The organism is Comamonas fluminis (assembly GCF_019186805.1).
In the GTDB taxonomy this organism is placed as follows: Bacteria; Pseudomonadota; Gammaproteobacteria; order Burkholderiales; family Burkholderiaceae_C; genus Comamonas; species Comamonas fluminis.
On record NZ_CP066783.1, the window covers coordinates 1377501 to 1838873 of the forward strand.

Genomic DNA, 461373 nt, shown 5'->3' on the forward strand with positions numbered 1-461373 from the left:
GCGACTTACCAAACCTATGCAAACTCCGAATACCGACGAGTACAGCTTGGGAGACAGAGCACCGGGTGCTAACGTCCGGACTCAAGAGGGAAACAACCCAGACCGCCAGCTAAGGTCCCTAAAATTGGCTAAGTGGGAAACGAAGTGGGAAGGCTAAAACAGTCAGGATGTTGGCTTAGAAGCAGCCATCATTTAAAGAAAGCGTAATAGCTCACTGATCGAGTCGTCCTGCGCGGAAGATGTAACGGGGCTAAGCCAGTTACCGAAGCTGCGGATGTGCAATTTATTGCACGTGGTAGGAGAGCGTTCTGTAAGCCTGTGAAGGTGTCTGGTAACGGATGCTGGAGGTATCAGAAGTGCGAATGCTGACATGAGTAGCGTTAAAGGGGGTGAAAAGCCCCCTCGCCGTAAGCGCAAGGTTTCCTACGCAACGTTCATCGGCGTAGGGTAAGTCGGCCCCTAAGGCGAGGCAGAGATGCGTAGCTGATGGGAAACAGGTCAATATTCCTGTACCGATATGTAGTGCGATGTGGGGACGGAGAAGGTTAGCTCAGCCAACTGTTGGATATGTTGGTTCAAGCCTGTAGTCGTGCCTGGTAGGCAAATCCGCCAGGCTTAGATGAGGGGTGATAACGAGTGTGCTTGCACACGAAGTGAGTGATACCCTGCTTCCAGGAAAAGCCACTAAGCTTCAGCTACATACGACCGTACCGCAAACCGACACTGGTGCGCGAGATGAGTATTCTAAGGCGCTTGAGAGAACTCAGGAGAAGGAACTCGGCAAATTGACACCGTAACTTCGGGAGAAGGTGTACCCCAAGTAAGTGAAGTTGTACAAATGGAGCTCAAAGGGGTTGCAAAAAATTGGTGGCTGCGACTGTTTAATAAAAACACAGCACTCTGCAAACACGAAAGTGGACGTATAGGGTGTGACGCCTGCCCGGTGCTGGAAGATTAAATGATGGGGTGCAAGCTCTTGATTGAAGTCCCAGTAAACGGCGGCCGTAACTATAACGGTCCTAAGGTAGCGAAATTCCTTGTCGGGTAAGTTCCGACCTGCACGAATGGCGTAACGATGGCCACACTGTCTCCTCCTGAGACTCAGCGAAGTTGAAATGTTTGTGATGATGCAATCTCCCCGCGGAAAGACGGAAAGACCCCATGAACCTTTACTGTAGCTTTGTATTGGACTTTGAACGGATCTGTGTAGGATAGGTGGGAGGCTTTGAAGTGCGGTCGCTAGATCGCATGGAGCCAACGTTGAAATACCACCCTGGTGCGTTTGAGGTTCTAACCTAGGTCCATTATCTGGATCGGGGACAGTGCATGGTAGGCAGTTTGACTGGGGCGGTCTCCTCCCAAAGCGTAACGGAGGAGTTCGAAGGTACGCTAGTTACGGTCGGACATCGTGACGATAGTGCAATGGCATAAGCGTGCTTAACTGCGAGACTGACAAGTCGAGCAGATGCGAAAGCAGGACATAGTGATCCGGTGGTTCTGTATGGAAGGGCCATCGCTCAACGGATAAAAGGTACTCTGGGGATAACAGGCTGATACCGCCCAAGAGTTCATATCGACGGCGGTGTTTGGCACCTCGATGTCGGCTCATCTCATCCTGGGGCTGTAGTCGGTCCCAAGGGTATGGCTGTTCGCCATTTAAAGAGGTACGTGAGCTGGGTTTAAAACGTCGTGAGACAGTTTGGTCCCTATCTTCCGTGGGCGCTGCAGATTTGAGGAAGCCTGCTCCTAGTACGAGAGGACCGGAGTGGACACACCTCTGGTGTACCTGTTGTCACGCCAGTGGCATCGCAGGGTAGCTAAGTGTGGAAGAGATAACCGCTGAAAGCATCTAAGCGGGAAACTCGTTTCAAGATGAGATCTGCCGGGGCCTTGAGCCCCCTGAAGGGTCGTTGTAGACCACGACGTTGATAGGTTGGGTGTGGAAGCGCAGTAATGCGTTAAGCTAACCAATACTAATTGCCCGTGCGGCTTGACCCTATAACTTTGGGTTTAGCTCAGAATTTAAGACTGAATGATCTGGAGACGGACATTCAAGTTATGCCGAAAAGGCGCAATCGAAAAGCTGATTGAGACTCTATGAATTCGTTGGATTGAGAGGGAAGTCATTAAGAAGTTAATGGCAGCCGATTAATCTGACAAAAAGTTTATGCCTGATGACCATAGCAAGTTGGTACCACTCCTTCCCATCCCGAACAGGACAGTGAAACGACTTTGCGCCGATGATAGTGCGGGTTCCCGTGTGAAAGTAGGTCATCGTCAGGCTCTTACAGAGAGAAACCCCGTAGTCGAAAGGCTACGGGGTTTTTTATTTGATGAATCAGTATTCTTGATATTGCTTGCACAAGCAGTGGTCGTGGACAGGGAAGGAATCGAGTATGCAGTTGCAGGACATGTTGTATTCACAGGGCTTCGGGATTCGCCGTGTGTGCTCTGGCCTGGTGCAGCAGGGCTGGGTGGAACTGTGGAATACAGAGACCGAGGACTGGGAAAAAGTGCTGGATTCCACCCTGGATATTGACCCAGAAGGCATGAGCTTTCGGGTGCAGGGGGTGGAGTGGGAGTATCACGCTCTGGGCTATGTGCTGTTGAACAAACCTGCGGGCACTGAGTGTTCGCAAAAGCCATCGGCCTACCCCAGTATCTATACCTTGCTGCCATCTCCTTTGCGCCTGCGTCCCAATAAGGGGGCGGTGCAAGGTGTTCAGGCTGTGGGGCGTCTGGATCAGGATACGACGGGCATGCTGCTGCTCAGTGATGACGGGCAGTTCATTCACCGCATGGCTTCGCCCAAAAAGCATGTTTCCAAGATTTACCGCGTGACCTGCAAGCACGAGGTGGATGCCAAGCAGATCCAGAAGTTGCTGGATGGCGTGGTGCTGGATGATGATCCCAAGCCCGTGAAAGCTGCTGCTTGCGAGCAGGTGAGCAGCCATGTGCTGGATTTGACGCTGACTGAGGGAAAGTACCATCAGGTCAAGCGCATGATTGCGGCAGTGAGCAATCGCGTGGAGGAGTTGCATCGCCGCCGTATCGGTGGGCTGGAGCTGCCTGATGACTTGAAGCCCGGGCAGTGGCGCTGGCTGACAGCCGATGAGCTGGAGTTGCTCAAGCCAGGCAAGTAAGTCGGTCACCAACAAAAAAGCCTGCTGGCAATAACCAGCAGGCTTTTTTGTTGAATGGCATGTGTTTACTGGGTGCGTGTCGAGCCGGGCAAAGACACCTGCTGCAGCTTACCTGTGCTTTGAAGCATGGGGCCGGGCAAGAATTCAATGCCCGTGCGGCGCACCAGCTCTTCGTAGCTGATGGGCTGGGTTACGCGGGCTGCGTCGTCATTGGCCTGCCAATGTGCCCATGCACGATGGCTTTGGGCGTCATAAACCAGTTTGTAGAGAAAGCTGGGCACCCGAACCTGGTTGCTGCCAACGGTGCCGGAATCAGCTGCGAAAACAGGGCCGGTGATGACATAGACATCGCCTGTTGCACGTTGAGCGTAGCTGCGGGTGTCTTTTTCGATGCGGGCCCATGGGCCGCCGTTTTGCTTGATGGACTGAGGCACCATATTGGCCAGAGAAAAGCTCTGGGCCATGGCCTGCGCAGTGGGCATATCGCCAGCAGGTGCCATGTGGCCGCGTGAGTAGCCTGAGCGCTTGTAGTCGTCCAGTTCTGCGCGCTCATCACGGGGCAGACGGGCATCGCTGTAGAACTTGTTGGTGCGCTTTTCGTCTGCATCATTGACCAGGGCGCGGTTCAGGCGCTGCGCGACGAACACAGGGGTTTTGCTCTGGCCACTGTGCAGTACAGCGAATGCGTCATAGCACAGGGCACGCAGCTTGGGCTGATCGCTGAGGACTGGCGGCTTGCCATTGGCAAAGAATTGCGGGCATTGGCTGAAGCCCTGGGTGATGCGTGTAGGGTTCCTGACCTGAATGACGGCGGCAGAACTGGGCTCTGTCGGCAAAGGCATCTTGGCCGTACAGGCGACGCTGCTGAAGGTCAGAAGTGCAATGCCCAGCCAGCGGGTCAGCAAGGGATGGGCAGCATGGGAGAAGGAAGACGGTGCTGAAAAAGCAGAAGACATGCGCAAGAAGGCGAGAGGAAAAAGACGAAAGAGTCAGGGTGAAGAGACAGTTGCCAGCCGCAATGGCTGGCAGGCCGCTATCTAAATAAGAGCTGCCAGCGCATTCTTCGAAAGCAATAGAGGGAAAAAGTTTCCTGAAAACGTATGTCAGCAGGCGCTAGCTGCTCATATTTTCTGTGAAATGGCGACTTGCGCGATGCAGGAGCTGCAGGTTCAGGGCTTTGATGCTTGCTCTGAAGCTGGTGTGCCGTGCATCAGCAGCAACTGCAAAGCTTCCTGGGTTTGCAGGTGTAAATGCTTCAAGGTCTCGTCTTTTTCGGGCAAAAGGATATAGCGGCCATGCGCATCTTTGGCATAGGGCTGGCCCAGCAGTTCTGCCATGTCGATCTGGTAGTAGCTGCGATCACCATAAGGACGTTTGCCATCGATATACGGCATGGGCCACAACGTCTGGCTGCTCTCTTCATTGGCCAGGACGTCGGAGACGTTATCAGCGCCGATTTCGCGCCATTGGGCTGCGTGCAGCAAAGGCAGGTGCTCGGGCTGAAACTCGAAGGGGCGGGGTTGCCCATCGCGTGAAAAGTCTGCTGGCAGTGTGTAGATGCCGGTTGGCAAGGCGGCTGATGCGACAAACTCCGGAATCCAGAGGCAGACCTCGGCCAATAGCTGGGTGGCCAGAGTCGGGTTCTGAATCTGCAAAATCTGCTGGGCATTTTCCAGACTGGAATGAGGCCCGCGCAGGGGCTGCAATGGATCAATGCCGGGGGCGCCGGATTCGATGGGAAACCAGCTCACGCGCAGTTGGCGTATCAGCTGTAGATGCTGAGCCGTCAGCGGCGGCAGAGGGCTGGAGAAAACTGCCTGAACAATGGCGTGGCGATCCGCATTGCCCGCGTGTTTGCGCATCCACAGCCAGCCCAAAGAGCCGGTGGCAGCGACAGCGATGGCGGCGAGTGTGGCAAGCCACTGCCTGCGCTTCATGGGCGCTGGAATTCAGTCATCAATGGACGCGCTCCAGCGATCGCCCCAGCCGCTGCTGGCGGGGTCTTTGCGCAAACGGTCTATATCGCGCCGGTCGCGTTTGGTGGGGCGGCCGGTGTGCAGCGCTGCAAGAGCGGCAGAAGGCTCGGGCGCAAGACGGCGCTGCTCGGCAAGCTCTGCGCGCAGGGCAAGGCTTTGGGGCGTTTCTTCATACAGCTGCTGGGCGACGGGGGCTGGGCCGCGCATGCCGCTCAATCCCCGCACCACCACTTCCCGGGGCACATTGCCCTGGCGCAGATCAATGGTGTCACCCACCCGCACTTCTCGGGATGCCTTGGCGTTGGCCTTGTTGACGGTGACCCGGCCTTTGCCGATTTCGTCCACGGCCAGACTGCGCGTTTTGTAAAAACGTGCGCACCACAGCCATTTGTCCAGACGCATGGAATCAATTTCGCTCATGCCAATATTTTGCCTGTCGGTGAGGTGGGATATCAATCCTGCGCCGCATCGCTATCCGCAGCCTTGAGTGGCAGTTGCACACGCGCCTGAAGGCCGCAGATTCTGCCCTGCGCATCATGCTGGTTGCGCAGCTCAATCTGGCCGCCAAGTGTCTGCACAATTTCCTGGCAAATGGCCAGACCAAGGCCGGATCCGCTATGCGCGTTACCCGCAGAAAATGGCTGAAATAGGCGCTGAGCCAGCTCTTCATCAATGCCGCTGCCGCTGTCTTCGATGCAGAGCAGCGCACGGCCATCTTCGGGTTTGAGGCTGATTTGCAGGCGCCCGTGATGGGGTGTGTGGCGTATGGCGTTGTGCAGCAGATTGCGTGTCAGCTCGCGCAGCATCCATTCGTGTGCAGGCACGGGGCAGGGCTCGGTGTCCATGCCAAAGTCCAGATCATGCTCGGCAATCAGGGGCGATATCTCCAGCGCAACATCTCGAACCACTTCGTCGAAAGCACTGAGGCTGTCGGCAGGACGGGCGCTGTCTTGCTGACGCAATTGCTCTACCTTGGCAAGAGCCAGCATCTGGTTGGCCACGCGTGTGGCGCGGTCCACGGTGTCGTCGATTTCTTCAAAGGCCAGCGCTGGGGGAATATCGCCACGCTTGGCCGATTGCACCTGCACCTTGAGCACGGCCAGTGGCGTGCGCAACTGGTGCGAGGCATCGCGTACAAAGCGTTTCTGGTCATTGAGCAAACGCCGCAGCCTTTGCATGGTGTGGTTGGTGGCTTCCAGCAGGGGCTGAATTTCACGCGGTGCCTCTGGCGCGTTGAGGGGGCTCAGGTCACCCTGGTCGCGCTCTTGCAGATCATGGCTGAGCTGGCGAATAGGCTGGGTGGCGCGCTGCACGACGATGATGACGATTAGTGCTACCACCAGCACCAGCAGCGCCTGGCCGATCAAGGTGTCGCGCAGAATCTGCAGGGCCAGCGATTCGCGCAGCTCCAGCGTTTCGGCGACCTGAATGACGGCCATGCCGCGGCCACTGGCACTGGCGACGGGCTGGAGCAGCACGGCCACGCGCACGGGGTGGCCACGAAACTCTGCATCGTAAAAGTCCACCAGCGCGGCATAAGGCGGGCGCTGCGGAATCTTGCCGTGCCACATGGGCAGCTCGGAAAAGCCGGAGATCAGCTTGCCATCCAGCGTGGAGACGCGATAGAACATGCGGCTTTGGTTGTCGGCCTCGAAAATCTCCAGCGCCGAGTAGGGAACGATGGCGCGCAGCTGCGCTTCATCGTCATAGCCCACCACGCCAATTTGCTCGCTGATGCTTTTGGCGGAGGCCAGCAGCGTGCGGTCATAGGCGGTGTGCAAGGAGGACAGCGTCTGCCCGTACAGACTCCAGGCGTTGAGCGCAATCAAGGCCAGCACCGGCAGCAAAATGCCCGTCAGCAGCAGGCGGCGCAGCGACCACACGCTTTTGCGGGGGGCTGCGGAGCCTGTCATGCCGCAGCCTCTGCCTTGATGAGGTAGCCCAAGCCACGCAATGTGACTAGCTGCAGGCCGGTACCTGTCAACTTTTTGCGCAGGCGGTAGGCCACGACTTCCACCGCTTCATATTGCACATCGGTTTCGCCGGGAAAGACGAGACTGAAGAGCCGCTCCTTGGCCACGGCATGACCGGGGCGTGCCAGCAGGGCATGCATCATGGCCAGCTCGCGCGGGGTGAGTTCGAAAATTTCATCATGCAGATAGATGGCGCCGCTTTCTTTTTCATAGCGGATAGCGCCTATCTGCATTGACTCATGTGCTGATTTGGGTGTGAAACTGTCCTGGCTGCGACGCAGCAGGGCACGCAGTCTGGCTTCCAGCTCATCCAGATCAAAAGGCTTGGCCAGATAGTCATCGGCCCCCGCATTCAGGCCCAGTACGCGGTCGCCCACGGTGCCGCGTGCGGTCAGGATCAGCACGGGCGTGCGCAGGCCCTGGGCGCGGGCGCGCTCCAGCACCTGCAGTCCATCCATGCCGGGCAGGGTCAGGTCCAGCACGACGGCCCCGGGTTCGCGGGTTTGCCAGTGGGCCAGGGCGCTGGGGCCATCCGCAGCCACCTCAACGTGCAGGCCACGGCGCATCAGCGTGCGCTGCAGCGTGGTGCGCATGGCGGAGTCATCTTCTACAAGCAGTAAATGCATGGCGCTGAACATAGCACTGTGCTGCAGGTGCTCAGGTAATGTCCCGAAAAGTTCAGAGAATGAAGGCTTTGATCTAGGGATAGCCCTAGTGAGTTGGACAGCTGTTTGACAGGCAGGCTGTCCATGATTGACAGCACCAACTACATAAGGAGTACACCATGCGTCGTGATACGTTTCTGAAGTCTCTGGCAGCCTTGGCGGCAGCTGGCGCGTTGCCGCTGTCGGCACAGGCCGCTGCAGCCATCAAGATGATGCTGCCAGCCAACCCCGGTGGTGGCTGGGACACGACTGGCCGTGCCCTGGGCAAGGCTTTGCAGGACGCAGGTGTGGCTTCTTCCGTCACGTATGACAACAAGGGCGGCGCTGCGGGTGCCATCGGTCTGGCCCAGTTCGTCAATGGCAGCAAGGGTGATCCCAACGCCATGATGGTGATGGGCGCGGTGATGCTGGGTGGCATCATCACCGGCAAGCCTCCGGTCAACCTGAGCCAGGCTACGCCTCTGGCCCGTCTGACCAGCGAATACAACGTGTTTGTGCTGCCTGCCAACTCGCCTTACAAGAGCATGGCGGAAGTGGTGGCCCAGCTCAAGAAAGACCCAGGTTCCATCAAGTGGGGCGGCGGCTCGCGTGGTTCCACCGAGCACATTGCTGCGGCCATGATTGCCCGTGAAGTGGGCGTGGACCCTGCCAAGATCAACTACGTGGCTTTCCGTGGGGGCGGTGAGGCGATCTCCGCCATTCTGGGTGGCAACGTGACTGTGGGCGGCAGCGGCTTCAGCGAATTTGCGGAATACATCTCCACCGGCAAGATGAAGCCCATTGGCGTGACCGCAGGTCAGCGTCTCAAGGGTGCTGCAGCCAGCATCCCTACGCTCAAGGAGCAGGGCATCAACGTGGAAATCGGCAACTGGCGCGGTGTTTACGGTGCGCCCGGCATTTCCAAGGCGCAGCGCGATGAGCTGGTTGCCCAGATCGAAAAAGCCACCAAGAGCAAGGCCTGGGCCGAAGCTCTGCAAAAGAACGACTGGACGCCCGCATGGCTGGGCGGCGATGCTTTCGGCAAGTTTGTGGACGATGAGTTCGCCAGCCTGCGCGCCACCATGGCCAAGTCCGGCATGATCTGATGATCTCAAGGCCACGGCGTTCTGCAGTGGCCTTTTTCAGAACATGGCACAGGGCTGGTGACTTCAGCCCTGATCGCGTTGTGTTCTGCCGTTTTCCCCCTCGCACTGATTGATGGCCTGCCCCAAAAATGGCGCAAGCCAGGGTTTGTGCAACCCCATGATGCTGTCAGAGCTGCTTGCACAGCGGCGCTGACAGGTTCCGAAAATCACTGAAATCAAACACATCCATCATGTCTGATTCCTTTCAAGATCTGGCCAGGGCTGCGGAGGCCGCACAGGCTTCGGCCTATGCAGACCCCGATGAGCCGCAAAGCCCCAATGTGCCTTCCAAAAAGGCCCAGACCATTGTGGGGGCCGGCGTGCTGCTGGTCGCTGCAGGCCTGGCCTTTGGCGCGCTGCAGATTCCTTCCGATTCTGGCTATGGCGGCGTAGGCCCCAACTTCCTGCCCTGGGTTTGCGCTGTGGTGCTGGGCATTTGTGGTGCCCTGCTGATCTGGGAAGCCCAGACCGGCGGCTTTCGCCATGCAGCGGACCCGGGTGGCAGCCCCAAGGCTGACATCGTGCCCTTTGTCTGGGTCTCTGCTGGCCTGCTGGTCAATGCAGCACTGATCGGCACCATTGGCTTCATCCTGAGCTGCACCGTCTGCTATGTGCTGGCCGTGCAGGGCCTGCGCCGCGCGGCGCACCAGTCGCAGGCTTCGGCGCCTGGCACCTGGGTCAAGGATGTGATTACGGGCCTGCTGATCTCGGCTCCCGTGTTCTGGATGTTTACGCAATTCCTGGCCATCAACCTGCCAGGCCTGACTCAGACGGGGTGGCTGTAATGGAAATTTTCAACGCATTGATGGCGGGCTTTGCCACGGCCATCACGCCCGCCAATTTGCTGTGGGCTCTGGTCGGCTGTGCACTGGGTACAGCCGTGGGCGTGTTGCCTGGCATCGGCCCCGCAGTGGCCGTGGCCATGCTGCTGCCCATTACTGCCAAGGTCGATGTCACGGCTTCGATGATTTTCTTTTCCGGCATCTACTACGGTGCCATGTACGGTGGCTCAACCACTTCCATCTTGCTGAACACGCCGGGTGAAACGGCTTCCATGGTCACGGCCATGGAGGGCAACAAGATGGCCAAGAGCGGGCGAGCGGGGGCGGCGCTGGCAACGGCGGCCATAGGCTCGTTTGTGGCGGGTACCTTTGCCACCATCGTCGTCACCTTGTTTGCCCCCTATGTGGCGGACTTTGCCGTCAAGCTGGGCCCACCTGAATACTTCATGCTGATGGTGCTGGCTTTCACCACGGTGAGTGCGGTGCTGGGCCAAAGCTCGCTGCGCGGCATGACAGCGCTGTTTGTGGGTCTGGCTGCTGGCCTGATCGGCATGGACCAGATCTCTGGTGCGGCACGCTACACCGGCGGCAAGATGGAGTTGCTGGATGGCATCGATATCGTGCTGGTGGCCGTGGGCCTGTTTGCGGTGGCTGAAGTGCTGTATGCCGCCATGTATGAAGGCAAGGTAGAGGAATCCCAGAACAAGCTGACCCGCGTGCACATGACCAAGCGCGACTGGAAGCGTTCCTGGCCCGCATGGATTCGCGGCACGCTGCTGGGCACACCCTTTGGCTGCATCCCTGCTGGCGGTACCGAGATTCCCACCTTCCTGAGCTACGCGACCGAGAAGAAGCTGGCCAAGGGCGAGGACAAGGCCGAGTTCGGCGGCAAGGGCGCGATTGAAGGCGTGGCCGGCCCCGAAGCAGCCAACAACGCCACGGTGACTGCGGCGCTGATTCCGCTGCTGACGCTGGGCATTCCCACCAGCAACACCACGGCGGTGCTGCTGGGCGCTTTCCAGAACTACGGCATCAATCCCGGCCCACAGCTGTTCACCAGCTCGGCGGCTCTGGTCTGGGCGCTGATTGCATCGCTGTATATCGGCAACGTCATGCTGCTGGTGCTGAACCTGCCCATGGTGGGCCTGTGGGTCAAGCTGCTGAAGATTCCACGTCCTCAGTTGTACGCGGGCATTCTGATCTTCGCAACGGTCGGTGCCTATGGCATGCGTCAAAGCGCTTTCGATCTGTTCCTGCTCTACGGTATTGGCGTGCTGGGCGTGATCATGCGCCGCTTTGACTTCCCCACCGCACCTGTGGTGGTTGGCATGATTCTGGGCCCATTGGCCGAAGCCCAGATGCGCAACGCCGTGTCGATTGGCGAAGGCAGCTGGATGATCTTCCTGCAGCGCCCCATGTCGCTGACGCTGATCGTGATCGTGCTGGCTGTGCTGATTGTTCCCCGTGTGCTCAAGCGCATGTCGGCATCCAAGGAGGCGGCAGCTAGCTGAGCCTGAAATGATTGCCTAGTTTGCTGCGGGCGTCTGACGCATGGACCCCGCTGCATTTTTCATCCCCCGCCTGGCTTGCTGTGCGGGGGATTTTTTATTGAGGCTCAAAGTGCTTCGGTCGCTTATCTGTAAAGCGCTGGCAGCTATCCTTTTGATAAATGGGGTGCAAACCTCTGCAGGTGTTGCGGCCGATGGATTGGCCGGTGGCCCAAATCCTTGGCGAGCATCTCAATTCTCGATAGATCCTAGGGAATCCCCTTGGAAGCACCGACTTGATTTGTTTTTATAGTTATAAAAAATATCTAGTTTGAGTCCGGAGATAGCATGGCAGTGGAACAAGGGCAGGAGCTGTGGCAGCCCACACAGCAGCAGGTGGAGCAAAGCGGCCTGTGGCATTACATGAACTGGCTGCGCGAAAGCCGTGGCCGTGACTTCCCGGATTACGCGGCGCTGTGGGAATGGTCGGCCACGGATATTGAAGGCTTCTGGCGCTCCATCTGGGACTACTTCCATATTCAGGCTGACGGCGACCCCACCCAGGTGCTGAGCAGCCACAAAATGCCAGGCGCGCAGTGGTTTCCTGATACCGCACTCAACTACGCCGAACATATCTTTCGCAATGCCACAGACCAGCGCCCCGCCATCATTGCGCGCTGCGAAGGCAGCCAGCCCGTCGAGATGTCATGGCAGCAGCTGCAGCGTGATGTAGGGGCACTGGCAGCCACGCTGCGTGGGCTGGGCATAGAGCGCGGTGACCGCGTTGTGGCCTATCTCTCCAACGTGCCGCAGACCGTGGTGGCTTTTCTGGCCTGCGCCAGCATTGGCGCCATCTGGTCCAGTTGCGCACCGGAAATGGGCGTTTCCGTGGTGCTGGACCGCTTTCAGCAAATTGCGCCCAAGCTGATTTTTGCCACCGACAGCTACACCTATGCGGGCAAACAGTTTGATCGCCGCGAGGTGCTGAACGAGGTATTGCAAGGCCTGCCTGATATTGCGAATGTGATCCATGTGCCGGGCCCCCTGTTCGGCCGCGACGCAGAGCATGCATCTGTGCCCTGGCGCGACTGCATGGGCTGGAGCGATGCAACGCGGGATGAAGCGCCGCTGCAGTTCGAGCGCGTGCCGTTCTCGCACCCGCTGTGGGTGGTCTATTCGTCGGGCACGACCGGCTTGCCCAAAGCCATGGTGCACAGCCATGGCGGCATTGTTCTCACGCATCTGAAAACCAACCGCCTGCAGCACGATGTGCTGCCCGGCGATCGTTTCATGTTCCTGGGCAGCACGGGCTGGATTGTCTGGAATCTGATGATTGGCAGTCTGCTGGCTGGCGCGACCGTGGTGCTGTCCGATGGCAACCCCACAGCGCCCAATGACGCTGCGCTGTGGGACTTTATCGACCAGTACCAGGTCAGCATCTTTGGCTGCGGCGCGGCTTTCCTCATCAAGAGCATGAAGGATGGTGTGCAGCCCAGCCAGGGCCGAAAGTTCGAAAAGCTGCGTGCCATCAACTCCACAGGCTCGCCGCTGCCGCTGGATGCCTATGCCTGGGTGTATGACAACGTCAAGCGTGACCTGTGGCTGGCCTCAATCAGCGGCGGCACGGACATCGCTTCGGGCTTTGTGGCCTGTGCGCCCATACTGCCGGTCAATGCTGGTGAGATTCAGTGCCGCGAGCTGGGCGTGGCTGCCTATGCCTTCAATGAGCAAGGCGAGAAAGTGATTGGCGAGGTGGGTGAGTTGGTGATTACCGAGCCCATGCCCTCCATGCCCGTGTTCTTCTGGAACGATGAGCAAGGCGCTCGCTATTACGACAGCTATTTCGATGTCTTCCCCGGCTACTGGCGCCATGGCGACTGGATCGAGTTCAGTCAGCGCGGCACGGCGGTAATTTATGGCCGCTCCGACAGCACCATCAACCGCTTCGGCATACGCATGGGCACGGCAGAAATCTACCGCGTGGTGGAGGAGCTGGACGCCGTCAAGGACAGCCTGGTGGTCGATCTCGAATATCTGGGGCGCCCCTCCTTCATGCCGCTGTTTGTGACGCTGGGCGATGGCCAATCGCTGACGGACGAGCTGATTGCCCAGATCAAGAACGCCATCAAGAACAAGGCATCAGCGCGCCATGTGCCCAATGTTGTGGTGCAGGTGGCAGAGATTCCGCGCACACTGACGGGCAAGAAGATGGAAGTGCCGGTGCGCAAGCTGCTGCTGGGGGCTGATGCCGCCAAGGTGGCCAGCCCGGATGCCATGGCCAACCCGTCCAGTATTGACTTCTTTATTCAATTTCGAGAGCAGATACCCAAGGATTGATAAGGACCTTGGACCGATTTGACCCATAACTCACAAAAGCAGGCCCACTCATGAACCATCAAGACCTGATCGCTATCGACTTCCACACCCATGCCGAAGTCAGCTGCCGCAACCCCTTCGACAGCTATGGTGAGGAATACGACCGCGCGGCCGACAAATACTTCGGTAGCTCGCTGCGCCCCACCATTGCCGAGACCATTGCCTATTACCGCGAGCGCAAAATCGGTCTGGTGATGTTCACCGTGGATAGCGAGGCGCAACTGGGCCGCCGCCGCATTCCCAATGAAGAGATTGCCGACGCCGCGCGTGAGAACAGCGACATGATGGTGGCGTTTGCCAGCATCGACCCGCATAAGGGCAAGATGGGGGCACGCGAGGCCGAGCGCCTGATTACCGAATGCGGCGTCAAGGGCTTCAAGTTCCACCCTACGGTGCAGGGCTTTCACCCCTATGACCGCATGGCCTGGCCTATTTATGAGGTCATCAACCACTACAAGCTGCCCGCCATCTTTCACACCGGCCACAGCGGTATCGGCAGCGGAATGAAGTGCGGTGGCGGCTTGCGCCTGGCCTATAGCAACCCCATGCTGCTGGACGATGTGGCCGTGGACTTTGGTGATATGCAGATCGTCATGGCCCACCCCAGCTTCCCCTGGCAGGATGAGGCGATCTCGGTGGCGCTGCACAAGCCCAATGTCTGGATTGACCTCTCGGGCTGGAGCCCCAAGTACTTCCCCAAGCAGCTGATCCAGTACGCCAACACCCTGCTCAAGGATCGCGTGCTGTTCGGCAGCGACTTCCCGCTGATTACGCCAGATCGCTGGATGAAAGACTTTGAAGTGGCTGGCTTCAAGCCCGAAGTCATGCCCGGCATCCTCAAGGGCAATGCCGTGCGCCTGCTGGAACTCGATGGCAAGCGCGAGTAAAGCAGCAAGAACTCCCGCAAAAAAGGATCACGCAACCGTGATCCATTTTTTATTCCTCGTCCTGAAGCCAGCCCTGGTGTGCGGCTACGCGTGCGGTGAACTGTCGGGCCAGGGCCTGCGCAGTTGCGCGTTGCTGTGTCAGCCACTGGCGTTCCTCATCAGACTGCAATTCGCGCGGTGGCTGCAGGTCTCCCATGGCGTGAACCAGCAGGTCTTCAAAGCCTTTCCAGCGCTCTTGCGCATCGGGCATTTTGCGCAGCAAGTTGGTGTAGAGGTTTTCCAGCAAAGCCTCATGCAGCGCCAGTCGGCTGGCCAATTCAAGCCCAAAGTTGTCAGACGGATTCATTGCAAACGCATTTGAGATAAATAGCTGCATTTTCCATGACAAAGCGCCTGGCGCCTGCTTGGGTTTGTCTCCATTTTTTGGGTGCTTGCGTCGGCCGCCAGGTCAGCCTGCTGAAGAAACAAAAAAAGCCGCCAGGCCGTAGAGGCGTGGCGGCTTGCAAGACAAGCGCAATTTAACTTAGCAAGATCGCTCAGGGTTTGGCAGTAGCCAGCACGCGGCCTTGCTTGTCGCGGATTTCGATGGCCATGGGCTCAAAGCGCACATTGTTGCTGCCCACGGGAACATCCATGGCAAACAGGTACATGCGCGCCTGCAACTGGTACTTGGTGCGCAGTTGCTCGATCTCGCGGGCCACGTTCTCATCGCTGACCTTGAGCAGCGCGAAGGGTTCGATATGGTCGAACTCTGCCTTGTAGCCGTAGATGTCGTTGAAATAGCGGTAGGAGCCAGAGCTCAGCAGCTTCATGGGGAAAGCCGACTGGTTGAAGTCAAAGGTCTCCAGCGGGGTATCGCTCAAATCCATATAGACATAGCGGCGGCTCTTGGCGCCTTCAATTTCCTGATCGATGCCGGGCTTGAGTGCCTTGAGCATGTCATTCTTCTTGAAGTTATCGCTCTCATTGTTGTAGTTACGCGAAATGTTGTTGGCAATGGCGGAGTAGTCGGCAGGCATGCCGCTGAGCGCCAGGTTCAAGAACATCAGCTGCTTGCCGCTGTCCAGCTCGACATATTCGTTCAGTGCCTTTGCCTTGTCGCCACGAGGCGCTTTGGCGGCAATGGTTTCCTTGGCTTTTTCTTCTACCTTGCTTTTGCTGGCATCCGACAGGCTGGGCTTGGGGGCTTCGGTCTTGGGGGTATCACCGTCAGATTTGCCACAGGCGGTCAGGGCCAGAGCAGCGGACAGGGTTGTCAGGGTCAACAGGTATTTCATGGTGATCTTTCGGTTCTTGATAGAGGCGGGGGCAGGGAATCAGCGTGATTCCTTGAAGGCGATAAAGGCGCCGGCGATGGCAAAGGCGAGGGCGACGTAGAAGCCGAGCCCCAGAGAAATAGCCTGCATGACGGCTTTCATCATTTCGTCGGCCATCTGTGCGGCCATGTCACCACCAAGGCCGCCCGCCATGGAGCGTGCCTGCGAGGAACTGGAGCGAATCTTGAGCCAGAGCGAAAGCAGTGTCAGCACCATGAAGACCAGAGGTGCGGCTGCACCCCAGGCTGCGAGTCGGTGCTTCCAGAGCAGTGGCAGAAACAGAAGCAGTGCGCTGACCCAGGCGAGGAAGCCATAAAAGCCAGAGCTGGGGGCCTTGCCTCGGCCCAGAGAGTCCAGTCCGCCATTGCTGGCGACCCCCAGAACTTCAAACAGATTGAGGTCAACGGAATATCTGGAGCTGACCTGAATGACCAGCGTGCTGAGCACATACCAGGAGATCAGCAGGCCCACGAAAATCACAATGCGTGGGATACCGACGGTGGCCACAAAATTCTGACGAATATGCTCGCCCAGCTCCTTTGCGACGGGCAGACCTTCGGCTTGAACTTTCCCGCTGATTTGCTTGAATCGCTGGCTCACTTCAGATTGAATATCCAGAGCCTGAACCGTCAAGAGCTGACCGTTGCTATCAATTTCAATGTTGACATTGCCGCCTAGCTTAGGCGGTGTGTCAGACTTCCAGTGCTTTTCAATGGAAAATTCGTATTGATCCCCATTGGATGAAACCAGGCCATTTCCATTCTGGCCGTCTCTCAGAATTTTTCCCGTAATCATTGAATATATGCTGTGATTAGTGAGTACATAAATGCAAACGCATCGGGGGATGAATTTCCATGATTGATGAAAATTCACAAAATAATTCTTATTTGAATGTGGCGTTTCTGTCGAATGAATATGGTTTTATTTATTTTTCAAATGAAATGCATAAATAAATTGAACCGAGGGAGATGATTATTCGAATAATCAGTCCAGCGCTTTGATGTCCGTCTGATGGCTTCAACCCCACGGGCGCGAGGATGAAGGCCTGCCGCTAGCATTTGCACAGACCCTTGAATGGTGCGAGGGTTCTCTAGGCAGGAGCAGCAGCCATGGGCTTGGTGGTAGATCTGATTCGCGAATACGGCTTTGGCATTGTTTTCCTCAATGTGCTGATTGAGCAACTGGGGGCGCCGATTCCTGCCTATCCGGTGCTGGTGGTGACAGGTGCGCTGGAAGGGGGCAGTGCTGCTCGTCTGGGCTGGCTTACTGTGATTGCCGTGGCTGCGGCGCTGATTGCCGATGTGCTCTGGTATCACGCGGGCAAGGCCTATGGGCATCGGGTACTGGGGCGTATTTGCCGGATTTCGCTCTCGCCAGACGCATGCATTCGCCAGACCGAATCGGTTTACGGTCGCTGGGGCGCTCGCTCCTTGCTGGTTGCCAAGTTTGTGCCGGGTTTTGCCTCCATTGCCAGTGCTCTGGCGGGTGTGGTGGGCACGCCGCTGCGCACCTTTGTGCTGTTCGATACTCTGGGCGCTCTGATCTGGGTGGGCTCGGCCGTGTTTCTGGGCTCGCTGTTCGCGTCCACCGTGCAGGATTTGCTGGATGTGCTGACCGCTTTGGGCAAGTGGGGGCTGTTGCTGATTTCTATCGCCTTTGTGGTGTTTGTGGCGCGCAAATGGTGGCAGCGCCAGCGCGTGGTGCGCTCGCTGAAGATGCCGCGTATTTCGGTGCAGGAGCTGGCAGGTCTTAATGCCCAGGGCATACACCCGACAGTGATTGATGTGCGCGAACCCATGCTCTATGGCCTGGGGCATATCCCCGGTGCTCATGCGTGGGCGAATCGGGCTGAAAAAGGCAAACCAGCCTATGAGGGCCTGCTGCCGCGAGAGCAGCACAAGCATGGGCTGGTGGTGTATTGCGACTGTCCGAATGAAATATCCGCAGCCCGCGTGGCGCGCCAGTTGCAGCGGGCGGGCTTCAGCAATGTGAGGCCGCTGGTGGGAGGACTCTCCGCCTGGGAAGCTGCGGGGCTGAATGTGGAGGCGGTGCCTGACCAGGTGGTCGATGCTCAGTCCTAAAAAAAGCGGCAAGCCCTGATGGAGCTTGCCGCTTTTTTGATGGGAGAGAGCTGTTCTCGTTGCTTCTTATTTACCCGCAGGCATGGAGCAATGCCCGCCTTGAGCAGCCTGGCCGGAGCCTGCTGCAATCAGTGGCGCTTCAAAGCGCAGATCAATGGCGGGTGAGCTATGAACATCCCAGGCCAGAAAAACGACAAGCACGGTCCAGAAAACAGCGCGCAAGGTGGTTTGTGTAGTCATCTGTGATTCCTTGCTCAGAAGCCAAAGTGGCGGCGAATGCGCAGTCCGAAGATGGTGCCGGCAAAGGCCAGCGGCACCCAGATCCAGCCGTGAATGGAGCCGGTGGAGATGCCTGACAGCATGGCCCCCACATTGCAGCCGAAGGCCAGACGCGAGCTGTAACCCAGCACCAGACCTGCAACCAGCGCGACGATCCACTGCGTTCCGGTCAGCGCCTTGGCTGCAGTGGGCTTGCCTGCGGCAATCCACAGCGCGCCGCCCAGAATGCCGATATTGGTGATGCTGGTCACGTCCAGCAGCACAGTCTCGTGCAGGCGGGCAGCGTTGCCGGGCTGGCTCCAGAACCAGTTGCTGGCCAGATCGACGGCCCCCGTGGCATTGACCACCTTGGCCGCCCACAGGCCAAAGCCATAGACCACGCCCCAGGGCTGGCCTGCAATGATGAGGTTCAGTGTGGCAAAGATGGCCAGCAGCACCGCACCCACCAGCCATTTGCGCACCAGCAGTGGCTTGGCGGGGCGATTCAGCGCGGCGTTGGCCTTCTTCACATACAGGGCCACGCCAGCAGCCAGCACGGCCAGAGCCGCCAGGGTGGCGATCAGTGCCGGGGCCCAGCCCCACTCTGTGACCAGTCCCACGGGCGCGGTGTTGCCCAGGTCCAGCCACCAGCCCAGGTGCAGGCTGCCCAGAAAGCTGCCAATGGCAAACACGGGCAGGATGGCAGTATTCATGGGGATGCCCATGCCAGCCTTGTACAGCGTGCCGCTACCGCAGCCGTCTGCAATCTGCATGCACAGGCCGAAGACAAAAGCGCCAATCAGCAGGCTGATGCTGGGTGGGCCAAGGGCTGCTGTGAGTTCGGGGAAATGCCCCAGCAAAGGCATGGCCAGAGCCGCAGCCAGCGCCAGCAGCAGCAACTGGCCAAAGATGCCGCTGCCGTCTTTTTCCTCAACCAGCATGCGCCAGCCGGTGGTAAAGCCAAAGCGCTTGCCAGCCAGCACGGCGCCCAGGCCAATGCCCACGGCAAACAGCGCTGCCTGACGCACGGAGACTGACCATAGCAGCCAGCCAAAGAAAACGGCCAGCAGCGCCGTTATGGGAAGTCGTTTCATTGTTTTTTTGAATTTAGGGATAAGGAGCGTGGCGCACTCTTCACGCAGGGCACCCATCGAGTCAGAGACAACGAGCAAAGGCCGCCCTGCAGCGAGGTTGTCGTCCCTTGGGGGAAGGCGCGAAGCGACTCAGGGGGAATCATTTAAAAGTTTTTTCCCACCACTTCTTGGCGTCGTATGCGAGTGATTCGGCGCGGCCCGGTTGATTGGCCATGCGCGGTGCATCTTTTTGCTGGGTCCAGTCCACCATGGAGCCTGCATACAGCTTCACATGGGGCAGGCCCGCCATTTCGGACAGGCCAAACCAGTCGGTCGCCGCCCAGTGGCCGGTGTTGCAGAAAGCCACCATGTCCTGGCCCTGCTGGCGCTGGATTTTTGCGGCAATGTCCTTGGCCTTGGTGGCATCCACAAATTGCGAAGTGCCGGGCACAAACCATTGGTTGAAATCCAGCTGCTGTGCGCCGGGCAGCGTGCCCGACACCTTGGCGGCGGGCGCACGCGTCTTGCCTTGATAGAAGGCATCGGGGCGCGAATCCACCAAGGCGGCGTTGGACAAGTCCAGGTGCTTGCCCACATCCTGCTGCGTGGCCAGCCAGCTGGCATCGAAGGTGGGGGCATAGTTGCTGGTGGCAATTTGCACCGTGGTTTTACCCACGGGCTTGCCCGCAGATTCCCAGGCCTTCATGCCACCGTTGACGATGGACAGTTCCTTGAGGCCCAGGCTTTTGAGCGTCCAGTACACACGGGCCATGGCGCCAAAGTCTGTAGCGTCAGCGCCGCTGGAAATAACGATGGCGTGCGTGTCAGGCGTCAGGCCCAGCGACTGCACCAGCGCTACCAGCTTGGGCTGGTCAGGCAGCTCACCAGGATTGCTGGCCGGGCCACGCCATTTGCCGTAGGGGGCACTGGCGGCCTTGTCGATATGTCCAGCCTCAAAGGATTTGGGGTCGCGGATATCGATCAGGCGCACGTTGGCTTGTTGCAGCAGCGGCTGCAATTGATCGGGGGTAAGCAGGGGCTGGGCTGCAAAAGCCCAGCCGCCGGTGCCCAGGCCCAAGCCCAGACCCAGCACGCAGGTTGTCAGAGAGGTTTTCATGGCGGAGTCGGCAGTGCCGAGTCGTGAAAGGCATGGCTATGCCCAAGGCCTCTATTGTCCGGTCTTGCCGGAGCAGGGCCAACCAAGAAAAACTTGTCTGCTTATTGCCTGGGGTCATGAGCCGCAGGCAAGCGCATGTGAATTCAGTGAATGACTTGGAAAAGTGCCTGATGTGCTTATAGAAAAAGCGGTTGTAGCTATTGTTTTTGATGCTTCATAAGCTTTGCGCTGCCGGGAACAGCTCTTGCACAGCGCGCCGAATGCCGCCATAGCCGGTGCAGCGGCACAGGTTGGCGCACATCAAAGCCTCAGCTTCGGCAACTGTGGGGCGGGGCTGTTGCTGGTGCAGCCAGCTCATGCTCATGACCATGCCGGAGGTGCAATAGCCGCATTGCACGCCGCCACATCGCGCCAGCGCTTCACGCACAGGGGCGCTGGCGCTGTCTTGTGCGACGGATTCAATGGTGCGAACGGTCTGGCCCTGGATTTGGTAGGCCATCAGCAGGCAGGCGTTGACGGGCTGACCGTTGAGCCAGACCATGCATGCCCCGCAGCGGCCCACTTCGCAGCCGGGCTTGGCACCTGTCAGTTGCCAGTGCTCGCGCAGCAGGGTCAGCAGCCGGGTGTCGGGACTGCATGGGGTGCTGACGGACTGGCCGTTCAGGTTTAACTGCAGAACAAAGGCCTCTGTCGCATTCGCCGCATCTGCTGGCGGCTGAATGCCGTGATTCGGGGTGTTTGTCGTTGTCATGGTGCGGATGCTTCCGGGTCAGCCTCCAGCAGCGCAATCACGCGCTGCGGGGTCATGGGCAAATGTGTGATGGGGCGCTGCAGAGCGGTGGCCAGCGCATTGGCCACTGCAGGCAGGGCAAAGTTGACACTGATCTCGCCAGCTCCACGGGGGCCGATGGGGTCATCTTTCGGCAGATTTTCAATGGCCAGCACCTGCATGGCAGGGGCATCCGCCAGCGTGGGAATGAGATAGCCGTCAAGGTTACGGGCCTGGTAGTGGCCATCCTGGCAAGTCAGCTCCTCTTGCGTGCACATGGCCATGCCCATGACGGCGCCGCCTTCCATCTGCCCCAGATAGCCCTGGGCCGAGGCCACAGGGCCAAGCGCTGTGCACATCACCAGTTCCTGGACCTGCACCATGCCGCTCCAGGTATCAACGCGAACCTGGGCAATGGCTGCGCAGGCGCCAAAGACAAAGTGCGTGTCATGCGCGTTGTCTTCCGGGTCTTCGGCATGCAGATCAATGGCGATCTTCGGCGCTTGTTCGCCCAGGGCCTTTGCCAGGTCGGCATAGCTGAGGCACAGGCCTGTTGCGCTTTTCAGGCCTTGTGCGCCGCAGCAAAGAAGAGTGTCAGGCTGCAGCTTGGCACCTGCCAGAAGCAAGGCCTGCTGCCAGGGCTGGGCTGCTTGCTGCAAGGCGCGCCATACCAGCGTGGTGGCGCGTGATGCGGCTACCGGGCCGGAGTCTGGTGTCAGCCGCGTATCGCCCAGCACTGGGAGAATGTCAGCAGCCGCGCAGCCCAGATACTGCGCACCAAGGCTTTGAATGGCTCCGACCAGGTTCTGCCCCAGCTCTGTAAAGCCGCACCGCAACTCGATGGCGCCATCGGCGGCCAGTGCCAGCTCCATGCGGCAGTCGCTGGGGCCGCCCTTGCCAAAGCCGTCACTGCGATGAATAAGCGCAAGGCCCACGCCGTGAAGATGGCGGCCATTTCCGCTGGCCCAGCGATGCGGGCCGCGCCACAGATCTTGCTGGCAGGCAACATCGAGTGCGCGCTGGGCGCCGTCAAACGGCACGACGAACTGGCCCAGCGGACCGGGTGCATCGGGGGGCGCAAGATTACGGGCGCGAAACGCGTCAGCTGTCATGCCGGCCAGCGCAGCCAGTCTGTCGATTTGCTGCTCAAGCGCGAATTGCACCTGCACAGCACCAAAGCCGCGAAACGCGCCAGCGATGCCGTTATTGGTGTAGGTAAGACGGGCGCTGAGGTTAAGCGCCCGATATTGGTAGGGGCCGGGAGCATGCTCAAGAGCAGCATCCAGCACTTCGGGGCCGTGCGTGGCATAGGCGCCGGTATCGGCCAGTATCTCTACCTGGTGGAAGGTGAGCCGGCCCTGTGCATCGCAGCCAGTGCGTATGCTGATCTGCATGGGATGGCGCTTGACGCCCAGATCCACCGATTGCGGGCGGGTCAGATGCAGCCGCACGGGACGCTGTGCTTTCCAGGCCAGAAGCGCAGCAATGGGCTGAACCGTCAGTTCGTCCTTGCCGCCGTAGGAGCCGCCCACGGGTGTGCCCACTGCATGAACTTTGTGGTACGGCAGACCCAGCATGTCGGCGATGACCTGCTTTTCCCGCGCCGGGTTGTGGCTGCCGAAGAACAGGCGCAGGCCGCCAGCACCGTCGGGTTCTGCCACGCCACCTTCGGTCTCCAGAAAGGCGTGCATCTGGCGCGGTGTGGCATAGCTGTCCTGCACCCAGTGCACGGTGGCCGCCTGGGCCGCATGGATGTCGCCATTGCGGTGGCTGCAGGTGTGCAGCAGATTGCCACTTTCATGCACCAGGTGCTGTGCCGTCTGCTGCTCTTTGAGGGCTGTGACAGGGTCACAGACTGGAGGCAGAAGCGCATAGTCAACCTGAACCAGCGCCAGAGCTTGTCGCGCTGTCGCCATATCTATTGCGGCAACGGCGGCAACAGGGTCACCCACATGGCGCACTTTGTCGATGCAGAGCACAGGGCGGTCCACCTTGCGCAGGCCATAGTGCTTGACGCCGGGAATATCGGCATGGGTGACTACGGCATGGACGCCGGGCAGCGCCTGGGCTGCGCTGGTGTCAATGCGCAGAATGCGCGCATGGGGGTGAGGGCTGCCGAGAATGGCTCCACGCAACTGGCCTGGCTGAATACGGTCGGTCAGAAAGCCTGGGTTGCCGCTGAGTTTGGCTGCAGCGTCTGACCTGGCGTGCAGAGGCTCCAGCCCCAGGTCGCGGATGTGATGAGGGGTGAGAAATTCCATGACGGTTCAGGCCAGCAGCCCGCAATGTCCTGCAATCAGTCGGCTGGCAATCTGGGCAAGGTGAGGCGGCAGGCTTTGCTCGCAAGTGGTGCGTATGTCGGTGAGAGTGGGGCGGATCTGTAAATCGTGCGCATGGCGCAGCAGTTTTTCGGCGGCCTGCAGGCGGTGTACGCCCAAGCCCGGGGCGGCAGCTGCAATGCGGTTCACGCTCAGGTGCTGTTGCGCATCGCTCCAGCGCAAGGCCATGCGCAAAAGTGCGGGGGAGAAGGCTGCGCGATAGCCGACCTTCTCAAAGACCAGTGGCGGGGGCGGTGCTACATCGCTGCGTGGGAGTAAAAATGACAGCATCAGGGGGCGCTGCTGGAGTTTCAGCGTCTGCTCCAGAGGCTGAATATTGCTGTCCGTCAGCTCAACCTGTGCATCCATGGCCAGCAGTACCGGGCAGCAATCGCCTTCACCCCAGCCTATGTTTCCACCCAAGGTGCCCAGGTGCCGCACACCCATGGCGCCAAGCTGCGCCAGAGCCTGGGCCAGCACAGGGGCATGTTGCTGCACCAGCGGATGGCGGCGCACGGCCTCCAGGCGCATGCCTGCACCAATGTGCAGGTATTGGGGGCTCAGGCTGATCTGCTGCATCTCAGGCCAATGCATCACATTGATGAAATGCGTGGCCTGCGGTGCCAGACGGGGCTCTGCCCATGATTGCTGCAGCAGCGTGCCCCCGGCGATGAAGCAGGCTGCATTGCCAAGCTTGCGGGCCAGGGCCTGTGCAGCCTGGGGCGATGAGGGGTGAGTCAGCAGCATGGAGGCGTCCTGCAGGTGTGGGTTTCAGCGCTTTGCCCAGAAGGCTTGCTGCTGGGCGGCGATCTCGGCTTCCATCTCGGGTACGGGGCCGATGAGTTCCACGGCTTTCTGGCAATGGTCGAAAACATAGCGAGAAGCAACGCTCATGGTTGGGTTCTCGCCATGGCTGCCCGTACATTCCAGCAGGCGGTGCTCGGTCATGCCGAACACGATGCGGCCGATATTGGCCCAGTAGGCTGTGCCTGCACACATGCAGCAGGGCTCCACGTTGGTGTAGAGCGTGCAGCTCCAGAGAAACTCAGGCGTGTAATTGGTGGCAGCCATGCGCGCCAGCGTTGATTCCGCGTGGTTGACGGTGTCGATATTGCACTGCTCCATGAGCACGGTTTCCTGATCAGGGCCGACCAGCACGGCTCCGAACGGGTGGTGACCCATCTGAGTGGCTCGCTTGGCCACGGTTTGTGCGCGGCGCAGATTGCGCTGGATTTGCTCCGGGGATGGCCTGAGGCCCTGCGGGGGAAAGTCTTTGCTTGTCATGGTGGTAGCTCGTGGTTTTGATCAGGCAGGTGTGCTTTGGCTCCAGGGGAACAGGCGTTTGTGCAATTGCTGAACTGCGCCATAGAGCAGCAGGCTGCACAGCACCAGCAGTGCCAGTGCGGCAAAGGCCACCGGCACCTTGAAGGAGGAGGTGGCAAACAGAATCAGATAGCCCAGGCCTTTTTCTGCGGCGACAAATTCAGCGACCACGGCGCCCACAATGGCCAGCGTGATGGAGACCTTGAGGGCCGAAAACACATAGGGCACGGCAAACGGCATGCGAATCTGCCAGTACTGGCGGCTGGTAGAGGCGCGCAGCGAGCGTGAGAGCTCCACCAGTTCTGCAGGTACCGAGGCCAGGCCCAGCGCCGTAGAAACCACCAGCGGGAAAAAGGCAATCAGCGTGGTGATGACGACGCGGGGCAGCAGTCCGGCGCCCAGCGTGACGACGATGATGGGGGCAACGGCCACGATGGGTGTGGACTGGATCACCACCAGCCAGGGCATGATGATTTGCGACAGCAGTGGTGAGCGAGTGATGGCAATCGCCAGCGGAATGGCCAGTGCAATGGCCAGTGCATAGCCGATTAGGGCAACTTGCAGGGTTGCGGATACATGCTCCAGCCAGCGTTGCGCTCCCAGCTCAGAGGCGGCAGCCCAGATGGCGCTGGGAGCGGGGAAGATGTATTCCGGAATCTGCGCCAGGCGACAGGCGCCTTCCCAGAGCAGCAGAACGGCAAGGAAAACCAGCAGCGAAGCATGGCGTTGGATAAGGGCAGGCATAGGGGCCTTTCGGAGCTGCGGGGTGGACTTTTCAGGCGTGTGCGGGGTGTTTGCTGAACACCTTGAGACGAATCTCGTTGGCCATTTCGGTAAACACCGGGTCGGCCAGCGTGGCCAGGCTGCGGGGGCGTGGCAGTGGCACATCGATGATGTCGGCCACACGGCCCGGACGTGCGCTCATGACGACAATGCGGTCGGACAGCAGCAGGGCTTCCTGAATGGAGTGGGTCACAAAGACCACGGTCTTGGGACGCTCGTTCCAGATTCGCAGCAGCTCAAAGCTCATCTCGTCGCGGGTGAGTGCATCCAGCGCCGAAAAAGGCTCGTCCATCAGCAAGATGTCGGGGTCATGCAGCAAAGAGCGCGCAATCGAGACGCGCTGCTGCATGCCGCCAGAGAGTTCGTGGGGCCGCTTGTGGCCGAAGTCCTTGAGGCCGATCATCTCCAGCAACTGCTGGGCGCGGGCCTCTTCCTTCATTTCCACATGGCCGTATTTGTGGCGCATGGGAAAGGTGATGTTGTCCAGCACCGAGAGCCAGGGCAATAGCGTGGGCTTCTGGAACACCATGCCGATTTCGTCACGCGGCTCGGTCACCGGCAGATCGAAGATGCGAACTTCGCCGCTGCTGGGCCGAATCAGGCCTGCAATCAGGCGCAATATGGTGGACTTGCCACAGCCCGAGGGGCCAATGAGCGAGACGAATTCATGGCGGCGCAGATGTAGATCCACGCCCTGCAAAGCTGTGACAGGGCTGCCATCGCTGGAGACAAAGGTCTGGGTGACCGCGTTCAGATCGATTACGTGTTGCATGGCAGGCGATCAAAGAGAGAACAGAATCAGGGGCGGCGGCGCTGTGCTGCCGCCCCTGGGGATATGGATTTACTTGCTCAGAAAACTGCGATCCACCAGCGTTTCAGGATCGACCTTTTTGAGGTCATAGTTCATGGACTGGGCCACCCAGCCCCAGGTGGATGCCAGCATCTTTGGTTCGAACTTGCCCAGGCCATCGCGCTGACTGATCTCGTTCCTGATCAGCGGGATAGAGGCTTCAAACTCGGCCTTGACCACGGCAACGTCTGCTTCGGGCACCATGGCTTTCAGTGACTCGGCCGCCTTGCTCGGGTTCTGGATGGAGAACTCCAGCGACTTGCCCAGTGCGCGCACATAGCGCTTGAGAACCTCGGGGCGTTCCTTGATGGTCTTGTCGCTGGCCATGACGGACCAGCCATAGCCGTCCAGACCGAACTGCGTCCAGGGCAGGGTGGACAGTTCCTTGCCCGCCTGCTTGAGCACGGCGCCAAAGGCAGGAGCGACGGTTACCCAGTTGATGGTCGCATCCACGCGGCCCTGAGCCAGCATGGGGGCCAGTGTGGCGGGGTCCGACTTGATGATCTTGATCTTGCTGGCGTCCACGCCGTTCTTTTGCAGCACGATGGGCCACAGCGCATTGGAGGAGGAGAAAGTGGGCATGGCCACCGTCTTGCCTTCCATGTCCTTGAGGCTTTTGATCTTGCTGTCGGTGCGTGTGAACAGCGCATCGGGCTGTTTGGAATACAGCGACATCACGGCCTTGACGGGAATTCGTCCTTCGGCTGCGGCCATCATCAGCGCTGAAATGCCGCCAAAGCCGACATCGGCAGAGCCTGAAGCCACCTTTGTCACTGCGTCAGCAGAGCCACGACCGGGAACAATTTTTACCTCCAGGCCTTCGTCCTTGAAAAAGCCCTGCTGCACACCTGCATAGACAAAAGACTTGTCACCACCGGGCAGCCAGTCGAGCTGAATGGTGAGCTTGTCGGCTGCCTGGGCCGCGCCACCACAGGCGATAAGCATGGCGGCGATGAGGGGCAGTTTGAAGGAGGGGGTGGGGTGGGTCATGAGGTACTCCTGAGCAGTGCGAAGGCGGAAAAGGGTCTGTGGTTTGCTATGCATTGATGAGCGGTGCGCGCAATTCCATCAATGGCTGGTCTGTGATTTCATTCAATATGGGCAGCAAGGCGTCAGTCAGCTCCTGCGGGCAAGCCAGCTGGGGCACATGGCCGCAGTTCAGGCTGATGCGTCTGGCGCCTGGCGTGAGCTGCTGCATGCTTTGCTGCAGCGGCAGCGTCACGGATCGGTCCTGACGGCATTCCACATAGATGCGCGGCACCTGGCCAAAGCGCTCAGCACTGAGCTGGTTCACCATGGTTCGGCCCGATTCGGGCTGTGCACACAGACGACTGGCGGCTTTGAGAGCTGCGGTCGGATTGCAGTCATGCAAAAACAGTGCCATGGCTGCATCCAGGGGCACGCTGCTGGTGCTGCGATCCTCGTTCCAGAGCAGATGTGGGCCAATGCCCTGGTAGTCAAAGCTGGGGTCGGCAGCGCGGCATTGCGCAATCACGTCGCCGTAGCTGATGCCGCTGGGCAGCATCATTCCGGCCAGATAGACCAGGGCGCTGACCCGTTCGGGTGCGGCTTGTGCGACCTGGGAAGCCGTCATGCCGCCGCCACTGTGGCCCACCACGACGGCAGGGCCGTCCAGAGATTCCAGCACGCGCAGCACATGGGCGGTGTAGCCGTCGAGATTGGCCTGGCTGCTGTCGGCGTTGGAGACATCGTTACCCGGCAGATTGACGGCAAGCACCTTCCAGCCATGGGCCTGCAGCAGTGGTGTCCAGGCTGCAAACGCCCAGCTGCCTTGCCATGCTCCGTGAATCAGCACCATATTGCGTGAGTTTTTCATCGCGGTCTCCGTCAACCGTAGGTGCGGCGGTAGCACTCAATCTGGTGCTGTTCCACCGTGACGGCCGGATATCTGGGCTGCTCGCCCTCGTCCAGGCAGGTAGGGATGCATTCGACCTTGTGCAGCGGGTTGCCAGTGAAGAAGAAAGGTACGGAATAGCGCTCACGTCCCGAGACATTGATGACCCGGTGAAGGGTGGAGACATAGCGGTCGTTGGTCCAGCGCGCGAACAGATCGCCAATGTTGACGACGAAGGCGCCGGGCACGGGGGGGGCATCAATCCAGCCGCCGCTGTCCTTGGCCCACACTTGCAGGCCACCCGCCTCGTCCTGCAGCAGCAGCGTTACGCCGCCGAAATCCGTGTGCTCGCCGCAGCCTTTCTCGCCCGGCTCGGGGTTGGCTGGCTGGGGTGGGTAGTGCAGCAGGCGCAGGGTGGCGGAGGCATCCTTGAGGTAGCCGTCGAAGTGGCTGACTGGCACACCCAGTGACAGGGCCAGGCCATGCACGATGGTCGCGCCCAGCGCATAGGCAGCCTGGTAGTAGTTCTGCATCACGGTGCGAAAGCCCGGCAGGGTGTCAGGCCACTGGTTGGGGCCGGTGTTGAAGCGGCCTGCCAGCACGCGTGGGTCGTTGGCTGCCACCTCTGCGCCAGCGTAAAAGCTTTCCTTCAGGTCGGGCGGTGCGCCGCTTTCCAGCGTCTGGGCACGCAGCGGTTCATAGCCGCGATTGCAAGGGGAGAGCTTTTTGTCCACTGCCAGCTTTTCGGTCATGGGCAGGTCAAAGAAGTGCTGGCTGGCCGCAAACAGATCGCTGATCAGTGCAGGGTCTATGCCGTGGCCCGTGATATAGAAAAAGCCGCGTTGCTCGCAAGCCTGGCGCAGTTGTGCCGCCACGAGGTGCTGGGCCACAGGGTCAGGGCTGCGAAGGCCGCTGATATCGATGATGGGGAGGGCTGAAGTGCTCACAAGTGGCTTCCTGAAGCTGAAGAACTGGATTCAGTTTAGAAAGCGAGGCTTGCGCTGGATAGCGCAGCTTTTGCTGCGGGGTGATCTAAAAATGTGAGCAGCAGTCGTTGATGGGTAAAGCGCTGCACGGCATTGGTGCATTGATGAACGTCAATGCGCACAACACCGGTGCAAGGGTTTGGCGAGGTCTCAGGCTTGGTGGCTGGCGCAGGTGGCCGTGGCTGCGGATGGCACTTGGGCCACCCACTCACGCAGTGTGAGGCTTTCCTCATCCTCGCGGTTCTCTATGGCATCAGCCACGATGCGGTTGAAGGCATCAAGTGCCGAGGGCAGCGTGCGCCCCGCGCGCACATAGACGCCAAGTTCTGAGTACAGCGTGGTAGGTGTGTCCAGCGGGACATGAACCAGTCGCCCCTCGCGCAGTTCACGCTCCAGACCCAACCGGCTCTGGAAACAGATGCCCACACCACGCTCTACAAGGCTCTTGGCTAGCTCTATGGATGAAGTTTCCAGCAGCACCTGAAGTGCACGCTTGTGGTGCGCCAGCAGGGGCTGGAGCAATTCGTGTATGGAGAGTTCAGGTGTTGGAAGAATCAGCGGAAACGCCGCACATTGCGCAAAATCCACGCGCTCCAGTTGGGCAATTGGGTGCTTGGGGGGAACGATGGCACCCAGCGCAAAGCGCCCCATGGTGCATTGGCGCAGATTGTCATGGCGCTTGACTGAGAAGCCTATGCCCACGTCCGCATCGCCCTGAATCACAGCCTGTGCAGCCTGCTGGGAGCCGCAGGTGCGCACATGAATCTGAATCGTCGGGTAGCGCCTGTGCATCTGCGTGAGTACGGCAGGCATCAGGTCGGCATTCAGTCCTTCAACCGCAGCCACGTTAACGGAGCCACGGCGCACACCGCGCAGCAACTCCAGCTCGGTGCAGAGACGGTGCTCGTCCTGCAACACCGTGATGACATGGCGCGAAAACACTTCGCCAGCGGCTGTGAGTCGCAGGCCTGAGCTCAGGCGCTCGAACAAGGGGTTGCCGATTTCGTCCTCAAGCTGCAGCAACTGGCGGTTGACGGCTGATGAGGCGACATGCAGATGGCGTGCGGCCTCACGTATGGAGCCGCAGCGGCGAATCATGTCGAAATAGCGAATGGAGCGTGCGTGAATATGCATGCTGCCGAAAGCAGCATTTGCTGTGCCAGTTCGCAGTGTTGCGGTTTACTGAGGCGCGCCCGATGCCTTGGCGCGCTGTGCGCGGGCCGCTAGTTCGGCTTCATCCTCGCGCTGGGTGGGCCAGCCTTGCATGTGCTGCTGGGCAATATCGCAGAGCGCGGTGATCCACGGCGCGCTGTCGTTGAGGCAGTCTATGTACTCAAACTGCTGGCCCCCCGCATGCAAAAAGGCTTCGCGCGCTTCCTGGTTGATCTCTTCCAGAGTCTCCAGACAGTCGCTGGTAAAGCCGGGGCAGACCACATCCACGCGTTGGGTGCCTGCCTGCGCCAGGGCAATCAGTGATGGCTCGGTATAGGGCTCCAGCCACTTGGCTTTGCCAAAGCGCGACTGGAAGGTGACCATGTATTGGTCGGCGCTGAGCTTGAGCCGCTCGGCCAGCAGGCGTGCGGTTTTGTGTGATTCGCAGTGGTACGGGTCGCCCAAATGCAGGGTGCGCTCTGGCACGCCATGAAAGCTCATCACCAGCTTCTCGCCACGGCCATGGCCCCGCCAGTGCGCTTCGATGCGCTGGGCCAGCGCTTCGATATAGCCAGCGTCGTCGTGGTAGCGGTTCACAAAGCGCAGCTCGGGAATATGGCGCTGGGTCTTGGCCCAGTCGTAGACGGCGTCGAAGACGCTGGCCGTGGTAGTGCCCGAGTACTGGGGGTACAGCGGCAAAACCAGAATGCGGTTGACGCCTTCTTTTTTCAGCGCATCCAGCTGCGCCGCAATCGCGGGCTTGCCGTAGCGCATGGCGGGCAGCACCAGAACGTTGTGGCCGCGTTCGCCCAGCCAGCCGCGCAGCAGGGTGGCCTGGCGTGTAGTCCAGTGCAGCAGGGGCGAGCCTTCTTTTTCATGCCACACGGTGGCATATTTGGCCGCCGATTTGGCTGGGCGGGTGCGCAGGATGATGCCGTGCAGAACAGGCCACCAGGCGAATTTAGGAATCTCCACCACGCGGTCATCGCCCAGAAACTCGGCCAGATAGGGGCGCACGGCGGCTGCCGTCGGAGCGTCGGGCGTGCCCAGATTGCACAGCAAGATGGCGGTGCGGGCGGATTGGTCGTGACGGAACTTCGGTTCGGGCGCAAAGCGTGATGGCATGGAGCAATTGTCTCAGCTATGCGGTAGGCACGGCAGGCTTGCGGCCTTGACTGCGGCTATTCTTGGCTTATGCAAATTCAATCGCCCATTGACGACAAGGCCCTTCATACCCTGCAGCAGCTGCGTGCCAGCGGCCAGATTCGCGCTATCAGCCTGGATCTGGATGACACGCTTTGGCCCATCTGGCCGACGATTGCCAAGGCTGAAGCAACACTGCTGCAGTGGCTGGGAACGCACGCACCGACCACTGCAGAGCATCTGGGCGATACCCAGCATGTCAGAGCGCTGCGCCATGAAATCGTGACTCTGCGCCCTGATCTGAAAGGCGACCTCAGCGGTCTGCGCCGCGAATCCATCCGCCTGGCGCTGAGCCGCGCGGGTGACGATCCCGCGCTGGCGGAGCCCGCATTCGATGAATTCTTTGCCGCCCGCCAGCGGGTGGATTTGTTTGACGACGCGCTGCCCGCGCTGGAGTTTTTCTCGCAGCGCTGGCCGGTGGTGGCCTTGTCCAATGGCAATGCGGATGTGAACGTGGTGGGCATTGGCCAGCATTTCAAAGCCAGTCTGTCGGCCAGCGGTAGCGGTATGGCCAAACCTGAAACCCGGTTTTTTCTTGCTGCAGCAGAAGCAGTGGGTGTCGCCCCCGAGCATGTGCTGCACATTGGTGATGATGCGGCGCTGGATGCGCAAGGCGCCATGGATGCGGGTATGCACGCAGTCTGGCTCAATCGTGCGCAGGTAGCATGGCCTCACGTGGGCGCTGAACCCCACGTCACAGTCGCCAGCCTTTGGCAGTTGTGTCAGGGGCTGGCAGATCGCTGATTCGAAGATGCATTGCTTCTTCGGGCTGCGAACAAGGAGCCCCCATGCCTGCCTGTTTGCCCGCCTGTCTGTTGACCCCGCCCCCTCTGGCCCCTGTGCGTCAGGTGCACTGGACACAGCCCTTTGTCTGGCTGGGGCGCGCTTTTCAAGATATTGCTAACGCTGCCTTAATCAGCCTGGCTCATGGTCTGATCTTGATCCTGATCGGTGCTGCGATATGGGGCGTGGGGCACAATCGCTTCTGGTTGATGGCAGGGGCCTTGTCGGGCTTTCTGGTGATGGGGCCGATTGTGGCTACCAGTCTCTACGCCATCAGCCGTGCGCTGGAAAGAGGTGAGGCGACAGATATCGGTCTGATTCGCCGCACCTGGACCCAGTGGCAAAGCTGCCATGCCACAGGCCGGGGAGGGTACTGGTGCATGGTGAAGTTTGGCGCGCTGCTGGCGCTGGCGGCCACGGGCTGGGTGCTGGTTTCGGCATCGCTGATTACCGTGATGTCGCCGGTGCCCGTGCACACCCTGCAGGATTTCATTCACCACATTGTGCTGGCCAGAGATGGGCAGCTGTTTGTGCAGTGGATGGCGCTGGGCAGCTTTCTGGCTGCTCCTATTTTTGCGTCCAGTGTCGTGGCCATGCCGCTGATGCTGGACAGACGCGTCACCGTACGCCAGGCCGTGTTGACCAGCTGGTCCGTGGTGCTGGCCAACCCGGGCCCCATGGCCTTGTGGGCGGTGCTGATTGTGATGTTGACTTTGCTGGGCCTTGGCAGCTATTTGCTGGGGCTGGTGATTGTGATGCCCCTGCTTGGCCATGCCAGCTGGCATGCCTATCGTGATCTGGTAGATGCTTCGGCCTTCCCCTCCAGAGAAGAAGCGATAAAGCCTGCCGACTGAGCCATCCTCCAGCCAGGGCCTGGCAAAGGCGTAAGGACCTGGTTGTCGTGATATTTGGCTATACGGAAGAGCAGCTTGCCCACTTTTTCCTGACCTGGGGCGTGGGCGCCTTCATCTTGTTCATGGTGTTCATCATCTTGCAGCTGGCGCGTCAGTCCAAGGCAGGCAAGTTCGGCACCTTTGTGATCTTTCTGGGCCTGGGTGTGGGCTTTGTTGGCTACATCGCCAAGGTCATCATCCAATGGTGGATAGAGCGCTGACCTTCGCCATCGGACAAGGCTGAAGAAACCGGCGCGATCCAAGTGAGAGACATCGAGCAAGGGCCGCCCCGCAGCGAGGATGTCGTCCCCCTTCCGATGCAACGCATCGAGAAAGGGGGAAGGTGCGTAGCACCTCAGGGGGTTAACTGGGCTTAACCTGCGCGCGCTTGAGCACTTTTTGCCAGCGGCCTTGCTCTACGGTAATGAATTGCGCAAATTGCTCGGGTGTGCCGCCAATGGGCTCGGCGGCGTCGCCCTGCAGACGTTTGAGGGCATCCGGGGCCTTGACGGCCTTGGCGCAGGCGGCGGCCAGTTTGTCCACATGGGTGCGGGGCATGGAAGACGGGGCCAGCATGCCGTACCACTGGGTCATTTCAAAACCGGAAAAGCCTTGCTCTGCCACCGTGGGTACATCGGGCAGTTGCGGCAGACGGGCCGTAGAGCCTGTGGCAATGCAGCGCACCTTGCCCGCCTTGATGAAAGGGATCAGGGCAGAAGCGCCCACAGACGCAGCATCCAGACGGCCCGCAATCAGGTCCTGCATCATGGGGCCGGTGCCACGATAGGGCACATGCAGCATGAAGATATCGGCCGTCATCTTCAGATATTCAAACGCCAGATGCCCGGCGCTGCCATTACCGGCCGAGCCGTAGCTAAGCTTGCCGGGGTTCTTCTTGGCATAGGTCACCAGCTCTGCAATGTTCTTGACCGGGAGGTCGGGGTGCACCACGTACAGACTGGGCACCTTGGCCAGCAGGCTCACCGGCACAAAGTCCTTCTTCGGGTCATAGGGCAGTTTGTCGAAGATATAGGGGTTCACGGCCAGCGTGCCAATGTGGCCAAGAATGATGGTGTGCTGGTCATCGGCCCGCGCCACGTCCTGCATGGCGATATTGCCCGCCGCGCCGGGCTTGTTTTCGACAAACACGTTCTGCCCCAGAACCTTTGATAGTTCTGCAGCGGTGGAGCGGGCCACGATTTCGGAGCTGCCGCCGGGCGCAAAGGGCACGACAAAGCGCACAGGCTTGGTGGGCCAGCCATCATCGGCTGCCAGGGCGCGGCCACTCAACAGGCTGGTGCATGCAGCTGCGCCAGCGCCCAGTAAAAGATGGCGGCGCGAGATGCTCAGAACTTCGCGGGTAGATTGCTCAAAGGTGGTTGCCATGCTTTGTCTCCGTTGTTTTGGAATGGTGCGTGCACCTTGTTCTGGTGCTTCGCTGCATGGTTGCAACTGTGGCTGTCAAACCGCTGTCAAACGTGGTTCAGCAGGACTATGCGGGCATCAGGATTGCCCTGATAGGGCTTGCCCCAGTACGTACTATTTCTGGTCTGCCTTGACTAGTTCAACAGCGGCGGCGAGGGCGCTGCGCACCGCACCTTCCAGCGTGGCGGGGTAGGGGCCGTCCACATAGTCGCCGCAGGCCCACAGGCCCTGACCCAGTTCAATGGCCGGGCGCGCAAGTGCAGGCGTGCAGGCAAAAGTGGCACGCTTTTCAATCACGGTCTGCACGGGGGTGATATCGGCCCAGCCCAGCTCGCTGCGGGCTTGTTGCAGCACTTGCTGCTGCAGCGTCTGGCGGTCTGTGCGGCAGTCGCTGATGACAAAAGCCATCAAGCCTTGCTGCCGCGCATCGTTCTGGTGCAAATGCCCCCGGTCAAACACAAACTGCGCAGGGGCATCGGCACTGGGGCGCAGTGCCAGCCAGGGCAGATTACTTGGCAGACGATGGCTGGTGCGGGCGTAAACCGTGGCAATCGCGGTGTGCTCCAGTGCCTGCGCTTCGATGGCCCAGCGCTGAAACTGCACGCCCATTCGGGCAGGCAGGCGCTCATCTTCTGAGGCGCCAAGCGCCAGTCTGGCCGCTTCCTGCGGGGGGCAGGCCAGCAGCACGGCATCAAAACGGCTTTGCTCCAGCTGCGCCGCAAGTTCGGGCTGCTGAGCACGCAGCTGCCATTGCTGCCCTGAAGGAATCAGCTCCTGCACACGGCAGCCGGTATGCACGGCCAGCCCTTGCCTTTGCAGCCATTGGGCCGCCGGAGCGGGAAAGAGATCGCTCAGGCTGCAGCGTGGCACCAGAAAGTGCGAGCCGCCCGTGCCTGCAAACAGCGCATCCTGCTGCACGCGTAGAAAGATGCTGCCGCTGGCCTGTGCAGCAGGCAGATTGAGGGCGGAGACGCACAGCGGCTCAATGAATTCGTCCATCAGCCTGGCGGGCAGACCTGCGCAGACATCGGCCACCGTCGCAGTCTCTGCACAGCGAAAGCCTTGCAAGCGCCAGCGAATGGCTCGGCGCAGCAAGGCGGCGCGTTCAGACAAGGTCCAGCCACTTGCGCTGGCAATACCGGCCAGTGCATCCAGCGGCGCAGGCCAGCGGGGGAAGGACAGGCCGCAGCCATCGGCATAGCGCATGGCAAGCGGCTTGCGCAGCAGCAGTTGCTCCGGGTTCAGCCCCACGTCGCGCATCAACTGCAGGCATTCGGTGTAGGCGCCGATCAAGATGTGCTGGCCGTTGTCCGCTTCTGTCTGCGTTTCGTCTGGCGGGCCTAGCATCAGGGCTCTTGCACGGCCGCCCAATGTGCGGCTGGCTTCAAATACCTCGGGGGCATGGCCTTGCTGCGCCAGTTTCACGGCTGCGGCCATGCCGGCCCAGCCGCCACCAATCACTGCAATCTTCATCGTTGTCTGGGCACGTTGGTGCACAGCTCTGCGTGCGAGGGCTGCCAGGTGGCAGCAGGCCTGTTTTTGCAATAGCTTTGCAGTTCATGCAAGGCTGCTGTGTTGTGCTGGCTATTGGCCGCGTGGGAGAGCAGGCGCAGTGCGTGAAAGCTCAACTCGGCGGCAGGAAGCTGACTTGTTGCTGCGGAAGTCATAGCTGCTGGCGCTTTTGTTGCAGGGGCTTCAAGCGTTTTTGGTGTGTTGTGCAGCGATGGCATATGTTCCACCACGGTGAAGTCGCCAGTTTTGGCGGCTTTGCCCATCATCTGCTGATAGAGGTTGAGCATCTGCGTGCTGTCAGCGCTGCTCAGCATATTGGTGGGAAGTGTGAGGTAGCGGCTTACTTCTGGTGGTGTGGCTTCCAGCAAGGCCTTGTCAGCCACAGACATCGGGGCTTTGCCTGCAAGGTGCGCAGCATCATCGGCGGCAAATACCAGACCATGGCGGGTGCTGGCCGCCGCCATCTCGGCCCCGCCTGCGGCAGCAGCGCCTGTGGCTGCACCGGCAGCACCGGCCTTGCCAGCAGTGCTGGCGGTTTCGGCGGCCTTGCCAGCCTTGGCGGCTTTACTGGCCGCATTTGCCGCTTCGGCGCCACCTTCGGCCACTTTTCCGGCTGCAGCGGCAGCTTTGCCTGCCTTGCCAAGCCAGCCAAGGAATGCGTGGCTGGGCAAGGCGGCGCCCATGCCCAGCGCGAAAGCCAGGGCCAGAGCACTTGTGCGCAGGCGGTTTGCAGATGTCATGCTGGCACTTTAGCAGCCCGACCAGAGCAGGCTTACATGCGGCCCAGGGCCTGCATCTTCCACACGCGCCACAGCTTGCGCAGCGGTGTGAGGCTGATGCGCTGGTGCAGCACCTGGAAGTTCTCGGATTCGATCTCGCGCAGCAGCGTGCGGTAGATGCTGGCCATCATCAGGCCGGGCTTTTGTGCCTGACGGTCGGCATCGGGCAGCAGGGCCAGGGCCTTGTCGTAAAGGCCGTGGGCGCGCTCGGCCTGAAAGCGCATCAGGGCGGTGAAACGGTTAGAGTATTCGCGCTTATTAATTTCATGCGCCTTGACATCAAACTGCTGCAACTCGCTGATGGGCAGATAGATGCGGCCACGCATGGCGTCTTCACCCACGTCGCGGATGATGTTGGTCATCTGCAGGGCCTGGCCCAGGGTGTGGGCGTATTCGGTGGTGCGGTCGTCGGTCTGACCAAAGATGCGTGCAGCCACTTCGCCCACGACGCCTGCGACGAGATGGCAGTAGCGCTGCAGGCCTGCATAGTCCAGGTAGCGGGTCTGCTCCAGATCCATCTGGCAGCCTTCGATGACGGCCTGCAGATGGCGCTCCTCAATGCCAAAGGTCTTGGCATGGGGCATCAGCGCCTGCATGACGGGATGGGTGGACTGGCCCGCAAAGGCTTTGTGCACCTCGCTCTTCCACCATGCGAGTTTGGTGGCAGCAACGCCAGGGTCCGTGACCTCATCGACCACATCGTCCACTTCGCGGCAGAACGCGTAAAACGCTGTGATGGCGGCGCGGCGATCCTTCGGCAAAAAGAGGAAGGCGTAGTAGAAGCTGCTGCCCGAGGACGCGGCCTTGTCTTGGACGTACTGATCCGGATTCATAGGGGCATGATTGTCCCATGGCCCAGCCGCCCGGCCAAAGCAATAGTGAATTGCGTCAGCGTTGCGCGATGCTGGTGTGGGTTTGCTTGTGTTTTGATAGCTGCCAGCGCTTTTGGAATAAGCGCTGGCGGTGGATTTGATGAAATTTACATGCAGCAGGCTGCGCCACAGCATGAAGGGTACATCCAGTTTGCCCAGCTTGATGCGCTGATAGAGGTTGCGGCCCTGCATGGCCTGCAGCCTGTCCAGCACCCGCAGCCCGCCTTGCACCACCAGACGCAGCTCCCAGCCCGCACGGCCTGGCAGCTGGTGCACCAGGGGCGAGCCTTGATCCATAAGGCTGCGGGCATGGGCCAGCATTTCAGCCAGCAGCTTCTGCATGGCGGGTGTCAGTGCAGATGCTTCCGGTTTGATAGCGCTTCGCGCAATGCCGTAGCGGGCAATATCCGCATCGGTCAGATAGTGGCGCTGGCGCGGCAGGTCCTGGCTCAGGTCTTGCCAGAAGTTGATGAGCTGCAGCGCTGTGCAGATGGCATCGCTCTGAATCAAGGCCCTGGCATTGCCCACGCCGTACAGATGCAGCAGCAGGCGCCCGACCGGGTTGGCCGAGCGGCGGCAGTAGTCAAGCAACTGGGCCATGTCTGCATAAGGCGTCTGGCTGGCAGTCATGTGCACGTCTTGCTCGAAAGCGCTCAGCAGGTCGGCCATCAGCGGCCTGGGCAGCTGGTGGGCCTGCATCTGCACTGCAAGGGGAATAAAGACCTGGGGCCATTCGGTGTGGGCAAGCGCGCCAGCTTCGGCCGCTGTGCCCAGCTGATTCAAGTCATGGCGATAGCGCTGCAGCCGCTCAAGCCGCTGGCTGGCGCTGAAATCGCCTTCATCGGCAATATCGTCGGCGGTGCGGGCAAAGTGGTAGAGCGCGGCAATGGGGGCGCGCAAATGCGGCGGGCACAGCCAGGACGCGACCGGAAAGTTCTCGTAATGCGTAATGGCAGGAGGGGGCGCAGACTGGGGCGCCGAGGTGGTGTTTGCAGAGTGCAGGTCGTTCACGGTGCGTATTGTGAACCCAGCGGCTTGCCCTGCAAGGCTGGCGAAAAAAGGTTCGAGAAAATGGCACGAGCGTGCACAATCGCTTTTGTCTTGCGTGCAGCCCCCGGTCTGGTGGCTGCGCTTTTTTATGGACTTAGGCATGTCTCTCATGGCGGGCACGCAGTGGTGCCGCCCCTGATGGGCCTGGGTCCTGTCTATTTCTACAAGCCCAGAACACCATGGCTGTTTCGTCTTCCCATCGTTTTGCTGCAGGCCTGCGTGGCCGGCCTGCCAGCGCCTTGCTGGTACTTTCTGTGGTGGCTGCCGCTGCCATGCTCTCGGCCTGCTCCAAGAAGGAGCCGCTGCCCGAGCCGGTGCGGGCCGTGAAGTTGCTGACGGTGGGTGAAGGACAGATTGAAGCGGCGCAGGAGTTTGCCGGTGATGTGCGTGCGCGCGTGGAGTCTCGCCTTGGCTTTCGCGTGGGCGGCAAGATCATCAAGCGCGAGGTGGAACTGGGCCAGCGTGTGAAGGCTGGCCAGGTGCTGGCGCGGCTGGATGCGCGGGACTATCAGCTCAGCGCGGAAGCCGCACGGGCGCAGGTGACATCAGCAGCCACGCAGCGCGATCTGGCGCAGGCCAATGTGCAGCGCTTTCGCGCCCTGCGTGCACAGAACTTCATCAGCGCTGCCGAGATGGAGCGCTATGAAGCCAATCTGAAGGCCACCCAAGCGTCGCTGGATCAGGCCAAGGCGCAGCTGTCCAGCCAATCCAATCAGGAGAACTACACCCAGTTGCTGGCCGATGTGGATGGCGTGGTGACCAGTGTGGATGCGGAGCCGGGGCAGGTGGTGGCCGCAGGCACGCCCGTGGTGCGCATTGCGCAGGACGGCGCAAGAGACGCGGTGTTTGCCGTGCCCGAAGACCGCCGCGCTTCAATCCGCATAGGGCAGGGCGTGCAGGTCAGGCCCTGGTCTGATGAAAATCAGGTGGTGCAAGGTTTGGTGCGTGAAGTGGCAGCCAGTGCAGACACTGCAACACGCACCTACCAGATCAAGGCCGCGCTGCAGGGGGCGGATGCGCCCGCTCTCGGCTCCACGGTGCGCATCCTGCCCCAGGGCATGAATGTGGCCAATGCCGCTGCAGGCGGCGTCATCAAGCTGCCCACGACAGCGCTGCGCCAGAACGGTGGTGGCGGTCAGGGCACGGCAGTGTGGCTGTTTGACCCTGCCACCAGCACGGTGCAGCTGCACAGCGTGCAGGTGGCAACGGCGGATGGCAATGAAGCGGTGATTGCCGCTGGCCTCAAGCCCGGCATGCAGGTGGTGGCCACAGGTGTGCATGTGCTCAATCCGGGGCAGAAGGTCACGGTCTATCGGGACAAATATGCCAAGCCGGTTGAGAAAACTGCATCAAATCAGCCCCAGGTTCAATCTGATAAAGCGCCAACAGCTACAGAAGGTGTAGCGCCTGCGGCTGCGCCGGAGGCTGGCAAATGAGCGCTAGCGGACAAAAACCGGGCGGCGGTCATTTCAATCTTTCGCGCTGGGCACTCGATCATGTGGCGCTGACGCGCTACTTCATGGTGGTGCTGATGCTGCTGGGCTTTGCGGCCTATTTTCAGTTGGGGCAGGATGAAGATCCGCCGTTTACCTTCCGCGCCATGGTCATTCGCACCTACTGGCCCGGTGCGACTGCAGAGCAGGTGGCCCAGCAGGTCACGGACAAGCTGGAGCGCACGCTGCAGGAGGTGCCGTATGCGGAAAAAATCAGCAGTTACTCCAAGCCCGGAGAGTCGCAGGTCATCTTCCAGCTCAAGGACACCTCACCCGCCAAGGAAGTGCAGCAGCTGTGGTACACGGTGCGCAAGAAGGTGGGCGATATGCGCTACACCTTGCCGCAGGGCGTGCAGGGGCCGTTTTTCAATGATGACTTTGGCGATGTCTACGGCGTCATCTATGCGCTGCAGGCCGAAGGCTTCAGCAATGCTGAGCTGAAGGTGCTGGCCGATGAGGTGCGCCAGCAGCTATTGCGCGTGCCCGACGTGGCCAAGGTTGAGCAGTTTGGCGTGCAGGACGAAAAAGTCTTTGTCGAGCTGTCTCAGCGCGCCACGCAGATGGGGCTGAACCTCAAGCAGGTGCTCGATCAGCTCAACCAGCAAAACGCGGTGACCTCGGCGGGCACGCTGCAGACGCCTGCGGAAACCCTGGTGCTGCGCGTACAGGGTCAGTTCAACGATCTGGCCCAGCTGCGTGACATGCCCATTCGCGGCCCTTCGGGGGCTCAGCTTCGCCTGGGCGATATTGCCGAAATTCACCGTGGCTATGCCGACCCTGCCAACGTGAAGGTGCGCTTTCAGGGTGAGGGCACGATTGCTCTGGGTGTCTCCATGGTCAAGGGCGGGGACATCATTGCCCTGGGCAAGGCACTGAAGGCAACGACGGAGGGCATCAGCAAGCGCCTGCCCGTGGGAGTGACGCTGCAGAATATGCAGGATCAGCCCAAGGCGGTGGCCGATTCGGTCAGCGAATTCGTCCATGTGCTGATCGAGGCTGTGGTGGTGGTGCTGGCGGTGAGCTTTATTAGCCTGGGCCTGCACAAGCGCGAAGGCCAGCAGCCACTGTGGAAGCGCTGGTATATCGACCCACGCCCCGGTCTGGTGGTGGGCATCACGATTCCGCTGGTGCTGGCCGCCACTTTCCTGGCCATGTGGTACTGGAATATCGGGCTGCACAAGGTGTCGCTGGGCTCGCTCATCATTGCGCTGGGCCTGCTGGTGGACGACGCCATCATTGCGGTGGAGATGATGGTGCGCAAGATGGAAGAGGGCTACGACAAGTACCGCGCCGCCACCTTTGCCTATGAGATCACCTCCAAGCCCATGTTGACGGGCACCCTGATTACGGCCACGGGTTTCCTGCCCATTGGCATGGCCAAGTCCATGACGGGTGAATACACCTTTGCCATCTTTGCGGTGACGGTGATTGCGCTGGTGCTGAGCTGGTTTGCCTCGGTGTACTTTGTGCCCTATCTGGGCACGCTGCTGCTCAAGAAGCCGCCGCATGCTGCCCACCTGCCGCCCGAAGTGGCTTCCGGCGAAGTGTCTGCCGAGGAGGCTGGCATCAATACCGACAGCGAAGAGCATGAGCTGTTCGATACACCCTTCTACAACCGCTTTCGCAGCATTCTGAACTGGTGCATTGCCCACCGCTGGCTGACGATTGGCGCCACGGTGCTGATCTTTGCGCTGGGCATTGTGGGCATGGGCCGGGTGCAGCAGCAGTTCTTCCCGGACTCCAGTCGCCCCGAGGTGCTGGTGGATATCTGGTTCCCCGAAGGCACGGCTTTGCACGCCAATGAGGAAGTGACGCTGCGCGTCGAGCAGCACTTCATGAAGCTGGAGGGCGTGGCCTCAGTCAGCGAGTGGATTGGCTCGGGCGTTCCCCGCTTCTATCTGCCGCTGGATCAGGTCTTCCCGCAGAACAACGTCTCGCAGTTCATCATCGTCGCCAAGGATTTGAAGCAGCGCGAAGAAATTCGCAAAAAGCTGCCAGCGCTGATGGCCGAGGAATTTCCTGAGGTGCGGGCGCGTGTCAAGCTGCTGCCCAACGGCCCGCCTGTACCCTATCCGGTGCAGTTCCGCATTCTGGGAGCGGACGCGGCCAAGCTGCGCGCATATGCCGATGACGTGAAAAAGCTCATGCAGGACAACGCGAATATGCGTGGTGTCAACGACAACTGGAATGAGTCCATCAAGGTCATTCGCCTCAAGGTCGATCAGGACAAAGCCCGTGCGCTGGGTGTGACCAGCCAGTCGATTGCCGAGGCCACCAGCATGCAGTTCTCCGGCACCACGGTGGGCCAGTTCCGCGAGGGTGACAAGCTCATCGACATCGTCATGCGCCCGCCCAAGCAGGATCGTGATGCGATCTCGGACATTGCCGACGTCTATGTGACGACGAGCAGCGGTCAGTCCATTCCGTTGACCCAGATCGCCAAGCCTGTCATGACCTGGGAGCCAGGCGTGATGTGGCGTGAAAAGCGCAACTTCGCCATCACCGTGCAAGGCGATGTGCGCGAAGGTCTGCAGGGCGCCACGGTGACCAATGAGCTGCTGCCTGCGCTTCGCAAGATGGAAGAGGGCTGGCATGCCGCTGGTGATACGGCCTATCGCATCGAAGTGGCGGGCGCTGTGGAGGAAAGCTCCAAGGGCTCTGGCGCCATCGTGGCGGGCATTCCGGTGCTGCTGTTCCTGACCTTCACGCTGCTGATGCTGCAGTTGCGCAGCGTTAGCCGTTCGCTGCTGGTGTTCATCACCGGGCCTCTGGGCATTCCCGGCGTGGCGGCGGCTTTGCTGCTGCTGAACCGCCCCTTTGGCTTTGTGGCCCTGCTGGGTGTGGTGGCGCTGATGGGTATGATTCAGCGCAATTCGGTCATTTTGATTGACCAGATTGAAGCCGGCCGCGCCCGAGGGCTGGCGGCATGGGAAGCCATTGTGGAAGCTGCGGTGCACCGCCTGCGCCCCATTGTGCTGACAGCTGCTGCCGCCGTTCTGGCCATGATTCCGCTGTCGCGCAGTGTTTTCTGGGGCCCGATGGCCGTGGCCATCATGGGGGGGCTGATTGTGGCGACTTTCCTGACGCTGCTGGCACTGCCTGCCATGTATGCCGCAGCCTTCAGAATCAAGCGCTGAAGGAATGAGGCGCGGTTTGTGCTGAAAGACGCAAATTTGCGGCTAGAATCTGCGCCTTGACCCCAGTTGGCGTAAATTTGCGTATGACTGGACCGCGCGGGTGGCGAAATTGGTAGACGCACCAGGTTTAGGTCCTGACGGTGGCAACACCGTGCCGGTTCGAGTCCGGCCTCGCGCACCAGAATTCGGCAGATCTCTGCCCAGGCCCGGCCCCTTGCGGTACGGGCTTTTTCTTTTTCTGACCGCCTTTTCAGGCAAACCCCTGACATCCGACCACGGAGGCCGCGCAGCGCCTCGTTATAATGGTCGGCTTCGCCTGTTCCTGTTTTGCAGATGCCCGGCGCCAGACGCAGGGCAAGCAGCATCGCCGCCGGAACCTCCGGCATCCGGGAGCAGGCTTCGGAAAATTTGTGGTGCCGCATGTCGCGACAAGTTCGCTGCACGTGCGCGCACTGTGACTTTGCGCAATACGGTGCGGGTTGCAAGGCAATCTGCACGGTCCTTATCCCTCTTAGGAAAAATCATGGCCGTTAACGTTGAAACTCTTGAAAAGCTCGAGCGCAAGATCACGCTGAGCGTGCCCCTGTCCTCCATCCAGTCCGAAGTGGATGCTCGCCTGAAGAAGGTAGCTCGCACTGTGAAGATGGACGGCTTCCGTCCCGGTAAGGTGCCCATGAGCGTTGTGGCTCAGCGCTATGGCTACTCGGTTCAGTACGAAGTGCTGAACGACAAGGTGGGCGAGGCTTTCGCCGCTGCCGTGAACGAAGCTGACCTGCGCGTTGCCGGTCAGCCCAAGATCACAGAAAAGGAAGGCGCTGCCGAAGGCGAAGCCCAGTTCGAAGCGGTGTTCGAAGTGATGCCTGAAGTCAAGATCGGCGATCTGGCGACTGCTGAAGTGGAAAAGCTGACTGCTGAAGTGGACGACGCTGCCATCGACAAGACTGTGGACATCCTGCGCAAGCAGCGCCGCACCTTCACCGATCGTGCTGCCGGTGAAGCTGCTGCTGACGGCGACCGCGTGACCGTGGACTTCGAAGGCAAGATCGACGGCGAGACTTTCTCCGGCGGCAAGGCTGAAGACTTCCAGTTCCTGGTTGGCGAAGGCCAGATGCTCAAGGAATTCGAAGACGCAACCCGCGGCATGAAGGCTGGCGAGTCCAAGACTTTCCCCTTGGCTTTCCCCGCTGACTACCACGGTGAAGACGTGGCCGGCAAGACTGCCGACTTCCTGGTGACCCTGAAGAAGGTCGAAGCCCCCAACCTGCCCGAAGTGAACGAAGAGTTCGTTAAGACTCTGGGCGTGGACGGCGGCTCCGTGCAAGCTCTGCGCGACGACATCAAGAAGAACCTGGAGCGCGAAGTGAAGTTCCGCGTTCAGGGCCGTAACAAGCAGTCCGTGATGGACGCACTGGTGTCCGTGTCTGAGCTGGACCTGCCCAAGGCTTCCGTGCAAGCTGAAGTGGGCCGCCTGCTGGAAGGCGCTCGTGCCGAGCTGCAGCAGCGCGGTATCAAGGATGCAGCCAAGGCTGAAATCCCTGAAGACATCTTCCTGCCCCAAGCCGAGCGCCGCGTGCGTCTGGGTCTGGTTGTGGCCGAGCTGGTCAAGACCAACAACCTGCAAGCCACTGCCGAGCAGATCAAGTCCCACGTGGAAGAGCTGGCTTCCAGCTACGAAAAGCCTGAAGACGTGGTGCGCTGGTACTTCGGCGACCGTAACCGTCTGGCCGAAGTCGAAGCCGTTGTGATCGAAAACAACGTGACTGAATTCGTGCTGGGCAAGGCCAAGGTCAGCGACAAGGCTGTGTCCTTCGATGAACTGATGGGCCAGGCTTAATTGCCAGCCTTTATCGGTGCTTGCCCTAGGGTGGGCGCCGATAAGTAAAAAGCGGGGCTTGTGCTTTTGCGCGCAAGCCCCATTTTCTTTTCAGATTGCGGCTACAGTAGGCGCATAGCACTGGAGAAAACATGAGCGCATTGGATACTTTGGGTCTGGGCATGGTGCCCATGGTCGTTGAACAGTCGGGCCGCGGTGAGCGCTCCTACGACATTTACTCGCGTCTGCTCAAGGAGCGCGTGATTTTCCTGGTGGGCGAAGTCAATGATCAGACTGCCAATCTGGTGGTCGCACAGCTTCTGTTCCTGGAAAGCGAAAATCCTGACAAGGACATCTCCTTCTATATCAACTCCCCTGGCGGCAGTGTGACGGCGGGCATGGCGATTTTCGACACCATGAACTTCATCAAGCCTGATGTCTCCACACTGTGCACCGGCATGGCTGCCAGCATGGGCGCTTTCCTGCTGTCCGCAGGTGCCAAGGGCAAGCGTTACGCACTGCCCAATGCGCAGGTCATGATTCACCAGCCCCTGGGCGGTGCGCGTGGTCAGGCCACCGAGATCGAAATTCACGCCCGCGAGATCCTCAAGACCCGCGAACGCCTGAACAAGATCCTGGCCGAGAACACCGGTCAGCCTCTGGAAAAGATCCAGCACGACACCGAGCGCGACTATTTCCTTTCAGCTGATGAGGCTAAGGAATATGGTCTGGTGGACCAGGTGATCAGCAAGCGCTCCTGAAAACCATAGCGCCTTGCGCTTGCCAGTATTGGCTTGCAAGGCGATTTCATTCAAACAGCGATGGGCTGGAAGGCCTGTTCGCCAAGAGGCTCGGCGGCGTTTGACCCTGAAGGGCAACGCCGCCTTGTCTTTCGTTATCATTAATTTTCGTTTTTTCGTAACGAGGCACAGCCCCCATGGCCGATAAAAAAGGCTCTTCCACCGAAAAGAATTTGTATTGCACCTTCTGTGGCAAAAGCCAGCATGAGGTCAAGAAGCTGATCGCTGGTCCCTCCGTCTTCATCTGCGACGAGTGCATCGATCTGTGCAACGAGATCATTCGCGATGAGCAGCCCGCTGCTGACACCAAGGATGCTCGCGGTGATCTGCCTACGCCTGCCGAGATCAAGACCAATCTCGACAACTACGTGATTGGCCAGGAGCAGGCCAAGCGCACGCTGGCCGTGGCTGTCTACAACCACTACAAACGCCTGCGCTACAAGGACAAGGCCGGCAAGGACGAGGTGGAGCTGACCAAGAGCAATATCTTGCTGATTGGCCCTACAGGCTCCGGCAAGACCTTGCTGGCCCAGACGCTGGCGCGTCAGCTCAATGTGCCTTTTGTGATGGCCGACGCCACCACGCTGACCGAAGCTGGTTATGTGGGTGAGGACGTTGAGAACATCATTCAGAAGCTGCTGCAAAGCTGCGAGTACGACGTTGAACGTGCTCAGCGCGGCATCGTCTACATTGATGAAATCGACAAGATTTCGCGCAAGTCTGACAACCCCAGCATCACCCGTGACGTTTCGGGCGAGGGTGTGCAGCAGGCACTGCTCAAGCTGATCGAAGGCACGATGGCCAGTATTCCCCCTCAGGGCGGCCGCAAGCATCCGAATCAGGACTTTCTGCAGATCGACACCACCAATATCCTGTTCATCTGTGGCGGTGCGTTCGCGGGTCTGGAAAAGGTGATCGAGAACCGTACCGAGGCATCTGGCATTGGCTTTGGCGCCGCAGTCAAGAGCAAGAAGCAGCGCTCCATCTCGGAAGTGTTCCAGGAGATCGAGCCTGAAGATCTGATCAAGTTCGGCATCATCCCCGAGCTGGTTGGTCGTATGCCTGTGGTGACGGCGCTGGCCGAGCTCAGCGAAGAAGCTCTGGTACAGATCCTGACCGAGCCCAAGAATGCTCTGGTCAAGCAGTACAGCAAGCTGCTGTCCATGGAGGGTGTTGAGCTGGAGATTCGTCCTGCCGCGCTCAAGGCCATTGCCCGCAAGGCGCTGGCACGCAAGACGGGTGCGCGCGGTCTGCGCTCCATCCTGGAGCAGTCGCTGATCGGCACCATGTTCGAGCTGCCCAACGCCGAGAATGTGGAAAAGGTTGTGGTCGAGGAGTCCACCATCGAAGACGGCAAGGCACCGTTGCTGGTTTACCGCGAGGCCGCCAAAAAGGCCTGATACTGTCATGAAGTCAGCAGGGCATATGCCCTCCTGACTGGGACTGAAAGGCAATGCCCCTGATGTCGCAAAAACAATTTGTGGCCGGGGGTTGAAATACACCGGTAAGCGGACCATCTTCCGCTGAGAAACCGAGGATACCTATGTCTGGACAAACCCCTTTGCCTTCTACCGAGCTGGATCTGCCGCTGCTGCCCTTGCGCGACGTGGTGGTGTTCCCGCATATGGTGATTCCGCTTTTCGTGGGGCGTGCCAAGAGCATCAAGGCTCTGGAGCTGGCCATGGAAGGCGACCGCCGCATCATGCTGGTGGCGCAAAAGACCGCCTCCAAGGATGAGCCTGCTGCGGAAGATATGTTCGATGTGGGCTGCGTGTCCACCATCCTGCAGATGCTCAAGCTGCCTGACGGCACCGTGAAGGTGCTGGTTGAAGGTCAGCAGCGCGCTCTGGTCAAGCAGGTCAAGGACGAAGAGTCGCACTTCACGGCCACCGTCACGCCTGTGGAGGCGCAAGGCGATGCCCATGAGCAAAGCGAAATCGAGGCACTGCGCCGCGCAGTGACCCAGCAGTTTGATCAGTACGTCAAACTCAATAAAAAGATTCCTCAGGAAATCCTGACTTCGATTGCCAGCATTGACGATGCGGGTCGTCTGGTGGACACCATTGCTGCGCATCTGCCGCTCAAGCTTGAGAACAAGCAGGCCGTGCTGGACTTGGTGGATATCAAGGCGCGACTGGAGAATCTGTTCGAACAGCTCGAACGCGAAGTCGATATTCTCAATGTCGACAAGCGTATCCGTGGCCGCGTCAAGCGCCAGATGGAAAAGAACCAGCGCGACTTCTATCTGAACGAGCAAGTCAAGGCTATTCAGAAAGAGCTGGGCGAAGGCGAGGATGGCGCGGACATCGAGGAGATCGAGAAAAAGATCAAGCTCGCCAAGATGCCTGCCGAGGCCCGCAAGAAGGCTGAAGCTGAACTCAAAAAGCTCAAGCTCATGTCTCCCATGTCGGCAGAGGCTTCGGTAGTACGCAACTACATCGAAGTGCTGACGGGTCTGCCATGGAGCAAGAAGACCAAGATCAAGCATGACCTGGCCAATGCCGAGGAAGTGCTGAACGAAGATCACTTTGGCCTGGAAAAGGTCAAGGACCGCATTCTTGAATATCTTGCTGTGCAGCAGCGTGTGGATAAGGTCAAGGCGCCGATTCTGTGCCTGGTTGGCCCCCCTGGCGTGGGCAAGACCTCGCTGGGTCAGTCGATTGCCAAGGCCACAGGTCGCAAGTACGTGCGTATGGCGCTGGGCGGCATGCGTGACGAGGCTGAAATTCGCGGTCACCGCCGCACCTATATCGGTGCTATGCCGGGCAAGGTGCTGCAGAGCCTGGAGAAGGTTGGCACACGTAATCCTCTGTTCCTGCTGGACGAAATCGACAAGCTGGGTATGGACTTCCGTGGTGATCCTTCGAGCGCCTTGCTGGAAGTGCTGGACCCCGAGCAGAACAACACCTTCGGTGACCACTATGTGGAGGTCGACTTTGACCTGTCGGATGTGATGTTTGTGGCGACTTCGAACTCCATGAACATTCCTTCGGCCCTGCTGGATCGTATGGAAGTCATTCGTCTGTCGGGCTATACCGAAGACGAAAAGACCAATATCGCCATTCGCTACCTGCTGCCCAAGCAAGTCACCAATAACGGTGTGAAGGATGGCGAGCTGGAAGTGACCGAAGGCGCTATCCGCGACATCGTGCGTTATTACACGCGTGAAGCGGGTGTGCGTTCGCTGGAGCGTGAGCTCTCCAAGATCTGCCGCAAGGTGGTCAAGGGTCTGCAGCTCAAAAAGCTCGAACCTAAGGTGGTGGTGACTGCTGACAATCTGCCTGACTATCTGGGCGTGCGCAAGTTCAGTTATGGCCGTGCCGAGCACAACAATCAGGTGGGTCAGGTCGTGGGCCTGGCATGGACAGAGGTGGGCGGCGATCTGCTGACCATCGAGGCTGCAACCATGCCTGGCAAGGGCGTCATTACACGCACCGGTTCGCTGGGTGATGTGATGAAGGAGTCGGTCGAGGCTGCCCGTACGGTGGTGCGCAGCCGTGCTCGCCTGCTGGGTATCAAGGATGAAGCCTTTGAGAAAAAGGACATCCACGTTCACGTGCCCGACGGTGCAACGCCCAAGGATGGCCCCAGCGCTGGCGCAGCGATGACAACGGCTTTTGTCTCGGCACTGACAGGTATTCCGGTTCGCGCCGATGTGGCCATGACGGGTGAAATCACCTTGCGTGGTGAAGTGACAGCCATTGGTGGTCTCAAGGAAAAGCTGCTGGCGGCTCTGCGTGGCGGCATTAAGACGGTGCTCATCCCTGAAGAGAACGTGAAAGATCTGCAGGACATTCCAGACAACGTGAAAAGCGGTCTGGAGATTGTTCCGGTCAAGTGGATCGATCAGGTGCTCAAGGTGGCGCTGGAGCGCGAGCCTCAGCCTTTGGCGGAAGAAGAAGTGGCAGCAGTTGCTGCCACGGATACCAAGCCTGTGGAGCCTGCCATCAAGCATTGATGGCTGATTTGTGAAAATTGTGGCGTTTTTTCTGGGAGGCCTCAGAACTGCGCTACAATTCATCCATCGCAGCAAACAACGTTGTACAATGTTGGGCTTCGGTAGATATGCGGGAATAGCTCAGTTGGTAGAGCGATACCTTGCCAAGGTATAGGTCGACGGTTCGAACCCGTTTTCCCGCTCCAGGTTTTCAGAATCTGTAGCAATGCAGATTCGCATCAAGAGGCGTAAGTCTTTTGAATGCGGGAATAGCTCAGTTGGTAGAGCGATACCTTGCCAAGGTATAGGTCGACGGTTCGAACCCGTTTTCCCGCTCCAGGTTTTCAGAATCTGTAGCAATGCAGATTCGCATCAAGAGGCGCAAGTCTTTTGAATGCGGGAATAGCTCAGTTGGTAGAGCGATACCTTGCCAAGGTATAGGTCGACGGTTCGAACCCGTTTTCCCGCTCCAGGTTTTCAGAATCTGTAGCAATGCAGATTCGCATCAAGAGGCGTAAGTCTTTTGAATGCGGGAATAGCTCAGTTGGTAGAGCGATACCTTGCCAAGGTATAGGTCGACGGTTCGAACCCGTTTTCCCGCTCCAGGTTTTTTGTGATAGCGGCGCGATAGCAAAGCGGTTATGCCCCGGATTGCAAATCCGGTTAGACCAGTTCGACTCTGGTTCGCGCCTCCAAAATTGATAGCATGTAAGCCCTTCAGACTAACGGTTTGAAGGGCTTTTGCTTTTGTGTTCTCGAATACCTGTTTGTCGCTGCTGGCACTCCGCACAAGTAATGTTTGGCCCCCTAGCATGGCGCTAACCGGTGCCGCATATCGGTTGCAAGCTCATTTCCAGATGAGTTTGGGGTAAATGGGGATCTATCTTTCCGCTCCACTTTTGGCGCTTGATGAATTGCTGGCAAGTGAGGGATTTCATTGAACTTGGCGACAACTGCTCTGGTCATCTGTGCCGTCTACGCATTGGAAGCATCGCTTTCAATCTGTCCGGATGGGTGCTCCTCCTGCGTGCGCTGCTGCACAACTTTTGCGCTATCGGGTCAAGTTAGTGCAGAGAGTGCCTGTAGGAGTTCATTGTGGGTCGAGCGAGGTAACGGCGTGTCAAGCCTTTAGTGATTTCGAATGTGCTGCTTCAAGTCTGGTGCGTTTGTTTGTATTTTGTGATTTATTGTCAATTTTTAAGGGTGAATTGTTGTTGGAAGAGGTGTTTTTTAGGTTCGTTGATGGCAGGCTTTATTAATTTATTGTTAAATGCAACTTGAGGGCGTGTCCGAATTTTTGTGTAAACGGTTCGGACTTCAATTGATGGAAATGCGGTCTCCGAACTGAATGGTAAAGCGGGTCAGCGCAGCCTTCCAATCCCGGATGGGCATGGTCCACTTCTGGCTGATGTTGCGCAGGGCCAGGTAGAACAGCTTGGTCAGCGCCTCGTCGCTGGGGAACGAGCCCCGGTTCTTGGTCAGCTTCCTCAGGCCCATGTTCACCGACTCGATGGCATTGGTGGTGTAGATGACCTTGCGGATTTCCGGCGGGTAGTCAAAGAACGGGGTCAAGCGGCTCCAGTTCCTGCGCCAGGACTGGCCGATGGGCAGGTACTCGGCATCCCAGCGCTGCTCGAATTCACCGAGCATCAGCTCGGCCTCCTCGGCGGTGGCGGCCGTGTAGATGCGTCTCAGGTCTGCGGCCACTTCTTTGCGACGCTTCCACGAGACGTAGTTCAGGCTGTGGCGCACCATGTGCACGATGCACAACTGAACCACTGTCCTGGGAAACACGGCCTCAATGGCTTCAGGGAAGCCCTTGAGGCCATCGACGCAGGCGATGAAGATGTCATGCACGCCCCGGTTGCGCAGCTCGGTCACGACCTGCAGCCAGAATTTGGCCCCCTCGGTCTGCGCCAGCCACAGGCCCAGCACCTCCTTCTCGCCCGTCATGGTGATGCCGATGGCCAGGTACACCGCCTTGACCCGCACAGCGCCCTCGCGCACCTTCACATGGATGCAGTCCAGATAGACGATGGGGTAGATTGCATCGAGCGGGCGGGCTTGCCAGGTCTTGACCTCATCGGCCACGGCGTCGGTCACCGAGGAAATCAGGCTGGGCGAGACCTCGGTGCCGTACATCTCCTCTAGGTGGGCCTGTATCTCGCGCACCGTCATGCCGCGGGCGTACAGCGAGATGATTTTGTCGTCGAAGCCGGCCCAGCGGGTCTGGTGCTTGGGGATGAGTTGGGGCTCGAAGCTGCCATGGCGGTCACGTGGCACCTCGATGGGCAACTCGCCGAAATCGCCCTTGAGGGTCTTCTTGCTCTTGCCATTGCGGGTGTTGCCAGTGGTGTTGGCTACCGCTTCGTTGCGTTCGTGGCCCAGATGCTCGGTCAGTTCGGCGTCCAGGGCTCGCTCCACCAGCAGCTTGGTCAACTGTTTGAGCAGGCCGTTCTCGCCGATGAGGTCTTCGGGTTTCTTGTAGTTGGCCAGCAGGCCAGACAGCAGTTCTTCGGGTACGTCGTGTTTCTTGGTGCTCATTGTGCTTACGGATAGGCCGGCTTGCGCCGGCGGTGGATTGTCCGTTTACACAAAATTCTGCACACCCTCCAACTTGATTGCCTGTAGGTTAATTCCTTCAGTCTTGTAGTCTAAATTCGACTCTTGAGGGTTGCTTCTTGGGTGTAAACCCTTGTTTTTAATCGTTTTGAGTTGCCGGTCATTCTGCTAACTGAATCGCCCCGGATTCCCTAGACACTTTTAAGCCGTTGGGAATGGCGTTTCTCGAACTCTATCGGAGAAATATCTCCTGCAGTGCCGTGACGCCTTTTTGGGTTGTAGAACATCTCGATGTAGTTGAAGATATCTGCCCTTGCGTCCTCGCGCGACGTGTAGATCTGGCGACGAATTCGCTCGCGCTTGAGCAACTGGAAGAAGCTCTCGGCCACTGCGTTGTCATGACAGTTACCGCGGCGACTCATGCTGGAGACTAGGTTGTGATCTCGTAGGAAGTCCTGCCAGTCATGCCCGGTGAACTGACTTCCCTGATCCGAATGCACCATGACCGCCTGATCAGGTCGACGACGCCACAGAGCCATCAGTAGTGCATCGAGTACCAAGTCGGTATCGATGCGGCTGCCCATGGACCAGCCCACGACCAGACGGGAGAACAGATCAACCACCACTGCCAGGTACAGCCATCCCTCGTGAGTGCGGATGTACGTGATGTCGGTCACCCACGATTGATTGGGCTCATCCACAGCGAAGCGGCGCTGCAGGTGGTTAGGGGCAACTATGGCGGGCTTGCCTCCGCGCATCCCAGGGCGGCGCCGGTATCCCGTTTGCGAACGCAGCCCTTGGAGCTTGAGCAAACGGGCCACGCGGTGTTTACCGCAGCGCTCTCCCAGATCCCGCATGTCCAGTGTGAGCTTGCGGTAGCCGTACACACCACCACTTTCAAGCCAGGCTTGTTTGAGCAAACCTTGCAGTCGCAGATCATCCCGAGCCCGTGGGCTGACGGGTTCAGCTTTCCAAGCGTAATACCCGCTGGGATGTACCACCATGACTTTGCACATGCTACGAATGCTGTATTCGTGCTCATGTTTCTGAATAAATGCGTACTTCACCCGAGCTGCTTGGCAAAGTACGCTGCGGCCTTTTTTAGGATGTCACGCTCCTCGGTCACACGCTTGAGCTCGGACTTTAGTCTGCGCAACTCTTCTGTCTGCGTAAGTTGAGCTTGTCGCTCTGCGGGAGGCCCTGAATGCGTCTTCAGCCACTGATACAGGCTATGTTGACTAACGCCAAGGCGCTGTGACACGTCAGCGACCTTGTGGCCTCGTTGTGTGATCTGCTTGATGGCTTCGATCTTGAATTCGTCTGGATATTTAGGCTTACTCATGGCACCTCCTATTGGGCCTCGGGATTGAGGCTCAGAAGTGTCTAGAAAACCCGGGGCGATTCAAACTGTGCGGGCGATGCACGGTTTCCTCGGTTGAGTCTCAAGGCTCTTCATCACCCTAATCAATGTCAAACATGTCAGTCAATATCGTCATCAAGTCGAACAATACGGTCAGCAAGGACATCCCTCTGGAAAATCTGAGCCTGACTCAGCCTTCCATCGTTCAACTGGATATCGCTCCTGAAAAAGTGGCCCGATTCGAGCGGCGTGACAATGATCTGGCATTGGTGCTCAAGGACGGTCGCACGGTGATCGTGCAAAACTTTTTCGTAGTGGATGCCAATGGCGTGCGCAGCGATTTGGTGCTGCTGGATGATTCTGGCGTGCTGTGGTGGGGGCAGTACAGCTCGCCTTGGGCCCAGTTCCACTTTACGGAAATTGAATGGATTGATGCACCCATAGCGTTGCTGCCCAATGCTGGAGCTATTCCTGGCTGGTTGCTTGCAGGCCTGGGGGCTTTGGGGTTGATAGTGGCGTCAGACATTAATGCTGGCGGATCGTCACAACCTGAAAGCAATCGTGCTCCCACGGCTCTTGCGGATCCCTTGAGTCTCAAGGAGAACGGTACGGGTAGCGGCAAGATCACGGCGCAAGATCCGGATGGCGATGTACCAAGGTTTGTAGTTACTACCCCACCTGTCAACGGCACTGTGACAATGAACCCTGATGGGACGTTTGTCTACACACCAAACCCCGGTTTTAGTGGCGAAGACAAGTTCACGGTGACCGTGAGTGATGGTAAGGGCGGTACCACTACAGTGGACGTTCCCGTGACCGTGACGCCAAGCGAGACGCAGCCAGGCATTACCCCTCCGATCCAGCATGTGGTGACGGATGAGGACACGCCAGTATCTGGGAAGGTCACAGCAACAGACTCCGATGGCGGCACGCTGACCTACACCAAGGGTAGTGAACCCGCCCATGGCACCGTGACCGTCAATCCTGACGGCACCTGGACCTATACGCCCAGCAAGGACTACAACGGCAAAGACAGCTTCACCGTGACGGTGGATGACGGCAAGGGTGGCACCAGCACGGTTACCGTGGATGTGGATGTGACTCCGGTCAACGATGCGCCTGTGGCCAAGGATGACGTGGGCACCTATGACCCCGCTTCCAGCACCTTTGTGGGAAGTGTGCTTAAAAATGACGCTGACCCAGACGGTGACCCGCTGAAGGTCACCGGCTTTGTCGTAGGCGGTAAAACCTATGCGCCTGGTCAAACCGTTGAACTGCTGTCCACCAATGGTGACAAGGTCGGTTCGTTGACAGTCAAGGAAGACGGCAGCTATGCATTTGTGCCTCAGCCCGGCTATGCGGGTAGCGTGCCTAAAATTGACTACACCGTCACTGACGGAACGTTGAGCGACACAGCAACGCTGACCTTCCCGGAACTGCCCTACAACAACAATCCGCCAGCAGGCAAGGCGGACCCTGTGACTACAAATGAAGACACGCCAGTGTCTGGCAAGGTCACAGTGACAGACCCCGATGGGGACACGCCAACGTTTATCGTGACCACGCCTCCTGCCCATGGCACGGTGACCATCAATCCGGACGGCTCGTTCGAATACACCCCCAACTCGAACTACAACGGCGGTGACACGTTCACGGTGACCGTGGAAGACGGTAAGGGCGGTACCACCACGGTGGAAGTGCCCGTGATGGTCAACCCTGTCAACGATGCACCTCTAGCCAAGGATGACGTGGGCACCTACGACCCCGCTTCCAGCACCTTTGTGGGAAGCGTGCTTAAAAATGATGTTGACCCAGACGGCGACACGCTGAAGGTCACCAGCTTTGTCGTGGGCGGTAAAACCTATGAGCCTGGCCAAACCGTTGAACTGCTGTCCACCAATGGCGACAAGGTTGGTTCGTTGACAGTCAAGGAAGACGGCAGCTATGCATTTGTGCCGCAGCCCGGTTATGCGGGTAGCGTGCCTCAAATTGACTACACCGTCACTGACGGAACGTTGAGCGACACAGCAACGCTGACCTTCCCGGAACTGCCCTACAACAACAATCCGCCAGCAGGCAAGGCGGACCTTGTGACGACAAATGAAGACACGCCAGTGTCTGGCAAGGTCACAGTGACAGACCCCGATGGGGACACGCCGACGTTTATCGTGACCACGCCGCCTGCCCATGGCACGGTGACCATCAAGCCTGATGGCTCGTTCGAATACACCCCCAACTCGAACTACAACGGCGGTGACAGCTTCACGGTGACCGTGGAAGATGGCAAGGGCGGTACAACGACGGTGGACGTTCCTGTGACGGTTAACCCCGTCAACGATGTTCCTGTGGCATTTGTGCCACCAGTGGTGACAGATGAAGACACACCGACCACCGGCAAGATCACTGTGACCGATCCGGATGGTGGTACACCGACCTTCTCGGTGACCACACCGCCTACCAACGGCACGGTGACGATCAAGCCCGACGGCTCGTTCGAGTACACCCCTAACCCTGGCTACAACGGTGGTGACAAGTTCACGGTAACCGTTGACGACGGCAAGGGCGGTACCACCACGGTGGAAGTACCCGTGATGGTCAACCCTGTCAACGATGCGCCTGTGGCCAAGGATGATGTGGGCACCTATGACCCCGCTTCCAGCACCTTTGTGGGAAGCGTGCTTAAAAATGATGTTGACCCAGACGGCGACACGCTGAAAGTCACCAGCTTTGTTGTGGGCGGTAAAACCTATGCGCCTGACCAAACCGTTGAACTGCTGTCCACCAATGGCGACAAGGTTGGTTCGTTGACAGTCAAGGAAGACGGCAGCTATGCATTTGTGCCGCAGCCCGGCTATGCGGGTAGCGTGCCTAAAATCGACTACACCGTCACCGACGGAACGTTGAGCGACACAGCAACACTGACCTTCCCGGAACTGCCCTACAACAACAATCCGCCAGCAGGCAAGGCGAACCCTGTCATTACGAATGAAGACACGCCAGTGTCTGGCAAGGTCACAGTGACAGACCCCGATGGGGACACGCCAACGTTTATCGTGACCACGCCGCCTGCCCATGGCACGGTGACGATCAATCCGGATGGCTCGTTCGAATACATCCCTAACTCGAACTACAACGGCGGTGACAGCTTCACGGTGACCGTGGAAGACGGTAAGGGCGGTATAACGACGGTGGACGTTCCTGTGACGGTTAACCCCGTCAACGATGTTCCTGTGGCATCCGTGCCTCCAGTGGTGACAGATGAAGACACACCGACCACCGGCAAGATCACTGTGACCGATCCGGATGGTGATACACCGACCTTCTCGGTGACCACACCGCCCACCAACGGCACGGTGACGATCAAGCCCGACGGCTCGTTCGAGTACACCCCTAACCCTGGCTACAACGGTGGTGACAAGTTCACGGTAACCGTTGACGACGGCAAGGGCGGTACCATCACGGTGGAAGTGCCCGTGATGATCAACCCTGTCAACGATGCGCCTGTGGCCAAGGATGACGTGGGCACCTATGACCCCGCTTCCAGCACCTTTGTGGGAAGCGTGCTTAAAAATGACGCTGACCCAGATGGTGACCCGCTGAAGGTCACCAGCTTTGTCGTAGGCGGTAAAACCTATGCGCCTGGCCAAACCGTTGAACTGCTGTCCACCAATGGTGACAAGGTCGGTTCGTTGACAGTCAAGGAAGACGGTAGCTATGCATTTGTGCCGCAGCCCGGCTATGCGGGTAGCGTGCCTCAAATTGACTACACCGTCACCGACGGAAAGTTGAGCGACACAGCAACGCTGACCTTCCCGGAACTGCCCTACAACAACAATCCGCCAGCAGGCAAGGCGGACCCTGTGACTACAAATGAAGACACGCCAGTGTCTGGCAAGGTCACAGTGACAGACCCCGATGGGGACACGCCAACGTTTATCGTGACCACGCCGCCTGCCCATGGCACGGTGACGATCAATCCGGATGGCTCGTTCGAATACATCCCTAACTCGAACTACAACGGCGGTGACAGCTTCACGGTGACCGTGGAAGACGGTAAGGGCGGTACAACGACGGTAGAAGTGCCTGTGAGTGTCAATGGCGCTCCTGTGCTCGTCGATAGTAATGGCAACCCAGTCAGCGGCAAGGTGACGGAAACAACACCCGAGGACACCCCCGTCAATGGCAAGCTGACGGCGACCGATCCTGATGGCGACAAACTGACCTACACCAAAGGCAGCGACCCCACCAACGGCACCGTGACCGTCAACACCGACGGCACCTGGACCTATACGCCCAACAAGGACTACAGCGGCAATGACAGCTTCACTGTGACGGTGGATGACGGCAAGGGTGGCACCAGCACGGTTACAGTGAATGTGGATGTGATTCCGGTCAACGATGCACCGACAGCGCCAAGCAACACCATCACCGTGCTCGAAGAAAGCACCGGCACCAGCCTGGGCCTGACAACGCCCACCGATGCTGACGGCGACACGCTGACCATCACTGTCACGGGCCTGCCCCCACTGGGCACGGTCAAGCTGGCCGATGGCACCGTGGTGACCAATAACATGACGCTGACCAGCACGCAGCTGACCGGTCTGGTCTACGACGCACCGGCTGACTACAACGGCACCGATCCTGTGGGCAGCTTCACCTATACCGTCGATGACGGCCAGGGTGAGAGCAACAGCATCAGCACCGGCACCGTGACCATTGGTGTGACGGAAGTCAACGATGCACCGACAGCGCCAAGCAACACCATCACCGTGGACGAAGAAAGCACCGGCACCAGCCTGGGCCTGACAACGCCCACCGATGCTGACGGCGACACACTGACCATCACTGTCACGGGCCTGCCCACACTGGGCACGGTCAAGTTGGCCGATGGCTCCGTGGTGACCAACGGCCAGACCCTGACCAGCAGCCAGCTGACCGGTCTGGTCTACGACGCACCGGCCGACTACAACGGCGTCGATCCTGTGGGCAGCTTCACCTACACCGTCGACGACGGCCAGGGTGAGAGCAACAGCATCAGCACCGGCACCGTGACCATTGGTGTGACGGAAGTCAACGATGCACCGACAGCGCCAAGCAACACCATCACCGTGGACGAAGAAAGCACCGGCACCAGCCTGGGCCTGACAACGCCCACCGATGCTGACGGCGACACACTGACCATCACTGTCACGGGCCTGCCCACACTGGGCACGGTCAAGTTGGCCGATGGCTCCGTGGTGACCAACGGCCAGACCCTGACCAGCAGCCAGCTGACCGGTCTGGTCTACGACGCACCGGCCGACTACAACGGCGTCGATCCTGTGGGCAGCTTCACCTACACCGTCGACGACGGCCAGGGTGAACCCAACAGCGTCAGCACGGGCACCGTGACCATTGGCGTGACGGAAGTCAACGATGCACCGACAGCGCCAAGCAACGCCATCACCGTGCCCGAAGAAAGCACAGGCACCAGCCTGGGCCTGACAACGCCTACCGATGTCGACGGCGACACGCTGACCATCACCGTCACTGGCCTGCCCACACTGGGCACGGTCAAGCTGGCCGATGGCTCCGTGGTGACCAACGGCCAGACCCTGACCAGCAGCCAGCTGACCGGTCTGGTCTACGACGCACCGGCCGACTACAACGGCGTCGATCCTGTGGGCAGCTTCACCTACACCGTCGACGACGGCCAGGGTGAACCCAACAGCGTCAGCACGGGCACCGTGACCATTGGCGTGACGGAAGTCGACGACCCATCTGTGCTGGTGCCAGATACAAAGGTAGTGAACGAAGACAAGGATGCAATTGGCAATGTGCTGACCAACGACACCGATGTCGACAGCACCTTGACCGTGCAAAGTTTCACGATCGCTGGAGTAACTGGCAGCTTCACGGCAGGTAGCTTGGCGGTAATTGCTGGTGTGGGCACGCTGACCATTGGCAGCGATGGTGCCTATACCTTTAGGCCGGAGACCAACTGGGATGGTCAGGTGCCGCAAGTCACCTACGCCACCAATACTGGCAGCAGCTCGACGCTGGATATCACCGTGCGGGCTGTGCCTGAAGCCACCATCGTCATTGCCGATGATGTGCTGGTGCCGGGCCGTGGTACTACCGTCACGATCACCTTTGACAAGGACATTGATCCGAGCACATTCACCCTGGCGGATATATCGATCATGGTCGGTGGCGTGGCAACGCCGGGTGCTGGTGTGCTGAGCAATCTGGTTCAAGACCCTGTGACCCAAGAGTGGACGGCCACCTTTACGCCTGACGAGTCTGCGCGTGGCAAGCAGATCGATCTGGTGATTGCCGATGGCAGCTTCACGAGCACTGCGGGTGTGGCGGGTATCGGTGATGAGGATGACACACGCGTGAACATTCGTCCCACGTTGGATCTGGATGTTGATTCGGGCAGCATCAGCTATGTAGGGGGGGGGGATATTGCGGGGACAGGCAATAGCAGTGATTACAACAATAGCTGGTCTGTGACGGGTGGTAATTCTCAAATCTGGCCAGAAATAAAGAACGGAGGCATCAACCTTTCAGCTGATGGAGGGTCGTACTCCGCTATTCTCAAGAACTCACCTGAACTAACCTCGGGCCAGGTGTTGCAGCTGTCCATGAGCTGGAACAATGGTTGGGGAGGAGGAGACGGCAAATCCGGTGGGGTGTCCACCCTGACATGGAGCTACGGCGGGGCCGACTTCATGACAGCAACGACACCCGCGCCCGGTACTTCGGGGCCAAACTGGGGTGACGCCTTCCCGGCTGATTCGCTCAACGCCACCATTACGCTGGCTCCCGGTGTGCAGATTTCCTTCGACGGTGGAGTGACGTGGTTGGATAACAGCAAACCGATTCCATGGGGAACATGGATGACGCATACCAATCAGGATAACAAATGGTCTGCAGCTGAGGTAGACGACATTCTGGTCAAGCTGCCGGATTCCATGCTGTCACCGGGCAACAAACTGAGCTTTGCTTGGAATGCCGTAACTGGCACGAGTGATGACTTCCAGATCTCTGATATACAGGTTATGACACCCGACCCCGCCAGCGGTAGCGGTGGCACTGCAGGCGACACCGTGGTCTATGATCCCGATGCGAATGGCAATGCCGATGCCAGCAAGGACTTGCTGGACAAGGTCACCGTGGCCGATCTGGATTCGGGCGACTTCATCCGTTCCACGGTCATCGCCCTGAAGGACGCCCAGCCGGGCGACCAGATGTGGCTAGAGGGGAACACCTCGTCCACTGGCTCTGTGACTGTGAGCGGCTCCACGCTGAATTACAGCATTGCGCAAGTGGCCGGCGATATTGTTCTGACCATCACTTCGCCTACCGGTGCAGATGTGCCCAAGGAAGTGTGGAACGAGGTGCTGGAGTCGCTGACCTTTGGTACGACTTACCCTGACCCTGGTGAGCGCACGGTGAGCTTTGTGATCAACGATGGTCTGGAAGATAGCGACGCTGCCGAGATCAAGATTGATGTGCAGTCTCCTGCTGATGTGGGCACGATTCCTGGTCTGGATGTGAGTTCAGATCCGGGCAGCTACACCAGCATGGACAATGATGACAACCCATTGAACGGCGGCAATGGCGATGACGTGCTGCTGGGCGACCCCGGTGGTGTTGGCGTAGTGCAGAACCCAGCAGAGGACTACAACATTGTTCTGCTGGTGGATCAATCCTTGAGCATGAACAGCAATAGTTTGATTCAAAATACGGAGGCCGCACTGAGGGCTCTGGTCACTAGCATGAGCGGTCATCAAGGCAAGATCAATATTGCTTTGGTGGGCTTCTCTGAATTGGCTAGCACGGGTGTGAAGGTGAGCTTGACCGATATCACTACAGGTGACTTTACGAGCAACGTTGCCAGTCTGATGACGGCAATTGATGCTCTGAGTACCGGCCTGAAGGCGAGAACCAACTATGAAGCAGGCTTTAACGCAGCTGTGAACTGGCTCAATACCCAGCCTTCGGGATACCAGAACCTGACCTACTTCATTACTGACGGTGTACCGAATGGTTATGTCAAGGACGATGGCACAGAGTTCCAAGGTTCTGGCACTACTACGACGGCTGCAATCATGAATGACACGATTGCTTCGTTCAACAAGCCAGGGGGTCTGGGTGATATCAGCAAGGTGCATGCCGTTGGCTTGGGTTCTGGCATTGATCTGAATACGCTCAAGTTCTTTGACAACAGCGATCTGGTCACGTCGAATCACTCTATAACCATTGGAGGAACCACTGTCACTGGTAATGGAGGAGATGTCACGATGGTGGCAAATGCTACGGATCTGACTGCTGCTTTGAAGGGCGTTAGCACTGACATCAAGCAAGACCCTGTGGGTAGTGACGTGGTCAAGGGCGGCAATGGGGACGATATCTTGTTCGGCGATACGTTGAATACGGATGCGCTCCAGTGGTCTGGCAGAGCAGCCTATCCCGCAGGTTCGGGGCTGGCTGCGCTCAAGGCGTATCTGAAGTCGGAAGTCACTGCCGGTGTCGATCCTACGGATGAGCAGATTTATGCTTATCTGCGTGAGAACCATGCCCAGTTCAATGTCTCTGGAGACCTGCGTGGTGGCCATGACATTCTGGATGGCGGCGCAGGCAACGACATCCTGTACGGTCAAGGTGGACGCGATACCTTGCGTGGTGGCGCGGGTGACGACATCCTGTACGGCGGTACCGGTGCTGACACTTTTGTATGGAAGCAGGGTGACACTGGTAACGACAGCATCAAGGACTTCAGCATTGCCGCAGGCGACAAGATTGACCTGAGTGGTTTGCCAAGTAACTTCACGTACAGCATGGTGGACAACGCCGACGGTGATGCCTTCCTGGTGCTGAAGGATCAAGCGGGTGTGTCTTTTGCTTCTATCACGGTAGACGGAGTAAGTACGGCGGATCTGAATGCGAGTGGTTTGTTGCTAGCTCCAGCTGCTGCTCCTGCTGCCACGTTTGCCATGGCCAGAGCCTTCCATTTGGATTCCTCAGAGGATGGGCTTGATGCAGCGACGCCGCAAAGTGGTGACCAGGTGAATCTTGTGTCTGCAACACAGGCTGCTGAAGTCAATGCCTTCCAGACTCCATCGTTGCTGTCGCTGGCAGCTCTGGATGGACTGGATTCAAGCGAGGACGATGGCGTCGAGCTGCCCGCTTTGGAGGACGTTCTGAGCACAGGTTCTTCGGCGGCTGAGTCGCTGAATCTTGGATCCGTGACCGACGACTCGGACGCTGAAGCGGTATCGGCGATGCCTAATGCCGCTGCATTCAGCTTTGAAGCTGAGTCGCTGACCTATTTGCCGTCGACTGTGGCTTCACAGGACGACGAGCAACTGTATTCGAGCGTGCACATCTGAAGCTAAGTCAGTCCCCCGGCAATAGGCCGGGGTGACTGGCTGTTGGCCGCTCCATTCTGAAGTTTTCTATGTCTACGCATTTATTGGGAAAGTTCCGCGTCCGCCCTGTTATGGCCGCGGGAGCTTGGTGCTGCCTGCTGGCGGCTCAAAGCATGGCTGCGCAAACGCTTGATGCAGGACCGGCTTCGGCCATGGATATGGGGGCGGCCGTAAAAGCTGCTGTGTCCTGGCATCCGTCGGTGCGTACTGCGCAAGGTCAGTTGCTGCAAGCTGATCAGGGTATCGCTGTGGCCAAGGCGGGTTACATGCCGCAGGTGAAGGCAGGTATCGGTAGTGAATTGCGCAACCGTGTGATTACGCCGTATGACACGCGCCGTGTGCATGACGCAAGTGTTTCGGTGTCGCAAATGCTCTATGACTTTGGTAAGGTGGACAGTGCCGTCCAGCAGGCCGAAGCGTCTATTTCTACAGCCCAGGCGCAGGTGCAGCTATCGACAGAAGAAGTTGCACGCGAGGCTGCTTTGGCCTGGGTTGAGGTTAGGCGCCAGCAAGAACTGGCGACTGTGGCACAGGCTCAGGTGTCAGGAGTGAAGGCGTTGGCCGATTTGGCGCTGGAGCGTCAGATCAAGGGGGCAAGTGCCAAGTCAGATGCATTGCAGGCACAGTCGCGGGTGGAGTCTGCCCGTGCTTCCGCGATTAATTACGAAGCCCAGGCTCAACGCTGGCGAGTTCGGTTGATGTATTTGACCGGGGTGAAAAAGCTCCCGGCGATTGCTGGTCAACTGCCTGCTGCTTTGCCGCAGGCCTGTGCTTCGGCCAATGGGTCTGATGCATTGCAGCCTGCCAGCGTGCTCAAGGCCATGGGGCAGCGTGATCTGGCTAAGGCTGACCTCAAGGCGGCTGATGCACAACTCATGCCGACATTGTCTGTGGATGGATCCGTTGGTCGAGCTTTGGGAAGTTCGCGTCCTGCGGGCTATGCGGCAGTGGATACCAAGGTCATGTTCAACTTTAGTGCACCGCTGTATGAAGGCGGGCGCAACCAGGCGCGCCAGCGCGCAGCAGTACATGCGCTGGAGGCTGCCGATGCAGCCGTGGCTTTTGCTCAGTTTGAGGCCCAGCAATCTCTGCAGGATGCGTTGGCTCAGACAGTAGGTCATCAGCAGCGCGCTCCGGTGATTGATGAGCGCATCGCCAGCATTAAAACCACGCGCGATCTGTACCGGGAGCAGTATCTGCAGCTGGGTACACGTTCGCTGCTGGATCTGCTCAATGCTGAGCAGGAATACCATAGCGCCAGTTTTGACCGCGTGGAAAGCACCTACGAAGTCCAGCGTCTGGCTGTGGAATGCCTGTACCAAAGCGGGCGCATGGGCCAGGTGTTTGACTTGCCTGCGCCTGTAGTCGCTCATACAGGAAGAGTGGTTCCATGAGTGCAGCGGATGTAAAAACTGCGCCAGCGCAGAACGGTGAAATGTCAGGCCTGTCCGCTCAGCAACTGGCCGAAGCCCAGCGCCTGGCGAAGGAAAAGGCTCAGGAGCAGGCAAAGCAGCGCGCTGCAGAGCAGGCTCGGGCCGCAACTTTGGCACGAGCACGCATGCACGTGCTAGATGGCTGGCTGGATGCAGTGCTGGCAGTGGCCGCCCATTATCAAATCGATACCTCGCGCGAACGACTGCGGGTATCGGCTGTCTGGCAAAACTGGGCACAGGCTGCAACAGCAGGCCAGCAAGAATTGCTGGAGACGGTGCGCCAGATGGCGCAGCAAGCTGGCCTGGCAATGCATGAAGTGGCGCCCAAACTTGAAGAGCTCAGCGCCTGGCGTTTGCCAGCGGTGCTGCAGCTGCGTGATGGTCAGGTTGCGGTGGTAACTGCCATGACCAGCAACGGTTTGCGCCTGTTGCTCAGCGGCGACGAGGGAAGTGAGTGTGTGCGCAGTGTGGCTGAGCTGCAGCCCGAGCTGGAGACCATGGCGGTGTTGCGCCCGCTGCAGTCCGCACCTGATTCGCGTGTGGATGATTACATCCAGCCGGTCAAACCGCACTGGCTGCGTTCCATTGTGTTTGCCGATGTCCGACCCTATTTCCACATCTTGCTGGCTTCTCTGGTCACCAATTTGATGGCTTTGGGCGGCATTCTCTTTTCCATGCAGATCTATGACCGCGTAGTGCCGGCGCAGTCCACACCTACGCTGTATGTGCTGTTTGGCGGCGTGCTGCTGTCCATCGTTTTTGCATGGGCCATGCGCAGTGCGCGTATGCACATTACGGACCTGCTGGGAAAGCGAGCGGATCTGCGCATTTCTGACCGGGTATTCGGTCACGCGCTGCGGGTGCGCAATAGCGCACGACCCCGCGCTACAGGAACGTTTGTGTCGCAGATTCGTGAGCTGGAGCCTGTGCGCGAGATGCTGACCTCCACGACAGTGGCGGCAATTGCTGATCTGCCGTTCTTCGTGCTGTTCTGTCTCATCTTCTGGGGCATTGCAGGCTCACTGGTGTGGGTGCCTCTGGCGGCTTTCGTGCTGCTGCTGCTGCCCAGTCTGCTGGCGCAAAAACGCCTGCGTACACTGGCGCAAGCCAGCATGCGTGAAGCTGCCCTGCGCAATGCCATGCTGGTGGAAACTGTGCAGGGCATTGAAGATATCAAGCTGCTGCAGGCTGAGCCGCGCTTTCAAAATCAGTGGAATCATTACAACGCCGTCAATGCGGAATCGGGCCTCAAGCTGCGAGCCTTGCTCAATAGCCTGAACAACTGGATGCAGACCGTGCAGGGCAGTGCTTTTGCATTTGTGGTGTTTTTTGGCGCCCCCATGGTCATGTCTGGTGAGATGAGCACGGGTGTGCTGGTGGCGGGGTCGATCCTGTCCAGCCGCATGCTGGCACCGCTGTCCAGCATTACCGGCGTACTCAACCGCTGGCAGCAGGCCAAGATGTCAGCCGAAGGGCTGGATCAGCTCATGAAGCTGCCCGTGGACAACCCCGCGGATGGCAGTCGCATCCATCGACCGTTGATTGAGGGGCGCTATGACATGGCACAGGCGGTGTTCAGCTACGACAGTCAGAGCCCCGCTCTGACGGTCAAGCAACTGCACATTGAGCCAGGTGAGCGCATTGCCATTCTTGGGCGCAACGGGGCGGGCAAGTCCACCTTGCTGCAGGCGCTGTCGGGCTTGCAGGAGCCCATGGCAGGCAAGGTGCTGCTTGATGATGTCACGCTGACCCATATCGACCCGGCAGACGTGCGCCGTGATGTGGCCTTGCTGACGCAAAATGCGCGCCTTTTCTATGGGACTCTGCGCGAGAACCTGTTGCTGGGTGCGCCTCATGCCAGCGATGCTGAGATCATGAAGGTTCTGCAATCTACCGGCGCCTGGGCCTTTGTGCGCAAGCTGCCTACAGGGCTGGATCATCAGGTCATGGAAGGCGGCCAGGGGCTTTCTGGTGGGCAGCGCCAGAGCCTGCTGCTGTCGCGTTTGCTACTGCGTAATCCGCGCGTGCTGCTGCTGGATGAGCCCACCGCATCACTGGATGAGGTGGCTGAGCGCGAAGTGATTGATGTACTGTGCAATATGGCCGCAGGTCGTACCTTGGTGGTGGCAACCCATCGCACAGCACTGCTGCAGGCGGTGGAGAGAATCGTGGTGGTGGACAACGGTAGCGTAGTGCTGGATGGCCAGCGTGATGCGGTATTGCAGCGTTTGCGTGAGGGGGGAAAGGCTCCCGCATCCGCCAAAGCTGATGCTGCAGGAGTGCTGGCTATGGGAGCAAACGCATGAAGCAGGTTCAATTCCCCGGCGCCCAAGGTGCAGGTGCTGCAGTGACTCAACCTGCAGCTTCTTCTGCAGGTCGGACGGCGAAGGTAGCGGCTCTGCCGTCTATTAACGATACGGATGAAGTCAAGGCCAGTCACTCTGGCCGTGTGGTCTGGATCATTGCAGGCTTTGTACTTGCATTTCTGGCCTGGGCCATGGTCTTTGAGATTGATGAGGTCTCCAGTGGCACGGGTCAGGTGATCCCCACTTCGCGTGAACAGCGCATTCAATCGCTGGAAGGCGGCATTCTGGCCGAGCTGCGAGTGCGTGAAGGACAGGTGGTCGAAAAGGGCGAAGTACTGGCACAGCTTGACCCCACAAGAGGGGAGTCCAATGTGGAGGAAACGGCTGCGCGCTATCGTGCTGCGCTTGCAGCCAGCGCACGTTTGCGGGCAGAGGTGTCTGGCCAGGATGCGCCGAGCTTTCCGGCCGAGCTGCATAGCTATGACCAGTTGATTGGCTCTGAGACGGCGCTGCTTCGCTCGCGGCGTTCAGGCTTGAATGAGACCGTATCGGGTCTGAATCAGGCTGCAGCGCTGGTGCGCAAGGAAATTGATATCACACGATCGCTGCTGTCCAGCGGTGCCGCCAGCAATGTGGAGCTGATTCGCCTGGAGCGCCAGAAGGCTGATCTGGAACTGAAAATTTCCGAGGCCCGCTCCAGCTACATGGTCAAGGCCCGCGAGGAACTGGCCAAGGCGGATGCCGAAGTGAAGTCGCTGCAGTCGGTGGTGCGTGGCCGCGCCGATGCATTGCAGCGCACAACCTTGCATGCGCCGGTGCGTTCCATTGTCAAGGCGCTGGAAGTGACCACCATCGGCGGCGTGATTCCTCCCAACGGAAACATCATGACGCTGGTGCCCATGGACGATCAACTGCTGGTAGAGGCCCGTATCTCGCCGCGTGATATCGCATTCATCCACCCGGGGCAGGAAGCCTTGGTCAAGGTTACTGCGTATGACTATTCCATCTACGGCGGTCTGAAGGGTACGGTTTCGACGATTGCGCCAGACACGATGCGTGACGAAGTCAAGCCAGAGATCGTGTACTACCGCGTGTTTGTGCGAACCAGTGCCGATGCACTGACCAATAGTGCAGGCAAGCGATTCCCAATTGTGCCCGGCATGGTGACCACGGCGGACATCCGCACGGGGCACAAAACCGTCTGGGACTATCTGACGAAGCCGCTGAACAAAGCTCGTGAGGCCCTGCGTGAGCGCTGATTCAGTTTTAGCTCAGCCCGTGCCTTCGTCACTAATACATGCCATCTGATAAGGAAGACATCATGACTACTGCTCTAAAAAATCTGCGCCTGGCTGCTCTGACAGTCTTTACCGGCGCTGTGATGGCTGCAGCCACTTCGGTGGCTGCGCATACCAATCCCGTTGACGAAATCTCCAACCCCAAGAAGCTGGACTACCAGGATGTGGAGGCCCGTCGCCCGGATTTTGCCGAACCCTTTTTGCGTGACGGCGTGATCGACCAGCCTCAGCGACTGCAGCAATTGCGAAATGGCGCGCCGGTGGATCAAGCCGTGGCCCTGCTGGGGCAGCCGCTCAAAAAAGGAGCAGGCAAGGGCGGCAGCGAGTGGGACTACAACCTCAAGTTCAAGATGCCTGACTCGGAAAACTACATGGTTTGCCAGTACAAGCTGGTGGTTGATGAGGCCAAAAAACAGATTGAAGATGCAGTGTGGCGCCGCAAGCAATGCATGGATATTGTGAACGGCACGGTCAAAAAATAAGACCGCATGTCGTAGCGGTGAAATTCAGGCCCGGTCTGCCTTGTGGCCCGGGCTTGGCCGCCTCATTGGGCCGCTTTAGCGGCCAAGCTCATTTCCTTTAGCCAGATTTTTACGAGTTCTGGCTTTTTCTTTTTCTGAATCAAAATCGAATATTCCCATTGTCTGTATTGCGCTTGATGCTCTCTATATGAGAGCGTTTTTCACTAATTTACTTAGTCTTGATGGACGATGGGCTGAATTGCATTTTTTCTTACGCTGTCTCTACGTTTTGATTGCATATCAACAAGGAGACAAAAATGCGTTTAGCAGGAAAAGTGGCTGTGGTCACCGGTGCAGGTCAGGGCATGGGGCGTGCCATTGCCCAGCGTTTCGCTGATGAAGGCGCCACCGTGGTTGCCTTGGATCTGAATGAAGAATCTGCCAAGCAAACGCTGGAAGGCAAGGGCGGCAAGCACATTGCACGCTCCGTCAATGTGGCTGACAGCGCCGCAGTCAATCAACTGTTCGCCGATATCAAGAAAGACCTGGGCGCGGTGGATGTTCTGGTGAACAACGCTGGTACTGGCGGTGTGGACCAGTTCGCTGACATTACCGACGAAGCCTGGGCACGCGTGATTGGCGTGAACCTGAACGGCGCTTTCTACTGCGCACGTGCTGCCGTCAAGCAGATGCAGGAAGGCAAGGGCGGCACCATCGTCAATATCTCCAGCACCTCGGCTGTGAGCGGTGACGGCCCTGCGCACTACTGCGCTTCCAAGGCCGCCATGATGGGCCTGACCCGTGGCATGGCCAAGGAACTGGCACCCAAGAAGATCCGCGTGAACACGCTGGTTCCTGGCCCCACCAACACTCCCATGATGCAGGGCATTCCCAAGGAATGGGCTGACGCCATCATCGCCGGCGTGCCCATGGGCCGCATGGCTGAACCCGATGACATCGCCAAGGTGGCAGTGTTCCTGGCCAGCGATGACAGTGCTTTTGTGACGGGTCAGAACGTGGCAGTCAACGGCGGCAGCGCCTTCCTGTAAGGAGAAAGAAAAATGAGCAAGCGTCTTGAAGGCAAGGTTGCATTCGTCACTGGTGGTAGCTCTGGCATTGGAGCTTCGACCGCCGAGCGTTTCGCCCAAGAGGGTGCCACCGTGGTGATCTGCGGTCGTCGCAAGGAGCCTCTGGAAGAAGTCGTAGCCAAGATCAAGGCTGCCGGTGGCAAGGCCGAAGCCGTGGTGGCGGATGTGGGCGTTGAGTCGCAGATCGTTGGTGCGCTGGAGCAGACGGCCAAGACCCACGGCAAGCTGGACATTCTGGTGAACAACGCCATGGCCTACACCTGGGGCGGCATTGAAGCCATGTCCACAGAAGACTGGCAAGCCAATTTCGGCACTTCCGTGGATGGCACTTTCTGGGGCACTCGCACGGCTCTGAAGCTGATGAAGAACGGCGGCGGCTCCATCGTCAACCTGAGCTCCATCTGCGGCACGCTGGGCACGCCCTATATGTCGGGTTATTCGGCTGCCAAGGCCGCGGTGATCAATTTCTCGCGCGCTGCAGCCGCTGAAGGTGCTGCTGCGGGTGTTCGCGTGAACGTGATCATCCCCGCCGTGATCGAGACGCCTGCCACTGCAGGCATGCTGGCCGATGAAGCATCGCGTCAGACCACCGAAAAGCTGATCCCCATGGGCCGCGTCGGTCGTTCGGACGAAGTGGCCAATGCCATTCTGTTCCTGGCCAGCGATGAATCCAGCTATGTGACTGGTGCTTCGCTGCCCGTCGATGGTGGCCGCGCCGCCGTGCTGGTTACCGCACTGTAAGCAAGAGAGTCTGAAGAGATGAGTGAACCCGTGAATCAGTGGCCGCAAACGCTGGAAGAGCGTATCGATCGACTGGAGTCGCTGGATGCGATTCGCCAGTTGGCAGGTAAGTACTCGCTGTCTCTGGATATGCGTGACATGGATGCGCACGTCAACCTGTTCGCGCCTGACATCCGTGTGGGCAAAGAAAAGGTGGGGCGTGCGCACTTCATGGCGTGGCAGGACAGCACGCTGCGTGACCAGTTCACGGGCACTTCTCACCATCTGGGTCAGCACATCATCGAGTTTGTGGACAAGGATCACGCCACTGGCGTGGTCTATTCCAAGAACGAGCATGAGTGCGGGGCCGAGTGGGTCATCATGCAGATGCTCTACTGGGATGACTACGAGCGCATTGACGGACAGTGGTTCTTCCGCCGTCGTCTGCCCTGCTACTGGTATGCCACCGATCTGAACAAGCCGCCGATTGGTGACATGAAGATGCGCTGGCCCGGTCGTGAGCCGTATCACGGCGCTTTCCATGATCTGTTCCCAAGCTGGAAAGAGTTCTGGGCCAACCGTCCAGGCAAGGATGACTTGCCCCAGGTGGCTGCTCCCGCACTGCTGGAGCAGTTCCTCAAGACCATGCGTCGCGACACGCCGCCACCGCGCATGCGTGTGCGCTAAGGAGAGACTGTATGAGTCAAACGCTTTTTACGCCCGCAAATCTGGGCAAGATTGCGCTGCAAAACCGTATCGTCATGGCCCCCATGACACGCAACCGTGCTGCGGAAAACGGCGTGCCGACCGAGTTGATGGCCGAGCACTATGGCCAGCGCGGTGATGCGGGCCTGATTGTGGCCGAGGGCACCTGGCCCGAAGTGGCCGGGCAGGCCTATTGCCGCCAGCCGGGCATTGAGACCGCTGAGCATGTGCGCGGCTGGCAGCGCGTGACCGATGCGGTGCATGCCCGTGGCGGCTCCATCGTGCTGCAGATCATGCACTCTGGCCGCATTGGCAGCCACCACATCAAGCCGCAAGGCGTGCGCTCGGTGTCTTCTTCGGCATTGCAGGCGCAAGGCCAGATCTGGACGGATGCTGCTGGCATGCAGGATTTTGATGTGCCTGTGGCGCTGAGCACCGAAGAGGTGCGCCAGGCCATCGCAGAACATGCTGCGGCGGCCAAGCGTGCCATGGATGCAGGCTTTGACGGCGTGGAGCTGCACGGCACCAGCGGCTATCTGTGCATGCAGTTCATGAGTTCCGGCGTGAACCAGCGCACGGACGAATACGGCGGCGCTGTCGCAAACCGTGTGCGTTTTGCGGCGGAATGCCTGGCTGCCATGGGGGATGCCATTGGTGCTGATCGCGTTGGTCTGCGCCTGAACCCTGGCAATACCTATAACGACACTTCGGATGAGAACTCTGCGGCCACGCACGCAGAACTCATGCGACAGGCGGCAAAGCAAGGCATTGCGTACCTGCACGTGATGCGTGCGGTATTCGATCCCAGCATTGATGCCTTCAAGCTGGCGCGTGAGAACTTTGGCGAAAGCCTGATTCTCAATGACGGCTTCGATGCCCAAAGCGCAGAAGCGGCGCTGCAGGCAGGTGAGGGCAAGGCTATTTCCTTTGCACGTCACTTCATTGGTAACCCTGACTTGGTGCAGCGTATGCGTCAGGGTTTGCCCTTGTCCAAGTTTGATCGCAAGACCCTCTACACGGCAGGTGGTGAAGGCTACAACGACTACGCCCTGGCGACAGAGGCTCAGACAGCCTGAGGACTCGCCTGTCGCTCAGGATGGGATTGATCGCACTCTGAGGCTTGGCCCGGGGGGCAAAAAGGTGTTCATCGTGTTGGCCGCATCTCTTTCGAGGGGTGCGGCATTTTTTTTGTGCGCTGCTCAGCTGTCGCCGAGGTGCCGCTTCGGGCTAGCTCAAATGGGTGTCAGGGTTTTTGTGTATTTGCCTCAAGTCCCCGCCATTTAAACGCTGATTGCTATCAATTTTGTATAAAAGCAGGGCGCTTCGTTAGTCTCAACGGACGATGTTTGTCAACGCACTCCTGTCCAGAATCACTGCCATCACTACAACTGATCTGGGTTGGAGGCCCCGACATCATGATGGAAATACGTGGACTGGCGTACGTTGTTGCCGAAAGCTCTGATTTGGACCGCTGGGTCAGCTATGCACGCGATGTGCTGGGCATGATGCCGACCAAGACTGCTGGTGGCGAGCTGCTCATCAAGATGGATGAGCGTCAGTTCCGCTTCCAGGTGGAGTCGGGCAGCAACGACAAATACACGGCCTCTGGCTGGGAAGTGGCCAACAAGGAAGCCTTCGATGCTGCGCTGAAGGTCATGGATGCGGCGGATGTCCGCTATGAAATGGGCAGCGCAGAACTGTGCGCCAAGCGCCATGTGCAGCAGCTGGCAGTGGTGACCGATCCATCGGGCAACCGCCACGAAATCGTCTGGGGTTTCAAGTCGGATTTCATCCACTTTGCATCGCCCCAGGGTGTTTCCCGCTTCATCACCGGCGACTATGGTCTGGGCCACACCGTGCTTCCAGCCCCCGACTTCGACAAGACGGTGGCTTTTGTGCGCAACGTGCTGGGGTTCGAGCTCTCGGACATCTACAACTTCAAGCCCGCTGGCGATGCAGGCCCTACGGTCCGCATCCACTTCTTCCACTGCGCCAATGGCCGTCACCACAGCCTGGCACTGGCGGAGTTCCCATCCCCCACAGGCTGCGTGCACGTGATGGTGGAAGTGGACAACATGCCCGAAGTGGGCCGTGCCATGGACCGTATGCAAAAGAGCGAAGTCAAGCTCTCGGCCACGCTGGGCCAGCACACCAACGACAAGATGATCTCGTTCTACATGAAGACGCCCTCGAACTTCGATCTGGAGTTCGGCTATGGCGGCGCCATCATCGACTGGGATCACCACATCACGCATGAGTTCACGACGGTCAGCCTCTGGGGACACGACTTCAGCGTGGGCCGCCCCGAAAACAACTAATAGGAGGCTTGAGACATGGCCAATAAATTGATGACAGCGAAGGACGTGGTGGCATCCATCAAGGATGGCATGACGATTGGTATTGGTGGCTGGGGGCCACGCCGCAAGCCCATGGCTCTGGTGCGTGAGCTGCTGCGCAGCGACGTCAAGGACCTGACCGTGGTGGCCTATGGCGGCGCCGACGTTGGCATGCTGTGCGCAGCCGGTAAGGTCAAGAAGCTGATTTTCGCCTTTGTGTCGCTGGACTTCATTCCGCTGGAGCCCTACTTCCGCAAGGCCCGCCAGAGCGGCGAGATCGAAGTCATGGAAATTGACGAAGGTCATATGGTGCTGGGCCTGAAGGCGGCTGGCATGCGTATTCCCTACATCCCCACCCGCGTGGGTCTGGGAACCGACGTGCTCAAGCACAACAAGGACATCCAGCTGATCGAGTCGCCCTACGACGGCAAGGAATGGCTGGCCATGCCCGCTATCAACCTGGATGTGGCGCTGCTGCATGTGGACCGCGCTGACAAGCGTGGCGTTTGCCAGATCGCTGGCCCCGATATCTATATGGACGACCTGTTTGCCCGCGCAGCAAAGAACACTTTTGTGAGCTGCGACGAACTGGTGGAGTCCAGCACTTTCGAATCCGCAGAAGCGGCGCGTCTGGTGTTCTGGGAGCGTTCCGAGACCACAGGCGTGGTGCATCTGCCTGGCGGTGCTCACCCATCGTCCTGCGCGCCTCTGTATGGCTTTGATGTCAAGCACTTCAAGGAATACGTGGCCAGCAGCAAGGAAGAGGGCGGCTGGGACAACTACCAGCAGAAGTACGTGCAGTGCACGGAGCAGGAATATCTGGAAAAAGTGGGTGGCATGGACGCAATCAAGCGCTTGCCCCTGCCTGTGTTCTAAGGAGGCAGAAGATGAGTGAAATTGCATTGGTTGATCGCGTCATCTGCGCCGCGGCACGCGCCTGGGAAAACGACGGTGAAGTTCTGGCTACCGGCATCGGCCTGGTGCCGCGTCTGGCAGCTTCGCTGTGCATGAAGTCCATCAACACCGATCTGATGATGACGGACTCTGAAGCATGGGTGGTCAATGAGCCCGTGCCCGTCGGCCCCCGTGGCGACTACAAGATCAAGCGTGAATCCTGGATGGGCTTCTCGCGCATTTTCGACAACGTCTGGGGTGGCAAGCGTCACGCCATGGTGGGCCCCGTGCAGGTGGACCGCTTTGGTCAGGGCAATATCTCCATGGTGGGCAGCGACTACGCCAAGCCCAAGTCCATGATGCTGGGCGTGCGCGGCTTCCCCGGCAACTCCATCAACCACGCCAACTCCTTCTTTGTGCCTAACCACAGCCCCAAGGTGTTTGTGTCTGGCGAGGTGGATGTGGTGGGCTCCGTGGGCTACAACCCCGCGCGCCTGGCCAAGGGCTGGACGCTGGAAGAGACCACGGACATCCGTTTCATCTTCACCAATCTGTGCGTGATGGATTTTGGTGGCCCCAACTACCAGGCGCGCCTGGTGTCGTTGCACCCCGGCGTGACCGTGGGTCAGGTGCAGGAAGCCACGGGCTTTCCCATCCATATCCCCGCAGAAGTGGGCGTGACGCCTGATCCCACTGCCGAGCAGCTGGCTTTGTTGGCTCAGCTCGATCCGCACAACCTGCGCGCTACCGCAATGGGAGCCTGATATGGAACATGCAGCTTCCAGCGAATTTGTGACACGCGAAGACAAGGCCGTCTATGAAACTGACGAGCCGGTGCTGTACAGCGTGGACAACGGCATTGCCACGGTCACCATGAACAGACCCACGTTCAACAACGTGCAGAACTCTCAGATGACCTATGCGCTGGATGCTGCATTCCGCAAGGCCACTGATGACGACAGCGTCAAGGTGATCGTGCTGCGTGGTGCAGGCAAGCACTTCAGTGCTGGCCACGATATTGGCACACCAGGCCGTGACATCAACAAGACGTTTGACCGTGCACACCTGTGGTGGGATCACACCAATAAGCCCGGGGGCGAGCAACTGTTCGCCCGCGAGCAGGAAGTCTATCTGGGCATGTGCCGCCGCTGGCGCGACATTCCCAAGCCGCTGATCGCCATGGTGCAGGGCGCCTGCGTGGCTGGCGGCCTGATGCTGGCCTGGGTCTGTGACCTGATCGTGGCCAGCGATGACGCCTTCTTCCAGGACCCCGTGGTTCGCATGGGCATCCCGGGCGTGGAGTATTTCGCTCACGCGCACGAACTGCACCCACGTATCGCCAAGGAGTTTCTGCTGCTGGGCGACCGCATGGGAGCTGATCGTGCCTACCAGATGGGCATGGTCAACCGTGTGGTGCCACGCGCCGAGCTGGAGGAGCAGGTCTATGCCATGGCTCAGCGCATGGCGGCCCAGCCCCGCTTGGGCTTGGCACTGACCAAGATGGTCGTCAACAAGGCTGAAGAGCTGCAGGGCCTGCGTTCCACCATGGACATGGCCTTTGGCTATCACCACTTTGCCCACGCACACAGCCAGGCCATGGGCATGGGCCAACTGGGCGGCCAGGACGCGAAATCCATGGTCAAGGCAAATAAAGAAGAGTCCAAGGCATGAGCAATATGAACGACATGGGCGGACTGCGCACTCCTATCTGCGAGATGCTGGGCTGCCGTTACCCCATCATCCAGACAGCCATGGGCTATGTGGCTGGTGCTGATCTGGTGATCGGTACCACCAACGCCGGTGGCTTTGGCTTCCTGGCGGGGGCGACGATTGCTGCCGACAAGATTGAGGCTGAAATCCTGCGCGTCAAGCGCGAGACCGATGACCAGCCTTTCGGTCTGAACTTTCACATGTTCCAGCCCAATGCCCAGCAATTGCTGGACCTGGCGGTGAAATATCGCCTGCGTGCCGTCAGCTATGGCCGTGGCCCGGACAAGAAGGTCATTGGTCGTCTGCGCGATGCGGGCATCGTCTGCATGCCTACCGTCGGTGCCTTGAAGCACGCACAAAAAGCCATCGAGATGGGCGCAAACGCCATCACCGTGCAAGGTGGTGAAGGTGGCGGCCATACCGGTAGCGTGCCCACCACGGTGCTGTTGCCCCAGGTGGTGGATGCCGTCAGTGTGCCGGTGATTGCCGCTGGTGGCTTCTACGACGGGCGCGGTCTGCTGGCTGCACTGGCTTTCGGTGCCTCTGGTATCGCCATGGGTACCCGCTTTCTGATGACCAGCGATTCCAAGGTGCCTGAAGAAACGCTCAAGCGCTATCTGGCCACCAAGGATGCCGAGAAGATTGCTGTCTCGCATCTGGTCGATGGCATGCCCCAGCGCATGATTCCCAACGAATACCTGGCCATGCTGGAAAAAGCCAGCCCCATGAAGCGTCTGCGCATTGCACTGAGCCTGGCTCTGCAATGGAAGGCTGAAACCGGCATGACCACCGGCCAGGCCATCAGCATCTTCATGAAGGCTGTGCGCGAAGACTCTTCTTCCGTCGCTCAGACCGTGATGGCGGCCAACGCCCCCATGCTGCTGCAGCGCTCCATGGTGGATGGCAACCCTGCCGAGGGCGTGATGTCCGCTGGCCAGGTGGCTGCGCTGATCGGCAAGCTCGACAGCTGTGAAGACGTGATCAACGGAATCATGAGCCAGGCCATGACCCGCCGCGCTGCACTCAACGAATTGACTCCTGCATAACAACAAGCCAACGAGACTGGATATGTCCTCTCAACAATTTCACTCCACTATTCACGACAACGGTGTGGCAGAGCTGGTGATTGACCGCGCTCCCGTTAATGCCCTGAATGCAGCCGGCTGGAATGGCCTGGCCAAGGAAATCCAGTCGCTGGGCGACAAGCCCGAAGTGCGCGTCATCGTGATCCGCGCCGAAAACCGTGGCTTTTGCGCCGGTGTGGATATCAAGGAACTGGCCACCAACGACAAGCTCATCGTCGATGTGAACGCTGGCAACTACGCCACGTTCAAGGCGGTGCACCTGAACAAGGTTCCCGTGATCGCTGCAGTCCACGGCTTTGTGCTGGGTGGCGGCATTGGTATCTGCGGTGCATCCGACATCGTGATTGCGGCGGAAGACGCCACTTTCGGCTTGCCCGAAGTGGACCGTGGCGCCATGGGCGGTGCAGCTCACCTGCAGCGCATGTTCGGTGTGCAAAAGACCCGCTACCTGTTCTTCACGGGCGAGATGATCGGCGCACAGGAAGCTTTCCGTCTGGGTGCGATTGAGCGTGTGGTGCCCCGCGAGCAACTGCGCGACACCGCCATGGACATCGCCAACAAGATTGCGGCCAAGAGCCCCGCCATGATCCGCATCGCCAAGGAAGCGCTGACCGGTATTGAAGACGGCAATCTGGAAGACAAATACCGGTGGGAACAAGGCTTCACCCTGCAAGCCTATATGAGCCCCGATTCCGCCGAGACGCGCAGCGCCTTCGTGGAAAAGCGCGACGCCAAGTTCTGAGCATCACTGCGCACTGAGGAGACAAAACATGGATTTGACCTACACCCCGGCGCAAAAAGCCTTCCGCATGAAAGTGCGGGAATGGCTCAAGGAAAATGCTCCCAAGGAACGCCTCAAGAGCTATGACACCCGCGAAGGTTTCGAGCAGCACCGCCAGTGGGAGGCCAAGCTGGCCGATGCTGGCTACAGCGCTGTGACCTGGCCCAAAGATCTGGGTGGCAGCGGCTGTGATCTGAACGAGTGGCTGATCTTTGAAGAAGAGTACTGGGCAGCCGATGCACCGGCTCGCGTGAACCAGAACGGCATTTTGCTGTTCGGCTCTACGCTGATGGAATTTGGTACGCCCGAGCAAAAAGCCCGCTTCCTGCCCCGCATGGCACGTTGCGACGATATGTGGGCTCAGGGCTGGTCCGAGCCCAATGCAGGCTCTGACATGGCTGCCATCAGCAGCCGCGCCATCCGCCAGGGCGACAAATACATCCTGAACGGTCAGAAGATTTGGTCCACCCGCGCCATTTTTGCGGACTGGCTGTTTGGCCTGTTCCGCAGCGACCCCGCTTCCAGCCGTCACCATGGCCTGAGCTACATCCTGGTGCCGCTGAACACACCCGGTATTACCGTGCGCCCCATTCGCGCTATCAATGGCAGCGAGCATTTCGCCGAAATCTTCTTCGACGATGTGGAAGTGCCGGTAGAGAACCTGCTGGGTGCGGAAGGCAAGGGCTGGCATGTGGCCATGGCTACCGCTGGTTTTGAACGTGGCCTGCTGCTGCGCTCGCCAGCACGCTATCAGCGCAGCGTGCAAAAGCTGGTGGATCTGTATCTGCGCAATCAGGCGGAAGCCGATCGCGATCACTCCATCCGCGATGCCGTGCTGCGTGCCTGGCAAGGTGCGGAAGCCTACACCTTGTCTTCGTACCACACGGTCAGCCGCCTGGCCAAGGGCGCGCAGATTGGTGCGGAAGCCAGCACCAACAAGATTGTCTGGTCCGAGCTGGACATCCTGATTCACGAAACCGCGATGCGGATTCTGGGCCCGCGTGCAGAAGTCTGCGACGACGAAGAAGCCAACTTCTGGCTCGAAGGTTTCCTGTTCTCTCAGGCCGGCCCCATCTATGCGGGCAGCAACGAGATTCAGCGCAACATCATCGCCCAGCGCATGCTGGGTCTGCCCAAGTCCTGATCCCCTGGAGATAGCACCATGGACTTCACTTTCACCGAAGATCAAACCGCGTTTCGTGATTCGATCAGCCGCTTTCTGATGACAGAAGCTGCTCCGGAGCTGCTGCGCGACCTGTGGGAAACCAAGAGCGGCCGCTCTCCCGAGCTGTGGAGCAAGATTGCCGAGCAGGGCTTCATGGCTCTGTCCGTGCCCGAAGCCGACGGCGGCATGGGCATGACCGACATTGACTGGGTATTGCTGCAGCAGGAAGTGGGCTACTACGGCCTGCCCGACTGCCTGACGGAAACCGCTTTCGTTGCGGTTGGCATGCTGTCGGCACTGCCTGCGGGCAATGCGGTGCGCAGCGAATGGCTGCCCAAGATTGCGACGGGCGAGTGCCGCGTGGCCGTTGGTCACCCCATCAACCCCAATGTGGCTGATGCGGCCATGGCCGATATCTTGCTGCTGCCTCACGCCAGCAGCACAGGCCTTGAGCTGCATCTGGTGCCCCGCGCACAGTGCCAGCTGACAGAGCTCAAGAGCATTGACTCTTCGCGCCGCCTGAGCAAGGTGCAATGGACGCCTTCCGACGCCACCCGAGTGCTGGCAGGCGTTGAAGCGCAGAAGATCTGGGATACGGCTGCCGAGCGTGGCGCGCTGTGCTCTGCCGCGCAGATGCTGGGCCTGGCCCAGCGCATGCTGGACCTGTCGGTGGACTATGTCGCCCAGCGCAAGCAGTTCGACAAGGTCATTGGCAGCTTCCAGGCCGTGCAGCATCACCTGGCAGACATCGTCACCAAGATCGAATTCGCCAAGCCAGTGCTGTACCGCGCTTTCTACGCGCTGCAGCATGGCGAGGCCGATGTGGCAGTGCGTGTTTCTCACGCCAAGCTGCAGTGCAGCGAAGCGAGCTGGTTTGCCTCGCGCAACAGCCTGCAGGTGCATGGCGCTATGGGGTACACCTGGGAAGTCGATCTGCAGATGTTCATGAAGCGCGCCTGGGTGCTGGACGCTGCCTGGGGCGACAAGGGCTATCACTCTGCTCGTCTGAGCCAGGGGCTGCTGCGCGGCGCAGGCGCTCCCGTTGGCCCTGGTGCCACATTCGACCGCGAAACATCCGCATGCGGCGGCTGCACAGCGCAGACCGCTATCAATACCATTGCTGAAGAGGTGGCTGCATGAGCGCCCAAGCTTATATCGTTGACGCTCTGCGCTCGCCCACTGGCAAGCGCAAGGGCTCTCTCGCAACCGTGCATGGCGCCGACCTGGGCGCCCATGTGATCAAGGAACTGGTTGAGCGCAACGAGATTCCCGCGTCTGAATATGACGACGTGATCTTCGGTTGCGTGGACACCATTGGCGCGCTGGCTGGCGACATTGCCCGCACTTCCTGGCTGGCTGCGGGCATGCCTTTGAACGTGCCCGGCACCACTATTGACCGCCAGTGCGGATCTTCCCAGCAGGCCATTCACTTTGCGGCGCAGGCCGTGATGAGCGGCACGCAGGACGTGATTCTGGCCGGTGGCGTGCAGACCATGACAGCGATCCCGATCTCCTCGGCCATGCTGGCAGGCCAGCCTCTGGGCTTCACCACGCCGTTTGCCGAGAGCAAGGGCTGGCAGGCACGTTTTGGCAATGCACCGGTCAACCAGTTCTATGCAGCGCAGCGCATTGCTGACCACTGGGGCATTAGCCGTGCAGACATGGAAGTGTTTGCCAAGGAAAGCCATGACCGCGCACTGAAGGCAATTGCCGAAGGCCGTTTTGACCGCGAAATCGTGCCTTTCGGTGACTTCAAGATGGACGAGACCGCGCGTCTTTCCACGCTGGAAAAGATGGCCACGCTGGAGCCGGTGGACCCAACCTATCCGGCCATCACCGCTGCAGTTTCCAGCTCCACCTGCGATGCAGCAGCTGCTGTGCTGGTGGTGTCCGAGGCGGCTCTCAAGCGCTACAACCTCAAGCCCCGTGCCCGTATCCACCACATCAGTGTGCGTGCCGATGACCCCATCTGGCATCTGACCGCACCGATTGCGGCGACGGAATACGCGCTCAAGAAGTCGGGCATGACCATGTCCGATATCGACCTGGTTGAAATCAACGAAGCCTTTGCCTCCGTCGTCATGGCCTGGCTCAAGGAAACTGGTTACGACCACGCCAAGACCAACGTCAACGGCGGCGCCATCGCTCTGGGTCACCCGCTGGGTGCCTCGGGCGCCAAGCTCATGACCACCTTGCTGCATGAGCTGGAGCGCACCGGCGGTCGCTTTGGTCTGCAGACCATGTGCGAAGGCGGTGGTCAGGCCAATGTGACCATCATCGAGCGCCTCTGATACAGGCATGAAGACAGGCACTCGCAAAGTGCCTGTCTCTCGTTGGTGAAACCAGAGTTAGCGGCTTCGCAAGTCATCCAAAAAAATATCAACGGAGACAAAGACATGCAAGACAGCGCGACAGATACAGAACGTAGAACATTTCTCATGGCTGCCGCCACCACGGTTGCGGCCAGCGCTTTGCCAGTTGAGCAGGCCATGGCAAAGACGCAGGCACAGGCACAGGTACAGGGCGCACCTGCAGATGCCATCACCATGGCCGAGCAACTGCGCCGTGGTGACATGACGCCTCTTGAAGCGTTGGATGCGGCCATTGCCCGTGTGGAAGTGCTGCCCAAGCTCAATGCCGTTGTCATCAAGAACTACGAGCAGGCGCGTGAACTGGCCCGCAAGCAATCGGCGCTGAGCGGTGCAGAGCGTAAAAAAGCCTGCGAAACAGCGCCGCTGTGGGGCATGCCCTTTGTGCTCAAGGACCTGGGCGTCAGCATGGCAGGCACCGTCACTTCCAACGGCTGCGGCTTTTTCAAGGATGCGGTGGCCCAGCACGATTCCACCGTGGTGTCGCGTTACAAGGCGGCTGGCCTGAATATTTTTGGCAAGACCGCTGCACCTGAATTTGGCATGACCACGACCACGGAGTCCAAGCTCTATGGCGTTACGCCCAACCCATGGAATAGCAAGCACACCACGGGTGGGTCATCGGGCGGCACGGCGGCTGCGGTGGCTGCGGGCATCTTGCCTGTGGGGCATGCCACAGATGGTGGTGGCTCCATTCGCATTCCGTCCGCGCACTGCGGCCTGTTTGGCCTCAAGCCCAGTCGTGGTCGTGTGCCTGCAGGGCCGGATTCGCTGGATGGCGCAATCGGCCTGTCGGTAGGGCATGTCATCAGCCGCAGCGTGCGCGACAGTGCCTTGCTGCTGGATGTGGGCGCAGGTCCGGAGTTCGGCTCTCGCGTGCGCCCCGGTAGCGATGTGCAGGGCAGCTATCTGAAGGCTTTGAATCAGCCGCCCGAAAAAAAGTTGCGCATTGCCGTCTGGCGCAAGACTTACTTTGGCATTCCCGTGCATGCCGATTGCCTGGCTGCCGTGGACAAGGCTGCCAAGGCCTGTGAGGCCATGGGGCACATTGTTGAAGACGCCATGCCTGATTTGCCCGTGGCCGAGATTTTTGCGGGCATGGGGCCAGGCATGTCGGCAGGCATGCTCAGCGGTGTTGAATACCGCGAAAAGCAACTGGGGCGTGCAGCGCGAGAGGATGAGTTCGAGCCGCTGAACTGGGCTGCGCTGCAGGCGGCCAAAAAAGCTTCGGCACTGGAGCTGTTCCGGGGGCGTGCAGGTTTTGACAAGGCGGGTCAGCTGATCGATGCTTTCCTGAGCAAATACGACCTGATTCTTTCGCCCACGACAGCCGTGCCAGCCCAGTTGCTGGGTGCGCTGCGCCTGGATCAGCCCTATGCCAGCTATGCGGCAGAGGCCATGAACTCTTCGGCGTTCACCTCGCTGTTCAATATCAGTGGCCATCCCGCCATGTCGGTGCCGCTGCACTGGACGGCGGAGAACATTCCCGTGGGCTCGCACTTTGTGGCGCCATTTGGCGCTGAGGGGCGTTTGCTGCGTCTGGCCGCGCAGCTGGAGCAGGCCTTGCCATGGGCCCATCGTATGCCTGACCTGTCGGCTTTCAAGGCCTGAGGAAGGTTTTCGATGTCGAACAGCAATTCCAACAATCATGGCCTGGATCGCCGCGCTTTTGTGATGGGCGCTGGCGCAGTTGCGGCGGGTGCAGCCATCCCCGCAGCTCAGGCTTTGGCAGGCAAAAAGCAGGAGGCAGGCATGGATGTGAAGGTGGACGGCTACGCATGGGCCGAGCAAATTCGTCGTGGCGATGTAACGCCTCTGGAAGCACTGGATGCCGCCATTGGCCGCGTGGAAGCGCTGCCCAAGCTCAATGCCGTGGTGATCAAGGACTACGAGATCGCCCGTACTTTGGCCAAGCAAATGTCTGCTCTGGGGGCTGCAGCCCGCGCTGAAGCCACCGAGAAAGCACCCATGTGGGGCGTTCCCTTTCTGATCAAAGACCTGAATCAGTACATGAAGGGAACGGTCACCACCAACGGCTGCCGTTTCTTCAAGGGCGCTGTTGCCGAATATGACAGCACGCTGGTGGCGCGCTACAAGGCCGCTGGCCTCAATATTTTTGGCAAGACGGCATCGCCCGAGTTTGGCCAGACGCCCACAACAGAGTCTTTGCTCTACGGCAAGTCGCCCAACCCCTGGAACGCAGCCCACACCACGGGTGGCTCATCGGGTGGCGCGGCTTCTGTGGTTGCGGCAGGCATTTTGCCGGTGGCCCATGCCAGCGATGGCGGTGGCTCCATCCGCATTCCCGCTTCGCACTGCGGCCTGTTTGGTCTCAAGCCCAGCCGTGGGCGCCTGCCAGCGGGGCCTGTGAATATGGAAGGCTGGCTGGGGCTATCCATGAACCATGTGATTAGCCGTTCGGTGCGTGACAGTGCGCACTTGCTGGACTTGACGCAGGGCCGTGAACCTGGCTCGCGCTCGGTGCCGCCGCGTGATGTGGAAAGCAGCTATCTGGAGGCGCTGAAGCAGGAGCCGCGCAAACTGAAGATCGCCGTCTGGCCTCGTAACTACTTTGGTATTCCTGTGCATGCCGATTGCCAAGCAGCCGTGGACAAAGCCATCAAGGCCTGCCTGGCACTGGGCCACGAAATCGTGGAAGACATGCCAGAGCTGCCAGTGGCCGATGTGTTCTCTGGCCTGGGCATTGTGACTTCGGTTGGCATGATGGCCACCATTCGTGCCCGCGAAAAACTGCTGGGCCGTGCCGTGCGTCAGGACGAGGTGGAACAGATGGACTGGGTCTATCTGGAAAAAGCCAAGAGCTATACGGCCGAGCAGATGCTGGCTGCGCGCACCAACTTCGATACGGCAGGCCAGATTCTGGACCGCTTCTTCCTGAAGTACGACCTGATTCTGACGCCAGTGATGGCGGTGCCGCCACCGCTGCTGGGCGTGCTGTCGCTCGATCAGCCCTACGAATCGTTTGCGCGTGAGGCTGTCAAGGCTTCGCCCTACACCACACTTTTCAATATGACGGGCCAGCCCGCCATGTCTGTGCCCATGCACTGGACTGCTGACAACCTGCCCATTGGCGCGCACTTTGCCGCGCCCTATGGACGCGAAGGTCGCCTGTTCGGTCTGGCTGCACAGCTGGAGCAAACCGTTCCATGGGCAGACCGCATGCCGGATCTGTCTGTTTTCAAAGCGTAATTTCAAGAAAGCAGGGCTGGCGAGATAGCTGCCCTGCATTGCAAGCAAAAGGGGAAAGAAATGGGTATTTGCAACCAGAGAACCGTCGTCATTACCGGTGCAGGCGGTGGCCTTGGCCGCGCCTATGCGCTGGCCTTCGCGCAAGAAGGTGCAAATGTGGTGGTCAATGACATCCGCGCCGAAGCCGCGCAGGCCGTGGCCGATGAAGTCAAGGCCGCTGGCGGTCAGGCCATTGCCAACACGGGCGACATCACTTCGGTGGCCGGCGCTCAGTCGATTCTGGACGCAACCCTGGCAGCCTTTGGCGATGTGAACGTGATCGTCAACAACGCCGGCGTGCTGCGCGACCGCATGTTCCTGAGCCTGTCAGAAGAAGACTGGGACATGGTCATGCGCGTGCATCTGCGCGGCCACTTCTGCATGGCCAAGGTGTTCGGTGGCTACTGGCGTGACCAGAAGAAGGCAGGCAAGGAAGTGGATGCCCGCATCATCAACACCAGCTCCGGCGCGGGCCTGCAAGGCTCCATCGGCCAGAGCAACTACGCAGCCGCCAAGGCCGGTATTGCTGGCCTGACACTGGTGCAGGCGGCTGAACTGGCCCGCTACGGCATCACCGCCAACTGCCTGGCGCCTGCTGCGCGTACCTCCATGACCGAAGGCGCCATGCCCGATATGGTCAAGAAGCCCGAATCCGGCTTTGACGTGTGGGACCCCATGAACGTGGCTTCCATCGTGGTGTGGCTGGGCAGCGCTCAGTCCAAGCATGTGACGGGCCGCTGCTTTGAAGCCAAGGGCGGCGAGCTGTCCGTGGCCGATGGCTGGTTCACCGGCAAGATCAATGACAAGCAAGGCCGCTGGGAACCTTCCGAGCTGACTGGCGTGGTCGATCAGCTGATTGCCGAAGGCAAGGCTCCCCAGAAGGTTTACGGCACCTGATGCCAACAGCCGGGCGCTGAGAAGGTCAACAGACTCTCGGCCCCGGCTATTTCCCATTTGATGAAGAACTCAGGACGCGAGCCATCATGGATTTAAGTCTGAACGAAGAGCAAAAAATGATCGTCGAAAGCGCGGTCGTGTTTTTGCAGGAAAAAAGCACGACAGCGCAGGTGCGTAAGGTCTCTGAAACAGAAGGCGGTCTGGACCGCGCGCTGTGGCAGGAAGTGGTGGAGATGGGCTGGTGCGGCGTGGCGCTGCCCGAAGCCGCTGGTGGCATGGGCCTGGGTTTGCGTGAGCTGACGCTGCTGCAGGAGCAGATGGGTTACCACCTGGCTTGCGTTCCTTTCTTTGATGCGGTGGTGGCACTCACTCCGCTGTGGAAGGCCCTGAGCCAGACCGAGCAGGGCCTGCCAGTGGTGGAGCGACTGGCACAGTCCGGCCAGATCTGCGTGCTGGGCATGACGGTGCGCGGCGAGCTGCCTGCAGCGGCGACGGTGAAGGTTGAAGGCGCGACAGGCGATCAGTTGGTGCTGAACGGCCAGTGGAGCCAGGTTGGCTCTGGCGCGCATGCCGATGTGTTTTTGCTGCCCGCCACACTGCCTTGCGGATCGCTGGGTTTGCTGGAAGTCAGCGCAAAGGCTGATGGCCTGAACGTGCAGGCGCTGCAGACGATTGATGCCACACGCAGCAGCGCCAACGTGACGGCGACCAATGTGAAGCTGACAGGTGCTGCCGTTCTTATCTATGGCGATGCACTGAGCAAGCTGTGGGCGCAGACCCGCAATGTGGCTGCGATTGGCCTGGCCGCCGAACAGGTGGGCGTGGCTGAGCGTGCGCTGGATCTGGCCGTGGAATACACCAAGGAGCGCCAGCAGTTCGGCAAGGCCGTGGGCAGCTTCCAGGGCGTCAAGCACCGCGCAGCGCAGATGCTGGTGAAGGTGGAGACTGCGCGCTCTGCGGTTTATGCAGCAGCTTTCATAGCGGATACCGCCGGTGAAACAACGGATTTGACCTATTTTGCAGCGCAAGCCCGTACAGATGCTACGGAAGCAGCTCTCTTTTCTACGCGTGAAAGCATTCAACTGCACGGCGGCGTGGGCTTTACCTGGGAGTTTGATCCGCACCTGTTCTTCCGCCGCGCGCAGGCATCCAGCCAGCGCCTGGGAACGGTGGAGCAGTGGCGCGAGCAGATCGCAGCGCGTTTGTTGGATGAGCAGCCAGTGGCGGAGGCAGCATGAACATGCAGGAATCGGAAATCAATGAAGCCTTTCGCGCCGAGGTGCGTGAATGGATGGCCCAGCACCTGACGGGCAAGTTTGCCCCGCTCAAGCACGCAGCGGGTCTGGGCTCGGAAGGCTATGACCCGCAACTGGCCAAGGAGTGGGAGCAGGAGCTGGCCAAGGGCGGCTGGACAGGTCTGGGCTGGGATGTGCAATACGGCGGGCGCAATGCGCCGCTGTCCCAGCAAGTCATCTTCCACGAGGAATATGTGCGCTGCGGCGGCCCCGGCCGTATCGGCCACATTGGCGAGACGCTGCTGGCGCCCACGCTGATGGCCTATGGCACGCCCGAACAAAAGCAGCGCTTTCTGCCCGGTATTCTGGCGGGTACGGACTACTGGGCTCAGGGCTACTCCGAGCCTGGCGCAGGCTCTGACCTGGCCGCAATTCGCACCAAGGCGCGCCGCGATGAGGCGACAGGCGAGTGGGTGATTGACGGCCAGAAGGTCTGGACATCATGGGCCCATGAATCCGAATGGATATTTGTGGTGGCCCGTACCGAAGAGGGCAGCACACGCCACTCGGGCCTGAGCCTGCTGCTGGTGCCCATCAACCAGCCCGGCGTGGAAGTGCGCGCCATCCGCCAGATCACCGGCGGCTCGGAATTCAACGAAGTCTTCTTCGATGGCGCCCGCACCGATGGCGCGCTGCACCTGGGCCCTGTGGGCGATGGCTGGAAAGTGGCCATGTACTTGCTGGGCTGCGAGCGCGGTGCCTCAACACTGGGCCAGCAGGCGCATTTCCGCCACGAACTGGATCTGATCATCGACCTGGCCAAGCGCAATGGCGCGGCCCGTGACCCGCTGCTGCGCCAGCGTCTGGCCAAGGCCGACATGGGCTTGCAGACCCTGCGTGCCCATGCCCTGCGCTCCAGCGATGAAAACACGCCGTTCCGTGTGGCCTCGGTTTCCAAGTACGCATGGTCCAACTGGCACCGCGATCTGGGCGAACTGGCGATGGACGTGCTGGGAGAGCAGGGCGAGCTGGCCCTGAATGATCCGGCGCTGCGTCCCCTGCAGCAGCTCTGGCTGGTCAGCCGTGCCGACACGATCTACGCAGGCACCAACGAGATTCAGATGAACCTCATGGCCGAGCGCGCCCTGGGCATGCCACGCTAAATTGCTGCGCTGCAGCAAGTTATTGAAAAAGCCGCCAGCCGTTCCGGGCTGGCGGCTTTTTCTTCGGGTAAATACGAGGTTTTGAGTGGCTTTGTTATTGATCTGGTTGCAAGTGCACACTCTTTTGCAATGTGAATGCAGCCAATGATTGTCTGTAGATTGGTGCTCTGAATCGGGGAGTTTCAAGCGGCAGAAATGTCAAGTTAACGACATTAGGGAATGACCTATCGTCCAAAGTGACGATGTTGCAGCGCAATGCGAAAGAGATGATGAGGTCAATCACCTTTATTTACTACAAATGACTAGCGCTCCTTCCTACGTTGCCCCCCACGGTCTGCTGAAAGATAAAACTGTGCTTGTTACCGCCGCCGCCGGCGCCGGTATTGGCTTCTCTGCTGCAAAACGTGCAGCAGAAGAGGGCTGCAAGGCCTTGTTCGTTTCCGATGTGCATGAGCGCCGCCTGGCCGAAGCCGTCGAGCAGATCAAGAAGGACACGGGCCTGACGCAGGTCTTCGGGAAACTCTGCGATGTGAGCAAGGAAGAGCAGGTTCAGGCCCTGATTTCCGAAGCCGACCAGACCATGGGCGGTATCGATGTGCTGATTAACAACGCAGGCCTGGGCACCAGCTGCAAGGTTGTTGACATGAGCGACGACGAATGGGGCAAGGTCATTGACATTACCCTGACCGGCACTTTCCGCATGACGCGCGCTGCGCTCAAGGTCATGCAGCCACGCGGCAAGGGCGTGATCGTCAACAACGCCTCTGTGCTGGGCTGGCGCGCTCAGACCGAGCAGGCCCACTACGCCGCAGCCAAGGCGGGCGTGATGGCTTTCACACGCTGCTCCGCACTGGAAGCGGCTGAATTCGGCATTCGCATCAATGCGGTGGCACCTTCCATCGCCATCCACGCCTTCCTCAAGAAGTCGGCTTCTGAAGAGTTGCTGGCCAAGCTGTCTGAAAAAGAAGCGTTTGGCCGCGGTGCAGAGCCTTGGGAAGTTGCGAACGTCATGATTTTCCTGGCCAGCGACTACTCCTCGTACATGACGGGTGAGGTGGTGTCCGTCAGCTCGCAAAGGGCTTGATTCATGAGCGCCGTTGCAGAAAAAGTGCTGTTTGACTCTGCCGCTTCGGTGCTGGCCTCGGTGGGCCGCCAGCTGGGCGAGACGCAGTGGATGCAGATCAGCCAGGAGCGCATCAACCAGTTTGCTGACGCCACCGGCGATCACCAGTGGATTCATGTGGACCCCGAGCAGGCCAAGAGCGGTCCCTTCGGCGCCTGCGTGGCCCATGGCTACCTGACGCTGTCGCTGGCCAATCTGTTTCTGCCCCAGCTTGTGGCCTATGACGGCCTGAAGATGGGCGTGAACTATGGATGCGACAAAGTGCGCTTCCCATCCCCTGTTCTGGTGAATTCCTGGATTCGCGGCAGTGGCGAAGTGGTGGCAGCCACCGCGATTGGCGACAACGGTGTTCAGGTCACGATCCGCATCACGGTGCAGGTTCGGGATCAGGATAAACCCGGCTGTGTGGTCGAAACCATCAGCAGACTGTTTTTTCAGTGAAAAAATAGCATCTTTACCAAATGTCATTAAGTTGACGTTTGGTAGGTAAGACGAGGGACGAGCCGCCAAAAGAGTGGCCGACCTCAAAAGGCAACCCTCCGGTTGCCAAAGGCGCGACGAACAGCAGTTAGCAGGAGACAGAGATATGAAAGACGCAGTCATCGTTTCGACGGCACGTACCCCCATCGGCAAGGCTTACCGCGGTGCATTCAATGACACCGAAGCTCCGGTGCTGGGCGGGCATGTCATTCGTGCCGCACTGAACAAGGCCAACGTGGCCGGCGCCGATGTGGATGATGTGATTCTGGGCATCGCCGCCCAGCAAGGCACGCAAGGCTACAACCTGGGCCGTCTGTGCGGCTACACCGCTGGTCTGCCCGAATCCGTGGGCGGCATGGTGATCGACCGCATGTGCGCTTCCGGCCTGATGAGCATTGCCACGGCCGCCAAGGGTGTCATGACTGGTGAGATGAATATTGCCGTGGCCGGTGGCCTGGAATCCATCTCCCTGGTGCAGAACAAGTACAAGAACGCACATCGCGCTCAGTCCAAGGCGGTGCTGGCTGCAGAGCCCACGGCTTATATCCAGATGATTGAGACGGCCGAGCTGGTCAGCCAGCGCTATGGCATCAGCCGCGAAGCCCAGGATGAGTACTCGCTGCGCAGCCAGCAGCGCGTGGCCGCCGCTCAGGCCAAGGGTCTGTTCGACGACGAAATCGTGCCCTTGACCACGAGCAAGCAACTGTTCGACAAGGAAGGCAATGTCACCGGCAGCGAAGAAGTCACGCTGACCCGCGACGAAGGCAACCGCGCCGACACCACGCTGGAAAGCCTGGCCAAGCTCAAGCCCGTCTGGAAAAACGGCCAGTGGGTGCCAGAAGGCCAGTTCATTACCGCAGGCAATGCCTCGCAGCTGTCTGACGGTGCCAGCGCCTGTGTGGTGATGAGCGCTGACGAAGCTCGCGCCCGGGGTCTGGCGCCTTTGGGCACCTACCGCGGCGTGGCCGTGGCAGGCTGCCGCGCCGATGAAATGGGTATCGGTCCTGTGTACGCCATCCCCAAGCTGCTCAAGCAGCATGGCCTGACCGTGGGTGATATCGGCTTGTGGGAAATCAACGAGGCTTTTGCCTGCCAGGTGATTTACAGTCGCGATCAGATGGGTATTCCCGATGATCGATTGAACGTGAACGGTGGTGCCATCTCTATTGGTCACCCCTTCGGCATGTCCGGTGCGCGTCTGGTGGGTCACGCCCTGCTGGAAGGCCGCCGCCGCGGTGTGCGTTTTGTGGTGGTGAGCATGTGTATTGGCGGCGGCATGGGTGCTGCTGGCTTGTTTGAGCTGAACTGATCTGTCTGAAATCGATTTTCAACGAGGAGTTGAACATGATGGACAGCGCTTTTGCCAAGATGGGTTTCTCCACCTACACACCAAGCTCTATTGCTTGTGTGCTGAAGGATGTGCCCATATTCGATACTCCTGCACCCGTGCGTGTGGCGGCGGATGCTCCGCTGGTCAGCGCAGAGCAGTTCAGCCACCTCATCAGCTTGCTGTATGAGGCGGCTCTGGATCCAGAGAGCTGGAAGCCTTTTCTCGAAGCGCTGCGCACGCAGCTGGGCGGCAACTATGCCTCTCTGATCGTGCGCCCGGGTACGGCCGATGATGGTGGTTTGATCGTCTCCGTAGCGGGTGACCGCCGCGATCTGATACCCAACTGCCCTCAGATCAGCATGAGCCCTTTCCGCAGCATGCCGACCGACCGCATCGTCACCCTGGGTGATGTGATGCCCGAGTCGGAATGGCGAGCTTCGAGCTACTACAAGGACTGGTGCAAGGAGATGCAGGTCTTCCATGTGATGGCCGCCGACATCGTGACCAAGGACAGCTGTGTTTATGGTCTGCGTATCACGCGTCCCGAAGGAAGTCCCGCGTTCACCAAGCAGGAGCGTGCCTTTGGCTCCATGATGCTGCCGCACATCAAGCGGGCGCTGAACCTGCACCTGTCGGTCAATCAGGATAGACAGGTCATCTCGCTGTACAGCAAGGCTACGGCCCAGCTGATGGTGGGTGTGGTCATCCTCGACCAGAACGGCGCTGTGCTGGAATGTAACCCGGCAGCGGCCAGCATTCTGGACATGCAGGATGGCCTGAAGATCTCCGGCGGCATGCTGGAAGCCAACTACGCCAACGACAACCGCAAGCTGCAGCGCCTGATCAAGGACGCGCTGATGCACACCCAGGTCTCGCGTCTGTCCATGACCGAAGGCATGTCGGTGAGCCGTCAGTCCGGCCAGCTCAACTGGGGTGTGGTGGTGCAGAGCATCTCCCCAGACGAGTGGACCGAAGGCAAGCAGCGCCCCAGCGTCGCGGTCTTTGTGCGCGACACCGGCGGCAAGGCTGACCCACCCGTGAAGCTGGCCCAGCAGCTGTTCCAGCTGACACCGGCCGAGACTTCGCTGGCGATTCAGCTGGCCAACGGCCTGTCGCTGGAAGAGGCTGCCGAGGCGCTCAACATCCGTCGCAACACGGCCCGGGCCCATCTGCGCTCCATCTTCTCCAAGACGGGCGTGCGCCGCCAGACTGAGCTGGTGCGCATTTTCCTCAACAGCGTGGCCTGGCTGGGGAACAAGTAAACGGTTGGTGGAACGACCTTAAAAAACGGGCTTCGGCCCGTTTTTTTATGCTTGCGGTGGAAGTTGCAATCGGCGGTTAAGCCTGCAGCCGCATGGACTGATTGGCCGCAGACGTACTGGTGCGCGGACGGACGGTGCTGCGTGCCAGGGCTTTGCGTTTTCGGGGTCTGCGGTAAGAGGCCGTGTTGCTGCAGGTTTCAAGCGCATCGCCCAGCAGCTCAAGCGGCTTGGGGCCGATGACGTGAAGGGCCGGTGGATCTTCCGGGTCATAGATGAAGTAGTGAACGCGCAGATAGTCGTGCTTGGAGGCCACTTCGGCGTACAGGCCGAACTCTGCGGCGTACTTCTGCAGGTCTTCGGCCCATTGCTTGAGCTGCTTCAGATCGGTCTTGAGCAGCGCTCCCTTGCGGCCATTTACTACCATCTCGTGCAAAGACTCAGGGAGATGGGGCAGTTGCTCCAGCAGCACACGCCCACAGACTCTTCTGATGCACTCTCTTTTACTTAGCTTGCGTCTCATCCGCCCCTCTGAACTTCTTCGGCCATGCATGAATTGCGAAGAATACCCTCACTTGAGGCAGCTGAAGCGCTGAATGAGCGTGGCTTTGGTGGTTGGATAAGGGCAGTTTTTCACGCTGTTTCAACTTGAGGCTGCCGCTCCGTCTCAATGGATATTGTCTAGGTGCTCATAAATCAGTAGCTGCCAGCGCATGATATTCATAGAGTTGAGATCGAATTGATCTCAAACTCAGTCAATACAGGCGCTGGCAGCTCCGTTTTGAGTACCGCACGGAAGCGCTCTATCAGGCGCAAGCCCCGGCTTCACGCAGCGCGGCAATATCGCTGGCCGCATAGCCCAGCGATGCCAGCACGGCATCGGTGTCCTGACCAATCTTGGTGCCTTGTTCGGGCTGGCGCGCAGGCGTGCGCGAAAAGCGCGGTGCGGGGGCGGGCTGGCGATGGGTTTTGCCATCCACTTCTAGGTCCACAAACATCTGGCGCTGGGCATTGTGCGGGTGGCTGGGCGCATCGGCCAGGCTCAGCACGGGTGCAAAGCAGACATCGCTAGCCTCCAGCTCCTCGCACCACTGTGCCTGTGTCTTGCCGCGCACCACTTCGGCCACGCGGGTCTTGAGTGCGGGCCAGTCGCTGGTCTTGTACTGGCGTTTTGGGTCGGCGTCGGTCAATCCCAGTTTTTGCAGCAGCAGGGCATAGAACTGCGGCTCGATCGCGCCCAGCGTGATGTGCTTGCCATCGGCACATTCAAACACTTCATAGAACGGCGATGTGTTCAGGAAGTGGTTGTGCGCCGGGTCATCCTGCCAGTAGCCCATGCCGCTGCGCATCTGGTGAATCAGGCCGCTCATGGCAGCCACGCCATCAATCATGGCGGCGTCCACCACCTGGCCATTGCCTGATTTTTGCGCTTCAAAAATGGCGCATAGGATGCCGAAAAGCAGAAACATGCCGCCGCCCGCCATGTCGCCCACGATGGTGGGCGGCAGCACGGGTGCCTGGCCAGGGCGCATGGAGGTGGCCATCACGCCGGTCAGCGCCACGTAGTTGATATCGTGGCCCGCAGCCTGAGCCAGCGGCCCGGTCTGTCCCCAGCCGGTTACGCGGCCAAAGACCAGGCGCGGTGCGCGTTTTGCCACTTCTTCGGGGCCAAAGCCCAGGCGCTCCATCACGCCAGGGCGAAAGCCTTCGATCAGCGCGTCGGCAGATTCCAGCAGCTTCCAGGCAGCAGCGCGGCCTGCGTCGGATTTGAGATCGAGCGCGATGGACTTCTTGCCCCGGTTCTGCGCCATGCGGGGGTAGTGCGATGCAGCGGCATGGTCGGCGCTGCGCTCGACCAGAATCACCTCGGCACCCATATCGGCCAGCATCATGCCGGCAAAGGGTGCGGGGCCGATGCCTGCAAATTCAATAACGCGCAGACCGGCCAGTGGGCCCGGGCTTTTGCCGCTGTTTTCGTGGTTCATGAGGTCTCCTTTTGTTGTGTAAGCGGTTTATCTTGCGATGCTCAACGCATTTGACCCCGTCCATTTGGAGTATGTCCCTCAGGTCGGGGGCCTGAACACTGTGGTCTTTCTATGATTTTGGGGAGACATAAGAATGTTCAAACTGGATGGAAAAGTGGCCCTGGTCAGCGGCGCCGGGCGCGGCATGGGTTTTGGTATTGCACAGGCGCTGGCCACGCAGGGCGCGCATGTGGTGGTCAACGACTTTCACCTGGACCGCGCCGAAAGCGCAGCGCGCCAGTTGCAGGAAATGGGCTTCAAGGCATCGGCTCAGGCGGCCGACCTGACAGACCGCGCCGCCATCTTCGCCATGGTCGATCGCGTCAAGGCCGAAGTGGGCACTGTCGATATCTTTGTGCACAACGCTGGCATCCCCGCTCAGGGCTGGGGCTACACACCGTTTCTGCAGTCGCCTGAATCTGAATGGAATGCATGGCTGCAGCTGAATCTGCACGGCCTGATGCACGCCTGCCAGGCCATGCTGCCCGCCATGCAGGAAAAGGGCTGGGGCCGCATCGTGGCGATCAACTCTGACGCCGCACGTACGGCCACCGGCATGGGCCTGTGCGCCTATGGCGCGGCCAAGGCGGCGGCCATTGGCTTTATCCGCAATCTGTCGGGCGAAGTGGGCCCGCATGGCGTGACGGCGAACGCGCTGTCGCTGGGCACCATGAACAACTGGGAAGGCTCGGAGAAGATTGCCAAGCGCGGCACTTCCGTGGGCCGTGCTGGCTCGCCTCAGGACGTGGGGGCTGCAGTGACTTATCTGGCGTCGGTGGAGGCCGAATGGGTCAACGGTCAGGTGCTGCCAGTCAACGGCGGGGGCGTGGTTTCCTGAGGCCGTAAAAGCGCTTTTCAGATACCCTCAAAAAGCCTTCCAGTTTTGCAAAAGCTGGAGGGCTTTTTTGCGTTTTAACGCTGCAATTCGTGCACCAAAACCTTGCCCGCACATCCACTAACGCTCAATTTCTAAGTGCAAACCCTGTGCTTTCGAAATTGATAGCGCCTTGCGCATGTTTTTTGGGCGTTTGAAGGCCTTTTTCTCATAGTCTGCCCCTAGTCTGAATCAGGTAGGTTTGCGCAAAAACCGTATGGCAACCTGAAAAAGAACTCGACAACTAGCGATGTGAGGAAAGCAGATGGAGGCATTGATCTTTGACCATGTCCGCACCCCCCGGGGTAAGGGCAAACCGGATGGCGCTTTGCATGAGGTGACACCGGTGTGGCTGGCAGCCCAGCCGCTGGTGGCACTGCGTGAGCGCAACCAGCTCGACACCAGCATGGTGGACGACGTCGTCATGGGCTGCGTGGTGCCCGTGGGCGAGCAGGGCGGCAACGTGGGTCGTATGGCCGTGCTGCAGGCAGACTATGCGCAGACCGTGGCCGGTGTGCAGCTTAACCGCTACTGCGGCTCGGGCCTGGAAGCGGTGAGCTTTGCCGCCGCCAAGGTCATGTCCGGCCAGGCCGATATGACGATTGGCGCCGGTGTGGAGATGATGTCCCGTGTGCCCATGGGTTCGGACGGCGGTGCCTGGGCGCAAGACCCGCAGGTCGCCAACAAGACCTATTTCGTCATGCAGGGCATCTCGGCTGACTTGCTGGCATCGCTGCGCGGCCATAGTCGCCATGATCTGGATGCCTACTCGGCCGAAAGCCACCGCCGTGCGGCACAGGCCTGGGGCGAAGGGCGTTTTGCCAAATCCGTGGTGCCGGTCAAAGACTTTCTGGGCATGACGCTACTGGAAAAGGACGAAACCATTCGTCCCGAAACTACGGTCGATTCGCTGGGCGCACTCAAGCCCGCGTTCACCGAAATGGGCCAGAAATACGGCTACGACAGCGTGGCGCTGCAGCGCTATCCGCAGGTTGAGCAGATTCACCACCATCACCATGCTGGCAATAGCTCCGGCATTGTGGATGGTGCGGCGGCGGTGCTCATTGGCACGGCAGAAGCTGGCGCCAAGCAGGGCATGAAGCCCCGTGCCCGCATTCGCAGCTTTGCCAGCATTGGCTCTGAGCCCACGCTGATGCTGGACGGCCCGGCCCATGCAGCCCGCAAGGCGCTGGCGCGTGCCCAAATGCAGGCTTCGGACATTGATCTGTGGGAGCTGAACGAGGCCTTTGCCACCGTGGTGCTGACCATGATGGAAGAGCTGAACATTCCCCATGACCGCATGAACGTCAACGGCGGCGCCATTGCCATGGGCCATCCGCTGGGGGCCACGGGCGCCATGATTATCGGCACCGTGCTGGATGAGCTGGAGCGCACGGGCAAGCGCACCGCGCTGATCAGCCTGTGTGTGGCTGCGGGCATGGGCTCGGCCATGATCATCGAACGCGTGTGAGACAGGGAGCAATAACAATGACAACAGAGATCATTCGCTACGCCGTGGATGCCGACGGCATCGCCACGCTGACGTTGGACTATCCCGGCAAGACCATGAACGTGATCGACCAGGCTTTCATGGACAACCTGGAAGTCTGCATAGCGCGTATCCAGAGCGACGAACAGGTGCGCGGCGCCATCATCACTTCGGGCAAGGACAGCTTTGTGGCTGGCGCTGACCTGATGGGCATGGAAGCCAACATCGATGCCATGGCCGATCTGCCCGTGGCCGAGTTGTTCGAATCCTGCGCTTCGCTGTCCAAGCTGCTGCGCAAGCTGGAGACGGTGGGCAAGCCGCTAGTCGCTGCGATTAACGGCATGGCGCTGGGCGGTGGCTACGAAATCTGCCTGGCCTGCCATCACCGCATTGCGGCCGATGCGCCCTCGGTCATGGTCGGCCTGCCAGAAGCGCAAGTCGGCTTGCTGCCCGGCGCGGGCGGCACGCAGCGTCTGCCGCGCATGATCGGCATTCTGGCGGCCATGCCTTTCCTGATGGAAGGCAAGCAACTGCAGGCGGTGAAGGCCAAGGAAGCTGGTCTGGTCAACGAAGTGGTAGCGCCCGAGCAATTGCTGAGCGCCGCCAAGGCCTGGCTGCTGGCCAACCCCACAGCCCAGCAGCCATGGGATGTGAAAGGCTTTCGCATTCCCGGCGGCGGCCCGCTGGACCCGCGTGTGGCTCCGGCTTTCGTGGTGGGCAACACCATGCTGCAGGCCAAGACCTATCACAACATGCCAGCGCCGCTGTGCATTCAAAGCTGCATCTACGAAGGCTGCCAGCTGCCCATCGACAAGGGCTTGCGCATCGAGAGCAAGTACATGTCCGTGCTCTCGCGCAGCCCCGTGGCGCGCGGCATGATTCGCACGCTGTTCGTCAACAAGACCAAGGCCGAAAAAGGCATGCACCGCCCCGCAGGCTTTGAGCCGTTCAAGTGCCGCAAGCTGGGCATGATCGGCGCGGGCATGATGGGTGCAGGCATTGCACTGGTGGCGGCGCAGCGCGGCATTGACGTGGTGCTGATTGACCGCGAGCAGGCCGCAGCCGAGAAAGGCAAGCAGTACTCCGAAAAAGTGCTGGCCAAGCTGGTGGACAAGGGCCGCCAGACCCGTGAGAAGGCCGATGCCATCCTTGCCCGCATCACACCCAGCACCGACTACGAGCTGCTGCGTGATGCCGACATGGTGGTTGAAGCCGTGTTTGAAGACCGCGCCATCAAGGCTGAGGTGACCAAGAAGCTGGACGCCGTGCTGCCTGCCAGCTGCGTGCTGGCCAGCAATACCTCGGCCCTGCCCATCAGCCTGCTGGCCCAGGCAAGCGAGCGGCCTGATCGCTTTATCGGCCTGCATTTCTTCTCGCCTGCCGACAAGATGCCACTGGTAGAAGTCATTCGCGGCAAGCAGACTTCGGATGCCACGCTGGCGCAGGCGCTGGACTTTATTGCCCAGCTCAAGAAGACGCCCATCGTCGTCAACGACAAGCGCGGCTTTTTCACCAGCCGCTTCATCGGTGCATTTGTCGATGACGCCATCGGCATGGTGGCCGAGGGCATTGCCCCCGCGCTGATCGAGAACTGTGCCAAGCATGCAGGCATGCCCGTGGGGCCGCTGGCCATTACCGATGAGCTGTCCATTGACCTGTCCAAGCACGCTGGTGAGTCGCAGGCCAAGGAGTTCCCTGATGAATACAAGCAGGGCCGCTCGGTCGCCATCATCAACAAGCTGTTTGATCTGGGGCGACTGGGCCGCAAGGTGGGCAAGGGCTTTTACGACTACGAAGAAAGCGGCAAGCGCCTCTGGCCCGGTCTGGCCGAACAGTACCCGCTGAAAAGCCAGCAGCCCAGCGCGCACGATCTCAAGCAGCGCATTCTGTATGTGCAGGCCGTGGAAGGCGCACGCGCCATGGAGGAAGGCGTGTTGCTGGCACCTGCCGATGGCGATATCGGCTCGATTCTGGGTGTGGGCTTTCCGGCCTATACCGGCGGCCCGTTCTGCTTTATCGATGGTGTAGGCCTGCCGCAGTTTGTGGCCGAGGCTGATCGCCTGGCCGATCTGTTTGGTGAGCAACTGCGCCCACCACAGCTGCTGCGTGATATGGCGGCCAAAGGCCAGACCTTCTACGGAAAAACGGCAAGAGCCTGATCCGGTGCTGAGCACGGGTGGGCGGGCGCGTTCACCCGTGATGCAACTCAGCGCAATCACTCATCCAATAACAAATCAATGCATGGAGACAAGCCATGGATGAAGTCTTTGATTACATCGTCATCGGCGCTGGTTCGTCCGGCGGTACCCTGGCAGCTCGCCTGAGCGAGAGCGGGAAACACAAGGTTTTGCTGCTGGAAGGCGGAGCCAGCCACAAGGATTTGCTGGTTTCCATGCCATCGGGCTGGGGCCAGATGATCAACAGCCCCAAATATTCCTGGGGCCATGAAACCGAGCCTGAGCAGTACGGCGCCAACCGCCGCATCAGCCTGCCGCGTGGCAAGCGGCTGGGTGGCTCGTCGTCCATCAACGGCATGATTTATGTGCGCGGCGATCGCGCTGATTTTGATAGCTGGGCAGCCCACGGCGCCAAGGGCTGGAGCTATGAAGAGCTGCTGCCGCACTTTGTGCGCACCGAAGACCAGCAGCGCAGTGAAGAAGAATTCACCAAGCCCTGGCATGGCCGGGGCGGGCCGCTGACGGCCAATAATCTGCACAACCCGCACCCGGTGTCTCTGGCCATGGTCAAGGCTGCGATTCAGGCGGGCATGCCGGCATGCAAGGATTTCAACAACGGCCACCCGGCCGGTGCAGGGCTGTTTCAGGTCAACCTCAAGAATGGCCAGCGTTCATCGGTTGCCAGGAATGCGATTGAGCCAGCCATGCAGCGCCGAAACCTGGATGTGCGCATACAGGTTCTGGTCACCCGCATCGGCATTGAGGCCCAGCGTGCCCGCACCGTGAACTGGAAGGACAAGGCGGGCGGCAGCCACAGCGCCCGTGCCAACAAGGAGATTTTGCTGTGCGCCGGTGCGCTGCAGTCGCCGCAGTTACTGATGCTCTCTGGTATCGGCCCGGCGCAGCATCTGCGCGAGATGGGCATTGACGTCAAGGTCGATCTGCCCGGTGTGGGCGCCAATCTTCAAGACCATGCCATCGTGCCCATGTCCTGGCGCATGAAGGCCGACACGCCCAGCCTCAACAAGTCGCTGCGCGGTATGGGGATTGCCGGGTCGCTGCTCAAGTACCTGTTGACCAAGCAGGGCGCCATGGCCATGCCTGCGTCTGAATTTGCGGCATGGTTCAGCAGCGATTCCAGCCTGCCCTACAACGATATCCAGATTCATGGCCTGCCCGTGACTGGCGATATCGAGGGCTATATGCAAAGCGGCAAGAACTACCGCACCGAAGCTTTCCCAGGCATGACCATGGCTCCCTATCAGGTGCGGCCTTATTCGCGCGGGCAGTTGAAGCTCAAGAGCTCCAACCCCGAAGAACTGGCCAGCATCCGCATGAATTTTCTGCACGACGAACGCGACCGCAAGGCGCTGCTGTATGGCGTGCGCATGGCCAGCAAGATTGCCCAGCAACCAGCGCTGGCGCATCTGGTGGAAGCGCAGACCCGGCCTGGCCCGAATCTGCAAAGCGACGACGAACTGCTGGACTGGATTGGCATGTACATGGGCTCAGGCCACCACGCCAGCGGCAGCTGCCGCATGGGCGATGCGATGGACCCGTTGACGGTTGTCACGCCCGATCTCAAGGTCAAAGGCGTGGAAGGCCTGCGCGTGATCGATGCCTCGGTCATGCCGCATTTGGTGTCGGGCAATACGAATGCGGCCTCGGTTGTGATCGGGGACAAGGGGGCAGACCTGGTGCTGGACGTGAAAGCACAGGCGGCCCAGCAATGGAATGTGGCAGGGGTGATGCCCGCGGCAGCCGGGGCGCAGCGCTCTGAAGTGGCCGCCTGAGCTGAACTTGAGCTTTAAAGAATCTGAGGAGACAAAACAATGAATTTCGATTTCAGTGATGACCAGAATGCCTTGCGCAACGAGATACGCAAATTCCTGAGCAAGGAATCGCCGCTGACCAAGGCGCGCGCCTTACTGGAAGGTGAGGGCTGCTACGACCAGGGCGTGTGGAGCGGCATGGCTCAGCTGGGCGTGACGGGGCTGATGCTGCCCGAAGACTGCGGCGGCATCGGATTGGGCGCGATGGAGATGTGCGTGGTGGCCGAGGAAGTGGGCCGCCAGCTCAGCCCTGTGCCACTGGCATCTACCATGTATCTGGCGGTGCAGGCCTTGCTGCTATCAACGCAAGAGCACTCTGCGCAACGCCAGCAATGGCTGCTGCCGGTTTCTGGTGGAAGCATTGGCTGCCTGGCCGCTGCGACGGATGGTGCAAAGCCGCTGGCTGATCTGCCGCTGTTTGATGGCCAAACCTTGACCGGTGAATGCCCGCTGGTGGCCGATGGCCTGGCCGCGCAATGGGGTGTGGCGCTGGCGCGCAATGCCCAAGGCAATGAAGTGCTGGTGGCTTTCAAGGCTGACGACACCGTGCAGCGCAAGGCACTCAAAACGCTGGACCCTTCCAAGCCCTATGCGGCGCTGAGCTTTGCCCGCACGAGTGCCGAATTGCTGGACGGCACACGCAGTGCAGCCGATGTACTAGCCCGCGTGCGCAACCGCGCAGCCGTGCTGCTGGCTTTTGAACAACTGGGTGCGGCCGATGCAGCGCTGGAAATGGCGAGCAGCTATGCCAAGGAGCGCAAGGCCTTTGGCCGTGCCATCGGCTCCTATCAGGGCATCAAGCACAAGCTGGCCAATCTCTATACCGGCAACCAGCTGGCACGTGCCCATTGCTACTACGGTGCCTGGGCGCTGACCGCAGATATGGATGCGGCGGACGGTACAGCAGAATTGGCGGGGGCAGCTGCAGCAGCGCGGGTGAGCAGCACGCAGGCCTTGTCGAATGCAGCGCAGGAAAACCTGCACACCCATGGTGGCATGGGCTACACATGGGAACTGGACTGCCATCTGTTCTATCGCCGTGCTCGCCAGCAGGCCGTAGAGCTGGGCAATATCCACGCTTGGCGCGAGCAGGTCGCAGCCGAGCTGCAAAAGCGTCTGGACCAGCCTGCTGTGGCTGCAGTTGCCAAGAGCGCTGCTGGCGCAGACACTCAGTCCATGGACTTTGAAGACACGCCCGAAGAAGCCGCCTTCCGCGCCGAATGCCAGGCCTGGCTGCAGGCCAATGCCCAGCCCAAGCTCAGCGCTGACGACTATTACGGCCGTGACATGACGGCAGAGCAGCGCATGAACGATGCCCGGCGCTGGCAGGGCAAGAAGGCGGCTGCTGGCTTTGGCGCCATCACATGGCCCAAGGTGCTGGGTGGTCGTGGCGGCACGCCCATGCAGGAGCTGATCTGGCGTCAGGAAGAGGGCAAGTTCAAAGTGCCCACCGGCATGTTCAATGTGAGCCTGGGCATGGTGCTGCCATCGGTCATGGCCCATGCCAGCCCTGAAGTGCTGGGCCAGCATGTGGCGCCTGCACTGGGCGGCAAAAACCTGTGGTGCCAGCTGCTGAGCGAGCCGGGCGCAGGGTCTGATCTGGGCATGGTGCGCACCCGGGCCGAGCGCGCCACCGATGGGCGCGAAGGCTGGATCATCAATGGTCAGAAGGTCTGGACTTCGCTGGCGCAGTTTGCGCAGTTCGGTCTGGTGCTGACGCGCACCAACCCGCAGGCCAGCAAGTTTGAGGGCTTGAGCACCTTCTATCTGGATATGAAGACGCCGGGCATCACCGTGCGCCCCATCCGTCAGGCCGGTGGTGAGTCGGAGTTCAATGAGGTTTTCTTCGAGGACGTTTTTGTGCCCGACAGCCAGCTGGTGGGCAAGCTGGGCGGGGGCTGGAAGGTCACGCTCACCGGCCTGATGTCCGAGCGCCTGGCCATTGGCGGTGTGATGCCCGCCGAGCTGTGGCGCACCACGGCAGGCCTGCTGGCCGACTATGACTTTGAAGGCAAGCCCGCGCTGCAGGACGGACGCATGCGCGAGCGCTGGGCCGATCTGTATCTGAAAGAGCAGGCTTTGTGGCTGCTGCAATGCCGTGCGCTGACGGCGCTGAGCAAGGGCCGCCAGCCTGGCCCGGAAATGAGCGGCGCCAAAAACGTGGCGGCCGCAGCGCTGCAGTCGTTCAGCTATTTCGCCATCGACCTGCTGGGCGAGCGCGGCGTGCTGGCGGCCAGCGAACTGGGCGAGCGCTTTGCCATGGTTGAGCGGCTGTGGTTTGGCGCTGCCGGCATGCGCATTGCGGGGGGCACCGATGAGGTGGTGCTCAACAGCATTGGCGAGCGTGTGCTGGGCCTGGCCCCGGAGCCTCGGGCTGACAAGGATGTGCCTTTTAGCGAACTGGTTGCCTAGTGACTTGGCGCGGCGCACCCTCGCAAGGTTCACGCAAAGTTCACACATAGCGAGAGTGTGCCGCGCTCTTTTTGGTAGAGCGTGCGAAGTTTCGATAAAGCGTGGCGGAGATCACGTCTTTTCAGGAGACAGGAAATGAGTGCATCTGCAACGGCCTCGGTGCCGCAAGCGGCTTCGGCCAGTTCCAGACCGGCAAGCAATGTGACAGGGTGGCGGCGCCACTATCTGTTGCTGGTGCTGCTGCTGGTCTATGGCATGAGCATGATTGATCGACAGATCATGGGCGTGCTGATCGAGCCCATCAAAAAGGAGATGGGGGTTTCCGACAGCGCCATGGGCCTGCTCACAGGGTTGGCTTTTGCATTGTTCTACAGCATTCTGGCTGTGCCGTTTGGCCGCTTTGCAGACCGCACCAACCGCCGCAATCTGATTGCCTGGTGCTGCGGCGGCTGGAGTATTGCCACGGGTCTGTGTGGCATGGCCGTGGGCTTCTGGAGCCTGACGGCGGCGCGTGTGGGTGTGGCGGTGGGAGAGGCTGGCAGCACAGCGGCATCAACCACCATGATTGCCGACGTCTATCCGCCAGAGCAGCGCAGCCGCGCCATGAGCGTGTTCAGCCTTGGCCCGCATCTGGGCTCGCTGGTGGGGCTGGGTGTGGGGGCCTGGATTGCCCAGCACTATGGCTGGCGTGCAGCGTTCCTGTGGCTGGCTGTGCCCGGTGTGGTGATTGCACTGGTGCTGCGCCTGACCTGCCGCGAACCCATACGTGGTGCGCAGGAAGCGCGGCCCGTGACAGCGGCGGTGGCTGAGAAATTCAGCGAGGCCATGGCTGTGCTGCTGGGCAACAAGGCTTTTGTCAGGCTGGCGCTGGCCAGCATGTTGATGGCTTTTGCGGGCTATGCGATTGGCATGTGGAACACCGCGTTTCTGGTGCGCTCGCACGGCCTGCAGCTCAAGGATGCGGGCGCCATCATGGGCTTCATCGGCGGCCCGGCGGCCATTGCCGGGGCTTTGCTTAGCGGCTGGGTGACAGATGTGATGGCCAGGCGCGACTCGCGCTGGCAAGTGGGTGTGCCGCTGCTGGGAACGCTGATTTCAGTGCCACTGGGCATTGCGTTCTATCTCAACGACTCGACGCAAACCTGGCAACTGGCGGGTTTGCAGATTCCCCATGCGATTGGCTTTTATGGCTTCTTCGCCGTCTTCTCCAGCTTCTGGGCAGCTCCCGTGTTTGCGGCGCTGACGAATGTGATTGCCGCAACGCGACTGGCTACTGCGCTGTCCATCTACAACCTGCTGCTGACGGCCGTGGGCGGCGGGCTGGGCCCGCTGGTGGTGGGCTTGCTCAGCGATGCGTTCACGGCGCATGCGGGTCAAGAATCACTTCGCTGGGCGCTGGTGTGCATGCTGGCTTTCTACCTGCTGGCAGCTGTGATCTATGGTTGGGCAATCAAGCCGTATGTGGGCTTTCTTAAATCAAAAAGGATAGCTTGAAGCGCTTATTCATAAAGGGATTTCTAGTGATTTTCCTGGAATGCTGAAGTGCGGGAAATGTGCTCGAATAGCTGAGGGTCTGTCCTCAGTTCAAGCGGACGATGAGAAGGCAGCGCGGCCAGCTGAGCATGCAGGCGGCGGGTGCTGAAATGGATTCAAAAAGCAGTGAGATGGAGACAAGAGGATGAAACGGACCTTTAACCTGGCAGATATTTTTGAAGTGGTGGCGCAGGCTGTGCCTGACCGTATTGCCTTTGGCTGCGGGGAGCAAAAGCTCACTTTCAGCCAGCTGGACAAGCGGGCCAACCAGCTGGGCAATGCGCTGCGCGCGCGCGGCATTGGCCGTGGCGACAACGTCGGCATTCAGCTCTACAACTGCGCTGAATATCTGGAGGCCTTTTTTGCCTGCAGCAAGATTGGCGCCATTCCTGTCAATGTGAATTACCGCTATGTAGCCGACGAGCTGCAGGGCCTGTTCAACAGCCTGCATCTGCGTGGGCTGGTGTATGGCGCTGACTTTGATGCGGCAGTGCTTGATGTGCTGCCGCAGGTACCTACGCTGCGCCTGGCGCTGCGCGTGGGGGATGAACAGCAGAACTTGCCCAAACTGGTGCAGCCCTATGAGGCGGTGCTGGCCGAAGGTGCAGAGCAGCTCAGTGATCCGCAGCGCAGCGATGACGATATTTTCATGCTCTGCACGGGCGGCACTACGGGCTTGCCCAAGGGCGTGATGTGGCCGCACAAGTCGCTGTTCATGGGTGCTCTGGGTGGTGGTGGCTACTACTTCCGCCGTCCGCCCATCGATGCACCTGAAGAGCTGCTGCAGCTGGTGCCGAATGGCCCGGCGCTGGCCTATCTGGCTGCTGCGCCGCTGATGCACGGTGCGGCCATGTGGTCCACGCTGATCAGTCTCTTCTCGGGTCACCCTGTCTATGTGAACGACCGCAAGAACTTCGATCCGGAGCATATGCTCGACCTGATCGAGCGCAACAAGATCAATGTGATTGCAGTGGTTGGTGACGCCATGGCCTTGCCCATCATTCAGGCGCTGGAAAACAACCCGGGCCGCTGGCCGCTGAAGTCGCTGATGATTTTTGGCAATGGCGGCGCGGTGTTCTCACGCCATTTGCAGGAGCGCTTGCTGGTGCAGGTGCCGCATCTGATGCTTAACAACGGTATGGCCAGCTCCGAATCTGGCGTGCTGGGCGGTGGTGACAAGACGCCCGAAGGCGAGGGCTTCATGCGTATCACGCCAAGGCCTGATTTGAGTGTGATCTCGGAAGACCTGCGCATCCTGACCCAGCCCGGAGAGGAGGGCATTCTGTCCCGCCGTGGCTATACGCCGCTGGGCTATTACGGCGACCCCAAGAAGACGGCCGAGACCTTTGTGGTGATTGATGGCAGCCGCTGGGTGCTGACCGGTGACCGCGCCCGCATTGACACGACTGGCGAGTATGTGGTGCTGGGCCGTGGCTCGCAATGCATCAACACCGGCGGTGAAAAAGTCTATCCCGAAGAGGTAGAAGAAGCAGCGCGCCGCTGCAAGTCGGTGCAAGACGTGGTGGTGATTGGTATTCCCGATGAGCGCTGGGGCAGCAAGGTGGCTGCCGTGGTGCAGGTGCAGCCGGGCCAGGAGTTTGATCTGCAGGATTTCGAGAAAGTCTGCCGTGCAAACCTCTCGGGCTACAAGGTGCCGCGTGCCGTGTATGTGGCCACCGAGGTCAAGCGCAGCCCGGCTGGCAAGGCCGACTACCGCTGGGCCAAGGCCTTCGCCGCTGACCACGAGCCGCTGAGCACAGCTGCCGTGGCCTGATTCCCAGACACAGCAAGCAATAGATCTGCAAACCCCATTCCCTGTTCGTCGCGCCTGACGACGGGACTTTACAAGGAGGCCCGGGCCTCCTTTTTTTTGTTCGTTATTTATGCCGGTGCATCAACGCGGCGTGCGGCAGGAGGCGCTGGAGGGATTGACCTCGACAAAGCGCTGGCTGGACGCCTGATAGCGGTGCGCCAGAACATGCCACTGGCAGCGATCGCTGCCGCGTGCGCAGGTCTGCATGGCCAGGCACAGATGACGGCCAGCGCCCCAGATTCTTGCGGGTGGCCGGTCGTGAATGCCTTCGTACAGTATTTGTTGCTGCCCGGTAGATGGCTGGCCTGCCTGCCAGCGAATCAGGATTTCGGTGTTGAAGTGGTCAAAGCCAGCGCTGCGATAGCTGATCTGGTATTCAACCCGGCCCAGCCTGGCAACAGAGGTCTGGCCGGTGGTCTGCTTGTCCCAGGGCTGCTCATCTTGTGCGCAGGCGGAGGTGGAAATCAGCAAGGCAATTATTGCAGTGGCTGTTTGGCACCAATGGGCAGAGTGCAAGAGCAAGCGCATTGAGCTTCTTTGAGCGGTTGAAGTGCCTGCCTGCATCATGCCGCTGCCCCGCATGGGCTATCGCTTTCGGGCTCCGGGTCTGGAGTAAATCAGCTTGAGCGCGTTTTGCGGGGTGTACTGGATGACGATGGCGCCATCTGCGTGCAGAAAAATGCGAAAAGGCGCATCGCCCATGGTTTCCCAGGAGGCCACGTCGCTGCCAATGCCTTCCCAGCCATCTTCTGCTGAGAAAGTGCCCGCTATCAGCCGCTTGAGGCGTTCCCGGGGCACGCCCATGCGCAGGTTTGCCTCTACCCAGATTGCCTGGATTTGATCGTGTGCACTTTGCTGAGAATTGCACAGCGGTGCTTCATCGAGCAGGCGCAGACACAGCTCAACCCTCGCTTTGAATGGGGGCAGATCTGTTGCTGTTCCGCTTTTCTTCTCGGTTTGCATGGCCGTGATGTTATTACGTTCCTGGAAAAGTAGGAAAGGTCTCTCAAATTCGCCAGGCGCACTGAAGGCTGTACCTGGCGAAACCGCATCAAATGGGACTGTCAGGCCTGATGGCGGCGAACCAGTCGACCGGGCAGCGCGTCTGTGGAACGCCCGTCCTGATAGGTGATCTGGCCTGATTTGAGCGTGTAGCGATAGCCTTCAGCACCTTGCAGAAAGCGCTTGCCGCCTGCTGGCAGGTCTCTGACGATGTGGGGCGGCAGAATTTTCAGCTGCGCAAGGTCGATGATGTTGATATCGGCCAGCTTGCCCACTTCCAGAACACCCCGGTCATGAAAGCCGTAGAGCGACGCGGGGCGCTGCGTCAGCAGCTGCACAGCGGCCTCCATGGTGAAAGCGCCTCTGTCGCGCACCCATTCGGTCAGCAAAAAGGTGGTGGCACTGCCGTCGCAGATGGTGCCCACATGGGCGCCGCCATCTCCCAGCGCGGGAACGGTGTGCGGGTGGCGCAGCAGCTCGTGCAGGGCGGTGCTGTCGTTGCCCAGATAGTTGGCCATGGGCAGATATACCAGCGCCTGGCCACCCTGGCCCAGCATGAAGTCGTACATCCACTCCAGCGGCGGCACGCCTGCGGCATCTGCCATGGCTTGAAGGGAATCACAGGGCTGGGGCAGGTAGTTGGGCTGCTCGTCTATCCAGGGGTACATGGCGGCAAAGTTCTGGCCAAAGTACTCCATGAAGAGATGCGGCTTGCCGTCCTTCTCGCTCAGAATGGCGCTGCGCGTGGCGGGCTGGGCCAGCGCGGCGATGCGCTCTGCGGGTGGCAGATGCGCCAGTGCCTCATAGCTGGGCTTGCAGGAAAACGGGTTGAGGCTGCATTCAAAGCCCATGAGTACGCCAACAGGGCGGTTGAGCACCTGGCCCATGATGCGCTGGCCCTGCGCGTTGGCCTGCTCGATGTGCCCCAGCAGCTCGCGGTGCAACTGCGGGCGGTGCAGGTACTGCAGCACGGTCAGTGTGCTGGCGCAGCCCGTATCCTGGCTGACGCGGCGCAGGATATTGAATTCGTCCTCGGTATGGTCAAAGTCCGAAATCATCTGAAAGACGCTGTTCGGGTAGTTCTTGAGCGACAGCCCCAGCGCAAGCAGCTCTTCGCTCACGGCCTGGTACATCGGCGTGAAGTCGCCGGACTTGCTGCGATGCGCCATGGTGCGCGAGGTGGACAGCCCCACCGCACCGGCTTCCAGCCCCTGGCGCACCAGCTCCTGCATGGCTTGCAGGTCCTGCTCGGTGGCCTGCTCGCGCCGCACAGCGCGCTCGCCCATGGCATAAACGCGCAACGGGCCGTGGGGCAGCAGGGCTGCGATGTCGATGTCATAGCGGCGCTCGGACAGTGCCTGCAGATACTGCGGAAAGCTCTCCCAGGTCCAGGGCAGGCCTTCGTGCAAGGCGGTGTCGGGAATGTCTTCCACGCCCTCCATCAGTGCAATCAGGGTGTTGCGGTCTTCGGGGCGGCAGGGGGCAAAGCCCACGCCGCAATTGCCCATGACGGCGGTGGTCACGCCTTGCTGCGAGGTGGGCCACAGGCGTTCATCCCAGGTGGCCTGCCCGTCAAAGTGCGTGTGCACATCGACAAAGCCGGGGGTGACGATCAAACCTGCGGCATCAATGGTCTGGCAGGCGCCGCCAAGGCTTGTTTCCAGGTCACTGCCTATGGCGGCAATACGCCCGTCTTTGATCGCTATATCGGCCACGTAGGCGGGGGCTCCCGTTCCATCCACCAGCTGGCCATTGCGGATCAGTACATCTAGCTGCGACATCATGTCTCCTTGTTCTGTGCTGCGAGTCTTTGTGCTGCAAGACATTAGGAGGGGCAAGGGCCGCTGTGCCAACAGGGTAATGGAATCGTCCATTGAGACGATGTGAAAGCAGTGCACCCTCCCGAGGATGTGGTGAGAGAGACTGCCTGCATTTGCACAGTCTGCGCGCTCCTGCAGATCACAACATCAAAGAACAATGACAGAGACAAACCCCGATACCCGCTCCCGGCTCTATGTGCTGATTCTGCTGACAGCCTTGTCTGCCCTCACGTTCATGGACCGGCAGATTCTTGCGGTGCTGCTGCAGCCCATCAAGCAGGAATTTGGCTTTTCCGATCTGCAGATCGGGTTGATTACCGGCCTTGGCTTTGCGCTAACTTTTGGTGCGCTGGGCATTCCGCTGGGGCGCCTGGCGGACAAGCATGAACGTCGCTCCATCATCGCCTGGTGCCGCGGTGTGGGGGGCTGCATTGCGGCGGCGGGTGCGCTGTCCAGCGGCGCCGGTGGGCTCACGGCATCGCGCGCTGGTGCGGCGCTGGGCGATGCGGGTGGCGGGGCTGCTTCCATGTCCATTCTTGCCGATCTGTATGCGCCGACCGAGCGCTCGCGCGCCATGAGTGTGTTTGGTGTGGGCAGTGCCATTGGCGCTTTGCTGGCGCTGCTGCTGGGCCCCATGTTTGCGCAGTGGTGGGGCTGGCGGGCGAGCATGCTCATCATTGGCGTGGCCATTGTGCTGCTGTCTCTGGTGCTGCGTCTGACCATTCAGGAGCCAGCCCGGGTGCTGATACAGGCAGCGGCACCAGCCGATCAGGCGAGTGCGCCTGCAGCCCGCCAGTCTGCCGTGGCTTTGATATGGAATGAGCCTGTAACCCGCTTTCTGATTATGGGAGCCGCTTGCGCTTTGATAGCGGGCTTGTCGATTGGTGCGTGGAACGTGGCCTTGCTGGCCCGGCGTTTTGATCTGAGCCTGAAGCAGGCCGGTGGCCTGTCGGCGGTGGCGGCATTTCTCTCGGTTTCGGGTAGTCTGTTCTCGGGCTGGCTGACGGATCGCATGGCCAAGAAGGATGTGCGCTGGCAGATTCGCATTCCGGTCATTGGCGTGGCGCTGGCCGTGGTGTTTGGCCTGACGTATCTGCTGATCTCTGACAGCCTGTTTGAGGTCTCGCTGGCCTGCATGCTGGTCTATTCGTTCTTTACCGCCTGGTGGGCGCCAGCCACTTATGCGGCGCTGAGTCTGGTTGTTCCCGCGCAGCGTCGCGCCACGGCTAGTGCCATGGTTCTGATGGCGGGCGCGCTGCTGGGCAATGGCGTGGGGCCGATTGTGGCCGGCTGGCTCAGCGATGTGCTCAATGCGGTCACCCAGGGCCAGGGGCTGCGCTACGCGCTGGTGGCCATGATGTGCATGCTGCTGCCGGGGCTGTGGGCCTTCATGCGCGCGCTGGAGTTCTATCCCACTGCCTACGGCCGCGCTCATCCACCAGCAGCGGTGCCAGCCTGAATTCAACCGTGATGCAAGAAAAAATGACTGAAGTGTGGAAGATGATTTATCTGGCGCGACGCAACCCCGCGCTGGCCGCCGAAGAGTTTCCGCAGGCCTGGCGTGAGCATTCGGCCTTGGGCCGCCAATGCAAGAACGTGGGCCAGCGGGTCAGGGCAGTGGCGCAATGCTCGCGCCAGTTGATGGAGGCTACAGCACCCTTGAGTCAGGACTATGACGGCGTCAATCTCATGGTGCTGGCAGACCGCGAGGCGGGCTCGGTCATCTGGAGCGACCCCGAAACTCTGGCAGTGATGCGCCCCGATGAACCGCGTGTGTTTGCCGACTATGTGCGCAATTTTTCCCTGCTGTGTCGCCAGCAGGTGCTGCATGACAGCCTGGCGCCAGAGGCCCTGCCGCAAAACGGGCAGGTGCTGCTGATTGGCTTTTTTCAGCGCAGCGATGAATGGAAGCCTGCCAGCGAGCGCCTTAGCAATTGCCCTGATGCATGGCGTGCACCGGGGCTGTCGAGTGCATCCCGCATTGTCTGCAACACCGTGGATGAGGCGCCGCCTGTGGGCTATGGCTATCGCTATATCGTGGAGTGGTGGTTTGATTCGCTGCAGCAGGCACGCCAGGCAGTGCAGAACCTGAACACAGCCGGGAGCATGGGCGAATATGGCTGGGGAGATGCCGTGTGGATGCTGACCGAGGTGACGCACAGCAGGCCCTGAGAGCTGAGGGAGAACTTCAAAAAAGATAGCTGCCAGCGTATGTCATCAATGGACTTCAATGAATAAACTTATTGAAGGTCAAATATGACAAGCGCTGGCAGCTATTTTTTTATGAATTGCCATTGCACAGTCGCCATAAAAAAAGGCCCATGGATGACCATGGGCCTTTTTGCTGATCCTCAACCGGTGAGGGCTGAGGATCAGGCGATCAGGCAGTCGCTTCCTCGGGCTCCTGGGTGTAGGCCACCATGCCCTTGGGGATGTACTTGCCTTCGCACTGCTCCAGATACTCGGAAGCCTTGGCGCGAGGGTTGTAGAACTGCTTGTACCAGATACGGGCCTTGAGGAAGGCGCCGTCGCTGGGGATGAACAGCGGGTTCAGGCAAGCAGCCTTTTGCGACCAGACTTCGAAGTCCTGTGCAAAGGCCAGGCGGCTGGCTTCCTGGAATTGCTTGGCTGCGACCACATCGGCCTTGCCGGGCAGGCCGCCGTGGGCGGTCTTGACCAGCAGGTTGTGCCAGACCTTGATCTTGCCGTCCTCAATGGGGGTGTGCATGATCATCATGAACGAGTTGAACATGCCGCTGACCTTGGAGACCAGAATGCCGGGGCCGTGGTACCAGGTGTCGGTGTGCAGGTCAGAGCTTGCGCCGCCTTCGCCCACCAGTGTGCGGTGGCCGCCGCACTGGCGCTGAATGGCGTTATGGCCCTTGAATTCGTTCTCGAAGCGCGCCACGGTGGAGCCGTGGATGGGGCTCAGGTGACCGTAGTCGGCAATGTTGTCCACCACTTCCATGGGATGCTGGCTCAATTCGCCCAGGTAGTCCCAGTCGCCGTTGACAAAGGTTTCGTCCGTCCAGTCGCCAAAGGTGGGCAGATCGTAGTCGGGCTCACCGCCTTCGGGATCGAACCAGACCCAGATGGCGCCGTAGTTTTCAACGACCTTCCAGCTCTTGACTGCGGCAGCCGCGGGGATGGGGCCGTCGTGGTAGGGAATGTTGTCGCACTTGCCGTCCGAGCCGAAGCGCCAGCCGTGATAAGGGCAGCGAATGCCGTCGCCTTCCACGTTGCTGCCACCGCCGTCGATCACCACATAGCTGGTGGTGTTGGGCGCTGCCAGGTGGGTCTTCATGTGGGGGCAGTACGCGTCCAGCAGAATCACCTTGCCGCTTTCGCGGCCACGGTACAGCGCAAAATCCTGGCCGAAAAAGCGCACAGCCACGGGCTTGTGGGTGTCGAGCGCCTTGGCTTCGGAAATCATGAACCAGCCACGGGGGTAGGTAAATTCACCGAGGCGGTAATCCTTCGTGGTTGCCATTTCTGGGGTCTCCGTATTTAGTTTTGGACCCATGAATCTTCTGGCAAGGCCAGGCGCCGCGCATACTCTGTTTGGACGAGTGAAAGCGCGGCTTTGATCTTGCGCAAACTGCTCAGGGTTTGCACTAGTTTGAGTGTGAGTGCGTGCTCAGGCTGCAGTTGCGGCAGCGGCAACGCGCTCCTTGTACAGAGGCTGCAGATCGATCATGGTGTATGCCTTGGCCAGCGGCAGAGCGTCTTCCTCCGTACCCAGCCAGAACAGCGCAGCGGCAATTTCCTCGGGGGTGGATGCGCCATAGCGCTGGGCCAGCACGCCATCGTCACCGAGTGTGGCCTTGACGGCTTCGGTCGTCACCACGCCGGGGTTGACGCTGAAGGAGCGCACGTTTTGCTGCTTGTATTCGGTATTGATGCAACCCGCCAGACGCGCAATGGCGGCCTTGCTTGCGCCATAGGCAAAACCCCAGCCGCCCTTGTCTGCCGGCACGGGCGGGTTGTACTGACCCGCAGCCGAGCACACATTGATGATGCGGCCGCTGCCCTGTGCGGCCATGGTGGGCAGCAGGCGCTGCGCCAGATGGAAGGGGGCAATCACATTGCCCAGCATGGAGCGCTGCAGCGACTCGGTGCTAATGGCGGGAATCAAATCGTTGATTTCACGGTTTTGATAGACGGCGTTGTTGATCAGCAGATCAACCCGGCCAAAGCGCTGCAGCACAGCATCTGCGGCGCGGTCCAGGCTGCTCAGGTCCATCAGGTCCATGACGTGCGAGAACACTTCGCCGCCAGCGGCTTCGATGGCATCTGCGGTGGATTGCAGGCTGCCGGACAGCAACTGGCCATTGGGCAGGCGCAGCTGGTTTTCCAGCTGGGCGCCTTCGGTCAGCGTGCGGGCAGTGATGGCGACGCGCCAGCCCTTGCTGGCAAAGAAAACGGCGGTGGCGGCACCGATGCCGCGGCTGGCACCGGTAATGAGGACGACGGGTTGGGTCATGAAAGTCTCCGGGAAATTCTTATGGCTGCCTTGCTCAGGCACTCTTCATCTGCTGCAGGCGTTGCTTGTAGGGGTTGATAGCCAGCACAAAAAACAGCACCGTGAACAGGAACATGCAAGTCACACCGGACAGCGCCCAGCGCAAGCCGTCTGTGCCATGAGTCTTGGCGAAATAGTCTGAAAGAATGCCAGTGACCAGCGGTCCAGCGCCCACGCCCAGCAAGGTGATGAACAGGTTGAGCAGGGCCGCTGCCACGCTGCGTTCATTGGCGTTGACCATCTGGCTGACGGCACTGTATGAGAGTGTGGCAAACCAGGCGCCAAAGAAGCCAAAAATCATGGCGAAGAGCATGGCGAAGGGAACCTTGATGCTGCCCAGCATCCAGAAGTCTGACACAGGCCAGAAGAACACTGCCAGACCGGCAGGCACGGCGCACAGCGTGCCGATGGCGCCCAGGCGCAGTTGCCAGCGAGCATCACGCTGCGTGAGCTTGTCAGAAAGCCAGCCGCAGAACATGGCACCCAGAACCGCACCTGAGCCACTGGCCACGCCAAACACCAGACCTGCGTGGGAGATGCTCATGCCATGAATGCGAATGAAGAAGCTGGGTGCCCAGACGCCGTAGCCATAACCGGCCACCCCGGCCATGCCGCAGGCCAGGCAGATGTAGCGCAGTGGCTTCATGCCCATCAGGCGACCGACCTGCTTGAGCATGGGCTCGCGTGCTTCCTTGGCCGCTGCCGCAGGGCGCGGTGCTTCATAGGCTCCGCGCACAGGCTCTTTGACAAAGAGGTAAACCAGCACCGCCAGAATCACGCCCGGAATGCCAAAGGCCAGAAACACCGAGCGCCAACCGTAGTACTGCGCCACCATGCCCCCGATGACCAGACCCAGCAAGGTGCCCAGGTTGGGGCCCATCATGAACAGGCTGATGGCAAAAGAGCGCATCTTGGGAGGGTAGGAGTCCGACACGATGGAGATGGACGGTGCCATGCCACCGGCTTCGCCCACGGCCACGCTCATGCGGGCGGCAAGCATGTGCCAGTACTGCGTGGCAAAGCCACAGGCGGCCGTCGCCAGGCTCCAGATGCCGCAGCACAGCGCCACGATATTGCGGCGGTTCTTTGTATCGGCAAGACGCCCCACGGGAATGCCCAGCAGCGCATAGATCAGGCCAAACGCAAGGCCGGTGAGCAGACCCATCTGTGTATCGCTGGCGCCGAATTCCTGCTTGATGGGCTCCAGCAGAATCGACAGCACCTGTCGGTCAATAAAGGAAAAAATATAGACGAGCGCTAACAGGGCCAGACTCAGGTGTGTGCGCCAGTTAACGGTGGGGGGCGGTGTTTGAGGGGTGTGCATGCGCTGCATCGTGCGAGGCACTCAGGGTTATGCCATCGTCTTTTTGGACGAAGACCGGGTAATCCTGAGGGCTGAGCATGTAAGCTCCGCATCCATAAAAGACAAGGAGACAGAACGTGACCACATCCCAACCATCCATCGGCATTCACCAACTGCTGGAAATGCAAAAGCAGGCCTTTATTCAGGAAGGCCCCGTCAGCGCCGAAGTGCGCGTGCAGCGTATTCAGCAAGTGATTGATCTGCTGGTGGAAAACAAGGATGCCCTGTGCCAGGCCATGGGTGAAGACTTTGGTGGCCGCCCCGCTGTGTTCTCGCTGGCCAATGACATCATCGGCTCGCTGTCCTCGCTCAAGCACGCACGCGACCATGTCAATGAATGGCTGGGTGATTCCGTGCGCCCCACTGTCAAGCCCTTTGACATGTTTGGTGCTTCGGCCTGGGTGAAGTACCAGCCCAAGGGCGTGATCGGCATCATCGGAACCTGGAATGCACCGCTGTTCACACTGCTGTCGCCGCTGGCCTGCGCGTTTGCCGCGGGTAATCGCGCCGTGCTCAAGCCTTCCGAAATTGCGCCTCGCACCGCACAGGTGCTGGCGGATGCCGTGGCCAAACGCTTCGATCCACAGGTGCTGGCGGTAGTGCAAGGTGGCCCGGAAGTGGCCGCTGCGTTCTCCGAGCAGCCCTGGAACCATCTGGTCTTTACGGGCTCCACCAGCGTGGGCAAGCTCATCATGGCGGCCGCTTCCAAGAATCTGGTGCCTGTGACGCTGGAGCTGGGCGGCAAGTCCCCCGTGCTGGTGGGCGATTCTGCAGACATCGCCAATGTGGCCGAGCGCATTGCCGTGGGCAAGTCGCTGAACTCTGGTCAGCTCTGCGTCTCGCCCGATGTGATCTGGGTGCACGAGTCGCGCCTGCAGGCGCTGGTGGATGGTATTGCGGCGCAGTATCAGGGTCTGTACCCCTCGGTGACCGGCAATGCCGATATGACACCTGTGGTGAACGAGCGCCACCACGCCCGCGTCAGCGCCTATGTGCAGGACGCAAAACAGCGCGGCGTGAAGGTCGTGGAAGTGGGCGCTGCCGATGCGGGTGTGGACCGCCGCCTGCCGCTGGCGCTGGTCATCAACCCACCGGCAGAGGCTGAAATTTCCCAGCACGAAATCTTTGGCCCGGCTGTGGTGCTGCGCAGCTTCCAGAACATTCGCGAAGCCGTGGCTGCCATCAATGCGGGTGAACGCCCGCTGGCGCTGTACTACTTTGGCAGCGATGAGGCGGAGCAGAATTGGGTGCTGGACAACACCTTGTCTGGCGGTGTCTCCATCAACGATGTGGTCATGCACCCCGCGCTGGAAGATGCGCCGTTTGGCGGCGTAGGCGCATCGGGCATGGGCCACTACCACGGCCGTGAAGGCTTCCTGGAATTCAGCCACGCCCGTTCGGTCTACAAGGCGGGCAACCACGATCCACGCCGTGAGTGGGGCATGCTGCCGCCTTACAACCCGCAATTCGCCGCGATGCTGGATGCAGCTGTAACTCCATAAGTTACCCCCTGAGCCGCTTTGCGGCTTCCCCCTGAGGGGGACGACAGCTTCGCTGCGCGGCGGCGCTTGCTTGCTGTCCCTCGGTTGAACTGTGCTTGATCGCAGTCTTGCGTACTGACGTAAGCGCTTGGGCATGACCATGGGGCTTGTCCCATGGTCCGTTTGGCGGATGTTTTAAAAGCAGCTCTTGCAGAGTATGGCTGGGTTAGAACGCTAATTGAGGAAGAGACATGAACGAAATTTTTCGCCAGTTTTCGCTGGAAGGGCAAGTGGCTGCCGTGACCGGCGCTGGCAAAGGCATTGGCCGCGCATGTGCAGTGACGCTGGCCAAGGCCGGTGCCGATGTAGCACTGTTTGCGCGTACCGAAGCTGATTTGAAAGCTGTGCAGGCCGAGATCGAAGCCCTGGGCCGCCGCGCCATCATCGTGCCCGGTGATGTGAACAAGGATGAAGATCTGCAGACCCTGATCGACCGCACCGTGGCCGAGCTGGGCAAGATCACCGTGCTGGTCAACAACGTGGGCGGTGGCGGTCCTAACGACCCGCGCAAGGTCAGCGGCAAGGCCATTGGCGATATGCTGGCCTTCAACGTGGTGCCCGCATATGCGCTGATTCAGAAGGCTGCAGCAGCGATGGAAGCGGCTGGTGGTGGTTCTGTGGTCAATATCTCGTCCACGGCTGCGCGCTATTCACAAAAGTACTTCAGCGCCTATGGTGCGGCCAAGGCGGCCCTGAACCAGATGACACGCTGCCTGGCGCAGGACTTTGGCCCCAAGGTGCGTATCAACGCCATCGAGCCCGGCACCATCATGACCGATGCACTGGCCCCCTTCCTCACCCCCGAGCGCAAGAGCCGCATGGAAGCCACCACGCCCATGGCGCGCCTGGGCCAGCCTGAAGATATTGCGCAGGCCGCTCTGTTCCTGGCCAGCCCCGCAGCCAGCTGGGTCACCGGCAAGGTGCTGGGTGTGGACGGCGGCGTGGAAGCCCCCAACTTCTGAGTTTGATCGACGAGATCAAACGGGACTGACCATCACCAGAAAGAAAGGGAGCCTTGGCTCCCTTTTTTCTATTGCGATGATTGATCTTGGTGGATGCTGGCAAGTAGGTGTGGTAGTTGCTGACCCAAAGCGAAAATTCACTTGAATTTATTGCATCAAGCGATGCTGGCGGTCCAACTCCGAACCTGAGTCCGAGTTTTTATCTTCCAGCCGTCAGAAGTTCGCACTAGACTGTCCTCATACCAAAGGCCACTTACAAAGGTTGATTCCTTACCTTCGGGTGTTTTGGCGGTCATTGGAACAATCGCTGCAGACCGTGCTGTAGCGTTGTCTCCTGCCAAGTCAATTTTGATAGTTGAGACTGTGTGTTGAGTAGAGGCAAGATTACTCAGGATTGGTGTGAAAAATTCCTGCAGTTCACCGGGAGAGCCTTTCGGTCCTCCAAAGGCCGTGAAATCCAAAATCGCATCAGCCAAAAAAATGGCCTGAAAGGCTTCCCAGTTCTGTTGGTCTAAAGCGTGGCAGTACCGCGCCAAAAGTTCATTGATTTCAAACTTGTCCGAGATGTCCTGCAGCGTCATTCTTGTCTCCGATTAGGAAGTTATGCGTACTGAGTCCTTGATTTGGGCCCAAGCACAGCGTAGGTCGGTCAATCCGTTTCGCATCGTCTGTATTGATGAGCACTTGCGCTGCTGATGCTTTCGGAGGTCACTAGGCCGGGACACCTGAATTTCTTTCTCACAGCGACTACTCCTGGCAGGTATCAGTCGTAGCCACATCAGCTCCAGTCGCTATTCTTGCGTCTCTTTTAATCTCAAAAATCAATAAAAAACCGCCTGCAGCACAAGCGCTGCAAGCGGTTTTAGCTATTAAAAGCGTAGTTTAGAGGCTGCGGCCAGCGGCGTGACCCGAGTGCATGGCGCCTTCGATATAGCCCAGGTCGCTGCAGTCGCCGATGCGGCGCAGGGGAATCTGCGTGATGGCTTGCAACTGGTCTGCCACGGTGGAGTCCGCCTCGGCGCCAATGGCCAGCACGACGGAGTCTGCGGCGCAGCGCTGCTCGGCACCCGACTTGTCGGTCCAGACGACTTCCTTGCGCTCGATTCGGGTGACGTTGGACTGCATCAGCAGCTTGCCGTGGGCCTTGACGGCGTCATAGACGCGCCAGCGGCGCACGATGGCCAGTTCGGTGCCGGGGTGGGTACCGGGGTCCAGCACCGTGACTTCGCGGCCACGGTCCAGCAGGAACTCGGCCAGCTCCAGACCCACCAGACCAGCGCCGATGATGACGACCTTCTTGCCCAGTGGCATCCACAGCTTGGACAGGTTCTGAATCGCTGCCGTGCTGTCGGTGACCTTGAGCATGCCGCCGGCCTTGAACAGGGCGCGCTCGGTCAGACTCAGCTTGGCCTTGGCAATTTCGTCGGCGCGGTCACCTGTCATCAGGCGGCGCAGTTCATCACCGCTCCACACATGGCTTTGGTCCGCGCCTTCAATGGCGGGTGCGGCGCGCTTGGCGCCGGTGCCCACCAGAATTTCGTCGGGCTGCAGCTCGTTGATCAGCTTGGCATCCACGGTGGTGTTGAAGCGCACCTGGATGTTGGGGTGATCCATTTGCTTGACCAGATAGTCCAGCAGGCGGCCGTTTTCCGGGTAGGCGAGGGCGGCAAAGAAAAGGGTGCCGCCCAGGCGGTCACTGCGCTCGGCCAGCGTGACGCGGTGGCCGCGCAGGGCAGCCACACGGGCGGCTTCCATGCCGGAAGGGCCACCACCGACGATCAGCACATGCTTGGGCTTTTCGGCAAAGGTGATGGCGCGCTCGGCCTCGTGGCCGGTCTGGGCGTTGACCGCGCACTTGATGCCCTTGTTGATAAAGATCTCGCTGACGCAGGCGTAGCAATAGATGCAGGGGCGCACGGATGGTGCGGCATTGGCCTGCAGCTTGTTGGCCATTTCGGGCTCGGCCAGCAGCTTGCGGCCCATGGCCACAAAGTCGATCTCGTTGTTGCTGATGGCGTTGGCAGCATCGTCCAGCTCCCAGCGGCCCGCCGAGATGATGGGGATGTTCACGGCCTTCTTGAACTGCTTGGCAAAGTCGCGGTAAGCGTTTTGCTTTTGCGGAATAGGCGCATCGGTAAAGGCGGAGCCGGTGGGCAGGCGCGCATAGGCCGAGACGCTGATGGCGTCCACACCCAGCTCTTCGCAGAGCTTGGCCGTCTTGAGCGCTTCATCCATGGTAATGCCGCCGGGGGTGTGCATTTCCTCGGAGTCCACACGCACCCAGATGGGGAATTCGGGGCCCACGCGCTTGCGCACTTCGGTCAGCACTTCGCGCAGCAGACGGCTGCGGTTTTCATAGCTGCCGCCGTATTCGTCGGTACGGCTGTTGAAGAAGGGCGAGAGGAAGTTCGCAATCATGTAGTTGTGTGCGCAATGCACTTCTACCGCATCAAAGTTGGCCTGCTTGGCGCGCAGGGCAGCGGCAGCAAACCATTCCACCATCTGGGCGATATCGGCCTTGTCCATCACGCGGTAGCGGTCAGGGTAGGGGCCGATGCCAACGAAGGTGGAGAACTCCTTGGGCGTGACGGTGCGCATGGCTTCTGCCACGGGGCCGTCAGGAGGGATGGAGGAGACCCACATCTCGCGGCCATGGGTGCGGTCATTGGCTGCAACCTTGCCGCTGTGGTTGATCTGGATCGCAACCTTGCCACCATGGGCGTGCACGCGGCGCGTGACTTCGGCCAGACCGGGGATGAAGTCGTCGTTGGAGATGCCCAGCTGGTGCGGCTCGGAGGTGCCTGTGGGCCAGGAGATGGCAGCCGTGCCCATGATGATGAGGCCGGTGCCGCCCTTGGCGCGCTCCGCATAGTAGGTCTGGGCGCGTTCGCCGCAGATACCGTCCGTGCCGCCGTAGTTCTCGCCCATGGGGGCCATGACGATACGGTTCTTCAGCTCCATGGTGCCAATTCGGCCCGTTTGCAGCAGGGATGCGTGGGGATTGCTCATTTTGGGTTTTGTCTCCTCTGTCTAGAGTTGTCGGCCGAGTTCGGCCCCTTCTTCGATGGCTCGTGCAGCATCAATCTTGCGGGCATCGCGGGCACCACCGATGACGGTGTGCGCAATGCCGATAGTCTGTAATTTGGCGGACCACGGATTGTGGGCTTCCTGCCCGGCGCAGACCACGATGGTGTCCACGCTCAGATTGCGCTGTTCGCCGCGAATGCGCAGGTTCAGCCCGTTATCGTCGATCTGCACATATTCCACGTCGTTGAACATGCGCGTGCTTTTGTTCTTCAGGCGCGTGCGGCGAATCCAGCCTGTCGTCGTGGGCAGGCCGCTGCCCACGGGTGATTTGCTGCGCTGAAGCAGCCAGATCTGGCGAGGTGACTGGCTTTTTTCCACGGGCTTGATACCGCCGCGCATCTCGCGCTTGGGGTCCACACCCCATTCGCGGTCAAAGGCGGCGATGCTGCCGTCGTCAGTCCTGCTGTGGGCCAGCATTTCGGCCACGTCAAAGCCCAGGGGGCCAGCGCCCACAATGGCTACGCGCTCGCCCATGAAACGGGGGCTACGCAGCGCTTCGGTGTAGTCCACCACTTTGGAATTGTTCTCGCCCGCAATGCCGCTGCGCCTTGGCACCACGCCGGTGGCAACCACCACATGGTCGTAGCCTTGCAGGTCTTCCAGCTTGGGGGTGGTGTTCAGGCGCAACTCAACGCCCAGGCGCTGGATTTCGTGCTCGAAGTAGCGCAGGGTCTCGCCCAGCTCTTCCTTGCCGGGCACTTTCTGCGCCAGAAAGAACTGGCCGCCAATGCGGATGCTGGGCTCGAACAGCGTGACCTTGTGGCCGCGCTCGGCGGCTTCGCGGGCGCAGGCCAGACCTGCTGGGCCTGCGCCAAGCACGGCAATCTTGCGGCTGGTGGCGGCCTTTTCCTGCGGCCATTCCCATTCACGGCAGGCGCGGGGGTTGACCAGGCAGCTGACTTGCTGGCGGGTAAAGATGCGGTCCAGACAGGCCTGGTTGCAGGCAATGCAGGTGTTGATGGCAGCGCTCTGACCGGTCTGGGCCTTGCGCACAAAGGCAGGGTCGGCCAGAAACGGGCGGGCCATGGCCACCATGTCGGCGTGGCCCATGGCAATCAGGTCATCGGCCACTTCCGGGGTGTTGATGCGGTTGCTGGCTACCACGGGCACGTTGACCACTTGCTTGAGCTGCTCGGCAGCCCAACTGAAAGCGGCGCGTGGCACCACCATGGCGACGGTGGGGATGCGTGCCTCATGCCAGCCAACGCTGGTGTTAAAGAGGTTCACCCCCGCAGCTTCAAGCTGGTGGGCCAGGTCCATCACTTCGCGCCAGTGGCTGCCATGTTCGACCAGATCCATTAGCGACAGGCGAAAGCTGATGATGAAATCCTCGGGGATGGCGGCGCGTATGCCTTTGACGATGCGAAGGGCAAAGCGGCTGCGGCCCGAGGCGTCACCACCCCATTCATCCATGCGCAGATTGGTCAGGGGCGCCAGGAACTGGTTAATCAGATAACCCTCGCCCCCCATGATTTCCACGCCGTCGTAGCCCGCGTCGCGGGCCAGGGTGGCGCAGCGCACATAGTCGGCAATGATTTGCTCGATCTGCTGCTGGCTCAGCTCCCGAGAGCTGCGGTTGCTGAGCTTGGACTCCACACTGCTGGCAGATACGCCGCCACTGCCATGGTCATAGCGGCCCACATGCAGCACCTGCATGAGGATGTGGCTGCCTTCGGCGTGAACGGCATCGGTAATCAGGCGGTGTCTTTGCGCCTGCTCGGGCGTGCACAGGGTGGAGAACTGTGCATGCTCGGGCATGCCCAGCGCATATTCATTGACGCCAAAGCCGCCGGTAACGATGAGCTGCAGCCCTTCGCGTGCCCGTTCTGCATAGAACACGGCCAGCTTTTCAAAGCCACGATCCTGATCCTCCAGCCCTGTATGCATGGAGCCCATCAGAATGCGATTCTTCAGGGTGAGATGACCAATGGTGATGGGCTGAAAAAGATGGGGGTACATGGCTAAAAATTCCTCACAAGCAAATAGCTGCGCCAGTGTAGGAATGGCCACAGTAATTTTTCCTTAGGGGAATCACATCGTCCGTTTGCATGTAGTCTGCGCTTTCGCGATGGGCTTTGATGTGCGCCATCACAACCACGCAAAAAAGGAAGAGAGACATGTCTACTATCGTGATGAGCGGCTGCGCAACAGGTATCGGCGCTGCCACCCGCAAGCAACTGGAGGCCGCTGGCCACAAAATCGTCGGCATTGACATCCGCGACGCAGAAGTGATTGCTGACCTTTCCACGGCGGATGGTCGTAAGAAGGCCATTGCAGATACGCTGGAAAAGTGCGCAGGCTCCATCGACGGCGTAGTGCTGTGCGCAGGTCTGGGCGTGCAGGTCAAGCCTTCGAGCAAGGTGACTTCGGTCAATTACTTCGGCGCGGTAGAGCTGCTGGACGCCTTTTTGCCCGTGCTTGAAAAGGGGCATCAGCCTGCTGCAGTGGTGATTTCTTCGGTGGCATCTGCCCACCTGGCCTGGGAAAAGAACCCTCTGGCTGCTGCTTTTGAGGCAGGGGACGAAGCCAAGGCTGGCGCGATTGTGGATGGTGCAGGCGAGCAGGGCGGCAACCTGGCTTACGCTGGCAGCAAGAATGCACTCACTGTCGCCGTGCGCAAGCGCGTGAACGCCTGGGGCAAGGCAGGCGTGCGCCTGAACACCATCGCCCCCGGTGCGACAGATACCCCGCTGCTGCAGGCTGGTTTGAAGGATCCTCAGTACAGCGAATCCATTGCCAAGTTCCTTCCCCCGCTGGGCCGCCGTGCCGAGCCTTCGGAGATGGCTTCCGTCATCGCTTTCCTCATGAGCCCCGCAGCCAGCTATGTGCATGGCGCGCAGATCGTGATTGATGGCGGTATTGATGCGTTGATGCGTCCAACTAGCTTCTGATCCCCCTGAGCCGTTGCGCCTAGGCGGCCCTGCGGCTTACCCCTGAGGGGGACGACGGCCTTTGCTGCGGGGCGGCCCTTGCTGGCCGTCTCGCTCTTGGTGCATGCCACTTCAAGTTGTGTGCGCCAGGCCAAGCTCAATGCAAATGGAGTTTGAGATGAACACCACGGAACATATGACGGAGGTGGTGCAGCGCTACGTGGCTGCACTGAACGAGGGTGACCTGGAGGGCATTGTTGCCCTGTATGCCGATGACGCGACGGTGGAGGACCCAGTGGGTTCAGAGCCGCAGCGCGGCATTGAGGCGATTCGTGCTTTCTATGCCAACTCGCTCAAGCTGAAGCTGGAAGTGGCGCTGACTGGTGAGGTGCGTGCCGTGGCCAATGAAGCGGCGTTTGCTTTTACCGTGGGCTTTGATTATCAGGGCCGCAAGTCTGTCATTTCGCCTATCGATCACTTCCGCTTCAACGAAGCTGGCAAGGTCATCAGCATGCGTGCGCTGTTTGGTCCGGCGAATATTCACCAGGCCTGAATCCATGCCGTGCCGAAAGCAGGCGGTTAGTGCCCGCTTCTGAATACAAAGCCGCTTGCGCTAAATTTCAAGGGATTTCAGATGGTTTTCGATCTGAAGTCCATGAATATCAAGCGCAAGAAGCTTTCATTTTGATAGCGATTCGAAGCACTTGTGGATGAGGAATTTGTCCTCATCCGCTGGCTTATTCGCCCTTGAACACTGCAGGCCGCTTTTCGATAAAGGCGTTCATGCCTTCCTTCTGATCGCGGGTGGCAAACAGAATCTGGTTGGCCTTGCGCTCCAGCATCAGGGCGGCGTCCAGCGATGCATCCATGCCCGCAATCACCACTTCCTTGATCTGCTCCACGGCCAGCGGCGGCATGTGGGCGATCAGTTTTGCCATTTTCATCGCCTCAGGGATTACCTGATCGTCCTCGCAGACTAGGCTGACCAGACCCATTGCATAAGCCTCTTCGGCGCTAACAGGTTTGCCGGTCAGCAAAATGCGCATGGCCTGGAACTTGCCCACGGCGCGCACCAGGCGCTGGGTGCCCCCAATGCCGGGCATGATGCCGATGCGAATTTCAGGCTGGGCAAAGCTGGCTCCCTTGCCTGCAATGATGATGTCGCAGTGCATGGCCAGCTCTGCACCACCGCCAAATGCATAGCCGCAAACGGCGGCAATGATGGGCTTGGGGCACTTTTCAATGGGCGCCCACACGCGCTCGGTGTGGCGCTTCATGATCTCGATGGGGCCGCAGGAATCCATGCTCTTGATGTCGCCCCCAGCAGCGAAAACCTTCTCTCCGCCCGTCAGCACAATGCATCGCACGCTGTTGTCGCTGCCTAGTTGCTGGAACGTTTGCGACAGCGCTGCCTGCAGCGACAGGCTCAGGGCATTGGTGGCCTGAGGGCGGTTGAGCTGCACGATGACCACACCGTTCTCTTCGCGTTGAACCAGTAGCTCCTGCTGCGAGGTGCTCGTGTTTTCAATAGCAGTAGGCGATGCTGACATAAGGCTTTCCAAGGGTTTGAACGGGGTCGATGGTCGGCCTCGCAGGGTTGAGCTACATCGTCCTTTTGGACGTATCTGCAGTGGTTGCCGAAACCTAAATTGGCAACCATGGATACGAATACCGACTTTCAAAAACAAGTGGTTCTGGTGACCGGTGGCACCAAGGGCATCGGCAAGGGCATTGCGCAGGCCTTTTTGGCCGCGGGTGCCACGGTGGTGGTCTGTGGTCGTCAGCAGCCTGAAGAGCTGCCGGCAGCCGCTGGCCGCACGGCCGACTTCATTGCCTGCGATGTGCGCGAAGCCGCTGCGGTCAAGGAGCTGGTCGATGAGGTGCAGCGCCGTCACGGTCATCTGGACGTACTCATCAACAACGCTGGCGGCGCGCCCAATGTGGACGCTGCAACAGTATCGCCACGCTTTCACGAAAGCGTGCTGCGTCTGAATCTTTTCTCGACTCTGCATGCATCGCAGGCGGCCAACGCCGTGATGCAGCAGCAAGACAGCGGCGGCGTGATCGTCTGCATCGGCAGTATCAGCGCACTGCGCCCTTCGCCCGGAACCGCTGCCTACGGCGCGGCCAAGGCGGCGGTGCTGAGTCTGGTCAGCTCGCTGGCTGTGGAGTGGGCGCCCAAGGTGCGCGTGGTGGCCGTGAGCCCCGGTCTGGTGCGCACTGAGCAGTCGCACCTGCACTTTGGCGACGAGGCCGGTATTGCCTCGGTGGCGCAAACCATTCCAGCAGGCCGACTGGCCGAGCCGCAAGACATTGCCAATGCCTGCCTCTATGTGGCGTCCAAGAACGCTTCCTATATGAGCGGAACCAATTTGCTGCTGCATGGCGGTGGTGAACGTCCTGCGTTTCTGAGTGCTTCGAACTCGGATTCCGTACAAAAAAATCACTGAATTTCAAAGGAGACAATCTTGACTGATCAAGACTGGATGGCAGAAGCCCGCGCATTTGTGGGCAAGCAGTACGGGCGTGTTCTCGCCTGGGACAAGGTCAACAGCGCCATGATTCGTCAGTGGTGCGAGTTGATGGGCGTGGCCGTGAAGACCAACAAGGAAGGCAAGGTCATTGCTCCTCCCGCCATGCTGCAGGTCTGGTGCATGGAAGGCCCTGTACAGAACAACTACCCGCCTGGCTCCACCACGGAGAACCCCTATGAAGTCCTGAAGCTGATCGAAGCGCATGACTTTCCGTCCACCGTGGCGGTGAACTCCGAGCTGACTTTCGATCGCGATGTGGTCGAAGGCGAAGACCTGTACTACACCACGCGTCTGGACAGCATCAGCGAGCAAAAGACTACCGGTCTGGGTACGGGCTACTTTGTCACGCTGATCATGGACTACTTCTCCAAGGCCGCCAGCAATGGCGCAGACGAGAAGGTCGGCCAGCTGATGTTCCGCGTCTTCAAGTTCCGCCCTGCCCATGTGCACACGCCCGCTCCTGCGGCTGCCGAAGCTGCGGCTCCCAAGCCCAAGCGCCCAGCGCCCGGTGTGAGCGATGACAACCGCTTCTTCTGGGAAGGTGCCAAGCAGGGCAAGCTGCTGATTCAGCATTGCAAGAGCTGCAACGACCTGCACCACCCTCCAGGCCCTGTCTGCCCCAAGTGCCATTCGTTTGACTGGGACACGGTCGAAGCCAGTGGCAAGGGCACGGTTTACTCCTTCGTGGTCATGCATTACCCCGAAGTGCCGCCTTTCGACCATCCAAACCCCATCGGCCTGATCGAGCTGGAAGAGGGCGTGCGCCTGATTGCGCAACTGGTGGGCATCAAGCCCGGCGATGTAAAGATTGGCCAGAAGGTGCAAGTGGAGTTCAACACCTTTGACGGTGATCTGACTCTGCCCCAGTTCCGTCCCGTAGCCTGATCGCGAGGAGACAAGTCATGGACTTTCAACTCTCAGAAGATCAGCGGGCGTTTGCCGACATGGCGCAAAGCCTGTTTGCCGACTACTGCACGGACGACAAGCTGCGCGAGCACGACACATCGGGCCGTCCTTATATGGAAGACCTGTGGCAGCAATGCGTGTCTGCAGGCCTGCACAGCATTCTGGTGCCTGAGTCTGCAGGTGGCCTGGGACTGGGTGCCACAGAACTGATGGCCGTGCTGGAGCAGCAAGGCCGTGCGCTGGCGCAGGTTCCGCTGTGGCCGCAGCAAGTGGCCACGGCCGCTCTGGTCAAGTTTGGTCAGGATGTGGATTCCGTGATCGAGTCCGCCATGGCGGGCGAGTTGATCGCACTGTCGCTGGAGAGCGTGGTGGCCAGCCGTGGCCCCGATCTGTTCTTCAAGGGCAATGTGCTCAACGGCAAGCTCAACGCCGTGGCACTGGGTGCGCAGGCCAATGTGGCCCTGGTTGCCGCAGCGACCGAAAGCGGTGAATGCAAGCTGGTTCTGGTGAATCTGCAAGCCCCGGGCGTGAGCCGTGTGCAGGGCATGCGCCAGGACTACTGCGCAGTGGCCGACATCAGCTTTGCCAGCACCCCTGTGCTGGCCGTGCTGGGTGGCCGTGCGCTGGACTGGGTCAGCGAGCAGACCATTGCCAGTCTGGCAAGCCTGCAGCAGGGCGTGACTCAGGAGCAGCTGCGCCGCACCGTGGAATATGTGAGCGAGCGCAAGCAGTTCGATCGCCCCATTGGCACTTTCCAGCTGGCGCAAGGCCAGATGGCTGACGGCTACATCCTCATGCAGGCTCAGCGCAGCGCCTTGTCGCAGCTGCTGTGGCGTCTGGATGCCGCTCTGCCCTGCGTGCCGCAGGCGCATGCCGTGCGTGCCCAGTCCAATGAACTGGGCCTGAAGGTTGGCCGAGTGGCGCAGCACCTGCATGGCGGCATGGGCGTGGATGTGACCTATCACATTCACCGCTACCTGTTCTGGTGCCGCGCACTGGCCGCTGAATTTGGCGGTGCAGGCTACCACCTCGAAGCGCTGGGCCAGTGGCTGGCCGACAACGACAACCTCGGCTGGAAGTACGACCTGCCCGAAGACCGCTAAAGGAATCTCACATCATGGCTAACCAAACACCTCGCTTTGAATCGGTCAACGTCGGCGACGAACTCCAGTCCCTGAGCGTGCCCATCACCGTGCCTCTGATTGCCGGCGGCGCCATTGCTACGCGTGACTATTTCCCCGGTCACCATGACCGTGATGCTGCGCGTGAGCTGGGCTCTCCCCACATCTTCATGAACATCCTGACCACCAACGGTCTGGTGCAGAACTTTGTTGAAACCTGGGCTGGCCCCGAGGCTCGTCTGATGGATCTGAAGATTCGTCTGGGCGCTCCCAACTACCCCGGCGACACCATGAAGTTCACCGGCTCCGTGACTGAGAAGAACGATGCCACGCGCAGCGTGCAGATCACATTGAAGGGCGCCAACTCCATGGGCTCCCACGTCAGCGGCACTGTGCAAGTGGCCCTGCCTTAAAACAAGAAGCGGAGACATTCCTGTGAACGATATGAATATTTCCGGTCGCGCCGCCATTGCGGGTCTTGGCGCTACAGAATTTTCCAAGAACTCCGGCCGTACCGAGTTGCGTCTGGCCATGGAAGCTACGCTGGCTGCGCTGGCTGATGCGGGCATTGACCCGAAGGAAGTGGACGGCTTTTCCTCTTACTCCGTGGACAAGGTTCCCGAGTACGAAATCGCCCGCCTGCTGGGTGCGCGCAATGTGAGCTTCTTCTCGCAAGTGCCTCACGGCGGTGGCGCAGCCTGCGGCCCCGTGCTGCATGCAGCCATGGCCGTGGCTACCGGCATTGCCAAGACCGTGGTGGTGTACCGCGCGATGAATGAGCGCAGCTGGTACCGCTTTGGCACCGGAAGCTATGGTTTTGGTAGCTCGCCCTTCTTTGATAACGTGAACTATGGCTGGTACATGCCCCATGGTTTCCACACGCCTGCATCGTGGGTAGGTATGTTTGCCCGCCGCTATATGCACGCCTTTGGCGCGACTAGCGAAGACTTTGGCCGTGTGGCCGTGGCCGTGCGTGACTTTGCCGCAACCAACCCGAATGCCTTCTTCTACGGCAAGCCCATTACGCTGGAAGAGCACCAGGCCAGCCGCTGGATCTGCGAGCCTTTGCACTTGCTGGACTGCTGCCAGGAGTCCGACGGTGCCGTGGCCATGGTCATCACTTCCAGCGACCGTGCGCGTGACCTGAAGGCCAAGCCCGTGTTCATCAAGGCCGCCGCTCAAGGTATCTCGGATGGCCAGCAGTCCATGACTTCGTTCTACCGCGAAGACATCACCGGTCTGCCTGAAATGGGCCATGTGGCCAATCAGCTGTGGAAACAGGCCAAGCTGACTCCCCAGGATGTGCAAAGCGCGGTTCTGTACGACCACTTCTCGCCTTTTGTGTTACCTCAGCTCGAAGAGTTCGGTTTCGTCAAGCGCGGCGAAGCCAAGGACTTCATCCGTGCCGGTGAACATGCGCGCGGTGGCTCTCTGCCCATCAACACCCACGGCGGTCAGCTGGGTGAAGCCTATATCCACGGTATGAACGGTATTGCCGAAGCGGTGCGTCAGATTCGTGGCACATCGGTGAACCAGGTCAAGGACGTGCACAACATGGTGGTGACTGCCGGTACCGGCGTGCCTACCAGCGGCCTGATCCTGGGCGACCGCGCTTGATTGAAAGGGGCAAACCATGTTCATTGATTTGACCCCAGAGCAGCACGCACTTCGCCTGAAGTGCCGTGACTACTTTCAGAATCTGATGACGCCTGAACTCAAGGCCCGCATGCGCGGTGCCGAAGGTGGCGACGAGTACCGCGACATCATCCGCAAGATGGGGCGCGACGGCTGGCTGGCCATTGGCTGGCCCAAGGAGTTTGGCGGCCAGGGCCTGTCGGCCACCGAGCAGCTGATCTTCTTTGAAGAAGCCAATATTGCCGGCGCTCCTCTGCCTTTCGTGACCATCAGCACCGTGGGCCCTGCGCTCATGGAGCATGGCACCGAAGCGCAGAAGAAGGAGTTTCTGCCTGGCATGGCCAGCGGCGACATTATCTTCGCCATTGGATACTCTGAAGCGGGCGCGGGCTCTGACCTGGCCATGCTCAAGACCCAGGCCGAACTCAAGGGCGATCTGAACACCGGCCACTTTGTGGTCAATGGTCAAAAGCTCTGGACTTCGGGCATCGAGTCTGCCGACTATGTGTGGCTGGCTGCGCGTACCAATCAGGAGCTGGCGCGCCACAAGGGTATTTCCATCATGGTGGTGGATACCAAGGCCAAGGGCTTCTCGCACACGCTGATTCAGACCGTGGGCAACTTCACAGCTGCCACTTATTTCGACAATGTGGAAGTGCCTGCCTCACGTCTGATTGGTCAGCTCAACGGCGGCTGGAAGCTGATTACCGCTCAGCTCAACCACGAGCGTCTGGGTCTGGGGGCATGGTCGGACAAGGTGTTTGCGCCGTTCACCAAAGTGCTGCAGTGGGCCAAGGCCAAGGATGAGCATGGCCGCCGCGCCGTCGATCAAGCCTGGGTGCGCCAGGGCCTTGCCGAGTGCTATGCCCGCATCGAAGCCATGCGCCTGACCAACTTCCGCATTGCGGCCAGTCTGGAAGCCGGTGCCATGGACGTGAGTCTGGCATCTGCCACCAAGGTCTATGGCTCTGAAGGCATGGTCGAAGTGCTGCACAAGCTGATGGACATTGTGGGCGGCAGCGCCACGGTGCGTGGTGGTTCTGCCGCAGCCTTTCTGATGGGCGAGCTTGAGTACGAAATTCGTTCCTCCCCCATTAATACCTTCGGCGGTGGTACCAACGAGATCCAGCGCGAGCTGATTGCCCAGTTCGGTCTGGGTATGCCGCGCCCCCAGCGCTGATCAATCACAGATAACAACAACGAGGAGACATGTGATGAGTGCAACTGGCACTGTTTCTCGCGAGCAGACACAACAAAAGCTGGATCTGCGTGGCCCGGTGGCTGCGCGCTATATGGCGTCCACGCCCTACACCACGGCCGACCGTCTGGAAGATTGCGCCCGCGATTTTGGCGAGCGCATCTTCCTGACGGAAGGTGATGTGCGCTACACCTACGCGCAGCTCAACCAGCATGCCAACCAGGTAGCCCGTGCGCTGCATGCGCAAGGTGTGAAAAAGGGTGATGTGGTGGCCATGGCCATCGAAAATCGCCCCGCTTTCTTCTTTGCCTGGTTTGGCATTGCCAAGCTGGGTGCTGTGGCCGCATTCATCAACACCCATGTCAGCGGCAAGCCGCTGGTGCACGCGCTGGAAGTGACCAGCGCCAAGGCCGTCATCGTGGGTGAAGAGTGCGCAGGCCGCTTTGCCGAGACCGATGGACTGGATACCCGCCTGACCTACTGGCACTGGCCTGACGAGGAGCGCCGTGCCGAGTCTGGCGTGCTGGACCAGTTTGGCGCCAATCTGCAGGCGCTGGCCATGGCGGAAGATGGCAGCGAAACGCCCAAGGAATGGCGCGAAGGTGTGAAGGCTGGTGATACGGCTCAGTACATCTTCACTTCCGGCACGACCGGCTTGCCCAAGGCGGCTGTCATCAGCCATGCACGCTGGCTGATGGCCGGTGACTCCATGCAGGTTCTGTGGGAAATCACCATGGACGATTGCTTCTACTGCTTCCTGCCGCTGTACCACGGCGCGGCCTCCATGTCGCTGACATCAACGGCCATGAGCGCAGGCGCCCGCATTGTGGTGCGCCGCAAGTTCAGCCGCAGCGAATTCTGGAAGGATATTCGCCAGCACGGCATTACTTTCTGCCAGTACGTGGGCGAGATCTGCCGCTTTTTGTTGACCGATGCTGCAGCGGCCAACGACAAGCAGCACACGCTGCGCAAGATGGCGGGTACAGGCCTGACGCCCGAAATCTGGCAGCAGTGGACATCGCGCTTTGGCGAGCAGTTCCAGATCTATGAAGGCTGGGGTGGCACAGAATCCAACACCAATACCATCAATCTGGACAACCGCATTGGTTCCTGCGGCCGCGTGCCGTTCTGGGAGAAGACCAATCTGCGTCTGGTGCGCTACGACCAGGAAAAAGGCGATTACATCCGCGACGAAAACGGCTTTCTGCAACTGGCAGCGGTGAACGAACCGGGTGAAGCCATTGGCATGGTGATCAACTACCCCGATGTGGTTGCAGGCCGCTTCGAGGGCTATACCAACGCCGAGGCTTCCGAGAAGAAACTGCTGCGCAATGTCTTCCAGCAAGGCGATGTGTGGTGGACTTCGGGTGACTTGCTGCGCTGCGATGAGGATGGCTACTGCTGGTTTGTGGACCGCATTGGCGACACCTTCCGCTGGAAGAGCGAGAACGTCTCGACCATGGAAGTCAGCGATGCGCTGGGTGATTTCACGGGTCTTGACGCCATCACCGTCTATGGCGTTCATGTGCCCGGTCACGGTGGCCGCGCCGGTATGGCAGCCCTGGTGATGAACGAGGGTGCACAGTTTGACCCCAAGGCTTTCTGGGAACTGGCTCTGGCCCGTCTGCCGCGTTATGCAGCGCCCATGTTTGTGCGCCTGATGGACACGCCCGACATGACGGGCAATTACAAGCTGCGCAAGGTCGATCTGCAAAAGCATGGCTATGACAGTGCGCAGACCAGCGACCCGCTGTTTGTGCGCAATGACAAGCTCAAGACCTATGTGCCCGTGACGGCTGCCAGCGTTGAGGAGGCCCTGCGTGGATAACGCGGCCGCCAAGGAACGTGAGCGCATCAAGCCCCCTGATGTGCTCAAGTACCCGTTCGAGCCCCCAAAGGCCGACGGCAGTCATGTGGAGATTGCGCCTGGCCTGTTGTGGCTGCGCATGCCCATGCCCATGGCTCTGGACCATATCAACGTCTATCTGCTCAAGGATGGCGACGGCTGGGCGCTGGTGGATACAGGGCTGGGAATCCCGCGTACTTTTGAGTTGTGGGAGCAGATATTCACCGAGAAGTTTGCGGGTCAGCCGCTGACGCGAGTGATCTGCACGCACTGCCACTACGACCACGCTGGCGCGGCTTGGTGGCTGCAGGAGCGGTTCAATGTGCCGCTGATCATGACCTTTGGCGAGTTCATGATGCTGCGTTCGCTGATGGGGCCACCGCCCGATCCGCTGCCGCAGTCGCACCGCGACTTCTACGCCCGAGCCGGTGTGACGGATGAAGAGCTGGACAAGATGGTCGGAGCCATGCGCAAAGACCCGTTCATGCCTCGTCATCCTGGCAACTACCAGCGCATTCGCGGTGGTGAGGTGCTACAGATTGGTGAGCGCGAATGGCGCGTAGTGATTGGTGAAGGCCATTCGCCTGAGCATGCCTGTCTCTATAACGAGGCAGACGGCATTCTGCTGGCGGGCGACCAGGTGTTGCCGCGCATCACCTCGAACGTGATGGTCAGTCCGGTAGAGCCTGAGGGTAATCCGCTCAAGTTCTGGCTGGATTCGCTGCAACGTCTGCACAGCCTGCCCGCAGATACGCTGGTACTGCCTTCGCATCAGGGTGTCTTCTATGGCCTGCACGATCGCCTGAATCAGGTGCGTGAGCACCATGAGCAGCAGTTCGAGCTGGTCAGGGAATATCTGGCAGAAGTTGGCAAGGCCAGCGCTGCCGAATTGATGGTGGTGCTGTTCCCGCGGCTGCGCGGCCCGGTCGACAGACTGATGGCCCTAGGGGAAACCATAGCCCATTTAAACCTGCTTAAACAGGCAGGAGTGCTTTTGCGTCAGCCTGGCGCAGGCAAGATTGAGTATTTTTCGTTGGCCTGAGTTGAGGATGCCATGACGGAACTAGAAACATTCAAACAAGAAGTCGCACAGTGGCTGCAGGAAAACTGCCCGGCCAGCATGCGCAGACCCATCGTGTCCGAAGAGATGGTGTGGGGTAGCTCCAAGCTGCAGTTCCTCAATGAGGATCAGAAGCTGTGGTTTGAGCGCATGCGTGACCGAGGCTGGTTTGCGCCGTCGTGGCCGAAGGAATACGGCGGTGGCGGCCTGTCGCCAAAGGAAGCTCGTATTCTTGAAACCGAGATGGCCCGCCTGGGCTGCCGCCAGCCCCAGTACAACCTGGGTGTGTGGATGCTGGGCCCGGTGCTGGTGGAAGTCGGCACCCATGAGCAAAAGCTGGAGCATCTGGTTCCCATGATGCGTGGAGAGCAGCGCTGGTGCCAGGGCTTTTCTGAACCCAATGCCGGTTCGGACCTGGCCAGCCTCAAGACATCGGCCAGGCGTGTGAGCGACGAGCAGGGCGAAGCCTATATCGTCAATGGCGGCAAGATCTGGACTTCGGACGGCGACAAGGGCGACTGGATGTACGCCCTGGTGCGCACCAGCAACGAAGGCAAGAAGCAGGATGGCATCAGCTTCCTGCTGATCGACATGAACAGCCCTGGCGTGACGGTCAAGCCGATCGAGCTGATCAGCGGCAAGTCCAGCTTCTGCCAGGTGTTCTTTGACGACGTGCGTGTGCCCGTGCGCCAGCTGGTTGGCAAGGAAGGCGAAGGCTGGTCGCTGGCTAAGAAGCTGCTGCAGCATGAGCGCGCCGCCATGTCCAAGTTCACCGAAGGCGGTGCACCGTCGCACGATGCACTCAAGACCGCACTGCCTTACATGGTGGACGAGCAAGGCAAGGTTGATAAGCCCGTGCTGCGCGACAAGCTGGCCAGTGTGCTGATGGATGCACAGGCCTTTGCGCTGACTCACCGTTACGTGACCGAGAAGGCACTGGCCCGCAAGGATGTCTCAGGCCCGTCCAGCATCATGAAGCTGGTGCAGACCGAGCAGGAAGTGGCCAAGTACGAACTGCTGGAGCAGGCGCTGGGCATGCGTGGTCTGGGCTGGGAGGGCGAAGACTTCAGCGCCGATGAGCTGGAAGTCTGCCGCGCCTGGCTGCGGTCCAAGAGCTACACCATTGCGGGCGGTAGCTCCGAGGTGCAGCTGAACATCATTGCCAAGCGGGTGCTTGAGCTTCCGTAACCCCCTGAGGCGCCGCGCGCCTTCCCCCTTTGTCGCTTCGCGCAAGGGGGACGACGCCCTCGCCGCAAGGCGGCTCTTGCTCGGCGTCCCTGAGTTGGAGCCTGGGGGCGTGGCGATCTGTGCTGCTTGCAAATATAGAAATCAATTGGAGACAAGAATATGACCATGCTTTTGTCGCAAGAGCAAGAATTGCTCAAGGACAGCGCCATCGCCTTTTTGGCTGAGGAAGCGCCGGTTGCCCAGCAGCGTCGTCTGCGGGATGAAAAGGTCAAGCAGGGCTTTGACGATGAGACCTGGCAGCAGATGGTGGAGATGGGCTGGCCCGTGGCCGTGCTGCCAGAAGAACATGATGGGCTGGCTGCAGGCTATCTGGGTTTGGGCAGCGTGTTTGAGGCCATTGGCCGCAATCTGTCTGCGCAGCCGCTGCTGAGTCAGGCGGTCATGGCTCCCGAGCTGCTGATTCGTGCGGGTTCCAAAGCGCAGCAGTCTCACTGGCTGCCCTTGCTGGCCGCTGGTGAAGCACGCATTGCCGTGGCTACCGATGAAAAGTCTGGCGAGCACCTGCCTGCCAAGCTCTCGACGATCACGACCCAGACGGGCACGGGCTGGAGCCTGAGCGGCGAGAAGTCCTTTGTGATTGATGCGGTTGGTGCCAATGCACTGATCGTGCTGGCGGCTTCTGCCGAAGGTGCCCCAGGCTTGTGGCTGGTGCCTGCGGACGCTCAAGGTGTCACAGTGCATCACGTCGCAATGGTCGACAGCCGCAATATGGCGCGCGTGCAGTTTGACAAGGTCGCACTGACGGCTGAGATGGCACTGGTGGCCATGCCTGCAACTCAGGCGCTGGATGAGGTGCTGGATCGCGCCCGTGCTTGCCTGGCTGCAGAGGCTCTGGGCCTGCTGCGTGAAGTGTTTGAGCGCACGGTTGCCTATCTGAAGGAGCGTGTGCAGTTCGATACGGTGATTGGTTCTTTCCAAGCGCTGCAGCACCGTGCATCGCGCCTGTATGTTGAGCTGGAGCTGCTGGAGAGCTGCGTGCTGGCGGCGCTGGAGGCGATCGATTCGGGCCGTGAATCCAGGGTGGCAGAGCATGCGAGTCTGGCCAAGGCCAAGGCCTCCGACCTGTGCGAGAGGCTGTGCAACGAAGCCATTCAGCTGCACGGTGGCATTGGGGTGACCGATGAACTCGATATCGGTCTGTTCTTCAAGCGCGCTCGCGTGCTGCAGCGCTTGCTGGGGGATGGTGGCTATCACCGCGCCCGTTTTGCCCAGTTGAAAGGCTTCTGAGATGAGCACCCCCAGCAATGTTTCTATCGGTGAAACCATCAAGGGCATTCGTGCCCGCCTGACTTCGCCCGGCGCGCCGTTTGAGCTGCAGCAGGCCACGCTGGCCGATGGCCGCAGTTTCACCAGCTACCGCAATGCCTTCCAGACCCTGCCTCAGCTGCTCAATGCCGGGCGTGCCCATGGCGCAGCGGAGTTCATGGTCTATGGCGAGGATCGCTGGACCTTTGATCGCTTCTTTGCAGCAGTTGATGCCGTGGCAAGCCGACTGCAAAAGCAGCAAGGCGTGAAGGCGGGCGATCGCATTGCCATCGCCATGCGTAACCGTCCAGAGTGGGCAGTGGCATTTGCGGCTGCAGCCTCCATCGGTGCCGTGCCGGTGCCCATCAATAGCTTTGGTCTGACCAGCGAGCTGATGAGCAATCTGGAGGACACCACGCCCACCTGGTTGATTTGCGACGCAGACCGCTTTGAGCGAGTCAAGCAGACCATTGGCGCGACGGGGATCAAGGTCACCGTGGTCGATGGAGAAGAGGGCGATGTTGCCTGGAGTTCATTGGTTGCAAGTGGTCATGGCGGATGGGATGCCCCCGTTCTGCAGGCCGACGACACGGCCTTGATTCTGTTCACATCGGGTGCGACCAGTCGTGCCAAGGGCGTGGAGTCCACGCACCGTGCTGTGTGCCAGGCGATTTTCAATATCGACTACATCGGCGCAGTTGCTGCCATGACCTCGCCCGATGCCGTCGCTGCCATCATGGCGCGCCAGCTGCAGCCCACCATTCTGTCTGCCGTTCCGCTGTTCCATGTCAGCGGACTGCATGCCCAGCTGCTGACCAGCTTGCGCCATGGACGGCGTCTGATCTTTGTCCATCGCTGGGATCCAGAAAAGGCGGTGGAGCTGATTCAGAAAGAGAAGGTCACGCAGTTCAATGGTGCACCCAGCATGGTGCAGCAGCTCATCAATATTCCAGGCTTTGAGCGCCCCGAGATTTCGGGAAATCTGTCTGGGGTGGGCTTTGGCGGCGGTGCATTGCACCCACGCCTGATTGATGAAGTACTGGGCAAGTTCAGCGGCCGTATGTCTGGCATTGGCTTTGGTTTGACGGAGTCCAATGGTGTGTGTGCAGGCAGCTCAGGGCGCATGTTTGAAGCGCACCCGCGCAGTGCAGGCGTACTCTCGCCCATCATTGATGTGCGCATTGCCGATCTGGATGGCCAGCCTTTGCCAGAGGGGCAGGCTGGTGAAGTCTGGCTGCGTGGCGTGACGCTGATGGAGCGTTATTGGGGCGATGAAGAGTCCACAAACAACGCCGTGCACGATGGCTGGTTCCGTACCGGAGATATAGGCGTTTTGGACGATGAGGGTTTCATCACCATCGTTGATCGCATCAAGGATGTGATCAATCGCAGCGGTGAAAAAATTGCGGCTGCAGAGGTTGAAGCCTGTCTTTTGCTGCATGAAGGTCTGGAGGAGGCCGCAGTCTTCTCGATGCCGCATGAGGTGACGGGAGAGCAGGTGGTTGCCGTAGTCGTTGGCAAGCCGCAGACGTCGCTTTCCGAGGCATTGCTGCGCGAATTTGTCTCGCAGCGACTGGCTGGCTACAAGGTTCCCAACAAGATTCTGGTGCGCGATCAGCCGCTGCCGCGCAACCCTGCTGGAAAAATGCTCAAAGCTTCCATTCGCAAGGAATTTGAGCACCTGGTTGTGTGATTTTGATGAGTGAGATGCGCTGAAAATTTCAGTGCATCTGCATCCCTGTTTACCCTTGTGAAACCCGCTCCAGCGCAAGCTGCAGCGGGTTTTTCATTGGGGATTTGAAGTGCGAAAACTGGCTAGGGTCTGTCAGTAGTCTCATCAGACGATGGGAAAAAAGTTCGACAGAGCGAGTATCCGCTTGCCATCACAGGCGAGGCAAAAAGAGCAACAGATGGCGATGCCAGTTTGTAGCACTTTCAAAAAATAAGTTCCAGAACCTAGGAGACAGAGATGAAGTTTGTAGAAGCCAAGACTCAACTCGCGGTAGCAGTGGGTTTGATGCTTGCAACATCGGTATGGGCGAAGGTACCGGCAAGCGAGGCGGAGCAGCTGGGCAAAGAGCTGACATGCGTTGGCGCCATCAAGGCGGGCAACAAGGAAGGCACGATTCCCGAGTTCACCGGCAAGTGGGCAGGCGCGCCCGCTGGCGTGGCTCATACGCCCCATAGCGGCAAGCATCCTGTGGATGTCTATGCGAATGAAAAGCCAATTTTCAGCATCACGGCTGAAAATCTGGATAAGTATGCAGACAAGCTGAGTGATGGTCAGAAGGCCATGTTCAAGAAGTACCCTGCGACTTTCCGAATCCCCGTGTATCAGGGGCACCGTGATTTCCGTTACCCCGATTACGTCTGCGAAATTGCGAAGAAGAATGCTCTGGAATCGGAAGTGATTGAAAACGGCCTGGCGATCAAGGGCTATTTTGGTGCGATCAACTTCCCTATTCCCAAGAATGGTCTGGAGCTGCTCTGGAATAACCAGTTGCCAACGCGCGCAGCCTCTGAAACCATCATCCGTGACATGGCCAACGTGCTGTCCGATGGCTCCATGAGTTTTGGCCGCATGCTGAACCAGAATCTGGATCGAGTGAACGACCCGGAAAATCGTGGCAAGCCCGTGGAAGGCATTCAGGCATACAGCCAGACAAAGGGCTTGCTGCCAGAGCGTGAGAAAGGCGGGGTGACCAACTCGGTTGAACCCGTGAATTACGCGAAGGACAAGCGTCTGGCGTGGAGCTATGACCCCGGTACTCGTCGTGTGCGTCAGGTGCCTGAGTATGGTTTCGACCAGCCTATGACTGGTACCGGCGGCAAGATGACGATTGACTCGGATCGTTTCTTCAATGGCTCACCCGAGCGCTACAACTGGAAGTCGCTTGGCAAGAAGGAAATGTATGTTCCTGCCAATAACTTCAAGATTCACCAGCCAACCGTGAAGTACGCGGATCTGCTGAAAGTGAATCACGCAAATCCCGATTTCATGCGCTACGAACTGCGCCGCGTCTGGGTTCTGGAAGGCACCTTGAAGGAAGGCTTCCGCCATGTGTATGGCAAGCGTGTGATGTTCCTGGATGAGGACACCGGCCAGGCTGTGGTTTCGGACTTCTACGATGCCCGTGGTCAGTTGTGGCAGCACGCATTGATCAACTACTACTACTCGTACGACATCAATGCTTGGCATGCAGGAACTTCGTTCTATCACGACCTTAATTCCGGCGGCTACATGGGCTACAACCTTTTCCAGGAACGTCCCGTTGGACCGATTCTGAACAAGGGCAACCTGACCCCAGCCATGTACACGCCCGAAGCCGCACGTAACGCTGGCAACTAAGTTTTATCAACGAGCGACTGACTATGAAAAAAAACATGAAGAAACTCACCCCCATTGCAGTGGCCGCACTGCTGTCTCTGGGCATGGGTGCTGTTCACGCGGGGGAGACGATCGAATTTGGTGATGGCTACAAATTCGACTGGCGTCTGAACATGAGCTATGGCCTGGGTGTTCGCCTGGGGAACCCCTCTCCCGTGATTGCCTCTGATGGTAATAACAACTTTAAGAAGGGTTCGCTCACGGCAAATCGCCTGGGTGCAGTCTGGGAAAGCAAATTTTCCAAGGGCGACAGCGGCTTTGTTCTGAATGCAAGTACCTTCTATGACGATGTGTACCACCAGACCAATGACAACCCTAATAAGTACATTTCCACGGGCGGTACTCCCAACGAGTTCACGTCTGCAGCCAAGCGCTATGGTGGTGGCTATTCGCGTCTGCTCGATACGTATGCATACACCAGCTTCAACATGGGTGAAACCCGTGCCACGGTGCGTGTTGGTAAGCAGGTGGTGAACTGGGGCGAGTCCATGTACTTCGCCAATATCGCTGGAGCCCAAGGCCCCAGCGATGCGGCAAAGTCGGCTTCTCCTGGTGCTGAAATCAAGGAAATTCTGCTGCCTGAAGATCAGATCTCAGCGTCGCTGGAAGTCAGCCCCAAGCTCTCGCTGCTGGCGCACTACCAGTTTGGCTTCCATGAAACGCTTTTGCCAGCCGTTGGTATGTACACCAGCACTGCTAACGCTGTGGGCCCAGGCACTACCTGCGCATACAACGTGGGCGCTGCGTGCTACTCCAAGTACCGTGGAGATATTCGTCCGAGCAGTTCCGGCCAGTTTGGTATCGGTGGTCGCTATCGTGTGACGGATGAAACGGAAGTTGGCGTTTATTACCTGAACTACAACGATCGCTCTCCTAGTGTTATCAGCGATGGCCGAGGCGGTTACAACATCCGATATTTTGACGATATCAAGATGCTGGCCTCCACTGTGAGCACGACCTTTGGTAAGTTCTCGGCATTCGGTGAAGCCAGCTACCGCAAGGGCACTCCCGTGTCTGTGAATTTAACGGCGGGATCGACTACCGGTACTGTGGTTCGCGGCGATGTGATTCAAGGTAACGTGGGTGGCATCTTCAATATCGGGCGCACCGGTTTTGCGGATGACGTTAGCTTGGCTGCTGAAGTTTCTGGTTCTCGAGTGATGAGCGTGGATCAAGGCAGCACTGCTGCCATGAACTACCAGACGCGTAACTCTCTGGTTGCTGGTGCGACACTGACACTGGGCTATCCAGGTATCTTCGAAGGCTGGGATTTGACCGTGCCTATCAGCTACCAGAGCCAGATCAGTGGCCGTGCGACTGTGGGGACTTTCGGTGGTGGTCAGGGTGACAGCCGTCTGAGCATCGGTGCGACATTTGTGCGTAAGAGCAATCTGTCCATCAACGTTGCCTACATCAACTACTTAGGCAATCCTTCGATGGATACATTGCGCTATCGCACCATGACAGACCGCGACCAGCTGTCTGTAACTGCCAAGTACTCGTTCTGATTTTCAGCAACGAGCCCTCTCACAAAAGCCCGGGCCTCCCGGGCTTTTGTGTCTGAGATGGGAGTAAGCAAATGCAATTCATGATCCCTCAGAAATGGTCTGTGCTGGCCCTGGCTGCATCTGCGTTATGCGCAGCTTCTGCCAGCGCGCAGTCCATGTTCGATGCCTTGCCGCCTCTGCCCAAGGTGATTCCGATGATGCCGCCTACCGAGCTTCACAGCGATACCCAGGGTGAGATCAAATTCAAATCCAGCAGTCCGTATGACCTGGATGTGCTACTTAGTCAGCCCGCCAAGGCCGAACCCACGATGGGCATGGGCAAGCTGTTCTTGCCCAAGGGCGCCAGTGCGAAGAAGCAGGTTCCTGCCATGGTCGTTTTGCCTGGTGGTGCTGGTGCCATTCCCGGGCGTGAGAATGAAACTGCGCAGATGCTGGCGGACAACGGCATTGCGGCGCTGCTGGTCGATAACTTCAAACCACGCGGTATCAGCGAAGAGATGCCGTATGCGCTCAAGGTCATGGGGACTTCTGAGTTTGATGCCGTGGCGGATGCCTATGCGGCGCTCAAGGCATTGAACAAGCACCCCGCCATTGATGGCTGGCGCATTGGAGTGATGGGCTTTTCCAAGGGCGGTATTGCTGCGCGAATGAGCATGGATGCACGCATTCGCGACAAACTGGCACCGTTCATTCAGCCTTTTGCCTTGCATGTGGACTTCTATGGGCCATGCTATTCACTGCTGCAATCGCGCAAGACAACAGGTGCGCCGCTGCTCAGTTTCAGAGCCGGAGAAGATGCTTCCAACGACCTGGTGGCCTGCGCACAGCAGGAGAGAATCTTGCGTGAAGCAGGCTCTGAAGTTAGTACCGTGGTTTACGCGAAGGCAGGGCATGACTGGGAGAGCGACAAGCCACGCGAGATGACGAATCGTCCTTACCTGGCGGGTTGCACCATAGAGTTCAACGACAAGGACTTTCCTGTGCTTAATGGTCAGCCCCTGATTCCTGCGGGAGCGCAGGCTGATCGTCAGACGCGCTACAAGATTCGTGTGCAGAGCGGCAAAGCGCTGGGCGACTGCGTCAAGGTGGGCTATATGGCCGGGCGCGATGAGACGGCGCGCAGCCTGGCCAACAAGCAGATGCTGCAGTTTCTCAAGGTGAAGTTTGAGCAGTAAGGAAATTTCTGCTTTTATCTCCGGGCCAGCATCTGCTGGCCTTTTTTATGCCAATGGCAGCTCTTGCCTGTATTGAATATGCGTTGAATGCTATCTTTTTGATAATGCAATGAAAAAGCCGCGCAGCTTTGAAGTGCGCGGCTTTTGCGAAGAGTAAGTAATCAGGGCGCAGGTTGCAGCACTGATTTGTCTCCCATATCCAGCAGCATGGTCATGCTGCGCTTTTGAATGCGCCAGCCTTCTGCACGCTGCACCCACTCATCTTCATAGAAGCCAATGGCGTCATAACGCAGATGAGAGCGCTCGCCCAGCCCCTGGTGCGATGCGCGCACATAGATCTTGCTGCGCGGGTGCGCAGGATCGCTTGCATCGACCTGCAGATTGCCAAGCAGGTGCTGCGTAGGCCCGCAGCCATCCAGGTGGGTGCTGATCATGCGGCGAACCTTGGCCACACCTTCGCAGACGTAGCTGCCGCCATAGACGGTGGTGCAGTCGGGGGTAAACACTTCTGAAAGCAGGTCCCAGTTGCGTGTGTCGCAGACGGTGGCGTAGCGAATCAGGGTCTGGCTCAAAGCATGCTCCAGAAGGAGCTGCTCCAGCGATGTTGGAGCAGTTTGCATTACACCTTCCCGTTGACGGAGGATTGAGGTTCAGGCTTGAGCATGCCACCGCCAGCTGCAGCGGCTGTTTTGTTGCCACCAGCCTTGGGCTGCTTTTGCTGACGCTTGATGCGTGACTTGGCTTCTGCAACGCCGACGTTGAGCCAGTAGGCCATGGCCGGCAGCAGGAAGATGGCGCCGAGCATGTTCACCAGGAACATGAAGGCCAGCAAGATGCCCATGTCCGCCTGGAACTTGAGCGCGGAGAACGCCCAGGTGCCCACGCCGATGGACATGGTCAGTGCGGTGAAGATGGCTGCATTGCCGCGCTGGCGCATGGCTTCGTAGAAGGCTTCACGCAGTGTGATGTCGCGCTCGCGCAGCTCGTGCTGCATGCTCTCGAACAGGTAGATGCCGTAGTCCACACCCACACCCACGCCCAGTGCCACCACGGGCAGCGTAGGAACCTTCAGGCCAATGCCCAGCATGGCCATCAAGGCATTGCAGAGGATGGAGACGATGGCCAGTGGCACAACGATGCACAGCACGGCGCGCCAGCTGCGGAAGGTGAGCCAGCACAGGATGGTGATGGCGCCGAAGATGGAGCCCAGCATCTGCACTTCAGCGTGTTCCACGGCTTCGTTGGTGGCGGCTGCCACGCCAGCGTTGCCGCCAGCCAGCTTGAAGGTGACGTTGGGTGTCTTGTCCGAGTCGATGAAGCTGCGCACTTCGTTGACCACATGGGTCAGGGTGGCGCCTTCATGGTCCTTCAGGAAGACCTGCAGGTTGATGACCTTGCAGCCTTCGGTGTTCAGGCCCAGGTCTGGCGACAGGGCCTTGGCGCCGGAGCGCAAAGATGCTTCGGTGCGCTGCAGCGCTGCCCAGCGCGGGTTGCCTTCGTTGTTGCTGGAAGCTGCAATCTTGGCCAGACCCGAGACCGTGGAGACGGACTGCACGCCATCCACACGGCGCATGCGGGCGTCAAAGCGCTCGACCGCGTTCATCACCTGCCAGTTCAGGCAACCTTCTTCGATGTTGGAGGTTTCAACAAACACCGACAGCACATCCATGCCGATGGAGTAGTTGCTGATGATGTTGTCGTTGTCGCGGTTGTAGCGCGATTCGGCACGCAGCTCGGGAGCGCCGGTGCCCACGTCGCCGGTCAGCAGGTGGCGCGACTCGTAGGTTCCCACGGCCAGCAGGCCCAGCGAAACCACCAGTGTCAGCAGCGCGGGACGGCCTTCGGACAGCGCCGAGAGCTTCCACCAGATGGGGTTGCGGCCGTTGGCGGTGGAGGAGGGTGCTTCCAGAGCCTTCTTTTCCAGACGCAGATTGGCCAGCACGGCAGGCAGGAAGATCTTGTTGGTGATGATCATCAGCAGCACGCCCATGCAGGCGGTCACGCCCAGTTCGTGCACGATGGGAATGTCGATCAGCATGATGACCATAAAGCCCAGGGCGTTGGTCAGCAGTGCCAGTGCGCCGGGGATGGCCAGCTTGCGAATCGAGTTCTCTGCGGCCAGCTTGGCATTCAGGCCTGCGCGCACATCGTGCTTCCAGGCACCCGTCATCTGCACCGCGTGAGAAACGCCGATGGAGAAGATCAGGAAGGGCACGAGAATCGACATGGGGTCAATGCCATAGCCAATCAGCGGCAGAATGCCCAGCAGCCAGATCACAGGCAGCAGCGCTACCGCCAGACCCACCACGGTGAGGTTGGTGGACTTGGTGTACATGCGCAGCATGATGGCCGTGATGACAAAGGCGATGGCAAAGAACGTCATCACTGTGGACAGGCCGTCCATCACATCGCCCAGCACCTTGGAAAAACCAATGATGTGGATGGAGATATCCTTGCCTTCAAACTTGCTGCGGATCTCGTCGAGGCGTTGTGCAACCTTGTGGTAGTCCAGCTTTTCGCCTGTCTTGGGATCGACTTCCAGCAGGTCGGCGCGCACCATGGCGGACTTCAGATCGTTGCTGACCAGCGAGCCAATCTGGCCGGACTTGGCCACGTTGGAGCGCACCTGTGCCAGACCTTGTTCATTGGCTTCAAAACGCGAAGGAATCAGCACCTCGCCCACATAGCCGTCTTCGGTGATTTCGATGTATTTCACGTTCGGAGTGAACAGCGAATACACCTGACCGCGGTTGACGCCGGGGGTGAAGAAAACTTCATCGGTTACGCCGCGCAGAGCGTCAAGGAATTCCTTGTTGTAGATGTCGCCCTGGCCCTTCCATTCCACGCTGACCAGAATGCGGTTGGCACCCGAAAAGGTGCTGGAGTGCTTGAGGAAGGCTTCCATGTACGCGTGGCGCATGGGGATCAGCTTGTTGAAGCCGGGGTCCAGATGCGTGCGCAGTGCCGAGACGCCCAGCAGCGCTGTGGCAATCAGGGTCAGCACAACAATGGTCTTGCTCCAGGAGATCAGCCAGCGTGCGGTGGTTGCGATGAACCGGTCCAGAGGGGTTACGGGTTCGGTCAATGTCATTGCTTGGCTCCTTGCGCAGCTTGCGGGGCTGCCTTGGCCTGTGGGGGGAAGGGCTGCAGCCCTGCGTCGCTGGAGATCCAGCCGTTGTTGGCGCTGGTCAGAACAATGTCTGTCAGCGTGGCGCGGCCCTTGGCACGCTCCAGGCTGAAGCTCTTGCCGCCGTCCTTGCTCAGGCCCAGCATGCTGCCCTGTCCGACCAGAACAATGGTTCCGTCAGTTTCCTGGGCATGGCCGAAGAAGGAGACAGGCGCGGGAACCTGCGATTTGGCCCAGGCCTCACCGGGGGCGGGCTGCAGGAACACATTGCCGCGCATGCCGTAGATCAGCCAGCCGCCTTCCTTGGTGGGCATGGCGTTGTAGAACGAGCCGTTGTAGAACGCGGGCTCGGTCTGCCAGGTGGCGCCTGCATCGTCGGACTTGAGTACCAGCCCACGCTCGCCCACGATCAGCCAGTGCTGCTGATCTGCAGAGCTGGCAATGCGGTTCATGTGCTTGTCTTCGACCTCTGCGGGCAGAGTCATGGGCTGCCAGGTCTGGCCGCCATCCTTGGATTCCAGTGCACGGCCAAATGCACCCACGGTGATCCAGTCACCAGAGGGAAGGCGTGCGATGGACATCAGCGGCTCGCCGTTTTCCTTGGAGAAAGCCATTTCCTCCCAGGTGCTGCCGCCATCCTTGGTGCGCAGAATCCAGCCTTCGTGGCCTACGGCAAAGCCGGTCTTTTTGTCGGGTGCAAAGGCAACGCTGACGATCAGTGCCTGGCGATCCTGGCTCAGCTTTGCAGGGGTCCAGTGAGCGCCCTTGTCGTCCGAGTAGAGGATCTCGCCCATGGCGCCCACGGTCAGGATACGGTCGCCGACCTGGGTGATGGCATTGAAATGGGTGCGCTCCACGCCGATGGACGTGGGTGCAAGAGGTGGTGGTGTGCGAGGTGCAAAGGCCAGCGCAGAGGCAAATGCCACCAATGCTGCTGCGCCTATACCGACGGCTGTTTTCACGTTGTCTCCTTGTTCAGTCTTCTTGCGGCTAGTGGGTGAGCCAAAAACCTAGGGCCGAGATTGTTGTTTGGGAGGTTTTGAAACATCGTCCGAATGGACGTCAGCTTGGTGAAACGAGGGTTACTCCGGGGCAGAATTCTTAGTCTGCATTGACGATGGTTCCGGCCCTCTTCGTTCTCACAATGAGGCAATACTTTCTAGTAAAGGGAGACATATGGGTTTGCAAGGAAAAGCGGCGCTGGTAGGCGCTGCGCAGTACAAGCCTGAGAAGTACGCGACCGCGCCGCGCATGTTCCATCTGGAGCAAGTGGCCGATCTGACGCTGCAGGCACTCGAAGACGCGGGCATGGAACTGTCCGAACTGGACGGGCTGATTACCAGCGGTCCGCACTTTCATGAAGCCAGCAGCTTTGTGCCGGCCATGGCAGGTGAATACTTGGGCATTCCACTGAACTTCGCCGAAGTGGTGGACCTGGGTGGCGCCAGCTCGGTGGCCATGGTCTGGCGTGCCGCTGCGGCCATTGAAATGGGCCTGTGCAACACGGTGGCCTGCGTGCTGCCCTCGCGCATGACGCCTTATTCCGAATATGACGACCACTTCAAGGAAGTCATGAAGAGCAGCCGCTTTGGCGGCCACAGCACACGCTTTGGCGCTCCTGAAGCGGAAATGGACCTGCCTTACGGCCATATGGCGCAAAACACGGGCTACGCCATGATTGCCCAGCGCTACAAGGCCATCTACGGCTATGACCCGGCAGCACTGGCGCGCATCAGCGTGGACCAGCGCTTCAATGCCTGCCACAACCCCAATGCCATGTTCTACGGTCAGCCCATCACGGTCGATGACGTGCTGAACTCGCGCATGGTGGCAGACCCTCTGCACGTGCTGGAAATCGTGTTGCCCGCCGCAGGTGGTGGCGCCATGATCGTCACACGTGCCGACCGCGCCAAGACGACCAAGAACCGCCCCGTCAGCATCATCGGTTGCGGCGAGCATGTCAGCAGCAAGTCGCCCACATACATGGCCGACATGCTCAAGACCCCCATTGGCCCGGCATCTGCCAAGGCGTTCGAGATGGCTGGTCTGAAGCCTTCGGACATGCACATGGCACAGATCTATGACTGCTACACCATCACCGTCATGCTGACGCTGGAAGACGCAGGCTTCTGCGAAAAAGGCAAGGGCATGGAGTTCCTCAAGAACAACGACTTCACCTTCAAGGGCAACTTCCCCATGAACACCCACGGTGGTCAGCTCAGCTTCGGCCAGTCGGGCACGGCGGGCGGCATGTCGCAGGTGATCGAGGCGATTCACCAGATTCAGGGCCGTGCAGGCGATCGCCAGCTGGCGCGCAATGATCTGGCCTATGTGTCCGGTACCGGTGGTGTGATGAGCGAGCAGGGCGCGTTGATCCTGCGGGGAGCATAAGAAATGGCCTGGAACAAACCTCTTCCCCGTCCCACGGAAATCTCGGCACCCTACTGGGAGGGTCTGAAGGCTCACGAAGTTCGCATTCAGCAGTGCGATCGTGGACATTCGATCTTTTTCCCGCGTACCCATTGCCCCGTCTGCGGTTCGCGCTCCTTGAAGTGGAGCAAAGTCAGCGGCGAAGGCACGCTGTATAGCTTCACCATTGCGCGCATTCCCACCATGCCCGAGTTCACGGACGAGATGCCCCAGGCACTGGCGGTGGTCGAACTCAAGGAAGGCGTTCGTATCAACACCACCATGGTGGGTGTGGATCCCGAAACGCTGAAGATCGGCATGGCTGTGCGCCCGGTGTTTGATGAGCGCCCTGTCGAAGTCACGCTGCTGCGCTTTACCGACAAGAACGGCAGCTATCCTTCCATTATCAAGGCGGAGAGCGAAGAAGTGGCTGCTCCCGCTGCGGTGCAGGAAGATGCAGCGCCCAAGCGCCAGATCTCCGTCAAGGACATCGACGCGATGAAGTCGCTGGTTTCCGAGGAGTACAGCCCCTGGTCCAACGAGTTTGCGGTGACGCAGGACGTGATCAATGGCTTTGCCAAGCTCTCGGGCGACGATTACTGGATCCACACCGATCCAGAAAAAGCCAAGACCGACAGCCCCTTTGGCACCACCATCGCCCACGGCGCGCTGGTGCAGGTGCTGGCCAGCCAGCTCAAGATTCCGCTGGACTTTGAAGTGGTCGGCTTCAACAACATGGTCAATTACGGCTCTGACCGTCTGCGCTTCCCCACGCCAGTGCCCTCGGGTTGCAAGATCCGCGCACGCTGCCGCATCAAGGCGGTGGAGCAGGTCAAGAGCGGCGTGCAGATGACGATGGAGATCAACATCCACGTGGTGGGCCAGGACCGTCCGGCCGTCATCAACGATCTGGTGATTCTCTACATGTAATCGTCAGCGCCCGGGCGGTGGTGGCTGACCCGGGTTGGTTCAATTTCTTCAAGGTTAGGGGCTTTGCGCAGGCAGAGCCCCTTTTTTTGCCTGCTTCCGAAGGGCGGTTTCAAAACTGATAGCTGCAAGCGCATGGCATGTAAGCGCTCTGAATTGAATGCGATCTCAATTCTTTTTGGAGAAAGCGGGAGGTGCTCATTTTTTTTGAAAGAGACACGTCCTGTTGAAAGCGAAATTCAAGGGTTGTCACCTAAGTAAATACCTGCTCATCAAATTGGACGATGTTGGAAATTCTGCGCTGGCGATACTGCTGACAAAAGAGCCTCAGAGCCTGTTAAGGAGACAACGATGAAAAAGCATTTCAACCTGCTGAACACCTTCAGAATTCTCATGCTGCTCGCTGCGGCGCTGGCGCTGTATCTGCCTGCCATGAACATGCCCCAGAATGCGGTGGCGGGGCCGCATGCAGACGCTCAGACCAAGCTGCCAGAGGGAATTCGTCTGGCCAGCGCCCAGACCTCCTGGCAGGCGGTAGCGGCCCTGGCCTATTGAACGCGGATGCTCCCGGGGGCCGTCAGTGCTTCCCGCTAGCCTGTGTTGACCGCGTGCAGGGTTAGCGCACCTTGCAACGCTTGGGTTTTGCTTGTGACTGGCTGCGTCATCCTTCTTTCGGATGGCTGGCATGTTGCCGCATGCGCTGCGCGGCGACAGTTTTCCTTGGGGTTGACTGCTGTTTTCTCCCGCGCTTCGTTCAAGCGTGACTGGCTTGGTAAAAGCACACTTTTTAAAATCAGGAGACTTGCATGGCTGTGAATGGCGTGAACCGGATCATCCTGGCAGTGCGTGACCTGCAAAAAGCAAAGACTTACTACGAGGATTTGCTGGGTGCGACTTTTCATGACGCACACTGGACTGGAGAGCCTTTCGGGATTCAAGTCGCCATCAGCTGGAATGCTGGCATCGAACTATGTGCGCCAATTCCGGGCAAAGAGCAAGAGTGCTTTTTGACGCCCCTGCTCAACGAGCGTGGCGACAGCCTTCTCAACGTTGTATTCAATGTCGACAATGCGGACGAGGCCCTTGAGCGCTCAAAGAAGCTGGAGATTCGGACGATTAACGCGCTTGACTACACGCAGGAAGAGATAGATCTGCATCTGGATGGACTCTTTGCTCGCTACAAAGAGTACTTTCTCAACACCAAGGCACAGCATGGGTATGGAATCGTGTTCGGTCAGATCGAAGCGAAACAGGCATAGATCGATAGCCTGTCTGGCGCTGTGAATGCGAAGCCTGCAGACCTTTGGTATGCGGGCTTTTTTATGACCCCTGTGAATTTCGACTTCCGCATTGAACTGATCTTCAGCTTCAATAAAAAAAGGTTCAGTGGCCGCCCCAAGCAGCCGCTGAACCCAATACAAAGTGGAAATGACAGTCTGTTAAGACTTAGGCAGCCACAGCCACCTTCTGACGGTTACGCACCATGGTCAGGGCGGTGTCTTCAATCATGTCTTCCTGGCCGCCCACCATGCCGCGGCGGCCCAGTTCCAGCAGCAGCTCGCGCGCGGGAATGCCGTACTTGGCTTCGGCGCGCTTGGCGAACAGCAGGAAGCTGCCGTACACACCGGCGTAGCCCAGGGTCAGCGCGTCGCGGTCGATGCGGATGGGGAAGTCCATCAGCGGCACGACCAGATCTTCGGCCACGTCCTGAATCTTGAACACGTCCACGCCAGTCTCGATGCCCATGCGTGCGCACACGGCAATCAGCACTTCCATGGGCGTGTTGCCCGCGCCAGCGCCCAGGCCTGCGGCGGCGGCGTCAATGCGGTTGGCACCGACTTCGACGGCGGCCAGAGAGTTGGCAATGCCCATGGCCAGGTTGTGATGGCCGTGGAAGCCCAGCTCGGTGTCAGGGTTCAGAGCCTGGCGAACGGCGGACAGGCGTTCCTTCACGTCGTCAGGCAGCATGTAGCCAGCCGAGTCGGTGATGTAGATGCAGTTGGCGCCGTAGCTTTCCATCAGCTTGGCTTGCTTGACCAGGCCTTCAGCGCTGTTCATGTGGGCCATCATCAGGAAACCGACGGTGTCCATGCCCATCTTGCGGGCCATGGAGATGTGCTGCTCGGAGACATCGGCCTCGGTGCAGTGGGTGGCCACGCGAATGGTGGACACGCCCAGCTCGTGGGCCATCTTCAGGTGATCGACGGTACCAATGCCGGGCAGCAGCAGGGCGGAGACCTTGGCTTGCTTCATCAGCGGGATGACGGTGGACAGGTACTCTTCGTCGGTATGGGCAGGAAAGCCATAGTTGACCGAGCTGCCGCCCAGGCCGTCGCCGTGGGTGACTTCAATCAGGGGAATGCCCGCAGCGTCCAGGCCGCAGGCCACGGACTTCATCTGCTCCAGCGTCATCTGGTGGCGCTTGGGGTGCATGCCGTCACGCAGCGTCATGTCGTGAACGGTGATCTTCTTACCTTTGAGGGACATGTGATTCTCCTTGGCGCTCAGGCTGCAACAGCTTCGGCGGGCTCGAAACGGCCAGCCAGGATTTCTTCGGCAAACATCTCGGCCGTGCGCGCAGCGGCGGCGGTCATGATGTCCAGATTGCCGGCGTACTTGGGCAGGTAGTCGCCCAGGCCTTCGACTTCCATGTAGATGGAGACGCGGTTGCCGTCAATCACAGGGCCGTTGACCAGCTTGTAGCCGGGCACGTATTTCTGCACTTCCTTGATCATGTCCTGCACCGAAGCTTCGATCTCTTCTTTCTTCGGTGTGTCCACGGTCAGGCAGTGGATGGTGTCGCGCATGATCAGCGGTGGCTCGGCAGGGTTGATCACGATGATGGCCTTGCCCTTTTGCGCGCCGCCAATCTTCTCGACCGCGCCTGCTGTGGTGCGGGTGAATTCGTCGATGTTCTTGCGGGTGCCGGGGCCTACGGACTTGCTGGAGACAGTGGCCACGATTTCGCCGTAGCTCACGGCCTGCACGCGGGAAACCGCTGCCACCATGGGGATGGTGGCCTGGCCGCCGCAGGTGACCATGTTCACGTTCATGGCCTTTTCAGCCACCTTCTCGGCCAGGTTCACGCTGGGCACGCAGTAGGGGCCGATGGCGGCAGGTGTCAGGTCGATCATCAGCACGCCCAGTTCGTTGAGCTTGCGGCTGTTTTCGGCGTGGACATAGGCACTGGTGGCGTCAAAGGCGATCTGGATGCCGTCTTCCTTGACGAAGGGCAGCAGGCCATCCACACCTTCGGCCGTGGTCTTGATGCCCATTTCGCGGGCACGCTTCAGACCATCGGATTCGGGGTCGATACCGACCATCCACACAGGCTCCAGAATGGGGGAGCGCTGCAGTTTCATGAGCAGGTCGGTGCCGATATTGCCGGGACCGATCAGTGCGCACTTGATTTTCTTTTGCGTCATGGTGTCTTACTCCGTGAATTGAATGGAACAGGTGCCCATGCCTTCGATGACCATGTCGAAACGGTCACCGGCAACGGCGGGCACCAGGGGGGCGAGGGAGCCGGAAAGAATCACTTCACCCGCCTTGAAGGGGATACCGAATGCGCCCAGGGTGTTGGCCAGCCAGGCCACGGCTTCGGCGGGGTGGCCTTGCACGGCGCTGCCCAGGCCGGAGCCTGCGGGCTCGCCGTTCTTGGTCATCTGCATGGCAGCGGCGGCCAGATCCAGCGCGGCAGGATCGGTGTGCTGCTTGCCAATGACAAAGACGCCGCAGGAGGCGTTGTCGGCCACGGTGTCCTGAATCTTGATCTTCCAGTCGTTGATGCGCGAATCGACGATCTCGAAGCAGGGCGCGACCCATTCGGTGGCAGCCAGTACGTCTTCCCGGGTCACGCCCGGGCCTTGCAGGTCTTTCTTGAGCATGAAGGCGATTTCGCCTTCGGCGCGTGGCTGAATCAGGCCGGAAGCCTTGAGCGAGACGGCTGCGCCATCTTCAAACTCCATGCTATCGGTCAGAAAGCCGAAGTCGGGCTGGAACACGCCCAGCATGTCCTGCACAGGCTTGGAGGTCACGCCGATCTTCTTGCCGATCACGCGCTCGCCCGATGCTTCGCGCAGGCGCAGCATGTGCAAAGAGATGTGATAGGCATCTTCCACCGTCATGTCGGGGTGGCTGTCGGTCAGCGGCGCCAGGGTCTTGGCGGCGCGCAGCGCGTCATACAGACGCTGGCCTTGCTGTTCGATGAATTGCTTGTCGCTCATGACAGTTCAACCGTTCTTCATGAAGTCAATGCAGGTACGGTTGAACATGTCGCGGTGTTCGACCTGTACCCAGTGACCGCACTGGTTGACCAGCACGATGCGGCAGTTCTTGATACCGTTGGCCAGCTTGTCGGCGCCGCCCACGGGGTTGAAGGCGTCCTGCATGCCCCAGAAGCCCAGCACATTGCACTTCAGGTCGGGCAGTTGCTCGGTCATATTGGGGATGTACAGACGCTGGCGCGAAGCTTCGGTTTGGGTCAGCGCGATGGGCGCGCGTTCGTTGATGATCTCGTCGGTCAGCAGCGACTGATCCACCACCTGCATGCTCATCACGGCGCGCATGGCTTCGGGGCCGGTCTTGCCTGATTTGTAGACGTTGAACATATTGGCAATGCCGGGCATGGCCATATAGGCTTCAAATTCTTCCACGCCGCCGGGGGCCATCAGAATCAGGCTCTTGACATCTTCAGGGTACTTGAGCGCATAGCCCAGTGCCACGGCGCCGCCCAGAGAGTTGCCCAGCAGCGTGATGTTCTTCAGACCCAGCTTGTCCACCAGACCCTTGACACCAGCAATGAAGAAGTCCATGTCGTACTGCTTGGGCTCTTCAGTCTTGGAAGACAGGCCATAGCCGAGCAAGTCAGGGACGATGGAGCGAAAGCCTGCCGCTGCAAACTCGGGGTAGTTGCCCTTGAAGTTGCTGTAGCCGCTGGCGCCAGTGCCCGCGCCATGCAGAAAGATCACTGGGTCGCCCGAGCCTTGCTCGTGGTAGTGCACGCGCTGCGGATGACCGGCCACATTGCCGATGTCCACATACTTGCCTTCGGGAATGGAAAAAGTGCTCATCTCTGTTCTTTATGGTTGGAGTGGATAGGCGAAGGCTGTCTCCTGCCTTCGGGTGGGAAAGGAAATATTCAGGCCTTGGCTTGCCAGAGCTTGGGCAGGCCGGGGTCGGTGGCGGCAATCGCTTTCTTGAGCAGATTGCGCAGCGTGGCAGCCTCCATCTCGCCCAGGCTTTCGATCAGATCGGTTTCCACGGCCTTGGCGGCGGCCAGCACATGCAAGATGGCTTCGTTGCCCTGTGTTGTCAGCTGCAGCGACTGTGCGCGCTCACGGCTTTCTTCCACCCAGCCCTTGCTGATGAGCGATTGCAGGGCTACTGCGCCAATATCTGTGCCGGTATAGGCCATGTGCGAAGCGATCTCGGCAGGCGACTGGGGCTGCTGAATGCTCAGCAGCGACAGCACATAGAAATCAGCATCTGTCATGCCGTAAGCCGCCATGGGCTTGCGCAGGCCGCTCAGAAACTGGAAGTGCGCACGGCCCATCAGATAGCCAATCAGGTTCTCGGAATAGGCGGTATTGGTATCGGCTGCAGGCTCGCTGGCCACGGCGCCCGCTTTGCGCGAAGCCATGGCATAGCCACCGGTCACATACAGCAGCGGGGGGTGGGGGTTGGCGTCATAGCCCGTCACTTCACCCACAAAGATGATGTGATCGCCGCCGTCGTACTGAAAGGCTGTCTTGCACTGGAAACGGGCGCTGCAGTCCTGCAGCAGCGGGGCGTGGTGCTCTTCGGAGTCCAGTGGCAGGCCCGAGAACTTGTCTTCACCCGCACGGGCAAAACGGTTGGACAGCGCTTCCTGCTCGTTCGAGAGGATGTGCACATTCCAGGTGTCGGCGCTCTGAAACACCGGCAGGCTGCGGGCATTCTTGGCCAGGCTCCACAGCACCATCGGTGGCTCCAGCGAGACCGAGTTGAAGCTGTTGGCAGTGATTCCCACAGGCTCACCGTTTTCGGCACGGGTGGTGACGATGGTGACCCCGGTGCCGAACATGCCCAGGGCGCGGCGGAAGTCTTTGGGGTCGAAGGTTGCTGCAGTACTTTGCATGGGTGGTTGTCTCCTTAATGCAAGAGTGCTGCCAAGGCGCATTTTTTGAATCCTTCACATGGACTAGCAGAGGAAATGCGGCCTCAGTGTTTGTCCTAGGGGCTGAATTTTTGCTGCGCCAGATCAGGCTTGCAGCAGCGTTTGAATGAGGGGTTTCATCGTTAGTCTGATCGGACGATGAATGGAAATTTGCATGGTGAGAGCATTTCTGTCATAGGCGAAAAAGCCTTGCCCACCACACCACAAGCCGTCCGGTGGAGCGGCAACTGGAGACCTGAATGAACACAATGACAGACAACTACCTCACCCCTGATGCGCTGGCCGTGATCGAGCGTGCCAAGGCTCTGGCACCCAAGCTGGCGGCCCGTGCCCAGCAGGCTGATCGCGATGGCGCTATCAGTGACGAGACCATTGCCGAGATGGCTGAGGCCGGTCTGTTCCGTGTGCTCCAGCCCAAGCGCTGGGGCGGCTATGAGATGGACCCACGCGTGTTCTACACCGTGCAGATGGAATTGGCCAAGGGCTGCATGTCCACCGCCTGGATTTACGGCGTGGTTGGTGTGCATCCCTGGCAGCTGGCGCTGTTCCCCGCTCAGGCGCAGGAAGACGTCTGGGGCAAGGACAGCGGCGTGCGCATCGCTTCGACTTATATGCCTACCGGCAAGGCCGAGCCCGTGGAAGGTGGCTTCAAGTTCAATGGTCGCTGGAGCTTCTCCACTGGCTCCAAGCACTGCGACTGGCTGTTCCTCGGCGGTCTGCTGCCCAAGCGTGATGGCACGCCCGGCCTGGAACACGTGACTTTCCTGGTGCCCAAGAGCGACTACCGCATCGAAGACAACTGGGATGTGCTGGGCCTGCGCGGCACTGGCAGCCACGACATCGTGGTGGAAAACGCTTTTGTGCCCGCCCACCGCATTCAGTACACCAACGATCACAGCGATGTGGGTTGCCCAGGCCGCGTGGAAAACACCAGCTGGCTGTACCGCATCCCCTTCACCCATGTGTTCCAGCGCGCTGTCTCTACAGCCTGCCTGGGTGCGATGGAAGGCACGATTGAATCGTTCACCGCACGTGCCACGGCCCACGTTGGCAAGCACGGCAACAAGATGGCAGAAGACGTGAACGCCCAGACGGCCGTGACAGAAGCCACGATTGCGCTGGATCAGCTCAAGCTGGTGCTGTTCCGTAACTACGCCCGCATTGTGGATGCTGCCAAGACCGGCATTCAGCTGTCGCTGGAAGAGCGTCTGCTGCAGCGTGCACAGGCTTCGTATGTGCCCAAGCTGACGGGCTATCACGTCAACGAAATGATGCGTGCCTGCGCTGCCAGCGGTACCTTCAAGAACAACCCGATCGAGCGCGTGTTCCGCGACATCCATCAGGGCCGTACCCACATTGCGAACAACACCGACGCTTATGTGCGCGCCTACGGCTCGCATGTGCTGGGTATTGCTAACCAGGAACCATTCGTCTGATTCTGATCCGATGAAATTGCGGCAGTTGCTCGTTTGATGCAGCTGCCGCATGCGTTCTTTTTGCGGCAGACCATCCAAAAAACAAAGATTGACGGAGACAAGGCATGGCAGAACAAGAATATGACCTGATCGTCGTAGGTTCGGGGGCAGGGGCGTTGCTGGGCGCCATCCGTGCGCAGGAGCAGGGTCTGAAGACTCTGGTGGTGGAGAAGACCGATCTGTTCGGCGGTACCTCGGCCTTGTCCGGTGGTGGCATCTGGATTCCCGTCAACTACGACCAGAAAAAAGCGGGCGTCAAAGACGATCTGGAAACCGCATTCAGCTACATGAAGCGCTGCGTGCGCGGCATGGCGACCGATGACCGTGTGCTGGCCTATGTGGAAACCGCCAACAAGATGGCCGAGTATCTGCGTCAGATCGGCATTCCCTACCGCGCCATGGCCAAGTACGCGGACTACTACCCCCATATCGAAGGCTCCAAGCCCGGTGGCCGCACCATGGACCCCATGGACTTCAATGCCGCCAAGCTGGGTGTGGCTGCGCTGGAAACCATGCGCCCCGGCCCTCCAGGCAACCAGCTGTTTGGCCGCATGAGCATCAGCGCCTTTGAAGCGCACTCCATGCTGTCGCGTGAACTCAAGTCGCGCTTCACCATCATGGGCATCATGCTCAAGTATTTTCTGGACTACCCCTGGCGCAACAAGACCAAGCGTGACCGTCGCATGACCGGTGGCCAGGCGCTGGTGGCGGGCCTGCTGACGGCAGCCAACAAGGCCGGCGTCGAAATGTGGCGCAATTGCCCCCTCAAAGAGCTGGTGCAGGATGCATCAGGCCGCGTGACGGGGGTGATCGTTGAGAAAAACGGTGCCCGCACCGAAATCAAAGCCAAGCGAGGCGTGATGCTGGGTGCAGGTGGCTTTGAGCGCAACCAGGAAATGCGCGATCAGTATCTGAACAAGCCCTCCAAGGCTGAGTGGACAGCCACGCCTGTTGGCGGCAATACCGGTGATGCGCACCGTGCCGGTCAGGCCGTGGGGGGACAACTGCACCTGATGGACTGGTCCTGGGGCTGCCCCACCATGGATGTGCCCAAGGAGCCTGCATATCGCGGCATCTTTGTGGAGCGTTCGCTGCCCGGTTGCATGGTGGTCAACGACAAAGGCCAGCGTTTCCTCAACGAATCCGGTCCTTACCCTGAATTCCAGCAAGCCATGCTGGCTGAAAGTGCCAAGGGCAATGGCGGTGCACCGGCCTGGATTGTGTTTGACGCCAGCTTCCGTGCCCAGAACCCCATTGGCCCTCTGATGCCCGGCTCGGCGGTGCCTGACAGCAAGGTGCGCAAGAGCTGGCTGAACAATGTGTACTGGAAGGGCGAGACGCTGGACGATCTGGCCGCCCAGATCGGTGTGGATGCCGCAGGCCTGAAAGACAGCGCCCGTCGCATGACCGAATACGCCAAGACCGGCAAGGATCTGGACTTTGACCGCGGCGGCAATGTGTTTGACCGCTACTACGGCGACCCACGTCTGAAAAACCCCAATCTTGGCCCAGTCGAGAAAGGCCCGTTCTATGCCATGCGCCTGTGGCCCGGCGAAATTGGTACCAAGGGCGGCCTGCTGACGGACCGTGAAGGCCGTGCGCTGAACGCGCAAGGTCAGGTGATTGAAGGTCTGTATTGCGTGGGCAATAACTCTGCATCCGTCATGGGGCCAGCCTATGCGGGTGCAGGTTCCACACTGGGCCCGGCAATGACGTTTGCCTTCCGCGCTGTGGCCGACATGGTGGGCAAGCCCCTGCCACTGGAAAACCCACATCTGCTGGGCAAGGCTGTTTGAAGGAGCTGAGATGACGAGCAGTTCCAAAAAACATATCAGCACCATCAACCCGGTAGGCCCGGCGCTGGAGGTGCGCTCTGCGGACGATGTGCAATGGTCTGACACCACCGATGTGATCGTCGTTGGCTGGGGTGGGGCCGGTGCCAGCGCAGCCATTGAAGCGCGTGAGCAAGGCGCTGAAGTGCTGGTCATTGACCGCTTCAGCGGCGGTGGTGCCAGCGTGCTCTCGGGCGGCGTGGTCTATGCCGGTGGTGGTACCAAGTACCAGAAGCAGGCGGGCTTTGAAGACTCGCCGGAAGCCATGACGGCCTACCTCAAGCATGAGGTCAACGGCGTCGTCAGCGATGCGACGCTGGCGCGTTTCAGCCGCGACAGCGTGGCCAATCTGGAGTGGCTGGAAAAGCAGGGCGCAGGCTTTGACTCCACCATGCCCGCCTACAAGACCTCGTATCCGCCTGATGGTGTGTACCTGTACTACTCGGGCAACGAAGTGGTGCCTGCCTATGGCAACCCGGCACTGGCCAAGAAGCCCGCACCGCGTGGTCACCGTGTGGTGGCCAAGGGGCAGTCGGGGGCGACTTTCTTCGCAGCGCTGCAGCAGTCCACACTGGCACATGGTGCCCGCACGCTCACACAGGCGCGTGTGCAGCGACTGGTGCGCGAGCAGGAAACAGGCCGCGTGCTGGGTGTGGAAGTGACCGTGCTGCCTGCGGGCGATGCACGCACAGAGCGCCATAAAAAGCTCGATGAGCTGGTGGCCAAGTGGCGTCTGTATCAGGCGCCGCGTGCGCAGGCTGGGCGCCGCGAAGCTGCGCAGATCGAGAGCGAGATTGGCGAGAAGCGCTTTATCCGCGCCCGCAAAGGTGTGGTGCTGTCTACCGGTGGCTATATCTTCAACTCCGAATTGATGGACAAGCACGCACCGGCCTACAAGCCGGGCTGGCTGACGGGCGCTGCAGGCTGTGACGGCTCTGGCCTGCGCCTGGGGCAGTCGGTGGGGGGGATTGGTCAGGATCTGAACAATATCTCGGCCTGGCGTTTCATCACGCCTCCGGCGGTCTGGCCCAAGGGGCTGGTGGTCAACACCAAGGGCGAGCGTTTCTGCAATGAGCAGGTCTATGGCGCCAAGCTGGGCTACGAGATGATGGAAAAGCAGGGCGGCAAGGCCTGGCTCATTATTGATAGCAAGCTTCGCAGGCAGGCTGCCTGGCAGTGCCTGTTTGGCGGGCTGTGGGCCTTCCAGTCCATGCCCGCGCTGGCGCTGATGTACAAGGTTGCGGTCAAGGGTAAATCGGTGGCAGATCTGGCCCAGAAGCTCAACCTGGATGCAGCCCTGCTGCAGCGCCAGTTTGATACGGCCAATGCTGCGGCGCGTGGCGAGATTGACGATCCCATGGGCAAGTCCACGGACATGCGCCATGAGTTCAAGGGCGGCTCGCTGTTTGCCATTGATATCTCCATCAGCCAGAAGATGTTCCCGCTGGCCGTGCTGAGTCTGGGTGGCCTCAAGGTCAACGAAGACAGCGGTGCAGTGATTGATGGCGCAGGGCGCGATATTCCGGGCCTGTATGCCGCTGGCCGCACGGCCATTGGTATTGCGTCTTCGCGCTATGTCAGCGGCCTGTCTCTGGCCGATTGCGTGTTTTCCGGTCGCCGGGCGGGCAAGGCCGCAGCCGCGGATGGCAGCAGGGCCGCAGAGCCCAGCGCCGCCGTAGCGGGCGTGCAGGAAAGCGTCGGTGTTTAACCCCTGAGTTGTGGGGGCAGCCATGGGCCGGGGCGCCGGTGCCTGGCTGCACAGATAAGTGTGAGTGAGTAAGGGGTCATAAAAATGAGCAGTGAAGCGACAACCAGTGCATCGCGCTATCACCCGTTGCGTGTGCGTGCGGTGATTGATGAGACACACGACACCAAATCCATTGTGTTTGATGTTCCCGAGGCTTTGGCTGAGCAGTTCAGCTACAGGCCCGGGCAGTTCCTGACGCTGCGACTGCCGATCGAGGGCCGTTATGTGCCTCGTTGCTATTCCATGTCCAGCGCCCCGGCGCTGGATGATGCGCTGCGCGTGACCGTCAAGCGCGTGCACCAGGGGCGCGGCTCCAATTGGGTGTGCGACAAGATCCGCGCCGGCGATACGGTGGAGCTGATGCCGCCGTCGGGCCTGTTCTCGCCCAGAAATTTATCGCAGAACTTCTTGCTGCTGGCTGGCGGCAGCGGCATCACGCCCGTGTTCTCCATTTTGCGCACCGTGCTTAAGCAGCATCAGGGCAATGTGGTGCTGTTCTATGCCAATCGTGATGAGCGCTCGGTCATCTTCAAGAAAGACCTGCAGCAGCTGGCGGCTGAGTATCCGGACCGCCTGCAAGTCATTCACTGGCTCGATTCGGTGCAGGGCGCTCCTTCGCAAAAGCAGCTGGCAGCCTGGGCTACGCCCTGGGTGGCTAATGCCGGTCAGGCCTTTATCTGCGGCCCCGGCCCTTTCATGGATGCCGCACAGGCCGCCATGATCGAAGCGGGCATGCCCGCCGATCAGGTGCATGTGGAGCGCTTTGTTTCTCTGCCCGATGAGGAAACCCTGCAGCAGATGCAGGAAGCGGCAGAGCCTGTTGAAGCGGCAGTGGATGAAGCCGTGGTGCAACTGCGCCTGGACGGTGAAGAGTACGAGTTCACCTGCAGCGGCACTGAAACCATTCTGGAAGCGGGCCTGCGCGCTGGCATCAACGTGCCATTTTCCTGCCAGGCAGGTATGTGCGCATCCTGCATGTGCCAGGTTCAGGACGGCAGCGTCCATCTGCGCCACAACGAAGTACTGGATGCCAAGGATCTGTCCAAGAAATGGACGCTGGCCTGCCAGTCCGTGCCCACCAGCGAGAAGCTGCGCGTCAAATTCCCGGAGTAAAACATGTCGAATATCCAACAGAACAAGGTGCAGGACACTTCGCTGACCTTGCCCGCCATGCTGGCCGATGTGGCCAGCCGCTATGCAGAGCGCGCCGCCATTGTCGAAAACGGCAAATCCATCAGCTATGCCCAGTTGCTGCAACTCAGTCGTCAGGCCGCTCGCGCTTTGATGAGCCTGGGTGTGCAGGCCGGTGACCGTGTGGCCCTGTGGGCGCCTAACCTCAGCGAATGGATTGTGGCCGCTTGCGGCGTGCATGCCGCAGGTGGCGTACTGGTGCCGCTGAACACCCGTATGAAGGGCGCAGAAGCGGCCGACATTCTGGACCGCAGCCGCGCCCGCGTGCTGGTCAGTGTGGGTGATTTTCTGAACAACTACTACCCAGACCTGCTGAATGGCCAGCGCCCCGCAACGCTGGAGCAGATTGTGGTTCTGGGCGATAAGGTGCTGCCCAGTGCGGATCTGAGCTGGAATCAGTTCATGGCCAAGGCCGATGCCACCAGCGCAGAAGCACAGCTGCAGCGCGAAGCACAGATCAAGCCTGACGACACGGCTGACCTGATGTTCACCTCCGGCACCACCGGCCGTCCCAAGGGGGTGATGGCTGCGCACAATCCCACCATTCTGGCTTTCAAGGCCTGGTCGGATGTGGTGGGCCTGACCGAAGGCAGCCGTTACCTGATCGTCAACCCCTTCTTTCACACCTTTGGCTACAAGGCTGGCTGGGTGGCGGCTCTGCTGCAAGGCGCAACGGTCTATCCAGAGCAGGTTTTTGATGCCGAAGCCATCTTGCGCCGTATCGAAAGCGATCGCATCAGCTTCATGCCTGGTCCACCCACGCTGTTCCTGTCCATGCTGGCGCATCCGCAGCTCAAGAGCTTTGACTTGAGCTCGCTGGAAGCCAGTGTGACAGGCGCTTCCACCGTGCCGCCCATTCTGATCAAGCGCATGCGTGAAGAGCTGGGTATCAAGAATGTGACCACCGCCTATGGCCTGACCGAGTGCGGCGGCTGTGCAACGCTGTGTGATCCTTCGGATGACGTGGAGACCGTGGCCAACACCTGCGGCAAGGCTCTGCCAGGCACCGAAGTGCGCTGTGTGGACGAGCAGGGCAAGCCTGTGGCTGCAGGCGAGGCTGGTGAAGTGCTGCTGCGCGGCTATCACATCATGAAGGGCTACTTCGAGGACGATAAGGCCACGGCGGAAACCATTGATGCGGACGGCTGGCTGCACACCGGCGATGTGGGCGTGCTGGACGAGCGCGGCTATCTGCGCATTACCGACCGCTTGAAGGATATGTTCATCGTGGGCGGCTTCAACTGCTACCCCGCAGAGATTGAGCGCATGCTCTCCAACCACCCCGATGTGGCCCAGGTCGCCGTGATTGGCCTGCCCGATGAGCGCATGGGTGAAGTGGGCTGCGCCTGCGTGGTGGCCCGCAATGGCGTGACCGTGGACAAAGACACCTTCATCGCATGGTGCCGTGCCAATATGGCGAACTACAAGGTGCCACGCTTTGTGCTGCAGCTCGACAGCCTGCCAGTCAACGCATCCAACAAGGTGCAAAAGCGCGACCTGCTGCAGATCGTCAAGGCCAAGATGGAGCAGGCCGCCCAGCCTGCTTGAACGCAGTCGTCATGAAATTGGCTGTTTTCCCAAAAAAGCACGAATTTCATGGCTATAATTCAAGTCTGTTCTGCAAAGCCTAATGCTTTCAGAGATGCGGGAATAGCTCAGTTGGTAGAGCGATACCTTGCCAAGGTATAGGTCGACGGTTCGAACCCGTTTTCCCGCTCCAGATTTTGAAAAGGGAAGCAAAAGCTTCCCTTTTTTATTGCCTCAGTCCTCGGGCTGGTGCAATACTTGCTGTCTGGCCATGCGCTATGCAGCAAGTGGGCCCCGATGGTGAAATTGGTAGACACTGCAGACTTAAAATCTGCCGCTTTTAACGAAGCGTGCCGGTTCGATTCCGGCTCGGGGCACCAGGAAATAAGAAAACCTTGCTACTTTTTGAGTAGCAAGGTTTTTCTGTTTCCGGACCGTGCATATCCGCGGTTCACCCGATTCAGGCAGGGCTTGCTTCTTGTAAGAAATTGATGACAGAACCCTGTCGCCAGCCGTCTTCATGCGCGTAAATGGGCGCTAATGTCGTTATTCTTGCTGCACTGCAACAAATGCACCCTGTTCTGCCGTTATCGCGGGGGTGCGTTCAGGGATGTACGTTAACGATTGGTCTTTTCTTCTGGTCATTGCGACCATTCTTCTGACGCCGGGGCCCACCAATACTTTGCTGGCGTCGTCCGGAATCAGCCAGGGGCTGCGCCGCTCCGCGCCTTTGCTCTCCTTTGAATGTCTGGGCTATGTCTGTGCAACCAGTCTCTGGGGGCTGGTGCTCAACACCACCATGCAGGACTATCCTTTTGTCATCAACATCATCAAGGTGGTCAGCGGGCTGTACATCGCCAGGCTGGGCCTTCGGCTATGGGCTCAGGCCGGGCATGATGCCGCTCTGGAGCAGATGGCTGCGGTCAAGCCCTCTGAGCTGTTTGTCGCCACCTTGCTCAACCCCAAGGCCGTTATTTTTGCCATGGTGCTGTTTCCGGTACAGACTTGGCTGAGTGTTTCCAACTATGCCGAGGTCATGGGCAGCTTCGTGGCGCTGGTGGCCGTGATTGGCGGGCTGTGGATTGCGCTGGGTTCGGTGCTTATCAGCGGGCGTTTTCGCTGGCTGCAACCGCAGTGGTTTCAGCGCCTGGCTGCGCTGACGCTGTGGGGCTTTGCTGTCTGGTTGCTGTTGGGCGGAATTTTTGCCTGAGTGCCGTAGTGCGAGTGCTTGACTGAACGGTATCCGCCTGTCTGCGCGGTTTTGACTTCGGTGAGAAAATCGCCCCCGGTAATGCTATTTGACACAGGGGTGTCAGGCATTGGTTCAGGGGCTTGGAAAAGCTCTGGCTTCGATGCAATATGGGGCTGAAGTTCTGTCATGCTGGCAGGGCCTGCACTCCAAGAGATCAATAAATGTCTAGTTACAACGCTGCTTTTGAAATTCATGTCCACGGTCAGGTTCTGCTCCGTGCTGATGTTACGTACGAGCAGCTTCAGGATGCATTGCGCCCGCTGTGGGCCTATGCCGGTGCTCGCTCGCTCAAGGAAGGGGAGTCCAGCTTCTACGATGAAGAGCCGGGCATCCAGTTCAACACCGAGGAGCATGCGCTGCAGATGTGCTGGACGGTGCGTGGTGACGAAGACTTCCGTCAGGCGCTGGATGATATGTGCATGGGCCTGAATGAGCTGGCCGAGCAGGGCTCTCCGATTGAAGTGACGTTTTACGACACCGAGTTCGACGAGGACGAAGCCCCTGCCGAGGCGCAAAGCCGTGATGACTTTGTGATGCTGTTTGTGGGCCCCAACCCCGCTGCCATCATGCAGGTGCAGCGTGATTTGCTGGTGCAGGATGTGGTCGGCCTCATGGAGCGCCACTTTGATGGCTCTGAGCTGACGGGTGTGGTGCAGGAGATTGACAAGCTGTTCTCGCAGCGCTTTGAGGCGCTGGTCAGTTCGCTGGAGCTGGGCAAGCCACCCCGTGGTGGCTCGGGCGGTGCAGGTTCTGGCCATGGCGGTAATCGCCGCCCGCGCCATTTGCATTGATCTTTTTCTAGACTCCAGACACAAGCCCTCTGCGCTGCGGCAACTGCAGCCCCAGAGGGCTTGTGCGTTGATATGAAGCCTATTGCCACCCCCAAATATTCAGGAGCCATTTCCACGCAGCTGCGAAAAGAGCGCGTGGTGGCCGCAGCGGCATCACCGCAACTGGCGCTGCCCTATCTGTCGGGCTATGCGCCTTCGCTGCAGAGCAAGGTGCGTGAATGGCTGCAGGCGGGCAAGGCCGGGGAATGGCTGCTGCGCAAATATCCGCAGGCCCATGCGGTGCGTACGGACAAGGCGCTTTATGCCTATGTGGATGAGCTCAAGGCCGAATACCTGCGCAATGCAGGACAGTTGCACCGCGTGGCTTACGACAGCAAGATTCATGTGGTGCGCAATGCGCTGGGGCTGCACACGCGCAGGGCGATTGCGCATGGCGGCAAGCTCAATGCCCGGCACGAAATTCATGTGGCCGCCATGTTCAAGCAGGCACCCGATGCGTTTTTGCGCATGATCTGCGTGCATGAGCTGGCCCATATCCGCATCATGGATCACGACAAAGCCTTCTATCAGCTGTGCACGCACATGGAGCCTGAGTATCACCAGCTGGAGTTTGATGTGCGCTTTTACCTCAGCTATCTGGATACAGGCGCACCGGCCCTGTGGGAGTGAGTGGCGAGCAGGCTCAGGCAGTCGCCACTGATGCGCTGGCCGACGGTACATTGACATGGCTGCAGCACTGGGCGGGCAAGTCCAGCCAGCGCTGGGCGGCGGCTTGCAGGGCAGGCAGGGCGCCGGTAGTCAGCAGCTGAATCTGGGCAGGCTGGGCCAGCTCTTGAGCTGCTGCGCTTTCATGATCTTCCGCCGCCAGCAAGCTGCGCTGCTCCAGCATGCGGCGCGTCTGGCGGGCAACCGGGGCGCCGGTATCCAGCAATTGAATGTCCGGGCCCAGCAGGGCGCGCAGGTCGTCTTTGACAAACACATAGTGGGTGCAGCCCAGTACCAGCGTATCCATTTGCCCGGTTTTTTGGCCAAATTGGCCTAAAGCCTGCGTGTAATTTGCGCAGAGCGCTCTTATTTCAGTAGTCTCTGCATCGCTGGGCAAGGGCTGCTCGGTGCTGCGCTCAATGGCTTTTGCCAGGCCATCGCAGGCTTGCAGATGAAACTGGGCGCGCTGGCTGTGCTCAGTCACCAGCCGTGCCACGCGCTGGCTGCTGACGGTGCCGCGTGTGGCCATCACGCCCACATGGTGGGTCTGGCTGGAAAAAGACGCGGGCTTGATGGCTGGCTCCACACCGATTACGGGCAGCTCGGGCATTTGCTGGCGCAGCAATTCCACGGCGGCTGCAGTGGCCGTGTTGCAGGCAATGACCAGAATCTTGATGTCATGCTGCTGGCACAGATGCTGCGCGATGGCCAGCGTGCGCTCCTGCACAAAAGCGTCCCCTCTTGCGTCGCCATACGGGGCGTTGCCGCTGTCGGCCAGATAGACAAACTGCTCATGCGGCAGTTCATGGCGCAGTGCCTGCAAGACGCTGAGGCCACCGACGCCGCTGTCAAAAATACCGATGGGGGATTGGGGTGTGGGCATGTCGCAGGCGCTCAGAAAAGAGGACGGGCGGCAGTATGCGCCGCATTCATCAACGCAGCAGGGGCTAGGGGCATCACAGACCGTCCTGACCGCTTTGGGCCGTGGGCAGGCCGCAGGTGGGGCAGAACTTGTCCTCGTAAGCCACTTCATGGCCAGCGGGGCAATAGTGGGTGCGCAGTATGCGCGGCAGGCGCCAGCTGGAATAGAAAATGCTGAATGCCATGGCATAGAAGGCCATGCCGTGACCGCTAAAGGCTTTGATGCCTTGCTCATTGCCGATGTCCGGGCTGGTGACGATGAGCAAGAAGTTGACGATGGCATAGCCAAAGATGGTGAACGCGGCATAGCGCATCCAGTCCGGACAGCCTGCCAGCACTTTCTTCCACGAAAAATTCAGGCGATTGCCGTTGTTGATGTGCTGGGCAATCAGCACCGCAGGAATCCAGACCGCAAAAAGTCCGCCGACCAGTGCCATCGATATGCTGGTCTGCAGCTCTTCGTTGAACAGGCTCATGACGGCTCCAAACTGATTGCTCCACGTCAGCAGGTTGGCCAGCGCGCACAGCAACAGGCCAAGACCAGCGACAAACATCAGGGGGATCAGCAAAATGTTCATGTCTCAGTCGTTGTTATCAAAAATATAGCTGTAAGCGCTTGGTGGATAAGCGCTATGGCTATTTTTAATCAGATTTTCTTTTAGGCGCGGCGAGTGAAATACTGTAGATGGAGCGGCCAAAGTAGCTTTGCTGCGCGCTTATGCGTGCGGGCATGACGTCGTCGGGAAGCCGGTCAAACGCGCCTTCATCAATGCAGAATTCAAAGAACATATAGCGCACTTCTGGCAGCTTGAGCTGGTGGTGGCAGCTGTAGCGGCCGGAGCTGCGCTTTTTGACGACATTGCTTTCGCTGACAACCTCGGTGCCCATGACGGCGGTGTAGGCCTTTGGCAATGTGCCCGCCAGATTGAGCCAGAGCACCAGCAGCCAGAAGCCCAGGCACAGCGGAATCATCAAGACGCGCTTGATGGGGCCGTAGTCTTCCCATGGGCCAGCGGGCTTCCATTGGCCGCGCTTGTAAAGAATGCGCAGCCAGACGAGGCCCAGAGCGGTCAATGCCAAGGACAGATAGAGTGCGATCGCCTGCCAGCCATTACTGGGAACAAAGCCGCGCGAGAACATGGGCACCAGCGCCCCCAGCAGCACGAGCATGAAGATGATGACCAGGCATTTTTGAGCGCTGGAGGCATCTGCCTTCCAAAGTCCTTTCATGCGTCAGGCTCCTCAAGAGTCAACCCCACACCCAGCAGCGCCTGACGCAGCGGCTCGGTCGCTGTGGTGTCCTGCAAAGTCAGCAGATAGCTGTCGTCATCGCTTTCGATGATGCATAGCTTGAGCTCCAGCGGTGTCAAGGCCTGATTGACGGCGGCAATGGCTTCTTCGGCATCGCCGAACTCTGCGTCTTCAAGCGTTTCCAGCGCCACATCGGCATCGATTTGCGGGTAGTGCCTGGCCAGCAGGTCGGCAGTGCTGTCGATGACGGATTCATCGTCATTCCAGTCCACTTTGGTGATATGCCCTTCATGGGCCAGCTCGCGCAGCACCCAGTCCAGGCGCTGCTTTTTGCGCAGGTTCTCCAGGCGCATTTCGTGGCGCAGCAGCCATTGCTGGCTCCAGTCACTGTCCCGGCTCAATGTCTCAATCAAGGTTTGCAGTGGGGCCAGCCATTGGGGCTTGCGGCCTGTACCGCGCTGAATTTTCTCGGGCGTTTCTGTCAGTAGCTTGATGGCCCAGCTCACCATGGGATCGATACAGCGCTGGCCATGCTTGCTGAAGCTGCCGCCCTGACTCAGGGACTGAAGCTGCGCAGCCTTGGCATGGGCTTGCCCAGCGGTAGGCAGCTGTAGAAGCGCATCGAAGATCAGCTCGCTGCCATTGTTGTCGGGCAGATTGATGCTCAGGCGCAGGCTGATGCCTTCAGGGTTGCGGCGCAGGTTCAGCAGGCGCTCGCCATCCTGGGCTTTGCCCTGCAAGTCGGCAGGCAGGGCGTGAAGAAGTTCGGTCAGGCGTTGAACACTCATGGTTGGGAATTCAGTTCCTTGAATGGGTCTGTATTCGCCACACGTATCCAGTCGTGCACATTGGCCACTTGCATGATGGTGGTAGCAAGCTGGTGCAGCGGCTTCAAGTCTGTTGACATGGAGGTGCAGCCGTTGTACCAGCTGTAGTTGATGGGCTCTTCGCCCGCGTATTGGGCCTGAATGCTGCCGCCGCTGGCATCAGTGCGCCAGATGGGGCAGTGCGCTGAGTTCGGGCCGTAATTGCGATCGAGCTTACGCAGACGAATTTTTGTGGTCAGTTGCTGAATCTGTGCAAACGCCTGGGGCGAGATCTGCTTGCGCTGCGTGCCTTTGACCTGGGTGTAGGCGTGGCCTGTAAAGACGACCTGGCCCAGCGAGTCGATCTCCACTTGGTAACTGGGGCAACTGCCATAGCAGCCGTCGGCGAAGTAGCTGATCTTGCGCAACTGAGCTTCATTTTGCTTGGGCGGGCGTGGACTGGTGCTCTCTTGCGCCATTGCTGAAACAGCCAGCACGCTGATCAGAGGGGCCATCAGCCCTGCTTTTAAATATTGCTTTCGCATGGATGGTGCCCGTTTCACAGTAGCGTTTGTGGCGTTCATATTGTGAGGATCGCTGAAGAGTAACCGGCTGGGCCTAGCTATTTGTAACTGACTACTCGTAATACTCCCAAGCATCCAGCATGGCCTGGGCCAGGTTGGGGTCATGGGTGAACTGGCTTAGCGCGGCCAAGACACGGGCGCGGCCTTGCGGTGTCAGGCCGTCGTCCAGGTTCAGCTCTTCTTCAGGCAGGCGCTCGTGAATATCAGCAACCGTGGCGATGCCTCCCAACGCGGTGTAGAGATTAGGTGCGAAAAGTCTGGGGCTCCAGTGCCCGGCACCATGAAAGGCAAAAAACACCTGGCCTGTCTGGCTGTCATAGATGAACGGATCGCCGCCTTGCTCGGCAATCACCAGCCAGTGGCCGGGCCAGTCGTCAAAGGGCTGATCGGGGTCGGATTCCCATGCATAGCCCGCTTGTAGATCCAGCAGTCTGTGTAGCGGTGGAACGCAGACAGGATTGCCGCCGGCCGAAAAGTGCAGGCCTACTGGCCCTACAGATTCGTAGATGACCTCGCCCCAAGGGCCTATCTGTTCGTAAAAGCGGGCAATTTCTGCGGGCAGCTGGCCGGCATCGCCTTGCCAGTTGCTGGCCGGCTGTGAGCGCAGTTCACCGCCAATAGAGAGTCGTTGGCGTATTTGTTCAGTGCTGTGCATAAAAATCAGCGCAAAAGTTTGCGCATATGGGCATTGCTGAGCTGGACACCCCGTACTTCGGGAGCTTGCTGGCGGATTACTTCAAAGCCGAAATGCTGAAAGAAGCCCTGAGCAGTGAGGCTGACATCTGCACTGAGCTGCTGCATGCCCCGCTGTCTGGCCTGCGCTTCAATATATTCGATTAAAAGTCTTCCGGCCCCAGTGTTGCTTGCGCTGGCAGCTACAAAAAAGTGATCGATATAGCCATCACTTTGAAGGTCCGCATAGGCCAGAGCCTGCCCCTGGCTGCTTTCCACCACATAGGGGGCGAGTGCATCCAGACGCTTTTGCCAGCCAGTGCGGTCAGGCACATCAGGCGCCCAGGCTTGCCGCTGCTGCAGGCTGTAATCATCCTTTGTTAACTGGTGCACGGCGCTGTGAAACACCTGCCACAGTGCGGGCGCATCATCGGGTCGATAACTTCGTATATGCATGAATAGGCAAGGGGGAGGGCTGGTTTCAGAATGCCTTTGGCATGCGCCTTGAATGCAGAGCACTGTAAGCCCGCCAGAGGCGGAAATGTTTGGTTTTACATCTGCATTCAATCCGCTGTTTTGATGATTTTTCTGTCATCAAAAATCGATAACCATCAGTCTAAAGTCATTGTGGTGCTCAGGTTTTTGTAGCGGCTGGAATGGCGCTGCCCCTAAAATAATCCGCCCATGCCCCTTATTACCCTTGTCCTTCTACCCTTCATAGGCAGCCTTTTGGCCGCCTTGTTGCCCGCGAATGCGCGCAATACTGAGTCCACTCTGGCTGGCATCATTGCCCTGGCCTGCGCCATACAGGTCGGGATGCTTTTCCCCGAAGTGGCGGATGGCGCTGTGCTCAGGCAGGAGATTGAATGGTTGCCCGAGCTGGGCTTGAATCTGGTGATTCGCATGGACGGATTTGCCTGGATGTTCTCCATGCTGGTCTTCGGGATCGGGGCGCTGGTGGTGCTGTATGCGCGCTACTACATGTCGCCCGCTGACCCTGTTCCACGCTTTTTCTCGTTCTTTCTGGCCTTCATGGGCGCCATGGCCGGGGTGGTTCTTTCGGGCAACATCATTCAGCTAGTGTTCTTCTGGGAGCTGACCAGTCTTTTCTCATTCCTGCTGATTGGCTACTGGTACCACCGCAAAGATGCCCGCCGGGGCGCGCGCATGGCACTGACGGTGACGGGTACGGGTGGGCTGGCCATGCTGGTGGGCATGCTGGTGCTGGGCCACATTGTTGGCAGCTATGACCTGGACAATGTGCTGGCTGCTGGTCAGCAGGTGCGTGACAGCAGCCTGTACATGGTGGCGCTGGTGCTGATTTTGCTGGGTGCGCTCACCAAGAGTGCACAGTTCCCCTTCCAGTTCTGGCTGCCCAACGCCATGGCGGCGCCCACGCCGGTGTCGGCCTATCTGCATTCGGCCACCATGGTGAAGGCGGGCGTTTTCCTGCTGGCGCGCATGTGGCCGGTGCTGGGCGATACAGATGCCTGGTTCTGGCTGGTGGGCGGAGCGGGGGCATTAACGCTGCTGATTGGCGGCTATTGCGCGATGTTCCAGCATGATCTCAAGGGTTTGCTGGCGTATTCGACAATTTCGCACCTGGGCCTGATTACCTTGCTGCTGGGCTTGAACAGCAAGCTGGCCGCTGTGGCGGCAGTGTTTCACATCATGAATCACGCCACCTTCAAGGCCTCGCTGTTCATGGCGGCGGGCATTGTGGACCACGAAAGCGGCACCCGCGATATCCGGCGTCTGTCGGGCCTGCGCTTGATGATGCCCATTACGGCCACGCTGGCCTGTGTGGCCAGTGCCGCCATGGCCGGTGTGCCGCTGCTCAACGGCTTTATTTCCAAGGAAATGTTTTTTGCCGAGACGGTGTATCTGGATGCTGCACCCTGGGTCAAGACCGTGCTGCCCGTACTGGCCACGGTGGCGGGCATGTTCAGCGTGGCGTATTCGCTGCGTTTCACCGCAGATGTGTTTTTTGGCCCCAAGGCCACAGACCTGCCCCACGAGCCCCATGAGCCCCCGCACTGGATGCGCGTGCCTGTGGAACTGCTGGTGCTGGCTTGCCTGATTGTGGGCATTTTCCCTGCCTGGGCCATTGGCGGCTTTCTGGCGGCAGCTGCTACTCCGGTAGTGGGCGGTGATCTGCCTGAATACAGTCTGGCTATCTGGCACGGCTGGAATATGCCGCTGATGATGAGCCTGGTGGCGCTGGCAGGCGGCATTGTGCTGTATGTGCTGCTGCGCTGGCAGCGCAGCTCGGGCAACTTCGACACCACGCCGGTATTGGGTCGGGTAAGCGGCCGCAGCATTTTCGAGAATCTGCTGGCGCGGCTGACCTTGCTGGGGCGTGCCGGGCGCCGTGCTCTGTCCACCCGCCGCTGGCAGTGGCAGATGCTGTGGCTGACCTGTATCACCCTGGTCGCCGCCGTGCTGCCACTGTGGATACGCGGCATGCAGCTGGGCAATCGTGGTGTGCTGCCAGTCTCATCGGCCTTCATTCTGCTGTGGACGATTGGCTGTCTTTGCGCCCTGGGCACTGCCTGGAAGGCCAAGTACCACCGAATGACCGCGCTGATCATGCTGGGTGGAACCGGCCTGTGCATGATTCTGACCTTCCTGTGGTTCTCCGCGCCCGACCTGGCTTTGACGCAACTGGTGGTGGAAGTGGCTACCACGGTGCTGATCTTGCTGGGCCTGCGCTGGCTGCCCAAGCGTGACAAAAATATGCGCACCAACGACAGCTTCGATGCGCGAGCCAAGGCACGCCGTCTGCGTGACCTGGTGCTGTCGCTGATTGCGGGTGGTGGCATGGCCTGGCTGGCCTTTGCCATGATGAGCCGTCCGTTCTACGAAAGCACATCCACCTTCTTCCTGGAGCATGCGCTGGGCGGTGGCGGCGGCACCAATGTGGTGAACGTCACGCTGGTGGACTTCCGCGGCTTCGATACCTTTGGCGAAATTGTGGTGCTGGGCATTGTGGGCATGGTCATCTATGCGCTGCTGCGGCGCTTCCGCCCCGCACGCGAGGCCATGGACATTCCCGAGCAGCAACGCTATGTGCCAGGTGATTTGCAGACCGACCTGCTGAACCCGCGCAACGCCAGCGATACCGCCGTGGGCTATCTGATGGTTCCAGCGGTGCTGGTGCGACTGCTGCTGCCGTTTGCAACGCTTGTGGCCGCTTACATCTTTGTGCGCGGGCACAACCAGCCTGGCGGCGGTTTTGTGGCGGGGCTGGTGTTCTCCGTAGCTCTGCTCATGCAGTACATCATTTCCGGCACGCACTGGGTGGAGGCGCATTTGCCGCTGTATCCACGCCGCTGGATTGGTGCGGGCCTGCTGTTCGCGCTGGGCACCGGCCTTGGCTCCATTGCCGTGGGCTACCCCTTCCTGACCAGCCACAGCTTTGACTTCTCGCTGCCGCTGATCGGGCATGTGCACTTTGCCAGTGCCACTTTCTTTGATATTGGTGTGTTTGCCCTGGTTGTGGGCTCGGTCATGCTGATTCTGACCGCGATTGCCCACCAATCGGTACGCGGTCACAGGTTCCACGCTCGCATGCTGGAAGAACAAGAACAACAGGCCAAGAAAGCCGAAGCTGCTGTGCAGGCCGCAACGGCCGAGGCGCTGGCCCGAGGAGGTATGTGATGGAAATCGTTCTGGCTGTTGCCATTGGAATCTTGACAGGCTCTGGCGTCTGGCTGCTGCTGCGGCCCCGTACCTTCCAGGTCATCATGGGACTGTCATTGCTGTCCTATGCCGTCAATCTGTTCATCTTCAGCATGGGGCGTCAGGGCCTGGCCATCAACAAGGCGCCGGTGCTGCAAAACGGCATGCCCACCGATCTGTCTCACTATGCAGACCCCATGCCGCAGGCGCTGGTGCTGACAGCCATCGTGATTGGCTTTGCCATGACTGCGCTGTTCCTGGTGGTGCTGCTGGCGTCCCGTGGTAGCTCGGGCACCGACCATGTGGACGGTGTTCACTCGCGTACTGAGCAGGAAATGCTATGACCGGGTGGACCGAGTTTCTGATGCCGCATCTGATGCTGGCGCCCATCATGCTGCCCATGTTCACAGCGGCGCTGATGATGTTTCTGGGTGAAGAGCGCCAGCGCCTGAAGCTGGGTATGAACCTGCTGTCCACCGCAGTGGGCTTGTTCATTGTGGTCATGCTGCTGGGCTGGACCAATCAGTCGGGTGCCACAGCCACCATGGCGGTGTACATGCCTGGCAACTGGCCTGCGCCATTTGGCATTGCACTGGCGCTGGACAGGCTCAGCGCCCTGATGCTGCTGGTGGTCTATGTGGTGGCTATGGCTGCGCTGGTGTTTTCCGCGGCGCGCGGGCACAAGGCCGGGGTGCATTTTCACCCGCTGTTTCAGCTGCAGCTGATGGGCCTGAGCGGCGCATTCCTGACAGCTGACCTGTTCAACCTGTTTGTGTTCTTCGAAATCATGCTGGCCGCCTCCTATGGCTTGCTGCTGCATGGTTCTGGCCGCACACGCATTCAGGCGGGTCTGCACTATATTGCTATCAACCTGGTAGCTTCATCGCTATTCCTGATTGGCGTTTCCATGCTCTACGGCATTACGGGAACGCTCAATATGGCGGATCTTGCACGCGCTATTCCGCAGGTGCACGAGGCTGATCGCGGCCTGCTGCATGCGGCAGTGGGTGTGCTGGGTACGGCGTTTTTGATCAAGGCGGCCATGTGGCCACTGAACTTCTGGCTGGTCCCTGCCTACAGTGCAGCCATTGCGCCATCCGCCGCATTGTTTGCGGTGATGACCAAGGTGGGCGTCTATGTGATCTTGCGGCTGTGGACGCTGCTGTTCAGCTCTGAAGCCGGTGAGTCTGCACTGTTTGGTGGCAGTTGGCTGATGGTGGGCGGCATGTTGACCATGGTTTATGGCGCCATCGGCATGCTGGGCTCACAGCGGCTGACGCATCTGGCAGGCTTTGCGGCCATTTTGTCGTCGGGCACTTTGCTGGCTGCTACGGGCTTTGGCCAGAACCTGCTGACTGCGGGCCTGCTGTATTACCTGCCAGGCTCGACCCTGGCGGTGGCTGCGCTCTTCCTGATTGCCGATGTGGTGGACCGCTGGCGCGTGGATGAGGAAGCAGGCGAGCCTTATGAGGATGAGGAAGCGCCTTTCCTCAATGCAGAACTGTTGCCCACCGAAGGCTTCAATCTGGACGAAGACGAGGAACTGCTGATCGGTCGCGCTGTTCCGGCGGCGGCGGCTTTCATTGGCCTGAGTTTCATGGTCTGCACGCTGCTGATTTCCGGTCTGCCGCCGCTGTCCGGCTTTGTGGGCAAGTTTGCCATGCTGACCACCTTGCTCAACCCGCTGGGCCTGAGCACCAGCAACGGTGTGCAGGCTGGCTGGCAGGGCTGGACCATGGTGGCGTTGCTCATCATCACAGGCTTGCTGGCGCTAATTGCGTTGACCCGTGCTGGTATTCGCCATTTCTGGGCCAACCCTGAGCAGAGCGCGCCTTCGCTCAAGGTGGCCGAGGGGCTGCCGATTGCGGGTCTGCTGCTGTGCTGCGTGGCCTTGACGGTCAAGGCCGATGATGTGATGCGCTACACGTTGCGCGCGGCAAATGCGCTGCATTCGCCGGATGTGTATGTCAGCACTGTGATGGGGCAGAGCCCGGTGCCTGCGCCCAAGGAGAAAAAAGCATTGGAAGAGGCTGGTGTGGAGGCTGCGGCCCGTGCGGCTGCGCGTGAAATGCAGGAAGAACCCGCTCCCGGTATTGCGGAGCCGGAGTCTCAGGAGGCCAGCGAGCCGCAGGCTGCTGCGGGCCAGAAAGAGGGCGCCAAACCATGAAAAAGCTGCTCAAAAGCATTTTCCCGGCACCGCTGCTGTCTGCCGCACTGCTGGTGCTGTGGTTGCTGCTCAACCGCTCGGTCAGCGCCGGGCAGATTTTGCTGGCGGTGATTTTGGGTCTGCTGATTCCCCTGCTGCTGCGCGGCCTGCGCCCCGTGGATGTGCGGGTGAGTCATCCGCTGACGATTGTGAAGCTGGCGCTGCGCGTGGTCTGGGATACAACCGTATCCAACTTCAATGTGCTGCGTTTCCTGGTGCTGCCCAGACAACGCAAGCACCCGGCGGCCTTTGTGCACATACCGCTGGAGCTGCGTGACCCCAATGGTCTGGCCGTGCTGGCCATGATTGTCTGTATCACCCCCGGTACAGCCTGGGCCGAGATTTCGCGGGATCGCTCGATGCTGCTCATTCATGCGCTGGAGGTGGAAAACGCACAGCAGACCATCGACCATATCAAGCAACACTACGAGCGCCCGCTGATGGAGATTTTTGAATGAACCCGTGGTTTTACTGGGTGTTGATGGCGTCGCTGGTCATGCTGCTGGCGGCCATGGGGTGTGCGGTGGCGCGTCTGCTCAAAGGCCCGCACGCACAGGACAGAGTGCTGGCGCTGGACTGCATGTATCTCAACGGCATGCTGGTGATGCTGGTCATGGGCATTCTGTATGACAGCACCAATTACTTTGAAGCCGCCTTGCTCGTGGCTTTGTTCGGCTGCGTCAGCTCCACGGCCATGGCCAAGTTCCTGCTGCGTGGCGAGGTGATCGAATGAGCACCGAAACCATTGCTGTGGATCTACCGCTGTGGGCGCAGATTCTGGTTGCTGCGCTGGTGTTTGGTGGCGCGCTGATTGCGCTGCTGGGCTCCATGGGGCTGTGGCGCCTCAAAAGCTATTTCGAGCGCGTGCATGCGCCCTCCATCATTGCCACCATGGGCTGCTGGCTCATCATGCACGCCACCTGGATTTACTTTTCCGTCAGTGGCCAGGGCTTTGTCATGCACTCGGTGCTGATCGCCATCTTTATTGCGGTGACCGTGCCTATCACCACCATCTTCCTGATGCGCGCTGCGCTGTTTCGCTCGCGCCGCAGCGGGGAGTCTGTGCCTCCCACACTGAGCAATCTGATGCTCAACGAACCTCTGGATGAAGAGGAAAGTGATGAGGTTGCCGGGGACAAGCCCGAAAAGCTAGAGAAGCCAGAGAGGCCCGAAAAGGCGACCAAAGCCGCAGGCAAGCTGTGATGCTGCAAACGGCTTGAATTGGCGCTAAATTCAAGCCATGCTGAATGTTCTTGCCATCTGTATCGGTGCTTGTGTAGGGGCGCTGTCCCGCTGGGGGCTGGGCCTGTGGCTCAGCTCCGGCCCTGGTCTGCCCTGGGGCACCTTGGCGGCAAACCTCATTGGCGGCTATCTGATCGGCCTTTTTGTGGCCTTGTTTCAGTCCATGCCGCAACTCGATCCGGCCTGGAAGCTGGCCATCATCACCGGCTTTCTGGGGGCGCTGACCACGTTCTCCAGCTTCTCTGCAGAAATCATTGCCATGCTCCAGCAGCAGCGCCTGGCAGCGGCTGGGGGCTGGGCCTGTCTGCACCTGATGGGGTCTCTGTGCATGACCTATCTGGGAATTCAAAGCTGGTCATGGCTGGGCCGCTGAGGCAGCGCCAGCACCATTGCACACTATGCTGGCAAACCTCTTATGCGTTCAGAGGCTAAATACTGGCAAGAGCTATAGCTTTGTGAGCGTATAGTGCAAGCATCACATACGCTTCAGGCGTATTTGATATCGAAGTGTTTGACGGATGGGCGGTCCGTGCTAGCGAAACTATTAGCAGCTTCTCTGGCCAGTGCTGTCCAGCATTCTTAGTACCGAGGCGCCATGCAAATTTCTTCCCCACTGTCCGATACCGATCTGGCCAATGCCTGGGCTGAACTTCACAACCAGGCCCATAACGGCAAAGAACTGGAACCTCATTCCAATCGTCTTGCTTTCGCCGACCCGGAGTTCATGTTCCGGCGGGAAACGCGCGGCATCCGCATGCAGCTGGAGCTGCTCAAGCCCGATCTGGTGCAGATCGAGCGCGACATTGAACACACCGTCGTCGTGTATGGCAGCGCCCGTTTTGTCGATATGGATCAGGCGCGTCAGCAGCTTGAAGAAGCGCGCACCAGTGGCGACGCCCAGCGCACGGCCCTGGCCGAGCGCACGCTGCGCAATGCCGAGCGCTATGAGGCTGCGCGGGCTTTTGCCCGCATTGTGGCCACCGAAGGCATGAAGCAGCCGCCCAGCGAACGCTTCTATATCTGCACAGGCGGTGGCCCCGGCATCATGGAAGCTGCCAACCGCGGTGCCCATGATGCGGGAGCGCCCAATGTCGGGCTGAACATCTATCTGCCCCATGAGCAGCATGGCAACCCCTACATCACGCCAGAGCTGAGCTTCAAGTTCCATTACTTCGCGCTGCGCAAGATGCACTTCATGATGCGTGCCAAGGCGCTGGTGGCTTTCCCCGGCGGCTTTGGCACCATGGATGAACTGTTCGAAGTGCTGACCCTGGTGCAGACCCACAAGAGCAAGCCTGTGCCCGTGATTCTGTTTGGCAAGGAGTTCTGGAAGAAGGTGCTGAACTTTGATGTGCTGATTGAAGAGGGCACGATCTCGGCCAAGGACCTCAACCTGTTCCGCTATACCGATGATCCGGCGGAGGCCTGGCAGCTGATTCAGCAGTTCTACCAGACTGGCTGGAATAGCTGATTCAGAGCCAGCGCTGCAAAAAAAGCTGCCGAAGATTCATCCTCGGCAGCTTTTTTATTGCTCATGAAGTAATAGCTATCAGCGCTTATTCAGAAAGCGATCCGGGAGTTTTCAAGCAATTTAACCATTGCTGTGCAGGCATTGCTCAGCCAGCTGCTGGGCACGCTCTCTGGAGATCCCTTCCTGCTGGTCACGCACCAGCGCATCATCTGCATCGGCCGACAGGTGAAGCACCACGCGGGGGCGTGTGCCATCCGTCTGAATATGCACATCGGCAGGTCGTGACTTTTGCGTGGGATAGACGCCAATCAGATTGGAGAGCCAGCCAAAGAAAATCGTGTCCTCTGGCGGCTTGTCGTAGGAGTCCAGATAGCGGTGAAAACTTGTTTCACTGGTTGATACCCAGATGCCCCAGAGAAAAGGCTCTTGCACGCCATGAATCGGCACCTCCAGAATGGCGCGCACATAGTATTGCGTGCCTTCGGGGTGGGCAATGACGCACAGGTCGTCCGTCAACTCGGCCCATTCCTCGCGCTCCTGCTCGCTCAGTCGCCGGTAGGGGGCGGGGGCATCAAAGGCAAAGCTGGGCGAGCCTTCATGGATCTCATCGCATTTACGGCATTTGTAGGCAAAGAGTGCGGCCATGACGTTACACCTCAGTGTTTGCGAAAGACCAGCGTGCGGTTGTTGGCGGGCATGGCCTGATCGAGTTGCAGTTGCATGCCATGCTGCTGCGCCAAGGCCGTGATCGCTTCAAAGTCGCGAATGCCGCTGGCCGCATCACGCTGGCGCAGCCAGGCATCGAAAGCGCGGTTGCTCTCGCTGGTGAACTGGCCGCCATAGTTGAATGGGCCGTAGATGGCAAAGGTGCCGCCGGCTGGCAGATGCTGGCCAACCAGCATGAACATGCGCTGAACCAGTGGCCAGGCCACGATATGGCAGGTATTGCTGGTGAACACTGCATCGAAGGGCTGGGCCTGGTTCGCTTCTGGCCAGTTGCTGCTGGCCAGATCAAAACTCAGCGGCGCGCGCAGATTACTGGCACCATGGGCGTTGTGCCAGGCTTGTATGGCTGCATGATTGCCATCCAGGTCGCTGGTCTGCCACACCAGATGCGGCAGGCGGGGCGCAAAAAACACGCTGTGCTGGCCGGTGCCAGAGCCTATCTCCAGTACATGATGGCATTGCGCAAAGGCCGAGTGCAGCACTTCAAAAATAGGGCCCTGGTTGTTTTCGCAGGCTTGTGAAAAAGGCAGTGGAGCAGGTGAATTCATGGAGGCTTGGCCCTGGTGTGACTTGCAATCAGCGTCTGGGCATTGTCGTCGTAGATTTCCAGCTGATAGCTCAGGCCTGCCGATTCAAGAAGATGCAGCAGCTCTGCAATCAGCTTTTTGTCATCGCTTTCGAGGTCGCCGTGCAGCAGCCAGGGGCTGCTGGCTTCAAGGCATAGCTCCGCGCCCTGTTTACGCAGTTCCCAGGCATGCCAGCCCGACTTGCGAACTTGCCAGTGATGGGCTTCAAACTGCTGTATCAGCGCCGCTGCTTCCGTGATGCCATCCAGCGTTGCATGCAGGCTGAATGCGGGTTCGGACATCTGGTTTCATCAGGGGTTGAAGCGCAATTTGAGCTCGGGCCTGATGCCCACATCGCCCATGCGCCAGCTGTAGGTGCCGCTGCCAGAGCTGGGGGCAGAGCTGGCATTGTGAGAGATGACCTCGGCTCCGCTGGGAACGTTGACGCGCAAGGTGCCGTTCAAAAGAATGCCCATCTGGGCCAGGTCGGACTTTTCCTTGCGTTTGAGTGCCTGGGCAGAGATGGTCATGACGCCATCCAGTCCCGTCTGCACAAAGAACATGTCCAGCAGCTTCAAAGGCTCGCCTGCCTTGCGACGGCCTTCAATTTCAAGCTGGTAGCGGGCTTTGCCGGTGTAAACCGCTTTTTTGACATCGGGGTCCTGGCGCAGCTTCTGGGCTTCGGCCGCCAGGCTTTGCTGCTCTTTTTCACTGAGCATGCCGTGCTGCTGCATTTTCATCACGGCCATCGGGTCAATGGCCGTGCCGTCAAATTCATAGCTCAAGCTGGCATCAGGCTGAATGTCTATCTTGGCGGTAAAGCGTTCAGGTATCAGGCAGCCCGAGAGCACTGCCGCAAGCGCGATGGCAGTGATGGCTGAAATCAGTCGCTTTGGCATGGTGCTGACCTTTCTTCAAACCAGCGTCACGCTGGCTTTGCGCTGCAGTGGTGCGGCAATGCCATCATAGAAGAAAGAAAGGTTGTCCTCCGGTCCATTGCTGGCGCGGCCAGCTACTTTTTCCATAGCGCAAAAGCCGATCTGACAGTCCGGCTCTCCAATCACCAGTACAAACGGGTTGGCATCATCACCGCGCAGATAACGCCCGCCGTACTGGCGGCGTGCGCATTCAAAGACATAGGCGCTGGCCAGAAAATGCAGGTCCTCGGGCAATGGGGCTTGCTGCTCGTAGAAGTCTTGCAGCACACGATCGACGAGTTCAATGGAGTTGCGGCTGTAGTTCAGCTGGCTGGCATCGATGGGAGCACCCTGGCCACGAAAGGCGGCGATAAAGGACTCGGCCTGCAGCGCCATGGAGTCTTCCAAGCTGTCGGGCATTTTGCGCTTTTTTAAAAAATCAAACAGTCCCATCTTGGCTCCCCTGGAGATCAGTGGCAGCGTGTGGCCACGGTGTTCTGGACAAAGTATCGGCTTGCTTTAAAAGCGCTGGAATCCGGTGTGGCCCGTGCATTTGCTGCACCCAGGCAGCTGTTTCCTGCAGATCGCAGTCAACGCAGCTTACATAAAGCGGCCGCATGGAACTGGCGCGCAAAACAGGCTTGATCAGGCTGCAGTGGTCGGCGCCCTCAAAAGCGGTTTTGGCGATTCCAACGACCGGGATTTTCCCAGCAAGAGCTTGATGAAGATGTGCACCCAGACCGGGGCGCTGCCGCCCATCTAGCCAGACATAGCCATCAATCACCAGCACATCCGGCATTTTGGGCAGTGCCTGTATCAGCGCCAGCAGGCAAGGCAGTTCGCGCAGATAGAAGGCGCCTGGCTGGTAGGCCGCCACTTGCTCAATGTCCACCCATTGCTGGGCGCATGCGGTTGCAGATAGCCAGTGCTCGGCCAGAACGGCAGCAGCGCGTGCACCGCTGTCGTGGTAGCAGACATCCATGAAGGCCAGCATGACGTGGGCGGCTTCAGTCTTCAGGCGCTTCGTAGGGAATCGCGACCAGCTTGCCGCTGGCGTTGCGCTCAAAGGCGCAGGGCGCCGGGGTGTCCAGCAATTCGATGATGTCAGGGCAGTAGTTGGCGATGGTGTTCACGTCATAAATGCCGTGGTGGCTGGCCTCGTCCATATAGTCCTGAGACTCGTCGCCCGCCATGAAGCACCAGCCACTATCTTCGGGCCGCACAGGCTCCTCGCGCACCATGTAACCGACGGGCTTGCCCTCGACGGTAATCATGTCTGTGGCAATGCAGCCGCCATAGCCTTTGGCCAGAGGTCGAATCTGTTCAGCTTTGAGTGCGAAATTTTTCTGCATGACCGCCTCATTTCTCATAAATGCCAACAGTGGCAAGAAAGTCCTGGGTGCTGGTCAATGTTAGTGTGTCGCTGAAGTCGCTACAGCGGATGTCTGCGAGTTTTTTGCGAGCCTTGGTTACAGCGATTTCGGTGCTCCCGGCCAGCGGTTCGTAGATCTCGTATTGATAGCCGCCGTTGCTGAATGTCATGGCGGCTCCCTTGGAGAGGAGGCTCAGCTTGAACAGCCCTCTGGGATGCCTGTGGCTGGCGGGATAGGCGAATTCAAGCGCAGCCTTTTGATACACACGGTATTGCATATAGCCCGTCTGCGGGCCCAGATCACTGGATGCGCAAAGGGTGTAGAACTTGCCGTTGGCTTCGCAGGACCAGATCTGCCGCTCGGACTGCGTGCAGGCATCCTGCGCAGCGCCGGACACGCAGAAGGCAAGCAGGGCGCAGCCCAGAACAGTGCGCAGTGTGTTCATGGCCTGGCCGAAGAAGGCTGCGTGGGTGCGGGTGCGGGTGCGGGTGCGGGTGTGGGGGCCGTGGGCTGCTGCTCTACGCGCTGCAATGAGGCATCCATGCAGGCCCAGGCTGGGGCGCTGGAGGCCCAGATATTCATGATGGGGGCGACGGAGGATGGATCATCCAGATTGCCGACGCGAACCACGCGCAGGTGTGGCCGGGCCGATGAGTAGGCAAACAGCTGCGAGCCGCATTGCGGGCAGAACTGGCGGGTGAGTTCATTGCCGCTGGCCGCCAGCTTGCGAAACTCGGTGACCTCACCCGTGAAGACCAGAGCCTCTGCAGGCACAATGGCATTGACTGTGCCATTGGAAGCCAGGTGCTGGCAGTCTTTGCACCAGCACACGCGGGGCATCTGGGGTTCTGCTGTCAGCTTGAATTGCACTTGGCCACAAAGGCAGCGTCCGCTTCTCTCGGTCATCAAGGTCTCCTGCTCAAAAGAAAGCCATGGTAGCTGAGCGCCCATGACGTGGGAATGCGGCTCATGGTGAGGGTGTGCATGCCATGGTGCTGCTGCGCGCAGCGCCCAGCACACTGCTGGCCGTCAGGCTGATGCGCGGCGAGATGGAGATGCCTGCAGCTTCCAGCACCGATGCCGTCCAGCGGTTGCAGGTGTGCAAGGCGCTGTAGCGGCCGTTGGCAATATAGAACTGGCTGTCGCCATAGATGCCTGGCCCGGCATCTTCAGGCTGGCCCTGTGCGCTGCGTGCAAAACTGTCGGCCACCAAGCTTGCCATCCGCTGGTAGGCCGCATCATCTACGCACAGGCTTGCACTGTCGCTGCCTTTGAGAAAGCGGGGCACATCGGCAACCCCCACCACATGCATGACCGAGCCTTGGGAGGCGAACATGGCCTGCATTGCCAGCCCTGCAGTCACCGTCTTGGCGCGGTAAAAGCCCACATCGCCCCAGCCAATTTCGTAGTGGGTTGCCGCCGGAAAGCGCTGCTTGAGGGTTGGCAGGCGTGCATTGATGGCGGCTGCAGGCACCAGCAGGCCGGCATGCCAGCCATTGCCGATGATGTGCACTTTGACATTTGCTGGCGCAGTCATGGGGCGCTCTGCTTGCGGCCACAGAAAGTGAATGAGCCAGCCCAGTACGAGCAGGGTGAACAGGACCACTACGACGCGCTTGAAATAGGGAAACATGAGGTGCAGTCAGAGAACCCTGGGTTTGTGTTTTCTGTCCGTGATGGCTGCGATCACGATGGCGCAGGCGCACAGCGCAAAGACTACCGCTGCGGGTGTGTAGCCAATGACGGAGACGAGCCAGACATAGCCATCGGTCAGCATGGCAATCAGCTTGTTGCTGCTTTTGCCGCGGCTCAGGTCATTGCTCACAAAGGCGTTGAAGGACAGCACGGCGAAGACCGTGGCCAGAAAAGCAGTCACAAGCCATTTCATGGTTGGCTCCTTGAGGCGATGATCTGCTGACGTTATCAAAATAAAAGCTATTGATGTATTTATTTCAATAGACTCTCTGGGTTTGCTTTTTGATTGCTTTGTTTTTGATAGCTGCAAGCGCTTTTCAAATAAGGACTATGGCCGAAACAGACTTCAAGGAGTACTTGCCAGCCATTGCTCTGCCGCCTGCAGTTGCGCACGGGCGGCGCGTGACAGGGGGCGACGCTGGCGAATGCGCTCCACCAGGCATTGCACGACTTCGGTTTGCTGCAGCTGCATGGCATGCAGCAACAAGGCTTCCTGCTTGGGGTAAATCTTGGGAAATTCCCAGCCCAGTTCTGCACAGCGTGCAATGGCCTGCTCAAACACGGCCTTGAAATCTTCGGCAGGGCCTTGGTGCAGGTTCAGCAGCAACTGCTCGAACGCCCATTCACACATAAGGCTGTCATGGGGCAGGCCCAGTGCCGTCCAGTCCATGCGCGTGGCCTCGCGCAGCATGAGCTCGGCCAGTTGGGTATCGCCCGCTTGATTGAAGGTGATGGCGGCGCGCACAAAGTAATTGGGGGCCTGACAGGGGATAGCGCTTTCCTGCTGCGAGCGCTCACAGGCCAGGCAGAACAGCAGGGCGGCCTCCTGGTGCTGCTTTAAATCCCAGCGTCGGTGGGCCTTGCTTGCGATTTCGGCGCTGCTCAGCGTGGTGCCCGGTTTTCCCTTGAGCAGTGCCAGGGCCTGTGGGCGGTCATAGCGCAGTTGCATGGGCAATTCCTTGGCAAGAGGTAGAAAGCAGCGCAGGAAGTGGTTGCTAAGTTGCTGGGCAGAGCCTGTGCGCAGCCCAGTCAAAGCTGCGGGTGTGCGGCGCGAAAAATGCGCTTGGCAGTGTCAGCCCCAGTTTCATGAGTGCGATATCCAGCGCACGGTCTGTGCCGTGGCCGCGCTCGGAGACATCTCTGGCGAACAGGCTCTCTAGCGGCTCATAGCAAAGGCAGTACTCAAAATCCAGATCGCCGCCCCACATGCCGCAGGCGTAATAGACCACGGGCTCGTTCAACTGTCTGGCCAGCGCCGCCAGTGTGGTGCGCAAGGCCATGTCTGGTATGGAAGCCTCATTGAGCTGGTCGGCCAGGGGCGTTGCAATATCGGCAAGCAGAAGGTCGGCCACATCAGGCGAATCAGGCAAAGGGGGCAGCGTGCAGGTGTCCAGAATGGGGTCGTCATGCCACTGTGCGCCCTGTGCCTGTGCAGCGCAGACAGGGCGAATGACCAGCAGGCCGCCTTCAGGCAGGCCGTGCTGATGCTCGGGGGCATACCAGTTCACGCCTTCCATGGAACGCAGGTGAAAGGCAAAAGGAACCAGCTGCGCAGAGCTTTGCACAGCGGCTAACGCAGCAGGCGTGGCGCGAAGCAGTATTTCGTGGGCGTACCAGGTCATGCAGAAGCGGGGGGGGAGAGGTTTAAACAGGTTCGGGATGCGTGGCTCAATCAGGCTCTGTCATAGACCAGAAGCACGCGGTTCAGATAAAGCTCATCGGTGACGACGTTGACGCAGCGCAGCAGGCGGCCACGGTCCAGCATCACATGCTCGCTGATCATGGTGTCGCCATCGTCGTAGCGCAGCAGTGCGGGGGCGAACTCGCCTTCTTTGGGAATGGCCCATCTATCGATTTCAGGAGGAAGGAGATAACCCAAATTGCCCACCATGGTGCATTGCCCTGCAAAGGGCTCGGGGTCAGACATGCAGCCATCCACAGCAAACCAGATGATTTTGGGCGTGCCCGTTAGCTGTTCGGTAAAGCTGCCGTCGGCATGAATGTCCAGTTGCAGTCCCTGAGTCTCCCAAACATCTGCCAGCATATCGAGCGCATTGCCATTGAGCCAGTCGCAAAGGGCGCTTTGCGGCGCCAGCCCTTCCTCATCGAGATTTTCTACTTCGCTCTGGATGAAGTGGCGAGCGGAAAGCTGCCAGCGACCTTGCATGGGGTTCATCACTGTCCTCGGGTGTTGTGGAGTGCTGCTGCATCATGCATGGGTGTGGCGGCTGGCAGGGCAACAAGAGGTAAGTCGCGGCCACATCAGGGCGCAGGGGTCTTGGGCGGGCAGCGACGCAAGCTCATCCACAGCAGCAGAGCGCCGAGGATGGCCAGCACAGCGGCAAAACTGGGCCAGAAGAACAACGGCCAGAGCCAGCTGTAGCCGGGTTGCACAGATTTGAAGCCCAAGGGTGGCTCAATCAGCAACTGAACAGACTCGCCCTGCAGGTGCGGGCCTACCTCTTGCACCGTAAAGCGAAACTGAGATTTTCCGCTGGCCTGAGCAATGGGCGTTGAAGCGACAGGTGGCCAGGTGAAAGTTTCAGGGTTGCTGCCGTCCTTCCAGGGCGTCAGCGGGCGCTGGACTGTATTGCCGTCACTTTCACTGTTGCTGGCGGGCATGGCGCTGTAGGCAAGCTGCTGGTCGGCGACCTGCACCAGAATCTTGATAGGCTCGCCGGGTTTGGAAAAAGCCAGAGAGGGAACCGCAGGCCCCTGGGCAGGCACGGCAGGGGGCACCCATTCGCCGAGTTCCGGGCGGCTCTGGCCCGGCGTGCGCGCAAATTGCAGCGCAAAACTGGCTGGGTGAGCGATGGGGCGCCAGACCGAAACCTCAGCGCTTTGCCCTGCTGTCAGAGTCAACGCCAGCTGCACTGGCCGCACACTGAGCTGAAACAGGGCGGTTGTTGCTGTTAGCAAAATCAATAGCAGCAGCCACAGTATCCACATAATGCGCAAGCCCGCGGAGAGCTTTTTCCAGCGGCTTTGCAGTGGCGTGGAACGGGAGGGTGAAGTCTGCATAAAGTGATATTGGACTTGCCTATAAGAAGTCTGGCACCCAGTGGCCGGTGCCGTCCAGCCGATCCAGAGAACGAATCAGCCAGCGCAGCCCCTGTTTGCTCAGCTGAAAGCGAAATGCCGGTGAACGGGGCTTGTTTCTGGCGGTCAATATGGTGGCGGATTGCGGCCCGTCCATGCTTTGCGAATCAATGACGGGGTGCACATCATAGGTGCCGCCATAGAAGTAGTAGCCAGTGCTGGCGCGCTGAAACTGGCGATTGGCCGGTGCGCAGTATTGCTGCTGAATCAGCGTCAGCGCATGTCGCGCAGCACCGGTTTGCAGCGCGGCCACGTTGTCGCGGTTTGCCTTGGCCCAGTGGTGGCAGTCGCGTGCCCATTTTTGATAGGCCTGTACATATTCCAGCACGGTTTCTGCGGGGCTTCTGAGTGCATCTTCCGTGGCCACGCCAAGGTAGCGCGATAGATCGAATTCAGGCATGGCGTGGCTCATAAGTCAAAGGCCAGAGCCAGCACTGCCGGGCGGCCTGATTGCATGCGCCGCCAGTTCACAAAAGCCGTGCACTCGATGAGCGCGTCATATTGCTGAGGGTATTTTCCTTTCAGGCCAGCAGCGCCTTGCACCAGCAGTGTCAGCACTTTGCCGCTTTCGCAATGCAGGCGACTCATGCCGTCATCCGGTGCATCAAGACTGCTCATGCAGTCAATCCAGGCATTCATGTTGGCCCCATAAAACGTGGGAAAGCCAAGGGCCTGTGCAAACACCTGATGAAAAGATGGCCAGTCACTGATCTGGCTGGCATCAATGGTGACCTGAGTGACGAACATGGGCTGTCGGGTGCTGCGTTTCAGCGGGGTGCAAAAAGGTTGATGTCCTGCTGCTCAAAGTATTGCAGCAGGCTTTCCATGCCACTGCTGCGGTATTGCTGCAGCTCCTGCGAGGTGATGGGCACGACATTGAGGATTTTGACGTTTTGCCCATCATGGCAGATATGCTGCCAGCCACCTTCCACAAAAGCGGGGTGGAGCAAGAGGCTGTTCATGCCCGTGAAATGCGGAAGATGCCCCGCGTTTGGAATCACATGCCACCAGTCCAGAGGGAGGTGGTTGATAAAGGGGTAGAGCGCAAGATTGGCCAGAAAGCGGGTGATCTCTGCCGTGGTCTGCGGGTCTGCATCACCTTCCACAGAGAAATGCAACTCTGCGCGCTGGCCAGACTGGGGCATTTCCAGGTCGCACATGCCAATGGTGGCGAAGGTGGTGATGTTCAGCTCTTCATCGGCAGGCCAGACCATCACATCCACAAAAGCGGGCACGGCGATGGAAGCGTCAAGCGGCGGGTCTTCATAACGGATGGATTGCGCAGGCTCTCCAAACCGGGCGATGTGCTCGTGATAGACGGCTTTGACGAGGGCGGAAGGCTTTTTCATGCGGCAATGGTCTGAATGCGGATGGCTGCGGGATAGCCTTTTTTCTGAGTCTGCTCAGGGCTGAGGCCCAGAGGCTGTGAAAGCTCTTCGGCCCCTTCGTAAAGGATGCGGGTGCTCAGGCTTGTCATTGAAAACCTTCTTCTTGAACGTCTCGTCGCCAATACCGCAGCTCTTGCCCTGGTGGTGATGCGGCGCGAAGAGGAAACGAGCCAGCCTCTGTCTCGTGGTCTGGAAGTGCAACGGGTCGCTCCCACAGAGGAAACCACAAAGGGTCTTTTTTGTCGTGGGGGCCGGGTTGCCGAACTTCTTCACAGAAGCTGCGGTCACAAGCTCCGAACTGGACAAAGGCAACTTGCGCCTCGGCCAGGCTGCAGCCATTTGCGCCGCTGGTGTCGAAGGGAAAAAACAGCTGCGATGCATCTTCTTCCCAGAAGCAGATCTGGCAGATTTCAGATCCGGGCGTGTTTTCGTCCATCTCATAGCCGCAGCAGGGGCAGGTGTACATGCTCAAAGCTGCTCCAGTGCTTCGCGGGCGACGCGGTCAAGTTCTTGCGCGTGCTCTGATGGCGTTGGCGACTGCGCGAGTCTGCGCAGCTCGCTTTCAAGCGATTGCGTCAGAGGCATTGAGCGGCTGACCACGGATTCGATGATGTGGTACTTCCAGACATCATCCTGAGATTGCAGAACAGGCCTGACATACGGAGCCAGATCAGCGCCAACCGTTGCGAAAAAAGGTGCAAGCACCTGTGCAACAGGCCAGTTGATGTCCTGCAGCCATTCCAGCAAAGACATGACGGCTGGCTCGACAGCGGGCCATCCCCGCAGCGTCGCGGCCTCAGCGGCGGGAACGTCGGCTTTGTGGCGGGGCAGACAGGTTTGCAGATCAGGATGCATGACGAGCAGAGGCTGCGTAATTTCGGAAGAGTTCTGCAGTTTTTGGCTTCAAATATAAGAGCGCATGGCGTATGCTGGATAAGGGATGAACGGCAATGTGGCTGTATTTATTGCTTCAGCTCCTCGGCGGCCACTTCATCAGAGACGCTCAGGCTTTCAAATTCGTCGGCAGGAATCTCCAGATATTCCTTGTGAAAGCCGCAATGCGGGCAGTGGATGCTGAGGTTGGCCAAACCCTCCATCAGGAGTTCGATGGGCGTCTGGTTCTCGGTCACGCTGAGCTTGTGGCATTCGGGGCAGCGAACGTAGTGGCTGTATGACATGGAGAGAGCCTTTGTTCAGATGGGATTGATTGAGAACTAAAACAGGTGCGCCTTCAGGTCGAGCGAATGCGTGGGCGAGTGCAGAAACAGATCGGCGGGCAGATGTGTGCCACAGCCCACGTTATAGATGCGCTCGGAATAATACTGGCCAGAGTAGGACGTATGCCGCGCATTGATGACCAGGCGTGCCGTTTCACCGGGCTGGAGTGTGATGGCACGCAGCACCGGGTGGCGGCGCGGCTGGCCGTCATGGGGCGTGCCCAGAATGCCCAGGCTGTAACTGTTGTTTCCCAGCGAGATCAGTTGCAGTGCATCCATTGATACAGGTGGGGTGTTGCGTTCTTCCTGCTGCCGAAGCCGGGGTGCAAAGCCGTCCCATTCGGATAGTTGGTAGTGTTGTACCAAGCAGGCCTGAGGGCCTGCCGTAAACGAAAACGCAAAGGCTCTGGGCAGCGCCACCCGCTCATTGGCGCGCGGGGCGCCACGGGTGGCTTTGGTCCACAGAATTTCTACGACTTGAAGCACTAGCAAAAAGGGCTACCTCACGTTTGACTTTAGCGGTGCCCGCAGGCATTCGCTGCGATGACAGTTCAGACCTGCGAAAGCCTGCAGACAATTGCACCTCGCTGCCCCAGCACCCAGCCTGAACGAACTTGAACCAATGATTCTTTGTATATCGCATCTTGCAGCCATGCTTTGCATGTATTGATGTCAACCACCTTGCCATCGGGTAACAGGCATGGGAAATCGGTGCGATCGGCGGCAATGTCATAAAGATCATTCCATGCCTTGACCTAGCGCATTTCAATTTCGGCATTACTGACCATGGTGGGCTGGTGCTGGATTAACGCAGCGGCTTTTTGCGGCAAATCCTTGGCTGAGTGAGGCGCGAGAAAGGGCTCCCCTCCACAGCAAAGCACTGTGAAGCTGCGGGACATCACGCTCGATACAGATCATCGTGAAATCTGGGGTACCGGTCAGGGCCCTCAAACAGGAGCTCGCAGGCGTGCCAAGCGATGCGCGGGGAACTGAGGCTTCGTAGCCAGCCATCCTCGATCAATATCTCGGCCACCAAACTCTCAATCGGGCAAGAAGTGCACGCGGGCTCGTTGAAGCAGTAGGCGACTGCCGAGACCAAGGTCATTGATACATCCCCGAACTGTGCCGGGCCGTCCCATCGGACCTGATCTCCGAGACGGTATCTAGGCAGGTCGGTGACGCCACCGAAATAGAACTGCCATTCACTGTTGAGAACTCGCCCACAGTTTGGACACGGTAGCGGGGCTTCAAGAAGTGTTGCGTAGAGGCCCATGTCGATAAACTAACGATCAAATTCAGACGTCGCCGAAGGCGGTCGGCTGCAACGACGGGTTAGGAGCGCGCTGCCCATATGACCAGCAGCGCGATGATGGCGAAGTAGAAGAAAAAGCCAACGATGGTCATGCCCGTTGTGGTGATGACTCGCCGACCATCGCGTACGAACGAGAGGCCGCCCGCTGCACCATGAATTTGCCCCTCGTTGCCAAAGATGCTCTCACACCGCCATTGGCCGAGCGACAACAAGATGATTACAAGTTTGCCAGTACCAGCGAGCACGAAGTCAAAGACAAACTGAAAAGCTGCCTCGAGCAGGTGGTCCACATTCTTTCCTGACGGCTGAGTTCAGTGGCCGGTGAAGCCGATCCACTGCAACGATGGGTTAGGCCCGAAGGCCAAAAGGAAGCGCAAGCATTGCAGAGGCGCGCAGCGCTGGCAAGCGCGGAGTGCAACGGAAGCCGCGAAGCGCTGCAAAAACGATAGCTTCTAGCGTGCGCTATACAAGCGCCAACAGCCCAAAACACTTGAAGCTGGCGAACCCCACGCAGGCTAGGGCCGCTCAAATGCCACCCTCCAGCGATTGCCTGTGGCGAAGGGAAATTTATTGATGCAAGAAGAGGCATTTGGGGCCTGATGGATGCACTGACCCAGGCCGCAGCCTTGCGTGGAGCGCAAAAAAACCGCCCGAAGGCGGTTTCATGGATGCAGGCTGTATCAGCAACCAAGCATATGGTGCGATCAAGCGCCAGCCACGGCAATGCCCTTGAATTCACCGGTCGCAATCTTTTCCTTCCAGATCGCAGGGCCGGTGATGTGGGCACTGGTGCCGCCGGCGTCAACCGCCACGGTCACGGGCATGTCCACTACGTCAAATTCATAGATGGCTTCCATGCCCAGGTCTTCAAAGCCCACGACCTTGGCGTGCTTGATGGCCTTGCTGACCAGGTAGGCGGCGCCGCCCACGGCCATCAGGTAGGCGCTCTTGTGGTTCTTGATGCTTTCGATGGCGACCGGGCCGCGCTCGGCCTTGCCGACCATGGCGATCAGGCCGGTCTTCTCCAGCATCATGTCGGTGAATTTGTCCATGCGGGTGGCGGTGGTGGGGCCGGCAGGGCCCACGGCTTCGTCACGCACGGCGTCGACGGGGCCGACGTAGTAGATGATGCGGTTGGTGAAGTCCACGGGCAGCTTTTCGCCCTTGGCCAGCATGTCCTGGATGCGCTTGTGGGCGGCATCGCGGCCGGTCAGCATCTTGCCGTTCAAGAGCAGCGTGTCGCCGGGCTTCCAAGAAGCCACTTCTTCCTTGGTCAGATTGTTCAGGTCCACCTTCTTGGACTTGTTGTAGTCCGGTGCCCAGTCGATCTTGGGCCAGGTGTCGAGCGATGGGGCGTCCAGGTACACGGGGCCGCTGCCGTCCATCACAAAGTGGGCGTGGCGCGTGGCGGCGCAGTTGGGGATCATGGCCACGGGCTTGGATGCCGCGTGCGTGGGGTACATATTGATCTTGACGTCCAGCACCGTGGTCAGGCCGCCCAGGCCTTGGGCGCCAATGCCCAGGGCGTTGATCTTTTCGAACAGCTCCAGACGCAGCTTTTCCACGTCATCGAGCTCTGCACCGCTGGCAGCTTTTTGCTGCAGCTCGTACATGTTCAGGTCTTCCATCAGGCTTTCCTTGGCCAGCAGAACGGCCTTTTCAGCCGTGCCGCCAATGCCAATGCCGATCATGCCAGGCGGGCACCAGCCAGCGCCCATGGTGGGGATGGTCTTGAGCACCCATTCGACCAGGTCGTCGCTGGGGTTCATCATGATCATCTTGGACTTGTTCTCGGAGCCGCCGCCCTTGGCCGCCACGGTCACTTCCACGGTGTTGCCGGGCACGATCTGCACGTTGATGACGGCAGGCGTGTTGTCCTTGGTGTTCTTGCGCTTGAAGTGGGGGTCAGCCACCACCGATGCGCGCAGCGTGTTGTCGGGGTGGTTGTAGCCACGGCGCACGCCTTCGTTGATGGCGTCTTCCAGGCCCATGGTGAAGCCGTCCCACTTGACATCCATGCCCACCTTCAGGAACACGTTGACGATGCCCGTGTCCTGGCAGATGGGGCGCTGGCCGGTGGCGCTCATCTTGGAGTTTGTGAGGATCTGCGCCATCGCATCCTTGGCCGCAGGGCTTTGCTCGCGCTCATAGGCGCGGGCCAGGTGCTGGATGAAATCCGGCGTGTGGTAGTAGCTGATGTACTGGAGGGCACCTGCGACGGAGTCGATCAGGTCCTGCTGGCGGATGGAGGTTGTCATCGTGAAGCTTCTCGGGGGTTGCAATGTGCGCGCGTGTGGGGTGCGCGCGGCTCACCTGCTGATTATCGGTCCAAGCACGGAGCTTTGCAGGTCAAAACCAACTAGTCTTATATAGGACTTGGCAAGGCGCCAGCTTACTGCATTCGCCCGGAATTTGCGTTTTCGGGGCTTGTGAGTGCTTTGATATTCATAGCTGGATGCGCTTTATCCATATAGGCTTCAGGTGTTTTTTATGCGGATGCCGCCAAGTCAGCAAGCGCCCAGTTGTTATGGGGCAGGAGCGCAATGCCGTCTTTACAGCCCGGTGAGGTCACCCAGAACCGAGGCTGAGAAGTCTGCGGACCCTGCGGGCTTGTCGCCTCTGGCCCAGGCCAGCAGCATGTCTGCGGGCATGGGCTTGGCATAGAAATAGCCTTGCAGCTCATCGCAGCGCATGGCGCGCAGAATGTCGCGCTGGCCTGCGGTTTCCACGCCTTCTGCCACTACGCGCAGGTCCAGTGCATGGGCCAGACCAATGACCGCCTGCACCACGGCGCGGGCGTCTTCCTCGGTTTCCAGGTCGCGGATAAAACTGCGGTCGATCTTGACTTGCTGGGCGGGCAGCTGGCGCAGGTAGTTGAGGCTGGAATATCCGGTGCCGAAATCGTCGATGGACAGGTACACGCCAATGCTGCGCAGCTCTTCAAAAGTGCGCTGTGTGGCCTGGGTGTCCTCCATGGCAATGGATTCGGTGATCTCGCACAGCAGCTGATCGGCATCAACGCCATGGCGCTTGAGCGTCGTGGCGATGCGCTGGGCCAGGCCCGCCTCGCGCAGCTGATGCACGGACAGATTGATGGCCACGCGCATGTGCAGGCCCACTGCACGCCACTGGGCCAGCTGGCGGCAGGCTTCTTCAATGACCCAGTTACCCAGCGAGATGATGATGCCAAAGCGTTCGGCCAGTGCAATAAAGGTCTCGGGGCTGATCATGCCGCGCTGGGGGTGGCGCCAGCGCAGCAGGGCCTCCACACCGATGATGCTGTCGCGGGTGCTGTCCACTTTGGGTTGGTAGTGCAAAAACATCTGCCCGCGAGCGATGGCGTGGCGCAGGTCGTTTTGCAGCTCCAGTTGCGCACTGGCATCGCTGCCCATATGGGGCTCGAAAACGACAATCCCGTTGCCGCCGTTGCGTTTGGCCGCATACATGGCGGCGTCTGCATGGGCGATGAGATGGTCGCGCCCGCCATGATCCGGGAAAGCAACGATGCCGATGGAGCAGGTAATCTGCAGCTCTTTGCCACCCAGCACAAAAGGCTGTGAAAGCGCTTGCAGCATGCGCTGGGCCACGGTTATGCAGGCGGAGACATCCTGCACGTTCTCCAGCAGCACCAGAAACTCATCTCCGCCCACACGGGCCACGGTATCGCAGCTGCGTGCCTGCGCCACCAGACGCTCGGCCGTGCTTTTGAGGATTTCATCGCCCGCGGCATGGCCAAAAGAGTCGTTGATGGGCTTGAAACCATCGAGGTCCACAAACAGCACGCCAGCACGCTCTTCAACGCGGCGATGGTTGATGCGCTCCATGCGCAGCAGGGTGTGGGCCAGGCGGTCTTCAAACAGCAGGCGGTTGGGCAGATGGGTCAGCGGGTCGGCAAAGGCACGCTTTTGTAGTTCGGCATTGGCCTGCTGCAGCTTGGAATTGCTTTCCTGCAGCGATTGATTGAGCTGGAACGCAGTGCTTTGCAGTCTGGCATCCAGCAAGGTGCTGAACAGCGCTGCAATCAGCAGCATGGCGGTGGTGATGACGATGATGCTTGTCAGCTCAGGCCCGGCCAGCGCATCGGCGGTGAGGCAGACACTGCCTTGCACAAAATGGGCGGCCGCCATGCCGGTGTAGTGCATGCCGCAGATGGCAATGCCCATGACAAGGGCTGCCAGTGTCTGGAAAAGCCAGAGGCGTTTGCCAGACAGCGAGTGCAGCACACGAAACAGGGTGAGCGCAGTGGCCGAGGCGAAAATGGCGATCAGCGCCGATGCGGCCACCAGTGCCCAGTCCCAGGTGATGGGCTCGGTCAGTTCAATGGCCTGCATCCCCAGATAGTGCATGGCGCAAATTCCGCCGCCCATGGTCAAAGAAGCCGTGAGGAACTGCGGCCAGCGGTAGTTGGGACGAGCCGCAGCACCCAGTGCAATGGCCGAAGACAGCACGGCAGACAGCCACGAAAGCAGGGTGATCAGGCCGCTGTAGCCCAGCAAGATAGGCAGCTCAAAGGCCTGCATGCCAATAAAGTGCATGGCCCAGATGCCCGTGCCCATCACCATGGAGCCAATGCCCCACCACAGCCGGCCCATGCCGCCAGACGCCATGCGCACGCGGCGGGCCAGCCCCAGCGTGACGAAGGAGGAGAACACGGCAATGACAACAGATACTGCAACGATCATCTCGTTGTAGCTCGGTGTCATGAAAGCGGTGGAAGGGGTGGAAAGGTCGGCAAGCATTGATGTGGAGGTGCAGCAAAGCTGTCCGGGGCTGCTCCGAACGTGGTTAATGTAACTATCTATTACAAGCACTGCCACTGCAGGGGTGTTGCCCACTTGCCGGGCCAAGGCTAGGTGTGCGCTAGCATGGGCCGCGCTGCAAGGCCGGAGGCGTGCCAATGGCATCGCCAAGGACACTGGCCTTTACCTGTATTGCAAGGAGTGAACTCATGACAGCTACCCGCCAGGAAAAAGATACCTTTGGCCCGATTGATGTGCCCGCGAACAAGCTGTGGGGTGCGCAGACGCAGCGCTCGCTGCTGAACTTTGACATCAGCGGCGAACACCAGCCGCGCGAGATCATTCATGCGCTGGCGCAGGTCAAAAAGGCGTCGGCCATCGTCAACACGCAGCTGGGCTTGCTGGATGCGAAGAAGTCGCAGGCCATTGTGGCGGCAGCTGACGAGGTGATTGCAGGCCAGCACCCTGATGAGTTCCCCCTGGTGGTGTGGCAGACCGGCTCGGGTACGCAGACCAATATGAACGTCAACGAGGTGCTGGCCAACCGCGCCAGCGAGCTGCTGGGCGGCGAGCGTGGCGAGGCGCGCCTGGTGCACCCCAATGACGATGTGAACAAAAGCCAGAGCAGCAATGACGTTTACCCCACAGCCATGCATGTGGCAGCGGTCACGGCCATCGAGCAAAAGCTGCTGCCCGCCATTGCCAAGCTGCGCACCACGCTGCAGGCCAAGAGCGAGGCCTTTGCCGATATCGTGAAAATTGGCCGTACGCACCTGCAAGACGCCACGCCGCTGACCTTGGGGCAAGAAATCTCCGGCTGGGTGGCGCAACTGGCGCATGGCGAAAAGCACATCCAAGCCGCGCTGCCGCATCTGTATGAGCTGGCGCTGGGCGGCACGGCAGTGGGCACGGGCCTGAACGCGCCCAAGGGCTATGCGGAAGGCGTGGCTAAAGAGCTGGCACAGATCACCGGCTACCCCTTTGTCACCTCGCCCAACAAGTTTGAGTCTTTGGCCAGTTGCGACGGTCTGGTGCATGCGCATGGTGCTCTTAAAACAATAGCTGCCAGCTGCATGAAGATTGCCAACGATGTGCGCTGGCTGGCATCAGGCCCGCGCAGCGGTTTGGGCGAGTTGTCCATTCCCGAGAACGAGCCGGGCTCGTCCATCATGCCGGGCAAGGTCAACCCCACGCAGTGCGAAGCCATGACCATGCTCTGCGCCCAGGTGTTTGGAAATGATGTAGCCATCAACTTTGGCGGCGCCAGCGGCAACTTTGAGCTGAATGTGTTCCGCCCGCTGGTGGCCCACAACTTTCTGCAAAGCGTGCGCCTGCTGGCCGATGGAATGGTCAGCTTTAACGATCACTGCGCGGTGGGAATCGAACCCAACCGCGAGCGCATTGCCGAGCTGGTGAGCCGCTCGCTGATGCTGGTGACTGCACTCAACACCCACATTGGCTATGACAAGGCGGCTTACATCGCCAAGAAGGCGCATAAGGAGGGCACGAGCTTGCGCGAGGCCGCCATTGCCAGCGGCCATGTCACGCCCGAGCAGTTTGACCAGTGGGTGGTGGCCAAGAATATGGTGGGCAATCTGTAAGCGCATTTCGCCTGGCGCAAGAATCTTTCAGGAGCCCGCATGCGGGCTCTTTTCTTTTTGTGGGCGGCTTCACACAATGCTGAATCTTTCATGGCTGGAGTCAGCATGCCCGCACAGCAGCATTTGGTTCAGGTTGAGGTTTCGGAGTTACGCCCTACGCAGATGACGGTAGGGGCGGCAGAGGTGGCGCTCAAGCGCTCTCAATGGGCGCAGCTCAAGTCCAAGGCGCGTGACAAGCTCTTGCTGAGCCACTGGTTCCCCGCCGTCAAAGGCCCTCGGGAGCAGCATTTCATTGTGGATCACCATCATCTGGGGCAGGCGCTGGTGCACGAGGGTGTGAAGTCCGTATGGGTCATGCAACTGGCGGATTACAGCGCGCTGGAGCTGGATATGTTCTGGCGGCTGATGGAGTTTCACCACTGGGCGCACCCCTATAACGAAAAAGGCGTGCGCTGCGAGTTTTCGGCGATTCCCAAGCGCCTCAATCAGCTCAAGGATGACCCGTATCGAAGCCTGGCGGGCGAGGTGCGCAAGGCCGGTGGCTATGCCAAGGATGCAGCGCCTTACACAGAATTTCTGTGGGCAGACTTTTTCCGCCCCGTGTTTCGCAAGGCCGATTTGCGCAGCGATGGTGGCCAGGGCCTGCCCGAGTCTCTGGTGGTTGAGGCCGTGGCGCTGGCGCGCAACCCCAAGGCCCAGTTTCTGCCCGGCTGGTCAGGCGTGTCGGGCTCATTCCACAAGCCGCTATGAGCACTAGCCGCTTTCTGCCTGCGGGCGCCGACTGGGTTGCCGGTCTGTCCATCGCGGGCTTGCTGCTGCCTGAGGCCGTGGCCTATTCGGGCATTGCCGGGGCACCGCCGCAAGCCGGCGTGATTGCCCTGTTTGCGGGCCTGCTGGTCTATGGGTTGATGGGCGGCAGTCGCTTTGCCATTGTGTCTTCGACCTCATCGTCGGCAGCGGTGCTGCTGGCGGCATCGGGTTCCATCTTGCATGTCTCGCCCGATCACCGAGCGCTGATGGGCGTGGGCATGGTGCTGGTGGCGGGCATCATGTTTGTGGTGGCCGGATTGCTCAAGCTGGGTGCCATCTCCCAGTTCATTGCCAAACCGGTGCTGCGGGGCTTTGCCATAGGTCTGGCGCTGACGATTGTGGTCAAGCAGTTGCCACTGGCCGTGGGCGTGCATCCCTCGCACAGCGACTTTCTGCATTTCAGCTGGGATTTGCTGCACCTGCTGCCGCAGTGGAACTGGCTGGGGCTTGCCATGCTGGTCGTGGCTTTGCTGGCGCTCAACGGGCTGGGGCGCTGGAAGACGGTTCCGGGGGCCTTGCTGGTCATTGCCCTTGGTATTGCGCTGGACGTGCTGGGCTACTGCAAAAGCTGGGGCATACCGCCGGTGGGCTCCCTGCAGCTGGGCAGTGCGCACCTGGCGGTGCCTGATCTGGCCTGGGCCGACTGGCTGCGTGTGGGGCAACTGGCCATTGCGCTGGCGTTGATTCTGTATGCCGAGTCTTATAGCTCCATCCGCTCTCTGGCCCTGCGCCATGGCGATGCTGTCAATGCCAACCGCGACCTGCTGGCGCTGGGTGGTGCCAATATCGCTTCCTCGCTGTTTCAGGGGCTGCCTGTTGGGGCTGGGTTCTCCGCCAGTTCTGCCAATGAAGTGGCCGGGGCCAAAAGCAAGGCTGCCGGGCTGGTGGCCTGCGCCGTGGTGGCGCTGCTGGTGTGGCAGCTTTTGCCGTGGATGGAGCGCATTCCCGAGCCCATGCTGGCGGCCATCGTCATTCATGCGGTGGGCCACTCGCTGACCTGGAAGACCATGCGGCCATATTTTGTCTGGCGGCGTGACCGTACCGTGGTTCTGACGGCGTTGGGCGCAGTCATTGTGTTTGGTGTGCTGGATGGCTTGCTGCTGGCCATGATGGTCAGCATTGCCATGCTGCTCAAGCGCATGGCTCAGGCCCGCGTGAGCGAGCTGGGGCGGCTGGCCGATAGTCATGATTTTGTGGATTGCCAGATTCATCCCGAGGCGCAGCCCGTGCCCGGTGTGCTGATTGTGCGGCCCGAAGAGCGCCTGTTCTTTGGCAATGCCGACGCCATGATGGGTGAAATCAGCCAGCGTGCCGGGCGTATTCAGGGCTTGAAGGCGGTGGTGCTCAGTCTGGAAGAGTGCCCGGATATGGACAGCACCAGCATCGAAGCCCTGACGGAGTTGGCCATTCAGCTGACCTCCTCGGGCGTGCAATTGCGGCTGGCGCGTGTCAAGGACAGCGTGCGTGAGTTGCTACAGCGCGTGCAGATTGTGGGGCTGAGTCCGGATTGCTATTCGTCTTGGAGCGTGGACGATGCGGTACGCAGACTGGAGGCCGCCCCGGCACAGCACTACCAGGCGCCAGGTGGCGCAACGCAGCCCGCGTCTTCGATATAGACCTGCTTGCCTTGTTCCTGCTGTCAGCGGAATACGCAGGCCAACCCAGCAAACCGGGTGAGTCGGGCCTTGCAGGGCGTTGCTCTGCTTGCAATGTCTGTCATGCTTTTTTCCGGTTGATTGCTATACAAAATATAGCTGTATGCGCATGAATATCAAAGGCTATCGGCTTTTTTGATGCGCAAGGCGCTGCGAAAACCCAGCTGGCCCACGATGCAGGCGACGGTCAGCACGGTAAACGCAGACAGCGCAGGGTCGCCGCCCAGACTGGCCCCCAGTGTGCACAGCCCGCCCACCGTCATCTGCGAAAAGCCATAGACGCCTGCGGCAGAGCCGGTGAGGTCGGTGTGCACGCCCAGGGCTTTGGTCAGTGCGGTTGGGCTGGTCACGCCAGAGCCCAGGGTGTAGATCATCATGATGCCCACCAGAACTGGCACGCTCAGCTGGTGCATGAGCGTCAGCACCAGCAGCAGGGCCACGCAGACCAGGCTCAGCAGATTGCCGCTCAGCATCAGGCGCTCTACCGGAAAGCGCTGAATCAGCTTGCGCGCCAGGGCGTTACCTACGGCCATGCCTGCCATCAGCAGGCCCAGATAGATGCCCACTTCCGATTTGCTGGCGTGCAACTCGTTCATGAAGATGAAAGGAGCTGCCGCAATAAAGGCATAGATGGAGGTGGTGGCGCTGCCGCCACCAATGGCAAAGCCCAGAAACTGCGGCGAACTCAGCAACGTGCGGTAGTCATCGCGCACCTTGCGCCAGTGCAGCTGACCGGTGGGGCGGCCCGTTTCTGGCAGCAGGCGCCACACGCCAATAGCCGTCAGCAAGCCCATGATGGCCAGCGTGGCAAAGATGGAGCGCCAGCCAAAAAGCGCATCCAGCCCCGCGCCCATGGAGGGGGCAACACCGGGGCCGATCATCATCATCAGATTGAGCAGCGCCAGGCTGCCCACGGCGGTTTCTGGCGTGGCCGTGTCACGCGCTACGGCACGGCCCAGCGCCAGACCGGCGCAGCCACCCAGAGCCTGCAGCAGGCGTGCGCCAACCAGCATGGGCGCCGAGGGAGCCAGCGCCGCGCAAAGACTGGCCACGGTGTAGAGGCTCAGACCGGCCAGCAGCATGGGGCGGCGGCCCAGTGCATCGGACATGGGGCCGTAAATCAGCTGGCCCACGGCCAGGCCCACGATATAGACGGTGATGGTCTGCTGCATCTGTGCGCTGCTGGCGCCGAAGTGCTGGGCAGCATCAGGCAGGGCCGGAATGAACATATGCATGGCCAGCGTACCCACAATGGTGATGATGGCCAGCAGCCACAGGGGGGCGTGGGGAACAGGAAGCTTGTTTGACATGGCGGGAGAAAGCGAGTGTGCGGGGGGCTTGTGGGACGGTGGTTCAGCTTTCATCCACAGAGTCGCAGTCCAGAGCCGCCATGCGCTGCAGCATGGAGTCCAGAGCGGTCTGCATGGTGCTCAGCAATTCGTCTGGAATCTGCGCAAGAACTTCCGTGCGCTTTTCGGTGACGACTTTCTTGACAACCTCGACCTGGCTGCGGCCTGCCTCGGTCAGCTGGATGCGTTTGACACGGCGGTCGGTATCGTCCAGGCGCTCCACCCAGCCCTGGGCCTGCAGACCATCAATCAGGCGCACGACGGAGGAGCTGTCCAGCGCCAGCGAGTGCGCCAGATCCTTTTGCCGCATGGCGCCACTGCCGTGCTCCAGATGCAGCAGCGGCAGCCACATGGCCTGCGTCAGCCCCAGCGGTGCCAGTGCTTTGTCCAGCGTGCGCCGCCACTGCTTGTTGACCTGGGCCATGGTGAAGAAGAACTTGCGCTGGCGGTCTGGCAGGGAAAGTGGGCTGGACATGATGGTTGCTGTTATTCAAATAGTTTGTATTCAAATTATTTCAAACAAATCTTTCATGCGATGAAGACATGGATATTTCGTGGTGCTTAGCGTGCATCGTCCAAATTGAGTGGGGTGTTGCCAGAAGGCGCTGACGGCGGTGTCTGCTCAACAATTTCCCAGCACCCGCTGCAGTCACGACAGGGCCTGCGGCGCATAACAACAAGGGGAGACTGAATGCCGTTTGATTTTTCCGCACGCGCGCCATGGGGTTTGCCGGGCTTGAGAACTCTGGCGCTGGCGCTGACCGGCGCCGCTGCCGCGCTGGGCGGCTGGGGCTGCAATAGCGCCGCAGCGCAGGCCAACCCGGCTGCCAAGGTGGATGAGCGCTTTATTGCCGCCAATGCCCGCACCGGCAAAGACTGGCCCAGCTATGGGCTGAACTACCAGGAAAACCGCTTCAGCCCGCTCAAGCAGATCAATGATCGCAATGTGGGGCAACTGGGCCTGGCCTGGTCGTACAACCTGGATTCATCGCGCGGCGTGGAGGCTACGCCCATCGTGGTGGGCGGGGTGATGTATGTCAGCGCGCCCTGGAGCGTGGTGCACGCCGTGGATGCGCGCACCGGCAAGCCGTTGTGGACTTATGACCCGCAGGTGCCGCGAGAGATGGCCTACAAAGGCTGCTGCGATGTGGTCAACCGCGGCGTGGCGGTGTACCAGGGCAAGGTGTTTGTGGGGGCGTTTGATGGCCGGTTGATCGCGCTGGATGCTGCCACCGGCAAGCCCGTGTGGGCGACGGATACGGTGGAGAACAAGAAGTTCTCATACACCATTACCGGCGCGCCACGCGTGTTCAAGGGCAAGGTCTATATCGGCAACGGCGGCGCTGAATATGGGGCACGCGGCTATGTGACCGCTTATGACGCCGAGACCGGCAAGCAGGTCTGGCGCTTCTACACCGTCCCTGGCGACCCTGAGCAGCCTTACGAAAGCAAGGCGCTGGAAGAGGCCGCCAGAACCTGGGACCCCGCAGGCAAGTACTGGGAGGCAGGCGGCGGCGGCACGGTCTGGAACTCGCTGGTGTTCGACCCCGAACTCAACCAGATGTATATCGGCGTGGGCAATGGCTCGCCCTGGGCGCATCGCAAGCGCAGCCCTGCCGGTGGCGACAACCTGTATCTGGGCTCCATCGTGGCGCTGGACCCGGATACGGGCGCCTACAAATGGCATTACCAGGAAACGCCGGGCGATAACTGGGACTTCACTTCAGCCCAGGATATTGTTCAGGCCGATATCAAGATTGATAGCAAGCTGCGCAAGGTGCTGCTGCATGCGCCCAAGAATGGCTACTTTTTTGTGATTGACCGTGAAAGCGGCAAATTCATCTCGGCCAAAAACTTTGTGCCGGTGAACTGGGCCAAGGGCTTTGACAGCGCGGGTCGCCCCATCATGGACCCGGCTGTGCGTGTGGCCGAAAAAGCCGAGATCATTCCCGGCCCGCTGGGTGGGCACAACTGGCATTCCATGTCGTTCAGCCCCCGCACAGGGCTGGCCTATATTCCGGCCCAGCATGTGCCGACTGCGCTGGCAGATGACCCGAACTGGAAGCAGTTCAACAGCAACAAGCCGGGCCAGTTCATGAGCAACAACGGCTGGAATACCGGCCGCATCATGCTGCAGGCGCAGTCTCAGCCTTTTGGTCGCCTGATTGCCTGGGACCCGGTCAAGCAAAAAGAAGCCTGGCGCCATGAGCATGTCTCGCCCTGGAACGGCGGCACGCTGGCCACGGCGGGCAATCTGGTGTTTCAGGGCACGGCGGATGCGCGCCTGCTGGCCTATGACGCCAGCAGCGGCAAAAAGCTCTGGGATGCGCCCATGGGCTCTGGTGTGATGGCCGCGCCTGTGACCTACGAGCTGGACGGCAAGCAATATGTCTCGATTGCCGTGGGCTGGGGCGGTGCGTTTGGCCTGGGCGACCGCGTGGCGGATTTCAAGAGCCCCGGCACCGTCTATACCTTTGTGCTGGGGGGCAAAGCGCCCATGCCCGAGCGTGTGGCCTATCAGATGAATGCGCTGGTGGGCGGCCTGCCGTACGACCCCAAGCTGGTGGCTGAGGGCGGGGCGCTTTACAACAGCAACTGTGTGGCCTGCCATGGCTTTCCGGGCATCAGCAAAGGAGGTGCGCTGCCCAGCCTCAGCTATCTGCCTGCGCCCATGATTGACCAGTTGGGCACGTTCATCATCAACGGCCCGGCCACCTCACGCGGCATGCCCAACTTTGCGGGCAAGCTCAGCGAGGAGGATGTGCAGAAGATTCGCGCCTTTATTCTGGGCATGGCCGATGCGGTGCGGCCGCAGGGCGCCGCCAAATAAGGTAGGTGTATCAGGGCCGGGGGCCGTTGCCCTGATCTGAGCGTGCAGCCGCTGCAGCGGCGTCCATTTGCTGCAGCCGCTGTTGCATGGCGTCGTGCGAAAGGCCGCTGCTGTCCGCAGCAGGGCGGGCAAACATATCGCGCCCTTGCTGATTTTGGGTATTGAGGTTGAATTTCAGCTCGTTGCGCCTGGGCTGCTGGCCAGCGAGCAGGTTCTGATGCTGTACGGCAGCCTCGCTGCCACTGCACTCATAGCCCACGCCACTGGCATTGACGCAGCGGGCGCGCTGGGCGTGGGCGGCGCTGCAGATCAGCGCGGCGCCCATCAGCAGCATGGCAAACGAAGTTCGGTGCATGGCAGTCCTTTGCGTGAAGAATGCCATGCTAGGCCGTTCTGGCCTGTGCAGTATTACAGGCCGCAGTGACCAGCGAGGGTCAAAGTCCCAGCGACTTGAGCAGATCGTCGGTATCGCTTTGCGATGCTTCGGTATTGATAGCTGCAGTCGCTTGTTTGCTATGGGCTTCATGGGTTTCTGCCATGACGCGATCGGGATCGGGCTTTTCCTGGGCCTCGAAGTCCTTGATCTTGATGAACTCCATGTGGTCCACCGCCATCTCCAGATAGAAGATGTTGTGATTGCCTGTGTAGAAGGTCACGCGGCGGGCTTCGGGGGCGTCCAGGTTGGCGTCCACGCTCAGGTTCACCTGCTTGTTCAGGCGAATCATCTTGGGCTGGCTTTGCGAGATATGGGTCTGCAGCTCGCGCTGAACCTTGCTGGTGAAGTCGCCCACGACCTGGTTCATCAGCTCGCCCATGACGTTGCTCACATCATCCGAGGTATAGGCATTGGCCAGATCGCTTTCGGCCATGCCCATGGACAGCAGATAGCTGCGATACAGCTCCATCGCCGCTTCGGCCGAGAAGTTGATGATGATGAGGGCCGAGAAGCCACCGTCGATCAGCACAAAGCAGCCAATATCCGGTTTGAGGCTGGTCTTGGTGATGCGCTGCACCATGCCCGAATACTGAATCGGGCACTGGGTGGCGACCTGCAGCACGCGCGAGACGGAATTGCACAGGGCAATCAGCACGTCTTCGGTGCCGTGAATGATGGGGGCGTTTTGTGGGCTCATGGCTGCGGTGTTTCAACAGATGCCTGATTATGGATGCAACACTTTGTTGCATTCAACAAGGTCAAGCCAGAACATCGCATCAGGGTCTGGTAACGTGCGCGCTGTTGATGAGATTGCAGAGGACTTCATGCAGAACAAGCTGTGGCAGGCATTGGCCGGCACGTTGGTGGTAATGGGCCTGGCGGGCTGCTCTACGGTGGCCTCCATGGGCGACAAGGTATCGCAGACCTGGGACAAGACCTGGTCCAGCTTCAGTGGCAAGAGTGCGCAGACCCCGGTGGAAGAGGCCAGACCCAAGGCTGCGGCCGTGGCAGAGCCAGCAGGCCTCAAGCCCGGCAGCCAGTCTGGCAACTGGAAGGGCCTCTACAGTCTGGAAGGTGAGCGCGGGCGTTTTCAGGAATGCGGCACGGGCCAGATGGTGCCGGTGCTGGCTGAAAAAGACAATGTGCTGCTGGAGCAGGCCTATCTGAACACCCGCAGCAACGCATCGGCCGTGATGCTGGCCGAAGTGGTAGGCCGCATGGTGGAGCAGCCCGCCAGCGACCCGGTGCTGGCCCAGCAGGGGCGCAAGGTGCTGGCGCTGCGTGTGGAGCGTTTTGTCACGCTGTCCAGCAAATCGGTCTGCGTGCAGAACTGATCGGTACGCTCTGAAGACAAGGAGCCAGCAAATGCTGGCTCTCTTCTTTTGATAGCTGCCAGCGCTTGACAGGTAAGCGCTGCAGCCTTGTTGGATGCTTATTTCGCAGCCGAGCGCGCCTGCTGCAGCCAGCCATCAAAAGTCGTCTGATGGGCCTTGATCCAGCCCTCGGTATGGCGTTCGATGTCGGATTGTTTGCCCTGGCCCTGGCTCATCATGAAGTTCTGGGCATTGATATCGCCCACGGGCAGCTTGATGATTTCAAACAGCTTGGCTGCAGCGGGGTTCTGCTCGGCCCAGACCTTGTTGGCCACGATTTGCTGGTTGTTGGCGATAAAGCCGTAGTTCTTGCCGTTGGGCAGCTTGGTGTCCGTACCCGATTGCTCGCCGGGCAGCGAAGAGAACGGCACCTGCAGCCACACCACATCCTTGCCCGGCTTGAGCACATTGCTCACCCAGTACGGCGTCCAAGTGTAGTAGAGGATGGGCTTGCCTGCCTTGTAGCGGGTGATGGTGTCAGCCATCAGCGCCGAATACGTGCCCTGCTTGTGCGTGACGGTGTCGCGCAGCTTGTAGGCGGTGAGCTGGTGCTCGATCATGGCCTCGCAGCCCCAGCCGGGTGTGCAGCCCGTCAGGTCGGCTTTGCCGTCGCCGTCGGTATCAAACAGCTTGGCAATTTCGGGGTCCTTGAGCTGGCCGATATTGGTGATTTGGTGCGCGTCGGCCGTCTTCTTGTCGATCAGATAGCCCTGGGCCGCGTTGGCCGAGAAGATGCCCTTGCGGTAGAGCTTGGCATCGCCACCGGCGTTCTTGTAATAGTCGGCGTGCAGCGGGTTCCAGTGGTTGGCCATGAAGGTGGCGTCGCCGTTGGCCAGCGCAATGTGGGCCGTGGGGTATTCCACCTCCTTCATGGGCTGCACGTCGTAGCCCAGCTTTTGCAGCGCCTTCATCACCAGCAGGGTCTGGAAGGTTTCTTCGGCAATCGAGCTTTTCAGCGGCTGAACCTTGACGCCCTTGCCCGGCAGCGCATCAGCGGCCAGTGCGCTGCCTGCTGCCAGGGCCAGGCTTGCGGCGGCGGTGCCAGCCAGCAGCCAGCGGTTCAGAGTGCGGCGGGAGTTCAGTGTGATGCTTGTCTTCATGATTTCTCCTTGTTTCCTATGGCTTCAGGCCTTGGCTGGTGTGGCAGCTTGCTCAGGTGTGGGGGCAGGTGGCTGGCGGCGCAGCATGCGCGAGACCAGACCCACGGGGCCGGTAGCCCACCAGCGGGCGCTGCCACGCTTGGGCTCGCCCATGGCCTGGGTGATGCGGTCCAGCACGATGGCCAGCAACACAATGCCCAGGCCGCCTACGGTGGCCAGACCCATGTCTAGACGGCCAATGCCGCGCAGCACCATCTGGCCCAGCCCGCCCACGGCAATCATGGAAGCGATCACCACCATGGACAGCGACAGCATCAGCGCCTGGTTGATACCGGCCATGATGGACGGCATGGACAGCGGTAGTTGCACCTTCCACAGCAGTTGCATGGGCGAAGCGCCATAGGCGCGGCTAGCTTCGATCAAGTCCGGGCGCACCTGGCGGATACCCAGGTTTGTCAGGCGAATCAGCGGCGGCAGCGCAAAAACAATGGTCACGATGACGCCGGGCACGTTGCCAATGCCAAACAGCATCACCACCGGCACCAGATAGACGAAGGCGGGCGTGGTTTGCATGGCGTCCAGCAGCGGGCGGGTCCAGCGCTGGGCGCGGTCGCTGCTGGCCAGCAAGATGCCAGCGGGCAGGCCAATCACGATGCAGAAGAACAGCGAGGTCAGCACCAGGGCCAGCGTCACCATGGCTTCGGACCAGATGCCCAGCAGCGCCACGATCAGCAGCGAAACCGCCGAGCCAATGGCCAGCTTGCGGCCCGCAAACTGCCAGGCCAGCAGCGCAATCAGCAGCACCAGCACCGGCATGGGCAGGGTCTGCAGCACATCGGTCACGCCGTTGAGCGTGGCGTCAATCGGGGTGCGAACCGCCTGAAAGAAGGGGCGGAAATGATCGACAACCCAGGTCAGGCCGTTGTTGATGGAGTCCTGCACAGGCAGGCCTTCGGTGGTGATCTGGTGCCACAGGTGGCCCGGACCGCCGTCGTCAGCAGGCATGTCGCTGGTGGCTGGGGCGCTGAGCCAGTCGCTGGTGCTGACGGCGTCTGCCGCATTAGCGCTGCTGCTGGCCCAGGGATCGGCGTCCACATCGCTGGCAGATGGTGTTGCGGTGGTTGAGGGTGCGGTAGTTGAGGGAGCAGTGTCGGGTGCCGAGGCGGCTGCCCATGGGTCTTCAAAAGCCGTGCTCGGGGTTGGGGTGCTGGGGTTGTTCAGTGCGTTATCAGTCAAATCGTTCCCTCCTTATGGTGCGACAGTCGGTGCTGAGGTCGGTGCTGCGGTTGGTGCTGTGGTCGGTGCTGTGGTCGGTGCTGTGGTCGGTGTCGCGCTGGCTGCGCCCTGTGCACCGGGCTGGAAGTGCGGGTTCAGCTTGATGGGCGGAATTTCCTTTTGCGGTGGCGGCACGGGCGGGGTGTCGCGGTCCAGGAACTTGAGCATGGTGGTGCGGCTGATAACGCCCAGGTATTTGCTGTTCTCATCCACCACAGGCAGCGCAAAGGGCGGCACGGCCACGGTGCCAAACAGCTCGGCCACCGGGGTGTTGCTGGCAATCGGCTGCACATCGGGGATGAAGGCGTGCTGCAGGCCTAGCATGCCCTCGTGGCCATGCAGCGCATCACGCAGCGACTGCGAGGACACCACGCCCAAGAAACGCTTGCGGGCGTTGAGCACATAGGCGTAGTCGCGGTCGGAGTCCTGCAGCAGGCGCAGCGCGGCGCGGCAGCCACGGTCGCTGTGCTCGGAAATCACCGTCAGCGCCTGGCGGGCAATGTCGGAGGCCTTGAACACGGCAGCCGCGTCCACGCCCTGAATAAAGGTGCGCACATATTCGTTGGCGGGGTTGCGCAGAATGTCGTCGGGTGTGCCCACCTGCTGCACCACGCCGTCTTTCATGATGGCGATGCGGTCGCCAATGCGCATGGCTTCGTCCAGATCGTGCGAGATGAAGACGATGGTGCGGCGCTTGATCTCCTGCAGGCGCAGCAGCTCGGACTGCATTTCGGTGCGGATGATGGGGTCCAGCGCCGAGAAGGCTTCGTCCATCAGCAGGATGGACGGGTCAGACGCCAGCGCACGGGCCAGGCCTACGCGCTGCTGCATGCCGCCCGAGAGTTCGTCGGGGTAGCTGGCGCCCCAGGCGCCCAGGCCCACCTGCTCCAGCGCATCCTGCGCCTGTTGCTGGCGGGTGGCACGGTCCACACCGGCCAGTTCCAGGCCAAAGGCCGTGTTGTCCAGCACCGTCAGGTGAGGCATCAGCGCAAACGACTGAAACACCATCGAAATGTCTTTGCGGCGCAGGGCGCGCAGTTCCTTGTCGCTCAAGGCGTTGATGTCTTCACCGTCCACCAGAATGCGGCCCGCCGTGGGTTCGATCAAACGGTTGAGCATGCGCACCAGCGTGGATTTGCCTGAGCCCGACAGGCCCATGACGACAAAGATTTCACCGGCTTCGATGGTGAAGTGGGCGTCGAACACGCCGATGGACTGGCCGGTGCGGGCCAGGATTTCCTGCTTGTTCAGGCCTTGCTTGACAAGGCTGAGCGCGGTTTTCGGGTCGTTGCCGAAGACCTTGAAGACGTGATCGATAGCGATTTGCTTGGCCACTGTGGCGTTCTCCTTTTGGATGAGATGGAACACAGTCCATCGCCCACATCCGGCACAGGCCGGGGGCGATGGCGCGCAAGCCAAAATGAAAGCTCTGATGCTGCAGCTCAGCCTGTGTGTTGAGCACAGGCTGCGCAATGCAGTGGGCGCGGTAGCTGCGCCGTTGGTTCAGCCCGGATGGCACAAGCGAGGTGTGCGCAAGAGCTGCAAAGCAAGGAGAAGCGGGAACAACAACTGGGCAAGGTACCGACGGGCACACCGCAGTGTTACTTCTCAGGCGGCTGGTTCCGACTCGAAAGCCCGGAAAAAGCCTGTTTGCATCAGAGCCGTGTTTCGGCCCGGTTGACGGGGCTGCAGCCCGGTGAGGGCCACGGCTTTCCGCCGGGAAAAAGGGATCAGCCGCATTCAAAAAGAATGGGTGATGACCTGCAAGGCAGGCTGTAAATGACTTTTTAATATATCGACTTGAGTTTTATGCGTCAAATCGAGCTGTAAGAAAGGAGGCCAAACCATGGCAGATTGGGCCTCTTTGAAACAGCAGGTGCTTCCAAAAAAATAGCGGTATGCGCTTGATATCAAAGTGTTTGACAGCTGTTTGGTTGCAATTTTTGTAACTTGTCAGCTTTTGCTGCGAAATATGAGTCTGCAAGCATGAAAAAAGCCCCGTCATGGCAGGCCATGCGGGGCTTGATGGGGTAAATCAACTATCAGTGGTGGTGGCTGCTGCTGGTGAGCTTGTCGGTATAGGCAATGGCCAGCGCGCTCAGCAGGAAGACCACATGGATGATGGTCTGCCACATCAGCACCTGCACCTCGTAGCTGCCTGCGTTGATAAAGCTCTTGAGCAGGTGGATGGAGCTGATGCCGATGATGGACAGGGCCAGCTTGACCTTGAGCACCGAGGCGTTCACATGGCTGAGCCACTCGGGCTGGTCGGGGTGAGACTCCAGACCCAGGCGGCTGACAAAGGTCTCGTAGCCCCCCACGATGACCATGATGAGCAGGTTGGAGATCATCACCACATCAATCAGCGCCAGCACCACCAGCATGATGATGGTCTCGTTCAGGTGGGTGATCTCCACATCACTCTTGTAGCCAATATTGGTGATGAGGGCCTGCAGTGCTTCCTGGTTGCCGAAAACGGCTTCCACCAGATGCCACAGCTCCAGCAAAAAGTGCCAGACATAGACGCCCTGTGCGGCGATCAGCCCCAGATACAGCGGCAGCTGCAGCCAGCGGCTGGCAAAAATCAGCGAGGGCAGGGGGCGCAGCGCGGCTGGCGCCTGGTAGCTGGCGGGGGACTGCGGGGCCGCGGTACTGGCGGTCACAGGGGCGTTGGGGGCAGCATCGGCTGCGTTGGGTGGATTGCGGCTCATGGTGGATTGCGGCTCATGGTGGCGTGGGGCTGCCGCAGCGGGCAAGTGGCCCAAAGCGGCCAGCCTGCCACCAGCGGCAATGCGAGAAGTCAGAGAGTCAGAAAAGAATGCACGGCTGCTGGGTTGGAATGGTTTTGCGCAGCGGGGAATTCAGGAATTAGCTGCCGAAAAGGTGAAACACATCTGAACGAGTGACACGCTTTGCAACAGGCGCGCAATTCTAAGGGTTTGCGCCAATATTTTGGGGGTGAACCATGCGCAAGTTCGCTTAAATAATGCGTGAGCTGCTGCAAAGTTATGAGCGTTTTTGCCATTTCTGGCGCGCAGGAACGAGCGCGTAAATTTCAGTCAGTAGCGTGTAAGACCGAGCGCCGACAGTACACCCACAATAAATTCATAGCCGAGTATCAGGAGACAAGCAAGATGAGCACAACAACTTCTGCGATCGAATCTGTATTGGTGGAAAACCGCGTTTTCCCTCCGGCAGCTGACTTCGTGGCCAAAGCACGTATTTCCGGCATGGCGCAGTACCAGGCGCTGTGCGATGAAGCCGAGCGCGACTACGAAGGCTACTGGGCCCGTCTGGCGCGTGAGAACGTGGTCTGGACCAAGCCCTTCACCCAGGTGCTGGACCAAAGCAACCCTCCGTTCTACAAATGGTTTGCCGACGGTGAGCTGAACGCCAGCGCCAACTGCCTTGACAAGCACATGGGCACGCCGGTCGAGAACAAGACCGCCATCATCTTTGAAGCCGACGGCGGCGAAGTCACCAAGGTCACCTACAAGGAACTGCTGGCCCGTGTCAGCCAGTTCGCCAACGCGCTCAAGGCGCGTGGTGTGCAAAAGGGCGATCGCGTTCTGCTCTACATGCCCATGACGATTGAGGGCGTGGTGGCCATGCAAGCCTGTGCCCGTATTGGCGCAACCCACTCTGTGGTGTTTGGCGGCTTCTCGGCCAAGGCGGTGCAAGAGCGCATTGTGGACGTGGGCGCCAGCCTGGTCGTTACAGCCAACTACCAGATGCGCGGCGGCAAGGAACTGCCCCTGAAGGCCATCGTGGACGACGCGCTGGCGCTGGGTGGCTGCGAAGCCGTCAAGAGCGTGCTGGTTTATGAGCGCACGGCTACGGCCTGCAATATGGTTGCGGGCCGCGACTTGACCTTCACTGAAGCGCTGGCAGGCCAGTCCACCGAGTGCGAGGCTGTGGCAGTCAATGCCGAGCACCCGCTGTTCATCCTCTACACCAGCGGCTCCACCGGCAAGCCCAAGGGCGTGCAGCACGCCACCGGCGGCTATGTGCTGTGGGCCAAGCAGACCTTTGAATGGACTTTTGACCTCAAGGACAGCGATGTGTTCTGGTGCACGGCCGACATCGGCTGGATCACCGGCCACAGCTACGTGGCCTACGGCCCGCTGGCCGCAGGTGCCACGCAGATCGTGTTTGAAGGCGTGCCAACCTTCCCCAATGCTGGTCGCTTCTGGCAGATGATCGAGCGCCACAAGTGCAGCATCTTCTACACCGCACCCACGGCGATCCGCTCGCTCATCAAGGCTGCGGACTCTGACCCCAGCGTGCACCCCAAGAACTCGGACCTGTCCAGCCTGCGCGTGCTGGGTTCGGTGGGCGAGCCCATCAACCCCGAAGCCTGGATGTGGTACTACAAAAACGTGGGCGGCGAGCGTTGCCCCATTGTGGACACCTTCTGGCAAACCGAAAACGGCGGCCACATGATTACGCCGCTGCCCGGTGCCACGCCGCTGGTACCCGGTTCCTGCACGCTGCCGCTGCCAGGTATTACGGCAGCCATCGTCGATGAATCCGGCAACGATATGCCCAACGGCGCTGGCGGCATTCTGGTCGTCAAAAAGCCCTGGCCTTCGATGATTCGCAACATCTGGGGTGACCCCGAGCGCTTCAAGAAGAGCTACTTCCCCGAAGAGCTCAAAGGCTTCTATCTGGCGGGCGACGGCGCCGTGCGCAGCGAAGACCGTGGCTACTTCCGCATTACCGGCCGTATTGACGACGTGCTGAACGTCTCGGGTCACCGCATGGGCACCATGGAGATTGAATCGGCACTGGTCGCCAAGACGGATCTGGTGGCTGAAGCCGCTGTGGTTGGCCGCCCGGACGATCTGACTGGCGAAGCCATCTGCGCTTTTGTGGTGCTTAAGCGCGGTAAGCCCACGGGCGAAGAAGCCAAGCAGATTGCCAATGAGCTGCGCAACTGGGTGGCCAAGGAAATCGGCCCGATTGCCAAGCCCAAGGACATCCGCTTTGGCGACAACCTGCCCAAGACCCGCAGCGGCAAGATCATGCGGCGCCTGCTGCGCTCGCTGGCCAAGGGTGAAGCCATCACCCAGGACACCAGCACCCTGGAGAATCCAGCAATCCTGACTCAGTTGTCGGAGACCAATTGATCTAACTGATCTGAGAGCTCTGGGATGACAAGGCCGCTGCTTGCAGCGGCTTTGCTGTTTCTGGCCCTTGCTGACGTGGGCGGGCCTGAACTTGGGTTAAAAACAAGGCATCGCAGAGACACGGAGAAGAAAATGAACTTTCGCACTATTTCCATTGCCATCATCGTGGCGCTGATCGCCGTGCTGGCGGCCTTTAACTGGAATGCGCTTTCCACGCCCACGCCCGTATCTTTTGGCGTGACGGAAATTCAGGCCCCGCTGGGTGTGCTGATGCTGGCGCTGACAATTTTGCTCAGCGTGTTTTTCATCGCCTATGTGCTGTGGCTGCAAAGCTCGGTGCTGATGGCGGCGCACCGTCACAGCAAGGAGCTGCAGAGCCAGCGCGATCTGGCCGACAAGGCTGAGGCTTCGCGCTTTACCGAACTGCGGGGCGTGCTGGAAGCGCTGCATGCACGCGACAAGGAAGACCTGATTGCCCGCCTTGACGTGCTGGAAGCCCATCTGGTCAGCCGTGCGCAGGAGTCTGACAACAGCACGGCGGCCTATGTGGGTCAGCTGGAGCAGCAGGTGAACCAGCTCAATCACCGTTGATCAGAATTGATAGCTGAAAGCGCTGGATAGATAAGCGCTGCAGGCCTGAAAACAACAAAGCCGCCGGAGACAGCGGCTTTGTTGTTTGCGAGAGCGAAGGGCTGCTCTTATTTCAGATTGCCAGACAGGAACTTGGCAAGTCGTTCACTGCGCGGATTGCTCAGCACCTCGCGTGGGTCGCCTTGCTCTTCAATCAGGCCCTTGTGCAAGAAGACCACGTGGTTGGAGACTTCGCGGGCAAAGCCCATTTCGTGCGTCACGACCACCATGGTGCGGCCTTCCTGCGCCAGCAGCTGCATCACACGCAGCACTTCGCCCACCAGTTCGGGGTCCAGCGCCGAGGTGGGCTCGTCGAACAGCATCACCTCGGGCTCCACCGCCAGTGCACGGGCAATGGCCACGCGCTGCTGCTGGCCGCCGCTCATGTGGTTGGGGTAGCTGTCTTCCTTGCCTTCCAGGCCGACCAGGTGCAGGTACTTGCGGGCGCGGGCCACGGCTTCGTCCTTGCTGATGCCCAGCACGTTGACCGGCACTTCGATGATGTTCTGCATCACCGTCATGTGGGCCCACAGGTTGAAGTGCTGGAACACCATGGCCAGACGCGTGCGCAGGCGCTGCAACTGGCGCTGATCGGCGGCAACCAGCGCGCCATCGCGGCCGGGGCGCAGTTGCAGCTCTTCATCGGCCACGATGATGCGGCCCTTCTGGGGCTGCTCCAGCAGGTTGATGCAGCGCAGAAAGGTGGATTTACCCGAGCCAGAGCTGCCGATGATGCTGATCACATCGCCTGCACGGGCACTGAGCGAAACGCCCTTGAGCACTTCGTTTTGCCCATAGCTCTTGTAGATATCCAGCGCCTGGAGTTTGTAGGGGGTGTTGCTTGTCATGGTCGTCTTACCCTCTTAAGCCTTGCGCGGAGCCAGATAACCCAGGTAGCGGCGCTCCAGCAGGCGGTTGGCACCAAGCAGGGCGAAGGTAATGCACAGGTAAATGGCTGCAGCGAAGAGGTAGGCCTCGAACGGCAGATAGAAATCGGAATAAACGCGGCTGGCCGCGCCCGTCAGGTCCAGCAGCGCTGGCACGGTACTGGCCAGACTGGAGCTGTGCAGCATCATCACCACCTCGTTGCCATAGGCTGGCAATGTGCGGCGAATGGCGCTGGGCAGCACGATGCGGCGCATCAGCTGCCAGTCGCTCATGCCCATGGAGCGTGCGGCCTCGACCTCACCCTTGTTGGTTTCGCGAATGGCGCCAGCCAGCATTTCGGCGGTGTAGGCCGCAGTGTTCAGGCTGAACGACAGCAGTGCGCAGAAGAACGGCTCTTTGAAGTGCGTCCAGGGCCAGACGGTATCCCAGCGTGCCTGCACCCATTCAAGCTGGGCAAAGCCGTAATAGATCAGATAGACCTGAATCAGCAGCGGTGTGCCGCGCATGAAATAGGTAAATGCTGCCACGGGCAGGCGAATCAGGGCCGAGCGGCTGACCAGCGCCAGCGCAAACAGCAGCGCCAGCACGGCGCCCACGGCCAGGCTGATCAGCGTCAGCTGCAGTGTGACGTACAGGCCTTCGGCATACAGCGCCAGCGTGGCGGGTTCAAAAATGACACTCCAGTTCATAGCTGCACCTTGTCAGATCCAAGGCTGTAGCGCGCAGACAGGCGCTTGAGCAGTTGCAGCGATACGGCGGTGAAGACCAGGTACAGCGCTGCGGTGAACAGGAAGAAGGCAAACGGCTCGCGCACAGAGGCGCTGGCCTGCTTGGCCAGATAGGTCATGTCGTGCAGGCCAATCAGGCTTACCAGTGCGGTGGCCTTGATCAGCACCAGCCAGTTATTGGTGAAGCTGGGCAGTGCATAGCGCACCATCTGGGGCAGCGTAATGCGGATGAATGTGCGCATGGGGCTCATGCCAAATGCCCAGGCAGCCTCCATCTGGCCTTTGGGGATGGCCAAAATGGCTCCGCGAAAGGTCTCGGTCATGTAGGCGCCGTAGATGAAGCCAATGGTCAGCACGCCGGCCACAAAGGGGTTCAGGTCCACGCTCTCGTCGCTGCCAAGGGCTTCGAGCAGGCTGTTGAGGCCAATGGCGCCGCCGTAGAAGATCAGCAGCATCATCAGCAGCTCGGGAATGCCGCGCACCACGGTGGTGTAGGCCGTGGCGGGCCAGGCCAGCATACGCCGGCCCGAGAGCTTGGCGGCAGCGCCAGCAAGCCCGATCAGCGTGGCTACCAGCAGTGATGCCAGTGACACAGCGACCGTCAGCAGCGCTCCCTCAAGGATCGAATAATAGTATCCACTCATGTCATGAAATTTGCGCGCCGCGCGTCATGGGCCCCGAAGGACGCATAGCGCGCGGCGCGCAATGTAATGTGGCTTTACTGGCCGTATGGATCGAAGTCGAAGTACTTCTTGGCAATCTTGCCGTAAGTGCCGTTCTTGCGAATGGTGTCAATCGCTTCGTCGAGCTGCTGCTTGAGTTCCTTCTGGCCCTTGCGCATGGCAATGCCGATGCCTTCGCCGTAGTACTTCACGTCGTACTGGTCAGGGCCCACGTAGCCGTAGTCCTTGCCTTCGGGCTTGCGCAGGAAGCCGCCTTGCACTTCGACCTTGTCAGCCACGGTGCCGTCCAGGCGACCAGCGTGCAGGTCCAGATAGACCTGGTTCTGGGACTGGTAGGACACCACGTTCACGCCAGCGGTCTTGAGCTCGCCCATGGCCCACTTTTCCTGGGTGCTGCCCTTGAGCACACCAATCTTCATGCCCTTGAGCGAAGCGGGGCCGTCGTACTTGGTGGTCTTCTTGACCACGATGGCGCTGGGCGTCTTGTAGTAGCGCTTGGTGAAGTCCACGACGCGCTGGCGTTCAGGCGTGATCGAGATGGAGCTGATGATGACATCAAACTTGCGGGCCTGCAGGCCGGGGATGACGCTGTCGAATTCAGATTCGACAAACACGCACTTGCGCTTGAGCTGCTCGCACAGCGCATTGGCGATGTCGATGTCAAAGCCGACGATCTCGCCCGAGGCGGTCTTGTATTCAAAGGGTTCGTAGGCGGCGTTGGTGCCTACTCGCAGGTCAGCGGCCATTGTGGAGCCGGCCAGGGTTGCGAGGGCCATAGCCATCAGCGATGCGCGCATGGTGATTCCTTGTCTTGGATACGGTATTTGCGAAAAAACCAGCCCAGTTGGTGCACGCTACGCTGTATGTCGCGCGGCTGCTGCAAGGCGGTGAACCTAGTATTGTCGCCGTTTCTCGCAGCAGCGCGGAAAATTAGTTGCCGTAGGGGTCAAAGTCGAAGTACTTCTTGGCAATGGTGTTGTAGGTGCCATTGCTGCGAATTGTCTTGATGGCGGCGTTGATCTGGTCCTTGAGTTCCTTCTGGCCCTTGCGCAAACCGATGCCTATGCCGTCGCCGTAGTACTTGGTTTCGTACTGGTCAGCGCCCACGTAGCCGTAGTCCTTGCCTTCGGGTTTGCGCAGAAAGCCGCCATGCACTTCGACCTTGTCGGCCACCGTGCCATCAAGGCGGCCGGACTTGATGTCCAGATACACCTGATCCTGTGCTTCGTAGGGAACGATGGTGACGCCAGCAGGCTTGAGTTCGCCCATGGCCCATTTTTCCTGAGTGCTGCCCTTGAGCACGCCAATCTTCTTGCCCTTCAGAGACGCGGGGCCGGTATAGGCCGTGCCTTTTTTCACCACGATGCCGCTGGGTGTCTTGTAGTAGCGGTCGGAGAAGTCAATGACGCGCTTGCGCTCTTCCGTCATGGACAGGGAGCTGATGACCACATCGTATTTCTTGGCCTGCAGGCCGGGAATCATGCTGTCCCAGACCTGCTCGACAAACACGCATTTGCGCTTGATTTCGGCGCAGATGGCATTGGCAATGTCCACATCAAAGCCCGTGGGCTTGCCGTCAGCAGTCTTGTAGGTAAAGGGTTCGTAGGTGGGGTCGATTGCAACCTTGAGGTCTGTGGCCTGTGCGGAAGCTGTCGCCATGCCGAAGGCAGCGACGATTGCGAAAGGTGCGATAGCCCATGTTTTCTTTGCCATACCCGTCCTTGGTGTGATGAGAGCGTTCTACATCTGAAATTGGGATGCAGGATGCGTGCCAGTTGGTGATGGCATTCTAGGCAGCGGCCTTGCCGCAAATGCGGTTTTTGTTGCGCTGCAGTGCTATCGGATACCCGGGGTTGCGGCGTTTTGGGGCATGGATTTCAGGCATGAAAAAAGCCGCTGGCAGGCAGCGGCTTTCGGGGTGGAGGTGACTTGAATTACTTCTTGTCGCCGCCCAGTTGGGGCAGTGCGTTGGCGCTGCTCACGCTCAGCAGGCCCGCCTGCGAGTAGATGGCCAGCTTGGCGCGGGTGTCGATCAGGTCCAGGTTACGCATGGTCAGCTGGCCGATACGGTCGATGGGGCTGAAAGGCGCGTCTTCGACCTTTTCCATGGACAGACGCTCGGGAGCGTAAGTCAGGTTGGGCGACTCGGTGTTCAGGATGGAGTAGTCGTTGCCGCGGCGCAGTTCCAGCGTCACGGTACCGGTCACGGCACGGGCCACCCAGCGCTGCGAAGATTCGCGCAGCATGATGGCCTGAGGGTCGAACCAGCGGCCCTGGTACAGCAGACGGCCCAGGCGCAGGCCGTTGATGCGGTACTGCTCGATGGTGTCTTCGTTGTGAATGCCGGTCACCAGACGCTCATAAGCGATGTGCAGCAGGGCCATGCCGGGGGCTTCATAGATGCCGCGGCTCTTGGCTTCGATGATGCGGTTTTCGATCTGGTCGCTCATGCCCAGACCGTGGCGGCCGCCGATACGGTTCAGTTCCAGGAAGACTTCCACGGCATCGGTGTATTCCTTGCCGTTGATGGCCACGGGGCGGCCTTCTTCGAAGGTAATGGAGACCTCTTCGGCCTTGACTTCGACTTCGGGCTTCCAGAAAGCCACGCCCATGATGGGGTTCACGATGCGGATGCCGGAGTTCAGGAACTCCAGATCCTTGGCTTCGTGGGTCGCACCCAGCATGTTGGAGTCGGTGGAGTAGGCCTTCTCGGCCGACATCTTGTAGCCGAAACCTTCCTTGGTCATGAAAGCCGACATTTCAGCGCGGCCACCCAGCTCGTCGATGAAGTTGCTGTCCAGCCAGGGCTTGTAAATCTTCAGAGCGGGGTTGGTGAGCAGACCGTAGCGGTAGAAGCGCTCGATGTCATTGCCCTTGAAGGTAGAGCCGTCGCCCCAGATGTTGACATCATCTTCCTTCATGGCGGCCACCAGCATGGTGCCGGTCACAGCGCGACCCAGAGGGGTGGTGTTGAAGTAGGTGATGCCACCGGTGCTGATATGGAAAGCGCCAGACTGGATAGCGGCAATACCTTCGTTAGCCAGCTGAGGGCGGCAGTCGATCAGGCGGGCCTTTTCTGCGCCATATTCCATGGCCTTGCGAGGGATCTCGTCGTAATCGGCTTCGTCAGGTTGGCCCAGATTGGCGGTGTAAGCGTAGGGCAGGGCGCCCTTGTTCTTCATCCAGCGCAGAGCGGCGGAGGTGTCCAGACCACCGGAGAAGGCGATGCCGACCTTCTGGCCGACGGGAACATGTTGCAGAATGGTTTCCATGAGATTTCTCTTCAAAGTGATAGCTGCAAGCGCTTTATCGATAAGCACTTGGGGCTAAAAAGGCTTGAAATTTCAGCGAGCCGGGTTCAGCCCGGTTCAGGCGCCGCTCAAGCGTAGTGGCAGATGTAGTGATAGGCCTCAGTCACGCGAATGTCGAACTTGGAATTCGCGGGAATCTGAAAGCTCTCGCCAGCGGCGGACTTCTTCCACTCGTCGCTGCCGTCGAGCTTGTATTCGCAGGAGCCGCCCACGCATTCCATGATTTCTGCGGCAGCCGTGCCAAAAGTCAGGGTGGCAGGCAGCACCACGCCTACGGACTTCTTGGTGCCGTCGGGCAGGGTGAAGCTGTGGCTGACGCACTTGCCGTCAAAGTACACATTGGCCTTGGTGGTGAGGCTGACGCCAGCAATGGTTTCGGTGGTCATGGAAGAGGTACGCGAAGCGTGGTCAAGATCAAAACCCATGATTTTAGGCCAGCGGCCTTGCACCCGCGCGAATGTCTGGCAAAGCGCAGAAACGACAAAAGCCCCTTTCGGGGCTTTTTTGTGGTCTGACAACGCTTTAGCGGCGCCATCCGTGGCCGTAGGCACCATAGCCAGGGCGATAGCCGCCGCCGTGGCCGCGATAGTAGTGGCCCGGGCGGGTTGCGTAATAGGCGCCTGCGCCGATCACCGCACCAATCAGCAGCGGTGCAACATAGTCCGCCGCCGAGTAACTGCTGCCGGTGGAATAGGTGGGCGCTACAGGCTGGGGTGCGTAATAACCGCTTTGATAGCCACCCTGGTAATAGGCGGGGTAGCCGTTCGAGTAGTTATCAGGGTAGCTGGTCGAGTACGCGCCCTGGGGGGCTTGCTGCGTGCCGTAATAGCCATTGCTGCCATAGGCGTTGTTATTCACCTCGGGCTGTACATTCAGTGCAATCCACTGGCCGGGCGGATTGGTGGTTTGCGTGGTGTAGCTGCGACCGTTGTACTCATAGGTCACGTTGTAGCCCACGGTACGGTTTTGATAGAAGGTCTGCGTGCTGCACTGGCGCACGGTCTGATACTGGGCAGGGCCGGAGGATTCCACCTGGTTGCCCAGCATCGCGCCGCCAATCAGGCCTGCGCCGGTGGCTGCGGCACGCCCGCCGCCGCCGCCAATGGCATTGCCCAGCAGGCCGCCAGCAATCGCGCCCACCACGGCGCCTGCGCCGGTTGAGCGGGGCGCCACAGCCACGGGCTGGTCTGAGCAGACCTGCTGCGGAACAGCCACTTGCTGGGTGATGGGGGTGGACGACAGCACGCGGCCTCGTTCCTGGGCAAACGCCCCGGTGGCTGTCACGGCTGCAATGGTCAAAAACGCCAGGGTCTTCATATCTATCTCTCCTGTCTCTGCATGCTTAACGCACCAGACTGCAGAAAAGTTTAGTCATCTCCTGTGAAGACAAGAGATGAACTTGGTAAAACTAGGTAAAGCCTTGTTTGAATGTTGGTGCTTGCTTATCTTTAAAGCCTTTTATATCAGGACTTTTGCAGCCATTCATCGGCTTTGAAGCCAACAGTGATTTGACCATCTGCCCATTCCACGACAGGGCGCTTGATGGTGCTGGCGTGTTCCTTCATGACTGCGGCGGCGCTGTTGGCGTCATGCACGCTGTTCTTGACGGCTTCGTCGAGCTTGCGCCAGGTCGTTCCCTGGCGGTTGAGCACTTTTTCCCAGCCCGCAGCATCCATCCATTGCAGCAGCTGGTCTTCTGGAACACCCTGCTTTTTGAAATCATGGAAGGTGTAAGTGATTGCATGCTCATCCAGCCAGTTGCGTGCTTTCTTGACGGTATCGCAGTTAGGGATGCCAAAAACGGTGGTGGTCTTGCTCATGATGTTGTCTGATTCCAAACGGGTTGTTCCAGTTTTAACAAGATCTGGCAAGGGTTGCCCCGCATAGGGCCTCTGGCAGTGCGCGACAATACGCCCTGTATGCACACCACATTTGCCACACTGGATGCCTGGCTCGCCTATTGCGAACGCCTGCATCCCCAGAACATCGCCCTGGGTCTGGATCGCGTGCGTGAAGTCGCACAGCGCATGGGCCTGCAGTTTGACTGCCCCGTCATCACGGTGGCCGGTACCAATGGCAAGGGCTCGACCTGCGCCATGCTCGAAGCCGTGGCTCTGCAGTCCGGTTATCGTCCCGGTGTCTATACCTCGCCCCATCTGGTGCACTTTGAAGAGCGCTGCCGCGTGGGCGGCGAGATCGTCACGCCCGAGGCACTGCTGCCGCACTTTGAAGCGGTGGAGCAAGCCCGTGTGAAGGATGGTGCAGAGGTTGCGCTCACTTACTTTGAGTTCACCACCCTGGCTATCCTGCATCTGCTGAGTCAGTCCAAGCTGGATGTGGCAATTTTGGAGGTCGGTCTTGGCGGTCGCCTGGATGCCACCAATATCGTGGATGCCGACTGCGCCATCATCACCAGCATCGACCTGGACCACATGGAACTGCTGGGCCCGGACCGCGAAAGCATTGGCCGCGAGAAGGCGGGCATCATGCGCACCGGTCGTCCTGTCATCGTCAGCGACCCCGTTCCGCCGCAAAGCGTGATTGACCACGCCGCCGAGATCGGTGCGGACCTGTGGCGCTTTGGCTCAGACTTCAATTACGACGGCGACAAGCAGCAGTGGGGCTGGGCCGGGCGCGGCCGCCGCTATGCCGGTTTGGCCTACCCAGCGCTGCGCGGTGCCAACCAGCTGATGAATGCCTCTGGCGTGCTGGCTGCTTATGAAGCCATTCGCGGCAAGCTGCCTGTGACGGCGCAGGCCGTGCGCACAGGCCTTTCCATGGTCGAGCTGCCTGGTCGCTTTCAGATCATTCCCGGCCAGCCCACACTGGTGCTGGACGTGGCGCACAACCCGCACTCGGTGGCGGCGCTCACAGCCAATCTGGATGCCATGGGCTACTTTCCGACCACGCACGCCGTGTTCGGTGCGATGGCGGATAAAGACTGGACGCATATGCTCACCAAAGTGGGCCCGCTGATCGACCGCTGGTACTTCACCGACCTGCCCACAGCCCGTGCCGATTCGGCTCAGGGTCTGAAGAGCAAGCTCGAACAGCTGCAAGCAGAAGGTCTGGTTCGCAAAGATGTGAGCATGGAATGCTTTGCCAATCCGCAGCAGGCGCTGGATGCAGCCGTGGCCGCGGCTGAGGCGGCTGATAGAATCGTGGTCTTTGGATCGTTCTTCACCGTCGGTGGGGTGCTGCAAAACGGCACCCCACGTCTGAACGCCAAACATTTGGCTCATTGAATCACTGAACTGACTCATTGAACCAGCGGTCTGCCGCTTTGCCTCAGGGGAGAGGCGGCAGACTCCAACAAAGTCCGAATTCCATGGCACTTTTCAATTTCCGTTGGCCCGGCAAAAAAGACGAAGCCGAGTCTGTGGCTGGCGCCAAGCGACCCAGCCGGCTGGCCCAGGGCGAAAGCGTGGAAGCCATGCGTCGTCGTGCCCGGCACCGACTCATTGGCGCGGCCGTGCTGGTGCTGATGGGGGTGGTGGGCTTTCCGCTGCTGTTTGATACGCAGCCCCGCCCGATTCCGGTCAATATCCCCATCGAAATTCCCGATCAGGCCAATGTGGCGCCTGAGGTCGTTCCCGGCACGCATGTGGCTTCACATGCGTCTGGAACTGCACCCGCGGCCACAGGCTCTGTAGCCCCCAATGCTTCGCTGGATGACGGTGAAGAAGTGCTGGCGCCTTCTGCAAGGCCTGCTCCTGCCGCTTCTGGCTCTGCTCCCGTTTCTGTAGCGGCTCCCGCAGTTGTAGCAGGCGCTGCAGCTGGATTGGCTGCAGCAGTGGCAACCCCCAAGCCCGAGGCTAAACCCAAGCCAGAGCCAAAGCCTGAAGTCAAGCCAGAGCGCAAGCCTGAGCCGAAGCTTGAGGTCAAGCCTGAAACAAAGCCAGAGTCCAAGCCGGAACCCAAGCCAGAAAAGGCCAAGTCCGAGGTGAAAAAGCCCGAGCCCAAGCCTGAGCACAAACCGGAAGCCAAGCCCGAGCCCAAGCCCGAAACCAAGGCTGAACCCAAGCACAAGCCAGAAACCAATAAGGCGGATGAAGCTGCGCGTGCCCGCGCTCTGCTGGAAGGCCGCAGCGCCCCTGAAACTGCGGCCGCTGCAGCCCCCAAGGAGGCTGCAGGCAATGAACGATTCATTGTGCAGATTGGTGCTTTTGCCGACGTAGGCAAGGCCAATGAGATCAAGTCCAAGCTGGGTGGAGGCGCCTTTACGCAGACAGTTGACACCAAGGATGGCAAGCGCACCCGTGTTCGCATGGGGCCTTTCAAGAGCCGCGAAGAGGCTGACAAGGCTGCCGCGCGTGCCAAGGGTCTGGGTTTGCCTGCTTCGGTGTTCAAGGGTTGATGCCGGGCTGCTGGCTCTGCCCCAGATGACTGCGTATTGATGACCACGCTGGACTGGATTTTTGTGGCCGTCTTGCTGGGCTCCATGTTGCTGGGGGCTTGGCGCGGTCTGGTTTATGAGGTCTTGTCCCTGCTGGGCTGGATTGTGGCTTTTGCTGTGGCGCGAACCTGGGCGCAAGAGGTGGCTGTCTGGCTGCCGCTGGATGGCTGGGATATGCAGTTGCGCTATGCAGCCGCATTTGTGCTGCTGCTGGTGGGGGCGATGTTTGCCTGGGGTGTGCTGTCGTGGCTGGCCAAGCAGCTGATTGAGGCAGTGGGCCTGAGGCCTGTGGACCGAGCGCTGGGCTCGCTGTTTGGCGTTTTGCGCGGCGCGCTGCTGCTGCTGGTGCTGGCGCTGGTGATTCAATACACGCCTTTGCATCAGGCGCAGTGGTGGCAGGAGTCGGCGCTGGCGCCCTGGCTGACGCAAGGGCTGGCGCTGGTGCTGCCCGCATTGCCTGCGCAGTGGGAGCAGTATCTGCCGGGAACGGCAGCGTCTTGAAGTGATGGCTTTGGCCTCCATCTGATGGAGGTCGGCAAGTGACAAAAGTGGCTGCAGCAGTGCAGCGGCTGGAAGGTTAGGAATTTGGTGCAGGCGTGATCCGCCTGCACCTGATGTCAAAGCGCAGGCTTGCCAATGGGTGGTGAAGCAGGCGAGTGTGGCGAGGAGCAATCTTCGCGAACAGATGGAACGCAACTATGTGTGGAATCGTTGGTGTGGTCAGCACCGCACCCGTGAATCAGCTGATTTATGACGCTTTGCTGCTTTTGCAGCACCGTGGACAGGATGCAGCCGGCATCGTGACCCAGCAGGAACGCAAGTTCTTCATGCACAAGGCAAAGGGCATGGTGAAGGACGTGTTCCGCACCCGCAATATGCGTGCTCTGCCTGGCGATGTGGGTCTGGGTCAGGTGCGCTACCCCACGGCGGGCAATGCATCGAGCGAGGAAGAGGCTCAGCCCTTCTACGTCAATGCGCCGTTTGGCATCGTCATGGTGCACAACGGCAATCTGACCAACGCCAAGCAACTGCGCCGCGAACTGGCAGATACCGATCACCGTCACACCAACACCGAGAGCGACTCCGAAGTGCTGCTCAACGTGCTGGCACACGAGATCGGCCGTGCATCCAGCGGTGCCCCGCTCAAGAGTGAAGACATCTTCAATGCCGTGCGTGCCGTGCACAAGCGCATCAAGGGCTCGTACGCCGTGATTGCGCTGATTGCGGGTTATGGCCTGCTGGCTTTCCGTGATCCTTACGGTATTCGCCCCCTGTGCATGGGCCGCGGCGCTGATGGCACGGTGATGCTGGCCAGCGAATCCGTGGCGCTGGAAGGAACGACGCACAGCTTTGATCGCGACATCGCTCCTGGCGAGGCGGTTTTCATTCACAACGATGGCCAGATCGAAAGCCAGCAATGTGCGGATGAAACACATCTGAACCCCTGCGTGTTCGAATTTGTGTATCTGGCCCGCCCCGACTCGACCATGGACGGCATCTCTGTCTATCAGGCTCGCCTGAACATGGGTGAGACGCTGGCCAAGCGTGTGGTCTCCATCGTTCCTCCGAACGAGATCGATGCCGTGATTCCGATTCCCGAATCCAGCCGCCCCAGCGCCATGCAACTGGCGCAGCTGCTGGGCAAGCCTTACCGCGAAGGTTTTGTGAAGAACCGCTACGTGGGCCGTACCTTCATCATGCCGGGCCAGGGTGCTCGCAAGAAATCGGTGCGCCAGAAGCTCAATGCCATCAGCAGCGAGTTCAAGGGCCGCAATGTGCTGCTGGTCGATGACTCCATCGTGCGCGGCACCACCTCCAAGGAAATTGTGCAGATGGCACGCGACGCTGGGGCCAACAAGGTGTACCTGGCATCGGCTGCGCCACCTGTGCGTCACCCCAACGTCTATGGCATCGACATGCCTACGCGCTCCGAGCTGGTGGCCCATGGCCGCACCGTCGAAGAAATTCGCCAGGTGATTGGCTGCGACGCGCTGATCTACCAGGATGTGGACGCGATGAAGCAGGCCGTGGGCAAGATCAACGCCAAGGTGGAAGGCTTTGAAGCCTCGTGCTTTGACGGTATCTACATCACTGGCGATATCTCGGATGAAGAAGTCACCGCGCTCAACGAAGGCCGCAATCGCGGCAGCGAAGAAGAGAGCGAAGACACTTCGCGCCTGTCTCTGCCCAATGCACAGGAAAACTGAGCACGCAAGCCGGCTCTGAATGACTGAGTGTGAAAGGGTTGCTTCGGCAACCCTTTTCATTCAGGAGGACAATGTCAGGGCTGTACGCCGTGCTTGCTCCTTTTATGTGAGCGTGTATCGCAGGCAGATAGATGGGTTGAATGCAATTTCACTCAAAATCTGCAGGCCGGTGTGAAAAGCATTGTTTAAAGATCGGCAGGCGGGTGCCGCCGTTCAAGCTGGTCAGACCATTGCGCAAAAGCTCAATCAGAGCCATTGCCGGGACTGGCGCCAGTACCAACCATCTGGACTTGATAATTGTGAGCAACAAGACATTACCCGAAGGTTTGCATCCTGAGACATTGGCTGTGCGCGAAGCGGTCGAGCGCAGCCAGTGGGGCGAACATTGCGAAGCGCTGTACATGACCAGCAGCTTTGTGCAGCCCGATGCAGCCACTGCTGCCCGCCGTTTTGCCAACGAAGAACCTGGCTATACCTATAGCCGTACCACCAACCCCACGGTGACCAGCTTCGAGCGTCGTCTGGCGGCCATGGAAGGTACGGAGTGCGCGGTGGCAACTTCCACGGGCATGTCGGCTATTTTGCTGGTGGCGCTGACGGCACTAAAGACGGGTGACCACGTGGTCTGCTCGCAGTCCATGTTCGGCTCCACCATCAAGCTGCTGGGCACCGAAATGGCCCGCTTTGGCGTGGAGACCACTTTCGTTTCGCAAACCGATATCGAAGCCTGGAAGGCTGCCATCAAGCCCAACACGCGCATGCTGTTTGCTGAAACGCCCACCAACCCGCTGACGGACCTGTGCGATATCGCTGCACTGGCGGAACTGGCACATGCCAACAACGCGCTGCTGGCTGTGGACAACAGCTTTGCCACGCCCATCCTGCAGCAGCCTGCCAAGTTTGGTGCGGACATCATCGTGCACTCGGGCACCAAATTCCTGGATGGCCAGGGCCGTGTGATGGCTGGCGCCGTCTGTGGCTCCATCGCGCTGGTGGACAAGGTCATGGGCACCTTCTTGCGCAGCGGCGGTTTGAATATCGCTCCCTACAACGCCTGGACGGTGATGAAGGGGCTGGAAACACTGGCCTTGCGCGTCAAGGCACAAAGCGCTGCTGCACTGGACTTTGCCGCCTGGCTGGAAGCTCATCCCAAGGTTGCCCGTGTTTATTACCCTGGCCTCAAGAGCCACGCCCAGCACGAGCTGGCCATGCGCCAGCAAAACGGCATGGGTGGCGCGGTTCTGGCCTTTGATGTGGTGGGCGAGGGCGCTGAGCAACTGCGCGCTAATGCTTTCCACGTGATCGACCAGACCCTGGTCTGCTCCATTACCGCCAATCTGGGTGATGTGAAAACCACCATCACCCACCCGGCCAGCACCTCGCATGGCCGCCTGACCGAAGCCCAGCGCCAGGCCGCTGGCGTGGGTCAGGGCCTGATTCGTATTTCCGTGGGCCTTGAGCACCTTGATGACTTGAAGGCAGACCTCTCCCGTGGACTGGATACTCTGAAATGACCAACAAAATTCGCACCCGTTTTGCTCCTTCGCCCACCGGTTTCATCCACCTGGGCAATATCCGCTCGGCCCTGTACCCCTGGGCCTTTGCCCGCGCCAATGGCGGCGACTTTGTGCTGCGCATCGAAGACACCGATCTGGAGCGCTCCACTCAGGCGTCTGTCGATGTGATCATCGAAGGCATGCAGTGGCTGCAGCTGGACCATGACGAAGGCCCGTTCTACCAAATGCAGCGCATGGACCGCTACAAAGAGGTGCTGGCCACGCTGCAGGCCAAGGGCTATGTCTACCCCTGCTATATGAGCATGGAAGAGTTGGACGCCCTGCGTGAAAAGCAGATGGCCGCCAAGGAAAAGCCCCGCTACGACGGCACATGGCGTCCTGAAGAAGGCAAGGTGCTGCCTGCCATTCCTGAAGGTGTGAAGCCCGTGCTGCGCTTCAAGACACCCAAGACCGGCGTGGTCGGCTGGGACGACAAGTGCAAAGGCCATATCGAGTTCCAGAACTCCGAGCTGGACGATCTGGTGATCGCCCGCCCTGATGGCACGCCTACGTACAACTTCTGTGTTTGCGTGGATGACATGGACATGAACATCACCCACGTGATCCGTGGTGACGACCATGTCAACAACACCCCGCGCCAGATCCACATCTTTGAAGCGCTGGGCGCCACCGTGCCCGTGTTTGCCCACCTGCCCACCGTGCTGAACGAGCAGGGCGAGAAGATGAGCAAGCGCAACGGCGCCAAGGCCGTGACGCAGTACCGTGACGAAGGCTATCTGCCCGATGCCATGGTGAACTATCTGGCCCGCCTGGGCTGGAGCCACGGCGATGACGAAATCTTCAGCCGCGCGCAATTCCTGGAGTGGTTCAACCTGGACCACCTGGGTCGCAGCGCAGGTCAGTTTGACGAAGCCAAGCTGCGCTGGGTCAACGCCCAGCACCTGAAGGCCATGGACGATGTGGCGCTGGCCGCCATGGTCAAGCCTTTTGTGGTCAAGGCCGGTGTGGCCGAAAGCCTGATCGATGCCGATGACCGCTTGGTGCGCATTGCCGCCTTGTTCAAGGACCGCTGCGAAACCCTGGTGGATCTGGCCAACTGGGCCAAGGTCTTCTATGTGGAGAGCGTGGAGCGCAATGCCGAAGACTATGCCAAGCATGTGACCGAAGCCGCCAACCCTTTGCTGGATGCGTTTGTCACCGTGGTGGAGGGTGTGGAGTGGAACAAGGAAGCCATTGCTGCTGCCATTAAAGAACTGCTCAAAGCCCAGGGCGTGAAGATGCCCGTGCTGGCCATGCCGGTGCGTGTGTTGACCGTGGGAACGGCACACACTCCATCGGTGGATGCGGTGCTGGAATTGCTCGGACGTGAAAAAGTTATCGCACGTTTGAAAAATCGCTAAAAACCTGTCTATAATTCGAGGCTCTGCACAACGCGACTGATTAAAAGGTTGTGTTGTAGGGAGAAAAGAATTTTGGGGGTATAGCTCAGCTGGGAGAGCGCTTGCATGGCATGCAAGAGGTCATCGGTTCGATCCCGTTTACCTCCACCAAAAAATTTGACGGCTGATTGAAAAATCAGAATCGTTCTAGGAATTGACCCTATCGTCTAGAGGCCTAGGACATCACCCTTTCACGGTGAGTACCGGGGTTCGAATCCCCGTAGGGTCGCCAAGTTTGAAGCGCTTGTAGCTATTGAATAAATAGCAAAGCTTCCTGCCAGGAGTGGTAGTTCAGTTGGTTAGAATACCGGCCTGTCACGCCGGGGGTCGCGGGTTCGAGTCCCGTCCACTCCGCCACAGTTTTAGTGCTTGATACGTAAAGCGCCTTTTGAATATCGAGGCGCTTTTTTAATCAGACACGTTCTAGGATTGACCCTATCGTCTAGAGGCCTAGGACATCACCCTTTCACGGTGAGTACCGGGGTTCGAATCCCCGTAGGGTCGCCAAGTTTGAAGCGCTGGTAGCTATTGAATAAATAGCAAAGCTTCCTGCCAGGAGTGGTAGTTCAGTTGGTTAGAATACCGGCCTGTCACGCCGGGGGTCGCGGGTTCGAGTCCCGTCCACTCCGCCACAGATTTCAATTTTCTTAGATCAATTCAGGACGCGAAGGTGTCGTGAAGCTGTACTGAAGTACAGCGAACGAAACCGACAAAGTCATGAATGGATATAAGGAAATTAGGGGGTATAGCTCAGCTGGGAGAGCGCTTGCATGGCATGCAAGAGGTCATCGGTTCGATCCCGTTTACCTCCACCAAAAATTAAACGACGTTGATTGGCAGAGATGCTGATCAAAAGAGTTCTAGGAATTGACCCTATCGTCTAGAGGCCTAGGACATCACCCTTTCACGGTGAGTACCGGGGTTCGAATCCCCGTAGGGTCGCCAAGTTTGAAGCGCTTGATGCTACGAAAGTAGATGCAAAGCTTCATACCAGGAGTGGTAGTTCAGTTGGTTAGAATACCGGCCTGTCACGCCGGGGGTCGCGGGTTCGAGTCCCGTCCACTCCGCCAGATTCAATGCTTTCATGCGTGAGAGCGTTTTGGGGGTATAGCTCAGCTGGGAGAGCGCTTGCATGGCATGCAAGAGGTCATCGGTTCGATCCCGTTTACCTCCACCAAGAAAAATTGACGGCTGATTGAAAAATCAGAATCGTTCTAGGAATTGACCCTATCGTCTAGAGGCCTAGGACATCACCCTTTCACGGTGAGTACCGGGGTTCGAATCCCCGTAGGGTCGCCAAGTTTGAAGCGCTTGCAGCTATTGAATAAATAGCAAAGCTTCCTGCCAGGAGTGGTAGTTCAGTTGGTTAGAATACCGGCCTGTCACGCCGGGGGTCGCGGGTTCGAGTCCCGTCCACTCCGCCAGATATCAAAAGCCATCCACGCATGTGGATGGCTTTTTTGTTTTGGAGGCTTGATGTGCTGCCCGTGTTTCACTTTTTAGCTATGGACTTTCTAGCTAGATTCCCTTGTTCTGCAAGTGCTATGGCGATAAGCTATCGTTTGCACTCTTGTGAAAGCTGACTAATTTATCTGTTGCTGGAACTTTTCTCACGCACGGATACACCATCTTGTCAGTGATGACTGCCTCAAGGGGCGGATTTCACATTCACGCTCTTATTTCGGTTGTTGCTTGGTTCGTCAAAGCATTCATGCGTTCGCTTTCTTCATTCCTGCTGTCATTGCTGATGCTTGCCGCCATTGTGGGTGTGCAGGTCGCAGTCATTTGGCCTGCAGGAGTGCACGATGTAGTGGCCATGGTTTACATGCAGGACGTTGAGCCGCACGAATACGGCGTGGACATCCTGCAGGAGTTTGAAGAGGATGTGGAAGATGAAACGGTGGAGTACTCCATCCATCGGCCCCACCGTACTTCAGAGGTCAATCCAGCGCAGGATGATCGCAACGAACTTTTTGGCCCGCCCGAAGATATTGCGGTGGGTATTGCGCATATATGGATGCAGCCGCAAGCGCATGCGGTGCATCCCAATTCGGCCTGTCTGGACGGAATGCTGCGTCCGCCTAGTGACCGCCTGCCGTTGGCAGGCGAGTTCCAGCGAGCCTGAAGCAAGCGTGCTTGCTTCGCGTTGTGAATATTTCGACTGATTTCGGTATCGGGGTGCTTCTGGCTGCATTGGCCTGAGCGCTGTCAGCTCCGTCTGCGGGCTGTTCAGTGGCCCGAAACCTTCACACCTGCCTTGCCGTCTTCCGGCCTTCTTCCTGATTGCAGGCGCGCTGCCGCATGAGCTGAAGTCAAGGCATCAATCCTTTTCTCACTTTATCTGCCCTCAAGAAGGCAGCTGTGTTCTATGTTCTATAGATCGATAGTGCCGGCGTCTCTACCGGCCAACGCTGGTGGCAGCCGCCATGGCGTTGCATCTTCATTGCGCTTTTTGCGCCCCAGTCTCCTTACCCTGTGCCTGAGTGCTGCCATGGCAGCGCAGGCTGCAGAGCCTGCTGTGGGTGCGGAGTTGGTCAGCACCCGCATTTCTGACAATGCGCAGCCCCGGCTCAGCCTGGCGCAGCTGATTGGGACTGTGCTGGATCACAACCCGGAGTTGCGCTCGGTGCAGCAGTCCAGTGTGACGGCTCAGGCGGCGGTGGTCAGCGCAGGTGCCTTGCCCAATCCCAAGCTGGAGTGGAGCCGTGGTGACAACAAGGCCCGCATGGCCTCGGCAACCCCCGGCAGTGTGAACTCCATGGGCATTTCGGTGCCTATCGAAATGCCTTCGGTGCGCAGCGCCCGTGTCAATGCGGCAGAAGCAGGTCAGCGTGCCTCGGTGCACCAGATTGCTGCGTCTCGCAATGCACTGGTGGCTCAGGTCAAGCTCAAGGCTTATGAAGTGGTGCTGCGCCAGGCTCAGGTTCAGGCTGCCCATGATGCGGTGAAGCTGCTTGAGCAGGCGCATGAGCGCGTGCGTGTACGTGTTGCCAGCGGTGAGGCTGCGCGCTACGAAATCATCAAGGCGGATGCCGAGCTGATTAACGCGCGCCAGCAGGAGCAGACCGCGCGTTTGATGGTGGAGCAGTCTCAGCTCACGCTCAATCGCATGGCCGCCGGCCAGTTGCCTGCGCGTTTCGATCTGGACTTGTCGCTGCAAGACCCCGTGAAGGCGGCAGCGCACAGTGTTGATCAGCATCCTGAATTGCTGCAGCTGCAGTCCGAAGTGGAAAAGGCGGAAGCGCAAAAGCAAGGCGCCAAGGCCAGCCGCTGGCCGGGCGTGGAGCTGCGATATGCCCAAACCCGCGAACCTGATATTCGCAACAACACCATTGGTGTGAGCATGCAGATTCCTCTCTTCGATCAGCGCCGCGGCCCGATTGATGAAGCTGCGTCGGAAGAGCAGCGTGCCCGTTTGCGCCTGGATGGCCGCAAGGCCGAGCTGGAGCAGCAGACGCTGCAGGCCCGCAAGGTGCTGGAAATGGCGCAGGTGCGAGTCAAGGCCTTGGGCGAGGGTTCTGTGAAGGAGGCCGAAGCCGCATTGCGCGTTGCTGAAGCCGCCTATCGCTATGGCGAGCGCGGCATTCTGGATGTGCTGGATGCGCAGCGTGTGCTGCGCACCGTGCGCGCCGACTTGCTGGAAGCGCGCTACCAGATGCAATCCGCACGAATTGAGCTGGATTTTCTGGCGGGCCGCTACGCCGATGCCTCCACGGTCATCACCCGCTGATGCGAGGCGACTGACTTCAAGCAGAGACCGAGTTTTATTGTTTTAAGCACGATTTATGTCTTCCCAACCTCTCAAATTTTCGGCAGGTCGCTACCGTCCCGCCTCTCTGGTTCTGGCACTGGCCATGGCCGGTCTGACTTCATTGACGCTGACCGCCTGTGGCAATGATGAAAAAGCAGCGGCCCCGGTTGCAGTGCAAGCCCAGCCCGAGCTGGACCCCATGGAAGTCGTTGTGTCGGCCGAGATGGCTGGCAACTTCAAGATTGCGCCAGTGGCCCAGGCCGAGCTGGCATCGGTGCAGGAAATCGCTGGCCGCATTGAAGCCAATGAGCGCAAGGTAACGCGTATCGGCGCCGTGGTGACAGGCCGCGTCACCGACGTTCTGGCCGAGGCGGGTGACCGCGTCAAGCCCGGCCAGGTGCTGGCGCGTGTGGCCAGTCCTGAGCTGACATCTGCACAGCTGGCCTATATGCGTGCCAGTGCCACCGCTACTTTGGCAGAGCGCTCTGCCGAGCGTGCACGCCAGCTGATTGCGGCAGATGTGATTGGCTCTGCAGAGCTGCAGCGCCGCGAATCTGAAGTGCAGATTGCCCGTGCCGAGCTGCGTGCAGCGGGTGACCAGCTCAAGCTGATGGGCTTGTCTGGCGATGCCATGACGCGTTTGCGCGGTCAGGGCAATGTGGCGCCTTCTGCAGCGATTGCAGCTTCTTCTGCGGGCATTGTGATTGAGCGTCAGGTCAGCCAGGGGCAGGTGGCCCAGCCCGGTGACCCGCTGTTCACCGTGGCCGATCTGTCCAATGTCTGGGTGGTGGGCGCCTTGCCTGAGCAAATGGCGCGCAGCGTGAAGGTTGGGCAGGATGTGCAGGTGGACGTGCCTGCGCTGGGCCTGACGGTGGAAGAGGCTCCCATCACCGGCAAGATCATCTATGTGGGCGATACGGTTTCGACCGAAACGCGCACGGTGGCAATTCGTACGCAGGTGGATAACAAGGATCTGGCACTCAAGCCCCAGATGTTGGCCTCGATGAAGATTCAGGGTGCACTGGAGAAAGTGCTGGCCATTCCCGCGCTTGCCGTGGTGCGCGAGAACGATAAGGACCATGTCTATGTGAAGAAGGCGGAAAACCATTACCGCCTCACTCCTGTGGAGCTGGGCGCCAACAGCGGTGGCCAGCGTCCTGTGATCAAGGGCTTGAGCGAAGGCGCTCAGATCGTGGTCGAAGGTGCTTTTCACCTGAACAACGAGCGCAAGCGCGCTGAGCTGGAGTAAGCCCATGATTGCCTCCATGATTCGTGCCGCGCTATCGCAGCGGCTGGTGGTGATCGTGCTGGCCCTGGTGGTGTGCGGATTCGGCCTGCGGGCTGCCATGAATCTGTCGGTGGACGCGTTCCCCGATGTGACCAATGTGCAGGTGCAGATCGCGACCGAAGCGCCAGGACGTTCGCCGGAAGAGATTGAGCGCTTTGTGACGGTGCCGCTGGAAATCGCCATGACCGGCCTGCCCGGGCTGACGGAGATGCGCTCGCTCAACAAAAGCGGTCTGTCCATCATCACCCTGGTGTTCACCGATGCGACCGATGTGTACTTCGCCCGCCAGCTGGTGACAGAGCGGCTGATTGAAGTCACGCCGCGCATGCCGGCGGGCATTGTTCCGGTGCTGGGCCCTGTTTCCACAGGCCTGGGCGAGGTCTATCAGTACACGCTGGACCATCCCGATGATGGCAAGCGCGAGCTGACGCAGGCTGAGCTGACCGAGCGCCGAACCATTCAGGACTGGGTGGCGCGCCCGCTGCTGCGCTCCATTCCTGGCGTGGCGGAAATCAACTCTCAGGGCGGCTACGTCAAGCAGTATCAGGTGCTGGTGGACCCCAGCCGTCTGCGTCACTACGACCTGACGGTGCGCCATGTGGTGCAGGCTGTGTCCGATAACAATGCCAATGCCAGCGGCGGCATTCTGCCGCAGGTGACGGAGCAGTATCTGATTCGCGGCGTGGGCATGATTCGCTCGCTGGAAGACATTGGCAACATCGTGCTCAAGGAGCAGGGCGGTGTGCCTGTCTATGTGCGCGATGTGGCCACGGTGCAAATTGATGCCGAGGTGCGCCAGGGTGCCATCATCAAGGGCGGCTATACCGAGGGCGTCTCCGGCATTGTGCTGATGATGCGTGGCGGCAATGCCAAGGAAGTGGTGACCCGCGTGAAAGAGCGCGTGGAGGAAATCAACTCCAAGGGCATGCTGCCCGGCGGCCTGCAAATCGTTTCGTACTACGACCGAACCGATCTGGTGGACTCGGCCCTGTGGACTGTGGGCAAGGTGCTGATTGAAGGCATCTTCCTGGTGGTGGTGGTGCTGTTCATCTTCCTGGGGGATGTGCGATCGAGCCTGATCGTGGTGGCAACGCTGATCATCACGCCGCTGACCACCTTCATCCTGATGAACAAGTACGGCATCTCTGCCAACCTGATGTCTCTGGGGGGGCTGGCAATTGCCATCGGCCTGATGGTGGACGCCACGGTGGTGGTTGTGGAAAACGTCTTCCACAAACTGGGGCAGGCAGGCGATAGCGTTGGAGAGCGCGTGCGCACTGTGCTGTCTGCTACTACAGAAGTAGCAACACCCACCATTTTCGGTATTGCCATCATCATCTTGGTGTTCCTGCCACTGATGACGCTGCAAGGCATCGAAGGCAAGATGTTTGCGCCGCTGGCACTGACGATTGCCATGGCGCTGGCCGTGTCTCTGGCGGTGTCGCTGTTCCTGTCTCCCGTGCTGTGCTCGTACTTCCTCAAGGGCGGTGCGGACCATGACACCAAGCTGATTGCCTTCCTCAAGCGCCATTACATGCGCCTGCTGGAAGCGGCGACTTCGCGCAACCGCCTCACACTGGCAGTGGCCGTGATTTTGCTGATCGGCTCTCTGGGGCTGTTCCCTCTGCTGGGCAAGTCATTCATGCCCACCATGAAGGAAGGCGCGCTGACGCCGCAGATCAACCGCGTGCCCAGCATCTCGCTGGACGAGTCCATTCGCATGGAAATGGCGGCGATGAAGGAAGTGGCGCAAGTGGATGGCGTGAAGTCCGTGGTCTCCAAGCTGGGCCGCGGCGAATCGCCCGCTGACCCCGCAGGTCCTAACGAGTCTGACCCCATCGTGCTGCTGGACCCCAAGTCCAAGCGCAGTCAGGACGAGATTGACGAAGACATTCGCCAGCGCCTGTCCAAGATTCCTGGTGTTCAGATCGTGCTGTCGCAGCCAATTTCCGAGCGTGTGGATGAAATGGTGACGGGCGTTCGCTCGCAACTGGCCATCAAGATCTTTGGTGACGAACTCAACGAGCTCAAGGACGTTTCCGAGCAGGTGGCGCGAATCCTCAAGAGCGTGCCCGGCAGCACGGACATCCGTATCGAGCGCCTGTCCGGCCAGCAGGCTTTGACCGTGGATATCGACCGCAAGGCGATTGCGCGTCACGGCCTCAATGTGGCTGATGTGCAAAGCGTGCTGGAGTCGGCCATCGGCGGCAAGGACGTGACCACGCTGTATGAAGGCGAGCGCCGTTACTCCGTGGTGGTTCGCTTCCCTGAAGCCTTCCGCAGCTCGCCGGAAAGCATTGGCGCCACACTGCTGACCACAGCAACCGGAGGCCAGGTGCCACTGAACAATGTGGCGCGTATTGAGCTGGTGGACGGCCCTGCACAGATCAGCCGCGAAGGCGGCAAGCGCCGTGTGGTGGTGGGCGCCAACGTGGAAGGGCGTGACCTGGGCGGCTTTGTGACAGAGGTTGAGCAGCGTCTGGAAAAAGAAGTGAAGCTGCCTGATGGCTATTACTTCAAGTTCGGTGGCCAGTTCGAGAACATGGAGCGCGCCATGGGCACGCTGCAGGTGATTGTGCCGCTGACCATCGTGGCCATCTTCTTCCTGCTGTTCCTGCTGTTCAACTCCGTCAAGCTGGCAAGTCTCATCATTCTGGTGCTGCCATTTGCCTCGATTGGTGGCCTGATTGGCTTGTTCGTCACCGGCGAATATGTGAGCGTTCCCGCTTCCGTGGGCTTTATCGCGCTGTGGGGCATTGCGGTGCTCAATGGAGTGGTGCTGGTCACCTGCATTCGCCATCTGCGCGAAGACGGCATGAGCGTGCATGACGCGGTGCGCGAAGGCTGTGCCCAGCGTTTCCGTCCTGTGATGATGACCGCCACCGTGGCTTTGCTGGGTCTGGTGCCATTCCTGTTTGCCACAGGCCCAGGCTCGGAAGTTCAGCGCCCGCTGGCCATTGTCGTGATCGGTGGCCTGATCTCTTCGACGCTGCTGACGCTGGTGGTGTTGCCCACGCTGTACCGCTGGTTTGATGAAAAGCCAAGAGAGGCATAAGCACCTCTGAGTGGCTTTGCCGCTTGCCCTGCTGTGGCGCTGGTCGCTATAGCGGGGCAACACCCGCGCAAGCTTGTAGCCGCTTGCGCGGGCGTTCAGGACTCAATCCGCGCCAGAGATTTGATGGCGTGAACCTTGATAGGAGAGAGAGCTATGGCGATGAAAGAAATCCGGGCCATTGTGCGGCCCAGCCGGCTGGAGCGCCTGCGCACAGCCTTGCGTGCGATTCCCAATTTTCCCGGTGTGACTTTTTTCAAGGCCGAGGGCTTTACCGCCCCCGCAGCCGTGGATAAGCGCAGCGTCAAAGATGAGCTGACCGACTTTTCCGACAAACTCATGGTGTGTGTGATTGTCGAAGAGAGCATGGTCGAGCCTATTCGCGAGGCCATCGTGAGCGCTTGCCGCACAGGCCAGATCGGTGATGGACTGGTGTGGACGGTGGACATCAGCGAGATGCACCGCATCCGTGATGGCGGTGCGGTTTGACATTTGCGCATTCCTTTTGACGGTTGAGTACGAAAAAACCAAGTTTTCGAAAAACCGGCAAAAAGCCTGTGCTACAATTTTTGTACTGCAGCAGTAAGGCACTGCCTTGTCGCTGAAGGGGGTATAGCTCAGCTGGGAGAGCGCTTGCATGGCATGCAAGAGGTCATCGGTTCGATCCCGTTTACCTCCACCAAAAATTTTGACGGCTGGTTGAAAAATCAGAATCGTTCTAGGAATTGACCCTATCGTCTAGAGGCCTAGGACATCACCCTTTCACGGTGAGTACCGGGGTTCGAATCCCCGTAGGGTCGCCAAGTTTGAAGCGCTTGTAGCTATTGAATAAATAGCAAAGCTTCCTGCCAGGAGTGGTAGTTCAGTTGGTTAGAATACCGGCCTGTCACGCCGGGGGTCGCGGGTTCGAGTCCCGTCCACTCCGCCAGATACAAAAACCGCCATCAAGCAATTGATGGCGGTTTTTTCTTTGCCTGAAAGAAAAACAGGCCTTCGCAAAGACCTGTTTTCATCGCTTCAATCCGAAATTATTTCGGAGCCATGCGGATGGCTCCGTCCAGACGAATCACTTCACCGTTGAGCATGTCGTTTTCCAGAATGCTTTTGACCAGCTTGGCGTAGTCCTCGGGTTTGCCAAGGCGGCTGGGGAAGGGCACGCTGGCTGCCAGAGCATCTTGAACTTCCTGGGGCATGGTGAACAGCATGGGTGTGCCAAAGATGCCGGGAGCAATTGTCATATTGCGAATGCCGCTGCGCGCCAGGTCGCGGGCAATGGGCAGAGTCATGCCCACCACGCCGCCCTTGGATGCCGAATAGGCGGCCTGACCAATCTGGCCGTCATAGGCAGCTACGCTGGCGGTGGAGATCAGCACGCCGCGCTCGCCAGTGGTTTCGGGTTCGTTCTTGCTCATGGCATCCGATGCCAGGCGAATCATGTTGAAAGTGCCGACCAGGTTGACCATGATGGTCTTGGTATAGGTTGCCAGGTTATGGGGCCCGTTTTTGCCCACGGTCTTTTCAGCGGGGGCAATGCCTGCGCAGTTCACCAGGCCAACCAGCTTGCCAAGGCTTGTGGCTTTTTTCACCACGGCCTGCCCATCGGCTTCGCTGCTGACGTCGCAGCGCAGATAGACGCCGCCAATTTCACGCGCCACGACTTCGCCGCGTTCGGCATTCATATCGGCAATGACGACCTTGCCGCCATTGGCAGCCAGCATGCGGGCGGTGCCTTCTCCAAGGCCGGACGCGCCGCCGGTGACGATGAACACGCGATCCTGAATTTGCATGAGTTGTCTCCTGATATATGACGTTGACGTAAACGTCAATTATGCACAGAGACGCTGAAATTGCTTCATGGAAAAAGACGAAAAAAAGCCCGGTCTAAAAAGGCCGGGCTTGAAGGGATCCATGAAACGGGGGTTTCAGGAGGATCCAAGGAGACAACTTGCGCGAGGTCATCAACCTCGCATGTTGGCAATTATAGGGTAAACCCTAGAGCTTTGCCAAGCATGCTGAAAATCAGAATTTAGCGCTTGGCGCCAGAAGCAGTCTTCACGGCTTCAGCTGCAGTCTTGGTGGCAGCGGTGAAGTTGGCTTCAGCGGTGTCAGAAGCTTGCTTCACAGCCTTTTGCACAGACTCAAAAGCGCTGTTAGCGGCAGAGACGGCGTTCTTCATCAGAGCGACAGCAGACTCGGAACCAGCGGGAGCGTTCTTGGCAGAGGCTTCCAGCAGAGAGTTGAAGTTCTTGCGAACTTCGGAAGACTGGGCTTCCAGAGCCTTGTTGAATTCGGCAGAGGTGCTGCTGGCGATGTCATACAGGTGACGGCTGTAGGAAGCAGTCTTCTCGGCCAGAGGCTGGAACAGGCCAGCTTGCAGAGTCAGCAGCTCTTGTGCGTCCTTGACGCTCAGAACGGCTTGAGTGTGCTGGGCAGCTTCGCTCAGGGCGGCGCGGGAAGCAGTCACGTTCAGTTCCACCAGCTTTTCAACGCCTTCGAAGGCTTTGCTGGTCAGGCCGAACAGAGTTTCGATGTTGGCTTTGTGGGCGCTCAGGATTTGGTCAGGGGTCAGGCTCATTTCAACACTCCAAAATTACGGATCTAACAAAGGGATCGGACCGGAGAAGCATCTGCGCTGACATGTTCATTCCTGAAGAACGACTGTATGTTGCAGTGCAGCATGGAATGAATTGTGAAAGAGTTTCTTCGGCTTTGCAAGCATTAAATTGTTGCAGTGCAACACAAAAGATCTGTGACTGTGGGTTTTAGGTAAGTATTTGATTTTTAGCAAGTTTGTTATGTCGGATAACCGACTTTATTTGCTGCGCACAGCCTGCCTGACGGCGCATGTCGCCTGCGTGCGGGCCTGGGCGCAGGCTGACTGCAAAATGGCCCCATGAACGCAAACACCACTACCAGACCCGCCAGAGCCGAGCCTCAGCTGCGCAGCAGCTACCCCGTATTCCGTGAGATCAGCACCCGCTGGTCGGACAACGATGTCTATGGGCATGTGAACAACGTCGTGTACTACAGCTGGTTTGATACGGCAGTGAACGCCTATCTGATTGAGCAGGGTGCGCTGGATATTCATGCGGGCAGCACCATTGGTCTGGTGATCGAGACCCAGTGCAATTACTTTGCGCCGCTGGCCTTTCCGCAGACGGTAGAGGCGGGTATCCGGGTGGCGCATATCGGCAGCTCCAGCGTGCGCTACGAGGTGGGGCTGTTTGCGAAAGGCGAGGCGAAATCCGCAGCGGCAGGGCATTTTGTGCATGTGTATGTAGACCGTGAATCCAGGCGGCCTGCCGCCCTGCCGCAAGCACTGCGAAACGCTTTGGGCAGTCTGCAAAACTGATTGCTTCTAAAAATATAGCGGAAAGCGATTGATATATAAGCGCTTGAGGTGTTTTTTATAGATTTCCCCTTGCCATCCTTTGCAGAGGCAGGGCAGTTGGATCACAAGGCTATTGCGCGGCCTTGAATCGCCTACACTCATAAGCCTTTCTTGAGGCGGGCTGGCAAGCATGCGGGTCGCCTTGTTCAATGACTGAACACGGACCGCCAAGGCCCACCGTCGTCCATGATCATCACCAGCCTGCTAGACACCGATCTGTATAAATTCACGATGATGCAGGTGGTGCTGCATCAGTTCCCGGGCGCACAGGTGGAGTACCGCTTCAAGTGCCGCAATCCGGGCGTTCAGCTGGCTCCTTACGTCAACGAAATTCGTGAAGAAATTCGCTCGCTGTGCAAGCTGCGCTTTCAGGATGCCGAGCTGGCCTACCTGAGTTCGCTGCGCTTCATCAAAAGCGATTTCGTGGATTTTCTGAGCCTGTTCCAGCTCAACGACAAATACATCACGGTCACGCCTTTGGCGAATGGCGAGATCGATATCACCATCAAAGGCCCGTGGCTGCACACGATTCTTTTCGAAATTCCGGTGCTGGCCATCGTCAACGAGGTGTATTTCCGCAATACCCAGCCCGTTCCCAACTTTCTTGAGGGCCGCAAGCGTCTGGACGAGAAGATTGCACTGCTGCAGGAGCCTGGGCTGGAGTCGCTCAAGATTGCCGATTACGGCACACGCAGGCGCTTTTCCAAGGCCTGGCATGAGGAAGTGCTGCGCGTGCTCTGCGCCAGGCTCGGCTATTCGGGCTCGCGTGCATCAGGCTCTGCCCAGGGCCAGCGCAAGGGACAACTGGCCGGCACCAGCAATGTGCTGTATGCGATGAAGCTGGGCCTGATTCCGCTGGGCACGCTGGCCCACGAATATCTGCAGGCCTGCCAGTCTCTGGGGCCACGTCTGCGCGACAGCCAGATCTTTGGATTCGAGACCTGGGCGCGTGAATATCGCGGGGACCTCGGAATTGCGCTGTCCGATGTCTACGGCATGTCGGCATTCCTGCGCGACTTCGATCTGTATTTCTGCAAGCTCTTTGACGGCGCGCGCCACGACAGCGGCGATCCGTTCGACTGGGGCGAGCGCCTGATTGCGCATTACAAGGCCAATAAGATCGACCCGCTGAGCAAGGTGCTGATCTTCAGCGACGGCCTGACTGTGCCCAAGACGATCGAGCTGTTCCAGCGCTTCAATGGCCGCTGCCAGCTGGCATTTGGTATTGGTACTAATCTGACCAACGATCTGGGCAGCCCACCCGATCATGTGCCGCTGCAGATCGTGATCAAGATGACGCGCTGCAACGGGCAGCCCGTGGCCAAGCTGTCGGACACACCGGGCAAGAGCATGTGTGATGACGAAAAATATCTGGCCTATCTGCGTCAGGTGTTTGGCATCGCTGCCCCGCAGCAGGCCTGAGTATGAGTTTTTGATGGTGCAGGCAGGGCTCTGCCCATCGTGGGTGAAGTAGAGGAAGGAGCCCTTTTTGAACAACAGCAAACACTGGATCAAGGCCGCTGGAGCCGCCGTACTGAGTCTGGCAGCCGCCAGCGTGCAGGCCGCAGAGATTGACGGGGGCACCATGTCCGTGGCCTGGGGCATTCCATTCGTGGGCATGCTGCTGTCGATTGCGCTCATGCCGCTGCTTGCGCCGCATTTCTGGCATCACCACTTTGGCAAGGTCACCGCAGGCTGGGCTCTGGCCTTCTTGCTGCCGTTTGCCCTGGTCTATGGAATGGGGGCGGCTGGCGTGAATCTGGTGCACGCCCTGCTGGCCGAATATCTGCCTTTTGTGATCTTGCTGACCGCGCTGTACACGGTGGCTGGCGGTATCTATGTGCGCGGCAACCTGAGTGGCTCACCGGCACTCAATACCGGCATTCTGGCCATTGGCGCCGTGCTGGCCAGCTTCATGGGCACCACCGGTGCGTCCATGCTGCTGATTCGCCCTTTGCTGCGTGCCAATGACAACCGGCGCCATCAGGCACATGTGGTGGTGTTCTTCATCTTCATCGTCTCCAATGCCGGTGGTGCATTGACGCCCTTGGGTGATCCCCCCCTGTTCCTGGGTTTCCTCAAAGGCATTGATTTCTTCTGGACGGTCAAGCATGTCTGGGGTCCCATGCTGTTTTTGACGGTGGCCTTGCTGGTGATTTTCTACATCATCGATGCACGCCTGATGGGCAGCAAAGGCGAGAGCGATTTGCCAGACCCCACGCCCAGTGTTGACGTGACAGGTGCACAAAGTCGGCTGGGGTTTGATGGCCGTGTGAACTTCGTGCTGCTGGGCGTGGTGGTTGCACTGGTGCTGATCAGCGGAATCTGGCGCACTCCTGCGGGACTGGACATTGCTGGAACCCATGTCGGGCTGCCGGGGCTGGTGCGGGATATTGGCCTGATTGTGGTGGCCTTGCTGTCGCTGAAACTGACACCGGCGCGCGTGCACCAGGCCAATGATTTTGGCTGGGGTCCCATGCAGGAAGTGGCCAAGCTGTTTGCAGGTATTTTCCTGACCATCATTCCGGTGATTGCCATGCTCAAGGCCGGTGTGGACGGCCCGTTTGGTGCCGTGGTGCGCGCTGTGACCCATAGCGATGGCACACCCAATCCGGCCATGTACTTCTGGGCCACAGGCGTGCTGTCTTCGTTCCTGGACAATGCCCCGACCTATCTGGTCTTCTTCAACACCGCGGGTGGTGATCCGGCCCATCTGATGACCGATATGGCGCTGACACTGGCAGCGATTTCCGCAGGTGCTGTTTTCATGGGTGCCAATACCTATATCGGCAACGCGCCCAACCTCATGGTCAAGGCCATTGCAGAAGATCGCGGCGTCAAGATGCCGGGCTTCTTTGGCTACATGGTCTGGTCCATCTGCATTCTGCTGCCGCTGCTGGCGGTGATTACATGGCTGTGGTTCATGCCCTGAGGCATTGAGAACACCCCATCAAGGAGACAACAAGCATGAATTCCAAGCCCCGTATCTTGATTGCCCGCGCCATTTCGCCCGAAGTGGTGCAGCGCCTGCAGCAGCACTTTGAAGTCCAGTCCAATCAGGACGATGTGGTCTGGTCTGCACAGGAACTTGCCCAGCAACTGCAGGGCAAGGACGGTGTGCTGACCACTGGCTCGCAATCCATCAACGCTGCGCTGCTGGCCGCCTGCCCGCAGCTGAAGATCGTTGCCAATATGGCGGTGGGCTACAACAACTTCGACGTGCCCGCGATGACGGCCGCTGGCGTGCAAGGTACGAACGCCCCCGATGTGCTGACAGAAACCACGGCAGACTTTGGCTTTGCACTGCTGATGGCCACCGCAAGGCGCATTTGCGAGAGCGAGCACTATCTGCGCGCAGGCCTGTGGAAAGACTGGCATTACGACCTGTTTGCGGGCGCCGAGGTGCACGGCACAACGCTGGGCATTCTGGGCATGGGCCGTATCGGCCAGGCCATTGCCCGCCGCGCTGCCCATGGCTTTGGCATGCAGGTCATCTATCACAACCGCTCTCGCCTTGATGCCGCGCTGGAAGCCGATTGCAAGGCTCGCTATGTCAGCAAGCCAGAACTGCTGGCGCAGGCCGATCATCTGATGCTGGTGCTGCCCTTTACGGCAGAGAACCGCCATGCCATTGGCGCCGCAGAGATTGCACAGATGAAGCCCACCGCCACGCTGATCAATATTGCACGCGGCGGTATTGTGGATGACGCGGCGCTGGCGCAGGCCCTGCGTGACAAGCGCATTGCCGCCGCGGGCCTTGATGTTTTCGAGGGTGAGCCTGCCGTGAACCCGGATCTGCTGACCGTGCCCAATGTGGTGCTGACGCCGCACATCGCCAGCGCGACCAAGGGTACGCGCTCTGCCATGGCGGGGCTTGCTGCTGACAACCTGATTTCCTTCTTTGCAGGCAAGGGGCCGCTGACGCCCGTGAACCAGTTGGCCTGATGCACTGCTGAAAGGCAGTGATTAGGCTCGCCCACGTCACATCTCTTTGAGGGTGGATGCGTGGTCTGAACGCTTTTTCGGCTTTGATAATTTCTGCCCCGCCTCGCACTTGTGCGCATGGCGGGCTTTTTTATTTCAAGCGAGACAGCCATGCCTTTTATCCGCACCAGCGTCCACAAGGACACCACGCCCGCCCAGCGCCAGGCCATCGTCAACGGCATTCATCAGGCCCTGATTGACGGCATTGGCATGCCAGCCGATGAACTGTTCAATATGGTCGATGACTACGACGAGCAGAAATTCTTCTTCAGCCGCACTTTCAATGGCTATCAGCGCTCTGACCGCGTGGTGGTGGTCGAGATCACCATGCGCCGTGGCCGCAGCGATGCGATGAAGCGTGCGCTGTATGCCAATATCGCCGCCAATCTGGAAAAAGACGCAGGCGTTGCGCCCGGCGATGTGTTCATCTTCACGCATGAAAACGACTACTCGGACTGGTCGGTGGGTGGCGGCAAGTTCGCCATGGCCATTGCACAGCAAGTCGGCCCCGACGCCTGAAACCCGCATGGCCCTGCTGCTGGTTCAAAGTCACCACAGAGGCAGCGGGCCAGCCCACTTTTGACATGATTGATTTCACTGCAGCTGCGCAGCACTGATAATTTGCCTGCACGCAAGTGTCTGCAAACTTCAGGACTGCGTGCAGCGCTGCCAGACACGCTTGCCATCAAGGTGTCGTGGTGCAGGTAAATTTAGTGATATATGGCTAAAGCGTAGATATATAAAGCGCTTTCAGCTATGAAATCAAGAGTGCGAAAGGCATTGCAAGACAGTGACGATGTGGTGGCTTGGTTTGGCGGCGGTGGCCGTATTGATCGTGGTCTTGCTTCTGGTGCTGCTGTGGTGGCTGCAGGGCTTGCGCAGGCAGACTGCGCTGGCGCTGGGGCCTGACGCCATGCGGCTGCAGGCACAGCTGTTGCAAGGCATGCAGGCGCTGGACTTGCGGCTGCAGCAGCTGGAGCGCAGTAGCCAGAGCACGCAGATGACGGTGGCCAAAAGCGATGGCGCGCTGGACCGCGTGACGCAGCATGTGCAGACGCAGCTGGCCCAGGCCCTGCAGGGTGCGCAGTTGGCGCGCAGCGAGCAGGTGGCGGCTTTGACGACCTTTCGTGAAGAGGTGGCCCAGCTTGTGCAGCGCCTGACGGCAGATAGCCAGCAAGCCCGCAGCGCACTGGCGCAAAGCAGTGCCGAGCAGGCCGCCCATGTGCAGCAGCGCTTTGAGGCGCTGGCCGAAACCACGCGGGGCACGCTGGATTCGCTCAAAGGCGATATCCAGCAGCAGCTCACGCACATGAGCACGCATATGGGCGCAGCGCTCAAGGATCAGCTCGGCAGCAATGGCGAGCAATTGCGCCACCAGTTTGCCGTGCTGCAGGATGCGGTGAGTCAGCAACTGGGAACCTTGGCACAGGGCCAGCAGACCACGGCTGAGCAGTTGCGCGGCACGCTCAACGAGCGGCTGGCCACTATTCAGAATGACAACGCCGTCAAGCTTGATGAGATGCGGCGCACCGTTGACGAAAAGCTGCACGCCACACTGGAGAAGCGCCTGGGCGAGTCCTTCAAGCTGGTCAGCGACCGGCTGGAACAGGTGCACAAGGGGCTGGGCGAAATGCAGACGCTGGCAGGCAGCGTGGGTGATCTCAAGCGCGTGATGACCAATGTGAAGTCGCGCGGAACATGGGGCGAGCTGCAGCTGGGCTCCATCATCGATAACGTGCTGACGCCAGAGCAGTACGCCAAGAACGTCAAGACTGTGCCGGGCAGTGATGAGCTGGTGGAATTCGCCATTCGCATGCCGGGGCGCCAGGAGGAGCAGCCCGTGTGGCTGCCTATCGATGCCAAGTACCCGGTGGAGCACTACCAGCGTTTGCAGGACGCTCAGGACAGCGCAGATCGCGCGGCCATTGCCGCAGCAGGCAACGCTTTTGAATCTTCCATTCGGGCCGAAGCCAGGAAGATTGCGGGCAAGTACATTGCGCCGCCCTACACCACAGACTTTGCAGTGATGTATCTGCCCACGGAAGGCTTGTTTGCCGAAGTGCTGCGTCGCCCCGGTCTGGTGGAAGCCTTGCAAAACGAAAGCCGCATCGTTGTCACCGGCCCAGCCAATCTGGCGGCCATGCTCAACAGTCTGCAGATGGGCTTCAAGACGCTGGCGATTGAAAAACGCTCATCCGAAGTCTGGGGTGTGCTGGGCCAGGTCAAGACCGAGTTTGGCAAGTTTGGCGAGGTGGTGGAGGCCACGCGCAAATCCATTGATGCAGCGGCGCGCAAGTTCGATCAGGTGGGGGTGCGCACCCGCGCCATCCAGCGGCATTTGCGCAATGTGCAGGAATTGCCTGCCAATGCAGAGGTGGAGCAGCCTTTGTTTCCCGCAACGCCGTTGAGCAGCGACCAGATCAGTGCTGAGGATGAGGAATGAATGCAGCGCTGCTGCGTTTAATTCTGGCGCAAATCTGCATTCACGGCTGCATGACTGGCATGCGGATGGCTACACCGCTGCTGGCCCTCAAGGAAGGCTATAGCGCTGCAGCCGTGGGCATGCTGCTGGCGCTGTTTGCTTTAACCCAGGTGTTTCTTGCGCTGCCAGCCGGGCGCTATGCCGATCGTCATGGCCTCAGGCGGCCTTTGATGCTGAGTGTGATGGCGGCCAGTTTGGGCGCAGGCGTGGCTGTGCTGCTGCCGGTTTTTCCGGTGCTTTGCCTGAGTGCCTTGCTCACCGGTGGCGCAGCAGGCACAGCTTTGATTGCCCTGCAGCGCCATGTAGGCCGCATGGCGCATAACAAGGATGAGCTGCGCAAGGTTTTCAGCTGGCTGGCCATTGGGCCCGCGATTTCCAATTTTCTGGGGCCTTTTGCAGCGGGCTTGCTGATTGACTACGCAGGGGGCGAGGCGGCCAGTGAAACCGGGTTCAGAGCCGCGTTTTTGCTGCTGGCACTGACTCCGCTGGCCGCGTGGTTCTGGGCCCGCACGGTGCAGGAGCTGCCGCCGGCTCTGGCCTCGTCCAGCAGCAGAAATGCAACAGCATGGGATCTGGTGCAGAACCGGGGTTTTCGGCGTTTGCTGCTGCTGAACTGGGCCTTGTCTTCGTGCTGGGATGTGCACACTTTTGTGGTGCCCATTCTGGGGCATGAGCGCGGTCTGCCAGCCTCGGTCATTGGCACGATTCTGGGGGCGTTTGCCATTGCTGCAGCCGTCATCCGCATGCTGATGCCCCTGCTGACCCGGCATATGGAAGAGTGGCAGGTGGTACTGGGGGCCATGGTGTGCGCCTGTGTGCTTTTCATGGCCTATCCCTTCATGCCCGGTGCCTGGAGTATGGGCGCCTGCTCGGTGATGCTGGGCATTGTCCTGGGTTCAGTGCAGCCCATGGTGATGAGCATGATTCACCAAATCACCCCCGCAGAGCGCCATGGCGAGGCACTGGGCCTGCGCCTGATGGCCATTAACGGCTCCAGCGTGCTGATGCCGATTCTGTTTGGGTCGCTGGGCACCGTTGTGGGGGTGTCAGCGCTTTTCTGGGCGGTGGGGGTGATTGTCGGCAGCGCTACGCGCTTGCCCTGGCTAATTGGACATGAAGACATGCCCGCTGATTGAGCTCGTTCACTATTCAATACGCGTGGCCAGGAAACGGCTGATTTTGGGGATTCACGCAATTGACGCCATAGCAGGGCCAGTAAGAGGGAGGGGGCACGGGCTCCGGTATCAGCTCGGTCTGCGTGCCGCAGGCAGCATTGACCTCAGTGATGGCTGCATTCATGCGCGCGCGCCTTTTTTCGTCTGACAGAGTGTGAATATGGTTGATCCAGTCCATATCCTTGCGGGCTCGGTGGCAAGCGGGAGTGTTCGCTAGGTTGAGGGGCGTGTTTGCCGCCGTGGCTTGCTGGCTCTCTTTGAGTGCTGCGTCCTGCTCTTGCTGGCGCTGTCGTAGCTCGTTGCTTTCTTTTTCCAGCCTGGGCTTTATTGGCTTGGGCCGCTTGCTCGCGCTCACGCTGGATTTCAGCCGTGGTTTTCTTGCGCTCTACCAGCCCTTCAGTCTGGCCTTTGGGACAGGGAGCGTCTGAGTAGCTGGTCTTGCCTGAAGGGCCTTCGCAGCGATAGACCTGTGCCTGAGCCCCGCCACCAAGGCTTAGCAACACAAAGAAAAAAGCCAGTTTGCTGCGCATGAGGCCTCCAAATAAGGGTCATGCTAAACAGACTGGCTAAGCCGAGTATGTCAAACGGCTGAAGATTACAGCTCTTCGACTCTGCGAGCTGGATAGCTGTCCCAGCTCTGGCAGCCGGGGCAGTGCCAGAAATGGGTGCGCGCCTCAAAGCCACAGGCTGCGCAGCGGTAACGGGTCAATGGCTTGGTGGCGTGGTTGAGCGCTTTCTGAACAGCATCGTGGTATTGCTCTTCGGCCAGCGTTTCGCCTTCCAGCCATTGCGCTGCGGCCACCAGAGATGGCTCGTGCTGCAAGTGCTCAACCAGACGGGTTCGCCCCGGGGCTTGTGCGTCATTGCTCTTCTTGTCCAGAGCAACCAGCGCCTGAAGCAGATCCAGCGATGGCTGCTGTTCATAGTGCTTGACCAGCAGGTCATGCACGGGCTGGTATTGACCAGTAGCCTCAGCCACTTCGACCATTAGGCCGGCAGCCAGTGGCAGAGCGGTTGGGCTGTTTTGCGCAAGCGCCTGCAGACTTTCCCAGGCCTGGGCTGACTGACCCTGGCGATGCTGCAACTGTGCCAGCTCCAGCCGGGGGCGTGGCGCTTGCGGGGCTGTTTCCAGCGCTTGCTGCAATTGCGAGAAAGCTTTGTCCAGCTGGCCGCGTGCCACCTGAGTCTGTGCATCTTCGCAAAGGTAGTGGGCAAGGCGGATGCTGAAATCTCCCTGGTTGGCTGCCTGCATCTTGCGCACGATGGCGGCCGCTTGCGTCCAGTCGCGTGAGCGCTCATAAATCGCCAGCAGGGCCAGACGGGCATCGCCTTCATATTGCGTGCCTTCCAGGCGGTTCAGCGCCTCTTCTGCACGGTCAAGCAGGCCAGCCTTCAGAAAGTCCTGTGCCAGTGCATGCTGGGCGCGGTCTCGGTCCGGGCGGGAGAGGTCGGCGCGGCGGAGCAAATGCTCGTGCACGCGCACGGCGCGGTTGTATTCGCCGCGACGGCGAAACAGATTGCCTAGGGCAAAGTGCAGCTCGGTGGTGTCCGGGTCGTTCTGTACGGCTTCGATAAAGGCATCAATGGCCTTGTCCTGCTGCTCGTTGAGCAGAAAGTTCAGGCCTTTGAAATAGGCTTTGGGCGCCTGGCGGTTGTCTGCGCGCACTTGGCGCAGGTCCCAGCGGGAAGCGAGCCAGCCCAGTACAAAGGCGACGGGCAAGCCCAGCAAAATCCAAGTCAGATTAAATTCCATGCAAATCGCTCGGGGCAATGATCGAAGAAGAGGGCTGTGCAGCGGCGGTGTTCGGGCTGTCGGCGGCCGCATTGGGCTCTGGCTGGGCTGCCTGCTTGGCCGCTTGTGCCTCGCGTGCGGCGCTGCGGTGTTTGAGCCAGCGGGGCACCATGCCCAGCACGCCCACAAAAAGGCCCAGTGCAAAAGCGGCAAGCACAATCAGCACCAGCGGGGCCGTCCAGGCCGTGCCAAAGAAAAAGTGCACGGTGGCGTCTTGCTGGTTATTCAGTGCGAAGGCGAACAGAGTGAAAAAAATGGCTGCCTTGAGCAGCCACAGCAGGTATTTCATGCTTCCCCTTGTGTGACGGGAAGATTTTAGGCCAGCCCACGTGCCTGCTGACAAATAGGCGGGCAAGGTTCGGATAGTCTGCAGTTATGCAGAGGGCTCGGTGACCTGCAGATTGTCCACGGCTTCACGCAGCGCTTTGCCGGGCTTGAAATGCGGAACGCGCTTGGAGGGCACTTGAACAGACTCTCCGCTGCGGGGATTGCGACCGATACGAGGCGGGCGGTGGTTGATGGCAAAGCTGCCAAAACCACGAATCTCAATGCGGTGACCGCGTACCAGTGCATCGCTGACGGCGTCCAGAATGGTCTTGACGGCCTGCTCGGCATCGCGCTGGTTGAGTTGGCCAAATCGGGCGGCAAGTTCTTCGACAAGGTCGGATCGGGTCATCGGACTGCTGAAACTAGGTTGAAAACAACAACGGGCGCACTGGGCGCCCGTTGTTCTTGACGCTTGACGGTCAGTCAGCGAGCTGACTGACCGGCTGACGCGATTTACTTGTCAGCGTCCAGCTTGGCGCGCAGCAGTGCGCCCAGGCTGGTGGTACCAGCGTTTTCCTTGGACGATTGCTGCGACAGGGAAGCCATGGCTTCTTGCTGTTCAGCGTGGTCCTTTTGCTTGATGGACAGCTGGATGTTGCGGCTCTTGCGATCCACGTTCACCACCACAGCAGTCACGTCGTCACCTTCCTTCAGGACGGAACGAGCATCTTCCACGCGGTCTTGCGAGATTTCGGAAGCGCGCAGGTAGCCGATGATGTCTTCACCCAGGTCGATTTCAGCGCCCTTGGCGTCCACGGTCTTGACCTTACCGGTCACGATCTGGCCCTTGTCGTTCACGGTCACGAAGGTCGTGAAAGGATCGCTGTCCAGCTGCTTGATGCCCAGGGAGATGCGCTCGCGCTCAACGTCCACGGCCAGCACGATGGCTTCGACTTCTTGACCCTTCTTGTAGTTACGAACGGCGGCTTCGCCAGCTTCGTTCCACGACAGGTCAGACAGGTGCACCAGGCCGTCGATACCGGCAGCCAGACCCACGAACACGCCGAAGTCGGTGATGGACTTGATGGGGCCCTTCACGCGGTCACCGCGCTTGGTGTTCTGAGCGAATTCTTGCCAGGGGTTAGCCTTGCACTGCTTCATGCCCAGGGAGATGCGACGCTTGTCTTCGTCGATTTCCAGAACCATGACTTCCACTTCGTCGCCCAGGGACACGAGCTTGGTAGGAGCAATGTTCTTGTTGGTCCAGTCCATTTCGGAAACGTGCACCAGGCCTTCGATGCCGGGTTCCAGTTCCACGAATGCGCCGTAGTCAGCAATGTTGGTGACCTTGCCGAACAGACGAGTGCCGGAAGGATAGCGGCGAGCAACGCCCATCCATGGGTCGTCGCCCATTTGCTTCAGACCCAGAGACACGCGGTTCTTTTCGGTGTCGAACTTCAGGATCTTGGCAGTGATTTCCTGGCCAGCAGTCACCACTTCGGAAGGGTGACGCACACGGCGCCATGCCATGTCGGTGATGTGCAGCAGGCCGTCGATACCGCCCAGGTCCACGAACGCACCGTATTCGGTGATGTTCTTGACCACGCCCTGAACGATAGCGCCTTCCTTCAGGGTTTCCATCAGCTTGGCGCGCTCTTCGCCCATGGAGGCTTCCACCACAGCGCGACGCGACAGCACAACGTTGTTGCGCTTGCGGTCCAGCTTGATGACCTTGAATTCCATGGTCTTGTTTTCGTAGGGGGTCAGGTCCTTGATGGGACGTGTGTCGATCAGCGAACCGGGCAGGAATGCGCGGATGCCGTTGACCAGAACGGTCAGACCGCCCTTGACCTTGCCGGAAGTAGTACCGGTCACGAATTCGCCAGACTCCAGAGCCTTTTCCAGCGACAGCCAGGAAGCCAGACGCTTGGCGGTGTCACGGGACAGGATGGTGTCGCCGTAGCCGTTTTCGATGGAGCCGATGGCCACGGAAACGAAGTCACCCACTTGGACTTCGACTTCGCCCTGGTCGTTCTTGAACTCGTCCAGAGGCACGTAGGCTTCCGACTTCAGGCCAGCGTTCACCACCACGAAGTTGTGCTCAACGCGCACGACTTCAGCGGTGATAACTTCGCCAGGACGCATTTCGGTGCGTGTCAACGACTCTTCAAAAAGGGCGGCAAAAGATTCAGACATGTAGTTCCTTGACCGCAGACAGGTTTCCGGCAGCACCATTGCCACCGTTTTTATGACTGAATGCGGAGGGTTGCGGGTTTTTAAGGCCCACGGGGTTAAAGATTAACAACCTTGCTGCCGACTCGCGTGCTGCGAGGTCTGGCATCAAGGGCCAACAGGTCAGCTGCGGGGCTGCGCCTGAAAAATCAAGAGCGGCCAAACGGCTGGCGTTCCTGCCACCACGTCAGCACCTGGGCAACCACTTGTTCAATGGTCATCTTGGAGCTGTCGAGCTGCAAAGAATCTTCGGCGGGCTTGAGCGGCGCAGTTGCGCGATTCATGTCGCGGGCGTCGCGCGCTTCAAGGTCTGCCAAAAGGGTGCACATATTAGCTGAAATCCCTTTGGAAATCAACTGTTTATATCGGCGCTCTGCGCGGCACTGGGCGGAAGCCCATAAATAGACCTTCAGAGGCGCATGGGGAAAGATCACGGTGCCCATGTCGCGGCCATCGGCCACCAGGCCGGGCAGGGCCTGGAATGACAGCTGCAGATCGACCAGCGCACGGCGCACTGCAGGCAGGGCCGATACGCGGGAGGCGTTCATGCCCGCTTCTTCGCTGCGAATGGCCAGGCTGATGTCTTCATTGCCCAGCCACACGCGTTGCTGGGCATCAAAGCGCACAGGCATTTCCAGCGCCATTTCGGCAATGGCTTCTTCGCAGGATTCGTCCAGCGCCAGACCTGCGCGAGAGGCGGCCAGACCTGTGATGCGGTAGAGGGCGCCAGAGTCCAGCGGCTGGTAGCCCAGCGCCTTGGCCACTTCGGCGGCAATTGTTCCCTTGCCCGAGGCCGTGGGGCCGTCGATGCAGATGACGGGAATGCGCTCACGCTCGGCTTCGCTGACGGAGAACAAAGCCTCGAAGTAATCAGGGAAGGTCTTGGCCACGCACTTGGGGTCTTCAATGCGCACGGGCAGCTTGGTGGGGTTGAAAGCGGCCAGCGAGAAGCACATGGCGACGCGGTGGTCGTCATAAGTGTGGATGCTGGCGGCTTTCCACGCCGATTTACCGGCGGGCGGTGTGATACGGATGAAGTCCTGCCCTTCTTCCACCGTGGCGCCCAGCTTGCGCAGCTCAATCGCCATGGCGGCGATGCGGTCGGTTTCCTTGACGCGCCAGCTGGCGATATTGCGCAGCGTGGTGGTGCCGTCGGCGTACAGAGCCATCACGCCCAGCGTCATGGCGGCGTCGGGGATGTGGTTGCAGTCGAGGTCAATGGCCTTCAGGGGCCAGCTGCCGCGCGACACCTGCAGCCAGTTGGGGCCGCTTTCCACTTGTGCGCCCATGGCCTGGGCGGCTTCGATAAAGCGGATATCGCCCTGAATGGAGTCTGCGCCTACGCCCAGAATCTTGATGCTTTTTTGCTCATCAGCCTCTGCTGCAATGGCGCCTAATGCTATGAAATAGCTAGCGGATGAGGCATCGGCTTCCACATGGATATCGCCCGGCGACTGGTAGCGGCTTCCCTCGGGAATCACAAAGCGCTGCCAGTTGTCGTTCTTCACGGCAATGCCAAAGCGCGCCAGCAGCTCCAGTGTGATGTGGATGTAGGGTTTGGAGATCAGCTCGCCCACCACCTCGATGGTGATGTCCCGGCCCTTGGCCAGCAGAGGCAGGGCCATGAGCAGCGAGGTCAGGAACTGGCTGGAGACATCACCACGCACCTTGATGGATTCGCTGCCCAGCTGGCTGAAGTCAGGCTGGCCGATTTTCAGAGGGGGGAAGCCTTCATCCTTCAGATAGTCAATCTTGCAGCCCAGCTGGCGTAGCGCATCGACCAGATCGCCAATGGGGCGCTCGTACATGCGGGGCACGCCCGTCATCTCGAAATTGCCGCCCAGCACGGACAGCGCTGCCGTCAGCGGGCGCATGGCCGTGCCGGCATTGCCCAGAAACAGCGTGGCAGCCGTGCCGTGAGGCAGCTGGCCGCCAATGCCGGTAACTTCAATGGCCTGACCGGGCGTGACAGCGTCGGGCGTGATTTTGCAGCCCAGCTGCTTGAGTCCCGCCAGCATGACCTGGGTGTCGTCAGAGTCCAGCAGGTCGTGAATAGTGGTCGTGCCCTGGCTCAGCGCGGCCAGCAGCAGCACGCGGTTGGAGATGCTTTTGGAGCCGGGCAGGCTGACTGTGCCATGGGCAGAGTCCAGCGCGGGCAGATCCAGAAATTCGGTGGTGAACATGACGCGATTGAGCTGAATAAGAGTGAGGTGCTGCGCTTTTTATAGCTTTAAGCGCATGTCCTGAAAGGGCTTTAAGGTGTTTTCTGTGGAAATCACCTTGAAGCAGGCCTTAAATCTTGGCGGTGCGCTTGGCACCCATTTTCCAGTGTGCGCGGGCAGCGCTGGCCAATGTCAGGCGGTCTTGCAGGCTTTGGCCGTCATTGGCCTGCATCAGGCCTTCGAGTTGCTCCAGCGCCTGACGGAACTGGCGCGACTGGGTCAGCACCTGTTCACGGTTGGCCAGCAGCACATCGCGCCAGAGTTTGGGGTCGCCCGCACCAATGCGGGTGAAGTCGCGAAAACCGGGGCCAGCCAGCGATAGCACTTCGTCGGCATTGGGCTGGTTCAGCACGCTTTGCATCATGGCAAAAGCTAGCAGGTGCGGCAGGTGGCTGACGGTGGCCAGTGCGCTGTCATGCGCTTCGGGCGACATGGCCTGAACGTGGCAGCCAAGTGCTTCCCACAGCGCCTGAGCGCGTGCGAGGTGGGCGGTCAGCGTGCGCTCTGTGGGCGTCAGGATGACTTGCGCGCCCTGGTACAGGTTCACATCGGCATGCTCCACGCCCGCCACTTCCTTGCCGGTGATGGGGTGGGCGGGCACAAAGCTGCCAATCTGGTCGCGCAGCGCCGTGCGGGCTGCCTGCACCACATCAACCTTGGTGGAGCCCACATCCATGATCATCATCTTGGGTGTGACCAGATGCTTGATGGACTTGAGCGTGGCTTCCGTGGCGGCCACGGGCACGGCCAGCAGCACCAGATCGGCGCCTGCTGCGGCCAGCAGGGCCGAGGGGGCTTCCACATCGATCACGCCCATCTGGCGGGCGCGTTCGGTAGTCGATGGCGATTTGCTGTAGCCCACCACGCGCTTGACCAGACCGGCTTTCTTGAGGGCCAGGGCGAAGGAGCCGCCCATGAGGCCGCAGCCAATCAAGCCAAGCTGCTCGAAGGGCTGCAATTGCGCACTTGCCATCACTTGCTCACCGGGTAGGTGCCCAGCACCTTGTAGAACGCGCACAGGCCTTGCAGCTCTTGCAGGGCAGCAGCCACATTGGCTTCGGCGGGGTGGCCTTCGATGTCGATGTAGAAGTAATACTCCCACTGGCCGGTACGGGCCGGGCGCGACTCAAAGCGCGTCATCGATACGCCGTGCTTTTTCAGCGGCACCAGCAGATCGTGCACAGCGCCAGAGTGGTTGGGCACAGACACCACCAGACTGGTGCAGTCATGCCCGCTGGGGGGGGCAGTGTTCAGCGTGTGCGGCAGGCAGATGACGGCAAAACGCGTGCGGTTGTAGGCGTCGTCCTGAATTGCGTGGCTGACGATGTGCAGGCCAAACTGCTGCGCAGCGCGCTCGCTGGCAATGCCCGCCCAGTTGGGGTGCAGGGCGGCCAGACGGGCACCTTCGGCATTGCTTTCCACAGGGCGGCGCTCTGCGTGAGGCAGATGCTTGGACAGCCAGCCCTGGCACTGTGCCAGCGCTTGCGGGTGGGCGGCCACCACTTCGATGCCTTCCAGATCGGCGCTGGTGCGCATCAGGTTGTGGCGGATCAGCATGCTGACTTCGCCCACCACATGGCAGGGCGTGTGCAGGAACATGTCCAGCGAGCGTGTCACCACGCCTTCGTTGGAGTTTTCCACGCCCACCACACCGTACTGGGCGCTGCCCGCAGCGGTGGCGTGAAACACTTCTTCAAAGCTGCTGCAGTACATCAGGTCGGCCGCGCCGCCAAAGTACTGAATGGCTGCTTCTTCGCAGAAGGTACCGGCTGGCCCCAGCACGGCTACGCGCTGGGGAGATTCCAGCGCCAGGCAGGCGGACATGATTTCGCGCCAGATGGCGGCCACATGCGCGCCTTTGAGCGGGCCGGGGTTGTTGCGCTTGATCTTCTCGATGACCTGGGCCACACGGTCCGGGCGGAAGAAGGCCGAGCCTTCTTTTTTCTTGAGCTCACCCACTTGCTCGGCCACATGGGCGCGCTGGTTGACCAGTTCCAGCAACTGGCGGTCCAGCGTGTCGATCTGGTTGCGAAGCGTCAGCAGCTCTGGGCTGGCTTGGGGTTCTTGGCTCATGAAGTCCTCTGTTTTTTAGAGCTGCTAGCGCTTGTCATTCAAGGGTTTCAATGCGTTTCATGCCTGAAATCATTGTTTGACATGCGCTGCCAGCTCATCTTTTCTGATCAGTGCGTGTGTCTTGCGTGGCGGGCTCAGGCCTGGCGCTGCTCGAAGTCCTGCATATAGGACACCAGTGCCTGCACGCCTTCAATCGGCATGGCGTTGTAGATGCTGGCGCGCATACCGCCCACGGACTTGTGGCCCTTGAGCTGCAGCAGGCCGGCTTCCTTGGCGCCCGCCAGGAAGGCATCGTTGCGCGATTCGTCACGCAGGAAGAAGGGGATATTCATGCGCGAGCGGCAGTTCTCAGCCACCTTGTTCACGTAAAAGCGCGACTGGTCCACATAGTCATAGAACAGCTTGGCCTTGGCGATATTGCGCGCTTCCATGGCGGCCACGCCGGTCAGGTTGCCTTCCTTTTGCTGCTTGAGCCATTTGAAGGTCAGGCCTGCCATGTAAATGCCCCAGGTGGGGGGCGTGTTGTACATGCTGCCGTTGTCGGCCACGGTCTTGTAATCAAAGGCGCTGGGGCAGATGGGCAGGGCGTGGCCCAGCAGATCTTCGCGCACGATGACGATGGTCAGGCCCGCAGGGCCGATGTTCTTTTGCGCGCCGCCAAAGGCCAGGCCTACGCGGCTCCAGTCGATGCTGCGCGAAGCGACGTGCGAGGAAAAGTCGATGACCAGAGGTGCGTCCGAGCCCAGTGCCTTCAGGTCAGGCAGCTCATGAAACTCCACGCCGTGAATGGTCTCGTTGCTGCAGATATGCACGTAGCTGGCGCCGCGGCTCAGATTCCAGCTGCTGGCGGCGGGAATCGTGGTGTAGTCGCTGTCCTTGGCGGTGGCGGCCACATGGGCTTCGCTGGCGTACTTGGCGGCTTCCTTGGCCGACTTCTGGCTCCAGCTGCCAGTCACCACAAAATCGGCCACGCCAGCGCGCGACAGGTTCAGGGGCACGATGGCATTTTCGGCAATGCCACCGCCTTGCATGAACAGAATCTTGAAGTTGGCAGGCACGGCCAGCAGCTCGCGCAGATCGGCTTCGGCTGCTTCATAAATGCTGATGAACTCCTTGCCGCGATGGCTCATTTCCATCACACCCATGCCGGAGCCGTGCCAGTCCAGCATTTCGGCGGCTGCGGTTTGCAGCACTTCTTCAGGAATGGCGGCGGGGCCGGCGGAGAAGTTAAAAGGGCGGTTCATCAGATTTACGCTCAAAACATGTGAAAGCGCTTGTGTAGATTGCGCTCTCAGCTATCAAAAACATTGCGCCACGGGCATGCTTAAGCACACCCGTGGCGACTGGTCACAAGGACTCAGGATGCGTCGCCAGACTCGGCAGAGCCTTCGGCTGCATCGCTGCCAGCCACATTGCCCTCTTCGCCTTCAGCACCTTCGGCGTTTTCGCCACCGGCATCATTCGCATCGTTTTCCACAATGCGCTGCAGGCCGATGAGCTTGGCGCCTTCGTCCAGATTGATCAGCGTCACGCCTTGTGTGGCGCGGCCCAGTTCGCGGATTTCCGCAACGCGGGTACGCACCAGCACGCCGGTGTCGGTAATCAGCATGATCTCGTCTTCCGGCGCCACCAGCGTGGCCGCAACCACCTTGCCGTTGCGCTCGGACTGCTGGATCGCAATCATGCCCTTGGTGCCACGGCCATGGCGGGTGTATTCGGCAATCGCCGTGCGCTTGCCGTAGCCGTTTTCGGTGGCGGTCAGCACGCTTTGCGAGCCCGCAACCACGTTGCCCGTGCCGTCATCGGCTTCGGCCACCAGCATGGCAATCACGTTCTGCGTTTCATCGATGTTCATGCCGCGCACGCCGCGGGCATTGCGGCCCATGGGGCGCACATCGTTTTCGTCAAAGCGCACGGCCTTGCCGCCGTCGCTGAACAGCATCACGTCATGCTTGCCATCGGTCAGCGCAGCACCAATCAGGTAGTCGCCATCGTCCAGGCCCACGGCAATGATGCCGGCCTTGCGGGGGTTGCTGAACTCGGTCAGCGCCGTCTTCTTGACGGTGCCCATGCTGGTGGCCATGAAGACGAAGTGATCTTCGGGGAAGCTGCGGTTTTCGCCGGTCAGCGGCAGCACCACGTTGATCTTTTCGCCTTCCTGCAGCGGGAACATGTTGACGATGGGGCGACCGCGCGAGCCGCGTGAGCCCGATGGCACTTCCCAGACCTTGAGCCAGTACATGCGGCCACGGTTGGAGAAGCACAGCAGATAGTCGTGCGTGTTGGCGATGAAGAGCTGGTCGATCCAGTCGTCTTCCTTGGTGGCGGTGGCCTGCTTGCCGCGTCCGCCGCGCTTCTGTGCACGGTATTCGCTCAAAGGCTGGCTCTTGATGTAGCCGGTGTGGCTGAGCGTCACCACCATGTCGGTGGGTGTGATCAGGTCTTCGGTGGACAGGTCTTGCGCGCTGTACTCGACGGTGGAGCGGCGCTCGCCCTTCTTGGTCTGGCCGAATTCGGCCTTCACGGTGTTTAGCTCTTCGCCAATGATGATGGAGACGCGCTCGGGCTTGGCCAGGATATCCAGCAGGTCTTCGATGACCGACATGATGTCCTTGTACTCGGCGACGATCTTGTCCTGTTCCAGACCGGTCAGGCGCTGCAGACGCATCTGCAGAATTTCCTGAGCCTGGGTTTCAGACAGGCGGTACAGGCCGCTGCTCTGCATGCCGAATTCGACTTCCAGACCTTCAGGGCGGTAGTCGTCGGCATTGACCACGCCGCCATCGGTGCGGGTGCGGGTCAGCATCTCGCGCACCAGCTTGCTGTCCCAGCTCTTTTCCATCAGCGCGGCCTTGGCCACGGGGGGGGTGGGGGCGTTGCGGATGATGGCAATGAAGTCGTCGATATTGGCCAGTGCAACGGCCAGGCCTTCCAGCACATGGCCGCGGTCGCGCGCCTTGCGCAGCTCGAACACCGTGCGGCGCGTCACCACTTCGCGGCGGTGCTCCAGGAAGACCTGGATCAGATCCTTCAGATTGCACAGCTTGGGCTGGCCGTTGACCAGCGCCACCATGTTCATGCCGAAGGTGTCCTGCAACTGCGTCAGCTTGTACAGGTTGTTGAGCACCACTTCGGGCACTTCGCCGCGCTTCAATTCGATCACCAGGCGCATGCCGGACTTATCCGACTCGTCCTGAATGTGGCTGATGCCTTCGATCTTCTTCTCGTGCACCAGCTCGGCCATGCGCTCCTGCAGGGTCTTCTTGTTGACCTGGTAGGGCAGCTCATCCACGATGATGGACTGGCGCTGGCCCTTGTCGATGTCCTCGAAGTGGCACTTGGCACGCATCACCACACGGCCACGACCCGTGCGATAGCCTTCCTTGACGCCATTGATGCCGTAGATGATGCCGGCGGTGGGGAAGTCAGGCGCAGGAATGATCTCCATCAGATCATCAATGCTGGCTTCGGGGTTCTGCAGCAAATGCAGGCAGGCGTCCACCACCTCATTGAGGTTGTGGGGTGGAATATTCGTGGCCATACCCACGGCAATACCGGAGGAGCCGTTCACCAGCAGATTGGGCAGGCGGCTTGGCAGCACCAGCGGCTCGCTCTCGGAGCCGTCATAGTTAGGGCCGAAGTCCACGGTCTCCTTGTCGATATCACCCAGCATTTCGTGGGCAATCTTCGAGAGGCGGATTTCCGTATAACGCATGGCAGCGGCGCTGTCGCCGTCCACCGAGCCGAAGTTGCCCTGGCCATCCACCAGCATGTGGCGCAGCGAGAAGTCCTGCGCCATGCGAACGATGGTGTCGTAGACCGCGATGTCGCCGTGAGGGTGGTATTTACCAATCACGTCACCGACGATACGCGCCGACTTCTTATAGGGGCGGTTCCAGTCGTTATTGAGTTCATGCATCGCGTACAGAACGCGGCGGTGCACGGGCTTGAGGCCATCACGCGCATCAGGAAGCGCCCGGCCCACGATCACGCTCATGGCGTAATCGAGATAACTGCGACGCATCTCCTCTTCAAGGCTGATGGGCAGAGTTTCTTTAGCAAACTGGGTCATGTCTAGTGATACTTTGACGGCTGGAAAACAACCATTTTAGGTCGAATGGCGTGTGGCAGCAGAGCAACATAACTCAGGAATTACGCAGCTGTCCTACTTGTTGGTGCCTAGTTGACAACACTCTTGCATGTTACGTATGGCACAATCGTTTCAACGTTTTTGGTGATGGTCACTAATGACGTCCACAGATTCGCAGCCTTGCTGCGGCTTTTTCCCCAAGAGGAGAACCATGAAGAAACTGAACAAAGTGGCGATGTTGTTTGCCTCTGCTGCCCTCGTGACGGCCGCTGGCGCACAAGTTAAGGCTGCAAACGGCGGCAACGTCATCGACAACTGGCAAAACGGCACCAGCGAGCTGGTGTGGAAGAACGGCACTAACGAACTGTGCTGGCGCGATGCCAACTGGACTCCTGCTACTGCCGCTGTTGATTGCGACGGTGCTCTGAAGGCCCAGACTGCTGCTCCCGCTCCTGCTGTTGTGGCTCCCGCTCCTGCTGCTCCTGCTCCTGCAGTGGCTTCCAAGGTCACTTACTCTGCTGACGCTTTCTTCGACTTCGACAAGTCGGTGCTGAAGCCCGCTGGTAAGGCTAAGCTGGACGACCTGACCGGCAAGATCAAGGACATCAACCTGGAAGTTATCATCGCCGTGGGTCACACTGACTCCGTGGGCGCTGACGCTTACAACCAGAAGCTGTCCGTGCGTCGCGCTGAAGCTGTGAAGGCTTACTTGGTGTCCAAGGGCATCGAAAAGAGCCGTGTTTACACCGAAGGTAAGGGCGAGAAGCAACCCGTGGCAGACAACAAGACTGCTGCTGGCCGCGCTCAAAACCGTCGCGTGGAAATCGAAGTTGTGGGCACCAAGGCTGCTCAGTAATCTTTCGATTGCTACCCAAGAAAGCCCCGGTAACGGGGCTTTTTTTATGTCTGATCCACATGCGTAATCGCCGACAATGGCAGTCATGACCAACACGATCAATGCCGACCCAGCAGAGCTGGAGAAGTTTTCCAGTCTGGCCCACCGCTGGTGGGATCCCGAGAGTGAATTCAAGCCGCTGCATCAAATCAACCCCTTGCGCCTGGAGTGGATAGATGCACAGGCACCCCTGCAAGGGCGCCGCGTACTGGATGTGGGCTGTGGCGGCGGCATCCTGGCAGACTCCATGGCGCGCAAAGGTGCCGATGTCATGGGCGTGGACCTGGCGACCAAGGCTTTGCGAGTCGCTCAACTGCATGCCCTGGAGACGGGAACGCCCAATATTCAGTATCACGAAGTCAGCGTGGAGCAACTGGCCGAAGAGCAGCCCGCATCCTTTGATGTGGTGACTTGCATGGAGATGCTGGAGCATGTGCCCGATCCCGCTTCCATCGTCCGGGCCTGCGCCACGCTGGTAAAGCCCGGTGGTTGGGTCTTTTTTTCGACAATCAATCGCAATGCCAAGGCTTTTGGTCTGGCCATTGTGGCTGCTGAATATGTGCTCAAGATGATTCCCAAGGGAACCCATGAGTACGCCAAGTTGCTGCGCCCCAGCGAGTTGGCGCGCTTTGCGCGAGAAGCTAATCTGGACGTTCAAGGCAGCAAAGGGCTGGAGCACAACCCCGTCACCGGGCGCTACTGGCTCAGCAATGACACGTCGGTCAACTACATGCTGGCCACCCGTCGCCCCCAGGAGTAATCGCCATGTGGAACCATGTACAGGCAGTGCTGTTCGATCTGGATGGCACGCTGATCGACAGTGCCCCGGATTTAGGGGCCGCTGCTGACAAGATGCGAGTGGATCGCGGCATGCCGTCGCTGCCGCTGGCGGCCTACCGGCATATGGCCGGTGCTGGTGCGCGAGGCATGCTGGGCATCGCTTTTGGCATGACGCCAGAGTCTGAAGGCTTTGCGGATATGCGAGAAGAATTTTTTCGCAACTACGAAAAATGCATGACGGAGCGCACTTATGCGTTCGATGGTGTTGCGCAAATGATTCAGTCTCTGGAGGCTGCGCAGCTGGGTTGGGGTGTTGTCACCAATAAATCCATGCGCTTTACCGATCCATTGACGCGTCAGATGCCCTTGTTTTCTTCGGCGGCAGCCGTGGTCAGTGGCGACACCACGCCTCATGCCAAGCCGCATCCGGAGCCATTGTTCGAGGCTGCAAGGCGCATGAAAATCGATCCGCAAAGCTGTATTTACGTCGGTGACGATGAGCGAGACATCCAGGCGGGCCGCGCCGCAGGCATGAAAACCGTTGCGGCGTGCTACGGATATCTGGGGCAAAAGGCTGATACAAGTCATTGGGGTGCCGATGCGCACATCAATTCTCCAATTGAGCTCTTGAAACTGCTGGGAAGAGGCTAAAATAACGAGTAAGGGGCTGTCCTGGTTTCGACGTGGGTTCGGGATCGGCGCGGTGCATGTCAAGCTTGAGTGACGCTTGTAAATCTCCATTCAAAAAACTAACTGCAAACGACGAACGTTTCGCACTCGCCGCTTAATCCGGTGAGCCTTGCAACAGCACGCTAGTGGGCTGGGCAAGGGGGTAGAAATACCTCCCGGCTGCAAGGGAATTTACATTAGCTGGCTGAATACCGGGCTTCTTGGTATTTGGCGAGATTTAAGGAAGCTGGCTATCCAAGAAGCGTGTGCCTGCGCGGCTTGGGTGGTGAGATTCAAAACAGAGCACTAAACATGTAGATCTGTCCGACGAAGGCTTGCGGACGGGGGTTCAATTCCCCCCAGCTCCACCATTTACCTATCCAAAGGGGTTCAATGAAGTTCATTGAATCCCTTTTTCTTTTTGAAAATCAATGACTTAGCGTGTAACTGAGTCTAAAGAGATTCCACTTCTGCCAACGACGCCAGGGGGAACAGATGGGGGAACAGACGATTGAAATGGTAGATTTACTCCCATTGTTCCCCCGCCTCCCTCTGGGAAAGGTGATTTTTGAGAGGTTTGTTCCCCCATGTTGACCGATGCTCAGTGCAGAAATGCCACTTGTTCCCCCGGTGCTAAGAGAGAGCGTTTTTCTGATTCTGGAGGGCTGTACTTGGAGGTCAGTCCTGCAGGATCACGGCGGTGGTTCTGGAAGTACCGTAAAGATGGCAAAGAAGGTCGTTTGGCGCTGGGAAGTTACCCGCAGGTAAGCTTGTCAGCTGCGCGCAAAGCGCGAGACATTGCTCGGCTGCAAAAATCTGAAGGCGTTGATCCTGCTAAAGCACGCAAGGTTGAAAAGCTGGTCAATCCGACTGGGTTTGACAATTCTTTCAAATCAGTGGCTTTGGAATGGCATGGGCGGCAGGTTACTCGCTGGAGTCCAGGGCATGCAGAGCGCACACTTCGGCAGTTGGAGCGTGACTTGTTCCCCTGGATTGGTGATAGGGAAATGTCACAGATTCAGCCCATGGAGCTTTTGGCGGTGCTTCAAAAGGTGGAGGAGCGTGGTGCGATTGAGACTGCAGACCGTGCTTTGATGCTAGCTCGGCAGGTCTGGCGTTATTGGCTTCCAACGGCCAGCAACACTCAGCGTGACATTACAGAGGGTTTGAAGGCGCGGCTGACCCCCTATCGTGGAAGCAATTTCCCTGCGATCGTGGAGCCAGAGCGCTTTGGTGAACTTTTGAGGGCAATGTATGCCTATAAAGGCGGCCCATTCGTGCGAACGGCACTTTTGCTGGCGCCGTTGCTTTATCAGCGCCCAGCCAATCTGCGGATGATGGAGTGGGAAGAGCTTGATTTGGATGGGCAGCTGTGGACGATTCCTAGCGCAAAAATGAAGCGTTCTGTGCAAGAGAAGGAAAACGGTGAGCCGCATGTTGTGCCGTTGCCCAAACAGGCGGTGGCGATGCTTCGTGAGTTGAAGCCTCTCAGTGGACGTGGCCGTTATGTTTTTCCTGGTCAGCGAGATCATGACCGGCCTATGTCAGATAACTCTGTTCGCACAGCCTTGTATAGCCTCGGGTTTGGTGATGAACAAAGCTGGCATGGTTTTCGGGCTACAGCCAGAACCATGTTAGTTGACCAACTGGACCTTGATCCGCTGGCGATTGAGGCCAATCTGGCGCATGCTGTAAAGGATGCGAATGGGCGGAGCTACAACCGCACCAAGTACTTGGCAAAGCGTTTTGACCAGGTTCAGCAGTGGGCTGACTACCTTGATCGACTGCGTAATGGTGAGGCCAATGTGGTTACGTTGCATCAGCGTGTAGGTTGACGTCTGGATGCATCCGTGCATTGGTATGTGCTTCTTGATCAATGTTGAGCAAGACAGCCGTTTTCTCTGTCCCTCTGTTTGATAATCAGATCATAAGAAACTGATCATCGGGGGGATGGAGAACAATGAAGTTCATCAGCAATGCCGGTTCTGACCGAGTTCTGGACCTGATGCGTCCTGGATTAGGGCGTGGACACAAGCTGGACATGGTCTCAGGCACGTTCTCCTTGTTTGCTTTTGCTGAACTGCTCACCGAGTTATCCGTGCTGGAGAAAGCACGCATCGTCATCCCACCCCCCAAGCAAAGTAGCACTCTTCTTCCATACTTCCAGACAGACCACCTTGGATTATTGGGTTCCGCTAGCGACCGGGCTTCACGCAACAAACTTCAGGTGTATTGGCTGGCCCGCAAGTTGATGCAGTGGTTAGAGGCCAAAGCAGACGTTCGGCAAGCCAAAGAAGCTGTGCCTCAAGGGACGATTGTCTTGCGTGACACAAGCAGCCTGGCGCAGCAAACCGCTTTAGGGTCCTTTGGCTTTAGCTCTGAAGGTCTAGGCGTCACTTCTGGCAATCCATTGAGCCTGATTCAGGCATCTGAAAATGCGGCAGAAGCCGCGATGCTCAGTCAGTGGTTTGATCAACAATGGGCGCAGCTTGAAGAGCATCCCGGAGCCAAAAGCTTGCTGCTTTCTGCTGTCAAAGAGCTTGCCAGTCATCGTGATGCAGCCAGTGTGTATGCGTTGATACTTAACCAGCTGTTTGCCAAAGAAGAGCTGGACGAGGAAAAGATAGTCAAATCAGCCACAGGCATACGCAATACCGTTGTTTGGAACAAACTCTATAAGTTTCAAAGAGATGGCGTTGTAGGTGCCATTGAGAAGCTGCAACGCTTTGGTGGCTGCATCATTGCTGATAGCGTTGGCTTAGGTAAAACCTTTGAAGCCCTGGCTGTCATCAAATACCACGAACTACGCAACGATCGCGTGCTAGTGCTGTGCCCCAAACGCTTGCGCGACAACTGGACGCTCTATAAGGCCAACGATCAACGCAACGTCCTTGCACCTGATCGATTCAACTACGACGTTCTCAATCACACAGACCTCACCCGAGACAAAGGCAGCTCCGGCGACATTGACCTGGCGCACGTCAACTGGGGCAACTACGACCTGGTTGTGATCGATGAATCTCACAACTTTCGCAACAAAGCTGCGAATATGGGGCGGGAGACGCGCTATGACAAGCTGATGCGTAAGATCATCCGCGAAGGCGTCAAAACGCGGGTGCTGATGCTGTCAGCCACGCCTGTGAACAATCGCTTGGCAGACCTGCGCAATCAGATTGCTTTTGTCACTGAGGGTAATGACACCGCACTTTTTGACCATGGCATCGCTAGCATCGATAGCACCACACGTCGTGCCCAGAAAGCCTTTAACCGCTGGTTAGATCTGCCTGCAGAAGAGAAATCACCAGCGTTGCTGGTGGAAATGCTGGGCTTTGATTACTTTGCCTTGCTGGATCACCTGACCATCGCACGTTCGCGCCGCCATATTGAAAAGTATTACGGCACAGCAGAAACTGGCCGATTCCCTGACCGATTGCCTCCTATCAACATCAAAGCCGATGTTGACCGTGCAGGCGAATTTCGCTCCATCCGCGACATCAATTTGGAAATTCGGCGGCTCAACCTCTCTGCGTATGCGCCCCTGCGCTATGTGCTGCCGCACAAGCAAGAAGCCTATGACCAAAAGTACAGCACCCAAATTCGTGGCGGTGAAAGCTTTTTCCGTCAAGCAGACCGTGAAGAAAGCCTGATTCACCTGCTGCGTGTCAACGTGCTCAAGCGCATGGAAAGCGCGGTGTCCTCGTTTGCCTTGACCGTGCAACGCCAACTGCGCGATGTGGAAAGCATGCTGGCGCGCATTGAAGCTCACCAGGAAGAAATTGAAGAGCTCGACATCGCCGATGTGGACATTGACGACCCAGCTTTTGAGTCCCTCTTGGTCGGTCGCAAAGTCAAGGTTCTGCTGACCGATGTAGATCTGCTGCGCTGGCAGCAAGACTTGATTGAAGACCGCAACCGCTTGGCTACCTTGTACGCTGCAGCAGAGCAAGTCAGTGCCACCCGCGATGACAAACTGCAAAAACTGCGCGAACTGATCGCTCAAAAGTGCCAGCAGCCGATCAACCCCGGCAATCGCAAAGTGATCGTATTCACTGCCTTTGCCGATACGGCCAACTACCTGTATAAGCACCTTGCTACCTGGGCTAAGTCAGCGCTGGGTATCGAGTCGGCATTGGTGACAGGTGCAGGACGCAACCAAACTACATTGCCAGAACTGCGTCGTGACCTGAGCAGTATCTTGACTGCATTTTCCCCACGCTCTAAAGAGCGGCCCGAGGCGCTGGTACACGAAGGCGAGTTGGACTTGCTCATTGCCACCGACTGCATCAGCGAAGGCCAAAACCTGCAAGACTGTGACTGGCTGATCAACTACGACATCCACTGGAACCCAGTGCGAATCATTCAGCGGTTCGGGCGCATTGACCGCATTGGCTCCACCAATGGCAGCATTCAGTTGGTGAACTTCTGGCCCAACATGGAACTGGAGGAATACATCAACCTGGAGCAACGGGTTAGCGGTCGCATGGTGCTGCTGGACATTTCCGCCACAGGTGAAGAAAACATCATTGAAGAGCAATCTGGCAACCAGATGAATGATCTGGAATATCGCCGCAACCAACTGCTCAAACTGCAAGAAACCGTCATTGACCTGGAAGACCTCTCCAGCGGCGTCGCCATCACCGACCTGACGCTGACGGACTTCCGCATCAATCTGGCCGAATACGCACGTGAACACCCTAACAAGCTGGAAGGTATGCCCTTGGGCTGCTTTGCCGTCACCACCAGCATTGATGCCGATATTCCACCGGGTATTCTGTTTTGCCTGCGCGCTGAAGGCGCTGCAGCGCAAAAAATGGTGGATGCTAGCTACCCCCTGGCCCCTCACTACTTGGTGCATGTGGGTGATGATGGCGCGGTGCTGCTGCCTTACACCCAAGCCAAACGCTTTTTAGACCGACTCAAACGCTTGAGCGTAGGTCGTGACCTGCCCGATGCCACGGCCTACGCACGATTTGACCACGCCACCCGCCATGGCCAAGACATGCAGCATGCACAAAAACTGCTTGCTGCTGCCGTGGCATCCATTGTGGGTAAATCCGAAGAAAGAGCCGTGGCCAGCTTGTTCTCACCGGGTGGCACTCACGCCATGCAGGGGGAATTCGCAGGGGCTAATGACTTTGAAGTGGTTGCCTACCTGATCGTCTTACCCAATGAACATGAGACTCAGGAAGCTCAAGCCGCATGAGTACGCACAGTCTGCAAGTCCAACAATTACTGGCGGCACTTGCTGTTCCTGCAACTGCATTGGTGCAAAAGCGCATTCCCAAAAAAATGCTGGCTGAAAGCGGGGCGGCCACTGTCGCTGACCGCAAGCTGGTGCAAGACCACATTGAAGAACTCACCTGGTATGCCGCGCTCAAGCCCGGCAATGTCGGTGTCGCGGCATATGAAGATGAACAGCGCAACTACCTGGAAGTGGCCGTACTCGTTGCCCAACTTCGCTCTGATCCAGCTCCCCACGTTGCAGTTACTGCCCAGCAATCAGCGTGTCCTGTCACCATTAGCACCAGTATCAAACGCGTAGCCGAGCTGGTTCACCGCGCCATCCCTTATCCCACCTTGCTCGTTCTGGATAGCGGCGGGCAATTGCTCGCTTCCATGGCACACATTCGCAAGGCACAGCGCGAATTGGATAAGACCGTGCTGGACGATGCACCCACCATCACTGCCCTTGGTGTAGGTGCTGCGGCAGAGGCATTTTTGCAAGCCATGGCATTGGATAAGCAGCCTACCCAACACCTTCAAGCCCTGTACCAAGGCTGGATCGACACTTTGTCTGCTTGGCAGGCGGTGGAGCTGATAGGGCAATTCATCCCTAGCCACAGCCCACAGCATGCCGAGCAGCGCCGAGCAGCACTGAACGCCTGCAGAGATCTGGACACACGCATTGCTGCAGCACGAGCCGCTGCAGCCAAAGAAAAACAACTGGCCCGGCAAGTGGCCGCCAATTTAGAAATCAAAGCCCTGTTGGCCCAGCGCCAGCAAGCAGCTCAAAACCTTTGAGGGAAAAAATGAAAGCGACCGAAGCCAATTTGCTCAAATTCTTGCGCAAGTCCCCGCAATTTGTCATTCCTATCTATCAGCGCAATTACTCCTGGACAGAAGAGCAATGCCGCCAGTTGTGGGCAGACTTGATGCGGGCTGGACGCGACGACAAAGTCAATGCGCATTTCATTGGCTCTATCGTCTATGTAGAACGCGGCTTGTCCACAGTTACGACCGAAGAGGCTTTGTTGGTGATCGATGGTCAACAGCGCTTGACCACCAGCACCTTGTTGATTGCAGCGCTGGCCCAACACTTCAAAACTCACAATGTGGCTGAGTTGCTGGATGCTTTTTCCTTCAAAAAGCTACGCAACTACTACTTGCTAAACCCTGATGAGGATGGCGACCGCCACTACAAGCTCATCTTGTCGGAAACAGACAAAGATACCTTGCTGGCCCTGCTGCAGGACACTCCCATGCCAGCGCAGGCCAGCACACGTATCACCGAAAACTACGCGCTGTTCCAAAACCTGATTGAAGAGCACCAGCATGAGCTGGAAGCCATCTGCCAAGGGCTGGCTAAATTGGTCATTGTGGATGTGGCCTTGGACCGCTCACAAGACAACCCCCAGTTGATCTTTGAGAGCATGAACTCCACGGGGCTGGAGCTCAGCCAGGCCGACCTCATCCGCAACTACATCTTGATGGGGCTGGAGCCCAAGCTGCAGACGGAGCTCTACAACACCTACTGGCGGCCCATGGAAAAGGCATTTGGCCAGGCGGCCTATGTGGTGCACTTTGACGCTTTCATGCGCCACTACCTCACCACCAAGACGGGCGAAATTCCCAACGTGCGTGATGTGTACCTTGCGTTCAAAGCCTTTGCCCAAAAGCAACCCGACACCAACACACGCACACGCGACCTGGTAGCCGATATCCACGCCTACGCCCTGTACTACTGCGCTATGGCTTTGGGCACAGAGACAGATGCGGGCTTGAAGCAAGCCTTCCATGATCTGCGGGAATTGAAAGTGGATGTGGCCTATCCCTTCTTGCTGGACGTGTACCACGACTACAAGCATGGCCGTTTGAGCAGCGATGAAGCCTTGCAGATCGTGCGTCTAGTGGAAAGCTATGTCTTTCGCCGCGCCATCTGCGCCATCCCCACCAACTCACTGAACAAAACCTTTGCGGGCCTGAGCCGCAGCCTCAAAAAAGACCGCTACCTGGAAAGTGTGCAAGCTGCGCTGCTGCTACTGCCCTCATACCGCCGCTTTCCCAAAGACGAAGAGTTTCAGCGTGAAATCAAGCTGCGCGACCTCTACAACTTCCGCAGCCGCAGCTACTGGCTGCGCCGTTTGGAAAATCATGGCCGCAAAGAGCGTGTTGTCGTGGAGGACTACACCATCGAGCACATCCTGCCGCAAAACGAAGACCTTTCCTCGGAATGGCAGCAGGAGCTGGGGCCTGACTGGCAACGCATCCAGGAGGAATGGCTGCACACCCTGGGCAACCTCACGCTCACCGGCTACAACAGCGAATACAGCGACCACTCCTTCGCTTACAAGCGCGATCAAGTCACCGACAAGGATGGCAACTCCATTGGCTTTGCCAGCAGCCCGCTCAAGCTAAACCTGGGCTTGGGCACTGTCCCGCAGTGGGATGAATCGGCCATCAAAGCCCGCGCCGAACGTTTGGCCACTGACGCCGCCAAAGTATGGAAAGTACCAGCGTTGGACAATAGCGTGCTTGACGCTTACCGAGCCACGCCTGCTCAAACAGGGCAAACATACAGCATCGCTGACCACCCGCACCTGGAAACGGGGGCCATGAAGCCCGTGTTTGAGGCGCTGCGCAAAGCGGTACAGGCACTCAACCCCAACGTCACCGAAGAGTTTTTAAAGCTTTACGTAGCCTACAAGGCAGAGACCAACTTTGTCGATGTGGTGCCGAAAGCCAAGCGCCTGCTACTGGTGCTCAACATTGGGGTTGCCGAGCTGGACGACCCACGCGGCCTGTGTCGCGATATCTCCAATATTGGCCGCTGGGGCAATGGTGATGTGGAAGTGGGCCTGAGCAGCCTGAACGAGCTGCCCTATGTGATGGGGCTGATTCGCCAAGCATTGGACCGCCAGATGGGCGGGCCACAAGACGATGGATACTGACCCCGTTGCAGCCCATTCACAGGGTAGATGAAAATAAAAAAGATAGCGACTTGCATAGGTAAATAAATGATTTCAATCAAAAAAATATTCAATACCAAATAAATACAAGCGCTAGCAGCTATCTTTTTTACCGATTACAGCTTGCTAACTGCGCACCAAGATTCGACGCAGCCCGCAAGCTCCCTTCAAGATTTGAGCGATTCCTATGGCGATAGAAAAAATCGAAGCCCATTCTCCCGATGCGCAGAGCGCCAACCTGGTGGCCGACAACATTGAAAAGCTCAAAGCCCTGTTTCCCGAGCTGTTGACCGAAACCATGGTCAACGGCCAAGCCACCGCCGCTTTGAACATGGATGTGCTCAAGGCATTGGTGGGCGATGCCACAGTGACCGACAGTGATGAAAAATATGGTCTCAATTGGCATGGCAAGCGCAAGGCACGCCAGATTGCCCTAACGCCCAGCACCGGCACGCTGCGCCCCGCCAAAGACGAAAGCGTGGATTGGGACACCACCCAAAACCTGATGATTGAGGGCGACAACCTGGAAGTGCTCAAGCTCCTGCAGAAGAGCTATGCAGGCAAGGTGAAGCTGATTTATATCGACCCGCCTTACAACACGGGCAAGGACTTTGTGTACCCGGATAACTTTCAGGACAACATCAAAAACTACCTGGAGTTGACTGGGCAAACTGAGGGTGGGTCAAAGATAACCACCAACACAGAGGCCAGTGGTCGGTTTCATACCGATTGGCTGAATATGATTTATCCGCGCTTAAAGCTTGCAAAAAGTCTTCTGCGAAAAGATGGGGTGATATTCATCAGCATTGATGATGGTGAAGTTAGTAATCTCAGAAAAATATGCGATGAAATATTTGGAGAAGAAAACTTCGTTAGCACTTTGATTTGGGAAAAAAGATATAGCCCTCAAAATGCAGTGCAGTGGTTCTCTGAATCTCATGATTTCATTTTGGTCTACGCTGCGGACAAGGAGCTGTGGAAGCCAAATCTGCTTGAGCGCTCTGATGAAATGAATGCTAGATATAGAAATCTAGATAATGATCCACGTGGAGATTGGAAGCCTGCAGACGCAACAGCACAAGCAGGCCATGGAACTCCTGCACAGTTTTACGAATTCACGTCACCTTCTGGAAAAACCTTTTCTCCTCCAAATGGGCGTTGCTGGGTATATACAAAGCCAAGAATGGAGGAAATTCTTGCTGACAATAGAATTTGGTTCGGAGCCTCCGGGGATAATGCACCAGCTATCAAAAGGTTCCTTACGGAGGTAAAACAAGGTGTCGCATGTCAAACAATCTGGAAATATGAAGATGTAGGACACAATCAAGAAGGTAAAAAGGAGATCAAAGAAATTTTTCCTGAGGCTGTTCCATTTGATACACCCAAGCCTACAAGATTAATAGAGCGAATTTTAAAAGTAGGTACTACCGACTCATCGAATGATTTGGTTTTGGATTTTTTTGGCGGAAGTGGAACTACAGCGCAGGCTGTTTACTCAGTCAACAAGATGGACAATGGAAAAAGAAAGTTCATTCTTGTTCAGCTTCCTGAAGAAACAGCGGACAATAATTATTCAAATATTGCAGAAGTAACCAAAGAACGACTACGACGATCCGGGAAAATCGTAAAAGGAAGCGATCCACTTTTTACGGGTGATGTCGGGTTTCGATGCTTTAAGTTAGATACCTCGAACATTCGCGCCTGGAAACCCAACGTCAACGATTTAAAAACATCGCTGTTTGACAACCTGGAGCACGTTGAACCCGAGCGTAGCAATGATGATGTGCTGTACGAAGTGCTGCTTAAGCTTGGGTTGGATCTTTGCGTGCCCATGGAAGCTCAGCAAATTGCGGGCAAAACCGTGCACAGCATTGGCGATGGCGCGCTCATGACCTGCTTGGATGCACATATTGGCGTAGCTGATGCCGAAGGCTTGGCCCTGGGCATGGCCCAATGGCGTGAAGAACAAGGCACGGCCACAGAGACCACCGCAGTCTTCCGCGATAGCGCGTTTGAAAACGATGTGGCCAAGAGCAATCTAGCCGCCATCTTGGAGCAGCACGGCATCAAGCACGTGCGGAGCCTGTGAATATGGCTGAGATGCAGCCGCTGCCGCCTGGCGAATTTTTGCTCTACCAAACCGACGACGGGCGCACCCGTGTGGAGTGCCGGTTTGCTGATGAAACGCTTTGGCTGTCTCAAGCCGCCATGGCTGAGCTATTCCAAACCACTAAGCAAAATATTGCCAAGCACCTAAAGGCAATTTTTGCTGAAGGGGAGCTGGTGGCCGATTCAGTTGTCAACCAATGGTTGACAACTGCCGCCGATGGCAAAAGCTACCGAGTCAGTCACTACAACCTGGAAGCCATTTTGGCTGTGGGTTACCGGGTGCGTTCTGCGCGGGGCACACAATTTCGCCGCTGGGCCACAGAGCGCCTGGGTGAGTTCTTGCTCAAGGGCTTCACCATGGACGACGAACGGCTCAAGAACCCACCTGTAGCTGGGTCCGTGGTGCCCGACTACTTTGCCCAACTCCTGGAGCGGGTGAGAGACATTCGCGCCAGTGAGCGGCGCATGTATTTGCGGGTGCGCGAAATTTTCGCCATGGCGGCAGATTACGAGCCCACCTTGCCTGAGACCACGACATTTTTCCGCATCATCCAGAACAAGCTGCACTTTGCTGTGACGGGCAAAACAGCCGCTGAAATCATTCGTGACCGTGTGGATGCCGCGCAGCCCAACATGGGCTTGGTCACTTGGAAAGGCCAATGGCTGACCAAGGCTGATGTGACCGTGGCCAAGAATTATCTGACAGAGGGGGAGATTAGCGAACTCAACCGCATTGTGGTCATGTGGCTGGACTTTGCAGAAGACCAGGCCCTGCGCCGCAAGCAAGTGTTTTTGTCTGACTGGACTGCGAAACTGGATGCATTCCTGCAATTCAACGACCGGCAAGTGCTGCCGGATGCGGGCAAAGTGACCAAAAAGCAAGCCGATGCTAAAGCATTGAGCGAGTACGACAAATTTGCTGAGCAGCGCCGCTCCATGTTGGAGCGTGAAGGAGAGGCTGATGCGCTGAAAACCTTGATCACTGCCAGCAAAGCCATTCAGTCGAACGATGCACCGCCCCGTACCCCACAACGTAAAAAGAACCCATGAAGCTGCATTTTGAATCTGACCTTGCCTACCAAAAAGCCGCAATGGATGCTGTGTGCGATCTGTTCCGTGGGCAGGAGGTGTTTCACTCAGTGTTTTCCGTTGCCGCACCTGTGGCCACGGACGACAAGCAATACAGCTTTGAAGGCAAGCAGTTCTCCGACAGCGGTGGCGTAGGTAATGCCTTGAAGCTGCTGCCGGACGTTGAAATTACAGACAACCTGCAAAAGGTACAGCTGCGCAATGGTGTGCCGCCATCGGACAAGCTCAAGCCCAAGCAAGCGCTGGACTTTACCGTTGAGATGGAAACCGGCACGGGCAAGACCTATGTTTACCTGCGCACGGTGTTTGAGTTGAACGAGCGTTACGGCTTTACCAAGTTTGTGGTGGTGGTGCCGTCAGTGGCCATCAAGGAAGGGGTCAACAAAACCCTGCAAATCACCCGCGAGCACTTTGAGGGCTTGTACCCCGGTGCCAAGGGCTATGAGTTCTTTCAGTACAACTCTGATCGCTTGGGTGAGGTGCGCAACTTTGCGACCAGCCCCAATATTCAGATCATGGTCATCACTGTGGGTGCCATCAACAAGTTTGGTGATGAAGCAGCCGCTGCAGCAGAGGAGTCTGATGAAGCCAAGCGCCGCGAAAAATCCAAGAACAAGATGTACCGCGCCAGCGAAAAAACGGGTGGTGAGCGCCCGATTGACCTGATTCGCAATACGCGCCCCATCTTGATCGTGGATGAGCCGCAAAGCGTGGATGGCGGTATGGACGGCAAAGGCAAAAAAGCCTTGGCGCACATGGACCCCTTGTGCACGCTGCGTTATTCAGCCACCCATGTGGACAAGCACAACATGGTGTATCGGCTGGATGCGGTGGATGCGTATGAGCAAAAGCTGGTCAAGCAGATTGAGGTGGCCGCAGCCACTGTGCAAGGCGGTGGCAACAAGCCTTATGTGAAATTGCTGGAAGTCTCCAACAAGAAAAAAGGTGGGATCACCGCGCTGATTGAGGTGGACCGTGAAAATGCCTCTGGCGCTGTGCGTCGCGAAGCTATACCCGTGCAAGATGGCTTCGATCTGGAACAAGAGACTGGCCGCGCTATGTACGCTAATGTACGTATTGGCGAAATTCGCGCGGCCAAGGCGGACCAGTTTATTGAGCTGAAAGTGCCTGGTGGCGAAGAATTTTTACGTGTGGGCGAGGCGTGGGGCGATGTAGATCCCAAGGCCGTGCAGCGCGCCATGATTGCCCGCACGATCAAAGAACACCTGGACAAAGAAAAGCGCTTGCGCCCCTTGGGTGTGAAGGTGCTGAGCCTGTTCTTTATCGATGAAGTGGCCAAGTACCGCCAGTACGACGAACAGGGCAACGCTGTCAAAGGCGAGTATGCCTTGATGTTCGAGGAAGAATACAAGCGCCTGGCCAAGCACCCAGACTACCAAAGCCTGTTTAAAGAGGTAGACCTCTCTGCTGCGGCCAGCGAGGTGCACAACGGCTACTTCTCTATCGACAAGAAAAAAATTGGCGGTAAAACGGTGGAGGTGGTGAAGGACACCAGCGGCAGCACCGCTGCGGATGACGACACCTACAGCCTGATCATGCGTGACAAGGAAAAGCTGCTGAGCTTTTCATCGCCACTGAAGTTCATCTTCTCGCACTCGGCACTGAAAGAAGGCTGGGACAACCCAAACGTCTTTCAAATCTGCAATTTCTCCACCCGCGATACGGAGCGCTGGCGCCGTCAAACCATTGGCCGTGGCTTGCGCCTGTGTGTGAACCAAAAGGGTGAGCGCTTGCGTGGCTTTGAGGTGAACACCTTGACGGTGATTGCGACCGAGAGCTACGAGCAGTTTGCCGAAAACCTGCAGCGGGACATTGAAAAAGACACGGGCATTCAGTTTGGCATTGTCAAAGACCATGAGTTCGCAGGCATTGGCGTCGGCCAGGAAAACGGCGGTGTGGCTCCTCTGGGGTTTGACGCATCCAAGGCGCTGTGGGCACATTTGAAGTCACAAGGCTATATCGACGGCAAAGGCAAGGTGCAGGACACTCTGCGCACCGCGCTGAAGGACGGAACTTTGGTGCTGCCCGAACAGTTCTCTGCACAAAAAGAACAAATTGCCGCTGTGCTGAAAAAGATCACCGGCAAGCTGGAAATCAAAGATGCGGATGAGCGCGAGATTGTGCCCGTGCGCAAGTCGGTTCTTGTGAGCCCAGAATTCAAGGCGCTGTGGGATCGTATCAAGCACAAGACCACCTACCGCGTGCAGTTTGACAATGCCATGTTGATCAAAAAATGCATAGATGCTTTGAACGACATGCCCCCTGTGGCCAAGACGCGTCTGCTCTGGAAAAAGGCTGAAATGTCCATCACCAAAGCGGGGGTGGATGCATCGGAGGTCGCGGTTTCCAGCCCTGTAGCGATTGATGAAAACGACATCGAGTTGCCTGATGTACTGACCGATTTGCAGGATCGTACCCAGCTGACACGCAAAACGATTACACACATCCTCACTGAAAGCACCCGCCTTCACGAGTTCAAGCGCAATCCACAGCAATTCATTGAATTGGCGGCCGATGCCGTCAATCGATGCAAACGTTTGGCCTTGGTGGATGGGATCAAGTACCAGCGACTAGGTGATGACGATTACTACTCCCAAGAGTTGTTTGAAACCGAAGAGTTGACAGGCTACTTGAAGAACTTGGTGCTAGACACACCGAAGTCCGTATACCAACACGTGGTCTACGACTCAGGGACTGAACGTGACTTTGCCAAAGCCTTAGAGAAAAACGAGGCCGTAAAAGTCTATGCCAAGCTGCCCGGCTGGTTCAAAGTGTCCACACCCCTGGGAGCTTACAACCCGGACTGGGCTGTGCTGATTGAGCGTGAAGGCCAAGAGCGCTTGTACTTTGTGGTTGAGACGAAAAGCAGCTTGTTTGAAGACGACCTGCGTGACCGCGAGGGTAGCAAGATCAAGTGCGGGGCTGCGCACTTTGCAGCCTTGGCTGTTGGTGAAAACCCAGCAATCTACGGCAAGTTCAAAGATGTTAAAGGTTTAGTGGAAAAGGTCTTAGAGTATTAATTTTATCAACTGGTCAAAGAAAAAATAAAAAGCAATCCCGAACTGATTTCTCTCAGTTCGGGATTGTTTTATTTGGCTGCTACCCAGCCTTTTTCAGCTTTTATCATCGCAAAGGTTGCTTGATTTACTAAGATGTATTTTTGAAACAAATGCTCTGAATTTTCTGTGGCTCCAGACTCGATTATTTCGTGAAACTCATCTGAATTTATCGTTATTCTTACAGAAAGACGAAAAATAATAATGAATTTTATGAAGAAATATGCAACCCGAGGGTCGCATATTTAAATTAGAAACAGTAACTTGATTACTTTGTAAAACCCATAATCACATACCCATAAGAATCGCGGGGGTTTGTTGCTGTGGATACTAAGAAGTATGCGTAAGTTGTCTTTCCATTGATGACCGACTTGAATGCTTTGACCTTGATGTTGGCTGCTGGATTTTCTGCTTCTGATTGTATGACGCCAGTATCGCTGAAAGATTTTGCGACGCCATTGATTTCTACATGCGGAATTGGATCTGTACCAAATGGGGTGTATACCAAGGTGTCGTCAGCGGTGAAATGCGTTGTTCCAGTATTCTGGCAATATTCATATTCATGAAAAGTCTTACCAATCAACTCTTTACTGTCTGTTACTGGAATCCAGCCGTCAGAGATATATGCATAATGGGACATGAGTGATTCATTTTGGCAAAAAATCCCAAGTTGATTGCCCAGAAAACTCACTACTCCATTGTGTTCATACTCGCCAAACTTGGTCACATTGCCTTCGGCATTCATCATGATCTTGGAAACAAGAAGTCCTCGTTTGGGGTCTGGAATGGACATCACATAATCGCCACCAGTAGTGAGTGCACCACCCGCGCGGAAAGTTAGCATGTTCGGTGTGGTAAAGACCGTGCCCGCAAATGCTCCTTGGGTCAGAGGCTTGTCTGTGGAGGTGCTGTCCGCCGCTTCAGTTTGTGTGAGACCAATAGAAGTCAGGGCTGCACCATAGCTTTCCAACAGATCATCGGCAGCATCTCCCTTTTTGGCTGTGAAGGTGCTCGTCACTGGGTTGAAGCCATCAGGAAGAGCAGGCTTGCCAGGTAGGGTGTCCAAGGTTTGTGTCAGCTTGTTTTGCGCGTTGGTCAAAGCATCTGCAGAAATCTTGTTACTCAAATCGTTGCTTGTTGCTGTGTCATACCAAGCATTGGGCTTGCTGCCACTCATAATCGCGACCATCAAATCGGTCAACGGTGTGATATTGGCATTTCCTGCGCTGGCAATGACAGAGTGCAAAGTAGAGGTGCTTGGCAGGCCATTAGCTTGGCCGCCGGTGACGCGAATCACGCAAGGGTAGTCATTGCTCTTGAGAGTAGCTTTCCACAAACCTTCGGTATTTGTCGTTGTTGTCGTTGTAGTACCCGACGCGCACTTGAGTTCAACAGTTCCACCCACAATAGGAGAGCCCACGGCTGCGACACCACCTGCGGTCGTTGATACAGGCGTAGGATTTTCAGAATTGCCTGATCCACCATTGCCTGGATTGGTGGGGGTGGTTGGATTTGTTGGGGTGGTTGGGTTGCTTGGATTGGTTCCATCTCCTCCACCGCCGCATGCGGCCAGCAGTGCAACCATGACGGCGCTCAATGCCATTTGAGCGATTCCCTTGTTCGATATTTTCTTCATTGGTTCCCTCATCGATGATTTATTGAATGTGAATACCCACTTGAGTAGTCTTTTCTTTGCATGCAAAAATGGATGCCTTTTAGCTGCATCCAGTCTTGATAGTATTAGTTTACGGTTAGTAACTAATAGATACTTGAATGAATTTTTGGTGGTTGAAATTTTTATTAATTGGGATGCTTTCCTTGTTGGATGTGTACTTGGGCGCGTTTTGAAAAATTCCGGAATTGAATGACTTGGCCATGTGACTGTTGATGCGAAAAATAGTCATCCAAAGCTGCAAAGAATTCCGAAGGCTTGAGTTGAAGAGCGGTGATGATGATTTCCATATTGGCCAGAGTGATGTTTCTTTCACCCCGCTCCACCCCGCCCATGTAGCTGCGGTCTAGACCACAGTAGTACGCAAAGCTCTCTTGAGAAAATCCTCGTGTTTTTCGAAACTCCCGCACCATCTGGCCAAAGGCCACAAGGACGGGCAATCTCGTTGCATTGGTGGAGGGGTGCTGTTCCATGGGGCGCTATCGTTGCTGTAAGCCCGGTGAATAGCCACAGACAAAAAGTCCACGGCTTTTGCAGACACCGGGCCGAAGCTCACGGTCTCAAGGTTCACGGTCTTTGCATATACGGGCTATGCGTACCATTACCGCGTCTGGCATTTGCGGATGTCATCGGCGGGCGAAGTAGGGCCGCTTGGTTCGGCCTCGTAGACATCACCTGCATGTCCTCTTGCAAGTCCGAATCGACGGTGTCACCGTTAATCGGCGCAAGCTGTCCTGGAACAAGCAGTGGATCAGTTTCTTCTGGATAGAACTCCTCCACGATATCGGCCGCTTCATCAGGCGAGTCTTCAAAGCTGCCGTTTGCATATCCCAGGCGTGCAGCAGCATCCAAAGCCGTTTGATCAAACCCAGCCGCTTGGCGTTGGGCCGTGAGTTCTTGAGCTTGTGCAATGGCTGCATTCAAAGACAAGCCACTGCGTACGATCAGGTCGGCATAGTAGATGGCAGAGCGATGCGATTGCGTGGTGGATTTGCCGCGTAGCTTGAGCTCTAGCGGCATGGACGCTAAATGCCCACCAGACACTGCCGCAAAGTACTGCAGCCTGGCCGCCAACGTTCGGATGCTGTTGAATCCCGTTGTTCGAAACACAAAGCTGCCCAGTTCATCGCTGTCACCGATGACTAGATTCAAGCGCCCATAGGGCTTGCAACCGTCCTTGCCAAACATGCAGGTATCAGGCCCAGGGCAAGGCATGGACTCCAACCCTTTGCTTGTCACACGTTTGCAGTTTTCTCCATCGCCCACACAGACTGGACGTGCTGTGCTGCGATCAAACAAGGTGTAGTTGGCTCGCAGATTCAGATCGGGGTCATTGAACAGCACACGAACCGGAATACTGCGCAGTTTGCGCCGTACAAATGCCGAAGATGAGGAGGACAAGGGCGGTGAAGCCGATGGTGCACTTGGCGAAGGTTCAACAGACTGATCTTCATTCGAAGTTGCAGCCGAGCTCTCTTGCAGTCCCATTTTTTCTTTGAGTGAACGCTTGCCATTACGAGCTGGTCTTACCGTTGCATCTGCTTGGACTTCAGTGGTTGAAGTCGTAATGTTGTGCCCATCTTCAGCACCATCAGACAAGGAAGGCGGCATGCCTTCCTTTATGCCGCTTTGCTGCGTGTCTGCAACTCGGCGCAGAGCTTCATCCAATGGATGCAAGATCCATTGGCCCCGTGACTGCACTTGCGTGGTAATCGTGAATTCATCATCCTTCTCGGGCAGGCGCTTGCCATTGCGCTCGACCACCTTGCCGATGGCAATCCGGCCAATCACCGGGGGCGTAATCATCAAACCTTTGATCATGTTGATCTCCAAAAAACAAAGCCCTCCAGGGCTAAACCAAGGAGGGCAGGGGGTGGGTTAAAACGTGGTCTTGTGTCCCAAGCCGTTTCATTGCTCAGGCTCATACACACAGAAGCGCCGTGAGCCGGGTTTGGGGCTCATAAAGCGCTTGGCCAGCGTTGGATGTGCTTGGACAAACTCACTTGTGTTGAAAGCTTGCCCATCTTGGCTGCGCTTCCAAGTGACAGAGCCACCGCAGGCAAAAAGGGCCTTGCTGGCTTCACCCATGTGCATCTGAATGCGTTGACGTAGACGGGCTTCACGCTTTTGCACGGTATCCAGGTCCGTGCGGACTTGCAGCAACTCCTCAAACGTAGCGTTGAGCTCCTCGTCTTCGCTGAGATCCACCTGCTCATCGGCACTTTTCGGATATAGGCAGCGCAAGGCCTTATCGCTGCTGTCTGAGCCATCACCGGCAGGTGCAATGCCTTGCTGGACCAGGTCCCAGAACTGCTTCTCCAAAGCGATCAGACGAGCGATCAAGGCTTCATCTCGCTCAATCCGAAACACACGCAGTTCCTGACCACCGATCAGTACCGCTACGTCAGCAGCAAAATGGCCAGTCACGGCCAACTGATGCATCACCTGCAGTTGAACGTACTCGGGAACACCGTCACGCCATAGACGAGCGCCATGAATGCCAGCCGTCTTGCATTCCAGAATCTGAACATCTGGAGCACCAACAACTTCCCGGTCGACATTCGCAAGCATCCAGGGATGCTCGGGGTGCTGTAGAACCGCATTCACTCGGCGCACCTTATTACCTTTGCGCTTGGTGTAATGGGCTGCCACGATAGGTTCAAGCATCGTTCCCCAGAACATAGGGCTGGTGTCATCGTTGGGATCGACGGTTGGCAGCAGGTCTGCCTTGCCCGTCTTTTGCATCCACAACTCCAGCTGTGACTGGTAGGGGTTCAGGCCAATGGCCGCAGCAGCATCTGAGCTGCCAATGCCAGTACGGCGAACCTCTAGCCAATCATCACGCTCTAGATTCTTGGTGGACACCAGCCGCAAAGCAGCACCCTTGCGAGGAGGTGTATGTGGAGTGTTGTGAGCAATAGAAGATCCATCATTCAGATTGCCCAGATCGCGAATATGAACAGACATCAAAATCTCCTGGCCCGCAAATTGCAGGCATAAAAAAGCCACCTCAAAAGGTGGCTTCATGGGGTGGAAAACATAGAAAGTAAAAACCGTGTGATGCGTCCCAACACGGACAACAAGGTCTGCAGTTAGTCATCGTCATCGCATCAACCTATCAGGCCACCAACTGCAGTGCATGATCGAGTGCTCGTTGCTTGATCACAGCCCCTTGACCAAACCAGGCACTGTCCAGACGGTTGTCCTGGCTGCGGGCTTGCTTTTCATGGTCAATGAACTCGGTCACAGAACACAGAAGACCCCAGGCCGTGTCCTTGGCTGCATGCATCTCTGCACCACGGCCATGGCCCTCATAGAGCATTTGCACCTTCTTGAGGGCTCGCTCATTGGTCAGGCCCACAGACATATCTGAATGGGCATCTGTATTGCAGATCACTTTGAGGAAATAATTCATCGCCTCGTGGGTCTTGACCTTGCGCTCCGCCAGCGTCTTCATGCGGTACATAAAACTGTCCCACTGACCAACTGCCACGCCCAACTGGCGCTTGACCGCCTGGGCATCGAAAGCCGTACTGTGAGGCACCTTAACGGCCCCTACGCCATCGCGCAGAGCAATCGTCAATGTGTTGTTGCAGACCACCCGTACAGTCGTTGGCATTGCTACCGTGGCCAGCGTCCCATCACAGGACGTAGCCAACAGCAAATAGCCATTGACCACATCATTGCCCTTGAGCGCAGTCGACTTGCCGGTACGGGCCAAGGCCCAGAATTTGCGTCCGGCCTTGAGCACTCCCGCAGTTTCCAACTCATAGCCGGCCACTTCTGTCAGGTCACGGTAGAACTCCAGAACCTCACGAGGCTGGACTACCTGGTAGCGACTGCCCACAACAGATAAGGGTACTTGCGTGTCACTGCGATAAAGCACCTTCTGATCAGTGAACTCCTTGGGTTCACCGTAGAGACCTGAAAGCCCAGAGTCGGCATCGGCTGCCAGATAACGCACAGGCGTCTCCTGAATACGCCAATCCATGCCTGCGGCTTGCGCCCAGATATCAATGCTCTGCTTGGCGGGTAGGGCATGACCGAGTTCATGCCAAGGGGTTTGGCCGGTATAGGCCATTGTTTCTACGAGATGAGACATACATGCTCCTTTGTATTGAATGAGACTTATTCAATGAATTAGTGCCAGGTCTAGATAACAGTCAGAGTGCTCAGAGAGGATTGCCAAGTGAATGAGAGAAGGTGTGATTGCAGCTCAAACACTTGAAGTCATTAAGAACATGAGCATCAAAGGTTTCGCCAACTGCAGAGCCGACCTCGCAGCCAATCGAGCAACCCACCAAGCCACCAAGAACGGCACCTGCAGCACCACCAATGGATGCGCCAGCAGGCCCAAGCAGCGCACCAGCGATACCGCCGAGTTGAGCGCCACGTAACGCGCCGGAGAACCCGCCAGCGGCTCCGGCAATTGAGCCCAAGAATCCACCTGCTTTGCGACCCCAACATCGTTGAATGACTTTGAGACTGCCGCAGATAGGGCATGGGCAAGGGTGAGGGGGGAAGGTGTTCATCAAAAGTGCTCCGATCGTTGAAATACCGCCTACACCTCAATGCTTGTCAGCAAGGGATTGAGGTGTCGGCGGGAGCGCTGCAGTAGCGACTCGAAGCAGTGATATGTGGATCAAAAATATTGGATTGGAATATCTATTTTTTTAAAGTTGTGTAGTTATTACAACGAAATTTTTCTTTAGACGGGTTGCGAAAGAGGTTGAAAAGGGGTCGCGTGCCTTGCTCTTCAACGGATCTTGCATGCGAAATTTGCAGCTTTCGGGGACAAAAAATTAGTGCCATTCCCCTTGGTATGGAACTAATTTTTCAGATTGTTCGCACGTTCGCACAGCTTCGAATCTTGCTGTGAAATAGGGTAGGAGTCACCTATCAAAGACGTAAGAGTAAGTCAATAGACCTGCTTGTCTGTCAGACCTCGCCAAGCAGCTGCCTCGTGGGTAAAGGCCCTTTTCGATTCAATCGGGGACATCGAAACAGCCAAGGAAAACCTCATGAATCCGACCTCTCGCATTTCGGCAATTACTGTTGAAAGCAACTCCCTTATGTCGAATGCTGCTCAGGCAGAAGCTGTATCTCAAGATAGGCTAGTTTGCGCGAATACTTCATTCCAATTGGATTCTGGTATCGAACATCGGAAAGAAGAGCGGCGAGCCATATTGCACTCTACTTATCAAAGCCCCGATCTGGATTTGAAAGCCATCATACGTCTACCACAGTGCGCGAAATTGCTGGGGCTCTCCCGCTCCACTATGTATTTGCGTCTGAATCCCAAGAGCAAGTATTACGACCCGAATTTCCCGAAACCCATTCAACTTGGGATGAAGGCTGTAGGGTGGAAGTTGGCAGATGTCTATTTTTATATTGAGAGGCTGAAATATAAAGAAGCAGACCAATGAAATGGGTACTAAATTTCAAAAAAATTATATTTGAATTCAGACTAGAAAGCACAAAATTTTTGCGCTGATCTAGAGGGTTTTGGTATTTTTGGAGAAATTTAGATATTTTAATTAATTGGGTATTTAGTAACTTAATATAAGAGATTAATAATGAGTGATGTACATGTGAACTTAAGTGTGAATGAATTCATTCGTCATGAGGGCTTCTTTAATAGAGAAGAAGAAGAAGAAACTATTCCTGGTTTTGTAGGCGAGGTGCTTATTGACGCATGCAAAGTAATTTATGAGTTCACCGCGAGAACTCCTCATGTCTATCCATTTCCTGATGGTGATGTCGGAAATAATATTGGTTTGAGAAGTTATCAGGAATCTTTGATTACATGCGTATCTGAGATAGCGAGTCCCAATTTATTGGATGGTGATATATCAACTGATGCATTTCATCTCGTAGCATCTCCTGAAATTACATCTATTCTGGATGTATTAAAGAGTTGGACTTTGAATAGGATACTTGTCAATGATCGACTATTCGATATTTTTAATAACTTTGATTTTAATACCTATCGATTGATGTCTCTTGCCCAACTGAGTACTGTGCATCAGGAGTTGAATTATCTTTCTAAAGTATTACGTCAAAGACTGATGGAGGGTGGGCACCGAGAAAAAGTGCACAGTTTCAAACGAAATTCTACTAAAAACTATAGCCAGGTAATAAAAATGGCTGAAGCTAAGTGGAAGAGATTTAGAAAAATATTATTGATGAGATTGGACTGGGGTTATAAATCTACTATTCCCGATAGGCGGGGAATTTTCTTGTCTTCGCAGGACTTTGACCAGCGTTTCAAGGTGGTATGCGAATATCGGGATAAGCAGCTCAAGGCGCTTCGAAAAAAGTATAAAGAAGACTTGGTATTTTATGTCTGGAAGATCGAATACGGGCCAATCAAAGGGCTGCATATCCATTGGCTAATTGGCCTTAATGGGAGCAAGCATCAAGATCGCATCAATGTGCCCAAAGCCATTTGCCAGATGTGGGATGCCATTATTGACAACACCAATACCTACACATTTAACCTGAGTGCTCTGCAATGGCAAGAAGACCCCATCTTGCGAGTGATTGACTACTCCGATCCTTTGTTATGGCCCATTGTGGGTGGGTATGCTGAGTACCTCACGAAGGTCGACTATGTAGTGCATTTGAGAGCTCCTAAAGGGATGCGCGCATTCGGCGCCTCCAAGATTCCCAAAGTTGTCAAACGCAAAACAGGTCCTAAGAGAAGTAAACCGGAACAAGTTGTCGATCCACGTGCTGTGCGTCGTTCATTACGTGAACTGACGGAAGTGAAGGCAAACAAAGGGAATTGATTATGAACAGAGCACCTTCTTACCCTCTGCATTGTTTGCAGTCACTCGGCTGTGATTTCGCCCAATGTATTGTAGATGCCACGCAAGCTAAGACAGCGCTGGTGGGGCCTGTGGTACTAGCAGCAATGGCTGCAGCAGTACAGGGGACTGTGGACATTGATACACCCTTCTTTACAGTCATGCCTGCTAGCCTCTACGTCTCTGTGATTGCGGAGTCTGGGATGCGTAAATCCACAGTGATTAAACATGCATTTCATGGATTTCGTGACTTCGAGGCAGCCTTCAATGGACGTCAATCAGGCGAGATACATTTTTGTGAAATTGGTGCGCACCCCTATGTTTGGGAGGATGCGTCTGAGGGAGGCATTGTCAGTCTTTTTGGTAAAGGTGCGCAGGCTGCGGCCATTGTGATGGACGAAGGTGGAATGCTTGCCAAGCATCTCGATATTCAATCCATGTGTAAGCGATTTGATGGGAGTGACTTACGCGTAATTCGTAAGCATGAGTTCATTCAGATACCGAATACAAGGACGACGTTTTGCATGGCCATCCAGGATGCGGTGTACGCTGATTTTTTGGGGAGTGCACAGGCAACAACGATGATGCCTTCAGGCCTGCATGCCCGCAACCTTTATTCCTTTACTAAAACGTCATTTGCGGAAAATAGATATTCTGCTCGAAATGCTTCGGACCCACAGGCGCAACCATTTAATACCCGTGTTCGTGAATTGATGAATGGCTACAGAAATATCTTAACTTCCTCGTGTCCGAGAAGTCGTCTTGAGCTCTCACCTGCAGCTCTGGAATGCTGGAAAATTGCGGGAGGTGAATGGCATCAGAAAAAATTATTTGCTAAAGAGTGGATAAAGCTGAGGTCATTTTTGGAGCGTGCTGGTGAGCAAGCATTGAGAGTCGCTGCAGTACTTCAATGGTTTAATGAGCCGAAACCAACGATTGATTTACCAATGATGAAAGCAGCCATTGAGTTGCTCAATTGGCATCTCGAGCAAGCATTGATGGGATTGGGAGAATCCGAGGATGCTATAAGTAAACCGCGTGTGCTTGATCTTGCCGACGTCTTATTTGCTTATATGCAGAAAAAAAATGCTGATGATTCGTCAAATTTATTTTACAGAATAGATTTGCTACGCAAAGGACCTAAATGTCTGCGTAAGGCTCAAAAACTTGATTTTGCTATCAATAAACTGTGGGCTCAAAATAAGGTTAATGTTTATGTAGATAGCAAGAAGAGAATTATGGTGGAAATGAGTTTTAATTTGTCGGATCTAATATCAGAACGAAGTGAAAATGAGGAAAAAAGACTGACGCTTATTTACGAGCAGCGATATTTAAATAAGTAGCGTTGTCTGCTTAAAGAGGCAAATTTTTTGATCTAAAACCCGTCATTTTAAAAATACGGGTGTTAATATTTTTGTTGAAAATATTATTTATTGACCACGTATTTGTATTTTGATCATCTTTAAATTGAAAAATCAAATTTTGATAGGTGATTCGTCTATTTGCACTTTATGGGATACTTTGTATTTTAAATGAAATTCTTCTATCTCTTTTTTCAATTTTTTATCTTTCTTGACCCATTCTCTTATCTTTCGCAATAATCCATCCGCTCTTAAATTGGAGCCATAATAAATAATTTTTCTACTGCCTTCTTCTTGGGTGCCTATTTGGCTTTGAAATTCATTTAGAATTAGTTCAATATTTTCATAGTGTTTTTTATGCATATGAGCAATAGAGGGAGATTTATCTTTTTCAATTGGACGATTTTTTGAAAAGTAGTCGTTAATATTTTCCAATAAAATGTGTTCGCCATAATTTTTAACATTGCCGCCATATTTGGCTATATTTTTCCTTTCTGTTTTGTTAACTGCATTTTTATGAGAGTTAAGTAATTCAAGAAAAATTATCTGAATGGAAAAAATTCTGCTTATAATTAAATTTTGGTATTGGGGGTCAGATAAATAACTTTTATTGTAAAATGAATTGATTATTTTAATTTCAATTGGTTGATTATATATATTTGGATGGTTTTCTTTTTGTTCTTGTTTTAATTGATTTATGCAACTGTAGTCAGATATTAATTCCTGGATGTTGTTGAATAGACTAACATATGCGGCTTGAATTTTGTTGTGTGGTTTTGTTTCGATAAATTTTTTCTCCCCAAGTAGTCTAATTTTTTCTGAAAAAGATATTTCGTCAATGATGTTGCTAAAGGGTAGTACTTCTATTATTTGTTTCCTATAATTCCTTTCTGTGAGTTGAATTGATTTAATTGATTCTGTAAATATATTTTCTAGCTTCTGAGGTAAATTTGGAATAAATTTATTTGTGGCGTTCAATACTAAACCCGCTTCGGAGTCATCTGTAATAAGCAGATTCTTCATAGATTCAGATGGTTTTATATAAAATGGAACTGTGCCGATAATTGAGTTCATTGATTTGTAGAGTAATTTTGATTTGTTATCTTATTGGTGTTTTATATGCCGGATGATTACCTCGATCCTAAACACTATCTGTTTTTTCGCGCTCCGGGCAACTATGTAAGAGGCAATGTCACCCATGCAAACTATCCAGAGTACAAAGTCATGCTTGTGTCCCTGTACTAGAACGTCCGTACCACCCCTGTTATATGTGTCGAGATTGTGACCAGAAGCGAGACTAACAGCGCCCGGCGTCACCGAACAAACGAGGACTTCTCATAACCCCTAAATGTTTCATTTTTTAGTTGCAACCCATTGATTTCATTGAGTTGAAATTTCAAGAAATGAGGTTTTGAGAGGTTCCCAAACGGTCTATTTGTTGATTACCACATAGCAGTGATCCATTGATATGTAGCTTTGCAAGGGATCAAAGGGGCGGCCTGACGCTTACATCGGCAATTGTTGCTGAGGCCGTGAACCGAGGGTGGAAAAGCTACAGAGCCTCCGAGCAATTTGGAAGAAGTACAACAAAGCCTTGAAATTCCGAGGCGACTTGATGTGGGGAGTGATCGTGTGATAGGTGGCTGTGAGGGCTGGCAGTCGGGCTGAACCGACTGGTGATATCTAAGGCGGTTTCGCAGCGATTGCGGTCGTTAAGGGGCGCCTCGCGACGGACTGGAAGAGAATCCTAAGCAGTCAGTACAAGTCGGGATCGACCACACCATGATGCAGGCCTAACGGGAGCGGGTAAAAAGCGCGGCTGCTTAGCAGGCCGAGCAAAGTGCATCAAATCCAAAGAGGCTGGAACGTAGCGCCCTACACTCATAGCAGCAGGTCGAGTAGTAGTGCTCAACGATGCAAGATAGCTCAAGCGGTAACCAACGCGCTTAAAAAGGTGGTTAGCCTCACGTAGGTACCGGAAAGGAAGCAGTGAGCCGAGGGAAGACTAGGACAAATTCACCATGCTCGTGGCGTGCGCAAACGGCAGGGCTGCCACCCCATACGGGCCTTTATAGGAACGCATGAGTACGAATGCCACGCCCGCATGGCATGGCATGGCATCCGAGCCTTAGTCTTCGATGTTCCCCAGCTCCAAGGCAACCATCAACTTGTGACCGATGTGCGAACCCTCGATGGTCCAGAAGATGTGTTCGATATCCTTGATGCGGAAGCACTGGCCACTCTGGGGGTGGGTGTACCAAGCCACGTCTCCCAGACCTCGATGGTTGAAGCGGTCGCCAATCGAAAGCGCAGGGAACGAGTTGGTAGCCTCGGCATGCCAGACAGGGTCGTTCATGAAAGAGTCTTCGTAGACCTCGAGGTGATAATTGACTGGCAGTGCGTTCACGTGAACTCCTTGTTAAAAACTGGCCTGGGGGTGTTTAGGAAAGCCGGACCGTGGGGATGTACTTGCCCTGGTCCCAGTCGTACAGCTGAATGACACCGATGCCGTTGAGCCGGTGTCCAAGCGCCATAGCGAAAACGGAGGGCGCCTTGATGAAGAGGTGAATACAGCTCAACTGATGCCGACCACGGAACTCAGCCAGCTTCACCTTGGCTTCGTGCACTGCCCGGTTCAGTGTGGCGATGTCCGGGACAGCGGAACCGGAGCCTAGCGATAGCTTTGGCGATGCGTCCAGGCCGAATGCCATAGCCTGAACGTCTACATCCGCGTTCGAGCCGTTGGGGAAGCTGATGGAGACCATTCCCTCGCGCCCCGTCGAGGTGACAGCACTCTCATGGTCAGTAAAGAAATGCTCTTTTGCCTGCGTATGATCCGACGTGTCAAAGAGCTGGCCGTTGTGTTCCATGGTGAGCGTGAAGTTGCCTGTGGCCGAGAAGGTGTGACCCAGCAGACATGCCACCGACATACGATGCTTGGCTGAAAGGCGAATACCGCGGCGCTGCCGACTGCCCAGCACGAACTTACCCATCTCCGCCAAGCTGCGCCGTAGCTGCTCCCAGGCTGCTTGACCAACAGTTCCTCTGTCTGGGCCGTTGAATGTCGACACGTCCAGGCCAAGCGGACCAAGGTCAAAGCCCTGACCCGATAGCTGCAAGGCGGACGGCGTAGCGCGCCAACGTTCCGTCGCCCCAGGCATGCTGTCCATAAGAGCCTGTTCGATGCACCTGCGATAGACAACGCCCTTCACTGACTGGGCCACAAGCTCCTTACATCTTGCGCGAAAGGCGTTCTCCTCTTGGCGACGCAGGTCCAGTTCAGGGAGGTGCCTACCCATGTTCACAGCAAAGCCGGCCTCAACTTGGGTGTCGCTGTATTGAACGAAAGCCACACGCTCCAGCACGAACCTAGCAAGCTCTGGCGTCTGCCCCAGCTTGACGATGTAGCCCACGATATCCGCTTCAGCGGCGATGCGAATGGAGGAGTCTTGATTTAGCGCCTCTGCCGGGCCACGGTATCGCGCAAGCTTATTGAACAGCGGTGCGAACTCACCAACGAAGCCGCCACACAGAAGCACAAACTGCACATACTCGTCCGGAGCTGCATCGTGCAGTTCCTTGAAGTGTGCAACCTCGTTCCAGAACTCTATTTTGCTGAGTTGATTGCGCTTAGCCTCGTACGTGATGCAGTACGTCCCACCGCCTGGTCTGAAGTAGCGGAACTCGATGTCACCAAGCAGCTCGCTGACTGCATGACTGAAGGCGGTCTCTGCAAGAAGGCATGGAATGCTCTCGAGCAGGTAGGCGTCTTGGTACTCGAATCCTCCCCGAGCGACCACGCCGCCGAGTGCCTGTGGTTGAAAAAGTGGTGAATTCATCTGCGGCTTTCGAAAACAAGAGTTGAGCAGCCGTATCTTCCGTCTGGAAGGTAAGTGTGCGCACTACCCTCGAGTTGCCCAGAGGCATCCAGCTTAATAATCAGCAAGACTACAAAGTTTGCGCCCACCTGGGGGGTGGTGACGATGTCTAGCATTGAGCAGTGGTCTGTCGAGCTCGGCTGTACTGAGAAGCTTGGATGCGAGTGCCATTCGCCCAGGTAGTTGAACCGCCGGAAGTCGTTGCCATGCTTGGCGCAGAAGCGCTTAATTGAGGTTGCGACGCCAGAAAGGTTACGCACGAAGCTTGTGACGGTTCCAGGCCGCTGCATGGTGACCATCCGGACTAAGAACTGGTCAATGCCCACATGCTCACCCAGAAGCACACCGCCGCATTCTCGTACCCCAGCATGCGTCAGAGCACAGGTTAGCGCGGTTTGCACATCAGTTGGCAGTATCAGCTGCAACATTAGGGCCGCCCTCCATTGCCGACTGCAACACTTCGAGGATTCGCGCATCTTCAGGACAAAGCAACTGCACCTTTTCGGGCGTGCACAGGGCGGCCGAGCAATCGATGGGTATCGTGTCGAATGGCTGCTTAAACTCCCAGAACTTGCGGTAGCCCATCAAATAGGCTGCAACAGGGTATTCAGACTGTTTTCCGGCGCAAAGCGTGTCGATGGCGAATTGCGTCATTGAGGCGGCTAGGGCCGACACATCAGCATCACTGCCGACAAGCACCTGCCCCGCAACGTCCATGGCATAGCGCAGAGCATCCTGCGCCTCTTGGCCTGGCACGGGTTCGAGCTGCGCCAAGTAGGTGTGAATGCATGCGCGTATGGTAGCCGCGTCTCCATCCAGGCCTGGCCGGCTGCGCGCCATTTGGCTACCGAAGCCCCCCGCGAAGACTTCACCCCAGACCATGGGCAACTTCGCCGACTTGCACAGTGCCGACAGCGTCAGGAATGCGCGAGGATTGGCTGTTGCATCAATCACGAGGCTGCATTCGATGAGAGCGTCGTTCAACCGTGCCATGACCCCGGGGTTCTCTTGTGCGCCGATGTTCAATTGCGTGACTTCCACCATCGCGCCCGGGGCCACCAACTCAATGTCGCGCTTGAGTGCATCTACCTTGTTGAAGCCCACAGACCGCCAATCCAGCGCATTGCGCACAAGGTTCTCAGGACCCAAAATGTCCTCATCCACCAACGTGAACTTCCTAACACCAGCACGCGCCATGGATACTGCAATCTTTCCCCCAAGAGACCCAGCACCCACGATAGCGACATGAGCGTCTGCGAGCGGGCGAAAGTTGTCGGGCAGTCGGCCCCCCTTGTCGTTGGAAAAATCAAGCAGGTGATACTCTGTTAAGCGCTCGGAAGCATCTACCTGAAACGCTCGGAGCTTATGCGTCGGGCTGTGCACGACGATGAAGTATTCGTGGGCAAGGTTAGCGTCGTTCGCCCCGATGGGCCAGAGTTCTCCGAGCCGGGTCTTCAACGCCTGCAAATTGAAATCACCAAGATGCAGAGCTTCACCCTGAACGATTGCAAGCCAACCGACTTGCGCACAAGCGCTAGGCCATCCACTAGCAGGCACATCCGCCACCTGCAACTTTGAGGCATCGCCGATGCATGTTGGAACTGCGACCCTAACCCCGTCTAATGAGGAGAGACGGATGTTCAATGGATACAGGCCGGGGGTTGCGCGTGCTCGCAGCAGTTCCTGAAAACCCGTCGTTAGCACGAAGCGGTACGGTTCGAACCGTGCTTCTTGCGCTGCGCTCTGTTCGTGGCGCGACAGCGGCGCCTTGAGCCGTCGCGGTGAGGCGTTGCTGATGAGCTCACTCCAAAGAAGCTTATATGCGCTGCGAACCACATCTGCGCCAGTAAAAGCCGAAACCCAGTTGTCTGGGCCATACTCTAGGCACAGCACCCCGCCGCCGCCAAATTGATGCCGGCTTAGCCGAGTCTTGGCATGCCTTGGACGGACGAAGGCGGGCACATCGGGGAACAGGGAGGGATACACCAGTACCCCATCGAAGACCCAGTTGCCAACCCCGAACTGAAAATACGCGCACAGGTCTCCAGTTCCTGTCTTACTCCACCCGTTCAGTTTAAAGGAGTGAATTTCGGATGAGAGCGCCTGCAGAAGGCGCACCTCGCGCGCCATCCGACTAGGTTGGGCCTGCAACGGCGACATCATGCAAACCCGCTCGGCTTGTTGGGAACTGCTGCCACGGCTGGGAACGACAGTCCCAGACCTACAGCCGGGCGCACCAGCGATGACGCGGCAGAGCGGGAAGAGGCTGCTGCGGGGAAGCAGGATCCAAGTACGTCGCGCCACTTCTTTAAGGCCTTGTCGTCGTCCGTCTCATTCTTGGCGTCCCGAGCCAGCTTTGCGTGCTCCTTGACCTTGTCGTAGAAAGTTTGGAACTCCTCGGCCGTTACATGAGAGAACACGTTGTTGCCAGGGACTCCTGGGTCTTCCAGGAACGGCACCAAGCCTGCCGCAGCATAGCCTGCGTAACCGTCACTGATGGACTCCAACAGCTCCACAAACAATGTCTCGTAGTTGGACTGTGTCGCGTTCATGAACTTCGAAACCACGCACTCCAGGATGAACCCCTTCGGACGGCGCAGGTCAGCGAGATTAACGCGGCGCCACCATTTGAAGAGCTTAACCAGCGGCTTGAAGCGGCCGCCAGTGCGACTGTTCTCGTCAATCGTCCACTGCGTATGCGCAGGAGGGTTGGTGGTCAGCCATTGGCCGAGCTGTTTGTCCGGGATAAGGTAAGACAGACCGTTCTCGATGATGGGCACTACGTCCATATCAACCGTGGAGAGCGTTACGGCGATAGAACGGCGGTTGACCTTGACATTTTTGTAGCCGGCGTCGCGCAGAGCCTCTTCTAGGATGGTGAGTACGTCATCGGGGTCATCGTCTTTGGTGTGCTTCGTCACTACGATGATGTCCACATCGGGGCGTTGAAGTACGCCGTCGATTTTCTGTGGACGAATCGCGGTGTCCCGCTTGTACGAACCAGATAGGAAGTCCGTCTTGTGTACCTTGGCGAACTCCTCATCCGATTTCAGGGCAGCACGCAGCGTCGTATGCGCGCTGGAACAGGCGTTAACGGTGGAAGTCGAGGGCTCAATCTCGTAGAGGAGGTCAGTAAATTGCTTTTGCGTAGTCATTGGTGCACCCGTAGGTTGGCATTGCGAATGCGATGACGTTGCGGCAAAGTCTGTTGTCCATGCTGAACAACGATCATCAACTGTGCCAATACAATGTGCCCCTGAAAATTCTCGAGTCGTGTTGTCTGGCTGGACAACAGTATATAGAAATCACCTTTGCCTGCAAGAGGGGCTACCGCTTTTCTATATCCATGATTCTTGCATCGACAACATCCGACACCCCTCACTTTGGTATTAGTTGGACACTGGGGGACCAGCCCCTTCTTTGAATTCAGGAAAAACACATGCCACAAACCGGCTTGGGAACGGCGCTCCGCGAGCTCCGAGAACGGCGCACTCTCTCACTGCGGGAGTTGGGCCAACTTGCGACAATCGACCACGCCTATGTTCATCGACTGGAAAGCGGAGAGAAAGCAAGCCCGTCACCAGAGCTGCTCGAAAAGCTCTTGAAAGTCTTGAAACCTAGTGACCGAGACGCCGAAGTCATCTCTTGGCTGGTGGAACACCCTGATACAGATGTAGACTTAGTGAGGTATGTTTTAGCCGATGGCTCCATTGCCATGGATATATTCACGGCGGCAGCAGGTGTTCGCCATCGCGGCACGGCTCGACCGGACCCCGCCACGCTAATCTCTCGAATTAAGAGAGCTTTTGAAGAGGACGACGAATAGATGGATGAGGCAGACGTCTTGCAGCGAGCCCGAGCCTTCGTGGCAGGCGTCGATACCTCCAACATTCAGACTGACCTTTCTCCGTATCTAGCGGCCGCAAATGCCAAGGTTATCAAGGAAGAGATGGGCGCAGGAGAGTCAGGCTCCACCATCACTACCCCCAAAGGCAAGCACATCATTCATGTGAACTCGCTGGAGCCCGAGAGACGGCAGCGGTTCACCGTGTGCCATGAGCTTGCCCACATCGTGCTTGGACTGCCTTCAAACCATGATGAAGTTCCGTCCTGGTCGTTCTCAAAGCGGGACCCGAATGAGGTGATGTGCGACCTCTTCGCTGCCGAGCTATTGATGCCGTACCAGCAGTGGCTGAGCAAGATGCCTGAGGGCTATCCCTCCCTGGAGGTTATTGAGTTCATGGCTACCGAGTTCCAGACCTCATTTCCTGCCGCGGCGTCCCGCTACGCCAACCTGGCGAGGATTCCCTGCGCATTCGTCACTATGGACAAGGGAAGGGTCCGATATGCGGCACGGTCCACAACCCTACGCCGCGCAAATGCCCGCATCCCTGCCCGGACCCCTGTTCCTCCGGGATCGGTGGCGTACGACATGAGGGCTAACGGTGTTACTGGAACCCGCGTGGATGAGATTGCTCAGGACGTATGGTTTGAGAACTGGGAAAAGGGTCTCGACCTGTTCGAACTATCTAGGCACTACCAGCTCACAGACACTACGGTATCGCTCTTATGGTTTGACGAAGAGGATCTGCCAGAAATAGAGGTCACCCGCTTCGGCACACGCCTCGTGGATGATGGTGGTCTTGCCGAGTTGACTGGAGAGCTTCCCTGGCCGAGTGGGAAGAAGCGTCGGTAGATTGCCCCTAGTTGAATGGTGGTGTGACGATGTCAAACTTTCCTCAGCGGGTGCGCGACAATATTCTTCCGCTCTCCGAAAATCAGACGGTCTCCGAGGCTTTCGATGAATGGGTGTTTGCCGAGGAAACAATTGACCATGAGCAGCCCGTCGAAGTTTGCCAGCTATGCCAACAGGAGGACCTTCGATACCACTTTCTCATTGAGAACGAGCTGAATGGGAATCAGCTCTGGGTGGGTTCGCAGTGCATCTTGAGGTTCGAAGTGGGGGTTTTCGAAGAGGGCCGAAAGCTCTCGCCGAAGGATGCGAAAAGAAAGCTCAATCAAATCTATCAGAGGATGCGTTTCGATGCCTGTATCAAGGCGTTGGAGCGCGTGGTGGCGACCGAGAACACTGAGATTCTCACGAATGCATGGGCTTACTACCGTAAGAACGGAAATCTCACTCCCAAGTATGCGTTCGTGGTTTTATGGCGCTTACAAGTACACAAAATCGACCACAGTCCCACCTTCTTCAAAATATCGTTGAAGACGGCCCGTCATCAGGCGAACCTGGCTGACATGGATCGGTCTCGTGTCCACCTCATCTGGCCAGCACTGACAACCAGCCAGCGCGTGATCGCTCAGAAATTCGGACACACACCACCGACAGAGCAAGACACTGCCCCATCGTCTTAAACCTAGCCTCGGGGGCTGTGTCCCCCTAGGATGGGTATAAGTTGATGGAGGTTTTCCCCTGCGTCTGCTCTCGGCCTCTGCAGTCGTTCACTGACATCTGACTGACCGGCAGCAACCAGCCTGTAGCTGTCAGAACAGGTGTTGGACGGGACGAAGAGTTTGTTGAGAACTCTAGCCGTGAGGGCTTCAGTTGCGGCTAAGTTTGTGGTGCTTGATCCTCTTCAAATCCGTGTAGGTCACCTTGTTTGGTCATTTTTGTGGCGTGCATGTGCAATAATTCGAACGCTAGCTAATGTCTAAAGCGTTCTAACTCAATCCAGCCTTAAATTTGGACTTTTGGGGGAACAACGTGGGGAACGTTGGTGTGGAAAAATTTTTTGAAGCCTTTGCTTTCTGCGGGTTTCAAGGAAAGATTCAATTCCCCCCAGCTCCACCATCTCTTACAACCAAGCAAGGCTGGGTTGTGTCTTTCTGCCCGTAGCTCAGTTGGATAGAGCAACAGCCTTCTAAGCTGTGGGTCACAGGTTCGATCCCTGTCGGGCAGGCCAGTTCTTCCAAACAAAAAACCGCCGGTGCTTTTGCACGGCGGTTTTTTGTTTGGTGATCAACACGCCTCAGTCAGAGGGTATTGATTGCGCAAAGCACTGCGCTTTATTCCATTTCCTCTTCAAAGACGACTGAAGGCGTTGCGACGATGCGTGCAATGTCAGATGGCATCGTGATCAGGTGCTTGTACATATAGCTGTGCTGTGTATCGGGCTCCAGCGCAGCGGCCACAAGGTTGGCTTTGGCTTGATTCAGAGAGATGTAGTAGCTGCCTGAGGGTGTATCAATGGCGCCACGGGTGAGTCCCCAGTTGTTGGCCGATTGCGACTGATAGCGGTCGGCCAGCATCTGGCCGGGTTCAGCAATTTGCATGATTTGAACGCCCTGCATACGCAGGCGCTCGATTGACTGGCCTGCACCCGCAGAAACCCAGTAGCCGCAGGGGCGTGGGCGTGTCTGGCCGGGCTTGAGGACCAAGGAGGAGTTCCAGTCCACGCGGGCTTGAAGTTCCTGGCCTGAATCAGCCTGAAGCATGCTGATGGTGCGTTGCTCGGGTGTTTGCTGGGTTTGAATAGTCACCGTTCCACGGCATGCCTGAGATGCAATATCTCGGGTGACGAAGGATTCCACTTGATTGAGATTCTTGGCTTTTGCCGCAGCGCTGCGCAATGCGCTGTTTGCTGCGGTGACCAGGCTATGCACACGGCGCTGGATGTGCAGACGGCCGAGGTCGGAGCCTCGGCTGGCAATCATGAGTGAGGCTGTATTTTTCAGACTGTTTGCATTGATCAAGCTATCGGCATCAGTGCTGGCCATCGACAGCGATTTGTCTGCGGGCTGCGCGCTGGCTTCGTAGTACCAGTCGTTGGTGATATCTGACTGGTTCAGGGCATTGCGCATGGGTTCTGCGAACCATTCGCGTGCTGCCTTGATGACAAATTCGTGGTTGTTCGCGGTGCTGGCTGGCTGCACCAGCAGGTCGTAGCGTTGCACAGCCTGAAACTTTTGCAGAAATGGGCCGGCGGCTGCGTATTCGCGCAGGTCCAGCAAGGCCACGGGGCGGTAGTTGCGTGTGAGCTTTGCAAGAGCCTGTGCTTCCGGGGTGCTCAGAATCAGGTGGTCACGCGCGAGGTCGGTTCCATCTGCAGTCAGCTGACTTGAGGTTTGTGCGCCATCAGGGTTGGCTCTGGGCACGATGATGATGTTGATTTGCTGCAGCAGTGGGGACAGCAGGCCGCCCTGGCCGAGTTCGCGGGCGATAGCCAGCAAGGCTTCTGCCGAAGCGGGTTCATCGCCGTGCTGCTGGCCGACCAGTAAAACGGTAGGCTTGCCATTGCTGTTGAGGGCGGTGGCCTGGGTGCTTTGCCCCTGCGTGGCAATCAGGGCAAGTATTGGCAGGCCACGCTGCGAGGTGCCAATCGTTGCCAGTTCCATGCGTTGACCAGGGGCAGCTTTGCTCGTCAGAGACTGCAAAAGCCCAGTCATTTCTGCCTGCGTGGTGAACTGCTGCCGGCCTTCGGTCAGGCCGGGCGTTTCATAGCGCACCGAAGGATCGGGAAAGCGTGCTTCGATGGCTGGGTTGTATGGCAAAGGTGTCAGCTGCTTGCTGGCTGCAATGGGCTGGCTGACTGCGGGGCTGGGCGCCGGGGTGCTGGTGCTGGGTTGAGGAGCGGTGCGTACCGCAGGCGCTGCAGATGTGCCATTCCACACGGGCAACTGAACATTGGCACAGGCAGTCAGAAGGCAGGCCATGGCCACAGCCGTGAACCTGAGCATACCGCCAGCCCATTGTGTGGGCGTATTTACAGCATGAGTGGACACGGATGTGGTGGATGACGTCATAGTTTTATCAGAGGTGGATAAACGAGCATGCCTGCAGCGGCGGGCGCGGATACAAGCTTCGCACACCTGTGGGGGATGTTAGACCTGCAGCCTTGCGAGGGGCTGTCAGCACAATGACCCAGCTGGGTTCAGAAAAAAGGAAAAGGGGCTGCAATATGACCTATTGCAGCCCCTCGGGTTACCGGGGCGGGAGCGAAGGATTAACGACCGAAGCCGCCACCGAAGCCACCGCGGTTTCCGCCACGGTTGCCACCGCCGCTGAAGCCGCCTCGGCCACCGCCAAAGCCGCCACGGCGACCGCGATCGGCCATGCTGTCAACGCTGGTGCGCATGGGGTCTGGCTGGCCGCCATTGCTGCCGCGCGCGGCATTGTTGCGGGCGTGGCCCAGTTGTGTGCCCAGGTGTGCATCGGGGCGTGGAGGCTGGTCTTCGTAGCGGCCGCCGCGTTCGCGTTCACCAAACTGGCGGGCTGGGCCGCGCTTGGCTGGGCGTTGCTGCTGGTCATTTTGCGGACGTGGGCCGCGATCGGATTGACCGAACGAAGTGCGATCCTGTGACTGGTTGCGGTCTCCGCCTTGGCTGCCCTGACCACCCTGACTGCGCTGGTGGGTGCGATTGTTGTTACGGGGCTTGTTGTGCTGGCGTGGGGGGCGCTGGCTTTCAGATCCTGCGTCGCCCTGGGCTTCGCCTGCACCTTGTACGTCAGCGGCAGGGCGGCGGTTGCCGCGGCCACGCTCACCACCGGTGGCCTTGTTGGTGCGAATGCGCTCCATCATTTCCTGACGGGCAGCCTTGGCAGCAGCCTGCATCACATCGCGGCTTGGTGGTTTGCCTGCGCCGCCCCACAGGGTCTGGCGGCCCATGGCGATGGGCTCGGCCACTTCACCTTCTTCAGGGCCGAAGCCTTCGAGCGGTGCCACAGGAATTTCCTGCTTGGTAAAGCGCTCGATGTCCATCATGAAGCCTTCTTCGTCCATGCAGACCAGGCTGACGGCATTGCCTTCGCGGCCAGCACGGCCTGTACGGCCAATGCGGTGCACATAGTCTTCCGAGATATTGGGAATCTCGTAGTTCACGACGTTGGGCAGCTCATCAATGTCGATGCCGCGTGCTGCAATATCTGTAGCTACCAGTGCACGCAGTTCGCCGGTCTTGAAGCCTTCCAGGGCCTGAGTACGGGCGCTCTGGCTCTTGTTGCCGTGCAGGGCCATGGCGCTGACGCCATTCTTGGTCAGGTACTCGGCCACATTGTTGGCGCCGAACTTGGTGCGGGTGAAGACCAGCACCTGGCTCCAGTTGTTTTCCTGAATGATGTGCAGCAGAACCTGCTTTTTCTTGCCGCGACCCACGGGGTGGATCACCTGCTTGATGCGCTGCACGGTGGTGTTGCGAGGTGTGACCTGGATGGACTGCGGGTTCTTCAGCAGGCCATTGGCCAGTTCGCGGATTTCGTCGCTGAAGGTGGCGGAGAACAGCAGGCTTTGCTTGTCCTTGGGCACCAGCGCCAGCACCTTTTTCACGTCGTGGATGAAGCCCATGTCCAGCATGCGGTCGGCTTCGTCCAGAATCAGCATTTCAACGGTGGACAGGTCCATGAAACCCTGGCCTGCCAGATCGAGCAGACGGCCGGGGGTGGCGACGAGCACGTCCACGCCTTTTTCAATGCGGGCGATCTGTGGCTTCATGCCAACACCCCCGAAGATGACGGTGGAGTTGATGTCCAGGTGCTTGGCGTAGTTGCGCAGGTTTTCTTCGACCTGAGCCGCCAGTTCGCGTGTGGGCGTCAGCACCAGAGCGCGAATGCCCTTGCCGCCAAATCTGTTCTTGGGCGCGGTGCCATTGCTCAGGCGCTGCAGCATGGGCAGGGTGAACGCTGCGGTCTTGCCGGTGCCAGTCTGAGCGCCGGCCAGCAGATCGTGGCCTGCCAGCACCAGAGGGATGGCCTGTGCCTGAATAGGGGTCGGGTTCTCATAACCCTGTTCTTGTACGGCCTTGAGAATGGCTGGAGCCAGATTCAGTTCTTCAAATGTCATTTGTGATCAGTTGCGCCAATCCTGGGCGCGGGGTATCAGCCTGTCGTGGCGGCCCGTGGGGCTGCCTGGCCAGTTGTAGGCAGATAAAGTTTGCGTGTTGGGAGCCCGGAAACGCTTCCTTTGTCCCCAGCTGAAGTGCTGCTGCAGCAGGCAACTGGACGCCTATTGCGAGGGGTATTGTCGCATGCACCGATAATCATGGTTTGTTTGCCGTGCAAAGCGGCACGTTTTTTTGCATAAATCCAAGTAACTCAAAGCAATTCGGACATGGCTCAATACGTTTTTTCGATGAATCAGCTGACCAAGACGGTGCCGCCCAAGCGCCAGATCTTGAAAGGCATTTCACTGAGTTTCTTCCCTGGCGCCAAGATTGGCGTGCTGGGCCTGAACGGCTCGGGCAAGTCTTCGCTGCTGAAAATCATGGCAGGCGTGGACAAGGAGTACGAGGGCGAGGCCATCCCCATGCAGGGCCTGTCCATTGGCTATCTGCCTCAGGAGCCACAACTCAATCCTGAGCACACCGTGCGTCAGGCGGTGGAAGAGGCCATGGCCGAAGTGAATAACGCCAAGGCCCGCCTGGAAGAGGTGTACGCCGCTTACGCTGAAGAAGATGCCGACTTTGATGCGCTGGCCGCCGAGCAGGGCGAGCTGGAAGCCATCATTGCCGCTGCTGGCACCGATTCCGAGCACCAACTGGAAATCGCTGCTGACGCGCTGCGTCTGCCCGCTTGGGATGCCATCGTGGGTCAGCTCTCCGGTGGTGAAAAGCGCCGTGTGGCCCTGTGCAAGCTGCTGTTGTCAAAGCCCGACATGCTGCTGCTGGACGAACCCACCAACCACTTGGACGCTGAATCCGTGGACTGGCTGGAGCAGTTCCTGCACCGCTTTACCGGCACCGTGGTGGCCATTACCCACGACCGTTACTTCCTGGATAACGCCGCTGAGTGGATTCTGGAACTGGACCGTGGCCACGGCATTCCCTACAAGGGCAACTATTCCGACTGGCTGATCCAGAAGGGCAACCGTCTGGAAGCCGAACAAAAGGGTGAAGAAGCCCGTGCCAAGGCCTTGAAGAAGGAACTGGAATGGGTGCGCCAGAACGCCAAGGGTCGTCAGGCCAAGTCCAAGGCCCGTATTGCCCGCTTTGAAGAGCTGAGCGATTACGAATACCAGCAGCGCAATGAAACACAGGAAATCTTCATTCCTGTGGCCGAGCGTCTGGGTAGCAAGGTTATCGAGTTCAAGAACGTCTCCAAGGCTTTTGGTGACCGCGTGCTGATCGACAACCTGTCCATGAACATTCCTGCTGGCGCCATCGTCGGCATCATCGGCCCTAACGGCGCAGGTAAGTCCACGCTGTTCAAGCTGATTGCAGGCAAGGAACAGCCCGATAGCGGTGAGGTCGAAATCGGCCAGACCGTGAAGATGGCCTTTGTGGACCAGAACCGTGATGCGCTGGCCAATGAAAAGACGGTGTGGGAAGACATCTCCGGTGGTCTGGACATCATCAACGTGGGCAAGTTCCAGATGGCCTCGCGTGCCTACGCCGGCCGCTTCAACTTCAACGGCCAGGACCAGCAAAAGAAGGTCGGCAACCTCTCCGGTGGTGAGCGCGGTCGTCTGCACCTGGCCAAGACCTTGATTCAGGGCGGCAACGTGCTGCTGCTGGACGAGCCCTCGAACGACTTGGACGTGGAAACCCTGCGTGCCCTGGAAGATGCGCTGCTGGAGTACGCCGGCACCGTGATGGTGATCTCTCACGATCGCTGGTTCCTGGACCGTATTGCCACGCACATTCTGGCGGCTGAAGGCGACTCTCAGTGGGTGTTTTTTGACGGTAACTACCAAGAGTACGAAGCCGATAAAAAGAAACGACTGGGTGAAGAAGGCGCTGCTCCTAAGCGCATGCGTTACAAAGCGTTGAAGTAAGCATCAAAATGTCTCCAGCTTCGGCTGGAACAGGTATTCTTGCGAGCTATGAGTCTCGCCCACGCATCTGTTTCCGTACTGCGCACCTGCTTTGTTCAGGCGGTGCGCCGTTCAGATACCTTGATGCTGCGCCTGCTGCAGCGTACGGAGTACGCCCTGGAGCAGGCGCTTTTTACTGATTTTTCGTCGTCCAGACGCGACGTGCTGAGCGCGGCCCTGCACAACCTGCAGCTGCATCGCGCTTACCTCATCAATAGTTACCCTCAGAATTTGCTGGAAGCGCTGGTGCTTTCGGCGCGTCAGCCGTTCTCGTTCACGGCGCAGTCCATGGACCCCGCGGGGGAGTTGCTCCCTCCCTGGGCTGGAATGGCTGAATCTGCCGACCGGCAGCTCAAGGTCGAACAAAAGCTGCTGCAGATGGTGGCGCCACAGGTAGAGCTGGCGCTGGCCGATCTGGATGCCCTGATGTGTGGCGCGCAAGGGCTGGAGACGGCAGACCCCGAGTGCAACCCGCTGCGCCCCGAAAACTATGTGCGGGCTCTGGATCAGTCGCTGACGGCTGTGCAGCCAGCAACAGAGGTGGCGCAGTGCTGGCGCGATCTCATGGGCCAGAACCTGGGTGGCATTCTGGTGTCTGAATACACCAGAGCCGCCACTTTCCTGCGCCAGCAGGGCGTTCACCCTGCGCACTATGGCGCCAGACCCTCGGATTCACATCAAACGCAAAGCCTGCTGACGTTGAGGCTGCTGCAGGAAATGGCGTCTGACCTGCGCTGGATTGATGACAGCCACTGCACCGTTCCGCAGTCGCTGACGGACTCCATGCTGGCAGACTGGCCCCAACAGGCTGCTCTGGCCGTCACGACGCCTGATGTGCTGACGGGGCTGAATACGGGCTGGGCCTCGTTTTCCAGCACGGCATTGCAAGCCATCGAGCCATCGCAGGTTACTGCTGGCGCCGCTTTCCTGGGGCTGGTGCAGCCCACTCAGGCACCGCGCCCTCTGGTGCATGCGCGAACCGTGCAGCGCATGATGGTGCATATGACGGCGGATGGCAGACTGCTGCCTCCGGTGCAGCGTGTGCTCAGGCAGCTGGAGCCTCTGTTGATACGGCTGGTGGAGCAGGACACCACTTTTTTTGATGACCGGCAGCACCCGGCCCGCCAGTTACTGGATGAGTTGACGGCGCGCAGTCTGTGGTTTGTCAGCGAATCAGCCCTAGGCTTTGCCCACTTTATCGGGGTGGCTGAAGTGGTGGCGGCCAAGCTGCAGGGCATGCAGCAGGTTAATGCCCAGGTATTCGCTCTGGCGCTGCAGTTTGTGCGCGAACAGTGGCCGCCAGAAGGTGGCAGGACGGCTGCAGTGGCCTTGCAGAGTCACTTTGCCGAGCCCGGAAATTCCACGCAAGGCTTGATGACTTCGGCGCTGGGTTTGCTGGAAAAAGCTTCTTTTCAGCAGGCGGTGCAGGTCAGGCCTGATACCCAGAGCATTGCACAGACCATTCGCAACCTGCCCAGTGCACAGGGTGTGCCCGAAGATATTCTGGACTTCGTGACCGGCCCCTGGGCACAGGTGATTGCCCAGGCGCAGCAAGGGCAGGGTGATGGTGCCGAGCGAGACCCCGGTGGCTACCTGGCACTGGTGCCCAGTTTGCTGTGGAGCGTTTCGGCACAGGCGGAGCAGGATACGGCCAAGCTGGTGAATCTGGCGCCCAAGCTGCAGCGGAGGCTGGCCAAAGGCTTGCGCAGCGTGGGGCGCACCGAGGCAGAGATTGCAGCGCTGGCGGCGCGCATAGGCAGTTTGCAGCAGGGTGTGCTGGATATGGGCAGCATCGCTGCGGCCAGGGCCGCACAAGATGCTGCACAGGCGCCGTTGCAGGCTGCAGCTTTCCCCGCGACGGCGCCCATGCAGCTTGCTGTGATGGATGCCGGGGCCATGGCGGCGCCAGAGCAGGTCTTGATGCAGTCGGAGCCGACGAGGGCGCAAGAACAGGGGCAGGAGCAAGAACAAAGCCAGGTGCAAGCGCAGGAGTCTGCGCAATGGGCCTTGGGCACCTGGGTAGAACTGCGCAGCGAACGCCAGCAACTGCGCACACAGCTGACCTGGGTCAGCCCTCAGCAAAGCCTGTTTTTGTTTACCGCCGAAGATGGCAGCACGCAGAGCATGACACGCCGTATGCGCGACAAACTGCTGGCCAAGGGGCAGCTGACGCGTATTGCAATGCAGCAGGTGTAGTCAGCTTGGCAGGCCTTATGGCTGGGTTCAGGTCGCGGCCATATCGGCAGCTGCAGGGAGTGTGGGCTGGTCCGTAACCTCTACGGCTGTCGCCAGTAAAATGGCCCGGGCAGTCGCCACCGCTGCGGCTTCGGCAGCCAGTGTGCACAAGGTCATCATGCCCAGGCTCTTGCCACTTTGGCCCGTACCCAGGGTAAACAGACTGTCTCCATCGCTCATGGTGTGCACGGGGTTGATGGCGCGGGCCAGCCCATCGTGGGAAACAACGGCCAACCGATGGGCCTGGGCTTTGGTCAGTTGCGCGTCGGTGGCAATCACGCCAATCGTGGTGTTGCTGCCAGCCAGCACGGGGCGGGGCTCTTCGCCAGCCAGCAGGGCATCGCGCGTGCTGATGAGGCCCTGTCCATCGCGGCTGCGAGCGCCCGCCAGCAACTGACCGGTAAAAGGGTTGAGCACATCGCCTAAAGCGTTGCAGGCAATGATGGCGCCCACGGTCACGCCTTCCACCGTGAAGCTGGCTGTGCCAATGCCACCCTTCATGGCGCGATCCAGACCAAAGACTTTACCGACGACGGCGCCAGCTCCGGCTCCCACACTGCCCTCTGCAATGCGCTCGGTGCTGACACCTGAGGCCGCACTCTGGCTGGCTGCATACCCTGCAGCGGCATCGGGGCGTATGCGCCAGTCGCCCATCATCACGTCGAACAGCACGGCAGCGGGCACCAGTGGAATGCGGCCCACGCCAATGTCCAGACCTGCGCCTTGCTCTTCCAGCCAGCGCACCGCCCCTGTGGCTGCATCCAGCCCCCAGGCGCTACCGCCAGACAGCATGATGCCGTGCACCTGCTGCACCAGATTGCTGGGGTGGAGCAAATCGGTTTCACGCGTTCCGGGCGCTGCGCCGCGCACATCAACGCCGCCTGTAGCGCCTTCGGGGCACAGCACGGCTGTGCAGCCTGTGGGGCGGCGGCTGTCGGTGAAGTGGCCCACCTTCAGACCTTTGACGCGGCCGATATGCCCTTCGTGATTGAGCAAGTCCTGGATGGAGGTGATGGCTGGCATGTGAAGACCTTTGGAGAGATGGCAGAAATGATGTTGCAGTTCTTATATTTTTATATGGATAAGCAGATGGATTTTTATTCTTAGAAGGAGGGCGTCACAGGGTTCATACTTACTTCATTGCTGCGGTGCAAAAAACGCGCTGCAAAAGTTCAGATTTTCAAGGAGTGATTCATGTCCGCACGTTTTTCTTTTGACGCCAGCCGCCGCGCCGTTCTGGCCACTGCCGCCATGGCCTTGCTGGTCACCGCAGGCGCCCCGGCCATGGCCGATGATGGCAGCAAGAAAAATCTGCTGATTGGTGCGACGGCTGGCTCCAACTATGACTTGCTGCAAAAAGGCATCCTGCCCCAGCTGCAAAAGCAGGGCTACAAGATCAAGCTGGTGGAGTTCAACGACTATGTGCAGCCCAATCTGGCGCTGAGCGATGGATCGCTGGATGCCAACTTCTTCCAGCACCGCGCTTATTTCGAGCAGTTCACCACGGATCGCAAGCTGGCGCTGACCGCCATCGTTCAGGGCCCTGTGGCACCCATGGGCGTGTACAGCAAAAAGCACAAATCGCTGGCTGATATCAGGAGCGGTGCCAAGGTAGCGCTGCCCAACGATCCCAGCAATCTGGCCCGCGCATTGCTGGTGCTGCAGCAGGCTGGTCTGGTCAAAGTCAAGGAAGGTGTGAACCCTGCCCGTATCTCTGAGCTGGATCTGGCTTCCAACCCGCATAAGCTCAAGTTTGTGGCCCTCGAGGCTGCCCAGTTGCCACGCGTGCTGGAAGATGCGGACTATGTGGTGGTCAACGGCAACTTTGCCGTTTCCTCGGGTCTGAAGCTCAGCGAAGCCGTGGTGCTGGAAAAGACCCCCGATCAGTATCTGAACGTGGTGGCCGTGAAGACTGGCAACGAAAAGTCGCAGTGGGCCAAGGATCTGGCTGCCGCCTACAAGTCGCCTGAATTCAAGGCTGTGGTGGACAGCCAGTTCCCCGGCTACGCCAAGCCTGCTTTTCTGAAGTAAGCAACTCGGGCCTTATGAGCAAGGGACTGCAATGCAGTCCCTTTTTTGTGGGTGTCGTTACTGCACGAGGGCATGTATTTCGTCTTCCAGGTGCTGCAAGGCACGCAGCTCAATTTGCTGCAAGGCCTTTTGCTGGGACAAGGATAAGTCACCGAGCATTGCGGCGGCGCCCATATCGGTGAGCACGGCTTTGCCACTGCTCAGATCGCACAGAGTGTTGTGCGCATACAGATCGCCATGCAGCAGCCCGCTCTGGTGCAGATGGCTGACGGCGGCACGAATGCCCTGAATCAGCTGCTGTGCAATATCAGCACTCAGGCGCAGGCTGGTGGCATAGACATCACGGGTGCAGCTTTCAAAACTGGGCGGCGCGGCCAGCGCTTGCATCTGTGGGCCAAGCAGGGGCAAAGCCATGGCCAGACGCCCCTCGGGTGCACCGGTTACGGCGGCAAGCGGTGTCAGCAGATGCGGGTGAGTGCCTGCAGCCAGGCCCGCAGCCAGTTCGGACTGCGGCGTGCCGTCGCTGGTGAATGCCGCCTTGAAGACCTTGAGGGCCAGCGTTTGATCACCGTAGCTTGCGCGGTAGATATGGCCGCTGGCGCCTTCACCCAGCAGCTCATGCAGCTGCATGTTTTGATAAAAATAGGGTTCTAGTCCAGATGTATCAAGCGCAAGCAGCTCACTTTTTTGCGTAATCGGGTTGCCCGCCAGTGCCAGCCAGCTCAGGGTGGGTAACTGAAAAATGGGCTCTGGCACGCTGGTGAATCGATTGCTGGCAATGCGCAGCAGCTCTAGCCGCTGGCAGTGCACCAAGGATGCGGGCAGGCTGACGAGCTGGTTGCAGGACAGCATCAGCTTTTGCAGGCGCGTGCAGTTGCCCAGCGACTCGGGCAGTGTCTGCAGCTGGTTATCCGTCAAAATCAGCCAGCGCAGGCGCGGCGGCAGACTGTCTGCGGGGACATGGGCAATGCGGCAGGCCTTGAAACCCACCATCTCCAGCTGTGGCATCTGGCCCAGTACAGAAGGCAGTTCGGTGAATGGGTTGTTCGATGCAAACAGAATCCGCAGCCGCGCAAATCGCGTCAGATCATCGGGCAGGGTGGTGAGCTGGTTGCCCGACAGATCGAGAATCTCTAGCGTCTCAGTCAGCGCGTACAGTGCGTCGGGAAACTGGGTCAGGTCGTCACTGATGCGGATATGGTGTGCCCCTGCCAGGGAGCCATCTGCCAGGCCGGAGTGAAACTGTTCAAGCGTCAACATAGGTCGCGCAGTCTAAGCCTGATGCGCGAAATGCAGGGAATGAACGTATGAAAATCTTCAAAGACTTGCCGGCTCTGGTGCAGGCATTGCCGGATCTGGCCGTGAGCGACTGGGTAGATTTGCCCGCTGCAGCAGCGGCCCAGCTCAATGCGCCGGGGCTTGTGCCTCCCGCTGAAGTGCTGGCGCAGCCCACCCTGCGTTTTGTGCTGCGCGCGGGCGGTGAGGCACCCCGCATGGGCTATACGCCGTGGTTGCCTGTGGCTGTGCTGGCGCAGATGAGCTGGCCCTCGCCGCAGGATTCGGTAGGCTGGTCTGAATTTCTGCAGGCCGAGTTTGGGCGCAGCCAGCGTTTTGCCAAACAGCAACAGGTTTGGGCGGACGCAGATGTGCCCGAGCCATTCTGGCCGCCAGCTTCTGCAACCGAAGAGCAGCGCCTGGGCTATTGGTATCTGGGCCTGCAAGCCCATGCCTGGCTGGATGAGGAAACTGTGCAGCCCACGCCTTTCAGCCCTGCCGAACTGCGACTGTGCGAGTGGCGGCTGGGCGGCAAGCTGCCGGAGGCGCTGCGCGACTATCTGCTGCAACTGGGCGTACTGGACTGGGCCGAGCGTTTGCTGAGCCCGCGCTTTGATCTGAAGGCGCCTGACGAAGATATGGACGCCATCGGACCGGTCTCTGTGGTGTTCCCGGGAGTGGCCGACATTGTGGAAATGCAGGGGCCGGAGCATTCGTCTCAGTTGCAGGCAGAGCTGCAGCAACTGGTGGCCTTTGGCGACTACCTGGGCAATGGCAACCTCTGGTGCTTTGACCGGCGCGATGGCTCTGTCTGGTATCTGGACCATGACAGCAGCCCTTTGCTGACGCGTGTGTTTGAGGATGCGGGGAACTACCTGGACGCGCTGGTCATGATGGCGCTGTGCCGAGCCCACGCCATTGCAGGCGGGCGGGGCGATGGTGACGAAGTCGCTGAAGTCATGCTGAGCCAGCGCTTGGGCAAAGATCTGATTGAAAAGTGGATGTATTAACGAACGGATACAGACTGGGCCAGCGCAAGGTGCAACAACGGTCCGGGCGCTTTGAAGGCCGCGCTAAAGTGACTCTCAGTCGCCACACAAAGGACTGTTGTTCATGACAATGAAACTGATCAAGGCTGCGGAAAGTGGAGATATTGCGGCCCTGGAAAAGCGCCTGACCGCAGGCGACGATATTGGCTTTGTGCAAAAGGGCACAGGCTTTACGGCGCTGACCGTTGCCTTGCATTGCAGCCATTTCGACGCAGGTCAATGGCTGATCGACAGCGGCAGTCCGCTGGATGCGATCTGCAACGTGATGGGCTGGACCCCTGCGGGCTGGGCCGCCAGCAATGGCCAGGAGCAGGCCTTGCAAATGCTCAAAGATGCGGGTGCCGACCTGGATAAAACGCAGGATGCGCAAGGCCGCACGCCCTATCTGATTGCGGTGGATTTTGGCAAATGGGATGCAGTGCGCTGGTTTTGGACTGCGGGCGTGGACTTGCAGCGCCGTGATGCGCGTGGCATGACGGCCCATGACCTGCTGGTGAGCAGCCAGCGTCAGGTGCCTCCTGACCTGCTGGCGCGTACAGCGCTTGACGCGGCCAAGGCGCCTGCGCGATCTGCGGCAGCCAGCCCGCTTGATGGAATACAGCCCTGGCCTGATGAGGCATGGGTGCAACTGCATTGGCCTGAGGACTTTCCTGCACTGCCAGCGCAGTACAACGAAAAAGCGGTGGCCGATGGCTCGGACAAAGGCTTTTTTGACGAGGCCTTTCACCAGACCATGGCGGAAAGCCTCGCTCCGGCGCTGGCGTCACCCACGGCTGCGGTGCGCAGTTGGGCATGGACGCAAAGCCATTGGGAGCGTGAGGCGCGCGAGGCGGTAGAGGCGCTGTTGGGCGACGATTTGCCGCCCTACATTGCCGAGTACCAGCGCCAGATGGTGGGCGGCGCCATGATTCGGCATGCCTTTCTGCACCCCAGGGCCCGGCGTGCGCACCCCGCACGTTTGCCAGATCTGGTCAGCATTCACGAGGATCTGCAACTGCTGCATGTGCAGCCCGATGGCGCGAACAAGGTGGTTGTGGCGGCCCTGGCCCATCGCCCACTGCAAGCGGATGCCAGTGACGCGCAGTGGCTGCAGTTGCTTAAAGACTTGCAGGAGTTGCGCTTTACCGTGGTGTGCAGCAAAAAGGGCAAAGTGCAGCACTGGCGCGTGGATGCGGTGGAGATGCGGATGTACGGCAGCCAGACTGTGTGGAGTACGCTGTTGTAAAAATAACAAATTTGCCCTAAAGGTGCTGCAGTGAGGGCCTGCTTGCGCTCATTCATTGAAAAATTTGCTGTCACAAGATGGTCAACGGATGATGAAAGTTCAAATCTTTACCCGTCAAGAGGGCGGAAAAGCATCATTCCACATGTTTGTGAGGTAAAGTCCACGCCGCTACCATGTTGATGTCATAGGGCATTGTAAAAATTAAATTTCAGTTGAATAAGAATAATAATGATTATTGAAATTTGGTTGGGTATTTAATGGTCAAGATTTAAGTTGCAAAAAATATGAGAGAGAATCAAGTGTTTCGAATTCGCAAGAACTACATTTCTGCAATTTTTGCTACAGTCTTTATTCTGCCAAGCGTTAATCTGGCAAGTGCTCAGACAAATTTTTTTCAGGAGATCAGTCCCCAGGAGAAAATTGGCGGTGAGGAAGTTTCGAAAACATCGACTTCCAGAACTACTCCTTCAGTGAGTGAGGGTCGGCCAGCTGCCTCAGGTGGGATTTTGCTGGATGCTGCCGGTAAAGAGAAAAATAGGAATTCCACCATTTCCAAGGTGGAAAAATTGGGTGTGGATGATCGTGGTGCCAAGATGGATTTCCATGAGTCCCCCAGTCAATTTCAAATGTATATTAAACAGTCAACAGGAAAGAACTTGCCAATTTATGGGCAGTCTCTTTTTGCAAGGCCACAAGCCTATCAGGTTGATGCAGCCGCCCCAACACCAGGTGACTATGTTCTGGGCCCTGGTGATGAAGTAAATGTTCAAGTTTGGGGTGGTGTTAATTATGATGGGGTATTGACGGTTGACCGAAATGGTCAAGTCAATATTCCAAGAGTGGGGGTTGTTAACCTTGCCGGTGTTAAAGCGTCAGGAGTCTCCGCAGCTATTCGATCCCAAATTGCGCAAACCTATACCAATTTTGAGCTGAATACCAATGTGGGACGATTGAAAGGTATTCAGGTTTATGTGGTTGGGCAAGCTAGGCAGCCAGGATCTTATACGCTTTCCAGTCTTGGAACTCTGGCAAATGCAATTTTTGCCAGTGGCGGGCCTAATGCGCAGGGTTCCATGCGAAATATTCAGTTGAAGCGCAAGGGAAGCGTGGTTGCTACTTTCGATGCATATGATTTTATTTCGAAAGGTGACAAGGCGCATGATATTTCCTTGCAGGCAGGAGATGTGATTGTCATTCCTCCAGCAGGTCCTAGAGTTGCATTGATGGGTGCTTTGGATCAGGAGGGTATTTATGAACTGAAGCTTGGAAAAAATAATACATTCGGTGATGTTGTGGCGATTGCAGGAGGCGTCCCTAGCCTTGCCAATCTCCAGAAAGTAACTCTGGAGAGAATTAATACTAAGAAGACTCCTGCGCGGGAGGTTATTAATTTATCGCTTCAGGACAGGGATTTACAACAGCCCATGATGGATGGGGATTTGATTACGTTACTGCCAGCGAGCTCCGAGTTTGGCAATGCAGTGACTTTGCAGGGCAATGTTGCCATGCCCCTGCGCTATAAGTGGTTTAGCGGAATGCGTGTCAGGGATCTGATTCCTAATGAATCAGCCTTGATTACTTCTGAATACTATAAGAAAAAAAATTCTTTGGTTCAAAACCTGGAGGACGATAAATCGAAGGATGCTGGAAGCATTCTCGATTCTCGAGTTCGAAATATGGTGGATCAGATCAACTGGGACTACGCGGTTATTGAGAGGCTGGATAAGAAAAATCTCAAAACTCAAATTATTCCATTTAATCTGAGAGAGGCTATCAGTGAGAGAAATAGCTCTGATAATGTGGAGTTGCTGGCTGGTGATGTGATTACTGTTTTGAGTCAGAAAGATTTGAAGATCCCAGCAGGAAAACAGACCCGCCTTGTTCGCCTTGAAGGTGAAGTGGCTGCACCTGGATTGTATGAAATTAATGCTGGTGAAACACTGACACAATTGATTCAGCGTGTTGGAGGAATTACAGGGCAAGCCTATCTGTATGGCATGGAGATGGATCGATCATCTGTTCGCAAGCAGCAGCAGGAAAATCTGGATATGCTGATTCGCCGATTGGAGGCTCAGCAGCAAAGTCAGATATTGTTCTTGATGGCCAATCGAAGTGCTTCAGATGCTGCATCACAATCAATGCTGATGCAGCAGCAGCAGCAACTGGCTCAGAAGCGGATTGAAGCTTTGCGACAACTGAAGAGCAACGGCCGTATCACGCTGGAGTTGAAGCCTGCAACACTGACCATGGCCAATTTGCCAGAGCTTCCTTTGGAGGATGGTGACCGTATTTATGTGCCAGCAGTTCCCGGCTTCGTGAGTGCGATTGGTGCCATTAATAATGAAAATGTATTTATTTACAAGCCTGGGCGTACCGTTAAGGAAATTATAAAAATTGCTGGCTTGCGTGAAGAAGCAGAGACGGATGAAATATTTGTTCTGCGGGCAGATGGAAGCATTGTAAATCGGGCTTCTATGGGGGTTTTTGCGAGTCTCAACAATTTGGAGTTGATGCCCGGTGACACTATTGTGGTTCCTGAGAAGCTTGATCGAGAAAATACGCGTAATTTTGTTATGCGTCAGCTCAAGGATGTATCACAAATACTCTCCCAGTTTGGATTGGGTGTTGCTGCGATCAAAGCTATCAAGAATCTGTAAAAATATAAAAAGAAATTTATGGATAAAATTGAAATTCAAGGCAAGGTTAAAAATGAATCTTCTGTAGAAGATGAGGAAATTAGCCTTTTTGATATCATTGAAGTTTTGGTGAAAAATATCAGAACTCTCATTGCTGTACCTGTTGTTCTTGGCTTGATTGGATTGGGTGTTGCCTATTTGATACCTCCCAAATATACAGCTAGTACACTGTTTTTACCACCGCAGCAGCAGGCAAGCGCTGCAGCAGGTATGTTGCAAAGCCTTGGTGCGCTGGGCGGGCTGGCAGGTGCAGCAGCAGGTATAAAAAATCCTTCCGATCAGTACATCGCATTTTTGAAAACACGTGTTGTGCAAGATGCGGTAATTGATAAAATGAAATTGAAGTCGCATTATGAAGCTGACTTTAATGAAGATTATCGAAAGATTTTGCTGAAAAATAGCAATATTTCTTCGGGTAAGGATAATATTATTAAAATTGAGGTTACTGATAAAAATCAGAAAATGGCGGCAGATATTGCCAATGAGTATGTGAAGGAATTAGGAGTACTCGTTGGGAAATTTTCTGTGACTGAAGCGCAGAGTCGTCGTGCATTTTTTGAAAAACAGCTTTCAGAGACAAAAGAGAAGTTGACCCAGGCACAAGTGGCCTTGGCTGCCAGTGGGGTCAGTCTTGATGCTTTGAATATGAATCCAGGAACCGCAATTGAAGGGCCTGCACGATTGAAAGCACAGGTGACTGCACAGGAGGTCAAGATTGCATCCATGCGGAGCTATTTGACTGAGAGGGCTCCTGAGTTCAAGCAGGCTTTGAATGAGTTGGCTGAGCTCAAAAAGAAGTTGGATCAATTCCAGACTCAAGATGAGCGTGGAAATGGAACGAAATCCTCGGAGTACATTGCGAAATACCGAGAGTATAAATATCAAGAGACATTGTTTGATATTTTTTCCCGACAGTATGAGTTGGCTCGCGTTGATGAGGGGCGTGAAGGCCCTATGATTCAGGTGGTCGATTATGCAGAGCCTCCAGAGAAAAAATCATCTCCAAAGAAACTGCTGATAGCATTAGGTGCCGCTATTGCTGGTTTCTTTTTCTGTTTGATTTACATCTTTGTGCGTAGAGCTCTGGATTCTGCGCGAAGCAATCCATCAGATGCCGAGAAGCTTGCATCGCTCAGAAGTTCATTGAAGAAGCAGTTAGGCATCTGACCGTTATTCAATAGATTGATTCTGAAGAAATTTAAATGGCCCATTTTTTGGGCCATTTTTTATCAGGGTTCAGGCTGAATACGGGTAATGATCAGTGCGCCGTTCTGGTCTTCAGCATGGAATAGCACCTTGTCACCCGTCTTGAAGCTGGCTGGCTGTGCTGAATCCGCCAAGGTAAACACCATGGTCATGGCGGGCATGTCCAGATTTTTGATTTCTTCGTGGCGAATCGTCAGCTTGCCAGTACAGGCATCCACACGGGTGACTTCGCCTGCAGTAAGCACTTCTATTTGATCGGCTGGCTTGGGTGAAGAGGTAGCGCCACCGTGACTGGCGTGTGCGGCGTGGTCCTGAGCCATGGCTGGTGCGGCCAGTGCTGCGCTCAGGCACAGTGCAGTGAATGTGGTGTGAATGGCTCTTTTCATTGTGTACTCCGGATAGGGGATCAGCCGCGATAGCTGGTGAAAACGCTGGTGCTGACATCGCTGCGCATCAAGCTCTTGGTGACTAGCAGCACATCAAATGGGTCTTTACGGCCGCCGTATTCGGGGCCGTCCATGCCGGGGCTGCCAATAGGCATACCTGGCACGGTGATGCCCAGAGCCTTGGGTTTTTCTTTGAGCAGCTTGCGCACATCGGCAGCGGGTACATGGCCTTCAACCACATAGCCGCCTACCAGTGCGGTGTGGCAACTGCCAAGGTTTGGCGGCAGGCCCAGCTTGGCTCGCACGGCGTTGTTGCCGACGTCATGCACGGTCACAGCAAAGCCAGCCTTTTCCATCAGCACAATCCAGTCTTTGCAGCAGCCGCAGTTCGGGTCTTTCCAGACTTCCATGGGGGTCTTGCTGGGCTGGGCTGCCAATGCGGGCAGTGCAGCCATGCCGACTGCTGCGGCCAGCAGATGCAAGGCGCGGCGGCGGTTGGTGGTTTGCATGGGGTATTCCTTTTTTCAGAGTTATTCGGTGACGGTAAAGCGGCCTGTCATGCCTGCCTGAAAGTGGCCGGGAATGAGGCAGGCAAAGTCAAAGCTGCCAGGGCGGTTGAAGTTCCAGATCAGGTTTTCACTTTTGCCGGGTGCAACATGGGCCATGTAAGGCTCGTCATGTTCCATGCCCGGAAACTTGAGCATCATCTGTGCGTGCTCATTGAGTGAGGCCTGGGTGCCAAGCACCACTTCGTGCATGACCTGACCTTTGTTGATGACGTGCAGGCGCAGGGTTTCGCCCCGGCGCACGCTGAAATGGTCAGGGCTAAAGCGCATATCGTCTGTCATCTCGATGGTGACTGTGCGCAGGGCGGGCTGTGCATCGCCTGCAATGCCCCAGTCTTTTTGCTCTTTGACGACAGGGCCCGCAGCCGCGCCATGGCTGCTGTTTCCATGAGCGAAAGTGCTGTTGGCGCCTATCAATAAAGCGCAGGCAGCTATGAATTGCATAGTCTTCATGATGGTGCCTTCTTCAATGATGAGAGTGGTCTTTGCTGGCGTCGGGCTTGTGCACGTTGGCAGCACCGGGCGCGTTGCCGGGCGCGGTCTGGCGCGGGGCCTGGGCATCTAGCGGTGCACCTTGCCATTCATAGGCCACGCTGCCCTTGGGCTGGGTGTACCAGCCGGGATCACGGTAGTCATTCGCGCCCAGGTTTTTGCGCACCTTGAGGGTGGTGAACATGCCGCCCATTTCGATGTTCCCGAACGGGCCCTTGCCCGTCATCATGGGGAAGGTGTTGTCGGGCAGCGGCATCTGCATGGCGCCCATATCGCCCATGCCGCGCTCGCCCATCAGCATGTAGTCGGGCACGATCTTCTGGATCTTGCCCACCAGACCTTTGTGGTCTACGCCAATCATGGTAGGCACGCCATGCCCCATGGCGCCCATGGTGTGGTGGCTTTTGTGGCAGTGAAAAGCCCAGTCGCCCAGCTCGTCGGCGGTGAACTCAATCTGCCGCATCTGGCCCACGGCCACGTCGGTGGTCACCTCGGGCCAGCGTGCTGTCTTGGGCACGGGGCCGCCGTCGGTGCCGGTCACCTCAAACTCATGACCATGGATGTGGATGGGGTGGTTGGTCATGGTCAGATTGCCCACGCGGATGCGCACCCGGTCGCCCTGTTTGGCCACCAGTGGGCTGATGGCCGGGAAGGCGCGGCTGTTGAAGGTCCAGATATTGAAATCCGTCATCTCGTTGATGCGCGGCGTCATGGCGCCGGGCTCCACCGCATAGGCGCTGAGCAAAAAAGCGTAGTCGCGTTGCACGCTGTCGATCAGCGGGTGGGCGCCCCGACCTTGCACGTTCGGGTGGGTGATCCACAAGCCCATCATGCCCATGGCCATCTGCACCATTTCGTCCGAATGCGGGTGGTACATGAACGTGCCGGGGCGGCGCGCTACAAATTCATAGACATAGGTTTTGCCGGGCGGGATATGCGGCTGGTTCAGGCCGCCCACACCGTCCATGCCATTGGGCAGGCGCTGGCCATGCCAGTGGATGGTGGTGTTCTCCGGCAGGCGGTTGGTGACAAAGATGCGCACCTTGTCGCCTTCCACCACTTCGATCGTGGGGCCCGGCGACTGGCCGTTGTAGCCCCACATATTGACGAAAAATCCGGGCGCCACCTCCCGCACCACGGGCTCGGCCACGAGGTGGAACTCCTTGACGCCCGCATTCATGCGCCAGGGCGTGGTCCAGCCGTTGAGCGTGACGACTGGGTTGTAGGGGCGGCCATTCGGCGGTGTCAAAGGCGCAGTCGTGTCTGCGCTGCTTTGCATCACGGGCTCGGGCAGAGCCGCCATGGCAACCTTGCTGACGGAAGTGGCGGCGACTGCGGCAGCCGCGCCGGTGAAAAAGGATCGGCGTTGCATATCAGTGACCTGCCTCGGCTTGTGCAGCAGGGGCTGCGGTGGTTGCAATGGATGGAGATGTGTCCGGTGATGTACCGGTAAGGGCCAGTTGCAGATCGGTCTCGGCCAGCCAGAAGTCGCGCTGCGCCTCGGTCGCCGTGACCACGGCCTGCGTGGTGCTGCGGGCCTGGGCCAGCAACTGCCAGACGCTCATGAACATACCGTTGTAGCGGTACACGGTTTCTTCCTGCATGAGCTTGGCAAGAGGCAGCACCTCGGCCTGCTGCTGCTGGGCCAGGTCGTAAGCCGTGCGATAGGCCAGCCAGTTGCTGCGGGCCTCGCTGCGCGCGCGTATGGCGTTGTCGCGCAGCAGCGATGCGCTGCGCAGCACCTGGTTTTTGGCGGTGGCGCTGGCGGCAAAGCCCCAGTCAAACAGCGGCAGCGGCACATCAAACTCCCAGCCCTGGGTTTTGTCACTGTGGCCAGTGCTTCTGTCGGTCGTGGTGTTGTTGCTGTAAGTCGCGCCGATATCGCCAAAGATGCTGCCCACCGTGGCCCAGCCCTGGCGGCCTGCGGTCACGTCCAGATCGCGGCGCAGCGCGCCCAGGTCCAGCCGCTGGCGCAGCGCCGTGGCTTCCGCGTCGTCGCCGTTGCGCAGTTCGGCGGCTTTGGGTAAGGCGGGCAATTGATCGGGCAGCTTGAAGCTCAGTTGCTGGCCCCACAACCCCATGCGGCGGGCCAGTTGCTCGCGCTCCAGCTGGGCGTTCAATCTTGCTCGCGCCAGTTGCGCGGCAGCCTGCTGCTGCTGGGCCAGTTCCTTGGCTTGGTCCATCTTGCTAAAGTTACCGACCTGAGCCATGCGGCGTGCCAGCTCGCCGCCCAGGGCTGCGGCCTCATGCATGCGTTCGTTGGCGGCCAGGGCTTGCTCGGCTGCCACGGCGCGCAGCCACGCGCGGCGCGTGTCGGCGGCAAGCAGCAGCACTTGCTGGGCGGTAGTCAGCGTGGCCTGCTCCATCTGCCAGCCTTGCCAGCGGCTACGCCAGGGCAGGGTAATGAGTTGCACCAAGCCAAAACTCAGCTGGCGCTCAATCTCGCGCTCGTGGCCGTTGCGAAAGCGGCCAAAGGTAAAGCTGGGATTGGGCAGGGTCAGGGTCTGCACACGCTGTGCGTCGGCAATGCCCAACTGCGCCAGTTGTGCCTGCAGGCCGGGGTTGTTCAGCAGAGCAATGCGCACGGCGGTATCGGCATCGACCAGTTGCTTGAGCCAGTCGCTGATCTGCTGCTGCGCGTCTTGCTGGGCCTGTGCATCAGGCGAGGGCAGTTGTGCGCCAGTGGGCAAGCGGCCTTGGGTGTGCTGGGCCACATTGCCGCGCAGACCATCGGGCGAAATGCTGGCGCAGCCTGCGAGGGCGAGAGCGAGCAGCAGCGGCGCAGATAGGGTGAAAAAGCGGCTCATCGCTGGCCTCCATCTCCGTGGTGATGCTGGGCCTCGGCAGGTGTATTGGCTGGCGGGTGTTTGCTTGCAGCCTGGGCTTTTTCCCACTGCACCACATCGGCATGGCCACGTGGAAACCGTGCTACTGCGGCATTGGCCGCTTTCCAGTCGCCGCTCTGATCGACAATGCTGCCACTGGCGGGCAGCGGCTGATGGTGCAGTGCTGCGGTGGGTGCATTGGGGTCAAAGACTGCGGGGCGGGCCGCAGAGGGCTGCACCGCATCTGCTGCAGAGGCCGGCAAAGCCGCGCCCAGCATGGCGGTGGCCAGAGCCAAAAAAACAAGGGAATGCGCTGTGCGCATAAGAAATTCCTGAAGTCGAGACCAGATTCACGACCGCAAGGATTTTGAGTGTTTTAAGCCTCAAGCCCAGATAGCAAACACGCTGGTTGCTATCAAAATTGCGGACGCACCTAGGGTGTCAGACGGCAGAAATCGGTGGCTTGATCAGCGCCAGGGGCGCAATGCTGGCAAAGCGATCCGCACCGTGACGGGGCTGAATCGTTGCAGGGATGGGAGTATTGAACAGAGCCCACTGAGGCTGACCCAAAGCCGTATGGCACAGGCCGCAGGTGGTGCAGTGGCCGCCATGCGAGCCGCAGTCGCTGGCATCTGCAGCGCCGCATTGCACACTGGCAGAGCCATGACCGGGACCATGGTGCATGGTCATCGCAGCATGCTCGTCATGGCTCATGTCCATATTTATGCCCATATGTGAGCCATGCGCCATGGAGTGATCCATATCCGCCATCTGCTGCGTGACTGCTGCGACCATATGCGCTGGCGAATGAGCGGCAGGGCTTTCCATGGCCATGACATCGCCTGCCAGGCCACGCAGGGCCAGCAACAGCATCATGAACAGGGAAAGAAAGCGGCGCATGGAGGGAATGATAAGCGCAGGCGGCAAAAATTCCTGCGGCAAGGTCTCTGGAATGGCTTGCTGGGCTTGTCTCTGAAATGTGAATATTTGTAATCAAATTCCTACATTTTTGATTATTCTGCTGCCTAGCAGGCAGCATCGATGCCATTTCAAACTTTGACCGAAAGGAGCAGGCCTGTGACGACTGGCCAATATTTCGCCTTGAGTTTGCCGATGGTGACCTTGCTGCTGGCGCTGGGCTTTGCGGCCTGCTGGTTCTGGCAGCCGCGCATGTCCCAGAGGCCAAGGCAGCATGACTGGGCCTGGATGGCTGGCTGCCTGGCGCTGTTCAGTTTGGGTCTGAGTGGACAGATCGCGCATATTCCGCGCGACTATGCACACAGCGCCGTGGTGTCGGCGCTGTGCTATCACCTGTCTGTCTGGTGCCTGGCCGAGGCCATGTGTGCGCGTTTTGGTGTGCGGGTGGACTGGTTGGGCGGCTTGCTTGCCGGTGGGATGGCGCTGGCGTTGCTGGTGTATTACGCCTATGTGAACTATCAGCTGTATGTGCGCATCTATGTGCTCAATTTCGGGCTGGGTGCGCAACTGGGGCTGTGCTGCTGGCGTTTGTTGCATAGCTGGAGCAGCTACCCCGGCAAGCTTGAGCGGGCCGTGCTCGGGATATTTGGCCTGTTTGTGCTGAGCTTTTTTGTGCGCACTGTGCTGACCACGCCATCGACCCGCAGCATGGACGAATGGAAGATTGGCGGCTCTGCTTTCTGGATTGTGCTGCAGCTGAGTTTGCTGGTTTTTGCGCTGCTGTTTGTCATGCTGTATGTGGCCATGGCCGTGCAGTCCATGGTCAACCGCCTGCAGGATGAGCGCAACCAAGACCCGCTGACCGAGTTGCTCAACCGCCGCGCTTTCTGGGAAGCGCTGGAGCATGGGCCGCGCCAGACGCAGCAGCCGCTGGGTTGCCTGCTGGTCTGTGATGTGGACTATTTCAAGCAGGTCAATGACCGCTGGGGTCATGGCGTGGGCGACGCTGCGTTGCAGGCGCTGGCGCGCATCCTGAAAGACTCGGTGCGCAAGGGCGACTTGGTCGCGCGCTTTGGTGGCGAAGAGTTTGTGCTGCTGCTTTATGGACTCACGCCTGCGGGTGCCCAGGCCGTGGGCGAGCGCATTCGCCAGCGCCTGCAAAAGCTGCGTTTTGCCGATCTGCCATCGAGCTTTCGCATCACGGTCAGCATGGGGCTGGTGCCTGTGCAGGAACCTGCGGCTCTGGCCTCATCGCTGCAACGCGCGGATGCGCTGCTCTATCAGGCCAAGCAGCAGGGGCGCAACCGCATATGCAGCGAGCCTCTGGCGGAGCTTGCTGCTTAAACTTATCGCCCCCAGTGCCGCAGGCGCAGGCCATTGGCCACCACCAGCAGGCTCACGCCCATATCGGCCAGCACGGCCAGCCACATGCTGGCGTGGCCTGTGAGTGCCAGGATGAAGAACGCGACCTTGATGCCCAGTGCCAGACCAATGTTCTGCCACAGCACGCTGTGGGCGCGCTGCGAGAGGTCGACCACCTCGGGGATGCGGCGCAGGTCATCGTTCATCAGCACCACGTCCGCCGTTTCCATGGCAATGCCGGTGGCATGCATGCCACCCATGGCAAAGCCGATATCGGCCTGAGCCAGCGCTGGCGCGTCGTTGATGCCGTCGCCCGTCATGGCCGTTGGGCCGATGTCGCGCTGCATTTCGCTCAGGGTTTTGAGCTTGTCCTCGGGCAGCATATTGCCGCGCGCGTCGCTAATGCCGGCTTCTGCGGCTACGGTGCGCACAGTGGCGGTGTTGTCACCGCTGAGCACCACGGGTTTGACGCCCAGCGCCTGCAATTGCTGCACGGCTTCCTTGGCCTGAGGACGCAGCGGGTCTGCCACAGCAAACAGGGCTTGCACCCCCAGGCTATTGGCCAGCAGGGTGACGGTGCGGCCTTGCTGTTCCTGCAGACTGAGCGTAGCTTTCAGCTCGGCACTGTCCCAGCCTTGCTCGCCCACCCAGCGAAGATTGGCCAGCGTCCACCGCTCGCCATCGACCATGGCCTGCACGCCGCGTCCGGGCAGGGCCTGAAGTTGCTGTGCTTCGGCAAAGTTCTGCCCCACTTTTTCTTGCAGACCCTGTGCAATGGCACGCGAGACCGGGTGGTCCGAGCGTGAAGCCAGTGCATAGACGCGGGCAGCGGCTTCATCGCTGGCTGCGCCATTCCAGCTTTGCCAGTCCACCAGTTGGGGCGAGCCGGTGGTCAGCGTGCCGGTTTTGTCCAGCGCAATGGCTTTGAGCTGGCGAGCGCTCTCCAGCGCACTGCCGCCCTTGATCAGAATGCCGCGCTTGGCCGCAGCGGTGAGGGCGCTGACCACCGTCACAGGGGTAGAGAGCACCAGTGCGCAAGGGCAGGCAATGACCAGCAGGGCCAGCGCCTGATAAGCCGCCTGGTGCCAGGTCCAGTCCATGACCCAGGGTGCCAGCACACCCAGCGCAATCGCCAGCACCAGCACGATGGGGGTGTAAATCTCGGCAAAGCGATCGACAAAGCGCTGGGTAGGGGCCTTGGACGACTGGGCCTGTTCCACGGCATGCACGATGCGGGCAATCAGGCTGTCGCTGGCGGGAGCGGTAACGCGCAGGTGCAATTCACCGTCCTGGTTGATGGAGCCGGCGTAGAGCTCATCGCCCGGGCCTTTGTGCGCCAGAGCGCTCTCGCCGGTGATGGGCGCCTGATTGACCGAGCTTTCGCCTTCCGTCACCTCACCATCCAGCGGCACGCGGGCGCCGGGGGGAATGCGCAGCACGGAGCCTAGCGGCACATCGCTCACCGCCATGCGCTGGGTGCTGCCGTCGGGCTGCAGCACATCAGCCGTTTCGGGGGCCAGTTGCAGCAGATTGCGAATCGCCATGCGGGCCTTGTCCATGGCCTGGTCTTCAATGCGCTCGGCGGCGGCATACAGCGCCATGACCATGGCCGCTTCGGGCCACTGCCCGATGATGAAAGCGCCGGTGACGGCCACCGCCATCAGCGCATGAATGCCCAGCTTGAAGCGAAACAAATCCTTGATGCCGGCCTTGTAAACCCCCAGTCCCGAGAGCGCAATACCCAGCACCGCCAGCGCCATGCCCAGGTATTGCAGCACCACATTCGAGCCATCGCCGCCAAACCAGTGGCAGGCCTCGGCCGCCAAAGCCGCTGCCAGCGCCGCGTAAATGCGCGGCCAGCCGGGCAGCACGCCGTGGTCGTGCCCGTGGTCATGGCCATCGTGCTCGTCATGATCGTCGCCATGGGTGTGGTCATGGCTCTTGGTGGGCTGGCTGATGGAAAACGGCGCGCAGCAGCCAGTGCCGCAGGCGGAATCGGCGGTTTCTGCTACTGATTTAGTAGAAGTTGCAGCGCGCGCATGATCGTGCCCATGGTCATGGTCATGGTCATGGTCATGGTCATGGCTGTGCTCACCATGATGCGCATGCTCGTGGCTGTCATGGGTGTGGGCTGGGTTGGACAGGCTTTCTTGCTTCATGGCAGTATTGAAAACAATAAAGTCACTTCAAGGTCAAGCATGGCCCTCAATTCCCCTGATCTTCCGCGCTGGCGCATTGGTGAGGCGGCCAGGCGCTCGGGCATCGCCGCCGCCAATATTCGTTACTACGAAAAAGAGCAATTGCTTTCTGCAGGCGTGCGCGAGGACAACCAGTACCGCCTCTACACCGATGGCGATGTGCACCGCCTGCGCTTTATCCGCCTGTGCCGCGCCATGGATATGTCGCTGGATGAGGTGCGCACCTTGCTGGCGCTGGACGGCGCACGCAAGGCCGATTGTGTGGCAGCCCGTGACACGCTGGACACGCATCTGGGCCATGTGCGTGAGCGCCTGGCAGAGCTGCAGGCGCTGGAGCATGAGCTGGAACACCTGCGCGGCCAGTGTGATGGCACGGACAGCTATTGCCACATCATCGAAGCCCTGCATGCCCAGGCCGATGAGCCCTTGCCCGAGACTTTGCAGGGTGGCGCTGCCACGAAGCGCCATGTCTGACACGCCGCATCTGCGCTTTGCGCCCATGCCATTTGCGGCGAACGCTATCATTCCTGCATGAGCTGGAGCGAAACCACCCTCAAGCTGCCCGGGCGACTGTGGGCCGGGCTGCTTGCCCAGGCCATGGCCTGGTGGCGCAGCATTTACCTGACGGCGGTAGTGCTGGTGCTGGTGGTCACCCCTTCCAGCTACCGGCGCGGAGCCCGCGGCATGCTGGCGCAGCAGATTTATGCGCAAACCGCGCCCATCCTCACCGGCTTTACGGCGCTGGCGGCGCTGCTGTGCGCGGTGATTGCGCGTATTGTGATGGTGACGGCGCAAAGCTATGGCCTGTCGCGCTATGCGCTGGACCTGGTAGTGCGGGTGATGGTGATTGAGCTGATTCCACTGACGGCAGCGCTGTTCGTGGCCATGCGCTGCACCATTCCGGCGGGCGTGCAGGTGGTGCAGATGCGAACGAGTGGGCAGCTCGATGCCTGGCGGCGCCAGGGCATAGACCCGATTCGCGCCGCACTGGTCCCGCGTGCGGCTGCTGGCGTTTTTGCCGCCATCACGCTGGCAGCGCTGAGCGTGATCGTGGCACTGGTGACGGTGTACATCACCGTTTATGGTTTCAGTCTGGCGGGGTTTGGTGGCTACACCCGGGTGTTCGGGCGCATTTTTACGCCGTCACTGACGCTGGTGTTTTTGCTCAAAACCTGGTTCTTCAGCCTGGCCGTGGCCATTATGCCGCTGGCCTCGGCGCTGTACACACCTGTTGCGCGCCACCGCCAGGGCGGGGCCGAGCTTGGTGGTTTTGCCCGCATGTTTGCTGTGTTGCTGCTGATCGAGGTGATCTCGCTCATGGGCAACTATTACTGATAAGGATGTAGCGGTGACTGAATCCGATAAATCCGCAATGAGCAGCGCCGTATCGCGCAGCAGAGAAACCCGAATGGCCGAGGAGCAGTTGATTGACGATGAGCTGCTGGACCTCAAGCCCGTAGCCCATCTGCGCGCCAAGGCGGCGGCGCTGCTGGCGCTGACGCTGCTGCTGATTGTGGGTGCTGCTGGCTATCTGCTGTATGCGCGGGGCGTATTCGAGCCCACGCAACAACTGGTGCTGACGGCGGATGACTCCGAGGGCGTGACTGTGGGCATGGACATGACGTTCTCTGGCTTTGCCATTGGTCGTGTCAGCAAGATTGAGCTGGCCAAAGATGGTTCTGTGCGTATTCTGGTTGATGTGCCAGAGAAAGATGCCCACTGGCTGCGTCAGTCTAGTGTGTTCACGCTGGTCAAGGGCATTGTGGGTGGCACCACCATCAAGGCCTATTCAGGCATGCTGGATGATGCCCCTTTGCCCCCTGATTCTGTACGCCCTGTGCTGAGCGGGGACGCTACGGCAGAGCTGCCGCAGATCATCAACTCTGCCAAGGAAGTGCTGGCCAATGTGGCGGCCATGACTTCGACCGATTCGGCGCTGGGTGGCTCTCTGGCCGAAGTGCGCAAACTGGCGGAACGCATGCAAGGGCAGGGCGGCGCCCTGGGCGTAGTACTGGGCAGCGACGAAGAGGCCAAGAAAGTAACCCAGTTGCTGGAGCGCACCAGCTCCGTGGTGGCGCGCATGGACCGCATGGTGGCACGTGCGGATAGCCAAGTGTTTGATGCCAATGGCGTCATGCCCCAGGTCAAGGCAACCGTCGAGCAGCTCAACGGACTGCTGGCCGATACGCGCAAGAGCATGGCCAAGGTGGACTCGGTACTGGCTGATCTGCAGGTGGTGGGCAGCAATACCAAAGAAGCATCCACTGATCTCGGTGCCTTGCGCGCTGAAGTCGAGAGCAACTTGTTGCGCCTGGAATCCGTGCTCAATGATTTGCAGCGCAAATGGCCGTTCGCCCATAAACCGGATTTGAAGCTGCCATGACCTCATACCTTAAACAAAAAGTGCCTCAGGTCCTCAATGGTAAAGCGCTGGCTGCTATTGCTGTGATAGCGCTAGCTGGTTGCGGCAGTCAGCCGCCAGCACCAGACTGGGCATTGAGCGCCGAGGCTGCGGCCACAAAAGCCACAAGCGCGTATCTGCAGGGCCAGCAGCGCGTGGAAGCCCTGCAATGGCAAAAAGCCCGCGACGCCGTGGCCAGCACGGGGCGCCCTGATCTGGCCGCCCGGGTGGAGTTGATGCGCTGCGCAGCCCAGGTTGCCAGTCTGCAGTGGGACAACTGCCCTGGTTATCAGTCGCTGGCAGCAGATGCCCAACCTGCAGAGCAAGCCTATGCGCGCTATCTGCAAGCCCAGCTGGATATGGCCGATATTCCACAACTGCCCGAGCCGCAGCGAGCCGTGGCTTCGGCCATTGCCGCATCAGGCACGCCAGCTCTCGCAAATATCAAAGACCCCTTATCCCGCCTCGTCGCCGCAGGCGTCGCACTGCGTGCGGGCAGCGCATCGCCTGAACTGTTGCAACTGGGTGTGGACACCGCCTCGGCACAAGGCTGGCGCAGGCCTTTGATGGCCTGGCTGCTACTGCAACGTAAAGCCGCGCAGCAAGGCGGCAATGTGCAAGAAGCGGCGGTTATTGACCGGCGTTTGAAGTTGCTGGAATCGCCCAAGCCTTGAGTTGAGCAACTGCAGAAAACAAAAAGCGAGGCCGGGGCCTCGCTTTTTTTGGGGCAATCCAGGCCAGAGGCCTGGATCATCACGCTTAGAAGCGGTGACGGATACCCACAGCCACGCTGGTGCCAGACTTGGTGTCTGTCCACTTCACGCGGTCATACATCACAGCACCGTAAACGTCGGTGCGCTTGGACAGAAAGTGGTCGTAGCCCAGGGTGTAAGTGGTGCGTTTGCCTTCATCCAGACCCACTTCAGACTTGGTGTGAGCTGCTGCAGCCTTGAAGGTGCCAGCGGTGCCTGTCACGGGCACGTCCAGACCCAGAGAGTAAGTGGTGTTCTTGATATCTACTGGCAGAGTCTGAGCTTTGACCTTGGCCTGGCCATAAGTGCCATACAGTTTCACAACGTTGAAGTTGTAAGAGCCGCCGACCATCCAGTCGCTCTTGGTATCTTGGACGGTGTGGCCTTGAGCGCCAGCGATCTGAACGCGTTCATAGAAGGCAGTCAGGTTCAGTGGGCCTGCACCGTACAGCACGTTTGCACCGACGTTCTTTTTGCCGCGTTGACCAGAGGCAGACTGCTCGCCAAACTGATAGTGAACATTGGCCTTCAGACCGCTGAAATCAGGGGTGGAGTAAACAATCTGGTTGCTCCAGCCGGTATCCGTACCAGTGGTGACTTGTGCATTTGTCCAGCCTGCAGAGAAGTTAGGCACGTTTGCATGCAGCACCAGTGGGGAGACTGTGAAAGAGTCCCCAAAGGGGTTGGTCAGAATGGTAGGCAGGAAGTTAGGAGCCATGCCGCGGCCCAGGCCCACGCGACCAAAGCTGCCGCTCAGACCGACGTTTGCATCGCGAGAGAAAAAGGTATCGCCGGGAATACCGCGATTCATCTCACCGCTGTCTGCGCGGAAGAAGGCAGTGATATTGAAGTCCGCCTTGAGGCCACCACCCAGATCTTCAGTGCCTTTCAGGCCCCACCAGGAGGTAGTCAGGCCGCCAGAGCCAACGACACCGGTGCGATCAGTGCCGGGTGCCTTCAAAGAGCCGGCATACATATCTACCAAGCCAGTCAGTTGCACATTGCTTTGAGCGTGAGCGGCGCTGGCGCATGCCAGCACAGCAGCGATAGCGATCAAGGAATTCTTCATGGAGAGCTTTCTTGTGTTGAGTGTTTTGTTTACGTTTGGAAATATAGCGGCGCTTTGCATACACAGCGGTATTCGATGCAGCACAGCTCGATGAAATCACCTTTTCAAAGTCGTAACAGTGGTTTTTTCACATCAGGAAGGCAGGGGAATCACGGAGGGCGCGCATGTGCGGTTATCGCTTGGCTGGTTTTTTGTGAGCAGCAAGGCTAGCTTTGATAAGCCTTGGGTAGTGAGCAAGCGCTGGCGCCTGAGATTCGGTGGAATGGCAGTCATTCCATGTTGGAAGAAGTGCCCCAGCTTCGCATCGGTGTCTGCTGGAGCCTGCAAGCCATCACTGTTGTGAATGGATGCATTTCCCTGTGGGGGTGTTCAGAGTCCAGTTGTGTCTCGCAAGAGCTGGGACGAGAAGGCAAAGTTCGGGGAAAAGGCACTTTTTTGAAAAAAGTGAGCGTTTTCCCGAAAGCAGTCATTTTTTGTCCCTATAATTCATCCCATCAACACGGAATGTAGCGCAGCCTGGTAGCGCACTTGCATGGGGTGCAAGGGGTCGCGAGTTCGAATCCCGCCATTCCGACCAATCTAGATAAGGGTTCCTAGCTATCAAGTTAGGAACCCTTTTTCTATTGTTGAAGATTTACCTCAAAAGGGGGTAACTCAGGGGTGGCAGCAGTCAAAAGAAAGCAGGCTTGCATACCCGCACTTTTGCGATGGAGCCAAGGGTACCCAAACGATGGGTCGTTCAGGGTGATGTGCAGCACGCCTCAGAAGCAACCACAACGGCATCTTTGTCCGCCGAAGCAACGGTGCAATTCATGCTGGCCTTCCTCCAAAAAGCAAAGGGCTGTATCCGCCAGTTTGATGGATACAACCCTTATTCAACAGACAGATGACTGCTTACAGCTTCATGCGTGAGCGATCTTTCAGTTGGAGTATCTCGCGCACATCTGCGGGAGTTGCAATCTCCAGCGACAGGGCTTCAAGAATGGAGCGTATGCGCGTGACTTGTTCTGCGCTGCTTTTTGCCAGCTGACCTGGCTGGCCCCACAGGCTGTCCTCAAGGCCCACGCGTACGTTGCCGCCCAGTGCGGCCGACATGGTTGCAATGGGTATTTGATGACGACCAGCACCCAAGACCGACCACACATAGTCGTCACCAAACAATCGGTCTGCCGTGCGCTTCATCATCAGCACGTCTTCGTAGTGCACGCCAATGCCTCCACGAATGCCGAATACGGTCTGGATAAACAGTGGTCCGGTCAGCAAGCCTCGATCACGAAAATGTGCTGCGGTGTAGAGGTGCCCCACGTCGTAGCACTCGATTTCAAACCGCGTACCGGTCTCTCCACAGGTGCGCAGAATGTGTTCGATATCGCGGAAGGTGTTGCGGAAGATGTTGGCATCGCTGTTCTTCAGGTACGGCTCTTCCCAGTCGTATTTGAAGTCCTTGAAGCGATTCAACATCTCATACAGCCCGAAGTTCATCGTCCCCATATTGAGTGAAACGATCTCAGGCTCAAACACCAGGGCCGGCTGCAAGCGCTCTTCCACCGTCATGATGGGTGAGCCACCAGAGGTGATGTTGATGATGGCATCACACTCGCTTGCAATGCGCGGCAGAAACTGGCGAAAGAGTTCAGGATCCTGCGATGGCTTGCCATTCTGCGGATCACGTGCATGCAGGTGAACCACAGCAGCACCAGCCTTTGACGCATCGATAGCGGCTTGCGCAATTTCATCGGGTGTCCTGGGCAGGTAGGGCGACATCGAGGGGGTGTGGATGGCGCCCGTTACTGCACAAGTGATGATGACTTTCTTCTGCTTCATGGTGGCTTGCTCCTGCAGTCACAGGTCAGTCAGTTACGCAATATTGGTGGCGTGAAATGACGATTGCTTCCATTGGCCATTGGCATCGTCGCGCTGCCAGACCTGCGTTGTCACAATGCGCATGTCAACTTGCTGGCCATTGGCGCGTACGCGGATGGTCTGCTTCAACTCACCTGTTGCCACTGCCACATTGAGTGCTGCATTGGATGCGCGGATCTTCAGATCCACACGCTGGACCGTCAAAAACTCCAGATGCTGAGCGACGGTGTTCAGATAAGCGCTCAGGTCTTCGCCTTGCCCGTTGGCGTGAATGTGAACCAGATCCTGCGTAAGCAGCTTTTCCAGTGCGGCAATATCGCCCTTTACCAGCGCATCGCAACGCTGTTGTTCGCATTGCGTGATCTCTTGCTGCAGTGTGTTCAAAGTCGTTTGTGTGTTGGTGCTCATGCTTCTGTCTCCACTCGGTTTTCGATATGACCCAGGCCTTGGATTTCTACGCGGACTACGTCGCCAGCCTTGAGCCAGCGTGGAGGCTTGAAGCCTGCGCCTACCCCGCCAGGGGTACCACTCAGAATGATGTCTCCTGGCTCCAGCGTGCAGACTTGGGAGAGGTGAACGATCTGGTCGAAGCAGTCAAAAATCAGCTCGTGGGTGTTGGATGATTGGCGCACTTCGCCGTTGACCAGACCACGAATGTCCAGCGCATGTGGGTTGGCGATTTCGTCGCTGGTGGTAATCCATGGGCCGAATGGGGCATGTGTGTCGAACGACTTGCCCAGCATGAACTGGGATGTGCGCAGTTGCCAGTCGCGCACGCTTACATCGTTGGCCACGCAGTAGCCGAAGATGGCTTCAGCCGCCTGTTCGCGGGTTGCATGGCGGCAGCGGCGGCCGATCACAAAGGCCATCTCGGCTTCGTAGTCCAGTTGCTCGGAAACCTTGGGAAGGTCAATGCTGTCGAAGGGGCCGCGTGCGCTGGTGGGCAGTTTGGTGAACCACAGCTGCACCTCGGGGCGCGCCATATTGGCTTCGGCAACGTGGTCTGCGTAGTTGAGGCCAATGCCAAGGATCTTTCCGGGGCGGGGAACAGGGGCGTGCAGGCGAACTTCGCTGACTGCCCATTCACCGGCACCTGTCGCCAGCGCTGCAAGAGCAGGCTGCCATTCGGCCCAGTTGGCGATCAGTGAAATCATGTCGCGGGGTGCCTGGGGAAGGTGCCGCGAGATATCGATAACGCGCTCTTGCGCCGTCACGATGCCGAGTGCAACGCGTCCGTTGGACGCTTCAAAAGTAGCAAGTTTCATGGTGAATTCCAGAGAAAGATTTCAATCAGGATTTGGGGCCGACATTGCCACCAGGTAGTGCTGCTGTGCCTTGCTTGGCCAGTTCCGCCTCGCTTGCCCCGGCATGCCACAGTTGCACCATGGCATCAGGATCAAATTCCACCCCGATAGGGTTGTCTTCAAAGTGCGAGGTCTTGAAGTACGCAGCGGCTTCTTCGTGCGTAGTGAAGTTGTCTACCTGGAACTCGATCAGAGTCCCTTCAGGATCGCGGTAGTACAGCGATGTAGTGGGGCCGTGGTTGATGGCCCAGGCGGGCTGAATGTCCAGAGCCTTCAGACGCTGATAGTGCATGAGCAGCTCGCTGACGGTGCGATAGCTGAATGCGATATGGTCTATGCCCTCGCAATTCTCCGGACGAGGGACCAGACCATCGATCTTGATGAAGGCTGCGCGGTGATGTTCGTCGTCGTAGGTGATGAAAGTGAGGAAATCATTTTCATGAACTACGCGTGCCTGGAAGACCTTGAGGTGCCAGTCCACCACCTCGCGATACCGTGTGCAGCGCAGCACAAAATGCGCCATTTTGAATGGCACAGGTGATTGCGTTGCCGTAGCAATTTCTGTCATACCTTGTCTCCTATGAACGCTTTTAGTAGTTGCGCGAGGTCTAGTGCCTGCGCCCTTGTGCATTCAATGTAGAGACAGTGACTTCAGTCAGCTACGCAATTTTTGCTGTATCGCCCGGTTCTTGCTGTTAGTGAGGTTCAGGGTAAGTCCTGCGCAGTGCGGCTGGACAGGGCATTGCGAAACTGGCGTGGCGAAAATCCTTTGAGCTGCTTGAAGGTTCGAGCCAATTCACTGGATGAAGCAAAGCCCACCTGCAGCGCAATGTCGGTAATGGACTGGTCTGAGTGCTCCATCAGCTCGCAAGCGCGGCGCAGACGTTCCTGCTGCACGTATTTGTGGGGTGACAGGCCAAACGAGGCCTTGAACGCACGTGAAAAATGGAAACGGCTCAGGCCTGCAAGGCTTGCAAGCGTTTCGAGGTTGATGCTTGCGCTCAGGGACTCATTGACGAACTCACGCACCTGCCGTTCAACGCGGGGAGCCAAGCCCCCACGGTGCACGCTGCCAGTGCCTGAGCCGTGCTGCACGCGTGACAGCTCTTGAGCCAGCAGCGTCAGCAGTGTTTCAGTTTGCAGGCCACCGCGCTCGCGTTGATCTAGGGCGACCCAGGCGCTGATGCGAGAGGCCACTGCAACGAGTAGTTCGTTGCACAGATTGGAAGCGGGACGGAACTGGTATGCCCGTTCATCCTCTCCCAGAATCGGATCCAGTCGCTGAGGATCAACCGAGATCAGCGTGCAACCGATGTTACTTTTGAGTCCCGACCATGCATTGAGTTGCGAGCCTGCAGGGACCACATCCACACCCGTGCCGAGAATGCCGCGCTGTCCGATGCGCAGTCCATCAACGCTGCGCCAGCCATCGCTGTAACTGCCTCGGTCAAAGATCAGCAGGGTGTGCGTGTCTCGCACCATGGAAATGGAGTGTTGCTGGCTTCCGGGCTTTACATAGTGAATGCTGCTCCAGCCAAATTCCTGAATCGGCGAAAAATTCACAGGGAAATCCTCGCACTCAAAGGTAATACCTCCTGTGTGTGCGGGTGGGGTGATCTGGTTGGGGTTGAGCATGCTGTGGCTCCTCAAGCTGACTTGATCGGTACTTGAGTGCGAATTTCGGCCAAACACTTGATGCGTGTCATCGGGAATAGCCCTGCATCAGGATGATGTCCTACAAGCAGTGCTCTGCATGTTTCTATCGCAAGAACTGCCAACTTGCGCACATCTGCCTGTGTTTTGCCTTTGCGCTTTGAGCACATTAGGTCATTCCAAATAACCACAGGAGACAAACCATGGCGAATCAAACTACCACCCAATCCGTAGATGCCCCCGTCATCATCGCCGGCGCAGGCCCTGCAGGCATGTGCATTGCGATCGATCTGGCCCAGCGCGGCATCGCCAGCGTCATTCTGGAATCGCGCAAAAAGGACGCCAGGTTTGCGGCCCGTACCAACCTGACCAACACCCGTTCGATGGAGCATTTCCGTCGTTGGGGGATGGCAGATGCACTGCGCGCCAATATTCCGCTGGGCCCTGAGATCAGCCGCGACATTCGCTTTGTGACCCGTGGCAATGGCCATGTACTGGCAAACTTCCCGGGCGGCGTGCAGTTTGCAGATCGCGCACCGTTTGCTTCTGAAGTGTCGCTGTGGGGTCCGCAAGCCGCCATCGAGCGCACGATCCGCGAGCGCGTAGCCGCTTTGCCTTTGATTGATGTGCGCTTCGAAGCCAATTTCACCGAATTCTCTCAATCCGATGAAGGCGTCACCGTCAGCTATACGGATGCGCAAGGCGAGACCAAGCAGGTGCGCGGCCTGTACTTTGTGGGTGCTGACGGCAGCCGCAGCCAGGTTCGCAAGCAGCTGGGCATCAAGATGGCAGGTATTGCCAATCTGGTCTATGGCTTCTCGTGGCTGTTTTATTCCCCCCAGCTCAAGAAGATCATGGAGGACAACACGGGGCTGGCCGCCATGACCTGGTTCACCAACGAGGACCGTTCCTCAGGCATTCTGGCTCCGCAGCACAGCGATGGCCATTTCCAGTACTTCTCGGCTCCTGTGAACGAAGAGTTCGACGGCAACAACTGGGAGGCCGTGCGCGCGAAGTTGTTTGCGGACATCGGCATGGAGTTCGAAACCGAGGTCGTCAGCGGCGGCGAGCTGTGGATTCACTCGCTGTGCGCGCCGCGTTTCAAGGAAGGCCGTGTTTTCCTGGCGGGCGATGCGGCTCACCTGGTTTCGCCCTTTGGTGGCTTTGGCATGAATGCCTCTATCGGCGATTCGGCAGACCTGTCCTGGAAGCTGGCTGCCGCCATTCAAGGCTGGGGTGGCCAAAAGCTGTTGGACAGCTACTGCAGCGAGCGCCGCAGCATCTTTGCCTGGATTCAGGAGCTGTGCGAGGAAAGCACCAAGCACGTCGGCCCCTCCTATGTGCGCGAAGGCATGGAAGAAAATTCGCCACGCGGCGAAGCCATTCGCAATGAACTGGGCCAGAGCATCATTGGCGCCAAGTCGCGTGAATTCGTGAGCCTGGGCGCACAGCTGGGCTATGTGTACCGCAACTCGCCCATCATCGTGGAAGATGGCCAGGTGGCGCCGCAATCCACCTTTGGCGACTATGTCTCCAGCGCCGCCCCAGGTGCCCGCGCACCGCACGTGTGGCTGGGTGATGAGTCGCTGTATGACCGCTTCAGCGAAGGCTTCACGCTGCTGTGCGTGAACCACAACGACGCAGCAGCAGAAGCCCTGGAGCAGGCCGCCCAGCGCCGCGGTATTCCCTTCAAGGTGGTGAGCGTCGAGCACGCCGATTTGCCTGCACTGTATGAAGCGCGCCTGGCACTGATTCGTCCGGATCATCACGTCGTCTGGCGTGGCAACGCACTGCCGCAGAACGTGGATGCCTTGCTGGCCACGGTCACCGGCTCGGGAGTATGAGCATGAGCACATCCTTGAAACACCTTGAACTGGGAGGCATCCGTTGGGCCTACCGCGAGCAGGGCCAGGGGCCGCTGGTGCTGATGAGCCACGGCACTTTTCTCGATCACTCTTTGTGGGACACGCTGGCGGAGGCGCTCAGCGATCGCTTTCGCTGCGTGCAGCTTGATCTGCCGGGGCATGGCCAATCGGGGTTCTGGCCGCAAGGCTGGGGCGTGGCCGATCTGGTGCGCCTTTACCCGCAACTGATCGCAGCGCTGGGCGAAACCCAGGCCACGCTGGTGGGCTTGTCGATTGGCGGCGCGATTTCCTTGCGTGTGGCGGCTGAGCACCCTGAATGTGTGAATGCGCTGGTGTACATGGACGCTGCCGTTGACGCCCCGGGGCCAGCGCATCTGGACAATCTCAAGGCGCTGGCGCAGCAGCTTGGCAGCCTGAGCGATGAAAAGGAACGAGCCGCGCTGTTCACCGCCGAGCCATTTCAACGGCTCATGCACACACCGGGCTGGCGCGATCAAAACCCGCAACTCGCAGCACATGAGTTGCAAGTGCAGCTGTCGCACCCGCGTGCAGCTTACCCGCTGCTGGCGGGGGTGGTGGCATCGCTCAACCCCATGTCGCAGAGGCTTTCCGAAGTGCGCTGCCCGGTGCTGGCCCTGTGGGGGGCTGATGACCCGGGAGCCATTTGGAATGATGTGATTCGCAACGGACTGCCCTCGGTCAGCCTGCATCTGGTGCCGAATGCCGGTCATCACCTGCCTTATGACCAGCCCCAGCAGTGCGTGGATCTTGTCAGTGCGTTCCTCGATGGCATTGTCAAAAACAGCTAGCCAGTCAATATGAGGGGGCGAGGGCTTGACGAGACAGCCGGCAATTTCAAATTTGCAGATGGAATTTGAAGTTCCCGGTTGTCTCTGCTTTGCAGCATAGGGCGGTAAAGAACGCCCATTTTGGGTGCTCAAGCTGCTGCGCTGGGTTCCAGCGTGCGCGGTGTTGTTGCCAGTGGAACGCTGGCTGTCATCGCATTGCAAGCCATGTCGCGCAAGACTTCTGGCTCCCCCTCGGATTCCTTTTTACAGAACATCCGTCTATCAATTCTCAAGTCGAAAGTGCCCTTCATGTCCAACAGCATTTCTGCTGATCAGCAGCATATCCAAGACACGGACCCTGCCGAAACCACCGAATGGCGCGATGCTTTTACGGCGCTGGCTGCGCAAGAAGGCGAGGAGCGTGCCCGCTTCATGCTCGACGAACTGGTGCGTCTGGCCCGCACCCAGCGCATCCAGTGGCAGCCTGACCTGAACACGCCCTATGTCAACACCATTCCCTCGGCGGCGCAGCCTCCGTTTCCGGGCGATTTGGCGGTGGAAGAGCGCATCGCATCGCTGATGCGCTGGAACGCTCTGGTCATGGTGGTGCGCGCCAACAAGGCGTATGGCGAGCTGGGCGGCCACATCGCCAGCTATGCCAGCGCGGCCGATTTGTTTGAGGCCGGCTTCAACCACTTCTTCCACGCCCGCAGCCCTGCGCATGGCGGCGATCTGGTGTTTTTCCAGCCGCACAGCTCGCCCGGCGTGTATGCGCGGGCCTACCTGGAAGGTCGCCTCACTGAAGCCGACCTGATGCACTACCGCCAGGAAATCACCGCGCCCGACAGCGGTGCACGCGGCCTGTGCAGCTATCCGCACCCGTATCTGATGCCGGACTTCTGGCAGTTCCCCACAGGCTCGATGGGCATCGGCCCCATCAGCAGCATCTACCACGCGCGCTTCATGCGCTACCTCACGCATCGCAACTTGCTGGACTGCCAGAACCGCAAAGTCTGGGGCGTGTTTGGCGACGGTGAGATGGACGAGCCCGAGAGCATGAGCGCGCTCACACTGGCCGCACGCGAGAAGCTCGACAACCTGGTCTGGGTGGTCAACTGCAACCTGCAGCGCCTGGACGGGCCGGTGCGAGGCAACGGCCGCATCATCGACGAGCTGGAGCGCCTGTTCGCCGGCGCCGGCTGGAACGTCATCAAGCTGGTGTGGGGCAGCGACTGGGACGGCTTGTTTGCACGTGACCTGACCGGCACCCTGGTGCGCACATTGGGCGACACGGTGGATGGCCAGATGCAGACCTTCGCCGCCAAGGACGGGCGCTACAACCGCGAGCATTTCTTTGGCCAGAACCCCGAAGTGGCCGCGCTGGCACAGGGCCTGACCGACGAGCAGATTGACCAGCTCAAGCGCGGCGGCCATGACCTCGTCAAGATCCACGCTGCTTACGCAGCCGCTGCAGCCCACCGCGGCCAGCCTACCGTGATTCTGGCGCACACCAAAAAAGGCTATGGCATGGGCACGGCTGGGCAGGGCAAGATGACCACCCACAGCCAGAAGAAGCTGGATGAAGAGGAGTTGATCGAATTCCGCAACCGCTTCAACCTGCCGCTGACGGATGAGCAAGCCACCTCGCTGAGCTTCTACAAACCCGCTGCCGACAGCACCGAGATGCGCTATCTGCGCGATCACCGCGAGAAGCTGGGTGGCTCGCTGCCCAAGCGCGAAACCGCGTGCGATGTGGTGCCTGTGCCCCCCATCGACAAATACGCCCAGTTTGCGGTGGCCGCTGCTGGCAAGGAGATGAGCACCACCATGGCCTTTGTGCGCATGCTGGGCACCTTGCTCAAGGATGCACAGCTGGGCCCGCGCATCGTGCCCATCGTGGCCGATGAAGCGCGCACCTTTGGTATGGCCAACCTGTTCAAGCAGGTCGGCATTTACAGCAGCGTGGGCCAGCGCTATGCGCCCGAAGACATTGGCTCGGTGCTCTCGTACCGCGAAGCGCTGGACGGCCAGATTCTGGAAGAAGGCATCAGCGAAGCCGGTGCCATTGCCAGCTGGACGGCTGCAGCCACCAGCTACAGCGTGCACGGCCTGGCCATGCTGCCGTTCTACATCTATTACTCGATGTTTGGCTTCCAGCGTGTGGGCGATGCCATCTGGGCTGCGGCCGATCAGCGCGCGCGTGGCTTCTTGCTGGGTGCCACATCGGGCCGCACCACACTGGGCGGCGAAGGCCTGCAGCACCAGGACGGCACCAGCCACTTGGTGGCAGCCACCATCCCCAACTGCAAGGCCTACGACCCGGCCTACGCGGGCGAGCTGGCCGTCATTCTGGACGCAGGCATGCGCGAGATGATGGTCGAGCAGAAGGACGTTTTCTACTACATCACCCTGATGAACGAGAACTACGCCCAGCCCGACCTGCCTGAGGGCGCGGCCGAAGGCGTGTTGCGCGGCTGCTATGTGCTGCGCCGCTTTGGTGAAGGTGTGGCCAAGGACGCGAACCGCGTCACCTTGCTGGGCTCGGGCGCCATCCTGACCGAAGTGGTCAAGGCGGCAGAGCAACTGGCCGCTGAAGGTTGGGGTGTGGACGTGGTCAGCGTCACCAGCTGGAGCGAGCTGGCCCGCGACGGCATGGCCAGCGAATCGCAGTCCGGCACCACGCCCTGGATTGCCCAGGTACTGGATGGCACGCTGGGCCCCGTCATTGCCGCCACCGACTATGTGCGCGCCGTGCCCGAAAGCGTGCGCGCCTACCTGCCAGCAGGCAGCAGCTACCGCACGCTGGGCACGGACGGCTTTGGCCGCAGCGACACCCGCGCCGCATTGCGTCAGTTCTTCCACGTGGATGCCGCCAGCATCGTGCGCACCGCCAAGGAGAGCCAGCAATGAGCGTGATCGACATTCGCGTCCCCGACATCGGCGACTTCAAAGACGTGGCCGTGATCGAGCTGCTGGTGCAGGTAGGTGACACCGTCAAAACCGAGCAGTCGCTGTTCACCGTGGAGTCGGACAAGGCGGCGATGGAAATCCCATCACCCACCAGCGGCGTGATCAAGGAGCTGAAGGTCAAGATCGGCGACAAGGTCAACGTGGGTGATTTTGTGGCTGTCCTTGAAGAAAATGCGGCACCAGCACCCGCCGAAAGCGTGTCACCAGCTCCTGAAAAAGTAGCATCAGCACCTGCTGTGGCCCCCGCTGTAGCACCAGCTCCCGCACCAGTGGCGGTACCGGTGCAAGCGGCTTCCAGCCCCGCTGCGCACCAGCCCACCCTAGCGCCCACAGGTGCATTGCCTTACGCATCGCCATCCGTGCGCAAATTTGCGCGCGAGCTGGGCGTGCCGCTGGCCGAAGTCAAAGGCTCGGGCAGCAAAGGCCGCATCACCGCCGATGACGTGCAGAACTTCACCAAGCAGGTGATGACTGGTGCCGTGCAAACCAAGGCCCAGGCCGCCAAGGCACCGGCCGGTGGTTCTGGCGTGGGCATGGATCTGCTGCCCTGGCCCAAAGTCGACTTCAGCAAGTTCGGCGCAGTGGAGCGCAAGGACCTGTCGCGCATCAAGAAGATCAGCGGGGCAAATCTGCACCGCAACTGGGTGATGATTCCCCACGTCACCAACAACGACGAAGCGGATATCACCGATCTGGAAGCCTTCCGCATCAGCACCAATGCCGAAAGCGCCAAAGCCAAGAGCGACGTAAAGGTCACCATGCTGGCCTTTGTCATCAAGGCACTGGTCGCTGCACTCAAAAAATTCCCTGAGTTCAACGCATCGCTCGACGGCGACACCTTGGTCTACAAGCAGTACTACCACATCGGCTTTGCGGCAGACACGCCCAATGGCTTGGTGGTGCCGGTCATCAAAGATGCCGACCAAAAAGGCATTCTGCAGATCAGCCGCGAGATGAGCGAGCTGGCCCAAAAGGCTCGTGATGGCAAGCTGGGCGCGGCTGACATGCAAGGTGGTTGCATGTCCATCTCGTCGCTGGGGGGCATTGGTGGAACGCACTTCACACCCATCATCAATGCGCCGGAAGTCGCCATCCTGGGCTTGTCCAAATCGGCCACCAAGCCGGTGTGGGATGGCAAACAGTTTGTGCCGCGCTTGATTTTGCCGCTGAGCCTGAGCTGGGACCACCGCGTGATCGACGGTGCTGCCGCAGGCCGCTTCAACGCTTATCTGGCGCAACTGCTGGCGGACTACCGTCGCATCTTGCTGTAAGGAGTGCTGCACATGGCAATCCTTGATATCCAAGTGCCCGACATTGGTGATTTCGCCGAAGTGGGCGTGATCGAACTGCTGGTCAAACCCGGTGACACCGTGGCGGTGGACCAGTCCCTGATTACCGTGGAGTCTGACAAGGCCTCCATGGAAATTCCTTCCAGCCACGCCGGTGTGGTCAAGGAGCTGAAGGTCAAGATTGGCGACAAGGTCAAAGAAGGCTCGGTGATCCTGTCGCTGGAGGCGGCGGATGCAGGCGTTGCTGCGGCCCCCGCCAGCGCACCTGCAGCCCCCGCAGCCGTTTCTGCACCCAATTTGGTACCAGTGCCCGCCCCAATCGCGCCAGCAGCTCCTAGTCCTGCAGCAAGCAACTTTGCTGGCACGGTCGATATGGACTGCGACGTGGTCGTGCTCGGCGGTGGCCCTGGCGGCTACTCCGCAGCCTTCCGGGCGGCTGACCTGGGTCTGAAGGTCGTGCTGGTCGAGCGTTACAAGACGCTGGGCGGCGTATGCCTGAACGTGGGTTGCATCCCCTCCAAGGCGCTGCTGCACGTGGCAGCGGTGATGGACGAGGTCAAGCACCTGGAAGTCGCAGGCGTCAAGTTTGCCGCTCCTGAGGTGAACATCGACCAACTGCGCGGCCACAAAGAGAAGGTCATTGGCAAGCTGACCGGCGGCCTGGGCCAGATGGCCAAGATGCGCAAGGTCACCATCGTGCGCGGCTATGGCAACTTTGTGTCGGCCAACCACATCGAAGTGGAAGAGACCACCGGTGACGGCCAAGACAAGACCGGCAGCAAAAAGGTCGTTCAGTTCAAGAACGCCATCATTGCCGCAGGCTCGCAGGCCGTGCATCTGCCCTTCATGCCCAAGGACCCACGCGTGGTGGATTCCACCGGTGCGCTGGATCTGAAGGAAGTGCCAAAGCGCATGCTGATTCTGGGCGGCGGCATCATCGGCCTGGAAATGGGCACCGTCTACAGCACGCTGGGTGCACGCCTCGACGTAGTGGAAATGATGGACGGCCTGATGCAAGGCGCTGACCGCGACCTGGTCAAGGTCTGGCAAAAGATGAACGCGCCACGTTTCGACAACGTCATGGTCAACACCAAGACCGTGGGTGCCGAAGCCACGCCCGAAGGCATTAAAGTCTCGTTCGCTCCTGCCAAGGACGGCGTCACCGTGCCTGAACCCCAGACCTACGACCTGGTACTGCAAGCCGTGGGCCGCACGCCCAATGGCAAGAAGATCAGTGCAGACAAGGCTGGCGTGGCCGTGACCGACCGTGGCTTTATCGACGTCGATATCCAGATGCGCACCAACGTGCCCAACATCTTCGCGATCGGCGACATCGTGGGTCAGCCCATGCTGGCACACAAGGCCGTGCACGAAGCACACGTGGCCGCTGAAGTCATCGCTGGCGAACTGCAAGGCAACAAGGAACTGGCTTCCGCAGCCTTTAACGCCCGCGTGATCCCGAGCGTTGCCTATACAGACCCCGAAGTGGCATGGGTGGGCCTGACCGAAGACCAGGCCAAGGCACAAGGCATCAAGGTCAAGAAGGGCCTGTTCCCCTGGGCCGCCTCTGGCCGCGCCATCGCCAACGGCCGTGACGAAGGCTTCACCAAGCTGCTGTTTGACGATTCCCCCGAAGCCCACGGCCACGGCCGCATCCTGGGCGGCGGCATGGTCGGCACGCACGCCGGCGACATGATTGGTGAGATTGCTCTCGCCATCGAAATGGGTGCTGACACCGTGGACATTGGCAAGACCATCCACCCACACCCCACGCTGGGCGAGTCCATCGGCATGGCGGCGGAAGTGGCGCATGGCAGCTGCACGGACGTGCCACCAGTGCGTAAGTAAGCGCAGAGTTCAGGTCTCAGGACCTGTTAAAAACAAAGGCAGCCTTCGGGCTGCCTTTGTTTTGTCTGTGGCTCGATATGTTTGATCGCGACCGAATCGCCAGTAGATCGCGAGCTTCACGGGGCTTCTCTTGGGTATTCAAGAAAGAAGCCGCGCTTTTAGTGATCTCCGAAGGCACCTCTGGCAGGTGCCTGCAATCGCGTCAGTGCGCGATCAGGGAATCAAAATGGTCGAGCCAATGGTCTTGCGCGCTTCCAGTGCACGGTGTGCTTCTTGCACATCACGCATGGCAAAGCGTTGCTCGATGTGGATTTTGATCTTGCCGGAGATGACGGCATCAAAGAGCTGATCGGCCATGGCCTGGCAGGCTTCACGCGACGTGAAATGCGGCCACAGGCCCTGGCGGGTGACGTAGAGGCTCTTCGGCGCCAGCTGGGTGGTGGTGATGGGAGGTGGCGTGCCCGATGCGCTGCCGAAGCTGGCGAGCAGACCGAATGCGCGCAGGCATTCCAGCGAGCCTTCCCAGGTGTCCTTGCCGACGGAGTCGTAAACGATTTTGACGCCTTCGCCGTTGGTGATCTCTTTGACGCGCTCTACAAAATTTTCTGTTCTGTAATTGATAGCGAACTCTGCACCATTGGCAAGCGCCAGCTGGCATTTTTCTTCCGATCCGGCAGTGGCAATCATGCGATAGCCCAGCGCCTTGGCCCACTGGCAAGCGATCAGGCCCACGCCACCGGCGGCTGCGTGGAACAGGATGAGGTCACCGGCTTCCAGACCTTCGACGGGTTTGCATTTGTGCAGCAGGTACTGCGCCGTCAGGCCTTTGAGCATCATGGCTGCGCCGGTCTCAAAGCTGATGGCGTCGGGCAGCACGCAAACCCACATGGCTGGCACGTTGCGCACCTCGGCATAGCTGCCGCAAGGCAGGGTGGTGTAGGCGACGCGGTCGCCTTCCTTTAGGTGGGTCACGCCTTCGCCCACGGCCTCGACGATGCCCGAACCCTCCATGCCCAGCTGCAGGGGCATGGGGAACTTGTAGATGCCGGAGCGCTGGTAGACATCGAGGAAATTCAGGCCAATGGCGTGGTGGCGGATGCGCACTTCGCCAGGGCCGGGCGGGCCAACCTCAACCTCAACCAGCTGCAGCTCTTCCGGGCCGCCATTGCGTTGAATCTGTACTGCTAAAACCATCATGAACTCCTTCAGTTAGGTAGGTGGTGCCAAGCCTTTGGCAGCAACATTTGCGTTGCCTCAGGCTATGTCTTTATTGGCGTGGATGCAATATTTGCCAAGTTTGTGCGATGGGTGAATGGCTTGGATCATTGGTGGTGGGTATCTGCTGGCGTGACCAGGCCAGTACAGGTTCCAAACCCGATGCGGTAGCCGGGGCCTTGGGCCCAGGCGGTCAGCTCCACCTCGTCGCCGTCTTCCAGATAGACGCGGGTGCCGCCTTGTTCCAGTTCAATGTGCTGCTGGCCGTTGCGCGTGGCTTCGTACAGGCAGCCGAGGCCGTTGGGGTTCGAGTTGCTGACCGTGCCAGTGCCCAGCAAGTCACCGGCCTGCATATTGCAGCCGGTGCTGGCGTGGTGGGCCAGTTGCTGGGCAAAGCTCCAGTACAGGTATCTGAGGTTGCTGCGGCAGACCACGGAAGCGGTGTCGGCGTCCTGCGGTTTGATCGAGGCCTGCATGTACACATCAAAGTTGCGCAGGCCTTGCTGGTCGAGATAGGGCAGCGGCTTGGGCGATTGCTCTGGACCGGCAATGCGGAATGGCTCCAGCGCATCGAAGGTGACGATCCAAGGCGAGATGGAGGTGCGATGGCCCTTGGAGACAAAAACACCCAAAGGCTGTGCCTCCCAAGCCTGAATGTCCCGCGTGCTCCAGTCGTTGAGCAGCACCACCCCAAACGCGTGCTGCTCAGCCTGGCCAATGGCAATGGGGTCACCCAGTGCGTTGCCTGCACCCACGACGAGTGCTGCCTCCAGCTCAAAATCCAGTCTGCGGCTGGGCTGGTAGCGGGGTGTGGTTTCACCGGCAGAAACCACCTGGCCCCATGGGCGCTTGACTGGAGTCTCGCTCACCACCACCGAGCTGGCACGGCTGTTGTAGGCCATGGGCAAATAGGTCCAGTTGGGCCACAGCGTGCCGCTGCCAGGGCTGCCGCCCAGAATGTCTACGCAGTTGATGGAATGTTCGCGCGAGAGCATGAAGTCGCTGAACCCGCCCACGCGCACCGGCAGATGCATGGTGGCACCGGCCATGGGCACGATGGCTTTTTGGCGCAAGGTGGCGTTGTCGCGCAGCGTGGGGTTGTCATGGCGCAGCAGCGCGCTGATCTGCTGGCGTAGCGCTGATGTGGCAGTGCGGCCCAGGTCGATAAAAGCGTTGAGCGTAGGCTGCTTCAGCACGCTGGCATCCACTGCATTCAACAGGCCTGCTTCGGCCAGCACCTGCAGGTCGGCAATTTGGTCGCCAATCGCGACGCCTGGGTGTGGCGTGCCGCTGCCCTGGCTAAAGATGCCGAATGGCAGGTTCTGGATGGGAAAATGCGAATCTGCCGCGACCTCGATGAACGAGCGCAAAGCCGGATCATTGGCCGCCTGGCTGCTGGAGTCGGTGCGTGTGTTACTTGGCGTAGTCATAGTGATTCCATCAACGGTTGAGTCAAGGGGCTAGTCGGGTTCAGGCCGACTTCACATCGCCAGCGCCGCCGTAGGAGGTAAAACCACCATCGACGGGAAGCACGGCGCCAGACACATAGGATGCTGCATCAGACAGCAAGAAAGCTGCTGCGTTGGCCACCTCGATGGGCAGGCCCATGCGCGCCATGGGGGTGCGGCGCTCAATGCGGTCCAGGTCGATTTTTTTGTCCTGCACCAGTTGGTCAACCATGGGAGTGGCGATGTAGCCGGGCGCAACGGCGTTCACGCGCACGCCTTGGTGGCTCCACTCGCAGGACAAATTGCGGGTCAGCAGGGCGACACCCGCTTTGGCAGGGCCATAAGCATTGCGCCGTGGAATGCCGTTGATGCCGTTGACCGAGGCGATGTTGACGATAGTGCCTTTTTTGCGCTGGAGCATCAGGCGGCCTACGGTGCGGCACATCAAAAAGCAGCCGCGCAGGTTGATATCGACAATGCGCTGCCAGACGTCGATGTCCATGTCGATGGCGGAAGTGACCTGGTCGCTCACGCCCGCGCAGTGAAAGAGTGCATCAATTTCGCCGAGGGCTGTTTCTGCCTGGCTGACCGCAGATTGGCAGGCCTCCTCACTGGTCACATCTGCTACGGCGAAGCCCTTGGCACCCATGGCCTGTGCTTCCTGTGCCAGGGCTTTTTCGTTCACATCTACCAAAAAGACGGTGGCGCCCATTTCGATGAAACGGCGCGCCGACGCCAGTCCAATACCGCTGGAGCCACCCGTCACCAGAATGCGCTTGCCAGCCAGGTCAATTGCGGATGTTTGTGTTGTGGATGTCATAAAAGCTCCTTGGGTTACTTTTCTACTTTGATATTGGCGGCGCGGATGACCTTGCCAAGGCGTGCGCTTTCTGAGGCGACGAACTTGGAGAACTCGGCACTGCCGTCCAGCTGCAAGGGCGACAAGCCTTGTGCGGCAAGACTTTTGGCGAACTCTGGGCTAGCCACTGCAGCCTTGGTCAGGCGGGAGATGGCTGCCACCACATTGGCGGGTGTGGCAGATGGTGCGAACAGGCCTGTCCATGAGTCAGCGACGACGTCAAAGCCCTGTTCCTTGAGCGTGGGAATCTCTTTGGCGCCTTCGGGGCGTTGTGCGGAAACCGTGCCAAGCAGCAAGATATTGGGGCCCTGCGCCAGCGCTGCGTTCATGGGCACGACTGCAATGTCAACCTGCCCGGCCAGCACGGCTTGCATGGCGGGGCCGCCGCCCTGGTAGGGCACGCCCAGCATCTTGTCGATGCCTGCGTTGGCCTTGATCATTTCCATCGCAAGCTGCCCATTGCTGCCGATGCCGTAATGGGCATAGGTCATCTCGTTGCTGCGCGCAAATTGCAGGACTTCACGCGTCGTTTTTTGCGGCAGGTTCTTGCGGCCAACCAGCATGACGGGAACGCGGGCGACGGAGTTCACGGCAATCATGGAGGCAACCGCCTTGACCGCCTGGGGATACAGGTGCGGGTTGACGGCATGTGTATCGGAGGTGCCCATCATGAGGGTGAGTCCATCCGGTGCCGCAGTGTTGACGGCCTGTGTTGCCAGGATGCCATTGGCCCCTGGCCGGTTTTCCACAATCACGGCAAAGCCACTTTGCTTGGTGATGGTGTCCGCCAGCAAGCGGGCTGCCGCATCGGTGCCACCGCCCGGCGGGAAGGGCACCACGATCTTGATAGGGTGCGCGGGCTTCCAGCTCTCTTGCGCCATTGCGCTTGCGGGCAGCGCGCCTGTCATTACGCAGCCTGCTGCTGCAAGCAGCCACTGCAGACCTTGACGTCTGGGCAGTGAAATACCACTTGCGTCACGTTGCGTGCCGTTTTGAGGACGTTGAAGGCTCATGGGTGCTGCGCTCCTTAAAAAAACAATGGTTGGACGACCGACCAAATTTTTAAAAGAGTGTGCGGCATGCGTCTGAGCGTGAATATTCACGTTAACGTGATCAGCGTTAACCCTTGGGTTTGCCGCCGTTCAATGGCTCGCCATGGATGGGCGTTGCGGTCCGCCGAATAAGAGCCGCTTGTATGTTTACGGTGTCGGGGTGAGGGACAAGAGTCGCTATCGGCTGTTTGCGCAGACCGACTGAGTTAGATCCCTCCCACCCCACCTCATAGCGTCGATAAGGAACTGAGCAGCACGTAGCCATCAGGCTGCGTGACTGCCGATCTGAAGGCAAGCCAACGCACGTAGGTGGAACAGGCACCCCGACAAGCCATTGTCTTTGTTGGAGGTGCTGTTATGCAAACGACCTTTATCGGAGTGGATGTCTCCAAAGCGGAGTTGGTCATCAGCGTTGGCGATCAAGCTGCCGTGAGCGTGACCAATGACACATCTGCGATCATGCGCTGGTTGGCCTCGTTACCCCAAGATTGCTCTGTCGCCATGGAATCTACAGGGCGCTACCACTTGCTGCTCGCACAACTGGCTTTGCAAGCAGGGCTGAATGTGTATGTGCTCAATGCCCGGGATGTGTTCTTTTATGCCAAGGCACTGGGCGCCAGGGCTAAAAGCGATGCTCTGGACTGCGTGGTGATTCGGCGCTATCTGCAGGAGCATGTTCAAAGCCTGTATCCCTGGCAGCCTGGCACACCCGTTCAGCAGCAGCTCCATCTCTTGCTGACTCGACGTGCGCAGCTTAGCGCGCACCAGGCAGCCTTGAAGCAGACGCTCAAGGCGGTTGACTTACCCGGGCCGCAGATGGTGCACTTGATGGAATCGTTCAAAGCCCTGCTGCAGGCCATTGATGAGCAGGTTGTGCACCTGATCTCCAGTGACGACGCCATGCACCAAGGCTGCCAGCGACTGCAGTCGATTACAGGGATTGGCCCACAAACCAGTGCACTGCTGACAGAGCTTTTAAGTCGCCTGCACTTTGCCAACTCGGACGCACTGGTTGCCTATAGCGGGCTGGACCCTCGTGCCAATGACTCTGGCACAAAGCGTGGGAGGAGGCGTTTAAGCAAACGAGGCCCAGCCTTGCTGCGCAGGCAGATGTATCTGGCCGCATTCGCTGCCAGCCACAGCAAAGCGCTCAAGCCGCTTTATGCGCATATTCGCGCTAAGGGCTTCTCAACGACAGAGTCGATGGTGATCTTGGGGCGTAAGCTGCTTCGAGTGGCCCTTGCTGTTTGGCGAGGCAATACGGTGTTCAACCCCGAGCAATTGCTGCCGAAAACTGCTTGACGCGAAACATAGAACCTAACACAACCCTCGATACGTTGTTGCTTCGCCTTGTCGTACTTTTGTACTGCCTGCGGCTTCGCGCCTCGTCTCGATCGCAAACCTTCGGTTTGCTGGGTTGTGTTAGCCGCTCTAAGCCCTGCTGAGAGGAAAGGAGTTGCACCTTTCGCTCAGCAATCTTCAGGGCGCGACACTTGGCGATCCCCCGCGATGGATAGTGGGATTGGCCTGTAGCGACACCAGTGCTCAGGCCTTTGGTGCGCTTGTCTGCTTTTCAGTCGTTCAGGGTTGAGGCCTGAAGAATGGTGTCGAAATCGTTTGTGAAGGACGCTGTGGCGGTATCGACCGTGGCGCTGACACCCGCTACAACAAAGGGCAGCAAATGGTTGCAGGCATCCTCATGGTTTTCCGAGGAGCACAGTCCGTTGGACAGTCCCACGATTCGGTTGTTTTCGCTGAAGGTATTGCTCATCACGCCAACCATGAAGTCAAACGCCCACTGAATGCGCTGCTCCTCGCGGCCTGGAAAGGTGCGGCGCAGCTCGTGTAAAAACGCCTGTGCCAGCGGATTGAACAGATTGCTGAGCAGCTCCATCCAGCGCTCGGTGGACATGATGCGTGCCGCAAGCTTGGCGTAGTTCTGCCAGCCAGGGCCGCCGTGCAGGCTCCAGTACAGATAGGGCGATATGTAGCAGCGGGCAATGTCTTCCACCGACAGGGGGGATTGGCCACGCACGCTGCGGTAGTGCGTCAGCAGTTTCTGGCGGCTCTCGTTGACCACATTGGCCCGACGTGCCAGCACTTCGAAAAAAATCTGCTCTTTGGATTCAAAGTGGTAGTGCGCCAGGGCAAGCCTGACCTCCGCCAGATCGGTGATCTGGCGAATGGATGTGCCTTCATAGCTTTGAGCGGCGAAAAGTTGCTCTGCAGCATCCAGGATTCGGACAGATGTTTCACGCAGAGGGCGTTTGTTCTCGGTAGTGCTTTTCTTCATCTGCCCACAGGACACAAAAGTTTGATGGGCGATTATGGATTCTTTGGGCAAGCGGTGTCGGCTCGCTCAGCTTTGCGCCATGCGATGGCCGCCCCGGTACATGCGGCGGACACCGCAAATTCAGTCAAATTCAGTCATCTCCAAGGCTTTGAAGAAGGGTATTCTTTGGGCGCAGCGGTGAGCCTAGTCAGGGCTTGCCATCACTGCAGGCCCGCTTCTGACGGGCTTTGACACTTTTTGCTGAAATGCTCAAAGCGTGCTGTGAATTGTGCTGACCCCCTGGGTAAGGAGCTAGGCAAAATTCTGGACCTCGCCATCATCCTGAACGAGATCGGAACGGTATTTCAATGCCTCACCAGAAGGCGCTACCGCGATCCGGCTTTTATCAACTTCAGGAGACAAACCATGTTGGAATTTCGCAAGGTAACCACTTCCGTTGCCGTTACATCCGTCGTTTTGCTGGCTCACTTTAATGCCGCCGCGACCGAAGGTGGCGTGTCTATCGACCCGCCGGGCATCGAAAGTACCGCCAGCAGTGCACTGCCTCCGCCGGGACTTTATGGCATTGCCTACTACCGTAACTACCAGGCGGACAGTGCCAAGGACAATCGCGGCAACACCGTGACAGGCCCGGATTTCAAAGTGGGTGTGAATGCGCTGGTAAACCGTTTTGTGTGGGTCACGCCAGTCAAGGTGGCGGGCGGCGACTTGGCATTGCAGGCCGTGCTGCCTATTGCGCGTGTCAGTGTTGATATTGCTCCCGGCCTCTCTCAAACCCGTACCGGCCTGGGTGATACCACATTGGGCGCGGGTATTGGCTGGCACTTCAGCGAAAAGCTGCATGCTCTTGGTGCACTTGATCTTGATATGCCCACCGGTCGTTATGACAAGAACGCCCTGGCGAATGTGGGTACCAATCACTGGGCCATCTCTCCCAAGCTGGGATTCAGCTACGTGCAGAAAGAGGGCATCAACTGGGATTTGCGCAACACGCTGGTTTTCAACTCTCGCAACAAGGACACCGACTACCGCTCCGGTATCGAGTGGTTTGCTGATTACACCTTGGGCTGGGGCTTTGGCAACGGGCTGGTTGCAGGCGTAGGCGGCTATGTGTACCAGCAACTGAGCAAGGACAAGCAAAATGGCCAGTCTATTGATGGCAGCAAGGGCCGTGCCATGGCCTTTGGCCCGTCGGTTCGCTACACAACCAGCTTTGGAATGATGCTGTCGGCCAAGTTTGAGCGCGAATTCAATGTACGCAATCGCGCAGAAGGCAAATCATTCTGGGTGCGCGCGGTTTACGCGTTCTGAGCATGCGCACTTCATGCTGAGGTGACAGCTACATGACTTGAGATCGCTGCATCAAGCATATGGAGGGTGAAATCCCCGTACTGACTGGCGCTGTGCCGCGCTTGCCAGTACGGGGATTCCTTTTTTTGCCGCGAAGCCATTGATATGTATGCGCTTGCAGCTATCAATTTTGCGGCTTGAATGGCAGATCAGGGCTGCAAGTTAGCCTCGGCGCTTGCGGTTCTACGCAGAAGATAGATATCCATGATCCAACCGTGCTGCGCCCGGCACTGCGCCCGCCGGGCGGTAATGGCATTCTTCACGGCATTCAGATTTCCGGACATCAGCACCTGCTGCGGCATTCCCAGATAGGCGCCCCAGTAGATGACGGCATCGGGCTGAGATATCTGCTCATAAGAGCACTGACCGTCGAGCATGACAATCAGGGTGTCAATTCCTGCGGGCCAGCCTCCTTCGCGCAACTGGCGGCCTGTGGTGACCAGAAATGGCGCACCAATTTCATTGAGTGCGATGCCATGCGCACTGCACAGCATCTGCATGGACGTGATGCCGGGAACGACCCGCACCTGCTCTCGGGCCAGACCCAGGCGCGATGCAATGCGCAAAGTGCTGTCATAAAGTGCGGGGTCGCCCCAGACCAGTAGTGCAACGCGGCCTTGTCCGGAGGGCAGGCGCTGGTGCAGACATTCCTGCCAGCGCAGGGCAATTGCGTCATGCCATTCGTCAACTTGTCTGTCGTAGTCCGAGCCTTGCTGGCGCCTTAGCGGCATGTCGAAATGCGCAATCCGCTCGTCACTGACCATCAGTTGCTGCAGCAACGACAGGCGAACCTGGGCTAGCTCAGCCTTGTTGTCTTCCTTGTGTGGCAGCAGAATCAGATCGGCATTGCGAATAGCTTCTTCGGCTTGCCGAGTGATGTGATCCGGGTTGCCGGTGCCAATGCCGATCAGCGATATTTCCAGCATCAAACCCCCTCGGTACCTGCAGGAAAGCGGGGCTCATCGCCACGGGGGCGGTAGCGGCGGTCATAGTCATTGGCATAAAGACGGCTGAGGCCAAAATCCTGCTGGCTCAGCGTAGGCCCCACCAGCATCAGTGCGCTGCGCTGCAGCGCGTTGCTCTGTGCGGCAGATGCCAGCTCGCCCACGGTGGTGCGCACAATCAGCTCATCGGGCCACGATGCTCTCCAGACGATGGCGGCAGGGCAGTCTTTGCCGTAGTGCTTGATCAATTCTTGCTGCACTTCCTGGGCCACATGCACCGAGAGATGGATGGCCAGCACCGCGCCGGTGGCGGCAAAAGCGGCCAGTGTTTCTCCGCTGGGCATGCTGGATGCGCGACCGGATGTGCGTGTCAGTACAACCGACTGGCAGGAGCCCGGCAGGGTCAACTCTGCTTCAAGGGCGGCAGCCACCGCACTGAAGGCGGGCACACCCGGCGTCACGGTATAGGGAATTTCGCGCTCGCGCAGGCCGCGCAGTTGCTCGCCCATGGCCGACCAGATGCTCAGGTCGCCAGAGTGCAGGCGTGCAACATCCAGTCCTTGCGTGTGGGCCGATTGCATTTCCGCCAGTATGTCTTCCAGTGACATGGGGGCGGTGTTGACCAGGCGAACGCCTGCAGGGCAATGTGCCAGCAGTTCGGTCGGCACCAGTGAACCCGCATAGAGACAGACGGGGCTTGAGGCCAGCAAATCACGACCACGCACTGTGATGAGGTCGGCTGCGCCAGGGCCGGCGCCAATGAAGTGGACTGTCAAGAAAAAACTCCAGTTTTCAGAATAGGGGGTGTCTGCTCCGGTGCCGAAATCGTGGCAATTGCCAGCGTGGCTTGGCGATCCGCAGAGACTATGCGCGGCAGCAGCAGACGGGGTGCGAGTGGTGGGCTGCAGCGATGGGCGCTGTGGTTTAGTGCGGCCTGAAGCGCCAGTGCCTCAGAGACGCTGCCCGTGCCAAAGCGCTGCAGCAGTCGCGAAGAGGTAGAGATAGTTTTCGTTTGCCTGATATCTGACTCCGTGCAGTCAAGCCACTGCAGCGGCGTGAAATTCGCCTCTGCCCAGCCCCGCAGCGCTTTTCCGGCAGCGGTTGTGGCCTTGTGGCTTAAAACGGAAAAGCAGAGCACTCCGGGCCAGCGCTCCAGTTGCGGCTGCAGCATGCAGGCTTGCTGCCAGCAACTGGAAAATGACTCTGGGCTCGCAGTTGATCTGAATCCCCAGCCCGCATACAGCCACGTCATGGCTGCGAGCTCCATATCCATTGAACGACCGGGCGGGCGGCTTGCCACGAATGCATGCGCCCAAGGGGCACGGCTTCGCTCCACTGCAGTTGTTGTAGCTGGCCGCCGTGGCGTCGATGCAGTTCCATCAGCAGTGCCTGGGTTTCCAGGGCGACGGCATTGACCACCAGACGCCAGGGATGGCGCAGTCTTGCGCACAGCGCATCAAACAAAGACTGGTTGAAGCCGCCGCCGACAAAGACAGCATCTGCGGTGCCCGGAAGGCTGTTGAGTGCTGTCATCGAGTCTGCATGAATGACTTGCAGATTCAGTGCATAGCGTGCGGCGTTGACGGTGATGTTGGCAACGCGTTCTGCGTGCTGCTCTACGCAAATGGCCTTGCCGCCTGCCAGGCACCATTCTGCGGAAACAGAGCCTGAGCCAGCCCCCAGGTCCCACAGGCATTCACCGCGGCGCGGCGCCAGCGCTGCCAGTGTCATGGCTCTGATGGGGCTTTTGGTGATCTGCCCGTCATGCGCAAATGCGTCGCAGCTGCGCCCCGGAACCTGTGATAGGCCGAAGCCGCCACGGGCTTCAAAAGCGGCAGCAACGGGCGCTTGCACAGGCTGGGCAAGCAAGCTGGCAGCCAGTTCACTGGCCGTGCCAGTTTCCATGCATTGCTGCTCGCTGCCTGCCTGCGAGATCAGCCACATCAGGCTGCTTCCCCAGCCATGCTGGGATAGCCAGGAAGCTATGCCCTGTGCGGCGGCGGCATCACGCAGCAGGCAGATAAAGCGTTCGCTCTGGGCTAGCAGTGGCGTCAGTGTTTCAAAGCTGCGGGCATGCAGGCCCAGGCAATGCGTATGCTCCTGCGACCATCCCAGCGTGCCTGAAATCCATGAAAATGTAGAGGGCTGAGGGTGGTTGCGCCATTCGCCTGCTTCCAGGTGTTTGGCAACCGACGCTCCCCCGCCGAAATGAAACGGATCGCCCGAGACCAGGATGGCAACCGGAATTTGCTTGCGCAGTTGCAGTACGGAATCGACGCTGAACGGAACCGGCCAAGTGCGGCCACGGCTGCCAACTTGTGCCAGCTCAAGGTGGCGCGGGCTGCCAAAGACCAGCTCGGCGCTGTTCAGGTCTTGCAGTGCGGCAGCGCTCAGGCCTTGCAGGCCTGAGGGATGAATTCCAATGATTGAAAGCCACGGATTGGCCATGACCCAAGTTCTCCTGTTAGGCGGCACTTTTGATGCCTATGTTCTGTCCACCTTGTTGAGCGAAGCTGGCGTTCCTGCGGTTTATTCCTATGCAGGCGCGACGCAGACCCGGCGCACTCCGGCCTTGCCAATGCGCGTGGGGGGCTTTGGCGGTGTGGATGGCTTGCTGGCTTATTTGCGAGAGCACGGCATCAGCCATGTCATTGACGCAACGCATCCGTTTGCAGCGCAGATGAGCCGTAATGCACATGCAGCCTGCGCTGCGGCAGGCATTCCCCTGCTGTCCATGGAGCGGCCTGGCTGGTCCTTGCAAGCTGGCGATCAATGGATTTCTGTGCCAGATATGCAGGCTGCGGCGCAGGTGGTGGCGTCTGGTGCCCCGCCAAGATTTCGCAGCGTCTTTCTGGCCATTGGCCGCAAGCAGCTTGCTGCTTTTGCGCATCAGGCTAGCGAGCAGCGCTATGTGCTCCGGGTGGTCGATCAGACGGATGAAGCGCTGCCATTGCCCTGCGGCAGTTATGAGCTGATTGTGGCGCGCGGGCCTTTTGCGCTTGAGGATGAAATGGCATTGCTCAAACGCCATGCGGTGGACTGCATCGTCAGCAAGAACGCGGGTGGTCCTGATACCTATGCCAAGATCGAAGCGGCCAGAGCGCTGCAGATCCCCGTCATCATGGTGGACCGGCCAGTGCTCCCCGAACGGGAGCAGTGTCAGAGCCCGCAGCAGGCCATGGCCTGGCTGCGCCAGCGGCTGTGATGCGCTGGCTTCAGCCACGGGCCTGCACGCCATAGCTGCGCGGGGTGTAGACATGGGGGCCAACCTTGCGGGTCAGGCTGTTGCCCACAATCACCAGAGTGCGCATATCGGCCATCTCGGCGCTTGCGGCAGCCAGCGGCACAACATTCAGCGTTTCATCGGGGCGGCTGACATTGCGCGCAAAGCAGATCAGACGCTCTGGCTCGCACTCCTGGCGCAAGACCTTGAGCGCACGTTCAAACCCCTGTGGACGAGATTTTGAACAGGGGTTGTAGAACGCCATGGCGAAATCGGCTTGCGCGGCCAGGCAAATGCGTCGCTCTATCACCTCGGCTGGCTTGAGGTTGTCCGAAAGATTGATCGTGCAAAAGTCATGCCCAAGCGGTGCGCCCAGGCGCGCAGCCGCCGCCAGCATGGCCGTGATGCCGGGTTGCACTTCGATGTGCACGGCTTGCCACAGCAACTGCTCATCCGGCGCGGCGTATTCCAGCACTTCAAAGACTGCACTGGCCATGGCGAATACGCCGGGGTCGCCCGAGGAAAGCATCAGCACCTGTTTGCCTTGCGCCGCAAGATGCAGCGCGGCGCGTGCACGTTCCAGCTCCTCGCGGTTATCGCTGGCGTGCAGAGTCAGGTGTTCCAGACCCGACAGGCGTTCGATATAGGGGAAATAGCCAAAGGCGTCTGTCGCACTGGCAATGCTGTTGCGAACTTGCTGCGTCAGCAGCTCGGCATTGCCCGGGCCCAGGCCCACCACCGTGAGCCTGCCTTGTGAGCTTGCGTGTGTCATGCGGCCTGCCTCAGAGATCATTGGCAGGGCGGCGGCCGTTGCCATGCACGATCACGATGGCGAAGTAGGGGCAGCGCTCAGGCGCGTCGCGCAAAGGCATGACTTGCTGATCGCTCATGGTGCCGTTGATGACCAGCCAGGCCTGATCCAGCTTGCCTTGCTCGGTCAGCAGAGTGCGGATGCGAGCGAGATGGCGGCCCACTTTCATGATGACCAGCGCATCGGAGCGCTGCATATGCTGGCGCAGCGGTTCATCAGGCAAGGTAGCTGGCAGCACGCTCATGACATCATCGCCCCAGGTCATGGGGATGCCGGTGGCGTGCCAGCAGCCCACCATGCCGGGAATGCCGGGCAGAACCTCCACCTGTGCCTGTGCGGCTTGCTTGAGCCGCACGTACAGATGCATGAAGGAGCCGTAGAAAAACGGGTCCCCCTCGCACAGCACAATGACTTCCTCGTCACGCGCCAGATCGGTCAGCCGGTTTTGCCAGCCCAGATAGAAGTCTGAAAGCTGGGCAATATAGCGTGGGTCGTCGTGCGGAATTTCCGTGGTCAGCGGGTATTCCATCGGGTATTCGGTGACCTCGGCGTGCAGCAGGCCGTTGACCAACTGCCGTGCTTTGCCGGGGTGGCCAAGCTTGCGAAAATAGGCCACATGGCGCGCATTGCGCAGCAGGCGGTCGGCCTTCACGCTCATCATTTCGGGGTCGCCAGGGCCAAGACCCACGCACACAATTTTTCCTTGAGTCATGGTGCAGGCCTTATTCAACAGAGGTGGCCAGGGCATTGACAGCAGCCACGGTGATGGCTGAGCCACCTAGGCGCCCTTCAACGATGGCAAAAGGAATTTGCCCCCATTCGCGCAGCGCATCCTTGGACTCCGCCGCGCCTACAAAACCCACCGGGCAACCGATGATGGCGGCGGGACGAGGGCAGGCCGGGTCTTGCAGCATATTGAGCAAGTGAAAAAGCGCCGTGGGCGCATTGCCAATGGCCACGACGGCGCCATTCAGGTGCTCGCGCCACAGTTCCAGCGCGGCGGCGCTGCGTGTGTTGCCCATGGACTGGGCCAGCTCGGCGGTGCGGCCATCCTGCAAGGTGCAGATGATGGAGTTGTCTGCAGGCAGGCGCTTGCGGGTAATGCCTTCGCTGACCATGCGGGCGTCGCACAGAATGGGGGCGCCACCCTGCAGCGCTGCCTCAGCAGCCTCGGCAAAGTCGGGCGAAAAATGGATGTGCGCCGCCAGCTCCACCATGCCTGCTGCATGAATCATGCGGCAGGCCACGCGTTCTTCCAGCGGGGTGAAGCGGGCCAGGTCTGCCTCGCGGCGAATGATGCTGAAAGACTGACGGTAAATTTCTTCACCGTGCTTTTCATATTGATAGCTCATGGATCAGTTCTTGTATTTGTGCAGGCTCTGATAACTGGGCCTGAAAGGGAATTTGGATACGGGCTTGCGGCTGTGCAGCGGTGTAGGCGTTGAGCAGCAGCTGCGCCGCGTCAGACTGGCTTGCATAAACGACGGCGGTGGCCTCTTTGCCAAGCGCGCACAGCTTGGCGCAGCCGCTGATGTGCAGATGCATGCCCTCGGGCAGATGTTTTGCAGATTGCAGTGCCAGCTGCTGCGCAGGCATCAGTGCCTGCGTGCAGCCGGGGCTGCCGGTGCAGGCAGAAACGCGGCTTCGTGCGTCACGGCTCTCGACAATCCATGAGGCGCTGTCCAGCGCCTTCGGCGCAATAGTTGTGGCGCCATTTGCCACGAGCAGCGAGCGCCAGGGCGTAACTCTGATCTCGGTGTTTGGCGGAAGATGGCTTGCCAGCAAGAGCACGGCTTGCGCATTCACCCGGCCCAGTGGGGCACCCAGAACAAAGTGCCGCCCGTGTTCGCCGGGTGTGAGGGGGCAGGTTGCCGATGCGTCGGGCGATGTTTCCAGTACCGTTGCTGTCCGTAGCGCGGGCAGGTCTTGCGGCAAATACGCCAGCTTCTGCTGCAGCCGTGTGATGGCTTGCCTGTCGTCTTGCTGATTGCCGCGCACGCGTTCACTGGCAAACCAAATGGCGATCTGCACAGCGGCTTCAATGGCCTCTGTGGCATTGGCATAGACATGGGTCTTTCCAGAGCCGCCCAGTGTGAGTGCATAGCGCGGGGCGAAGTGCTCTGTCTGGGCGCTGGCGGGCAAGACATGCAGGCGCAGATCGGCGCCAATATCGCGCAGGCTTTGCTGCTCATCATCGACCAGCAGGCCGAACTTGCTGGGCAAGGCATTCAGGCCCAGCGTTTGAAGTGCATGCGGGCTCAGGCGCGTGGCTGCAGCGTGAGACAGCGACTGCGCCAGCTGATGTGTCAGGTCATGGCGCGCATAGAGAGGGCTGCAATGGACGGCGGGCGCCAGGTCTTCATCTGCGTTAGCTGGCACCAGTCCGGCGGCCACCAGTTGCGAGCGCACTTGGCCCAGTTGCGATGCGTGCACGCCGCGCAGCTGAATGTTGCCCAGCCGGGTCAGCTCCAGCTGCGGATGGGCGTGTGCCAGGGCCAGTTCAGCCAGTGCGCGCCATTGCGCGACGTTGAGGGAGGCGCAATGAGGGCGAATGCGCACAATCCAGCCGTCTTGCGCCTGCATGGGCTTCCAGGCGGTGGGGCACCAACCCTGAATTTTGACGGAATCAGCCATGCAGCGCTGCCACCGCCATCAAGCGGATGTCGCCACATTCAGCGGGCTGCAGTCGAGCCAGCCACAGAGATCCTCGCACCATGCCAAATCCACGTCAGTCAGGCCGATACCCGGGCCAGATGATTGAGATGTGCAGAGGGAGGAGGGAGATTGACTGTGCGAGTGCAGCAGCCCATCAAGCCACATGCAATCCCGCTGCGCCTTGGTCACATCAGGCCGGTCTCCGGACTTACAAAGCTCAACTCAGAGAGTTGAAATTCAGGCACGCCTTCCCGCTTTCGCAGTGACTGTCATTGCTGGCAATGACTTGTGCCTCAATATCTTTGATTACCGTTGCGGGTGCAGTGCAGGATTGGTGGCTTGTGTCATTCACCTGCTTCTCGTTTCATCTTCAGGCCCAAAACGCGCCTGAAAACACCTGTGATCGGGGCGAATCTTACGCGATATCCATTCGCTCAAAAAATTCAGAGCCTCAGCGAGTGGCGTGGGCGCTGTGTGTTTGCCTCGTTCAGAGTGAGGGTTCGGGCCTGAGCCACAGCCAGATCAGCACGCAGCCCATGATGCTGAGCGTCACGGCAGTTATCCAGGGCTTGTGGGAGAAATACAGAATCAGCGCACCACTGAACACCATGCTGAAGGTGGCCGTCCACTTCACGCGGCGGGTGATTTTTCCGCCCGCATCCCAGTTGCGCAGCAGTGGCCCGAAGATGCGGTGCGCATAAAGCCAGCGGTGCAGCCGGGGTGAGCTGCGCACAGCAGCCCAGGCGGCCATCAGGATGAACACCGTGGTGGGCATGCCTGGTACGACAGCGCCGATCAGGCCCAGCAGCACACAGATCAGGGCAAAGGCGATCAGCAAATAACGCAGCGGAGCGGAAAGTGCGGCAGGCTCCGGGGCGGGCTGCTCGGCAGATGAGTCGGGCGGTGGCGAAAGATCGGTCATGAAGCAGGACATGGGCGGCGTGGCATTCCGGGCAGGAATGTCGCCATCAGGCCTCTCATATTAGCGAGCACAGGTGGCAGTATGGTTTTTCCGGCCGCCGCTCTGGCGGCATTTGTCACATCCTTGTCCCGGTTGGCGCAGGTGTGGCTCGCATAATCGGGCTTCGTTTGGGCAGGCGCTGCATGGCCCGCATCAACACAGATTCAAGGAGTAAGAACAATGACGACGACCCAGAGCACCGATTCGCCTGATGTGATTGCCGAAGTGCGCGGCAAGCTGGGCATGATTACGCTCAACCGCCCCAGGGCGCTCAATGCGCTGTCTCTGGGAATGGTGCGCGCCTTGCTGGCAACGCTGCTGGACTGGCAGAAAGACGACGCGATTCTGGCGGTGGCGATTCGCGGCAGCAACAAGGATGGCGTTTTCGGTGCCTTCTGCGCAGGCGGTGACATTCGCTTTCTGCATACCGCTGGCAGCCAGGGCAACCCGGAACTTGAAGATTTCTTCACCGAGGAATATGCGCTCAACCACCTGATTCACACGCTGGGCAAGCCCTATATCGCGTTCATGGATGGCATCGTCATGGGCGGCGGCATGGGCATCAGCCAGGGCGGCTCGCTGCGTATCGTGACCGAACGCACCAAGATGGCCATGCCCGAGACGGCCATTGGCCTGTTCCCGGATGTAGGCGGTGGCTATTTCCTCTCGCGCTGCCCCGGTGCGGTGGGTGAATGGCTGGCGCTGACTGGTGACACCATTGGCGCGGGCGATGCTGTGGCCTTCAAGCTGGCCGATGGCTGCATTCCCAGCGACCAGCAGGCCGAGTTGTGGGAGACGCTGGCGACGACGGATTTTGCCAATGTGGAAGCGCTCAACGCCGTGGTGCGCTCGCGTTTTGTGAGCGTTCAGCCCAAGAATGCAGAGCACATCGCCGAGATTGATGCCTGCTTTGCCTTGCCCACAGTGGCCGCGATCGAGCAGGCGCTGCAGCAAGGCAGCGACTGGGCCAAGGCCGAAGCGGCAACGCTGCGCAAGCGCTCGCCACTGATGCTGCATGTGGTGCTGGAGCAGATTCGCCGTGCCCGCAAGATGACGCTGGCCGAGGACCTGCGCATGGAGCGCGATATGGTGCGCCACTGCTTTTATCTGCGCCCCGGCCAGAGCGAGACGGTGGAAGGCATTCGCGCCCTGGCCGTGGACAAGGACCATAGCCCGCGCTGGAACCCCGCCAGCATTGAAGAAGTCAGCGATGCGCAGTGGCAGGCGTTTTTTGACAGCCCCTGGCCTGCGCATTCGCACCCGTTGGCAATGTTGAAAGACTGAGCTTGACGGAGTCGCTCTCATACAGAGCAACGTTTAGCTAGGCCCGCAACACTCATGTTTGCGGGCTCTATTATTTTGATAGCTAACTGTCTTTATAAAACCTGGACTTCAGCCCATTTATATTGAATTTTTTTGTAGCAGGCCTCAGGCAGACTTTTGAAGCTGCGCAATTGCCTGCGCCAGCAGGGCAATGGAGCGCGGCGCGCAGCCCTCGGCATCGTTGCTGATGGTGACAAAGGCGGGCTGACCTGCGCCCGTAATGCCTTTGATGGTGCGCGCCAGCCAGGCGCGGGTGTGCAGGTCTTCGCTGCGAATTTCGCTGAACGGTTCGTGCTTTTTCTGGGCATCGGCATAGCCGTATGCGCCGAAGATACGGTTCAGATTCCAGCGGCAGACCAGCGGACTGGGCCACAGCGCGCGCAAGGTGTGCAGCTGCACCTCAATAGGCGGCATCTTGCCGTGCAGGCCCAGGCAGAACGTGGCGCCATGGGCTTTGAGCGTATCGACCAGCGCGGGAGTCAGCAACTCGGGGTCGCGCACTTCCACGGCCACTATCACCTGAGGGTGCTGTGCCAGCGCCTGGCGCACGGCGGCCAGCATCAGTCCAAGTCTGGCAAACAGCTCGCTCTGGCGGGTGAGTAGCGACCAGGGCAGGGGGCTGAGCTGAAACACCAGCACGCCCAGCTTGGCGCCCAGGCCCTCCAGCGTGGGCTGCACAAAATGCTCCACCGCCAGGCGCGGATCCAGAAAGGCAGGGTTGGCCTCGCGGGGCTTGCCCTCTTCGGTGCGCACCTGCGCATCAGTCACCCCTGCCGGGCATTTGACGACAAAGCGAAAGTCATCATCGACCTGCGCCGCAAACGCTGCGTACTGGCTGTTGGTCAGCGGCTTCCAGAAAGTGCGATCCACGCAGATGGTGCGCAGCAGCGGGTGCTGGTGATAGGCACCCAGGCCTTTTTTTGCCAGTACGTCCTTGGAATAGGCCCCATCCCAGACCAGACCTTCCCAGCCGGGGTAGGACCAGGTGGAAGCGCCCATGCGCAGATTCGCAGGTAACTGGGCGGCAAGATCGGCCCATTGCGCGGCTTCGGGTGCCAGTGTTACAGCCGAGCCGCTGCGTGCCTTTTGGGGGGCGGCTTTCCGTGAACGAGGGAGTTTGGTTGTCTCCTCCGAGATGGATTCCTCAAAAAAATCGTCCTGTTTTCGCTGCATGGCGGTCATTGTGATTCAGGCTTCTTTGGAGCATGCAGAACTTCAAAATAACCAATTTCAGGGATAGGCAAGGCGGCGCTCTGTATGTAGAAACGAATAGTTGCAAATGTGATTTGGTTTCTACTTGGAGGGTATATGCGTGAAGTAGTGCGCGTTATCGCTGGGCCAGAGCGCTCCATGGTAATGAGTAGGTTGGGTGTCTATGTCTGGGGAAATGTGCGCAGCGTTCGCGTTGTGCCTGAAGGGTCCGACGGTGAAGGGGTCTGTGTTGCCGACCGTACCGAAATTGGTCACCTGAGGTTTGCGCAAGATGTACCTCAGCGCCTTGATCCTGTTGGGATGGAGTGGTTGGGGGTGGGTGATGCCTCGGCGCAGTTGATTGCATGGACTAAAGAGAAGGTGTTCCAGTTTGCGCCGCAGGTGGTGCGAGATCACGGAGCGGCGTATGTGGGTACTGTTGATTTGCCAGACATCGCCCGCAATGTCTGGACAGGGGAGCATGTCGCTTTCGCGGCGTTGGCTGATGGTCGTTTGTTCGGTTGGGGTGATGTCGCATATGGGCGACTCGGGATTGGTGAGGATGCTTTGTGGCAAGGACGCACTACGCCTGTTGTTGTAGACGGGGTCAGTGACATTCGTAGCCTGAGTCCGGGAGCTGCGCACACCGTGGCCCTCGATGGAAAAGGTCGAGTCTGGACCTGGGGGGCCAATGCTTCGGGGCAACTGGGGCAGGGAAATCTGCGTGAGCAGGCTTTGCCCCGGCATGTGAAGTTGACTCAGCCCGTAAAGGCTATTGCAGCAGGGGCAACACACACCCTGGCTTTGGACGTTCATGGGCAGCTGTGGGGCTGGGGGTCCAATCACAAAAAGCAATTGAGCGCACAGATTGCTGAGGCGTATCTCCCTTCGCCGGTGCGAATTGGGGGCCGTTTATCAGAGGTCAAGGCAGTGGTTGCAGGTTTGCACTTCAGTGCTGTGTTGACTCGTGAAGGTCTTGTGCGGGCCTGGGGGTGGAATGGGCTAGGGCAACTGGGGCATGAAGAAATTGGCGAGGAGAGTGAGCGGGTAATTGCTCTCAAGCGGGTTCGCCAAATCAGTGCTGGACGCTCTCATATGCTTGCTTTGACTGAGGAGGGAACTTGCTGGGCTTGGGGCGACAACCGTTTTGGTACCTGCCAGGGTGAGGCAGAGATGCAGGCTCAACCTCGTCAGATTGATCTGAGCGCCATGAAATTTCAACCACAAGCGAATCTGAATTTGCTCAAGGAGCAGGCATGAATCTCATCGATTGCAAGAAGTTTTCTGATCATGCAAAGACAGACGGCGTTGTGACTCGACGCGGTTTGCTCCAATGGGGTATGGCGGTTTCGGTCGGTGCTCTCTTGCCCGCTTGCGGAGGTGGCGCAGGTAATGCCGATCAGGAGAGTTTGCCGCAGCCCCAGATATTGCGCTCCAGTGGTGGAGTGCTTGAGCTGCATTTGAATGTGCAGTATGCGGACCTATCAATGGCAGTGCCAGATGATGCGGCCTTGATGGATCAATGGGCCAGCTATCCGGTATCGGCCAAACCCAGAGCGCTGGCTTTGCGGACTTTCAATGGTCAATACATGGCGCCAACCTTGATGTTGAAGCCCGGTGATACCTTGCGTGTGTGGGTCAACAATCGGCTACCCGCATCTCCCCAGAGTTCCAGCTGGCAGGGTCTGAATCACCAAAACAGCACCAATCTGCATTTTCATGGCTTGCATGTTGATCCGAAGGAGATTCGCCCCGGTGTTTTTGGTGACTATGTGGTGGATAAGGCCACTGCAGGGATCAAGCCGGGAGACACTCGTTATCACGAAATCAAAATTCCGCTGGACCATAGCAGCGGCATCTACTGGTACCACCCACATCTTCATGGATCCACGAATGCCCAAGTGTCCAGTGGCATGTTCGGCGCAATTCTGATCCGTAAGGAAAATGAAGCATTCTGGAAGGCTAGCGCGGTGGATGAGCAAGTACTTTTTGCTCACAAGCTGACACTGACGGAGCAAGGGCGCACAGACACGCTGGAGGAGTCGTTCGCAAGGCCTGCATCGGCTTTTCTGATCAATGGCGTGCATCAACCAACCATCGTGCTTCGCCCCGGTGAAGTGAGACATTGGCACATCGTCAACCCAACATCGTTCTATCCCCTGTATCCCGTGTTGGATGGTCATGATCTCCATGTGTATGCGCGGGACGGAAACAATTTCAACAAGCGCTTTCGCCTATTGAACAGAGAGACGGTGAAGGCAGGACTGGCAATGAAGGATTGGCCAGGTAGCTACATCTACCCGGGTGGGCGTCTTTCCATGGTGTTCAAGGCATCCCTGGTCCCGGGAGAGTATTTCCTGAGATCTGCTGCATGTCCATCTTGGCACAGGCCCACCGGCAGCAGCAATTACGAAGAGGTGATTGCACGCGTAATTGTCCAGGGCGAAGCAGTAAATGATGACATTCCAGACCCTACCTTGCTGCGCTCAACGGATGAGTACCTGCCGATAACGGATGAAGAACTGGCGGCCAAAGGCGGAATGCAGCGCTCCATGCGTTTAGCGATACTGTCCCCGGGTGACTTGAAGCTGGCTCCAATGCCGTCGGATGAGAGCTGGGTGCTGGGCACAGATGGAGTTACTTCTGTCTTTGCCGTTGGCTCGGATGCGATGCAAAGTGGTATGGCGCCCTATCACTCTGCCTTGACACCCACGCAACTGGTTCCTTTCAATGGAGTCGAGGAGTGGACGGTGTGGAATTTCAATGCTTATCCGCACCCGTTTCATATCCATGTGAACGATTGCTATGTGACAAAGGTGAACGGCGAGAGTGTCGATCCATTTTGGGCCGATACCCTGCCCGTACCTCCAGTCTCCGATTCCAAACCAGGCAGCATTACCTTTCGCATGCGATTTTTGGACTTTGATGGCAGCTTTGTCTGGCACTGCCACGCGCTTGATCATGAGGATTTAGGCATGATGCAAGCCGTGGAGATCAAGGTGTAGTGAGGAAGCAGGCTTGTGCTCTCAAGCCTGCTGGGCTTTTTCCAGCGCGCAATGGCCTAAATGTTTAAATCTGTTGCGTTTCGTGCTGCATTCTGAGAGGTGAGGGTCGGGTGGGTATGGCAAACTCATCAGCTTTCTGTGTTGAACGCCGTGGGGCGCGAGTATCGAATGCAAAAAATCATTGGTCAGATTGCTCAAGAACTGAATGTCAAGCCGCAGCAGGTGAGCGCGGCGGTGGAATTGCTCGATGGTGGTGCTACGGTTCCGTTTGTGGCCCGTTACCGCAAGGAAGCTACAGGCGGCCTGGATGACACGCAGCTGCGCACGCTGGATGAGCGCTTGACTTATCTGCGCGAGCTGGAAGACCGCCGCGAGACCGTCATCAAGGCCATTGACGAGCAAGGCAAGCTGACCGATGCGCTGCGCCTGGCGATTGCCCAGGCGCCTACCAAGCAGGAGCTGGAAGACATTTACCTGCCCTTCAAGCAAAAGCGCCGCACCAAGGGCCAGATTGCCAAGGAATTCGGCATCGAGCCGCTGGCCGACAAGCTGTTTGCCGACCCCGCGCTGGACCCGCACAAAGAAGCCGAGGCCTTTTGCAAGCCAGCAACCACCTTGGACGACGGCAAGCCAGGGCCTGATTTTTCGACCACCTTTGCCGTGCTCGATGGCGTGCGTGACATCCTGTCCGAGCGCTGGGCCGAAGACCCGGCCCTGGTGCAGAAGCTGCGCGAATGGCTGTGGGACGAAGGGCTGCTCAAGTCCAAGAAGGTGGAAGCCAAGAACGAGAACGACCCCGAGGTCGCCAAGTTCCGCGATTATTTTGAATACGACGAGCCCATCGGCCGCGTGCCTTCGCACCGCGCTTTGGCCGTGTTCCGTGGCCGGGCACTCGAAATTCTCGAAGCCAAGCTGGTGCAACCCGTCGAGCCCGAGCCTGGTCAGCCAAGTCTGGCCGAAGGCAAGATTGCCTTGCACCTGGGCTGGAGCCACGCCAAGCGCGCGTCTGACGATCTGCTGCGCAAATGCGTGGCCTGGACCTGGCGCGTCAAGCTGAGCCTGTCCACCGAGCGTGACCTTTTCAGCCGCCTGCGCGAAGACGCTGAAAAAGTGGCGATCAAGGTGTTTGGCGATAACCTGCGCGATCTGCTGCTGGCCGCACCTGCCGGCCAACGCGCCGTTATTGGCCTGGACCCTGGCATCCGCACCGGCGTGAAGGTGGCCGTGGTGGACCAGACCGGCAAGTTGGTGGACACGACCACCATCTACCCGCACGAGCCGCGCCGCGACTGGGATGGCTCCTTGGCCGTTCTCGCCCGCCTGGTGGAGAAACACAATATCAATTTGATCGCGATTGGCAACGGTACAGCCAGCCGTGAGACCGACAAGCTGGCGGCTGACCTGATCAAAATTGCTGGCAAGGCCGACAAGAAGATCGAAAAAGTGGTGGTGAGCGAGGCCGGTGCTTCGGTCTATTCCGCCAGCGAATTCGCCGCACTGGAAATGCCCGATATCGACGTGAGCCTGCGCGGCGCAGCATCGATTGCCCGTCGCCTGCAGGACCCGCTGGCCGAGCTGGTCAAGATCGACCCCAAGAGCATTGGCGTGGGCCAGTACCAGCACGACGTGAACCAGAGCGAGCTGGCGCGCCAGCTGGATGCTGTGGTGGAAGACTGCGTGAACTCGGTGGGCGTGGATTTGAACACCGCCTCGGCCCCGTTGTTGACCCGCGTGTCGGGCCTGTCGGGCTCGGTCGCCAAGTCAGTGGTGCGCTGGCGCGATGCCAATGGCTCGTTCAGCAACCGCAAGCAGCTGATGGAAGTGGCCGGCCTGGGCGCCAAGACTTTTGAGCAGGCCGCAGGTTTCTTGCGCATTCGCGGTGGCGATAACCCGCTCGATATGACCGGCGTTCACCCTGAAACTTATCCGGTGGTGGAGCAGATTATTGTCTCCACCGGCAAGCCCGTGGACCAGATCATGGGCCGGGGCGAGGTGCTCAAGTCGCTCAAGCCCGAACAGTTCGCCAGCGAGAAGTTTGGCGCCATCACCATCAAGGACATTCTGGGCGAGCTGGAAAAGCCTGGCCGTGACCCGCGCCCTGACTTTGTGGTGGCCCGCTTCAACGACGGCGTGGAAGACATCAAGGACCTGAAGGAAGGCATGACGCTGGAAGGTACGGTGAGCAACGTGGCCCAGTTTGGCGCTTTTGTCGATCTGGGCGTGCATCAGGACGGTCTGGTGCACGTGAGCCAGATGAGCCACAAGTTCATCGAAGACGCGCGCGAAGTGGTCAAGACCGGCCAGATCGTCAAGGTCAAGGTGCTGGAAGTGGATGTGGACCGCAAGCGCATCAGCCTGACGATGAAGCTGGATGCTGCGCCTGCAAGGCGCGACGGTCCGCGCGACAATCGCTTTGAAGGCGCAGGCCGTGGCAACAACTACGGCGGTGGTAACCGCGGTGGGCGCGACAACTTTGCCCAGCCCCAGCGTGGCAACCAGCCCACACAGCCAAATGCAATGGCATCAGCCTTTGCCAAGTTGCAGGGGCTCAAGAAATAATCTCCTTCCTGGCCGCCAATACGATATTCACAGGCGGCCTGCAGAGGGAGACGGAATGCTGAGCAATAGAAGAGAACGGGGGCGCGTGCTCCCCGTTCTGGCGGTAGTACTGCTGGTCGTTTTTATCGGCGCCAAGATGACGTCGCGGGGCTGGATATCGCTGGACAGAGTCAAACAGAAAGCCCAGGCGCAGCAGCCGGTAGCTCTGGTCTGGCCGCCAGCGCTTGCCGCTGAAAGCGACCGCTTTTGCCACACTGTCAAGCTGACACTGGAACAGCTGGACAAGGCCAATGAAGAGGGGCTGCCGGTCGATCAGCAGCGCCGATGCATTACCCGTGATGCCATGGCTGAGCACGAGGCTGCCAAAGTACGCAATGCCGCAGCACGCCGTGCTGATGCCGCAAGGCGTGAAGAGCAGGCTCAGATTGAAAAAACGGTAGAGCAGCAAATCTCGACCGGGGCAATTGCCTTGCAGAACTTGCTGCAGGCGCGGGCAGGAATTACCACCCAGATCACCACAGCCTTGCAGCACGGTGCGCGTGCGGCGATCAAGCCCATGCCGCAGCCACCCGCTTCGTTGTTTGTACCCATGAGCTATACCAGCGGAAGTCTTCAGCTCAAGGCGTTTGTCACCCCGCCTCCTGGCGATGGTCGCAAGCTGCCGCTCATGGTTTGGCTTACCGGGGGCGATACGAATACTCTGGGTAACTTCTGGACGGAAGGCCCTGCGGAGAATGACCAGAGCGCGGCCGCCTTTCGCAAGGCTGGCATGGCCATGCTGTTTCCCGCATTGCGGGGCGGCAATGACAACCCTGGACAGCAGGAATACTTCTGGGGCGAGGTGCAAGACGTGGCTGCAGCCATTTTGCAGGCTGCGCAGCTTCCCTACATAGATGCTTCGCGTATCTATCTGGGTGGGCACAGCACCGGAGGCACTTTGGCGCTGCTGACAGCTGCCGCTGGGCTGCCGGTGCAGGGGGTGTTTGCCTTTGGACCGGTGGACGATATCAGCAGCTATGACTGGCCGATACGCTGGAGCCTGCTGTCTGTGGATGAGAGAAAGCTGCGCTCTCCCATGTACTGGCTGCATGGCGTCAAGAGTCCGACCTGGATCATCGAAGGCAGCAAGCGGCCCAGCAATATCAGCAGTCTCGATAATCTTTGCGCTGGACGAAAGTCAGAACAGGTGCACTGCGTGACGGTTCATGGAAGTGATCACTTTTCCGTGCTACAACCGCTGACACGCAAAATTGCCAGCCAGCTGGTGATGGGGCAGCCGGTACAGCTGCAAAGAGATGAAAAATAATGCAGGAGCGGCCGGTTTCGTGCTGCTCAGCCAAAGAGAGGTGAAGGGTAGTTGCATGCCCTCACACAAGGGATGAGTCACGCAAAACCATTGAATCTGTCCGCTGTGCTGGCGTCACAGTCCACGCTGCCAAGTCAGCCTAGGGCTTTGGCGCTGCTGTCCAGCGAGCTGCTCAAGCCGCAGCCGCATATGCGTAGTCTGACGCAGCTTTTCTCGGCAGACCCTGTGCTGGCTGCACGCTTGCTGGCCATGGCGAACGGGCCAGCACATTTGATGAGCCAGCGTGTCAACAGCATTCCAGAGGCGCTGGTCGTTCTCTCCCCCCTGCAACTGCGCCAATTGCTGAACAAGGCCTCGCCGGGGGTGGACCGTGCGTCTGCTGCAGGCTGGCGGCTGGCGTCATTCTGGCGATATAGCCTGGATACCGCGCGCATGGCACGGGCCTTGGCAATGTCGGTGCAGGCCAATGCATCGGCTGCCTATTCGCTTGGGCTGGTGCATGGCCTGGGTGAGTTGTTGCTGCAACAGGCGGACCCCGCAACCGCCGCCAGACTGGCGGAGCTGCTGGAGCCTTTTCACCCGCAAAGACCGCAGGTGGAAATGCAGTTGCTTGGCTACTGCTCAGGGCAGATCTGCGCCCATCTGGCCCGCCAATGGAATCTGCCCGTGGCACTGGCAGACTCTTTGCAATATATGCATCAGCCACTGGAGCAGCCCGCTTTTGAGCCATTGACCGGAGTGCTTCATCTGGCCATGTGGCGCGCCGGAACACGGGCCTTGCAATGGAGCGACCGGAAGCTGGCCGTATCTTTCCCAGCGGAGGTCGGGCTGGCCTTGGGAATGGATATCGACATGGTGTTGCGCCAAGCCTCCATTGACTGGCATGCGGGTGCGGAGCCCGATGTCAGGTTCTAAGTATGTAACCTGTTAATTGTTTTTAAAGGTATCTAGTTGCAGATGCCTGTGGGTAGTCAAGGCGTGGATTCACTGCTAATTACTTCAGGCGATGGTGCGGAATTTGTATCAAACATTGCCTGTTGACTTACAAGCGCGCGCAGTAATTATTGTTTAAATCTATCTAACAAAATTTTAGAGAGTTTTTGTTTATGTTACGTATTGGGCCACAAGCCGAACGTGGCATCAAAACTCTCTGCGCTTGGAGAACATCTTGAAACCTGACAGCCTGGCTTTTGATGAAGGTAATCTGATGTTGCGCCCGCAGTCGGTGGAGCTCAGCAGTGCATCCCTGTGGCCCGATTTTCTGGTGGGTCAGCCGGATAGGCCGGTGCGTGTGCTGGTGGTTGATGATGATGTGCACCTGCGCATGGTCATTTCCCAGGAGGTGATGAATGACCGCCGCACCATGGTGGTTGGCCAGGCCGGCAGTGTGCGGGAAGCCAAGAAGGTCATTCGCCAGCAGGATTTCGATGTCATGCTGCTGGATCTGAACCTGGGCGATGGGGACGGGCTGGAACTCATTGATGTCATGAAAAGCATGCGCCCTCATGCCGATGCCATTGTGATTTCGGTGGTCGAGACCGAAGATCAGGTTGTGCGTGCTTTTGAGCTGGGAGCCACAGGCTATCTGATCAAGAACTCCTGGTTTGGCAACTACCCTCAGGCGGTGCTGCAGGTGGCGAATGGTGGTGCATCGATCACGCCCACCTTGGCGCGCCGGCTATTGCAGCGTTTTGACAAGCGTGTTCCCGCCCCGGTGCCTGATGGTGAAGAGGGCAGCAGCGCCCTGGACCGGCTCTCCATGCGCGAGCGTGAAGTGCTTCGCCTGGTTTCCAGTGGGCATACCAGTGCCGAGATCGGCACCAAGCTGGAAATCAGCGCCATGACGGTCAACACCCACATCAAGAATATTTACCGCAAGCTGCAGGTTCGCACACGTGCCCAGGCCGTGCGATTTGCCTCCTTGCGTGGTTTGTTCTGAGGGGCTGGTGAACCGGGCTGGCAACCGCATGATCTTTGTGCACCTGGCCCTGTGGGCGGTGCAGTGTGCTGTTGCGGTGGGCTGGCTGATGTCACTGGGCTGGTCCACATCATCATTTCTCTGGTGGGTTTCTGCGCTGGCCGCCGTCATGTGCGCGGCCATGCTGCTGTGGCTGATTCCACAGGCTTATAGAGCCTTGCTGTGGCGCAGACGAAAGAGCATCCGCCCATCTCGTGAAGTGCAGACAGAGCGCAAGCGTATTGCCGCTGCCTTGCATGACGGCCTGGGCAGCCAGCTTGTGCACGCCATGGCACTGGCAAGCTCGCACAAAGATTCAGACATGCAGCAGTTGCTGGAGCAAAGCCTGCTGGATTTGCGGCTGATTGTGGATTCCATGGATGCGGAGGACGGCCCCTTGTCCCTGCGTCTGGCCAGATACCGGCACAGACTGCAGAGCGTGCTGGAGCACCGGGGTATTACCCTGCACTGGGATGTTTGGGACCCTGAGCTGCTGGGCGAAGAGGGGCAACTGCCGCGCGGAATGATGGCGCAGCACATCATGGCCATCTTGCAGGAAGCGGTGAGCAATATTTTGCAGCACGCTGGCGCCCGTGAAATCTGGATTACGCTGGCGCAGGATACAAGGCATGAGGCCGTCAGCAGCCAGGTGCATGCCTGTCTTTGTATTGAAGATGACGGCCGTGGCTTACCAGCAGACATGGCCTGTGTGAAGCCTGAACCATCCTTGCCAGAGCCCGGGCGACCTGCGCATTTTGCTTCCGGCATGGGGCTGGCCAATATGTTCAGACGAGCACGCGAAATCGGCGCGCGGCTGGAGGTTCAGCCGCGCGAAGGCGGTGGCAGCCTGGTTCGTCTGTGCTGGTAGTGGCATCACTTCGACAGCACCGCTGATATTGCGCGGCGGGCGCCATCAGCAACAATGCAGGCATGACTTCTGTTTCACCCGCTCTGCGCATTTATGCCGGCCCCAAGGCTCTGGCTCATCTTCGTCAGCATGGATTGGCGCCAGAGCATGTGCGCGTCATCCCCGCCGCAGCGGGTGGCCCTAAAGGGCTGATTCTGGGGCCGCTGGATCGTTTTATTTTTGGGCACTGGCTGAGTCAAAGCCATCAGCCGGTTGATCTGGTGGGGGCATCTATTGGTGCCTGGCGCATGGCCACTGCCTGCCTTGATAACCCCGAGCAGGCTTTTGAGCGGCTGGAGCGCGACTATATTGCCCAGCGCTTTGATCCTCCAGCGGGTCAGAAACGAACGCCAGCATCGCTGGTCAGTGAACGGTTTGCCCAAAGCCTGCAGGATTTTTATGGCGGCCGTATCTCCGAGGTTCTGTATCACCCGCGTTACCGGCTGCATGTAGTCGCCTCCCGCGGGCAGCACATGCTGGCGCGTGAGTCACGCTGGCGCACGCCGCTGGGCTATCTGGGGGCATTTGCCGCCAATGCGATGCACAGGCCTGCGCTGGGGCGCTGGCTGGAGCGGGTGGTGTTCTCAACCGGGGTTGACGGCGTTGCGCATCGCTTGCCGTTTTCGGCCGGCGGTTTGCGCACCCGGCAAGTCGCGCTGGACGAGCGCAACTTCATGGATGCTGTGCGCGCCAGTTGCTCGATTCCCTTTGTGCTGCAGGCGGTGCACGATATTGCCGGTGCACCTCGCGGCGCGTATTGGGATGGGGGCATTACCGACTATCACATGCACCTGGATTACGCGGCCTCCGGCGCTGCCAGTGAAAGCCACGGCGGCATTGTGCTGTACCCGCATTTTCAGAAGGCGGTCGTGCCCGGCTGGCTGGACAAGGGCCTGCGCTGGCGGCATCGGTCCAGCCGCTTTCTGGATGCCATGGTGGTGCTGGCGCCTGATCCAGCATGGGTCGGGCAGCTGCCGCGTGGCAAATTGCCAGATCGGCATGACTTTGTGGACTACGGCAGCGATCACGATGCCCGGGCTGCCGCATGGCATGCAGCGACAGCGGCAAGCCGCCAGTTGGCCGATGAATTTGCACAGTGGCTGGAGCGTCCGGATCTGTCGCGTGTGGAACAACTTTGATAGCTGCAGCCGCGCTTGAATGAAAGCTTTGAGGTGGCCAGTAACCTGTGCTGTAGGAAAATCATTGGCTAGCTGCTATCAATTTAGTCTAGTCACAAATCGCGGCAAAAGCTGACACTCTGAGAGAGCCTTAAGCGCTGCAATTCAAAGAGCCATTTCGGCAAGCAAGGTCGTTCATGTCACAGCAGTCCCACGATTCCTCCGATCCCGATTCTGATGATGCTTCGGATTCCGTCAGCCTGGGGGCGATTGCACCCGGAGAGCCACATGCCCGCGCACCCGTGGAACTTGAATCACTGCACTTGAAGCCCCAGCCCGGCGCAATGAACTGGAATGGGGCGGAGCGCCGCGTCAGCTCGGGAATGCCGGGGCTGGTGCAGCTCGGCGACATGCTTCCCGCACTGCGGTTGCTGGTTGGCATGCTGATTGCCAGTCTGGTCATTGCCGCCCTGTATTTCGGGCGCGATATGCTGATCCCGCTGGCGCTGGCGTCGCTGCTGGGCTTTCTGCTGGACCCAGCGGTCACGCGGCTCAAGCGCTGGGGGTTGCCGCGCATGGCTGCAGCGGTGGTGGTGGTCATGCTGGTGCTGGGGGTGCTGGGCGGCATGGGCATGTATCTGGGCAGTCAGGTCCAGCAGCTCAGTGCGGACTTGCCCACGTATCAGTCCACCATTCGCGACAAACTGCGCAGCCTGCGCAAAAACGCCAATATGCCCAGTGCCTGGGATGGTGTGTTCAAGACCTATCACACGGTTGAAAAAGAAATCACCACGCAGGACGGCAATGCACCGCGTGTGCAAAAAGTGCAGATTGAACGGCCGGAGTCTCAGCCCACCACGCAGATGCTGCAATGGCTGGGGCGGATTGCAGAGCCCGTTACAACGGCGGGCATTGTGCTGCTGTTCGTGATTCTGATTTTGCTGGATCGGGATGATTTGCGGGACCGCTTGCTGCGGCTGATGGGCGGCAATCTGCATATGGCCACCGATGCGCTGGACGAAGCTTCGGAGCGCATTGGCAAATACCTGCGCATGCAGTTCATCGTCAACGTGAGCTATGGCGTGCCGCTGGCCGCAGGCCTGTGGATGATTGGCGTGCCTGGCGCCATTCTGTGGGGGGTGCTGGGGGCCATCATGCGTTTTGTGCCCTATGTCGGCCCCATGCTGTCGGCCGTGCTGCCGCTGGCGCTGGCATTTGCCGTCGATCCCGGCTGGAATATGTTTCTCATGACGCTGGGGCTGATTCTGCTGCTGGAGCTGATCAGCAACAACGTGATCGAGCCTTGGCTCTATGGCTCCAGCACTGGCCTGTCCACGCTCTCCATCATCGTGGCGGCCACTTTCTGGACGGCGCTGTGGGGGCCGATTGGTCTGATTCTGTCCACGCCGCTGACCGTCTGCCTGCTGGTGATGGGGCGCAATATTCCTTCGCTCAAGTTCATGGAAGTCCTGCTGGGCAGCGAGCCGGTGCTGGGGCCGCAGCAGCGCCTGTACCAGCGCCTGCTGGCCGATGACAGCGATGACGCTGTCAGCAATGCGCTGGAAGTGGTGGAGCAGAACCTGCCTGCCAAGCCAACGCAGGAAGACAAGGCCGATGCCGTGAGCAGCTTCTATGACGAAGTAGCCATTCCCGCCTTGCGCATTGCCACGCAGCAGCATCTGGAAGCCGCAACGGCCGAGCACCGCCTGCGCCTGGCCAGCGGCATGGATGCCTTGCTGGAAGAGCTGCAGGAGCATTACCCTGCTGTGGCCGCATCAAAGCAGGGCAGGCAACCCAGCAGGCGCCTGCGCATTCACAGCGCCGGGGCACGCTGGGAAGTGGACGCCCTGGCAGCCGCCATGGTGGCCCATGCGGAAAGCCTTTACGGGCATGAAGTCAGCTGCACAGACTGGGCACTGGCCACCCAGACCAGTCTGGGGCAGCGCAGCAGCAGCGGCCTGCCTTCTGACAGTGACTGGCTGCGGGCCATGCAGAACACAGATCTGCTGGTGCTGTCCATTTTCAACAGCCAGCCACAGAACATGGCGCGGCGCCTGGTGCGCCGCATTCAAAAGCGCTGGCCGGGTGTGCCCGTGGTGCTGGCCTTGTTCAATGCGCCGCAGCTGGCGGCAGACCCCGGGTTCGCGGCTGAATGCGGGGCGCAGGCCTGTGTCACCAGCTTGCATGAGCTGCGGCTGTGGGTGCTGGCGCTGCAGGCCGAAGAAGTCAGCGATGGTGTCATTGCAGCCCCTGTGCCTGAAGACGATGTGGACCGCGTCAGGTCTTTGCATGCCAGCGGTGTGCTGGATGAGGCCTTGACCCCGCTGTACCGCGATACGGTGCAAAAAGCCATCAACGCGTTTGACACCCGCTGGGCACAGGTTTCATGGGTGGATGAAAAGCATGTTTATGCACCGGGCAGCTTGCTGATGCTGGAGCCCGACGACGGTTCATCCGTGCTCAGCATGCTGCGCGAGCAAAGCATCAGCTCCTATGTGGTCTATGAGGAAGAGCTGGTCGTGATTGGCGACCTGGCGCGTGACCCGCGCTTTGCAAGCAACCCCAGTCTGCAGGAAAAGCAGATTCGCTTCTATGCAGGCGCCCCGCTGATGGACAGGCGCGGTAATGTGCTGGGCTGCTTTGCCATCATGGATGACGAGCCGCGCAATATGTCTGATGACGATATGGATTTGCTGAGCGAAATGGCCGATCAGCTGATGGAAGATATTCGTATCGCACGCAAGCAGGGGCACACAGACAAGGAGTAGCCCCCGTTTGGGAATACACAAGTGGGTGCACAAGCGGATGCAAAAAAGCCTGCCGTGCAGATTGCTGCGGCAGGCTTTTTGTTTTTTCGGATCGTTTACATCGAGCTGCTCAGCAGCTGTTCATAGTCCTGGGCGGAAGCAATGCGCGGGTTGGTGGCATGGCAATGATCCTTGAGCGCGCCATCAATCACGGCGCTGAACTGTGCCGCCTCCACCCCCATGGCAGACAGGCCAGAAGGCAGGCCCAGGCGGGCACTCATGTCCCGGATGGCATCGGGAATATCGCTGCCGCTGCTCAGGCCCATGGCATGGGCCATGCGGTTCAGGCGGTCTTCGCGCTGCACGGTTTGAGCTTCGGCGTTGAAACGCACTACCGCAGGCAGAAACATGGCGTTCAGGGTGCCGTGATGCAGGCGCGGGTTCACGCCGCCCAGGCTGTGGCTCAGGCTGTGCACGCAGCCCAGCCCTTTCTGAAAAGCCATGGCTCCTTGCATGCTGGCGCTCATCAGCTGGCGGCGCGCCTCGCCGTCCTGGCCGTTGCGGGTGGCACGCTCTATGTGGGCCCAGCCCCGGGTCAGTCCATCGAGTGCAATGCCGTCAGCGGGCGGGTTGAAGGGGGCTGCCATGAAGGTCTCCATGCAGTGCGCGATGGCATCCATGCCAGTGGCCGCCGTCAGCAAAGGTGGCAGGCCCAAGGTCAGTTCTGGGTCGCAGATGGCGGCCTTGGGCACCAGATGCCAGCTGTGAAAGCCCAGCTTGCGGTGGTCGTCCACGATGATGATGGCCCCGCGCGCCACCTCGCTGCCTGTGCCGCTGGTGGTGGGCACGGCAATCAGTGGCGCCACCCGCTCGCTGATGCGGGGCGAGCCGCCTTCAATCGTGGCGTAGTGAGACAGCGGCCCTTCGTGCGTGGCGGCAATGGCCACGCCCTTGGCGCAGTCGATAGCGCTGCCGCCGCCTACGGCAATCAGGCCGTCGCAGTGCTGGGCTTTGTAGATTTCAGCGGCCGCACGCGCGGCCGCTTCCGTGGGGTTGCTGGGGGTCTGATCAAACACCGCGTGGGGCAGGTCGCCCAGTGCATCCAGGGCTTTTTGCAAAATGCCTGCCGCCTTCACGCCGGGGTCGGTCACGATCAAGGGTTTGCTGATGCCCACGCGTGCGCATTCCTGGCGCAGCAGCTTGACTGCGCCAAAGTCGAACTGGATCTGGGTGACGTAATTGATAAAAGCCATGACCGGAGTGCTCAATCTCGAAATGGGGATGGGGAAAATCTAGAAGCCTTGTGCTGCACTGAAAAGAACGCAAACCCTGCAAAGAGTGGTTTGTGCGTCGTGTAGGGGACAAGTGCTATGGGGCCTGACGTTTGCGGCGAGAGGATTCTTGAGATTGAATTCCCTTCAAGTCTTTGATTTGAAAGCGCTGGTAGCTATGATTTTTGAAACTTCTGGACAGTGCTCGAAGAAAGCCTGCAAAAAGAAGCTCAACTCAGCTCCTGTAGTGATAGCGCTGCGCTTCATCGGCTGCGACCATGCCTGCTGCGGCCAGTTCCGCCAGGTGCTGCTCCATGGTGCGGGTCTCGGCGGCTTTGGCCCAGGGCACGCTGGCGCCAACGGGGTAGAGCAGGCCCATGCCCGTCATTTCGGCAATCGTTTTTGGGGCCTGGCGAATCCAGTCCAGCAGTTTGTTGTCTCGCTCGTCTATTTTTGCGGTGAAGCTGGCAAGGTCGTGCAAAAACGCCTGCCTGTCGGTATAGATGCCGCGATGGTGCGAAGTGACCCAAACTTGTGCCGGAACCTGCGGCAGCCTGGCCAGCGTGCGGCGAAAGTCGCTCAGGCTGGAGGAGGCGTCGCCGTAGTAGGGGCCAAACCCCGTCAGGTCGATATCGCCAATGAAGGCCACGCCTTCGGTTTCCTCCACCAGCACGGTGTGGCCAGCGGTATGGCCGGGCATATGAAAAGCGCGAACCCTGGCATGGCCCAGATCCCAGACAGCGCCGTCGTCATAGGGCTGCGCATCGGGGCGCGGGGCATAAAAGAAGTCTTGCTGAAAGGCCTTGAGCAGTTGCTGCGACAGCGGGTTTTGCACGGGCATGCCCAGCGCGGTGCACATGCCCTCCCAGCTGCGCGCAGCCTGCACATCGCCGTGGTGAACATGGACTTGTGCATGGGGCAGGCGGTGCAGGCCCGCCATATGGTCTTCATGCACATGGCCCATGAGCACGATTTCGGTGGCATCAAACTCTGCGCCGATATGGTTGGCCACGATGGGGGTGTCAAAGGCGGCTCTGGTGTCTGAGCCATGAATCAGAATCTGATTGCCATCTGGGTACTTGCCGCTTCGGTGACCGAAGAAAACCCGGACCCGGCCAAAGTCGGTGGAGCGAATAGGGGTGTCAGAGATGTTCATGGCAGCGTGTATGAGCTTGCTGAGGTTCCGCCAAGATATACCAGCACTTTGCCGGCAGATGTCACCAGATGGGCAGGCAGACAAGTGTTTGCAGGCGTTAGCCCCCGCATGGGTCATGTGCTTGACTGTGAGCGCCCCCGGATGGCCTCACAATGCCGCCTGTGTTTTCAACCTCCGTGAATCAAGACCATGTCTGATACATCTTCCGCATTGACGCACTCCATGCGCGACGTGCTGCGCCGTATGGAGCGCGCAGCGCGCACCCCCATGCACCAGTTGGGGGCCGCAGGCGCCAAGGCTGCCTATGAGGCGGGCGCTGGTGTGCTGGAAATTCCCAGCGCCAAGCTGGCGCGCATCGAAGATCTGCAAATTCCTGTTCGTGATGGCGTGCTCCTGCCCGCGCGGCTCTATGCACCGCTTACCCAGGCTGAAACGCCAGAGGCTGGTTTACCTGTGCTGCTGTATCTGCATGGCGGCGGCTTTACCGTGGGCAGCGTGGCGACGCACGATCAACTGTGCAGGCAGCTGGCGCATCTGGCAGGCTGCATGGTGGTGTCGCTGGACTACCGGCTGGCGCCGGAATTCACCTTCCCGACGGCGCACAACGATTGCTGGGATGCCTTGCAATGGCTGGCCGCCCATGCCGCAGAGCTGGGCGCAGATGCCAGTCGCCTCGCGGTGGGGGGGGACAGCGCAGGCGGCACCTTGTCGGCCTATTGCGCCATTGAGGCACGTGATGCAGGTCTGAAGCTGGCGCTGCAGCTCTTGATTTATCCGGGCACGACGGCGCACCAGGACACGGATTCGCACCGCCGCTACGCCAAGGGTTTTGTGTTGGATGAGGCTGCTATCACCTGGTTTTTTGCGCAGTACCTGCCCAACCAGCAAGACCGCGAGGACTGGCGTTTTGCCCCGCTGCTGGCGCCCGACGTGGAAGGCGTTGCCCCTGTATGGATGGGCCTGGCCGAGTGCGACCCGCTGGTGGACGAAGGCGTGGAATATGCCGACAAGCTGCGCATGGCGGGCGTACCTGTCGATCTGGAAATCTACAAGGGCGTGACCCACGAATTCGTCAAGATGGGCCGCGTGATTGCCGAAGCCAGGCGCGCCCATGCGGATATGGCGGATGCGCTGAAAAGCGCGTTTGGCCTCCATTGAAATCTGAGAAACAACTATGAACCGACAAGACTTTCGCAGCTTTACCCGCATTGAAGTGCGCTGGGCCGAGGTGGATGCGCAGAAGATCGTCTTCAACGCCCATTACCTGATGTATGCCGATGTGGCCATCACCCGCTACTGGCGTCAGCTGGCCATTCCCTACGAGGCGGGTTTTGCTGCGCTGGGTGGCGAGTTGTTCGTCAAAAAAGCCAGCACCACCTATCACGCCTCGGCCACGCTGGGCGATGTGCTGGATGTGGGCATACGCTGCGTGAAGCAGGGCAATACCTCGGTGCAGTTCGAGGCGGGCATCTTCCGCGGCATGGATTTGCTGAACACGGTGGAGCTGGTCTATGTGTTTGCCGACACGGCCACGCAGACGCCGCAGCCCCTGCCGCAGGCCATGCGCGATGTGCTGACGGCCTTTGAAGCCGGGCAGGAAGTGGTGAGCCTGCGCTCTGGCAGCTGGAACGACCTGGGGCGCGAAGCCGAGCGCCTGCGCATGGCGGTGTTTGTGAAAGAGCAAGGCGTGCCGCGTGAGATCGAGATCGACGAGTTCGACCCGATTGCCCGTCATGTGGTGGTGCTCAATGCCCTGCAGCAGCCCGTTGCTACGGGTCGACTGGTCAGTGATGCGCCGGGCGTGGGTCGCATTGGCCGCATGGCGGTGGACCGTGGCGTGCGTGGCGGTCGCTGGGGGCGCATGGTGCTCGACAGCCTGATCGAATCCGCCCGTGAGCGTGGTGACCGCGAAGTGGTGCTGCACGCCCAGCGCCATGCCGAGCCCTTCTATCTGCGCGCAGGCTTCAAGCCCGAAGGCGAGCCTTATGATGAGGCGGGCATCCCTCACATCACCATGCGCCGGGTGTTTTGAGAACTCTGCTTTTGATAGCTGCTAGCGCTTTATGGATAATCGCTGCAGCCTGATTGAATCAATATTTGAAAGGCGCGACCATGGGCAGAATCATGATGGTGCTTTGCCTGATCGGCGTTGCCGTGGCTGCCTATGTGGCCTATCGCTACGGGGTGTTTTGACGCATTGAACGAGAGAGGTGACTGAGCGGCTGAAGGTGGGCGCCGCCCAAGAGCAGCAAAGCCAGCGTTTTGGCGCTGGCCTTGATGCTGGAGGGAGCGCTCTGTGGCAAACGCCCCTGTGGTCGTGCCGCACGCAGGTTCGAATCCTGTCCTCTCTTACCTGCGGGCAGTGTTTGCAGAGTTACTGCAGCTGGTCCTTGATGGCGGTCAGCGCCTTCTGTGCACAGGCCTCGTCCAGATGACCGCCAGGGGCACCGGCCACGCCAACCGCTCCAATGGTGTCGTTGGCTATCTTCACGGGCACGCCTCCTGCCAGCACCAGAAAGCCGGGAATCTGTGCCATGCCAGCCGCGTCGGGGTTGGATTGAATGGCCTTGGCAATGCCGCTGGTGGGGTTGCGCGACGAGGCCGATGTGAATGCCTTGGCACGCGAAGCCTCTGCGGTGTGGGTGCCTGCACCATCGGCGCGCACCATGGCCAGCAGCACGCCAGCGCGGTCCACCACGGAAGCGCTGACGTTATAGCCTTCGGCGCTGCAGGCGGCCACGGTCTGCTGGGCCAGTTGCACGGCGGTGGCCGATGCAATGCTGCGGTTGCTGGTGGTGGCAGCCAGAGCCGCTCCGGTGGCGGCGCTCAGGCCCAGAGTGATGGCGATGGTCTTCAGCAGGCGTTGGTTCATTTCGACTCCTTGAGTTCAGATTTCAGGCAATGTCTGAACTGTAGAAGTCATGGCTGGCGCTGCCCATTCGCAGCTTTGCCCAGCCGCCTCGGTAATCCTACGGATGGTGTCAGGAGTGGTGGGCGCACAGCAGCAGGCGCGTTTGCTCTGCAACAGAGCCTGTGCCCAGCTTTTCGGCCAGCTTGGCGCGGTGGGTATCCACGGTGCGCACGGAAATATCCAGTGCTGTGGCAATTTCCTTGCTGCCCAGCCCTTTGGTAATCAGCGCAAGCACTTCGCTTTCGCGCTCGGTCAGAGACTGCAGGCTGCGCTGCGCCTCCTGGCGCTCGGCCAGTTGGCGCAGTTTGGCCTGGGCAGCTTCTATGGCTTCCAGCAGAGTCTGCTCTTCAATGGGTTTGGTCAGAAAGTCCGTCGCTCCGGCCTTGAAGGCGCGGCGGCAGGCGTGCAGGTCGCCGTGGCCGGTGATGACGATGGTGGGCCAGTTCAGCCCCTGGGCCAGCAATTGCTCGTGCATCTGCAGGCCGGACATCAGCGGCATGCGCAGATCGGTGATCAGAATGCCGGGCTGGTTACGGTCCAGATGCGCCAAGCAGTCGGCGGGGGATTCAAAACAGGTCACGGGCAGCTCATAGGTCTGCAGCAGCAGATGCAGGGCTTCGCGTACCGAGGGGTCGTCGTCGATCAGGTAAATCATGGTTCTACATGCGCTGCGCCAGTCGCGCTCGTTTCGGCTGCTGCGCGTGGAAGCTGCATCGCAAAACAGGCGCCCTGCGCGCTGGGTCGATGCTCCAGCTTGCCGCCCATGCGCTCCATCAGCGTGGCACACAGCGGCAGGCCCAGACCCATGCCTTCGGCCTTGGTGGTGAAAAAAGGCTCGAAGGCGCGCTGGGCCGTGGCGCTGTCCAGCCCGGGGCCGTTATCTTGCACGTACAGCAACAGTTGCTGGTCTTCCTGAGCGAGGGTGATCGTGATGACGGGATTGGCGGTGGCGGACTGCTGCAACGCATCCAGCGCATTGCGCACCAGGTTGTGCAGCACTTGCTCCAGTGCCACCGGGTCGGCCAGTGCCATGCAGGGCTGGGCTGGCGGGATCCATTGCAGTTTCACGCCCGCCTGCTTGGCCGGGCCTTCCAGCAGCAGCAAAGCCTGTTCAACAAGCTGGCGCAAATCCAGCGTCTGAACCTGACTGGGCGCATTGCTGATATAGCTGCGCATGCGTCCCAGAATGTCGCCCGCGCGGCGGGCTTCGCGCACATTGGCTTGCAGGGCGGCTGTCAGCAGCGCGGGCTTGCTCAGCTCTTGGGCGCGCAGGGCGGCCTGGCTCTGGCTCAACAGTGCAGTGACGGGCTGCGCCAGTTCATGGGCAATGCCGGATGCCATCTCGCCCAGGCTGTTGATGCGTGCGGCATGGGCCAGTCGGGCCTCATTGGCCAGCAATTGCGCCTGCTGCTGGTGGGCGCGGCTTTGCTGGCGGCTGCGCCACAGCAGGGCGCCAAGCCCCACGAGCAGAAGGCTGAGCAGAGCGCTGGTCCACAGCATGCGGGCGTTGAACCAGGGGCGAGGATGGCTCAGTAGTTGCACCTGCAGGGGCTGGCCATAACCGTCCAGCGTGAACTGGCCGAAAGCCTCGCTGCCGCCGGCTGCATCAGGCTTTAGCAATGGCTGTTCGTGCAGGCTGATGCCCAGCAGCACCTGCGGGGGCAGGCTGCCTGCATCCAGCAAATGCTCAGAATCAATACGAACGCACAACCAGCCTGCGGGATTAGCTATCTTTTTGATGAGCAGATAGCGCCCGCCATGCAGGCGGTCGGGCAAGCTGGCAGATTCGCCGGGTTTGAGAGTGGACGCCAGTTGTTCTGCGGCAGGCAACTGGCAACTGCCTGTGGCGGGCTGGCTGGCGGTGACCAGATCAATGGCCTCGATGCGAGGGTAAATCGTGGCAATAGAGTGCGCCACGCGCTGCAGGGCCGTGGATTCATGGGCCAGCGGTGCTAGGGCCGTCAGCGCCGTCAGGTGGGCCTTGTGCTGGGCAATTTTCTCCAGCATCTGGCTTTGCACGGTTTGCGTCAGCTCTGTCTGCTGGCGCTGGGTGTTCAGCCGTTCCTGCCATATCTGCAGGCCCAGCAGCAGCGCTGTCGTCAGCAGCCACAGCCCGCCCAGCCACCATGGGTGGCGTGCAAAGCGGGCGGGTGAAGGCTGTGGCGGCAAGGCGTGGCGCTGGGGTGTTGCACAGAGTGGGGCTGAAGGCGCGATCAGATATCGGCCAGCAGCTCGTAAGGCAGGGGCAGCAGTTGCAGCGCAATGCCGCTGGCCGCGTCAGCGCTCTGGCCTTCTGCCAGGGCGGGGTGGGCGAAAAGGTCGCTGCGCTCGGATGAGGCAATTTGCATGGACACCAGCGCATCCCAGCCACCTGCAGGCGCTGCAGCGGCCTGCACCACGGTGCCGGTGGATTGCTCCAGGTCTTCGGGGCTGAAGACTTCCTGGTCCACGGCCAGCGCCTGGCTGGCATGCACCAGATAAGTGCGGCGCTTGAGCGTGCCACGGAACTGGCTGCGGGCCACGATTTCCTGGCCGGGGTAGCAGCCCTTTTTGAAGTTCACGCCGCCCAGCGATTCATAGTTCAGCATCTGGGGCACAAAGGCATCGACCACGGGGGCAGACAGCGTGGCTACGCCGCTTTGCACTTCAGACCATTGCCACAGGTCTTCGCTTAGCGCGGCGCCTGCGGGCTGCTGATCGGCGGGAGCCACCCACAGCGCTCGGCTATTGCCTGCGGCGGGGTATAGGGCCAGCACGCTGGCATCGCCTTCGTGCTTGAGGCTCCAGGGGGCCGCATCGGCGCTCAGATATTGCTGGGCCGCGCTGCCGGCGAGGCCGTACAGGCTGAACTCGCCCGTGGCATCGCTGAGCTTGCATTTGGCGCGCATCACAAACATGGACAGGCGCTTGAGCGTAGGGGCCAGCAGGCTGCGGTCACAAATGAGCACAATTTCCTCGGCCGAACGCTTGAAGCCGATAAAGCTGGCCAGCATGCGGCCCTTGGCCGTGCAGAACGCGGCCAGACGGGCGTGGTTCATATCCAGCAGGGCAAAGTCGTTGCTCAGCTGGCCATGCAGAAAGCTGGCCGCGTCGGCCCCCACGGCGCGAATGACGCCCAGATGGGAGATGGGGGTGATGCCATTGAGAGGCTGCAGGGCTGTAGGAGCGGACAAGGTGGACTGAGTCATGGCTGAATTATGATCGCCGCTCCAAGTCTTCAATGGATCAAGGTTGTGCGTGCTTTCTTCCGTGCACTGATTATTTTGCTATTGCTGGCCGCTGCTACTGCGGGTGGCGCATGGTGGTGGCTGAATCAGCCGCTGCAACTGTCTCAGCCCAATCTGGAGCTGGAGATAGAGCCCGGCACCACCCCGCGTGGTGTGGCGCAGAGCGTGGTCAAGGCCGGTGTGCAGACCGATGCGCGCCTGCTGTACGCATGGTTTCGCCTCTCGGGCAAAGACCGCTCCATCAAGGCCGGTAATTACGAGCTGAGCGCAGGTCTGACCCCTTATGAGCTGCTGCAGAAGTTGGCGCGTGGCGAGGAAAGCCTGCGCGCGCTGACGCTGGTGGAAGGCTGGAACTGGCGGCAGGTGCGTGCAGCGCTGGCCCGTGAAGAATTTCTTAAGCAAGATAGCGCTGGCCTGAGCGATGAAGCGCTGATGGCGCAGCTCGAACGTGCAGGCGTTGCCCCCGAAGGCCGCTTCTTCCCCGATACCTATACCTATGCAAAAGGCAGCTCGGACATTGCCGTGCTGCGCCGTGCCCTGCATGCCATGGATCGCCGTCTGGCCGATGCCTGGGCCATGCGTGCGGCCAATACGCCGCTGAAATCTGCCGATGAGGCCCTGATTCTGGCCAGCATCGTGGAAAAGGAAACCGGCCGCGCTGCCGACCGCCCCCAGATAGCGGGTGTGTTTACCAACCGCCTGCGCATTGGCATGCGCCTGCAGACAGATCCGACGGTGATCTACGGCGTGGGCGCAAGCTTTGACGGCAATCTGCGCAAGCGCGACTTGCAGACCGACACGCCCTGGAATACCTACACCCGCGCTGGCCTGCCCATCACGCCGATCGCCATGCCAGGCAAGGCCGCGCTGATGGCTGCTGTGCAGCCCGATCAGACCAAGGCCATTTACTTTGTGGCCAAGGGCGACGGAACCAGCCACTTCAGTGCCACGCTGGACGAGCACAATAGGGCGGTGAATCGATATCAGCGGGGGCAGTGATTGCTCCCCCTGAGGCGCTGCGACCTAGGCGGCCCCCGCCTTCCCCCTCTCTCGCTGCGCGGGAGGGGGACAACATCTGCGCTGTGGGGCGGCCCTTGCTCGATGTTTCTGAGTTGGGCTCTGTCTGAACTGGTGGCAGTGAGCTTTTCAGGCGCGGCCAGCAATCAATGGATGATTTTTAGATGACAAAAGGACTGTTCATCAGTTTCGAAGGCATAGATGGTGCAGGCAAGTCCTCGCATATTGAAGGCCTGGCCCAGGCTTTTCGTGAGCAAGGCCGTGTGGTGACGCTGACGCGTGAGCCCGGCGGCACGCCGCTGGCGGAGAAGCTGCGTGCGCTGATGCTGCATGACGCCATGGACCCGCTGACCGAGGCGCTGATTGCCTTTGCGGGCCGACGCGACCATCTGGTGCAGGTGATTGAGCCCGCGCTGGCGCGTGGCGAGGTGGTTATCAGCGACCGTTTTACCGATGCCACTTTTGCCTATCAGGGCGCTGGCCGAGGTTTTGACTGGGATCAGCTATCAATTCTGGAGCGCATGGCGCAGACGGGTACTGGACTGCACCCTGATTTAAAGCCTGATCTGGCCGAAATCTTTATGCGCGAGCCGGATATGACACTGTGGTTTGACTTGCCCGCTGAAGTTGCTGCCGAGCGGCTGGCGACGGCCCGCGTGCCTGATCGCTTTGAATCCCAGCCCGGTGCATTCTTTGCCCGCGTGGCCCAAGGCTATGCACGCCGCGCAGAGGCTGCGCCGCAGCGCTTTGCACGCATTGATGCCAATACCAGCCGTGAAGCCGTCTGGCAGCAGATTACGCTGGCTGTGGGCCACAAAGGCTGGCTGCGCTTTCCCGAGGGTGACAAGGCATGAGCGAGACACCGCAGCCCGCACCATGGATTGCCGCGCAGCGCCGCCAGTTGCTGGCCCAGCGCGGCCACGCCTGGTTGTTGCAGGGGCCGTCTGGCCTGGGGCAGTACGAGCTAGGCTTGTCATTGGTGCGAGCCTGGCTGTGCGACCAGCCCACGGCCGATGGAGCTTGTGGCCACTGCGGTAGCTGCCACGCGATTGATGTGCGCGCCCATGCCGATCTGTGCGTGCTGATGCCTGAGGTGCAGATGATGGCGCTGGGCTGGCCGCTGCCAGAAAAGGCGCAATCCGAGATTGACGACAAAAAGCGCAAGCCCAGCAAGGAAATCCGCGTGGAAGCCATGCGCGATGCGGTTGAGTTCTGTCAGCGCACCAGCGCGCGTGGCAAAGGTAAGGCTGTGCTGGTGTACCCGGCCGAGCAGATGAATGCCATCGCGGCCAACGCGCTGCTCAAGACGCTGGAGGAGCCACCGGGTGATGCCCGCTTTGTGCTGGCCAGCGAGGCTGCGCACCAGTTGCTGCCCACCATCCGCAGCCGTTGCCTGACCCACACCATGACCTGGCCCGCAACGGCAGAGGCTACGCAGTGGCTGCAGGCCCAGGGCATGTCGGAAGGCGATGCGGCGATGGCCTTGCAAGCTACAGGCGGCCGCCCCGGTGATGCGCTGCGTATGTCTGCTGATGCGGGCAAAACAGCGGCATGGTCTCAGTTGCCCCGCCAGATTGCCAAGGGTGATGTGGCGGCGTTGGGTGCTTTTGCCCCTGCGGATGCGGTCGAGGCGCTGCAGAAGATCTGTCACGACCTGATGGCGATTGCCTCCGGCGCTGCTCCACGCTATTTTTCTGGCGCCGATCTTCCGGCCAAGCCACTTTCCATGTCGCTGCTGGCCACATGGTCACGAGAGCTGCTGCAGGCAGCGCGCACGGCAGATCACCCCTTCAATGCAGGCCTGATGACAGAAGCCCTGGCTGCCAGAGCGCGAAGCGTATTGATCTCGGGCAAAGTCGCCCGGACTGGACGGCCAGGCAACTGAGTCTGGTGTGGCCCCTGCCTGCGCAGGGTGTTAACCTAATGGCCTCTGCCTTGCCGCTCCACAGAACTTTCATCTTCTATGAACGCCACTACCTCCCCCCGTCCCAGCGTGATGCAACTGGCGATCAAGGAAAAGGCCGCTTTGTATGCGGCCTATATTCCGTTGTTTGCCGAAGGGGGGATTTTTGTGCCCACGCAGCGTGACTACCGTCTGGGCGATGATGTCTATGTGCTGCTGACGCTGCCCGAAGACCCGCAGCGATACCCCGTGGCGGGCCGTGTGGCCTGGGTGACGCCGGAGAGAGCCTCTGGCAACCGCACACAGGGCGTAGGCATTCAGTTTCCCAAGGACGCTAAGTCTGCAGAACTCAAGGCCAAGATTGAGCAGATTCTCGGAACGGCCTTAGGCTCCGAGAAGCCCACGCAAACCATTTAGTCTCCCCCTGAGCGGCTATGCCGCTTCCCCCTCTCTCGATGCTTTGCCTCGGGAGGGGGACGACAGCCTCGCTGCGGGGGCGGCCCTTGCTCGCTGTCTCTGAGCTGGAGCCTGCCTGTTTAATGAGAGGCTGACTTGTTACAGATTTCGTGATGTTCACCGATTCCCACTGCCATTTGAATTTTCCTGAGCTGAGTGCCAACTTGGCTCAAATCCGCGAGGCCATGGCCGCTGCCAAGGTCACGCGTGCGCTGTGCATCAGCACAACCATGGAAGAGTTTCCCGATGTGCACCAGCTGGCGCTGGACTATGACAACTTCTGGGCCACCGTCGGCGTGCACCCCGATACCGAAGACATGACCGAGCCTTCGGTGCAAGACCTTGTGGACCGTGCAGCGCTGCCGCGCGTGGTGGCCATTGGCGAGACGGGGCTGGACTACTACGGCATGGAAGACCGCAAGGGCGGGCGCACGATTGCCGATCTGGAATGGCAGCGCGAGCGCTTTCGCACCCACATCAAGGCCGCGCAGATCACGCAAAAGCCGCTGGTGATTCATACCCGCAGCAGCTCGGACGACACACTGGCTATTCTGCGCGAATGCGGTGAGGCCGATGCCAGCACCCAGGCGGGCGGCGTGTTTCACTGCTTTACCGAAACGCAGGAGGTGGCCCGCGCTGGTCTGGACATGGGCTACTACATCTCCCTGTCGGGCATTGTGACGTTCAAGAGCGCCCAGCATCTGCGCGATGTGGCCGCTTTTGTGCCGCTGGACCGCCTGCTGATCGAGACGGACAGCCCCTATCTTGCGCCTGTGCCTTACCGTGGAAAGACCAATAATCCTTCCTACGTTCCTTATGTCGCCAAGCAAATTGCAGAGGTGCGCGGCATCTCCATTGAGGAGGTAGCCGTCGCGACCAGTGCCAATTTTGACCGCCTGTTCAAGGGCGTGACTTCCGGAGCCAGTGCATGACCCAGCTATCCGCCGCCGCGATGGAGCCGCAAACCACACGCCGCCAGGCTTTGCACTGGCTAGGTGCCGCAGCGGCCACAGTTGTGACGACGGGTGCTGCAGGGCTGGCAACACCGGTCTGGGCCAATGCCTACGACGACTATTCGCGTGCGCTGGTCAGCGATAACGCCAGCACCATGGTCGATCTGATCTTTCGCGGCTTTGACCCCAATACGCTCGATACGCGTGGCCGCCCCGGCCTGGTTTCTGCGCTGCACCAGGATTCGCTCAAGGTTTTTGAGGTGCTGCTCAAGGCGCCCAAGATCAATGTGAATCTGGCTTCGAAGCAGAACGAAACGGCGCTGATGATGGCTTGCATCAAAGGTCATCTGGATCTGGTCAAGCAGCTCATCAAGCGCGGAGCCGATGTGAACCGGGAAGGCTGGGCGCCGCTGCACTATGCGGCTTCTGCCGATACGCCCAAGACGCTGGACATCATCAAGCTGCTGCTGGAGGAAAGCGCCTATATCGACGCCGCCTCGCCCAACGGCAGCACGCCGCTGATGCTGGCTGCCCAGTACAGCAGCGAGGCCGTGGTCAAACTGCTGCTGGAGGAGGGCGCAGACATCACGCTGCGCAACCAGCGCAATATGACGGCGGCCGACTTTGCCAAGCTGGTGGACCGCCAGTACATGGTGGATTTGCTGAACAAGGCACTTCAGAAAGAGCGGCGCACCCAGCCCTCTCGCGGCACATGGTAGTCGGCGAGCGTTCAATGAATGCTTCTGTATTGATAGCTGGTAGCGCTCAATAAAAAAGGACTTCAGAGAGTTTTATCTCTGAAGTCCTTTTCTTATGTACGGTAAACGCTCTTAGTTTTGCGTAGCAGCGGTGCTGCGTACCTGTGTGTGCAGCCGGGCATAAAGGCCGTTCAGCGCCATCAGCTCGGTGTGCGAGCCTTGCTCGGTAATCTGGCCGCGCTCCATCACCACCACGCGGTCGGCGTGCTCGATGGTGGACAGGCGGTGGGCAATCACGATGGTCGTGCGGCCTTGCATCAGGCGGTTCAGGGCTTCCTGCACCAGACGCTCGGATTCGTTGTCCAGCGCGGAAGTCGCCTCGTCCAGAATCAGAATCGGCGCGTTCTTGTACAGGGCGCGGGCAATGGCCAGACGCTGGCGCTGGCCGCCAGACAACTGGCTGGCGTTGTGGCCCACCAAGGTGTGCAGGCCTTGGGGCAGGCCGCGCACAAAGTCGCCCAGGTTGGCGGCTTCCAGTGCAGACCACACGCGGGCTTCATCAATCTCGCCGCCCAGCGCCACGTTGGCGGCCACGCTGTCGTTGAGCATGACCACATCCTGGCTGACCATGGCGAACTGCTGGCGCAGCGTGCCCAGGTCCCAGTCGGCCACGGGCACGCCTTCCAGCGTGATCTGGCCGCTGGTGGGCGAAAGAAAACGCGGCAGCAGGTTGACCAGCGTGGTCTTGCCTGCACCCGAAGGGCCGACGAGTGCGACGACTTCGCCTGCCTTGATGGCCAGGCTAAGGCGCGACAGGGCTGGGGCCTTGTCTTCACCAAACTGCACGCTGACATTGCTCAGCTGCAGCGTGCCGCTGACCTTGGCCTGTGGCTTGTAGCTGCCGCCTGTTTCATCGGTCGAGCCTTCCAGCAAGGACAGGCCACGCTCCAGCGCCGCCACGCCGCGCGTGATGGGGTTGGCCACATCGGCCATGCGACGAATGGGTGCAATCAGCATCAGCATGGCTGAGATAAAGGCCGCAAAGCCACCCACCGTCACATCCTGCACGCTGGCCGCGCCAATGGCGGCACCGCCTTCGCGGCTTTGCCACAGCGCAATGCACAGAATGACGGACAGGGCAATTGCGGCCAGCACCTGGGTCAGCGGCGTCATGGCGGCCGAGGCAATCGTGGCCTTGGTGTTCAGGCCGCGCAACTGGCGGCTCAGTTCGCCAAAACGCGATTGCTGGGAAGCCTGTGCACCATGCAGGCGCACCATGCGGTGGGCCAGCACGTTTTCTTCCACCACATAGGCCAGCTGGTCGGTGGCCGCCTGGCTGGATTTGGTGATGCGGTACAGGCGGCGTGACAGTGTCTTCATCACCCAGGCCACGCCGGGCACCATGAAGGCTACGATCAGCGTCAGCTGCCAGTTCAGATAAATCAGATAGCCCAGCAGCGCAATCAGCGTGAAGCCGTCGCGCGAAATGCTCATCATGGCCTGCACTAGTTGCTGGGCGCCGGTCTGTACCTCATAGACCACGGTGTTGGATAGCGATGAGGCCGACTGCCTGGAAAACAGGCCCATATCGGCGGCCAGCAGGCGCTCAAACAGCTTCTGGCGCAGGGCCAGCATGCCGTCATTGGTGATGCGAGCCAGTGCGTACTGACCTGCAAATTGCGCAAGACCCCGGATGATGAACAGGCCGATCAGGAAAACGGGCACCGTCCACAGCGGCAAGGAGCCAGCGGTGAAGCCGCTGTCCAGCAGGGGCTTGAGCAGTGCCGGCATGGCCGGTTCAGTGGCTGCACCAATCAGCGTGGCGAAAATGGCAAGGCCCCAGGCCCAGCGCTGGCCTGAAAAATAAGGCGTCAAGCGCTTCAGGCGCTGCATCAGCGGCAGGTCTGAAGGATTGGTGGCCGCAGGCGGCTGGGGTGAGGGCGTGGCGGCCTTGGTGTCGTCACCAGACGGCGTGGGAGGGGTAGCTTGCATAAGCTTGTGATTCTAGGGCTTGGGTCAGGCCATTCAGCACTGGTGAATTTTGCAAGCCAGCGGTAACTGGGTATAAGAAGAGTGGCATATCGAACACGATGCGCAGTTGCTGTCACATTCGGAAAGAATTAGCTGGCAGCGTATGTATGCCAACTCTGGCATGCTCTCATCTTGAAATTTTTGTCGCACTTGCGCTCGATCACCCTACTGGGGACGTTCTTACGTCATCAAGTAGTGAGTGTGTGTAACATCGCGCTTGTGTTTTTGCCGGGATTGCCCGGAGATTTTGATGGCTGCCAATGACTATTGACCGACTTCCATCCCTTCCACTTAAAGCGGCAGGGCCGCATGCTTCACGTCGCGCCGTACTGGGCACACTGGCCGCTGCATCGGCAGCGCCTGCACTGGCTCAGTTTCGCGTTGAAGTCACGGGTGTAGGCCTGACTCAATTGCCCATTGCCATTGCGCCGTTCAAGGGAGAGGGCGCTGCCCCTCAGAAGATTTCGGCCATTATTCAGGCAGACCTTGAACGCAGCGGCCAGTTCCGCGGCGTCGATGCATCTGGCGTGGCGCTGGATGAAGCCTCTCGCCCCGATGTTGCCCTGTGGAAGCAAAAAGGCGCTGACGCGCTGGCTTCCGGCAGCATCACCCGTCTGGGCGATGGCCGCTGGGACGTGCGCTTTCGTCTGTGGGATGTCGTCAAGGGCGCTGATCTGGGTGGCCAGGGCTTTGCCGTCACCACGGGTGACCTGCGCCTGGTGGCTCACCGCATTGCCGACTACATCTATGAAAAGCTCACGGGCGAGAAAGGTATTTTCTCCACCCGTATTGCTTATGTGACCAAGTCGGGTGCGCACTACCGCCTGTGGATTGCCGATGCCGATGGCGAAAATTCCCAGTCTGCGCTGTCCAGCCCTGAACCCATTATTTCGCCCGCCTGGGCGCCCAATGGCACGCAACTGGCCTATGTGTCGTTCGAGTCGCGCAAGCCTGTGGTCTACGTGCATGATGTGGCCAGCGGCCACCGCCGCCTGCTGGCCAACTTCCGCGGCTCCAACAGCGCGCCGGCCTGGTCGCCAGATGGCAGCCGCTTGGCAGTGACGCTGAGCCGCGATGGTGGCTCGCAGCTGTATCTGCTGAGCGCTCAGGGTGGTGAGCCCCGTCGCCTGATGCAAAGCAGCGGTATTGATACCGAGCCTTGCTTCTCCAGCGACGGTCGCACCATCTACTTTGTCAGCGACCGTGGCGGTGCACCGCAGGTTTACAGAGTTTCCGCTTCGGGCGGCAGTGCCGAGCGCGTGACTTTCTCAGGCACCTACAACATCTCGCCCGCCATCAGCCCTGATGGCAAATGGCTGGCCTATGTTTCCCGTGTGGGCGGTGGCTTCAAGCTTCAGGTGATGGACCTGGCAACAGGCACTGTGAACTCGGTCACCGATACCACTGCGGACGAAAGCCCCAGCTTCGCTCCTAATAGTCGCCTGATCGTCTACGCCACCATTCAGGGTGGTCGCGAGGCGCTCATGACGACCACGCTCGACGGCAAGATCAAGGCGCGTCTGGCGGGTGCAGGTGGAGACATACGTGAGCCCGATTGGGGCCCGTTCCAAAAACATTGATCTGAAGTTTACGTTCCCTCTTTCTTTCTAGTGATGAAGTCCGTTGTGGACTGTTCGGAGAAATCTCATGTTGACTATCAAACGTCTTTCTTTGGCTTTGGCTGTGACCGCTCTGGTCGCGGGTTGCAGCTCGGGTGTCAAGCTCGACGACAAGCCTGTTGACGGCTCGCTGTCCAGCCAGGGTGCTGGCGCTAACGGCCAGGGCCAAAGCGGTGTGTCCGGTGTGGACCTGACAGGTTCCGCCGCCTCCAAGGCCGGCCCTCAAGGCGTCAGCCGTATCGTGTATTTCGACTTTGACAGCTACTCTGTCAAGGCTGATGCACAGCCCCAGATCGAAGCTCACGCCAAGTTCATCAAGGCCAACCCCGCTGCCAAGGTGCAACTGGAAGGCCACACCGACGAGCGCGGTGGTCGTGAATACAACCTGGCTCTGGGCCAAAAGCGTGCTGAAGCAGTGCGCCGCTCGCTGGGCCTGATGGGTGTGAACGACTCGCAGATCGAAGCTGTGAGCTACGGCAAGGAAAAGCCCGCTGCTGAAGGCCATAGCGAAGACGCTTACGCTCAAAACCGTCGCGTGGAAATTAACTACCGTTAAACATGCAGCAGGCTTTGTTAACTCTCCGTCATGCAACGCTGCCCAAGCTGGTGGCGGCTGGCCTTCTGGCCAGCTTTGCCATCAGCTCTCACGCAGCCCTGTTTGGTGATGATGAGGCCCGCCGCGCCATCATCGAACTGCGCCAACGCGTTGACAGCCTGCAGCAATCGCAGGAGCAAACCCGCCGCAGTCTGATGGACTTGCAGTCGCAAATCGAAGCGCTGAAGTCGGACCAGGCAAAGCTGCGTGGCCAGAACGAGCAACTGACCCGCGATTCAGCCGAGCTGCAGCGTGGTCAGAAAGACCTGGCCAAGGGCTTTGATGAGCGTCTGCGCCAGTTCGAGCCCATCTCCGTCAATGTTGACGGGCAGGATTTCACGGCAGATCGCACCGAAAAGCACGACTTCGATGCTGCGCTGGAACTGTTCCGTGCGGGCAAGTTTCCTGAAGCAGGTCAGGCGTTTGCCGCTTTTCTGCGCCAGTGGCCCAAGAGTGGTTACACGCCTTCCGTGCGCTTCTGGCTGGGAAACTCTCAGTACGCCACGCGTGACTACAAGAACGCCATTGCCAATTTCCGCTCGGTCATGACCAATGCGCCCATGCATGCGCGTTCGCCAGAAGCTGCCTTGTCCATTGCGAATTGCCAAGTGGAGTTGAAAGACACCAAGGCAGCGCGCAAGACGCTGGAAGACCTGCTGCAGGCCTATCCCAATTCGGAAGCTGCTGGCATTGCCAAGTCCAAACTGGCAACGCTCAAGTGACGACAGCGCCTTTGCAATACCCAACGGAAACAGCGCCCCAAACAGGCGCTGTTTTTTCTATGAGTGATGAAATTGATTCGCAGCGCCGCTTTGGCGGGCTGGAGCGTCTGTATGGCGTTCAAGGTGCGGCGCAGATTCGTGCAGCGCACGTGGTGGTGGTCGGGATTGGCGGTGTGGGTTCCTGGACAGCCGAAGCCTTGGCGCGCAGTGGCGTGTCGAAGCTCACACTGATCGACATGGACCATGTGGCAGAGTCCAACATCAATCGCCAGATCCATGCGCTGACCAGCACCGTAGGGCAGGCCAAGATCGAAGCCATGCGCGAGCGTATTGCGCAGATCAATCCTGACTGCGTGGTGAACTGCATTGATGACTTTGTGGAGCCTGAAAACTGGCTCACGCTGCTGCCAGCGGATGCCGATGCTGTGATTGATGCCTGCGATCAGGTCAAGTCTAAAGCCGAAATGGCGGCCCATGCGCGCAAGGTCAAGCAATGCTTTATCTCTGTAGGCGCAGCCGGTGGAAAACGCCTGGCGCACCTAGTGGATATTGCAGATCTCAGCGAGACCACGCACGACCCGCTGCTGTCTCAGCTGCGTTACCGGCTTCGTAAGCAATATGGTGCCCCCAAAGATGGCAAGCGCATGGGAGTGACCTGCGTTTTCAGCCGGGAGGCTGTTGCACCGCCTGATGCCTCTTGCGCGATAGAGTCTGGCGACGGCAGCCTGAATTGCCATGGCTATGGCTCGGTAGTCGCCGTGACGGCGACTTTCGGCCAGTGCGCTGCAGGCTGGGTGCTGGACCAACTGGCCCGCAAATCAAACTAATCGCAGCGTTTGCCAAAGTGCTCGGAAAAATCGTTTACAATAACGTCATTCCACTGATTAAGCAACACTGCTTCTGATGTGTGGGGGTCTTTAGCTCAGTCGGTAGAGCAGCGGACTTTTAATCCGTTGGTCGCGAGTTCGAATCTCGCAGGACCCACCAAAGATAACAACCCGCTGTAGCAATACAGCGGGTTTTTTCTTGCTCACATTTTTGAAAAATAGCCGCATTTACGCGGCTTTCTTTTTGCCTGTTGTGCGGGGATTTTTAGCAACCAACGACACGGCACTTTCAGCGTTGTGGGTGGCAAGGTGGCTGTAGCGCTTTGTGTTGACGGCCGACTTGTGACCCAGCACCCCGCACATGCTGTACAGATCTACCCCTGCATTGATCATCTTGCTGGCAGTGCTGTGAAGCAGGTCGTGCAGGCGTGCATGCCCGTATCCAGCAGCACGAGCTTTGTATCAATCATTGCTCGCCTATAAGTAAAGAACCCGCTCAATGGCGGGGATCGGGGTTGTGAGGGCGCATTCGTTGACAAATGGCCCGGGGCTGCGGGAATAGACTTGAGGCTTTACCTAAAGGAAACCTCATGAAGAAACTTTTGACTATTGCTGTCGCCGCCTTTGCTCTGAGCGGCTGCGCCGTTTATCACGACTATGACCGTGACGGTTATGGCGATGGCTACAAGAAGCCCCATCCTCATGGCTGCCCTCCAGGACAAGCGAAGAAGGGCAACTGCTGATCTGAGAAAGCCCGCGTGGTGGCGGGCAGAGATGAGGGCGGTTGATGCTCCAAGATTCGAACAGCATTCCTACACGGGGCTCATTTGACGGATGTTTGAATGAAGTTTTGATCGAAAGGAGCAAGGTATGGGTGTTTCCAAAGGCTCAGTGTTCCGAGCAATCGCGCTGACTGCCGTGGCTGCTGGAGTGGCTGAGGCAGTATCAGGTTGTGCGGTCTCTGTTCCCAAAGGGATTGAGCCGGTGACGGGATTTGATGCCGAGCGCTACATGGGAACCTGGTACGAGTTGGCCCGAATTGATCACCGTTTCGAGAAAGGCCTGATCCGCACTTCAGCGCATTACAGCCTTGAAGAAGACGGGTCTGTGACGGTGATCAACCGTGGTTACAGTGAGGAAAAGAACGCATGGAAGGAATCCGAGGGCAAAGCGCGTTTTCTAGGTGAGCCCGATGTCGCCGCTTTGAAGGTTTCGTTCTTTGGCCCGTTCTACGGCGGCTACAACGTGGTCAGCCTTGATGACGATTACCAAACCGCCATGGTGATTGGCGGTAGTTTTGATTACTTCTGGCTACTGTCGCGCAGCAAAAGCATTCCAGAGCGGAAATTCAGGCAGTTGCTTCGAATTGCTCAGAACCTGGGCGTGGACTTAAGCCGCGTGATGGTTGTTGAACAGTAAGCTCTCTGCACTTTCTTGTCATTTTGAACGCCTGAGCATGCCTCGTGCTTGCTGTGCGGCTCAGCTCTGTCTGTTGGAGGGGCGCTGGCCATGGCCCAAATAGCTGCATAGATGGAAGGCGGAGAACGCTGCCGGAAGCCGCGAGCTTGTCAGCGATGCGATCGGGGTGATGCGTTGTTATTTCCTTTGCTTTGGCTAATATGGGCCTTTAATGCCCACAAATTCCAAAGCAGGAGATGCAGTGATCACGACTCTCACCACATTCAATCTTCCCGAGGCCATTACCGTGGACGAGGTTCGCGAAATCTTCAGGAATACGTCGTCCAGGTATCAGGGGATGCCTGGGTTGCTGCGCAAGCAGTACGTAGTTTCGGAGGATGGGAAAGTGGCTGGCGGCATCTATCTGTGGAAGACGCGGGCGGATGCTGAAGCTCTGCACACTGAAGAGTGGCGCCAGCTTGTGCGTAGCAAGTACCTGACGGATCCGAGCGTGATTTATTTCGAAACACCTGTGGTGGTAGACAACGTGACAGGCGAAATACAAATGGTTTGAGCCAGCAAAGCCCTCGATTGAGGGCTTTTTTGTCGATGTGGTATGCATGCGGAACCACTTGATGCTGTAGATGTCTTACGTGGTCTTGCCTGTGTGTAGAACTGGCTGAATTGCTCAGGTGATTGATGCGAGCCAGAAATCTATTGCCATATTTCTGTCACAGAGCGCAGGCATCATATGCATCGCTGGGTTCTGGTTGTAGCACTGAAAGATGGCTTAACCCCTGGCGCCAATTCCAAGCCCCAGTCACTGTGACTGGGGCTTTTTCATTGCGGCTTGAAAGAGCACCATGGTTTGATAGGCGCGCTCGGCTTTGGTTGCGCAGGCAGGTGATGGAGGCAAATGGTAAAATGCATGCATAGATCTGCTGAACCTGCGTTAGTGGCTGATGTGTGAAATGTCGATGTCTTGTCGGCGGTGAGTTTCAGCTTCGCAGGTTCTTCGCATGACTGGCGCTGCAGTTTGGATGCTGTAGCGCTTTTTTCGTTTATCTCTTCATTGCTGCTGGTGCTGTATCAGGGCAGAGCAATGGGGCGCGCCTGCTGGTGGATTGGCCGAGATGCCATCGCTGCTTTGCGCATAGAGGCTACCGCCGCTGGAAAATTAAATGACTTCAACCAATTCTGAGAGCGCACCGCAGATGACAGCCCCCAAAGTTGGGTTCGTGTCGCTGGGCTGCCCCAAGGCGCTGACTGACTCCGAGCTGATCCTGACCCAGCTCAGCGCCGAGGGCTACCAGACCTCCAAGACCTTTGAAGGCGCGGACCTGGTGATCGTCAACACCTGCGGCTTTATCGATGACGCCGTCAAGGAAAGCCTGGACACCATTGGCGAGGCGCTGGCCGCCAACGGCAAGGTGATCGTCACCGGTTGCCTGGGTGCCAAGGCCGGCAAAGAGGGCGGCGCCACCATGGTGGCCGAAGTGCACCCCAGCGTGCTGGCCGTGACCGGCCCCCACGCCACGCAAGAGGTGATGGATGCGGTGCACACCCACCTGCCCAAGCCCCACGACCCGTTTGTGGACCTGGTGCCAGGCAGCTTTGGTGATGCAGGTATCAAGCTCACGCCCAAGCACTATGCGTATCTGAAAATTTCCGAAGGCTGCAACCACCGCTGCACCTTCTGCATCATCCCCAGCATGCGCGGCGACTTGGTGAGCCGCCCCATTGGCGATGTGCTCAAAGAAGCCAAGGCGCTGTTTGAAGGCGGCGTCAAAGAGCTGCTGGTCATCAGCCAGGACACGTCTGCCTATGGCGTGGACGTGAAGTACCGCACCGGCTTCTGGGACGGCAAGCCCGTCAAGACCCGCATGCTGGAGCTGACCGAAGAGCTGGGCAATCTGGCCAAGCAACACGGCGCCTGGGTGCGTTTGCACTATGTGTACCCCTACCCCACGGTGGACAACATCCTGCCGCTGATGGCCGAAGGCAAGATCCTGCCTTACCTCGATGTGCCGCTGCAACACAGCCACCCCGATGTCTTGAAGCGCATGAAGCGCCCTGCCAGCGGCGAGAAAAACCTGGACCGCATCCGTGAGTGGCGCGCCATTTGCCCTGAGCTGGTGATTCGCTCTACCTTCATCGCCGGTTTCCCTGGCGAGACCGAGGAAGAGTTCGAGCACTTGCTCAACTTCATCCGCGAAGCCGAAATCGACCGCGCCGGTTGCTTTGCCTACAGCCCAGTGGAGGGCGCCACCGCCAACGACCTGCCCGGCATGCTGCCCGAGGAAGTGCGTGAAGCGCGCCGCGCCCGCTTTATGGAAGTGGCCGAAGAAGTCTCCACCGCGCGCCTGCAGCGCCGCGTGGGCCAGGTCATGAAGGTCATCGTGGACAAGGCCGTGAGCCTGGGCAAAAAGGGCGGTATTGGTCGCACCTACGCCGATGCGCCCGAGATCGACGGTGTGGTGCATATCCAGCCACCCGAGAAGGCCAGCAAGACCTATAAGGTGGGCGAGCTGATCAGCGTGCGCATTGTGGGCACACAAGGTCACGATCTGGTGGGTGTACCGGTCTGACTGCTGATTGAAATGTGAGCTGCTGGCGCTTGCTCTGCTTGGGTTTCAAAGGTAAATATCAATGAAGCCCGGTAAGAATAAGCGCAAGCAGCTATCAAATTAGATGATTGGCTAGAACAATCAGACGCAAAAAAGGCTTCCAAACAGGAAGCCTTTTTTGTTGGGGAAGCAGCTGCAGCAGCTGCCGCCACATTACACGCGCTTGCGGTATTCGCCCACGCGGGTGTCGATTTCGATCTTGTCTTCTTGCGACACGAACAGAGGCACAGCGATTTCGAAGCCGGTAGCGATCTTGGCGGGCTTCAGAACCTTGCCAGATGTGTCGCCCTTGACGGCAGGCTCAGTCCAGGTGATTTCGCGCACGATGGTGGTGGGCAGTTCGACCGAGATGGCCTTGCCGTCATAGAACACCACTTCGGCAGTCATGCCGTCTTCCAGGTAGTTCAGTGCGTCAGCCATGTTTTCGGCTTCGACTTCGTACTGGTTGAATTCTTCGTCCATCCACACGTACATGGGGTCAGCGAAGTAGGAGTAAGTGCAATCCTTCTTGTCCAGGATCACGTTGTCGATCTTGTCGTCGGCCTTGAACACGTTTTCCGTGCCGAAGTTGCCGATCAGGCTCTTGAGCTTCATGCGCACGGTAGCAGCGCCACGGCCACCACGAGCGTATTCGGTCTTCAGAACGATCATGGGGTCCTTGCCGAACATGATCACATTGCCTGCGCGGATTTCTTGAGCGATTTTCATGGCTTGCTTGCGTTTGAAAGGTTGGAGCCGCTCTACACGGCAGGCAAGCTGTTCGCAATGGTTGCGGGAGGCAACGCATCAAAAGTGCGGCGGCGGGGCCTGCCGCGTGTACCGCGGCGGGGCGCGACTCTGAAAGCTCGGTTGTCCGGGTGACCCGGTTGCTAAGCCCTCAAAGAGGCAAAACGTCGATTTTAGCTTTTTTCGGCGACAAAAGCTTGAAGCTGCTCAATGAGCCCGGTTTGAGCGCTCAATCTGGCACGGGCTGCGCGTATGCATTCCCCCCAGTCATGCAACATTTCGGGACTCAATAAAGGCAATGTTTCTGGCGCGGTCATGCCGTTCCAAGCGTGATGAAAGCGCCTGAGGCTGTCTGGTGCATCCAGCCAGTTCAGAAACGCATTGAGTTTGTCGTGATGGGCGTTGTCATGCTGAGGGTAGATATGCCAGACCAGGGGCTGGCCCGCCCAGAGCGCGCGCACCAGCGAGTCCTCGCCGCGCACCAGATTCAGATCGCAGGCCCACAGCATTTCGTCAAACTGAGGCTGGGGGCAGGGCTGCAGATATTGCGCGGCCAGCTGTGCGGCTTGCGGCAGGGCCTGCATGGAGGCCGTGGCACGGCCGGGGGTGACGAGCAGGCGGGGCTTCAGCGTTGTGGTGGCTATGAGCTGATCGAGCAACTGAGGCAGGGCGGCCGGCTCATAGCAGAACAGCGAGATAGCGCATTCATGAGGTTGCACGCCGTGGCTGCTGCGCCACTGAGGGCGCGTTTGCACAAAGTCTTGCTGACGCTGACCCAGATTCTTTTCCCGTACCAGAGCGCCAGTGGCGCTGGTAAAGCCCGGATAGAAGAACCAGCGGGTCAGCCCTGCGGCGGGGCCGCTCATGATGCGCGATGGCAGGCGGTGGCAGCGCTCCACATAGTCTTCGGCAGACAGGTATTCCAGATTGAGCCAGACCGGGGGCTTGTTTTGCGTGGCTTTGCGCGCAATGGCGGCTACAAAATGCGGCGGAATCTCGCAGCCAAAGGCCTCGACGACCACATCGCCAATCTGTGCAGGCACATCGCTGGCCTGTGCGGGCCAGGTGTGCACACTCAGTCCCTGCGGCCAGGGCTGTTGCGCCATCCATTGCAGGGCGCTGGCGTCATCCATCCACAAACGCACGGTCTGGCCGCAAGCCACGAGCTCGGCAGCGGTACGCCAGCACACGCCCACGTCACCAAAGTTATCAATGACCTGGCAAAAAATATCCCAGTTCAGCGGTGGGTGTGCTGTGGTCTGGGGGCTGTCTGGCAGCGGCAAAAAGTCCAGCATGGGTTCAGTCTTGAGGGAGTTCGGCGGGCAGGCACAGGTGCTCTGCCAGCAATTGGGCCACGGGCGAGAGCGCATCTTGCGAGCGCACGCACAGCATCAGCTGGCGCTCGGCCCAGGGCTCATCCAGCCGTATGCAATGCAGGGGCAGCGCGCCCATGTAAATGCGGGCGCTGCCTTCGGGAAGAATGCCAATGCCTAGACCCGAGGCAACCATCAGGCATAGCGCGTCATAGCCCGTCACTTTCATGCGCAGACGTGGCTGCAAGCCCTGGTCGGCAGCGGAGCGGGTGATGAGGTGGTTGAGTGCGCTGTCTGCGTGCATGCCAATCAGGTCATGCGCAACGACTTGCTCCAGCCTCAGGCTGTGCTTGCGCGCCAGCGGGTGCGCTTGCGGCACAACCACGGCCAGCCGGTCACGCCGGTAGGGGCGCAGACTGACCCGGCTGCCATAGCTGCCGCGGTTGAGCAGGCCGATGTCGGCTTCGTTGTCGGCCACGGCGCGGGCAATATCGGTGCTGACGCGCTCCTGCAGCCGCACATCCACCAGTGGGTGCTGGCTCATAAAGCTTTGCAGCTGCGCGGGCAGAAACTGCGTGATGCTGGAAATATTGGCCATCACGCGCACATGGCCGCGCAGGCCTTGCGTGCCGCCCTGTGCGTAGTCCCGCATCTGCGTGGCGATGCCGTCCATTTCATTGAGCACACCCCGAGCCATGTTCAGCAGCGCAAAGGCGGCGGCCGTGGGCGTGCTGCCGCGGTTGCTGCGGGTGAATAGCTCCACCTGCAGCTGATCTTCCAGCTCCGCCAGACGGCGGCTGGCGGCAGAGGGCGCAATGTGTTCGCGCGCGGCTGCGCGGGCGATGGCGTTTTCTTCCATCACGGCCACAAACAGGCGCAGGGTGATCGGGTCCAGCTTCATGAGGCCGTAATTATCCGCCCGGCTATGCCCAAATGCGATGGCAGCTTCGCATTTCAGCGTTATGACGCGGCAGGCTTACAAGGCAAGATGGCTTAAACGCCGCTTTGCACCCCATGAGTCAACGCAAAGCGGCACAGCCAAAAGAGACAACGTCATGACGATGAATATCAAAGACCCCGCCACACAAACGACCACGCCGCGCGCGCTGGAGGGCGTGAAAGTGGTGGAAATGGGCCAGCTGATTGCGGGCCCCTTCTGCGGCAAGACTCTGGGCGAGTTTGGTGCCGATGTCATCAAAATCGAAGCGCCGGGCACTGGCGACCCATTGCGCAACTGGCGCTTGATTAAAGAGGGTACTTCCGTCTGGTGGCAGGTCCAGTCACGCAACAAGCGATCGGTAGCCCTCGATTTGCGTCAGAAAGAAGCCCAGGATGTGGCGCGCCAACTGATCGCCGAGGCCGATGTGCTGGTCGAGAACTTTAGACCCGGCACGCTGGAGGGCTGGGGCATGTCGCCCGAAGAGTTGCACGCCATCAACCCCGGGCTGGCGATTTTGCGCATCTCGGGTTACGGCCAGACAGGCCCTTACCGTGACCTTCCCGGTTTTGGTGTGATTGGCGAAGCCATGGGCGGCCTGCGCCACCTGACGGCTGAACCGGGGCGTGTGCCGGTACGCGTGGGTGTCTCGATTGGTGACACGCTGGCGGCGCTGCATGGCGTGATCGGCGTGATGATGGCGCTGTACCACCGCAAAGTGAATGGCGGCCCCGGCCAGGTGATTGATGTGGCCCTGCATGAGGCCGTGTTCAACATTATGGAAAGCCTGATTCCCGAATACAGCGCCTTTGGCGCCGTGCGTGAGGCCGCAGGCAGTGCGCTGCCGGGCATTGCGCCGTCCAACGCCTACCCCTGCCAAGACGGCTGGGTGCTGGTGGCGGGCAATGGTGATTCCATCTTCAAGCGATTGATGGCCGCGATTGGCCGCCAGGATTTGGCTGATGCCCCAGATCTGGCCGATAACGCTGGCCGTGTAAAGCGTGTGGCCGAAATCGATGCAGCCATTGGTGCATGGACGGGTGTGCGCAGTGTGCAGGCCGTGATGGATGAACTGGGTGCGGCACGCGTGCCCGCAGGCAAGGTCTATACCGCCAAGGACATTGCCGAGGACCCGCATTACCGTGCCCGCGAGATGATTCTGACCCAGCGCACGCGTGATGGTTTTGAGGTGGAAGTGCCTGGCGTGGTGCCCAAGCTGTCGCTGACGCCAGGCACTGTGCGCAGCAGCGCCCCCCACGTGGGCGACGACACCGATGCTGTGCTGGCCGAAATTGGCCTGAGTGCCGAGCAGATCGCCCAGCTGCGCGAGAAGGGCATCGTGCAATGAACACGCTGAATATCTGGAACGGCGCGGGCCGCCGCATCTATATCAACGAAGTTGGCACACGCGACGGTCTGCAGATGGAGGCCGCCTTTGTGCCCACCGAAGACAAGATTGCGCTGGTCAATGCGCTGTCTGAAGCAGGCCTGTCCAAGATCGAAGTGACGGCCTTTGTCTCGCCCAAGGCCATTCCAGCCCTGCGTGATGGTGAGATCGTGATGCGCGAAATCACACGCCGCCCCGGCACCATCTACACGGCCCTGGTGCCCAATGTGCGGGGCGCGGAGCGTGCGATTGATGCGCACACCGATGAGCTGAATCTGGTCATGTCGGTCAGCGAGACGCACAACCTCTGCAATCTGCGCATGCAGCGCAGCCAGTCGTTTGAGGCGCTCAAGCAGGTGATTGCCACGGCGCAGCAGGCGCAGACGCCGGTCAATGTGTCGCTGTCCTGCTGCTTTGGTTGCCCTATGGAGGGTGATGTGCCGCAGGCTGAGGTACTGGACTGGGTGCAGCGTTTTGCCGATCTGGGCGTGCAGGGCATCACGCTGTGCGACACCACGGGCATGGCCTACCCAACGCAGGTGCATGCCATGGTTGCAGCCTTCAAGGCACGCTGGCCGCAGCTGGGTGTAACGCTGCATTTTCACAATACGCGCGGCATGGCGCTGGCCAATGTGCTGGCTTCCATTGATGCCGGGGCTGATCGCTTTGATGCCTCTATTGGCGGTCTGGGCGGCTGCCCCTATGCGCCCGGAGCTTCGGGCAATGCCTGCACCGAAGAAATCGTGCACGCGCTGCAGCTCATGGGCTACGACACCGGCACCGACCTGGCCCAGATTGTGGCCGCGGCACGTGCGCTGCCTGCGCTGATTGGGCATGAAACGCCCAGCCAGATCGTCAAGGCCGGTACGCGCTGGGAGTTGCACCAGCCGCCTGCGGATTTTGCAGAGATCAAGGCACGGGCTCTGGCCAAAGCCTGAGCCCGTTTTTGAGAGCCACTGCACCAGCATCTTCGGGGGAAGGGGCTGGCGCAGAACAACATTCCCACAAGGAGACAAACATGACTGTTCAACGTCAACGCATTCACCTGCTGCTGGCCACTACGGCAGCGGCCTTCGGCTTTGCCTGTGGCCCGGTGGCTGCGCAAGGCAGCTACCCCAATAAAACTGTGCTAATGATCGTGCCTGCCGCCGCTGGCGGCACCACCGATCTGGCAGGGCGCATGGCCGCGCAGGCTCTTGCGCCGGTAATGGGGCAGTCCGTGGTGGTCGAGAACAAGGGTGGTGGCAATGGCGCCATTGCCGCCAATCTGGTCAAGCGTGCTGATGCCGATGGTTACACACTGCTGATGCAGTACTCGGGCTACCACGTCATCTCGCCCCACCTGACCAAGGCCAAGAGCTGGGAGCAAAGCGACTTTGCGCCGGTGGCCAATGTGCTGTCAGCCCCGCAGATCATCGTGGTGCGCGCTGAATTGCCTGTGAAGACCATGGCTGAACTGGTGGCCTATGCCAAGGCCCACCCTGGCAAGCTGAACTACGCATCTTCGGGCAATGGCTCGCTGCAGCATGTGACGGGTGCCATGCTGGAGCAGCAGGCCGGCGTGAAGATGGTGCACGTGCCCTACAAGGGCACAGGCCCAGCGCTGCAGGACTTGCTGGGCGGCCAGGTGGATTTGACCTTTGGCACCGCGCCGCCCTTCATGCCCCATGTGCAAAGCGGCAAGCTGCGCGTGCTGGCTGTTACAGGCAAGCAGCGCCTGCCCAGTCTGCCCAATGTGCCCACCACGGCTGAAGCGGGCTACCCCGGCGTGAACGCTACTTCCTGGTTTGCCGTGTTCGCGCCCAAGGCCACGTCGCAGCCTGTGATTGACAAGCTGACTGCCGATATCAAAAAGGTGGTCGAAGACCCTGCCTTCAAGAAAAAAGCCGAAGAGCAGGGTGCTGCGGCCGACTATATGAACCCGCAGCAACTGGGCGCCATGGTCAAGACCGAATACGCCAACTGGGCCCAGGTGGTGAAGTCCTCCAAGATCGAAGCCGAGTAATTTGAGCCGGGGCTGGTTACTATAAAAATAAGAGCTGGTAGCGTCTGTTTTGTATGGACATCAGATGAAAATTGATCTGAATTCCATTGAATCATTGCGCTATCAGCTCTTTTTATAGAAGTGGCTCAATCGCTGGGCTCAGTTGCTTGGGCGGGTTCAAGGGCTTGGCAACACCTGCTGCCAGGCAGGCCCGCATGCGCTGACAATAGCGTTCATGTCTTCCACGCACTCCGCTGAACTGCTGGCCCAAGTGGCTGCGCTGCCGCCGCTGCCCGGTGTTTATCGCTATTTCGACGCTGCAGGCACTTTGCTCTACGTGGGCAAGGCCATCAACCTCAAGCGCCGCGTCTCCAGCTATTTTCAGAAAGACCATGGCGGCACGCGCATAGGCCACATGGTCAGCAAGATTGTGCGTCTGGAGACTACGGTGGTGCGCTCCGAGGCGGAGGCGCTGCTGCTGGAAAACAACCTCATCAAGACGCTGCACCCCAAGTACAACATCTTGTTCAGGGATGACAAAAGCTACCCCTATCTGAAGATTACCGGAGTGGCCCACAGGGATGGCAAGGAGGGCGAGCCTGCGTTCCAAGAGTTCCCGCGCATTGCCTACTACCGTGGCGCGGTGGATAAAAAGCACCGCTACTTTGGCCCGTACCCCAGTGCCTGGGCGGTCAAGGAAAGTATTCAGTTGCTGCAAAAAGTCTTTCGCCTGCGCACCTGTGAAGACACGGTTTTTGCCAATCGCTCGCGCCCCTGTCTGCTCTATCAGATCAAGCGCTGCACCGGCCCCTGCGTGGACATGATCTCGCCAGAAGCCTATGCGCTGGATGTGCGCAATGCCGAAGCCATGTTGCGCGGTGAAACCAGTGAGCTGCTGCAGCAACTGGAGACGCGCATGATGGCGTATTCTGAAAAGCTCGAATTCGAGCAGGCTGCCGAAGTGCGCAATCAGCTCACGGCCCTGTCACGCGTGCTGCACCAGCAGGCCATCGAAACCACGGACGACAAGGATGTCGATATCCTGGCCGTCAAGGTGCATGGCGGGCGTGCCTGCGTCAACCTGGCCATGGTGCGCGGCGGGCGGCATTTGGGTGACAGGCCTTACTTTCCGGCGAATCTGGGCGATGCAAGCTCTGTGTATTCCAGCGAGGAAGAGGTGGATGCAGCGGCAGTCGCCAAGCCGGTGGAAGAGCAGGTGCTGGAAGCCTTTGTCGCCCAGCACTATGTGGGCGTGGCTGTGCCGCCCACGCTGATCGTCAGCCATGCCGTCGATAAAAAGCTGGTGGCGTTGCTGACCGAGCAAAGCGGTCTGCGCATTACCGTGGTGCAGCAGCCGCGTGAACAGCGCCGCATCTGGCTGGAGATGGCGCAAAAGAACGCCGATATTCAGCTGGCGCGCTTGCTGGCCGAGGAAGGCTCTCAGCAGGCGCGCACGCGCGCACTGGCCGAGGCGCTGGACTTGCCTGTCGATAACCTGGATGAGCTGAGCATTGAGTGCTTTGACATCTCGCACACCAGCGGAGAGAACACCAAGGCGTCCTGCGTCGTCTTTCATCATCACAAGATGCAAAGCAGCGATTACCGCCGCTTCAATATCGAAGGCATCACTGGCGGCGACGACTATGCCGCCATGCGCCAAGTCCTCACGCGCCGCTACAAACCCGTGGCCGATGCACAGCGCGAGGCAGGCGGCGCAGAGCTGACGGGCAAGCAGCCGCGCCTGCCCGATCTGGTGCTGGTCGATGGCGGCAAAGGCCAGGTCAGCATGGCGCGGGAAGTCTTTACGGAACTGGGTCTCGATCTGTCGCGCATTGTGGGTGTAGAAAAAGGCGAGGGCCGCAAGGTTGGCCTGGAAGAGCTGGTCTTTGCCGATGGGCGCGAGAAAATCTATCTGGGGCACGACTCCGCTGCCCTCATGCTGGTGGCGCAGATTCGTGATGAGGCCCACCGTTTTGCCATCACCGGCATGCGTGCTGCACGGGCCAAGGTGCGCACGGGCAGCAGCAGTCTGGAAGAAATACCCGGCGTAGGTCCTAAAAAGCGTGCACGGCTGCTGCAGCGATTTGGCGGCGTGCGCGGCGTGCAGGATGCCAGTGTTGAAGACCTGATGACGGTGGAAGGCATCTCCGTCACACTGGCTGAAGAAATCTACCGTGCTCTGCACTGAAAAGTGAGCGAGATCATGAATCCGCACCAGCGCTGCGCGCCCGTGACACAATGACGCCCATGTTCTTCACCATCCCTACTGTGCTGACCCTGACGCGGATTGTAGCAATCCCGCTCATCGTCGGGGTGTTCTATGCGCCATTGGATCAGCCCACGCGCAATCTTGTCGCAGCCATCATGTTCATGGCCTTTGCCGCGACAGACTGGTTTGACGGCTACCTGGCACGAAAACTCAATCAGACCTCAGCATTCGGTGCTTTTTTAGACCCGGTTGCCGATAAATTTCTGGTCTGTGCCTCGCTGCTGGTGCTGGTGCATTTGCAGCGCACCGATGTGTTTGTGGCGCTCATCATCATTGGCCGGGAGATCGCAATCTCGGCGCTGCGCGAATGGATGGCCCAGATCGGTGCCAGCAAAAGCGTTGCCGTGCACATGATCGGCAAGGCCAAGACGATGGCGCAGATGGTCGCCATTCCCTTCTTGCTCTATGACGGTGTCGTGTTTGGTGTGATTGATACAGGCGTCTGGGGCCAGTGGCTGATCTGGATCGCCGCCGTGCTCACTGTCTGGTCGATGGTGTACTACATGCAAAAAGCCTTGCCTGAAATTCGGACGAGGCTCTGAGACAGTCTGAAAAACATCCAAAGCGCTTGTTCATCAAGCGCTTTTTGCTATATTTTGCATAGCAAGTCTCATTGCCAACTGAATTTTGAGGGCCTTCCATAGGCCGGAGCTCTGGCTAATGGGACTGTCGTTTTTGTCAATCCTTGTCAATCCGTGAAGCCGGTAGCGCACGATCGTTTAAAAAAGCCAACGCCAAGCCCTAAACCTGCGTGAAAACCGCATAGAATCTGGCTCTGTCGCTGGGATGCGCAGCGCGAATCGGCACTTGAACGTGCAGGGTTCGGCTCTCGGAGAAAGACCAGAGCCTGATCACTGACATGGTGCTCGTCGCGACTGGTTTCTGCTTGTGCAAGGTTTGCGTACGTACAGAGACATTCCATTTACATATTTCTCGAGAGGCATCTTGTGAATAAAACCGAACTGATTGAGCACATCGCTAACAACGCCGATATTTCCAAGGCCGCTGCTGCGCGTGCACTGGACTCCACAATCGACGCAGTGAAGAAAACACTGAAAAAAGGTGGTACAGTATCGCTTGTTGGTTTTGGCACATTTGCTGTTGGCAAGCGTGCAGCCCGTACTGGTCGTAACCCACGTACCGGCGCAACCATCAAGATCAAGGCAGCCAAGGTGCCAAAATTCCGTCCGGGCAAAGCATTGAAAGATGCTCTGAACTGACAAACAGTTTGAAGTGGGGTCCTTAGCTCAGTTGGTAGAGCGGCTCCTTTACACGGAGTAGGTCGGCGGTTCGAGACCGTCAGGACCCACCACTTAAAGACGAAAGAAATCAAGGGCTTAGAGAAATCTAAGCCCTTTTTCTTTGCCTATCTCACCGGCTCAATTGGCCGTCACAAGCCGCCTTTACCAGCCCAAAATCGTTGCCTACCAGCTTTGCGCGGATTAGTATGGCGCCTCTTTTTAGGAAGCAGGTATGGCAGGCAAGAAGCAATTCCCCAATGGCTCGTGGCAGTACACGTTCAAGCGCAAGGACGTGCTGGATAAGCCTCTGTACCTCACGTTTTCCACAGAGAAGGAAGGTGACGAATATGCAGCCAAGCTGGAGGCACTGCTTGCGCGAGGCATCGTTCCCCTGGAGCACCAAATCTCCGAAAGTGTTCTCACGATTAAAGACCTGATACAGGAATATGAACGGGATGCACACCCGTCAGCTAAAGATATTTCCGCGCTCAACACAATCGTGAAGGACCTTGGCCCGACGCGATTGGCAGACATCAATGCGGCTTGGGTGGACCACTGGATCTCGATGATGAAGCGTATCGACAAGATCGCACCCACCACGATCCAGTGGAAGGTTGGAGCACTTGCTCGTGCCACAGACTGGGGGATGCGCAAGGGACTCTTGACGATGCCGGATCATGCACTGCGCTCTCTTCCTAGTGGCTATGCCCAGTACACAAAAGCTGATGCTGCTGTTGCGGGTGTGTCGCGTAAGGACAACGAGAGAGATAGACGCCTTGAGCATGGCGAGTGGGAAAAAATTTTGGAAGTGCTGGCAGCCGGAGTGCTGCCGCGTAGCCAGCGGCAGTTGCTGCTGACAGGGCGCAGAGACAAAACAGCCTTGAAGTGCATCATGGTGCTGGCTGTGGAGTCGGCCATGCGGATGCGCGAAATGTTCACTCTGCGCTGGAGTCAGGTCGCGCTGGATAAAAAGACCATCTTTCTGGATAAGACCAAAAACGGAGACAAGCGACAAGTGCCCTTGTCTTCGATTGCTCTGGCCGAACTGCGCGCGTTCAGGCCAGAAAATGCCAATCCCACCGCGCTGGTGTTCCCTTTCTTGGAAGGGGATGAATCGGCTAAATCGCTAAACAGCACGACGGATTTTCTTTCGCGGCTGTGGGTCAATATTTTTAAGCAAGCTGGTGCGCAGGGGCTGCTTTTCCATGATCTGAGACACGAAGCGACTAGCCGGCTGTTTGAGCGAACCAGCCTCAGTGAAACACAGATCATGAAAATCACAGGTCACAAGAGCCACCGCATGCTTATGCGGTACGCAAACCTGCGTGGATCGACGCTGGCCGATGCCCTTTGGTGAGTCGAGCAGCGGTCTGGTCAAGAATGACTTTTTCTGCATAACGCTCTACGTCTGCTGTTCGCATGACGTAGGCGCGCCCGATACGGCCTGCAGGAAGGTCGCCGGTTGCGATGAGCTTTTCAATGGTAGACGCATGCACCTTGAGGATTTCTGCGGCTTCCTTCACAGAGCAGGTTACGGGCTTATTTTGCTTGGTCATGGTGCTATCAAAAGTTAAGCCCCTTGCGGGGCTTTTTGATTCTTGGGGACTGAAGTAGGTGCGGCCAGCCTCCGTGGGCTGGTGCTCAATGCCAGCGAGCATGCCCAGGCGGTGGAGCGCGTGGCGTGAACTGTGCTGTTGGCCTTGGATGCGGTGCTGTTTCGGGTGAGGCTCACACCCAGTGCGCGCCCATCGACTGCGTTGTGCAGCATGGTGCGCTGGGCGCGGGATAGCTTGGGTGGTTTCATGCTGGCGCTGGTGGTCATGTGACCGGGAACTCGTCCCAGGTGCGGCCATCGAGCAGGCGGCCTGCGGCTTTCTTGCCCACCCTGAAAGAGCAATGACCTTCCGGCCACTCGTGCTGTGTAGCGTCGACAATCGCGTCATATCCAAGGTCGTTGCCATGCTCGGCGTAGCCTGGGCTCCAATCACCCCATTGCTTGAACAGGAACGGTACGTTCGCCGCTGCGCACTGATCGCGCAGGGAGCGCGCCCAGCCGGGGTGCATGGGTCGAGCGCCTGGGCCTGTTTCGCCGCCGACGATCACCCAGTCCACTGGCTTTTCGCCATTGTCCAAATGAATGTCGTACAGGTATGGAACCAAGTTCACCGGCCCCAGCAGCGGCTCCATGCTCAGAAAGCGCACCTTGGCAGGCATGGCCAGCAGCTTGGGAATGTCGCGGTCAGCCTCTTCCTGATTCACGACCGTGGCGCCAAGCCAGACATTGGGCAGCGGCATCATGTCCAGCAGGCTCAGGTCTGGGTCACTGCCGTGCGCCAGCTCGGCCAGCATGGGCTTCACGTTGCCAATGCGCTTTGTCAGCAGCAACCAATCAAGATTGGAAGTCTGAGCAATCAAGCTGAAAAGATCAGCGCGCCATTGCGGGTCCACCGCGTTGTCGAACACATCGGCCAGCGAGGCGCAGAAGACGCGCGGCCGGCGCGGCTTGATGAAGCCCTTGGCAATCAGTTCGTCATCGGTCAGGTCGGGGTGTTCCTTCTTGAAGCCGTCCCAGGCAGCCTGCAGCAGCTCTGCCTGCTTGTTCCACTTCAGCGGCTTGTTCCAGTTGCTGGCGCTGGTGCGGCGGCGCGGCGCGCCCGGCCCAAAGTTCACGGACTGACCGCCCGCGAAGCGTGCGTTGCGAAGCTCGGCATAGCAGTTTTTGCAGCCTGGGCCAACTTCCTGGCAGCCTTCCCAGGGGTTAAACGTGTGGTCGGTCCACTCGATCTTTGTGTTTTCAGCCATGTGGCGCTCCAAAAAAGAACCCCGCACTGGGCAGGGTGTCTGGGTTACTGTTCGGTGGCTTCCGGCTGCTTTTCGCGGAAGACGATCTTGGTTTTCTGGCCTGGCTCCTTGATGGCCACGCATTCCAGCTCTGGCGGCTTCGGGTCCAGCTTCCACTCTGGCGGTTCGACGTAAAGCCCAGCCAGTACCAGCAGCGGAATGCAAGCGCGACCAGCGTCAGTCAGGCGAATGGTCGCGCCCTCGTTGGTGAGCTCGTCCTGCTTGACGCGCTCCACGATACCTTTGCGCTCCAGAGCCTGGAAGGTGCTGAGCAGTGCCCAGCTAGAGCCGAAGTGATGGATATTGCACATGCACTGGATCTGGCGGTGACTGATGGTCAGTGCGAATGCAGTGCTGGTGACGTAATCGCGAAAGTTGCTCATTGGCATGGTCCTAAAAAGCAGAACCCCGCTCAGTGGCGGGGCTCAAAGTCGTCAAAGTCAGGGACAGGCGCTCGCTTGTCGCGGCGCTGACGGGTGCGGCGGCTCATGTTTCAACTTTCCTTGGTGGAGAAAAGCCGCGCATGGCCTCGTAGGTATCGCGCGCGATGATTACTGCGTCCTGTTGCAGTAGGTAGGCGGCCAGCTCCTCCTTGGTGGGCACCTTGCGGGCGAGCTGGGCCTCCAGCTCTGCGATGCGGGCCCGGAGCTGCGCTATGTGGCGTGCCTGAACCTTTTCAATGCAACGGCCCGCGTAGTCGGTGATGTGACCATCGCTGATCATCTGCTCCAACAGGTCTTCGGCGTGGTGGTAGCTGGTAACCAGCTTGCGCTGCAGAAACGACACGCTGGCTTTTTGCTTGGCCAGTGCGACTGCTTCAATGTACTGATCCTCGCGCCCACGGGCCGAGTCAATCAGAGGGTTGTCTGGGGTGCTCACGCTTGGCCTTTCTGCGCTTGGGCGCGCTGTGCTGCCTTGAGGCCGCTTTCCCATTGGTCGATGTAACCAGCCATGTAGGCATGCTTCGCCCACAAGGGCCATTGCTCCCAGTGTTGGCCCAGCCACATAGACTTGCCTTGGGATCGTGCGCGTCGGCCCAAGGCCTCAAACCAGCGTTTGCCCGCGAGTCGTTTAGCCATGCTGCGCTCCTTCCTTGGCTGCTGCCGGGTACATCCACCACGGGAGCGGTGGGATGCCTGCTCGAATTGGGGGAGAGGTATCGCTTCCCATCACTCACCCCCTTGCGCAGCCTGGTCTGCGCGCTGTGCGTCTTCTTCCTCTGCTGCGATTTCTTCAAGCTGCTCAGGTGTGAAGTCATCGGCAGTCAGTGCATAAGAGACGACACCGGTGACTTGATAGAAGCGCGGCGATGGGCATTCGGCAAGCCACTGCTCAAGTAAGGCTTGCAGCTTCGCCTTGTGCTCTGGCGTGACCTCGGGATAGTCCACAGCCCATTCGCCGCCGAAGTCGTAGGCGCGCTCGGCAATGTCTTCGATCACGTTGCCAGCATCGGCAAGGCTGCTCATCGTTGGTAACTGGGCAGTGCCGCGCCAAACCTTGTGGCCCGGACGTAGCTCATCGCCACGACTGTCCAGCAAGTCGCCCAAGCTGTCGTAGGTGAATTCTTCGCCGTCCACAGACCAGCATTCTTTTGTGTCGCTCATGATTTAGTTCCCCTTTGCTGCCGCGATAGAGGCGCGGTCGATGCTTATCCAGTTGGTGTAGAAGCCTTTGCCCCATGTGATCGTGTAAAGCACGCACAGAGCAAAGATTCCCCATTGCTGGGTTTCCCAGGCTGCATAGAACCAGAATGGCTGGCCGACGAGGCCGAAGACAGAGGCCCAGCGGCGGCGCGCGGCCATGGTTGATTGAGAAAGCGCCACGGCTGTGACGCCAAACAGTGCGATGAATAGCTGGGTGATCACAGGAGCGCTCCCTGCACTTCTGCATCGCGCCGGTTGTAGCCATGGCGATAGCCGCGCTGATAGTCAGACTCCGCATCCCGCGCGTCTGCCTGCTGGGGTGCTGCAGATGCAGTCGCGGCCACTGTCTTGCGCGCATCGCTCTCAATGCAGTAGAGCTGCAGAATTTCGTCCACGACAGCGGTATCTCCTGCATACCAACGCTGGCCCAGCTCCTGCAAATGGCCCTCAAGCTGCCGCAGCATTTCCGAGTAGCCGGGGTCTGTTCGCTTGATGACACGCTGCACCTGAGAGAACAGGCCGCGATAGTTCACCTTCATGCCGCTGTGATCTGAGGCCAGCAGCTTCACCGCCAGCGCCTGTCCGCCAGTAGCCAGCAGGGTGCGCAGTTGCTGCTCTGTGTGGAGCTGCTCCCATTCGTGCTCAGGTCGCTCCGCGCCGCGTCTGCGCTCTGTGTACGTCCACGGGTAATGTCCAATCATCCCCGGCTCTGAGCGATAGCGAGTGCGCCACGCCACAGGCTCTGGAAGTGCTACTGGTGCGGCAACCTGTTGATTTTGTTGAGCTATGGGATTTCCCATATCTGCTTCACGGGTGGAGGCAAGTTTTCGCACAATGGCGGCGACCTCATCAATCCGGGCATCATCTTCTGGCGTGCAGTCGATGCGATCTAGCATCACAAGTGCAGCATCTGCGTCAGCGTTTCCTGTCCATTGCAGCCCCTCCACTGGCGCGGCTGCTGGAGGCGCTGCCGGTGTGGCGGCAAGCCTTGCATAGACCTGTGCGCGGAGAGCGGGCACACGTTCGTCGCGCAGCCGCTCAAATCGTTGGTACACGTCCTCCGGCATAGCCTTACCCATGTATTCTTGATGGAGGCGATTTTTGGTGCACTCAGCCTGAACCAGATCTTCAACCAGCATCCATGTTGTCAGCTCTGCCAGATCATCAGGCACTGCCACGGCTGCGGGCGAAGCCAGCACAGGGGCTGGCTCCTGAATCTGGTGCGGGCACTGGGCAGCCATAGCTTGCCCTGCTGCTTGGCCCAGTTCAAACGCATCCTGTAGTTGTTTGCGCAATATTTCATCAAACGCATCACTGGCCGCGATGCAAGTAGCCATGGACGTTGGCTCGCTCTCCTGGCCTGTAGAGCCAGCAGGCAGTTTCCATCCGTAAGTCTTGACCCGATTGATCGAATACGCGATGACATGCTTTTCATGTGCTGCTTCGACCTCCATGGCCATGGCTTCGATGATGACCTCGCGAGGTGTTGGCAGTTCAGTGGTGTTGGTCATGGTTTCGGTGGCTCCCAGAATGAGAAAAGCCCGCGGCGGCGGGCTGGGGTGTTGGTGGTTAGGCGAGGCGCATGGAGGCCAGTAGTGCCGCCTCTTCAAGCCAGGGCGCATTGCCACAGGTTTCAAAATGCCAATAGGCGGGATCACCGGGTGCCGCGGCGACCAGGCGGGCTTGCATACTCATTCCGCCTAGCCAGCTGATCCATCCGCCATCCGACTCAAGCCACCATGTCATCGAGCCAATCTGGCGGCTTTCGTGTTGATAGCTCGCGATGGATTCCAGGGCTTCAGGAACTCCAGTCGAGTAGCCGTAGGCGCGCACGTAGCGGCCTTCACCGACTTTCAGTGTTGATCCCCAACGTATGGGCGTGCCCTTTGTTTTGGGGTGTTCGCCTGCCAGTGCGATGTTGAGCATCAGCGTATGGCCGTTGTCGAGGTCAATGTGCTTCGATAGATCGGCAGAACGGCCATTGTTGAGAAGGAGGCAAGCGCTCCATCCGTCCATGCTGCCGGCGCCGCGCGCGTAGGTGGAGCTGCATTGCCAGTCGGCAGTGCTGCCGCCATGGGCGTCAACCCAAGCAATTTCTTTGTGAGGAGTGTGAATGTTGCTCATGGTGGCTCCAGAAAGCAAAAAGCCCGCTCTATGGCGGGCACGGGGGGAATGGGTGCTTAGAACGGGCTTTCGCCTGGGGAGGTGTCAGTCGGCGCGGCTTTCGGGCCGGTAGTGCTGGCGCTGGCAGCCAGTGATGCGGGCAGGTCACCCAGGCCGGTGCGACCTTCACCACCCAGCGCTTCAATCAGGTCAGGGATCAGGCGCGACAGCTCGCCGGTGGCAATGGTCACATCGGTATCGAAGCCGCTATCGTCCTGGCTGTTGCCATCCATGACCGCATCCAGCAGCGCGATGTTCTTGATCTGCAGGCCTTGGGTCAGCACAAAGCTCACGCGGTCATCCCAGGTCATGGCCAGCTTGGTCGGCAGCTTGCCGTGTTCGATGTGCTGGCGTACTTCATCAATGTCCAGTGGATGGCGGGCGTAGCGGACGACTGCCTTGGACTCGTCGGCCGCTTTCAGCTCCGTCTCGCGGTCGGCAGTGAAGCCCGCCGGCGGCTCCTGTGTCATCAGCCAGTGGGCCATGGCCGCTTGTGGGCTGGTCTGAGTGTCCAGTAGGGCCAGCGCGAATCCGGGCAGGCCTTCTACCAGCAGGGTGACCACCTCATCGGCGCGGCCCTGGGCACCGGTATCGAGCACCAGCGTGCGTGCCTGCGGATCGATCCAGACCCACATGCTGCCCTGCTTGGTAAAAGCCATGGGCAGCAGGTCCAGCTTGGCCTCGTCCTTGAGCTCGCGTTTTTCCTTCTTGCCCGGCTTGCGGCCCTCGGTCTTTTCGATGTGCTCGGCCTTCTCGTTGACCTTGCGATTGAGCACGCTGGCCGGCAGCACTTTGGCCTCAGTCATGAAGCGCATCACCCACTGACCGGCCACGGACTCAGCCAGCGGGCCATGTGGCTCGCCACGCGGCGGCACCCAGCCGACAGAACGCTCTTGGGTGGCTCCGCACTCTTCAAACACTGTTTTCTGCAGGGCATCCTCCAGCACCTGCAGGTCGCATTGCCAGCTTTCGGCAATGCGGTAAATGATCATGTTCTTGAACATTAGGACTCCAGAAATAGGAAAAGCCCGCTGGTGCGGGCTTTGATCGGCTGAATAGAAAAGGTGTCCTGCTAGCAGAGCTGGCGCTCGCAAGGGATACCGTCGTTGTCCCCGTCCATCTTGGTACCGGGGCAGTTGCGCAGGAAGAAGGTGGCTTCTTCACATGAGGTCATCTGCGAGCAATGCGTGCGCCCATCGCACTGGTATTTCGGCTTGGTGGGAGCGACGCTGCGTCCTACATCGATATCCCGAGGGCGCGGCTCGCTGAGGAGCTGAATTGCTGCAGCTTGCTGCTGCCGGGTCTGATAAGTGGTGTAAGCCTTCCAGGCTCCAACGGCAATCAGTGCATAGATGATCAATCGAAACAAGGTGGCCTCCTCCCGTATTTGAATGGAGGGCATCCTAGCGCAAGTGATCCAGGACCTCATGTCACCGTTATGGACGCTCTTTCACACACTGCACTGTCTTGTCATCCAGCCACTCGGCATGCATGCCGGGGCAGGCAAAGGCATCGCGGGCGGCCATGCGGATCGCGCCAGTAGTGGCGGGCGGCTCGTTGGGCTCAGTGTCTGCCTGTGCTGGGCTGGTGCACCACAGCATGAGCAGCGTCACAGAGAGAATCGCCAGAGCGAGTGCGTAAAAGGCTTTAGTCATTGTTGTCGTCCTCTTCGTCATGGCCTTGCACGCCAGACTGGTGAATCAGCAGGGAGCGATAGCCGGGGCTGTCTCCGGCTTTGGATAAATCAATGCGGTGGATGGTGCCGCCGCGCCATGCACGGCTTTCGGTGAAGTTGGGCAGGCCTGGAAGGTGCTCAATCCCTGCGATGGGTTCGATCGTGTTACGCAGCTTGATGCCGCTCTCTGCAGCCAGGCGAGTCAAGGTGCGGGCAGAAATGCCAGTGGCTTTGCTCAGGGTGCGTGCGGTAGCGCGCGGCCCGAAGACTCGGATCAATTCATAAGCGTCTTGAAAATGCATAAATTTGCCTCTAACGCTTATGAATAAAGCGCGAGTAGCTATGAAAGTTGATTGATGATCAGAGGGGCCAAGCGCCTGGGGTGGAAGCCATCAACAGCGCAGCCACCCCTGTCAGGCCGAAGATGCCGACCGCGATGAGCGCTCGCTGCAGGGCGAGCAGCAACCTTGTTCCTGAGCTGGTGCGGCCAGCTGCAGAGCGAGGCGGATGAGCGGCCATTTCACAGCTCTCCCTTGGCAGACAGGCTTTGATGCAGGGTGAGTGCCTTCGCCAGTTGCTTGGCCTCATGGCGCGCGTCATCGACGGCGATGTGCTTCACCCCCACAAACTCCCCCACATCCTTTGCCGTAGGGTGCAGGTCAAGGATGGTTCGCAAGTCGCGGTCAAAGCGCCATTCCCAGGGTGGTGGCTGGTTGAACATGTCGTAGAGACTGCGCAGGATCACGTTGTCAAAGACGGAGCCATTGCCCCAGACTTTCACTTTTTCGGGATCTGCAACGCTTTTGACCCAGGCCGTGAAGTCGCGCAGCGCTTGGCCTGGCAGCTCTGTTTGCGCGGCCATGATCGACGCAAAGCGCGCCCCTTGAGATTGCTCGGACCACCAGAGCATGGTGTCTGGGTCTTCGTGGCGAGGAAACTGCAGACGCTGTGCCAGCGGAATATGGAATTCGCTGGTCAACAGCTGCAGATCCGGGCCAATGGCCACGGCGCCAATGGATGCCACGATGGCATTGGGCTTGGTGCTGCGGGTTTCGAGGTCAAGCACGATGTGAGGGGCTTTGAGGTTCAAGGGAATCTCCGGTGGGCAAAGAAAAAGCCCGCGAGCGTTTGCTGCGGGCTTGAATAAAGAGCCGGTGACCTTTCGGGTCATGCCTGGGGAAGAAGGTGAGAGATAGGCGGAGAGAAATCCCTGGCGCGGCTGAAAAGGGTAGATGGCGCAGGAGTTTGCCTGATGAGGGTCAGGCAAGCAATGCGCACTTGGGTTTAAGGAAAGATTGCTGCGCCATCTGGTGTGACCACTGTTCGCCAACAACGCGGAGGCCGCGCTGAAGATCCTAATCACCGCTTGCTCTGGCTAACTCCAGGAGGGTGTGCAGAATTTTGTGTAAACGGACAATCCACCGCCGGCGCAAGCCGGCCTATCCGTAAGCACAATGAGCACCAAGAAACACGACGTACCCGAAGAACTGCTGTCTGGCCTGCTGGCCAACTACAAGAAACCCGAAGACCTCATCGGCGAGAACGGCCTGCTCAAACAGTTGACCAAGCTGCTGGTGGAGCGAGCCCTGGACGCCGAACTGACCGAGCATCTGGGCCACGAACGCAACGAAGCGGTAGCCAACACCACTGGCAACACCCGCAATGGCAAGAGCAAGAAGACCCTCAAGGGCGATTTCGGCGAGTTGCCCATCGAGGTGCCACGTGACCGCCATGGCAGCTTCGAGCCCCAACTCATCCCCAAGCACCAGACCCGCTGGGCCGGCTTCGACGACAAAATCATCTCGCTGTACGCCCGCGGCATGACGGTGCGCGAGATACAGGCCCACCTAGAGGAGATGTACGGCACCGAGGTCTCGCCCAGCCTGATTTCCTCGGTGACCGACGCCGTGGCCGATGAGGTCAAGACCTGGCAAGCCCGCCCGCTCGATGCAATCTACCCCATCGTCTATCTGGACTGCATCCATGTGAAGGTGCGCGAGGGCGCTGTGCGGGTCAAGGCGGTGTACCTGGCCATCGGCATCACCATGACGGGCGAGAAGGAGGTGCTGGGCCTGTGGCTGGCGCAGACCGAGGGGGCCAAATTCTGGCTGCAGGTCGTGACCGAGCTGCGCAACCGGGGCGTGCATGACATCTTCATCGCCTGCGTCGATGGCCTCAAGGGCTTCCCTGAAGCCATTGAGGCCGTGTTTCCCAGGACAGTGGTTCAGTTGTGCATCGTGCACATGGTGCGCCACAGCCTGAACTACGTCTCGTGGAAGCGTCGCAAAGAAGTGGCCGCAGACCTGAGACGCATCTACACGGCCGCCACCGCCGAGGAGGCCGAGCTGATGCTCGGTGAATTCGAGCAGCGCTGGGATGCCGAGTACCTGCCCATCGGCCAGTCCTGGCGCAGGAACTGGAGCCGCTTGACCCCGTTCTTTGACTACCCGCCGGAAATCCGCAAGGTCATCTACACCACCAATGCCATCGAGTCGGTGAACATGGGCCTGAGGAAGCTGACCAAGAACCGGGGCTCGTTCCCCAGCGACGAGGCGCTGACCAAGCTGTTCTACCTGGCCCTGCGCAACATCAGCCAGAAGTGGACCATGCCCATCCGGGATTGGAAGGCTGCGCTGACCCGCTTTACCATTCAGTTCGGAGACCGCATTTCCATCAATTGAAGTCCGAACCGTTTACACAAAAATTCGGACACGCCCAACTCCAGAGATCAAACGTACCCGCTAGAGTGGTCACGCCGGATGGCCCCGCTAAAGCCCTGCGGGGGAAGGCACATGCATGCCGCATGCTGGCTACTCGCTCACATTTCAATACTCCTGTTCAGGCCACGGCCAATGAATGGCCGGGCCTGAAACCCCGGATGCGCTCCGGGTGGGCGTGCAGCTGCTTACTTGAACCAGGCTGCAATGGCCGACTTCATGCCAGCCACTGTGCGGAACTTCTGCCCGCACCAGAAGCCAGCGGCAAACACCGCCAGCACAAAGACCAGAAGGATCAGGTCAATCATCAGTCTGCGATGGCTGCGGCCACCAGCTCGGCCGTGGAGGCGAACGCATCAGCTTCGGCCACGGTCTTGGCATCCACAATGTCGAACTTGGCACCAGGCAGCGCATCGTCCAGCGACTTCAGGTAAGCGGTGGCTGCCGCGTCGTCACCCACTTGAATGAACAGCACAGTGCAGTCATCGTCATTGGCTTGGCTATTGGCCTGCTGGATGATGCGAGCAGCAGCCGCTTGACGGTCGTCAGGAACACCGTCGGTAAAGACGATGATCATGTCCTTCTTGTCGGACTTTCCAGCCAGAGCAAAGGCCGCGTCCAGCGCTTCAGCCAGAGGCGTGGTGCCGCGAGGGTTGTGCGTGGCGAAGATTTCGCGGGCCTTGTCTGCGGTCACGCCATCAAAGGATTCCACTTTGCTGCCAAACAGCACCAGGCCCAGGCCGTCTTGGTCAATCTGCTGTGCGTCGCGGATCATGGCCATGGCAGATTCCTGAACGGCTTGCCAGCGAGTAGTGGGGGAACCAGCTTTCACGGGCTCGCCCATGGAGCCGGAAGTGTCGATGGCGATCACGAAGTCATATTCGGAGAGCTTGTTGATGATGGCTTGGGCTACGGTCATTGGATACTTTCAGTTGGCAGGGAAAGGGCCGCCCTGCTATCGGCGTAAAAAAGCCAAGCGCTCTCAGGTGAAAGGGCTTGGCTTTTGCCCCTGATCTCGCTCAGGGGCTGGCGCTGCTTGCGCAGTGGGCTTTTCTGTTCTTGGTATCCCTGTAAACCTCACCTATCCAGCCGTGTACCGCGCTTTGGCGGACTGGCTCGGGTCGGACTACCCGCGCATAGCAGCGGCCATGCCCGCTGGTGCTTGTGCCTGGGGACACCCTGCATTGGGAGGGTGAACGACATAGGCGTTATGTGAGCAGAGAGCAGATTGGTTGAAGCAGCGGTTTGAGATACTGGCTGCCTTAACTAAAGGGAGAGTGGGTATGAATCGCATACTGATCGGCGCATGGATAGTGGGGGCGCATGGGCTTGCGCTCGCTGGATACGGTGGGATGGGATCTGTTGACTCCAGCGACACTGGTGGCGTGCCATTTAGCGGCTTTGTGTTAGGGATCCTGGCGTTGGCCGCTTTCTTCTATGGCTCGGTTAAGTTTGCGGAGCGCTTCGAGGGAAATCTCGGCTATGGCTACATTGCGATTGCGATCCTGATCTTTCTCGTGCTTTCGTCAGTCTTTGGCTGAACGATGTTCATTTCGCTTTATGAAGCCTGCCTTGTGCAGGCTTTTTTTGTCGCTGTGCACGAACTGCTTCAGCCGATCTGCTCTCAAGCTCATTTGTTAAAGACCCGAGGTGCGTGGCTCGATCACTTGGCACCCATCGCTGCGTTTTTGGCTGTGACGGATGAACTTTAGCTCTAGGCTAATATTTGTGTCAATAGCCTTGAGCTAATATTTATTTGAGCGATAGCTTTGGGCGAAAAAAAAGCCCGCTGCTGCGGGCTGTGTGTTTTGGTGAAGTCGGGTTACTTGAAGAACCTGCGGTGCTCAACCATCGTGCCGATGATTTCAATGTGCTGCTCGCTCGAGCGCATGGTTGGGTAGTCCTCATTAAGCGGGACAAGCTCGAAGATCTCGTTCCCCAGAACATCTATGGAGCGAGGACGGTACTTTTTAAAGGTCGCCTCTTCGCGGCCATTTTTTGCGGCAACAAAGGAACCAGGTCGTGGCTTGATGCTGGGGTCGATGATCACAACATCACCCTCTTTGAAGTCGGGTTCCATGGAGTTTCCGCGCACCGTAAGAGCAAAGCTTTCTCGGGAGTGCCTGTCACTGGTTACAAGCCAGTCGGCGGCATCACTGTGTTGGAATGCGTTGACGATCTCAGTCCACATGCCCGCTTGAACGTAAGAAATCACGGGCACCCTCCGAACACCCTCGATTGCACTGAATTCGACATTCGAGCCACCATGCGTATGGAGATCTTCGCTCCTGGCAGGCTGATCCATCCATCCTTCAGGCTTGCCGGTCTTGGATTCAATTTCGCGCGCGATCGCATTGCTCATCACGCGAGGCTTACCGGTTTTTGAATTGATCGACGCATTCAGCCACTGACTGATTTGCGCAGGGGCCTTGCCAATCGTTTCAGAGAGCGCGGCTTGACTGCCTGCTGCTTTGATCAGCAGGCCCAAGTTTTCGCGACGTGTGACATCGATGGGTTGCATGGTTTTAAGTATTTAGCAATTGGCTAATGAGTGCAACGAGCCTTAGGCTATTGACTTGTATTAGCCTGTGGCTAAAATTTGACGAATGAAGCTATCGGAATACTTGAACCAGCTAGGGCGAGGTGGCAAGTCAGCATTCGCCAAGGCAATCGGCGCATACGCCCCAGACCTTTCCGATTGGAGTGCAGGCAAGCGCCCAATCCCGGCTCGGTACTGCCCTGCAATTGAGACCCACAGTAATGGTGCGGTTACACGTATCGAATGCCGTCCAGATGACTGGCAGACCTATTGGCCCGAGCTGGCGCAGCCATCCACCCCAGCGCAGGAGGTGGCCAATGGCTGAAGCTCCCAAAAATATTCCTCTGGCTGCATTGATTTGCCATGACGGAGAGATATCCATCAGGCGAGCCATGCACACAGTGGCTCTTGATGCAGCCAATGCCTGGGCCAAGCTTGAATCTGCCGAGCGCAACGAGACTGAATTTGCGCAAGGTGTGGCCAAGGTGTACATGGCCACTTTGCGTGCGCTGGCTAGCGACTTCGCACCTGATGCTGAATGTCTTGGAGAACGTTCTTGATGTCGCGCATCTCTCGTTCTAGCCCTTCTGCCAATTCGTGCAGCAGAGCAGCAAGTTCTGCTGCTTCTGTATCCCCACGTTCTACGGCTCTTGCTCGTAGGTTGTGCGCCTTGTGCCGTGCATTGCTCAAAGACATGTCTACCCCTCCCGGGAATGGTTGTGTAGGAGCTTCCATTCTGCACGGGCAGGCGGCAGGCACCCAGGCGCAGCATGCCGCTCAAAACGGAATCTCGTTGGCTTTGGCCAATCGCTACCCGGCGGGTTCTCCGCTGTGGCACCTGTTCAACAACTTCTATCGCCATACCGTGCACCAAGCGGAATGCGCGGAGAGCCTGCAAACGGAGGTCACACATGGCTGACCCGACCCAAGACCCAAACGAGTTGCCCGCCTTTGCGCGAGGCATTGCTGGCCCTTTGGGCAAGCTGACTTGCGACGCCAAGACCAAGATTGATGAGGTCACTCACGAGCTGTGGTTGCAGCACTGTGCACAGCGCGGTCAGGACACGGCTGGCGTGCTGCGCGACTGCATCTATGCCTTGGTACATGGCAAGACCTACAGGCAAATGGTGGTGGAGAAGATCAACCATGACGACAAGCGTATCGATGCGCTGGCGCAGCTCATAGGCCCGTTTTGGGGTCCCGAATCGGGAGGGCATGGCCGATGAGCGCAATCATGACGACTGCGGCGATGCCGCTGACGATGAGCAGCCGGGAGATTGCGGAGCTGACGGGTAAGGACCTGAGCCATGTGAACCGCGACATTCGCGCGATGCTGGACTCGCTGGCAGATGATCCAGAACTGGATCATGTCCGCGAGGATCAGGACGGACGGGGTTACACCACGGCTTTCCATCTGGGCCGCGAGCTGACCTACACGCTGCTGGCTGGCTACAGCGTGGTGCTGCGCCGCCGGGTGATCGCGCGTTGGCAGGAGCTGGAGGCTCAGCAGGAGCCACGCTTGCCGCAGACCATGGCCCAGGCGCTGCGTCTTGCTGCAGAGCAAGCCGAGCAGATCGAGGCCCAGCAGGAGCAGCTGGCGCAGGCTGCCCCGAAGGTGGAGTACGTGGACCGCTATGTGGCGGCTAATGGCTCCATGGGCTTCAGGCAGGTGGCCAAGCTGCTGCAGGCTAATGAGCACGAGTTCCGCGCCTGGCTGCAGGACGAAAAGATCATGTACCGGCTGGGCGGCGAGTGGGCGGCCTACCAGAACCATATCGATGCTGGCCGCTTTGTGGTGCGCGCAGGCGTGGCTTCGATCAACGAGCACGCATTCAACACGACGAAGTTCACGCCCAAGGGTACGCAGTGGGTTGCGGGCCTGTGGGGTCAGCACAGGGCGCGGCTGGCGCAGGAAGCGGGGGGGCAGGCATGAGCACCATCAGCACCTATCTGGATCGCCCAATCGCATTTCAGCGGGTCTTTGTAGCTCTTGGCGCAGGCATCACCGGCGCCTTGCTGCTGAGCCAGGCTGTTTACTGGTCGCGCCGCAGTGGCGATGACTCGGGTTGGTTCTTCAAGACCCAGATTGAATGGGAAGAAGAAACAGGCCTGACACGCCGCGAACAGGAAGGGGCTCGCAGCCGCCTGCAGTCGATGGGCCTGCTGCGCGAAGAGCGCCGAGGAATCCCTGCCAAGCTGTTTTACCGGGTGGACTTCGATGCCTTGCAATCAAGCTTGGACGAATGCGCCAAACAAGATCGCACAAAACCGCCAATCAAGGATGAGCAAAGCGAGCAAACAGGTACGCACAAAACCGCCAAACAAGATCGCGCAAAACGTACAAACAGGCCTGCGCAAAACCGCCAATCTAAATTAAGTAAGACTACAACAGAGACTACTTCAGAGACTACGGCAGAGAGTAGTGCAGCCCCGGCTGAAGCCAAGGCTGAGCCGATGAGGGTGGAGGCTGGTGACGGAACGATCTACGAGATTCCCGCAGAGCTGCGTTACCCCGGACCTCACACCAAGAGCCACAAGGCGTGGGTGGCATACGCCATTGCCTACGAGAAGCGCTACAGCAGCTGGCCCCTCTGGAATGGCACGGTAGGCGGCCAGTTCATGAACTTCATCGACCGAGTGGGTGCCGAACTCGCTCCCCGTGTGGCCGTGCACTACGTTCGTCGCGTCAACGAGGAATTCGTTGTGAAGCAGATGCACCCGGTCAAGCTGCTGCAGTCAGATGCCGAGAAGTGGGCGACACAGCACCACACCGGCGCCAGCATGACCAGCACCCAAGCCCGCCAGGCCGACCAGTTGCAGGCCAACACCACGGTGGCCAGCGAAGCCATGGCGATCTTGCGCGCCCAGCGTGCAGCGCATGGAGGTGCCAATGCTGCTTGACCACGAACTGGCCCGCCTGTGCGAGCTGCTGGCGCTGACAGCCGAGTCCATGGGCCACGCTGTCTCGCCCACTGCTGCCGCGATGATGGCCGCCGATCTGAGCATGTACCCCTTGCAAGCGCTGGAGCGTGCCCTGCAGCGGGTTCGCGCTCAGAACACCGGAAAACTGACCCTGAAGGCGGTGCTGGACCAACTGGAGGCTTTGGCTGGCCGCTTGGCACCGAGCGAGGCATGGGCGTTGGCGCTGAAATCCGCTGACGAATCGGCCACGGTGGTGTGGAGCAATGAGATTCAGCTGGCGCACGAGCAGTCGCGCGGCCTGCTGGCTGCCGGGGATAAGGTGGGTGCGCGCATGGCCTTCATCGCGGCCTATGAGCGCATCACGACCACGGCCCGCGAGCAGCGCCAGTTGCCCACGCCGCTTGTCTCCATTGGCTGGGACACCGCCCAGCGCCAAGAGGCACTGACACAAGCTGTCAGCGCGGGGCTGCTGCCGATGGAAATGGCCGCTGAGCACCTGGACCGCCTGTCGCTGCCTGCACCGGTGTTCAACCCTGTGGCGCTGCTGGAGGGCAAGGCCAGCACCACGAGCGAAGCATCCCCGGAGCTGAAAGCCAAGCTGGTCCAGCTGCGCGATTTCTTCGCGAAGCGTGTCAACCGCTTCACCCGGGCACAGGTCCAAGCCCGCGCCGAGCGCATGGCCCTCGGGCGCACCAAGCGTGCAACCGCACAGGCCGTGCAGGACTACCAGCAGGGAGGTGCCCGATGAACACCTGCATGGACTGCCTTCACTGGAGCCCCAAGACCACGCCGCCCGGCATGGCCCGCCTGGGCTATGCGGCTTGCCTCAAGCGCCCGACGCCGGGCCTGACTCTGAGCGCGCACGCACCAGTCTGCGACAAGTTCCAGCCCGCAGATGCCAAGACGCAGCAGGCCCGCCACGCGAAGTGGGACGACAAGACCAAGGAAGCGGGAGCATGACCGGAATCCTGAACAAGGTGGTGGACAAGTCGTATCTGACCTTCCCCTACCAGTACACCAAGGCCGAAGAACTGTTGGCCAGCGCCAGCAAGCCTTTGCACCTGCGCAAGCGTGGTCCGTTGGTGCAGGCAGTGCAGGGCGCGGTGCAGGCCTTGGCCGAAGGCTCACCCAGCGTGGAGCAGTGGCGCGTGCTGGCTGACGCCGCAAACATTGCCGAAACGATGCTGACCATGGGCCTGTTTGATGACCCGGACGCGCTGTTTACCGATGCCGTGAATGCCGTGGCCGACCTGGGGCGCAAGCACGGGCACGGCCAGGCGATGGAGCTGGATGCTGAGCAGCAACTGCACCTGAATGACTTTGCCGACGCCTACGAGCAGATGCTGGCGCAGGCATCCGAGCGCAGCTATATCCAGGCGCACAGGGCGACAGAGCGCCGCTTGCGCGAGCTGCTGATGAATGGAATCGGGGAGGGCGATCATGAATTCATCGTCAACTGATGTGCGCGCAGCGCTGGCTGCCAAGGGTTATGGCATGGGCCGTGGTGTGCGGGATACCTGGGCGCGGCCCAGTACTGCGCCTGTAGCGCCACCAGCCCGCAGGAGTCGTCCCCAGGCAGTGACAAAAGCCACATACAGCCACGAGGTGGGCCGCCGCCTGACGTTTGAGGTTCCTGGGACACCAGTCGCCAAGGGCCGCCACCGCACAGCTGTGGTCAAGAACCGTGTGCGCAACTACACGCCAGAAAAGACTGCGAACTACGAAGCCTATGTGGCGGGATGCGCGAAGCAGGCAATGGCGGGCCGACCCATGACAGATGGCCCGGTCGCTTTGTCTGTTACGGCGTATTTCTCCATTCCCTCCAGTTGGCCGAAGAAGCGCCAGGCGGCTGCCCGTGCTGGTGAGTTGCGTCACATCCAGAAGCCAGACATTGACAACCTGCTGAAGTCTCTCAAGGACGGGATGAACGGCGTGGTGTGGAAAGACGACTGTCAGGTCTGCGAACTGCACAACTGCAGCAAGGGTTACTGCGATAGCCCCCGGGTGGTGGTGACGGTGGAGGAAATCTGATGGACCTCGCATTCTTTGGCAAGACGGTGCCACTGGCTGGCCAGCGCAAGCTGTCCACGCAATCGCCTGTTACCGGCCTTATTCGTCCTGACTATGAGCGCTTGAGCGATGGCCGCTATCTGGTGACGCACTGGATACATGGCCGCTGTGGGCTGATGCAAACAGGCGGGATCACCGTCTGTGTGATGAACGAATACGGCTTTTTGGTCGTGGTGGAAGACAGGGGGCGGGCATGGTGGTGACACATTTCCCAATGAATCAGCTTGGCCGCGACTTTGCGGTGGGCGACATTCACGGCTGCTTCAACCGCTTGCAGTCCGTGCTGGATGAGATGGGTTTTGACCCGGCCAAGGATCGACTGTTCTCCGTTGGCGACATGGTGGACCGTGGCCCGGACAGCGATCAGGTGCTGGAGTGGATCTCGCGCCCATGGTTCCACGCCGTGCGCGGCAACCATGAGGACATGGCCATCAAGTGGGTAGAGCGCGATCAGGTGCACGAGTGGTATCGCATGACCCGAGGCGATTATCTTGGCAACGGCGGCGCTTGGAACCTGGGTAACCCGGAGAGTCAGCAGCGTGAGGTCGCTGAGGCCTTCAAGTTCCTGCCGCTGGCCATGGAGGTCGAAACGGTTGGTGGGCTGGTGGGGCTCGTGCACGCAGACACCTTCGGGAACGATTGGCAGCAGTTCACGGCCCAACTCCAAAGCGCCAGCGCCACGGATGTAGCAGAAGCCCAAGAGCATGCAATTTGGTCACGCCGCCGCATGGACTTCTACGACAAGAGCCAGGTGGAAGGCGTGCGCGCCGTGGTGGTGGGCCACAACCCGGTCGATGAAGTGCTGGTGCTGGGCAATACGCATCACATCGACACCATGGGCTGGCATCGCGGTCACTTCACGCTGCTGGATCTGGCAACTCTGAAGGTGCGAACATGAACGACTACCAGCAGAACCTGGCACGCGCTCGTGAAGACAGTGCGTTTTTGAGATCTGTGATGCTGAGTGTGAGCAAACTGTCACCTACTTGGCGCGTTAGCCGTAACTGGGTGCTGGATTTATCGGTCAATGAAACCCCGATTCCGGAGCACTCGTGGAAGTGGATTGTCAAGGACTTGATTCGGCAGCGCCGTATGAAACGGTGCAATAGCGCTTTGGTTCGTGGCGCCATAGTGCGACTGCGCGCGTCACGGTTGTGTGTCGTAGGAGCGGGCTCATGCTAACGCGCCGCGCACCCATGAACCCCGGCAAGGGCTTCAAATCTCGTGGCGGCTTTGCTGGCGCTGGGCACCATGGAGACATGGATGAGGGCCACGCCTATGAGCCTGGACAGCCGGAAAGCCGCGAGCAACGACTGGCCGAGCGCGCCGCGCGCCAATTGGCCGCAGCCCGAGCCACCGCCGATCTGATCACTGTGAAGTCCAGGGTCGTGATGGGCCCAGCCGCGACAGGCATTGTCATCGAGAAGGACAACGCCGTTGAAAGTGAGCCTTACCGCCGCCTGGTGGCCCAACTGCCTTGCCTTTGGTGCGGGGTGGAGGGCTACAGCCAGCATGCTCACCTGAACTACGGCAAAGGCCTGGGGATGAAGACCGATGACCGCACGGGCTTCCCGCTGTGCTGCAGCCGCCCTGGTATCGAGGGCTGCCATGTGGCCTATGACCAGTACCGTCTGCTGGAGAGCGGAGGGCGTGAGGCGCACCGCGAGTATGGACTGGAGGCCGGGCGCTTTACGCGCGAACAAATCCTGAATGCTGGGCTGTGGCCTAGGCGATTGCCCCTGTGGGCACAAGAAGCATAACGAACCATCACCCTGGAGCATTAATGAATTCGATACAAGCACAGCACTCTTCTGCCACCTCTACACACCGCGCCCGTGATGGGGGCGTGGACCTGGGGACTACAGAGGAAACGCCAACGCTCATGCTGGTATTTGAGGCGATCAGGCAGATTCACGACGCCGGCAGCGAGCCCACGCGCGAGCGCATTGTGGCAATGACAGGGCTGAAGCCCACCACGGTGGATGACCGCATCAAGGTGCTGCGCGGGGAGGGCATGATCAGCCCGCACAAGCAGTGCTATCGGCCACTGCATCAGCATGTGGCGGCGCAGGCGGTGTCCTGCACTGTTATGCCCAATGGCGTATACAAGATCGAAAAAGGGGATGAGGTAATGACCCTGGTACCCGCCGAGGCGCGCCAACTGGCCCCCATGCTGGCTGGCAAGGCTCTGGAGGCTTCAGCACTGGAGCGGGTGCAGGAGATGGAGGCGCGCATGGTGGAGATGGCGCAGCATCTTCGTGAAATCGATCGTCGTTATAAAGCGTTGAGGGCTGCGAGGGCGGATAACGGGGCACAGCAATCACTTGTACTCTAGCCCTGATGCGACTTCAAAGAGTGCAGGCAAGAAAAAACCGCCGAAATGGCGGTTTTTTAGATGACGACGCTGAGCGTAATTTTTTTAGCTATTGCCTTGGCTTCTTTAACTAGCCCGTGTCCAGGATGCGGGCGCTTTCTCACAATAACCATTCCGGCTTTTTCTAAGACGGTTAGGTCTCTACTTACAGACGCCCGATCTCTTTTTACACGCTCTGCGAGATTGGTGATGGAGTCCGATTGAGCTTTGATTGCTTTAAATAGCTCAACTCGCTTGGGCGTGAAGACCTCCATCAAGTCAGCGGGTTCGGCAAAAGTAAGCAAATGAGTTTCAGGGATTGGCTGTCCAGCATCTGCGGCTTTGGCAATGAGGCGACCTCGTCTAAAGAAGTCAGCCTCGGTACCAATTTGAGTTTTTAATTTGGTCATTGTGTGTCCTTAAAAACAATCCAATCAGCTTCGAATTTCTCTTCTGTGTCCTCAAAGCTAACAAATGGCTCTGGCGTTACATCTCCGAAGTAGTGCTTATGGTGATAACCATGGGCGTTGTCGTAACCGATGACTCGACCGTTATCGCCCGGATAAATGCTGTGATTGATGTATGCAAGGTTGTAACGCGTCACCTTTCCAGCGCTGTCTACCCAAACTTCGCGTCGTAATTGTCCATTTCCCTTCTTTGCTGATATCTCGAACTTATCGTCTACTTGCTTCGTGTCGGTTTTAGCAGCCATGAGGCATAATATCATGGCTGATGGATTTTGCAAGCCGTTGGTCCAGATGCTTGGACCCTCCAAGATGAATTGAGCGAGCTCCGGCGCGCCCCCGGCTAGGGTTCGACACAAAGTATCCAGCCCGCGAACATTCGGGGGATGGAACCTAGCGAGAAAGTATCCAAACCCAGAAAGAGTATCCCGTCAGCCGCCGGTGCAAAGGAGGCTGGCAAAACCGCGTCTGTGGATTGGGAGCGCATTGAGCTTGATTACCGTGCAGGCATAAAGACGCTGCGCCAGATCGCAGATGAGAACGGTATTACGCATGGTGCTATTAATAAGAGAGCGAAGCGCGATGGATGGGAGCGCGACCTGTCCGAAAAAATCCAACGCAAGGCGGATGCGCTGGTATCCAAAGCAGCAGTATCCAGCGAGGTATCCAAGGAAACCAGAGCGGCAGAGCGTGCCGTAGTCGATGCCAATGCACAGGCGATTGCCGATGTGCGACTAGCCCACCGCCGAGACATTCACCGCGCCCGGCGCATCACCAATGCGCTGCTGGACGAGTTGGAGCAGCAGGCGAACCCGGAGATTGTGGCGCTGCTGGAGCAACTGGGCGAGAACATGCGCAACCCGGACGAAAACGGGATTGATCGCCTCAACGACCTGTACCACAAGGTCATCAGCCTGCCCGAGCGCTCCAAGACGATGAAGACGCTTTCTGAGAGCCTGCGGATGCTGGTAGATATGGAGCGCACTGCTTTTGGGATGGACAAGCAGGACGGTGACCATAAACCCGACCCACTCAAGGCGATGCTGATGCGAGTGGCTTCAGCCAGCGGTAACGGCTTTGCGCCTGTGGCAGATGATCCAGAGCGGCCGACGAAGCTGGGCTCAACCATGCCCGTCAATCCCAATCCCTCCCCAGAGGATGACGAGGACGACTGAGCATGGCTGCCACCGTCCACACCACCCCGCTGAACCAGATCCCGGCCAATGCAGAGGAGCTGGAGCGCTGCCTGGCTGACCCGGAGTGGCGCATCTTCTCTGGGTGCCTCTACAAGATCATGATCAAGGGCGATGGTGAGGATGATGGGGATGCCTACTCGGTCCCCTTCAAGCCCAATCGCGCCCAAAAGCGGTTTCTCAAGCGGCTGTGGCACCGCAACATCATTCTGAAGGCGCGCCAGCTGGGCTTTACCACGCTGATCGCCATCCTGTGGCTGGACCACGCGCTGTTCAATGCGGATCAGCGCTGCGGCATCATTGCCCAGGACCGCGAAGCCGCTGAGGTCATCTTTCGCGACAAGGTGCGCTATGCGTACAACAACTTGCCCGAAGAAATCCGTGAGCGCTTCCCTCTGAAGCGCGACAGCGCGACCGAGCTGCTGTTTGAGCACAACAATAGCTCTATCCGCGTGGCAACGTCCATGCGCTCGGGCACGATCCACCGCCTGCATATCTCGGAGTTCGGCAAGATCTGCGCGAAGTACCCCGAGAAGGCGAAGGAGGTGATGACGGGCTCCATCCCTGCAGTGCCTACCAATGGCATTTTGGTGATTGAGTCCACGGCTGAAGGGGCCAACGGGGAGTTTTACGACCTGTCCAAGCGCGCCGAAACCCTGCATTACGCCTTTACCAAGCTGACGGCGCGCGACTATCGGTTTCACTTCTATGCGTGGTGGCAGGAGCCGAACTACCGCATGGATAGCTCGCTGGTGGAGGTCACGCCCCAGCAGCATGAGTATTTTGAGCGCATCGAGCAGGATGCAGGCACGGTCATCGACCGGGACCAGCGCGCCTGGTATGTGGCCACCCAGACCGCTGACTTCGCAGGGCGCGAAGAACGGATGTGGCAGGAGTACCCCAGCACGCCCACCGAGGCCTTCCAGCAGTCCACCGAAGGGCACTATCTCACCAAGGTGCTGCAGGTCATCACCAAGCGCGGCGGCATCTGCAAGGTGCCGGTGCTGGATCTGCCGGTCTATACCTTCTGGGACATTGGCGCGAGCGATGGCTGCGCGATCTGGTTTGCCCAGTCCCTGCGCGGCGAAGACCGCTTCATCAACTACTACGAGGCCCACGACGAGGATCTGCGCCATTACGTGACCCACCTGCAGGGCTTGGGCTATGTCTTTGGCAAGCACTTCCTGCCCCATGACGCAGAACACAAGCGCCTGGGCGACTACAACCGCAGCACACGCGAGCAGCTGCAGCAGCTCATGCCAGGGCAGACATTTGTCATCGTGCCGCGCATTACCGAGCTGCAGACGGGCATCAACACCTTGCGCAAGCATATGAAAGCGGCCTGGTACGACAAGGACACCTGCGCCTTTGGTATCGAACGCCTGCGCGGCTACAAGAAGAAATACAGCACGGCGCTGGCCAAGTTCATTGATGAGCCCGACAAGGCCAACGGCTGCTCCGAAGGTGCCGACGCGCACCGACAGTGGGCACAGGCCAAGGAAATCGGGCTGTATGCCCCCAGCGAGGACGGATACGGAGCCGGCCAATCCACCTATGTAGAAGCCGATGCGCCCGACTGGCGCTAGCGCAAGTCATTGAGAGAGCCACCACCATGCAATACACCAAACCCCCTCAAAACGCAGATATGGGCCAAGCCCTCTCGGTGCTGGAGTTCGCTCGCATCATTGAGGAATGCATCGACCAGCCCCACTGGCGCGCGGCAGCGGACAAGGAGGCCGACTATGCGGACGGCAACCAGCTGGATTCGGCACTGCTGCAGCGCATGAAGGCCACGGGAGTACCACCCGCCAAGGAGAACGTCATTGGCCCGGCCATCGCGGCGATTTGCGGCTTTGAGGCCAAGACCCGTACGGACTGGCGTGTGACCCCGGATGGCGACCCCGCCGGGCAGGATGTGGCGGATGCGCTGAACTACCGACTGAACCAGGCCGAGCGCTTTTCCAAGGCAGACGCGGCCATGAGTGAGGCTTTCAAGCCGCAGGCAGCTGTTGGGCTGGGCTTTGTGGAGGTTGCGCGCAATAGCAACCCGCTGGAGTACAAGACTCGGTGCCGCTACATCCACCGCAATGAAATTCGCTGGGATATGCGCGCCAGCGAGAAAGACCTGTCAGATGCGCGCTGGCTGCTGCGTGAGCGCTTCATCAGCAAGGAGCGGGCAGCGCGGGCCTTTGAAGACAAGGCTGAACTGATCATGCAGGCTGAATCCGTCAGTGGTCTGGGTGGTTATGGTGGCTATGTGACGGAGGGTGGCACCTCAACCGGGCTGCTTTCGGCAGCGGACACCAACCGGGCATGGACAACGCTTGAGCAAGCCTGGTACCGGCGCGAGTCGGACGAGGTGTGCATTGTTGAGCTCTGGTACCGCCGCTGGGTGAATGTGCTGCTGCTCAAGATGCGCGGCGGGCGCGTGGTGGAGTTCGATAGCGCCAATGCCATGCACCAAGCCGCTGTAGCCAGTGGACAGGGCAAGCTGGAGCGCTCCACTGTGGTCCGTATGCGCCGCTCTTACTGGATGGGTCCGCACCTGCTGCATGACAGCGCCAGCCCCTATCCCCACCCGCACTTCCCGTATGTGCCGTTCTGGGGTTACCGCGAGGATATGACCCGCGTGCCGTTCGGCCTGGTGCGCGACATGATCTTTCCGCAGGACAACCTCAATAGCTCCATTGCCAAGCTGCGCTGGGGTATGGCCAGCACCCGTACCGAGCGCACCAAGGGCGCGGTGGCCATGACCGATGAGCAATTCCGCCGCGCGATTGCCCGACCGGATGCGGACATCATCCTCAACCCCGATGAAATGGCACGGCAGGGTGCGCGTTTTGAGGTCAAGCGCGACTTTCAGCTCAACAACCAGCAGTTCCAGATGATGGCCGACAGTCGCGCCGCCTTGCAGCGGGTCGGCTCCATTACCGCAGCGTTTCAGGGGCAGCAGGGCAGCGCGACCAGCGGTATTCAGGAGCAGACCCAGGTAGAGCAGTCGCAAATCAGCATTGCCGACCTGATGGACAACTTCAAGGAAGGGCGCGCCATGGTGGGTGAGCTGATCCTGGCGCTGGAGATTGAAGATTTGGGTCAGGAGCGCGAGGTGATCGTCATCGAGGGCGACACCATCAACCCAGCCCGGACCGTGGTGCTCAATGAACCCGTGCAGGACGAGAGCGGGCTGCAGTACCTCTCCAACGATGTGCAGCGCACGCGCCTGAAGGTGGCTCTGTCGGATGTGCCCAGCTCGTCCAGCTTCCGCGCACAGCAGCTCTCGGCACTGTCCGAAGCGGTCAAGGCGCTGCCCCCAGAGATGCAGCAGGTGGTGATGCCCTTCATGCTGGATCTGATGGACCTGCCCCGCAAGGAAGAAATCATCAAGGTGATCAAGGACGCCACCCAGCAGACCAACCCGGAGCAGCTGCGCAAGCAGATCGAGCAAGAGCTGCAGCGCGACCTCAAGGAGCGAGAGCTGGACCTGCGCGAGCGCGAAGTGGCGGCGCGCGAAAAGCTGATGGCGGCCCAGCAGGTGCAGACCGGCGTGCAGGCAGCCTACAGCGCGATGCAAGGCGGTGCCCAGGTGGCTCAGATGCCGATGATCGCGCCCATCGCGGACGAAATCATGAAGGCCGCCGGCTATCAAGCGCCCAACCCCGGCGGGGATGATCCGAACTTCCCGACTCCAGATGCAATGCCTGGTGCGGTACCGGTTGAACCAGGCCCAGTCCCACTGCCTGGAGCCGGGGGCGAGGCAGCAGAGGCAGGCGCGGTACCAGAGGTGCGCGAGAACACCAGCCCGGCTTATCCCCCCGTGCCCCAGGAAGGCGGCACCGGCATGCAGGGCATTGAGACACAGCGCACCAGTGACAACCTATAAAGGGAAAACAGATGACTATCACCGAAGAAAAGCTCAATGACGTTATCAACGGCGCCATGTCGCGCCTGTTTGAAATCCGCGATGAAGTGAAAAAGGAGGTCGAGTCTCTCTCGCAGAAGGTCAAAGCAGGGCGAAGTGAAGTCGATGAGATTCAGCGCCAGCAGACTGCAGCTCGCGCCGAGCTGGCCAGCCTCATTGGCAAGGGACAGCGGGCGCTGGAGGACTTGGAGAAGATTGCACGCCAGGCCAATGCCCTCAAGCCTTCCCTGAAAGAGCGCAAGGACCTGATAGGCAAGCAGGTGCGGATGATCGGAGGCCGCAATATCGCAGTCGTGGGAGAGATTGGCGATGACGGCATGGTGACTTGCTACACCGAACAGTACGACGCGCAGGGGGCTTACATAGGGAACTATGAGTTCACTGTGCCCCGCGTTGTGCTGGAAAAAGTTTAGACCCCACTAGGGTTCGCGGCGCGCTTCACATCGCCAGATACTTCATCCCATCAAAGCGCGAAACCGCTGAGATACCGCCCACTCGTGATGAGTCGGCCCATTCCCACCGCTGGAGAGTGTGATGGTCAGGGCTTCGGCCCTGGCCTGATCCTCGAATCGGTGTGCCCCACCAACAGGCCCAGCCGGATAGCTGGGAACGGAGCACAGCAGAGTGAATCAAGCTCAACAACTCATGGCCGCCGCCTTTGCAGGCACTTTGGATCTGGATGCGGACGCTTCCGGGTCTTCTGTCGTTGCAGGCGAAGCACCAGCCGCCGAGGCAAGCACCGCCGAAGCCACCCAGACCCCAGCGCCCGCCCTGGCCACCCCCGCTCAGGATGAGCAAGAGGGTGCTCCCATTGCGAGCAAGTCGGGTAGCTACACCATCCCCTATGAAAAGCTGACAGAAGCACGCACCGCGCGCGATTCGGCCATTGCCGAAGCCGCCCAGCTGCGCGCCCAACTGGAGCAGTTGACGGCCACACAGGCCGCCAACATGCAGCAAGCCCAGGTTGATGCACAAGCCCGCGCGGATGCCGGGCAAGCGCCGACCCAGGCCGACCAGAACCTGGCAGCCGCTCAAGCCCTGGTGGCTGGGGGTGCAGATGCGTCCTTGTTCGGGGATTTCTCCGAAGAAGCCTTGGCCCAAGGCATTGAAAAGCTGGTAACCGCCCGAGTTGAGGCCGCCCTGGCACCCCAGCGCGAGGCCCAAGCCCGTGAGCAGGCCCAGACGGCAGAGCAAGCGCATTTCCAGACCATTCTGGGCGCGCACAAAGACGCTTTTGAAGTCGCAGAGTCCAAGGAGTTCGCCGCCTGGAAGGCTGGCCAGCCCGGATTCATGCAAGCAGCCATTGATCGCACCCTGACTGCGGGCACCGCCCAGGATGTGATTGATCTGCTGGGCCAGTTCAAGCAGGTCCATGTAGGTGCTGCCGGCGCGGCTTCTGGCGACCCCACGGCAGCTGCAGTGGCCAAAGCCATGGCAGAGGCCAAGAGCGCGCCCCCTGTGAGCCTGTCGAGCCTGCCCGGTGCAGCGCCCGCAGGCAGCACAGAAGCAGATCGCGCTGTCGAGTTGGCGAGCAACCCCGCTGCCTTGTTGGAGTACATGAGCAGCTTGCCGCCAGACCGTCAGACGCGACTGATGAACAGCGTGGTGTAGCCGAGAGGCACGCCGCAACCCATTTACCGGGCCAGCTCGTGATGAGCGCGCCCTTGTCCCATAGCAGGAGGACTCGATATGTCCAAGACCAATGTAGGCGCGGGCTCGCCCAATGCGCAGTTCGTACAAGCTGCTGGATTGTTCGCGCAGTCCATGCAGCGCAATTCCAAGCTCAACAAGATGGTGGGCACCATGCCCAAGGGCGAAGGCTCTGCGGCCACGACCTTGCGCAACCAGACCACCACGGATATGCCCATCGTGCGTACCGTGGATCTGGGGCGCGGCAAGGGCGATGAGGTGGAGTTCCAGTTCATCCAGCCCGTGGGTGCGTACCCCATCATGGGTAGCCGCATGGCCGAAGGCAAGGGTGTGGGTGTGTCGCTGGAAAAAGCCCGTGTGCGTGTCAATCAGGCGCGCTTCCCCGTGGATGTGGGCGATACCATGACCGACATTCGCTCGCCTGTGGACTTCCGCAAGGTGGGCCGCCCCATCGCGCAGAACCTGATGGACCGCTATCAAGACCAGAGCATTCTGATGCATATGGCCGGCGCGCGCGGCTTCCATGACAACATCGAATGGGCCATCCCTACCGAGGGCCATGAAGACTTTGAAGCGATTGCCGTGAACCCCGTGCTCGCGCCCACCAAGAACCGCCACTACGTGGCCGATGGTGATGCCATCAAGGGCTTTGCGGTCAACGCCGGTGAAATGGACATTGCTTCTACGGATGCACTGACCATGACCATCGTGGATGCGGTTCGCACGCTGGTGGAGTCGATTGCACTTCCGCCTCCCGCGATTCGCCTGCCCGGTGACAGCGCGGCCGATGACTCCCCGCTGCGTATGCTGCTGGTCAGCCCCGCCCAGTACCACCAGTTCTCCCAGGACAAGGATTTCCGCCAGTTCCAGGCCAACGCGCTGACCCGCGCCAGCCAGGCAGAGCGCCATCCTCTGTTCATGGGTGATGTGGGGCTGTGGAATGGCATTCTGATCTGCAAGCAGCCTCGTCCCATCCGCTTCTATGCGGGTGACACGGTGCGCTACTGCGCTCAGTACACCAGCGATGCCGAGAGCACCTGCGTGGTACCCGCCAGCTTTGGCACAACCCATGCGGTGGACCGCGCCGTCTTGCTGGGTGGTCAGGCACTGGCTCAAGCCTTCGCAGCTTCCAAGCATGGCGGCATGCCCTTCTTCTGGAAGGAGAAGGAGTTTGACCACGGCGACAAGATGGAGCTGCTGATTGGCGCGATTCAGGGCACTTCCAAGGTGCGCTGGGCTGTGGATCAAGGCAATGGCACCAAGCACTACACCGACCACGGCGCGATTGTGCTGGACACCACAGTGCCCATCATCGGCGCACGCCAGTAATCCATAGGCATCGGGCGCGGCTTGCGGGCTGCGCCTGATGCATGTGGGTGTGTTCTCTCCATTCTGTTTCGATCAAGGAGCCAACCATGGCCATCGTGACCAACAAACCCAAGCACCGCACTCAGCTCGGTGCAACCCCCTGGGGCAACCTCAATGCCCTGCATTTCGTCCTCAAGACCAACGCCACCGGCGGCGCGCTGGACGCAGACTCCAACGCACCGATTGCCATTGGCGACAAGGTGCGCCTGGGTGTGCTGCCTGCGGGCTCCACGCTGGTGGACTCTGACGCCATCGTCTCTGCTGGCCTGACCGCACTCGTCAAGGGTGACTTGGGCTTTGAGTACGTGGACGGTGTGGACAGCACCAAGGTGCCCCAGGACGCGACCTACTTTGGCGACGATCTGGACCTGGCCACGGCTGCGCGCCTGCGCAATGCCATGACCAAGGCACCCGTGACGCTGCCCAAGGATGCGTACCTGGTGCTGACCACTTCGGGCGCGGCCAACGCCAAGGCAGGCCGTGTGGATGTGGTGGTGCAGGCCATCTCCACCGGCGCGCTGTAAAGAGCTTTCTTAGGCGCGCAGACCCCTCAATGCGGGCCTGTCCATTGGGGCATGGCCCGCATTTGTCCATCTACTCACACTCTCACAGCATCATGAACTTTGTACGCATCACCTATCTCGGCAAAAAGCTCTACCGCGACCGTGCAACCGGCCACATCTGGTCCCCCGACGAAGAAAAGCTGGTCAGCGAAGCCATTGCCAAGCCCCTGCTGAAGTTTGTGGAGTTCAAGCGCACGGCTGAGCTGGCCAAGCCTGAGCCCACCGAGGAAGGGGCAGAGCAGTGCGCGGCCACCACCGACAAGCCTGCCGAGTTGACGGAGCAGGAAATCGCGGCACTTGAGCAGAAGGTGCTGGACGACAAGGCCCAGGAGGTGGACGACCAGCGCGAGGCCATGCTGACCACTGTGCAGGGCATGAACAAGACCGCGCTGACGGAGTACGCGAAGAAGTACGACCACAGCTTTGATCCCAAGGCCAAGGTGGACGACATGCGTATTGCGGTCAATGGCCTGATTCACCAGTTCGGAGTGCGCTGACATGACCCTTGAGGAACTGATTGCCTCCTTTCGTGAGGATGCCACCGACAAGGTGGGGCCTTACTTGTGGGAGGACGAGACTGTGACGCGCTGGCTCAATGAGGCCCAGGACGAGGCCGCAGTGCGCGCCCGCCTGCTGCTCGATGACAGCACGCCTGCAGTGACCCAGATTGCGGTGACCGCAGGGCAAGCCTCCTATCAGCTCCACCCCAAGGTTTATGAAATCGCCCACCTGCAGTGGCAGCCCAGCGCGGCGGCCCACCGGGCCAAGCCAGTAGATCTGGTGACGCGCGAGTGGCTGGACCGCAAGCACCCAGGATGGCGCACACGCATGGACTGTGACGCGCTGTACGCCATTCAGAGCGAGGGCGCGCTGCGCATGGTGCCTGCGCCAAAGGAGGCCGGCACGCTGGTGCTGGAGGCATACCGTTTGCCACTCAAACCGCTGACCAACGAGACCGACAAGCCCGAAATCCATGCCGCCAGCCATGCCTATCTGGTGTACTGGGCCCTACACCGGGCATTCAGCCAACCTGATGGCGATGGGTTTGACCCGCAGCGCGCGGCCACGGCCGAGGCAGAATTTACGGGCTACTTCGGGGCGCGCCCTGATGCTGACTTGCGCCGCGCCACCCGCCACGATGAACCCCAGGTCAATGTGACCTACATTTTTTAAGGTGCCGCATGTTCGGACTGTCCAAACCCCAATCCAAAGACAAAGGCGCGAAGCTGGCACAGGTCCAGAACCAGGCACCCGACACCATTCCCGGCATGTTCAAGCCCGGTGAGTTTGTGCTACCCCCTGACACAGTGCATGCCATGGGCGGCAAGCAGGCGCTGCAGGGTGTGGTGGATGCCACGCATACGCCTGTGACGCCAGCAGGTGCACATGCCCCCGGCCTGGGACTCAAGGTGCCGCAGCCGCAACCTGAGGTGTTTTTTGCCAACGGGGGCGCGCCAGAGGATCAGTTGGCCAAACGTGCCATGGGCCCTGGAAACACGTTTCCCCAGTCCAGCCCAAGTGCAGGCGCCAATATTTATGCGGGAGCTGGGCTGTCGCGCGACCAATTTGGAAGCAGCGGCAAGTTTGTGCAGGTGCCTGCCAGCATGGGCCAGCAGCCAGCGCGGCAGACACCGGTGGTTGCGCAGGCGCCTGCAGCCGCCGCAGTGCCGAGCACACCACCCACACCAACGACAGGACCCGCGCCGGCCACGCGGACGGCCCCTGCCCAGCCCCAGGTCGCGCCAACTCCTGCACCATCCGCGGCGCCGAGCTCGTCCAATATCTTCCCCGGCAACCGACTGCAAGGGGATAGTGGTTTCAGTGGCGCGCCTGCGGTGCAAGACCCCGCAGTGAAGCTCAAAGCGATTGCGGATATGAACTCGCGTGGCGAGAGCTATGGGAGCAATGCGCCGAGCAATGCCAGCTTCGGCTTAAAACCATCCAATCCCAGCGCGGCACCAAGCCAAGTGGCAACCCCAGCCCAACCAGCTGCCACCCGTGTGCCTGGTGCATCTGAGTTGTATATGCAGGACCGCGCCCAGGAGATGGACGACCAGTGGAAAGCTGGCAACTATGCGCAGGCGATAGGAACGGCTGGGCGCACGGCAGTACAAGGCCTTGGGATGTACGGGCTAGAACTGGCAGACAAGACACTGACCCCCGTGGGCAACGCCATGAGCAATTTTGCTGGTGGTCTATTCGGTCTGAATGATGCCCAGGCCGCACCTGTCCCTGCGGCTGGATCTGCGCCTAAGCCTGCCGTAACCCCTGCAGTGACACCCGCAGCACCTGCGCCCAGTGCCAGTGGTGGCGCGGCCACCACCGCCCTGCAGCCTGGATTAACGAATAACGTAGGCACTGCACCTGCCGGAACCACAGCAGCCAGCGCCAGCCAGGCTGGTGAATTGCCCGCTGGTGTCTACAACCACGGGCGCGGCCAGTACAGCGATAGTGCGGCAGGCATGGGGCTCCCTGCTGGATTCACTGGCAAGCCCAATGCACAAAACGATGCTGCCGCAGGCGCGCTGGCTCAGTCAGAAGCTGGCGGGTTTGGCCTCAAGCACCCAGTTCAGCCTGAGGCTGGTGGATTTGGTCTGAATGCCCCGACTGTCACCCATAGTGGCAATGACTGGGCGGCGCGCAACAATCTGCGCAATCTCGAAGTCAGCGCGAGCAGCATTACCAACCGCCCAGAATGGCGCAGCGGTAGCACTACGACAGGCTGGAATGGTCGCAGCAGCAATCCGGGTCAGGCAGACCCTGACGGCAAGATCGGACGCTTCAATGCCGCAATGCAGGCTGACCTGGCCGCCCAGGGCAAGCAGCCGGACATGCAGCTCAAGACCAACGAAATCAATGCCGGTTTGAAGCGCACGGCCATGAGCGAGGCTGGAGCCAATCAGCGTGCCACCTTGGGTGAAGCTGGTGCGAATGCCCGGGCCGGTGGGCAAATTGGTCTGGGCCTGCAGCGGCTGTCGCTGGACCAGCAGCGCGCCAAAAGCGATGATCGTCTGCGCGCACCGCAGATCAAAGCAGCAGAACGCCTGGGGCAGTTGCAGGACGCCTACGTCAGCGCTAAGACACCCGAGGAACAGGCCGCGATTGCAACTCAGATTCGGGCTTACTCAGGCAAGGAAGATGCTGACTGGAAGGTGCAGGTCACACCTGCTACCAAGAATGTGGATGGCTCCACCACGGCTGGGTCAGTTATTCGGTACAACAGCCGTACAGGGGATGTGCAGGATGTGGGTGGAGTTGGTGGTAAGGCGTCAGCCGGAGTGGTGATTACGGATGACGCCGCAGGCAGGACGGCATTTGCGCAATTGCCATCTGGAGCCACTTACACGGGGCCAGACGGAAAACAGTACAAAAAGAACTAGTTGACTGGGGTGGAATCTTTTTTCCACCACTCTGGTTCGTCATACAGCTTCCTGCAGGCCACGCCAATCAGCACGGCTGCACGGTTGCTGCGAGTGTCACCGGCCTTTTTGGCCGTGCACTCGGCGCCGCTGTTAAAGCCAAGCAGGCCACGACCTTGCCCTTGAGAAACGGATTCAATGCCGCCCGGATACTTGCCAGTGCACACCTGCATATTGGCCTGTGCTGCGACGTCGTTCTGCGTTCCGGGGAGCTTGTCCAGCAGGCAGGTGGCGTAGTTGGCGGCGTGAGCTTGAGCGGCGGCCAGCGCCAGCAGCGCGCCACCCATCAGCATCCCTATCTTTCTTTGCATGTTCCCTCCTGTGAGGGAATGTAGCAGAGCGGATTGATTTCATTGAGCTTTCTATTGATCGACCAATAGATGCGCTCCAGAGGCTCGCGCGACCGGAAAGAGAGCGTGCCTTGCCCTCACGTTTTTGCGTGGGTATGCGGCAAAAAATTGCTGCAGTGGCTTCTTATTCCTGTATATGCATACATGGGTAAGCATTAAAAGGCAAGAAACTAGCTAAAAATAATGCTGACGCGGACATCATTTTTTTTCGTTTTGACTCACAATGCACTAAATATGTCTTGCGGATGCTTGGGCAGCCCAGGAAGGAGAGCATGAATGTCAAACCTGAATATTGAACTTAACACCTACCGAGAAAAGCTTCCCACCCTGCTGGGGCAAATTGGCAAGTACGCAATTGTGAAGGGGGCTGAGATCGTCGGCGTGTACGATAGTTATGAAGATGCTTTGAAATTCGGATACAACAAGTTCGGCCTTGAGCCTTTCTTGGTCAAGCGCATTGCTCCAGCTGAACAAATTTCATACTTTACGAGGGACTTTGCGCAGGCATGCCCAGCATAAATGGCTCCCTAACCCCTGGTGGTCCTTTGTTGACCATGCTGATTGGAGTTAGCGCCCCTAGATCGGCTGCAATGACTGCTGCGGGCTTGTTCGTGCCGCAGTACGTCACAGGAACTTTTTTGGTTGATACTGGTGCATCCTCCACATGTGTGGATCCAGCATTCGTTGCTAGTCTCGGCCTGATAGCTACTGGAAACGTGCCAATGCAGACGCCTTCCACTGCGGGGGTTCCAGTTCATTGCAATCAATACGACGTTTCCGCTTTTATTCCTGATAATGGCACAGGAGGTGGTGGCTTTTACATAGGAGCGCTGCCTGTCATCGAGACATCCTTTGCTTCACAAGGGATTGAGGGCTTGATTGGTCGCGACATCATTGATCGCTGCACTTTGGTGTACAACGGAAGCGCGGGCATCTTTACACTTGCGTACTAAAGTGATCAGGTGTCTGCACCATGCCTAAAACGGCAGTACTTATTGCTCAGAGTTTTAAAAGCCCGCCTAGCGCGGGCTTTTTTGCGCTCCCCCGCTAGGGTTAGACCAAGCACCAAGGGTGCGGTGTCATTGGGGGATGGCAAATACCAATGACTGGTGGAAAAGCGGCGCCACCCCTGTTGAACAGCCGTCAAAAACGCATGCTGACGGTTGGTGGAAGGCTGGGTCTAAAGAGGTCGTTCCAGAGTCACAAGCGCCCGGATTGCTCCGTAGCGCAGGGGACTCTGCTATTGCCTTGGGCTCGGGCATCGCCCAGGGCGTCAAGATGTTCACGGATGTGGCTGGCGCTGACAACACAGCTTCACGTGCGCTGGGTAAAGCTACGGATGCACTGACCGATCTTTCTTCTCCCTACGCCAAAGCCCAGAAGCAAGAGCGCGCGGCCAAGATCAAAGCCGCAGAGGATTCCGGCAGCACCTGGGAAGAGGTGAAGGCTTATGCCGGCAGCTTTGCTGACGCACCGCTGGACACAACGCTCAATGCCTTGGGTACTTCTGCCGCCCCTCTGGTCGTTGGCGCTCTTTCTGGGGGGGCTGCGGTTCCCGCCATTGTTGTGCGCGCAGCCCAGATGGGGTTAGCTGCAGCGCAGGGTGTGGGCGGTATCAAGGGGCAGATCCACGAGAGCGTCAAACAAAAGCACCTGGAGGCAGGTGCGAGCGAAGCGGATGCCAGTAAGCGTGCGGACGATGCCCAAGCTTATTCAGGCCCCAATGCTGGGAGTATTGCCTTGGGCGGCGCGCTGGGTGCGATAGCTGGCGGCACCGGTGCGGAGAGCGCGGTGCGGCGAGTGGTTGGACAGCGTTTGGCCAGTGAGGCTGTAGAAAAGGCAGCCCCTGGCGTGCTGCGCGCCGCTGCAACTGGTGCTGCAAAAGAAGCGCCAATGGAAATGCTGCAGGGCGGGCAGGAGCGGCATGCGGCCAACAAGGCTCTGCAGGCTGAAGGCTTTGATGTACCGACCTGGCAAGGGGTTGCCGGTCAGGCGGCGCTGGAGGGGCTGGCATCCGCACCGATGGGTGGAGGGTTTGGTGCGATGGAGGGAGTCGCACACAAAGGAGCTACCCAGCGACAAGGTGACGGTGCGGCCGCCTTTGCTGCGGGTGAGGCGCGCAAGCCTCCGGAGTCAATCAAAAGCGTGGTTGGCAAAGCGCAGTGGGTTCGAGGCTGGGATGCAGCTCAAGCACAGGTTCAAGACGCGAGTGCCGAGAGCAATTTGGCAGATGCGCCTGCAGATCAGCAGGGCGCTGGTATCGATTCCAGCCAAGCTACAACGCTGTATGCCGATGGTCAAGGCAATGTAGGTCCGACACCCGATGCCGTGGCGCAGCGCCAGGCCTTTATGGATGGTCTGAATATCAAGCAGGAACCGGTTCTAGACGATGCTACGCTGGCAACCCAAGGTGTAACGCCAGCGCCGCAACTGGATACGGGCCGTGTCGATGCCTTGCTGGATGAGCAGACACCCAGTCAGAGTATGGGGTTGGACCCAAACGCTGGCGCGCTGTCCAAGGCTGCGGTGTTGGCAGTGGATTCTGGCGCATCGCCCGTTGCGCAGCAGACCGTCCCGCCAGCGGCAGAACATGCGCCTGTGCAGCAGCAGGCCGTGCCACAGGCACCTGAAGGCGTGGACCCGGACACCGGTGAAATCAGTCTGCAGGCGCAGATGGACGAGATCAAGGGCCGTATCGCCTTCATGCAGCAGCAGGGCGCGGCTCAGGGCTGGAGCAAGGATATGGTGGCCCAGCGCAATGCGCTGCAAACCCAGCTGACGAAGCTGGAGGTGCAGGCTGCAGCTGGCCAGAAGTCGGGCGCTTCAATGACTGGCGCTCCAGCACCGGCAGAGCTGAGCGGAATTCATCAGATTCTGGCCAAGCCAGTTCCCGAGATGAACGAGCAGGAGCTGCAGCAGGCCATTGCCCATTACGGCCCCAGCCACATGCGCACGAAAAAGCTGGAAAAAGCGCTGCAGCTGCTTGCACAGAAACCTCTGGAAGCTATTGAATCAGGAGCAATAACCCATGGCAATCAAACCCCTGAAGCCAAGCAAGGCAGCGCGCAACCAGCGCAAGCAGGACAAGCGCAAGCAGTCGAATCAGCAGCCAGCGGGGTAAGTGCTGCTCAAACCATTGCCCAGGAAGGCAACACTCAGCGCGAGCAGGCGCGCCAGCGCTTGCTGGATGCTTCGGAGCGCTGGACGCGCATGCCGGCAGCAGAGCGACAGTCTCTGGCAAAGGGTGCCAAGGGCTTGAATGCCGTGGCCAAGGCGAATGTGCACAAGAAGGCTTGGGCGGACTTGTCGGAGAAGATGCGCGGCCAGTTGGCTGACGCGATAGATACACAGAATTCCACGGTAGTGCAGGAAAACAATAGGCCTGCAGCTATTGAAAATGGAGCATCTGCAACACAGTCCATTAGCGCCCGAAGCCCTAATTCTGGGGTAAATCGTGCCAGCGGTAACGGATTTGAATGGACGCCAGAGCGTCTGGTATTTGCCAAAAAGATGCTTGAGCAGGTCGAGTTTGGAATTGAAACTGGGATCGGCATTAAACAAATTGCGCAAAAGGTGAAATTCCCTGCGCACATGACTACCGAGCAGCGCGAGCAATTTGTGCGGCAAGCCGCCAACCGATTCAATCTTGTCATTCCTGAAAGCCGCACCGACGCGGAAAACATGGCAGAGGAAATTGAGCAGCGCCGGCAATGGCGGCATGACCTAGTGCCCACAGGTGGCCGTGCTGCCGTCCCAGGGACTAACGATATTCAATTGATGTCGAGCGAAGAACTGAGCGACTACCGAGAAAAGATCTATAAAGACATGCGGGCGGGCATCAGAGGGGCGAAAAAGGCATCTTTGGCCGCTTGGAAGGAGCAGGAAAGGCGATGGGATGAGCTGAAAAAGCGAAAGCTCGCTCCTGCACTTGCTGCAGCCGAGGAAGGCAAGCAGGTCAAGGCCATTGTGCTGGATGCACCCGTGGAGAAGGCTCTGGAAGCAGTGAAGGCTTCGCCAAGTGCTAATGCCGATGCAAGCACGACGCCAGCTCCATATAAAGGCAAGGACGCCGACAAAATTGGCCCCGCCATCGCTGCTGTGCGAGAGCACGTGGATGGAGCGATTGATAAAGCAACGCTGATTGAGCGCCTGCGCCCTCTTGGCCTGACCGAGGCACAAGTTGGCGCTGTCACGTACAAGCTGGGCGACGACTTCACGGCAGCGGATATTCGTGCCGTTTTGACGCAACCAGAGCCAGCAGCCGCAAATGACTTCCCAGTGTCCGAAGCGGTGCAGAGCTACAGCGGTATCTCTCACACTGGCCGCACACGCGCCGAGGGTGACAAGCAGGCCTTTGACAAATTCATGAAGGAGGCCGAGGCGGCAGGCGATGGACTGGCTGAGACTGATACCCAGCGCGAGGCCATGAGCGCGGCCGTGGAGCAACTACGCGCCGATTACCTGCAGCAGTACCGCTCCTTGATGAATGTGCGAGCAGGCACTTACAGCGGATTTGTGGCGGGGCGCGGCAACCTCAACAGCAAGCAGGCCAATGCTCGCAATAGCGCTCTGGACAAAGCAATGGAGCGCTTTAACGCCTGGGTGGGCGATAACGTAGACCGCGTGAGCAAGGCGGTTCTGGCAGCGCGCACTCCCGAGCAGGTAAAGGCTGATCAGGCGGCAGCAGCAGCCCGGATTCAGGAAAAGGCCGACAAGAAGGCGGCAGACCTCAAGGCCACGCTGCTCAAGTTCATGGGCTTCAAGAGTGGCGACAACATGCCTTATGGCAAGAACGTCATCATCACCAAAGTCAGCTATGACCGTGACGGCTATCCCAGTAGCCTGACCTTCAAGATGGTGGATGGCTCGCCTGTGACCGATGACAAGCTGAATCTGGTGGAAGTGCTCAAGGACAAGGGCGAAACACTGGATCAGGCCAAGGCCCGTATTCGTGCGCTGGTCGATGAGGTACGCGCCGAGAATCCCGAACTGACCAAGGGTGCGGGCGCGATTCGTGCGGCCGCGTCTGCTAAGGCCGAAAAGCCAGCCCCAGCACAGGCACCAGCGCCAGCTACGCACCTTGACCGCCATAACGCCATCGAGGACGGGATCAGTACGGGCACGCTGGTGCTGGCCGACTACCAAAGCGCCTTTGCAGAGCTGGAGGCCAATCAGGAAGCGGTGGTGGCCGAGTTGAGCAAGCTGACCAAGGAAAAGCTGCTGCGCGCCGGTGGCCCAGCGTTTACCTACCGCATGAAGGACGATAAGAAGGACGCCATTGTGTTGGCGGCCTACCAGAAGATGCTGGACACCTATGCACTGGGGCGCAGCTATGGGCCAACCAGCTATTTCCTGTCGGCTGCTTCCATTGCCAAGAACAAGGCCGACAAGGCCCAGGCACTGCGCGAGATGGTGGCCAACACCACGGCAGAGGATCTGGCCGCCCGCGCCGCAGAAATCAAGGCCGCGCGCGACGAGTTCAAGGCCCAGCGGGATGCAGCCGCAGAAGCACTGGCTAACCCCAAGAGCCTGCAGGACTTCCGCGGCTTCATGCGCCACTGGATGGATCGCGGCGAAACCATGAATCAGGCCTATTTGCGTCTGAGCCCCGAGCAGCGCCAGCAGTATGACGCGCTGGAGGCAGCCCAGAGCAAAGATGGCCGCGAGGCTGCCAAGCGCCGCGCCCTGGTGAGCGTGGCCAGCGCCGGCGACACCACGGCCGGTGAAGTGATTGCCACCAAGCACACCAAGCACGGGCATGACCTGTTTGTGGTGAAGCTGGCCGAGCGTGTGGAGCGCGACGCTTACGACACCTTGAACAGCAGCGCCAAGCGACTGGGCGGCAGCTACAGCAGCTACCGGGGCAATGGCGCGGTACCGGGTTTTCAGTTCCGCACCCGTGAGGCGGCCGAGGCTTTCCAGAAGCTGGTGGGCGGCGATACCGCACAGGCTCAGGATCTGGCCAACCAGCGCCGCGATGCCTTTGACGATGACAAGAGCCAGAGCGCGGCAGAGCGCCTGCGCACTATGGCCGAGGCGCTGGAGGAGCGCGCCAGCGAGGCATTGGGGGCAGACCGCAAGGTGAATACCGCCCGCCGTGCCCGCTTTGCAGCGTCTGCCGATGCGGCCGCCCGCACGCAGCAGGCACTGGCCGGCACCATGCGCAATATTGCGCAGGCCATTGATACTGGTACCACTCAGTTCCTCGACGGCGTGCGCCAGCGGGTGCAGGTGGAGTACCTGATGGGCCAACTGCGCACGGCCAAAAGCAACCAGCTGCAGGCCAAGTACCCGGACTATGGCGAGCGCATGAAGCGCCAGGGCGAGCCCATGGACTCAGAAACCGTGGACTTTGCCGCCTTCCCCACCTATGAGATGTACCGCAGCGACTGGGCCAGCCTGGCGCGTCAGCTGCTGGCGCTGGACGGTGGCAAGAAGCTGGGTGCCACCCTGGCCCGCACGGCCGACGATGTGACCGAGGCCTATACCGACTGGGCCAAGGAGAACCTGCTGCGCGTGAGCCACTTTGGCAACAAGCTGCAGGGCGGCTTTGCCGAGTTCGCCAGCAAGGACGATGCAGAGCGCGCCATCAAGCGCAGCGGACTGGTGGGCAAGGCCGTGGTGCTGCCCATCAAGCGCGGCCAGAACCGGGTGATTCTCTCGCCCAGCGAGGCCATGCAGCAGGGGCTGTGGCAGGGTGACGGGGACAAGCGCATCAGCATTGGCGCCGAGTTCATTGAAGACCTGATGAAGCTGGGTAAGCGCAAAGGCTCCAAGGCGCTGGCCTTGCCCTGGCAGCTGGAGAATGCCTACGAAAACCGCCATCGCCTGCAGCGCATGGGCATTCTGACGCGCGCCGAGTTCCGCTCGGCTCTGCGCGAGTTGGCATCGCTGCAGCAGGAGATGGCCACGCCTGACCGGATCAAGGAGCTGGAGCTCGCCATGGTGGGCCGCGCCAATGACGGGCTGGACTTCTTCCCGACCAGCCCGGCCGTGGTGCAGAGCATGCTGGACGCGGCCGAGATTGCCGAGGGCATGGCGGTGCTGGAGCCATCCGCCGGCATGGGCCATATTGCGGATGCCATCGTGGCCGAGTCGGGTGTGTGGCCGGATGTGGTGGAGCTGTCGCCTGCCCGCCGCGAGTTGCTGGAAGCCAAGGGTTACCAGTTGGCCGAGGTCAATGACTTCACCCAGATGGAGCCGCGCGGCTTCTTCACCTTTGGCGACACTTTCCGGGCCCCCGATGGCGTGGAGGGCGTGATGCGCGGTGCCGGTGGCCTGGGTAGCCAGCGCGTGGCTCTGGAAGATTCCGAAGGCAACCGTCTGGGCCTGTACGACCGCAGCGAGCTGGTGGGCGTGGCCCAGAACGGCGCATGGTCAGGCTATGACCGCATCATCATGAACCCGCCTTTCTCGGACGGGCGCGACATTCAGCATGTTCAGCATGCCTATAACCTGCTGCGCCCCGGTGGCCGCATCGTGGCCATCATGGGTGAGGGTGCTTTCTTCCAGTCCAACAAGCGCGCCGAGGCCTTCCGCGAGTGGCTCGATGAGCGCGGCGCCACCCATGAAAAGCTGCCCGATGGCTCTTTCATGGACACGAGCTTGCCAGTGAATACTGGCGTGGCAGCCCGCATGGTGGTGATCGATAAGCCGAAAGCTGACATGGTGACCGATGGCATGGACGCCCCCAGCTTCCGTCGCGAAGCGGCAGACACAGCGACGGGCGCGGACTTTGATGTGGCCAGCTTCCTGCAGATCATGAACGAGGGTCAGCCAGCCAGCGCCGCGGCTTCTGGAGCACCGGCCATGAATGTGCGCCCCAGCTTTTCGCCGGCCGCCCGCGCAGAGGCCGTGCGCGCCGTGACAGGTACGGCGGATGCCATCCGCCAGGCTTGGGGCAATGGTCCCGAGGTGATCGTGGCCTTTGACATGCAAGACCCGGTGGTGCCCGAGAGCGCCCGCCGTGCGGACTTGAAGCAGCGCAGCGGCGGTGCCCGTGGCGCGCCGGAAGGCTTCTATTACCAGGGCAAGGTGTATCTGATGGCGTCCAAGCTCAAGACGCCCAACGATGCAGCGCGCGTGTTGTTTCATGAGGCCTTGGGTCACCATGGCTTGCGTGGTCTGTTCGGCAAGGACTTGGGGCTGATCCTGAATCAGGTGGCCGCCATGCGCAAAGCGGAGGTGGACGCGAAGATCACGGAATACGGTCTGCGCCGCGTCAACCATCTGGATCGCCGCACGGCCGCTGAGGAAGTTCTGGCCGAGATGGCGCAGAACACGCCGGAGCTTGGCTTTGTGCGCCGTGCTGTGGCTGCGATCCGCACCTGGCTGCGCACCCATGTGCCGGGCTTCAAGTCGCTGGCCCTGACCGATGCGGAGCTGATCCGTAACTACATCCTGCCGGCGCGGGCCTGGGTGGAGCGGGGTGGTCCCGATGGAGGAAGCAAGGCTGACGCAACTTTCAGCCGCGAAGCTGCGCCCGAGCTACGCATCGCTACCAACTTCACCGAAGCGCGCGAGGCCGCAAAGGAGTTTCAAGGCAAGACGTTGCGCAATAAGCAAACCGGACTGGAAGCCCGTGTATCCCGCAATACTCTGGACAAGATGCTGAGCCGCAAGGCGGTGGAGCAGTCAACAAATGCGCGGGACCAGTCCATGGCTGTTGCCAATGTGGACCGACTCTATGAAGCCGCGATGTTTGGATGGAGTAAGGAAGACCGGGACAGCAATTCCAACATCAATGCGGTGCACCGGTTTTTTGCCCCGATTGAAGTGGACGGCCGCATGCTGCTGGCTAAGCTGACCGTTAAGGAAACTGCAGATACCAATCACGGTAATCCGCTCTATACGGTCGAAACTGTGGAGTTCAACGAAAAAACCCCCGCAGCTCAGTGGGTGGACGCATCTGCCAAGGCCGATGGCCAAGACCTGACTTCCATCCGCTCTGCGGGGGCATTAATGAGTCTAGTCGAAGGTTTGGAACAGCGCAATGCGGCGAGTGGCGACAGCGCTACGGATGAGCCGATGTTCAGCCGCTCCCGCTTCATGGACCTCAAGGACAGCGCCCTGGACCAGCTGAGCCAGACCTTCTCCCATGAGGGCAAGGTATCGCTGTGGGACAAGTCCGTGGGCACCATGCGCCACCTGGCCGAGCGCGTGCCGCAGTTCAAGCCGGTGTTTGAGGCCGCGCAGCGCTTCATTGATGACGTGTCGATGCTGGCCAACGACGCGGCCGACATGGCGCCGCGCATTCTGCCCCGGGTGGAAACACTGTCTGACCTCAAGAAGAAGCCAGTTTCTGCAGAGGACAACAAGGCCATTGCCAAGCCGCTGTTTGAGGGCACGCTGATCTGGGCGCGCGACGAGAACGGAAAGGCGGTGCTAGTGGAAGACCTGCAAAAGCGCTATGAAACCCTGAGCGTGCACAACAAGGCTGCCATGCTTCTCAAGCATGGAAAGATCGACTCTGGGCTGCTGGCGATGTGGCAAGGCCTGCCCGTGGAGCAGTTTGAGAAGCTGATTAACTCTCGTTTTGAGAGCAAGATGCTCAAGCCCGGTATTGTCTGGACTGATTCTGAGCTTAAATCTCAGTTCGGCGCGACGGACAACCAGATCAGCCTGTACCGCGAATCTCGCGCGGCCATTGACCGCTCTATTGACGTGACGGCACGCACTGACATGCTGCGCGTGGTGGGTGAGGACTATGCAGGCTTGCGCGAGGTGGTGCTGGCGCAGCCCTCCGTGGAGTCTGCAGCCCAGCTGCTGCTGGATACGCTGCAGGACGATGCTAAGGCCAACCCAGACGCGGCAGACCGCCTGGGGGTGTACATGCAGCAGATCAAGAACCGCATGGAAACGGCCGCAGAACTGCAGGCCAAGGGCTATGCCCCGCTGTCGCGCTTTGGCCGCTATACGGTGGACGTAGTGGACGCTAACGGCGAGCGCCAATACTTTGGCATGTATGAGAGCCAGCGCGAGTCCAACCTGGCCAAGATGCAACTAGCCTCTGAGTTCAAGGGCGCGACCATCACCCAGGGCACCATGAGTGCCGAGGCCTACAAGCTGTTTGCCGGTGTGACGCCTGAGACTCTGGAGCAGTTCGGGGAGATGCTGGGCCTGAAGGCCGAGGGCAATGAAGCCCAGGACAAGGCGTTTCAGGAGTTCCTGAAGCTGACCAAGAACAACCACAGCGCCATGAAGCGGCTGATTCACCGCAAGGGCATGGCCGGTTTCAGTGAGGATGTTGGGCGTGTGGTGGCCAACTTTGTGTACAGCAATGCGCGCGCTGGGGCCATGGGCCTGAACGCGGGCAAGATGGACAAGGCCATTGGCGCGATTCCCAAGGAACAGGGCGAGCTGAAGGATCTGGCTATGGGCCTGCGCAGCTATATCCGCGACCCACAGGAAGAAGGCCAGGCCGTGCGCGGCATGCTGTTTGCCCAGTACTTGGGTGGCTCGATCGCTTCGGCTTTTGTGAACACCACGCAGCCGTTTGCCGTGACGCTGCCTTGGCTAAGCCAGTACGGCGGCATGAAGAAGGCCGGCGCGCAGCTGGCCCGTGCACTCAAGGACATGGCGACCAAGGGCCACCAGTACGAAGAGGACTTGGCCAAGGCATTGCAGTCTGCTGAAGATGATGGCGTGGTGAGCCCGCAGGAAATCCACCAACTGATGGCCCAGGCGCGCGGCGCGGGCATGCTGCGATCGGGCGATGGCACGAAGGCGGGTGACCTGCGCGCCAAGCTGGCCAACAAGTGGGAGCAGGGCAAGGTGCTGTGGGGGCAACCTTTCGCGCTGGCCGAACAGTTCAACCGCCGTTCTACCTTTATTGCGGCCTACCGGACGGCAAAGGAGCAGGGCATTGCCAACCCCGGCGAGTTCGCGCGCAATGCCGTGATCGAAACCCAGTTCCAGTACAGCAAGGCTAACAAGCCGCGCTGGGCCCGTGGGGCGGTGGGCGGCACGCTGTTCACCTTCAAGACCTATTCGGTCAGCTATCTGGAGCTGATGAATCGCATGTGGACCCAGGGCGGCCCAGAAGGCAAGCGCGCGGTGGGCTGGGCCCTGGCCATGCTGCTGCTGATGAGTGGCGCCGGTGGCGTGCCCTTCATGGAGGACGCCGAGGATCTGATTGACGGAGCCGGACAGCTGATGGGCTACAACATCAGTGCCAAACAGTGGCGCAAGGAGGCACTGGCCAGCGTGGTGGGTAAAGAGTTGGGCGATTTCATGGAGCAGGGCTTGTCGGGCCTGCCTGGCGCGCCAGTCGATGTGTCTGGCCGCCTGGGCATGGGCAACCTGCTGCCCGGTACCGGCCTGTTCCTGACCAAGCCCAACCGTGAGCGGGATCTGATGGAGATGGTGGGGCCTGCCGGTGATTTGGTGAGCCGCGGCTTTACCGGTGCGCGCAAGCTGCTGGGCGGCGATGTGGCCGGCGCGGCGCTGGAAGTATCGCCCACGGCGGTGCGCAATCTGGCCAAGGGTGCTGACATGGCAGCTACTGGCATGTACCGCGACAGCAAGGGCTACAAGGTGATCGACACCACGTTGGCTGAAGCCGCGATGAAAGCCGTTGGCTTTCAGCCCAAGCCTGTGGCCGAGGTGCAGGAGGCCAATAGCTTCATGCTGCGCACCAAGTCGTTGTACACGCAGACCAGCTCGGAAATCAAGGCGCAATGGGCTGACGCACTGTTCCGCAAGGATGAAGCGGCCTTGGCCGATGTGCGCGAGCGCCTGGCCGACTGGAACCGCAATAACCCAGAGCAGCCCATCGTGGTGAAGATGCCCGATGTGTGGAAGAAGGTACGCGAGATGGGCAAGGACCGCAGCGCGCGCATTGCTGATACGGCGCCGAAGGCTCTTAGGGAGCAGATGCGGGAACAGGTGCGATCGCTAGGGTGATTGGAGAACAGAGCGATAGCACGAATTGGCGCTATCGACCCTGAGCGGTCGTTCAAAAGGCCGCATCAGTGTTCACTGCTATTCTGGTCAGGTGTGACAGAATAGTCAGCGAATTGATGACTGCCATCCACGTCAAATATCACAGGTGAGAACGCCGATGATTGAAGCGCCAACACAAGATGACCTCAGGCAGATCGCCTTATCGCTGATTCATGCCCAGCAAACGGTTTCTGAAATTCTTCATTCTGAACTCGATGGGTCAAAGGCCGATCTTGTGCTTATTCAGCGAGCACTTGATTCCGGTGTCATAGACCCAGAGGCGGAGTACACGATTCGTTCACTTGGCTTGGCGTTTGGAAAAGTTTTCGTCAACACCGAATCTGGTTACGACTGGTGGATGATCAATGACGAATATGGACGCGATCCAGCTATTCGTTACCTACAGTCAACTTTGACGTTTCACCCGCAAGACATGCTTCTCAAGAGAGTTGAACGAGGTGAGGAGATCAATATTCCTGAACTCTACGATGGCTTACGTTCACAGCTTCGGGAAATTATTGATGGTGGCGTAGATGGATCGGGCCATCGTTGATTGATGGCTACGAGCACAATGGAGCCGAATCTCAACGACTGCTTTTTGCAGTGGAAACAGGCTTAAGCCGACCCAATGCGGTCATTCGATAGCGTCTGCACGAAGTGACGACCGTCATGGGAATACATTGGCATACGCTGAACTTCCAGTTAGGGAGAAGTTGATGCAGAGTTGTTCATGGTTGCCTTTCAAAAATTCGAATAAGCTCCCATCCACGGGACTGGGTATGTTCAACTAGTTCCTCGAAGTCCATGCCATCAAGTGAAATATTGTCTGGAAATTCATCCGCTACTTTGCAAATGAAGACGGATTCATGAACGTTCCATGTGACCGATGTGAGCTTTCGGCTTGGATCACGTTCCCAAGAAATACTATGCCCTACCACAGGCACAAAAGGCAAAGTGCTTTGCCTCTGTAAGACCGCAAATCGTACATCCGAGCGTGCTACTTCGGCATCAAAAATATTTAGAACAAAAGTGACTTCAAACATACTTGCGCTGATTTGTATTTGGAGTGCTGAACGCTAGATATATGGGACTACATGGGCCTTGACGTAATAGGCCCATGACGGAAGGGATAGGCCTCACAGCGTGATTCTGATCATTTCGAGGATTCGCCACGAAACGAACAATATTGAACCTGCGATGAGCAGACGAAACTGCCAGATAGCAAACTTAAGTGCGCTCTGAATATTGCGCTCAAATGCAGAAAGGACTTCTCGAAGCGCAACTTCAGTTATTTGAGGGTGAGGAGGTTGGTTGGGGTGACTGCCTTGCTTTAGTTGAAGCAAGTTGTAGTTGGCGGACATCGAGGCAGAAACACGATCAAGGGTTCTGCACCCGCAGTAGAAGCTCGCCGCCCAGCAGAGAGTGGCAATGCCAACGGGCAAGAGCCACCACGAAAGAGGGAGTCCATCAGTCTTCTGCACAGCAAACCCTATCGCCGCACCGGCAGCTGCTAGCAAGAAGTAGGTGTACTTATCCTGACCCTGGCTATGGAGCTTGTGTATTTCTGAAATGGTTGACTCGATGGACATTTGAGGCTTAACGGACTAAGTAGCTAAAAAATGATAGTTTCATATCTGATTTTCGAAAAGGATTGAAAGCCCGTTTATGGCCGATCTGAGTTATTCATCTTAGTTGCATTGGGGCGCACCCCGCTAGGGTTCGACTCCATCCGATGGCCGCGCAACACTTGCGGCCATGTCTCTTTTCACGGCCATCGTTCTGTCTGCAAAGCCTGTCACGCTGGCGCTGCCCGGCGTGCGGGTGCAGGGCTGCAAGCAGGTTCTGCGCTCGCCCACCGAGCTGCATGCCGCGCGGCTGGATGCTCTGGCCAAGGTGCAGACACCTTACTGCTTCTTCCTCGATGACGACGATTCGCTGCCCGATGACTATCTGTCGGTTCTGGGTGAGTGCGTGGCCAAGATGCAGGCGCAGGGCGCGGCACTGGCGTTTACCAAGGAGTTGGTGAGGGTCTACCAGCCGGGCAAGCTGCCAGAGCGCTATGAGTATGAAAGCTCCAGCCCGCAGTACAGCAGCGAGTTGCATGCCCGCACACCGATGCTGGTGCACCACCTGGCGGTGATGGACACCGGCAAGGCCCAGAGCGCGGCGGCTGGCCTGCCGCGCGGCAATTTCTGGACGGAGCACATGCTGTATTGGGTGCTGGGCCGCTCTGGTGCTGCCTATGTGCACCGCATTGGCTATATCTGGAACCGTGGGCCTTCAGGCTTTAGCCGCGACCCGCGCACTCTTGCGGCTCAGGCATTTTCCAGCCGCTGGGTCAACCAGCAGAGGGCATTGCCATGAGCGAGTATCACCTGGGTTGGGGTTCCCCGAGTTGGGCCGATTACCCCGGAAACTTCCCATTGGCGGTAGAGAACCGGGGCACGTTTGAAGACTTCGGCGGTTCATGGGTGTATGGCGTTGTCCCTAATGGGGAGTTGCCACCGGGCGTGACGCTCGAAATGTCCATCACTCTGATCCCGTCAGACGGTGGGCAGCCGCAAACACTGCCGATTCCAATCGAGGGTGACCCCAAGGGGGTTGCCTGGGGGAGCCCGCTGGATTTCTTCCGCGAGAACGAGTGGAACACGGCTTTCGGGGTCTATGAGATCACGGGCTTCGTCAATGGGGTGAGCTGTGCCAACAAGCTGGTGCTGGTGGCATCTCCAAACGATGCATACGCCGTGCTTTCCTATTACGCCGAGGGTGGCGCTCCAGAGGTGCCTGCTTTCTGGACAGCGTTTCAGGGCGCACGGGAGGAACGCTGATGGCCACGGGTAAAACGGTTTCCATGGGCGCGATTCTGGGCCTGAACAATCGCCTGCCGCCGACGCGCATGGAGGTGACGCAGCCCAATCGTAGCAAGGCCTCATGGCTGCAGGTGGCCAACAACATTGATTTGACTGAGGGCGGTTTGCTCAAGAGTCGCCAGGGTTTTCAGGCGGTTCAGGCTGGCTATTTTCATTCGCTGTGGGCTGATGAGGCTGATGCCTATGCGGTGCGTGATGGCCATCTGGTAAAGCTGGACGCTCGCACCATGGCCGCCGCCGTAGTGGTGCCGGATGTTGGCAATGCGCGCGTGAGCTATGCGCGGCTGCCAGACGGCATGGTGTATTGGTCGAATGGTCTGCGCATTGGGCGAATGGCTGGCGCTGTGAGCCGGGCCTTGGTCACCAATAAACCCAACCCAGCACCGGTGGCGGTGCCCGTGGTGGGCAGCCTGCCAGCGGGGCGCTATCAGGTGTGCTTTACGGCACTGGGAGCTGATGGCGAGTCGCCCAGTACGGAGCCTGTGGCGCTGAATCTGCCGGATGGCGGCGGGATTGCGTTTCAGGGGATGACCCCGGACACCCTGGCGTATGCGACCGGCCCCAATGGAGAGATTTTCAACGAGGTGGCCAGCGGCGACTACCTGAGCCTTGGCAATACAGGCGCTGTCTGCAACACCTTCATGCTGGCGGCCATGCCCCCCGGCCATCAGATTGCCCATTACCGGGGGTCATTGCTGGCGGCGCGGGGCACTTTGCTTTATCTGAGCGAGCCGTACCGCTATGGTCTGCTGAATCTGGGGCGTGCCTTTATCCCGTTCCCCTCAGAAATCACGGTGGTGCAGCCGTGCGAAGACGGTCTGTATGTGTGCGCGGACAAGACTTATTGGATTCCTGGCGATCCGCTGGCATCAGCACCCACGGTGGTGCTGCCCTACGGCGCTTTGTGTGGCTCTGCGGCCTTTGATCCGCATGAGCAGACCGCCTATTGGCAAGGCCCGCAGGGGCTGGTGGTGGCCAAGCCCGGCGGCCAGGTGGCAGTTCCGCAGGACGAGGCACTGATTTTTGGCGCAGCGCGCTCGGGCGCGACGCTGGTGCGGGAGCAGGGCGGCGACCGGCATGTGGTGACAGCCCGTTTTGACGTTGAACCTATTTGAAAGGATCGCTATGAGTTCCCTGTTTTTCCCCGCCGAGGGGCGTGATTACCTGCTGGATGTTGGAGTGCATGGCGGTGTGCAGGTTGGCAAGTGGTTTATCGCTCTGTATGAAGGCGACTATGAGCCAAAAGAGGACGATACTGCCGCCAACATTAGTGTGCGTGCTACTGAAATTACAGCATATTCAGAAGGCACTCGCCCTGAATTCGTGGAACTGGCCCCTGCTGGCGGCGCGACCAGCAATCAGGGCAATGTGGCTCAGTTCACGATGACCGCGACCAAGACCGTTCGCATGTTCGCCTTGCTTTCCAGTGGCGGTAAAGGCGCGTCGGTGGGCAAGCTGCTGGCCCTGCAGCGCTTGGCATCCCCCCGCACCTATGGGGCAGGGGACGTAATCAAGGTTCCTGTCAGCCTGACACTCTCCAACCCTTAACAAGCATTTCAGCACGATCAAGGAGCAACTTATGGCGCTGCAATTTTCTACCGGTTACCGCAATATCGCTGCTGCAGCTGTGCTGGGCACTCCACCTGCATCATCTGTCATGGATGGCTGCGTGATTAAGGTTTACGCTGGCTCTCGTCCTGCCGATGCTGATGCAGAGGTGGGTTCTGCAGTCCTGCTGGCTACCTACAGCCTTAACGATACTGGCTCGGGCCTGAAATGGGGCGACCCGACAAATGGCTCTGTTTCCAAGCCGCCTGCTGATGTGTGGTCGGCCACGGCTGTTGCCTCTGGTGCGCCTGCATTCTTCCGCTATGAGTTGCCTGACGATGACGGCACCTTGAGCAACACCGCTGTGCGTATTCAGGGCAAGGTCGGTCTGGTGACTGATCCTGGCGCCGATCTGGCCCTGAGCAGCTTGGCGATTGTCAACGGTGCACCTCTGACCATTGACGCGGCCAGCGCGACAGTGCCGTCCAGCCTCTAAGCGTGCGAAGAGGGCTGGATGGATTATTCAAAGTTCCCATTCCAGCGGGGCGCAGCTGGCGCTGGCGTGGGTGCGCGTCAGGCCCGTTTTCTGGACACGTTGGGCAGCCCGGCCCTGAAACGCAAGAACCTTGATGGGTCTGTGTCCCGCAAGGTGGGGGATCGTCTGTATGTCGATCCTGCACCGCCGCAGGATCTGGATGCTTACCTGAGTTCCGGCACGATGATGGATGGCGAGGTGCGCGTGGTGGCCAGCCGCGATGCCCGAGGGACTTTCCGCGACCGTGGCTCGGTCATGCACCGCAGTGAAATCACGGAGTGGACTTCTGCAGCGATCCGCTACTACGGCAATGGCAAGTCGAGCAACAGCAAGATGGTGTGGGCGAAGGGCGATGACGCGAATGTGGCGGACTTCAATGGTCAGCCAGCCTATGTGCTCGATGTCACGCAGTACCAGTCTCAGAACGGCACTGTCTACAACCCGGTTTACACGATCAAGGCCATGCGGGCCTACGTGGGCACGGAGCGATACACCACACAAATAGGTTGGTCGCAGCCGACGCTGGTGCGCCTGAGCGATAGAAACCAGTGGATCTATTCGGCGTTGAACGGGGTGAACTGCATCAACGGCCAGTACGGATTTCTCTATGTGGTGGATTTTGGCAGCGCCCGGTATCTGGGGAATATCAAGACGGTTGAGTACCAGCTGGCCACGTCCTTTGCGGGCAACGTCATCAGTCCTCTGGGGCGTTTCGGGGTTGGCCAGTACATGCGCCCTGAATACAGCCAGTCTTCTGTGCCGCATCCCATTGATGTGAGCAAGTGCCCAGGCATTGAGTTCCATCTGTCAGCGGATGGCGGTCTGAACTGGGAGCTTGTGGAGAGCGCGCCGATCCTGAAGGAGTTTGTGGACACGGTGCTGCCTCTGCCTTCGCAAACTTGGTATGCAACCACCTTCAATATCGCGGTGAACTGGTTTTCTTCGATGACTGTGCCGCTGAACGCCCAGCAGGCGGTGGTGCTGATGGCCGTGCCTTACGTGACTGACACCGCCGAGGTTCGCCTGGCTGTGAACGCGAAGATCAAGATGGGCGTGGTTGATCTCGTGGCCCGGACGGTCGTTGAAACGGTGGTGCTGGAGGATAGCGTGACACCTTCAGGGGGAACGGTGAGCGACTGGGCAGGGGCAGAGGCTGCGGCTGTGGGCTACATGGCGGGCTGGGGTGGAATTCCCATCAAAGGCGGCGCCCTGTTTGTGGTGCGCCCGTTCGGTGCTGAGGACTATCGGGATAACCCGCCGCGCTGCCTGTTCACGACGGACGGCGTGAATATTCAATGGCAGTCGTCCATGCCATGGCCGGGTTGGTGTGTCGGCGTGCCTGCGGCGATCTCCAAAGACACCATCGTGATTCCTGTCTACGAGGACGACCGGGGATATGTGCTGTACCAGTCGGATGACCTGGGGGAGAGCTGGAAGTTTCGCGCCACGCTGTCAGCCAATGCTCGCCCACCAGTCAAGGTCGAATCTCGCGCCTATCTGCTGGAGTTTTCCACCGTGGAAAAAATTCGTGATGGCGAAGCCCCGGCCAATGCCACACCCGGAGCGCCTTGGGTGAGCGATACCCGGTTTGCCCCACCCAATGTATGAAGGATGAGCTGTGGCAAATTCACTGATCAAAACCAAGAGCTATACGCCAGCCGTTCCGGGCAGGCCTTTCATTGCGCCCCAGCCCGCGCGCGACGTTTGGGAGAGGCGTCAGGTGTGCGGCTACAAGACCACCGTGGAGCACTTGGTTCCTGGGCACTACGAGTATTTGACAGACTCGCACACAGGGCAGGTTACGGCCATTTATGTTCCCGATAAAAAAGCGGTCAATGGTCTGACGCTGGTGAGTGAAACCTCTCTGACTTACATCTGTTGGCAGGAGAGTGTCTTGGTCCGCATTTCCGCAGTGCCTGGGCAGGAGGGACGCGCGGCTGTGCCTGCGAAGTGGGATTACAAGCTGGGCTGGGACAGCGGTGCCCGGTCCATCATGTTTGTGACGGGAGATGCAAACGCTACCTTCCACGCTCGGGAGTCGGTCATTGGCGCGATCTGTGGATTGAATGTCCATGAAGATCCACAGGTCTACAGCGGGCTGAGCATTCGCTTCGGCTTCTATCTATCCCGTGGCTATGCCAGGGTGTTTGAGAGAGGCCAGTTCAAGACGCCTGCTTTCCCTTATTCAGAAGGGACAGAGTTTGATGTGACGCGCAGCGAAGGCGTTGTGACCTATTACATGGGTGGCAGCCTTGTCTACACCAGCGCGGATACCAGCTCAGGCAATGAGCCGCTGTGGTTACAGGCTGCCCTGTACTCGGGCGACGATGAGATTTTTAACCCCAAGCTCAACCAGATTACGCCGCTTGATGACACCACTCCTATCACGGGTGTGCTGACGCTGACAATCCCGCCAGGCAGGGTGGCGGCCCGTAAGGGTGAGGGCGCAGTTTTGAGGCTCAAACTTGCGCAGCCGCGTCCAACTGTGAGTTCGGGAGCGCTTGCCGCGCCATCGTTCGCTCTGTTGAGCTTGAGCCTGCCATCACTACAGCCGGGGATTTTTGGGCTGGTTGGGGCTGTTGGCCAGCTCAACCTACCTTTGCCAAGCCCGGCTTTGGCAGGATCTGATCGAGACTTTGGGCGCGTGAAATTCAGGCTGCCTGTGCCTTATGTCTTTGCGCGAACTTGGCCAGCTGATGAGCTTCCTGCCGGGAATGGCCGTGTGATCCTCAATAGCAAGGCAACGATTCAGGCTATCGCCACGCTCCCAACCAAAGCAATGAGGCTGAATGCATCGGGCTTCGTTGAGCCGTATGCCGAGGTTTCGCTGGGTGATGTGACGGTTTCCGGCTCCTTGCTGCTGGGTGGCAGCATGGCTGCGGTGGGGGAGGTGACGTTACCGCTGGCACCTATGCGCGCGGTGCTGGGTGGCTCTATCACGGTGCTATCGGGTCTGGATGAGGTCTTCTGCATGAACCTGTCAGGGGCCACAACACGCTATGAAAGCTACGAATTTAATAGCTTCGTGCGTATTGGCGGTAAGTGTTATGGCGCAAATTCAGAGGGTTTGTTTTTGCTGGAAGGGGAGGACGATGCGGGCCAGCAGATTGATGCCAGCTT

General features: G+C 59.0%; 409 protein-coding genes, 27 tRNA genes, 2 rRNA genes, 1 other RNA gene, 3 pseudogenes and 1 riboswitch (2 of these 443 running past the window's edge). Of the genes and pseudogenes, 253 read left to right on the forward strand and 189 right to left on the reverse strand.

Annotated elements, in window-relative coordinates:
- From JDW18_RS06630 to JDW18_RS06640, 3 genes are all read left to right on the forward strand, one after another.
- Positions 1–1998: ribosomal RNA gene (locus JDW18_RS06630) — 23S ribosomal RNA — on the forward strand (it extends 880 nt beyond the left edge of the window).
- A 172-nt stretch (positions 1999–2170) separates the two neighbouring features.
- Positions 2171–2283, forward strand: a 5S ribosomal RNA gene (gene rrf, locus JDW18_RS06635).
- A 113-nt stretch (positions 2284–2396) separates the two neighbouring features.
- Entirely contained in the window at positions 2397–3143 is a 747-nt protein-coding gene (locus JDW18_RS06640) for a 16S rRNA pseudouridine(516) synthase (RefSeq protein WP_218242902.1), read from the forward strand.
- Positions 3144–3208: 65 nt separating this feature from the next.
- Here the strand turns inward: JDW18_RS06640 and JDW18_RS06645 are convergent, their stop codons facing one another.
- The 5 genes from JDW18_RS06645 to JDW18_RS06665 all read right to left on the reverse strand — a co-directional run bounded on the left by JDW18_RS06645 (position 3209) and on the right by JDW18_RS06665 (position 7730).
- Positions 3209–3985 (reverse strand): DNA/RNA non-specific endonuclease, encoded by a 777-nt coding sequence (locus JDW18_RS06645; RefSeq protein ID WP_218243789.1) that lies wholly within the window; start codon positions 3983–3985, stop codon positions 3209–3211.
- Positions 3986–4312: 327 nt separating this feature from the next.
- On the reverse strand, positions 4313–5080 hold the full coding sequence (locus JDW18_RS06650) for a hypothetical protein (protein WP_218242903.1): 768 nt from the start codon (positions 5078–5080) through the stop codon (positions 4313–4315).
- 12 nt (positions 5081–5092) lie between these two features.
- A complete protein-coding gene (locus JDW18_RS06655) occupies positions 5093–5539 on the reverse strand; it encodes an RNA-binding S4 domain-containing protein (protein WP_218242904.1) in 447 nt (148 codons plus the stop codon).
- 32 nt (positions 5540–5571) lie between these two features.
- Positions 5572–7032: a sensor histidine kinase gene (locus JDW18_RS06660; RefSeq protein ID WP_218242905.1), complete on the reverse strand. Its 1461-nt coding sequence runs from the start codon at positions 7030–7032 to the stop codon at positions 5572–5574.
- The gene (locus JDW18_RS06665; RefSeq protein WP_218242906.1) at positions 7029–7730 is read right to left on the reverse strand and encodes a response regulator; all 702 of its coding nucleotides are present in this window, start codon (positions 7728–7730) and stop codon (positions 7029–7031) included. Before JDW18_RS06665 ends, JDW18_RS06660 begins: the two co-directional genes overlap by 4 nt.
- Before the next feature lie 146 nt (positions 7731–7876).
- Here JDW18_RS06665 and JDW18_RS06670 point away from each other — a divergent pair, with 146 nt between their 5' ends.
- The 5 genes from JDW18_RS06670 (at position 7877) to JDW18_RS06690 (ending at position 14413) form a co-directional block, all read left to right on the forward strand.
- Positions 7877–8842: a Bug family tripartite tricarboxylate transporter substrate binding protein gene (locus tag JDW18_RS06670; protein ID WP_218242907.1), complete on the forward strand. Its 966-nt coding sequence runs from the start codon at positions 7877–7879 to the stop codon at positions 8840–8842.
- A 230-nt stretch (positions 8843–9072) separates the two neighbouring features.
- On the forward strand, positions 9073–9666 hold the full coding sequence (locus JDW18_RS06675) for a tripartite tricarboxylate transporter TctB family protein (RefSeq protein WP_218242908.1): 594 nt from the start codon (positions 9073–9075) through the stop codon (positions 9664–9666).
- Positions 9666–11174: a tripartite tricarboxylate transporter permease gene (locus tag JDW18_RS06680; protein WP_218242909.1), complete on the forward strand. Its 1509-nt coding sequence runs from the start codon at positions 9666–9668 to the stop codon at positions 11172–11174. The genes JDW18_RS06675 and JDW18_RS06680 overlap by 1 nt, the downstream gene beginning before the upstream one ends.
- A 324-nt stretch (positions 11175–11498) precedes the next feature.
- Entirely contained in the window at positions 11499–13487 is a 1989-nt protein-coding gene (locus JDW18_RS06685) for an acetoacetate--CoA ligase (protein ID WP_218242910.1), read from the forward strand.
- Positions 13488–13537: 50 nt separating this feature from the next.
- On the forward strand, positions 13538–14413 hold the full coding sequence (locus tag JDW18_RS06690; RefSeq protein WP_218242911.1) for an amidohydrolase family protein: 876 nt from the start codon (positions 13538–13540) through the stop codon (positions 14411–14413).
- Positions 14414–14462: 49 nt separating this feature from the next.
- On the opposite strand, the gene JDW18_RS06695 is transcribed toward JDW18_RS06690, so the two are convergent.
- From JDW18_RS06695 to JDW18_RS06705, 3 genes are all read right to left on the reverse strand, one after another.
- Positions 14463–14759, reverse strand: coding sequence for a hypothetical protein (locus tag JDW18_RS06695; protein ID WP_218242912.1), 297 nt, complete (start codon positions 14757–14759; stop codon positions 14463–14465).
- Between the two features lie 190 nt (positions 14760–14949).
- Positions 14950–15690, reverse strand: a complete 741-nt coding sequence (locus JDW18_RS06700; RefSeq protein ID WP_218242913.1) for a hypothetical protein — start codon at positions 15688–15690, stop codon at positions 14950–14952.
- A gap of 39 nt (positions 15691–15729) precedes the next feature.
- Entirely contained in the window at positions 15730–16602 is an 873-nt protein-coding gene (locus JDW18_RS06705; RefSeq protein WP_218242914.1) for a hypothetical protein, read from the reverse strand.
- A 236-nt stretch (positions 16603–16838) separates the two neighbouring features.
- Here JDW18_RS06705 and JDW18_RS06710 point away from each other — a divergent pair, with 236 nt between their 5' ends.
- Positions 16839–17810 (forward strand): VTT domain-containing protein, encoded by a 972-nt coding sequence (locus tag JDW18_RS06710; protein ID WP_218242915.1) that lies wholly within the window; start codon positions 16839–16841, stop codon positions 17808–17810.
- Positions 17811–17876: 66 nt separating this feature from the next.
- On the opposite strand, the gene JDW18_RS06715 is transcribed toward JDW18_RS06710, so the two are convergent.
- The 14 genes from JDW18_RS06715 to hemH form a co-directional block, all read right to left on the reverse strand.
- Complete coding sequence (locus JDW18_RS06715) at positions 17877–18050, reverse strand: hypothetical protein (RefSeq protein WP_218242916.1); 174 nt, start codon at positions 18048–18050, stop codon at positions 17877–17879.
- A gap of 14 nt (positions 18051–18064) precedes the next feature.
- Positions 18065–19162: a YeeE/YedE thiosulfate transporter family protein gene (locus JDW18_RS06720; protein ID WP_218242917.1), complete on the reverse strand. Its 1098-nt coding sequence runs from the start codon at positions 19160–19162 to the stop codon at positions 18065–18067.
- Between the two features lie 139 nt (positions 19163–19301).
- Complete coding sequence (locus JDW18_RS06725) at positions 19302–20258, reverse strand: sulfurtransferase (protein ID WP_218242918.1); 957 nt, start codon at positions 20256–20258, stop codon at positions 19302–19304.
- Between the two features lie 214 nt (positions 20259–20472).
- Positions 20473–21009 (reverse strand): (2Fe-2S)-binding protein, encoded by a 537-nt coding sequence (locus JDW18_RS06730; RefSeq protein ID WP_218242919.1) that lies wholly within the window; start codon positions 21007–21009, stop codon positions 20473–20475.
- A complete protein-coding gene (locus tag JDW18_RS06735; RefSeq protein WP_218242920.1) occupies positions 21006–23288 on the reverse strand; it encodes a xanthine dehydrogenase family protein molybdopterin-binding subunit in 2283 nt (760 codons plus the stop codon). The genes JDW18_RS06730 and JDW18_RS06735 overlap by 4 nt, the downstream gene beginning before the upstream one ends.
- Positions 23289–23294: 6 nt before the next feature.
- A complete protein-coding gene (locus JDW18_RS06740; protein WP_218242921.1) occupies positions 23295–24092 on the reverse strand; it encodes an FAD binding domain-containing protein in 798 nt (265 codons plus the stop codon).
- Positions 24093–24116: 24 nt separating this feature from the next.
- Positions 24117–24629, reverse strand: a complete 513-nt coding sequence (locus tag JDW18_RS06745; protein ID WP_218242922.1) for a nucleoside deaminase — start codon at positions 24627–24629, stop codon at positions 24117–24119.
- Between the two features lie 21 nt (positions 24630–24650).
- Entirely contained in the window at positions 24651–25412 is a 762-nt protein-coding gene (locus tag JDW18_RS06750; protein WP_218242923.1) for an ABC transporter permease, read from the reverse strand.
- 31 nt (positions 25413–25443) lie between these two features.
- A complete protein-coding gene (locus JDW18_RS06755) occupies positions 25444–26223 on the reverse strand; it encodes an ABC transporter ATP-binding protein (protein ID WP_218242924.1) in 780 nt (259 codons plus the stop codon).
- Positions 26224–26292: 69 nt separating this feature from the next.
- A complete protein-coding gene (locus JDW18_RS06760; protein WP_218242925.1) occupies positions 26293–27291 on the reverse strand; it encodes an ABC transporter substrate-binding protein in 999 nt (332 codons plus the stop codon).
- Between the two features lie 46 nt (positions 27292–27337).
- Complete coding sequence (locus tag JDW18_RS06765) at positions 27338–28138, reverse strand: alpha/beta fold hydrolase (RefSeq protein ID WP_218242926.1); 801 nt, start codon at positions 28136–28138, stop codon at positions 27338–27340.
- An 11-nt stretch (positions 28139–28149) separates the two neighbouring features.
- Entirely contained in the window at positions 28150–29103 is a 954-nt protein-coding gene (locus tag JDW18_RS06770) for an isopenicillin N synthase family dioxygenase (RefSeq protein ID WP_218242927.1), read from the reverse strand.
- Between the two features lie 189 nt (positions 29104–29292).
- The gene (locus tag JDW18_RS06775; RefSeq protein ID WP_218242928.1) at positions 29293–30276 is read right to left on the reverse strand and encodes a LysR family transcriptional regulator; all 984 of its coding nucleotides are present in this window, start codon (positions 30274–30276) and stop codon (positions 29293–29295) included.
- 45 nt (positions 30277–30321) lie between these two features.
- Positions 30322–31419 (reverse strand): ferrochelatase, encoded by a 1098-nt coding sequence (hemH, locus tag JDW18_RS06780; RefSeq protein WP_218242929.1) that lies wholly within the window; start codon positions 31417–31419, stop codon positions 30322–30324.
- Between the two features lie 69 nt (positions 31420–31488).
- Here hemH and JDW18_RS06785 point away from each other — a divergent pair, with 69 nt between their 5' ends.
- The 3 genes from JDW18_RS06785 to JDW18_RS06795 are packed head-to-tail and all read left to right on the forward strand — an operon-like array spanning position 31489 to position 33394.
- A complete protein-coding gene (locus JDW18_RS06785) occupies positions 31489–32241 on the forward strand; it encodes an HAD family hydrolase (RefSeq protein WP_218242930.1) in 753 nt (250 codons plus the stop codon).
- Positions 32242–32285: 44 nt separating this feature from the next.
- A complete protein-coding gene (locus JDW18_RS06790; protein ID WP_218242931.1) occupies positions 32286–33134 on the forward strand; it encodes a DUF2189 domain-containing protein in 849 nt (282 codons plus the stop codon).
- A gap of 47 nt (positions 33135–33181) precedes the next feature.
- Positions 33182–33394, forward strand: a complete 213-nt coding sequence (locus JDW18_RS06795; protein ID WP_218242932.1) for a DUF2788 domain-containing protein — start codon at positions 33182–33184, stop codon at positions 33392–33394.
- Between the two features lie 142 nt (positions 33395–33536).
- Here the strand turns inward: JDW18_RS06795 and JDW18_RS06800 are convergent, their stop codons facing one another.
- The 5 genes and pseudogenes from JDW18_RS06800 to hpnC form a co-directional block, all read right to left on the reverse strand.
- Positions 33537–34559 (reverse strand): Bug family tripartite tricarboxylate transporter substrate binding protein, encoded by a 1023-nt coding sequence (locus JDW18_RS06800; protein WP_218242933.1) that lies wholly within the window; start codon positions 34557–34559, stop codon positions 33537–33539.
- 153 nt (positions 34560–34712) lie between these two features.
- Positions 34713–36071: a hydroxysqualene dehydroxylase HpnE gene (hpnE, locus tag JDW18_RS06805; protein ID WP_218242934.1), complete on the reverse strand. Its 1359-nt coding sequence runs from the start codon at positions 36069–36071 to the stop codon at positions 34713–34715.
- Positions 36068–36850, reverse strand: a complete 783-nt coding sequence (locus JDW18_RS06810; protein ID WP_218242935.1) for a hypothetical protein — start codon at positions 36848–36850, stop codon at positions 36068–36070. The genes hpnE and JDW18_RS06810 overlap by 4 nt, the downstream gene beginning before the upstream one ends.
- 32 nt (positions 36851–36882) lie before the next feature.
- Positions 36883–37722, reverse strand: coding sequence for a presqualene diphosphate synthase HpnD (gene hpnD / locus JDW18_RS06815; RefSeq protein WP_218243790.1), 840 nt, complete (start codon positions 37720–37722; stop codon positions 36883–36885).
- Between the two features lie 216 nt (positions 37723–37938).
- A pseudogene (gene hpnC / locus JDW18_RS06820) lies at positions 37939–38922 on the reverse strand (squalene synthase HpnC); the annotation flags it as partial.
- Positions 38923–38990: 68 nt separating this feature from the next.
- Here hpnC and JDW18_RS06825 point away from each other — a divergent pair.
- The 12 genes from JDW18_RS06825 to JDW18_RS06880 all read left to right on the forward strand — a co-directional run bounded on the left by JDW18_RS06825 (position 38991) and on the right by JDW18_RS06880 (position 50686).
- Entirely contained in the window at positions 38991–40247 is a 1257-nt protein-coding gene (locus JDW18_RS06825; protein WP_218242936.1) for an efflux RND transporter periplasmic adaptor subunit, read from the forward strand.
- Positions 40244–43441 carry an efflux RND transporter permease subunit gene (locus JDW18_RS06830; RefSeq protein ID WP_218242937.1) on the forward strand — a complete coding sequence of 1066 codons (3198 nt, stop codon included), beginning with the start codon at positions 40244–40246 and terminating at the stop codon, positions 43439–43441. The genes JDW18_RS06825 and JDW18_RS06830 overlap by 4 nt, the downstream gene beginning before the upstream one ends.
- A gap of 94 nt (positions 43442–43535) precedes the next feature.
- Positions 43536–43622, forward strand: a tRNA-Leu gene (locus tag JDW18_RS06835).
- Positions 43623–43964: 342 nt separating this feature from the next.
- Positions 43965–45275, forward strand: coding sequence for a trigger factor (gene tig / locus JDW18_RS06840; RefSeq protein WP_218242938.1), 1311 nt, complete (start codon positions 43965–43967; stop codon positions 45273–45275).
- 131 nt (positions 45276–45406) lie between these two features.
- The gene (clpP, locus tag JDW18_RS06845; protein ID WP_281421609.1) at positions 45407–46015 is read left to right on the forward strand and encodes an ATP-dependent Clp endopeptidase proteolytic subunit ClpP; all 609 of its coding nucleotides are present in this window, start codon (positions 45407–45409) and stop codon (positions 46013–46015) included.
- A gap of 176 nt (positions 46016–46191) precedes the next feature.
- The gene (gene clpX, locus JDW18_RS06850) at positions 46192–47454 is read left to right on the forward strand and encodes an ATP-dependent Clp protease ATP-binding subunit ClpX (protein WP_218242939.1); all 1263 of its coding nucleotides are present in this window, start codon (positions 46192–46194) and stop codon (positions 47452–47454) included.
- A gap of 143 nt (positions 47455–47597) precedes the next feature.
- On the forward strand, positions 47598–50012 hold the full coding sequence (lon, locus tag JDW18_RS06855; RefSeq protein ID WP_218242940.1) for an endopeptidase La: 2415 nt from the start codon (positions 47598–47600) through the stop codon (positions 50010–50012).
- Positions 50013–50121: 109 nt separating this feature from the next.
- Positions 50122–50197: transfer RNA gene (locus JDW18_RS06860), tRNA-Gly, on the forward strand.
- A gap of 57 nt (positions 50198–50254) precedes the next feature.
- Positions 50255–50330 (forward strand) — tRNA-Gly (locus tag JDW18_RS06865).
- Between the two features lie 57 nt (positions 50331–50387).
- Positions 50388–50463: transfer RNA gene (locus JDW18_RS06870), tRNA-Gly, on the forward strand.
- A gap of 57 nt (positions 50464–50520) precedes the next feature.
- Positions 50521–50596 (forward strand) — tRNA-Gly (locus JDW18_RS06875).
- Positions 50597–50612: 16 nt separating this feature from the next.
- A tRNA-Cys gene (locus tag JDW18_RS06880) sits at positions 50613–50686 on the forward strand.
- Positions 50687–51308: 622 nt separating this feature from the next.
- Here JDW18_RS06880 and JDW18_RS06885 read toward each other — a convergent pair.
- Both JDW18_RS06885 and JDW18_RS06890 read right to left on the reverse strand, forming a co-directional pair.
- Positions 51309–52535 carry an IS256 family transposase gene (locus JDW18_RS06885; protein ID WP_218239608.1) on the reverse strand — a complete coding sequence of 409 codons (1227 nt, stop codon included), beginning with the start codon at positions 52533–52535 and terminating at the stop codon, positions 51309–51311.
- Between the two features lie 209 nt (positions 52536–52744).
- Positions 52745–53895 (reverse strand): IS3 family transposase gene (locus JDW18_RS06890; protein ID WP_218239616.1). Its coding sequence is split into 2 segments (ribosomal slippage): positions 52745–53649 and positions 53649–53895, totalling 1152 coding nucleotides; the frame shifts between segments, so codons are not numbered across the junction.
- Positions 53896–54029: 134 nt separating this feature from the next.
- On the opposite strand from JDW18_RS06890, the gene JDW18_RS06895 reads away from it, so the two are divergent.
- The 27 genes from JDW18_RS06895 (at position 54030) to JDW18_RS07025 (ending at position 92419) form a co-directional block, all read left to right on the forward strand.
- Entirely contained in the window at positions 54030–63290 is a 9261-nt protein-coding gene (locus JDW18_RS06895) for an Ig-like domain-containing protein (RefSeq protein WP_218242941.1), read from the forward strand.
- A gap of 152 nt (positions 63291–63442) precedes the next feature.
- Positions 63443–64723: a TolC family outer membrane protein gene (locus JDW18_RS06900; RefSeq protein ID WP_246610297.1), complete on the forward strand. Its 1281-nt coding sequence runs from the start codon at positions 63443–63445 to the stop codon at positions 64721–64723.
- Between the two features lie 164 nt (positions 64724–64887).
- Positions 64888–67068: a type I secretion system permease/ATPase gene (locus tag JDW18_RS06905; protein ID WP_218243792.1), complete on the forward strand. Its 2181-nt coding sequence runs from the start codon at positions 64888–64890 to the stop codon at positions 67066–67068.
- Complete coding sequence (locus JDW18_RS06910) at positions 67065–68327, forward strand: beta-barrel domain-containing protein (protein WP_218242943.1); 1263 nt, start codon at positions 67065–67067, stop codon at positions 68325–68327. Before JDW18_RS06905 ends, JDW18_RS06910 begins: the two co-directional genes overlap by 4 nt.
- Before the next feature lie 62 nt (positions 68328–68389).
- Positions 68390–68848, forward strand: a complete 459-nt coding sequence (locus JDW18_RS06915; RefSeq protein WP_218242944.1) for a hypothetical protein — start codon at positions 68390–68392, stop codon at positions 68846–68848.
- 296 nt (positions 68849–69144) lie between these two features.
- On the forward strand, positions 69145–69876 hold the full coding sequence (locus JDW18_RS06920) for an SDR family NAD(P)-dependent oxidoreductase (protein ID WP_218242945.1): 732 nt from the start codon (positions 69145–69147) through the stop codon (positions 69874–69876).
- Between the two features lie 12 nt (positions 69877–69888).
- On the forward strand, positions 69889–70656 hold the full coding sequence (locus tag JDW18_RS06925; RefSeq protein ID WP_218242946.1) for an SDR family NAD(P)-dependent oxidoreductase: 768 nt from the start codon (positions 69889–69891) through the stop codon (positions 70654–70656).
- Positions 70657–70674: 18 nt separating this feature from the next.
- Positions 70675–71322, forward strand: a complete 648-nt coding sequence (locus tag JDW18_RS06930) for a nuclear transport factor 2 family protein (RefSeq protein WP_218242947.1) — start codon at positions 70675–70677, stop codon at positions 71320–71322.
- An 11-nt stretch (positions 71323–71333) separates the two neighbouring features.
- Complete coding sequence (locus tag JDW18_RS06935) at positions 71334–72416, forward strand: alkene reductase (protein WP_218242948.1); 1083 nt, start codon at positions 71334–71336, stop codon at positions 72414–72416.
- A gap of 339 nt (positions 72417–72755) precedes the next feature.
- Positions 72756–73658: a VOC family protein gene (locus tag JDW18_RS06940; RefSeq protein ID WP_218242949.1), complete on the forward strand. Its 903-nt coding sequence runs from the start codon at positions 72756–72758 to the stop codon at positions 73656–73658.
- Positions 73659–73673: 15 nt separating this feature from the next.
- Positions 73674–74552 (forward strand): CoA transferase subunit A, encoded by an 879-nt coding sequence (locus tag JDW18_RS06945; protein WP_218242950.1) that lies wholly within the window; start codon positions 73674–73676, stop codon positions 74550–74552.
- 11 nt (positions 74553–74563) lie between these two features.
- Complete coding sequence (locus JDW18_RS06950) at positions 74564–75334, forward strand: CoA-transferase subunit beta (RefSeq protein WP_218242951.1); 771 nt, start codon at positions 74564–74566, stop codon at positions 75332–75334.
- Between the two features lies 1 nt (position 75335).
- On the forward strand, positions 75336–76241 hold the full coding sequence (locus JDW18_RS06955) for an enoyl-CoA hydratase (RefSeq protein WP_218242952.1): 906 nt from the start codon (positions 75336–75338) through the stop codon (positions 76239–76241).
- On the forward strand, positions 76238–77326 hold the full coding sequence (locus JDW18_RS06960; RefSeq protein ID WP_218242953.1) for an NAD(P)H-dependent flavin oxidoreductase: 1089 nt from the start codon (positions 76238–76240) through the stop codon (positions 77324–77326). The genes JDW18_RS06955 and JDW18_RS06960 overlap by 4 nt, the downstream gene beginning before the upstream one ends.
- 22 nt (positions 77327–77348) lie before the next feature.
- Positions 77349–78107 carry an enoyl-CoA hydratase family protein gene (locus tag JDW18_RS06965; protein ID WP_218242954.1) on the forward strand — a complete coding sequence of 253 codons (759 nt, stop codon included), beginning with the start codon at positions 77349–77351 and terminating at the stop codon, positions 78105–78107.
- A 28-nt stretch (positions 78108–78135) separates the two neighbouring features.
- Entirely contained in the window at positions 78136–79290 is a 1155-nt protein-coding gene (locus JDW18_RS06970; protein WP_218242955.1) for an acyl-CoA dehydrogenase family protein, read from the forward strand.
- 18 nt (positions 79291–79308) lie between these two features.
- The gene (locus JDW18_RS06975) at positions 79309–80451 is read left to right on the forward strand and encodes an acyl-CoA dehydrogenase family protein (RefSeq protein ID WP_218242956.1); all 1143 of its coding nucleotides are present in this window, start codon (positions 79309–79311) and stop codon (positions 80449–80451) included.
- Positions 80448–81602, forward strand: coding sequence for an acetyl-CoA C-acetyltransferase (locus JDW18_RS06980; RefSeq protein ID WP_218242957.1), 1155 nt, complete (start codon positions 80448–80450; stop codon positions 81600–81602). The genes JDW18_RS06975 and JDW18_RS06980 overlap by 4 nt, the downstream gene beginning before the upstream one ends.
- A 105-nt stretch (positions 81603–81707) precedes the next feature.
- The gene (locus JDW18_RS06985; RefSeq protein ID WP_218242958.1) at positions 81708–83291 is read left to right on the forward strand and encodes an amidase; all 1584 of its coding nucleotides are present in this window, start codon (positions 81708–81710) and stop codon (positions 83289–83291) included.
- A 12-nt stretch (positions 83292–83303) separates the two neighbouring features.
- Complete coding sequence (locus tag JDW18_RS06990; RefSeq protein ID WP_218242959.1) at positions 83304–84890, forward strand: amidase; 1587 nt, start codon at positions 83304–83306, stop codon at positions 84888–84890.
- Between the two features lie 60 nt (positions 84891–84950).
- A complete protein-coding gene (locus JDW18_RS06995; protein ID WP_218242960.1) occupies positions 84951–85826 on the forward strand; it encodes an SDR family oxidoreductase in 876 nt (291 codons plus the stop codon).
- Between the two features lie 86 nt (positions 85827–85912).
- Entirely contained in the window at positions 85913–87064 is a 1152-nt protein-coding gene (locus JDW18_RS07000) for an acyl-CoA dehydrogenase family protein (protein ID WP_246610301.1), read from the forward strand.
- Complete coding sequence (locus JDW18_RS07005; protein WP_246610303.1) at positions 87061–88224, forward strand: acyl-CoA dehydrogenase family protein; 1164 nt, start codon at positions 87061–87063, stop codon at positions 88222–88224. The genes JDW18_RS07000 and JDW18_RS07005 overlap by 4 nt, the downstream gene beginning before the upstream one ends.
- 298 nt (positions 88225–88522) lie before the next feature.
- Complete coding sequence (locus JDW18_RS07010; protein ID WP_218242961.1) at positions 88523–89308, forward strand: SDR family oxidoreductase; 786 nt, start codon at positions 88523–88525, stop codon at positions 89306–89308.
- 3 nt (positions 89309–89311) lie between these two features.
- Entirely contained in the window at positions 89312–89788 is a 477-nt protein-coding gene (locus JDW18_RS07015; protein WP_218242962.1) for a MaoC family dehydratase, read from the forward strand.
- Positions 89789–89933: 145 nt separating this feature from the next.
- Positions 89934–91136, forward strand: coding sequence for an acetyl-CoA C-acyltransferase (locus tag JDW18_RS07020; protein ID WP_218242963.1), 1203 nt, complete (start codon positions 89934–89936; stop codon positions 91134–91136).
- A gap of 35 nt (positions 91137–91171) precedes the next feature.
- A complete protein-coding gene (locus JDW18_RS07025) occupies positions 91172–92419 on the forward strand; it encodes a helix-turn-helix transcriptional regulator (RefSeq protein ID WP_218242964.1) in 1248 nt (415 codons plus the stop codon).
- 76 nt (positions 92420–92495) lie between these two features.
- On the opposite strand, the gene JDW18_RS07030 is transcribed toward JDW18_RS07025, so the two are convergent.
- Positions 92496–92888, reverse strand: coding sequence for a hypothetical protein (locus tag JDW18_RS07030; protein WP_218242965.1), 393 nt, complete (start codon positions 92886–92888; stop codon positions 92496–92498).
- A 334-nt stretch (positions 92889–93222) separates the two neighbouring features.
- Complete coding sequence (locus tag JDW18_RS07035) at positions 93223–94356, reverse strand: CaiB/BaiF CoA transferase family protein (RefSeq protein ID WP_218243795.1); 1134 nt, start codon at positions 94354–94356, stop codon at positions 93223–93225.
- A gap of 178 nt (positions 94357–94534) precedes the next feature.
- On the opposite strand from JDW18_RS07035, the gene JDW18_RS07040 reads away from it, so the two are divergent.
- The 7 genes from JDW18_RS07040 (at position 94535) to JDW18_RS07070 (ending at position 106531) form a co-directional block, all read left to right on the forward strand.
- Positions 94535–95278, forward strand: a complete 744-nt coding sequence (locus JDW18_RS07040; RefSeq protein WP_218242966.1) for an SDR family NAD(P)-dependent oxidoreductase — start codon at positions 94535–94537, stop codon at positions 95276–95278.
- 301 nt (positions 95279–95579) lie between these two features.
- The gene (locus JDW18_RS07045) at positions 95580–96785 is read left to right on the forward strand and encodes an acetyl-CoA C-acetyltransferase (RefSeq protein ID WP_218242967.1); all 1206 of its coding nucleotides are present in this window, start codon (positions 95580–95582) and stop codon (positions 96783–96785) included.
- A gap of 17 nt (positions 96786–96802) precedes the next feature.
- Entirely contained in the window at positions 96803–98962 is a 2160-nt protein-coding gene (locus JDW18_RS07050) for a 3-hydroxyacyl-CoA dehydrogenase NAD-binding domain-containing protein (protein ID WP_218242968.1), read from the forward strand.
- A gap of 95 nt (positions 98963–99057) precedes the next feature.
- Positions 99058–100773 carry a GMC family oxidoreductase gene (locus JDW18_RS07055; RefSeq protein ID WP_218242969.1) on the forward strand — a complete coding sequence of 572 codons (1716 nt, stop codon included), beginning with the start codon at positions 99058–99060 and terminating at the stop codon, positions 100771–100773.
- 39 nt (positions 100774–100812) lie between these two features.
- Positions 100813–103224: an acyl-CoA dehydrogenase family protein gene (locus tag JDW18_RS07060; RefSeq protein ID WP_218242970.1), complete on the forward strand. Its 2412-nt coding sequence runs from the start codon at positions 100813–100815 to the stop codon at positions 103222–103224.
- A 135-nt stretch (positions 103225–103359) separates the two neighbouring features.
- Entirely contained in the window at positions 103360–104718 is a 1359-nt protein-coding gene (locus JDW18_RS07065; RefSeq protein WP_218242971.1) for a spinster family MFS transporter, read from the forward strand.
- Between the two features lie 184 nt (positions 104719–104902).
- Complete coding sequence (locus tag JDW18_RS07070; protein WP_218242972.1) at positions 104903–106531, forward strand: AMP-binding protein; 1629 nt, start codon at positions 104903–104905, stop codon at positions 106529–106531.
- A gap of 120 nt (positions 106532–106651) precedes the next feature.
- Here JDW18_RS07070 and JDW18_RS07075 read toward each other — a convergent pair whose 3' ends face one another.
- From JDW18_RS07075 to JDW18_RS07085, 3 genes are all read right to left on the reverse strand, one after another.
- Entirely contained in the window at positions 106652–107041 is a 390-nt protein-coding gene (locus tag JDW18_RS07075; RefSeq protein WP_246610307.1) for a hypothetical protein, read from the reverse strand.
- A gap of 114 nt (positions 107042–107155) precedes the next feature.
- Positions 107156–107533, reverse strand: a complete 378-nt coding sequence (locus tag JDW18_RS07080) for a hypothetical protein (protein ID WP_218242974.1) — start codon at positions 107531–107533, stop codon at positions 107156–107158.
- Positions 107534–107634: 101 nt separating this feature from the next.
- Entirely contained in the window at positions 107635–109356 is a 1722-nt protein-coding gene (locus JDW18_RS07085) for an N-acyl-D-amino-acid deacylase family protein (protein WP_246610309.1), read from the reverse strand.
- Between the two features lie 193 nt (positions 109357–109549).
- Between JDW18_RS07085 and JDW18_RS07090 the strand changes: the two genes are divergently transcribed.
- The gene (locus JDW18_RS07090) at positions 109550–110851 is read left to right on the forward strand and encodes an MFS transporter (protein WP_218242975.1); all 1302 of its coding nucleotides are present in this window, start codon (positions 109550–109552) and stop codon (positions 110849–110851) included.
- Between the two features lie 23 nt (positions 110852–110874).
- The gene (locus tag JDW18_RS07095; RefSeq protein ID WP_246610311.1) at positions 110875–111564 is read left to right on the forward strand and encodes an EthD domain-containing protein; all 690 of its coding nucleotides are present in this window, start codon (positions 110875–110877) and stop codon (positions 111562–111564) included.
- A gap of 208 nt (positions 111565–111772) precedes the next feature.
- On the opposite strand, the gene JDW18_RS07100 is transcribed toward JDW18_RS07095, so the two are convergent.
- From JDW18_RS07100 to JDW18_RS07110, 3 genes are all read right to left on the reverse strand, one after another.
- Positions 111773–112882, reverse strand: coding sequence for an aromatic ring-hydroxylating dioxygenase subunit alpha (locus tag JDW18_RS07100; protein WP_218242976.1), 1110 nt, complete (start codon positions 112880–112882; stop codon positions 111773–111775).
- A gap of 147 nt (positions 112883–113029) precedes the next feature.
- Complete coding sequence (locus tag JDW18_RS07105; protein WP_218242977.1) at positions 113030–113875, reverse strand: SDR family NAD(P)-dependent oxidoreductase; 846 nt, start codon at positions 113873–113875, stop codon at positions 113030–113032.
- Between the two features lie 34 nt (positions 113876–113909).
- A complete protein-coding gene (locus JDW18_RS07110; RefSeq protein WP_246610313.1) occupies positions 113910–115238 on the reverse strand; it encodes a spinster family MFS transporter in 1329 nt (442 codons plus the stop codon).
- Between the two features lie 116 nt (positions 115239–115354).
- Here JDW18_RS07110 and JDW18_RS07115 point away from each other — a divergent pair, with 116 nt between their 5' ends.
- Positions 115355–116779 (forward strand): coniferyl aldehyde dehydrogenase, encoded by a 1425-nt coding sequence (locus JDW18_RS07115; RefSeq protein ID WP_218242979.1) that lies wholly within the window; start codon positions 115355–115357, stop codon positions 116777–116779.
- Between the two features lie 230 nt (positions 116780–117009).
- The gene (locus JDW18_RS07120; RefSeq protein WP_218242980.1) at positions 117010–117780 is read left to right on the forward strand and encodes a glucose 1-dehydrogenase; all 771 of its coding nucleotides are present in this window, start codon (positions 117010–117012) and stop codon (positions 117778–117780) included.
- Positions 117781–117935: 155 nt separating this feature from the next.
- Here JDW18_RS07120 and JDW18_RS07125 read toward each other — a convergent pair whose 3' ends face one another.
- From JDW18_RS07125 to JDW18_RS07135, 3 genes are all read right to left on the reverse strand, one after another.
- Entirely contained in the window at positions 117936–118361 is a 426-nt protein-coding gene (locus tag JDW18_RS07125; RefSeq protein ID WP_218242981.1) for a nuclear transport factor 2 family protein, read from the reverse strand.
- Positions 118362–118662: 301 nt separating this feature from the next.
- Entirely contained in the window at positions 118663–120789 is a 2127-nt protein-coding gene (locus JDW18_RS07130; protein WP_218242982.1) for an NAD(P)/FAD-dependent oxidoreductase, read from the reverse strand.
- 21 nt (positions 120790–120810) lie between these two features.
- Positions 120811–122826, reverse strand: coding sequence for an NADPH-dependent 2,4-dienoyl-CoA reductase (locus tag JDW18_RS07135; RefSeq protein ID WP_218242983.1), 2016 nt, complete (start codon positions 122824–122826; stop codon positions 120811–120813).
- 158 nt (positions 122827–122984) lie between these two features.
- On the opposite strand from JDW18_RS07135, the gene JDW18_RS07140 reads away from it, so the two are divergent.
- Complete coding sequence (locus JDW18_RS07140; protein WP_218242984.1) at positions 122985–123758, forward strand: SDR family oxidoreductase; 774 nt, start codon at positions 122985–122987, stop codon at positions 123756–123758.
- Between the two features lie 157 nt (positions 123759–123915).
- Entirely contained in the window at positions 123916–124290 is a 375-nt protein-coding gene (locus tag JDW18_RS07145) for a steroid Delta-isomerase (protein WP_218242985.1), read from the forward strand.
- A gap of 184 nt (positions 124291–124474) precedes the next feature.
- Here JDW18_RS07145 and JDW18_RS07150 read toward each other — a convergent pair whose 3' ends face one another.
- Positions 124475–125287, reverse strand: a complete 813-nt coding sequence (locus tag JDW18_RS07150; RefSeq protein WP_218242986.1) for an enoyl-CoA hydratase — start codon at positions 125285–125287, stop codon at positions 124475–124477.
- 108 nt (positions 125288–125395) lie between these two features.
- Here JDW18_RS07150 and JDW18_RS07155 point away from each other — a divergent pair, with 108 nt between their 5' ends.
- The 14 genes from JDW18_RS07155 to JDW18_RS07220 all read left to right on the forward strand — a co-directional run bounded on the left by JDW18_RS07155 (position 125396) and on the right by JDW18_RS07220 (position 142601).
- The gene (locus JDW18_RS07155) at positions 125396–126187 is read left to right on the forward strand and encodes an SDR family oxidoreductase (RefSeq protein ID WP_218242987.1); all 792 of its coding nucleotides are present in this window, start codon (positions 125396–125398) and stop codon (positions 126185–126187) included.
- 18 nt (positions 126188–126205) lie between these two features.
- On the forward strand, positions 126206–127156 hold the full coding sequence (locus JDW18_RS07160; protein ID WP_218242988.1) for a Zn-ribbon domain-containing OB-fold protein: 951 nt from the start codon (positions 126206–126208) through the stop codon (positions 127154–127156).
- Between the two features lie 17 nt (positions 127157–127173).
- On the forward strand, positions 127174–128280 hold the full coding sequence (locus JDW18_RS07165) for an acyl-CoA dehydrogenase family protein (protein WP_218242989.1): 1107 nt from the start codon (positions 127174–127176) through the stop codon (positions 128278–128280).
- A 14-nt stretch (positions 128281–128294) separates the two neighbouring features.
- Positions 128295–128711: a MaoC family dehydratase gene (locus JDW18_RS07170; RefSeq protein WP_218242990.1), complete on the forward strand. Its 417-nt coding sequence runs from the start codon at positions 128295–128297 to the stop codon at positions 128709–128711.
- A 31-nt stretch (positions 128712–128742) separates the two neighbouring features.
- Entirely contained in the window at positions 128743–129915 is a 1173-nt protein-coding gene (locus JDW18_RS07175; protein WP_218243798.1) for a lipid-transfer protein, read from the forward strand.
- Positions 129916–129931: 16 nt separating this feature from the next.
- Positions 129932–131113 (forward strand): acyl-CoA dehydrogenase family protein, encoded by a 1182-nt coding sequence (locus JDW18_RS07180; protein WP_218242991.1) that lies wholly within the window; start codon positions 129932–129934, stop codon positions 131111–131113.
- 34 nt (positions 131114–131147) lie between these two features.
- Positions 131148–132959 (forward strand): long-chain-acyl-CoA synthetase, encoded by a 1812-nt coding sequence (locus JDW18_RS07185; protein WP_218242992.1) that lies wholly within the window; start codon positions 131148–131150, stop codon positions 132957–132959.
- Complete coding sequence (locus tag JDW18_RS07190) at positions 132952–134019, forward strand: MBL fold metallo-hydrolase (protein ID WP_218242993.1); 1068 nt, start codon at positions 132952–132954, stop codon at positions 134017–134019. Before JDW18_RS07185 ends, JDW18_RS07190 begins: the two co-directional genes overlap by 8 nt.
- A 12-nt stretch (positions 134020–134031) precedes the next feature.
- The gene (locus JDW18_RS07195) at positions 134032–135225 is read left to right on the forward strand and encodes an acyl-CoA dehydrogenase family protein (protein ID WP_218242994.1); all 1194 of its coding nucleotides are present in this window, start codon (positions 134032–134034) and stop codon (positions 135223–135225) included.
- Between the two features lie 159 nt (positions 135226–135384).
- Entirely contained in the window at positions 135385–136512 is a 1128-nt protein-coding gene (locus JDW18_RS07200) for an acyl-CoA dehydrogenase family protein (RefSeq protein WP_218242995.1), read from the forward strand.
- Position 136513: 1 nt separating this feature from the next.
- Positions 136514–138223: a class I adenylate-forming enzyme family protein gene (locus tag JDW18_RS07205; protein ID WP_218242996.1), complete on the forward strand. Its 1710-nt coding sequence runs from the start codon at positions 136514–136516 to the stop codon at positions 138221–138223.
- 276 nt (positions 138224–138499) lie between these two features.
- Positions 138500–139879, forward strand: a complete 1380-nt coding sequence (locus tag JDW18_RS07210) for a DUF1329 domain-containing protein (RefSeq protein WP_218242997.1) — start codon at positions 138500–138502, stop codon at positions 139877–139879.
- A 35-nt stretch (positions 139880–139914) separates the two neighbouring features.
- Positions 139915–141426 (forward strand): DUF1302 domain-containing protein, encoded by a 1512-nt coding sequence (locus JDW18_RS07215; RefSeq protein ID WP_246610315.1) that lies wholly within the window; start codon positions 139915–139917, stop codon positions 141424–141426.
- A gap of 71 nt (positions 141427–141497) precedes the next feature.
- Positions 141498–142601, forward strand: coding sequence for a dienelactone hydrolase family protein (locus JDW18_RS07220; RefSeq protein ID WP_246610317.1), 1104 nt, complete (start codon positions 141498–141500; stop codon positions 142599–142601).
- Positions 142602–142762: 161 nt separating this feature from the next.
- Here JDW18_RS07220 and JDW18_RS07225 read toward each other — a convergent pair whose 3' ends face one another.
- From JDW18_RS07225 to JDW18_RS07235, 3 genes are read right to left on the reverse strand one after another with little or no spacing between them, the layout of a single operon-like run.
- Entirely contained in the window at positions 142763–143221 is a 459-nt protein-coding gene (locus JDW18_RS07225; RefSeq protein ID WP_218242999.1) for a nuclear transport factor 2 family protein, read from the reverse strand.
- Complete coding sequence (locus JDW18_RS07230) at positions 143221–145692, reverse strand: efflux RND transporter permease subunit (protein WP_218243000.1); 2472 nt, start codon at positions 145690–145692, stop codon at positions 143221–143223. Before JDW18_RS07230 ends, JDW18_RS07225 begins: the two co-directional genes overlap by 1 nt.
- Positions 145689–146690, reverse strand: a complete 1002-nt coding sequence (locus JDW18_RS07235) for a WD40/YVTN/BNR-like repeat-containing protein (RefSeq protein ID WP_218243001.1) — start codon at positions 146688–146690, stop codon at positions 145689–145691. The genes JDW18_RS07230 and JDW18_RS07235 overlap by 4 nt, the downstream gene beginning before the upstream one ends.
- Positions 146691–146904: 214 nt before the next feature.
- On the opposite strand from JDW18_RS07235, the gene JDW18_RS07240 reads away from it, so the two are divergent.
- From JDW18_RS07240 to JDW18_RS07255, 4 genes are all read left to right on the forward strand, one after another.
- Complete coding sequence (locus JDW18_RS07240) at positions 146905–148119, forward strand: thiolase family protein (protein WP_218243002.1); 1215 nt, start codon at positions 146905–146907, stop codon at positions 148117–148119.
- A gap of 3 nt (positions 148120–148122) precedes the next feature.
- Positions 148123–149067, forward strand: a complete 945-nt coding sequence (locus JDW18_RS07245) for a bifunctional OB-fold nucleic acid binding domain-containing protein/MaoC family dehydratase (RefSeq protein ID WP_218243003.1) — start codon at positions 148123–148125, stop codon at positions 149065–149067.
- Between the two features lie 348 nt (positions 149068–149415).
- Positions 149416–149619 (forward strand): hypothetical protein, encoded by a 204-nt coding sequence (locus tag JDW18_RS07250; protein WP_218243004.1) that lies wholly within the window; start codon positions 149416–149418, stop codon positions 149617–149619.
- Between the two features lie 251 nt (positions 149620–149870).
- Positions 149871–150323: a VOC family protein gene (locus JDW18_RS07255; protein ID WP_218243005.1), complete on the forward strand. Its 453-nt coding sequence runs from the start codon at positions 149871–149873 to the stop codon at positions 150321–150323.
- A 187-nt stretch (positions 150324–150510) separates the two neighbouring features.
- On the opposite strand, the gene tesG is transcribed toward JDW18_RS07255, so the two are convergent.
- The 5 genes from tesG to JDW18_RS07280 form a co-directional block, all read right to left on the reverse strand.
- Positions 150511–151551, reverse strand: a complete 1041-nt coding sequence (gene tesG, locus JDW18_RS07260; protein ID WP_218243006.1) for a 4-hydroxy-2-oxovalerate aldolase TesG — start codon at positions 151549–151551, stop codon at positions 150511–150513.
- Positions 151552–151568: 17 nt separating this feature from the next.
- Positions 151569–152489, reverse strand: coding sequence for an acetaldehyde dehydrogenase TesF (tesF, locus tag JDW18_RS07265; protein WP_218243007.1), 921 nt, complete (start codon positions 152487–152489; stop codon positions 151569–151571).
- 6 nt (positions 152490–152495) lie between these two features.
- Positions 152496–153290 carry a 2-hydroxyhexa-2,4-dienoate hydratase TesE gene (tesE, locus tag JDW18_RS07270; protein WP_218243008.1) on the reverse strand — a complete coding sequence of 265 codons (795 nt, stop codon included), beginning with the start codon at positions 153288–153290 and terminating at the stop codon, positions 152496–152498.
- A gap of 6 nt (positions 153291–153296) precedes the next feature.
- On the reverse strand, positions 153297–154136 hold the full coding sequence (locus JDW18_RS07275) for an alpha/beta fold hydrolase (RefSeq protein ID WP_218243009.1): 840 nt from the start codon (positions 154134–154136) through the stop codon (positions 153297–153299).
- A 68-nt stretch (positions 154137–154204) separates the two neighbouring features.
- The gene (locus JDW18_RS07280) at positions 154205–155182 is read right to left on the reverse strand and encodes a flavin reductase (protein ID WP_218243010.1); all 978 of its coding nucleotides are present in this window, start codon (positions 155180–155182) and stop codon (positions 154205–154207) included.
- Between the two features lie 287 nt (positions 155183–155469).
- Here JDW18_RS07280 and JDW18_RS07285 point away from each other — a divergent pair, with 287 nt between their 5' ends.
- From JDW18_RS07285 to JDW18_RS07330, 10 genes are all read left to right on the forward strand, one after another.
- Positions 155470–156657, forward strand: a complete 1188-nt coding sequence (locus JDW18_RS07285; RefSeq protein ID WP_218243800.1) for an acyl-CoA dehydrogenase family protein — start codon at positions 155470–155472, stop codon at positions 156655–156657.
- Positions 156658–156761: 104 nt separating this feature from the next.
- Positions 156762–158492 (forward strand): FAD-dependent oxidoreductase, encoded by a 1731-nt coding sequence (locus tag JDW18_RS07290; protein WP_218243011.1) that lies wholly within the window; start codon positions 156762–156764, stop codon positions 158490–158492.
- A 10-nt stretch (positions 158493–158502) separates the two neighbouring features.
- Positions 158503–160236, forward strand: a complete 1734-nt coding sequence (locus tag JDW18_RS07295; RefSeq protein ID WP_218243012.1) for an FAD-binding protein — start codon at positions 158503–158505, stop codon at positions 160234–160236.
- A gap of 84 nt (positions 160237–160320) precedes the next feature.
- Positions 160321–161388: a ferredoxin--NADP reductase gene (locus JDW18_RS07300; protein ID WP_218243013.1), complete on the forward strand. Its 1068-nt coding sequence runs from the start codon at positions 160321–160323 to the stop codon at positions 161386–161388.
- A gap of 3 nt (positions 161389–161391) precedes the next feature.
- A complete protein-coding gene (locus tag JDW18_RS07305) occupies positions 161392–163014 on the forward strand; it encodes a FadD3 family acyl-CoA ligase (protein ID WP_218243014.1) in 1623 nt (540 codons plus the stop codon).
- Positions 163015–163110: 96 nt separating this feature from the next.
- A tRNA-Gly gene (locus tag JDW18_RS07310) sits at positions 163111–163186 on the forward strand.
- 98 nt (positions 163187–163284) lie between these two features.
- Positions 163285–163373 (forward strand) — tRNA-Leu (locus JDW18_RS07315).
- Positions 163374–163603: 230 nt separating this feature from the next.
- Positions 163604–164203, forward strand: coding sequence for a LysE family translocator (locus tag JDW18_RS07320; protein WP_218243015.1), 600 nt, complete (start codon positions 163604–163606; stop codon positions 164201–164203).
- Between the two features lie 203 nt (positions 164204–164406).
- Positions 164407–165036 (forward strand): DUF6806 family protein, encoded by a 630-nt coding sequence (locus JDW18_RS07325; RefSeq protein ID WP_218243016.1) that lies wholly within the window; start codon positions 164407–164409, stop codon positions 165034–165036.
- 72 nt (positions 165037–165108) lie between these two features.
- A complete protein-coding gene (locus JDW18_RS07330) occupies positions 165109–165705 on the forward strand; it encodes a YgjP-like metallopeptidase domain-containing protein (RefSeq protein ID WP_218243017.1) in 597 nt (198 codons plus the stop codon).
- Between the two features lie 13 nt (positions 165706–165718).
- Here the strand turns inward: JDW18_RS07330 and murI are convergent, their stop codons facing one another.
- The 7 genes from murI to JDW18_RS07365 all read right to left on the reverse strand — a co-directional run bounded on the left by murI (position 165719) and on the right by JDW18_RS07365 (position 170542).
- Complete coding sequence (gene murI / locus JDW18_RS07335; protein ID WP_218243018.1) at positions 165719–166624, reverse strand: glutamate racemase; 906 nt, start codon at positions 166622–166624, stop codon at positions 165719–165721.
- Between the two features lie 73 nt (positions 166625–166697).
- Positions 166698–167240 carry a hypothetical protein gene (locus tag JDW18_RS07340; protein WP_246610319.1) on the reverse strand — a complete coding sequence of 181 codons (543 nt, stop codon included), beginning with the start codon at positions 167238–167240 and terminating at the stop codon, positions 166698–166700.
- 64 nt (positions 167241–167304) lie between these two features.
- Positions 167305–167892 carry a hypothetical protein gene (locus tag JDW18_RS07345; protein ID WP_218243019.1) on the reverse strand — a complete coding sequence of 196 codons (588 nt, stop codon included), beginning with the start codon at positions 167890–167892 and terminating at the stop codon, positions 167305–167307.
- Entirely contained in the window at positions 167889–168701 is an 813-nt protein-coding gene (locus tag JDW18_RS07350; RefSeq protein ID WP_218243020.1) for a DUF6630 family protein, read from the reverse strand. Before JDW18_RS07350 ends, JDW18_RS07345 begins: the two co-directional genes overlap by 4 nt.
- Positions 168698–169234: a DUF6438 domain-containing protein gene (locus JDW18_RS07355; protein ID WP_218243021.1), complete on the reverse strand. Its 537-nt coding sequence runs from the start codon at positions 169232–169234 to the stop codon at positions 168698–168700. The genes JDW18_RS07350 and JDW18_RS07355 overlap by 4 nt, the downstream gene beginning before the upstream one ends.
- Before the next feature lie 121 nt (positions 169235–169355).
- A complete protein-coding gene (locus JDW18_RS07360; RefSeq protein WP_218243022.1) occupies positions 169356–169958 on the reverse strand; it encodes a hypothetical protein in 603 nt (200 codons plus the stop codon).
- A gap of 5 nt (positions 169959–169963) precedes the next feature.
- A complete protein-coding gene (locus JDW18_RS07365; RefSeq protein ID WP_246610321.1) occupies positions 169964–170542 on the reverse strand; it encodes a GNAT family N-acetyltransferase in 579 nt (192 codons plus the stop codon).
- A gap of 117 nt (positions 170543–170659) precedes the next feature.
- Between JDW18_RS07365 and JDW18_RS07370 the strand changes: the two genes are divergently transcribed.
- From JDW18_RS07370 to JDW18_RS07405, 8 genes are all read left to right on the forward strand, one after another.
- A complete protein-coding gene (locus JDW18_RS07370; RefSeq protein WP_218243023.1) occupies positions 170660–173635 on the forward strand; it encodes a monovalent cation/H+ antiporter subunit A in 2976 nt (991 codons plus the stop codon).
- Entirely contained in the window at positions 173635–174000 is a 366-nt protein-coding gene (locus JDW18_RS07375; protein WP_218243024.1) for a Na+/H+ antiporter subunit C, read from the forward strand. The genes JDW18_RS07370 and JDW18_RS07375 overlap by 1 nt, the downstream gene beginning before the upstream one ends.
- Entirely contained in the window at positions 173997–175823 is a 1827-nt protein-coding gene (locus tag JDW18_RS07380) for a monovalent cation/H+ antiporter subunit D (protein ID WP_218243025.1), read from the forward strand. Before JDW18_RS07375 ends, JDW18_RS07380 begins: the two co-directional genes overlap by 4 nt.
- Positions 175820–176320 carry a Na+/H+ antiporter subunit E gene (locus tag JDW18_RS07385; RefSeq protein ID WP_218243026.1) on the forward strand — a complete coding sequence of 167 codons (501 nt, stop codon included), beginning with the start codon at positions 175820–175822 and terminating at the stop codon, positions 176318–176320. The genes JDW18_RS07380 and JDW18_RS07385 overlap by 4 nt, the downstream gene beginning before the upstream one ends.
- The gene (locus JDW18_RS07390; protein ID WP_218243027.1) at positions 176317–176595 is read left to right on the forward strand and encodes a K+/H+ antiporter subunit F; all 279 of its coding nucleotides are present in this window, start codon (positions 176317–176319) and stop codon (positions 176593–176595) included. Before JDW18_RS07385 ends, JDW18_RS07390 begins: the two co-directional genes overlap by 4 nt.
- Positions 176592–177065 (forward strand): monovalent cation/H(+) antiporter subunit G, encoded by a 474-nt coding sequence (mnhG, locus tag JDW18_RS07395; protein WP_218243028.1) that lies wholly within the window; start codon positions 176592–176594, stop codon positions 177063–177065. Before JDW18_RS07390 ends, mnhG begins: the two co-directional genes overlap by 4 nt.
- Before the next feature lie 37 nt (positions 177066–177102).
- Positions 177103–177477, forward strand: a complete 375-nt coding sequence (gene crcB, locus JDW18_RS07400; protein ID WP_218243029.1) for a fluoride efflux transporter CrcB — start codon at positions 177103–177105, stop codon at positions 177475–177477.
- A gap of 222 nt (positions 177478–177699) precedes the next feature.
- The gene (locus JDW18_RS07405) at positions 177700–178575 is read left to right on the forward strand and encodes an LOG family protein (protein ID WP_218243030.1); all 876 of its coding nucleotides are present in this window, start codon (positions 177700–177702) and stop codon (positions 178573–178575) included.
- A gap of 120 nt (positions 178576–178695) precedes the next feature.
- Here the strand turns inward: JDW18_RS07405 and JDW18_RS07410 are convergent, their stop codons facing one another.
- From JDW18_RS07410 to JDW18_RS07535, 26 genes are all read right to left on the reverse strand, one after another.
- Positions 178696–179220, reverse strand: coding sequence for a DUF2199 domain-containing protein (locus JDW18_RS07410; protein WP_218243031.1), 525 nt, complete (start codon positions 179218–179220; stop codon positions 178696–178698).
- 11 nt (positions 179221–179231) lie between these two features.
- Positions 179232–179849 carry a DUF938 domain-containing protein gene (locus JDW18_RS07415; protein ID WP_218243032.1) on the reverse strand — a complete coding sequence of 206 codons (618 nt, stop codon included), beginning with the start codon at positions 179847–179849 and terminating at the stop codon, positions 179232–179234.
- A complete protein-coding gene (locus tag JDW18_RS07420) occupies positions 179846–180169 on the reverse strand; it encodes a hypothetical protein (protein ID WP_218243033.1) in 324 nt (107 codons plus the stop codon). The genes JDW18_RS07415 and JDW18_RS07420 overlap by 4 nt, the downstream gene beginning before the upstream one ends.
- 9 nt (positions 180170–180178) lie before the next feature.
- The gene (locus tag JDW18_RS07425; RefSeq protein WP_218243034.1) at positions 180179–180766 is read right to left on the reverse strand and encodes a hypothetical protein; all 588 of its coding nucleotides are present in this window, start codon (positions 180764–180766) and stop codon (positions 180179–180181) included.
- 15 nt (positions 180767–180781) lie between these two features.
- Positions 180782–181204: a hypothetical protein gene (locus JDW18_RS07430; protein ID WP_218243035.1), complete on the reverse strand. Its 423-nt coding sequence runs from the start codon at positions 181202–181204 to the stop codon at positions 180782–180784.
- Between the two features lie 19 nt (positions 181205–181223).
- The gene (locus JDW18_RS07435) at positions 181224–181778 is read right to left on the reverse strand and encodes an endonuclease V (RefSeq protein ID WP_218243036.1); all 555 of its coding nucleotides are present in this window, start codon (positions 181776–181778) and stop codon (positions 181224–181226) included.
- A 13-nt stretch (positions 181779–181791) separates the two neighbouring features.
- The gene (locus JDW18_RS07440) at positions 181792–182136 is read right to left on the reverse strand and encodes a DUF2185 domain-containing protein (RefSeq protein WP_218243037.1); all 345 of its coding nucleotides are present in this window, start codon (positions 182134–182136) and stop codon (positions 181792–181794) included.
- A gap of 7 nt (positions 182137–182143) precedes the next feature.
- Positions 182144–182602: a hypothetical protein gene (locus JDW18_RS07445; protein ID WP_218243038.1), complete on the reverse strand. Its 459-nt coding sequence runs from the start codon at positions 182600–182602 to the stop codon at positions 182144–182146.
- A complete protein-coding gene (locus JDW18_RS07450) occupies positions 182599–182997 on the reverse strand; it encodes a GFA family protein (protein ID WP_246610323.1) in 399 nt (132 codons plus the stop codon). The genes JDW18_RS07445 and JDW18_RS07450 overlap by 4 nt, the downstream gene beginning before the upstream one ends.
- 127 nt (positions 182998–183124) lie before the next feature.
- Positions 183125–183790 carry a TIGR02117 family protein gene (locus JDW18_RS07455; protein WP_218243040.1) on the reverse strand — a complete coding sequence of 222 codons (666 nt, stop codon included), beginning with the start codon at positions 183788–183790 and terminating at the stop codon, positions 183125–183127.
- 9 nt (positions 183791–183799) lie between these two features.
- Positions 183800–184045, reverse strand: a complete 246-nt coding sequence (locus JDW18_RS07460; RefSeq protein ID WP_218243041.1) for a hypothetical protein — start codon at positions 184043–184045, stop codon at positions 183800–183802.
- A 153-nt stretch (positions 184046–184198) separates the two neighbouring features.
- Entirely contained in the window at positions 184199–184801 is a 603-nt protein-coding gene (locus tag JDW18_RS07465; protein WP_218243042.1) for a hypothetical protein, read from the reverse strand.
- 46 nt (positions 184802–184847) lie between these two features.
- Positions 184848–185474: a hypothetical protein gene (locus JDW18_RS07470; RefSeq protein WP_218243043.1), complete on the reverse strand. Its 627-nt coding sequence runs from the start codon at positions 185472–185474 to the stop codon at positions 184848–184850.
- Positions 185475–185524: 50 nt separating this feature from the next.
- Positions 185525–186028, reverse strand: a complete 504-nt coding sequence (locus tag JDW18_RS07475) for a hypothetical protein (RefSeq protein ID WP_218243044.1) — start codon at positions 186026–186028, stop codon at positions 185525–185527.
- An 86-nt stretch (positions 186029–186114) separates the two neighbouring features.
- A complete protein-coding gene (locus tag JDW18_RS07480) occupies positions 186115–186873 on the reverse strand; it encodes a hypothetical protein (protein ID WP_218243045.1) in 759 nt (252 codons plus the stop codon).
- A gap of 19 nt (positions 186874–186892) precedes the next feature.
- A complete protein-coding gene (locus JDW18_RS07485) occupies positions 186893–187351 on the reverse strand; it encodes a hypothetical protein (protein WP_218243046.1) in 459 nt (152 codons plus the stop codon).
- An 8-nt stretch (positions 187352–187359) separates the two neighbouring features.
- On the reverse strand, positions 187360–187698 hold the full coding sequence (locus JDW18_RS07490) for a barstar family protein (RefSeq protein WP_218243047.1): 339 nt from the start codon (positions 187696–187698) through the stop codon (positions 187360–187362).
- 20 nt (positions 187699–187718) lie between these two features.
- A complete protein-coding gene (locus tag JDW18_RS07495) occupies positions 187719–188300 on the reverse strand; it encodes a suppressor of fused domain protein (RefSeq protein ID WP_218243048.1) in 582 nt (193 codons plus the stop codon).
- A complete protein-coding gene (locus JDW18_RS22745) occupies positions 188297–188428 on the reverse strand; it encodes a hypothetical protein (RefSeq protein ID WP_281421610.1) in 132 nt (43 codons plus the stop codon). The genes JDW18_RS07495 and JDW18_RS22745 overlap by 4 nt, the downstream gene beginning before the upstream one ends.
- On the reverse strand, positions 188425–188805 hold the full coding sequence (locus JDW18_RS07500; RefSeq protein ID WP_218243049.1) for a CPCC family cysteine-rich protein: 381 nt from the start codon (positions 188803–188805) through the stop codon (positions 188425–188427). The genes JDW18_RS22745 and JDW18_RS07500 overlap by 4 nt, the downstream gene beginning before the upstream one ends.
- A 2-nt stretch (positions 188806–188807) precedes the next feature.
- Positions 188808–189194 (reverse strand): DUF5071 domain-containing protein, encoded by a 387-nt coding sequence (locus JDW18_RS07505; RefSeq protein ID WP_218243050.1) that lies wholly within the window; start codon positions 189192–189194, stop codon positions 188808–188810.
- Between the two features lie 107 nt (positions 189195–189301).
- The gene (locus JDW18_RS07510; protein WP_218243051.1) at positions 189302–189517 is read right to left on the reverse strand and encodes a hypothetical protein; all 216 of its coding nucleotides are present in this window, start codon (positions 189515–189517) and stop codon (positions 189302–189304) included.
- Positions 189518–189553: 36 nt separating this feature from the next.
- Positions 189554–190048 (reverse strand): hypothetical protein, encoded by a 495-nt coding sequence (locus JDW18_RS07515; protein WP_218243052.1) that lies wholly within the window; start codon positions 190046–190048, stop codon positions 189554–189556.
- A gap of 840 nt (positions 190049–190888) precedes the next feature.
- Positions 190889–191158, reverse strand: coding sequence for a hypothetical protein (locus JDW18_RS07520; RefSeq protein WP_218243053.1), 270 nt, complete (start codon positions 191156–191158; stop codon positions 190889–190891).
- 414 nt (positions 191159–191572) lie between these two features.
- The gene (locus tag JDW18_RS07530) at positions 191573–193126 is read right to left on the reverse strand and encodes a fumarate hydratase (protein WP_218243055.1); all 1554 of its coding nucleotides are present in this window, start codon (positions 193124–193126) and stop codon (positions 191573–191575) included.
- Between the two features lie 294 nt (positions 193127–193420).
- Entirely contained in the window at positions 193421–195607 is a 2187-nt protein-coding gene (locus JDW18_RS07535; RefSeq protein WP_246610325.1) for a putative bifunctional diguanylate cyclase/phosphodiesterase, read from the reverse strand.
- A 209-nt stretch (positions 195608–195816) separates the two neighbouring features.
- On the opposite strand from JDW18_RS07535, the gene fumC reads away from it, so the two are divergent.
- The 3 genes from fumC to JDW18_RS07550 all read left to right on the forward strand — a co-directional run bounded on the left by fumC (position 195817) and on the right by JDW18_RS07550 (position 199634).
- Positions 195817–197208: a class II fumarate hydratase gene (gene fumC / locus JDW18_RS07540; RefSeq protein ID WP_218243056.1), complete on the forward strand. Its 1392-nt coding sequence runs from the start codon at positions 195817–195819 to the stop codon at positions 197206–197208.
- A gap of 105 nt (positions 197209–197313) precedes the next feature.
- A complete protein-coding gene (locus JDW18_RS07545) occupies positions 197314–197958 on the forward strand; it encodes a ParB-like protein (RefSeq protein ID WP_218243057.1) in 645 nt (214 codons plus the stop codon).
- Positions 197955–199634 carry a SulP family inorganic anion transporter gene (locus JDW18_RS07550; RefSeq protein WP_218243058.1) on the forward strand — a complete coding sequence of 560 codons (1680 nt, stop codon included), beginning with the start codon at positions 197955–197957 and terminating at the stop codon, positions 199632–199634. The genes JDW18_RS07545 and JDW18_RS07550 overlap by 4 nt, the downstream gene beginning before the upstream one ends.
- Positions 199635–199789: 155 nt before the next feature.
- Here the strand turns inward: JDW18_RS07550 and JDW18_RS07555 are convergent, their stop codons facing one another.
- Together JDW18_RS07555 and JDW18_RS07560 are read right to left on the reverse strand one after the other, a co-directional pair.
- Positions 199790–200983: a multidrug effflux MFS transporter gene (locus JDW18_RS07555; RefSeq protein ID WP_218243059.1), complete on the reverse strand. Its 1194-nt coding sequence runs from the start codon at positions 200981–200983 to the stop codon at positions 199790–199792.
- Positions 200984–201026: 43 nt separating this feature from the next.
- A complete protein-coding gene (locus JDW18_RS07560) occupies positions 201027–201497 on the reverse strand; it encodes a MarR family winged helix-turn-helix transcriptional regulator (protein WP_218243060.1) in 471 nt (156 codons plus the stop codon).
- A 216-nt stretch (positions 201498–201713) separates the two neighbouring features.
- Here JDW18_RS07560 and JDW18_RS07565 point away from each other — a divergent pair, with 216 nt between their 5' ends.
- Entirely contained in the window at positions 201714–203852 is a 2139-nt protein-coding gene (locus JDW18_RS07565) for a PQQ-dependent dehydrogenase, methanol/ethanol family (protein WP_218243061.1), read from the forward strand.
- Positions 203853–203862: 10 nt separating this feature from the next.
- Here JDW18_RS07565 and JDW18_RS07570 read toward each other — a convergent pair whose 3' ends face one another.
- Positions 203863–204207, reverse strand: coding sequence for a hypothetical protein (locus tag JDW18_RS07570; protein ID WP_218244035.1), 345 nt, complete (start codon positions 204205–204207; stop codon positions 203863–203865).
- 79 nt (positions 204208–204286) lie between these two features.
- Positions 204287–204985 (reverse strand): DUF3334 family protein, encoded by a 699-nt coding sequence (locus JDW18_RS07575; RefSeq protein ID WP_218243062.1) that lies wholly within the window; start codon positions 204983–204985, stop codon positions 204287–204289.
- A gap of 127 nt (positions 204986–205112) precedes the next feature.
- Here JDW18_RS07575 and JDW18_RS07580 point away from each other — a divergent pair, with 127 nt between their 5' ends.
- Positions 205113–205622 carry a hypothetical protein gene (locus tag JDW18_RS07580; RefSeq protein WP_218243063.1) on the forward strand — a complete coding sequence of 170 codons (510 nt, stop codon included), beginning with the start codon at positions 205113–205115 and terminating at the stop codon, positions 205620–205622.
- 98 nt (positions 205623–205720) lie between these two features.
- Here the strand turns inward: JDW18_RS07580 and proX are convergent, their stop codons facing one another.
- The 4 genes from proX to JDW18_RS07600 form a co-directional block, all read right to left on the reverse strand.
- Positions 205721–206761, reverse strand: a complete 1041-nt coding sequence (gene proX, locus JDW18_RS07585; protein ID WP_218243064.1) for a glycine betaine/L-proline ABC transporter substrate-binding protein ProX — start codon at positions 206759–206761, stop codon at positions 205721–205723.
- Positions 206762–206785: 24 nt separating this feature from the next.
- Positions 206786–207997, reverse strand: coding sequence for a glycine betaine/L-proline ABC transporter permease ProW (gene proW / locus JDW18_RS07590; RefSeq protein WP_218243065.1), 1212 nt, complete (start codon positions 207995–207997; stop codon positions 206786–206788).
- Positions 207998–208009: 12 nt separating this feature from the next.
- The gene (gene proV / locus JDW18_RS07595) at positions 208010–209371 is read right to left on the reverse strand and encodes a glycine betaine/L-proline ABC transporter ATP-binding protein ProV (RefSeq protein WP_218243066.1); all 1362 of its coding nucleotides are present in this window, start codon (positions 209369–209371) and stop codon (positions 208010–208012) included.
- A 707-nt stretch (positions 209372–210078) separates the two neighbouring features.
- Positions 210079–210747, reverse strand: a complete 669-nt coding sequence (locus tag JDW18_RS07600) for a TIGR00645 family protein (protein ID WP_246610327.1) — start codon at positions 210745–210747, stop codon at positions 210079–210081.
- 423 nt (positions 210748–211170) lie between these two features.
- Here JDW18_RS07600 and acs point away from each other — a divergent pair, with 423 nt between their 5' ends.
- Together acs and JDW18_RS07610 are read left to right on the forward strand one after the other, a co-directional pair.
- Complete coding sequence (acs, locus tag JDW18_RS07605; protein ID WP_218243067.1) at positions 211171–213165, forward strand: acetate--CoA ligase; 1995 nt, start codon at positions 211171–211173, stop codon at positions 213163–213165.
- Between the two features lie 132 nt (positions 213166–213297).
- Positions 213298–213756 carry a LapA family protein gene (locus tag JDW18_RS07610; protein WP_218243068.1) on the forward strand — a complete coding sequence of 153 codons (459 nt, stop codon included), beginning with the start codon at positions 213298–213300 and terminating at the stop codon, positions 213754–213756.
- Between the two features lie 107 nt (positions 213757–213863).
- Here JDW18_RS07610 and JDW18_RS07615 read toward each other — a convergent pair whose 3' ends face one another.
- The 9 genes from JDW18_RS07615 to JDW18_RS07655 form a co-directional block, all read right to left on the reverse strand.
- On the reverse strand, positions 213864–214643 hold the full coding sequence (locus JDW18_RS07615) for an ABC transporter ATP-binding protein (RefSeq protein WP_218243069.1): 780 nt from the start codon (positions 214641–214643) through the stop codon (positions 213864–213866).
- A gap of 15 nt (positions 214644–214658) precedes the next feature.
- A complete protein-coding gene (locus JDW18_RS07620) occupies positions 214659–215372 on the reverse strand; it encodes an ABC transporter permease (RefSeq protein ID WP_218243070.1) in 714 nt (237 codons plus the stop codon).
- Positions 215369–216055, reverse strand: coding sequence for an ABC transporter permease (locus JDW18_RS07625; RefSeq protein WP_218243071.1), 687 nt, complete (start codon positions 216053–216055; stop codon positions 215369–215371). The genes JDW18_RS07620 and JDW18_RS07625 overlap by 4 nt, the downstream gene beginning before the upstream one ends.
- 74 nt (positions 216056–216129) lie before the next feature.
- Positions 216130–216891 carry a lysine/arginine/ornithine ABC transporter substrate-binding protein gene (locus JDW18_RS07630; RefSeq protein WP_218243072.1) on the reverse strand — a complete coding sequence of 254 codons (762 nt, stop codon included), beginning with the start codon at positions 216889–216891 and terminating at the stop codon, positions 216130–216132.
- 133 nt (positions 216892–217024) lie between these two features.
- Positions 217025–217753: a transporter substrate-binding domain-containing protein gene (locus tag JDW18_RS07635; protein ID WP_246610329.1), complete on the reverse strand. Its 729-nt coding sequence runs from the start codon at positions 217751–217753 to the stop codon at positions 217025–217027.
- A 275-nt stretch (positions 217754–218028) separates the two neighbouring features.
- Positions 218029–219366: an argininosuccinate synthase gene (argG, locus tag JDW18_RS07640; protein ID WP_218243074.1), complete on the reverse strand. Its 1338-nt coding sequence runs from the start codon at positions 219364–219366 to the stop codon at positions 218029–218031.
- Positions 219367–219473: 107 nt separating this feature from the next.
- The gene (gene ppnP, locus JDW18_RS07645) at positions 219474–219791 is read right to left on the reverse strand and encodes a pyrimidine/purine nucleoside phosphorylase (protein ID WP_218243805.1); all 318 of its coding nucleotides are present in this window, start codon (positions 219789–219791) and stop codon (positions 219474–219476) included.
- 136 nt (positions 219792–219927) lie between these two features.
- A complete protein-coding gene (locus JDW18_RS07650) occupies positions 219928–220722 on the reverse strand; it encodes a glycine zipper 2TM domain-containing protein (RefSeq protein WP_218243075.1) in 795 nt (264 codons plus the stop codon).
- A 146-nt stretch (positions 220723–220868) separates the two neighbouring features.
- The gene (locus JDW18_RS07655; RefSeq protein WP_218243076.1) at positions 220869–221225 is read right to left on the reverse strand and encodes an ArsC family reductase; all 357 of its coding nucleotides are present in this window, start codon (positions 221223–221225) and stop codon (positions 220869–220871) included.
- A gap of 99 nt (positions 221226–221324) precedes the next feature.
- Here JDW18_RS07655 and folC point away from each other — a divergent pair, with 99 nt between their 5' ends.
- The 25 genes from folC (at position 221325) to JDW18_RS07780 (ending at position 237983) form a co-directional block, all read left to right on the forward strand.
- The gene (folC, locus tag JDW18_RS07660) at positions 221325–222650 is read left to right on the forward strand and encodes a bifunctional tetrahydrofolate synthase/dihydrofolate synthase (protein ID WP_218243077.1); all 1326 of its coding nucleotides are present in this window, start codon (positions 221325–221327) and stop codon (positions 222648–222650) included.
- 83 nt (positions 222651–222733) lie between these two features.
- The gene (locus JDW18_RS07665; protein ID WP_218243078.1) at positions 222734–223762 is read left to right on the forward strand and encodes an SPOR domain-containing protein; all 1029 of its coding nucleotides are present in this window, start codon (positions 222734–222736) and stop codon (positions 223760–223762) included.
- A 39-nt stretch (positions 223763–223801) separates the two neighbouring features.
- Positions 223802–224302, forward strand: a complete 501-nt coding sequence (locus tag JDW18_RS07670) for a CvpA family protein (protein WP_218243079.1) — start codon at positions 223802–223804, stop codon at positions 224300–224302.
- A 197-nt stretch (positions 224303–224499) separates the two neighbouring features.
- The gene (purF, locus tag JDW18_RS07675; RefSeq protein ID WP_218243080.1) at positions 224500–226008 is read left to right on the forward strand and encodes an amidophosphoribosyltransferase; all 1509 of its coding nucleotides are present in this window, start codon (positions 224500–224502) and stop codon (positions 226006–226008) included.
- 299 nt (positions 226009–226307) lie between these two features.
- On the forward strand, positions 226308–227522 hold the full coding sequence (locus tag JDW18_RS07680) for an O-succinylhomoserine sulfhydrylase (protein WP_218243081.1): 1215 nt from the start codon (positions 226308–226310) through the stop codon (positions 227520–227522).
- Positions 227519–228925, forward strand: a complete 1407-nt coding sequence (gene gltX, locus JDW18_RS07685) for a glutamate--tRNA ligase (RefSeq protein ID WP_218243082.1) — start codon at positions 227519–227521, stop codon at positions 228923–228925. The genes JDW18_RS07680 and gltX overlap by 4 nt, the downstream gene beginning before the upstream one ends.
- A gap of 74 nt (positions 228926–228999) precedes the next feature.
- A tRNA-Ala gene (locus JDW18_RS07690) sits at positions 229000–229075 on the forward strand.
- Positions 229076–229120: 45 nt separating this feature from the next.
- A tRNA-Glu gene (locus JDW18_RS07695) sits at positions 229121–229196 on the forward strand.
- Positions 229197–229244: 48 nt separating this feature from the next.
- Positions 229245–229321 (forward strand) — tRNA-Asp (locus JDW18_RS07700).
- Between the two features lie 74 nt (positions 229322–229395).
- Positions 229396–229471: transfer RNA gene (locus JDW18_RS07705), tRNA-Glu, on the forward strand.
- 48 nt (positions 229472–229519) lie between these two features.
- Positions 229520–229596 (forward strand) — tRNA-Asp (locus tag JDW18_RS07710).
- 107 nt (positions 229597–229703) lie between these two features.
- A tRNA-Ala gene (locus JDW18_RS07715) sits at positions 229704–229779 on the forward strand.
- A gap of 54 nt (positions 229780–229833) precedes the next feature.
- A tRNA-Glu gene (locus JDW18_RS07720) sits at positions 229834–229909 on the forward strand.
- Positions 229910–229957: 48 nt separating this feature from the next.
- Positions 229958–230034 (forward strand) — tRNA-Asp (locus JDW18_RS07725).
- A gap of 31 nt (positions 230035–230065) precedes the next feature.
- A tRNA-Ala gene (locus tag JDW18_RS07730) sits at positions 230066–230141 on the forward strand.
- Between the two features lie 46 nt (positions 230142–230187).
- Positions 230188–230263, forward strand: a tRNA-Glu gene (locus JDW18_RS07735).
- A 48-nt stretch (positions 230264–230311) separates the two neighbouring features.
- Positions 230312–230388, forward strand: a tRNA-Asp gene (locus tag JDW18_RS07740).
- Positions 230389–230603: 215 nt separating this feature from the next.
- Positions 230604–231089 (forward strand): hypothetical protein, encoded by a 486-nt coding sequence (locus JDW18_RS07745; protein ID WP_246610513.1) that lies wholly within the window; start codon positions 230604–230606, stop codon positions 231087–231089.
- A gap of 366 nt (positions 231090–231455) precedes the next feature.
- A complete protein-coding gene (locus JDW18_RS07750; RefSeq protein WP_246610331.1) occupies positions 231456–232694 on the forward strand; it encodes a TolC family protein in 1239 nt (412 codons plus the stop codon).
- A gap of 55 nt (positions 232695–232749) precedes the next feature.
- Positions 232750–233964, forward strand: a complete 1215-nt coding sequence (locus JDW18_RS07755; protein WP_218243084.1) for an efflux RND transporter periplasmic adaptor subunit — start codon at positions 232750–232752, stop codon at positions 233962–233964.
- A 4-nt stretch (positions 233965–233968) separates the two neighbouring features.
- Entirely contained in the window at positions 233969–237058 is a 3090-nt protein-coding gene (locus tag JDW18_RS07760; protein WP_218243085.1) for an efflux RND transporter permease subunit, read from the forward strand.
- Positions 237059–237211: 153 nt separating this feature from the next.
- Positions 237212–237544 (forward strand): P-II family nitrogen regulator, encoded by a 333-nt coding sequence (locus JDW18_RS07765; protein WP_218243086.1) that lies wholly within the window; start codon positions 237212–237214, stop codon positions 237542–237544.
- Between the two features lie 117 nt (positions 237545–237661).
- Positions 237662–237737 (forward strand) — tRNA-Ala (locus JDW18_RS07770).
- 45 nt (positions 237738–237782) lie between these two features.
- Positions 237783–237858 (forward strand) — tRNA-Glu (locus tag JDW18_RS07775).
- Between the two features lie 48 nt (positions 237859–237906).
- Positions 237907–237983: transfer RNA gene (locus JDW18_RS07780), tRNA-Asp, on the forward strand.
- 100 nt (positions 237984–238083) lie between these two features.
- Here the strand turns inward: JDW18_RS07780 and JDW18_RS07785 are convergent.
- Both JDW18_RS07785 and JDW18_RS07790 read right to left on the reverse strand, forming a co-directional pair.
- Positions 238084–238842, reverse strand: a complete 759-nt coding sequence (locus tag JDW18_RS07785; RefSeq protein WP_218243087.1) for a 3-hydroxyacyl-CoA dehydrogenase — start codon at positions 238840–238842, stop codon at positions 238084–238086.
- A 239-nt stretch (positions 238843–239081) separates the two neighbouring features.
- Positions 239082–239630 carry a phasin family protein gene (locus JDW18_RS07790; protein ID WP_218243088.1) on the reverse strand — a complete coding sequence of 183 codons (549 nt, stop codon included), beginning with the start codon at positions 239628–239630 and terminating at the stop codon, positions 239082–239084.
- 318 nt (positions 239631–239948) lie between these two features.
- Here JDW18_RS07790 and JDW18_RS07795 point away from each other — a divergent pair, with 318 nt between their 5' ends.
- The 7 genes from JDW18_RS07795 to JDW18_RS07825 all read left to right on the forward strand — a co-directional run bounded on the left by JDW18_RS07795 (position 239949) and on the right by JDW18_RS07825 (position 248048).
- Positions 239949–240407 carry an acyl-CoA thioesterase gene (locus JDW18_RS07795; RefSeq protein ID WP_218243089.1) on the forward strand — a complete coding sequence of 153 codons (459 nt, stop codon included), beginning with the start codon at positions 239949–239951 and terminating at the stop codon, positions 240405–240407.
- Between the two features lie 225 nt (positions 240408–240632).
- Entirely contained in the window at positions 240633–241868 is a 1236-nt protein-coding gene (gene pncB, locus JDW18_RS07800) for a nicotinate phosphoribosyltransferase (RefSeq protein WP_218243090.1), read from the forward strand.
- A gap of 88 nt (positions 241869–241956) precedes the next feature.
- Complete coding sequence (locus JDW18_RS07805; RefSeq protein WP_218243807.1) at positions 241957–243378, forward strand: sodium:proton antiporter; 1422 nt, start codon at positions 241957–241959, stop codon at positions 243376–243378.
- 35 nt (positions 243379–243413) lie between these two features.
- Positions 243414–244391, forward strand: coding sequence for a 2-hydroxyacid dehydrogenase (locus JDW18_RS07810; protein WP_218243091.1), 978 nt, complete (start codon positions 243414–243416; stop codon positions 244389–244391).
- Between the two features lie 150 nt (positions 244392–244541).
- Positions 244542–244949 carry a tautomerase family protein gene (locus tag JDW18_RS07815; protein WP_218243092.1) on the forward strand — a complete coding sequence of 136 codons (408 nt, stop codon included), beginning with the start codon at positions 244542–244544 and terminating at the stop codon, positions 244947–244949.
- 277 nt (positions 244950–245226) lie between these two features.
- The gene (locus JDW18_RS07820; protein WP_218243093.1) at positions 245227–246873 is read left to right on the forward strand and encodes a DNA recombination protein RmuC; all 1647 of its coding nucleotides are present in this window, start codon (positions 245227–245229) and stop codon (positions 246871–246873) included.
- Complete coding sequence (locus tag JDW18_RS07825) at positions 246870–248048, forward strand: MFS transporter (RefSeq protein ID WP_218243094.1); 1179 nt, start codon at positions 246870–246872, stop codon at positions 248046–248048. Before JDW18_RS07820 ends, JDW18_RS07825 begins: the two co-directional genes overlap by 4 nt.
- A 143-nt stretch (positions 248049–248191) precedes the next feature.
- On the opposite strand, the gene JDW18_RS07830 is transcribed toward JDW18_RS07825, so the two are convergent.
- From JDW18_RS07830 to gyrA, 10 genes are all read right to left on the reverse strand, one after another.
- Complete coding sequence (locus tag JDW18_RS07830; RefSeq protein WP_218243095.1) at positions 248192–248617, reverse strand: DUF4124 domain-containing protein; 426 nt, start codon at positions 248615–248617, stop codon at positions 248192–248194.
- Positions 248618–248682: 65 nt separating this feature from the next.
- Positions 248683–249840, reverse strand: coding sequence for a lipopolysaccharide assembly protein LapB (gene lapB, locus JDW18_RS07835; RefSeq protein WP_218243096.1), 1158 nt, complete (start codon positions 249838–249840; stop codon positions 248683–248685).
- Positions 249830–250168 (reverse strand): LapA family protein, encoded by a 339-nt coding sequence (locus JDW18_RS07840; RefSeq protein ID WP_218243097.1) that lies wholly within the window; start codon positions 250166–250168, stop codon positions 249830–249832. The genes lapB and JDW18_RS07840 overlap by 11 nt, the downstream gene beginning before the upstream one ends.
- An 84-nt stretch (positions 250169–250252) precedes the next feature.
- Positions 250253–250555, reverse strand: a complete 303-nt coding sequence (locus JDW18_RS07845) for an integration host factor subunit beta (RefSeq protein WP_218243098.1) — start codon at positions 250553–250555, stop codon at positions 250253–250255.
- A gap of 104 nt (positions 250556–250659) precedes the next feature.
- Positions 250660–252342, reverse strand: coding sequence for a 30S ribosomal protein S1 (gene rpsA, locus JDW18_RS07850; protein WP_218243099.1), 1683 nt, complete (start codon positions 252340–252342; stop codon positions 250660–250662).
- A gap of 185 nt (positions 252343–252527) precedes the next feature.
- Positions 252528–254561 carry a bifunctional 3-phosphoshikimate 1-carboxyvinyltransferase/cytidylate kinase gene (locus JDW18_RS07855; RefSeq protein WP_218243100.1) on the reverse strand — a complete coding sequence of 678 codons (2034 nt, stop codon included), beginning with the start codon at positions 254559–254561 and terminating at the stop codon, positions 252528–252530.
- A 109-nt stretch (positions 254562–254670) separates the two neighbouring features.
- Positions 254671–255573, reverse strand: a complete 903-nt coding sequence (locus JDW18_RS07860) for a prephenate dehydrogenase (RefSeq protein ID WP_218243101.1) — start codon at positions 255571–255573, stop codon at positions 254671–254673.
- Entirely contained in the window at positions 255573–256673 is a 1101-nt protein-coding gene (pheA, locus tag JDW18_RS07865; RefSeq protein WP_218243102.1) for a prephenate dehydratase, read from the reverse strand. Before pheA ends, JDW18_RS07860 begins: the two co-directional genes overlap by 1 nt.
- A 134-nt stretch (positions 256674–256807) precedes the next feature.
- Positions 256808–257917, reverse strand: coding sequence for a 3-phosphoserine/phosphohydroxythreonine transaminase (gene serC, locus JDW18_RS07870; protein ID WP_218243103.1), 1110 nt, complete (start codon positions 257915–257917; stop codon positions 256808–256810).
- Positions 257918–258030: 113 nt separating this feature from the next.
- On the reverse strand, positions 258031–260745 hold the full coding sequence (gyrA, locus tag JDW18_RS07875) for a DNA gyrase subunit A (RefSeq protein ID WP_218243104.1): 2715 nt from the start codon (positions 260743–260745) through the stop codon (positions 258031–258033).
- A gap of 229 nt (positions 260746–260974) precedes the next feature.
- On the opposite strand from gyrA, the gene ompA reads away from it, so the two are divergent.
- The 11 genes from ompA (at position 260975) to JDW18_RS07930 (ending at position 277532) form a co-directional block, all read left to right on the forward strand.
- The gene (ompA, locus tag JDW18_RS07880) at positions 260975–261619 is read left to right on the forward strand and encodes an outer membrane protein OmpA (RefSeq protein ID WP_218243105.1); all 645 of its coding nucleotides are present in this window, start codon (positions 260975–260977) and stop codon (positions 261617–261619) included.
- An 85-nt stretch (positions 261620–261704) separates the two neighbouring features.
- Complete coding sequence (gene ubiG, locus JDW18_RS07885; RefSeq protein ID WP_218243106.1) at positions 261705–262418, forward strand: bifunctional 2-polyprenyl-6-hydroxyphenol methylase/3-demethylubiquinol 3-O-methyltransferase UbiG; 714 nt, start codon at positions 261705–261707, stop codon at positions 262416–262418.
- 5 nt (positions 262419–262423) lie between these two features.
- Positions 262424–263089 (forward strand): phosphoglycolate phosphatase, encoded by a 666-nt coding sequence (gene gph, locus JDW18_RS07890; RefSeq protein ID WP_218243107.1) that lies wholly within the window; start codon positions 262424–262426, stop codon positions 263087–263089.
- A 12-nt stretch (positions 263090–263101) separates the two neighbouring features.
- Positions 263102–263478, forward strand: a transfer-messenger RNA (tmRNA) gene (gene ssrA, locus JDW18_RS07895).
- A 216-nt stretch (positions 263479–263694) separates the two neighbouring features.
- A complete protein-coding gene (locus JDW18_RS07900) occupies positions 263695–264942 on the forward strand; it encodes a tyrosine-type recombinase/integrase (RefSeq protein WP_218243108.1) in 1248 nt (415 codons plus the stop codon).
- A gap of 125 nt (positions 264943–265067) precedes the next feature.
- Positions 265068–268310, forward strand: a complete 3243-nt coding sequence (locus JDW18_RS07905) for a helicase-related protein (protein WP_218243109.1) — start codon at positions 265068–265070, stop codon at positions 268308–268310.
- Positions 268307–269128, forward strand: a complete 822-nt coding sequence (locus JDW18_RS07910; protein WP_218243110.1) for a DUF4391 domain-containing protein — start codon at positions 268307–268309, stop codon at positions 269126–269128. The genes JDW18_RS07905 and JDW18_RS07910 overlap by 4 nt, the downstream gene beginning before the upstream one ends.
- A gap of 8 nt (positions 269129–269136) precedes the next feature.
- Positions 269137–271275, forward strand: a complete 2139-nt coding sequence (locus tag JDW18_RS07915) for a GmrSD restriction endonuclease domain-containing protein (RefSeq protein ID WP_218243111.1) — start codon at positions 269137–269139, stop codon at positions 271273–271275.
- 205 nt (positions 271276–271480) lie between these two features.
- On the forward strand, positions 271481–273382 hold the full coding sequence (locus tag JDW18_RS07920) for a site-specific DNA-methyltransferase (RefSeq protein ID WP_218243112.1): 1902 nt from the start codon (positions 271481–271483) through the stop codon (positions 273380–273382).
- Positions 273383–273576: 194 nt separating this feature from the next.
- Positions 273577–274452, forward strand: coding sequence for a virulence RhuM family protein (locus JDW18_RS07925; protein ID WP_246610333.1), 876 nt, complete (start codon positions 273577–273579; stop codon positions 274450–274452).
- A complete protein-coding gene (locus tag JDW18_RS07930; protein WP_218243114.1) occupies positions 274449–277532 on the forward strand; it encodes a type III restriction-modification system endonuclease in 3084 nt (1027 codons plus the stop codon). The genes JDW18_RS07925 and JDW18_RS07930 overlap by 4 nt, the downstream gene beginning before the upstream one ends.
- Positions 277533–277836: 304 nt before the next feature.
- Here JDW18_RS07930 and JDW18_RS07935 read toward each other — a convergent pair whose 3' ends face one another.
- The 6 genes and pseudogenes from JDW18_RS07935 to JDW18_RS07960 form a co-directional block, all read right to left on the reverse strand.
- Positions 277837–279204: a hypothetical protein gene (locus JDW18_RS07935; RefSeq protein WP_218243115.1), complete on the reverse strand. Its 1368-nt coding sequence runs from the start codon at positions 279202–279204 to the stop codon at positions 277837–277839.
- Between the two features lie 164 nt (positions 279205–279368).
- On the reverse strand, positions 279369–279713 hold the full coding sequence (locus JDW18_RS07940; protein ID WP_218243116.1) for a helix-turn-helix domain-containing protein: 345 nt from the start codon (positions 279711–279713) through the stop codon (positions 279369–279371).
- Positions 279714–279807: 94 nt separating this feature from the next.
- The gene (locus tag JDW18_RS22540) at positions 279808–280809 is read right to left on the reverse strand and encodes a recombination directionality factor (RefSeq protein ID WP_425514797.1); all 1002 of its coding nucleotides are present in this window, start codon (positions 280807–280809) and stop codon (positions 279808–279810) included.
- 78 nt (positions 280810–280887) lie between these two features.
- Positions 280888–281061, reverse strand: a pseudogene (locus tag JDW18_RS22830) (recombination directionality factor); the annotation flags it as partial.
- Between the two features lie 87 nt (positions 281062–281148).
- Positions 281149–282207 (reverse strand): YqaJ viral recombinase family nuclease, encoded by a 1059-nt coding sequence (locus JDW18_RS07955; protein ID WP_218243117.1) that lies wholly within the window; start codon positions 282205–282207, stop codon positions 281149–281151.
- A gap of 151 nt (positions 282208–282358) precedes the next feature.
- Positions 282359–283342: a DUF932 domain-containing protein gene (locus JDW18_RS07960; RefSeq protein ID WP_218243118.1), complete on the reverse strand. Its 984-nt coding sequence runs from the start codon at positions 283340–283342 to the stop codon at positions 282359–282361.
- 139 nt (positions 283343–283481) lie between these two features.
- Between JDW18_RS07960 and JDW18_RS07965 the strand changes: the two genes are divergently transcribed.
- From JDW18_RS07965 to JDW18_RS07980, 4 genes are all read left to right on the forward strand, one after another.
- Positions 283482–283637 carry a hypothetical protein gene (locus tag JDW18_RS07965; RefSeq protein ID WP_218243119.1) on the forward strand — a complete coding sequence of 52 codons (156 nt, stop codon included), beginning with the start codon at positions 283482–283484 and terminating at the stop codon, positions 283635–283637.
- A 624-nt stretch (positions 283638–284261) separates the two neighbouring features.
- Positions 284262–284666, forward strand: coding sequence for a helix-turn-helix transcriptional regulator (locus JDW18_RS07970; protein WP_246610337.1), 405 nt, complete (start codon positions 284262–284264; stop codon positions 284664–284666).
- A gap of 150 nt (positions 284667–284816) precedes the next feature.
- Positions 284817–286031: a YagK/YfjJ domain-containing protein gene (locus tag JDW18_RS07975; protein WP_246610339.1), complete on the forward strand. Its 1215-nt coding sequence runs from the start codon at positions 284817–284819 to the stop codon at positions 286029–286031.
- Between the two features lie 2 nt (positions 286032–286033).
- The gene (locus JDW18_RS07980; protein ID WP_246610341.1) at positions 286034–287392 is read left to right on the forward strand and encodes a DUF3987 domain-containing protein; all 1359 of its coding nucleotides are present in this window, start codon (positions 286034–286036) and stop codon (positions 287390–287392) included.
- 132 nt (positions 287393–287524) lie between these two features.
- Here JDW18_RS07980 and JDW18_RS07985 read toward each other — a convergent pair whose 3' ends face one another.
- The 6 genes from JDW18_RS07985 to JDW18_RS08010 all read right to left on the reverse strand — a co-directional run bounded on the left by JDW18_RS07985 (position 287525) and on the right by JDW18_RS08010 (position 294443).
- Positions 287525–288484: a hypothetical protein gene (locus tag JDW18_RS07985; protein WP_218243120.1), complete on the reverse strand. Its 960-nt coding sequence runs from the start codon at positions 288482–288484 to the stop codon at positions 287525–287527.
- A 1054-nt stretch (positions 288485–289538) separates the two neighbouring features.
- A complete protein-coding gene (locus JDW18_RS07990) occupies positions 289539–289766 on the reverse strand; it encodes a hypothetical protein (RefSeq protein WP_218243121.1) in 228 nt (75 codons plus the stop codon).
- 85 nt (positions 289767–289851) lie between these two features.
- Positions 289852–291249: a CD-NTase-associated endodeoxyribonuclease Cap4 gene (cap4, locus tag JDW18_RS07995; RefSeq protein WP_218243122.1), complete on the reverse strand. Its 1398-nt coding sequence runs from the start codon at positions 291247–291249 to the stop codon at positions 289852–289854.
- On the reverse strand, positions 291246–291764 hold the full coding sequence (locus JDW18_RS22775; protein WP_343216764.1) for a Mov34/MPN/PAD-1 family protein: 519 nt from the start codon (positions 291762–291764) through the stop codon (positions 291246–291248). Before JDW18_RS22775 ends, cap4 begins: the two co-directional genes overlap by 4 nt.
- Entirely contained in the window at positions 291691–293451 is a 1761-nt protein-coding gene (locus tag JDW18_RS08005) for a ThiF family adenylyltransferase (RefSeq protein WP_218243124.1), read from the reverse strand. The genes JDW18_RS22775 and JDW18_RS08005 overlap by 74 nt, the downstream gene beginning before the upstream one ends.
- Complete coding sequence (locus tag JDW18_RS08010; RefSeq protein ID WP_218243125.1) at positions 293448–294443, reverse strand: SMODS domain-containing nucleotidyltransferase; 996 nt, start codon at positions 294441–294443, stop codon at positions 293448–293450. The genes JDW18_RS08005 and JDW18_RS08010 overlap by 4 nt, the downstream gene beginning before the upstream one ends.
- A 284-nt stretch (positions 294444–294727) precedes the next feature.
- On the opposite strand from JDW18_RS08010, the gene JDW18_RS08015 reads away from it, so the two are divergent.
- The 4 genes from JDW18_RS08015 (at position 294728) to JDW18_RS08030 (ending at position 297209) form a co-directional block, all read left to right on the forward strand.
- Entirely contained in the window at positions 294728–295114 is a 387-nt protein-coding gene (locus tag JDW18_RS08015; protein ID WP_218243126.1) for a helix-turn-helix domain-containing protein, read from the forward strand.
- A complete protein-coding gene (locus JDW18_RS08020; protein WP_218243127.1) occupies positions 295115–295984 on the forward strand; it encodes an ImmA/IrrE family metallo-endopeptidase in 870 nt (289 codons plus the stop codon).
- 29 nt (positions 295985–296013) lie between these two features.
- Positions 296014–296661: a hypothetical protein gene (locus tag JDW18_RS08025; protein WP_218243128.1), complete on the forward strand. Its 648-nt coding sequence runs from the start codon at positions 296014–296016 to the stop codon at positions 296659–296661.
- Between the two features lie 471 nt (positions 296662–297132).
- Positions 297133–297209: transfer RNA gene (locus tag JDW18_RS08030), tRNA-Arg, on the forward strand.
- A 103-nt stretch (positions 297210–297312) separates the two neighbouring features.
- Here JDW18_RS08030 and JDW18_RS08035 read toward each other — a convergent pair.
- Positions 297313–299049, reverse strand: a complete 1737-nt coding sequence (locus tag JDW18_RS08035; RefSeq protein WP_218243129.1) for a M14 family metallopeptidase — start codon at positions 299047–299049, stop codon at positions 297313–297315.
- 200 nt (positions 299050–299249) lie between these two features.
- Positions 299250–301082 carry a DEAD/DEAH box helicase gene (locus JDW18_RS08040; RefSeq protein WP_218243130.1) on the reverse strand — a complete coding sequence of 611 codons (1833 nt, stop codon included), beginning with the start codon at positions 301080–301082 and terminating at the stop codon, positions 299250–299252.
- 267 nt (positions 301083–301349) lie between these two features.
- Between JDW18_RS08040 and ettA the strand changes: the two genes are divergently transcribed.
- Positions 301350–303011, forward strand: a complete 1662-nt coding sequence (ettA, locus tag JDW18_RS08045; RefSeq protein WP_218243131.1) for an energy-dependent translational throttle protein EttA — start codon at positions 301350–301352, stop codon at positions 303009–303011.
- Between the two features lie 48 nt (positions 303012–303059).
- Entirely contained in the window at positions 303060–305246 is a 2187-nt protein-coding gene (locus JDW18_RS08050) for a DUF1631 family protein (RefSeq protein WP_218243132.1), read from the forward strand.
- A 27-nt stretch (positions 305247–305273) separates the two neighbouring features.
- Here JDW18_RS08050 and JDW18_RS08055 read toward each other — a convergent pair whose 3' ends face one another.
- The gene (locus JDW18_RS08055; RefSeq protein ID WP_218243133.1) at positions 305274–306308 is read right to left on the reverse strand and encodes a P1 family peptidase; all 1035 of its coding nucleotides are present in this window, start codon (positions 306306–306308) and stop codon (positions 305274–305276) included.
- 171 nt (positions 306309–306479) lie between these two features.
- On the opposite strand from JDW18_RS08055, the gene JDW18_RS08060 reads away from it, so the two are divergent.
- The gene (locus JDW18_RS08060; RefSeq protein ID WP_218243134.1) at positions 306480–307316 is read left to right on the forward strand and encodes a MetQ/NlpA family ABC transporter substrate-binding protein; all 837 of its coding nucleotides are present in this window, start codon (positions 306480–306482) and stop codon (positions 307314–307316) included.
- A gap of 57 nt (positions 307317–307373) precedes the next feature.
- On the opposite strand, the gene JDW18_RS08065 is transcribed toward JDW18_RS08060, so the two are convergent.
- A complete protein-coding gene (locus JDW18_RS08065; protein WP_218243135.1) occupies positions 307374–308576 on the reverse strand; it encodes a leucine-rich repeat-containing protein kinase family protein in 1203 nt (400 codons plus the stop codon).
- A 47-nt stretch (positions 308577–308623) separates the two neighbouring features.
- Here JDW18_RS08065 and JDW18_RS08070 point away from each other — a divergent pair, with 47 nt between their 5' ends.
- The 4 genes from JDW18_RS08070 (at position 308624) to JDW18_RS08085 (ending at position 314728) form a co-directional block, all read left to right on the forward strand.
- A complete protein-coding gene (locus tag JDW18_RS08070) occupies positions 308624–309601 on the forward strand; it encodes an SMI1/KNR4 family protein (protein WP_218243136.1) in 978 nt (325 codons plus the stop codon).
- Positions 309602–309704: 103 nt separating this feature from the next.
- Positions 309705–310865 (forward strand): ankyrin repeat domain-containing protein, encoded by a 1161-nt coding sequence (locus tag JDW18_RS08075; protein WP_218243137.1) that lies wholly within the window; start codon positions 309705–309707, stop codon positions 310863–310865.
- Positions 310866–311149: 284 nt separating this feature from the next.
- Positions 311150–313522, forward strand: a complete 2373-nt coding sequence (locus tag JDW18_RS08080; RefSeq protein WP_246610343.1) for a polysaccharide biosynthesis/export family protein — start codon at positions 311150–311152, stop codon at positions 313520–313522.
- 18 nt (positions 313523–313540) lie between these two features.
- A complete protein-coding gene (locus tag JDW18_RS08085) occupies positions 313541–314728 on the forward strand; it encodes a GumC family protein (protein ID WP_218243138.1) in 1188 nt (395 codons plus the stop codon).
- A 62-nt stretch (positions 314729–314790) separates the two neighbouring features.
- Here the strand turns inward: JDW18_RS08085 and JDW18_RS08090 are convergent, their stop codons facing one another.
- The 7 genes from JDW18_RS08090 to JDW18_RS08120 all read right to left on the reverse strand — a co-directional run bounded on the left by JDW18_RS08090 (position 314791) and on the right by JDW18_RS08120 (position 319936).
- Positions 314791–315153 (reverse strand): copper-binding protein, encoded by a 363-nt coding sequence (locus tag JDW18_RS08090; protein WP_218243139.1) that lies wholly within the window; start codon positions 315151–315153, stop codon positions 314791–314793.
- Between the two features lie 20 nt (positions 315154–315173).
- Positions 315174–315662, reverse strand: a complete 489-nt coding sequence (locus JDW18_RS08095) for a DUF411 domain-containing protein (protein ID WP_218243140.1) — start codon at positions 315660–315662, stop codon at positions 315174–315176.
- A gap of 21 nt (positions 315663–315683) precedes the next feature.
- Positions 315684–316172, reverse strand: coding sequence for a cupredoxin domain-containing protein (locus tag JDW18_RS08100; protein WP_218243141.1), 489 nt, complete (start codon positions 316170–316172; stop codon positions 315684–315686).
- A 13-nt stretch (positions 316173–316185) separates the two neighbouring features.
- On the reverse strand, positions 316186–317583 hold the full coding sequence (locus JDW18_RS08105) for a multicopper oxidase family protein (protein ID WP_218243142.1): 1398 nt from the start codon (positions 317581–317583) through the stop codon (positions 316186–316188).
- Position 317584: 1 nt separating this feature from the next.
- Positions 317585–319018, reverse strand: coding sequence for a TolC family protein (locus tag JDW18_RS08110; RefSeq protein ID WP_218243143.1), 1434 nt, complete (start codon positions 319016–319018; stop codon positions 317585–317587).
- Positions 319015–319359, reverse strand: coding sequence for a hypothetical protein (locus JDW18_RS08115; RefSeq protein ID WP_218243144.1), 345 nt, complete (start codon positions 319357–319359; stop codon positions 319015–319017). The genes JDW18_RS08110 and JDW18_RS08115 overlap by 4 nt, the downstream gene beginning before the upstream one ends.
- 118 nt (positions 319360–319477) lie before the next feature.
- Complete coding sequence (locus JDW18_RS08120) at positions 319478–319936, reverse strand: hypothetical protein (protein ID WP_218243145.1); 459 nt, start codon at positions 319934–319936, stop codon at positions 319478–319480.
- Positions 319937–320113: 177 nt separating this feature from the next.
- Between JDW18_RS08120 and JDW18_RS08125 the strand changes: the two genes are divergently transcribed.
- Complete coding sequence (locus tag JDW18_RS08125) at positions 320114–321298, forward strand: GGDEF domain-containing protein (protein WP_218243146.1); 1185 nt, start codon at positions 320114–320116, stop codon at positions 321296–321298.
- A 2-nt stretch (positions 321299–321300) separates the two neighbouring features.
- Here JDW18_RS08125 and JDW18_RS08130 read toward each other — a convergent pair whose 3' ends face one another.
- On the reverse strand, positions 321301–323475 hold the full coding sequence (locus JDW18_RS08130; RefSeq protein ID WP_246610345.1) for a heavy metal translocating P-type ATPase: 2175 nt from the start codon (positions 323473–323475) through the stop codon (positions 321301–321303).
- A gap of 39 nt (positions 323476–323514) precedes the next feature.
- Between JDW18_RS08130 and JDW18_RS08135 the strand changes: the two genes are divergently transcribed.
- The 4 genes from JDW18_RS08135 to JDW18_RS08150 all read left to right on the forward strand — a co-directional run bounded on the left by JDW18_RS08135 (position 323515) and on the right by JDW18_RS08150 (position 326589).
- The gene (locus tag JDW18_RS08135; protein WP_218243147.1) at positions 323515–323988 is read left to right on the forward strand and encodes a MerR family DNA-binding protein; all 474 of its coding nucleotides are present in this window, start codon (positions 323515–323517) and stop codon (positions 323986–323988) included.
- A gap of 57 nt (positions 323989–324045) precedes the next feature.
- Complete coding sequence (locus tag JDW18_RS08140; protein ID WP_218243148.1) at positions 324046–324849, forward strand: MlaE family ABC transporter permease; 804 nt, start codon at positions 324046–324048, stop codon at positions 324847–324849.
- Between the two features lie 73 nt (positions 324850–324922).
- Positions 324923–325897 carry an MlaD family protein gene (locus JDW18_RS08145; protein WP_218243813.1) on the forward strand — a complete coding sequence of 325 codons (975 nt, stop codon included), beginning with the start codon at positions 324923–324925 and terminating at the stop codon, positions 325895–325897.
- Positions 325894–326589: a hypothetical protein gene (locus JDW18_RS08150; protein ID WP_218243149.1), complete on the forward strand. Its 696-nt coding sequence runs from the start codon at positions 325894–325896 to the stop codon at positions 326587–326589. Before JDW18_RS08145 ends, JDW18_RS08150 begins: the two co-directional genes overlap by 4 nt.
- 85 nt (positions 326590–326674) lie before the next feature.
- Here the strand turns inward: JDW18_RS08150 and JDW18_RS08155 are convergent, their stop codons facing one another.
- Positions 326675–327736, reverse strand: coding sequence for a porin (locus JDW18_RS08155; protein WP_218243150.1), 1062 nt, complete (start codon positions 327734–327736; stop codon positions 326675–326677).
- A gap of 500 nt (positions 327737–328236) precedes the next feature.
- Between JDW18_RS08155 and JDW18_RS08160 the strand changes: the two genes are divergently transcribed.
- Positions 328237–328313 (forward strand) — tRNA-Pro (locus JDW18_RS08160).
- 317 nt (positions 328314–328630) lie between these two features.
- Here JDW18_RS08160 and kce read toward each other — a convergent pair.
- From kce to JDW18_RS08185, 5 genes are all read right to left on the reverse strand, one after another.
- Complete coding sequence (kce, locus tag JDW18_RS08165) at positions 328631–329560, reverse strand: 3,5-dioxohexanoate:acetyl-CoA acetone transferase (protein ID WP_218243151.1); 930 nt, start codon at positions 329558–329560, stop codon at positions 328631–328633.
- Between the two features lie 33 nt (positions 329561–329593).
- The gene (locus tag JDW18_RS08170; RefSeq protein ID WP_218243152.1) at positions 329594–330007 is read right to left on the reverse strand and encodes a nuclear transport factor 2 family protein; all 414 of its coding nucleotides are present in this window, start codon (positions 330005–330007) and stop codon (positions 329594–329596) included.
- On the reverse strand, positions 330004–330864 hold the full coding sequence (locus JDW18_RS08175) for a fumarylacetoacetate hydrolase family protein (protein WP_218243153.1): 861 nt from the start codon (positions 330862–330864) through the stop codon (positions 330004–330006). Before JDW18_RS08175 ends, JDW18_RS08170 begins: the two co-directional genes overlap by 4 nt.
- Positions 330865–330889: 25 nt before the next feature.
- Positions 330890–331471, reverse strand: coding sequence for a VOC family protein (locus JDW18_RS08180; RefSeq protein WP_218243154.1), 582 nt, complete (start codon positions 331469–331471; stop codon positions 330890–330892).
- 137 nt (positions 331472–331608) lie between these two features.
- A complete protein-coding gene (locus JDW18_RS08185) occupies positions 331609–332538 on the reverse strand; it encodes a helix-turn-helix domain-containing protein (protein ID WP_218243155.1) in 930 nt (309 codons plus the stop codon).
- A 221-nt stretch (positions 332539–332759) separates the two neighbouring features.
- Here JDW18_RS08185 and JDW18_RS08190 point away from each other — a divergent pair, with 221 nt between their 5' ends.
- The 5 genes from JDW18_RS08190 to lpdA all read left to right on the forward strand — a co-directional run bounded on the left by JDW18_RS08190 (position 332760) and on the right by lpdA (position 341316).
- Positions 332760–334400, forward strand: a complete 1641-nt coding sequence (locus tag JDW18_RS08190; RefSeq protein ID WP_218243156.1) for an FAD-dependent monooxygenase — start codon at positions 332760–332762, stop codon at positions 334398–334400.
- A 2-nt stretch (positions 334401–334402) separates the two neighbouring features.
- Positions 334403–335230 (forward strand): alpha/beta fold hydrolase, encoded by an 828-nt coding sequence (locus JDW18_RS08195; protein WP_218243157.1) that lies wholly within the window; start codon positions 334403–334405, stop codon positions 335228–335230.
- A gap of 288 nt (positions 335231–335518) precedes the next feature.
- Positions 335519–338119, forward strand: coding sequence for an alpha-ketoglutarate dehydrogenase (gene mdeB, locus JDW18_RS08200; RefSeq protein ID WP_218243158.1), 2601 nt, complete (start codon positions 335519–335521; stop codon positions 338117–338119).
- A complete protein-coding gene (gene aceF / locus JDW18_RS08205) occupies positions 338116–339450 on the forward strand; it encodes a dihydrolipoyllysine-residue acetyltransferase (protein ID WP_246610346.1) in 1335 nt (444 codons plus the stop codon). The genes mdeB and aceF overlap by 4 nt, the downstream gene beginning before the upstream one ends.
- A gap of 12 nt (positions 339451–339462) precedes the next feature.
- Positions 339463–341316 (forward strand): dihydrolipoyl dehydrogenase, encoded by a 1854-nt coding sequence (gene lpdA / locus JDW18_RS08210; RefSeq protein WP_218243159.1) that lies wholly within the window; start codon positions 339463–339465, stop codon positions 341314–341316.
- A gap of 213 nt (positions 341317–341529) precedes the next feature.
- Here lpdA and JDW18_RS08215 read toward each other — a convergent pair whose 3' ends face one another.
- The 4 genes from JDW18_RS08215 to JDW18_RS08230 all read right to left on the reverse strand — a co-directional run bounded on the left by JDW18_RS08215 (position 341530) and on the right by JDW18_RS08230 (position 345851).
- On the reverse strand, positions 341530–342510 hold the full coding sequence (locus JDW18_RS08215) for a quinone oxidoreductase family protein (protein WP_218243814.1): 981 nt from the start codon (positions 342508–342510) through the stop codon (positions 341530–341532).
- A gap of 128 nt (positions 342511–342638) precedes the next feature.
- Positions 342639–343961 carry a fumarylacetoacetase gene (gene fahA / locus JDW18_RS08220; RefSeq protein ID WP_218243160.1) on the reverse strand — a complete coding sequence of 441 codons (1323 nt, stop codon included), beginning with the start codon at positions 343959–343961 and terminating at the stop codon, positions 342639–342641.
- A gap of 40 nt (positions 343962–344001) precedes the next feature.
- Entirely contained in the window at positions 344002–344799 is a 798-nt protein-coding gene (locus tag JDW18_RS08225) for an SDR family NAD(P)-dependent oxidoreductase (RefSeq protein ID WP_218243161.1), read from the reverse strand.
- 14 nt (positions 344800–344813) lie between these two features.
- Positions 344814–345851 carry a Bug family tripartite tricarboxylate transporter substrate binding protein gene (locus JDW18_RS08230; protein ID WP_218243162.1) on the reverse strand — a complete coding sequence of 346 codons (1038 nt, stop codon included), beginning with the start codon at positions 345849–345851 and terminating at the stop codon, positions 344814–344816.
- 396 nt (positions 345852–346247) lie between these two features.
- Between JDW18_RS08230 and JDW18_RS08235 the strand changes: the two genes are divergently transcribed.
- Positions 346248–347192, forward strand: coding sequence for a transposase (locus JDW18_RS08235; RefSeq protein ID WP_218242117.1), 945 nt, complete (start codon positions 346248–346250; stop codon positions 347190–347192).
- 271 nt (positions 347193–347463) lie between these two features.
- Here the strand turns inward: JDW18_RS08235 and JDW18_RS08240 are convergent, their stop codons facing one another.
- Positions 347464–348183 (reverse strand): TetR/AcrR family transcriptional regulator, encoded by a 720-nt coding sequence (locus tag JDW18_RS08240; RefSeq protein WP_218243163.1) that lies wholly within the window; start codon positions 348181–348183, stop codon positions 347464–347466.
- Positions 348184–348588: 405 nt separating this feature from the next.
- Between JDW18_RS08240 and JDW18_RS08245 the strand changes: the two genes are divergently transcribed.
- The gene (locus tag JDW18_RS08245; protein WP_218243164.1) at positions 348589–349494 is read left to right on the forward strand and encodes a SphA family protein; all 906 of its coding nucleotides are present in this window, start codon (positions 348589–348591) and stop codon (positions 349492–349494) included.
- A gap of 188 nt (positions 349495–349682) precedes the next feature.
- On the opposite strand, the gene cobF is transcribed toward JDW18_RS08245, so the two are convergent.
- Genes cobF through cbiT form a run of 4 tightly spaced genes read right to left on the reverse strand, consistent with a single transcriptional unit; the run spans position 349683 to position 352925 of the window.
- Positions 349683–350459 (reverse strand): precorrin-6A synthase (deacetylating), encoded by a 777-nt coding sequence (cobF, locus tag JDW18_RS08250; RefSeq protein ID WP_218243165.1) that lies wholly within the window; start codon positions 350457–350459, stop codon positions 349683–349685.
- Positions 350459–351253, reverse strand: coding sequence for a precorrin-4 C(11)-methyltransferase (gene cobM / locus JDW18_RS08255; protein WP_218243166.1), 795 nt, complete (start codon positions 351251–351253; stop codon positions 350459–350461). Before cobM ends, cobF begins: the two co-directional genes overlap by 1 nt.
- Positions 351250–351750: a cobalamin biosynthesis protein gene (locus tag JDW18_RS08260; RefSeq protein WP_343216768.1), complete on the reverse strand. Its 501-nt coding sequence runs from the start codon at positions 351748–351750 to the stop codon at positions 351250–351252. The genes cobM and JDW18_RS08260 overlap by 4 nt, the downstream gene beginning before the upstream one ends.
- Positions 351726–352925, reverse strand: a complete 1200-nt coding sequence (gene cbiT / locus JDW18_RS08265; RefSeq protein ID WP_218243167.1) for a precorrin-6Y C5,15-methyltransferase (decarboxylating) subunit CbiT — start codon at positions 352923–352925, stop codon at positions 351726–351728. Before cbiT ends, JDW18_RS08260 begins: the two co-directional genes overlap by 25 nt.
- Here cbiT and JDW18_RS08270 point away from each other — a divergent pair.
- A complete protein-coding gene (locus JDW18_RS08270) occupies positions 352924–353682 on the forward strand; it encodes a cobalt-precorrin-6A reductase (protein WP_425514786.1) in 759 nt (252 codons plus the stop codon). The two genes, cbiT and JDW18_RS08270, sit on opposite strands and share 2 nt — an antisense overlap.
- A 10-nt stretch (positions 353683–353692) precedes the next feature.
- Here JDW18_RS08270 and cobJ read toward each other — a convergent pair whose 3' ends face one another.
- The 5 genes from cobJ to JDW18_RS08295 form a co-directional block, all read right to left on the reverse strand.
- The gene (gene cobJ, locus JDW18_RS08275) at positions 353693–354472 is read right to left on the reverse strand and encodes a precorrin-3B C(17)-methyltransferase (protein ID WP_218243168.1); all 780 of its coding nucleotides are present in this window, start codon (positions 354470–354472) and stop codon (positions 353693–353695) included.
- Between the two features lie 10 nt (positions 354473–354482).
- The gene (gene cobI / locus JDW18_RS08280; RefSeq protein WP_218243169.1) at positions 354483–355223 is read right to left on the reverse strand and encodes a precorrin-2 C(20)-methyltransferase; all 741 of its coding nucleotides are present in this window, start codon (positions 355221–355223) and stop codon (positions 354483–354485) included.
- A 10-nt stretch (positions 355224–355233) separates the two neighbouring features.
- The gene (locus JDW18_RS08285; RefSeq protein ID WP_218243170.1) at positions 355234–355863 is read right to left on the reverse strand and encodes a precorrin-8X methylmutase; all 630 of its coding nucleotides are present in this window, start codon (positions 355861–355863) and stop codon (positions 355234–355236) included.
- The gene (locus JDW18_RS08290) at positions 355847–357145 is read right to left on the reverse strand and encodes a nitrite reductase (protein WP_218243171.1); all 1299 of its coding nucleotides are present in this window, start codon (positions 357143–357145) and stop codon (positions 355847–355849) included. The genes JDW18_RS08285 and JDW18_RS08290 overlap by 17 nt, the downstream gene beginning before the upstream one ends.
- Before the next feature lie 197 nt (positions 357146–357342).
- A riboswitch (cobalamin riboswitch) is annotated at positions 357343–357572 on the reverse strand.
- Positions 357573–357653: 81 nt separating this feature from the next.
- Positions 357654–358088, reverse strand: coding sequence for a YbaN family protein (locus tag JDW18_RS08295; protein ID WP_218243172.1), 435 nt, complete (start codon positions 358086–358088; stop codon positions 357654–357656).
- Between the two features lie 219 nt (positions 358089–358307).
- Here JDW18_RS08295 and JDW18_RS08300 point away from each other — a divergent pair, with 219 nt between their 5' ends.
- Complete coding sequence (locus JDW18_RS08300; protein ID WP_218243173.1) at positions 358308–359411, forward strand: enoyl-CoA hydratase/isomerase family protein; 1104 nt, start codon at positions 358308–358310, stop codon at positions 359409–359411.
- A gap of 144 nt (positions 359412–359555) precedes the next feature.
- Here JDW18_RS08300 and JDW18_RS08305 read toward each other — a convergent pair whose 3' ends face one another.
- Complete coding sequence (locus JDW18_RS08305) at positions 359556–360623, reverse strand: DUF72 domain-containing protein (RefSeq protein ID WP_218243817.1); 1068 nt, start codon at positions 360621–360623, stop codon at positions 359556–359558.
- Positions 360624–360758: 135 nt separating this feature from the next.
- On the opposite strand from JDW18_RS08305, the gene JDW18_RS08310 reads away from it, so the two are divergent.
- From JDW18_RS08310 to JDW18_RS08350, 9 genes are all read left to right on the forward strand, one after another.
- On the forward strand, positions 360759–361901 hold the full coding sequence (locus JDW18_RS08310; RefSeq protein WP_218243174.1) for an RCC1 domain-containing protein: 1143 nt from the start codon (positions 360759–360761) through the stop codon (positions 361899–361901).
- Positions 361898–363646 (forward strand): multicopper oxidase family protein, encoded by a 1749-nt coding sequence (locus JDW18_RS08315; RefSeq protein ID WP_218243175.1) that lies wholly within the window; start codon positions 361898–361900, stop codon positions 363644–363646. Before JDW18_RS08310 ends, JDW18_RS08315 begins: the two co-directional genes overlap by 4 nt.
- A 168-nt stretch (positions 363647–363814) precedes the next feature.
- Positions 363815–366205, forward strand: a complete 2391-nt coding sequence (locus JDW18_RS08320) for a Tex family protein (protein ID WP_218243176.1) — start codon at positions 363815–363817, stop codon at positions 366203–366205.
- Positions 366206–366290: 85 nt separating this feature from the next.
- Positions 366291–367511 carry an alpha/beta hydrolase family protein gene (locus tag JDW18_RS08325; RefSeq protein ID WP_246610350.1) on the forward strand — a complete coding sequence of 407 codons (1221 nt, stop codon included), beginning with the start codon at positions 366291–366293 and terminating at the stop codon, positions 367509–367511.
- A 72-nt stretch (positions 367512–367583) separates the two neighbouring features.
- Positions 367584–368426, forward strand: coding sequence for an HDOD domain-containing protein (locus JDW18_RS08330; RefSeq protein WP_218243177.1), 843 nt, complete (start codon positions 367584–367586; stop codon positions 368424–368426).
- A gap of 292 nt (positions 368427–368718) precedes the next feature.
- Positions 368719–369450, forward strand: coding sequence for a response regulator (locus JDW18_RS08335; RefSeq protein WP_218243819.1), 732 nt, complete (start codon positions 368719–368721; stop codon positions 369448–369450).
- Positions 369451–369478: 28 nt separating this feature from the next.
- Complete coding sequence (locus JDW18_RS08340) at positions 369479–370336, forward strand: sensor histidine kinase (protein ID WP_218243178.1); 858 nt, start codon at positions 369479–369481, stop codon at positions 370334–370336.
- Between the two features lie 62 nt (positions 370337–370398).
- Positions 370399–371514, forward strand: coding sequence for a patatin-like phospholipase family protein (locus JDW18_RS08345; protein ID WP_218243179.1), 1116 nt, complete (start codon positions 370399–370401; stop codon positions 371512–371514).
- Positions 371515–371837: 323 nt separating this feature from the next.
- The gene (locus JDW18_RS08350) at positions 371838–374261 is read left to right on the forward strand and encodes an AI-2E family transporter (RefSeq protein ID WP_218243820.1); all 2424 of its coding nucleotides are present in this window, start codon (positions 371838–371840) and stop codon (positions 374259–374261) included.
- 95 nt (positions 374262–374356) lie between these two features.
- On the opposite strand, the gene JDW18_RS08355 is transcribed toward JDW18_RS08350, so the two are convergent.
- Both JDW18_RS08355 and JDW18_RS08360 read right to left on the reverse strand, forming a co-directional pair.
- Entirely contained in the window at positions 374357–375493 is a 1137-nt protein-coding gene (locus tag JDW18_RS08355; RefSeq protein WP_218243180.1) for an iron-containing alcohol dehydrogenase, read from the reverse strand.
- Between the two features lie 253 nt (positions 375494–375746).
- Positions 375747–376667, reverse strand: a complete 921-nt coding sequence (locus JDW18_RS08360; RefSeq protein ID WP_218243181.1) for an MBL fold metallo-hydrolase — start codon at positions 376665–376667, stop codon at positions 375747–375749.
- A gap of 189 nt (positions 376668–376856) precedes the next feature.
- Between JDW18_RS08360 and JDW18_RS08365 the strand changes: the two genes are divergently transcribed.
- The 3 genes from JDW18_RS08365 to JDW18_RS08375 all read left to right on the forward strand — a co-directional run bounded on the left by JDW18_RS08365 (position 376857) and on the right by JDW18_RS08375 (position 379018).
- Positions 376857–377825, forward strand: a complete 969-nt coding sequence (locus tag JDW18_RS08365; protein WP_246610352.1) for an alpha/beta hydrolase — start codon at positions 376857–376859, stop codon at positions 377823–377825.
- A 16-nt stretch (positions 377826–377841) separates the two neighbouring features.
- Positions 377842–378699 carry a GNAT family N-acetyltransferase gene (locus tag JDW18_RS08370; RefSeq protein WP_218243182.1) on the forward strand — a complete coding sequence of 286 codons (858 nt, stop codon included), beginning with the start codon at positions 377842–377844 and terminating at the stop codon, positions 378697–378699.
- Positions 378700–378871: 172 nt separating this feature from the next.
- Positions 378872–379018 (forward strand) — tRNA-OTHER (locus tag JDW18_RS08375).
- Between the two features lie 23 nt (positions 379019–379041).
- Here JDW18_RS08375 and JDW18_RS08380 read toward each other — a convergent pair.
- The 4 genes from JDW18_RS08380 to ygfZ all read right to left on the reverse strand — a co-directional run bounded on the left by JDW18_RS08380 (position 379042) and on the right by ygfZ (position 382766).
- Entirely contained in the window at positions 379042–379539 is a 498-nt protein-coding gene (locus JDW18_RS08380; RefSeq protein WP_218243183.1) for a GlcG/HbpS family heme-binding protein, read from the reverse strand.
- 109 nt (positions 379540–379648) lie between these two features.
- The gene (locus tag JDW18_RS08385; protein WP_218243184.1) at positions 379649–380233 is read right to left on the reverse strand and encodes a response regulator transcription factor; all 585 of its coding nucleotides are present in this window, start codon (positions 380231–380233) and stop codon (positions 379649–379651) included.
- Entirely contained in the window at positions 380230–381747 is a 1518-nt protein-coding gene (locus tag JDW18_RS08390; protein WP_246610354.1) for a sensor histidine kinase, read from the reverse strand. The genes JDW18_RS08385 and JDW18_RS08390 overlap by 4 nt, the downstream gene beginning before the upstream one ends.
- Before the next feature lie 44 nt (positions 381748–381791).
- Positions 381792–382766, reverse strand: coding sequence for a CAF17-like 4Fe-4S cluster assembly/insertion protein YgfZ (ygfZ, locus tag JDW18_RS08395; RefSeq protein ID WP_218243185.1), 975 nt, complete (start codon positions 382764–382766; stop codon positions 381792–381794).
- A gap of 45 nt (positions 382767–382811) precedes the next feature.
- Here ygfZ and mltG point away from each other — a divergent pair, with 45 nt between their 5' ends.
- The 6 genes from mltG to JDW18_RS08425 all read left to right on the forward strand — a co-directional run bounded on the left by mltG (position 382812) and on the right by JDW18_RS08425 (position 387853).
- Entirely contained in the window at positions 382812–383804 is a 993-nt protein-coding gene (gene mltG / locus JDW18_RS08400) for an endolytic transglycosylase MltG (protein WP_218243823.1), read from the forward strand.
- Positions 383805–383986: 182 nt separating this feature from the next.
- Positions 383987–384676 (forward strand): dTMP kinase, encoded by a 690-nt coding sequence (gene tmk, locus JDW18_RS08405; protein ID WP_218243186.1) that lies wholly within the window; start codon positions 383987–383989, stop codon positions 384674–384676.
- Positions 384673–385707 carry a DNA polymerase III subunit delta' gene (locus JDW18_RS08410; protein ID WP_218243187.1) on the forward strand — a complete coding sequence of 345 codons (1035 nt, stop codon included), beginning with the start codon at positions 384673–384675 and terminating at the stop codon, positions 385705–385707. The genes tmk and JDW18_RS08410 overlap by 4 nt, the downstream gene beginning before the upstream one ends.
- Positions 385708–385785: 78 nt before the next feature.
- Entirely contained in the window at positions 385786–386142 is a 357-nt protein-coding gene (locus JDW18_RS08415; RefSeq protein ID WP_218243188.1) for a PilZ domain-containing protein, read from the forward strand.
- 152 nt (positions 386143–386294) lie between these two features.
- Positions 386295–387113, forward strand: coding sequence for a TatD family hydrolase (locus JDW18_RS08420; protein WP_218243189.1), 819 nt, complete (start codon positions 386295–386297; stop codon positions 387111–387113).
- The gene (locus JDW18_RS08425) at positions 387110–387853 is read left to right on the forward strand and encodes an ankyrin repeat domain-containing protein (RefSeq protein WP_218243190.1); all 744 of its coding nucleotides are present in this window, start codon (positions 387110–387112) and stop codon (positions 387851–387853) included. Before JDW18_RS08420 ends, JDW18_RS08425 begins: the two co-directional genes overlap by 4 nt.
- Positions 387854–387964: 111 nt before the next feature.
- On the opposite strand, the gene msbA is transcribed toward JDW18_RS08425, so the two are convergent.
- A complete protein-coding gene (gene msbA, locus JDW18_RS08430) occupies positions 387965–389824 on the reverse strand; it encodes a lipid A export permease/ATP-binding protein MsbA (RefSeq protein ID WP_425514787.1) in 1860 nt (619 codons plus the stop codon).
- Positions 389825–390123: 299 nt separating this feature from the next.
- On the opposite strand from msbA, the gene tolB reads away from it, so the two are divergent.
- From tolB to JDW18_RS08455, 5 genes are all read left to right on the forward strand, one after another.
- Positions 390124–391443: a Tol-Pal system beta propeller repeat protein TolB gene (gene tolB, locus JDW18_RS08435; protein WP_218243191.1), complete on the forward strand. Its 1320-nt coding sequence runs from the start codon at positions 390124–390126 to the stop codon at positions 391441–391443.
- Between the two features lie 67 nt (positions 391444–391510).
- Entirely contained in the window at positions 391511–392038 is a 528-nt protein-coding gene (gene pal, locus JDW18_RS08440) for a peptidoglycan-associated lipoprotein Pal (RefSeq protein ID WP_218243192.1), read from the forward strand.
- Positions 392039–392040: 2 nt separating this feature from the next.
- Positions 392041–392799 carry a tol-pal system protein YbgF gene (gene ybgF, locus JDW18_RS08445; RefSeq protein ID WP_218243193.1) on the forward strand — a complete coding sequence of 253 codons (759 nt, stop codon included), beginning with the start codon at positions 392041–392043 and terminating at the stop codon, positions 392797–392799.
- Between the two features lie 59 nt (positions 392800–392858).
- A complete protein-coding gene (locus JDW18_RS08450) occupies positions 392859–393626 on the forward strand; it encodes a tRNA threonylcarbamoyladenosine dehydratase (RefSeq protein WP_218243194.1) in 768 nt (255 codons plus the stop codon).
- Positions 393627–393710: 84 nt separating this feature from the next.
- Positions 393711–393786, forward strand: a tRNA-Lys gene (locus JDW18_RS08455).
- A 68-nt stretch (positions 393787–393854) separates the two neighbouring features.
- Here the strand turns inward: JDW18_RS08455 and JDW18_RS08460 are convergent.
- A complete protein-coding gene (locus tag JDW18_RS08460; RefSeq protein ID WP_246610356.1) occupies positions 393855–394019 on the reverse strand; it encodes a hypothetical protein in 165 nt (54 codons plus the stop codon).
- 197 nt (positions 394020–394216) lie between these two features.
- On the opposite strand from JDW18_RS08460, the gene JDW18_RS08465 reads away from it, so the two are divergent.
- From JDW18_RS08465 to rimO, 4 genes are all read left to right on the forward strand, one after another.
- Complete coding sequence (locus JDW18_RS08465) at positions 394217–394369, forward strand: membrane lipoprotein lipid attachment site-containing protein (RefSeq protein ID WP_218243195.1); 153 nt, start codon at positions 394217–394219, stop codon at positions 394367–394369.
- Positions 394370–394496: 127 nt separating this feature from the next.
- Positions 394497–395045 carry a lipocalin family protein gene (locus JDW18_RS08470; protein WP_218243196.1) on the forward strand — a complete coding sequence of 183 codons (549 nt, stop codon included), beginning with the start codon at positions 394497–394499 and terminating at the stop codon, positions 395043–395045.
- A 241-nt stretch (positions 395046–395286) separates the two neighbouring features.
- Entirely contained in the window at positions 395287–395598 is a 312-nt protein-coding gene (locus JDW18_RS08475) for a YdhR family protein (RefSeq protein WP_218243197.1), read from the forward strand.
- A 607-nt stretch (positions 395599–396205) separates the two neighbouring features.
- Positions 396206–397612, forward strand: coding sequence for a 30S ribosomal protein S12 methylthiotransferase RimO (rimO, locus tag JDW18_RS08480; RefSeq protein WP_218243198.1), 1407 nt, complete (start codon positions 396206–396208; stop codon positions 397610–397612).
- A gap of 192 nt (positions 397613–397804) precedes the next feature.
- On the opposite strand, the gene efp is transcribed toward rimO, so the two are convergent.
- The 3 genes from efp to JDW18_RS08495 form a co-directional block, all read right to left on the reverse strand.
- Positions 397805–398359, reverse strand: a complete 555-nt coding sequence (gene efp / locus JDW18_RS08485) for an elongation factor P (RefSeq protein ID WP_218243199.1) — start codon at positions 398357–398359, stop codon at positions 397805–397807.
- Positions 398360–398550: 191 nt separating this feature from the next.
- The gene (earP, locus tag JDW18_RS08490) at positions 398551–399672 is read right to left on the reverse strand and encodes an elongation factor P maturation arginine rhamnosyltransferase EarP (protein ID WP_218243200.1); all 1122 of its coding nucleotides are present in this window, start codon (positions 399670–399672) and stop codon (positions 398551–398553) included.
- Between the two features lie 4 nt (positions 399673–399676).
- The gene (locus JDW18_RS08495) at positions 399677–400591 is read right to left on the reverse strand and encodes a LysR family transcriptional regulator (RefSeq protein ID WP_218243201.1); all 915 of its coding nucleotides are present in this window, start codon (positions 400589–400591) and stop codon (positions 399677–399679) included.
- 160 nt (positions 400592–400751) lie between these two features.
- On the opposite strand from JDW18_RS08495, the gene JDW18_RS08500 reads away from it, so the two are divergent.
- The 8 genes from JDW18_RS08500 to JDW18_RS22545 all read left to right on the forward strand — a co-directional run bounded on the left by JDW18_RS08500 (position 400752) and on the right by JDW18_RS22545 (position 408865).
- Entirely contained in the window at positions 400752–401975 is a 1224-nt protein-coding gene (locus JDW18_RS08500) for a CaiB/BaiF CoA transferase family protein (protein WP_218243826.1), read from the forward strand.
- The gene (locus JDW18_RS08505) at positions 401972–402952 is read left to right on the forward strand and encodes a hydroxymethylglutaryl-CoA lyase (RefSeq protein WP_218243202.1); all 981 of its coding nucleotides are present in this window, start codon (positions 401972–401974) and stop codon (positions 402950–402952) included. Before JDW18_RS08500 ends, JDW18_RS08505 begins: the two co-directional genes overlap by 4 nt.
- A gap of 80 nt (positions 402953–403032) precedes the next feature.
- Positions 403033–404019, forward strand: coding sequence for a Bug family tripartite tricarboxylate transporter substrate binding protein (locus JDW18_RS08510; RefSeq protein ID WP_218243203.1), 987 nt, complete (start codon positions 403033–403035; stop codon positions 404017–404019).
- Between the two features lie 214 nt (positions 404020–404233).
- Positions 404234–406186: an excinuclease ABC subunit UvrC gene (gene uvrC / locus JDW18_RS08515; protein ID WP_218243204.1), complete on the forward strand. Its 1953-nt coding sequence runs from the start codon at positions 404234–404236 to the stop codon at positions 406184–406186.
- 59 nt (positions 406187–406245) lie between these two features.
- Entirely contained in the window at positions 406246–406809 is a 564-nt protein-coding gene (pgsA, locus tag JDW18_RS08520; RefSeq protein ID WP_218243205.1) for a CDP-diacylglycerol--glycerol-3-phosphate 3-phosphatidyltransferase, read from the forward strand.
- A gap of 405 nt (positions 406810–407214) precedes the next feature.
- Positions 407215–407487, forward strand: coding sequence for an HU family DNA-binding protein (locus tag JDW18_RS08525; RefSeq protein ID WP_218243206.1), 273 nt, complete (start codon positions 407215–407217; stop codon positions 407485–407487).
- A gap of 16 nt (positions 407488–407503) precedes the next feature.
- Positions 407504–407579 (forward strand) — tRNA-Val (locus tag JDW18_RS08530).
- Between the two features lie 161 nt (positions 407580–407740).
- Positions 407741–408865, forward strand: coding sequence for a site-specific integrase (locus JDW18_RS22545; protein ID WP_246610358.1), 1125 nt, complete (start codon positions 407741–407743; stop codon positions 408863–408865).
- On the opposite strand, the gene JDW18_RS22550 is transcribed toward JDW18_RS22545, so the two are convergent.
- The 15 genes from JDW18_RS22550 to JDW18_RS08605 form a co-directional block, all read right to left on the reverse strand.
- Positions 408813–409064, reverse strand: a complete 252-nt coding sequence (locus tag JDW18_RS22550; RefSeq protein ID WP_246610360.1) for a helix-turn-helix domain-containing protein — start codon at positions 409062–409064, stop codon at positions 408813–408815. The genes JDW18_RS22545 and JDW18_RS22550 overlap by 53 nt on opposite strands.
- A gap of 14 nt (positions 409065–409078) precedes the next feature.
- On the reverse strand, positions 409079–409330 hold the full coding sequence (locus JDW18_RS08540; protein WP_218243207.1) for a hypothetical protein: 252 nt from the start codon (positions 409328–409330) through the stop codon (positions 409079–409081).
- Entirely contained in the window at positions 409327–410310 is a 984-nt protein-coding gene (locus tag JDW18_RS08545; protein ID WP_218243208.1) for a phage Gp37/Gp68 family protein, read from the reverse strand. Before JDW18_RS08545 ends, JDW18_RS08540 begins: the two co-directional genes overlap by 4 nt.
- Positions 410311–410354: 44 nt before the next feature.
- On the reverse strand, positions 410355–410732 hold the full coding sequence (locus JDW18_RS08550) for a hypothetical protein (protein ID WP_218243209.1): 378 nt from the start codon (positions 410730–410732) through the stop codon (positions 410355–410357).
- Positions 410733–410835: 103 nt separating this feature from the next.
- Positions 410836–411228 (reverse strand): DNA translocase FtsK, encoded by a 393-nt coding sequence (locus JDW18_RS08555; protein WP_218243210.1) that lies wholly within the window; start codon positions 411226–411228, stop codon positions 410836–410838.
- Positions 411225–411428 carry a hypothetical protein gene (locus JDW18_RS08560; RefSeq protein ID WP_218243211.1) on the reverse strand — a complete coding sequence of 68 codons (204 nt, stop codon included), beginning with the start codon at positions 411426–411428 and terminating at the stop codon, positions 411225–411227. The genes JDW18_RS08555 and JDW18_RS08560 overlap by 4 nt, the downstream gene beginning before the upstream one ends.
- 90 nt (positions 411429–411518) lie before the next feature.
- Positions 411519–411953, reverse strand: coding sequence for a hypothetical protein (locus tag JDW18_RS08565; RefSeq protein WP_218243212.1), 435 nt, complete (start codon positions 411951–411953; stop codon positions 411519–411521).
- Between the two features lie 3 nt (positions 411954–411956).
- Entirely contained in the window at positions 411957–412214 is a 258-nt protein-coding gene (locus tag JDW18_RS08570) for a hypothetical protein (protein ID WP_218243213.1), read from the reverse strand.
- Positions 412211–413503 carry a hypothetical protein gene (locus JDW18_RS08575; protein ID WP_218243214.1) on the reverse strand — a complete coding sequence of 431 codons (1293 nt, stop codon included), beginning with the start codon at positions 413501–413503 and terminating at the stop codon, positions 412211–412213. The genes JDW18_RS08570 and JDW18_RS08575 overlap by 4 nt, the downstream gene beginning before the upstream one ends.
- Positions 413504–413561: 58 nt before the next feature.
- The gene (locus JDW18_RS08580; RefSeq protein ID WP_218243215.1) at positions 413562–414116 is read right to left on the reverse strand and encodes a hypothetical protein; all 555 of its coding nucleotides are present in this window, start codon (positions 414114–414116) and stop codon (positions 413562–413564) included.
- Between the two features lie 56 nt (positions 414117–414172).
- Positions 414173–415159 carry a recombination-associated protein RdgC gene (locus JDW18_RS08585; RefSeq protein WP_218243216.1) on the reverse strand — a complete coding sequence of 329 codons (987 nt, stop codon included), beginning with the start codon at positions 415157–415159 and terminating at the stop codon, positions 414173–414175.
- 68 nt (positions 415160–415227) lie between these two features.
- The gene (locus tag JDW18_RS08590; protein ID WP_246610362.1) at positions 415228–415524 is read right to left on the reverse strand and encodes an excalibur calcium-binding domain-containing protein; all 297 of its coding nucleotides are present in this window, start codon (positions 415522–415524) and stop codon (positions 415228–415230) included.
- A gap of 67 nt (positions 415525–415591) precedes the next feature.
- Positions 415592–415810, reverse strand: a complete 219-nt coding sequence (locus tag JDW18_RS08595) for a hypothetical protein (protein WP_218243218.1) — start codon at positions 415808–415810, stop codon at positions 415592–415594.
- Positions 415803–416132, reverse strand: coding sequence for a hypothetical protein (locus JDW18_RS08600; protein WP_218243219.1), 330 nt, complete (start codon positions 416130–416132; stop codon positions 415803–415805). The genes JDW18_RS08595 and JDW18_RS08600 overlap by 8 nt, the downstream gene beginning before the upstream one ends.
- Before the next feature lie 218 nt (positions 416133–416350).
- Complete coding sequence (locus JDW18_RS08605) at positions 416351–416920, reverse strand: 3'-5' exonuclease (RefSeq protein ID WP_218243220.1); 570 nt, start codon at positions 416918–416920, stop codon at positions 416351–416353.
- 364 nt (positions 416921–417284) lie between these two features.
- On the opposite strand from JDW18_RS08605, the gene JDW18_RS08610 reads away from it, so the two are divergent.
- The gene (locus tag JDW18_RS08610; protein WP_218239608.1) at positions 417285–418511 is read left to right on the forward strand and encodes an IS256 family transposase; all 1227 of its coding nucleotides are present in this window, start codon (positions 417285–417287) and stop codon (positions 418509–418511) included.
- 343 nt (positions 418512–418854) lie between these two features.
- On the opposite strand, the gene JDW18_RS08615 is transcribed toward JDW18_RS08610, so the two are convergent.
- A complete protein-coding gene (locus JDW18_RS08615) occupies positions 418855–419466 on the reverse strand; it encodes a VWA domain-containing protein (RefSeq protein WP_218243221.1) in 612 nt (203 codons plus the stop codon).
- Between the two features lie 364 nt (positions 419467–419830).
- Between JDW18_RS08615 and JDW18_RS08620 the strand changes: the two genes are divergently transcribed.
- On the forward strand, positions 419831–420088 hold the full coding sequence (locus JDW18_RS08620; protein ID WP_218243222.1) for a hypothetical protein: 258 nt from the start codon (positions 419831–419833) through the stop codon (positions 420086–420088).
- Between the two features lie 281 nt (positions 420089–420369).
- Here JDW18_RS08620 and JDW18_RS08625 read toward each other — a convergent pair whose 3' ends face one another.
- Entirely contained in the window at positions 420370–421068 is a 699-nt protein-coding gene (locus JDW18_RS08625; RefSeq protein ID WP_246610364.1) for a S24 family peptidase, read from the reverse strand.
- Positions 421069–421153: 85 nt separating this feature from the next.
- On the opposite strand from JDW18_RS08625, the gene JDW18_RS08630 reads away from it, so the two are divergent.
- From JDW18_RS08630 to JDW18_RS08695, 14 genes are all read left to right on the forward strand, one after another.
- Positions 421154–421411, forward strand: a complete 258-nt coding sequence (locus JDW18_RS08630) for a transcriptional regulator (protein ID WP_218243223.1) — start codon at positions 421154–421156, stop codon at positions 421409–421411.
- Positions 421404–421646, forward strand: a complete 243-nt coding sequence (locus JDW18_RS08635) for a hypothetical protein (RefSeq protein ID WP_218243224.1) — start codon at positions 421404–421406, stop codon at positions 421644–421646. Before JDW18_RS08630 ends, JDW18_RS08635 begins: the two co-directional genes overlap by 8 nt.
- Positions 421647–421780: 134 nt before the next feature.
- Positions 421781–422005 carry a hypothetical protein gene (locus JDW18_RS08640; RefSeq protein ID WP_218243225.1) on the forward strand — a complete coding sequence of 75 codons (225 nt, stop codon included), beginning with the start codon at positions 421781–421783 and terminating at the stop codon, positions 422003–422005.
- Positions 421998–422312: a hypothetical protein gene (locus tag JDW18_RS08645; protein ID WP_218243226.1), complete on the forward strand. Its 315-nt coding sequence runs from the start codon at positions 421998–422000 to the stop codon at positions 422310–422312. The genes JDW18_RS08640 and JDW18_RS08645 overlap by 8 nt, the downstream gene beginning before the upstream one ends.
- Positions 422313–422320: 8 nt before the next feature.
- Positions 422321–423019: a phage antirepressor KilAC domain-containing protein gene (locus JDW18_RS08650; RefSeq protein WP_246610366.1), complete on the forward strand. Its 699-nt coding sequence runs from the start codon at positions 422321–422323 to the stop codon at positions 423017–423019.
- Complete coding sequence (locus JDW18_RS08655; protein ID WP_218243228.1) at positions 423016–423987, forward strand: hypothetical protein; 972 nt, start codon at positions 423016–423018, stop codon at positions 423985–423987. The genes JDW18_RS08650 and JDW18_RS08655 overlap by 4 nt, the downstream gene beginning before the upstream one ends.
- Positions 423977–424756, forward strand: coding sequence for a hypothetical protein (locus JDW18_RS08660; RefSeq protein ID WP_218243229.1), 780 nt, complete (start codon positions 423977–423979; stop codon positions 424754–424756). Before JDW18_RS08655 ends, JDW18_RS08660 begins: the two co-directional genes overlap by 11 nt.
- 8 nt (positions 424757–424764) lie before the next feature.
- Entirely contained in the window at positions 424765–424968 is a 204-nt protein-coding gene (locus JDW18_RS08665) for a hypothetical protein (protein WP_246610368.1), read from the forward strand.
- Positions 424965–425468 (forward strand): hypothetical protein, encoded by a 504-nt coding sequence (locus JDW18_RS08670; protein ID WP_218243231.1) that lies wholly within the window; start codon positions 424965–424967, stop codon positions 425466–425468. The genes JDW18_RS08665 and JDW18_RS08670 overlap by 4 nt, the downstream gene beginning before the upstream one ends.
- Positions 425449–426039 (forward strand): RusA family crossover junction endodeoxyribonuclease, encoded by a 591-nt coding sequence (locus tag JDW18_RS08675; protein ID WP_246610371.1) that lies wholly within the window; start codon positions 425449–425451, stop codon positions 426037–426039. Before JDW18_RS08670 ends, JDW18_RS08675 begins: the two co-directional genes overlap by 20 nt.
- A complete protein-coding gene (locus tag JDW18_RS08680; protein WP_218243232.1) occupies positions 426039–426281 on the forward strand; it encodes a hypothetical protein in 243 nt (80 codons plus the stop codon). Before JDW18_RS08675 ends, JDW18_RS08680 begins: the two co-directional genes overlap by 1 nt.
- A gap of 11 nt (positions 426282–426292) precedes the next feature.
- Positions 426293–426976, forward strand: coding sequence for a metallophosphoesterase (locus tag JDW18_RS08685; RefSeq protein ID WP_246610373.1), 684 nt, complete (start codon positions 426293–426295; stop codon positions 426974–426976).
- Positions 426977–427253: 277 nt separating this feature from the next.
- Positions 427254–427838, forward strand: coding sequence for a hypothetical protein (locus JDW18_RS08690; RefSeq protein ID WP_218243234.1), 585 nt, complete (start codon positions 427254–427256; stop codon positions 427836–427838).
- Positions 427839–427960: 122 nt separating this feature from the next.
- Positions 427961–428413, forward strand: a complete 453-nt coding sequence (locus JDW18_RS08695; protein WP_218243235.1) for a hypothetical protein — start codon at positions 427961–427963, stop codon at positions 428411–428413.
- A 56-nt stretch (positions 428414–428469) separates the two neighbouring features.
- On the opposite strand, the gene JDW18_RS08700 is transcribed toward JDW18_RS08695, so the two are convergent.
- Together JDW18_RS08700 and JDW18_RS08705 are read right to left on the reverse strand one after the other, a co-directional pair.
- Entirely contained in the window at positions 428470–428841 is a 372-nt protein-coding gene (locus JDW18_RS08700) for an HVO_A0114 family putative DNA-binding protein (protein ID WP_218243236.1), read from the reverse strand.
- Positions 428838–429143 carry a toxin-antitoxin system TumE family protein gene (locus tag JDW18_RS08705; protein WP_218243237.1) on the reverse strand — a complete coding sequence of 102 codons (306 nt, stop codon included), beginning with the start codon at positions 429141–429143 and terminating at the stop codon, positions 428838–428840. Before JDW18_RS08705 ends, JDW18_RS08700 begins: the two co-directional genes overlap by 4 nt.
- A 138-nt stretch (positions 429144–429281) precedes the next feature.
- On the opposite strand from JDW18_RS08705, the gene JDW18_RS08710 reads away from it, so the two are divergent.
- The 10 genes from JDW18_RS08710 (at position 429282) to JDW18_RS08755 (ending at position 440968) form a co-directional block, all read left to right on the forward strand.
- Positions 429282–430070 (forward strand): hypothetical protein, encoded by a 789-nt coding sequence (locus tag JDW18_RS08710; RefSeq protein ID WP_218243238.1) that lies wholly within the window; start codon positions 429282–429284, stop codon positions 430068–430070.
- A 2-nt stretch (positions 430071–430072) separates the two neighbouring features.
- Positions 430073–431674: a terminase large subunit gene (locus tag JDW18_RS08715; protein ID WP_218243239.1), complete on the forward strand. Its 1602-nt coding sequence runs from the start codon at positions 430073–430075 to the stop codon at positions 431672–431674.
- A gap of 26 nt (positions 431675–431700) precedes the next feature.
- A complete protein-coding gene (locus JDW18_RS08720; RefSeq protein WP_218243240.1) occupies positions 431701–433968 on the forward strand; it encodes a portal protein in 2268 nt (755 codons plus the stop codon).
- A gap of 11 nt (positions 433969–433979) precedes the next feature.
- Positions 433980–434420, forward strand: a complete 441-nt coding sequence (locus tag JDW18_RS08725) for a hypothetical protein (protein ID WP_218243241.1) — start codon at positions 433980–433982, stop codon at positions 434418–434420.
- Positions 434421–434631: 211 nt separating this feature from the next.
- Positions 434632–435618: a hypothetical protein gene (locus JDW18_RS08730; protein ID WP_246610375.1), complete on the forward strand. Its 987-nt coding sequence runs from the start codon at positions 434632–434634 to the stop codon at positions 435616–435618.
- A gap of 78 nt (positions 435619–435696) precedes the next feature.
- Positions 435697–436986: a phage capsid family protein gene (locus JDW18_RS08735; RefSeq protein ID WP_218243242.1), complete on the forward strand. Its 1290-nt coding sequence runs from the start codon at positions 435697–435699 to the stop codon at positions 436984–436986.
- An 86-nt stretch (positions 436987–437072) separates the two neighbouring features.
- Entirely contained in the window at positions 437073–437549 is a 477-nt protein-coding gene (locus JDW18_RS08740; protein WP_218243243.1) for a hypothetical protein, read from the forward strand.
- A gap of 92 nt (positions 437550–437641) precedes the next feature.
- Positions 437642–438085, forward strand: a complete 444-nt coding sequence (locus JDW18_RS08745; protein WP_218243244.1) for a hypothetical protein — start codon at positions 437642–437644, stop codon at positions 438083–438085.
- Between the two features lies 1 nt (position 438086).
- The gene (locus tag JDW18_RS08750; protein WP_218243245.1) at positions 438087–438761 is read left to right on the forward strand and encodes a phage adaptor protein; all 675 of its coding nucleotides are present in this window, start codon (positions 438087–438089) and stop codon (positions 438759–438761) included.
- Positions 438762–438769: 8 nt separating this feature from the next.
- On the forward strand, positions 438770–440968 hold the full coding sequence (locus tag JDW18_RS08755) for a hypothetical protein (protein WP_218243246.1): 2199 nt from the start codon (positions 438770–438772) through the stop codon (positions 440966–440968).
- Here the strand turns inward: JDW18_RS08755 and JDW18_RS08760 are convergent.
- Positions 440965–441318, reverse strand: coding sequence for a hypothetical protein (locus JDW18_RS08760; protein ID WP_246610377.1), 354 nt, complete (start codon positions 441316–441318; stop codon positions 440965–440967). The genes JDW18_RS08755 and JDW18_RS08760 overlap by 4 nt on opposite strands.
- 315 nt (positions 441319–441633) lie before the next feature.
- Here JDW18_RS08760 and JDW18_RS08765 point away from each other — a divergent pair, with 315 nt between their 5' ends.
- The 5 genes and pseudogenes from JDW18_RS08765 (at position 441634) to JDW18_RS08780 (ending at position 453853) form a co-directional block, all read left to right on the forward strand.
- Entirely contained in the window at positions 441634–441876 is a 243-nt protein-coding gene (locus tag JDW18_RS08765) for a hypothetical protein (protein WP_218243247.1), read from the forward strand.
- Between the two features lie 71 nt (positions 441877–441947).
- A pseudogene (locus tag JDW18_RS22835) lies at positions 441948–442073 on the forward strand (aspartyl protease family protein); the annotation flags it as partial.
- A 6-nt stretch (positions 442074–442079) separates the two neighbouring features.
- The gene (locus JDW18_RS22555; RefSeq protein WP_246610379.1) at positions 442080–442310 is read left to right on the forward strand and encodes a hypothetical protein; all 231 of its coding nucleotides are present in this window, start codon (positions 442080–442082) and stop codon (positions 442308–442310) included.
- A gap of 262 nt (positions 442311–442572) precedes the next feature.
- Positions 442573–453261, forward strand: a complete 10689-nt coding sequence (locus JDW18_RS08775) for a PLxRFG domain-containing protein (protein WP_218243249.1) — start codon at positions 442573–442575, stop codon at positions 453259–453261.
- Positions 453262–453418: 157 nt separating this feature from the next.
- Positions 453419–453853: a DUF3806 domain-containing protein gene (locus tag JDW18_RS08780; RefSeq protein WP_218243250.1), complete on the forward strand. Its 435-nt coding sequence runs from the start codon at positions 453419–453421 to the stop codon at positions 453851–453853.
- Between the two features lie 175 nt (positions 453854–454028).
- On the opposite strand, the gene JDW18_RS08785 is transcribed toward JDW18_RS08780, so the two are convergent.
- Both JDW18_RS08785 and JDW18_RS08790 read right to left on the reverse strand, forming a co-directional pair.
- Entirely contained in the window at positions 454029–454343 is a 315-nt protein-coding gene (locus JDW18_RS08785; RefSeq protein WP_218243251.1) for a hypothetical protein, read from the reverse strand.
- A gap of 93 nt (positions 454344–454436) precedes the next feature.
- Positions 454437–454889, reverse strand: a complete 453-nt coding sequence (locus tag JDW18_RS08790) for a hypothetical protein (RefSeq protein WP_218243252.1) — start codon at positions 454887–454889, stop codon at positions 454437–454439.
- A 166-nt stretch (positions 454890–455055) separates the two neighbouring features.
- On the opposite strand from JDW18_RS08790, the gene JDW18_RS08795 reads away from it, so the two are divergent.
- The 7 genes from JDW18_RS08795 to JDW18_RS08825 all read left to right on the forward strand — a co-directional run.
- On the forward strand, positions 455056–455664 hold the full coding sequence (locus tag JDW18_RS08795; RefSeq protein ID WP_218243253.1) for a glycosyltransferase: 609 nt from the start codon (positions 455056–455058) through the stop codon (positions 455662–455664).
- Positions 455661–456128 (forward strand): hypothetical protein, encoded by a 468-nt coding sequence (locus JDW18_RS08800; protein WP_218243254.1) that lies wholly within the window; start codon positions 455661–455663, stop codon positions 456126–456128. Before JDW18_RS08795 ends, JDW18_RS08800 begins: the two co-directional genes overlap by 4 nt.
- A complete protein-coding gene (locus JDW18_RS08805) occupies positions 456128–457285 on the forward strand; it encodes a hypothetical protein (protein WP_218243255.1) in 1158 nt (385 codons plus the stop codon). The genes JDW18_RS08800 and JDW18_RS08805 overlap by 1 nt, the downstream gene beginning before the upstream one ends.
- A gap of 10 nt (positions 457286–457295) precedes the next feature.
- Positions 457296–457718 carry a phage tail fiber protein gene (locus JDW18_RS08810; RefSeq protein ID WP_218243256.1) on the forward strand — a complete coding sequence of 141 codons (423 nt, stop codon included), beginning with the start codon at positions 457296–457298 and terminating at the stop codon, positions 457716–457718.
- 31 nt (positions 457719–457749) lie between these two features.
- Positions 457750–458214 (forward strand): hypothetical protein, encoded by a 465-nt coding sequence (locus JDW18_RS08815; RefSeq protein ID WP_218243257.1) that lies wholly within the window; start codon positions 457750–457752, stop codon positions 458212–458214.
- 18 nt (positions 458215–458232) lie between these two features.
- Positions 458233–459861 carry a hypothetical protein gene (locus JDW18_RS08820; protein ID WP_218243258.1) on the forward strand — a complete coding sequence of 543 codons (1629 nt, stop codon included), beginning with the start codon at positions 458233–458235 and terminating at the stop codon, positions 459859–459861.
- Between the two features lie 286 nt (positions 459862–460147).
- A protein-coding gene (locus JDW18_RS08825; RefSeq protein ID WP_218243259.1) for a hypothetical protein crosses the window boundary here: on the forward strand, positions 460148–461373 show its 5' portion. It continues 295 nt past the right edge of the window; 1226 of the gene's 1521 nt are visible here — the first part of the coding sequence; the start codon lies at positions 460148–460150; the stop codon falls past the right edge of the window.

Bases quoted from the DNA above. Each gene is read 5' to 3' on its own strand.
- JDW18_RS06640 (WP_218242902.1), top strand. From the start codon at position 2,397: ATGCAGTTGCAGGACATGTTGTATTCACAGGGCTTCGGGATTCGCCGT.
- JDW18_RS06645 (WP_218243789.1), bottom strand. From the start codon at position 3,985: ATGCCTTTGCCGACAGAGCCCAGTTCTGCCGCCGTCATTCAGGTCAGG.
- JDW18_RS06650 (WP_218242903.1), bottom strand. From the start codon at position 5,080: ATGAAGCGCAGGCAGTGGCTTGCCACACTCGCCGCCATCGCTGTCGCT.
- JDW18_RS06655 (WP_218242904.1), bottom strand. From the start codon at position 5,539: ATGAGCGAAATTGATTCCATGCGTCTGGACAAATGGCTGTGGTGCGCA.
- JDW18_RS06660 (WP_218242905.1), bottom strand. From the start codon at position 7,032: ATGACAGGCTCCGCAGCCCCCCGCAAAAGCGTGTGGTCGCTGCGCCGC.
- JDW18_RS06665 (WP_218242906.1), bottom strand. From the start codon at position 7,730: ATGTTCAGCGCCATGCATTTACTGCTTGTAGAAGATGACTCCGCCATG.
- JDW18_RS06670 (WP_218242907.1), top strand. From the start codon at position 7,877: ATGCGTCGTGATACGTTTCTGAAGTCTCTGGCAGCCTTGGCGGCAGCT.
- JDW18_RS06675 (WP_218242908.1), top strand. From the start codon at position 9,073: ATGTCTGATTCCTTTCAAGATCTGGCCAGGGCTGCGGAGGCCGCACAG.
- JDW18_RS06680 (WP_218242909.1), top strand. From the start codon at position 9,666: ATGGAAATTTTCAACGCATTGATGGCGGGCTTTGCCACGGCCATCACG.
- JDW18_RS06685 (WP_218242910.1), top strand. From the start codon at position 11,499: ATGGCAGTGGAACAAGGGCAGGAGCTGTGGCAGCCCACACAGCAGCAG.
- JDW18_RS06690 (WP_218242911.1), top strand. From the start codon at position 13,538: ATGAACCATCAAGACCTGATCGCTATCGACTTCCACACCCATGCCGAA.
- JDW18_RS06695 (WP_218242912.1), bottom strand. From the start codon at position 14,759: ATGAATCCGTCTGACAACTTTGGGCTTGAATTGGCCAGCCGACTGGCG.
- JDW18_RS06700 (WP_218242913.1), bottom strand. From the start codon at position 15,690: ATGAAATACCTGTTGACCCTGACAACCCTGTCCGCTGCTCTGGCCCTG.
- JDW18_RS06710 (WP_218242915.1), top strand. From the start codon at position 16,839: ATGGGCTTGGTGGTAGATCTGATTCGCGAATACGGCTTTGGCATTGTT.
- JDW18_RS06715 (WP_218242916.1), bottom strand. From the start codon at position 18,050: ATGACTACACAAACCACCTTGCGCGCTGTTTTCTGGACCGTGCTTGTC.
- JDW18_RS06720 (WP_218242917.1), bottom strand. From the start codon at position 19,162: ATGAAACGACTTCCCATAACGGCGCTGCTGGCCGTTTTCTTTGGCTGG.
- JDW18_RS06725 (WP_218242918.1), bottom strand. From the start codon at position 20,258: ATGAAAACCTCTCTGACAACCTGCGTGCTGGGTCTGGGCTTGGGCCTG.
- JDW18_RS06730 (WP_218242919.1), bottom strand. From the start codon at position 21,009: ATGACAACGACAAACACCCCGAATCACGGCATTCAGCCGCCAGCAGAT.
- JDW18_RS06735 (WP_218242920.1), bottom strand. From the start codon at position 23,288: ATGGAATTTCTCACCCCTCATCACATCCGCGACCTGGGGCTGGAGCCT.
- JDW18_RS06740 (WP_218242921.1), bottom strand. From the start codon at position 24,092: ATGCTGCTGACTCACCCCTCATCGCCCCAGGCTGCACAGGCCCTGGCC.
- JDW18_RS06745 (WP_218242922.1), bottom strand. From the start codon at position 24,629: ATGACAAGCAAAGACTTTCCCCCGCAGGGCCTCAGGCCATCCCCGGAG.
- JDW18_RS06750 (WP_218242923.1), bottom strand. From the start codon at position 25,412: ATGCCTGCCCTTATCCAACGCCATGCTTCGCTGCTGGTTTTCCTTGCC.
- JDW18_RS06755 (WP_218242924.1), bottom strand. From the start codon at position 26,223: ATGCAACACGTAATCGATCTGAACGCGGTCACCCAGACCTTTGTCTCC.
- JDW18_RS06760 (WP_218242925.1), bottom strand. From the start codon at position 27,291: ATGACCCACCCCACCCCCTCCTTCAAACTGCCCCTCATCGCCGCCATG.
- JDW18_RS06765 (WP_218242926.1), bottom strand. From the start codon at position 28,138: ATGAAAAACTCACGCAATATGGTGCTGATTCACGGAGCATGGCAAGGC.
- JDW18_RS06775 (WP_218242928.1), bottom strand. From the start codon at position 30,276: ATGCATATTCACGCACGCTCCATTCGCTATTTCGACATGATTCGCCGC.
- hemH (WP_218242929.1), bottom strand. From the start codon at position 31,419: ATGCCATCACGCTTTGCGCCCGAACCGAAGTTCCGTCACGACCAATCC.
- JDW18_RS06785 (WP_218242930.1), top strand. From the start codon at position 31,489: ATGCAAATTCAATCGCCCATTGACGACAAGGCCCTTCATACCCTGCAG.
- JDW18_RS06790 (WP_218242931.1), top strand. From the start codon at position 32,286: ATGCCTGCCTGTTTGCCCGCCTGTCTGTTGACCCCGCCCCCTCTGGCC.
- JDW18_RS06800 (WP_218242933.1), bottom strand. From the start codon at position 34,559: ATGGCAACCACCTTTGAGCAATCTACCCGCGAAGTTCTGAGCATCTCG.
- hpnE (WP_218242934.1), bottom strand. From the start codon at position 36,071: ATGAAGATTGCAGTGATTGGTGGCGGCTGGGCCGGCATGGCCGCAGCC.
- JDW18_RS06810 (WP_218242935.1), bottom strand. From the start codon at position 36,850: ATGACATCTGCAAACCGCCTGCGCACAAGTGCTCTGGCCCTGGCTTTC.
- hpnD (WP_218243790.1), bottom strand. From the start codon at position 37,722: ATGAATCCGGATCAGTACGTCCAAGACAAGGCCGCGTCCTCGGGCAGC.
- JDW18_RS06825 (WP_218242936.1), top strand. From the start codon at position 38,991: ATGGCTGTTTCGTCTTCCCATCGTTTTGCTGCAGGCCTGCGTGGCCGG.
- JDW18_RS06830 (WP_218242937.1), top strand. From the start codon at position 40,244: ATGAGCGCTAGCGGACAAAAACCGGGCGGCGGTCATTTCAATCTTTCG.
- tig (WP_218242938.1), top strand. From the start codon at position 43,965: ATGGCCGTTAACGTTGAAACTCTTGAAAAGCTCGAGCGCAAGATCACG.
- clpP (WP_281421609.1), top strand. From the start codon at position 45,407: ATGAGCGCATTGGATACTTTGGGTCTGGGCATGGTGCCCATGGTCGTT.
- clpX (WP_218242939.1), top strand. From the start codon at position 46,192: ATGGCCGATAAAAAAGGCTCTTCCACCGAAAAGAATTTGTATTGCACC.
- lon (WP_218242940.1), top strand. From the start codon at position 47,598: ATGTCTGGACAAACCCCTTTGCCTTCTACCGAGCTGGATCTGCCGCTG.
- JDW18_RS06885 (WP_218239608.1), bottom strand. From the start codon at position 52,535: ATGAGCACCAAGAAACACGACGTACCCGAAGAACTGCTGTCTGGCCTG.
- JDW18_RS06895 (WP_218242941.1), top strand. From the start codon at position 54,030: ATGTCAGTCAATATCGTCATCAAGTCGAACAATACGGTCAGCAAGGAC.
- JDW18_RS06900 (WP_246610297.1), top strand. From the start codon at position 63,443: ATGGCTGCGCAAACGCTTGATGCAGGACCGGCTTCGGCCATGGATATG.
- JDW18_RS06905 (WP_218243792.1), top strand. From the start codon at position 64,888: ATGCACGTGCTAGATGGCTGGCTGGATGCAGTGCTGGCAGTGGCCGCC.
- JDW18_RS06910 (WP_218242943.1), top strand. From the start codon at position 67,065: ATGAAGCAGGTTCAATTCCCCGGCGCCCAAGGTGCAGGTGCTGCAGTG.
- JDW18_RS06915 (WP_218242944.1), top strand. From the start codon at position 68,390: ATGACTACTGCTCTAAAAAATCTGCGCCTGGCTGCTCTGACAGTCTTT.
- JDW18_RS06920 (WP_218242945.1), top strand. From the start codon at position 69,145: ATGCGTTTAGCAGGAAAAGTGGCTGTGGTCACCGGTGCAGGTCAGGGC.
- JDW18_RS06925 (WP_218242946.1), top strand. From the start codon at position 69,889: ATGAGCAAGCGTCTTGAAGGCAAGGTTGCATTCGTCACTGGTGGTAGC.
- JDW18_RS06930 (WP_218242947.1), top strand. From the start codon at position 70,675: ATGAGTGAACCCGTGAATCAGTGGCCGCAAACGCTGGAAGAGCGTATC.
- JDW18_RS06935 (WP_218242948.1), top strand. From the start codon at position 71,334: ATGAGTCAAACGCTTTTTACGCCCGCAAATCTGGGCAAGATTGCGCTG.
- JDW18_RS06940 (WP_218242949.1), top strand. From the start codon at position 72,756: ATGATGGAAATACGTGGACTGGCGTACGTTGTTGCCGAAAGCTCTGAT.
- JDW18_RS06945 (WP_218242950.1), top strand. From the start codon at position 73,674: ATGGCCAATAAATTGATGACAGCGAAGGACGTGGTGGCATCCATCAAG.
- JDW18_RS06950 (WP_218242951.1), top strand. From the start codon at position 74,564: ATGAGTGAAATTGCATTGGTTGATCGCGTCATCTGCGCCGCGGCACGC.
- JDW18_RS06955 (WP_218242952.1), top strand. From the start codon at position 75,336: ATGGAACATGCAGCTTCCAGCGAATTTGTGACACGCGAAGACAAGGCC.
- JDW18_RS06960 (WP_218242953.1), top strand. From the start codon at position 76,238: ATGAGCAATATGAACGACATGGGCGGACTGCGCACTCCTATCTGCGAG.
- JDW18_RS06965 (WP_218242954.1), top strand. From the start codon at position 77,349: ATGTCCTCTCAACAATTTCACTCCACTATTCACGACAACGGTGTGGCA.
- JDW18_RS06970 (WP_218242955.1), top strand. From the start codon at position 78,136: ATGGATTTGACCTACACCCCGGCGCAAAAAGCCTTCCGCATGAAAGTG.
- JDW18_RS06975 (WP_218242956.1), top strand. From the start codon at position 79,309: ATGGACTTCACTTTCACCGAAGATCAAACCGCGTTTCGTGATTCGATC.
- JDW18_RS06980 (WP_218242957.1), top strand. From the start codon at position 80,448: ATGAGCGCCCAAGCTTATATCGTTGACGCTCTGCGCTCGCCCACTGGC.
- JDW18_RS06985 (WP_218242958.1), top strand. From the start codon at position 81,708: ATGCAAGACAGCGCGACAGATACAGAACGTAGAACATTTCTCATGGCT.
- JDW18_RS06990 (WP_218242959.1), top strand. From the start codon at position 83,304: ATGTCGAACAGCAATTCCAACAATCATGGCCTGGATCGCCGCGCTTTT.
- JDW18_RS06995 (WP_218242960.1), top strand. From the start codon at position 84,951: ATGGGTATTTGCAACCAGAGAACCGTCGTCATTACCGGTGCAGGCGGT.
- JDW18_RS07000 (WP_246610301.1), top strand. From the start codon at position 85,913: ATGGATTTAAGTCTGAACGAAGAGCAAAAAATGATCGTCGAAAGCGCG.
- JDW18_RS07005 (WP_246610303.1), top strand. From the start codon at position 87,061: ATGAACATGCAGGAATCGGAAATCAATGAAGCCTTTCGCGCCGAGGTG.
- JDW18_RS07010 (WP_218242961.1), top strand. From the start codon at position 88,523: ATGACTAGCGCTCCTTCCTACGTTGCCCCCCACGGTCTGCTGAAAGAT.
- JDW18_RS07015 (WP_218242962.1), top strand. From the start codon at position 89,312: ATGAGCGCCGTTGCAGAAAAAGTGCTGTTTGACTCTGCCGCTTCGGTG.
- JDW18_RS07020 (WP_218242963.1), top strand. From the start codon at position 89,934: ATGAAAGACGCAGTCATCGTTTCGACGGCACGTACCCCCATCGGCAAG.
- JDW18_RS07025 (WP_218242964.1), top strand. From the start codon at position 91,172: ATGATGGACAGCGCTTTTGCCAAGATGGGTTTCTCCACCTACACACCA.
- JDW18_RS07040 (WP_218242966.1), top strand. From the start codon at position 94,535: ATGTTCAAACTGGATGGAAAAGTGGCCCTGGTCAGCGGCGCCGGGCGC.
- JDW18_RS07045 (WP_218242967.1), top strand. From the start codon at position 95,580: ATGGAGGCATTGATCTTTGACCATGTCCGCACCCCCCGGGGTAAGGGC.
- JDW18_RS07050 (WP_218242968.1), top strand. From the start codon at position 96,803: ATGACAACAGAGATCATTCGCTACGCCGTGGATGCCGACGGCATCGCC.
- JDW18_RS07055 (WP_218242969.1), top strand. From the start codon at position 99,058: ATGGATGAAGTCTTTGATTACATCGTCATCGGCGCTGGTTCGTCCGGC.
- JDW18_RS07060 (WP_218242970.1), top strand. From the start codon at position 100,813: ATGAATTTCGATTTCAGTGATGACCAGAATGCCTTGCGCAACGAGATA.
- JDW18_RS07065 (WP_218242971.1), top strand. From the start codon at position 103,360: ATGAGTGCATCTGCAACGGCCTCGGTGCCGCAAGCGGCTTCGGCCAGT.
- JDW18_RS07070 (WP_218242972.1), top strand. From the start codon at position 104,903: ATGAAACGGACCTTTAACCTGGCAGATATTTTTGAAGTGGTGGCGCAG.
- JDW18_RS07080 (WP_218242974.1), bottom strand. From the start codon at position 107,533: ATGCAAACCGAGAAGAAAAGCGGAACAGCAACAGATCTGCCCCCATTC.
- JDW18_RS07085 (WP_246610309.1), bottom strand. From the start codon at position 109,356: ATGATGTCGCAGCTAGATGTACTGATCCGCAATGGCCAGCTGGTGGAT.
- JDW18_RS07090 (WP_218242975.1), top strand. From the start codon at position 109,550: ATGACAGAGACAAACCCCGATACCCGCTCCCGGCTCTATGTGCTGATT.
- JDW18_RS07095 (WP_246610311.1), top strand. From the start codon at position 110,875: ATGACTGAAGTGTGGAAGATGATTTATCTGGCGCGACGCAACCCCGCG.
- JDW18_RS07100 (WP_218242976.1), bottom strand. From the start codon at position 112,882: ATGGCAACCACGAAGGATTACCGCCTCGGTGAATTTACCTACCCCCGT.
- JDW18_RS07105 (WP_218242977.1), bottom strand. From the start codon at position 113,875: ATGACCCAACCCGTCGTCCTCATTACCGGTGCCAGCCGCGGCATCGGT.
- JDW18_RS07110 (WP_246610313.1), bottom strand. From the start codon at position 115,238: ATGCACACCCCTCAAACACCGCCCCCCACCGTTAACTGGCGCACACAC.
- JDW18_RS07120 (WP_218242980.1), top strand. From the start codon at position 117,010: ATGAACGAAATTTTTCGCCAGTTTTCGCTGGAAGGGCAAGTGGCTGCC.
- JDW18_RS07125 (WP_218242981.1), bottom strand. From the start codon at position 118,361: ATGACGCTGCAGGACATCTCGGACAAGTTTGAAATCAATGAACTTTTG.
- JDW18_RS07130 (WP_218242982.1), bottom strand. From the start codon at position 120,789: ATGAGCAATCCCCACGCATCCCTGCTGCAAACGGGCCGAATTGGCACC.
- JDW18_RS07135 (WP_218242983.1), bottom strand. From the start codon at position 122,826: ATGTACCCCCATCTTTTTCAGCCCATCACCATTGGTCATCTCACCCTG.
- JDW18_RS07140 (WP_218242984.1), top strand. From the start codon at position 122,985: ATGTCTACTATCGTGATGAGCGGCTGCGCAACAGGTATCGGCGCTGCC.
- JDW18_RS07145 (WP_218242985.1), top strand. From the start codon at position 123,916: ATGAACACCACGGAACATATGACGGAGGTGGTGCAGCGCTACGTGGCT.
- JDW18_RS07150 (WP_218242986.1), bottom strand. From the start codon at position 125,287: ATGTCAGCATCGCCTACTGCTATTGAAAACACGAGCACCTCGCAGCAG.
- JDW18_RS07155 (WP_218242987.1), top strand. From the start codon at position 125,396: ATGGATACGAATACCGACTTTCAAAAACAAGTGGTTCTGGTGACCGGT.
- JDW18_RS07165 (WP_218242989.1), top strand. From the start codon at position 127,174: ATGGACTTTCAACTCTCAGAAGATCAGCGGGCGTTTGCCGACATGGCG.
- JDW18_RS07170 (WP_218242990.1), top strand. From the start codon at position 128,295: ATGGCTAACCAAACACCTCGCTTTGAATCGGTCAACGTCGGCGACGAA.
- JDW18_RS07175 (WP_218243798.1), top strand. From the start codon at position 128,743: ATGAATATTTCCGGTCGCGCCGCCATTGCGGGTCTTGGCGCTACAGAA.
- JDW18_RS07180 (WP_218242991.1), top strand. From the start codon at position 129,932: ATGTTCATTGATTTGACCCCAGAGCAGCACGCACTTCGCCTGAAGTGC.
- JDW18_RS07185 (WP_218242992.1), top strand. From the start codon at position 131,148: ATGAGTGCAACTGGCACTGTTTCTCGCGAGCAGACACAACAAAAGCTG.
- JDW18_RS07195 (WP_218242994.1), top strand. From the start codon at position 134,032: ATGACGGAACTAGAAACATTCAAACAAGAAGTCGCACAGTGGCTGCAG.
- JDW18_RS07200 (WP_218242995.1), top strand. From the start codon at position 135,385: ATGACCATGCTTTTGTCGCAAGAGCAAGAATTGCTCAAGGACAGCGCC.
- JDW18_RS07205 (WP_218242996.1), top strand. From the start codon at position 136,514: ATGAGCACCCCCAGCAATGTTTCTATCGGTGAAACCATCAAGGGCATT.
- JDW18_RS07210 (WP_218242997.1), top strand. From the start codon at position 138,500: ATGAAGTTTGTAGAAGCCAAGACTCAACTCGCGGTAGCAGTGGGTTTG.
- JDW18_RS07215 (WP_246610315.1), top strand. From the start codon at position 139,915: ATGAAGAAACTCACCCCCATTGCAGTGGCCGCACTGCTGTCTCTGGGC.
- JDW18_RS07220 (WP_246610317.1), top strand. From the start codon at position 141,498: ATGCAATTCATGATCCCTCAGAAATGGTCTGTGCTGGCCCTGGCTGCA.
- JDW18_RS07225 (WP_218242999.1), bottom strand. From the start codon at position 143,221: ATGCAAACTGCTCCAACATCGCTGGAGCAGCTCCTTCTGGAGCATGCT.
- JDW18_RS07230 (WP_218243000.1), bottom strand. From the start codon at position 145,692: ATGACATTGACCGAACCCGTAACCCCTCTGGACCGGTTCATCGCAACC.
- JDW18_RS07240 (WP_218243002.1), top strand. From the start codon at position 146,905: ATGGGTTTGCAAGGAAAAGCGGCGCTGGTAGGCGCTGCGCAGTACAAG.
- JDW18_RS07245 (WP_218243003.1), top strand. From the start codon at position 148,123: ATGGCCTGGAACAAACCTCTTCCCCGTCCCACGGAAATCTCGGCACCC.
- JDW18_RS07250 (WP_218243004.1), top strand. From the start codon at position 149,416: ATGAAAAAGCATTTCAACCTGCTGAACACCTTCAGAATTCTCATGCTG.
- JDW18_RS07255 (WP_218243005.1), top strand. From the start codon at position 149,871: ATGGCTGTGAATGGCGTGAACCGGATCATCCTGGCAGTGCGTGACCTG.
- tesG (WP_218243006.1), bottom strand. From the start codon at position 151,551: ATGTCCCTCAAAGGTAAGAAGATCACCGTTCACGACATGACGCTGCGT.
- tesF (WP_218243007.1), bottom strand. From the start codon at position 152,489: ATGACGCAAAAGAAAATCAAGTGCGCACTGATCGGTCCCGGCAATATC.
- tesE (WP_218243008.1), bottom strand. From the start codon at position 153,290: ATGAGCGACAAGCAATTCATCGAACAGCAAGGCCAGCGTCTGTATGAC.
- JDW18_RS07275 (WP_218243009.1), bottom strand. From the start codon at position 154,136: ATGAGCACTTTTTCCATTCCCGAAGGCAAGTATGTGGACATCGGCAAT.
- JDW18_RS07280 (WP_218243010.1), bottom strand. From the start codon at position 155,182: ATGCAAAGTACTGCAGCAACCTTCGACCCCAAAGACTTCCGCCGCGCC.
- JDW18_RS07285 (WP_218243800.1), top strand. From the start codon at position 155,470: ATGACAGACAACTACCTCACCCCTGATGCGCTGGCCGTGATCGAGCGT.
- JDW18_RS07290 (WP_218243011.1), top strand. From the start codon at position 156,762: ATGGCAGAACAAGAATATGACCTGATCGTCGTAGGTTCGGGGGCAGGG.
- JDW18_RS07295 (WP_218243012.1), top strand. From the start codon at position 158,503: ATGACGAGCAGTTCCAAAAAACATATCAGCACCATCAACCCGGTAGGC.
- JDW18_RS07300 (WP_218243013.1), top strand. From the start codon at position 160,321: ATGAGCAGTGAAGCGACAACCAGTGCATCGCGCTATCACCCGTTGCGT.
- JDW18_RS07305 (WP_218243014.1), top strand. From the start codon at position 161,392: ATGTCGAATATCCAACAGAACAAGGTGCAGGACACTTCGCTGACCTTG.
- JDW18_RS07320 (WP_218243015.1), top strand. From the start codon at position 163,604: ATGTACGTTAACGATTGGTCTTTTCTTCTGGTCATTGCGACCATTCTT.
- JDW18_RS07325 (WP_218243016.1), top strand. From the start codon at position 164,407: ATGTCTAGTTACAACGCTGCTTTTGAAATTCATGTCCACGGTCAGGTT.
- JDW18_RS07330 (WP_218243017.1), top strand. From the start codon at position 165,109: ATGAAGCCTATTGCCACCCCCAAATATTCAGGAGCCATTTCCACGCAG.
- murI (WP_218243018.1), bottom strand. From the start codon at position 166,624: ATGCCCACACCCCAATCCCCCATCGGTATTTTTGACAGCGGCGTCGGT.
- JDW18_RS07340 (WP_246610319.1), bottom strand. From the start codon at position 167,240: ATGAACATTTTGCTGATCCCCCTGATGTTTGTCGCTGGTCTTGGCCTG.
- JDW18_RS07345 (WP_218243019.1), bottom strand. From the start codon at position 167,892: ATGAAAGGACTTTGGAAGGCAGATGCCTCCAGCGCTCAAAAATGCCTG.
- JDW18_RS07350 (WP_218243020.1), bottom strand. From the start codon at position 168,701: ATGAGTGTTCAACGCCTGACCGAACTTCTTCACGCCCTGCCTGCCGAC.
- JDW18_RS07355 (WP_218243021.1), bottom strand. From the start codon at position 169,234: ATGGCCCCTCTGATCAGCGTGCTGGCTGTTTCAGCAATGGCGCAAGAG.
- JDW18_RS07360 (WP_218243022.1), bottom strand. From the start codon at position 169,958: ATGCACAGCACTGAACAAATACGCCAACGACTCTCTATTGGCGGTGAA.
- JDW18_RS07370 (WP_218243023.1), top strand. From the start codon at position 170,660: ATGCCCCTTATTACCCTTGTCCTTCTACCCTTCATAGGCAGCCTTTTG.
- JDW18_RS07375 (WP_218243024.1), top strand. From the start codon at position 173,635: ATGGAAATCGTTCTGGCTGTTGCCATTGGAATCTTGACAGGCTCTGGC.
- JDW18_RS07380 (WP_218243025.1), top strand. From the start codon at position 173,997: ATGACCGGGTGGACCGAGTTTCTGATGCCGCATCTGATGCTGGCGCCC.
- JDW18_RS07385 (WP_218243026.1), top strand. From the start codon at position 175,820: ATGAAAAAGCTGCTCAAAAGCATTTTCCCGGCACCGCTGCTGTCTGCC.
- JDW18_RS07390 (WP_218243027.1), top strand. From the start codon at position 176,317: ATGAACCCGTGGTTTTACTGGGTGTTGATGGCGTCGCTGGTCATGCTG.
- mnhG (WP_218243028.1), top strand. From the start codon at position 176,592: ATGAGCACCGAAACCATTGCTGTGGATCTACCGCTGTGGGCGCAGATT.
- crcB (WP_218243029.1), top strand. From the start codon at position 177,103: ATGCTGAATGTTCTTGCCATCTGTATCGGTGCTTGTGTAGGGGCGCTG.
- JDW18_RS07405 (WP_218243030.1), top strand. From the start codon at position 177,700: ATGCAAATTTCTTCCCCACTGTCCGATACCGATCTGGCCAATGCCTGG.
- JDW18_RS07410 (WP_218243031.1), bottom strand. From the start codon at position 179,220: ATGGCCGCACTCTTTGCCTACAAATGCCGTAAATGCGATGAGATCCAT.
- JDW18_RS07415 (WP_218243032.1), bottom strand. From the start codon at position 179,849: ATGAATTCACCTGCTCCACTGCCTTTTTCACAAGCCTGCGAAAACAAC.
- JDW18_RS07420 (WP_218243033.1), bottom strand. From the start codon at position 180,169: ATGTCCGAACCCGCATTCAGCCTGCATGCAACGCTGGATGGCATCACG.
- JDW18_RS07425 (WP_218243034.1), bottom strand. From the start codon at position 180,766: ATGCCAAAGCGACTGATTTCAGCCATCACTGCCATCGCGCTTGCGGCA.
- JDW18_RS07430 (WP_218243035.1), bottom strand. From the start codon at position 181,204: ATGCCCGACAGCTTGGAAGACTCCATGGCGCTGCAGGCCGAGTCCTTT.
- JDW18_RS07435 (WP_218243036.1), bottom strand. From the start codon at position 181,778: ATGCTGGCCTTCATGGATGTCTGCTACCACGACAGCGGTGCACGCGCT.
- JDW18_RS07440 (WP_218243037.1), bottom strand. From the start codon at position 182,136: ATGCAGAAAAATTTCGCACTCAAAGCTGAACAGATTCGACCTCTGGCC.
- JDW18_RS07445 (WP_218243038.1), bottom strand. From the start codon at position 182,602: ATGAACACACTGCGCACTGTTCTGGGCTGCGCCCTGCTTGCCTTCTGC.
- JDW18_RS07450 (WP_246610323.1), bottom strand. From the start codon at position 182,997: ATGCCCCGCGTGTGCTGGTGCAAAGACTGCCAGCACCTGGCTTCCAAT.
- JDW18_RS07455 (WP_218243040.1), bottom strand. From the start codon at position 183,790: ATGTTTCCCTATTTCAAGCGCGTCGTAGTGGTCCTGTTCACCCTGCTC.
- JDW18_RS07460 (WP_218243041.1), bottom strand. From the start codon at position 184,045: ATGAAATGGCTTGTGACTGCTTTTCTGGCCACGGTCTTCGCCGTGCTG.
- JDW18_RS07465 (WP_218243042.1), bottom strand. From the start codon at position 184,801: ATGCAACTGCGCTATGACCGCCCACAGGCCCTGGCACTGCTCAAGGGA.
- JDW18_RS07470 (WP_218243043.1), bottom strand. From the start codon at position 185,474: ATGACCTGGTACGCCCACGAAATACTGCTTCGCGCCACGCCTGCTGCG.
- JDW18_RS07475 (WP_218243044.1), bottom strand. From the start codon at position 186,028: ATGAACCCCATGCAAGGTCGCTGGCAGCTTTCCGCTCGCCACTTCATC.
- JDW18_RS07480 (WP_218243045.1), bottom strand. From the start codon at position 186,873: ATGCAGACTTCACCCTCCCGTTCCACGCCACTGCAAAGCCGCTGGAAA.
- JDW18_RS07485 (WP_218243046.1), bottom strand. From the start codon at position 187,351: ATGCCTGAATTCGATCTATCGCGCTACCTTGGCGTGGCCACGGAAGAT.
- JDW18_RS07490 (WP_218243047.1), bottom strand. From the start codon at position 187,698: ATGTTCGTCACTCAGGTCACCATTGATGCCAGCCAGATCAGTGACTGG.
- JDW18_RS07495 (WP_218243048.1), bottom strand. From the start codon at position 188,300: ATGAAAAAGCCTTCCGCCCTCGTCAAAGCCGTCTATCACGAGCACATC.
- JDW18_RS22745 (WP_281421610.1), bottom strand. From the start codon at position 188,428: ATGACAAGCCTGAGCACCCGCATCCTTTACGAAGGGGCCGAAGAGCTT.
- JDW18_RS07500 (WP_218243049.1), bottom strand. From the start codon at position 188,805: ATGTACACCTGCCCCTGCTGCGGCTATGAGATGGACGAAAACACGCCC.
- JDW18_RS07505 (WP_218243050.1), bottom strand. From the start codon at position 189,194: ATGCATCCTGATCTGCAAACCTGTCTGCCCCGCCACAAAGCCGACGTT.
- JDW18_RS07510 (WP_218243051.1), bottom strand. From the start codon at position 189,517: ATGTCATACAGCCACTACGTTCGCTGCCCCGAATGCCACAAGCTCAGC.
- JDW18_RS07530 (WP_218243055.1), bottom strand. From the start codon at position 193,126: ATGACAACCTCCATCCGCCAGCAGGACCTGATCGACTCCGTCGCAGGT.
- JDW18_RS07535 (WP_246610325.1), bottom strand. From the start codon at position 195,607: ATGCTTGCCGACCTTTCCACCCCTTCCACCGCTTTCATGACACCGAGC.
- fumC (WP_218243056.1), top strand. From the start codon at position 195,817: ATGACAGCTACCCGCCAGGAAAAAGATACCTTTGGCCCGATTGATGTG.
- JDW18_RS07545 (WP_218243057.1), top strand. From the start codon at position 197,314: ATGCCCGCACAGCAGCATTTGGTTCAGGTTGAGGTTTCGGAGTTACGC.
- JDW18_RS07550 (WP_218243058.1), top strand. From the start codon at position 197,955: ATGAGCACTAGCCGCTTTCTGCCTGCGGGCGCCGACTGGGTTGCCGGT.
- JDW18_RS07555 (WP_218243059.1), bottom strand. From the start codon at position 200,983: ATGTCAAACAAGCTTCCTGTTCCCCACGCCCCCCTGTGGCTGCTGGCC.
- JDW18_RS07560 (WP_218243060.1), bottom strand. From the start codon at position 201,497: ATGTCCAGCCCACTTTCCCTGCCAGACCGCCAGCGCAAGTTCTTCTTC.
- JDW18_RS07565 (WP_218243061.1), top strand. From the start codon at position 201,714: ATGCCGTTTGATTTTTCCGCACGCGCGCCATGGGGTTTGCCGGGCTTG.
- JDW18_RS07570 (WP_218244035.1), bottom strand. From the start codon at position 204,207: ATGCACCGAACTTCGTTTGCCATGCTGCTGATGGGCGCCGCGCTGATC.
- JDW18_RS07575 (WP_218243062.1), bottom strand. From the start codon at position 204,985: ATGAGCCCACAAAACGCCCCCATCATTCACGGCACCGAAGACGTGCTG.
- JDW18_RS07580 (WP_218243063.1), top strand. From the start codon at position 205,113: ATGCAGAACAAGCTGTGGCAGGCATTGGCCGGCACGTTGGTGGTAATG.
- proX (WP_218243064.1), bottom strand. From the start codon at position 206,761: ATGAAGACAAGCATCACACTGAACTCCCGCCGCACTCTGAACCGCTGG.
- JDW18_RS07600 (WP_246610327.1), bottom strand. From the start codon at position 210,747: ATGAGCCGCAATCCACCCAACGCAGCCGATGCTGCCCCCAACGCCCCT.
- acs (WP_218243067.1), top strand. From the start codon at position 211,171: ATGAGCACAACAACTTCTGCGATCGAATCTGTATTGGTGGAAAACCGC.
- JDW18_RS07610 (WP_218243068.1), top strand. From the start codon at position 213,298: ATGAACTTTCGCACTATTTCCATTGCCATCATCGTGGCGCTGATCGCC.
- JDW18_RS07615 (WP_218243069.1), bottom strand. From the start codon at position 214,643: ATGACAAGCAACACCCCCTACAAACTCCAGGCGCTGGATATCTACAAG.
- JDW18_RS07620 (WP_218243070.1), bottom strand. From the start codon at position 215,372: ATGAACTGGAGTGTCATTTTTGAACCCGCCACGCTGGCGCTGTATGCC.
- JDW18_RS07625 (WP_218243071.1), bottom strand. From the start codon at position 216,055: ATGAGTGGATACTATTATTCGATCCTTGAGGGAGCGCTGCTGACGGTC.
- JDW18_RS07630 (WP_218243072.1), bottom strand. From the start codon at position 216,891: ATGCGCGCATCGCTGATGGCTATGGCCCTCGCAACCCTGGCCGGCTCC.
- JDW18_RS07635 (WP_246610329.1), bottom strand. From the start codon at position 217,753: ATGGCGACAGCTTCCGCACAGGCCACAGACCTCAAGGTTGCAATCGAC.
- argG (WP_218243074.1), bottom strand. From the start codon at position 219,366: ATGGAAACCATTCTGCAACATGTTCCCGTCGGCCAGAAGGTCGGCATC.
- ppnP (WP_218243805.1), bottom strand. From the start codon at position 219,791: ATGACCACCGAAACCATTGCTGGCGTCAGCCTCACCACCAAGGCCAAT.
- JDW18_RS07650 (WP_218243075.1), bottom strand. From the start codon at position 220,722: ATGAAGACCCTGGCGTTTTTGACCATTGCAGCCGTGACAGCCACCGGG.
- JDW18_RS07655 (WP_218243076.1), bottom strand. From the start codon at position 221,225: ATGAGCAAGACCACCACCGTTTTTGGCATCCCTAACTGCGATACCGTC.
- folC (WP_218243077.1), top strand. From the start codon at position 221,325: ATGCACACCACATTTGCCACACTGGATGCCTGGCTCGCCTATTGCGAA.
- JDW18_RS07665 (WP_218243078.1), top strand. From the start codon at position 222,734: ATGGCACTTTTCAATTTCCGTTGGCCCGGCAAAAAAGACGAAGCCGAG.
- JDW18_RS07670 (WP_218243079.1), top strand. From the start codon at position 223,802: ATGACCACGCTGGACTGGATTTTTGTGGCCGTCTTGCTGGGCTCCATG.
- purF (WP_218243080.1), top strand. From the start codon at position 224,500: ATGTGTGGAATCGTTGGTGTGGTCAGCACCGCACCCGTGAATCAGCTG.
- gltX (WP_218243082.1), top strand. From the start codon at position 227,519: ATGACCAACAAAATTCGCACCCGTTTTGCTCCTTCGCCCACCGGTTTC.
- JDW18_RS07745 (WP_246610513.1), top strand. From the start codon at position 230,604: ATGACTGCCTCAAGGGGCGGATTTCACATTCACGCTCTTATTTCGGTT.
- JDW18_RS07750 (WP_246610331.1), top strand. From the start codon at position 231,456: ATGGCAGCGCAGGCTGCAGAGCCTGCTGTGGGTGCGGAGTTGGTCAGC.
- JDW18_RS07755 (WP_218243084.1), top strand. From the start codon at position 232,750: ATGTCTTCCCAACCTCTCAAATTTTCGGCAGGTCGCTACCGTCCCGCC.
- JDW18_RS07760 (WP_218243085.1), top strand. From the start codon at position 233,969: ATGATTGCCTCCATGATTCGTGCCGCGCTATCGCAGCGGCTGGTGGTG.
- JDW18_RS07765 (WP_218243086.1), top strand. From the start codon at position 237,212: ATGGCGATGAAAGAAATCCGGGCCATTGTGCGGCCCAGCCGGCTGGAG.
- JDW18_RS07785 (WP_218243087.1), bottom strand. From the start codon at position 238,842: ATGCAAATTCAGGATCGCGTGTTCATCGTCACCGGCGGCGCGTCCGGC.
- JDW18_RS07790 (WP_218243088.1), bottom strand. From the start codon at position 239,630: ATGAGCCTGACCCCTGACCAAATCCTGAGCGCCCACAAAGCCAACATC.
- JDW18_RS07795 (WP_218243089.1), top strand. From the start codon at position 239,949: ATGAACGCAAACACCACTACCAGACCCGCCAGAGCCGAGCCTCAGCTG.
- pncB (WP_218243090.1), top strand. From the start codon at position 240,633: ATGATCATCACCAGCCTGCTAGACACCGATCTGTATAAATTCACGATG.
- JDW18_RS07810 (WP_218243091.1), top strand. From the start codon at position 243,414: ATGAATTCCAAGCCCCGTATCTTGATTGCCCGCGCCATTTCGCCCGAA.
- JDW18_RS07815 (WP_218243092.1), top strand. From the start codon at position 244,542: ATGCCTTTTATCCGCACCAGCGTCCACAAGGACACCACGCCCGCCCAG.
- JDW18_RS07820 (WP_218243093.1), top strand. From the start codon at position 245,227: ATGTGGTGGCTTGGTTTGGCGGCGGTGGCCGTATTGATCGTGGTCTTG.
- JDW18_RS07825 (WP_218243094.1), top strand. From the start codon at position 246,870: ATGAATGCAGCGCTGCTGCGTTTAATTCTGGCGCAAATCTGCATTCAC.
- JDW18_RS07830 (WP_218243095.1), bottom strand. From the start codon at position 248,617: ATGCGCAGCAAACTGGCTTTTTTCTTTGTGTTGCTAAGCCTTGGTGGC.
- lapB (WP_218243096.1), bottom strand. From the start codon at position 249,840: ATGGAATTTAATCTGACTTGGATTTTGCTGGGCTTGCCCGTCGCCTTT.
- JDW18_RS07840 (WP_218243097.1), bottom strand. From the start codon at position 250,168: ATGAAATACCTGCTGTGGCTGCTCAAGGCAGCCATTTTTTTCACTCTG.
- JDW18_RS07845 (WP_218243098.1), bottom strand. From the start codon at position 250,555: ATGACCCGATCCGACCTTGTCGAAGAACTTGCCGCCCGATTTGGCCAA.
- rpsA (WP_218243099.1), bottom strand. From the start codon at position 252,342: ATGTCTGAATCTTTTGCCGCCCTTTTTGAAGAGTCGTTGACACGCACC.
- JDW18_RS07855 (WP_218243100.1), bottom strand. From the start codon at position 254,561: ATGTTCACCACCGAATTTCTGGATCTGCCCGCGCTGGACTCTGCCCAT.
- JDW18_RS07860 (WP_218243101.1), bottom strand. From the start codon at position 255,573: ATGGCAAGTGCGCAATTGCAGCCCTTCGAGCAGCTTGGCTTGATTGGC.
- pheA (WP_218243102.1), bottom strand. From the start codon at position 256,673: ATGAGCCAAGAACCCCAAGCCAGCCCAGAGCTGCTGACGCTTCGCAAC.
- serC (WP_218243103.1), bottom strand. From the start codon at position 257,917: ATGAACCGCCCTTTTAACTTCTCCGCCGGCCCCGCCGCCATTCCTGAA.
- gyrA (WP_218243104.1), bottom strand. From the start codon at position 260,745: ATGACCCAGTTTGCTAAAGAAACTCTGCCCATCAGCCTTGAAGAGGAG.
- ompA (WP_218243105.1), top strand. From the start codon at position 260,975: ATGAAGAAACTGAACAAAGTGGCGATGTTGTTTGCCTCTGCTGCCCTC.
- ubiG (WP_218243106.1), top strand. From the start codon at position 261,705: ATGACCAACACGATCAATGCCGACCCAGCAGAGCTGGAGAAGTTTTCC.
- gph (WP_218243107.1), top strand. From the start codon at position 262,424: ATGTGGAACCATGTACAGGCAGTGCTGTTCGATCTGGATGGCACGCTG.
- JDW18_RS07900 (WP_218243108.1), top strand. From the start codon at position 263,695: ATGTTGACCGATGCTCAGTGCAGAAATGCCACTTGTTCCCCCGGTGCT.
- JDW18_RS07905 (WP_218243109.1), top strand. From the start codon at position 265,068: ATGAAGTTCATCAGCAATGCCGGTTCTGACCGAGTTCTGGACCTGATG.
- JDW18_RS07910 (WP_218243110.1), top strand. From the start codon at position 268,307: ATGAGTACGCACAGTCTGCAAGTCCAACAATTACTGGCGGCACTTGCT.
- JDW18_RS07915 (WP_218243111.1), top strand. From the start codon at position 269,137: ATGAAAGCGACCGAAGCCAATTTGCTCAAATTCTTGCGCAAGTCCCCG.
- JDW18_RS07920 (WP_218243112.1), top strand. From the start codon at position 271,481: ATGGCGATAGAAAAAATCGAAGCCCATTCTCCCGATGCGCAGAGCGCC.
- JDW18_RS07930 (WP_218243114.1), top strand. From the start codon at position 274,449: ATGAAGCTGCATTTTGAATCTGACCTTGCCTACCAAAAAGCCGCAATG.
- JDW18_RS07935 (WP_218243115.1), bottom strand. From the start codon at position 279,204: ATGAAGAAAATATCGAACAAGGGAATCGCTCAAATGGCATTGAGCGCC.
- JDW18_RS07940 (WP_218243116.1), bottom strand. From the start codon at position 279,713: ATGGAACAGCACCCCTCCACCAATGCAACGAGATTGCCCGTCCTTGTG.
- JDW18_RS07955 (WP_218243117.1), bottom strand. From the start codon at position 282,207: ATGTCTGTTCATATTCGCGATCTGGGCAATCTGAATGATGGATCTTCT.
- JDW18_RS07960 (WP_218243118.1), bottom strand. From the start codon at position 283,342: ATGTCTCATCTCGTAGAAACAATGGCCTATACCGGCCAAACCCCTTGG.
- JDW18_RS07965 (WP_218243119.1), top strand. From the start codon at position 283,482: ATGAGCATCAAAGGTTTCGCCAACTGCAGAGCCGACCTCGCAGCCAAT.
- JDW18_RS07970 (WP_246610337.1), top strand. From the start codon at position 284,262: ATGAATCCGACCTCTCGCATTTCGGCAATTACTGTTGAAAGCAACTCC.
- JDW18_RS07975 (WP_246610339.1), top strand. From the start codon at position 284,817: ATGAGTGATGTACATGTGAACTTAAGTGTGAATGAATTCATTCGTCAT.
- JDW18_RS07980 (WP_246610341.1), top strand. From the start codon at position 286,034: ATGAACAGAGCACCTTCTTACCCTCTGCATTGTTTGCAGTCACTCGGC.
- JDW18_RS07985 (WP_218243120.1), bottom strand. From the start codon at position 288,484: ATGAACTCAATTATCGGCACAGTTCCATTTTATATAAAACCATCTGAA.
- JDW18_RS07990 (WP_218243121.1), bottom strand. From the start codon at position 289,766: ATGAACGACCCTGTCTGGCATGCCGAGGCTACCAACTCGTTCCCTGCG.
- cap4 (WP_218243122.1), bottom strand. From the start codon at position 291,249: ATGAATTCACCACTTTTTCAACCACAGGCACTCGGCGGCGTGGTCGCT.
- JDW18_RS22775 (WP_343216764.1), bottom strand. From the start codon at position 291,764: ATGCGCGAATCCTCGAAGTGTTGCAGTCGGCAATGGAGGGCGGCCCTA.
- JDW18_RS08005 (WP_218243124.1), bottom strand. From the start codon at position 293,451: ATGATGTCGCCGTTGCAGGCCCAACCTAGTCGGATGGCGCGCGAGGTG.
- JDW18_RS08010 (WP_218243125.1), bottom strand. From the start codon at position 294,443: ATGACTACGCAAAAGCAATTTACTGACCTCCTCTACGAGATTGAGCCC.
- JDW18_RS08015 (WP_218243126.1), top strand. From the start codon at position 294,728: ATGCCACAAACCGGCTTGGGAACGGCGCTCCGCGAGCTCCGAGAACGG.
- JDW18_RS08020 (WP_218243127.1), top strand. From the start codon at position 295,115: ATGGATGAGGCAGACGTCTTGCAGCGAGCCCGAGCCTTCGTGGCAGGC.
- JDW18_RS08025 (WP_218243128.1), top strand. From the start codon at position 296,014: ATGTCAAACTTTCCTCAGCGGGTGCGCGACAATATTCTTCCGCTCTCC.
- JDW18_RS08035 (WP_218243129.1), bottom strand. From the start codon at position 299,049: ATGACGTCATCCACCACATCCGTGTCCACTCATGCTGTAAATACGCCC.
- JDW18_RS08040 (WP_218243130.1), bottom strand. From the start codon at position 301,082: ATGACATTTGAAGAACTGAATCTGGCTCCAGCCATTCTCAAGGCCGTA.
- ettA (WP_218243131.1), top strand. From the start codon at position 301,350: ATGGCTCAATACGTTTTTTCGATGAATCAGCTGACCAAGACGGTGCCG.
- JDW18_RS08050 (WP_218243132.1), top strand. From the start codon at position 303,060: ATGAGTCTCGCCCACGCATCTGTTTCCGTACTGCGCACCTGCTTTGTT.
- JDW18_RS08055 (WP_218243133.1), bottom strand. From the start codon at position 306,308: ATGCCAGCCATCACCTCCATCCAGGACTTGCTCAATCACGAAGGGCAT.
- JDW18_RS08060 (WP_218243134.1), top strand. From the start codon at position 306,480: ATGTCCGCACGTTTTTCTTTTGACGCCAGCCGCCGCGCCGTTCTGGCC.
- JDW18_RS08065 (WP_218243135.1), bottom strand. From the start codon at position 308,576: ATGTTGACGCTTGAACAGTTTCACTCCGGCCTGGCAGATGGCTCCCTG.
- JDW18_RS08070 (WP_218243136.1), top strand. From the start codon at position 308,624: ATGAAAATCTTCAAAGACTTGCCGGCTCTGGTGCAGGCATTGCCGGAT.
- JDW18_RS08075 (WP_218243137.1), top strand. From the start codon at position 309,705: ATGACAATGAAACTGATCAAGGCTGCGGAAAGTGGAGATATTGCGGCC.
- JDW18_RS08080 (WP_246610343.1), top strand. From the start codon at position 311,150: ATGAGAGAGAATCAAGTGTTTCGAATTCGCAAGAACTACATTTCTGCA.
- JDW18_RS08085 (WP_218243138.1), top strand. From the start codon at position 313,541: ATGGATAAAATTGAAATTCAAGGCAAGGTTAAAAATGAATCTTCTGTA.
- JDW18_RS08090 (WP_218243139.1), bottom strand. From the start codon at position 315,153: ATGAAAAGAGCCATTCACACCACATTCACTGCACTGTGCCTGAGCGCA.
- JDW18_RS08095 (WP_218243140.1), bottom strand. From the start codon at position 315,662: ATGCAAACCACCAACCGCCGCCGCGCCTTGCATCTGCTGGCCGCAGCA.
- JDW18_RS08100 (WP_218243141.1), bottom strand. From the start codon at position 316,172: ATGAAGACTATGCAATTCATAGCTGCCTGCGCTTTATTGATAGGCGCC.
- JDW18_RS08105 (WP_218243142.1), bottom strand. From the start codon at position 317,583: ATGCAACGCCGATCCTTTTTCACCGGCGCGGCTGCCGCAGTCGCCGCC.
- JDW18_RS08110 (WP_218243143.1), bottom strand. From the start codon at position 319,018: ATGAGCCGCTTTTTCACCCTATCTGCGCCGCTGCTGCTCGCTCTCGCC.
- JDW18_RS08115 (WP_218243144.1), bottom strand. From the start codon at position 319,359: ATGCGCACAGCGCATTCCCTTGTTTTTTTGGCTCTGGCCACCGCCATG.
- JDW18_RS08120 (WP_218243145.1), bottom strand. From the start codon at position 319,936: ATGCGCCGCTTTCTTTCCCTGTTCATGATGCTGTTGCTGGCCCTGCGT.
- JDW18_RS08130 (WP_246610345.1), bottom strand. From the start codon at position 323,475: ATGAAGCAAGAAAGCCTGTCCAACCCAGCCCACACCCATGACAGCCAC.
- JDW18_RS08135 (WP_218243147.1), top strand. From the start codon at position 323,515: ATGGCCCTCAATTCCCCTGATCTTCCGCGCTGGCGCATTGGTGAGGCG.
- JDW18_RS08140 (WP_218243148.1), top strand. From the start codon at position 324,046: ATGAGCTGGAGCGAAACCACCCTCAAGCTGCCCGGGCGACTGTGGGCC.
- JDW18_RS08145 (WP_218243813.1), top strand. From the start codon at position 324,923: ATGGCCGAGGAGCAGTTGATTGACGATGAGCTGCTGGACCTCAAGCCC.
- JDW18_RS08150 (WP_218243149.1), top strand. From the start codon at position 325,894: ATGACCTCATACCTTAAACAAAAAGTGCCTCAGGTCCTCAATGGTAAA.
- JDW18_RS08155 (WP_218243150.1), bottom strand. From the start codon at position 327,736: ATGAAGAATTCCTTGATCGCTATCGCTGCTGTGCTGGCATGCGCCAGC.
- kce (WP_218243151.1), bottom strand. From the start codon at position 329,560: ATGAAGCAGAAGAAAGTCATCATCACTTGTGCAGTAACGGGCGCCATC.
- JDW18_RS08170 (WP_218243152.1), bottom strand. From the start codon at position 330,007: ATGAGCACCAACACACAAACGACTTTGAACACACTGCAGCAAGAGATC.
- JDW18_RS08175 (WP_218243153.1), bottom strand. From the start codon at position 330,864: ATGAAACTTGCTACTTTTGAAGCGTCCAACGGACGCGTTGCACTCGGC.
- JDW18_RS08180 (WP_218243154.1), bottom strand. From the start codon at position 331,471: ATGACAGAAATTGCTACGGCAACGCAATCACCTGTGCCATTCAAAATG.
- JDW18_RS08185 (WP_218243155.1), bottom strand. From the start codon at position 332,538: ATGCTCAACCCCAACCAGATCACCCCACCCGCACACACAGGAGGTATT.
- JDW18_RS08190 (WP_218243156.1), top strand. From the start codon at position 332,760: ATGGCGAATCAAACTACCACCCAATCCGTAGATGCCCCCGTCATCATC.
- JDW18_RS08195 (WP_218243157.1), top strand. From the start codon at position 334,403: ATGAGCACATCCTTGAAACACCTTGAACTGGGAGGCATCCGTTGGGCC.
- mdeB (WP_218243158.1), top strand. From the start codon at position 335,519: ATGTCCAACAGCATTTCTGCTGATCAGCAGCATATCCAAGACACGGAC.
- aceF (WP_246610346.1), top strand. From the start codon at position 338,116: ATGAGCGTGATCGACATTCGCGTCCCCGACATCGGCGACTTCAAAGAC.
- lpdA (WP_218243159.1), top strand. From the start codon at position 339,463: ATGGCAATCCTTGATATCCAAGTGCCCGACATTGGTGATTTCGCCGAA.
- JDW18_RS08215 (WP_218243814.1), bottom strand. From the start codon at position 342,510: ATGGTTTTAGCAGTACAGATTCAACGCAATGGCGGCCCGGAAGAGCTG.
- fahA (WP_218243160.1), bottom strand. From the start codon at position 343,961: ATGACTACGCCAAGTAACACACGCACCGACTCCAGCAGCCAGGCGGCC.
- JDW18_RS08225 (WP_218243161.1), bottom strand. From the start codon at position 344,799: ATGACATCCACAACACAAACATCCGCAATTGACCTGGCTGGCAAGCGC.
- JDW18_RS08230 (WP_218243162.1), bottom strand. From the start codon at position 345,851: ATGAGCCTTCAACGTCCTCAAAACGGCACGCAACGTGACGCAAGTGGT.
- JDW18_RS08235 (WP_218242117.1), top strand. From the start codon at position 346,248: ATGCAAACGACCTTTATCGGAGTGGATGTCTCCAAAGCGGAGTTGGTC.
- JDW18_RS08240 (WP_218243163.1), bottom strand. From the start codon at position 348,183: ATGAAGAAAAGCACTACCGAGAACAAACGCCCTCTGCGTGAAACATCT.
- JDW18_RS08245 (WP_218243164.1), top strand. From the start codon at position 348,589: ATGTTGGAATTTCGCAAGGTAACCACTTCCGTTGCCGTTACATCCGTC.
- cobF (WP_218243165.1), bottom strand. From the start codon at position 350,459: ATGCTGGAAATATCGCTGATCGGCATTGGCACCGGCAACCCGGATCAC.
- JDW18_RS08260 (WP_343216768.1), bottom strand. From the start codon at position 351,750: ATGGATATGGAGCTCGCAGCCATGACGTGGCTGTATGCGGGCTGGGGA.
- JDW18_RS08270 (WP_425514786.1), top strand. From the start codon at position 352,924: ATGACCCAAGTTCTCCTGTTAGGCGGCACTTTTGATGCCTATGTTCTG.
- cbiT (WP_218243167.1), bottom strand. From the start codon at position 352,925: ATGGCCAATCCGTGGCTTTCAATCATTGGAATTCATCCCTCAGGCCTG.
- cobJ (WP_218243168.1), bottom strand. From the start codon at position 354,472: ATGACACACGCAAGCTCACAAGGCAGGCTCACGGTGGTGGGCCTGGGC.
- cobI (WP_218243169.1), bottom strand. From the start codon at position 355,223: ATGACTCAAGGAAAAATTGTGTGCGTGGGTCTTGGCCCTGGCGACCCC.
- JDW18_RS08285 (WP_218243170.1), bottom strand. From the start codon at position 355,863: ATGAGCTATCAATATGAAAAGCACGGTGAAGAAATTTACCGTCAGTCT.
- JDW18_RS08290 (WP_218243171.1), bottom strand. From the start codon at position 357,145: ATGGCTGATTCCGTCAAAATTCAGGGTTGGTGCCCCACCGCCTGGAAG.
- JDW18_RS08295 (WP_218243172.1), bottom strand. From the start codon at position 358,088: ATGACCGATCTTTCGCCACCGCCCGACTCATCTGCCGAGCAGCCCGCC.
- JDW18_RS08300 (WP_218243173.1), top strand. From the start codon at position 358,308: ATGACGACGACCCAGAGCACCGATTCGCCTGATGTGATTGCCGAAGTG.
- JDW18_RS08305 (WP_218243817.1), bottom strand. From the start codon at position 360,623: ATGCAGCGAAAACAGGACGATTTTTTTGAGGAATCCATCTCGGAGGAG.
- JDW18_RS08310 (WP_218243174.1), top strand. From the start codon at position 360,759: ATGCGTGAAGTAGTGCGCGTTATCGCTGGGCCAGAGCGCTCCATGGTA.
- JDW18_RS08315 (WP_218243175.1), top strand. From the start codon at position 361,898: ATGAATCTCATCGATTGCAAGAAGTTTTCTGATCATGCAAAGACAGAC.
- JDW18_RS08320 (WP_218243176.1), top strand. From the start codon at position 363,815: ATGCAAAAAATCATTGGTCAGATTGCTCAAGAACTGAATGTCAAGCCG.
- JDW18_RS08330 (WP_218243177.1), top strand. From the start codon at position 367,584: ATGAGTCACGCAAAACCATTGAATCTGTCCGCTGTGCTGGCGTCACAG.
- JDW18_RS08335 (WP_218243819.1), top strand. From the start codon at position 368,719: ATGTTGCGCCCGCAGTCGGTGGAGCTCAGCAGTGCATCCCTGTGGCCC.
- JDW18_RS08340 (WP_218243178.1), top strand. From the start codon at position 369,479: ATGATCTTTGTGCACCTGGCCCTGTGGGCGGTGCAGTGTGCTGTTGCG.
- JDW18_RS08345 (WP_218243179.1), top strand. From the start codon at position 370,399: ATGACTTCTGTTTCACCCGCTCTGCGCATTTATGCCGGCCCCAAGGCT.
- JDW18_RS08350 (WP_218243820.1), top strand. From the start codon at position 371,838: ATGAACTGGAATGGGGCGGAGCGCCGCGTCAGCTCGGGAATGCCGGGG.
- JDW18_RS08355 (WP_218243180.1), bottom strand. From the start codon at position 375,493: ATGGCTTTTATCAATTACGTCACCCAGATCCAGTTCGACTTTGGCGCA.
- JDW18_RS08360 (WP_218243181.1), bottom strand. From the start codon at position 376,667: ATGAACATCTCTGACACCCCTATTCGCTCCACCGACTTTGGCCGGGTC.
- JDW18_RS08365 (WP_246610352.1), top strand. From the start codon at position 376,857: ATGTCTGATACATCTTCCGCATTGACGCACTCCATGCGCGACGTGCTG.
- JDW18_RS08370 (WP_218243182.1), top strand. From the start codon at position 377,842: ATGAACCGACAAGACTTTCGCAGCTTTACCCGCATTGAAGTGCGCTGG.
- JDW18_RS08380 (WP_218243183.1), bottom strand. From the start codon at position 379,539: ATGAACCAACGCCTGCTGAAGACCATCGCCATCACTCTGGGCCTGAGC.
- JDW18_RS08385 (WP_218243184.1), bottom strand. From the start codon at position 380,233: ATGATTTACCTGATCGACGACGACCCCTCGGTACGCGAAGCCCTGCAT.
- ygfZ (WP_218243185.1), bottom strand. From the start codon at position 382,766: ATGACTCAGTCCACCTTGTCCGCTCCTACAGCCCTGCAGCCTCTCAAT.
- tmk (WP_218243186.1), top strand. From the start codon at position 383,987: ATGACAAAAGGACTGTTCATCAGTTTCGAAGGCATAGATGGTGCAGGC.
- JDW18_RS08410 (WP_218243187.1), top strand. From the start codon at position 384,673: ATGAGCGAGACACCGCAGCCCGCACCATGGATTGCCGCGCAGCGCCGC.
- JDW18_RS08415 (WP_218243188.1), top strand. From the start codon at position 385,786: ATGAACGCCACTACCTCCCCCCGTCCCAGCGTGATGCAACTGGCGATC.
- JDW18_RS08420 (WP_218243189.1), top strand. From the start codon at position 386,295: ATGTTCACCGATTCCCACTGCCATTTGAATTTTCCTGAGCTGAGTGCC.
- JDW18_RS08425 (WP_218243190.1), top strand. From the start codon at position 387,110: ATGACCCAGCTATCCGCCGCCGCGATGGAGCCGCAAACCACACGCCGC.
- msbA (WP_425514787.1), bottom strand. From the start codon at position 389,824: ATGCAAGCTACCCCTCCCACGCCGTCTGGTGACGACACCAAGGCCGCC.
- tolB (WP_218243191.1), top strand. From the start codon at position 390,124: ATGACTATTGACCGACTTCCATCCCTTCCACTTAAAGCGGCAGGGCCG.
- pal (WP_218243192.1), top strand. From the start codon at position 391,511: ATGTTGACTATCAAACGTCTTTCTTTGGCTTTGGCTGTGACCGCTCTG.
- ybgF (WP_218243193.1), top strand. From the start codon at position 392,041: ATGCAGCAGGCTTTGTTAACTCTCCGTCATGCAACGCTGCCCAAGCTG.
- JDW18_RS08450 (WP_218243194.1), top strand. From the start codon at position 392,859: ATGAGTGATGAAATTGATTCGCAGCGCCGCTTTGGCGGGCTGGAGCGT.
- JDW18_RS08460 (WP_246610356.1), bottom strand. From the start codon at position 394,019: ATGATCAATGCAGGGGTAGATCTGTACAGCATGTGCGGGGTGCTGGGT.
- JDW18_RS08465 (WP_218243195.1), top strand. From the start codon at position 394,217: ATGAAGAAACTTTTGACTATTGCTGTCGCCGCCTTTGCTCTGAGCGGC.
- JDW18_RS08470 (WP_218243196.1), top strand. From the start codon at position 394,497: ATGGGTGTTTCCAAAGGCTCAGTGTTCCGAGCAATCGCGCTGACTGCC.
- rimO (WP_218243198.1), top strand. From the start codon at position 396,206: ATGACTTCAACCAATTCTGAGAGCGCACCGCAGATGACAGCCCCCAAA.
- efp (WP_218243199.1), bottom strand. From the start codon at position 398,359: ATGAAAATCGCTCAAGAAATCCGCGCAGGCAATGTGATCATGTTCGGC.
- earP (WP_218243200.1), bottom strand. From the start codon at position 399,672: ATGCTGGACTTTTTGCCGCTGCCAGACAGCCCCCAGACCACAGCACAC.
- JDW18_RS08495 (WP_218243201.1), bottom strand. From the start codon at position 400,591: ATGAAGCTGGACCCGATCACCCTGCGCCTGTTTGTGGCCGTGATGGAA.
- JDW18_RS08500 (WP_218243826.1), top strand. From the start codon at position 400,752: ATGAATATCAAAGACCCCGCCACACAAACGACCACGCCGCGCGCGCTG.
- JDW18_RS08505 (WP_218243202.1), top strand. From the start codon at position 401,972: ATGAACACGCTGAATATCTGGAACGGCGCGGGCCGCCGCATCTATATC.
- JDW18_RS08510 (WP_218243203.1), top strand. From the start codon at position 403,033: ATGACTGTTCAACGTCAACGCATTCACCTGCTGCTGGCCACTACGGCA.
- uvrC (WP_218243204.1), top strand. From the start codon at position 404,234: ATGTCTTCCACGCACTCCGCTGAACTGCTGGCCCAAGTGGCTGCGCTG.
- pgsA (WP_218243205.1), top strand. From the start codon at position 406,246: ATGTTCTTCACCATCCCTACTGTGCTGACCCTGACGCGGATTGTAGCA.
- JDW18_RS22545 (WP_246610358.1), top strand. From the start codon at position 407,741: ATGGCAGGCAAGAAGCAATTCCCCAATGGCTCGTGGCAGTACACGTTC.
- JDW18_RS22550 (WP_246610360.1), bottom strand. From the start codon at position 409,064: ATGACCAAGCAAAATAAGCCCGTAACCTGCTCTGTGAAGGAAGCCGCA.
- JDW18_RS08540 (WP_218243207.1), bottom strand. From the start codon at position 409,330: ATGACCACCAGCGCCAGCATGAAACCACCCAAGCTATCCCGCGCCCAG.
- JDW18_RS08545 (WP_218243208.1), bottom strand. From the start codon at position 410,310: ATGGCTGAAAACACAAAGATCGAGTGGACCGACCACACGTTTAACCCC.
- JDW18_RS08550 (WP_218243209.1), bottom strand. From the start codon at position 410,732: ATGAGCAACTTTCGCGATTACGTCACCAGCACTGCATTCGCACTGACC.
- JDW18_RS08560 (WP_218243211.1), bottom strand. From the start codon at position 411,428: ATGGCTAAACGACTCGCGGGCAAACGCTGGTTTGAGGCCTTGGGCCGA.
- JDW18_RS08565 (WP_218243212.1), bottom strand. From the start codon at position 411,953: ATGAGCGACACAAAAGAATGCTGGTCTGTGGACGGCGAAGAATTCACC.
- JDW18_RS08575 (WP_218243214.1), bottom strand. From the start codon at position 413,503: ATGACCAACACCACTGAACTGCCAACACCTCGCGAGGTCATCATCGAA.
- JDW18_RS08580 (WP_218243215.1), bottom strand. From the start codon at position 414,116: ATGAGCAACATTCACACTCCTCACAAAGAAATTGCTTGGGTTGACGCC.
- JDW18_RS08585 (WP_218243216.1), bottom strand. From the start codon at position 415,159: ATGTTCAAGAACATGATCATTTACCGCATTGCCGAAAGCTGGCAATGC.
- JDW18_RS08595 (WP_218243218.1), bottom strand. From the start codon at position 415,810: ATGACTAAAGCCTTTTACGCACTCGCTCTGGCGATTCTCTCTGTGACG.
- JDW18_RS08600 (WP_218243219.1), bottom strand. From the start codon at position 416,132: ATGCATTTTCAAGACGCTTATGAATTGATCCGAGTCTTCGGGCCGCGC.
- JDW18_RS08610 (WP_218239608.1), top strand. From the start codon at position 417,285: ATGAGCACCAAGAAACACGACGTACCCGAAGAACTGCTGTCTGGCCTG.
- JDW18_RS08615 (WP_218243221.1), bottom strand. From the start codon at position 419,466: ATGACCGTAGCCCAAGCCATCATCAACAAGCTCTCCGAATATGACTTC.
- JDW18_RS08620 (WP_218243222.1), top strand. From the start codon at position 419,831: ATGAATCGCATACTGATCGGCGCATGGATAGTGGGGGCGCATGGGCTT.
- JDW18_RS08625 (WP_246610364.1), bottom strand. From the start codon at position 421,068: ATGCAACCCATCGATGTCACACGTCGCGAAAACTTGGGCCTGCTGATC.
- JDW18_RS08630 (WP_218243223.1), top strand. From the start codon at position 421,154: ATGAAGCTATCGGAATACTTGAACCAGCTAGGGCGAGGTGGCAAGTCA.
- JDW18_RS08635 (WP_218243224.1), top strand. From the start codon at position 421,404: ATGGCTGAAGCTCCCAAAAATATTCCTCTGGCTGCATTGATTTGCCAT.
- JDW18_RS08640 (WP_218243225.1), top strand. From the start codon at position 421,781: ATGTCTACCCCTCCCGGGAATGGTTGTGTAGGAGCTTCCATTCTGCAC.
- JDW18_RS08645 (WP_218243226.1), top strand. From the start codon at position 421,998: ATGGCTGACCCGACCCAAGACCCAAACGAGTTGCCCGCCTTTGCGCGA.
- JDW18_RS08650 (WP_246610366.1), top strand. From the start codon at position 422,321: ATGACGACTGCGGCGATGCCGCTGACGATGAGCAGCCGGGAGATTGCG.
- JDW18_RS08655 (WP_218243228.1), top strand. From the start codon at position 423,016: ATGAGCACCATCAGCACCTATCTGGATCGCCCAATCGCATTTCAGCGG.
- JDW18_RS08660 (WP_218243229.1), top strand. From the start codon at position 423,977: ATGCTGCTTGACCACGAACTGGCCCGCCTGTGCGAGCTGCTGGCGCTG.
- JDW18_RS08665 (WP_246610368.1), top strand. From the start codon at position 424,765: ATGGACTGCCTTCACTGGAGCCCCAAGACCACGCCGCCCGGCATGGCC.
- JDW18_RS08670 (WP_218243231.1), top strand. From the start codon at position 424,965: ATGACCGGAATCCTGAACAAGGTGGTGGACAAGTCGTATCTGACCTTC.
- JDW18_RS08675 (WP_246610371.1), top strand. From the start codon at position 425,449: ATGAATTCATCGTCAACTGATGTGCGCGCAGCGCTGGCTGCCAAGGGT.
- JDW18_RS08680 (WP_218243232.1), top strand. From the start codon at position 426,039: ATGGACCTCGCATTCTTTGGCAAGACGGTGCCACTGGCTGGCCAGCGC.
- JDW18_RS08685 (WP_246610373.1), top strand. From the start codon at position 426,293: ATGAATCAGCTTGGCCGCGACTTTGCGGTGGGCGACATTCACGGCTGC.
- JDW18_RS08690 (WP_218243234.1), top strand. From the start codon at position 427,254: ATGCTAACGCGCCGCGCACCCATGAACCCCGGCAAGGGCTTCAAATCT.
- JDW18_RS08695 (WP_218243235.1), top strand. From the start codon at position 427,961: ATGCTGGTATTTGAGGCGATCAGGCAGATTCACGACGCCGGCAGCGAG.
- JDW18_RS08700 (WP_218243236.1), bottom strand. From the start codon at position 428,841: ATGACCAAATTAAAAACTCAAATTGGTACCGAGGCTGACTTCTTTAGA.
- JDW18_RS08705 (WP_218243237.1), bottom strand. From the start codon at position 429,143: ATGGCTGCTAAAACCGACACGAAGCAAGTAGACGATAAGTTCGAGATA.
- JDW18_RS08710 (WP_218243238.1), top strand. From the start codon at position 429,282: ATGGAACCTAGCGAGAAAGTATCCAAACCCAGAAAGAGTATCCCGTCA.
- JDW18_RS08715 (WP_218243239.1), top strand. From the start codon at position 430,073: ATGGCTGCCACCGTCCACACCACCCCGCTGAACCAGATCCCGGCCAAT.
- JDW18_RS08720 (WP_218243240.1), top strand. From the start codon at position 431,701: ATGCAATACACCAAACCCCCTCAAAACGCAGATATGGGCCAAGCCCTC.
- JDW18_RS08725 (WP_218243241.1), top strand. From the start codon at position 433,980: ATGACTATCACCGAAGAAAAGCTCAATGACGTTATCAACGGCGCCATG.
- JDW18_RS08735 (WP_218243242.1), top strand. From the start codon at position 435,697: ATGTCCAAGACCAATGTAGGCGCGGGCTCGCCCAATGCGCAGTTCGTA.
- JDW18_RS08740 (WP_218243243.1), top strand. From the start codon at position 437,073: ATGGCCATCGTGACCAACAAACCCAAGCACCGCACTCAGCTCGGTGCA.
- JDW18_RS08745 (WP_218243244.1), top strand. From the start codon at position 437,642: ATGAACTTTGTACGCATCACCTATCTCGGCAAAAAGCTCTACCGCGAC.
- JDW18_RS08750 (WP_218243245.1), top strand. From the start codon at position 438,087: ATGACCCTTGAGGAACTGATTGCCTCCTTTCGTGAGGATGCCACCGAC.
- JDW18_RS08755 (WP_218243246.1), top strand. From the start codon at position 438,770: ATGTTCGGACTGTCCAAACCCCAATCCAAAGACAAAGGCGCGAAGCTG.
- JDW18_RS08760 (WP_246610377.1), bottom strand. From the start codon at position 441,318: ATGCAAAGAAAGATAGGGATGCTGATGGGTGGCGCGCTGCTGGCGCTG.
- JDW18_RS08765 (WP_218243247.1), top strand. From the start codon at position 441,634: ATGTCAAACCTGAATATTGAACTTAACACCTACCGAGAAAAGCTTCCC.
- JDW18_RS22555 (WP_246610379.1), top strand. From the start codon at position 442,080: ATGCAGACGCCTTCCACTGCGGGGGTTCCAGTTCATTGCAATCAATAC.
- JDW18_RS08780 (WP_218243250.1), top strand. From the start codon at position 453,419: ATGATTGAAGCGCCAACACAAGATGACCTCAGGCAGATCGCCTTATCG.
- JDW18_RS08785 (WP_218243251.1), bottom strand. From the start codon at position 454,343: ATGTTTGAAGTCACTTTTGTTCTAAATATTTTTGATGCCGAAGTAGCA.
- JDW18_RS08790 (WP_218243252.1), bottom strand. From the start codon at position 454,889: ATGTCCATCGAGTCAACCATTTCAGAAATACACAAGCTCCATAGCCAG.
- JDW18_RS08795 (WP_218243253.1), top strand. From the start codon at position 455,056: ATGTCTCTTTTCACGGCCATCGTTCTGTCTGCAAAGCCTGTCACGCTG.
- JDW18_RS08800 (WP_218243254.1), top strand. From the start codon at position 455,661: ATGAGCGAGTATCACCTGGGTTGGGGTTCCCCGAGTTGGGCCGATTAC.
- JDW18_RS08805 (WP_218243255.1), top strand. From the start codon at position 456,128: ATGGCCACGGGTAAAACGGTTTCCATGGGCGCGATTCTGGGCCTGAAC.
- JDW18_RS08810 (WP_218243256.1), top strand. From the start codon at position 457,296: ATGAGTTCCCTGTTTTTCCCCGCCGAGGGGCGTGATTACCTGCTGGAT.
- JDW18_RS08815 (WP_218243257.1), top strand. From the start codon at position 457,750: ATGGCGCTGCAATTTTCTACCGGTTACCGCAATATCGCTGCTGCAGCT.
- JDW18_RS08820 (WP_218243258.1), top strand. From the start codon at position 458,233: ATGGATTATTCAAAGTTCCCATTCCAGCGGGGCGCAGCTGGCGCTGGC.